This is a genomic window from Curtobacterium sp. MR_MD2014, from assembly GCF_000772085.1.
GTDB lineage: Bacteria > Actinomycetota > Actinomycetes > Actinomycetales > Microbacteriaceae > Curtobacterium.
In genome coordinates this window covers 968,576-1,429,948 of the sequence record NZ_CP009755.1, presented here as the reverse complement: position 1 = coordinate 1,429,948, position 461,373 = coordinate 968,576, and the positions used below count along the sequence as shown (strand labels likewise).

Annotated in this window: 406 protein-coding genes, 6 tRNA genes, 3 rRNA genes, 1 pseudogene and 2 riboswitches (2 of these 418 only partly in view); of the genes and pseudogenes, 142 read left to right on the top strand and 274 right to left on the bottom strand. The window is 71.6% G+C overall.

Annotation, left to right across the window (positions count from 1 at the left end):
- From NI26_RS06555 to NI26_RS06530, 6 genes are all read right to left on the bottom strand, one after another.
- Nucleotides 1-1,097: the 5' portion of a family 16 glycoside hydrolase gene (locus tag NI26_RS06555; RefSeq protein ID WP_158407742.1), read on the bottom strand. 211 nt of this gene lie to the left of the window's left edge; 1,097 of the gene's 1,308 nt are visible here — the first part of the coding sequence; the start codon lies at nt 1,095-1,097; the stop codon falls past the left edge of the window.
- The gene (locus tag NI26_RS16825) at nt 1,094-2,032 is read right to left on the bottom strand and encodes a hypothetical protein (RefSeq protein ID WP_066653846.1); all 939 of its coding nucleotides are present in this window, start codon (nt 2,030-2,032) and stop codon (nt 1,094-1,096) included. The genes NI26_RS06555 and NI26_RS16825 overlap by 4 nt, the downstream gene beginning before the upstream one ends.
- On the bottom strand, nt 2,029-2,652 hold the full coding sequence (locus NI26_RS06545; protein ID WP_144411282.1) for a hypothetical protein: 624 nt from the start codon (nt 2,650-2,652) through the stop codon (nt 2,029-2,031). Before NI26_RS06545 ends, NI26_RS16825 begins: the two co-directional genes overlap by 4 nt.
- A 10-nt stretch (nt 2,653-2,662) precedes the next feature.
- Nucleotides 2,663-3,286: a hypothetical protein gene (locus NI26_RS06540; RefSeq protein ID WP_144411281.1), complete on the bottom strand. Its 624-nt coding sequence runs from the start codon at nt 3,284-3,286 to the stop codon at nt 2,663-2,665.
- 338 nt (nt 3,287-3,624) lie between these two features.
- On the bottom strand, nt 3,625-5,472 hold the full coding sequence (gene lepA, locus NI26_RS06535; RefSeq protein ID WP_066653837.1) for a translation elongation factor 4: 1,848 nt from the start codon (nt 5,470-5,472) through the stop codon (nt 3,625-3,627).
- A gap of 157 nt (nt 5,473-5,629) precedes the next feature.
- Nucleotides 5,630-6,796, bottom strand: coding sequence for a pyridoxal phosphate-dependent aminotransferase (locus NI26_RS06530; RefSeq protein WP_066653834.1), 1,167 nt, complete (start codon nt 6,794-6,796; stop codon nt 5,630-5,632).
- 216 nt (nt 6,797-7,012) lie between these two features.
- Between NI26_RS06530 and rpsT the strand changes: the two genes are divergently transcribed.
- Complete coding sequence (rpsT, locus tag NI26_RS06525) at nt 7,013-7,273, top strand: 30S ribosomal protein S20 (protein WP_066653830.1); 261 nt, start codon at nt 7,013-7,015, stop codon at nt 7,271-7,273.
- Between the two features lie 516 nt (nt 7,274-7,789).
- Here the strand turns inward: rpsT and holA are convergent.
- From holA to NI26_RS06465, 13 genes are all read right to left on the bottom strand, one after another.
- Nucleotides 7,790-8,764 carry a DNA polymerase III subunit delta gene (gene holA, locus NI26_RS17165; protein ID WP_235426614.1) on the bottom strand — a complete coding sequence of 325 codons (975 nt, stop codon included), beginning with the start codon at nt 8,762-8,764 and terminating at the stop codon, nt 7,790-7,792.
- Entirely contained in the window at nt 8,673-11,237 is a 2,565-nt protein-coding gene (locus NI26_RS16175) for a ComEC/Rec2 family competence protein (RefSeq protein WP_081984800.1), read from the bottom strand. Before NI26_RS16175 ends, holA begins: the two co-directional genes overlap by 92 nt.
- A 3-nt stretch (nt 11,238-11,240) precedes the next feature.
- The gene (locus NI26_RS06515) at nt 11,241-11,993 is read right to left on the bottom strand and encodes a ComEA family DNA-binding protein (RefSeq protein WP_144411280.1); all 753 of its coding nucleotides are present in this window, start codon (nt 11,991-11,993) and stop codon (nt 11,241-11,243) included.
- A gap of 102 nt (nt 11,994-12,095) precedes the next feature.
- Nucleotides 12,096-14,687: a leucine--tRNA ligase gene (gene leuS, locus NI26_RS06510; RefSeq protein WP_442854641.1), complete on the bottom strand. Its 2,592-nt coding sequence runs from the start codon at nt 14,685-14,687 to the stop codon at nt 12,096-12,098.
- A gap of 63 nt (nt 14,688-14,750) precedes the next feature.
- Entirely contained in the window at nt 14,751-16,439 is a 1,689-nt protein-coding gene (gene cydC / locus NI26_RS06505; RefSeq protein ID WP_066653824.1) for a thiol reductant ABC exporter subunit CydC, read from the bottom strand.
- Nucleotides 16,436-18,100, bottom strand: a complete 1,665-nt coding sequence (gene cydD, locus NI26_RS06500) for a thiol reductant ABC exporter subunit CydD (RefSeq protein WP_066653821.1) — start codon at nt 18,098-18,100, stop codon at nt 16,436-16,438. The genes cydC and cydD overlap by 4 nt, the downstream gene beginning before the upstream one ends.
- Nucleotides 18,101-18,109: 9 nt before the next feature.
- Complete coding sequence (gene cydB, locus NI26_RS06495; RefSeq protein ID WP_066653819.1) at nt 18,110-19,114, bottom strand: cytochrome d ubiquinol oxidase subunit II; 1,005 nt, start codon at nt 19,112-19,114, stop codon at nt 18,110-18,112.
- A gap of 1 nt (nt 19,115) precedes the next feature.
- A complete protein-coding gene (locus tag NI26_RS06490) occupies nt 19,116-20,528 on the bottom strand; it encodes a cytochrome ubiquinol oxidase subunit I (RefSeq protein WP_066653817.1) in 1,413 nt (470 codons plus the stop codon).
- A gap of 287 nt (nt 20,529-20,815) precedes the next feature.
- Nucleotides 20,816-21,736, bottom strand: a complete 921-nt coding sequence (locus tag NI26_RS06485) for an ABC transporter substrate-binding protein (protein ID WP_081984798.1) — start codon at nt 21,734-21,736, stop codon at nt 20,816-20,818.
- Nucleotides 21,733-22,461, bottom strand: coding sequence for an ABC transporter permease (locus NI26_RS06480; RefSeq protein ID WP_066658076.1), 729 nt, complete (start codon nt 22,459-22,461; stop codon nt 21,733-21,735). The genes NI26_RS06485 and NI26_RS06480 overlap by 4 nt, the downstream gene beginning before the upstream one ends.
- A complete protein-coding gene (locus NI26_RS06475) occupies nt 22,458-23,174 on the bottom strand; it encodes an ABC transporter permease (RefSeq protein WP_066653814.1) in 717 nt (238 codons plus the stop codon). The genes NI26_RS06480 and NI26_RS06475 overlap by 4 nt, the downstream gene beginning before the upstream one ends.
- Nucleotides 23,171-24,085, bottom strand: a complete 915-nt coding sequence (locus NI26_RS06470; RefSeq protein WP_066653812.1) for an ABC transporter ATP-binding protein — start codon at nt 24,083-24,085, stop codon at nt 23,171-23,173. Before NI26_RS06470 ends, NI26_RS06475 begins: the two co-directional genes overlap by 4 nt.
- Before the next feature lie 191 nt (nt 24,086-24,276).
- Entirely contained in the window at nt 24,277-24,924 is a 648-nt protein-coding gene (locus NI26_RS06465; RefSeq protein WP_066653809.1) for a TetR/AcrR family transcriptional regulator, read from the bottom strand.
- 152 nt (nt 24,925-25,076) lie between these two features.
- Here NI26_RS06465 and NI26_RS06460 point away from each other — a divergent pair, with 152 nt between their 5' ends.
- Nucleotides 25,077-26,141 (top strand): App1 family protein, encoded by a 1,065-nt coding sequence (locus NI26_RS06460; RefSeq protein WP_066653808.1) that lies wholly within the window; start codon nt 25,077-25,079, stop codon nt 26,139-26,141.
- Between the two features lie 88 nt (nt 26,142-26,229).
- On the top strand, nt 26,230-28,116 hold the full coding sequence (locus NI26_RS06455) for a glycoside hydrolase family 15 protein (RefSeq protein WP_066653806.1): 1,887 nt from the start codon (nt 26,230-26,232) through the stop codon (nt 28,114-28,116).
- A 248-nt stretch (nt 28,117-28,364) separates the two neighbouring features.
- On the opposite strand, the gene NI26_RS06450 is transcribed toward NI26_RS06455, so the two are convergent.
- The 6 genes from NI26_RS06450 to NI26_RS06425 all read right to left on the bottom strand — a co-directional run bounded on the left by NI26_RS06450 (nt 28,365) and on the right by NI26_RS06425 (nt 35,293).
- Nucleotides 28,365-29,738 carry a glucose-6-phosphate dehydrogenase gene (locus NI26_RS06450; RefSeq protein ID WP_066653802.1) on the bottom strand — a complete coding sequence of 458 codons (1,374 nt, stop codon included), beginning with the start codon at nt 29,736-29,738 and terminating at the stop codon, nt 28,365-28,367.
- Between the two features lie 188 nt (nt 29,739-29,926).
- Entirely contained in the window at nt 29,927-30,343 is a 417-nt protein-coding gene (locus NI26_RS06445; protein ID WP_066653799.1) for a cytochrome c oxidase subunit 4, read from the bottom strand.
- Between the two features lie 4 nt (nt 30,344-30,347).
- A complete protein-coding gene (ctaD, locus tag NI26_RS06440; RefSeq protein ID WP_066653797.1) occupies nt 30,348-32,084 on the bottom strand; it encodes an aa3-type cytochrome oxidase subunit I in 1,737 nt (578 codons plus the stop codon).
- 11 nt (nt 32,085-32,095) lie between these two features.
- A complete protein-coding gene (gene ctaC, locus NI26_RS06435; protein ID WP_066653795.1) occupies nt 32,096-32,998 on the bottom strand; it encodes an aa3-type cytochrome oxidase subunit II in 903 nt (300 codons plus the stop codon).
- Between the two features lie 291 nt (nt 32,999-33,289).
- On the bottom strand, nt 33,290-33,664 hold the full coding sequence (locus NI26_RS06430; protein ID WP_066653793.1) for a HesB/IscA family protein: 375 nt from the start codon (nt 33,662-33,664) through the stop codon (nt 33,290-33,292).
- A 183-nt stretch (nt 33,665-33,847) separates the two neighbouring features.
- A complete protein-coding gene (locus NI26_RS06425) occupies nt 33,848-35,293 on the bottom strand; it encodes a dipeptidase (protein ID WP_066653791.1) in 1,446 nt (481 codons plus the stop codon).
- Nucleotides 35,294-35,344: 51 nt separating this feature from the next.
- On the opposite strand from NI26_RS06425, the gene NI26_RS06420 reads away from it, so the two are divergent.
- Complete coding sequence (locus NI26_RS06420) at nt 35,345-35,920, top strand: DUF3043 domain-containing protein (RefSeq protein ID WP_066653782.1); 576 nt, start codon at nt 35,345-35,347, stop codon at nt 35,918-35,920.
- 522 nt (nt 35,921-36,442) lie between these two features.
- Here the strand turns inward: NI26_RS06420 and NI26_RS06410 are convergent.
- The 25 genes from NI26_RS06410 to NI26_RS06290 all read right to left on the bottom strand — a co-directional run bounded on the left by NI26_RS06410 (nt 36,443) and on the right by NI26_RS06290 (nt 65,868).
- On the bottom strand, nt 36,443-37,450 hold the full coding sequence (locus tag NI26_RS06410; protein WP_066658063.1) for a quinone-dependent dihydroorotate dehydrogenase: 1,008 nt from the start codon (nt 37,448-37,450) through the stop codon (nt 36,443-36,445).
- 65 nt (nt 37,451-37,515) lie between these two features.
- Entirely contained in the window at nt 37,516-38,013 is a 498-nt protein-coding gene (gene nrdR / locus NI26_RS06405) for a transcriptional regulator NrdR (RefSeq protein WP_066653777.1), read from the bottom strand.
- 72 nt (nt 38,014-38,085) lie between these two features.
- Nucleotides 38,086-39,396, bottom strand: coding sequence for a histidinol dehydrogenase (hisD, locus tag NI26_RS06400; protein ID WP_066653775.1), 1,311 nt, complete (start codon nt 39,394-39,396; stop codon nt 38,086-38,088).
- The gene (locus NI26_RS06395; protein ID WP_235426564.1) at nt 39,396-40,220 is read right to left on the bottom strand and encodes a hypothetical protein; all 825 of its coding nucleotides are present in this window, start codon (nt 40,218-40,220) and stop codon (nt 39,396-39,398) included. Before NI26_RS06395 ends, hisD begins: the two co-directional genes overlap by 1 nt.
- 10 nt (nt 40,221-40,230) lie before the next feature.
- Entirely contained in the window at nt 40,231-43,713 is a 3,483-nt protein-coding gene (gene dnaE, locus NI26_RS06390) for a DNA polymerase III subunit alpha (RefSeq protein ID WP_066658059.1), read from the bottom strand.
- 465 nt (nt 43,714-44,178) lie between these two features.
- Nucleotides 44,179-45,108: an RluA family pseudouridine synthase gene (locus tag NI26_RS06385; protein ID WP_066653773.1), complete on the bottom strand. Its 930-nt coding sequence runs from the start codon at nt 45,106-45,108 to the stop codon at nt 44,179-44,181.
- The gene (gene lspA / locus NI26_RS06380) at nt 45,105-45,773 is read right to left on the bottom strand and encodes a signal peptidase II (RefSeq protein WP_235426561.1); all 669 of its coding nucleotides are present in this window, start codon (nt 45,771-45,773) and stop codon (nt 45,105-45,107) included. The genes NI26_RS06385 and lspA overlap by 4 nt, the downstream gene beginning before the upstream one ends.
- 2 nt (nt 45,774-45,775) lie before the next feature.
- On the bottom strand, nt 45,776-46,471 hold the full coding sequence (locus tag NI26_RS06375) for a DivIVA domain-containing protein (protein ID WP_066653770.1): 696 nt from the start codon (nt 46,469-46,471) through the stop codon (nt 45,776-45,778).
- A gap of 184 nt (nt 46,472-46,655) precedes the next feature.
- Nucleotides 46,656-46,952 (bottom strand): YggT family protein, encoded by a 297-nt coding sequence (locus NI26_RS06370; RefSeq protein ID WP_235426555.1) that lies wholly within the window; start codon nt 46,950-46,952, stop codon nt 46,656-46,658.
- 73 nt (nt 46,953-47,025) lie between these two features.
- Complete coding sequence (locus NI26_RS06365) at nt 47,026-47,613, bottom strand: cell division protein SepF (protein WP_066653765.1); 588 nt, start codon at nt 47,611-47,613, stop codon at nt 47,026-47,028.
- Nucleotides 47,614-47,656: 43 nt separating this feature from the next.
- Entirely contained in the window at nt 47,657-48,376 is a 720-nt protein-coding gene (locus NI26_RS06360; protein WP_066653762.1) for a YggS family pyridoxal phosphate-dependent enzyme, read from the bottom strand.
- 8 nt (nt 48,377-48,384) lie between these two features.
- Complete coding sequence (ftsZ, locus tag NI26_RS06355; protein ID WP_066653758.1) at nt 48,385-49,548, bottom strand: cell division protein FtsZ; 1,164 nt, start codon at nt 49,546-49,548, stop codon at nt 48,385-48,387.
- Between the two features lie 191 nt (nt 49,549-49,739).
- On the bottom strand, nt 49,740-51,122 hold the full coding sequence (locus NI26_RS06350; RefSeq protein WP_066653756.1) for an FtsQ-type POTRA domain-containing protein: 1,383 nt from the start codon (nt 51,120-51,122) through the stop codon (nt 49,740-49,742).
- Nucleotides 51,119-52,546, bottom strand: a complete 1,428-nt coding sequence (gene murC, locus NI26_RS06345) for a UDP-N-acetylmuramate--L-alanine ligase (RefSeq protein ID WP_066653754.1) — start codon at nt 52,544-52,546, stop codon at nt 51,119-51,121. The genes NI26_RS06350 and murC overlap by 4 nt, the downstream gene beginning before the upstream one ends.
- The gene (locus tag NI26_RS06340; RefSeq protein ID WP_066653751.1) at nt 52,543-53,643 is read right to left on the bottom strand and encodes a UDP-N-acetylglucosamine--N-acetylmuramyl-(pentapeptide) pyrophosphoryl-undecaprenol N-acetylglucosamine transferase; all 1,101 of its coding nucleotides are present in this window, start codon (nt 53,641-53,643) and stop codon (nt 52,543-52,545) included. The genes murC and NI26_RS06340 overlap by 4 nt, the downstream gene beginning before the upstream one ends.
- On the bottom strand, nt 53,640-54,944 hold the full coding sequence (gene ftsW / locus NI26_RS06335; RefSeq protein WP_066653749.1) for a putative lipid II flippase FtsW: 1,305 nt from the start codon (nt 54,942-54,944) through the stop codon (nt 53,640-53,642). Before ftsW ends, NI26_RS06340 begins: the two co-directional genes overlap by 4 nt.
- Complete coding sequence (murD, locus tag NI26_RS06330; protein ID WP_066653747.1) at nt 54,913-56,442, bottom strand: UDP-N-acetylmuramoyl-L-alanine--D-glutamate ligase; 1,530 nt, start codon at nt 56,440-56,442, stop codon at nt 54,913-54,915. The genes ftsW and murD overlap by 32 nt, the downstream gene beginning before the upstream one ends.
- The gene (mraY, locus tag NI26_RS06325; RefSeq protein WP_066653744.1) at nt 56,432-57,535 is read right to left on the bottom strand and encodes a phospho-N-acetylmuramoyl-pentapeptide-transferase; all 1,104 of its coding nucleotides are present in this window, start codon (nt 57,533-57,535) and stop codon (nt 56,432-56,434) included. Before mraY ends, murD begins: the two co-directional genes overlap by 11 nt.
- Nucleotides 57,532-59,028 (bottom strand): UDP-N-acetylmuramoyl-tripeptide--D-alanyl-D-alanine ligase, encoded by a 1,497-nt coding sequence (locus NI26_RS06320; protein WP_066653743.1) that lies wholly within the window; start codon nt 59,026-59,028, stop codon nt 57,532-57,534. The genes mraY and NI26_RS06320 overlap by 4 nt, the downstream gene beginning before the upstream one ends.
- Nucleotides 59,025-60,650, bottom strand: coding sequence for a Mur ligase family protein (locus NI26_RS06315; RefSeq protein ID WP_066658047.1), 1,626 nt, complete (start codon nt 60,648-60,650; stop codon nt 59,025-59,027). Before NI26_RS06315 ends, NI26_RS06320 begins: the two co-directional genes overlap by 4 nt.
- Before the next feature lie 14 nt (nt 60,651-60,664).
- Nucleotides 60,665-62,434: a peptidoglycan D,D-transpeptidase FtsI family protein gene (locus NI26_RS06310; RefSeq protein ID WP_066653741.1), complete on the bottom strand. Its 1,770-nt coding sequence runs from the start codon at nt 62,432-62,434 to the stop codon at nt 60,665-60,667.
- A gap of 49 nt (nt 62,435-62,483) precedes the next feature.
- Complete coding sequence (locus NI26_RS06305; RefSeq protein ID WP_066653739.1) at nt 62,484-63,230, bottom strand: hypothetical protein; 747 nt, start codon at nt 63,228-63,230, stop codon at nt 62,484-62,486.
- Between the two features lies 1 nt (nt 63,231).
- A complete protein-coding gene (gene rsmH, locus NI26_RS06300; RefSeq protein ID WP_066653737.1) occupies nt 63,232-64,188 on the bottom strand; it encodes a 16S rRNA (cytosine(1402)-N(4))-methyltransferase RsmH in 957 nt (318 codons plus the stop codon).
- 108 nt (nt 64,189-64,296) lie between these two features.
- Nucleotides 64,297-64,728, bottom strand: coding sequence for a division/cell wall cluster transcriptional repressor MraZ (gene mraZ / locus NI26_RS06295; RefSeq protein ID WP_058729729.1), 432 nt, complete (start codon nt 64,726-64,728; stop codon nt 64,297-64,299).
- Nucleotides 64,729-65,466: 738 nt separating this feature from the next.
- Nucleotides 65,467-65,868 (bottom strand): DUF3040 domain-containing protein, encoded by a 402-nt coding sequence (locus NI26_RS06290; protein ID WP_066653735.1) that lies wholly within the window; start codon nt 65,866-65,868, stop codon nt 65,467-65,469.
- Nucleotides 65,869-65,993: 125 nt separating this feature from the next.
- Here NI26_RS06290 and NI26_RS06285 point away from each other — a divergent pair, with 125 nt between their 5' ends.
- Nucleotides 65,994-67,112 (top strand): polyprenyl synthetase family protein, encoded by a 1,119-nt coding sequence (locus NI26_RS06285; RefSeq protein WP_066653733.1) that lies wholly within the window; start codon nt 65,994-65,996, stop codon nt 67,110-67,112.
- A 153-nt stretch (nt 67,113-67,265) separates the two neighbouring features.
- Here the strand turns inward: NI26_RS06285 and NI26_RS06280 are convergent, their stop codons facing one another.
- Nucleotides 67,266-67,631 (bottom strand): Rv2175c family DNA-binding protein, encoded by a 366-nt coding sequence (locus NI26_RS06280; RefSeq protein ID WP_066653732.1) that lies wholly within the window; start codon nt 67,629-67,631, stop codon nt 67,266-67,268.
- A 162-nt stretch (nt 67,632-67,793) separates the two neighbouring features.
- Between NI26_RS06280 and NI26_RS06275 the strand changes: the two genes are divergently transcribed.
- Nucleotides 67,794-69,059: a LysM peptidoglycan-binding domain-containing protein gene (locus tag NI26_RS06275; RefSeq protein WP_235426552.1), complete on the top strand. Its 1,266-nt coding sequence runs from the start codon at nt 67,794-67,796 to the stop codon at nt 69,057-69,059.
- A gap of 112 nt (nt 69,060-69,171) precedes the next feature.
- Entirely contained in the window at nt 69,172-71,214 is a 2,043-nt protein-coding gene (gene pknB, locus NI26_RS06270; protein WP_066658035.1) for a Stk1 family PASTA domain-containing Ser/Thr kinase, read from the top strand.
- A 250-nt stretch (nt 71,215-71,464) separates the two neighbouring features.
- On the opposite strand, the gene NI26_RS06260 is transcribed toward pknB, so the two are convergent.
- The 3 genes from NI26_RS06260 to NI26_RS06250 all read right to left on the bottom strand — a co-directional run bounded on the left by NI26_RS06260 (nt 71,465) and on the right by NI26_RS06250 (nt 74,713).
- Nucleotides 71,465-72,808: a class II 3-deoxy-7-phosphoheptulonate synthase gene (locus tag NI26_RS06260; RefSeq protein WP_144411431.1), complete on the bottom strand. Its 1,344-nt coding sequence runs from the start codon at nt 72,806-72,808 to the stop codon at nt 71,465-71,467.
- A 187-nt stretch (nt 72,809-72,995) separates the two neighbouring features.
- Nucleotides 72,996-73,718, bottom strand: a complete 723-nt coding sequence (locus NI26_RS06255) for a lysophospholipid acyltransferase family protein (RefSeq protein ID WP_066653708.1) — start codon at nt 73,716-73,718, stop codon at nt 72,996-72,998.
- 41 nt (nt 73,719-73,759) lie between these two features.
- Nucleotides 73,760-74,713: an ROK family glucokinase gene (locus NI26_RS06250; protein WP_066653706.1), complete on the bottom strand. Its 954-nt coding sequence runs from the start codon at nt 74,711-74,713 to the stop codon at nt 73,760-73,762.
- 233 nt (nt 74,714-74,946) lie between these two features.
- Here NI26_RS06250 and NI26_RS06245 point away from each other — a divergent pair, with 233 nt between their 5' ends.
- Nucleotides 74,947-76,794, top strand: a complete 1,848-nt coding sequence (locus NI26_RS06245; protein ID WP_066653704.1) for an AMP-dependent synthetase/ligase — start codon at nt 74,947-74,949, stop codon at nt 76,792-76,794.
- A 111-nt stretch (nt 76,795-76,905) separates the two neighbouring features.
- Here NI26_RS06245 and NI26_RS17270 read toward each other — a convergent pair whose 3' ends face one another.
- The 3 genes from NI26_RS17270 to NI26_RS06235 form a co-directional block, all read right to left on the bottom strand.
- A complete protein-coding gene (locus tag NI26_RS17270; protein ID WP_268746771.1) occupies nt 76,906-77,031 on the bottom strand; it encodes a hypothetical protein in 126 nt (41 codons plus the stop codon).
- A 189-nt stretch (nt 77,032-77,220) separates the two neighbouring features.
- Nucleotides 77,221-77,724: a peptide deformylase gene (locus NI26_RS06240; RefSeq protein ID WP_066653701.1), complete on the bottom strand. Its 504-nt coding sequence runs from the start codon at nt 77,722-77,724 to the stop codon at nt 77,221-77,223.
- Nucleotide 77,725: 1 nt separating this feature from the next.
- Nucleotides 77,726-81,136 (bottom strand): pyruvate carboxylase, encoded by a 3,411-nt coding sequence (locus NI26_RS06235; protein WP_066653700.1) that lies wholly within the window; start codon nt 81,134-81,136, stop codon nt 77,726-77,728.
- A 60-nt stretch (nt 81,137-81,196) separates the two neighbouring features.
- Between NI26_RS06235 and NI26_RS06230 the strand changes: the two genes are divergently transcribed.
- Nucleotides 81,197-82,009, top strand: a complete 813-nt coding sequence (locus NI26_RS06230; RefSeq protein WP_058729211.1) for a ParA family protein — start codon at nt 81,197-81,199, stop codon at nt 82,007-82,009.
- Nucleotides 82,010-82,735: 726 nt separating this feature from the next.
- On the opposite strand, the gene NI26_RS06225 is transcribed toward NI26_RS06230, so the two are convergent.
- The 7 genes from NI26_RS06225 to NI26_RS06195 all read right to left on the bottom strand — a co-directional run bounded on the left by NI26_RS06225 (nt 82,736) and on the right by NI26_RS06195 (nt 91,567).
- Nucleotides 82,736-83,296, bottom strand: coding sequence for a MerR family transcriptional regulator (locus NI26_RS06225; protein WP_066658032.1), 561 nt, complete (start codon nt 83,294-83,296; stop codon nt 82,736-82,738).
- A gap of 199 nt (nt 83,297-83,495) precedes the next feature.
- Complete coding sequence (gene ftsR / locus NI26_RS06220) at nt 83,496-84,200, bottom strand: transcriptional regulator FtsR (RefSeq protein WP_066653699.1); 705 nt, start codon at nt 84,198-84,200, stop codon at nt 83,496-83,498.
- The gene (locus NI26_RS06215; protein ID WP_066653698.1) at nt 84,200-84,679 is read right to left on the bottom strand and encodes an FHA domain-containing protein; all 480 of its coding nucleotides are present in this window, start codon (nt 84,677-84,679) and stop codon (nt 84,200-84,202) included. Before NI26_RS06215 ends, ftsR begins: the two co-directional genes overlap by 1 nt.
- 190 nt (nt 84,680-84,869) lie before the next feature.
- Nucleotides 84,870-86,468, bottom strand: a complete 1,599-nt coding sequence (locus NI26_RS06210; protein ID WP_066653695.1) for a chitinase — start codon at nt 86,466-86,468, stop codon at nt 84,870-84,872.
- On the bottom strand, nt 86,468-88,903 hold the full coding sequence (locus tag NI26_RS06205; RefSeq protein WP_066653693.1) for a glycosyltransferase family 2 protein: 2,436 nt from the start codon (nt 88,901-88,903) through the stop codon (nt 86,468-86,470). Before NI26_RS06205 ends, NI26_RS06210 begins: the two co-directional genes overlap by 1 nt.
- A 634-nt stretch (nt 88,904-89,537) precedes the next feature.
- Nucleotides 89,538-90,518: a FecCD family ABC transporter permease gene (locus tag NI26_RS06200; protein ID WP_066653691.1), complete on the bottom strand. Its 981-nt coding sequence runs from the start codon at nt 90,516-90,518 to the stop codon at nt 89,538-89,540.
- Nucleotides 90,515-91,567, bottom strand: coding sequence for a FecCD family ABC transporter permease (locus NI26_RS06195; RefSeq protein ID WP_066653690.1), 1,053 nt, complete (start codon nt 91,565-91,567; stop codon nt 90,515-90,517). The genes NI26_RS06200 and NI26_RS06195 overlap by 4 nt, the downstream gene beginning before the upstream one ends.
- Before the next feature lie 189 nt (nt 91,568-91,756).
- On the opposite strand from NI26_RS06195, the gene NI26_RS06190 reads away from it, so the two are divergent.
- Complete coding sequence (locus NI26_RS06190; protein WP_081984785.1) at nt 91,757-93,283, top strand: S1C family serine protease; 1,527 nt, start codon at nt 91,757-91,759, stop codon at nt 93,281-93,283.
- 94 nt (nt 93,284-93,377) lie between these two features.
- On the opposite strand, the gene NI26_RS06185 is transcribed toward NI26_RS06190, so the two are convergent.
- Both NI26_RS06185 and NI26_RS06180 read right to left on the bottom strand, forming a co-directional pair.
- Complete coding sequence (locus NI26_RS06185; RefSeq protein WP_066653688.1) at nt 93,378-94,535, bottom strand: hypothetical protein; 1,158 nt, start codon at nt 94,533-94,535, stop codon at nt 93,378-93,380.
- Nucleotides 94,536-94,710: 175 nt separating this feature from the next.
- Nucleotides 94,711-95,001 (bottom strand): hypothetical protein, encoded by a 291-nt coding sequence (locus NI26_RS06180; RefSeq protein WP_235426549.1) that lies wholly within the window; start codon nt 94,999-95,001, stop codon nt 94,711-94,713.
- A gap of 97 nt (nt 95,002-95,098) precedes the next feature.
- Here NI26_RS06180 and NI26_RS06175 point away from each other — a divergent pair, with 97 nt between their 5' ends.
- Entirely contained in the window at nt 95,099-95,461 is a 363-nt protein-coding gene (locus NI26_RS06175; protein ID WP_066653687.1) for an RNA-binding S4 domain-containing protein, read from the top strand.
- Nucleotides 95,462-95,484: 23 nt separating this feature from the next.
- Here NI26_RS06175 and NI26_RS06170 read toward each other — a convergent pair whose 3' ends face one another.
- Both NI26_RS06170 and NI26_RS06165 read right to left on the bottom strand, forming a co-directional pair.
- Nucleotides 95,485-96,426 carry a J domain-containing protein gene (locus NI26_RS06170; protein ID WP_066653686.1) on the bottom strand — a complete coding sequence of 314 codons (942 nt, stop codon included), beginning with the start codon at nt 96,424-96,426 and terminating at the stop codon, nt 95,485-95,487.
- Nucleotides 96,427-96,819: 393 nt separating this feature from the next.
- Nucleotides 96,820-97,572, bottom strand: a complete 753-nt coding sequence (locus NI26_RS06165; protein WP_081984784.1) for a phosphotransferase enzyme family protein — start codon at nt 97,570-97,572, stop codon at nt 96,820-96,822.
- Between the two features lie 150 nt (nt 97,573-97,722).
- Here NI26_RS06165 and NI26_RS06160 point away from each other — a divergent pair, with 150 nt between their 5' ends.
- Together NI26_RS06160 and NI26_RS06155 are read left to right on the top strand one after the other, a co-directional pair.
- Nucleotides 97,723-98,364, top strand: a complete 642-nt coding sequence (locus NI26_RS06160) for a GntR family transcriptional regulator (RefSeq protein WP_066653683.1) — start codon at nt 97,723-97,725, stop codon at nt 98,362-98,364.
- On the top strand, nt 98,361-99,614 hold the full coding sequence (locus NI26_RS06155; RefSeq protein ID WP_200884138.1) for an MFS transporter: 1,254 nt from the start codon (nt 98,361-98,363) through the stop codon (nt 99,612-99,614). Before NI26_RS06160 ends, NI26_RS06155 begins: the two co-directional genes overlap by 4 nt.
- 95 nt (nt 99,615-99,709) lie before the next feature.
- Here NI26_RS06155 and NI26_RS06150 read toward each other — a convergent pair whose 3' ends face one another.
- A complete protein-coding gene (locus NI26_RS06150; protein WP_066653681.1) occupies nt 99,710-100,654 on the bottom strand; it encodes an NUDIX domain-containing protein in 945 nt (314 codons plus the stop codon).
- 68 nt (nt 100,655-100,722) lie between these two features.
- A riboswitch (TPP riboswitch) is annotated at nt 100,723-100,818 on the top strand.
- Here NI26_RS06150 and thiM point away from each other — a divergent pair.
- The 3 genes from thiM to NI26_RS06135 all read left to right on the top strand — a co-directional run bounded on the left by thiM (nt 100,807) and on the right by NI26_RS06135 (nt 103,909).
- A complete protein-coding gene (thiM, locus tag NI26_RS06145; RefSeq protein WP_081985263.1) occupies nt 100,807-101,715 on the top strand; it encodes a hydroxyethylthiazole kinase in 909 nt (302 codons plus the stop codon). Its footprint overlaps the riboswitch before it by 12 nt.
- Nucleotides 101,712-102,380, top strand: a complete 669-nt coding sequence (gene thiE / locus NI26_RS06140) for a thiamine phosphate synthase (protein WP_066653678.1) — start codon at nt 101,712-101,714, stop codon at nt 102,378-102,380. The genes thiM and thiE overlap by 4 nt, the downstream gene beginning before the upstream one ends.
- Nucleotides 102,377-103,909 (top strand): bifunctional hydroxymethylpyrimidine kinase/phosphomethylpyrimidine kinase, encoded by a 1,533-nt coding sequence (locus NI26_RS06135; protein ID WP_235426547.1) that lies wholly within the window; start codon nt 102,377-102,379, stop codon nt 103,907-103,909. Before thiE ends, NI26_RS06135 begins: the two co-directional genes overlap by 4 nt.
- 124 nt (nt 103,910-104,033) lie before the next feature.
- Here NI26_RS06135 and NI26_RS06130 read toward each other — a convergent pair whose 3' ends face one another.
- The 4 genes from NI26_RS06130 to NI26_RS06115 form a co-directional block, all read right to left on the bottom strand.
- The gene (locus tag NI26_RS06130; protein ID WP_066653676.1) at nt 104,034-104,543 is read right to left on the bottom strand and encodes a metallophosphoesterase family protein; all 510 of its coding nucleotides are present in this window, start codon (nt 104,541-104,543) and stop codon (nt 104,034-104,036) included.
- Nucleotides 104,540-105,076: a MarR family winged helix-turn-helix transcriptional regulator gene (locus tag NI26_RS06125; protein WP_066653673.1), complete on the bottom strand. Its 537-nt coding sequence runs from the start codon at nt 105,074-105,076 to the stop codon at nt 104,540-104,542. Before NI26_RS06125 ends, NI26_RS06130 begins: the two co-directional genes overlap by 4 nt.
- 87 nt (nt 105,077-105,163) lie before the next feature.
- Nucleotides 105,164-105,625 carry a VOC family protein gene (locus tag NI26_RS06120; protein ID WP_066653671.1) on the bottom strand — a complete coding sequence of 154 codons (462 nt, stop codon included), beginning with the start codon at nt 105,623-105,625 and terminating at the stop codon, nt 105,164-105,166.
- A gap of 56 nt (nt 105,626-105,681) precedes the next feature.
- Entirely contained in the window at nt 105,682-105,978 is a 297-nt protein-coding gene (locus NI26_RS06115; RefSeq protein ID WP_066653669.1) for a GNAT family N-acetyltransferase, read from the bottom strand.
- Here NI26_RS06115 and NI26_RS06110 point away from each other — a divergent pair.
- Together NI26_RS06110 and NI26_RS16475 are read left to right on the top strand one after the other, a co-directional pair.
- Nucleotides 105,977-106,726, top strand: a complete 750-nt coding sequence (locus NI26_RS06110) for an NADPH-dependent F420 reductase (protein ID WP_081984781.1) — start codon at nt 105,977-105,979, stop codon at nt 106,724-106,726. The two genes, NI26_RS06115 and NI26_RS06110, sit on opposite strands and share 2 nt — an antisense overlap.
- 174 nt (nt 106,727-106,900) lie before the next feature.
- Nucleotides 106,901-108,163, top strand: a complete 1,263-nt coding sequence (locus tag NI26_RS16475; protein WP_144411279.1) for a hypothetical protein — start codon at nt 106,901-106,903, stop codon at nt 108,161-108,163.
- A 3-nt stretch (nt 108,164-108,166) separates the two neighbouring features.
- Here NI26_RS16475 and NI26_RS06100 read toward each other — a convergent pair whose 3' ends face one another.
- A complete protein-coding gene (locus tag NI26_RS06100; protein WP_066653658.1) occupies nt 108,167-109,024 on the bottom strand; it encodes a LysR substrate-binding domain-containing protein in 858 nt (285 codons plus the stop codon).
- 141 nt (nt 109,025-109,165) lie between these two features.
- On the opposite strand from NI26_RS06100, the gene NI26_RS06095 reads away from it, so the two are divergent.
- Entirely contained in the window at nt 109,166-110,488 is a 1,323-nt protein-coding gene (locus tag NI26_RS06095) for an MFS transporter (RefSeq protein WP_066653656.1), read from the top strand.
- 357 nt (nt 110,489-110,845) lie between these two features.
- Here the strand turns inward: NI26_RS06095 and NI26_RS06090 are convergent, their stop codons facing one another.
- Nucleotides 110,846-111,499 carry an NAD(P)-dependent oxidoreductase gene (locus tag NI26_RS06090; RefSeq protein ID WP_066653653.1) on the bottom strand — a complete coding sequence of 218 codons (654 nt, stop codon included), beginning with the start codon at nt 111,497-111,499 and terminating at the stop codon, nt 110,846-110,848.
- A gap of 90 nt (nt 111,500-111,589) precedes the next feature.
- On the opposite strand from NI26_RS06090, the gene NI26_RS06085 reads away from it, so the two are divergent.
- The 7 genes from NI26_RS06085 (at nt 111,590) to NI26_RS06055 (ending at nt 118,868) form a co-directional block, all read left to right on the top strand.
- Nucleotides 111,590-111,952, top strand: a complete 363-nt coding sequence (locus tag NI26_RS06085) for a winged helix-turn-helix transcriptional regulator (RefSeq protein WP_066653651.1) — start codon at nt 111,590-111,592, stop codon at nt 111,950-111,952.
- A 146-nt stretch (nt 111,953-112,098) separates the two neighbouring features.
- Entirely contained in the window at nt 112,099-113,127 is a 1,029-nt protein-coding gene (locus NI26_RS06080; protein WP_066653649.1) for an NADPH:quinone reductase, read from the top strand.
- Nucleotides 113,128-113,333: 206 nt separating this feature from the next.
- Nucleotides 113,334-114,431 carry an ROK family transcriptional regulator gene (locus tag NI26_RS06075; RefSeq protein ID WP_235426544.1) on the top strand — a complete coding sequence of 366 codons (1,098 nt, stop codon included), beginning with the start codon at nt 113,334-113,336 and terminating at the stop codon, nt 114,429-114,431.
- A 155-nt stretch (nt 114,432-114,586) separates the two neighbouring features.
- Nucleotides 114,587-115,702: a sugar ABC transporter substrate-binding protein gene (locus NI26_RS06070; protein WP_066653647.1), complete on the top strand. Its 1,116-nt coding sequence runs from the start codon at nt 114,587-114,589 to the stop codon at nt 115,700-115,702.
- A gap of 160 nt (nt 115,703-115,862) precedes the next feature.
- Nucleotides 115,863-116,627: an ATP-binding cassette domain-containing protein gene (locus NI26_RS06065; protein WP_066658013.1), complete on the top strand. Its 765-nt coding sequence runs from the start codon at nt 115,863-115,865 to the stop codon at nt 116,625-116,627.
- Entirely contained in the window at nt 116,624-117,892 is a 1,269-nt protein-coding gene (locus tag NI26_RS06060; protein WP_066653646.1) for a sugar ABC transporter permease, read from the top strand. The genes NI26_RS06065 and NI26_RS06060 overlap by 4 nt, the downstream gene beginning before the upstream one ends.
- 103 nt (nt 117,893-117,995) lie before the next feature.
- A complete protein-coding gene (locus tag NI26_RS06055; RefSeq protein ID WP_066653645.1) occupies nt 117,996-118,868 on the top strand; it encodes a patatin-like phospholipase family protein in 873 nt (290 codons plus the stop codon).
- A gap of 178 nt (nt 118,869-119,046) precedes the next feature.
- Here NI26_RS06055 and NI26_RS06050 read toward each other — a convergent pair whose 3' ends face one another.
- Entirely contained in the window at nt 119,047-120,240 is a 1,194-nt protein-coding gene (locus NI26_RS06050) for an acyl-CoA dehydrogenase family protein (RefSeq protein ID WP_066653643.1), read from the bottom strand.
- Nucleotides 120,241-120,303: 63 nt separating this feature from the next.
- Between NI26_RS06050 and NI26_RS06045 the strand changes: the two genes are divergently transcribed.
- Complete coding sequence (locus NI26_RS06045) at nt 120,304-120,924, top strand: QsdR family transcriptional regulator (protein WP_066653639.1); 621 nt, start codon at nt 120,304-120,306, stop codon at nt 120,922-120,924.
- Nucleotides 120,925-120,948: 24 nt separating this feature from the next.
- On the opposite strand, the gene NI26_RS06040 is transcribed toward NI26_RS06045, so the two are convergent.
- From NI26_RS06040 to NI26_RS06030, 3 genes are all read right to left on the bottom strand, one after another.
- Nucleotides 120,949-121,386, bottom strand: coding sequence for a VOC family protein (locus NI26_RS06040; RefSeq protein ID WP_066653636.1), 438 nt, complete (start codon nt 121,384-121,386; stop codon nt 120,949-120,951).
- A gap of 77 nt (nt 121,387-121,463) precedes the next feature.
- On the bottom strand, nt 121,464-121,922 hold the full coding sequence (locus tag NI26_RS06035) for a VOC family protein (RefSeq protein ID WP_235426541.1): 459 nt from the start codon (nt 121,920-121,922) through the stop codon (nt 121,464-121,466).
- A gap of 360 nt (nt 121,923-122,282) precedes the next feature.
- Nucleotides 122,283-125,753, bottom strand: coding sequence for a proline dehydrogenase family protein (locus NI26_RS06030; RefSeq protein WP_066653632.1), 3,471 nt, complete (start codon nt 125,751-125,753; stop codon nt 122,283-122,285).
- A gap of 81 nt (nt 125,754-125,834) precedes the next feature.
- Between NI26_RS06030 and NI26_RS06025 the strand changes: the two genes are divergently transcribed.
- The 3 genes from NI26_RS06025 to NI26_RS06015 all read left to right on the top strand — a co-directional run bounded on the left by NI26_RS06025 (nt 125,835) and on the right by NI26_RS06015 (nt 129,489).
- Nucleotides 125,835-126,737, top strand: a complete 903-nt coding sequence (locus NI26_RS06025; RefSeq protein WP_066653630.1) for a LysR family transcriptional regulator — start codon at nt 125,835-125,837, stop codon at nt 126,735-126,737.
- Nucleotides 126,738-126,899: 162 nt separating this feature from the next.
- Entirely contained in the window at nt 126,900-128,693 is a 1,794-nt protein-coding gene (locus NI26_RS06020; RefSeq protein ID WP_066653628.1) for a hypothetical protein, read from the top strand.
- 163 nt (nt 128,694-128,856) lie between these two features.
- Nucleotides 128,857-129,489: an FMN-dependent NADH-azoreductase gene (locus NI26_RS06015; RefSeq protein WP_066653625.1), complete on the top strand. Its 633-nt coding sequence runs from the start codon at nt 128,857-128,859 to the stop codon at nt 129,487-129,489.
- 57 nt (nt 129,490-129,546) lie between these two features.
- On the opposite strand, the gene NI26_RS06010 is transcribed toward NI26_RS06015, so the two are convergent.
- Nucleotides 129,547-130,590: an MBL fold metallo-hydrolase gene (locus NI26_RS06010; RefSeq protein ID WP_066653618.1), complete on the bottom strand. Its 1,044-nt coding sequence runs from the start codon at nt 130,588-130,590 to the stop codon at nt 129,547-129,549.
- Nucleotides 130,591-130,726: 136 nt separating this feature from the next.
- On the opposite strand from NI26_RS06010, the gene NI26_RS06005 reads away from it, so the two are divergent.
- Together NI26_RS06005 and NI26_RS16820 are read left to right on the top strand one after the other, a co-directional pair.
- Nucleotides 130,727-131,770 (top strand): ATP-dependent DNA ligase, encoded by a 1,044-nt coding sequence (locus tag NI26_RS06005; protein ID WP_066653615.1) that lies wholly within the window; start codon nt 130,727-130,729, stop codon nt 131,768-131,770.
- Nucleotides 131,771-131,871: 101 nt separating this feature from the next.
- A complete protein-coding gene (locus tag NI26_RS16820) occupies nt 131,872-132,015 on the top strand; it encodes a hypothetical protein (protein ID WP_153257421.1) in 144 nt (47 codons plus the stop codon).
- A 47-nt stretch (nt 132,016-132,062) separates the two neighbouring features.
- Here the strand turns inward: NI26_RS16820 and ligD are convergent, their stop codons facing one another.
- Entirely contained in the window at nt 132,063-133,082 is a 1,020-nt protein-coding gene (gene ligD / locus NI26_RS06000) for a non-homologous end-joining DNA ligase (protein WP_200884137.1), read from the bottom strand.
- Between the two features lie 297 nt (nt 133,083-133,379).
- On the opposite strand from ligD, the gene NI26_RS05995 reads away from it, so the two are divergent.
- From NI26_RS05995 to NI26_RS05985, 3 genes are read left to right on the top strand one after another with little or no spacing between them, the layout of a single operon-like run.
- Nucleotides 133,380-134,216, top strand: coding sequence for a DUF429 domain-containing protein (locus NI26_RS05995; RefSeq protein WP_081984775.1), 837 nt, complete (start codon nt 133,380-133,382; stop codon nt 134,214-134,216).
- A 10-nt stretch (nt 134,217-134,226) separates the two neighbouring features.
- A complete protein-coding gene (locus NI26_RS05990; protein ID WP_066658004.1) occupies nt 134,227-135,429 on the top strand; it encodes a glycosyltransferase in 1,203 nt (400 codons plus the stop codon).
- Entirely contained in the window at nt 135,426-136,160 is a 735-nt protein-coding gene (locus NI26_RS05985) for a hypothetical protein (RefSeq protein ID WP_235426539.1), read from the top strand. Before NI26_RS05990 ends, NI26_RS05985 begins: the two co-directional genes overlap by 4 nt.
- Nucleotides 136,161-136,637: 477 nt before the next feature.
- Here the strand turns inward: NI26_RS05985 and NI26_RS05980 are convergent, their stop codons facing one another.
- Nucleotides 136,638-137,066: a DUF6892 domain-containing protein gene (locus NI26_RS05980; RefSeq protein ID WP_066653613.1), complete on the bottom strand. Its 429-nt coding sequence runs from the start codon at nt 137,064-137,066 to the stop codon at nt 136,638-136,640.
- Between the two features lie 123 nt (nt 137,067-137,189).
- On the opposite strand from NI26_RS05980, the gene NI26_RS05975 reads away from it, so the two are divergent.
- Nucleotides 137,190-138,695, top strand: a complete 1,506-nt coding sequence (locus NI26_RS05975; protein ID WP_235426538.1) for an APC family permease — start codon at nt 137,190-137,192, stop codon at nt 138,693-138,695.
- Between the two features lie 255 nt (nt 138,696-138,950).
- A complete protein-coding gene (locus NI26_RS05970) occupies nt 138,951-139,565 on the top strand; it encodes a hypothetical protein (RefSeq protein ID WP_066653611.1) in 615 nt (204 codons plus the stop codon).
- A gap of 2 nt (nt 139,566-139,567) precedes the next feature.
- Here the strand turns inward: NI26_RS05970 and NI26_RS05965 are convergent, their stop codons facing one another.
- From NI26_RS05965 to NI26_RS05955, 3 genes are all read right to left on the bottom strand, one after another.
- The gene (locus NI26_RS05965; RefSeq protein ID WP_144411277.1) at nt 139,568-140,008 is read right to left on the bottom strand and encodes a hypothetical protein; all 441 of its coding nucleotides are present in this window, start codon (nt 140,006-140,008) and stop codon (nt 139,568-139,570) included.
- A gap of 139 nt (nt 140,009-140,147) precedes the next feature.
- Nucleotides 140,148-140,636, bottom strand: coding sequence for a hypothetical protein (locus NI26_RS05960; protein ID WP_066653607.1), 489 nt, complete (start codon nt 140,634-140,636; stop codon nt 140,148-140,150).
- Nucleotides 140,636-141,022, bottom strand: a complete 387-nt coding sequence (locus NI26_RS05955; RefSeq protein ID WP_066653598.1) for a DoxX family protein — start codon at nt 141,020-141,022, stop codon at nt 140,636-140,638. Before NI26_RS05955 ends, NI26_RS05960 begins: the two co-directional genes overlap by 1 nt.
- Before the next feature lie 113 nt (nt 141,023-141,135).
- On the opposite strand from NI26_RS05955, the gene NI26_RS05950 reads away from it, so the two are divergent.
- Entirely contained in the window at nt 141,136-141,468 is a 333-nt protein-coding gene (locus tag NI26_RS05950; RefSeq protein WP_066653595.1) for a hypothetical protein, read from the top strand.
- A gap of 76 nt (nt 141,469-141,544) precedes the next feature.
- Here the strand turns inward: NI26_RS05950 and NI26_RS05945 are convergent, their stop codons facing one another.
- Nucleotides 141,545-142,036 carry a DUF427 domain-containing protein gene (locus NI26_RS05945; RefSeq protein WP_066653592.1) on the bottom strand — a complete coding sequence of 164 codons (492 nt, stop codon included), beginning with the start codon at nt 142,034-142,036 and terminating at the stop codon, nt 141,545-141,547.
- A gap of 46 nt (nt 142,037-142,082) precedes the next feature.
- On the opposite strand from NI26_RS05945, the gene NI26_RS05940 reads away from it, so the two are divergent.
- Nucleotides 142,083-143,492, top strand: coding sequence for an amino acid permease (locus NI26_RS05940; protein WP_066653590.1), 1,410 nt, complete (start codon nt 142,083-142,085; stop codon nt 143,490-143,492).
- A 232-nt stretch (nt 143,493-143,724) separates the two neighbouring features.
- On the opposite strand, the gene NI26_RS05935 is transcribed toward NI26_RS05940, so the two are convergent.
- Nucleotides 143,725-143,913, bottom strand: a complete 189-nt coding sequence (locus tag NI26_RS05935) for a hypothetical protein (RefSeq protein WP_144411276.1) — start codon at nt 143,911-143,913, stop codon at nt 143,725-143,727.
- A gap of 117 nt (nt 143,914-144,030) precedes the next feature.
- Between NI26_RS05935 and NI26_RS05930 the strand changes: the two genes are divergently transcribed.
- Nucleotides 144,031-144,954 (top strand): hypothetical protein, encoded by a 924-nt coding sequence (locus NI26_RS05930; RefSeq protein WP_144411275.1) that lies wholly within the window; start codon nt 144,031-144,033, stop codon nt 144,952-144,954.
- Nucleotides 144,955-145,026: 72 nt separating this feature from the next.
- Here the strand turns inward: NI26_RS05930 and NI26_RS05925 are convergent, their stop codons facing one another.
- From NI26_RS05925 to NI26_RS05915, 3 genes are all read right to left on the bottom strand, one after another.
- Nucleotides 145,027-145,314 carry a hypothetical protein gene (locus NI26_RS05925; RefSeq protein WP_066653582.1) on the bottom strand — a complete coding sequence of 96 codons (288 nt, stop codon included), beginning with the start codon at nt 145,312-145,314 and terminating at the stop codon, nt 145,027-145,029.
- Between the two features lie 72 nt (nt 145,315-145,386).
- Nucleotides 145,387-145,836 (bottom strand): BLUF domain-containing protein, encoded by a 450-nt coding sequence (locus tag NI26_RS05920; RefSeq protein ID WP_235426535.1) that lies wholly within the window; start codon nt 145,834-145,836, stop codon nt 145,387-145,389.
- Nucleotides 145,837-145,900: 64 nt separating this feature from the next.
- Nucleotides 145,901-146,464, bottom strand: coding sequence for a hypothetical protein (locus NI26_RS05915; RefSeq protein WP_066653580.1), 564 nt, complete (start codon nt 146,462-146,464; stop codon nt 145,901-145,903).
- A 95-nt stretch (nt 146,465-146,559) separates the two neighbouring features.
- Here NI26_RS05915 and NI26_RS05910 point away from each other — a divergent pair, with 95 nt between their 5' ends.
- Together NI26_RS05910 and NI26_RS05905 are read left to right on the top strand one after the other, a co-directional pair.
- The gene (locus tag NI26_RS05910) at nt 146,560-149,892 is read left to right on the top strand and encodes a DEAD/DEAH box helicase (protein ID WP_066653578.1); all 3,333 of its coding nucleotides are present in this window, start codon (nt 146,560-146,562) and stop codon (nt 149,890-149,892) included.
- A 357-nt stretch (nt 149,893-150,249) separates the two neighbouring features.
- The gene (locus NI26_RS05905) at nt 150,250-150,633 is read left to right on the top strand and encodes a type II toxin-antitoxin system VapC family toxin (RefSeq protein WP_066653576.1); all 384 of its coding nucleotides are present in this window, start codon (nt 150,250-150,252) and stop codon (nt 150,631-150,633) included.
- A 51-nt stretch (nt 150,634-150,684) separates the two neighbouring features.
- Here NI26_RS05905 and NI26_RS05900 read toward each other — a convergent pair whose 3' ends face one another.
- Nucleotides 150,685-151,464 (bottom strand): aldo/keto reductase, encoded by a 780-nt coding sequence (locus NI26_RS05900; RefSeq protein ID WP_066653574.1) that lies wholly within the window; start codon nt 151,462-151,464, stop codon nt 150,685-150,687.
- Nucleotides 151,465-151,558: 94 nt separating this feature from the next.
- On the opposite strand from NI26_RS05900, the gene NI26_RS05895 reads away from it, so the two are divergent.
- From NI26_RS05895 to NI26_RS05880, 4 genes are all read left to right on the top strand, one after another.
- A complete protein-coding gene (locus tag NI26_RS05895) occupies nt 151,559-152,455 on the top strand; it encodes an HNH endonuclease family protein (protein ID WP_066653572.1) in 897 nt (298 codons plus the stop codon).
- 125 nt (nt 152,456-152,580) lie between these two features.
- Complete coding sequence (locus tag NI26_RS05890) at nt 152,581-153,372, top strand: SDR family oxidoreductase (RefSeq protein WP_066653568.1); 792 nt, start codon at nt 152,581-152,583, stop codon at nt 153,370-153,372.
- Nucleotides 153,373-153,553: 181 nt separating this feature from the next.
- A complete protein-coding gene (locus NI26_RS05885; protein WP_066653563.1) occupies nt 153,554-153,997 on the top strand; it encodes an SseB family protein in 444 nt (147 codons plus the stop codon).
- A gap of 460 nt (nt 153,998-154,457) precedes the next feature.
- The gene (locus tag NI26_RS05880; protein ID WP_066653560.1) at nt 154,458-155,228 is read left to right on the top strand and encodes a hypothetical protein; all 771 of its coding nucleotides are present in this window, start codon (nt 154,458-154,460) and stop codon (nt 155,226-155,228) included.
- A 20-nt stretch (nt 155,229-155,248) separates the two neighbouring features.
- On the opposite strand, the gene NI26_RS05875 is transcribed toward NI26_RS05880, so the two are convergent.
- Entirely contained in the window at nt 155,249-158,740 is a 3,492-nt protein-coding gene (locus NI26_RS05875) for a TM0106 family RecB-like putative nuclease (RefSeq protein ID WP_066653558.1), read from the bottom strand.
- Between the two features lie 221 nt (nt 158,741-158,961).
- On the opposite strand from NI26_RS05875, the gene NI26_RS05870 reads away from it, so the two are divergent.
- The 5 genes from NI26_RS05870 to NI26_RS05850 all read left to right on the top strand — a co-directional run bounded on the left by NI26_RS05870 (nt 158,962) and on the right by NI26_RS05850 (nt 165,070).
- A complete protein-coding gene (locus NI26_RS05870; RefSeq protein WP_066653556.1) occupies nt 158,962-159,519 on the top strand; it encodes a hypothetical protein in 558 nt (185 codons plus the stop codon).
- A 120-nt stretch (nt 159,520-159,639) separates the two neighbouring features.
- Entirely contained in the window at nt 159,640-159,861 is a 222-nt protein-coding gene (locus NI26_RS05865) for a hypothetical protein (RefSeq protein ID WP_066653549.1), read from the top strand.
- 447 nt (nt 159,862-160,308) lie between these two features.
- A complete protein-coding gene (locus NI26_RS05860) occupies nt 160,309-160,974 on the top strand; it encodes a hypothetical protein (protein WP_066653547.1) in 666 nt (221 codons plus the stop codon).
- Nucleotides 160,971-162,503, top strand: coding sequence for an Eco57I restriction-modification methylase domain-containing protein (locus tag NI26_RS05855; RefSeq protein ID WP_066653545.1), 1,533 nt, complete (start codon nt 160,971-160,973; stop codon nt 162,501-162,503). Before NI26_RS05860 ends, NI26_RS05855 begins: the two co-directional genes overlap by 4 nt.
- A complete protein-coding gene (locus tag NI26_RS05850) occupies nt 162,500-165,070 on the top strand; it encodes a GIY-YIG nuclease family protein (RefSeq protein WP_066653543.1) in 2,571 nt (856 codons plus the stop codon). The genes NI26_RS05855 and NI26_RS05850 overlap by 4 nt, the downstream gene beginning before the upstream one ends.
- 450 nt (nt 165,071-165,520) lie before the next feature.
- Here NI26_RS05850 and NI26_RS17335 read toward each other — a convergent pair.
- The 3 genes and pseudogenes from NI26_RS17335 to NI26_RS05840 form a co-directional block, all read right to left on the bottom strand.
- A pseudogene (locus NI26_RS17335) lies at nt 165,521-165,721 on the bottom strand (DDE-type integrase/transposase/recombinase); the annotation flags it as partial.
- Between the two features lie 344 nt (nt 165,722-166,065).
- Nucleotides 166,066-167,352 (bottom strand): hypothetical protein, encoded by a 1,287-nt coding sequence (locus NI26_RS05845; protein WP_066653539.1) that lies wholly within the window; start codon nt 167,350-167,352, stop codon nt 166,066-166,068.
- Complete coding sequence (locus NI26_RS05840; protein ID WP_066653536.1) at nt 167,349-169,862, bottom strand: GmrSD restriction endonuclease domain-containing protein; 2,514 nt, start codon at nt 169,860-169,862, stop codon at nt 167,349-167,351. Before NI26_RS05840 ends, NI26_RS05845 begins: the two co-directional genes overlap by 4 nt.
- 273 nt (nt 169,863-170,135) lie before the next feature.
- On the opposite strand from NI26_RS05840, the gene NI26_RS05835 reads away from it, so the two are divergent.
- Nucleotides 170,136-172,238 (top strand): nuclease-related domain-containing DEAD/DEAH box helicase, encoded by a 2,103-nt coding sequence (locus tag NI26_RS05835; protein ID WP_200884136.1) that lies wholly within the window; start codon nt 170,136-170,138, stop codon nt 172,236-172,238.
- 18 nt (nt 172,239-172,256) lie between these two features.
- Here the strand turns inward: NI26_RS05835 and NI26_RS16815 are convergent, their stop codons facing one another.
- Nucleotides 172,257-172,757: a hypothetical protein gene (locus tag NI26_RS16815; RefSeq protein ID WP_158407741.1), complete on the bottom strand. Its 501-nt coding sequence runs from the start codon at nt 172,755-172,757 to the stop codon at nt 172,257-172,259.
- A gap of 105 nt (nt 172,758-172,862) precedes the next feature.
- Here NI26_RS16815 and NI26_RS05830 point away from each other — a divergent pair, with 105 nt between their 5' ends.
- The 3 genes from NI26_RS05830 to NI26_RS05820 all read left to right on the top strand — a co-directional run bounded on the left by NI26_RS05830 (nt 172,863) and on the right by NI26_RS05820 (nt 176,906).
- A complete protein-coding gene (locus tag NI26_RS05830; RefSeq protein ID WP_158407740.1) occupies nt 172,863-174,992 on the top strand; it encodes a DEAD/DEAH box helicase in 2,130 nt (709 codons plus the stop codon).
- 91 nt (nt 174,993-175,083) lie between these two features.
- On the top strand, nt 175,084-176,292 hold the full coding sequence (locus NI26_RS05825; protein WP_066653528.1) for a hypothetical protein: 1,209 nt from the start codon (nt 175,084-175,086) through the stop codon (nt 176,290-176,292).
- On the top strand, nt 176,289-176,906 hold the full coding sequence (locus NI26_RS05820; protein WP_066653526.1) for a GIY-YIG nuclease family protein: 618 nt from the start codon (nt 176,289-176,291) through the stop codon (nt 176,904-176,906). The genes NI26_RS05825 and NI26_RS05820 overlap by 4 nt, the downstream gene beginning before the upstream one ends.
- 80 nt (nt 176,907-176,986) lie before the next feature.
- Here the strand turns inward: NI26_RS05820 and NI26_RS05815 are convergent, their stop codons facing one another.
- The 5 genes from NI26_RS05815 to NI26_RS05795 form a co-directional block, all read right to left on the bottom strand.
- Nucleotides 176,987-177,514 (bottom strand): DUF6998 domain-containing protein, encoded by a 528-nt coding sequence (locus tag NI26_RS05815; protein ID WP_144411271.1) that lies wholly within the window; start codon nt 177,512-177,514, stop codon nt 176,987-176,989.
- Nucleotides 177,515-177,592: 78 nt separating this feature from the next.
- Nucleotides 177,593-178,102: a hypothetical protein gene (locus NI26_RS05810; RefSeq protein WP_144411270.1), complete on the bottom strand. Its 510-nt coding sequence runs from the start codon at nt 178,100-178,102 to the stop codon at nt 177,593-177,595.
- A 56-nt stretch (nt 178,103-178,158) separates the two neighbouring features.
- On the bottom strand, nt 178,159-178,902 hold the full coding sequence (locus NI26_RS05805; RefSeq protein ID WP_144411269.1) for a hypothetical protein: 744 nt from the start codon (nt 178,900-178,902) through the stop codon (nt 178,159-178,161).
- Between the two features lie 26 nt (nt 178,903-178,928).
- Entirely contained in the window at nt 178,929-179,420 is a 492-nt protein-coding gene (locus NI26_RS05800) for a hypothetical protein (RefSeq protein ID WP_066653513.1), read from the bottom strand.
- Between the two features lie 133 nt (nt 179,421-179,553).
- Complete coding sequence (locus NI26_RS05795) at nt 179,554-180,531, bottom strand: AraC family transcriptional regulator (protein ID WP_066653511.1); 978 nt, start codon at nt 180,529-180,531, stop codon at nt 179,554-179,556.
- A 122-nt stretch (nt 180,532-180,653) separates the two neighbouring features.
- On the opposite strand from NI26_RS05795, the gene NI26_RS05790 reads away from it, so the two are divergent.
- The 4 genes from NI26_RS05790 to NI26_RS05775 all read left to right on the top strand — a co-directional run bounded on the left by NI26_RS05790 (nt 180,654) and on the right by NI26_RS05775 (nt 184,087).
- Nucleotides 180,654-181,427, top strand: a complete 774-nt coding sequence (locus NI26_RS05790; RefSeq protein ID WP_066653508.1) for an SDR family NAD(P)-dependent oxidoreductase — start codon at nt 180,654-180,656, stop codon at nt 181,425-181,427.
- Between the two features lie 130 nt (nt 181,428-181,557).
- Complete coding sequence (locus tag NI26_RS05785; RefSeq protein ID WP_066653505.1) at nt 181,558-181,836, top strand: hypothetical protein; 279 nt, start codon at nt 181,558-181,560, stop codon at nt 181,834-181,836.
- 95 nt (nt 181,837-181,931) lie between these two features.
- Nucleotides 181,932-183,578 carry an alpha/beta hydrolase gene (locus NI26_RS05780; RefSeq protein ID WP_066653502.1) on the top strand — a complete coding sequence of 549 codons (1,647 nt, stop codon included), beginning with the start codon at nt 181,932-181,934 and terminating at the stop codon, nt 183,576-183,578.
- A gap of 122 nt (nt 183,579-183,700) precedes the next feature.
- Nucleotides 183,701-184,087, top strand: coding sequence for a hypothetical protein (locus NI26_RS05775; RefSeq protein WP_144411268.1), 387 nt, complete (start codon nt 183,701-183,703; stop codon nt 184,085-184,087).
- A gap of 40 nt (nt 184,088-184,127) precedes the next feature.
- Here the strand turns inward: NI26_RS05775 and NI26_RS05770 are convergent, their stop codons facing one another.
- Complete coding sequence (locus tag NI26_RS05770) at nt 184,128-184,343, bottom strand: DUF1653 domain-containing protein (RefSeq protein ID WP_235426534.1); 216 nt, start codon at nt 184,341-184,343, stop codon at nt 184,128-184,130.
- A 220-nt stretch (nt 184,344-184,563) separates the two neighbouring features.
- Between NI26_RS05770 and NI26_RS05765 the strand changes: the two genes are divergently transcribed.
- The 3 genes from NI26_RS05765 to vsr all read left to right on the top strand — a co-directional run bounded on the left by NI26_RS05765 (nt 184,564) and on the right by vsr (nt 186,432).
- A complete protein-coding gene (locus NI26_RS05765; protein WP_066653497.1) occupies nt 184,564-185,316 on the top strand; it encodes a hypothetical protein in 753 nt (250 codons plus the stop codon).
- Between the two features lie 50 nt (nt 185,317-185,366).
- Nucleotides 185,367-185,888, top strand: a complete 522-nt coding sequence (locus NI26_RS05760) for a hypothetical protein (RefSeq protein WP_066653495.1) — start codon at nt 185,367-185,369, stop codon at nt 185,886-185,888.
- A gap of 103 nt (nt 185,889-185,991) precedes the next feature.
- A complete protein-coding gene (gene vsr, locus NI26_RS05755) occupies nt 185,992-186,432 on the top strand; it encodes a DNA mismatch endonuclease Vsr (protein ID WP_235426531.1) in 441 nt (146 codons plus the stop codon).
- A 37-nt stretch (nt 186,433-186,469) separates the two neighbouring features.
- On the opposite strand, the gene NI26_RS05750 is transcribed toward vsr, so the two are convergent.
- From NI26_RS05750 to NI26_RS05730, 5 genes are all read right to left on the bottom strand, one after another.
- Nucleotides 186,470-187,114 carry an ABC transporter ATP-binding protein gene (locus NI26_RS05750; RefSeq protein WP_066653493.1) on the bottom strand — a complete coding sequence of 215 codons (645 nt, stop codon included), beginning with the start codon at nt 187,112-187,114 and terminating at the stop codon, nt 186,470-186,472.
- Nucleotides 187,108-188,994: a hypothetical protein gene (locus tag NI26_RS05745; RefSeq protein WP_144411267.1), complete on the bottom strand. Its 1,887-nt coding sequence runs from the start codon at nt 188,992-188,994 to the stop codon at nt 187,108-187,110. Before NI26_RS05745 ends, NI26_RS05750 begins: the two co-directional genes overlap by 7 nt.
- 29 nt (nt 188,995-189,023) lie before the next feature.
- Complete coding sequence (locus tag NI26_RS05740) at nt 189,024-189,404, bottom strand: lactococcin 972 family bacteriocin (RefSeq protein WP_066653484.1); 381 nt, start codon at nt 189,402-189,404, stop codon at nt 189,024-189,026.
- Nucleotides 189,405-189,578: 174 nt separating this feature from the next.
- Nucleotides 189,579-190,511, bottom strand: a complete 933-nt coding sequence (locus NI26_RS05735) for an NADP-dependent oxidoreductase (protein ID WP_066653481.1) — start codon at nt 190,509-190,511, stop codon at nt 189,579-189,581.
- Between the two features lie 74 nt (nt 190,512-190,585).
- A complete protein-coding gene (locus NI26_RS05730; RefSeq protein ID WP_066653474.1) occupies nt 190,586-191,404 on the bottom strand; it encodes a hypothetical protein in 819 nt (272 codons plus the stop codon).
- 105 nt (nt 191,405-191,509) lie between these two features.
- Between NI26_RS05730 and NI26_RS05725 the strand changes: the two genes are divergently transcribed.
- Nucleotides 191,510-191,974 (top strand): hypothetical protein, encoded by a 465-nt coding sequence (locus NI26_RS05725; RefSeq protein WP_066653472.1) that lies wholly within the window; start codon nt 191,510-191,512, stop codon nt 191,972-191,974.
- 23 nt (nt 191,975-191,997) lie between these two features.
- Here the strand turns inward: NI26_RS05725 and NI26_RS05720 are convergent, their stop codons facing one another.
- Both NI26_RS05720 and NI26_RS05715 read right to left on the bottom strand, forming a co-directional pair.
- On the bottom strand, nt 191,998-192,303 hold the full coding sequence (locus NI26_RS05720) for a hypothetical protein (protein WP_144411266.1): 306 nt from the start codon (nt 192,301-192,303) through the stop codon (nt 191,998-192,000).
- Nucleotides 192,296-193,138, bottom strand: coding sequence for a hypothetical protein (locus tag NI26_RS05715; RefSeq protein WP_144411265.1), 843 nt, complete (start codon nt 193,136-193,138; stop codon nt 192,296-192,298). The genes NI26_RS05720 and NI26_RS05715 overlap by 8 nt, the downstream gene beginning before the upstream one ends.
- 215 nt (nt 193,139-193,353) lie before the next feature.
- Between NI26_RS05715 and NI26_RS05710 the strand changes: the two genes are divergently transcribed.
- The 5 genes from NI26_RS05710 (at nt 193,354) to NI26_RS05690 (ending at nt 199,486) form a co-directional block, all read left to right on the top strand.
- Nucleotides 193,354-195,789 (top strand): ATP-binding cassette domain-containing protein, encoded by a 2,436-nt coding sequence (locus NI26_RS05710; RefSeq protein WP_066653458.1) that lies wholly within the window; start codon nt 193,354-193,356, stop codon nt 195,787-195,789.
- 157 nt (nt 195,790-195,946) lie between these two features.
- Nucleotides 195,947-196,792 (top strand): ABC transporter ATP-binding protein, encoded by an 846-nt coding sequence (locus tag NI26_RS05705; protein ID WP_066653455.1) that lies wholly within the window; start codon nt 195,947-195,949, stop codon nt 196,790-196,792.
- Entirely contained in the window at nt 196,789-197,604 is an 816-nt protein-coding gene (locus NI26_RS05700; protein ID WP_066653450.1) for an ABC transporter permease, read from the top strand. The genes NI26_RS05705 and NI26_RS05700 overlap by 4 nt, the downstream gene beginning before the upstream one ends.
- A gap of 53 nt (nt 197,605-197,657) precedes the next feature.
- The gene (locus NI26_RS05695) at nt 197,658-198,863 is read left to right on the top strand and encodes a sensor histidine kinase (RefSeq protein WP_066653447.1); all 1,206 of its coding nucleotides are present in this window, start codon (nt 197,658-197,660) and stop codon (nt 198,861-198,863) included.
- Nucleotides 198,860-199,486, top strand: a complete 627-nt coding sequence (locus NI26_RS05690; protein WP_066653444.1) for a response regulator transcription factor — start codon at nt 198,860-198,862, stop codon at nt 199,484-199,486. Before NI26_RS05695 ends, NI26_RS05690 begins: the two co-directional genes overlap by 4 nt.
- Before the next feature lie 20 nt (nt 199,487-199,506).
- Here NI26_RS05690 and NI26_RS05685 read toward each other — a convergent pair whose 3' ends face one another.
- From NI26_RS05685 to NI26_RS16810, 9 genes are all read right to left on the bottom strand, one after another.
- Nucleotides 199,507-200,694, bottom strand: coding sequence for a hypothetical protein (locus NI26_RS05685; RefSeq protein WP_066653442.1), 1,188 nt, complete (start codon nt 200,692-200,694; stop codon nt 199,507-199,509).
- 146 nt (nt 200,695-200,840) lie between these two features.
- Nucleotides 200,841-200,957 (bottom strand): 5S ribosomal RNA (gene rrf, locus NI26_RS05680).
- Nucleotides 200,958-201,098: 141 nt separating this feature from the next.
- Nucleotides 201,099-204,226 (bottom strand): 23S ribosomal RNA (locus tag NI26_RS05675).
- Nucleotides 204,227-204,638: 412 nt separating this feature from the next.
- Nucleotides 204,639-206,160, bottom strand: a 16S ribosomal RNA gene (locus tag NI26_RS05670).
- The 16S, 23S and 5S rRNA genes sit together here, the layout of an rRNA operon.
- A gap of 541 nt (nt 206,161-206,701) precedes the next feature.
- Nucleotides 206,702-207,946, bottom strand: coding sequence for a 23S rRNA (adenine(2503)-C(2))-methyltransferase RlmN (rlmN, locus tag NI26_RS05665; RefSeq protein ID WP_066653440.1), 1,245 nt, complete (start codon nt 207,944-207,946; stop codon nt 206,702-206,704).
- 41 nt (nt 207,947-207,987) lie between these two features.
- Complete coding sequence (locus NI26_RS05660) at nt 207,988-208,938, bottom strand: C40 family peptidase (protein WP_066653438.1); 951 nt, start codon at nt 208,936-208,938, stop codon at nt 207,988-207,990.
- A gap of 182 nt (nt 208,939-209,120) precedes the next feature.
- Nucleotides 209,121-209,993, bottom strand: coding sequence for an alpha/beta fold hydrolase (locus NI26_RS05655; RefSeq protein WP_066653436.1), 873 nt, complete (start codon nt 209,991-209,993; stop codon nt 209,121-209,123).
- A gap of 110 nt (nt 209,994-210,103) precedes the next feature.
- Complete coding sequence (locus NI26_RS05650; RefSeq protein WP_066653433.1) at nt 210,104-211,153, bottom strand: AraC family transcriptional regulator; 1,050 nt, start codon at nt 211,151-211,153, stop codon at nt 210,104-210,106.
- Nucleotides 211,150-211,317, bottom strand: coding sequence for a hypothetical protein (locus NI26_RS16810; RefSeq protein WP_158407739.1), 168 nt, complete (start codon nt 211,315-211,317; stop codon nt 211,150-211,152). Before NI26_RS16810 ends, NI26_RS05650 begins: the two co-directional genes overlap by 4 nt.
- 385 nt (nt 211,318-211,702) lie before the next feature.
- Here NI26_RS16810 and NI26_RS05645 point away from each other — a divergent pair, with 385 nt between their 5' ends.
- The 3 genes from NI26_RS05645 to NI26_RS05635 are packed head-to-tail and all read left to right on the top strand — an operon-like array spanning nt 211,703 to nt 213,549.
- Nucleotides 211,703-212,428 carry a class I SAM-dependent methyltransferase gene (locus tag NI26_RS05645; RefSeq protein ID WP_081984771.1) on the top strand — a complete coding sequence of 242 codons (726 nt, stop codon included), beginning with the start codon at nt 211,703-211,705 and terminating at the stop codon, nt 212,426-212,428.
- A 10-nt stretch (nt 212,429-212,438) separates the two neighbouring features.
- Nucleotides 212,439-213,260: a PmoA family protein gene (locus NI26_RS05640; protein ID WP_066653431.1), complete on the top strand. Its 822-nt coding sequence runs from the start codon at nt 212,439-212,441 to the stop codon at nt 213,258-213,260.
- A gap of 34 nt (nt 213,261-213,294) precedes the next feature.
- A complete protein-coding gene (locus NI26_RS05635; RefSeq protein WP_066653429.1) occupies nt 213,295-213,549 on the top strand; it encodes a hypothetical protein in 255 nt (84 codons plus the stop codon).
- A gap of 6 nt (nt 213,550-213,555) precedes the next feature.
- On the opposite strand, the gene NI26_RS16160 is transcribed toward NI26_RS05635, so the two are convergent.
- Nucleotides 213,556-214,983, bottom strand: a complete 1,428-nt coding sequence (locus tag NI26_RS16160; protein WP_081984769.1) for a protein kinase domain-containing protein — start codon at nt 214,981-214,983, stop codon at nt 213,556-213,558.
- A gap of 121 nt (nt 214,984-215,104) precedes the next feature.
- Between NI26_RS16160 and NI26_RS05625 the strand changes: the two genes are divergently transcribed.
- Genes NI26_RS05625 through NI26_RS05615 form a run of 3 tightly spaced genes read left to right on the top strand, consistent with a single transcriptional unit; the run spans nt 215,105 to nt 216,595 of the window.
- Nucleotides 215,105-215,623, top strand: a complete 519-nt coding sequence (locus NI26_RS05625; RefSeq protein WP_066653427.1) for a tetratricopeptide repeat protein — start codon at nt 215,105-215,107, stop codon at nt 215,621-215,623.
- A gap of 59 nt (nt 215,624-215,682) precedes the next feature.
- Nucleotides 215,683-216,369, top strand: a complete 687-nt coding sequence (locus NI26_RS05620) for a hypothetical protein (protein ID WP_144411264.1) — start codon at nt 215,683-215,685, stop codon at nt 216,367-216,369.
- Between the two features lie 19 nt (nt 216,370-216,388).
- Nucleotides 216,389-216,595 (top strand): hypothetical protein, encoded by a 207-nt coding sequence (locus NI26_RS05615; protein WP_066653422.1) that lies wholly within the window; start codon nt 216,389-216,391, stop codon nt 216,593-216,595.
- Between the two features lie 60 nt (nt 216,596-216,655).
- On the opposite strand, the gene NI26_RS05610 is transcribed toward NI26_RS05615, so the two are convergent.
- The 9 genes from NI26_RS05610 to NI26_RS05570 form a co-directional block, all read right to left on the bottom strand.
- On the bottom strand, nt 216,656-216,844 hold the full coding sequence (locus NI26_RS05610) for a hypothetical protein (RefSeq protein ID WP_066653419.1): 189 nt from the start codon (nt 216,842-216,844) through the stop codon (nt 216,656-216,658).
- Between the two features lie 36 nt (nt 216,845-216,880).
- On the bottom strand, nt 216,881-217,675 hold the full coding sequence (gene aqpZ / locus NI26_RS05605) for an aquaporin Z (protein ID WP_081984767.1): 795 nt from the start codon (nt 217,673-217,675) through the stop codon (nt 216,881-216,883).
- Between the two features lie 155 nt (nt 217,676-217,830).
- The gene (locus NI26_RS05600; protein ID WP_066653414.1) at nt 217,831-218,394 is read right to left on the bottom strand and encodes a hypothetical protein; all 564 of its coding nucleotides are present in this window, start codon (nt 218,392-218,394) and stop codon (nt 217,831-217,833) included.
- On the bottom strand, nt 218,391-218,966 hold the full coding sequence (locus NI26_RS05595; RefSeq protein WP_066653411.1) for a DUF6286 domain-containing protein: 576 nt from the start codon (nt 218,964-218,966) through the stop codon (nt 218,391-218,393). Before NI26_RS05595 ends, NI26_RS05600 begins: the two co-directional genes overlap by 4 nt.
- Before the next feature lie 12 nt (nt 218,967-218,978).
- Nucleotides 218,979-219,311 carry a hypothetical protein gene (locus NI26_RS05590; protein ID WP_066653408.1) on the bottom strand — a complete coding sequence of 111 codons (333 nt, stop codon included), beginning with the start codon at nt 219,309-219,311 and terminating at the stop codon, nt 218,979-218,981.
- On the bottom strand, nt 219,308-219,499 hold the full coding sequence (locus tag NI26_RS05585; protein WP_058728059.1) for a DUF2273 domain-containing protein: 192 nt from the start codon (nt 219,497-219,499) through the stop codon (nt 219,308-219,310). The genes NI26_RS05590 and NI26_RS05585 overlap by 4 nt, the downstream gene beginning before the upstream one ends.
- Nucleotides 219,492-219,947, bottom strand: a complete 456-nt coding sequence (locus NI26_RS05580; RefSeq protein WP_066653406.1) for an Asp23/Gls24 family envelope stress response protein — start codon at nt 219,945-219,947, stop codon at nt 219,492-219,494. Before NI26_RS05580 ends, NI26_RS05585 begins: the two co-directional genes overlap by 8 nt.
- A 288-nt stretch (nt 219,948-220,235) precedes the next feature.
- Nucleotides 220,236-223,022, bottom strand: a complete 2,787-nt coding sequence (locus tag NI26_RS05575) for an alpha/beta fold hydrolase (RefSeq protein ID WP_066653403.1) — start codon at nt 223,020-223,022, stop codon at nt 220,236-220,238.
- Between the two features lie 132 nt (nt 223,023-223,154).
- A complete protein-coding gene (locus tag NI26_RS05570; RefSeq protein WP_066653401.1) occupies nt 223,155-224,264 on the bottom strand; it encodes a fatty acid desaturase family protein in 1,110 nt (369 codons plus the stop codon).
- A gap of 306 nt (nt 224,265-224,570) precedes the next feature.
- On the opposite strand from NI26_RS05570, the gene NI26_RS05565 reads away from it, so the two are divergent.
- Complete coding sequence (locus NI26_RS05565; protein WP_066653399.1) at nt 224,571-224,819, top strand: hypothetical protein; 249 nt, start codon at nt 224,571-224,573, stop codon at nt 224,817-224,819.
- Nucleotides 224,820-224,831: 12 nt separating this feature from the next.
- Here NI26_RS05565 and NI26_RS05560 read toward each other — a convergent pair whose 3' ends face one another.
- Together NI26_RS05560 and NI26_RS05555 are read right to left on the bottom strand one after the other, a co-directional pair.
- The gene (locus NI26_RS05560; RefSeq protein ID WP_066653396.1) at nt 224,832-225,503 is read right to left on the bottom strand and encodes a DUF4166 domain-containing protein; all 672 of its coding nucleotides are present in this window, start codon (nt 225,501-225,503) and stop codon (nt 224,832-224,834) included.
- Nucleotides 225,500-226,129, bottom strand: a complete 630-nt coding sequence (locus NI26_RS05555) for an SRPBCC family protein (protein ID WP_081984765.1) — start codon at nt 226,127-226,129, stop codon at nt 225,500-225,502. Before NI26_RS05555 ends, NI26_RS05560 begins: the two co-directional genes overlap by 4 nt.
- Nucleotides 226,130-226,159: 30 nt before the next feature.
- On the opposite strand from NI26_RS05555, the gene NI26_RS05550 reads away from it, so the two are divergent.
- Nucleotides 226,160-226,417 (top strand): hypothetical protein, encoded by a 258-nt coding sequence (locus NI26_RS05550; RefSeq protein ID WP_066653393.1) that lies wholly within the window; start codon nt 226,160-226,162, stop codon nt 226,415-226,417.
- A gap of 52 nt (nt 226,418-226,469) precedes the next feature.
- On the opposite strand, the gene NI26_RS05545 is transcribed toward NI26_RS05550, so the two are convergent.
- From NI26_RS05545 to NI26_RS05525, 5 genes are all read right to left on the bottom strand, one after another.
- Nucleotides 226,470-227,936: a hypothetical protein gene (locus NI26_RS05545; protein WP_066653391.1), complete on the bottom strand. Its 1,467-nt coding sequence runs from the start codon at nt 227,934-227,936 to the stop codon at nt 226,470-226,472.
- Nucleotides 227,937-228,129: 193 nt separating this feature from the next.
- Nucleotides 228,130-229,188, bottom strand: a complete 1,059-nt coding sequence (locus tag NI26_RS05540) for an AAA family ATPase (protein WP_158407738.1) — start codon at nt 229,186-229,188, stop codon at nt 228,130-228,132.
- A gap of 438 nt (nt 229,189-229,626) precedes the next feature.
- Nucleotides 229,627-229,700: transfer RNA gene (locus NI26_RS05535), tRNA-Pro, on the bottom strand.
- 153 nt (nt 229,701-229,853) lie between these two features.
- Nucleotides 229,854-230,462, bottom strand: coding sequence for a hypothetical protein (locus NI26_RS05530; protein ID WP_066653386.1), 609 nt, complete (start codon nt 230,460-230,462; stop codon nt 229,854-229,856).
- Nucleotides 230,450-231,280: an endonuclease/exonuclease/phosphatase family protein gene (locus tag NI26_RS05525; RefSeq protein ID WP_066653384.1), complete on the bottom strand. Its 831-nt coding sequence runs from the start codon at nt 231,278-231,280 to the stop codon at nt 230,450-230,452. The genes NI26_RS05530 and NI26_RS05525 overlap by 13 nt, the downstream gene beginning before the upstream one ends.
- Before the next feature lie 71 nt (nt 231,281-231,351).
- Between NI26_RS05525 and NI26_RS05520 the strand changes: the two genes are divergently transcribed.
- Together NI26_RS05520 and NI26_RS05515 are read left to right on the top strand one after the other, a co-directional pair.
- Complete coding sequence (locus NI26_RS05520; protein WP_066653382.1) at nt 231,352-232,866, top strand: hypothetical protein; 1,515 nt, start codon at nt 231,352-231,354, stop codon at nt 232,864-232,866.
- An 89-nt stretch (nt 232,867-232,955) separates the two neighbouring features.
- The gene (locus tag NI26_RS05515; protein ID WP_235426528.1) at nt 232,956-235,124 is read left to right on the top strand and encodes a RecQ family ATP-dependent DNA helicase; all 2,169 of its coding nucleotides are present in this window, start codon (nt 232,956-232,958) and stop codon (nt 235,122-235,124) included.
- A gap of 201 nt (nt 235,125-235,325) precedes the next feature.
- Here NI26_RS05515 and NI26_RS05510 read toward each other — a convergent pair whose 3' ends face one another.
- The 25 genes from NI26_RS05510 to NI26_RS05390 form a co-directional block, all read right to left on the bottom strand.
- Complete coding sequence (locus NI26_RS05510) at nt 235,326-236,195, bottom strand: oxidoreductase (RefSeq protein ID WP_066653379.1); 870 nt, start codon at nt 236,193-236,195, stop codon at nt 235,326-235,328.
- 19 nt (nt 236,196-236,214) lie between these two features.
- Complete coding sequence (locus NI26_RS05505) at nt 236,215-236,811, bottom strand: hypothetical protein (RefSeq protein ID WP_144411263.1); 597 nt, start codon at nt 236,809-236,811, stop codon at nt 236,215-236,217.
- Entirely contained in the window at nt 236,754-237,230 is a 477-nt protein-coding gene (locus tag NI26_RS05500; RefSeq protein ID WP_066653374.1) for a hypothetical protein, read from the bottom strand. The genes NI26_RS05505 and NI26_RS05500 overlap by 58 nt, the downstream gene beginning before the upstream one ends.
- 151 nt (nt 237,231-237,381) lie before the next feature.
- Complete coding sequence (locus NI26_RS16805) at nt 237,382-237,552, bottom strand: hypothetical protein (protein WP_158407737.1); 171 nt, start codon at nt 237,550-237,552, stop codon at nt 237,382-237,384.
- A 205-nt stretch (nt 237,553-237,757) separates the two neighbouring features.
- Entirely contained in the window at nt 237,758-238,258 is a 501-nt protein-coding gene (locus NI26_RS05490; RefSeq protein ID WP_066653364.1) for a hypothetical protein, read from the bottom strand.
- A gap of 11 nt (nt 238,259-238,269) precedes the next feature.
- Nucleotides 238,270-239,796 carry a hypothetical protein gene (locus NI26_RS05485; RefSeq protein ID WP_066653361.1) on the bottom strand — a complete coding sequence of 509 codons (1,527 nt, stop codon included), beginning with the start codon at nt 239,794-239,796 and terminating at the stop codon, nt 238,270-238,272.
- On the bottom strand, nt 239,789-240,643 hold the full coding sequence (locus NI26_RS05480) for a hypothetical protein (RefSeq protein ID WP_066653352.1): 855 nt from the start codon (nt 240,641-240,643) through the stop codon (nt 239,789-239,791). Before NI26_RS05480 ends, NI26_RS05485 begins: the two co-directional genes overlap by 8 nt.
- Complete coding sequence (locus NI26_RS05475; protein ID WP_144411262.1) at nt 240,640-241,191, bottom strand: hypothetical protein; 552 nt, start codon at nt 241,189-241,191, stop codon at nt 240,640-240,642. Before NI26_RS05475 ends, NI26_RS05480 begins: the two co-directional genes overlap by 4 nt.
- 80 nt (nt 241,192-241,271) lie before the next feature.
- Nucleotides 241,272-241,568, bottom strand: a complete 297-nt coding sequence (locus NI26_RS05470; protein WP_058728075.1) for a WXG100 family type VII secretion target — start codon at nt 241,566-241,568, stop codon at nt 241,272-241,274.
- Between the two features lie 129 nt (nt 241,569-241,697).
- Nucleotides 241,698-246,161 (bottom strand): FtsK/SpoIIIE domain-containing protein, encoded by a 4,464-nt coding sequence (locus NI26_RS05465; protein WP_066653334.1) that lies wholly within the window; start codon nt 246,159-246,161, stop codon nt 241,698-241,700.
- A gap of 58 nt (nt 246,162-246,219) precedes the next feature.
- On the bottom strand, nt 246,220-246,750 hold the full coding sequence (locus NI26_RS05460; protein WP_066653332.1) for a hypothetical protein: 531 nt from the start codon (nt 246,748-246,750) through the stop codon (nt 246,220-246,222).
- Nucleotides 246,751-246,820: 70 nt separating this feature from the next.
- Nucleotides 246,821-247,420 carry a hypothetical protein gene (locus tag NI26_RS05455; RefSeq protein WP_066653329.1) on the bottom strand — a complete coding sequence of 200 codons (600 nt, stop codon included), beginning with the start codon at nt 247,418-247,420 and terminating at the stop codon, nt 246,821-246,823.
- Nucleotides 247,421-247,435: 15 nt separating this feature from the next.
- Complete coding sequence (gene der, locus NI26_RS05450; RefSeq protein ID WP_066653326.1) at nt 247,436-248,959, bottom strand: ribosome biogenesis GTPase Der; 1,524 nt, start codon at nt 248,957-248,959, stop codon at nt 247,436-247,438.
- Nucleotides 248,960-249,081: 122 nt separating this feature from the next.
- A complete protein-coding gene (gene cmk / locus NI26_RS05445) occupies nt 249,082-249,765 on the bottom strand; it encodes a (d)CMP kinase (protein ID WP_285841182.1) in 684 nt (227 codons plus the stop codon).
- Nucleotides 249,766-249,965: 200 nt separating this feature from the next.
- Nucleotides 249,966-251,090, bottom strand: a complete 1,125-nt coding sequence (locus tag NI26_RS05440; protein ID WP_144411261.1) for a prephenate dehydrogenase — start codon at nt 251,088-251,090, stop codon at nt 249,966-249,968.
- A gap of 20 nt (nt 251,091-251,110) precedes the next feature.
- A complete protein-coding gene (locus NI26_RS17155; RefSeq protein ID WP_066657976.1) occupies nt 251,111-251,866 on the bottom strand; it encodes a pseudouridine synthase in 756 nt (251 codons plus the stop codon).
- Nucleotides 251,867-253,130: 1,264 nt separating this feature from the next.
- Nucleotides 253,131-253,817, bottom strand: a complete 687-nt coding sequence (gene scpB / locus NI26_RS05430; protein WP_081984758.1) for an SMC-Scp complex subunit ScpB — start codon at nt 253,815-253,817, stop codon at nt 253,131-253,133.
- Nucleotides 253,807-254,706, bottom strand: coding sequence for a segregation and condensation protein A (locus NI26_RS05425; protein WP_081984756.1), 900 nt, complete (start codon nt 254,704-254,706; stop codon nt 253,807-253,809). Before NI26_RS05425 ends, scpB begins: the two co-directional genes overlap by 11 nt.
- The gene (locus tag NI26_RS05420) at nt 254,690-255,568 is read right to left on the bottom strand and encodes a ParA family protein (protein WP_066653324.1); all 879 of its coding nucleotides are present in this window, start codon (nt 255,566-255,568) and stop codon (nt 254,690-254,692) included. The genes NI26_RS05425 and NI26_RS05420 overlap by 17 nt, the downstream gene beginning before the upstream one ends.
- A gap of 110 nt (nt 255,569-255,678) precedes the next feature.
- Nucleotides 255,679-256,512, bottom strand: a complete 834-nt coding sequence (locus NI26_RS05415; protein ID WP_081984754.1) for an SseB family protein — start codon at nt 256,510-256,512, stop codon at nt 255,679-255,681.
- 5 nt (nt 256,513-256,517) lie between these two features.
- Nucleotides 256,518-257,264: a bifunctional 1-(5-phosphoribosyl)-5-((5-phosphoribosylamino)methylideneamino)imidazole-4-carboxamide isomerase/phosphoribosylanthranilate isomerase PriA gene (gene priA, locus NI26_RS05410; protein ID WP_066653322.1), complete on the bottom strand. Its 747-nt coding sequence runs from the start codon at nt 257,262-257,264 to the stop codon at nt 256,518-256,520.
- 109 nt (nt 257,265-257,373) lie between these two features.
- A complete protein-coding gene (hisH, locus tag NI26_RS05405) occupies nt 257,374-258,009 on the bottom strand; it encodes an imidazole glycerol phosphate synthase subunit HisH (RefSeq protein ID WP_066653320.1) in 636 nt (211 codons plus the stop codon).
- Complete coding sequence (hisB, locus tag NI26_RS05400; protein ID WP_066653318.1) at nt 258,006-258,608, bottom strand: imidazoleglycerol-phosphate dehydratase HisB; 603 nt, start codon at nt 258,606-258,608, stop codon at nt 258,006-258,008. The genes hisH and hisB overlap by 4 nt, the downstream gene beginning before the upstream one ends.
- Nucleotides 258,605-259,729: a histidinol-phosphate transaminase gene (locus NI26_RS05395; protein ID WP_066653311.1), complete on the bottom strand. Its 1,125-nt coding sequence runs from the start codon at nt 259,727-259,729 to the stop codon at nt 258,605-258,607. The genes hisB and NI26_RS05395 overlap by 4 nt, the downstream gene beginning before the upstream one ends.
- Before the next feature lie 73 nt (nt 259,730-259,802).
- Nucleotides 259,803-260,177 carry a LysM peptidoglycan-binding domain-containing protein gene (locus tag NI26_RS05390; RefSeq protein WP_066653310.1) on the bottom strand — a complete coding sequence of 125 codons (375 nt, stop codon included), beginning with the start codon at nt 260,175-260,177 and terminating at the stop codon, nt 259,803-259,805.
- A 235-nt stretch (nt 260,178-260,412) separates the two neighbouring features.
- Between NI26_RS05390 and lexA the strand changes: the two genes are divergently transcribed.
- Nucleotides 260,413-261,057: a transcriptional repressor LexA gene (gene lexA, locus NI26_RS05385; RefSeq protein WP_066653301.1), complete on the top strand. Its 645-nt coding sequence runs from the start codon at nt 260,413-260,415 to the stop codon at nt 261,055-261,057.
- 195 nt (nt 261,058-261,252) lie between these two features.
- Here lexA and hflX read toward each other — a convergent pair whose 3' ends face one another.
- Nucleotides 261,253-262,791 (bottom strand): GTPase HflX, encoded by a 1,539-nt coding sequence (gene hflX / locus NI26_RS05380; RefSeq protein WP_066657961.1) that lies wholly within the window; start codon nt 262,789-262,791, stop codon nt 261,253-261,255.
- A gap of 61 nt (nt 262,792-262,852) precedes the next feature.
- Between hflX and NI26_RS05375 the strand changes: the two genes are divergently transcribed.
- A complete protein-coding gene (locus tag NI26_RS05375; protein WP_066653299.1) occupies nt 262,853-263,467 on the top strand; it encodes a class I SAM-dependent methyltransferase in 615 nt (204 codons plus the stop codon).
- A gap of 283 nt (nt 263,468-263,750) precedes the next feature.
- On the opposite strand, the gene dapF is transcribed toward NI26_RS05375, so the two are convergent.
- The 17 genes from dapF to NI26_RS05290 all read right to left on the bottom strand — a co-directional run bounded on the left by dapF (nt 263,751) and on the right by NI26_RS05290 (nt 282,325).
- Complete coding sequence (gene dapF / locus NI26_RS05370; RefSeq protein WP_066653297.1) at nt 263,751-264,641, bottom strand: diaminopimelate epimerase; 891 nt, start codon at nt 264,639-264,641, stop codon at nt 263,751-263,753.
- Nucleotides 264,638-265,606: a tRNA (adenosine(37)-N6)-dimethylallyltransferase MiaA gene (gene miaA, locus NI26_RS05365; RefSeq protein WP_066653295.1), complete on the bottom strand. Its 969-nt coding sequence runs from the start codon at nt 265,604-265,606 to the stop codon at nt 264,638-264,640. The genes dapF and miaA overlap by 4 nt, the downstream gene beginning before the upstream one ends.
- Nucleotides 265,593-267,086, bottom strand: a complete 1,494-nt coding sequence (miaB, locus tag NI26_RS05360) for a tRNA (N6-isopentenyl adenosine(37)-C2)-methylthiotransferase MiaB (RefSeq protein WP_066653289.1) — start codon at nt 267,084-267,086, stop codon at nt 265,593-265,595. The genes miaA and miaB overlap by 14 nt, the downstream gene beginning before the upstream one ends.
- A 61-nt stretch (nt 267,087-267,147) precedes the next feature.
- Entirely contained in the window at nt 267,148-268,269 is a 1,122-nt protein-coding gene (locus NI26_RS05355) for a regulatory protein RecX (RefSeq protein WP_066653288.1), read from the bottom strand.
- Nucleotides 268,266-269,324 carry a recombinase RecA gene (gene recA / locus NI26_RS05350; RefSeq protein WP_066653287.1) on the bottom strand — a complete coding sequence of 353 codons (1,059 nt, stop codon included), beginning with the start codon at nt 269,322-269,324 and terminating at the stop codon, nt 268,266-268,268. Before recA ends, NI26_RS05355 begins: the two co-directional genes overlap by 4 nt.
- Nucleotides 269,325-269,581: 257 nt before the next feature.
- Nucleotides 269,582-269,806 (bottom strand): DUF3046 domain-containing protein, encoded by a 225-nt coding sequence (locus tag NI26_RS05345; protein ID WP_066653286.1) that lies wholly within the window; start codon nt 269,804-269,806, stop codon nt 269,582-269,584.
- Nucleotides 269,807-269,871: 65 nt separating this feature from the next.
- On the bottom strand, nt 269,872-270,180 hold the full coding sequence (locus NI26_RS05340; protein ID WP_058742950.1) for a helix-turn-helix domain-containing protein: 309 nt from the start codon (nt 270,178-270,180) through the stop codon (nt 269,872-269,874).
- 155 nt (nt 270,181-270,335) lie between these two features.
- Nucleotides 270,336-270,869 (bottom strand): CinA family protein, encoded by a 534-nt coding sequence (locus NI26_RS05335; protein WP_081985245.1) that lies wholly within the window; start codon nt 270,867-270,869, stop codon nt 270,336-270,338.
- 44 nt (nt 270,870-270,913) lie between these two features.
- Nucleotides 270,914-271,549 carry a CDP-diacylglycerol--glycerol-3-phosphate 3-phosphatidyltransferase gene (gene pgsA / locus NI26_RS05330; protein WP_066653285.1) on the bottom strand — a complete coding sequence of 212 codons (636 nt, stop codon included), beginning with the start codon at nt 271,547-271,549 and terminating at the stop codon, nt 270,914-270,916.
- A gap of 4 nt (nt 271,550-271,553) precedes the next feature.
- The gene (locus tag NI26_RS05325) at nt 271,554-274,616 is read right to left on the bottom strand and encodes an FtsK/SpoIIIE family DNA translocase (RefSeq protein ID WP_066653282.1); all 3,063 of its coding nucleotides are present in this window, start codon (nt 274,614-274,616) and stop codon (nt 271,554-271,556) included.
- Nucleotides 274,617-274,684: 68 nt separating this feature from the next.
- Entirely contained in the window at nt 274,685-275,932 is a 1,248-nt protein-coding gene (locus NI26_RS05320; RefSeq protein WP_066653280.1) for an ABC transporter permease, read from the bottom strand.
- Nucleotides 275,929-276,702, bottom strand: a complete 774-nt coding sequence (locus tag NI26_RS05315) for an ABC transporter ATP-binding protein (protein ID WP_066653278.1) — start codon at nt 276,700-276,702, stop codon at nt 275,929-275,931. The genes NI26_RS05320 and NI26_RS05315 overlap by 4 nt, the downstream gene beginning before the upstream one ends.
- Nucleotides 276,699-277,718, bottom strand: a complete 1,020-nt coding sequence (locus NI26_RS05310) for an HlyD family efflux transporter periplasmic adaptor subunit (RefSeq protein ID WP_066653276.1) — start codon at nt 277,716-277,718, stop codon at nt 276,699-276,701. The genes NI26_RS05315 and NI26_RS05310 overlap by 4 nt, the downstream gene beginning before the upstream one ends.
- 183 nt (nt 277,719-277,901) lie before the next feature.
- Nucleotides 277,902-279,578 carry a ribonuclease J gene (locus NI26_RS05305; protein WP_066653274.1) on the bottom strand — a complete coding sequence of 559 codons (1,677 nt, stop codon included), beginning with the start codon at nt 279,576-279,578 and terminating at the stop codon, nt 277,902-277,904.
- Between the two features lie 48 nt (nt 279,579-279,626).
- Nucleotides 279,627-280,604 carry a 4-hydroxy-tetrahydrodipicolinate synthase gene (gene dapA / locus NI26_RS05300; protein ID WP_058730183.1) on the bottom strand — a complete coding sequence of 326 codons (978 nt, stop codon included), beginning with the start codon at nt 280,602-280,604 and terminating at the stop codon, nt 279,627-279,629.
- Nucleotides 280,605-280,994: 390 nt separating this feature from the next.
- Nucleotides 280,995-281,501: a dihydrofolate reductase gene (locus NI26_RS05295; protein ID WP_066653272.1), complete on the bottom strand. Its 507-nt coding sequence runs from the start codon at nt 281,499-281,501 to the stop codon at nt 280,995-280,997.
- On the bottom strand, nt 281,501-282,325 hold the full coding sequence (locus NI26_RS05290; protein ID WP_235426526.1) for a thymidylate synthase: 825 nt from the start codon (nt 282,323-282,325) through the stop codon (nt 281,501-281,503). Before NI26_RS05290 ends, NI26_RS05295 begins: the two co-directional genes overlap by 1 nt.
- Before the next feature lie 78 nt (nt 282,326-282,403).
- Here NI26_RS05290 and NI26_RS05285 point away from each other — a divergent pair, with 78 nt between their 5' ends.
- Complete coding sequence (locus NI26_RS05285) at nt 282,404-283,315, top strand: TIGR01777 family oxidoreductase (RefSeq protein WP_066653271.1); 912 nt, start codon at nt 282,404-282,406, stop codon at nt 283,313-283,315.
- A gap of 75 nt (nt 283,316-283,390) precedes the next feature.
- Here NI26_RS05285 and NI26_RS05280 read toward each other — a convergent pair whose 3' ends face one another.
- The gene (locus tag NI26_RS05280) at nt 283,391-283,858 is read right to left on the bottom strand and encodes a hypothetical protein (RefSeq protein ID WP_442781439.1); all 468 of its coding nucleotides are present in this window, start codon (nt 283,856-283,858) and stop codon (nt 283,391-283,393) included.
- Nucleotides 283,855-284,607: a 4-hydroxy-tetrahydrodipicolinate reductase gene (locus NI26_RS05275; RefSeq protein WP_066653270.1), complete on the bottom strand. Its 753-nt coding sequence runs from the start codon at nt 284,605-284,607 to the stop codon at nt 283,855-283,857. The genes NI26_RS05280 and NI26_RS05275 overlap by 4 nt, the downstream gene beginning before the upstream one ends.
- A 22-nt stretch (nt 284,608-284,629) precedes the next feature.
- Between NI26_RS05275 and NI26_RS05270 the strand changes: the two genes are divergently transcribed.
- A complete protein-coding gene (locus NI26_RS05270) occupies nt 284,630-285,139 on the top strand; it encodes a GNAT family N-acetyltransferase (RefSeq protein ID WP_066653264.1) in 510 nt (169 codons plus the stop codon).
- A gap of 50 nt (nt 285,140-285,189) precedes the next feature.
- Here the strand turns inward: NI26_RS05270 and NI26_RS05265 are convergent, their stop codons facing one another.
- A complete protein-coding gene (locus NI26_RS05265) occupies nt 285,190-285,792 on the bottom strand; it encodes a histidine phosphatase family protein (protein ID WP_066657952.1) in 603 nt (200 codons plus the stop codon).
- 5 nt (nt 285,793-285,797) lie between these two features.
- Nucleotides 285,798-287,132: a M16 family metallopeptidase gene (locus NI26_RS05260; protein WP_066653262.1), complete on the bottom strand. Its 1,335-nt coding sequence runs from the start codon at nt 287,130-287,132 to the stop codon at nt 285,798-285,800.
- 245 nt (nt 287,133-287,377) lie between these two features.
- Here NI26_RS05260 and NI26_RS05255 point away from each other — a divergent pair, with 245 nt between their 5' ends.
- Together NI26_RS05255 and NI26_RS05250 are read left to right on the top strand one after the other, a co-directional pair.
- Nucleotides 287,378-288,025 carry a TetR/AcrR family transcriptional regulator gene (locus NI26_RS05255; protein ID WP_066653259.1) on the top strand — a complete coding sequence of 216 codons (648 nt, stop codon included), beginning with the start codon at nt 287,378-287,380 and terminating at the stop codon, nt 288,023-288,025.
- A gap of 124 nt (nt 288,026-288,149) precedes the next feature.
- Entirely contained in the window at nt 288,150-288,677 is a 528-nt protein-coding gene (locus NI26_RS05250; RefSeq protein ID WP_066653256.1) for a YbhB/YbcL family Raf kinase inhibitor-like protein, read from the top strand.
- Between the two features lie 81 nt (nt 288,678-288,758).
- Here the strand turns inward: NI26_RS05250 and NI26_RS05245 are convergent, their stop codons facing one another.
- Entirely contained in the window at nt 288,759-291,032 is a 2,274-nt protein-coding gene (locus NI26_RS05245) for a polyribonucleotide nucleotidyltransferase (protein WP_066653253.1), read from the bottom strand.
- A gap of 306 nt (nt 291,033-291,338) precedes the next feature.
- Between NI26_RS05245 and NI26_RS05240 the strand changes: the two genes are divergently transcribed.
- Entirely contained in the window at nt 291,339-292,550 is a 1,212-nt protein-coding gene (locus NI26_RS05240; RefSeq protein WP_144411258.1) for a coiled-coil domain-containing protein, read from the top strand.
- A 27-nt stretch (nt 292,551-292,577) separates the two neighbouring features.
- On the opposite strand, the gene NI26_RS05235 is transcribed toward NI26_RS05240, so the two are convergent.
- The 3 genes from NI26_RS05235 to NI26_RS16800 all read right to left on the bottom strand — a co-directional run bounded on the left by NI26_RS05235 (nt 292,578) and on the right by NI26_RS16800 (nt 294,169).
- Nucleotides 292,578-293,198 (bottom strand): CE1759 family FMN reductase, encoded by a 621-nt coding sequence (locus NI26_RS05235; RefSeq protein WP_066653250.1) that lies wholly within the window; start codon nt 293,196-293,198, stop codon nt 292,578-292,580.
- Between the two features lie 154 nt (nt 293,199-293,352).
- On the bottom strand, nt 293,353-293,622 hold the full coding sequence (rpsO, locus tag NI26_RS05230; protein WP_058742593.1) for a 30S ribosomal protein S15: 270 nt from the start codon (nt 293,620-293,622) through the stop codon (nt 293,353-293,355).
- A gap of 100 nt (nt 293,623-293,722) precedes the next feature.
- The gene (locus NI26_RS16800; protein WP_066653249.1) at nt 293,723-294,169 is read right to left on the bottom strand and encodes a VanZ family protein; all 447 of its coding nucleotides are present in this window, start codon (nt 294,167-294,169) and stop codon (nt 293,723-293,725) included.
- A 103-nt stretch (nt 294,170-294,272) separates the two neighbouring features.
- On the opposite strand from NI26_RS16800, the gene NI26_RS05220 reads away from it, so the two are divergent.
- From NI26_RS05220 to NI26_RS05210, 3 genes are all read left to right on the top strand, one after another.
- The gene (locus tag NI26_RS05220) at nt 294,273-295,373 is read left to right on the top strand and encodes a glycoside hydrolase family 6 protein (RefSeq protein WP_081984748.1); all 1,101 of its coding nucleotides are present in this window, start codon (nt 294,273-294,275) and stop codon (nt 295,371-295,373) included.
- 84 nt (nt 295,374-295,457) lie between these two features.
- Nucleotides 295,458-296,510 carry a M4 family metallopeptidase gene (locus tag NI26_RS05215; protein WP_066653246.1) on the top strand — a complete coding sequence of 351 codons (1,053 nt, stop codon included), beginning with the start codon at nt 295,458-295,460 and terminating at the stop codon, nt 296,508-296,510.
- 17 nt (nt 296,511-296,527) lie between these two features.
- The gene (locus NI26_RS05210) at nt 296,528-296,806 is read left to right on the top strand and encodes a protealysin inhibitor emfourin (protein ID WP_066653244.1); all 279 of its coding nucleotides are present in this window, start codon (nt 296,528-296,530) and stop codon (nt 296,804-296,806) included.
- On the opposite strand, the gene NI26_RS05205 is transcribed toward NI26_RS05210, so the two are convergent.
- From NI26_RS05205 to NI26_RS05195, 3 genes are all read right to left on the bottom strand, one after another.
- Entirely contained in the window at nt 296,796-299,042 is a 2,247-nt protein-coding gene (locus tag NI26_RS05205; protein WP_066653241.1) for a HelD family protein, read from the bottom strand. The genes NI26_RS05210 and NI26_RS05205 overlap by 11 nt on opposite strands.
- A gap of 164 nt (nt 299,043-299,206) precedes the next feature.
- Nucleotides 299,207-300,043 (bottom strand): aldo/keto reductase, encoded by an 837-nt coding sequence (locus NI26_RS05200; RefSeq protein WP_066653239.1) that lies wholly within the window; start codon nt 300,041-300,043, stop codon nt 299,207-299,209.
- Nucleotides 300,043-300,414, bottom strand: a complete 372-nt coding sequence (locus NI26_RS05195; RefSeq protein WP_058728797.1) for an FKBP-type peptidyl-prolyl cis-trans isomerase — start codon at nt 300,412-300,414, stop codon at nt 300,043-300,045. Before NI26_RS05195 ends, NI26_RS05200 begins: the two co-directional genes overlap by 1 nt.
- Before the next feature lie 213 nt (nt 300,415-300,627).
- Here NI26_RS05195 and NI26_RS05190 point away from each other — a divergent pair, with 213 nt between their 5' ends.
- Both NI26_RS05190 and NI26_RS05185 read left to right on the top strand, forming a co-directional pair.
- Nucleotides 300,628-301,944 (top strand): MFS transporter, encoded by a 1,317-nt coding sequence (locus NI26_RS05190; RefSeq protein WP_081984746.1) that lies wholly within the window; start codon nt 300,628-300,630, stop codon nt 301,942-301,944.
- 176 nt (nt 301,945-302,120) lie between these two features.
- Complete coding sequence (locus tag NI26_RS05185; RefSeq protein WP_066653237.1) at nt 302,121-303,209, top strand: YihY/virulence factor BrkB family protein; 1,089 nt, start codon at nt 302,121-302,123, stop codon at nt 303,207-303,209.
- A gap of 103 nt (nt 303,210-303,312) precedes the next feature.
- On the opposite strand, the gene NI26_RS05180 is transcribed toward NI26_RS05185, so the two are convergent.
- The 3 genes from NI26_RS05180 to NI26_RS05170 form a co-directional block, all read right to left on the bottom strand.
- Nucleotides 303,313-304,797, bottom strand: coding sequence for an aspartate ammonia-lyase (locus NI26_RS05180; RefSeq protein WP_066653235.1), 1,485 nt, complete (start codon nt 304,795-304,797; stop codon nt 303,313-303,315).
- A gap of 126 nt (nt 304,798-304,923) precedes the next feature.
- A complete protein-coding gene (locus NI26_RS05175) occupies nt 304,924-305,220 on the bottom strand; it encodes a hypothetical protein (RefSeq protein ID WP_066653232.1) in 297 nt (98 codons plus the stop codon).
- Between the two features lie 55 nt (nt 305,221-305,275).
- Complete coding sequence (locus NI26_RS05170; RefSeq protein WP_081984745.1) at nt 305,276-306,532, bottom strand: inorganic phosphate transporter; 1,257 nt, start codon at nt 306,530-306,532, stop codon at nt 305,276-305,278.
- Between the two features lie 116 nt (nt 306,533-306,648).
- Here NI26_RS05170 and NI26_RS05165 point away from each other — a divergent pair, with 116 nt between their 5' ends.
- The 3 genes from NI26_RS05165 (at nt 306,649) to NI26_RS05155 (ending at nt 310,443) form a co-directional block, all read left to right on the top strand.
- Entirely contained in the window at nt 306,649-308,337 is a 1,689-nt protein-coding gene (locus NI26_RS05165) for a cation:proton antiporter (protein WP_066657947.1), read from the top strand.
- Nucleotides 308,338-308,671: 334 nt separating this feature from the next.
- Entirely contained in the window at nt 308,672-310,096 is a 1,425-nt protein-coding gene (locus NI26_RS05160; protein ID WP_066653225.1) for an ABC transporter permease, read from the top strand.
- Nucleotides 310,097-310,143: 47 nt separating this feature from the next.
- Complete coding sequence (locus NI26_RS05155; protein WP_066653223.1) at nt 310,144-310,443, top strand: hypothetical protein; 300 nt, start codon at nt 310,144-310,146, stop codon at nt 310,441-310,443.
- Here NI26_RS05155 and NI26_RS05150 read toward each other — a convergent pair.
- Nucleotides 310,440-310,946, bottom strand: a complete 507-nt coding sequence (locus NI26_RS05150) for an 8-oxo-dGTP diphosphatase (protein WP_066653220.1) — start codon at nt 310,944-310,946, stop codon at nt 310,440-310,442. The two genes, NI26_RS05155 and NI26_RS05150, sit on opposite strands and share 4 nt — an antisense overlap.
- Nucleotides 310,947-311,030: 84 nt before the next feature.
- Here NI26_RS05150 and NI26_RS05145 point away from each other — a divergent pair, with 84 nt between their 5' ends.
- Both NI26_RS05145 and NI26_RS05140 read left to right on the top strand, forming a co-directional pair.
- Nucleotides 311,031-311,381 carry a tryptophan synthase subunit alpha gene (locus tag NI26_RS05145; RefSeq protein WP_066653218.1) on the top strand — a complete coding sequence of 117 codons (351 nt, stop codon included), beginning with the start codon at nt 311,031-311,033 and terminating at the stop codon, nt 311,379-311,381.
- Between the two features lie 35 nt (nt 311,382-311,416).
- Nucleotides 311,417-312,307, top strand: coding sequence for an aminodeoxychorismate lyase (locus tag NI26_RS05140; RefSeq protein WP_066653216.1), 891 nt, complete (start codon nt 311,417-311,419; stop codon nt 312,305-312,307).
- A 138-nt stretch (nt 312,308-312,445) separates the two neighbouring features.
- Here NI26_RS05140 and NI26_RS05135 read toward each other — a convergent pair whose 3' ends face one another.
- Nucleotides 312,446-313,645, bottom strand: a complete 1,200-nt coding sequence (locus tag NI26_RS05135; RefSeq protein WP_066653214.1) for an amidohydrolase — start codon at nt 313,643-313,645, stop codon at nt 312,446-312,448.
- A gap of 110 nt (nt 313,646-313,755) precedes the next feature.
- Here NI26_RS05135 and NI26_RS05130 point away from each other — a divergent pair, with 110 nt between their 5' ends.
- Together NI26_RS05130 and NI26_RS05125 are read left to right on the top strand one after the other, a co-directional pair.
- Nucleotides 313,756-314,988, top strand: a complete 1,233-nt coding sequence (locus NI26_RS05130; protein WP_066653211.1) for a Fic family protein — start codon at nt 313,756-313,758, stop codon at nt 314,986-314,988.
- The gene (locus tag NI26_RS05125; RefSeq protein WP_066657945.1) at nt 314,985-317,156 is read left to right on the top strand and encodes a S9 family peptidase; all 2,172 of its coding nucleotides are present in this window, start codon (nt 314,985-314,987) and stop codon (nt 317,154-317,156) included. The genes NI26_RS05130 and NI26_RS05125 overlap by 4 nt, the downstream gene beginning before the upstream one ends.
- Nucleotides 317,157-317,263: 107 nt before the next feature.
- Here NI26_RS05125 and NI26_RS05120 read toward each other — a convergent pair whose 3' ends face one another.
- Nucleotides 317,264-318,796 (bottom strand): CYTH domain-containing protein, encoded by a 1,533-nt coding sequence (locus tag NI26_RS05120; protein WP_066653209.1) that lies wholly within the window; start codon nt 318,794-318,796, stop codon nt 317,264-317,266.
- 60 nt (nt 318,797-318,856) lie between these two features.
- Between NI26_RS05120 and NI26_RS05115 the strand changes: the two genes are divergently transcribed.
- Entirely contained in the window at nt 318,857-319,129 is a 273-nt protein-coding gene (locus NI26_RS05115; RefSeq protein ID WP_066653207.1) for a mycoredoxin, read from the top strand.
- 210 nt (nt 319,130-319,339) lie between these two features.
- Here the strand turns inward: NI26_RS05115 and NI26_RS05110 are convergent, their stop codons facing one another.
- A complete protein-coding gene (locus tag NI26_RS05110) occupies nt 319,340-321,466 on the bottom strand; it encodes a DEAD/DEAH box helicase (protein WP_066653205.1) in 2,127 nt (708 codons plus the stop codon).
- Nucleotides 321,467-321,942: 476 nt separating this feature from the next.
- Nucleotides 321,943-323,187, bottom strand: coding sequence for a phosphotransferase enzyme family protein (locus tag NI26_RS05105; RefSeq protein WP_066653203.1), 1,245 nt, complete (start codon nt 323,185-323,187; stop codon nt 321,943-321,945).
- Nucleotides 323,188-323,267: 80 nt separating this feature from the next.
- Here NI26_RS05105 and NI26_RS05100 point away from each other — a divergent pair, with 80 nt between their 5' ends.
- Nucleotides 323,268-324,344: an FUSC family protein gene (locus NI26_RS05100; protein WP_081985243.1), complete on the top strand. Its 1,077-nt coding sequence runs from the start codon at nt 323,268-323,270 to the stop codon at nt 324,342-324,344.
- Between the two features lie 20 nt (nt 324,345-324,364).
- On the opposite strand, the gene NI26_RS05095 is transcribed toward NI26_RS05100, so the two are convergent.
- Entirely contained in the window at nt 324,365-324,850 is a 486-nt protein-coding gene (locus NI26_RS05095) for a hypothetical protein (RefSeq protein WP_066653198.1), read from the bottom strand.
- A gap of 217 nt (nt 324,851-325,067) precedes the next feature.
- On the opposite strand from NI26_RS05095, the gene NI26_RS05090 reads away from it, so the two are divergent.
- On the top strand, nt 325,068-325,745 hold the full coding sequence (locus NI26_RS05090) for a response regulator transcription factor (protein WP_066653196.1): 678 nt from the start codon (nt 325,068-325,070) through the stop codon (nt 325,743-325,745).
- The gene (locus NI26_RS05085; protein WP_066653193.1) at nt 325,742-327,241 is read left to right on the top strand and encodes a sensor histidine kinase; all 1,500 of its coding nucleotides are present in this window, start codon (nt 325,742-325,744) and stop codon (nt 327,239-327,241) included. Before NI26_RS05090 ends, NI26_RS05085 begins: the two co-directional genes overlap by 4 nt.
- 3 nt (nt 327,242-327,244) lie before the next feature.
- Here the strand turns inward: NI26_RS05085 and NI26_RS05080 are convergent, their stop codons facing one another.
- The 15 genes from NI26_RS05080 to rplU all read right to left on the bottom strand — a co-directional run bounded on the left by NI26_RS05080 (nt 327,245) and on the right by rplU (nt 343,669).
- Nucleotides 327,245-330,658 carry an error-prone DNA polymerase gene (locus NI26_RS05080; RefSeq protein ID WP_066653192.1) on the bottom strand — a complete coding sequence of 1,138 codons (3,414 nt, stop codon included), beginning with the start codon at nt 330,656-330,658 and terminating at the stop codon, nt 327,245-327,247.
- 10 nt (nt 330,659-330,668) lie between these two features.
- Nucleotides 330,669-332,279: a DNA polymerase Y family protein gene (locus NI26_RS05075; protein ID WP_235426605.1), complete on the bottom strand. Its 1,611-nt coding sequence runs from the start codon at nt 332,277-332,279 to the stop codon at nt 330,669-330,671.
- A gap of 83 nt (nt 332,280-332,362) precedes the next feature.
- The gene (locus NI26_RS05070; RefSeq protein ID WP_144411256.1) at nt 332,363-333,259 is read right to left on the bottom strand and encodes a hypothetical protein; all 897 of its coding nucleotides are present in this window, start codon (nt 333,257-333,259) and stop codon (nt 332,363-332,365) included.
- Between the two features lie 114 nt (nt 333,260-333,373).
- Nucleotides 333,374-334,876 carry an anthranilate synthase component I family protein gene (locus NI26_RS05065; RefSeq protein WP_066653186.1) on the bottom strand — a complete coding sequence of 501 codons (1,503 nt, stop codon included), beginning with the start codon at nt 334,874-334,876 and terminating at the stop codon, nt 333,374-333,376.
- Nucleotides 334,855-335,823: an aldose 1-epimerase family protein gene (locus NI26_RS05060; RefSeq protein ID WP_066653183.1), complete on the bottom strand. Its 969-nt coding sequence runs from the start codon at nt 335,821-335,823 to the stop codon at nt 334,855-334,857. Before NI26_RS05060 ends, NI26_RS05065 begins: the two co-directional genes overlap by 22 nt.
- A gap of 82 nt (nt 335,824-335,905) precedes the next feature.
- Nucleotides 335,906-335,978 (bottom strand) — tRNA-Ala (locus NI26_RS05055).
- A gap of 103 nt (nt 335,979-336,081) precedes the next feature.
- Nucleotides 336,082-336,456: a ribosome silencing factor gene (gene rsfS / locus NI26_RS05050; RefSeq protein WP_066653181.1), complete on the bottom strand. Its 375-nt coding sequence runs from the start codon at nt 336,454-336,456 to the stop codon at nt 336,082-336,084.
- Between the two features lie 139 nt (nt 336,457-336,595).
- Nucleotides 336,596-338,194, bottom strand: coding sequence for a hypothetical protein (locus tag NI26_RS05045; protein WP_066653180.1), 1,599 nt, complete (start codon nt 338,192-338,194; stop codon nt 336,596-336,598).
- Complete coding sequence (gene nadD, locus NI26_RS05040; RefSeq protein WP_081984738.1) at nt 338,191-338,790, bottom strand: nicotinate-nucleotide adenylyltransferase; 600 nt, start codon at nt 338,788-338,790, stop codon at nt 338,191-338,193. Before nadD ends, NI26_RS05045 begins: the two co-directional genes overlap by 4 nt.
- Before the next feature lie 11 nt (nt 338,791-338,801).
- A complete protein-coding gene (locus NI26_RS05035) occupies nt 338,802-339,002 on the bottom strand; it encodes a hypothetical protein (protein ID WP_058728434.1) in 201 nt (66 codons plus the stop codon).
- A 44-nt stretch (nt 339,003-339,046) separates the two neighbouring features.
- Nucleotides 339,047-340,312, bottom strand: a complete 1,266-nt coding sequence (locus tag NI26_RS05030; protein ID WP_066653179.1) for a glutamate-5-semialdehyde dehydrogenase — start codon at nt 340,310-340,312, stop codon at nt 339,047-339,049.
- 315 nt (nt 340,313-340,627) lie between these two features.
- Nucleotides 340,628-341,446 (bottom strand): glutamate 5-kinase, encoded by an 819-nt coding sequence (proB, locus tag NI26_RS05025; RefSeq protein ID WP_066653176.1) that lies wholly within the window; start codon nt 341,444-341,446, stop codon nt 340,628-340,630.
- A gap of 7 nt (nt 341,447-341,453) precedes the next feature.
- On the bottom strand, nt 341,454-342,971 hold the full coding sequence (gene obgE, locus NI26_RS05020) for a GTPase ObgE (RefSeq protein ID WP_066653172.1): 1,518 nt from the start codon (nt 342,969-342,971) through the stop codon (nt 341,454-341,456).
- Nucleotides 342,972-343,094: 123 nt separating this feature from the next.
- A complete protein-coding gene (rpmA, locus tag NI26_RS05015) occupies nt 343,095-343,346 on the bottom strand; it encodes a 50S ribosomal protein L27 (protein WP_022905368.1) in 252 nt (83 codons plus the stop codon).
- 14 nt (nt 343,347-343,360) lie between these two features.
- Entirely contained in the window at nt 343,361-343,669 is a 309-nt protein-coding gene (gene rplU, locus NI26_RS05010; protein ID WP_066653169.1) for a 50S ribosomal protein L21, read from the bottom strand.
- Between the two features lie 178 nt (nt 343,670-343,847).
- Here rplU and NI26_RS05005 point away from each other — a divergent pair, with 178 nt between their 5' ends.
- Nucleotides 343,848-344,135: a DUF4031 domain-containing protein gene (locus NI26_RS05005; RefSeq protein WP_066653166.1), complete on the top strand. Its 288-nt coding sequence runs from the start codon at nt 343,848-343,850 to the stop codon at nt 344,133-344,135.
- Between the two features lie 585 nt (nt 344,136-344,720).
- Here NI26_RS05005 and NI26_RS05000 read toward each other — a convergent pair.
- Both NI26_RS05000 and NI26_RS04995 read right to left on the bottom strand, forming a co-directional pair.
- Nucleotides 344,721-345,719 (bottom strand): hypothetical protein, encoded by a 999-nt coding sequence (locus NI26_RS05000; RefSeq protein ID WP_066653163.1) that lies wholly within the window; start codon nt 345,717-345,719, stop codon nt 344,721-344,723.
- Between the two features lies 1 nt (nt 345,720).
- On the bottom strand, nt 345,721-348,873 hold the full coding sequence (locus tag NI26_RS04995; protein WP_066653160.1) for an Rne/Rng family ribonuclease: 3,153 nt from the start codon (nt 348,871-348,873) through the stop codon (nt 345,721-345,723).
- Nucleotides 348,874-349,206: 333 nt separating this feature from the next.
- Here NI26_RS04995 and NI26_RS04990 point away from each other — a divergent pair, with 333 nt between their 5' ends.
- The gene (locus NI26_RS04990) at nt 349,207-349,815 is read left to right on the top strand and encodes a vitamin K epoxide reductase family protein (RefSeq protein ID WP_235426523.1); all 609 of its coding nucleotides are present in this window, start codon (nt 349,207-349,209) and stop codon (nt 349,813-349,815) included.
- A 624-nt stretch (nt 349,816-350,439) separates the two neighbouring features.
- Here the strand turns inward: NI26_RS04990 and NI26_RS04985 are convergent.
- The 5 genes from NI26_RS04985 to ileS are packed head-to-tail and all read right to left on the bottom strand — an operon-like array spanning nt 350,440 to nt 356,908.
- Nucleotides 350,440-351,288 carry a DsbA family protein gene (locus NI26_RS04985; protein ID WP_058728427.1) on the bottom strand — a complete coding sequence of 283 codons (849 nt, stop codon included), beginning with the start codon at nt 351,286-351,288 and terminating at the stop codon, nt 350,440-350,442.
- A 25-nt stretch (nt 351,289-351,313) separates the two neighbouring features.
- A complete protein-coding gene (gene ndk, locus NI26_RS04980; RefSeq protein ID WP_058728426.1) occupies nt 351,314-351,733 on the bottom strand; it encodes a nucleoside-diphosphate kinase in 420 nt (139 codons plus the stop codon).
- 26 nt (nt 351,734-351,759) lie between these two features.
- Nucleotides 351,760-352,131, bottom strand: a complete 372-nt coding sequence (locus tag NI26_RS04975) for a DUF4233 domain-containing protein (RefSeq protein ID WP_066653151.1) — start codon at nt 352,129-352,131, stop codon at nt 351,760-351,762.
- A gap of 41 nt (nt 352,132-352,172) precedes the next feature.
- The gene (locus NI26_RS04970) at nt 352,173-353,657 is read right to left on the bottom strand and encodes a bifunctional folylpolyglutamate synthase/dihydrofolate synthase (protein WP_081984736.1); all 1,485 of its coding nucleotides are present in this window, start codon (nt 353,655-353,657) and stop codon (nt 352,173-352,175) included.
- Nucleotides 353,654-356,908, bottom strand: a complete 3,255-nt coding sequence (gene ileS, locus NI26_RS04965) for an isoleucine--tRNA ligase (RefSeq protein ID WP_066653149.1) — start codon at nt 356,906-356,908, stop codon at nt 353,654-353,656. Before ileS ends, NI26_RS04970 begins: the two co-directional genes overlap by 4 nt.
- A 241-nt stretch (nt 356,909-357,149) precedes the next feature.
- On the opposite strand from ileS, the gene NI26_RS04960 reads away from it, so the two are divergent.
- The gene (locus tag NI26_RS04960) at nt 357,150-358,184 is read left to right on the top strand and encodes a cation diffusion facilitator family transporter (protein ID WP_066653147.1); all 1,035 of its coding nucleotides are present in this window, start codon (nt 357,150-357,152) and stop codon (nt 358,182-358,184) included.
- An 11-nt stretch (nt 358,185-358,195) separates the two neighbouring features.
- Here the strand turns inward: NI26_RS04960 and NI26_RS16455 are convergent, their stop codons facing one another.
- Nucleotides 358,196-358,795 (bottom strand): TetR/AcrR family transcriptional regulator, encoded by a 600-nt coding sequence (locus tag NI26_RS16455; RefSeq protein WP_066653145.1) that lies wholly within the window; start codon nt 358,793-358,795, stop codon nt 358,196-358,198.
- A gap of 31 nt (nt 358,796-358,826) precedes the next feature.
- Here NI26_RS16455 and NI26_RS04950 point away from each other — a divergent pair, with 31 nt between their 5' ends.
- From NI26_RS04950 to NI26_RS04935, 4 genes are all read left to right on the top strand, one after another.
- Nucleotides 358,827-360,470 carry an ABC transporter substrate-binding protein gene (locus NI26_RS04950; protein WP_081984734.1) on the top strand — a complete coding sequence of 548 codons (1,644 nt, stop codon included), beginning with the start codon at nt 358,827-358,829 and terminating at the stop codon, nt 360,468-360,470.
- Entirely contained in the window at nt 360,455-361,525 is a 1,071-nt protein-coding gene (locus tag NI26_RS04945) for an ABC transporter permease (protein ID WP_326998616.1), read from the top strand. Before NI26_RS04950 ends, NI26_RS04945 begins: the two co-directional genes overlap by 16 nt.
- Before the next feature lie 5 nt (nt 361,526-361,530).
- Complete coding sequence (locus NI26_RS04940) at nt 361,531-362,400, top strand: ABC transporter permease (RefSeq protein WP_235426522.1); 870 nt, start codon at nt 361,531-361,533, stop codon at nt 362,398-362,400.
- A gap of 68 nt (nt 362,401-362,468) precedes the next feature.
- Nucleotides 362,469-364,037: an ATP-binding cassette domain-containing protein gene (locus NI26_RS04935; protein ID WP_066657929.1), complete on the top strand. Its 1,569-nt coding sequence runs from the start codon at nt 362,469-362,471 to the stop codon at nt 364,035-364,037.
- A 183-nt stretch (nt 364,038-364,220) separates the two neighbouring features.
- On the opposite strand, the gene proP is transcribed toward NI26_RS04935, so the two are convergent.
- The gene (gene proP, locus NI26_RS04930; RefSeq protein ID WP_235426521.1) at nt 364,221-365,795 is read right to left on the bottom strand and encodes a glycine betaine/L-proline transporter ProP; all 1,575 of its coding nucleotides are present in this window, start codon (nt 365,793-365,795) and stop codon (nt 364,221-364,223) included.
- A gap of 225 nt (nt 365,796-366,020) precedes the next feature.
- Here proP and valS point away from each other — a divergent pair, with 225 nt between their 5' ends.
- From valS to NI26_RS04910, 4 genes are all read left to right on the top strand, one after another.
- Complete coding sequence (valS, locus tag NI26_RS04925) at nt 366,021-368,612, top strand: valine--tRNA ligase (RefSeq protein ID WP_066653142.1); 2,592 nt, start codon at nt 366,021-366,023, stop codon at nt 368,610-368,612.
- 87 nt (nt 368,613-368,699) lie between these two features.
- Entirely contained in the window at nt 368,700-368,951 is a 252-nt protein-coding gene (locus NI26_RS04920) for a hypothetical protein (RefSeq protein ID WP_066653141.1), read from the top strand.
- 116 nt (nt 368,952-369,067) lie between these two features.
- Nucleotides 369,068-369,676 carry a TetR/AcrR family transcriptional regulator gene (locus tag NI26_RS04915; RefSeq protein ID WP_235426520.1) on the top strand — a complete coding sequence of 203 codons (609 nt, stop codon included), beginning with the start codon at nt 369,068-369,070 and terminating at the stop codon, nt 369,674-369,676.
- Between the two features lie 139 nt (nt 369,677-369,815).
- Nucleotides 369,816-371,843 carry a M3 family metallopeptidase gene (locus tag NI26_RS04910; protein ID WP_066653134.1) on the top strand — a complete coding sequence of 676 codons (2,028 nt, stop codon included), beginning with the start codon at nt 369,816-369,818 and terminating at the stop codon, nt 371,841-371,843.
- A 262-nt stretch (nt 371,844-372,105) separates the two neighbouring features.
- Here the strand turns inward: NI26_RS04910 and clpX are convergent, their stop codons facing one another.
- A complete protein-coding gene (gene clpX / locus NI26_RS04905; RefSeq protein WP_066653131.1) occupies nt 372,106-373,386 on the bottom strand; it encodes an ATP-dependent Clp protease ATP-binding subunit ClpX in 1,281 nt (426 codons plus the stop codon).
- Between the two features lie 196 nt (nt 373,387-373,582).
- On the opposite strand from clpX, the gene NI26_RS04900 reads away from it, so the two are divergent.
- Nucleotides 373,583-374,305, top strand: coding sequence for a YcnI family copper-binding membrane protein (locus NI26_RS04900; RefSeq protein ID WP_066653129.1), 723 nt, complete (start codon nt 373,583-373,585; stop codon nt 374,303-374,305).
- A 65-nt stretch (nt 374,306-374,370) separates the two neighbouring features.
- Entirely contained in the window at nt 374,371-374,994 is a 624-nt protein-coding gene (locus tag NI26_RS04895) for a copper resistance CopC family protein (RefSeq protein ID WP_066653127.1), read from the top strand.
- Between the two features lie 114 nt (nt 374,995-375,108).
- Here the strand turns inward: NI26_RS04895 and NI26_RS04890 are convergent, their stop codons facing one another.
- From NI26_RS04890 to NI26_RS04870, 5 genes are all read right to left on the bottom strand, one after another.
- On the bottom strand, nt 375,109-375,768 hold the full coding sequence (locus NI26_RS04890; RefSeq protein ID WP_066653125.1) for an ATP-dependent Clp protease proteolytic subunit: 660 nt from the start codon (nt 375,766-375,768) through the stop codon (nt 375,109-375,111).
- Between the two features lie 26 nt (nt 375,769-375,794).
- The gene (locus tag NI26_RS04885; RefSeq protein WP_066653123.1) at nt 375,795-376,421 is read right to left on the bottom strand and encodes an ATP-dependent Clp protease proteolytic subunit; all 627 of its coding nucleotides are present in this window, start codon (nt 376,419-376,421) and stop codon (nt 375,795-375,797) included.
- A 158-nt stretch (nt 376,422-376,579) separates the two neighbouring features.
- Nucleotides 376,580-377,923 (bottom strand): trigger factor, encoded by a 1,344-nt coding sequence (tig, locus tag NI26_RS04880; RefSeq protein ID WP_066653120.1) that lies wholly within the window; start codon nt 377,921-377,923, stop codon nt 376,580-376,582.
- A 36-nt stretch (nt 377,924-377,959) separates the two neighbouring features.
- A tRNA-Pro gene (locus NI26_RS04875) sits at nt 377,960-378,036 on the bottom strand.
- 53 nt (nt 378,037-378,089) lie between these two features.
- Nucleotides 378,090-378,413, bottom strand: coding sequence for a hypothetical protein (locus tag NI26_RS04870; protein WP_066653118.1), 324 nt, complete (start codon nt 378,411-378,413; stop codon nt 378,090-378,092).
- A gap of 55 nt (nt 378,414-378,468) precedes the next feature.
- Here NI26_RS04870 and NI26_RS04865 point away from each other — a divergent pair.
- A tRNA-Gly gene (locus NI26_RS04865) sits at nt 378,469-378,542 on the top strand.
- A gap of 75 nt (nt 378,543-378,617) precedes the next feature.
- On the opposite strand, the gene NI26_RS17150 is transcribed toward NI26_RS04865, so the two are convergent.
- The 9 genes from NI26_RS17150 to NI26_RS04820 all read right to left on the bottom strand — a co-directional run bounded on the left by NI26_RS17150 (nt 378,618) and on the right by NI26_RS04820 (nt 393,489).
- A complete protein-coding gene (locus tag NI26_RS17150; RefSeq protein WP_081985241.1) occupies nt 378,618-380,330 on the bottom strand; it encodes a glycosyltransferase in 1,713 nt (570 codons plus the stop codon).
- Complete coding sequence (locus NI26_RS17145; protein WP_066653116.1) at nt 380,327-381,493, bottom strand: hypothetical protein; 1,167 nt, start codon at nt 381,491-381,493, stop codon at nt 380,327-380,329. The genes NI26_RS17150 and NI26_RS17145 overlap by 4 nt, the downstream gene beginning before the upstream one ends.
- A 137-nt stretch (nt 381,494-381,630) precedes the next feature.
- The gene (locus NI26_RS04850; protein ID WP_066653114.1) at nt 381,631-384,822 is read right to left on the bottom strand and encodes a GH92 family glycosyl hydrolase; all 3,192 of its coding nucleotides are present in this window, start codon (nt 384,820-384,822) and stop codon (nt 381,631-381,633) included.
- Between the two features lie 13 nt (nt 384,823-384,835).
- Nucleotides 384,836-385,798: an endo-beta-N-acetylglucosaminidase H gene (locus tag NI26_RS04845; protein ID WP_066653112.1), complete on the bottom strand. Its 963-nt coding sequence runs from the start codon at nt 385,796-385,798 to the stop codon at nt 384,836-384,838.
- An 86-nt stretch (nt 385,799-385,884) separates the two neighbouring features.
- Nucleotides 385,885-388,914, bottom strand: coding sequence for an alpha-mannosidase (locus tag NI26_RS04840; protein ID WP_066653110.1), 3,030 nt, complete (start codon nt 388,912-388,914; stop codon nt 385,885-385,887).
- Nucleotides 388,915-388,980: 66 nt separating this feature from the next.
- Entirely contained in the window at nt 388,981-390,360 is a 1,380-nt protein-coding gene (locus NI26_RS04835; RefSeq protein ID WP_066653108.1) for a glycoside hydrolase 5 family protein, read from the bottom strand.
- Nucleotides 390,360-391,325, bottom strand: a complete 966-nt coding sequence (locus NI26_RS04830) for a carbohydrate ABC transporter permease (protein WP_200884135.1) — start codon at nt 391,323-391,325, stop codon at nt 390,360-390,362. The genes NI26_RS04835 and NI26_RS04830 overlap by 1 nt, the downstream gene beginning before the upstream one ends.
- On the bottom strand, nt 391,322-392,194 hold the full coding sequence (locus NI26_RS04825; protein ID WP_058727596.1) for a carbohydrate ABC transporter permease: 873 nt from the start codon (nt 392,192-392,194) through the stop codon (nt 391,322-391,324). The genes NI26_RS04830 and NI26_RS04825 overlap by 4 nt, the downstream gene beginning before the upstream one ends.
- Nucleotides 392,194-393,489: an ABC transporter substrate-binding protein gene (locus NI26_RS04820; protein WP_066653105.1), complete on the bottom strand. Its 1,296-nt coding sequence runs from the start codon at nt 393,487-393,489 to the stop codon at nt 392,194-392,196. The genes NI26_RS04825 and NI26_RS04820 overlap by 1 nt, the downstream gene beginning before the upstream one ends.
- A gap of 103 nt (nt 393,490-393,592) precedes the next feature.
- Between NI26_RS04820 and NI26_RS04815 the strand changes: the two genes are divergently transcribed.
- The 3 genes from NI26_RS04815 (at nt 393,593) to NI26_RS16795 (ending at nt 395,270) form a co-directional block, all read left to right on the top strand.
- A complete protein-coding gene (locus NI26_RS04815) occupies nt 393,593-394,651 on the top strand; it encodes a LacI family DNA-binding transcriptional regulator (protein WP_066653103.1) in 1,059 nt (352 codons plus the stop codon).
- A 48-nt stretch (nt 394,652-394,699) separates the two neighbouring features.
- Nucleotides 394,700-395,017 carry a hypothetical protein gene (locus NI26_RS04810; protein WP_066653100.1) on the top strand — a complete coding sequence of 106 codons (318 nt, stop codon included), beginning with the start codon at nt 394,700-394,702 and terminating at the stop codon, nt 395,015-395,017.
- 100 nt (nt 395,018-395,117) lie between these two features.
- Entirely contained in the window at nt 395,118-395,270 is a 153-nt protein-coding gene (locus tag NI26_RS16795) for a hypothetical protein (protein WP_158407736.1), read from the top strand.
- A 36-nt stretch (nt 395,271-395,306) separates the two neighbouring features.
- Here the strand turns inward: NI26_RS16795 and NI26_RS04805 are convergent, their stop codons facing one another.
- The 4 genes from NI26_RS04805 to NI26_RS04790 all read right to left on the bottom strand — a co-directional run bounded on the left by NI26_RS04805 (nt 395,307) and on the right by NI26_RS04790 (nt 400,057).
- Nucleotides 395,307-396,194: an EamA family transporter gene (locus NI26_RS04805; RefSeq protein ID WP_081984730.1), complete on the bottom strand. Its 888-nt coding sequence runs from the start codon at nt 396,192-396,194 to the stop codon at nt 395,307-395,309.
- Nucleotides 396,195-396,216: 22 nt separating this feature from the next.
- Nucleotides 396,217-396,879: a response regulator transcription factor gene (locus NI26_RS04800; protein ID WP_066653098.1), complete on the bottom strand. Its 663-nt coding sequence runs from the start codon at nt 396,877-396,879 to the stop codon at nt 396,217-396,219.
- A 60-nt stretch (nt 396,880-396,939) separates the two neighbouring features.
- Entirely contained in the window at nt 396,940-398,556 is a 1,617-nt protein-coding gene (locus NI26_RS04795; RefSeq protein ID WP_066653096.1) for a sensor histidine kinase, read from the bottom strand.
- Between the two features lie 94 nt (nt 398,557-398,650).
- A complete protein-coding gene (locus tag NI26_RS04790; RefSeq protein ID WP_066653093.1) occupies nt 398,651-400,057 on the bottom strand; it encodes a serine hydrolase domain-containing protein in 1,407 nt (468 codons plus the stop codon).
- Between the two features lie 33 nt (nt 400,058-400,090).
- On the opposite strand from NI26_RS04790, the gene NI26_RS04785 reads away from it, so the two are divergent.
- Nucleotides 400,091-400,744: an FMN-binding negative transcriptional regulator gene (locus NI26_RS04785; RefSeq protein ID WP_066653091.1), complete on the top strand. Its 654-nt coding sequence runs from the start codon at nt 400,091-400,093 to the stop codon at nt 400,742-400,744.
- A complete protein-coding gene (locus tag NI26_RS04780; protein WP_081984729.1) occupies nt 400,741-402,219 on the top strand; it encodes an amidohydrolase in 1,479 nt (492 codons plus the stop codon). Before NI26_RS04785 ends, NI26_RS04780 begins: the two co-directional genes overlap by 4 nt.
- Before the next feature lie 46 nt (nt 402,220-402,265).
- Here NI26_RS04780 and NI26_RS04775 read toward each other — a convergent pair whose 3' ends face one another.
- The 3 genes from NI26_RS04775 to NI26_RS04765 are packed head-to-tail and all read right to left on the bottom strand — an operon-like array spanning nt 402,266 to nt 404,366.
- Nucleotides 402,266-403,195: an Fpg/Nei family DNA glycosylase gene (locus tag NI26_RS04775; RefSeq protein WP_066653089.1), complete on the bottom strand. Its 930-nt coding sequence runs from the start codon at nt 403,193-403,195 to the stop codon at nt 402,266-402,268.
- Nucleotides 403,196-403,213: 18 nt separating this feature from the next.
- Nucleotides 403,214-403,702: a ribose-5-phosphate isomerase gene (locus tag NI26_RS04770; protein WP_066653088.1), complete on the bottom strand. Its 489-nt coding sequence runs from the start codon at nt 403,700-403,702 to the stop codon at nt 403,214-403,216.
- A 10-nt stretch (nt 403,703-403,712) separates the two neighbouring features.
- Nucleotides 403,713-404,366, bottom strand: a complete 654-nt coding sequence (locus tag NI26_RS04765; RefSeq protein ID WP_081984727.1) for a helix-turn-helix domain-containing protein — start codon at nt 404,364-404,366, stop codon at nt 403,713-403,715.
- Between NI26_RS04765 and NI26_RS04760 the strand changes: the two genes are divergently transcribed.
- Nucleotides 404,365-404,892, top strand: a complete 528-nt coding sequence (locus NI26_RS04760; protein WP_066653087.1) for a GNAT family N-acetyltransferase — start codon at nt 404,365-404,367, stop codon at nt 404,890-404,892. The genes NI26_RS04765 and NI26_RS04760 overlap by 2 nt on opposite strands.
- A gap of 91 nt (nt 404,893-404,983) precedes the next feature.
- On the opposite strand, the gene NI26_RS04755 is transcribed toward NI26_RS04760, so the two are convergent.
- On the bottom strand, nt 404,984-405,628 hold the full coding sequence (locus NI26_RS04755; protein WP_066653084.1) for a mycothiol-dependent nitroreductase Rv2466c family protein: 645 nt from the start codon (nt 405,626-405,628) through the stop codon (nt 404,984-404,986).
- A gap of 120 nt (nt 405,629-405,748) precedes the next feature.
- Here NI26_RS04755 and pepN point away from each other — a divergent pair, with 120 nt between their 5' ends.
- The 3 genes from pepN to NI26_RS04740 all read left to right on the top strand — a co-directional run bounded on the left by pepN (nt 405,749) and on the right by NI26_RS04740 (nt 409,950).
- Nucleotides 405,749-408,328: an aminopeptidase N gene (gene pepN / locus NI26_RS04750; RefSeq protein WP_066653082.1), complete on the top strand. Its 2,580-nt coding sequence runs from the start codon at nt 405,749-405,751 to the stop codon at nt 408,326-408,328.
- An 84-nt stretch (nt 408,329-408,412) separates the two neighbouring features.
- The gene (locus tag NI26_RS04745) at nt 408,413-409,495 is read left to right on the top strand and encodes a mechanosensitive ion channel family protein (protein ID WP_066653080.1); all 1,083 of its coding nucleotides are present in this window, start codon (nt 408,413-408,415) and stop codon (nt 409,493-409,495) included.
- Between the two features lie 44 nt (nt 409,496-409,539).
- Nucleotides 409,540-409,950 carry a globin gene (locus NI26_RS04740; RefSeq protein ID WP_066657907.1) on the top strand — a complete coding sequence of 137 codons (411 nt, stop codon included), beginning with the start codon at nt 409,540-409,542 and terminating at the stop codon, nt 409,948-409,950.
- Between the two features lie 226 nt (nt 409,951-410,176).
- Here the strand turns inward: NI26_RS04740 and NI26_RS04735 are convergent, their stop codons facing one another.
- Entirely contained in the window at nt 410,177-411,019 is an 843-nt protein-coding gene (locus NI26_RS04735; protein WP_066653078.1) for an NAD(P)H-binding protein, read from the bottom strand.
- Nucleotides 411,020-411,128: 109 nt separating this feature from the next.
- Nucleotides 411,129-411,830, bottom strand: a complete 702-nt coding sequence (locus NI26_RS04730) for a hypothetical protein (RefSeq protein WP_066653076.1) — start codon at nt 411,828-411,830, stop codon at nt 411,129-411,131.
- Nucleotides 411,831-411,873: 43 nt separating this feature from the next.
- Here NI26_RS04730 and NI26_RS04725 point away from each other — a divergent pair, with 43 nt between their 5' ends.
- The gene (locus NI26_RS04725; RefSeq protein ID WP_066653071.1) at nt 411,874-412,731 is read left to right on the top strand and encodes an acyl-CoA thioesterase; all 858 of its coding nucleotides are present in this window, start codon (nt 411,874-411,876) and stop codon (nt 412,729-412,731) included.
- 122 nt (nt 412,732-412,853) lie between these two features.
- Here NI26_RS04725 and NI26_RS04720 read toward each other — a convergent pair whose 3' ends face one another.
- The 5 genes from NI26_RS04720 to msrA form a co-directional block, all read right to left on the bottom strand.
- Nucleotides 412,854-413,336 carry an acyl-CoA thioesterase gene (locus tag NI26_RS04720; RefSeq protein WP_066653068.1) on the bottom strand — a complete coding sequence of 161 codons (483 nt, stop codon included), beginning with the start codon at nt 413,334-413,336 and terminating at the stop codon, nt 412,854-412,856.
- 3 nt (nt 413,337-413,339) lie between these two features.
- Nucleotides 413,340-415,025, bottom strand: coding sequence for an energy-dependent translational throttle protein EttA (gene ettA / locus NI26_RS04715; RefSeq protein WP_066653058.1), 1,686 nt, complete (start codon nt 415,023-415,025; stop codon nt 413,340-413,342).
- Between the two features lie 216 nt (nt 415,026-415,241).
- Nucleotides 415,242-415,952, bottom strand: coding sequence for a single-stranded DNA-binding protein (locus NI26_RS04710; RefSeq protein WP_066653057.1), 711 nt, complete (start codon nt 415,950-415,952; stop codon nt 415,242-415,244).
- A gap of 117 nt (nt 415,953-416,069) precedes the next feature.
- Complete coding sequence (locus NI26_RS04705; RefSeq protein ID WP_081984725.1) at nt 416,070-416,273, bottom strand: hypothetical protein; 204 nt, start codon at nt 416,271-416,273, stop codon at nt 416,070-416,072.
- 37 nt (nt 416,274-416,310) lie between these two features.
- The gene (msrA, locus tag NI26_RS04700) at nt 416,311-416,838 is read right to left on the bottom strand and encodes a peptide-methionine (S)-S-oxide reductase MsrA (protein ID WP_066653055.1); all 528 of its coding nucleotides are present in this window, start codon (nt 416,836-416,838) and stop codon (nt 416,311-416,313) included.
- 116 nt (nt 416,839-416,954) lie between these two features.
- Between msrA and NI26_RS04695 the strand changes: the two genes are divergently transcribed.
- Together NI26_RS04695 and NI26_RS04690 are read left to right on the top strand one after the other, a co-directional pair.
- Entirely contained in the window at nt 416,955-417,278 is a 324-nt protein-coding gene (locus tag NI26_RS04695; protein WP_066653053.1) for a hypothetical protein, read from the top strand.
- Between the two features lie 169 nt (nt 417,279-417,447).
- Nucleotides 417,448-418,617, top strand: a complete 1,170-nt coding sequence (locus tag NI26_RS04690; protein WP_066653050.1) for a hypothetical protein — start codon at nt 417,448-417,450, stop codon at nt 418,615-418,617.
- Between the two features lie 59 nt (nt 418,618-418,676).
- Here NI26_RS04690 and NI26_RS04685 read toward each other — a convergent pair.
- The 3 genes from NI26_RS04685 to NI26_RS04675 form a co-directional block, all read right to left on the bottom strand.
- Nucleotides 418,677-418,749, bottom strand: a tRNA-Arg gene (locus NI26_RS04685).
- A 460-nt stretch (nt 418,750-419,209) separates the two neighbouring features.
- A complete protein-coding gene (locus NI26_RS04680) occupies nt 419,210-419,470 on the bottom strand; it encodes a thioredoxin family protein (RefSeq protein WP_066653047.1) in 261 nt (86 codons plus the stop codon).
- Nucleotides 419,471-419,499: 29 nt separating this feature from the next.
- Complete coding sequence (locus NI26_RS04675; protein ID WP_066653044.1) at nt 419,500-419,790, bottom strand: hypothetical protein; 291 nt, start codon at nt 419,788-419,790, stop codon at nt 419,500-419,502.
- A gap of 61 nt (nt 419,791-419,851) precedes the next feature.
- Here NI26_RS04675 and NI26_RS04670 point away from each other — a divergent pair, with 61 nt between their 5' ends.
- From NI26_RS04670 to NI26_RS04645, 6 genes are all read left to right on the top strand, one after another.
- On the top strand, nt 419,852-420,301 hold the full coding sequence (locus NI26_RS04670) for a MarR family winged helix-turn-helix transcriptional regulator (protein WP_066653041.1): 450 nt from the start codon (nt 419,852-419,854) through the stop codon (nt 420,299-420,301).
- The gene (locus tag NI26_RS04665; protein WP_066653039.1) at nt 420,298-421,536 is read left to right on the top strand and encodes an MFS transporter; all 1,239 of its coding nucleotides are present in this window, start codon (nt 420,298-420,300) and stop codon (nt 421,534-421,536) included. The genes NI26_RS04670 and NI26_RS04665 overlap by 4 nt, the downstream gene beginning before the upstream one ends.
- 888 nt (nt 421,537-422,424) lie before the next feature.
- Nucleotides 422,425-423,063 carry an oligoribonuclease gene (gene orn / locus NI26_RS04660; protein WP_066653036.1) on the top strand — a complete coding sequence of 213 codons (639 nt, stop codon included), beginning with the start codon at nt 422,425-422,427 and terminating at the stop codon, nt 423,061-423,063.
- Between the two features lie 75 nt (nt 423,064-423,138).
- Nucleotides 423,139-423,214, top strand: a tRNA-His gene (locus tag NI26_RS04655).
- 105 nt (nt 423,215-423,319) lie between these two features.
- Nucleotides 423,320-425,419: an acyltransferase family protein gene (locus NI26_RS04650; RefSeq protein ID WP_066653033.1), complete on the top strand. Its 2,100-nt coding sequence runs from the start codon at nt 423,320-423,322 to the stop codon at nt 425,417-425,419.
- A 44-nt stretch (nt 425,420-425,463) separates the two neighbouring features.
- On the top strand, nt 425,464-425,808 hold the full coding sequence (locus tag NI26_RS04645) for a metallopeptidase family protein (protein WP_066653030.1): 345 nt from the start codon (nt 425,464-425,466) through the stop codon (nt 425,806-425,808).
- Nucleotides 425,809-425,959: 151 nt separating this feature from the next.
- On the opposite strand, the gene NI26_RS04640 is transcribed toward NI26_RS04645, so the two are convergent.
- Both NI26_RS04640 and NI26_RS04635 read right to left on the bottom strand, forming a co-directional pair.
- Nucleotides 425,960-427,282, bottom strand: a complete 1,323-nt coding sequence (locus NI26_RS04640) for an acyl-CoA dehydrogenase family protein (protein WP_081984720.1) — start codon at nt 427,280-427,282, stop codon at nt 425,960-425,962.
- Complete coding sequence (locus NI26_RS04635; RefSeq protein WP_066653028.1) at nt 427,279-428,706, bottom strand: LLM class flavin-dependent oxidoreductase; 1,428 nt, start codon at nt 428,704-428,706, stop codon at nt 427,279-427,281. Before NI26_RS04635 ends, NI26_RS04640 begins: the two co-directional genes overlap by 4 nt.
- Before the next feature lie 101 nt (nt 428,707-428,807).
- Here NI26_RS04635 and NI26_RS04630 point away from each other — a divergent pair, with 101 nt between their 5' ends.
- Complete coding sequence (locus NI26_RS04630; protein WP_066653026.1) at nt 428,808-430,223, top strand: MFS transporter; 1,416 nt, start codon at nt 428,808-428,810, stop codon at nt 430,221-430,223.
- Nucleotides 430,224-430,292: 69 nt separating this feature from the next.
- Here the strand turns inward: NI26_RS04630 and NI26_RS04625 are convergent, their stop codons facing one another.
- The 5 genes from NI26_RS04625 to NI26_RS04605 form a co-directional block, all read right to left on the bottom strand.
- Nucleotides 430,293-430,934: an ATP-binding protein gene (locus NI26_RS04625; protein WP_235426519.1), complete on the bottom strand. Its 642-nt coding sequence runs from the start codon at nt 430,932-430,934 to the stop codon at nt 430,293-430,295.
- Nucleotides 430,927-431,733, bottom strand: coding sequence for an energy-coupling factor transporter transmembrane component T family protein (locus NI26_RS04620; RefSeq protein WP_066653024.1), 807 nt, complete (start codon nt 431,731-431,733; stop codon nt 430,927-430,929). Before NI26_RS04620 ends, NI26_RS04625 begins: the two co-directional genes overlap by 8 nt.
- On the bottom strand, nt 431,730-433,475 hold the full coding sequence (locus NI26_RS04615) for an ABC transporter ATP-binding protein (RefSeq protein WP_235426516.1): 1,746 nt from the start codon (nt 433,473-433,475) through the stop codon (nt 431,730-431,732). The genes NI26_RS04620 and NI26_RS04615 overlap by 4 nt, the downstream gene beginning before the upstream one ends.
- 5 nt (nt 433,476-433,480) lie before the next feature.
- The gene (locus NI26_RS04610; protein WP_081984718.1) at nt 433,481-434,230 is read right to left on the bottom strand and encodes an ECF transporter S component; all 750 of its coding nucleotides are present in this window, start codon (nt 434,228-434,230) and stop codon (nt 433,481-433,483) included.
- Nucleotides 434,226-434,337: riboswitch (TPP riboswitch) on the bottom strand. It overlaps the preceding gene by 5 nt.
- Nucleotides 434,338-434,415: 78 nt before the next feature.
- On the bottom strand, nt 434,416-434,736 hold the full coding sequence (locus NI26_RS04605; RefSeq protein WP_058727630.1) for a hypothetical protein: 321 nt from the start codon (nt 434,734-434,736) through the stop codon (nt 434,416-434,418).
- 129 nt (nt 434,737-434,865) lie between these two features.
- Between NI26_RS04605 and glgX the strand changes: the two genes are divergently transcribed.
- From glgX to treZ, 3 genes are read left to right on the top strand one after another with little or no spacing between them, the layout of a single operon-like run.
- Nucleotides 434,866-437,280, top strand: coding sequence for a glycogen debranching protein GlgX (gene glgX, locus NI26_RS04600; protein WP_066653022.1), 2,415 nt, complete (start codon nt 434,866-434,868; stop codon nt 437,278-437,280).
- On the top strand, nt 437,277-439,724 hold the full coding sequence (treY, locus tag NI26_RS04595) for a malto-oligosyltrehalose synthase (RefSeq protein WP_066653011.1): 2,448 nt from the start codon (nt 437,277-437,279) through the stop codon (nt 439,722-439,724). The genes glgX and treY overlap by 4 nt, the downstream gene beginning before the upstream one ends.
- Nucleotides 439,721-441,475 carry a malto-oligosyltrehalose trehalohydrolase gene (gene treZ / locus NI26_RS04590; RefSeq protein WP_066653008.1) on the top strand — a complete coding sequence of 585 codons (1,755 nt, stop codon included), beginning with the start codon at nt 439,721-439,723 and terminating at the stop codon, nt 441,473-441,475. Before treY ends, treZ begins: the two co-directional genes overlap by 4 nt.
- A gap of 166 nt (nt 441,476-441,641) precedes the next feature.
- Here treZ and NI26_RS04585 read toward each other — a convergent pair whose 3' ends face one another.
- The 8 genes from NI26_RS04585 to NI26_RS04550 form a co-directional block, all read right to left on the bottom strand.
- A complete protein-coding gene (locus tag NI26_RS04585; RefSeq protein ID WP_200884134.1) occupies nt 441,642-442,436 on the bottom strand; it encodes a polyprenol monophosphomannose synthase in 795 nt (264 codons plus the stop codon).
- 45 nt (nt 442,437-442,481) lie between these two features.
- A complete protein-coding gene (locus NI26_RS04580) occupies nt 442,482-443,195 on the bottom strand; it encodes a class F sortase (protein WP_066653002.1) in 714 nt (237 codons plus the stop codon).
- Complete coding sequence (locus NI26_RS04575) at nt 443,192-444,343, bottom strand: glycosyl hydrolase family 8 (protein WP_066652999.1); 1,152 nt, start codon at nt 444,341-444,343, stop codon at nt 443,192-443,194. The genes NI26_RS04580 and NI26_RS04575 overlap by 4 nt, the downstream gene beginning before the upstream one ends.
- A gap of 131 nt (nt 444,344-444,474) precedes the next feature.
- Entirely contained in the window at nt 444,475-445,323 is an 849-nt protein-coding gene (locus NI26_RS16790) for a DUF4397 domain-containing protein (protein ID WP_066652998.1), read from the bottom strand.
- A 338-nt stretch (nt 445,324-445,661) separates the two neighbouring features.
- Complete coding sequence (locus NI26_RS04565; RefSeq protein WP_066652997.1) at nt 445,662-447,650, bottom strand: ArnT family glycosyltransferase; 1,989 nt, start codon at nt 447,648-447,650, stop codon at nt 445,662-445,664.
- Nucleotides 447,647-449,176 carry a glycosyltransferase gene (locus tag NI26_RS04560; RefSeq protein ID WP_144411252.1) on the bottom strand — a complete coding sequence of 510 codons (1,530 nt, stop codon included), beginning with the start codon at nt 449,174-449,176 and terminating at the stop codon, nt 447,647-447,649. The genes NI26_RS04565 and NI26_RS04560 overlap by 4 nt, the downstream gene beginning before the upstream one ends.
- Nucleotides 449,173-449,703 carry a GtrA family protein gene (locus tag NI26_RS04555; protein ID WP_235426514.1) on the bottom strand — a complete coding sequence of 177 codons (531 nt, stop codon included), beginning with the start codon at nt 449,701-449,703 and terminating at the stop codon, nt 449,173-449,175. The genes NI26_RS04560 and NI26_RS04555 overlap by 4 nt, the downstream gene beginning before the upstream one ends.
- Before the next feature lie 286 nt (nt 449,704-449,989).
- On the bottom strand, nt 449,990-450,994 hold the full coding sequence (locus NI26_RS04550) for an aldo/keto reductase family protein (protein ID WP_066652995.1): 1,005 nt from the start codon (nt 450,992-450,994) through the stop codon (nt 449,990-449,992).
- 654 nt (nt 450,995-451,648) lie between these two features.
- Between NI26_RS04550 and NI26_RS04545 the strand changes: the two genes are divergently transcribed.
- The 4 genes from NI26_RS04545 (at nt 451,649) to NI26_RS04530 (ending at nt 455,460) form a co-directional block, all read left to right on the top strand.
- Nucleotides 451,649-452,314, top strand: coding sequence for a hypothetical protein (locus tag NI26_RS04545; protein ID WP_066652992.1), 666 nt, complete (start codon nt 451,649-451,651; stop codon nt 452,312-452,314).
- Nucleotides 452,315-452,434: 120 nt separating this feature from the next.
- Nucleotides 452,435-452,995 carry a YceI family protein gene (locus NI26_RS04540; protein ID WP_066652989.1) on the top strand — a complete coding sequence of 187 codons (561 nt, stop codon included), beginning with the start codon at nt 452,435-452,437 and terminating at the stop codon, nt 452,993-452,995.
- 528 nt (nt 452,996-453,523) lie between these two features.
- A complete protein-coding gene (locus NI26_RS04535; protein ID WP_066652986.1) occupies nt 453,524-454,090 on the top strand; it encodes a TIGR03086 family metal-binding protein in 567 nt (188 codons plus the stop codon).
- A gap of 386 nt (nt 454,091-454,476) precedes the next feature.
- Nucleotides 454,477-455,460 carry an aldo/keto reductase gene (locus NI26_RS04530; RefSeq protein ID WP_066657884.1) on the top strand — a complete coding sequence of 328 codons (984 nt, stop codon included), beginning with the start codon at nt 454,477-454,479 and terminating at the stop codon, nt 455,458-455,460.
- A gap of 100 nt (nt 455,461-455,560) precedes the next feature.
- Here NI26_RS04530 and NI26_RS04525 read toward each other — a convergent pair whose 3' ends face one another.
- Nucleotides 455,561-456,490, bottom strand: a complete 930-nt coding sequence (locus NI26_RS04525; RefSeq protein WP_066652984.1) for an oxygenase MpaB family protein — start codon at nt 456,488-456,490, stop codon at nt 455,561-455,563.
- 59 nt (nt 456,491-456,549) lie between these two features.
- On the opposite strand from NI26_RS04525, the gene NI26_RS04520 reads away from it, so the two are divergent.
- The gene (locus NI26_RS04520; RefSeq protein ID WP_066652982.1) at nt 456,550-458,232 is read left to right on the top strand and encodes a long-chain-fatty-acid--CoA ligase; all 1,683 of its coding nucleotides are present in this window, start codon (nt 456,550-456,552) and stop codon (nt 458,230-458,232) included.
- Here NI26_RS04520 and NI26_RS04515 read toward each other — a convergent pair.
- The 3 genes from NI26_RS04515 to NI26_RS04505 form a co-directional block, all read right to left on the bottom strand.
- Nucleotides 458,219-459,235, bottom strand: a complete 1,017-nt coding sequence (locus NI26_RS04515; RefSeq protein ID WP_066652979.1) for a DMT family transporter — start codon at nt 459,233-459,235, stop codon at nt 458,219-458,221. The genes NI26_RS04520 and NI26_RS04515 overlap by 14 nt on opposite strands.
- Nucleotides 459,232-461,133, bottom strand: a complete 1,902-nt coding sequence (locus tag NI26_RS04510; protein ID WP_235426593.1) for an amino acid transporter — start codon at nt 461,131-461,133, stop codon at nt 459,232-459,234. Before NI26_RS04510 ends, NI26_RS04515 begins: the two co-directional genes overlap by 4 nt.
- 150 nt (nt 461,134-461,283) lie before the next feature.
- Nucleotides 461,284-461,373, bottom strand: partial view of an ABC transporter permease gene (locus tag NI26_RS04505; protein WP_066652975.1) — the end only. The gene runs 756 nt beyond the window's last position; only the last 90 of its 846 coding nucleotides appear in the window; the start codon falls outside the window, past its right edge; it ends in the stop codon at nt 461,284-461,286.

Sequence of the window (461,373 nt, the reverse complement as noted above, 5' to 3'; positions counted from 1 at the left end):
AAGGACACGAACGACCCGACGAACCCGGGCGACCGGTGCTCGCCGATGGTCATCCCGGTCGCGGTGATGCCGACGGAGTAGGCGCGCATCGAGTCGATCCCCGTGGACGGGTCGTTCACCCGGACGACGAGACCCGCGTCGCTGCCCGACCTCGGGGTGCGCATCAGGCGCACGTCGCCCGTCAGGGTCATGTCGCCCCAGACCCGGTTCAGGACCTGCTTGTCCCCGGTGTTCGCGTAGGCCGTGCTGCGGATCCGTTCCTCCTGCTGGTCGATCGCCCACGTGCCCCCGAACACCCGCGCGGGCGCTCCGTCCTCGAACCGGCCCGTGGCGAGGGTCGAGTTGTACGGGTCCGCCGCGAGCGAGGGTGCGAGGGCACCCGCTGTGGCCGTCACGAAGCGGTAGCCGGCTGCGCTGCCGTTGCCGCGCAGCCCGATCGCGCCCGACGTCAGGCAGTCGGCCGACGACTCCGAGACGCTCGCCCGCGTCCAGTCGTTCGCGCCGACGGTGGTCGACCAGGCGGTGATGCCGCACCCGGCGGCCTGCACGACCACGTGGTAGAACTGTCCGTTCGCGAGCCTGCCGGGGATCGTCGCGGACGCCAGTCGGGTCGTCGCACCGTGCTTCGTCCGGCTGATCGACAGCGTGTTGTCCGTCCGGTCCAGACCGATCGAGTACCCCGTGAACGCATCGGCACCCGGAGCGGGATCCGTGACGCGGACCAGGAGCCCTGCGTTCGTCCCGCTGTTCACCTGGACGTCCGCCTGCATCGTGTAGTCCGTCCACGACGGGTCACCCGTGACGGCCTTGGGCCCGTCGGAGGAGCCTGCCGTCTCGGTGAACGTGCCGTAGCCGAACTGCGTCCGGGTCGTCCAGGAGCCGCCGTAGGTCCTCCACGCCCCCTGCCCTCCGGCGAAGGAGTCACGGAACGGCAGGCCCGTCAGGGCGTAGTCACCGACCGTGCTCGCGGTGCTCCGGTTCGACGACGCCGCCGTGTACGCGGCGAGGGTGGGATCGGCCGTCGTGGTGACACCGGTCGCCACGGTGAGCGCCACGACGAGCGCCCCGGTGAGCACGCCCGCCGTCCTGGCACTCACGACGACACCGCCGGGAGATCCGTCGCAGGGTCCTCCGTGTGCCCGGGATCGGGGACACGGAGGCTCTGCGACCGGGCCAGGAGGGCCCCGACGACGAGGGGTGCGGCGCAGAGCAGGGCGAGCACCGCCCAACCGAGCGGGGAGAGGTCGAGTCGAGCGGCGAGCGCGACCGCGCCGTCCGACCCCGGAGGCAGGGGCACCTGACCGACGGCACCGCTGACGAGCCGGTCGGACGCACCGGACGGTCCGACCACCCGGATCGGCAGCAGACCGGTCGAGACCACGTGTGCCACCGGCCGCGTCCCCGGGTCGACGCCGGTCACGACGAGGGCGGCGAACGGTCGGAAGACCGTCACCACGCCGGCCAGCACCGCGGCCGAGCCGAGCAGGCGAGCGGCGGTCCGCGGAGCGCCCGCGCCGAGGAGCCCGGTCAGGAGCCAGACGAGACCGACCCCGCCGACGGACCACGGCAGCATGCGGAGCGCCCACCCCGCACCGGGCAGGACTGCGACGACCCTGCCGACCACGTCAGCGGGGCTGACGGTCCAGCCGTCGGCAGCACCGTTCGCGTCGCCCTTGGTGGTGAACGCGCCGTCCTCCACCGCGCTGATGCGGTGCGTGTAGGGCAGTCGAGGCGCCGTCCCCCCGCCCTCGGCGACCGGTGGGACGAAGGTGATGACGTCGCCGACGGCCAGCCGGTCCGGTCCGGGCGGCAGGGTGACGACGAGCGAGCCGACGGGTGCCGTGCGGCCCATCGACGGCGTCCGGACGTCGAACGTCCGGACGCCCGCGGCCGTCGAGGCCCCGACACCGAGCAGCACGAGCAGGACGACGGCGGCGGTGGCGACGAGCCGCACCCGCACCGCGCGGCCGGGAGCACGCCGGCGACCAGTCGCGGGGACGCCGATCGCGTCCCCGGTCTCCGCCACCGTCATGCGGTGAACGTCCACACGAGCGACTGGCTCATGCTCTGCGCCTGCGAGTCGTTCGGAGCCGCCGGGTCGAGGGCGACCGACACGACGGCGGTACCGCCCTGACCGGCCGCAGGCGCCGGGCTGACGGGGAAGATCCGCCCGCCGACCGCCGCGGCGCTCTCCCCCGAGACCACGGTCGTGGTCCCCGTCGGCGTCGTCCACGTCACGGTGACGCGCAACCAGGAGCAGATGCTGTTCGACGTCGAGACGGTGCCGATGCAGGTGCCGGGGGTGAGCGAGAAGGCGGACGCGGCGACCCCTCCGGTGTTCCTGATCACCGTGGAGGTGCCGCGCGTCGTGTCCCCCGGCCGGAGGTCCTTGCCCGCGTAGAGGTCGGTCGAGCAGGTCGTGGTGGCCGTGGCGGTGCTCCTGCACGCCACGGTCGAGGCGTCAGGGCCCTGCGTCATCTCGATCGAGACGGTGTTGGCGGTGTTCGTGGTGTTCGAGATCGACGCCGTGTACGCCGACGTCGTGCCGGTCGCCGTCAGTGCGAGGGCGACCGAGGCGACGAGTCCCGCCGCCGTGAGGAGCCAGCCCGTGCGCACCGAAGCCCGCGGGACGATCGTCGAGTGCCTTCCCACGACGGCACCGTCAGGCCGAGAACGTGAACGTGAGGGCCTGTGAGAGGGTCACACCCGACGTCGGCGCGGTCGCCCCGTCCGGGAGCGAGACTTGCACGGCCAGCGGGTAGCGCTCGCCTGCGGCGGGTGGGTAGGGCAGCGTGATCGCGTTCGCCGCGAGGTACGCGGGCGTCGTGGACGCGGGCAGCACGTCGGCGCCGCGCCAGGTCATCTTCACGACGAGCTGGCGGCACAGGTCCGACCCGCTCTCGGGCGTGGTCGCGCACGGTCCGCCGGTCAGCCGGAAGCCGGTGGGCGTCGCCGTCCCGGTGTTCTCGAAGAAGATCGTCTGGGGTTCCGACCGGCCCCCTGGTCGCAGGGACTGGCCGCCGTAGAGGTCCGGGTCGGTGCAGCTCGCCGTGCCGTCGGCCGCGGTCGTGCACGCACCCGGCGAACCGTCCGCCGTCGTCTCCACGATCTGGATGGTCGAGGTCGCGACCGTGTTGGTGCCGTGCAGGAAGGCCTGCGTGAAGACCGACAGCGTGCCGCTGAAGCTCATGGCGAGCACCACCGCAGCAGCGACGCCGGCGGCGACCAGGACGAGTTCGGACCGTCGGCGCCGTGCGCGGGGGACGGTCGTTGCGTGACGGGACATCGTGGTTCGCACCTCCGTGTGCACCCCGGGTCCTCGAGCGCCGTGGCGCAGGAGCACGCACGGTCCGGGCGGCCGGGTCCACCCTGAACTGAGGGGTCTTCAGTCGCCCTCGGTACAGATGCGACCGTACAGATCGGGTGACCTGCCCGGTCCCCCAGAGTGCGGGCAGACTGCCCGGTCCACCCACCGCATCCGCGGAGGACCAGGCCGGCCGCCCCCGAACCCCCGGCGGACTGCGCCCCGATCTCGTCCGCTTACCGCACCGGGACGAGCGGGTCCGGGAACGACGGAGCCCCGCTCGTGGCGGGGCTCCGTCGTGCTGCTCGTGCTCGCAGCGGCTACTTCTTCTTCTCTTCGACATCGCCCGAGAGCGCTGCGATGAAGGCTTCCTGCGGGACCTCGACGCGACCCACCATCTTCATGCGCTTCTTGCCCTCCTTCTGCTTCTCGAGGAGCTTGCGCTTGCGGGTGATGTCACCGCCGTAGCACTTCGCCAGGACGTCCTTGCGCATCGCACGGATGCTCTCGCGGGCGATGATCCGCGCACCGATCGCGGCCTGGATCGGCACTTCGAACTGCTGCCGCGGGATGAGCTTGCGGAGACGCTCGGTCATCAGCGTGCCGTACGCGTACGCCTTGTCGCGGTGCACGATCGCACTGAACGCGTCGACCTGCTCGCCCTGCAGCAGGATGTCGACCTTGACGAGGTCGGCGGCCTGGTCGCCGGTCGGCTCGTAGTCGAGCGAGGCGTAGCCCTGCGTCTTGCTCTTCAGCTGGTCGAAGAAGTCGAACACGATCTCGCCGAGGGGCATCTCGTACCGGATCTCGACGCGGTCCTCGCCCAGGTACTCCATGCCGAGCAGGGACCCGCGCCGCGACTGGCAGAGCTCCATGATCGCGCCGACGTAGTCCTTCGGCGCGAGGATCGCCGCGCGGACCATCGGCTCGCGGACCTCGACGATGCGACCGCCCGGGAACTCGGAGGGGTTCGTGACCTCGGTCACGGTCGTGTCCTCGTTCGTGACCTCGTAGATCACGCTCGGGGCCGTCGTGATGAGGTCGAGGCCGAACTCCCGCGACAGGCGCTCGGTGATGATCTCGAGGTGCAGCAGGCCGAGGAAGCCGCAGCGGAAGCCGAAGCCGAGCGCCACCGAGGTCTCGGGCTCGTACACGAGGGCCGCGTCCGACAGCTTGAGCTTGTCGAGCGCCTCGCGCAGGTCCGGGTAGTCGGAACCGTCGATCGGGTACAGCCCCGAGAACACCATCGGCTTCGGGTCCGTGTACCCGGGCAGTGCCTCGGTCGCCGGCTTCTGCGCCGTCGTGACCGTGTCACCGACCTTCGACTGCCGGACGTCCTTCACACCGGTGATCAGGTAGCCGACCTCGCCGACCGACAGTCCCTTCGTCGGCTTCGGCTCGGGCGACGACACACCGATCTCGAGGATCTCGTGCGTCGACCGGGTCGACATCATCTGGACCTTCTCGCGCGGGTGGATCGTGCCGTCGATCATCCGGACGTACGTCACCACGCCGCGGTAGCTGTCGTAGACCGAGTCGAAGATCATCGCGCGGGGGGCCGCCTCGACGTCGCCGACCGGCGCCGGCACGGTCCGGACCACGCGGTCGAGGAGCTCGGCGACACCGACACCGGTCTTGCCCGAGACGCGGAGGACGTCCTCCGGCTTGCCACCGATGAGCTGCGCGAGCTCGGCGGCGTACTTGTCGGGGTCGGCCGCCGGCAGGTCGATCTTGTTGAGGACCGGGATGATCTCGAGGTCGTTCTCGAGCGCCAGGTACAGGTTGGCGAGCGTCTGGGCCTCGATGCCCTGCGCCGCGTCGACGAGCAGGATCGCGCCCTCGCACGCCGCGAGCGAGCGCGAGACCTCGTACGAGAAGTCGACGTGCCCGGGGGTGTCGATCATGTTCAGGGCGAAGGTCTGTCCGTCGAGCTCCCACGGCATGCGGACGGCCTGCGACTTGATCGTGATGCCGCGCTCGCGCTCGATGTCCATGCGGTCGAGGTACTGCGCACGCATCGCCCGCTCCTCGACGATGCCGGTGATCTGCAGCATGCGGTCGGCCAGCGTGGACTTGCCGTGGTCGATGTGCGCGATGATGCAGAAGTTGCGGATCGCCTCGGCCGGGGTCGCGGCGGGCTCGAGCGGCGCGGATGCTTGTGGGCTCACGGTTCCTCAGGGGGTCGGTGCGGTCGAACGATTGTCCCACGGTTGCACACGGGCAGCGCGCACCGCAGGCCGACCTGTGGAGGCGCGCCGGGGCCCTGGACGGTGTGCAGGACGGACCGGAGGCGCGTGGTCGTGCCCGTCACGGGCCTCCCGTCCGTCAGACGGTCACGCTGGCGGGCGCCGGCAGCGCTCCCAGGCCGCGACGGAGGTCGTCGACGGTCGCCGCCAGGCAGACCCGGATCCACCCCTCACCGGACCGACCGAAGGCGCTGCCCGGGGCGACCGCGACGTGCTCGCGGTGCAGGAACGCCAGCGCCCACTCGGCGACGTCGCCCTGCGACGCGTGCGAGACGTCGATCCACAGGTAGAAGGCGCCGCGCGGGTCGAGGTAGCGGATGCCCGCTGCGTCGAGGACCTCCTTCGCGACGGCGAGGTTCGCACGGTAGTGCTCGCGTGCGTCCTGCACCGCCTGGTGGTCGCCCACGATCGCCGCCAGCGCGGCCCACTGGTCCGGTTCCGCGACGCAGCTGATCATCGCCTCCTGCGTCGTGCGCATCGTGGGCCCCATGCCCTTCGGCGTCACCAGGTAGCCGACCCGGACACCGGTCATCGCGTACGTCTTGCTCAACGAGAAGGCGGTGAAGACCCGGTCGTCGTCGTCGAGGGCCGCGATGCTCACGTGACGCGTGCCGTGGGTGAAGTACTCGTAGACCTCGTCGCTGATCACCCACAGGTCGTGCCGCTTCGCCAGGGCCAGCAGCGCGCGCAGGGTGTCCTCGCCGAACACCGAGCCGAGCGGGTTCGACGGCGAGTTCACCACGATCGCACGGGTGTGCTCGGTGACGCTCGCCTCGAGTGCCGCGAGGTCGGGTTCGAAGTCGTGCTGCGGCTCGAGCCGGTACGGCACGGGGGTGGCACCGATGATGTGCGCGTTCATCGTGAAGGTCGTGTAGCCGGGGTCGGGCACCAGGACCTCGTCCCCGGGGCTCAGCACGAGGGTCATCGCCTGGAACAGTGCCTGGGTCGCGCCGATCGTCGTCCAGACCTGCTCGACGTCGACCTCGATGCGGTTCTCGCGACGGAGCTTGTCGCGGATCGCCGCGCGGAGCGGTGCGATGCCGCCGTTCGGCGTGTAGTCCGTGCGGTCCTCGGTCCACGCGCGGCGCGCGGCCTCGCCGATGTGCGGCGCGACCGGGACGTCGGGCTCACCGATCACGAGCATCGCGACGTCGGTGTCGTCGGCTCGCAGCAGGGCCGCCTGCTCGTAGACGCGACGGATGCCGGAGGCGGGGACGGAGTCGATGCGTGGAGCGAGGGATGGCACCTCGTCACGGTAGCCCGTCCGTGTTGCGGGGGCGTTTCCACCGTGCGGCCCTGCGACGGAGCGCGGCGCGTCGGGGCTTTGGCGGTCCGTGGGTCTGCTGGTAGGGTTGGTGGCTGGCTTCCGCGTTCCCCGCCCACGGGTGGAACGCGATGCGACAGAGGGCCCCTCTACCCGACGTCGCGACCACCCGTAGCAGACGAACAAGGAGCAACACGCATGGCGAACATCAAGTCGCAGATGAAGCGCATCAAGACCAACCTCAAGGCCCAGGAGCGCAACAAGGCCTACCGCTCGGAGCTCAAGACGGTCATCCGCCACACGAACGAGGCCGTCGTCGCCGGCGACAAGGACAAGGCCGTCGCGGCCCTGGCCCTCGCGGCGAAGAAGCTCGACAAGGCCGTGAGCAAGGGCGTCATCCACAAGAACCAGGCGGCGAACCGCAAGTCGGCCATCGCCAAGAAGGTCTCCGCGCTCTGAGCGTCTGACACCTGCACGAGAGCCCCGCACCGATGGTGCGGGGCTCTCGTCGTTGCGGGGCGTGTCCGGGCGGGGCGTGGCGGCGCGGCGCGGCGCGGCGCGCTCGTGGCGCCGCGGCGGCAGCGGCGCCGCGCTCGTGGCGGCAGCGCGGCGGCAGCGCCTGGTCGGCCGCGGCGACGGCGCGCTCGTGGCGGCGGCGGCACCGCTGCGGCAGCGCCTGGTCGGCCGCGGCGCGACTCGCTCGAGAACAACCGGAAGCACCTCGCGCCACGGAGATCCGTGGCGCGAGGTGCTTCTCGTTGTGCCGCAGCCTCGTCGCCGCGCGCGGTACCCCGTGCGGATCGAACCACGGATCCGACATCGAACCAGCCGATGGTGCTGGTTCGATGTCGGATCCGTGGTTCGTCCCGTGCGAGAACGAGCGGGCGCGTGCACGGGCGCCGCACCGGCACGAGCGGGCACGGGCACGGCGGCCGCGGCTCGGCGTCCACGTGCGGCCTGGAGGCGCGTCCCGCCTCAGCGCTCCTCGCCGCGACGGGCGATGGTGCGGACCATGACCTCGAGCGCGTAGTGCGCGTCGCGAGAGCCGCCCTTCACCGCCGTGTCCGCCGCCGCGATGCTCGTGATCGCGTTCGCCAACCCGGCTTCGCTCCACCCGGCGACGTCGCGCTGCGCGCGCTGCACCTGCCACGGCGCCATGCCGAGTGCGGACGCCGCCTGGCCGCTCGGCCCGCGGAAGGCGCTGACCTTGGCCATCGTGCGGATCTTGCTCGCGAACGCCGCGACGATCGGCACCGGCGCCTCCCCCGTCGCGAGGGCGTGCCGCAGCTCGACGATCGCCGGAGCCGAGCGTCCTGCGAGCGCGATGTCCGCGACCTTGAACGCGTTGGTCTCGACGCGACCGCCGTAGTACTTGTCGACGGTGCGGTCGGTGATCTCCTCGGCCTCGTCGGCCAGCAGCTGCCGGCACGCCGCCGCGAGCTCCGCGAGGTCGTCGGAGAACGCCGCGACGAGCGTGCGGACTGCCGAGGGCGCGATCTTCCGCCGGGCGGCCCGGAACTCGGCGTTGACGAAGTCGATCTTGTCGGTGTCGCGCTTGAGCTCGTCGCACTGGACCTCGACGCCGCCGCCGACCCCGCTGCGGATGGTGTCGAGCAGCTTCTTGCCGCGCATGCCCCCACCGTGTCGCAGGACCAGCGTGACGTCGTCAGCGGGCGCCTGCAGGTAGGAGATCGTCTCGGTGATGAAGGCATCGGTGCACTTCTCGACGTTCGTCACCCGCACGAGCCGCGGTTCGCCGAAGAGCGACGGGCTCGCGAGCGTCGCCAGGAGGCCGGGGGCGTACTGGTCTGCCTCGAGGTCGTGCACCTCGAGCGCCGGGTCCTCGCCGACGAGCAGGTCACGGAGGACGCTGCTCGCCCGCTCCGCCAGGAACTGCTCGGGACCGGTGACCAGCACGACGGGCGCCGGCCGGACACCGGACCACGGCACCTGGTCGATCTTCGCGGCGGCGCGCGTGGGCTTCTTGGCGGGCATGCGTTCCTTCCGTCGGCTCCGGAGCGAGCTGGTCGGGGCCTGTTCCGATCCTACGGGCCGCCACAGACGGACCTCCCGCCGGACGGACCCCCGTCGTCGTGGCCGGCGCCGTCCGCTCGGTCCAGACCTGCAACGATTCGTCGGCCGATCGCGAGACCACGACGGTGCCCTGCTCGTCGGTGCGGAACGCGGTCGTCCCCGCGGCGCGGAGGGCGTCGAGCGCCGACGCCGTCGGGTGCCCGTAGGTGTTGTCGGCGCCGACGCCGATGAGTCCGATCGGCGCCGCGAGCTGTCGGTACAACGCCGGGTCCTGGTCGGCCGATCCGTGGTGGGCGACCTTGACGACGTCCGGGTGCGCCTCGACCAACGGTCGGAGCCGGCGCTGGGCCTGTTCCCCGAGGTCGCCGAGGAACACCCCGGACACACAGGTCGGGCAGGGTCCGTCGGCGGTGGTCTCGAGGACGACACTCGCGTCGTTGCCCGATGCTGACGATCCGGCGCGCGGCCACACCACCCGCCAGCGCAACGCGCCGAGGGTGCCCGACGTGCCGTCGTCCGCGGTCCGGACCTCGACCCCGGCCCGCTCGAGCGTCCCGACGACCCGCTCGTCCTCGGGCCGTCCGACGGGACCGACGAGCGCCCTCGCCACCCGGTCCGCCACCGCCCCGACCGCGCCGACGTGGTCACGGTCGAAGTGGGTCAGCACGAGCAGGTCGACCCGGTCGACCCCGACCAGGTCGAGGCACCGCAGCAGCAGTTCCTCGTCGTCCCCGGTGTCGACGAGGGCGACCGGACCGGCGCCGTCGCGCACCAGGACGGCGTCACCCTGCCCGACGTCGCACGCCACCTCCGACCAGTCCCCCGGCACGGTCGAGCGCACCACGAGCCGCGGGACGGCCACGAGTCCGAGCCCGATCGCGACGACGGTACCCGCCGCGACCAGCGCCCACGTCCGTCGCGGAGGATCCACGAGGACGGCACCGGCGACCGCCAGGCTGACCAGCCCCGCCGTCGCGGCTCCGACCGGTCCGGCGGGCCAGTCGAGCGTCGCCGCCGGCAGTGCGGCCGCCCCGTGCGCGAGCGCACCGATGACCGCCGCGGGAGCCCAGGCCACGTGCGCGACGACCGCGGCGCCCCAGGGCCAGACGGGAGCGAGCACGCACGCGGCGAGCCCGCCGACGGTGACGACGGGCGCGAGGGGCTCCGTCAGCAGGTTCGCCGGGACCGCGTAGGTCGGGAGGGTCGGGGCGAGCACGACCGTCACGGGCCAGCAGGCGAGCTGTGCGGCGACGGGGATCGCGACCGCCGCGGCGACGGGCTGCCACCACCGCCGCGCGAGCAGGGCGGTCAGGCGCGGTGCCAGCACGATGATGCCACCGGTGGCCAGGACCGACAGCGCGAACGCTGGCGCCCGGGCGTACCAGGGGTCCACCACGAGCATGCCGAGCACGGTGAGCGCCAGGAGCGGCACCCCGCGGAGCGGGCGGCCCGACAGCCGGACCGCCAGGACCACCACCGCCATCACCGCGGCACGCACGATCGACGGGTCCGGTCGCACGAGCACCACGAAGGCCACCAGGAACCCGACGGCCGCGGCCGCCCGGAGGACCCGAGGGAGCCCGAGCGCCCGGCACCCGGCCACGACGAGCGCGACGACGACGGCGCAGTTCGAGCCGGAGACCGCCGTGAGGTGGGTCAGCGCGGTCGTCTCCATGGCGGACTCGGTCGCCGGGTCGAGTCCGCTGCGGTCCCCGATCGCCAGCCCGCGCAGCAGCGCGCCACCGGGTTCGGGCAGGTCGCGCGTCACCGCCGTGAAGGCCTGCCGTACGCGCTCCGACGCTGCCAGCAGTCCGGTCGGCGGCAGGCTCGTCGGACGTCCGCGCAGGAACACCACCGCCGTGGTCGGTGCGCCGCCGTCGTCGGTCTGCACCGTCGCCCGGGCGTGCAGCACCGCTCCGGCCGACGCACGGAGACGCCCGGTCGGGACCACGCGCACGGGGACCTCGAGCCCGCCCACGTCACCGATCGCCCGCAGCGTGCCCGTGGTCGACCGGTCGGAGGGGGCGAGGTCCCGGGTCAGCACGACCTCGACGGCCACGGTCCGTCCGGCACGGTCGGCGAGCGCCTGCGGCGACCGCGCCGCCGCGCCCACCCCGACCGCCACCGCGACGAGCAGGCAGCACACTGCCGCGACGAGCACGCCGCCCAGCACGCCGCCCAGCAGACCACCGCGACCGCCGGACAGCGCTGCACGCCCACGCCGACCCCGCATCACGATCGCCAGGACGACCACGGTGCCGGCGGTCGCCGCGGTCGTCGCGCACCACCACGCGAGCCCCGGCGCCCCGACGAGCAGTGCCGCCTCGACCCACGCGACGGCCACCGGTCCCGCCAGGCGCAGGTCGACGAGGCTCGGCTGCACCTCCACGACTCAGACCCGGACCCGGTCCCGCAGCTCGGCGAGGCGGGTGTCGCCGATGCCGCTGACCTCGAGCAGGTCGTCCACCGACGTGAACCCGCCGTGCTCCTCGCGCCACGCCAGGATGCGGGCAGCCAGTGCCGGGCCGATGCCGGGCAGGGTCTCGAGCGTCGGCTGGTCGGCGGTGTTGAGGTCGACGACGGCCGCGCCCGTGTCGTCCGCGCCGCCGGCACCACCCCCGACGGCGGCACTCCCGCCCCCGGCACCCGGCGCGTCCGGCCGGAGCGCCTCGGGCACCTCGGTCTCCCCGACCCGCGGCACGTACAGGCGTTCTCCGTCCACCACCGGACGAGCGAGGTTGAGCCGGGCGAGGTCGGCGTCGGCCGTGGCTCCCCCCGCTCGCTGCAGCGCGCCGTCCACACGGGTCCCGGCGGGGACCTCGACGACCCCGGCCCGGACCACCGCGCCGAGCACGTACACGGTGACCGCCGCGGCACTCGCCGATCCCGAGCGCGATCCGGACCCGGGAGCGCCGCCCGTGGCGTCCGTGCTCGGACCCGGATCCGGTCGGCCGGACGCCGTCGAGGGCGCGCTCGTCACCGTCACCCCGGCCGTCGATCGCGTCCCGAGGGTCCCGATCGCGACGACCACGAGCGCGAGCCCGACCACCACGGCGGCCAGCACCACGGCCGCCCGGGGCGAGAGCGCGAACCGGGACGCCCACGACCCGTCGGCACCGGGTCCTCCAGGAGACGAAGCAGTCATGCCCGGCACGGTAGGTCCCGCCACGGGGACGACGACGGCCCGGCGGCCCCTCCTGTGGAGGGACCGGCCGGGCCGGTCAGGTGGGGAGGACTCCGGGAGCCGTCAGCCCTTGATCGCGATGTTCACGAGCTTCGGCGCCCGCACGATGACCTTGACGATCTCGCGGTCACCGATGTACCGCTGCACGTTCGCCGAGGCCCGCGCGAGCTGCTCGAGCTCGTCCGCCTCGATCGACTTCGACACCTCGAACGAGTCGCGCACCTTGCCGTTGACCTGCACGACCGCGGTGAGCGTCTCCTGCACGAGCAGCGTCGGGTCCGCCTTCCGCCAGCCGTACGTGGCGACCGTGGCCTCGTAGCCCAGCTTCTCCCACATCTCCTCGCCGGTGTACGGGGCGAAGACGGCGAGGGCGAGGGCGATCGTCTCGACGGCCTCGCGCACGGCGGGGTCACCGGCGCCGGGGCCGCTGTCGATCGCCTTGCGGGTGACGTTCACCAGGTCCATCAGTCGCGCGATCACGACGTTGAACTTGAAGGCCTCCATCATCCCCGGCGCGTCGGCCAGGAAGCGGTGCGTCACCTGGCGCAGGGCACGGTCGCCGTCGGCCCAGACGGCGTCCGGTGCCGAGGTCACGTCGAGCGCCAGGCGGTAGGCACGGGCGAGGAAGCGTGCCGACGCCGACGGCGACACGTCCTCCCAGTTGATGTCGTCCTCCGGCGGCCCGGCGAAGCCCATCACGAGTCGGATCGCGTCGACGCCGTTCGCGTCGAGCTCGTCGCCGAGCGAGACGCCGCCCTTCGACTTCGACATCTTCGAGCCGCCGGAGAGCACCATGCCCTGGTTGAGCAGCGCCGAGAACGGCTCGGTGAAGTCGAGGTAGCCGAGGTCGAACAGGACCTTCGTGACGAAGCGCGCGTAGAGCAGGTGCAGGATCGCGTGCTCGATGCCACCGATGTACTGGTCGACCGGCGCCCACCTCCGAGCGGCCTCGGGGTCGAACGCCTGCGTGTCGTCCTGGGCCGACAGGAAGCGCAGGAAGTACCACGACGAGTCGACGAAGGTGTCCATCGTGTCCGTGTCGCGGAGCGCCGGGGTGCCGTCCACCGGGTTCGGCACGTTCACCCAGTCGGTCGCTCCACCGAGCGGCGAGGTGCCCTTCGGCTTGAGGTCGAGGCCCTCGGTCGACGGCAGGCGCACCGGCAGCTGGTCCATCGGGACCGGGTGCTCGGTGCCGTCGGCGCCGTGGATGATCGGGATCGGGGTGCCCCAGAAGCGCTGACGGGAGATGAGCCAGTCGCGCAGGCGGTAGGTCTTCGCGGCCCGGCCGGTCCCGCGCTCCTCGAGCAGGGAGATCGCCGCGGTGATGGCGTGCTGCTTCGACATGCCGTCGAGCGGCCCGGAGTTGATCATCCGGCCCTGGCCGGTGAGCGCCTCGCCGGTCGAGACGGGGTCGAGCGCGGGCAGGTCCTCGAGCGTCGCCCCCTCGGGGATGACCGGGATGGCACCGGTGACCGGCTGGTTCGTGTCGACGACGACCTTGACGGGCAGGTCGAAGGCCCGGGCGAAGTCGAGGTCGCGCTGGTCGTGCGCCGGGACCGCCATCACGGCGCCGTGGCCGTAGTCGGCGAGCACGTAGTCGGCGGCCCAGATCGGCAGGCGCTCCCCCGTGAGCGGGTGGATCGCGGAGCGGCCGAGCGGCACGCCGGTCTTCGGCCGGTCGGCGTTCTGCCGGTCGATCTCCGAGGTCTTCTGCGTCGCGGTCAGGTACGCGTCGAAGTCGGCACGCACGTCGTCAGGGGCGACGGAGACCAGCGACGCCGCCAGGTCCGAGTCCGGCGCCACGACGAGGAACGTCACCCCGTGGATGGTGTCCGGACGTGTGGTGAACACGGTGACGGGCTCGTCGTGCCCCTCGATGACGAAGTCGACGTCGGCGCCGACCGAACGGCCGATCCAGTTGCGCTGCTGCGCGATCACCTTCGCCGGCCAGCGACCCTCGAGCTGGTTGAGGTCGTCGAGCAGCCGGTCCGCGTACTTCGTGATCGCGAAGTACCACTGCGTCAGCTTCTTCTTGACGACGACGGCGCCGGAACGGTCCGAGGTGCCGTCGGGCAGCACCTGCTCGTTCGCGAGCACGGTCTGGTCCACCGGGTCCCAGTTGACCCAGCTGTCCTTCCGGTAAGCCAGGCCCTTCTCGTACATCTTGAGGAACAGCCACTGGTTCCACTTGTAGTACTCGGGGTCCGACGTGTGGATCTCCGTCGTCCAGTCGAACGACGGCGCGTAGCGCTTGAACGAGGCCTTCTGCTGCTCGATGTTCGCGTAGGTCCACTGCGCCGGGTCGACCCCGCGCTTGATCGCCGCGTTCTCGGCGGGCAGGCCGAAGGAGTCCCAGCCGATGGGGTGCAGGACGTTGAAGCCCTGCTGCCGCCAGTAGCGGGCCACGAAGTCGCCGAGTGCCCAGTTCTCGGCGTGCCCCATGTGCAGGTCGCCGGACGGGTACGGGAACATCTCGAGGATGTACTTGCGCGGGCGCGAGTCGTCGAGGTCGGTCGTGAAGAGGCCGAGCTCCTCCCAGCGGGGCTGCCACTTCTCCTGGATGCGGCGGAAGTCGTAGGCGTCGGGATCGACGGCTGCGGGTCCGGCGGGGTGCTCGGTTGCGTTCGCAGTGGAGTGCTCGGTGGTCACGATCACCAAGGGTACAAGGCCTGGAGGCCCGCCCCGGTCCCGCCGACGCATCCTCCGTCCGGCAGGTGGTCACCCCTCGACGAGGCGCCCGTCACGCATCCGCAGGGTCCGGTCCACCAGGTCGGCCGGGACCGGCACGTGGGACACGACCAGCACGGTGCGTCCGGCCCGCCGCGCCGCACCGACGAGGTCGCGGAGCACCGCGTCGCCGAGGTCGGGGTCGACGTCCGCGGTCGGCTCGTCGAGCACCAGCACCGGGAACGCGTGCAGCAGCGCCCGGGCGAGCGCGAGGCGGTGCGCCTGCCCGCCGGAGAGCAGTCCGCCGCGCTCCCCCACCGGGGCGTCGAGCCCACCGCGCCCCGCGACCCACGGGCCGAGCCCGACCCGGTCGAGCACGTCGCTGAGCTCGGCGTCCGTCGCGGTGTCCCGCGCGAAGAGCAGGTTCTGCCGCACCGACTGGTCGAACACGAACGGGTCCTGCTCCACGAGCCCGACCCGTGCGCGCACCGCGTCCGGGTGCATCGACCGCGTCCCGACCCCGTCGAGCGTGTACGACCCCTCGTGGTCGACGAACCGCACCAGGGCGTCCACGAGGGTGGACTTCCCGGCACCGCTCGGCCCCTCGAGCACGACGACCTCACCCGGGTGGAGGTCGAACGACACCCGGTCCACCGCGGGCGCTGACGCGCCGGGCCACCGCACGGTCAGGTCCCGCACCGCCACCCGCACCGGCCCGTCGACGACGAGGTCCGACGGGTCGGCCGGCACGTCGGGCTCCGGAACGATGCCGGCCGGGATCTCCGCGGGGACGACCTCCTCGACCCGTTCCGCGGCGGCGCGGACCCGGCGCAGCGTCAGGACGGCGAGCGGGACCCCGCCGACGACCTCGAAGAGTGCGAGCGGCACGAAGACGGCGAGCGCCCAGAGCGGTCCGTCCAGCGCGCCCGAGACGACCGCGGGAGCACCGACCGCGAGCACCCCGACGACGGCGCCGCCACCGACCAGGCCGACGAGGGCCCCGACGAGCGACTCGACGGTCGCACGACGCCGGACGGCGCGGGTCACGCGGGCGTCGAGCGCGGCGATGCCGGCCAGGCGGTCGGGCAGCGTGCCGTACGCGGCGAACACGTCGAGGGTCCGGACGGTGTCGAGCACCAGGTCCGCGACCCGTCCGCGCTCGGCCGCCGTCTCGCGGTCCGATCGCCGCGCGACGGACAGGGTCGTGACCGTCCCGAGCAGCGCGGCGACGGCGAGGGCGACGACGAGCACCACCGCCGCGGGCCACCAGACCACCGCGACCGCGACGACGGAGAGCACGGCGACGACCCCGGCCGACACGAGCGGGCCGACGACGCGGATCGGCAGGTCCTGCAGCCGGTCGGTGTCCGTGACGAGCCGGGTGAGCAGGTCGCCGCGCCCGGTCGCCCCGAGCCCGGCCGGCGCGACCGAGGCGAGCCGTCGGTACATCTCGGTCCGGACGACGGCGAGCTGCCGGAACGACGCGTCGTGCCCGGCGAGCCGGTCGACGTAGCGCAGTGCGGCCCGGCCGAGGGCGAACGCACGCACCCCGACCATGACGAGCGTCAGGTAGAGGATCGGCGGCTGCTCGGCCGCGCGGGTGATGAGGTAGCCGCTCGCCGCCAGGAGCGCCACCGCACAGACCGCACTGAGCGTGCCGGCGGCGACCGCCTTCGCCCAGCCGGCCCCGTGCGGGAGCGCCAGCCGCAGGACGGGGGTGGGACGGGCCTCCCGGCTCACGAGCGTGCCTCCTGTCGGTGCGTCACGGTCACCGCTCCGCCGGGGCGGAGGTCGACGCGGACGTCGGCGGCGGCCAGCACGGCGGGGCGGTGGCTCGCCACGACGACGACCGCGCCGTCGGCGGCGAGCGACCGGACGGCGTCGACGACGATCTGCTCCGCGTCGGCGTCGAGGGCCGACGTCGGCTCGTCGAGCAGGACGAGCGGGGTGCGGGCGCGACGCGCCCGGTACAGGGCCCGGGCGACCGCGACGCGCTGCGCCTGACCGCCCGAGAGACCGGCTCCCCCGGGTCCGACCGGGAGGCTCGGCTCGACACCCAGCCCCGCCTCGCCCAGGGCGCGGCGCACGTCGTGGTCGTCGGGTCGCGTGTGCAGGGCGACGTTCTCGGCGACCGTGCCGCGCACCAGGCGCGGACGCTGGTCACCCCAGGTCGTGCGGTCGGCGCGGGTGGCGTCGGCCGGACCGGGCACCGTCACCGTGCCGTCGTGGGCGAGGACACCCCGGATCGCCGCGATGAGACTGGACTTACCGGACCCGCTGGGCCCGGCGAGGGCGACGACGGTGCCGGGCGCGACGCGCAGGTCGAGCGGTCCGACGACGACGTCGGGGCGACGGACCACCAGGCCCTCGAGCACCAGGTCGGTGGCCGCGGCGGCCGGGGCGCCGGGCGCGGGTGCGCTGGTCGACGTGTCGCGTCCCCGGTCGTCGAGGACGTCGAGCACGGCGCCGGACGCCTCGACGCCGTCCTGGGCGGCGTGGAAGTCGGCGCCGACCTGGCGGAGGGGTGCGAACGCCTCCGGGGCGAGCACCAGGACGAACATCGCGGCGCCGAGGCCGAGCGAGCCGTCGACGAGTCGGACGCCGATCGACACCGCGACGAGGGCGACGGACAGGCTCGCGGCGAGTTCGAGGGCGAAGCCGCTGACGAAGGACAGACGCAGGACGCCGATGGTGCCGCGCCGGTACTCGTCGGTGACGGTGCCGATGCGGTCGACCTGGCGGCGGGCACGTCCGAAGACCTTGAGGGTGGCGAGGCCCTCCACCGCCTCGGTGAAGGCGCCGCCGAGGCGGGTGAGCGCGTCGGCCTGCCGCCGCTGCAGCGCCTGGGTCGCCAGACCGATGAGCACCATGAACACGGGGATCACCGGCATCGCGAGCACGATGACGACCGCGCTCGTCAGGTCACCGAGCCCGATCGCGACGAGGAGCACCGGGGTCGCGACGGCGGTGAGCGCGAGCTGTGGGACGTACCGCCCGAAGTACGCGTCGAGGGCGTCGAGCCCGGGGCCGAGCGCCGTGGCGAAGCCGGCGCTCGACCGGGCGGCGAGCCAGGACGGTCCGCGCTCGGCCGCCCGGGAGAGGACGGTCGCACGGAGCTCGCTCTTCACCGTCGCCCCGGCCCGCGCCGCCAGGTCGTCCGTCGCCCACGCGGCGACGGCACGGACGACGAACGCACCGGCCAGCAGCGCCAGCGTCGGGACGAACGTCTCCGGGAGCCGGCCGTCGCGCACCGCGTCGACGCCGAGCGTGACGGCCGCCGCGATCCCCCACGCGACACCGATCGTCGCGAGTGTGCGGACCAGGCCCGTCCCCGCGGACGCGACGACGGACCAGCGCGCGGCACGCGACAGGCGCAGCAGACGAGGATCGAGCGGCTTCACCGGGAGCCCCTAGTGCGCGGCCTGGTCGATGTGGGCCCGCGAGACGCGCTTGCGGAACACCCAGTAGGTCCAGGCCTGGTAGGCCAGCACGAGCGGGACGAAGATCAGCGCGACCCAGCTCATCACCGTCAGCGTGTACTGCCCGCTCGACGCGTTGACCACGGTCAGGCTGTTGGCCGGGTCGTTCGACGCCGGCATGACGTCGGGGAAGATCGCGGTGAACATCGCCAGGACCACGGCGGCGATCGTGACCGCCATCAGCGTGAACGCCCGCCCCTCCTTGCCCCACGCGGTGCAGAGCACGGCGAGGACGAGCGCGAGTGCCGCGACGACCGAGAGCACCAGGCTCGCCGGCGTCGCCCGCACGAACGCCATCGCCACCAGGAACGCGGCACCGACGACGATCGTCAGCACGCCCGCCCGGGTCGCCAGGCGCTTCGCCCGCACGCGGATCTCACCCTCGGTCTTCAGTGCGACGAACACGACGCCGTGCGTGAAGAACACCATCAGGGTCGCGAGGCCGGTCAGCAGCGCGAACGGGTTGAGCAGGTCGAGGAACGTGCCCGTGAAGTTGTGCCCGGCGTCCATCGGGATCCCGCGGACGACGTTGCCGAACGCGACGCCCCACAGGAACGACGGCACGGCGCTGCCGACGATGATCATCAGGTCGAACCGGCGCTTCCACTCCGGGTGCTTCCGCTGGTGGCGGTACTCGAACGAGACCCCACGGGCGATGAGCGCCACGAGGATGAGCAGCAGGGCGAGGTAGAAGCCGGAGAACATCGTCGCGTACCACTCCGGGAACGCCGCGAACAAGCAGGCCCCGGCGACGATGACCCAGGTCTCGTTGAGGTCCCACACCGGGCCGATCGTGTTGATGAGCACACGGCGGTCGGTGTCGTCCTTGCCGAGGAACGGCAGGGACATCCCGACACCGAAGTCGAACCCGTCGAGGACGAAGTACCCGACGAAGAACAGTCCGACGATCGCGAACCACAGGACTGGCAGATCCATCTCAGTACACCGTCACTTCGTGCTCGACCTCGCCGGTGACCTCGTCGACCTTCGCAGGGGCGGCGGGGCCCTCCTGCGCGACCTTCTTGATGAGCCGGAACTCGACGACCGCGAGCGCGCCGTAGATCAGCGTGAACACGACCAGGGAGATGAGGACCTCGACCCCGGTGACGTTCGGCGAGACGCCGTCCGCCGTGCGGAGCAGCCCGAACACGAGCCACGGCTGGCGGCCCATCTCGGTGAAGACCCAGCCCATGATCATCGCGGCCATCGGCAGCGGGACCGACCAGGTGGCGATGCGCCACACCCAGCGCTGCGTCGGGAACCGGCCCTTGCGGGTCAGCCACAGGCCGACGACCGACACGAGCACCGCCCCGACACCGAGGGCGATCATCCACCGGAACGACCAGTAGGTCACCCAGATGATCGGCTTGTAGTCGCCGGGGCCGTACACCTGCGTGTACTGCGCCTGCAGGTCGTTGACGCCCTCGACCGTGCCGGTGAAGGTGTGCGTCGACAGGAACGAGAGCAGGTACGGGATGCGGATCGAGAACAGTTCGTGCACACCGTCCGGGGTGCCGAGCGTGAAGATCGAGAACGAGGCGTCCTTGCCCGTCGAGGTGTTGTAGAGCGCCTCGGCCGCGGCCATCTTCATGGGCTGGGTGTCGACCATCGTGAGCCCGAGCTGATCGCCGGACAGCACGGTCAGCGCGCCGGACGCCAGCATCGTCCACATGCCGAACTTGAGCGCCGGCATCATCGTCTCGAGGTTCTGGTTGCGTGCGAGGTGCCACGCCGCGACCGCGATGATCACCGAGGCGGCGACCATGAAGGCCCCGAAGAGCGTGTGCGGGAAGGCGGCCAGCGCGACCTTGTTGGTCAGGACGGCCCAGATGTCGGTGAGCTCGGCGCGGCCCTTCGCCTCGTTGATCGCGAAGCCGACGGGGTGCTGCATGAAGGCGTTCGCCGCCAGGATGAAGTACGCCGACATCATCGTGCCGACGCTGACGCACCAGATGCTCGCCAGGTGCAGCGCCCGCGGCAGGCGGTCCCACCCGAAGATCCAGATGCCGATGAACGCCGCCTCGAAGAAGAACGCGAGGATGCCCTCGAGCGCGAGCGGGGCACCGAAGACGTCGCCCACGAACCGCGAGTAGTTCGACCAGTTCATGCCGAACTGGAACTCCTGGACGATTCCGGTGACGACGCCCATCGCGAAGTTGATGAGGAAGATGCGCCCGAAGAAACGGGTCAGCTGGAGGTAGTGAGCGCGCCCGGTCCGCACCCACGCCGACTGGAAGACGGCAACGACGAGCGCCATGCCGATCGTCAGCGGGACGAAGAGGAAGTGGTAGATCGTCGTCAGACCGAACTGCCACCGCGACAGGATCAGGGGATCGAGGATGTCGTTCATGCGGCGTGTCCGAGCCGGTCCGCCGCGCGCTGTTCGTGCACGAGAGATGCCTCTTCCGGGAGGAGGAACTGGTACTTGTCACCCCGTCGGGACACCTCCACGCTACCGCCGGGACACCTGCTTCGACAAGTTGTAGAGGGGCACTCTGCACGAACGTGCACAAGCAGTGGTCGGCACAACCGTGCGGAACGACGGTGCTCGATCATCCTCCGCGTGAACGACGACAGGTGCCGGGCCGAAGCCCGACACCTGTCGTTCAGTGCTGATCGGCGCAGAGCGCCGAGCGACTAGAGCAGACCCTCGTCCTGGAGGAACTGCTTCGCGATCTGCGAGGCCTTCTCCTTGTCCGTGACGCTCTTCTCGTTGAGCTCGATGAGCTTGTCGGTGGTGAGCTTCTCGTTCACCTCGTCGATGGCGTCCGCAGCCTTCTCGTCGACCTTGTCGGAGACCACCGGGATGACGTTCTGCGGCAGGATCAGGTTCTCCGGGTCCTTGAGCGAGACGAAGTCGTTCGCCTTGATGCTCGGGTCCGCGCTGTAGATGTCGGCGAGCTGAACGGTGCCGTCCTTGAGCGCCTTCACCGTCAGGGCGCCGCCGGAGTCCTCGACCGCCTTGAAGTCGACGTCCACGCCGTAGACCGACTTCAGGCCCTCGGGGCCGTACGGGCGGGTCTGGAACTCGGAGTTCGCGCCGACGGTCAGCTTCTCCTTGACGTCCTTCAGGTCGGCCAGGCTCGTGACGTCGTTCTCCTCGGAGAACTGCTTCGTCACGGTGTAGCTGTCCTGGTCGGTGGCGTCGGCCTCGTCGAGGACCCGCAGACCCTTCGGCAGGGCCTTCGCGAGCGCCTCGTCGATCTGGTCCGCACTCTTGGCCGTCGACTCCTTGTCGAAGTACTGCAGCAGGTTGCCGCTGTACTCGGGCATGACGTCGATCGCGCCCTTCTCGAGCTGCGGGATGTAGACCTCGCGCTGCCCGATGTTGAAGTTGCGCTCGACGGTGAAGCCGTCCTTCTCGAGCACCTGCGCGTAGAGCTCGGCGATGATCTCGTTCGAGTAGTACTGCTGCGAGCCGATGACGATCGTCTTCGAGTCGGACGACGCGCTGGAGCCGCTGCTGAGCGGGTCACCAGAGGAGCAGCCGGTCAGGGCTGCGGCGACGCCGAGTGCCGTTGCGGCGGCGAGGGCGACGCGGATCCGTGCTGTGATCACGATGGGTTTCCTTCCGGGATGGGATTGCGGGCTCGCTCGCGCGATCCCTGGCGCTGCCGCGCGGACGGGTCGAGGGTGCCCTTCGGCACCGACGCCCGCTGCAGCGCGGCGAACACGATCTCGAACGCGATCGCGAGCGCGATCACGAGGACGGACGCGCCGAGCATCTCGGCGTAGTCCTGGGTCTTGAGGCCGAGGAAGAAGTAGCCGCCCAGTCCCCCGGCGCCGACGTAGGCGGCCAGGGTGGCGGTGGCGACGACCTGGAGCACGGCCGACCGGACGCCACCGATGAGCAGCGGCAGCCCGAGCGGGATCTCGACCTTCCAGAGCACCTGCCACCCGGTCATGCCCTGGGCCTTCGCCGCGTCGATCGTGACCGGGTCGACGGACTCGATCCCCGCGTACGCCCCGGCGAGCACCGACGGGACGGCCAGGACCACGAGCGCCAGCAGCGGTGCCTCGAGCCCGATGCCGAGCAGCAGGCCGAAGAGCGACAGCACGCCGAGCGTCGGGAGGGCCCTGATGCCGCCGGACAGCGCGATCGATACCCCGCGTGCCCGGCCCGTGTGCCCGATCGCGTACCCGATCGGGACCGCGATCACGGCCGCGATCACCACGGCGAGCAGGGTGATCCAGACGTGCTCCCACAGCCGCTCGGGGATCGCGTTGACGCCGGTGTAGTTGGCCGGGTCGAACACCCAGCCGAACGCCTGTCCGATGATCACGAGGCGACCTCCGCTCGCTGCAGGACCCGACGCGCGGCGCGACGGCTCCGGGGCGCCCGCCGTGTCCACGGCATGACGAGCCGTCCGAGCAGCACGAGCAGGCCGTCGAGGGCGAAGGCGAGCACGAGCACCATGACGATGCCCGAGAGGATCTCCTCGTAGATGCCGCGCGCGAGTCCGTCGGTGAACAGCGAACCGAGGCTCTGGATGCCGAGCACCGCACCGACGGTCGTCAGCGAGATCGTCGACACCGCGATCACCCGCAGGCCGGCGAGCAGCACGGGACCGGCGAGCGGGAGCTCGACGCGGAAGAAGCGCTGTACGCCCGAGTACCCCATGGCGGTCGAGGCTGCCTTCGTGCCGGCGTCGACCGAGGAGAGGCCGTCCACCGTCGACCGGACCATGAGCGCGAGACCGTAGATCGTCAGGCTGATGATCACGTTGACCGGGCTCTGCAGGCTCGTCCCGATGATGCCGGGCAGGGCGACGAACAGCGCCAGCGACGGGATCGCGTAGAGGAGACCCGCGAAGGTCACGATGCCGCTGCCCAGACCGGCGGCGAAGCGGGATCCGCCCGTGCGCTGCAGTCGGACCACCACCCAGCCGATCGGGATGGAGAGCAGGAAGCTGATGATGATCGGTGGGATCGCGATCGCGAGGTGCGCGATCGTGGCGTCACTGATCGTGTCGAGGTTCGACAGGATCCAGTTCACCGCGGTCCCCCACCCTGCGCCGGAGCACCCGGGGCGGTGTCACGCGCCCCGGCCTCTGCTGCCTGTGGCACCGCGGCTGCGGCGTCGACCACCTGGACCGGACCGGTGAGCACACCGGCTGCCCGGCCGTCGCCGTCGACGACGATCGGGCCGGTCGGCGTCTGCTCGACGCGCAGGGCACGCCGACCGCGGCCGGCACCGATGAAGTTCGCGACGAAGTCGTCCGCCGGTTCGGCGAGGATCTCGGCGGGGGTCCCGAGCTGCGCGATCTCGCCGCCCTTCTTGAGGATGACGACCTGGTCGCCGAGCTTGAACGCCTCGTCGATGTCGTGGGTCACGAAGACGACGGTCTTGCCGAGCTCGCGCTGCAACCGGATGAGCTCGTCCTGCAGGTCGTTGCGGACGAGCGGGTCGACGGCGCCGAACGGCTCGTCCATGAGCAGGACGTTCGGGTCGACGGCGAGGCCGCGGGCCACGCCGACGCGCTGCTGCTGTCCGCCGGAGAGCTGCGAGGGGTACCGGTCCGCGAACGCCCGGTCGAGACCGACGGTGTCCATCAGTTCGAGCGCCCGGGCACGGGCCTCGCCCTTCGGGACACCCGTCAGGAGCGGCACGGTCGCGATGTTGTCGGCGACCTTGCGGTGCGGCAGCAGGCCGGCGTTCTGCATGACGTAGCCGATGCGGCGACGGAGCTGCACGGGGTCGACCCCGGCGACGTCCTCACCGTCGATCTCGACGGTCCCCGACGACGGGTCGACCATCCGGTTGATCATGCGGAGCAGGGTGGTCTTGCCGCAGCCGCTGGAGCCGACGAAGACCGTGGTGGTCCGCGACGGGATGACGAGGCTGAAGTCGTCGACCGCGTTGGTGCCGTCCGGGTACGTCTTGCGCACCGAGCGGAACTCGATCATGTGGGTGCCCTTCTGTTCGGAGGTAGCCCGACTCCGCACGAGCGTACCCGCGCATCGAGGACAGCGTTCCACCGTGACCGGTCATGACGGCTCGCGGACAACGACGCCCGCACTCCCTGTTCGGGAGCACGGGCGTCGGTGGATGGTCCGGTGCGCCGGTCGGGCGCGTCGCGCGTCCGGCCGATCGCGGTTCAGGCGGCTGCGGCGACCGCTTCGAGGTGCGCCCGGCTCATCGTGCGGTACTCCTCGATGAGCGCGGTGTCGGGAGCGGTCCGGTCGCGGAGCGCCCGGGCGATCACGGCGTGCGCGGACTCGGCCAGGACGACCCAGGCGCGCTCCGCACGCTCGCCCAGCGGGTAGCCGAAGCGGTCGTGCAGGACCTGCGCGACGGCTGCCCCCAGCGCAGCCATGCGGTCCTCGGCGTCACCGGTGCCGGTGTCCGCGGGGTCACCGAAGCGGATCGCGCGGAAGCCCGGCTCCGCGCGGTACATCTCGACGGTCGCGTCGATGAGCGCGTCGTGCGCGTCCTGCCAGGTCGTGGCGTCGCTCTCGTCGAGGGCGGTGAGGAAGCGCTCGGCGAGCCGCTGGGTGCTCCGGATCGCCAGCGCCTCGACCACGGCGATGCGGTCCGGGAAGTACCGGTAGACCGTGCCGATCGACGCCCCCGCGCGCTCGGCCACCATCGCGGTGGTCAGTCGCTCGAACCCGATCTCGTCGATCACGGCAGCCGCGGCGTCGAGGAGTCCCGCGAGGCGCGCCGAACTGCGGGCTTGGACCGGCTCGTTCCTGAGCAGTGATGATCCCCCCGGCAGTGCGTTCGATACCTCGGTGACGAGCACGTGTTCTCCTCTTGCGCTCCCGGCGGAGCGCGGTCATGTGGGATGTGACGGGAAGGACTCTCGCACAGACCGGCTGGATCATCGCTGCGACTCACCCCGTCGTGGTCGTCCACCGCCCGCCGTCGGGGTCCCGCGCGTGGGAGGATGGGGCCATGCCCGACCCGACGCCCCACGAGCCGTCGTTGGCCGAACCGATCCTCCACCGGGCCGCTCGGATCGAGGACGCCGTCCAGGAGTTCCGCGAGCACCGGGCCCGGCGTCGCGGGCTCGTGCCGACCGTGATCCCCTACACGGGCTACGGCGCACCGGGCTGGATCCGCGTGCTCTGCCGTGTCCTGCTGACGCGACGCGGCCTGGCGTCCGACGCCTCCTACTACGGCGTGCGCGGCTGGCGGAGCTTCACGAGTGTCGCCGTCGACGACGCCGAGGTCACCGTGACGGCCGGTGGCACGACCCACGTGGTGCAGTCCGACCGTGGCGGCGTGGTCGACGTGAAGGTCCCGATCGACCTCGAACCCGGATGGCAGACGGTGCGCCTTTCGGCCGGTGGGATGCGCGACGTCGAGGCCGACGTCTTCATCGTGGACCCGGACACGCGCTTCGGTCTGCTGTCCGACATCGACGACACGGTGATGGTGACGTCGCTCCCCCGCCCGATGCTCGCGGCGTGGAACTCCTTCGTCCTGACCGAGCACGCCCGTCGCCCGGTCCCGGGCATGTCCGTGCTGTACGAACGCGTGCTCGCGCAGCACCCCGGCGCTCCGACCGTGTACCTCTCGACCGGGGCGTGGAACGTGGCGCCGACGCTGCAACGCTTCCTGACCCGGAACATGTACCCGACCGGCACGCTCCTGCTGACGGACTGGGGGCCGACCCACGACCGCTTCTTCCGGAGCGGCCAGTTGCACAAGCAGCAGAACCTGCGGCGACTCGCGAGCGACTTCCCGGACGTGCAGTGGCTCCTGGTCGGCGACGACGGGCAGCACGACGAGACGCTCTACGGCGAGTTCGCCCGGGAGCACCCCGAGAACGTCGCCGGTGTCGCCGTCCGGCAGCTGTCCACGAGCGAGGCGGTCCTGGCCGGTGGTCGGTCGCGCGCGCAGGAACGGACGCGCGCCGGGTCCGCACCGTGGGTGTACGCCCCGGACGGTGCCGGCATGTGGTCGGAGCTCGCTCGCGTGGGCCTCGTCGACGCCGACCCGTCAGCCCCGCTCTGATCCCTGCACCGGCAGCTCCGACGGCTCCGCTGTGCACACCTTCAGCGCTGCCGGGCCGCACGGCGGCGGCCGGTGCCAGGATCGAGCCATGAGCACCGTCACCCCGCCGAACCGCATCGAGGACCACGCCCTCATCGGGGACACCCACACGGCCGCACTCGTCGGCCGCGACGGGACGATCGACTGGGCGTGCCTGCCGCGCTTCGACAGCCCGTCGACCTTCGCCTCACTGCTCGGGACCGAGGACCACGGGCACTGGTCGCTCCGCCCGGCGGACCCGGACGCCACGAGCACCCGGCACCACCACCCGGACACGCTCGTGCTCTCCACCGTGTGGACGACGTCGACCGGCGTCGTCGAGGTCACCGACCTCATGCCGATCGGCGCCCACCGCGCGGCGATCATCCGACGGGTCCGCGGCCTGCAGGGCTCGGTCGAGGTCGAGCAGACGCTCCGCATCCGGTTCGACTACGCCCGAGCGCTCCCCTGGGTCCGGCAGATCGGCGGTGACGAGGACCCGGCGCTCCTCGCGACCGCCGGCCCGGGCTCGGTGGTGGTCCGTGGCGTGCGCTTCCGGGCCGACGACCACCGGCACACGCACACCGTCACGGTGCACGACGGCGACGTCGTCGACACCGTGCTCACCTGGTACCCGTCGCACCGCGAGCCACCGGAGCCGCTCGACGTCGACGCCGCACTGCAGGCGACGGAGCGCTGGTGGCGCGACTGGATGGCGACCGCGCACACCGAGGGCCCCTACGCCGAGGCGAGCCGACGGTCCCTGCTGCTGCTCCGTGCGATGACCCACGGCCAGACCGGCGGCGTCGTGGCGGCCGCGACCACGAGCCTCCCGGAGGACCCGGGTGGCGAACGCAACTGGGACTACCGGTACGTCTGGCTCCGCGACGCGTCCCTGGCGCTCGCGTCGCTCATCGCCCACGGTTACCGGGACGAGGCGATGCACTGGCGCGGGTGGCTGCTCCGTGCGATCGCAGGTGACCCTGCCGACGTGCAGATCATGTACGGCATCGCCGGCGAACGCGAACTGCCCGAGCGCACGCTCGACGAGCTCCCCGGCTACCTCGACTCGACGCCGGTCCGGCTCGGCAACGGCGCGTCGACCCAGTACCAGGGGGACGTCTTCGGCGAGGTGCTGGCCGCCCTGCACGACGCGCGCGAGCTCGGTGTCGAGGAGAACGCGGACTCGTGGGCCCTGCAGCGTGCCCTGCTCGGCTACGTCGAGGAGCACTGGCAGCACCCGGACAACGGCATCTGGGAGATGCGCGGACCGCGGCGGCACTTCACGCACTCCCGGGCGATGATCTGGGCCGCCTTCGACCGCGGGGTGGCGGCCGTCGAGGAGTTCGGCCTCGAGGGCCCCGTCGACCGGTGGCGCAGCCTGCGCGACGAGGTCCGCGCGGAGATCGAGGAGCACGGCTGGAACGCCGAACGCGGCAGCTACCGGCAGCACTACGACACCGACGAGGTCGACGCGAGTCTGCTCGTCCTGCCGCAGATCGGGTACCTGCACGCCGACGACCCGCGCATGACGGGGACGGTCGCGGCGATCGAGCAGGACCTCCGCGTCGGCGAGCACGGCCTGGTCCTGCGGTACCGGACCACCGCGGGCTTCGACGGGCTGTCCGGCTCCGAGCACCCGTTCCTGGCGTGCTCGTTCTGGCTCGTCGAGCAGTACGCCGCCTCCGGGCGCATCGCCGACGCCGAGCGGCTGATGGACGTCCTGGTCGGTTACGCGAACGACGTCGGCATGCTCTCCGAGGAGATCGACGTGGCGACCGGTCACCACATCGGCAACACGCCGCAGGTGCTGTCGCACCTGACGCTCGTGTCCGCGGCCGACGCGATCGCCCGTGCACGCGGAACCACGTCGGGCCACCGGACGCGGCTCGCCGTGCACGACGGCGGGACGCGGTCGTCGACCGGCGGTGGGCGGCGGGCCGGCGCCCCGTCCTGACCGGCCGGCGGCGCGTCGCGCCGCGTCGTGCTGGGCGCACCTGGTCGTTCCGGGCGCACCTGGTCCATCCGGGCGTACCTGGTCCATCCAGGCGTACCTGGTCCTCCTGATCCGGCAGGTACGCCCGGTTCCGCACGGCACGTCACGCGTTCCGGGAAGGAACGGGCAGACGAACGGACGGGAGGCACGGTGCCAGCCGGCACCGCGCCTCCCGTCCGTCAGGTGGCTCCGTCAGGAGACGGCGTCGGTCAGGACGACGACTCCCAGTCCGCGGGACCGCGCGAGCCCGCACGGTACTCCTCGAGCGGCACGTCGCCCGACTTCCAGGCGTCCACGACCGGCTCGACGATCTCCCAGCACCGCTCCGCGACGTCGCCGCGGATCGAGAGCAGCGGGTCGTCGTGGAAGATGCCGTTGAGCACCTCGCCGTAGGGGGTGAGCTCGCCGTCGTCGAACGACGAGGACAGGGTGACCTGCCCCATCTCGAACGGGTTGCCGCCGCCGTTCGCCGACACGCTCAGCTCGATCTCGTCCGGGTTGAGGACGATGCGCAGCGTGTCCGCCTTCGGTCGACCGGACAGGCCGGAGGGCAGGCGCGTCACGGGCTTGAAGGTGATGAGGACCTCCTTGCGGCTGGCGCCGAGCGCCTTGCCGGAGCGGAGCGTGAAGGGGACGCCCTTCCAGCGCGCGGTGTCGACCTCGACCTGGATCTCGGCGAGGGTCTCGGTACCGCGCGACTTGTCCACGCCGTCCTCGTCCTGGTACGACGGCAGCTCCTTGCCGTCGATGGTGCCGGCCGTGTACACGGCGCGGCGCGAGGCGATCTTCGCGTCGTCGCCCTTGAGGCGGGTCGACCGGAGGACACGCGCGAGCGACGACCGGAACTCGACCGCGTCGATCGCGGACGGGGCGTCCATCGTGACCAGGCCGAGGATCTGCAGCAGGTGCGACTGGATCATGTCGACCAGGGCGCCGGCCTCGTCGTAGTACTGCGCCCGGTTCTCGAGCCCGAGGGTCTCGTCGTAGAAGACGTCGACCTTCTCGATGTTGTCCGCGTTCCAGATCGGCTCGAACAGGCGGTTCGCGAAGCGCAGTCCGATGATGTTGAGGACCGTGGTGCGACCGAGGAAGTGGTCCGTGCGGTGCACGCGCTCCTCGGGGACGAGCTCGAGCACGGTCTTGTTGAGGGCCTCGGCGCTGGCGACGTCGGTGCCGAAGGGCTTCTCGAACGCGAGGGTCGTGCCCTCGGGGAGTTCGACGCCCTGCAGCGCCTCGCAGATGTCCGAGGCGATCTGCGGCGGGAGCGCGAAGTAGAGGATGGGCTCGGCCTCGGCCGCGTCGAGCAGCGCCTTGAGGTGCTCGGGGTCGGTCGGGTCGCCCTGGATGAAGGTCGTGGACTCGAGGGTCGCGTCGACCTCGGGACCCTTGACGTCCTGCGACGCGAAGGACTTCGTGACGACGTCCTTCCACTGCTCCGCGCTGCGGGCGCTGCGGCCCGTGCCGATCAGCTGGACGGGGACCGCTCGACCGCTCTGCAGGAACGTGCCGAGTCCCGGGAGCAGCAGGCGGGAGGCGAGGTCGCCCGTCGCGCCGAAGATGATGAGGGTGCGCTTGTCGGTCACCGGAGGTGAGTCCTTTCGCTGTGGTTGCGGGGTCCGCACGGGTCAAGCCGCGCGCGGGCCGGTTGATTCCCTGTGACTTCCGGGATACCCGATCCGGGCCGAGAGCTCGGGCCGGGTGGGGTACGGGCCCCGGACGCACCACGGGCGGCACCGGATGTGGTGCCGCCCGAGGTGTCAGGTGGTTCGGATCAGTGTCCGAAGTTGCCGCGGTAGTACTCGTAGACCCAGCCCACGAGGGTGACCGTCACGAGCGCGAGCCCGATCGGCACGATCCAGAGGCCGGCCGCGAGACCGAGGAAGCAGATCGCGGTCGAACCGGCGAGCAGGATCGGCCACCACGACCACGGGCTGAAGTGCCCGAGTTCGGCGTCGCCGTCCTCGATGTTCGCGTCGGGGCGGTCCTCGGGGAGGACACCGCCCTGCGAGGACATGACCTTCCCGAGGTAGAACGCGATGAACGCGGACATGATCCCGGTGAGGCCGATCGCCACGGTGCCGACCCACTCGGGCCGCCCGTAGTAGATGAGCGCCCAGATGGTGTACGCCGCGTCCGCGAGGACGAAGAAGACGAACAGGATCCAGAACAGGTTGGTGTTGGCGCGCATGGCGTTACTTCACCTCGCCCTTCGCGGCGTCGTAGGTCGGGGCGTCCGGAGCGTCCTTCGCCGGACCCACACCGATCGGCACACCGGCCTCCGGGTGGTTCAGGTCGAACGCCGGGGACTCGGAACGGATCCGCGGGATCGACGTGAAGTTGTGGCGCGGCGGCGGGCAGCTGGTCGCCCACTCGAGCGAGCGGCCGTAGCCCCACGGGTCGTTCACGGCCACCTTCGGGGCGTTCCGTGCGGTCACGTAGACGTTGAAGATGAACGGCAGGAACGAGATCGCGAGGATCATCGAGCCGATCGTCGACAGCTGGTTCATCCAGGTGAACCCGTCGTTCGGCAGGTAGGTCGCGTAACGACGCGGCATGCCGATGACGCCCAGCCAGTGCTGGATGAGGAACGTCGTGTGGAAGCCGATGAACAGCAGCCAGAAGTGGATCTTGCCGAGGCGCTCGTTGAGCATGCGACCCGTCCACTTCGGCCACCAGAAGTAGAAGCCGGAGAACATCGCGAACACGACGGTGCCGAAGACCACGTAGTGGAAGTGCGCGACGACGAAGTACGAGTCGGACACGTGGAAGTCGAGCGGCGGCGACGCCAGGATCACACCGGTGAGACCACCGAACGTGAAGGTGATGAGGAAGCCGACGGCCCACAGCAGGGGGGTCTCGAACGTGACCGAACCGCGCCACATCGTGCCGACCCAGTTGAAGATCTTCACGCCGGTCGGAACCGCGATGAGCATCGTCATGAGCGAGAACCACGGGAGCAGGACGCCACCGGTGACGTACATGTGGTGCGCCCACACCGTGACCGAGAGGGCCGCGATGGAGATGGTCGCGTAGACGAGGGTCTTGTAGCCGAAGATCGGCTTGCGGCTGAAGACCGGGAAGACCTCGGAGACGATGCCGAAGAACGGCAGCGCGATGATGTACACCTCGGGGTGGCCGAAGAACCAGAAGAGGTGCTGCCAGAGCAGGGCACCGCCGTTGGCCGGGTTGTAGATCTGCGCGTCGAACACGCGGTCGAGACCGAGGCCGAACAGCGCGGCGGCGAGCACCGGGAAGGCCATCAGCACGAGCAGCGAGGTCACGAGGGTGTTCCACGTGAAGATCGACATGCGGAACATCGTCATGCCCGGGGCGCGCATCGTGATGATCGTCGTGATGAAGTTCACCGCGCCGAGGATCGTCGAGAAGCCGGTCATGCCGAGGCCGAAGACCCAGAGCGTCCCACCGAGACCCGGTGTGAACGTCGTGTCACTCAGTGGCGCGTAGGCGAACCAGCCGAAGGACGCGGCGCCCTGCGGGGTGAGGAAGCCGCCGACCGCGATGAGCGAGCCGAAGAGGTAGAGCCAGAAGGCGAACCCGTTCAGACGCGGGAACGCGACGTCCGGCGCACCGATCTGCAGCGGCATGATCGCGTTCGCGAAGCCCGAGAAGAGCGGCGTCGCGAACATCAGCAGCATGATCGTGCCGTGCATCGTGAAGAGCTGGTTGTACTGCTCCTTCGTCTCGACCACGTGCAGGCCGGGCTCGAAGAGCTGCGCACGGATCACGAGCGCCATGACGCCCGCGAGCAGGAAGAAGACGAACGAGGCGATCAGGTACATGTACCCGATGGTCTTGTGGTCGGTGGAGGTGATCCACCGGACGATGATGTTGCCCTTCCGACCGACCTTGGACGCCTGGAAGTCCGGCGTCGTCGGCGCTGTCGGCTGGCCGACGAGTGACGTTGTCATCTGACGGACCCCTACTTGTTCTCGCTCGACGCCTCGACCGGCGCCTGGTTGTTCGGTTCGTTCGTGTTGGTGTCGTACTCGTTGCCGAGCAGACCGACCTTGCCCTGCTCGCGCAGCGTGTCGAGGTACTGCTGGTACTCGGAGTCGGAGACGACCTTCACCTGGAAGAGCATCAGGGAGTGGTACTCACCGCAGAGCTCGGCGCACTTGCCCTGGTACGTGCCTTCCTTCTGCGGGATGAAGTACTCGTAGTTGGTCTTGCCCGGGAGCATGTCCTTCTTGTACAGGAAGTCGATGACCCAGAAGGAGTGGTCGACGTCGCGCGAGGAGAGCTCGATCTCGACCTTCTTGCCGACCGGCAGGTACAGCGTCGGGAGCTGCGACTCGTCGATCGCGCCGTCGCCGTTCTCCTCTTCCTGGGCCTGGATGCCCTGGTAGTAGACGCTGTCCTTCGGGTTGTCCTTGTCGATGTAGTTGAAGTCCCAGGCCCAGCGCTTGCCGTACACGTGGATCGTGGCGTCCGGGTCGTCGAAGGGCTTCTCGATCGCGGACTGGTCCTTCGCGGTGAACGCGAAGAAGCCGAGCACGAGGATGAGCGGCACGATCGTGTAGAAGATCTCGAGCGGCATGTTGTACCGCATCTGCACCGGCAGGCCGGTCTGGCCCTTGCGACGGCGGTAGACGATCGCCGCCCAGATGATCAGGCCCCACACGATGAGACCCACCGCGAGCAGGACGATCCAGCTGGTGGTCCACAGGCCGACGATGCGGCTCGTGTGGTTCGTGACGTCCTTCGTCTCCTCCGTGCCGGGGAGCCATCCGTTCATCTGCTGCTGCGTGCAGCCAGCCAGTGCGATGACCAGACCGACGGCCACCGGGACGGCCGCCCAACGTATACGGCGATTCGAACGCACTGTTACCTCTCGGAAGACGTTGCTGAGGCACCGGCGGTGCGACCGTGCCGAGCACGGAGGCCGCTCATTGCTGGTTCCCAGCTTGATTGGAACACTCCTAGCTTACTCGCAGCCGGTGACGTCTCGCGCACACCGGGCGCGGTCCGGCGCGGCATCGTCGACCCCGGCGCACCGCTTTCCCCCGGTCGGGCGGGCTCGGGCAGCGCGGGGGACGACGAACGGGGAGCGACCAGATCGGTCACTCCCCGCTCGCGTGTCGGTTCGGTCGGCGGACAACCGCCCGCCGTGGCGTCAGTGGAAGCTGTCGCCGCACGCGCAGCTGCCCTGCGCGTTGGGGTTGTCGATGGTGAAGCCCTGCTTCTGGATGGTGTCCTCGAAGTCGATGGTGGCGCCGTCGAGGTACGGGACGCTCATCTTGTCGACGACGACCTCGACACCGCTGCCGAACTCGGTCGTGGCGTCCCCGTCGAGCAGGCGCTCGTCGAAGTACAGCTGGTAGATCAGGCCCGAGCAGCCACCGGGCTGGACCGCGAGGCGCAGGCGGAGATCGTCGCGCCCCTCCTGCTCCAGCAGGCTCGCCACCTTCGCCGCCGCAGCGTCGCTGAGCGCGACCCCGTGGGCACGTGCGTCCGTCGCCGGTGCGTTGTCGGTGATGGTGTCGCTCATCCGCGCGTCTCCCTCCGGGCGGTGTCGGTCACCGCGCCTGAGGTCGATTGTAAGCACGCGAGCCGACAGGACGGGCCGTCCGTCCACAGGGCGGGGCCGGACGACGGACGGGAGGCCCGTGGCGGCGTCGCCACGGGCCTCCCGTCCGGCACTCCCCCGGTCCCCACCAGCGGTGGGGACGCGTCAGGCGCGCGTCGCCAGGCGCGCCAGCAGGATCGTCTCCGATGCGATCGCGCGGTGCAGGACCCCGAGGTGCTGCGACTCGTTCGGGCTGTGCGCCCGGGTGTCGGGGTCCTCGACACCCGTCACCAGGATCTGCGCCTCCGGGAACTCGGCGGCCAGGTCGGAGACGAACGGGATGGATCCGCCGATGCCCTGCTCGACGGCGGGCGCGCCCCAGCCCTCGTGCATGGCCGTGCGGGCCTCCTGCACCGCCCAGCCGGCGGTGTCCACGAGGAAGCCGTCGCCGGTGTCCACCTCGGTGACGTCGAGCTTCGCGCCGAACGGCACGTGGGCGCGGAGGTGGCGTTCGACGGCCGCGTACGCGTCGGTCGCCGACTGTCCGGGGGCCACGCGGACCGAGACGCGGGCGGCGACGGTCGGCAGCAGGGTGTTCGACGCGTTCGCCACGCTCGGCACGTCCATGCCCGTCACGGTGATCGACGGCTGGAACCACATCCGGGACAGCACCGGGCCCGTCCCCACCGGCCGGACGCCCGCGAGCAGTGCCGCGTCGGTGGCGAGCTCGGCCTCGGAGCGCTCGGGCACGTCGGCGTCGTACGCGGTGAGCCCCTCGACGGCGACCGAGCCGTCATCGTCGTGCAGCGAGGCGAGCAGCCGGACCATGGGGATCATCGCGTCCGGCGCCGCACCGCCGAACATGCCGCTGTGGCTCGCGTGCTCGAGGGTCGTCAGCGTCGCGCGGAACGTCACGTTGCCGCGGAGCGAGACGGTGATCGACGGGACGTCGACCGACCAGTTGTCGCTGTCGGCCACGACGATGACGTCGGCCGCCAGGTGCTCCTTCTGCTCGCTGAGGAAGGTGCGGAACGAGCGGGAGCCGAACTCCTCCTCGCCCTCGACGAAGAGCACGACACCGAGGTCGAGGTCGTCGCCGAACTGCGCGTGCAGCGCGCGGAGCGAGGCGACGTGGGTCATCACGCCGGCCTTGTCGTCCGAGGCGCCGCGACCGTACAGGCGGTCGCCGCGGAGGGTCGGCTCGAAGGGCGGGGTCTCCCACAGGGCGTCGTCGCCCTGTGGCTGCACGTCGTGGTGCGCGTAGAGCATGACGGTCGGCTTCCCGTTCCGCGCAGGACGCACCGCCAGGACGGCGGGCTGCCCGAGCTCGCGGCCGGCCTCCTCCGCGCCAGCGGTCTCCCCCTCGACCGCGGAACGGACGATGCGGACGGCGTCGTCGGCGAAGACCCCCGTCGACCGGGCCAGGTCCGCGACCGCCTCGGCACTCGCCTGCACGTGCGCCGGGTCGAACGCCGACCAGGACACCGACGGCAGCCGGACCAGCGCGGACAGGTCGGCGATCGTCGTCGGCAGGCCTCCCTGCACGTGTTCGCGGAGGGCGTCGAGGAGCGCGGGGTCGGTCGCGGGGCTGTGCTGGTCGGTGTCGGTCATGTCCCGTAATCTAGAGGAGATCCAGCACGCAACCGCAGTCAGGAACGCACCGTGGCGAAGGCAGCCCCCAAGACCAACACGACCGTCAACCCGTCGGAGGAAGAACTCCTCGAGTCCGGCAAGGGTCGTCCGACGCCGTCGCGTCGTGAGCGCGAGGCAGCCAACCGTCGCCCGCTCGTCGGCAACAGCCCGCAGGACAAGAAGGCCGCTCGCGCGCGGCTCAACACGGAGCGCGAGAAGGCCCGTGTCGGCATGGCGAACGGCGAGGAACGCTACCTCCCGGTGAAGGACAAGGGCGAGCAGCGCAAGTTCGTCCGCGACTGGATCGACGCGCGCTGGAACGTGGGCGAGGTCATGATGCCCGTGCTCGTGCTGTTCCTCATCGTCGGGTTCGCCGCAGCGCAGACCGTCCTGGCGTCGTACTCGCTCCTGCTGGTGTGGGCGTTCGTCGCACTGTTCGTCCTCGACTGCATCGTGCTGTGGCTGTCGCTGCGCAAGAAGATCACCGCGAAGTTCGGCGACATGCAGCGCGGGACGTTCTTCTACATCCTGACGCGGGCGTGGCAGCTCCGCTTCCTGCGCCTGCCGAAGCCGCAGGTGCGCCGCGGGGAGTACCCCTCGCTGTAGGCGCACTGCCACGAGCGCCGTCCGGCCGAGCCGGGCGGCGCTTCGTCGTTCCGGGTTGCTCCGGGGTGTTCCGGGGTCGCGCGGTGCCTGACGGTGTTCGTCGACCGGGCCAGATCCGTCTCGGTCGGCGTCGCGCGCCGACGGATCACGCCCGAACGCCGAACGCGAGCGGCGTGTCCTGCTCGGTCGGCTCGGTGCCCTCCGGACGGCTGGCCTTCCGGTGCTCCGGGGTCCCGGTCCCGGGGTCCCGATCCCGCGGTGCTCCGGTCGCTCCGACGCTCGGCGGTCCCGGTCCTGGTCCCGGTCCTGCGGTCTTCCAGTCGCAGGACATGCCGCACCGAACGAACACGAGCGGCAGGTCGTGCGACGAGAGCGGCAGCGGGCGGCGGGTCCTGCGACGAGAGTGGGCGAACCGGCGAACCGGCGGACCGGCGAACCGGCGGACCGGCGAACAGCCCGACGGCAGTGGGCCGTGTGCGGAGCACGACACCACGGTCGGCGCAGAGCGAGTGCCGCCTGCCGCTACCGCGCTGCGCGCCGCAGCCGCCGACGCCGCAGCCGGTTGATGCGCATCGCCCAGGTCGGCCCCTCGTAGAGGAACGCCGTGTACCCCTGCACGAGCGTGGCGCCCGCGTCGATGCGGTCCTGCACGTCCTGCTCGCTCGTGACTCCCCCGACGGCGACGACGCAGAAGTCCTGCGGCACCGCGGCACGGACCCGACGCAGCACCTCGAGCGACCGAACGGCGATCGGGGCACCCGACAGGCCGCCGGCACCCATGGCCTCGACCTCGGCGTCCGGCGTGGTCAGCCCGGTGCGGGCGATCGTCGTGTTGTTGGCGATGATGCCGGCGAGTCCGAGGTCCACCGCGAGCCCGGCGATCGCGTCGATCTGCTCGTCGGTCAGGTCCGGGGCGATCTTCACGAGCACCGGGGTCCGCCCCGCAGCGTCGCGGACGGCCGTCAGCAGGGGTCGGAGCTGGTCGGCCTCCTGCAGCCCGCGGAGACCGGGCGTGTTCGGCGAGCTGACGTTGACCGCGAGGTAGTCCGCGAACGGAGCGAGCAGCCGCGTCGACTCGAGGTAGTCGTCGACCGCGTCCTCGACCGCGACGACCCGACTCTTGCCGATGTTGACACCGATGACCGGGCGACCCGGGTGCCGTCGTGCCCGTTCGAGCCGCCGTGCAGCCCTGGCGGCACCGTGGTTGTTGAACCCCATCCGGTTGACGAGCGCCCTGTCGCGGATGAGCCGGAAGAGCCGGGGCTTGTCGTTGCCGGGCTGCGCCTTCGCGGTGATCGTGCCGACCTCGACGTGCCCGAACCCGAGCAGCCCGAGTCCGGCGATGCCCTTGGCGTCCTTGTCGAACCCGGCCGCGAGACCGAAGCGCGAGGGGAAGTGGATCCCCATCGTCGTGATCCCGTCGGCAGCTGCTGGCCTGGCGTAGCGCTCCACCGTGCCGTTCAGGAACGGCACCCGCGGCAGTGCGCGGATCACGGCGAACGCGACGTGGTGTGCGCGCTCCGGGTCCATGTTGGCGAACACCGTCCGGAAGACGACCGCGTACCCGTTCCGGACGAGGCGCTCCGCGACCCCGCTCACGCGCTGCTGCCCGAGCCGGCACCGCCGGACGCTGCGGCCCCGGCTGCGTGGTGGTCACGGCGCAGCTGCGCGATCGCGTCCTCGAAGTCCTCGAGCGTGTCGAAGGCCTGGTAGACGCTCGCGAACCGCAGGAACGCCACCTCGTCGAGCTCGCGCAGCGGCGGCAGGATGGCGAGACCGATGTCGTTCGCGTCGATCTGGCTGGACCCCGACGAGCGCACGGTCTCCTCGACGCGCTGGGCGAGCACGGCCAGGTCCCCGTCGGTCACCGGGCGTCCCTGGCACGCCTTGCGCACGCCGGAGACGATCTTGTCGCGACTGAACGGCTCGGTCACGCCGTTGCGCTTCACGACGTTCAACGACGCGGTCTCCGTCGTCGAGAACCGGCGCCCGCAGTTCGGGCACTGGCGTCGGCGGCGGATCGAGGTGCCGTCGTCGCTCGTGCGGGAGTCGACGACGCGGGAGTCCGGGTGGCGGCAGAAGGGGCAGAACATGTCGTGTCCCAGGCTATCGGCTCGACGACGCCCACAGGGCGCGGTGACGACCCTGTGGACGATCGGTGGCGCTCAGGACCGCTCGGTGCGTTCCGTCACCGCGGCACCGTGACCGGGCAGCTGTTCCTCGGTCGCGAGCGCCACGATGTGCGGCGCGACCTCGGCCAGCGCGGCGGGCGTGTAGCGGATGACCTGCTGCGGTCGGAGGAACGTCGAGGCCGACAGTCCGGACCCGAACCGTGCCTGTCCACCGGTCGGCAGCACGTGGTTCGACCCGGCGAGGTAGTCGCCGAGGCTCACCGGGGTGCTCGGCCCCACGAAGACGGCTCCCGCCGCGTCGATGTCCGCCAGCACGGCGTCGTCGTCCGCCGTCTGGATCTCCAGGTGCTCGGGCCCGTACGCGTTGCTGACGGTCGCCGCGTCGGCCAGGGAGTCGACGAGCACGATCGCGGACTGCGGGCCGTCGAGTGCGGTCTGGAGGCGCGCAGCCGTCCCCAGCGCCGCCACCCGTTCCGGGATCGCGGCCTCGACCGCGTCGGCGAACGCGGCCGAGGTGGTCACCAGGACGCTGCCGGCCTGCTCGTCGTGCTCGGCCTGGCTCACCAGGTCGGCGGCGACGTAGCCGGGGTCCGCGGTGTCGTCGGCGATGACGAGGATCTCGGTCGCGCCGGCCTCGGAGTCGATGCCCACGACCCCGCGCACCAGGCGCTTGGCCGCTGCGACGAAGTTGTTGCCCGGACCGGTGACCAGGTCGACCGGCTCGAGGCCGATCTCGGCGACGCCGTACGCCAGCGCACCGACCGCACCGGCCCCGCCCATCGCGTAGACCTCGTCGATGCCGAGCAGTCCGGCCGCGGCGAGGATCGTCGGGTGCACGCGCCCGCCGTGGTCGCGCTGCGGCGGCGAGACGAGGGCGATCGACCCGACGCCCGCGACCTGCGCGGGGACCACGTTCATCACGACGCTCGAGGGGTAGACGGCCTTGCCGCCCGGCACGTAGAGCCCGACGCGACGCATCGGCCGCCAGCGCTGGTGGACCTCGGCGCCGTCGGCCAGGCACGTGACCGACGCAGCCGGGACCTGTGCAGCACTCGCAGCACGGACGCGACGGATGGCCTCGTCCAGGGCCTCGCGCAGCTCCGGCGTCAGACCGGCGACAGCCGCGGCGATCTCGGCGGCGGGGACCCGGACGTGCTCGGGGGCTCCTCCGTCGAACCGCTCCGCCTGCTCGCGGAGCGCGGCTGCCCCGTCTTGCCGGACCGCGTCCACGAGGTCGCGGGCGGCGTCGACGGCGTGCGAGACGTCACCGACGGCGCGGGGCATCAGGCGGAGGAGGTCGGCACGGGCGGGCAGTCCGGCGCGGAGGTCGATTCGCTGCATCATCAGGCGTCAAGCGTACCGGCGGCACCCGACAGGATCGCCGTCGCGAGGGGGCGGTGCCGCTCGGCGTGGTCGTCGTCCCACACCCCGAGCACGTGCAGGACGAGGACGCGGAACGCCAGCGCCCGGACGAGCAGCTGTGGCCAGTCGGACACCGCGGCGAGCTGCCCGAGCGCCGGCAGCCGCTCGACGGGGACCCCGTGCCAGCAGACCGCGTCGACGACGGCGATCGCAGAGGCGTACCCGACCGGGCGCCACGAGGGTGCCCAGTCGAAGACGGTCGGTGGCTCCCCCGCGGCGAAGAGCACGTTGCCGAGCAGGTCACGGTGCACGACCTGCGACGGCGCTCGCACCGGCCGGAACGCCGCAGCGAGCCGGTCGAGCAGCGGCCCCGACGGCCGCAGCGTCCCGGCCCAGACCATCCGGTCCGCCCGACTCCACGGGTCGTCGACGAGGTCGAGGAACGCCGGGCGGGGCAGGTGGGCGACCGCTCGGTGGAAGGCATCGCCGGCGGCGAGGACCTCGTCGACGCGGCTCGGGTCGGTCGCGCCCGGCAGCCACTCCCATGCCTCCCACCCGTCGACGAGCCAGGACCCGTCGGCCGACGCCACGGGACGCGGCGCGCGGAAGCGGTCGGCGTGCGCGAGGCGGGCCAGCGTGGCGGACCGCCACCGAGCCTCCCGGGCGTCCCCGTGCGGCCGCAGGACGATCCCGCCCGCGCGCCACGTCGTGCCCTGCCCGCCGGGCAGCAGCAGCGGGCGCCGCTCCCCCGCTCCGAACGCCCGGAGCACCACGGCCGACGGCCGCGGTCCTCCGGGAACGATCACGTCGACCGCCTCAGACCAGGCAGCGCGGTCCGAGCAGGCTCTTCAGCTCGCCGAACAGGTCGGGCGTCAGGCTGACCGGGAACGGCAGCTCGAAGGTCCGCGCGACGTCGTCCTTGAGCAGCTTGAGGCGGACCTCGGTCTCCCCCTGGTGCCGGCCGAGCACCGCGGCCAGCTCGGTCACCGTCGAGGTCGTCGCCCGGCGTTCCGGCAGGGACAGGGTCAACGGGCCGGACCCCATCGCGTCGCCGACGTTCGGCTGGAACATGCTCACGGCGTGCAGCGCCTTGCCGTCGTCACGCACGTTGACCCGGCCGCGCAGGACGACGATCGAGTCCGCCACCAGGGACGGACCGAACTCCTGGTACGTCTTGCCGAGGAACATGACGCCGATCTCGCCGCCGAAGTCCTCGATCTGGACGATGCCGTACGGGTTGCCGCTCGACTTCGCGACCCGGTGCTGCACGCTCGTCAGGAGCCCGGCGACCGTGACCGTCTCGCCCTCGATGCCGTCGTCTGCGGCGATGAGGTCGGCGATGGTGATCGACTGGTGCTTCGCGAGCTCGATCTCGAGACCGGCGAGCGGGTGGTCCGACACGTACAGCCCGAGCATGTCCCGCTCGAAGGCGAGCTTGTCGCGCTTCGCCCACTCCGGGCGGTCCGGCACCTGGGACACCGGCGCTGCAGCGGGGGTCTCCTCGGCCACCTCGGCGAAGAGCGAGTCGAAGTCGAAACCGATGTTGCCGTTGGCCTCGTCGCGCTTGACCTTCACCGCGCCCTCGACCGCGCCCTCGTGGATCTCGACGAGCGCACGCCGGGTGTCACCGAACTCGTCGAAGGCACCCGCCTTGATGAGCGACTCGACCGTCCGCTTGTTGGCCGACGAGATCGGGATCTTCCGGAGGAAGTCGTGGAACGACTCGAACGCGCCCTTCTCGGTGCGCGCCTTCACGATGTCGTCGACCACGTTGAAGCCGACGTTGCGGATGGCGCCCATGCCGAAGCGGATGTCGTCACCGACGGCGGCGAAGAAGCCGATCGACTCGTTGACGTCCGGCGGCATCACCCGGATGCCCATGCGGCGGCACTCGTTCAGGTACAGCGCGAGCTTGTCGCGGGCGTCGCCGACGCTGGTCAGCAGCGCCGCCATGTACTCCGCCGGGTAGTGGGCCTTGAGGTAGGCGGTCCAGAACGACACCACGCCGTACGCCGCCGAGTGCGCCTTGTTGAAGGCGTAGTCGGAGAACGGCAGCAGGATGTCCCACAGCGTCTTGATCGCCGCGGCCGAGTAGCCGTTGTCCTGCATGCCCTTCTCGAAGCCGGCGTACTGCTTGTCCAGCTCGGACTTCTTCTTCTTGCCCATCGCGCGGCGGAGGATGTCCGCCTGTCCGAGCGAGAAGCCCGCGACCTTCTGCGCGATGGCCATGACCTGCTCCTGGTAGATGATCAGGCCGTAGGTCGTGCCGATGATGTCCTGCAGGGGCTCCTCGAGCTCCGGGTGGATCGGCGTGATCGGTTGCTCGCCGTTCTTGCGGAGCGCGTAGTTCGTGTGCGAGTTCGCACCCATGGGGCCGGGGCGGTACAGGGCGATGAGCGCGGAGATGTCCTCGAAGTTGTCCGGCTTCATGAGCCGGAGCAGGCCGCGCATCGGGCCGCCGTCGAGCTGGAAGACGCCGAGGGTGTCGCCGCGCTGCAGGAGCTGGTAGGCGGCGTCGTCCTCGAGGCCCATGGTCTCGAGGTCGAGCTCGATCCCTCGGTTCGTCTTGATGTTGTCGAGGGCGTCGCTGATGATCGTCAGGTTCCGGAGGCCCAGGAAGTCCATCTTGATCAGGCCGAGCGACTCCGCTGCCGGGTAGTCGAACTGCGTGACGATCTGGCCGTCCTGCTCGCGCTTCATCACCGGGATGATGTCGATGAGCGGTTCGCTCGACATGATCACACCGGCTGCGTGCACGCCCCACTGCCGCTTCAGGCCCTCGAGCCCGAGCGCCGTGTCGAAGACGGTCTTCGCCTCGGGGTCGGTCTCGACGACCGTCCGGACGTCGACCGCTTCCTTGTACCGCGGGTGGTCCTTGTCGAAGATCCCGGTGAGCGGGATGTCCTTGCCCATCACGGGCGGCGGCATCGCCTTGGTGAGCTTCTCGCCCATGCCGAACGGGAAGCCGAGGACCCGCGAGGAGTCCTTGAGCGCCTGCTTCGCCTTGATCGTGCCGTAGGTGACGATCTGCGCGACGCGCTCGGACCCGTACTTCTCGGTGACGTACTTGATCGCCTCACCGCGGCGCCGGTCGTCGAAGTCGACGTCGAAGTCGGGCATGGAGACGCGGTCCGGGTTGAGGAAGCGCTCGAAGATCAGGCCGTGCCGGATCGGGTCGAGGTCGGTGATGCGCATCGCGTACGCCACCATCGAGCCGGCACCGGACCCTCGGCCCGGACCGACGCGGATGCCGTTGTTCTTCGACCAGTTGATGAAGTCCGCGACCACCAGGAAGTAGCCCGGGAAGCCCATCTGGTTGATGATCCCGACCTCGTAGTCGGCACGGTCCTGGACCTCCTTCGAGATGCCGCCCGGGTACCGGTACTGCAGCCCCTTCGCGACCTCCTTCTCGAACCAGGAGTGCTCGGTCTCACCCTCGGGCACCGGGAACTTCGGCATGTAGTTCGCGGCGGTGTCGAACTCGACGTTGCACCGCTCGGCGATGAGGAGGGTGTTGTCGCAGGCCTCGGGGTGGTCGCGGAAGACGTGGCGCATCTGCTGCGGCGTCTTGAGGTAGAACTCGTCGGCGTCGAACTTGAAGCGGTTCGGGTCGTTGAGCGTCGACCCGGACTGCACGCAGAGCAACGCCGCGTGCGACTTCGCGTCGTGGGAGTGGGTGTAGTGCAGGTCGTTCGTGCCGACCAGCGGGATGCCGAGGTCCTTCGAGATGCGGACGACGTCCTCGATGACCCGGCGTTCGATCTCGAGGCCGTGGTCCATGATCTCGGCGAAGTAGTTGTCCTTGCCGAAGATGTCGCGGTAGTCCGCCGCCGCCTTGAGCGCCTCGTCGTACTGCCCGAGGCGCAGGCGCGTCTGGATCTCGCCCGAGGGGCAGCCCGTCGTCGCGATGATCCCCTCGTGGTACTGGTCGAGGAGCTCGATGTCCATGCGGGGCTTGAAGTAGTACCCCTCGATCGACGCCCGGCTCGACAGGCGGAACAGGTTGTGCATGCCCGTCGTGTTCTCGGCGAACATCGTCATGTGGGTGTACGCACCCGAACCGGACACGTCGTCGCCGCCGCCGTCACCCCAGCGGATGCGGGTCTTGTCCGACCGGTGGGTCCGCGGCGTGATGTACGCCTCGGTGCCGATGATCGGCTTGACGCCACCGGCCTTCGCGGCCTTCCAGAACTCGAACGCGCCGAACATGTTGCCGTGGTCGGTGACCGCGACGGCCGGCATGCCCTGCGCGGCGGTCTCGGCGACCAGGTCGCTCAGCCGGGCGGCACCGTCGAGCATCGAGTACTCGCTGTGCACGTGCAGGTGGACGAAGGAGTCGGAATCCGACACGGGACCTCCGGTTACGACGGGGACTGCTGCGGGGCGGGACAACTCTAACCGCCGGCACCGACGTCCCCCGCGTGTCCGGCGTGCCCGCCGACCGGCGTCCGGCGGTGCCGCACCGCGAGCGGGCAGGACACGCCGCGCGTGTTCCGCCGAGCGGGCCGAACACGTCGGGCGAGGGCACCGAGCGCGACAGATCTGGCCCGCTCGGGACCCGACGCGGGATGCCACCCGACGGCGGACGGGAGGCTTGCGGCGGGCCCGCCACGCGCCTCCCGTCCCGACGCGCGCCGCGCTGGCCCCGCCCGAGCGGGCAGGACACGCCGCGCGTGTTCCGCCGAGCGGGCCGAACACGTCGGGCGAGGGCACCGAGCGCGACAGATCTGGCCCGCTCGGCGCGCCGCCCGCGCCGCGGCCGGCCTACGCCGAGGCGGCGCGGATGCGGTCGAGCGCCTGCTGCAGGTCGTCCGGGTACTCGGCCCGGAACTCCACCCACGCGCCCGTCCGCGGGTGCTCGAACCCGAGTCGCACCGCGTCGAGCCACTGCCGCGTCAGTCCGAGCTCGGACGCCAGCACCGGGTCGGCGCCGTACATCGTGTCGCCGACGAGCGGGTGCTTCGTCGCCGCCATGTGCACGCGGATCTGGTGCGTCCGCCCGGTCTCCAGGTGCACCTCGAGCAGGCTCGCCGACCGGAACGCCTCGAGCGTCTCGTAGTGCGTCACGCTCGGCTTGCCGTCGGCCGTGACCGCGAACTTCCAGTCACTCGACGGGTGCCGTCCGATGGGTGCGTCGATGGTGCCCGAGGTCGGATCAGGATGCCCCTGCGCCAGCGCGTGGTAGACCTTCTCGACGGTGCGCTCCTTGAACGCCCGCTTGAGGTGCGTGTACGCGAGCTCCGTCTTCGCGACGACCATCAGGCCCGAGGTCCCGACGTCGAGCCGGTGCACGATCCCCGCCCGCTCGGCGGCGCCGGAGGTCGCGATGGTGAAGCCGGCCGCGGCGAGCCCACCGGGCACCGTCGGCCCGTCCCACCCGGGCGACGGGTGCGCGGCGACGCCGATCGGCTTGTCGACGACGACGATGTCTTCGTCGTCGTGCACGACCCGCATGCCCGGGACCTCGACCGGCACGATGCGCGGGGGCTCCTTCGGGGACCACTCGACCTCGAGCCAGGAGTCGGCGTGCAGCCGGTCGGACTTGCCGACCTCGACGCCGTCCACGCGGACGCCGCCGGCCGCGACGACCTCGGCCGCGAAGGATCGCGAGAACCCGAGGAGCTTCGCGATGGCCGCGTCGACCCGCTCGCCGGCGAGGCCGTCGGGCACGGGCAGGGAACGCTGCTCGCTCACGTCGCGTCGTGCCCGAGGACGTCACGACCGTCGCGCGGCGCGCGCGGGTCGGGCTCCGCCACCACCGGATGGGAGGCGCGGGACGGCTCCGCCCCGTCGGCGACCGAGGAGCGGGCCGCCGCCTCCGCAGCGCGCTGCTGCTTCGCCGAGAGGGCACGGGTGCCGTCGAGGTTCACGCCGACGATGACGAGCAGGACGAAGACGACCATGCTCACGCAGATGAACGAGTCGGCGATGTTGTAGATCGCCGGCATCATCCACGGCGTCGAGATGAAGTCCACCACGTGACCGCGGCCGAAGCCCGGTTCGCGGAAGAGCCGGTCGAGCAGGTTGCCGAGCGCCCCGCCGAGGAGCATGCCGAGCACGATCGCCCACCACATGGACCGGATGCGACGGGCGAACACGATGATGCCGACGACGACCGCGGTCGACACGATCGAGAACACCCAGGTCATGTTCACCGCGAAGGAGAACGCGGCACCGGGGTTCCGGACGTAGAGCAGCTGGAGCGCGTCACCGAGGACGGGGACCACCTGTCCGTACGGCAGGTGCGCGACGACGAGCGCCTTCACGCCCTGGTCGAGCGCCACCACGACCACAGCGGCGAAGGCCAGTGCCGCGATCGCGCGGACACTGACCTTCGCCGTTGGTGCTGGTCGGACCAACGTCAGTTGCCGAAGCCCTGCGCTGACGCCGGCGCGGGGGTGAGGCCGGACTCCTGCGAGCCGGACCCGTCGAGCTCGGCGAGCTGACCCTGGATGTAGCTCTTGAGCTGCGCACGGTAGTCGCGCTCGAACGTGCGGAGCTCGTCGATCTTGCCCTCGAGCTGACGCTGCTCGCCCTCGAGCACGGCGACGCGCTGGCGGTTGGTGTTCTCGGTGTCGGCGATGATCTGGCGCTGCTTGGCCTCGGCCTCGGAGACCAGGCGAGCTGCCTGCGCGGTGCCCTCGGCGATGAGCGCGTCGCGCTTCTCGATGCCCTCGCGGACGTGCTCCTCGTGCAGACGACGAGCGAGCGTGAGGAGGTTCGTGGTGCCCTCGGTGTCCTCGTCGGCCGGGACGGTCGACGGCGCCGGAGCAGCGGCGGCGACCGGCGCGGGCTCCGGAGCAGCGGCGACGGGGGCCGGCTCGGGCTCGGGGGTCGACTCGGGCTGCTGCTCGACGGACTGCTCGGCGGCGGCCGGCTTCGGCGCCGACTCGGCGGCCTGCAGGCGCTGGCGGAGCTCGTCGTTCTCGGCCGTCAGGCGGCGGAGCTCGACGACGACCTCGTCCAGGAAGTCGTCGACCTCGTCCTGGTCGTAGCCCTCGCGGAACTTCGTCGGCTGGAACCGCTTGTTGACTACGTCTTCCGGCGTCAAAGCCATTGCCGTCACCTCAATAGAACTGCTGAACGTGTGGAACCACTTGCGTCGCGACCGAATCTACCAGCCACCACGAGCGGTGCGGATGCCCGCCGGAGCGGACATCGATCCCGACCACCGTACACCGCGGCCGGAGGGGAACCGCGACGTTCGTCGCGGCGTGGCGCGTGTCGCGGTGGGCGCGGGCTCAGAACCCGCGTGCGAGACCGCCGACGATCACCCGGAGGATGATCACGACGAGCATGACGATCGTCCACCCGAAGTCGAGCGCCACCGGCCCCAGTCGGAGCGGCGGGAGCAGGCGTCGGACGAACCTGATGGGCGGATCGGTCAGCGTGTACACCACGTCGGCGACCACGAGCAGGGCGCCACGAGGACGCCAGGACCGGTTGTACGCCTGGACGATGTCGAACGCGAACCGACCCCACATCACGAAGAAGTAGAGCAGGAGGGCGAAGGAGAGGATCCCGAAGACCACGGACACGATGGGGCTCGCTCGGCTCGGGTGCGTCCGCCGTCATGGCGACCGCACGGGGCGGGGTGAACCGGGGTACGGCTCAGGACTGGGCGAAGAAGGACGCCTCGATGTCGGACTCTACCTCAGCGGGCTCACCGCTCACCGCGACGTGGGCCGGCGACAGCAGGAAGACCTTGTTGGTCACGCGCTCGATCTTGCCGTACAGGCCGAGCGACAGGCCCGACGCGAAGTCGATCATGCGGCGGGCGTCCGACTCGGTCATCTGCGAGAGGTTGATGATGACGGGGATGCCGTCGCGGAAGCTCTCGGCGATGGACTGGGCGTCCTTGTACTCGCGCGGGTGGACGGTGAGGATCTCGTTCATTTCCTGGACCGGGGTCGCCTTCTGTGCGGTCGTGTGCGAGCGGCGGAGCGGGGTGACCTGGGCGCCGCGCTGGTGGGTGTGCGTCTTGGGCTCGGCGGGGACCGCTGCGGGAGCTGCTGCCGCCGGGGCAGCGGCTGCGGGCGCAGCGGCGGCCGGAGCCTGCGCGGCCGGAGCTGCAGCGGGAGCCGTGGCAGGGGCGGCGGCCTGGCGCGTCGGCGCGGCCTGCTGCTGCTGCTCGTCCTCGTACAGTTCCTCGTCGGCGAGGCCGAGGTAGACCATCGTCTTCTTGAGCGGGTTCGCCATGGTTCCTCCGGAGGTCGGTGCTCGTGGGTGCCCTGCAACGAGGCTAGGGCGCGGCCGGCCGGTTTCCCGTGATTGCGGTCCCGATCCGCAGGTGTGTCGCGCCCTCCGCGATCGCCTCGGCGTGGTCCCCGCTCATGCCGGCCGAGATGTCGGTCGCGTCGGGGGCGATCGCCGCGACCCGGTCGGAGACGTCGCGGAGCCGCGCGAAGGCCCGTCGGGGCTCCTCGTCGAGGGGCGCGACCGCCATCACGCCGCGGAGTCGGATCGTGCCGGTGCGCAGGACCCGTTCGACCATCGCCTCGACCGCGTCCGGCTGGACGCCACCACGATCGGGGTCGTCGGTCAGGTTGACCTGCACGAAACCGTCGACCACCCGGGGCTCCGGCTCGGTCTCGGTCGGCGCGAAGGCATCGACGACGGAGTCGCGGTCGAGCGACTGCACGACGTCGGCGTAGCGGCGCACCTGCCGCGCCTTCTTCGACTGCAGCTGACCGACGAAGTGCCACGTCAGGTCGAGGTCGGCCAGCTCGGCGGCCTTGGCCTGCGCCTCCTGGTGCCGGTTCTCCCCCACGTCGGTGACCCCGAGTGCGGCGAGCTCGCGGACCAGCGACGCCGGGTGGTACTTCGTCACGACGACGAGCGTGAGGTCGTCGGCCGAGCGCCCGGCGGACCGGGCGGCGTCGGCGACGGACGCGCGGACGGACGCGAGACGCGCCTCCAGTCCGTCACGGTCGACGGTCTGGAGGCGCGCATCACCTGCCATGGGTCGGCTTACTTCAGGAAGTCGGGGACGTCGAGCTCGTCGTCGTCGTCGAACGCCGGGTCGGCGGCACGACGCACGGGCGCCTCGTGCTCCTGCGTCGACCAGGACGGCGCGCTGGTCGCGGTGTCCTCGATCGCGCCGGTGCCGGCCGACGACGCCGCAGACGACGTGCCGGAGTCCGCCTCGACCCAGCTGGAGCGACGCTCCTTCTGCTGCGCGCCCGGCTCGCCGCCGTCGAAGCCCGCGGCGATGACGGTCACGCGGACCTCGTCGCCGAGGGTGTCGTCGATGACGGCACCGAAGATGATGTTGGCCTCGGGGTGGACGGCCTCCTGCACCAGGCGGGCGGCGTCGTTGATCTCGAAGATGCCGAGGTTCGACCCACCCTGGATCGACAGGAGCACACCGTGCGCGCCGTCGATCGAGGCCTCGAGCAGCGGCGACGCGACGGCGAGCTCGGCCGCCTTGATCGCACGGTCCGCCCCGCGGGACGAGCCGATGCCCATGAGGGCCGAACCGGCACCCTGCATGACGCTCTTGACGTCCGCGAAGTCGAGGTTGATGAGACCAGGGGTGGTGATGAGGTCGGTGATGCCCTGGACACCCGCGAGCAGCACCTGGTCGGCGGTCGCGAAGGCCTCGACCATCGAGATGCCACGGTCGCTGATCTCGAGCAGGCGGTCGTTCGGCACGACGATGAGCGTGTCGACCTCGTCCTTGAGTCCGGCGACGCCGTTCTCGGCCTGGGACTGCCGACGCTTGCCCTCGAAGCTGAACGGCTTCGTGACGACGCCGATGGTGAGCGCACCGATCGACTTCGCGATCCGTGCGACGACGGGCGCACCGCCGGTGCCGGTACCGCCGCCCTCACCCGCGGTGACGAAGACCATGTCGGCGCCCGCGAGGGCCTCCTCGATCTCCTCGGCGTGGTCCTCGGCGGCACGACGGCCGACCTCGGGGTCCGCGCCGGCGCCGAGGCCCCGGGTGATCTCACGACCGACGTCGAGCTTGACGTCGGCGTCGCTGAGCAGCAGCGCCTGCGCGTCGGTGTTGATCGCGATGAACTCGACCCCACGGAGGCCCAGCTCGATCATGCGGTTCACGGCGTTCACGCCGCCGCCGCCGACACCGACGACCTTGATGACGGCGAGGTAGTTGTGGTTCGTGGTCACGTCAGTCGGGCCTCCGGTCGAACCCTCAACCTCTACTTGAAGTTCAGGGGCAATGCTGGTAGTTGCGGTGCTTCCACGACGCTACGGGTGCGCTCCGCGGGCTGTCGCCCCGCCACGCCGCGTGTCGCGGATCGCGTCGCCGAGATTCCCGCCGCGAGCGGCTCGGCGGTGGTCGTCGGACCCTCCGCTCGTCACTGCGCCGGTCGGACGATGCCGTTGTCCGGTGCCGAGACGTCGAACTCGACCTCGGTGTCGGGATCGCGCGACGCGTGGTCCGCGACGAGGGCCGCGAGCAGCGACGCCTTCGCGTCGGAGGCGTCCGGGCTGCCCCAGACCACGGTCGACCCGTCGTCGAGCGTGAGCGTGACGTCGTCGGCGGTGGTCGCCCGGACGTCCGTGACCTGCCGACGGACCGTCGACGGCAGCGACAGCACGACCTCGGTCATCGTCCGGAACACCGGCGAGCCGAGCTCGGCGCGCTGCACGTCGGCGACCGGCACGCCCTCCGGACGGTCCGGCGACGACTGCACCACGATGCCCGCCGGGTCGACCAGGTCGAACGAGTCCCCCGAACGGACGGCGACGACGGGCGTCCGCTCCGTGACGGTCACGACGAGGGTGTGCGGCGGGACCTCCTCGGTGACGTAGCTCTCGATCAGCGGGAAGCCGGCGATGTCGCGCTTGACCTCGCCGAAGTCGATGCGGGCCAGCGGGGTGCCCACCTGGTCGGAGAGCGCCCGGCGGAGCGCGGTCGCGTCGACGCGCTCGGTGCCGCGGACCTCGATCGTGCGCAGGGCCATCAGCGGTGAGTAGACGGCGACCAGGATCGACGCGCCGAAGACCACCACGACGGTGCCCGCGGTGATCCAGGCAGCACGGCGGTGTCGTGCACGCCGGGTGAAGCGCCGCACCTCGGCCCGCTCGAGCAGCCGCCGGCGACGCCTCGCCACCCGTGCCTCGCGCGCGGTCTCGGCAGCGCGGACGCCGGCACCGATCGGGGACCCGTGCTCGTCGTCGGCCGCCGGGCGGGCAGCACCGGGCGCGTCGATCACGTCGGTGACGGTGGCCGCACCGGTCGCGTCGTCCGGGGTGGGCTCCTCCATCGTCGGGTCGGCCGTGGTCGCGCCCGCACCGCGGGGCGCGGTGTCCGCACCGGGGCGCGACGCGGCGCCGCCGTCACGGGCAGCGGCGGACGTCCTGCCCGCGTGGTCCTCGTCCGGGGTGTACTCGCGCAGGCGCTCGGCCACGGTCGACCAGCCGGCACCGAGGCGGCGGCCGGCGGCGCCGGCGAGGGCGCCAGCGCGCTCGCGCTGACCCTGCGCAGACGGCGGCTTCGACGAGGATCTCGGCGTCGCGCGGTGCTCGTCGGGACCTGGCGCGGCGGTGGGGGCGACCGGCTCGTCGACGGGGGCCGGCGGGGCGGTGGTGGGTCGCGCCTCCCGGCCGTCCGCCGCCGCGCCGCGTGCCGGTCGACGCGACGTCAGGGGACCACGGCGCTGCCGCGGGGCGCGGGCACCGTCGGCCGGGGCCTCCGGTTCCTCCGGACGCCCGTCGAAGCCCTCGGGACGCTTCACTGCGCGCGGTCCCCGTCGCCGTCGTGCCGCAGCGCGCCGAGCACCTGCGGGATGATCCGGTAGACGTCGCCGCAGCTGAGCGTCATGACGATGTCACCGTCGCGGGCGACCTCGGCCGCGCGGGCAGCGGCGTCGTCCCAGTCCGGCAGGAACTCGACCCTGGACTGGTCGACGAAGCGCTCCTGCACGAGGGCGCCCGTGACGCCGGGCTCCGGGTCCTCACGGGCGCCGTACACGTCGAGCACGACCGTGTGGTCGGCCAGCTCCTCGTAGACGCGGGCGAAGTCGCCGGCCATGAGCCGCGTGCGCGAGTACAGGTGCGGCTGGTGGATCGCGATGATCCGACCGTCGCCGACGACGTTGCGTGCTGCGCGGAGCGCGGCCGCGACCTCCGTCGGGTGGTGCGCGTAGTCGTCGTACACCGAGACCCCGCGCTCGACACCGTGCAGCTCGAAGCGACGCTCGGTGCCGCCGAACGCCTCGATCCCCCGGATCGCGTCGGCGGGTGCGACACCCAGCCCGGTGAGCACCGCGAAGGCGCCCACCGCGTTGACGGCGTTGTGGCGGCCGGGCACCCGGAGCGTCATGTGGTGCTGTTCCCCGCCCGCGCGGAGGTCGACCTCGACGCTCGCCGCCTCGACGATGCGCTCGATGCGGACGTCGGCGTCGGCGGCCTCGCCGAACGTGACGACCTCGGGCGCGTGCTCGCGTGCCCGCACGCCCTCGGTGACGCGCTTCGCGCCCGCGTCGTCGCTCGACACGACGATGCGCTCGCTCGCCTTCGCGGCGAACTCGACGAAGGCGTCGATGAAGGCCTGCTCGCTGCCGTAGTGGTCGAGGTGGTCGGCGTCCACGTTCGTGATGAGCGCGACCGCGACGTCGTAGAGCAGGAAGGACCCGTCGGACTCGTCCGCCTCGACGACGAACAGGTCGCTGCCACCGGGGGCCGAACTCGTGCCGAGCGACTGGATGACGCCGCCGTTGACGAAGCTCGGGTCGAGACCGAGCTCGACCATGGCGGTCACGATCATGCCCGTCGAGGTGGTCTTGCCGTGCGCGCCCGCGACCGCGACGAGGCGGTGCTCGGCGATCAGCGCGGCGAGGGCCTGGGACCGGTGCAGCACCGGGAGCCCGCGACGCTGCGCCTCGAGGAGCTCGGGGTTGTCCGGCCACAGCGCGCTCGTGACCACCACGGTGTCGGCGTCGGCGAGGTTCGCGGCGTCGTGGCCGATGTGCACCTCGGCACCGAGGTCGCGCATCGTGCCGGTCGTCGCGGTCTCGCGGGAGTCGCTGCCCGTGACCCGGTGCCCGGCGGCCAGGAACATCCGCGCGATGCCGCTCATCCCGGAGCCGCCGATGCCGACGAAGTGGACCGTGCCGAGGTCGTCCGGGATCGGCTGGGTCAGGTCCGGCTTGATGGTCATCGTTCCTCCGTGGTGCTGGTGCTGGTGCGCTGCGCGGCCTCGCGTACGAGGGCCGTCATCCGGTCCGCCCCGTCGCGATGTCCGACGCTGCCGGCTCGGACGGCCATGTCGGCGATCCGCGCACGGTCACGCAGGATCGGCAGCAGCTGGAACGTCACCCACTCGTCCGTGAACGCCGCGTCGTCGACGAGCACCGCTCCCCCGGCGCCGACGACGTCCGCCGCGTTGTGCCGCTGCTCGCCGTTGCCGACCGGGTACGGCACGAGCACGCTCGGCAACCCGACGGCCGTCAGCTCGCACACCATGCCGGCACCCGAGCGGGACACGACGAAGTCGGACGCGGCGTAGGCCAGGTCCATGCGGTCGCAGTACGGCAGGACGTGGTAGCCGTCGAGGTCGCTCGGTCCGATGTCCGACTTGCCGCCGACGACGTGCAGGACCTGCCACCCGGCGTCGACGATCGCCGTCGCCGAGCGGTTCACCGTCGTGTTGATGCTCCGCGCACCGGACGAGCCGCCCGTGACGAGCAGCACCGGGCGGTCCGCGTCGAGGCCGAACTCGGCCAGGCCCTCGGCCCGCGCGGCACGGCGGTCGAGCGTCTCGACCTCCCTGCGGAGCGGCATCCCGACCACGCGTCCGTGGCGCAGGTGGGTGTTCGAGAACGTCAGGCCCACGTGCCGGGTCAGCAGGGCGGCGAGCCGGTTCGCGAGCCCGGGCTTGGCGTTCTGCTCGTGCACGACGATCGGCGTCCCGGTCCGCTTCGCAGCGATGTACGCCGGCGCCGCCGCGTAGCCGCCGACGCCCAGGACGACCTCGACGTCGTGCTCGCGGATGAAGCGCTCGGTGCGTCGGACCGCACCGAGGAAGCCGCCGGGGAACCGGAGCGCCCGGGCGTCGAGCCGGCGCGGGAAGGGCAGGCGCGGGATCGTCAACAGCTCGTAACCGCGCATCGGCACGAGTCGCGACTCGAGCCCCTCGGCGGTGCCGAGGACGAGCACGCGGGCGTCCGGGTCCTGTTCGGTCAGCCGGTCGGCGACCGCGAGCAGCGGGTTGACGTGTCCGGCGGTGCCACCGCCGGCGAAGAGGTAGGTGCTCACCGGAGCACTCCGTTCTGTGGTGCGGAGCCGGCGCGCGGTGCCGCGGTCCGGCCCTTGCCGGGCAGTTCGCGGGCGAAGGACAGCACGACGCCGATCGCCACGAGGGTCATGATGAGGGCCGATCCACCGGCCGAGATGAGCGGCAGCGGCACGCCGAGGACCGGCAGCAGGCCGAGCACCACCGCGATGTTCACGAGCGCCTGCCCGATGATCCACGCGAGGATCCCGCCGGTGACCGTCCGGACGAACGGGTCGTCCGACTGCCGGATGACCTTGATCATGCTGACCGCCAGGACGATGAACAGCGCCAGCACGACCACGGCGCCGATGAGCCCGAGTTCCTCGCCGATGATCGCGAAGATGTAGTCGTTGTCCGCCTCGGGCAGCCACGACCACTTCGCCTTCGAGTTGCCCAGGCCGACGCCGAACACGCCACCGGACGCCAGGGCCCACATGCCGTGCACGGGCTGCCAGCAGAGGTCCTGGTACTGGTTCGAGTCGGTGCAGCCGGAGAGCCACGCGTTGATGCGGTACTGCCGCGAGGCCGACGCCATCGTGACGAACGGCAGCACGACGGCGACCGCCCCGAGGATGACGAGCAGGTGCTTCGCCCGCGCGCCCCCGATGAAGAGCGCACCGAGCAGCAGGACCAGCATGATCATCGCGGTTCCCTGGTCACCGCCGAGCAGCACCATCCCGAGCGGCAGCACCGTCGCGATGCCGACCGGCACGAACAGTTCCTTCCACTCCCGCAGCCGGTCACGCTTCACGTAGATGATCGCGCCGACGGCCAGGGCGATGCCGAGCTTGACGGCCTCGGACGGCTGGGCGCTGAACGAGCCGAGCTTGATCCAGTTCCGGTTGCCCTGGATCTCGATGCCGAGCGGCGTGTAGACGAGCAGCTGCAGGACCAGCGCCGCGGCGAGGATCCGCATCGCCCACTTCCGCCAGAGACGCGCGGGGACGCGGCTCGCGACGAGCATGAGCGGGACGCCGAGCACCGCGTACAGCCCCTGCTTGGACGCTGCGCCGAAGAAGTCGTGGGTGGCGGCGTACTGCTCGACGCTCGACGACGACAGCACCATCACGACGCCGAACACGACGAGGAAGAGCGTGACGCCCAGGATCGTGTAGAAGGTGCTCGACTCGGCGACGAAGACGTTCTTGACCGCGACGACGGCGCCCCGCGCACGGCGCTGCGAACCGGCGTGCTCGCCGCCCGCGGACGCGGTTCCCGTGTGTCCGGTGCTGCCCGTCGTGCGGCCGCCGCTACGGCCGCTCGGGAGATCCGTGGTCGCCATCGGCTGTGCCTCCCAGGTGTTCGTGGACCGCCGCCGCGAACCGGCGCCCCCGGTCCGCGTACGAACCGAACTGGTCGAACGACGCCGCCGCGGGGGCGAGGAGGACCGTGTCGCCCGGTCGTGCGACCGATGCGGCATGCCGGACCGCCTCGGGCATGACGTGATCAGTGTCCGTCGCCTCGACCTGCAGGACCGGGACCGTCGGCGCGTGTCGCGCGAATGCCTCGAGCACCGGTGTGCGGTCCGTCCCGATGACGACGACCGCTCGGGCCGTGGGGCCGAAGCGCTCGACGAGGCCGTCGATGTCGACGCCCTTGAACTGCCCGCCGACGATCCAGACGACGGTCTCGAACGATGCCAGCGATGCCGTGGCGGCGTGCGGGTTGGTCGCCTTCGAGTCGTCGACCCAGGCGACGCCGTCCGCCGTCGCGACGTGCTCGGTCCGGTGGTGGTCGGCGCGGAAGTCCTGCACGGCAGCGCGGATGTGCGCGGGCTCGACGGCGGCAGCACGCGCGAGGGCGGCCGCGGCGAGGACGTTCATGGTCATGTGCGGACTGGCGAGCCCGGCCTGCTCGAGGTCCGCCACGGTGGCGAACTCGAGCGCGCTGTTGCGCCGGTCCTCGGTGAAGGCGCGGTCGCAGAGCACGTCGTCCACGATCCCGACGTCGCCCGGCGCGGGGACCCCGGGCGTGAAGCCCACGGCACGGCACCCCTCGACCACGTCGGCTCCCTCGACCATGCGACGGGTCGACTCGTCCGAGGTGTTGTAGACGCAGGCCGTCACGGTGCGCTCGTAGACCTTGGCCTTCGCCGCGCGGTACGCCTCGGCGGACCCGTGCCACTCGAGGTGGTCGTCCGCGATGTTGAGGCAGGTGCTCGCGAGCGGCACGACGGCACCGTCGCCCGAGGTGGGCATGTAGTGCAGCTGGTGGCTCGAGAGCTCGACGACCAGCACGTCGAAGCCCTCCGGGTCACGGACGACGTCGAGCACCGGTACGCCGATGTTCCCGCAGGCGACCGCGCGGAGCCCGGCGGCCGCGAACATCGCGGTCGTCAGCTGCGTCGTCGTGGTCTTGCCGTTCGTTCCCGTGATGGTCACCCACGGTGCGGCGATCGGGCCACGGACGACCTTGTCGCGCACGCGCCAGGCGAGCTCGATGTCCCCCCACACGGTGCTGTGCTCGACCGCCCAGCGGACCGTGGCGTTGTGCGGCGGCAGACCGGGCGACACGACGACGACGTCCGGGGCCTGGGCCACGAGGGCGGCCGGCACGGTGTCGAGCGACGTGCGCTCGAACCGGGCGCCGATCACGTCGAGCAGCTCCACGGTGTCGGCGGGTCCGTCCGGCGCGAGGACGACCACGTCGCTGCCGAGCTCCACGAGCGTGTCGGCGACGGAGAAGCCGGTCGAGCCGAGGCCGAGCACGGCGACCCGCAGCCCCTTCCAGCCCTCGGCGTACCAGCTGTCGAGTCCTTCGAGGCGGGCGTCAGCCGACACGGGCGATCCACTCCAGGTAGAAGAGCCCGACACCGGCCGCGACGCAGAGCCCCGCGATGATCCAGAACCGGACGACGACGGTCACCTCGGCCCACCCCTTCAGCTCGAAGTGGTGGTGCAGCGGGCTCATCCGGAAGATGCGCTTGCCGTGGGTGATCTTGAAGTAGGCGCGCTGCAGGATGACCGAGCCGGTCACGATGAAGAACAGGCCACCGATGAGGATCAGCAGCAGCTCGGTGCGGCTGAGGATCGCCAGGCCGGCCAGCGCTCCGCCGAGGCCGAGCGAACCGGTGTCGCCGAGGAAGATCTGCGCCGGCGAGGTGTTGTACCAGAGGAACCCGATCAGGCCACCGCAGACCGCGGCCGCGACGACCGCGAGGTCGAGCGGGTCGGACGTGCTGTAGCAGGCGTGCGCGGTGCTCTCGTCGAGTCGGACGCCGCCGCAGATCTGGTTCGACTGCCAGAAGCCGATGATGACGTACGACCCGATCGCCAGGATGCTCGAGCCGGTGGCGAGGCCGTCCAGCCCGTCGGCGACGTTCACGCCGTTCGACGTGGACACCGTCAGCAGCACGATCCACGCGAGGTACAGGATCGTCCCGATGACGGTTCCGAGCACCATGAAGTCCAACCACGGGACGTCGCGGATCGCGGAGATCATCGTCGATGCCGGGGGCTTGCCGTTGCCGGTCGGCACGACGAGGGCGATCGTCGCGAACACGACGCCGACGATGACCTGCCCCAGGACCTTCGCCCAGCCGCCGAGCCCGAGGCTCCGCTGCCGACGGACCTTGAGGAAGTCGTCGATGAACCCGACGAACCCGAGCCCGACCATGAGGAAGAGCACGAGCAGTCCGGACAGCGTGACCGAGTCGCGGCCCACCAGGTGTCCGACGAAGTAGCCGAGCACCGCGCCGATGATCAGGACGATGCCGCCCATGGTGGCGGTACCGCGCTTCGTGTGGTGTGACTGCGGGCCGTCGTCACGGATGAACTGTCCCCAGCCGAGGCGGTGGAACAGCTTGATGAAGAGCGGTGTGAGCAGCAGTGTGAACACCAGCGCCACGGCGCCGGCGACGAGGAGCGCGATCATTCGGTGACACCTCCGAGGCGGTCGCCGAGGAATCGCAGTTCGGCGGACTTCGAGGACTTGACGAGGACGACGTCGCCGGGGCGGACCATCTCCTGCAGGGCGTGGACGGCTGCGTCGACGTCCTCGATGTACACGGACTCGCCGTCCCACGATCCCTCGAGGGTGGCGGCCTGGTGGATCGGCGCGGCGCCGGGTCCGACGACCACGAGCTGTCCGATGCCGAGACGGACGACGAGCCGACCGATGCGGTCGTGCTCCTCCGTCGAGAACTCCCCGAGCTCCGCCATCTCGCCGAGCACGGCGACGGAGCGCTCCCCCGGACGCACGACCTGCGCCAGGGTGCGGAGCGCCGCGGCCGTCGAGTCCGGCGACGCGTTGTAGGCGTCGTTGATGACGGTCACGCCCTCCGGTCCGCCCTGGAGCAGCTCCATGCGCCAGCGCTCGGCCCGCGTCATCGACGCGAGCGCCTCGGCGCCGGCGGCGAGCGGGACGCCCCACAGGTGGGCGACGGTGAGGGCGGCCGACGCGTTCATCGCGTGGTGCTCGCCGAGGATGGCGAGGCGGACGTCGACGGTCTGCGGGACCGGGGACGTGCCTCCAGGACGGTCCGCGGCGGCCTCGGCCGGGACGGGAGGCGCGGTGAGCGTGAAGCGCGTACCGCTGCGGTCCGTCTCGATGCCGGAGACGCGGTAGTCCGCGCCGGCGGACGTGCCGAAGCCGACGACGGTCGCGTCGGTGAGGGCACGCATGGACGCGACGCGGTCGTCGTCCACGTTGAGCAGTGCGGTCGCGGTGGCGGGCAGGTCGGTGACCATCTCCGACTTCGCGCGCTGGGTCGCCTCGATCCCGCCGAACTCGCCGGCGTGTGCGAGCCCGACCTTCAGGACGACGCCGACGTCCGGCTCGGCGATCGCGACGAGCTTGGCGATGTGCCCCTGGCCGCTGGCACCCATCTCCACGACGAGGAACCGCGTGTCGTGGGTGATGCGGAGCATCGAGACGGGGGCGCCGACGTGGTTGTTGAACGATCCCTGCGGCGCCACGGTCGCACCGTGCTGCTCGAGGATCGTGCGGAGCATGTTCTTGGTGCTCGTCTTGCCGTTCGAGCCGGTGATCCCGACGACGCGCAGCGGCGCCGGCAGTCCCTGCTCGTCGACGCGGTGGGCGCTCGAGGCGCGGACCCGCGCCACGACCTCGTGCGCGAGGGCGGCGAGGGCGGCGTAGCCGTCGGACACGACGACCTGCGCGGTGCCGGCGCCGTCGGGCAGGTCGACGGCGCGCTCGGTCACGACCAGGGCCGCACCGGCCTCGACCGCGTTCGGCACGAAGCGGTGGCCGTCGGTCTCCTCCCCGAGCAGCGCGAAGAACACGCTGCCGGTGTCGACGAGGCGCGAGTCGGTCTCGACGCTGCCGTCGACGACCTGCTCCGGGGCACCGCTGACGAGCTCGCCGCCGATCGCGGCGGCGATCTCGGCGAGGGTCAGGGCGATCATCGGGTCTCCTCCGCCGGGCCGGAGTTCGGCTCCCAGCCGGCCTCGCGCAGTGCCTGCCGGGCCTCGTCACGCGCCGAGTAGGGCGTCCGGACGCCCGCGATGTCGCGGTAGTCCTGGTGGCCGGGGCCGGCCCAGAGGATCGAGTCCCCGTCGCCGACCAGGCTCACGGCCGTGCGGATCGCCGCCTCCGGCGGGCTGACCTCGTACGTCTCGTGGTCCGGGTAGGCCTCGCGCGCGGCGTCGACCAGGGTCTTCCGGATGGACGCGGCGTCCTCGAAGCGCGGGTGGTGGTCCGTGACGACGAGGATGTCGCTCCCCGCGGCGGCGACGCGCGCCATGTCGCCGCGCTTCGTCGTGTCGCGGTCGCCGTCGGCGCCGAAGAGCATGAGGACCCTGCCCGGCGTGAACTGCCGGACGGCCGCCAGCGTGTTCTCGAAGGCGTCGGCGCTGTGACCGAAGTCGACGTAGACGCTCGGGCCGGCGTCCCCCGACACCCGCTCGGTCCGACCGGGCAGGTAGCACTCGATGGCGCTGACCGGCTGCTCGTCGGTCTCGTCCGCGTAGTGCCGGTGGTTCGAGCCGAGGGCGTGCGCGATGGCGCCGAGCTCGAACCCGCCCTCGACGAGCATCACGATCGCGAGCGCCGCGTTGGCCGCCATGTGCCAGCCGATGAGCGGCACACGGGTCGTGAGCTCACGCCCCTCGGGCCCGGTGAGGCGGAACTCGGTGTAGGCGGCGTGCGCCTCGACGATGTCGACGTGCCACTCGGCCTCGACCTCGGGGTGCACCGTGATCGTCGTGACGGGGATGCGGGAGTCCTGCACCACGCGGTGGCCCCAGTCGGTGTCCAGCGAGACGACGCCGCGACGGGCGTGCTCGGGCTGGAACAGCGGGAGCTTCGCCTGGTAGTACTCCTCCATGTCGGCGTAGTCGTCGAGGTGGTCGTGGGACAGGTTCGTGAACCCGGCGACGTCGAACACGATGCCGTCGACGCGATGGCGGCTCAGGGCCTGGGCGCTGACCTCGACGGCGACGGCGCGGACCTCGGACTCGCGCATGCGGGCCAGGAGCGCGTGCATCTCGCTCGCCTCGGGGGTGGTCAGGCGGCTCGTCACGCTGAGCGAGCCGATGTGGCGCTCCGCGGTCGAGCTGAGGCCGGTGACCAGGCCGAGCTGCTTGAGGATGCCCTCGAGGATGTACGACGTGCTGGTCTTGCCGTTCGTGCCCGTCGTCGCGAAGAGCTGCGGCAGGTCGGTGGCCTCGTCCGGGTGGGTGCGGTAGACCCACGCCGAGACGTCGCCGAGCGCGGCGCGCGGGTCCTCGACCACCAGCACCGGCAGGCCGGAGGGCTCGGCGAGTGCGACGCCGTCGGCGTCGGTCAGCACCGCGACGGCACCGCGCTCGGCGGCCTCGGTCGCGAACTGGGCGCCGTGTCGGTTCGCGCCGTGCACGCCGACGAACAGGTCACCCGGCTGCACCTCGGCAGCGCTCAGCGTGACGCCCGTCGTCTCGACGGCGTCGACGGAGCCGACCACGCGCATGCCGAACGCGTTCGCGAGTTCGGCGACGCTCCTCGGGGTCGGGTGTTCGGGTCGGAGGACCGGGGGGATCCGTGCGGACAAGTGCTCCTTCTTCCTCACCACGTGGACGGGTACAGCTGCGCCTCGGCCGTGGAGGGGGCTACTCGGTACTTCTCGAGCACCTGGGACATGAGAGTGCGGAACGCCGGAGCCGCTCCGCTGGACCACTTGTTGGTCTGCGGCTTCGTGAACGTCACCGTGACAACATACTGGGGGTCCTCGGCGGGTGCCATTCCGGCCACCGAGGTGATGCGCTGGCCGCCGTAGCCCTTCCCGCCCTCGGCGACCTCGGCGGTACCGGTCTTCGCCGCGATGTTGTAGCCGGAGATCGGCTTCATCCCGACGAGCGTGCCGCCCGTGACCACGCTCTGCAGCATCTTGACGGTCTGGTCGGCTGCCGCAGCGGACACGACGCGCGTGCCCTCCACGTCGGGCGCGTCGATCATCTTGCCGTCCGAGGTCTTGCAGCCCTTCACCATGTGGAGCGGGATCCGGACACCCTGGTTGGCGAGGGTCTGGAACACGCTCGCGACCTGGACGGCGGTCGTCGAGATGCCCTGCCCGAACATCGAGTTGATGTTCGTCTGCTGGTCCCAGTCCGGGCTCGCGCCGTACTGCATGCCCGGCTGGCCGGGGTACTGGATCGCCGACTCGGGCTCGAACAGGCCGAACTTCTTCATGTAGTCGTACCGCTGCTGGGTCGACAGCCGCTCGCCGAGCTCGGTGATGCCGACGTTCGAGGAGTTCTGCAGGATGCCGGTCAGCGTCAGGTTCTCGGTCGGGTGGAGCTCGGAGTCCTGGATCTTGCCGCCCCACGGGAAGGACCGCGAGTACGGCACCACCGCTCGGTCGGTCGGGCTCGACTTGCCCTGGTCGATGAGCGCGGCCGCGATCGCCGCCTTGATGGTCGAACCGGGCTCGTAGGTCGAGGTCAGCGCACGCGAGCCGTACGCACCCTTGTCCGTGGTCGCGTCGACGTCGTTCGGGTCCACGGTGGGCCAGTCGGCGACGGCGAGGAGCTCACCGGTCTTGACGTCCACGACGGTCGCGGTCGCGGACTCCGCCTGCAGCGACTGCGCCGCCGACGCGATCGTCTGCTGCGCCATGTACTGCAGGTCGCTGTCGATGGTGGTCTCGAGCGTGCCGCCGTCCTTGGCCTGCTCCGTCGTCCGGGTGCTCCCGGGGAGCTGCACGCCGTCCTCGCCGCGCTCGTACGTCTCCGAGCCGTTCTTGCCCGCGAGGCACTGGTCGTACGAGTACTCGAGGCCGGCCTGGGCGCCGTCGGTGCCCATGAACCCGGTCAGCGCACCGCCGGTGGCACCCATCGGGTAGACGCGGGCGGACTGCTGCTCCTTGTAGACCCACGGGATGCCGAGGGCGACGACCGCCTCGTAGTGCTTCACGTCGAGCCCCTTGACCAGGTAGGCGAAGTCCGACTTCGGGTCGGCGGCGATCGCCTTCTGCATCGCCTGCACGTCACCGCCGGACGCCTTCGCCAACGCCTGCAGGGCGTCGTCCACCGAGACCTTCTTCGTGCGCTCGCCACCGAGCTTGCCGTCGAAGCCCGCGACGAGTCGTGGCGAGGTGACGATGTTGTAGCGGTTGACGCTCTCCGCGAGTTCGGTGCCGTTGCGGTCGACGATGGCACCGCGGTTGCCGTAGATGGTGACCGGGATGCTCCGCTTCGCCTTCGACGCCTCGTTCAGCGCCGCTGCCTGCACCACCTGGATGTCGACCAGTCGGATCACGAAGACCGCCACGAGGGCGATCACGGCGATGATCACCACGCTGTAGCGCAGTCGAGGGTTGCGGATCGTCTTCGTCACGCGGTGCGGTCCTTCCCGGGTGGTGCGGCAGTCTGATCCCGCCCGCAGGTCACCGGGTGGTGGGTGCCTGGAGCGGGTTCGCGTCGGACTCTACGTCGGTGGTCGAGCCGGTCCGTCCCGACTCGCTGGTGCCTGCGCTCTTCTCAGTGTCGGCCGTCGCAGCACCCTGTTGGGCACCGGTCGCCGACGTCCCGCCCGCGCTGGTGTCCGTGCTGCCGCCGGTCGTGCTCGTGGTGCCGTCGGCCGGGGTCGCACCGGTGCCGGCGGCATCGTCGGTCGTGCTCGCCCCGCCGGCGGACGCGTCCGGGCCGGCGGCGAGCGGGACCGGGTCGAGGAGCGCGTTCGGCACCTGGTTGTCGCCGCTCGCGGTCGCCTCGTCGGGGGCCGCCGGGGTCGGCGTGCCGTACACGTGGCCGGTCTTCGGGTCGAGGTACACCGGGGTGGAGTTCGCGATCATCCCCAGCGCCTTCGCGTTGCGCGCCAGGTTCTGCGGCGAGTCGAGCACCCGCAGCTCCTCGGACAGCGACTGCTGCGTCCGGGAGAGCCCCGTCTGCTCGGCGCCGAGCGAGTCCAGCGTGTACGCCCCCTGGCTCAGCACCATGCTGATGCCGAGCTGCGCGAGGAGCAGCACACCGAGCGACACGACGCCGACCACCGCGTAGGCGATCTTCGGCCGTGCCCGGCGCTGCGCCCTCGACGGCGCGACCTCGACGAGCTCGGGTCGCTCCCGGCGCGGTGGGTGCGGGGCACGGGTCGGTGCGCCGACGGGGTCGACGAGTGCGAGGTTCGTGCTCATGTCACTTCCGGATCCGCTCGGCCGCGCGCAGGCGCACGGGGATGGCTCGGGGGTTGGCGGCGCGTTCGGCCTCGTCGGCCAGTTCCGCGCCCTTGACGACGAGGGAGTAGGTGGGAGCGTGCTCCGGCAGCTCGACGGGTAGTCCTGCCGGGGCGCTCGAGGTCGTGCGCTCGACCAGTGCCCGCTTCACGAGGCGGTCCTCGAGCGACTGGTACGACTCGACGACGATCCGGCCGCCGACCGCGATCACGTCGAGCGCGGCGGGGATCGCCCGCTCGAGCACGGCGAGCTCGGCGTTGACCTCGATGCGGAGCGCCTGGAACACGCGCTTGGCCGGGTGCCCCTGCCGCTGCACGGCCACGGGTGTCGCGTCGTGCAGCACCTGGACGAGGTCACCCGACATCTCGAACGGGCGCTCGGTGCGACGCTCGACGATCGCACGGGCGTACCGGCCGGCGAGCTTCTCCTCGCCGTACCGCTGGAAGATCCGGCGCAGCTCGCCCTCGTCGTAGGTCGCGAGGACGTCGGCGGCGGTCTGCCCCTCGGTCCGGTCCATCCGCATGTCGAGCGGGGCGTCCTGGCTGTAGGCGAACCCGCGCTCGGCACGGTCGAGCTGCAGCGAGCTGACGCCGAGGTCGAACAGCACGCCGTCGACCTGACGGAAGCCCTCGCCCTCGACCGCGTCGACGATCCCGTCGTACACGGTGTGGACGAGGCGCACGCGGTCGCCGAAGCGAGCGAGCCGCTCCCCCGCGATGCCGAGGGCGTCGGTGTCCCGGTCGAGCCCGATGAGCGTGAGCTCCGGGAACCGTTCGAGCAGCGCCTCGGAGTGGCCGCCCATGCCGAGGGTCGCGTCGACGACGACCTTGCCCGGGCCGTCGAGGGCCGGGACGAACAGGTCGACGATGCGCTGGAGCATCACCGGCGTGTGCGGGAACTTCGGCTGGTCTTCGGCCATGTGCAGCCCCTGTGACCGTCTGGGCCACGCACCCGGATCCCCATCCATGCGACCTGACACCGGGGAAGGTGTGTCAGGGCACCACGGCTGGGAGTCCCGATCCGCGGATCAGAAGATCCCCGGGATCACCTCCTCGTCGTTGTCGGCGAAGCCCTCTTCGACCTCGGCGTAGTAGGCCTCCCACGCGGGGGTCGACCAGATCTCGGCACGGTCACCGCTGCCGATGACCGTGAGGTCCCGTTCGAGCCCCGCGTACTCACGGAGGTTCTGCGGGATCGTCACGCGGTTCTGCTTGTCCGGGGTCTCCGCGCTCGCTCCGGAGAGGAACAGGCGCATGTAGTCCCGGGTGCGCTTCGACGTCATCGGAGCCGTCCGGATCCGTTCGTGCAGTTGCTCGAACGTGTCCGCACTGAAGACGACGACGCAGCGCTCCTGCCCACGGGTCATCACGAGTCCGCCGGACAGCTCGTCCCGGAACTTGGCGGGGAGGATCACGCGACCCTTCTCGTCGAGCTTCGGGGCATGGGTACCGAGCAGCACGTCGGGGCCTCCCCTCCGCTCCACCGGACCGTCGTGATCCCCACTTTACTCCACTTCGCTCCCCGCGGAACGGTCGGCGCTCCCGAATCTGCCCCGATCCCCCGATCTGGGGTGGTCACCGGAGCTCGTAGCTCGCCTCTCTGCTCGTCACTTCCCCGGAAGCACGCGGGCGTGGAGCGGAGTGGAGGGGGTGGAGGGAAGTGGAGGACATTCGCAGGCTCGGGAGCAGCCGAGGGCGCGCCGGACGGGAGGCTCGGCGCACGACCGCCCCGCGCCTCCCGTCCGATGCGTGCTCACGCCCATCGCGCCCGTGGCGCACGTCGCGCCCCTCGCGAGATCGCGCCCCTCGCGCCGACGCGCCGTCGCGCCCGTCGCGCCGTCGCGCCCGTTCCTTCCCATCACACCCGCGATGGCAGGCGGAATCGGGCATACCTGATGGTTCCGTTCGACCCGGTACGCCCGGCTCCACCAGCTATGCCCGGTTCCACCAGGCACACTCGAGCGCGCCGGCACCCGCGAGCCCGGGACGCCCGGTTCGACCAGGCACGCCCGGATTCGCCAGGGACAGCGGCAGGAGCACGGGGTGCGAGGGCGGGCACGGGTGCCACGGGCGGGTGTCACTGGCGGGCGGACGGCGCGGAGCAGCGGCCACGAGCACGACCCCGACACCGGACACGACGACGGGGCCGGTCCCGAAGGACCGGCCCCGTGGAGGCGTGTGGAGGGCGTGCGGTGCGGCTACTGCTGCCCCGGGTCGTTGCGCTTGTCCCAGCGCTCGTTCATGCGGTCCATGAAGGAGCCACCGGAGGAGGACGGCCGCGACGGCCGACCCGCGGACTGCCCCTTCGCCCGCGGCGCCTTCGCCCCGGACTTCGACATCCGCATCCCTGGGCGCAGCGCGTAGAGCACACCGGCGAGCATCACCACGAAGCCCGGCAGCCCGAGCCACGGCTGCTTCACGACGAGCGCCACGATGACGATGGCGATCCCCACGAGGGCACCGAGCACACCGATCGTGATGGACGTGTAACTCGCGCGTCCCTGGCGGCGCGTGACACGCGCCACGAAGTCGGAGTCGTTCTGGTAGAGGCTCCGCTCCATCTCTTCGAGGAGTCGCTGCTCTTGCTCCGAGAGTGGCATCTCGTTTCCCTCTTGTTCCTGGGGATGCTGTCTGACGACCGCTGGTGTGCCGCGCTGCCGCCGGGTTGTGGCATCGCTGAAGTGGACCGATTCTATGACTCGACCGCTCCACTAGGGTAGGAGTCGTGGCTGAGAGTACGCGATTAGTGGACCTCGTTTCGGCACGGGTCGGACGGGCACTCGACGAGCAGCGTGATCGGCTCCTCGCGATCAGCCCGGACCTCGCGCCGTTCGACCGGTACGCCCGTGACCTGCTGTCCGGCGGCAAGCGCTTCCGAGCGCTGTTCTGCTACTGGGGATGGCAGTCCGTGGCGGGCCGCTCGGGGTCCTTCGACCCCCTCGCCGAGGGCTCCCGCCAGACCACGGCCGAGGCCGTCGTCACGGTGGCCGCCGCGCTCGAGATCTTCCACGCCGCCGCCCTGGTGCACGACGACATCATGGACCGCTCGGACACCCGTCGTGGTCGTCCCGCCGCGCACCGGCGCTTCGAGTCCCTGCACGAGGAGTCCGGCTGGGTCGGCGACCGCTCGCTGTACGGCACGAACTCGGCGCTGCTGCTCGGGGACGTCCTGCTCTCGTTGAGCGACTCCGTCTTCGACGAGGGGCTCGCGCTCCTCGACCCGGCGCGCGCACGCATCGTCCGCCAGGAGTTCCACACGATGCGGCTCGACGTGACCGCGGGGCAGTACCTCGACGTGCACGAGGAGACGGCCTGGCCGACGATCGACGAGACCGAGCACCTGGTGCGGGCACAGCGGGTCATCGTCTTCAAGTCGGCGAAGTACTCGATCGAGGCGCCGCTCGTCATCGGAGCCCTGGTCGCCGGCGCCTCGGAGGCGCAGCTCGAGGGCCTGCGGTCCTTCGGCCTGCCGCTCGGCGTCGCGTACCAGCTCCGCGACGACGTGCTCGGTGTGTTCGGCGACCCCGAGGTCACCGGCAAGCCCGCCGGCGACGACCTCCGCGAGGGCAAGCGCACCGTCCTCATCGCCTCGGCCCGCAAGGCGCTCCCGCCCGGCCCGAGGCAACTGCTCGACGAGCTGCTCGGCGACCCCGACCTCGACGAGGAGCAGGTGCAGATGCTGCGCGCCACGCTCACCGAGTCCGGGGCGGTCGCCGCCGTCGAGCGCTCGATCGACCGGCACGTGCAGCGCGCGAAGGCAGCGCTCGAGGCCGCGCCGTTGACGCCGTCGGCGCGCGACCAGCTGCTGTCGCTGGCCGACACGGTCAGCAGCCGCGTCGCCTAGACGCCGACCACGACGACGGACGGGAGGCCCGTGGCGACACCGCCACGGGCCTCCCGTCCGTCACCAGATCGTCCTCACCGGGGCGGCTCCTGCTGCGCGAGCCAGCCCGCCGGGACGGGTCTCCGGTCCAGGGCGCCGGGTCGGCTCCCGGGCTCAGAGCAGGGACTGTGCGACGCGGCGCACCTCGGCCTTGCGGCCGGCGCGCAGCGCGGCGATCGGCGAGGTGCGGAGTGCGGGCTCCTCGGAGAGCATCCAGCGGACCGCCTCGTCGTCGGAGAACCCGTTGTCACCGAGGACGATCAGCGTGCCGCGCAGCTCCGGCATCGGCTCGGAGCCGTCGAAGAACTCGCTCGGCACCCGCAGCACGCCGCCCACGCGGGCAGCCAGCAGCGTCTTCTGCTCGAACAGGCGGTGGATGCGCCCGGGGCTCACCCCGAGCAGGTCCACGAGGTCGGGCACCGTCAGCCAGCGCTCGGAGAGGGTCGTGTCGTCGGTGGGTCCATCACTCACCCGCCCCATGTTGCCAGAGCACCGGCCTGCGTCGTGCCGTCACGCTGATCACACGAGTCACACGCGCAACACGCGGCTCTCTGGTTGACTTGGGAATCACGCCATGTCAGCGTGGAGCCACCTGTGAGTACCCGCTCCCGCGCACGGCTCACCCAGGACAGGAGACAACCCGTGGACAACGCTGCAGACGACGCCGCCCGGCGCGCTCGATCCGCCCGGTTCGCCACCATGCCCATCGTCCTCGCGGGCACGATCGCCGTGACCGCCGGCCTCACCGGCCCGGTGGCGCACGCCGAGCCCCGGCACGACGACGCCGCGAAGAAGCGGCACGTGGACGAGGACCGGAACGTGGGCCAGCGCCCGGTGTTCGGCACCGCCGTCGCCCGCCCGTCGACCACCACCGTCACCACGGTCGCCGCGGTGTCGAAGGCCCCCACCACCTACACGGTGCGTCAGGGCGACACCGTCTCGGGCATCGCCGCGCGCTTCGGGCTCTCGGCGCAGGAGGTCCTGGTCCGCAACGGCCTCGGCTGGAACACGATCATCCACCCCGGGCAGACGCTGCACCTGTCCTCGACACCCGCCGCCCCCGCAGCAGCACCCGCGACGTCGAGCACGAGCGGCAGCTACCACGTGAAGTCGGGCGACACCGTGTCCGGCATCGCCGCCCGCGTCGGCGTGTCGACCTCGGCGATCCTCGCCGCGAACAACCTCTCGCAGCGCTCGCTGATCTACCCGGGCCAGACCCTGACCATCCCCCGCGCCGGGACGGCACCCGCCGCGAAGCCGGCGCCTGCCGTGAGCACCGCGCCGGCCGCACCTGCCCGGGCGTCGAGCGTGAAGATCGTCGCCGGCGACACCATCGGGGCGATCGCTGCGAAGCACGGGGTGTCGGTGAAGGCCCTCCTCGCGGCGAACGGCCTCAGCTACACGAGCACGATCTACGCAGGGAAGACCCTCGTGCTGCCCGCTGCGACCTCGAAGCCGACGACCACCCCGACCGGTGGTGCCGTGACCACGGCCGTCGGCAGCGTCAACGGCGTCGAGCTGACCGGTGAGCAGCGGCGCAACGCGGCCACCATCGTCAGCGTCGGCCGGACCCTCGGCGTCCCCGACCGCGGCATCGTGATCGCCCTCGCAGCGGCTCTGCAGGAGTCGAGCCTGCGCAACCTGTCGCACGGCGACCGCGACTCCGTCGGCCTGTTCCAGCAGCGTCCGAGCCAGGGCTGGGGCACGGCGGCAGCACTGCAGGACCCGGCCACCGCCGCCGAACTGTTCTTCGTGGGCAACCCCGGCAAGACCCGCGGCCTGCTCGGCGTGCGTGGGTGGTCGTCGATGGCCCTGACCGACGCCGCCCAGGCGGTCCAGGTCTCCGCGTACCCGAACGAGTACGCGAAGTGGGAGCAGACCGCGCGCGCCCTGCTGGCCTCGCTCTGAGGTCCCGCCCGTCTGGTCGGCCGGACAGCCGACTCATCCTCGAGATCGAGATTGGGTCACGGTCGGTGCGTCAGGTCGGACCGTACCGGCAGCCCTTCGTAGAATGCCGCCGATGACCACGAACGCCGCAACGGACCCGATGATCGGTCGCATGATCGACCAGCGGTACCGCGTGCGCTCGCGCATCGCGCGCGGGGGCATGGCGACGGTGTACCTCGCCACCGACGTCCGGCTCGAGCGTCGCGTCGCGATCAAGATCATGCACGGGCACCTGGCCGACGACCAGGCCTTCCGTGAGCGCTTCATCCAGGAGGCCCGCTCGGCGGCCCGGCTCTCCCACCCGAACCTCGTCGGGGTGTACGACCAGGGTGCCGAGGACGACACGGCGTACATCGTCATGGAGTACATCCCGGGCATCACCCTGCGCGACCTGCTGCAGGAGCACCGGGCGCTCACCCCGGAGCAGGCCACCGACATCCTGCGCGCCGTGCTCGCCGGCCTCGCGTCGGCGCACCGGGCCGGCATCGTGCACCGCGACCTCAAGCCCGAGAACGTCCTGCTCGCCGACGACGGGCGCATCAAGCTCGGCGACTTCGGCCTGGCGCGGGCGACCACGGCGAACACGGCCACCGGAGCAGCCCTGCTCGGCACGATCGCGTACCTGTCCCCCGAGCTCGTGACGCGCGGCGCCGCCGACTCGCGCAGCGACATCTACGCACTCGGCATCATGCTCTACGAGATGCTCACCGGCGAGCAGCCCTACAAGGGCGACCAGCCGATGCAGATCGCCTACCAGCACGCCAACGACACGGTCCCGGTGCCGAGCGCCGCGGAGCCGGGCGTCCCGCCGGAGCTCGACGACCTGGTCGCCTGGGCCACCGCCCGCGACCCCGCAGACCGTCCGCGCGACGCCCGCGAGATGCTCGACCACATGTCGGGCAACCAGCAGCGCGCGACCGGCCAGTACCGCACCGCGGTGCTGCGTCCGGAGAACGCCACCGCGATCCTGCCGGCCGGCAGCGCGTCGCCCTCCTCGGCCGATGCGTCCGGACGGTGGGACGGCCCCGAGCAGGACGACGCCACCCGGGTGATCGCCGACACGACGGGCGGTGCGCCCGCTGCTCCGGCCCGCCGCGGTGCGCCCGGCCCCCGACGCACGGGAACCCAGCCCGGGACGCTCTCCCCGGCGGCGCAACGCCTCGCCGACAAGTCCGTCAAGCGTCGGAAGCGCGGGTGGATCCTGCTCGCGGTCGTCGTGGTCCTCGCGATCATCGCCGGCGTCGTCGGCTGGGCCCTCGGTCCGGGACCCTGGGGCAACGTCCGCATCCCCGAGGTCGCCGGGAAGTCCGTGGCACAGGCCCGGCAGCTGCTCCAGGCACAGGGGCTCCAGCCCACCGCCGAGACCGACAGCCGGTACGACGCCGTCGTGGCGAAGGGGCAGGTGTCGACGACCAAGCCGGCGGCCGAACGCGAGGTCCGCAAGGGCACCCCGGTGCGGATCGTCGTGTCGGACGGCCCGCGGATGATCGCCCTGCCCGCGATCGTCGGGCAACCGCTGTCGACCGTGACGGCCGCACTGGACGACGACTTCCAGCTGCAGGACGACCAGTACGAGTTCTCGGCCGACGCTCCGGAGGACACCGTGATCGCGGCGAAGGGCCTGGGCACCGACGGGCAGACGGTCGACCTGTCCTCCGTCGGCGAGTACGCCGAACGCGGGCCGGTCACGCTCACGGTCTCGCTCGGCGCCGTCCCGGACGTCACGGGCAAGACCCTCGACGGCGCGACCGCCGCGCTCGACGCCGTCGGTCTGGTCGTCGGGGCGCAGCAGGAGCGCTACAGCGACGACGTGCCGAAGGGGCAGGTCATCTCGTCCAGCGTCGAGGACTCCCCCGCCGTGCAGGGCTCTGCCGTCGACCTCGTTCTCTCGAAGGGCCCGACGCCGATCACGCTGCCCGACGTCGCCGGCAAGACCATCGACGAGGCGACCTCCACGCTCGAGAACCTCGGCCTCGACGTGAAGGTGCCCGACTGCACGAACGTGCTCTGCCGCTTCTACGACTGGAAGTCGGCGCTCCCGGTCACCGCGACGGACCCGGTCCAGGGTTCCACGGTGTACCGCGGCGACACGATCACGCTCTCCTACGAGCAGTAGCCGCCAGGCGGCCGCTCGGCTGCTCGACCGCTCGCCGGTTCCGGTCGCACGACGTGCCGTCGGCGGTCGCTGCGGTCGCACGACGTGCCGTCCGCGCGGAACGTGAGCGGCAGGTCGTGCGACCGGAACCGGGCAGGACGGGCGAGCGGAGCCGGGCAGGACGGGTGGGCAACGAGCGGACGCACGAGCGGACCGACGGGAGGCGCGGTGCCGGCTGGCACCGCGCCTCCCGTCCGGCGTGCGGTCGCGACTACGGCCGCTGGTAGGGGTGGGCGCTCAGCTCCTCCGCCACCAGGAAGGCGAGCTCGAGCGACTGCATGTGGTTGAGCCGCGGGTCGCACAGCGACTCGTAGCGCGTCGCCAGGGTCGCCTCGTCGATCTGCTCGGAGCCGCCCAGGCACTCGGTGACGTCGTCACCGGTGAGCTCGACGTGCATGCCGCCCGGGTAGGTGCCGACCTGGCGGTGCGCCTCGAAGAAGCCGAGGACCTCGTCCACGACGTCGTCGAAGCGACGGGTCTTGTAGCCCGTCGGGGTCGTCAGGCCGTTGCCGTGCATCGGGTCGGTCACCCAGAGCGGGTTCGCGTCCATGCCCTTGATCGCCTCGAGCAGCTTCGGCAGCTCGTCGCGGATCCTGCCCGCACCCATCCGGGTGATGAACGTCAGACGACCGGGCTCGCGCTCCGGGTCGAGCGTGTCGACCAGGGCCTTCATGTCGTCCACGGTCGTCGTCGGGCCGAGCTTCACACCGATCGGGTTCCGCACGCGGGACAGGAAGTCGACGTGGGCGCCGTCGAGGTCGCGGGTCCGCTCGCCGATCCAGATGAAGTGGCCGGAGGTGTCGTAGGCGAGACCGGAGCGCGAGTCGATGCGGGTCATCGGCCGCTCGTAGTCCATGAGGAGCCCCTCGTGCGAGGCGTAGAACTCGGTGTGCTTCAGCGCTTCGAAGTCGGCTCCGCAGGCGTCCATGAAGCGGATCGCGCGGTCGATCTCCTTCGCGAGGTGCTCGTAGCGGGCGTTCGCCGGGTTCGACGCGAAGCCCTTGTTCCACGAGTGCACCTGCCGCAGGTCGGCGAACCCGCCCTGCGTGAAGGCACGGACCAGGTTCAGCGTCGACGCGGCCGTGTGGTAGCCCTGCACCAGGCGGCGGGGGTCGGCCTGGCGGCTCTCCGGGGTGAAGTCGTAGCCGTTCACGATGTCGCCGCGGTACGCCGGCAGCGTCACGTCGCCGCGCGTCTCGAAGTCGCTCGACCGCGGCTTGGCGAACTGCCCCGCCATGCGTCCCATCTTGATCACCGGTGTCGAGGCACCGTAGGTGAGCACGACGGCCATCTGGAGGATGGTCTTCACGCGGTCACGGATCGAGTCCGCCGTGGCTCCGGCGAAGGTCTCGGCGCAGTCGCCGCCCTGCAGCAGGAACGCCCTGCCCTGCGCCGCTGCGGCGAGCCGGTCACGGAGCTTGTCGACCTCGCCCGCGAAGACGAGCGGCGGCAGCGTCGCGATCTCGGCCGACGCCGCCTCGGCCGCGGCGCGGTCGGGCCAGGTCGGCTGCTGCTTGATCGGCAGGGTGCGCCAGTGGTCGAGACCCTCGATCACGTCCGGATCCTGCAGGGCGACGACGTCGGTCGACTCGATCAAGGCGGTACCTCGGTGTTCTGGGTCGGGCGGGAGCGGGAGGCCTGCGCGCAGGCCGGTCCGGCCGGGGCCGGAGTCCTCAGATCCTACCGTCCGCGCCCGACCCGCCGCTCCCGCGTGACGCGGGGGCGACGACGGCGGTCGCCCGTCAGGCGGTCGGCGTGCGGCGGTCCTTCATGACCTGCTCACGAGCGCTGCTGGCACGCTCCTTGACGCTCGTCGCGTAGACGTCGACGTACTCCTGGCGGCTCAGTCCGGCGAGTTCGTGCATGACCTCGTCGGTGACGCTGCGCAGGATGAACCGGTCGGTCTCGAAGCCCTCGAAGCGCGAGAAGTCGAGCGGCCTGCCGAAGACGACGCCGACGCGCTTGAACTTGGGGAACTTCTGGCCGATCTGCTGCACCTCGCGCGTGCCGACCATCGCGACCGGAACGACGGTCACCCGGCCCTCGAGGATCATCCGGGCGATGCCGGTGCGGCCGCGGTAGAGCTTGCCGTCCGGGCTGCGGGTGCCCTCGGGGTAGATGCCGAGCTGCTCGCCGCGTGCCAGGACCTGGAGCCCGGTGTGGAGCGACGCCTCGGACGCCTTGCCGCCGGAGCGGTCGATGGGCAGCTGCCCGATGGCGTTGAAGAAGGTCTTCGTCGCCCAGCCCTTGAGGCCCCGACCGGTGAAGTAGTCGCTCTTCGCCAGGAAGGAGATCCGCCGGTCGAGCACCGCCGGCAGGATCACCGAGTCGATGAACGAGATGTGGTTCGACGCGAAGATCACCGGGCCCTTCGCGGGCACGTGCTCACGGCCGACGACCCAGGGTCGGAAGAGCGTCAGGATGAGCGGGCCGAGCAGGAAGTTCTTGAGCAGCCAGTAGGTCATCGTCGACTCCAGTTCGGGACGCGCGTACCGTCGGGGTGACCCTACGCCGTGCGGGCGTGGATGCGGGCGAGGTCGGCGGCGCCGACGACGCCGGCGTCGTTCACGAGCTCGGCGATCACGAAGTCGGGCTCCGGGTGGTACCCGCGCGCCGGCAGGTTGTTGAGGTAGGCCTGCTTGATCGGCTCGAGCAGACGGTCGCCGGCGCTCGCGACACCGCCGCCGAAGACGAACAGCTGCGGGTCGAGCACCGCGGACAGCGACGCGCAGGCCTCGCCGAGGTGGCGACCGAGGCGACGGAGCGCGGCGAGGGCGCCCGGGTCGTCGGCCAGGATCAGGTCGCCGACGATCGCGCCGTCGAGCTGCCCGCCGTTCTGCTCGCGCGCGTCGGCGAGTGCCGAACCGATGCCGCCGGCGTCGGCGACGTCGTTCGCCATGCGCTGCAGGGCACGGCCGGAGCCGTACTGCTCGATGCAGCCGCGGGCGCCGCAGCCGCAGGGCAGGCCGTTCGGGACGATCCGCAGGTGACCGATCTCGCCGCCGGTGCCGAAGCCGCCGCGGAAGAGCCGGTCCTCGGTCACGATCGCGCCACCGACACCGGTCCCGATCGTGAGCATCGTCATGTCGGACACGAGGCGACCGGCACCGAAGCGGAACTCCGCCCAGCCGGCGGCGTTCGCGTCGTTGTCGACGGTGATGTGCAGGTCGCCGAGGCGCTCCTGGAGCTTCTGCCGGAGGGGCTCGTTCCGCCAGCGGATGTTCGGCGTGTAGTAGACGATCGACTGCGACGCGTCGATGAAGCCCGGTGCCGCGACACCGACCGCTCCCACGTCGTGGGCGGCTCGCAGACGGGTGACCATCGTCACGACGTCGTCGAGCATGGCGTCCGGGTCCGCCGCGTTGGTGGCGACGCGGTCCTCGGCGAGGATCTCGCCGAGCTCCGAGACGACCGCTCCCGCGATCTTGGTGCCCCCGATGTCGATTCCGATGGCATGCACGAGGGTCGAGCCTACCGTTTCCGCGTGGCGACGCCGAACGCCGGCAACGCGACCGAGGTGGGCGCCGGGCACCGCTTGCCCGCACGGAGCCGGCCGACGACGCCCGACGGCTGACGAGGTGCTGCGAACCGCACCGCGGCCCGTCCGTCCGGTGCCGCTCCGCCCGTATGCTGGCGGTGACGTCTCATCGTCGAGGCGTCCTCGTATCGCACCGGCCGACAAGGGAGTCAACCGTGAACGATCAGCGGCAGCCCGCACCCAACTCCGCACCCGACCACGGCTCCGCCGCCCGACTGCTCTCCGACCGGGCGCGTCGGACGCCCGACCGGCCGATCCTCGCCCAGCGGCACGGCGACACCTGGACGACCGTCAGCGCCGCGGACACCCTCGCGCGCGTCCGCGGGATCGCGAAGGGCTTCGTCGCCGCCGGGCTCGCCCCGGGCGCGCACGTCGCCGTCCTCTCCCGCACCCGCATGGAGTGGACGCTCGTCGACTTCGCCGTCTGGACCGCGGGGCTCGTGTCCGTGCCGGTCTACGAGACGAGCTCCCCCGACCAGGTGCGCTGGATCCTCTCCGACTCGGAGACCGTGGCGATCGTGGTCGAGCAGGAGGAGCACGCCCGCCGGGTGGCGTCGATCGCCCCGGACCTGCCGCACCTCGGACAGCACTGGACGATCGACGGCGGCGGTCTCGACGACCTGGTCCGCCTCGGCGAGACGGTCACCGACGCCGAGCTCGACGCCCGCACGGCGGACGTGCACGGGCACGACGACGCGACGATCATCTACACGTCGGGCACCACCGGACGCCCGAAGGGGTGCGTCCTGCGGCACGACAACTTCACCGGGACGGTCGAGGGCGCCACCGAGGCGATGCCCGAGGTCGTCGCCGACGGGTCCTCCACGCTGCTGTTCATCCCGATGGCCCACGTCTTCGCCCGCTTCATCGCGGTCATGTCGATCTCGACCGGGGTGCTCGTCGGCCACGAGCCGGACACCCGCGACCTCATGCGCGCCGTGTCGACGTTCAAGCCGACCTTCCTGCTGGCGGTGCCCCGCGTCTTCGAGAAGATCTACAACTCGGCCGAGCAGAAGGCCGACCTCGGCGGCAAGGGTCGGATCTTCCGTGCCGCGGCCGACGTCGCGGTCGCCCACTCCGAGGCGGTGGCCGCGGGACGGGTGCCCCTCGGCCTGAAGCTGCGGTTCGCGCTGTTCGACAAGCTGGTCTACGCCAAGCTGCGCGACGCGATCGGTGGACGCGTGCAGTACGCGATCAGCGGCTCCGCTCCGCTCTCCCCCCGCCTGTCGCACTTCTTCCGCTCGATCGGCGTGCACATCCTCGAGGGCTACGGCCTGACCGAGACCACCGCGCCGGCGACCGTGAACCGGGCGCGCGAGCTCCGCATCGGCACGGTCGGTCGAGCACTCCCGGGCGTCGAGGTACGGATCGCCGAGGACGGCGAGATCCTGATCCGCGGCGTCGACGTGTTCGACCGCTACTGGCACAACGACGAGGCGACCGCGAAGGCCTTCAGCGACGGCTGGTTCCGCACGGGCGACCTCGGGCGGCTCGACGCCGACGGGGTGCTCACGGTGACCGGTCGGGCGAAGGAGCTCATCGTCACCGCGAGCGGCAAGAACGTCGCGCCGGCGCCGCTCGAGGACGGCATCCGCGAGCACCCGCTGGTCGGGCAGGTGGTGGTCGTCGGCGAGGGCAAGCCCTTCGTCGCCGCGCTCGTCACGCTCGACCGGGAGATGCTCCCCGGGTGGTGCGAGGCCCGCGGCATCACCCCCGCGCTCACGCCGCGCGAGGCCGCCTACGACGAGCGCGTGCACGTCGCCGTGCAGGAGGCCGTGGACACCGCGAACCAGCGGGTGTCCCGGGCCGAGTCCGTGCGGTCCTTCACCATCGTCGACACCGAGCTGACGGAGGCCTCCGGCCACCTCACCCCGAAGCTGACGATCAAGCGCGCCGTCGTGCTGCGGGACTTCGCCGCGGACGTCGAGCACATCTACTCGGGGTCGAAGGTCCAGACCACGGCCACTCCCGTGGTCGCGTCCCGACGACGGGGCCGCGCGTAGGGACGACGGACGGGAGGCCCGGTGCCGGTCCGACGGACCGACACCGGGCCTCCCGTGTGTCGTCTGCTCGCGGGGCGCGACCCGCCGAGGGGTCGCGGACGCGCTCTCGGATCAGGCCTCCGGGGCCTGCACCTCCGGCGCGTCGAGGACGGCGACCGACGACGTCGTCGGCGCGGGGTCGGGGCGGCGGTTGGTGCGGGTGCGGTGCGAGCTGAGCTCGTCGTTCTGAACGGTCATGCTGGGTGTCCTGAGGGTGTGGGAGCCGTGTCGGTGGGAAGCCGACGCGGACACGGTACCTCGCGACCGGGACGTTCGGACAATCCCGCGAAGGGGTGTCACGCCCTGGTCGCCGGAAGCGGCCCGTCCGCGTGCGCCGCCGGTCGCGGGAACGGCCGGGGCGCCGTCGCCCGCGTGCTCGGGACGCGGTCAGTGGAACCAGGACTGGGCGCGGACGTCACGCAGCGCGGCGCGACGGACCTCCGGGGCGAGGGTCATCACGTAGACGGTGCCGTCGAGGTGGTCGACCTCGTGCTGCAGCGCCTCCGCCATCAGCCCGGTGCCCTCGAGGACGACCTCGGCGCCGTCGACGTCGACGCCGCGGACCCTGGCCCACGGGTGGCGTGGGGTCGGGTAGGAGAGCCCGGGGACGGACAGGCAGCCCTCGTCCATGAGCTCGACCTCGCCGCGCACCTCGACGACCTCGGGGTTGAGCACGTACCCGACCTCGCCGTCGACGTTGTACGAGAACGCGCGCAGGCCGACACCGATCTGCGGAGCGGCCACGCCGGCACGACCGGGCTCGCGCACGGTGTCCAGGAGGTCCTGCACGAGGTCGCGCACGCCCGGCGAACCGAGGGCGTCCGGTGCGATCGGGTCCGCGGGGGAACGGAGGACGGGGTCGCCGAACAGGCGGATGGGACGGACGGTCACGTTACTGCAGCACCACCAGGAGGTCGCCGGCGTCCACCTGCTGGGTCACCGGGATCGCGAGACGGCCGACGGTGCCCGACACGGGCGCCGTGATGGCCGCTTCCATCTTCATCGCCTCGATGCTCGCCACGGGCTGACCAGCCCGGACGACGTCACCGACGGCGACCTTGAGCGTCACCACACCGGAGAACGGCGCGGCGACGTGCTTCGGGTCGGACGGGTCCGCCTGCTCGGCGACCTTCGTCGCGACCTCGACCGAGCGGTCACGGACGGCGACCGGGCGGAGCTGCCCGTTCAGCGTCGTCATGACCGTACGCACGCCCCGCTCGTCGACCTCGCCGATCGCCTCGAGCCCGACGAGCAGCTCCACGCCGCGCCCGAGCGGCACGACGTGCTCCTGCCCGGGACGCAGACCGTAGAGGTAGTCGAGGGTCGGCAGCACCGAGAGGTCGCCGTACTGCTCCCGCACCGCGGCGAACTGCCGGGTCGGCTGCGGGAAGAGCAGTCGGTTGAGGGCCTGCTGCCGCTCGGGTCCGGCGGTCGCGAGCGCGGCGCGTTCCGCCTCCGGCACGGGGGTCGTCCCGACGTGCACCTCGCGGCCCTCGAGCACCTTCGACCGGAACGGCTCCGGCCACCCGCCGGGCAGGTCGCCGAGCTCGCCGGCCATGAAGCCGATCACCGAGTCCGGGATGTCGTACTGCTGCGGGTTCTGCTCGAAGTCGTCGGGGTCGGCGCCGACCGCGGCCAGCTGCAGCGCCAGGTCGCCGACGACCTTCGAGGACGGCGTGACCTTGGTCGGGCGGCCGAGGATGCGGTTCGCCGCGGCGTACCAGTCCTCGACCTGCTCGAAGCGGTCGCCGAGTCCCAGGGCGATGGCCTGCTGCCGGAGGTTCGACAACTGCCCGCCGGGGATCTCGTGCTGGTACACGCGGCCGGTCGGACCGGGCAGGCCGGACTCGAACGGGGCGTACGCGCGACGGACCGCCTCCCAGTAGGGCTCGAGCGCGCCGACCGCGGTCAGGTCGAGGCCGGTGTCGCGCTCGGTGTGCGCCAGCGCCGCCACGAGCGCGGACATGCTCGGCTGGCTCGTCGTCCCGGCCATCGGCGCCGCCGCGACGTCGACCGCGTCGGCGCCGGCCCGGCTGGCCGCCAGGAGCGTCGCGAGCTGCCCGCCGGCGGTGTCGTGCGTGTGCACGTGCACGGGCTGGTCGAACCGCTCACGCAGCGCGCCCACGAGCCGCTCGGCCGCTCCCGCACGGAGCAGACCGGCCATGTCCTTGATGCCGATGACGTGCGCGCCGGCCTCCACCATCTGCTCGGCGAGCCGCAGGTAGTAGTCGAGCGTGTAGAGGTCCTCTGCCGGGTCGAGGAGGTCGCCGGAGTAGCAGAGCGCCGCCTCGGCGACGGCCGTGCCGGTCGCGAGCACGGCCTCCAGGGCGGGACGCAGCTGGCTGACGTCGTTCAGCGCGTCGAACACACGGAAGACGTCGACGCCGCTCGCGGCGGCCTCGGCGACGAAGGCGTCGGTGACCTCGGTCGGGTACGGGGTGTAGCCGACCGTGTTGCGCCCGCGCAGCAGCATCTGCACCGGGATGTTCGGGATCGCCCCGCGGAGTGCCGCCAGGCGCTCCCACGGGTCCTCGCCGAGGAAGCGCAGGGCGACGTCGTAGGTCGCTCCGCCCCAGGCCTCGACGCTCAGCAGCTGCGGGGTGAGCCGGGCCACGTGCGGCGCCACGGCGACCAGGTCCTTCGTCCGGACGCGCGTGGCGAGCAGCGACTGGTGGGCGTCACGCATCGTCGTCTCGGTGACCGCGAGCGCGGTCTGGGCGCGGAGCCGTCGCGCCCACTCGGCGGGGCCGACCTGCAGCAGCAGGTCGCGCTGCCCGGACGGCGGCGCGGCGGACAGGTCGACGGCCGGGAGCTTCTCGACCGGTTCGACGGTCTGCGGGCGACGCTCGCCGTTCGGCTTGTTCACCGTCACGTCGGCGAGCCACCCGAGCACCTTCGTGCCGCGGTCCTTCGACACGTGGCCGCCGAAGAGCTGCGGGCGCTCCTCGATGAACTGCGTCGAGACGTCACCACGGGCGAAGTCCGGGTCGTCGAGCACGGCCTGCAGGAACGGGATGTTCGTGCTCACGCCGCGGATGCGGAACTCGGCCAGGGCACGCTTCGCCCGGGCGACGGCCGCCGGGAAGTCCCGCCCACGACAGGTCATCTTCGCGAGCATCGAGTCGAAGTGCGGGCTGATCTGCGCACCCGTCGCGACCGTGCCGCCGTCGAGCCGGACCCCCGCGCCACCCGGGCTGCGGTAGGTCGTGATGCGTCCGGTGTCCGGACGGAAGCCCTGCGTCGGGTCCTCGGTCGTGATGCGGGTCTGCAGCGCCGCACCGTGCACGGCGACGGTGTCCTGCGCGAGCCCGAGGTCGGCGAGGGTCTCCCCCGCGGCGATGCGCATCTGCGACTGCACGAGGTCGACGTCCGTCACCTCCTCCGTCACGGTGTGCTCGACCTGGATGCGCGGGTTCATCTCGATGAAGACGTGCTGACCGGCACGCTCGCCCTCGGTGTCGAGGAGGAACTCGACGGTGCCGGCGTTGACGTAGCCGATCGACCGCGCGAAGGCGACCGCGTCACGGTGGAGCGCGGCGGCGATCGCCGGATCGAGGTCGGGCGCCGGTGCGATCTCCACCACCTTCTGGTGGCGGCGCTGCACCGAGCAGTCGCGCTCGAAGAGGTGGATCGTGCCGTCGTCCGTGCCCGTGGCGTCCGCGAGGATCTGCACCTCGATGTGCCGCGGACGCAGGACGGCCTGCTCGAGGAACATCGTCGGGTCGCCGAACGCGCTGTCGGCCTCGCGCATCGCGGCCTCGAGCGCCTCGCGGAGCTCGGCCTTCGTCTCCACGCGGCGCATCCCGCGCCCACCGCCGCCGGCGACCGCCTTCGCGAAGACCGGGAACCCGACGGCGTCGGCACCCGCGAGCAACTCGTCGACGTCGCGGCTCGGCGGGGTGCTCGCGAGGACCGGGACACCGGCGGCGATCGCGTGCTCCTTCGCGGTGACCTTGTTGCCGGCCATCTCGAGGACGTGCTCGCCCGGCCCGATGAACGTGATCCCCGCAGCGGCGGCAGCGGCGGCCAGCTCCGGGTTCTCGGAGAGGAAACCGTACCCCGGGTAGATCGCGTCGGCACCCGACTCGCGGGCGACACGGATGATCTCGGAGACGTCCAGGTAGGCACGGACCGGGTGACCCGGCTCGCCGATGACGTAGGCCTCGTCGGCCTTCAGCCGGTGCAGGGATCCGCGGTCCTCGTACGGGTAGACGGCCACCGTCCGGGCCCCCAGCTCGTACGCGGCACGGAACGCGCGGATGGCGATCTCGCCACGGTTCGCCACGAGGATCTTGCTGAACACGACGTCCCTTTCAGCCCGGGTTGAGGTGTCACAACCTTACTGGCGGTAACGTGGCTCACCGTGCATGTACTCAGCGTGAGCTCCCTCAAGGGTGGTGTCGGCAAGACGACGGTGACGCTCGGCCTGACATCGGCCGCGTTCGCCAAGGGACTGCGCACGCTGGTGGTGGACCTCGACCCGCAGTCCGACGTCTCGACCGGCCTCGACATCGACATCTCCGGCCACCTCAACGTCGCCGACGTCCTCGAGAACCCGAAGGAGAAGATCGTCCGCCAGGCGATCGCCCCGTCCGGGTGGACGAAGGGCTCGCAGGGCAAGGTCGACGTGCTCGTCGGGTCGCCGTCCGCCATCAACTTCGACGGCCCCCACCCCTCCATCCGGGACATCTGGAAGCTGGAGGAGGCGCTGGCGAACGTCGAGCAGGACTACGAGCTGGTCCTCATCGACTGCGCCCCGTCGCTCAACGCCCTGACCCGCACCGCCTGGGCTGCCTCGGACCGCGTGACCGTGGTCACCGAGCCGGGCCTGTTCTCCGTCGCCGCCGCGGACCGCGCGCTCCGTGCGATCGAGGAGATCCGCCGTGGGCTCTCCCCCCGCCTGCAGCCGCTCGGCATCATCGTGAACCGGGCGCGCGTGCAGTCGCTCGAGCACCAGTTCCGCATCAAGGAACTCCGGGACATGTTCGGCCCGCTCGTGCTCTCGCCGCAGCTGCCGGAGCGCACGTCGCTGCAGCAGGCGCAGGGCGCGGCGAAGCCCCTGCACGTGTGGCCCGGCGAGTCGGCGCAGGAGATGGCGAAGAACTTCGACCAGCTGCTCGAGCGCATCATGCGCACGGGCAAGATCGGTCCGTACGCCGAGGGCGGCGCCGCCTAGGCGCTGCCGCCTCTCCGGGCCGGCTTCCTCCCCCGGACCGGCTGCTCCCCGGCCGGCTCCTCGCTGGGCCGGCCGTCGAGCGTGCAACATCTGTCACGGTCGAGGTCCCGGACCGGCTTCGCGCTGGGCCGGCCGTCGAGCGCGCACCATTTGTCACGGTCGAGGTCCCCGGACGACGGATCCCGCCCGCGCCGTGACGACCCGGCGGCATGTCGTGCTCGCTCGGATCGGCGCGCACTGAAGCCGCTGCGTACGAGGCGAGCCCTCGACCGTTCGGGCCCGTCATCCGCTGAACGGCCGAGATGTCGCACGCTCGACTCGATGCAGTCGTCGACGGTCCTGGTCGCACGACATGCCGTCCGCACGGGAGCTGAGCGGCAAGTCGTGCGACCGAGACGGACACTCGCGGCAGTTCGCGCGACCGGAACCATCCGCGCGGGAAGTCGGGGCCCGGGGTCGGGGCTCGCGTCCCGGGGGCCGGGGCTCGGGTCTCAGCAGCCGAAGGTCAATGATCGAACGCCGAGTGGGCAGGACACGCGGGCTGTGGGCCGCCGGGCGGGGTCTGCCGAGTGCCGAGTGGGCACGACACGCAGCTGGTGCGACGCCGAGTGGGTCAGGGACGTCGTCGAACGGCGCGAGCGTGACAGATCTGGCCCGGTCGAGGGCACCGGACGACGCACCGACGACTCTCCGGCGGAGCCGGACGAGCGGGAGGGCGAGGAACGGCTAGGACGCGCGGTTCGCCCGGCGGGCGGCGAGCTCGTCGGCGGGGTCCGCAGCAGGGGTGGCGTCGAGCTCGACCAGGGAGCTCTCGACCTCGCGCAGGACCTTGCCGACCGCGATGCCGAACACGCCCTGGCCGCGGGACACCAGGTCGATGACCTCGTCGTCCGAGGTGCACAGGTAGACCGACGCCCCGTCGGACATCAGCGTCGTCTGGGCGAGGTCGGACACGCCGGACTCGCGGAGCTGGTTCACGGCGGTGCGGATCTGCTGCAGCGAGATCCCGGTGTCGAGGAGTCGCTTGACGAGCTTGAGCACCAGGATGTCCCGGAAGCCGTAGAGCCGCTGCGACCCCGACCCGGCAGCGCCGCGGATGGTCGGCTGCACGAGCTCGGTGCGGGCCCAGTAGTCGAGCTGTCGGTACGAGATGCCGGCTGCGCGTGCGGCGACGGTGCCGCGGTAGCCGTTCTGCTCGTCGTGCTCGGGGAGGCCGTCGGTGAAGAGCAGGCCGAGGTCGTACCGAGTCATCTCGGACTCGGTACCGGGGGTGTCAGTCCCACTCATGTGCATGCCTTCCACGACGTTCGAGCTCCCACCAGAAGGTTCAACGACGGGTTGAGAGTTGTTCCGAGGTCCACGGTAGCGACTCGGACACGGTCTGCCCGGCACATCCGCACCGGCGCGTCCGGCGTGTCGAGGATACGCCCCGACCACCGACGGTCGACAGGGCGCAGCCCCGGTCCGGACGCCGACCGGTCGCCGGTCATGCGTCGAGTCGGCCGATCGCCGTGCGGATCAGGTTCGACCGGACGACCTCGAGCTGCCCGGCGATCTCGCGCGCGAGCTCCGTCGCCTTGGCCCGCGAGGTGGCGTCACCTCGACGGGACACCGGCATGAGGGCCGACTCGATCAAGCCGACCTCGCGCTCGACGACACCGCGCATGGTGCGCAGGTGCCGCGGCTCGATGCCGGTGCGCTGCAGTTCGACGAGGGCCTTGAGCACCGCCACGGCGTCGTCGCCGTAGGTGTCGGCCGCGGGCAGCAGCGACGCCGAGACCGCGTCGGTCAGCAGCATCGGCGAGGCACCTGCAGCGCGGACGGTCTCGTCCCGCGTGTACCGACGCTCGCGGCCGAGGATCGACGGTCTCGGGGCGTCACCGCCGCCGGGCAGGACGGGCTCGCGCCCCGCGTCGAGATCGGCGAGGTAGTCCTTGATGACCTTGAGCGGCAGGTAGTGGTCACGCTGCAGACCGAGCACGATCCGGAGCCGCTCGACGTCGGCCGCCGAGAACTTCCGGTACCCGCTGGCGGTGCGGATCGGCGTGACGAGCTCGCGTTCCTCGAGGAAGCGGAGCTTCGAGCTCGACAGGTCGGGGAAGTCGGGCTTCAACCGGGCGATGACCTGCCCGATGGTGAGCAGGTCCGGTACCGCAGCACCGGCCCGGGCTGCGGCGGACCGCGCAGCCACTACGCGGTCGCCAGGCGCGCCAGGTCGACCCGGGATGCGTAGAACGTGAGGCGGAACTTGCCGACCTGCACCTCGGCGCCGTCGGTCAGGAGTGCCTCGTCGATGCGTACGCCGTCGAAGTAGGTGCCGTTCAGCGACCCGTTGTCCTTGACGCTGAAGGCCGTGCCGTGGCGCAGGAACTGCGCGTGCTTCCGCGACACCGTCACGTCGTCGAGGAAGATGTCGGCAGCGGGGTGCCGACCGGCCGTCGTGACGTCGGAGTCGAGGAGGAACCGCGCGCCGACGTTCGGACCACGCCGGACCACCAGCAACGCCGAACCCGAGGGCAGGGCGTTGATCGCCTCGCGCTCCTCGGTCGAGACACCGGACTCGGCCGTCAGGGCCGCTCCCATGTCCATGCTGAAGGTCAGGGTCGTGTCGACCAGCCGCTGTTCCGGAGTCTTCTGACCACCCGGCTGCGGGACCACTGGCTCTGGCATCGTGGACCTCCTCCTCTTGGCGCACCAGCGTATCGGAAACGGGTGACCTCGCGGGAGCCCCGAACGGGGCTGGGGAGAACTCAGGAGCACGCGCACAGCGAACACACCGCCGTGACCCAGCCGACGGACGGGAGGCACGGGGCGGACCCGCACCGTGCCTCCAGGCCGGACCGGATCACGAGGTGCGTCGTCACGGAGCCGGCGTCGCCGTCGCGGTGGCGGTCGGCGCCGGCTCGCCCGAGGCGAGCCCGTCGAGGATCCGACGCACCTCGGCATCCTTCAGACGGACCCAGGGCGACCCGTCCGGGTCGCTCGTGGACGCCTCGGGGCTGTCGCCGGTGTTCCACCACTTCGACTGGTACGGGATGCCGTGGAACAGGACGCGGGCGCCCGTGTCGTACTGCTTCGTCCCCGACCACGCGGCGTAGGTCCCGTCGGGCAGCGTCAGCGGTTCCACGGGCTTCTCCCCCGGCAGGACCGGGCCGATGATCTGCCACGGCGTCTCGTACGCGCTGAGCACCGGATCGTCCGGCAGGTCGCCCGACGTCCACCACTTCGCCTCGTAGACGTTGCGGTGCCACACCACCTTCGTGCCCTCGAGGTAGGACGCGTCCTGGTCCCAGACCGGGTAGGGACTGGTCTTCGGGTCGTCGGTGGGCTGCTCGGTGGCGGAGGGCTCGGCCTCCGTGACGTCGGAGGCCGCCGCGACGATCCCGCCGCCGAACCCCTTGCCGAGCACGTCGGCGAAGAGCAGTCCGTCCTGGTCGACGCCGGAGCACGAGTTCGAGACGGTCGACAGGTTCACGTAGTTCGACCCACACGTGGTGTCACGGTTGAGCGACCACATCGACATGCGCCCCAGCCCGCGGTCGCGCGCCCAGGCGTTGAGCTTCCGGGCATCGCTGAGCGAGAACACCTCGTCACGGACGTCGTTCTGCCCGATCATGGGCGTCGCCCCGACCTTGTGCCAGAGGGTGCCGTCACCGAGGGGCGTGCCCGCGCGCTGGTACAGGACACCGAGCTGTCGCTGGACCTCCTGCAGCGCCTGCACCGACGCCGAGTACATGCTCTGGCTCGACCCCTTGGCCTCGCCGTAGTCCATCGTCATCGCGTTCACCCCGGCGAGGTCCACGCCGGCGGCGAGGAACTGCGCGACCGCGGTGGTCCCGTCGGACGTCAGCCCCGAGGGCGCGGCCGGCAGGGTGAGCCACACCGCGAGCGGGTGACCGGCGGCCCGGCGCTCGTCCTGGAGCGCCGCCACCGCCTTCGCACGCCGCTCCCCCGCAGCGCGGTTCGTGAGGTCGTCGCCCTCGACGTCGAAGTCGACGGTCGACAGGTCGTAGCGCTGCACGACCTGCCGGTAGGCACCCAGCAGGTCGGACGCCTTCGTGCAGGTGGTGGCGAGCTCGTCGTTCGCCAGGCCGCCGAACGACACCCCGACCTCGCCGTGCTGCTGCTGCAGACGGGCGACACGGCGGTCGAGGTCGAGCTGGTCCGCCGCACCCTGCAGCGAGTAGTACGAGCCCCAGGTCGGCGAGCAGGCGTCGTCGTGGTCGGCGACGACGAAGGACAGCATGACGTTGCGTCCCTTGGCCGACTTGACGTCCTCGAACGCGAAGACCGGGGTCGCGGTGACGTCGGTGTAGGCGGCGAACCACGCTGGTTGCCGTTCGGTCGCCTGCGCCGAGTGCCAGCGGTCGAAGCCGGCGTACCCGGCGACGGCGACGGCGGCGGCGACCACGACCGCGATGGTGACCCGGACCGGGGAGAGTCGTCTCGTCGTCGACATCAGGCTGCGCTCCGTTCCTGGCGCGGGCCGGTCGCGTCGGCCTGGGCGGACGCGGTGGCACGTGCGCCCGCCGCCCCGACGACGTCGGCGTCGTGCCGGACGGGCAGGTTGCCGCCGCCGTGTCCGAAGTACAGGACCGCGTGCCAGTCCTCGAGGACGGGCTCCGGGACCGGGCGGACGCCGCCGCGACGACGTCCGCGCCGACGGTCGGCACGGGCGGCCGCACGAGCGGTACGACGAGCGGCACGACGGGCTGCGCGCGCCGACGGGTCGTAGTACATCCAGCGCGTGGCCCACAGCCAGACGTCGACCACGGAGTTCCACACGCCGATGTAGGCGACGATCGCGTAGGTGGCGAGGAGCGCGTTGAAGGCGGCGAAGACCGCGTTCCCCCAGTTCTGCGCGCCGTAGTCGCGGACGAAGGTGAAGACCGAGAAGGCGACGATCGCGTAGGGCGCGAGGACGTAGAGCGCCGGCGAGGCCGTGCGGTCCCGCACCTTGGGCGTCCGCGCGAACGGGATCTTCTTCGCCGTGAGGGCCTGCTGGATGCTCTTGAGCACGCCCGCGACGTTCACCGGCGTGAGGATGAGGTTGAAGCCGTAGATGCGGAAGACGTCCGTGCGCTTGTAGCCGCAGTACCGCAGGTCGCTCGACAGCAGCCAGAAGTAGGGCAGCGCCGCGAGCAGCACCATCGGGCTGAGCAGCCGCGAGTCGTACGGGTACGCGAGCAGGAAGACGAGCCCGAACGACGCCCAGGTGATCGACGCCATGTAGTTGACGCGCAGCGCCATCTCGACGAGACCGACCCGCTCGCCTCGTGCCCGGCGCTCACGGACCTGGCGGACGTACTTCGGCAGGATGAGGAGGCCGCCGTTCGCCCAGCGGCGGCGCTGGACGACGAGCGACCCGAAGTCCGGCGGCGTGGCACTGTACGAGAGCCGCTCCGGGTAGTTGACGAGCGTCCAGCCGTGCATGCCGAGGTCGACGCTCGACTCGGTGTCCTCGATCACGGTGCGGTCCTGGACGTAGCGCTTCACCTCGAAGCCGCCGACGGTCTCGACCTCCTCGATGTCACGGAGCGCCTGGGTGCGGATGACGGCGTTCGCCCCGACCCAGAACGTCGCGTCGTACCGGGACATCCCCTGGTGGAGGATGTGCTGGATGTCGGTGGTGGCCCCCGCGAGCCGCTCGATGCGCGTGGCAGCGCCGCGGAAGGACGAGTACGGGGTCTGCGTCACGGCGACCCGGGCGTTCTCCGGCTGCTCGAGGAAGTAGACCAGGCGCAGGCAGTAGTCGCGGAGCAGGACGGAGTCGGCGTCGAGCGTCAGGAGGTAGTCCGACGCCGGGACCACGAGGTCGGCCGCGTCGGCGTCGTCCACGGTGCGCAGGACGGTCCCGGACGCGGTCTCGTCGAACGCGTACGCCCCGCCCATCAGGCCGATGTAGGCATTGAGGTTCATCGCCTTGTTGGCCTCGTCGGAGAGGTTCACGTACCGCTTCCGCTCGAACGTGGTCAGTTCCGCCGTGAAGGTCCAGGCGAGACGGCGCTGCAGCTCGAGCGCCCGCGCCGAGGTCACCTCGCTGAAGTCCTGACCGAGGGCGACGGCGTCGGCGATGGCCGCTTCGAGGGCCTCGGCGGTCAGCCGGAACTCGTCGGCGAGCCCGACGAGCACCTGGTCGTGGAAGAACCGGTCGACGTGGTCGGCGACCTCGTGCTCCCGGGCGTTCCGGCGGAGCCACGCGTCGGCCCAGCGGTGGTGCTCGACGAGGGTCCGGAGCGCGTGCGTGCTGGCGAACGGTGCAGCGTCCGCCTCGACCTCGGCCGAGAAGAGCGCTTCCTGGAACCGGCGCGAGGGGACCTCGAGCTGCGCCTGGATGCGGTCCGCGACCGCGCGCGTGCGCTCCAGCTTGTCGAGCGTCGCCGGGTCGGTCGGGAACGGCGCGTCGTCGACGAGCAGGACGACGCGCAGGGACGGGTACTCCTGGAGCGCTGCCGACCAGAGCGTGGTCGCGACGACGTCCGGCTCCTCGGCGTAGCTCGGGACGAGGACGGTCATCGGCGCCTCGTGGCCGGAGGCGAAGTGTCGGTCGAGCTCGGCGCGCGGGACCCGCACGTGGCTCGCGAACCGCTCCATCGCACCCTGGCGGGCCACCAGGTGCATGAGCGCGGAGAAGGTCAGGAAGGTGACGACGACGAGGTACGAGATCGCCTCGGTGGTGAAGCGGAAGCTCTCGGTGCCGTAGTCGAGGAACTGGCGGATCACGGTGTAGACGACGTACGCCAGCCAGAAGGCGACGGTCAGGATGATCGCCACGCGACCGGAGACGAGCTTCCGGTCGGAGGGGCGTGCGTGCAGGGTGTCGAGCGGACGGGTCCGGCGCTCGGCACCCCACTGGCGACGGCGCGTCGGTGCGCCGGCAGACGGATCGGGCATGGCAGTCCTTCGTTCCTTCCGGACCAGCGCTCCGTCGGGTCGGGCGCTGTCGGGGGTCCGGTCGGTCGGGACGACGGTACGAGAGATCCCGCAGGCCGCCGACACCCGAACGGGGGGTCCTGGCGGTTGTGTGCGGCATCACGCAGCGCGGTGCGGCATCGCGGGACCGCGCGCGGTTTCCCGCACGGGGGGCACGCCCGCCGCTTCGGCCGGCACCGCCCCGCGTCACCAGCGCAACCAGCGCCGCCGGCACCACCAGGGCCGCCAGGGCCGCCAGGGCCGCCAGCGCGACCATGCGACGGACGGGAGGCGCGGTGCCGGCCCGGACCGCGCCTCCCGTCCGTCCGTGCATGCGTGCGTCGATCGCCGACACCCGTTCCGTGCGCCCGTTCCTTCCCAGAACGGGTGGGATGCCTTGCGGGAACGGGCGTACCTGGTGGACCAGGACGACCAGGTACGCCCGGAACGACCAAGTACGCCCGAACCGACCAGGCATGCCCGGAACGACCAGGTACGCCTCGCAGGGCCGGGTACGCCCGGAACGACCAGGTACGCCTCGCAGGGCCGGGTACGCCCGGAACGACCAGGCACGCCCGGCAGGGCCAGGTACGCCCGGCAGGGCCGGGTACCGCGCCTACCGCCCGCGTGCGAGGAGCCAGAGCAGGTACGGCGCCCCGACCACGCCCGTGACCACACCGACCGGCAGGGCGTTGCCGGGGATCGCGAACTGCGCCAGCAGGTCGCTCGCGAGCGTGACGACCGCGCCGACGGCCGCGACGACGCCGAGCGCGACCCGCCCGTTGCCGACGAGACGGCGTCCGATCGGTGCCGCCATCAGCGCGACGAAGGCGACCGGGCCCGCCGTCGCGACCGCTCCCGCGGTGAGGCCGACGGCGGTGAGGAGCAGGAGCGACTTCGCGCGGTCGGGCCGGAGTCCGAGGGCTGCGGCCACCTCGTCCCCGAGCGCGAGGACCGTCAGCCGGCGGGACTGCGCGAGCGCAGCGGCCAGGAGCAGGACGACGGCGACCGCGAGGATGCCGACGAGGGTGCGGTCCACCGCGTTCAGGCTGCCCGAGAGCCAGAGGAGCGCGGTGCCCGCCTGCTGGACGCTGCCCGCGGTCAGCATCCAGCCGGTGATGCTGAGGCAGATCGCCGCCACCCCGATGCCGACCAGGACGACGCGGTTGCCGGTGATCCCCCGACGCCAGGAGAGCGCGGCGATGACGACCGACACGAGCAGGGCGCCGACGACGACGGACCCGAAGAGCACACCGCCGCTCGCCCCGAAGAGCACGATCGCCGTCAGCCCCGAGGCACTCGCGCCCGACGTGATGCCGATGACGTCGGGGCTCGCGATGGGGTTGCGGACGACGCTCTGCACGATGCCGCCGGCGGCGCCCAGCGCGGCACCGACCAGCACGGCACCGGCGACCCGGGGGCCGCGGAGCTGCCCGACCACGAAGTCCGACACGGTGTCGCCGTGTCCGACCAGGGCGCCGGCGACCTGCAGCGGCGAGAGCGGGATCTCCCCCACCCCGAGCCCGACGAGCACGAGGGCGACCAGGAGCACGACCACCGCGCCGAGGACGGCGAGCTCGCGACGGACCGCGGTCACAGGCCGGTCACCACCCGCGACCGGACGAGCCAGATGAACACCGGGGCACCGATGAGCGCGGTCACGATGCCGACCTGCAGCTCCCCCGGGTACGCGACGACCCGCCCGATCACGTCGGCGACGAGCAGGAGGGCGGGTGCGACGAGGGCGGACAGGAGGATCGTCCAGCGCTGGTCGGGCCCGCTCAGTCGGCGGACGGCGTGCGGGACGGCGAGGCCGACGAACGCGATCGGTCCGGCGGCTGCCACCGCGGACCCCGCGAGCAGGACCGTCACGACACCGCCGACGATGCGGACGAGCACGACCCGCTGCCCGAGCGACGCGGCGAGCTCGTCCCCGAGCGCGAGGGTGTTCAGGGAGCGCCCCAGGCCGGCGGCCACGACGAGTCCGACGAGGACGGGGACGGCCACGACGCCGGCGGTGCCGAGGTCCTTGCCGGCGAGCGCTCCGACCTGCCAGAAGCGCAGCTGGTCGAGCAGGCTCTGGCTCGACACGAGGACCGCCGTGGTGACCGACGACAGGGCGGCGGCGACGACCGCTCCGGCGAGCGCGAGGCCCACCGGCGACAGGCCCCGCCGGGCGACGGCCGCGATGCCGTAGACGAGCAGCGCCGCGAGCCCGGCCCCGACGAAGGCGAAGGGCAGGTACGCGGCGGTCCCGCTGATGCCGAACACCGCGATCCCGACGACCACGGCGAGGGCTGCTCCGGCGTTGATGCCGAGGATGCTCGGGTCGGCCAGCGGGTTCCGGGTCACGCCCTGCATCACGGCACCGGCCACCCCGAGCGCGGCGCCGGCGAGCAGCCCCACGACGGTACGCGGGACGCGGTTGCCGAGCACGATGAGTCCCACCTCGTCGTCCCGGTGCGGGTGCAGGACGACGTCGAGGACGGTGCCGAGCGGGATCGGGCGCGAGCCGAACGCCACGGAGAGCGCGACGGCCACCACCAGGGCGGCGACGGCGAGCAGCGCTGCCCCGACGAGACGGGACCGCGAGGCGGGTGCCGGGCGGGGCCGGACTGCAGGGGTGACGGGTGAGGACGCGCGCATGGGAAGTGCGGCAAGCCTAATCCCGCCCCTCGTTCGGCGGCCCCCGAGGAAGCCCGGAGCCGGCACAGGGTCCGTTCATAGGGTCGTCATGGGTTCGGCTCCTGTACTGGTCTCCGTCGACGCCCGACCGGGTCGTCGAGGAACGAACCGCCACCCCTCGGGTGGTCGAGGGACGACCGGAGAGCACCCATGAACGAGAACCCCGCCGACGACCAGCGCGCGACCGACCGTCCCGGCTGGGAGGCCCCGCACGCCGACCGCGACACCCTCCGCCCGGCGTACGCCTTCGACGGCAGCGGCCCGTGGCTGTACGGCACCGACGGCTCGGGGCCGTACGCCTACACCCCGGACGGTCGCGGCCCGTACCTGCTCGGCAGCGCGGCCCTCGGCGGTCCCACGGACCCGCGTCCCGGTACCGCGAGCACGAGCACGGCGGCAGCAGGCGCGACGGCCGGCAGCACCCCCTGGGGCTGGACCTCGGGCGCGGCGGCAGCGAACCACCCCGGCGCGAAGCGCCCCCGGCGGCTCGGACTCGTCATCGGCTCGGGCGTCGCGGCGCTGGCGATCATCGGCGCGGCCGGCGGGACGGCGCTCGGCCTGTCCTCGCAGGGCACCACGACCACGTCGAGCCAGTCGCAGGGCACCACGACGCTGCCGGGCGGTGGCTCCGGCACGAGCGGTGGGACGAACGGTTTCACCGTGCCCGGGTACGGGAACGGCTCGGGCAGCGACGGCAGCAGCGGCAGCGGCAGCGGTACCGGCACGGGCACGGGCACGGGCACGCAGACCGCCGCGACCCCGGCGACCGCGGCCCAGACGAAGGGCGTCGTGACGATCGACACCGTGATGAACTACGACACCTCGTCGCAGGCCGCGGGCACCGGCATGGTCCTCACCTCGGACGGCTTCGTCCTGACGAACAACCACGTGGTGCAGGGCGCCACGAGCATCGCGGTCACCGACGAGACGACCGGCAAGCAGTACCGGGCCGAGGTCGTCGGCACCGATGCCACGCACGACGTGGCCGTGCTCAAGCTTCAGGACGCGTCCGGCCTGTCCACGGTGACGCTCGACGACGACGGCGAACCGTCGACGGGTGACGCGGTGACGGACGTCGGCAACGCGGAGGGCACGGGCAACCTCGTCGCCGCCGCGGGCACGGTCACCGCCCTCGACCAGGACATCCAGGTGCAGAGCGAGTCCGGCACGGGCACGGAGTCGTTGCAGGGCCTGATCGAGGTCGCCGCGCAGATCGTCCCGGGCGACTCCGGCGGTCCGGTCCTGGACAGCGAGGGCGAGGTGGTCGGCATGGCCACCGCGGCGTCGTCGGGCTCCGCCGAGGTCACCGGGTACGCGATCCCGATCACGACCGCGAAGGCCATCGCGGACAAGATCCTCGCCGGGGAGTCCTCGGACACCGTCACGATCGGCCTGCCGGCGTTCCTCGGCGTCGAGGTCGGCTCGACCGCGACGACGCAGACCACCGCGGGTGTGCCGGTCGCCGGGACCGTCGACGGTTCGGGCGCCGCAGCAGCGGGACTGGTCGCCGGCGACACCATCACGAGCCTCGACGGCACGGCGGTCACGAGCAACGACGCACTGACGTCCGCGATCCGCTCGCACGCCGTCGGTGACCGGGTGCAGGTCGGCTACACCGATGCATCGGGCACGGCGCACACCGTGACGGTGACCCTGACCGCAGGCCCCGCCGCCTAGCGAGGGCGCCGCGCGAGCGCCAGCGGCAGCAGCAGCGGCAGCGGCAGCAGCGGCAGCGGCAGCAGCAGCAGCGGCAGCAGCGGCAGCAGCGGCCTCAGCCGAGCAGCGCGCGCACCACGGACCGGTACACGTTCGCCGGGGAGTCGGACCGGAAGGCCGTCTCCCCGGCCTCCGTGCGTCCGACCCGGGCGAACCCGATGCCCTCGGCGTGCACGACGACGACAGGGGCCGGTCGACCCGGTCGACGGATCGACGAGACCGTCCACGGCGCGGCCCAGAAGCGCGCGAGCCGCGGGTCGGCCTCGGCGACGGCCACCGGCAGGTCCGGCGCGGTGTCGGCCGCACCCGTCCTGCGGGCCAGCAGGTTCGCGTGGAGCGACCCCGTGCGGAAGGGGAAGGTCCACGACGGGCGGATGCCGAGCCTCCCGGCCGCCAGCCCGACCACGCGCTCGACCGGCAGCCGGGCCACGGTGCCGCCCGTCTCGTCAGTCCCGTCCACGACGGTCTCCGACCAGGCCTGGAGGCGCGTGGTCCGCCCGTCGGGCAGGCGCTGTTCGAGGGTGACCGGCCGGGTGTCGTCGGCCCACGGCGCGAGGAGCTCCTGGGTGGTCTCGGGGAGCGTCCCGAGGCGGCCGACGAGCCCCGTCTGCACGAGCTCGCGACCGGCGGGCGAGCGCAGGAGCATCGGGTCCCACCGGCGTCCTGCCAGGCTGCGCAGGGTCGTGAGCGCGTCGGGACCGAGGTGCGTCCCGTCGAGCTGCGGGACCGGCGCCGCGACCGGCAGGGCCTCGAGCTCGCGCTGCGGGCGGGAGGGTGCCGGCTCGGTGGCACGGACCGACTCGAGCACGGTCGAGACCAGGTCGTCGGTCGCGAGCATCCGGGTGAGCGGTCGCTCGACGGTCAGGTCGACCCGGTGCCGACCGGTCACGAAGAGCAGGTGGGCGCCCGCGACGTCGCCGTCCTCGTCGGGGCGCACGTACTCGACCAGGCGTGCCGGGGCGCCCGCGGTCGTCCACGGGTCGCAGCCGATGAGCCGCAGGCCCTCGACCGACCCGGGCAGGCGTTCGAGCAGGCTGGTGTGCTCCTCGGCGACGGTGCGCTCCGAGGGGCGGGACCGGACGGTCAGGACGACGTCGTCACCGGTCAGCCGGAGGTCGGCCTGCGGGGAGTCCTCGCGGTGCCAGCGGTCGGGGCGGCGGAGCGTCAGGCGGGAGGTTCGGTCCTCGGTACCGAGCGGGACGGGGACGGCCATGGGTCGAGGCTACGTGGCGACGGCTGCGGGGACGGCGACGGCTCGCCGGTGCGCCGCGCGGGCGGAGCCTGCTCGCCGTCGGGCGAGGTGGGTGGAGCTGCGTCGCGGGCTGCGTCGCGTGCTGCGCTGCTGGCCGCGTCGCGGGCTGCGTTGCCGGGCTGCGTCGCGCGGCTGCTCAGGGGCGGCGCGTCCGCGGTGTCGGCGGCGGGGGCACGTGCTTCGCCGCGACCACGTCGGCGAGCGGGACGTCGACGTGCCCCCGTCGCGTCTCGATCGTGACCGTGTCGACGGTCCGTGCGGACAGGGTGCCGAGGGCGTCGCGAGCGCCGTCCCCGACCCGTGCCCGCACGACGAGCCGGTCGCCGGGGGACGCCGCACGCAGGACGCCGAGCGCCAGCGCCCGGGCGAGGGCATCCTGCTCGCTCGGAGCCCGGCCGTCCGGGTCCTGCTGCCGCGGTTCCTGCACCCGTCGAGCGTACGGCCCGATCGCACGGCTCGGGTGTCGGCCCGCTCGGGTCCCCGGCGCGGGCTGCTCGCAGGGCTGCGCCGCCTAGGGTGGTGGGATGGAGAAGGCGCGCGTCGACAGCTGGATCTGGGCGGTGCGGATCACGAAGACCCGGTCCGCCGCGACCAGTGCGTGCAAGGCCGGCCACGTCCGGGTGAACGGGGAACGTGCGAAGCCGGCGCAGCCGATCGCCCCCGGGGACGAGGTGCGGGTCCGTCAGCACGGGTTCGACCGCATCGTCGTCGTGACGGGCATCATCCTCAAGCGGACGAGCGCGACCGAGGCGGCGAAGCACTTCGAGGACCGGACCCCGCCCCGGCTCCCCCGCGAGGAGGCCGGGTTCGTCCCGACCCGGGACCGAGGCGCCGGTCGTCCGAGCAAGCGGGAGCGCCGCGACCTCGAGAAGCTCCGCGGCCACTGACGCGACCGGGCGTCGCGCCGCCGTCAGACGAAGCGGACGGTCTGCTGCAGGCGGTCGCGGACGTCGAACACGTCGACCGAGCCCTCCGGGGAGAACACCCCGTTCAGGACCTGACCGAGCGCACTGCGACGGACCACGAGCGCGGTGGGCTTGCGCGCCGACCCGACGACCTGGACGTCCTCGTCGACGGCGGAGTCCGGCACGACCATCAGCCGTCCGGTGAACTTCACGCGGGTCTGCTTCTGCACCGCTCGGGCTGCCCGCACGAGCTCCTTGACCGGACGCTCGCCCGGCGCCAGGGTCTCGCCGGCGATGTCACCGTGCTCGATGCGCACGGGAGCGCCCCAGTCGATCGACTCGACGGCCCAGAGTCCGCTCGGGGTCAGCACGGCGTGGTCGAGCTTGCCCTCGGCACCGGCGTCGAGGTCGTGCCACACGGTCACGCCGATGCCCATCCCCGCGATGATCGACGCCGTCGCCTCCTCCGCGAGGGCCTCGGCGAGCAGTCGGCGGATGTGCCGCGGCGCGGAGCGGACCAGCGCCGGCTCGTACGGGTCCTCGACGGGGTCGCCGAGGCCGACCCACTCGCGTTCGGCCTGCAGGAAGACCTCGCGGGAACGACCACCCGGGTGCCCGTACGAGCGCGCCCGCGGCCGGGAGTCGCGCCGAGCCGTCGGGGGCGCGAACCCCTGGCCGTCGTGCGACCAGACCGAGGACCCGGACGGACCGGACGCTGCGCTGGGGGTCGACGTGCGGGAGCCCGCGTCGTACGCCCGGCGGGCAGCCGGGGTCCCGATGCGCTCCCACGCGATCTGCACCTGGCGGAAGCGCCGGGCGTCTCCACCGAGGTCGGGGTGGGTCTCGCGAGCGGCACGACGGTACGCACGGCGGAGCGCGTCGTCGTCGGCGGTCGCGGGGACGCCGAGGACCTCGTACGGGGTGGCGTCGGCCGGGCTGTCGGTCATGGCCCTGCGACACTACCCGCTGGAGCATCGGAGTCCGCCGCGTGCGGGCTGGGAGCTGCCGGGAGGCCCGGTGCACGTCCGACGCGCGCGTCGCGCCCCGAGACGCCGGCGTCTGCGCGGGACGCCGCGGTCCGACGCGCGTCCCACACCGGCGAGACGACGGCGTCGGTGCGAGACGCCGTCCGCCGGTCGAGACGCCGCGGGATCCGGCGGCGTCTCGACGGCTCCGCGGCGTCCGGCACCGACGCCGGCGTCTCGCGTGCACAGCGGCGTCTCGCACCGAGGCCGGCGTCTCGCGTGCACAGCGGCGTCTCGCACCGAGGCCGGCGTCTCACGCGCACGGCGGCGTCCCGCACCGACGCGGGTGCCCCGCGCAGCCCGTCCGCGCGGACGTCAGTCGGCGGTGACGGCCGCGCGGATCAGGTCCGCGTGGGACTCGATCCACGCCACGTCGGCCCGGTACAGGTCGGCGTGCCCGTGCTCGAGGTCGCTGAGGAACTTCGGGTTCCCCGCGGCGGCTTCGGTCTCCATCGTCGTGACGAGGGCGACGAGCGAGGCCGTGATCGTCTCGACGAGCACCCCGCGGGAGCGGTCGTCGAGCCCGTAGGCGCGGCAGAACTCCGCCGCGCGGTCGAGGCGCTCGTCGAGTCCCGGCGCCGAACTGCCCTCGACGAGACCGGTGGTGAACGGCGCGAAGCGGTAGACCGCGCTCGCGACGTCCCAGACGCGCGGCCCGGGGTGCGCGGTGTCGAAGTCGATGAGCCCGACCGCGGCGATGCCGTCGTACACGCAGTTGTACGGCGCGAAGTCACCGTGCACGATCGTCTCGACCGGCAGCCGTTCGGCCTGCGACCAGACGTCGACCGCGTCGTCCCGCGGGTAGGTCGCCGCGACGTCGTGGTACTGGCGCAGCAGTCGCGCGGACGTGACGAGGGCCGCCTCGCTCGCGATCTCGGTGCTCCAGGGGTAGTTGCCCGCCGTGCCCGGCACGAAGCTCACCGTCTCGAGGGCGTCCCCGACGGCGATCGGTTCGGGTGCCGCGACGAAGCCCTGCTCGTGCAGGTGCGCGAGCAGCCGGTGCACCGTCGGTGTCCAGGGCCCCGCAGGGCGGTGCACACGGTCGTCGGCTCTGGTGACACGCTCCATCGTGACCTCCTGATCGGTACGTCTCCGTTGACGTGAGGGTCAGCGTAGCGACGCCGGGTGGGCGATGTCTCGATCCGGTCACGACGGCCGCGTGACGATCTCGCTCCACAACGTGTGCAAGCTTGCATGCAAGGCGTAGGATCGGCTGCCGTGAGCGACACCAGCACCGAGGTCTCCGCCGCAGGACGGGCGTACGAGCACGTCAAGCGGGCGATCATCCGCGGCGACCTGCCGGGCGGCACGGCGATCAGCGAGAACGTGCTCTGCCGGGAGATCGGCGTCTCGCGGACACCCGTGCACGAGGCGTTCCTGCGCCTGGCGGCCGAGGACCTCATCCTGCTCGGCGCCCGCCGGGGCGCCGTCGTGCGCCCGATGTCCCCGAACGAGGCGGCGGACGTGCTCGAGGTGCGTGAGGCGATCGAGTCGACCGCGGCGACCCGCGTCGTCACCGACGGCCGCGTGCCGGAACTGGCACCGCTCCTCCAGGCCGAGCTGGCGGAGCAGGAGGCGGCGGTGGCCGCCGGGGACGTCGACCGCTTCGTCGAGCGGGACGCGGCGTTCCACGGCGCCGTCGTCGCGGCGTCGCGGAACGCGATCGCCGTCCGCTTCGCGCGGACGCTCGGCGACCGGCAGCAGCGGCTGCGGCACCAGCTGATGCGCGTTCGACCGGAGCAGTTGCAGGCGTCGCTCGACGAGCACCGGGCGCTCGCCGCGGCCCTCGACGACGGGGACGCCGAGCGGTACGCGGCGGTCCTCCGAGCGCACGTCGCGTCCCACCGGGGCGCGCTGTGAGCGGCGCGACCGGGAGCATCCCGACCACCGGCTCCGTGCCGGTGCCGGTCAGCCGGGTCGCCCCGTGGGCGATGGTCTGGGGCGCGGTCTTCGTGTGCTCGTGGGGCGGCAACCAGTTCTCGCCGCTGCTGCTCATGTACGAGGAGCGGGCGCACTACTCGTCCGTGCTCGTCAACGTCTTCCTCGGGGTCTACGTCCTCGGGCTCGCACCCGCGCTGCTCGTCGCCGGGTCGCTCTCGGACCGGCACGGGCGGAAGCCGCTCATGCTCGTCGGCATCGCCGCGGCCGTCGTCGGCAGCGGACTCCTGGCACTCGGGCCGTTCGGACCCGGCTTCCTCGCGGCCGGCCGGCTGTTCTCCGGCATCACGGTCGGCGTCGCGATGGCGGTCGGCAACAGCTGGGTGAAGGAGCTCTCGCAGGGCCGCCACGACCCCTCGGCCGATGCCGGCTCCGGGGCACGGCGCGCGTCGCTGGCCTTCACGCTGGGATCCGGGATCGGTGCCCTCGTCGCCGGTGGGATCGCGCAGTGGGGGCCGGTGCCCGAGGTCCTGCCGTTCCTCGTGCACATCTGCGTCGCGGCACCGTTCGCCCTCGTCGTGTGGCGAGCGCCGGAGACCGCGGTGAACGGTGGCCTCGCCGGTCCGTGGTGGCGGCAGCTCGCGATCCCGAGTGCCGGGCACCGACGCTTCACGCGGGTGGTCGTCGTCGCGGCACCGTGGATCTTCGGGTCCGCTGCGATCGGCTACGGGTACCTGCCGACCCGGCTCGCGGGAGCGACCGGTCCGTGGGGCCTGGTGTTCGCGACCGCCGCGACCGTCGTCGCCCTCGGGGTCTCGAGCGCGGTGCAGCCGCTCGCCAAGCGCGTGCACTCGGTGTCCTCGGCGCGCGGGCTCGTCACCGCCGTCGCCGTGATGACCGTCGGGATCGGGGTCGTGCTCCTGGCGGTGGAGCTGCAGTCGGTGTGGGTCGGGCTCGCGGCGAACGTGGTGATCGGCGTCGGGATGGGGACCGCGCTCGTGTCCTCGTTGCTCGAGGTCCAGCGGATCGCCGGGTCGCGCGACCTCGCCGGCCTGACGGGAGCGTTCTACGCGGTGGCGTACAGCGGGTTCCTGGCGCCGGCGGTCATCGCGGCGATCGCGGGCGGTGCCGGGGTCCCGGTGTCGGTGATCCTGGCCGTCGTGGTCGGGCTCGGGGTGGTGTCGTGGGTGGCGCTGCTGGTGTCGTCGAAGCGGTACGTGCCGGAGGGCTGACGCCGCACCGGACCGACGCTGCAGTGGACCGCCGCAGCAGCGGACCGGCGCTGCGGTGGGCCGACGCAGCAGCGGACCGATGCAGCGGTGGCGGACTACTGCTCGCGGAACCAGCCGGGGCCGCGGACCTCGGCGCCCAGGGCCTCGACCCGGGTACGGAGCTCCCGGTCCGCCGTGACGACGACGACCGGTGCGTGTCCGTCGCCGAGCGCCGACCGGGCGGCCTCGACGATCGCGTCGTCGCCGGGACCCTCGGCGCGGACGACCCCGACCGAGTCGGCCGCACCGCCGAGGTCGCCGGCACCGACGGCACCCGCCGCCGTGCCCGCAGCACCGGCACCCGCGCCGGCCGCCCGTGCCTCGCCCTCGAGCACCACCGTCCACCGCGGCCACCAGCGGGCGAAGGGCAACCCGAGCTCCCCCGCGCCCACGCCCCGTCCGGCGAGCGCCGCCACGGACGACAGCAGCCGCTCCGCCGCGCCCGCACGGTCCTTCCACCAGCCGTCCGGCACGCTGCCGACGACGTTCGCCGCGTCCACCACCACGTGCGGGACCGTCTCGATCGCGCCGCGCAGGGCCGGCCACGAGGCACCGAAGCCCGGGTGCAGGGGCAGCGCGTCGACCTCGGCGACGGGGACCCACGACAGCGCGAGGCTCTCGCGGTCCGCGATCACCGGCTCGAACGGGCGGCGGGCGCGACCGACGACGGTCGTGTAGGTCCAGAAGCCCAGGTCGAGCACGGCGGCGTGCCGCAGGTCGATGCCGTCCTCGGGCACCCCGGCCTCCTCCGCGGACTCCCGGAGCGCGGCGGTGACGGCGTCCTCGTCCTGGTGGCGTGCACCACCGGGGATCCCCCACGTGCCGCCGTGGTGGCTCCACTCGACGCGGTGCTGCAGGAGCACCCGGCCGGCACCGTCGTCGACGAGCAGGCCGGCCGCGCCGAAGCGTCCCCAGGCCTTGGTGCCGTCCGGTCCGACGGCCCACGCGTCGCCGGGGTCGCGGGGTCCGGGCGGCGGTCCGGGAGGGGTCACGTCAGGCACCCGTCAACACTGGCACACCGCACCCCCGGAGTGCCCGGAGGAGGTCGTCGGACGTCGTGTACGGTGTCGTCCGAGACACGGGGTGCCGCACCGAGCGGCTGAGATCACACCCGTCGAACCTGCTCGAGCTCGTACTCGCGAAGGGATCGTCCATGCACACTGCTGCGCCCGTACCCGGACCCGCCGGCTCCCCGTCCCCGGACTGGGCCGACCGCACCGCCACGCTGCTCGAGGAGGTGCGCGCCCGCAGCCCCCTGGTGCAGTGCATCACGAACACCGTGGTGCAGAACGTCACGGCGAACGTCCTGCTCGCCCTCGGCGCCTCCGCGGCGATGGTCGACGTCACCACCGAGGCCGGCCCGTTCGCCCGCGTCGCCGACGCCCTGCTCGTCAACACCGGCACCCCGCACCCGGAGCCGCGTGCGGCGTCGGTCGAGGCGGCATCCGCGGCCGTCGACGTCGGCACACCGTGGGTCCTGGACCCCGTCGCGGTCGGCGCGCTGCCGGTCCGCACCGCCCTCGCCCGCGAGCTCCTCGCGCTCCGGCCGACCGTGCTGCGCGGGAACGCCTCGGAGGTCCTCGCCCTGCTCGGCGACGCCGACGGCGGCCGCGGGGTCGACAGCACCGCCGGCACGGACGAGGCGCGGGCGGCAGCGCTCCGGGCGTCGGACGGGAGGCTCGTGGGCGCCGTGGCCGTGTCCGGTCCCGTCGACCTGCTGGTCGCGCCGGGCACCGGCGTGGTGCGGGTCGCGAACGGGTCGCCGCTGCTGACCCGCATCACCGGGGGCGGGTGCGCGCTCGGCGCGGTGGTCGCCGCCTTCGCGGCGGTGGTCCCGGACGACCCGGGCGCAGCAGCCGTCGCCGGGACGGTGGTGCACACGGTCGCCGCCGAGCTCGCCGCGCGTGACGCCGGCGGCCCGGGGACCTTCCAGCCGCTGTTCCTCGACCGGCTGGCGACGCTGACCCCCGAGGACGTCCTCCGGGTGGCGCGCATCACCACGGAGTCCGCACCACCGACGATCCCGGGATCCGCTGCAGCGCCGACGGTGGTCCGACCGTGAGCGCCCCGACGGACCTGGGCGTCTACCTGGTCACCGACCCGGTGCTCGTCGACCGGCACGGCAGGGGCGTGCTCGGCGTCGTCCGTGCCGCGGTCGACGCCGGGGTGCGGCTCGTGCAGGTGCGCGACAAGCAGGCACCGGTCCGCGACATCCTCGCCCTGACCGCCGCGGTGGCCGACGCCGTCGGGGACCGTGCGACCGTCGTGGTGGACGACCGGACGGACGTCGCGCTCGCCGCCCGACGTGCCGGACACCGGGTCGCGGGCGTGCACCTCGGCCAGTCGGACCTGCCCGTCGCGGCCGCCCGGGCGCTCCTCGGCCCGGACGCCCACGTGGGCCTCACCGCGAACACCCCGGCCCACCTGGCGGCCCTCGCGGAGCTGCCCCGCGGCACCGTCGACCTGCTCGGCGTCGGTGTCGTCCACCCGACCTCGACGAAGCCGGACCACCCGCCGGCGCTCGGCGTGGACGGCGTCGCCCGGATCACCGGTGCGGCGCGCCCGCTCGGGGTCCCGTGCGTCGCGATCGGCGGCGTGACCCTGGACGACGTCGCGCCGCTGCGTGCGGCCGGTGTCGCCGGTGTCGCGGTGGTGTCCGGGATCTGCGCCGCCGCCGACCCGCACGCGGCAGCGGCGGCGTACCTCCGCGCCTGGAGCGGGTCGTGACCGCCGCCGAGCCCGCCGTGGGCTCGACGTCGCCGCCGGTGCCGGTGCGGGTGCCGGGGCGGCCGCACGTGCCGCGGGTCCTCAGCATCGCGGGCACCGACCCGACGGGCGGCGCCGGACTCCACGCGGACCTCAAGGCGATCACGGCGCACGACGGCTACGGCATGGGCGTCGTGACGGCCCTGGTCGCGCAGAACACCCACGGCGTGCGGTCGGTGCACGTCCCCGACGTCGGGTTCCTCCGCGACCAGCTCGACGCCGTGTCGGACGACGTGGTGGTCGACGCCGTCAAGATCGGGATGCTCGGCACCGTCGACGTCGTCCGCACGGTCACGGACTGGCTCCGCGAACACCGCCCGCCCGTGGTCGTCGTGGACCCGGTGATGGTGGCCACGAGCGGCGACCGGCTGCTCGACCGGCAGGCGACCGCCGCGATGGGCGACCTGCTCGCGCTCGCCGACCTCGTGACCCCGAACCGCGCGGAGCTGACCGACCTCGTCGCGCTCGCCGGGGGCACCGCACCGACGCCCCTCGAGGCCGCACGGCTCGTGGCCCGTCGGTGGGACGTCCTGGTGCTCGCGAAGGGCGGGCACGACACGGGGCCGACCGCCGACGACGTGCTCGTCCGGCCCGACGGCTCCGCCCGCACCTTCCGCGGTCCGCGCATCGCGACGACCAACACGCACGGAACGGGGTGCTCCCTGTCGAGCGCGATCGCGACGCTCGCTGCACGGGACGGCGACTGGGAGCTCGCTGTCGGCGGGGCGAAGACGTGGCTCACCGCCGCACTCCGTGGCGCCGACGCGCTCCGGGTGGGGACGGGCAACGGACCGGTCGACCACGGTGCGCTCACCCGTGCCGCGCTCCCCGCGACGACCTGGACGGACCGGTGGTGGGCGGACGTCGCCGAGACCCTCGACCGGACGCTCTCGTGCTCCTTCCTCGAGGGCCTGCGTGACGGCACGCTCGACGGGGACGTGTTCGCCCGGTACCTCGCGCAGGACGTCCACTACCTGCGGGCCTACGAGCAGCACCTGCGACGGCTGGCCGCCACCACGGACGGCGAGCCCGCGGCGTTCTGGGCCTCGGCCGCCGCGGGCTGTGCCGACGAGGCACGCGACCTGCACCACCGCCGCCTGGCGGGCACGCACGCCGACGACCCGGTCCACCCGACGTGCGCCGGGTACCTCGCCCACCTGCAGGCCGCGGCCGACAGCGGGTCGGTCGCGGTGCTCGCCGCCGCCGTGCTGCCGTGCTTCCGGGTCTACGCCTGGGTCGGCACGCAGCTCGGCCGCGCCCCGGAGGGACACCCCTTCGCGGACTGGCTCGGCGCGTACGGCGACCCGGCGTTCGCTGCGGCGAGCGCCGAGGCGACCGCGCGCGTCGAGGCGCTCGCGGCCGCCGCGGACCCGTCCGAGCGGGGGCGGATGGCGCGGGTGCACCGACGGTCGACCGAGTGGGAGCTCGCGTTCTTCCGGATGCCGACGGAACAGGTGGACCCGTCGGCCCCGCCGATGCAGCGCGACTGACCGGACCACGGCTGTCGCACGCGGCACGGGACGGTCGGGAGGCACGGGGCGGACCCGAGCCGTGCCTCCCGTCCGGTGGGTCCCCCGTCTGCCGACTCGCCCGTCCGGTGGTCGTGCGGTCGCGTCAGCGCGCCGCCGGCGGCAGCCGGACCGTCTCGACCGTCAGCGCACGCCCGTCCACCGTGCCCCGCATCCACGTGAAGTCGGGCTGCCTGCGGCGGTCCGTCGGCGACCCGGGGTTGAGCAGGCGCATCCCCGACGGCGCGACCGAGTCCCACGGTATGTGCGAGTGCCCGAACACGAGCACGTCGGTGTCCGGGTACGCGGCGTCCGCCCGGCGCTCGCGACCCGTCGCCGCACCGGTCTCGTGCACCAGGGCGAAGCGGAGGTCCTCCACCGTGAAGCGGGCCACCAGCGGCAGCCGGTCGTCGAACTCGGGGCCGTCGTTGTTGCCGCGGACGCCCTCGAACCGACGGGACCGACCCTGCACGGCGTCGAGGGTGGCGAGGTCGACCCAGTCCCCCGCGTGCACGACGAGGTCCGCCGCGTCGACGTCCGCCCAGAGCCCAGCCGGCAGGTCCTTCGCGCGCTTCGGCAGGTGGGTGTCGGAGAGCAGGACGAACGAGGTGGTCACGGGGCGTCGGGACCGTCCGTACCGGCGTGGCCGTCCGGGGTCGCGCGTGCGGGCATCGGCAGACCGGCCTCGTCGGCGGCGCCGAGTCGTTCGAGCAGCCCGGCGAGGAGCGCGATGTCGTCGTCCGACCAGTCGGCGAGCCGTTCCTCGAGCGCGTCGCGGTGCAGGCGCACCGAGCGGTCGAGGGCGGCACGGCCGGCGTCGGTCGCCTCGAGGGGCTTCGCGTTGCCGGAGCCGCCGTCGGTGGTCCGCACGAGCCCCGCCGCGAGCAGGCCGGACAGCTGCCGCGAGATCGTCGAGCGGTTGAGCCGCAGGTACCGGGCGATGTCGATCGCCATGCACCCGGGGTGCTGCACGACGAAGTCGACGAGGGACTGGTCGACGACGCTGAGCACGAGGTCGTCGCCGCGCGCCCGGATGCTCGCACGTCGCGTGATGCGGGCGAGTTCGGTGTAGGCGCGTCCGATGTCGCCGTTGCGGACCTCGTCGTCGGGGCGTCCGCCGTCACGGACCGCCGAGCTCGGGCTGCTCATCGCGTTCTCCAGCCTGTCACTGCGTGCGCCGGGTGCTCGGCGCTGGTGGGTGCCGCCACCCTACCGGCGGTCACGGGCTGCTCCCCCTCAGTGACCGGCGGCTGCGGCCTGCAGCGCGGGGATGTCGAGCTTGACCATGTCCTGCATCGCCTTGAACACCCGGGCGTTGGCCTCGGGGTCACCGCCGCCGGTCATCAGGTCGCCCATCATCGACGGGGTCACCTGCCACGTCAGACCCCAGCGGTCGTGCAGCCACCCGCACGCGAGCGGTCGGCCGCCGTCGGCGAGGAGCGCGTCCCACACCCGGTCGAGCTCGTCCTGCGTGTCGACGTCGACCTGGAAGGACACGGCGTCGGTGTGCGGGTGCCCCGGGCCGCCGTTCATCGCCCGGTACGGCTGACCGAGGAGCGTGAACTCGACGACGAGGGCGGTGCCGTCCGGCGTCCGGGCGACGCTGTCGACCCGACTGTCCGGGAAGAGCGACGTGTAGGTCGTGGCGGCCTGTTCGGCCTGGTCGTCGAACCAGAGGAACGGGGTGATCGTGGGCACGGTGCCTCCGGGTGCTCGGGTGCGGCCGCGACGCTGCGGCCGGAGCGTGGGGTGGGTCAGTCCGCGGTGCCGCGGCTGAGCAGGTCGGCCTTCTCGGGGTGTTCGTCGAACCACTTGCCGACGAACCAGCACATCGGCACGATGCGCTTCGTGGTCCTCGCCTCGACGTCGGCGACGGCGTGCGCGACGAGCTCCGCCGCGTAGCCGTGCCCGCGGTGGCTCGGGACCGTGTACGTGTGCGGGAACGACACGGCGTCCTCCGCGGCCCGGTAGTCGAGCACGCTCACGAGCTCGCCGTCGACGTACATCGCGTAGCGGTCGCGGTCGGCTTCGTCGCGGAACTCGTGGGCCATGGCGCCATCATGCACCCGACGGGCAGCGGCCGCACGGCGACGACGGCCCGGGGCGACCGCCGGTGGGAATGCACTGCTCGGCGCCGCGTTGCACGACCGCATGACAACGATCGGCATCATCGGAGCAGGCAACATCGGATCCCAGCTCGCGCGCCTCGCCGTGCAGCACGGCCACGACGTCGTGATCGCCAACTCGCGCGGCCCCGAGACCCTGCAGGACCTGGTCTCGGAGCTCGGCGAGCACGCCCGCGCGGCCACCCGCGACGAGGCGGCAGCAGCGGGCGACATCGTCGTCGTGACCACCCCGCTCGCGGCGATCGAGACGATCCCGGTCGAACCCCTGGTCGGCAAGGTCGTCATCGACACCAACAACTACTACCCGCAGCGTGACGGCCACATCACGTCCCTCGACGAGGAGACGACGACCACCGCCGAGCTCCTGCAGGACCACCTGCGCGGTGCCCGGGTCGTCAAGGCGTTCAACCACATCGCCGCCACGGCGCTGACCGACGAGGCCACCCCCGCCGGCACCCCCGACCGCCGCGCCCTGGTGGTCGCGGGCGACGACGCCGACGCCAAGCGGGTCGTCTCCGACCTGATCGACGAGTTCGGGTTCGACGTGGTCGACGCGGGCCCCCTCGCCGAGGGCTGGCGCATCCAGCGCGACACCCCCGGGTACGTCACGCGGTACACCGCCGACGAGCTCCGGGCGAAGCTCGCCGAGGCGGAGCGCTACCGCGACATGTAGCCCCCACCTCCGCAACACGCCACGAAGGCGGTTCCCCGCAGCGGTACAGCTCGGCGCGGAGCCGCCTTCGTTGCGTCTCGCGAGCCCCGGCCGCGAGGCATCCTGCGCGAAGTGGACTGCGCGACCCCGGAACTGGGGCTGCGCAGCGGTCCATGCACGCGGATAGAAATGACGATGGATCAGAAGAGCGAGGGAGCACGAGTGGCGTCGCACCGCATGCCGGACCGAGACCGGCCGCGTCGAGCGGTCCCTGCGTGGGTCGTCGCACCCCCCGAGGACACCGCCGTCGGCCGGGAGGCACCACTCGCCCCCGCCCCGCAGGCACCCGTCCTCGACGCGGTCGCGGCCGTCCCCGTGGTCACCCCCGGGATGCCGGGTGCGGCAGGTCCGACGCTGCCGCAGGACCCGACCGACGCGCTGCCCGCCGTCGACGTCGTCGTGCCCGACTACCCGCCGCAGGAGCACCTGCTCCCGCCGGCCCCGACCTCGCCCACGGTGCAGGTGCCGCCGTTCGACACCGCACCCCTGCCGGTGTCCCCCGTCGACGCCGCCGAGTCGGGCGGCCCCCTCACTCCGCCGGTCGACCCGACGCACAGCGCCCACGCCCCGGCACCGGTGCAGCCCCCCGCTCCCGCCGCCCCCGTCGTCGGACAGCCCCGCTTCTCGGTCCCCGGACTCGAGCACGTCCTGGTCGAGGGCGCGGAACCCGAGCCCTCCGGACCGATCGGGTACCGCACGCCGGCGCGCTTCGCCCGGCAGCAGGCACCGCGGCCGACCGTCGTCGACCCCGTGCCGTCCGGCTTCGACGCCGTCATCGCAGCGCCCGCCGCGCCCACCGTCCAGGCACCGTCGGTCTTCCCGGGCGGACCCGCCGCCGCGTCGACGCCGGCGGCCGCCGTGCCCACGGCAGCGGCTGCCGCACCCACGGCGGCGGCCGGGCCGTCGGCAGCCGGTGCCCCGGTCACCGGCGGTGTGTCCGCGCCCTACCGGCGGGGTCGCCGGTCGGGACCGGCCGCGGCTCGCACCGGCACCGAGGCCGAGGTGGGCGGGCACGACGCCGGTGAGCAGGGCCTCCAGGCCGACCGTCGGACGTCCCGCGACCGCAGCCGCACCGCGATCGGGGCGACCCCGGCAGCCGTGCTCGGCGCCGTGACCGGTGTCGCCGCCCTCGCCCTCGCCGCCTCGTGGTTCACGGCGCCGGCGACGGTGCACGCGACCGGACTGGTCCTCGGGGTGCTCGCCCTCGCACTGTCGGTGACGGCCCTCCGGACCCCCGCGGCGACGTGGCAGCGACCGGTGGCGCTCCTCGGGGCGGTGCTCGGCGGTGTCGGCACGCTCGTGCTCCTCTGGGCGGTCGCCGCGGCGCTGCTGGCACCCGCCGGCGTGACGCTGCCCGACCTCACCGGCACGGGGACGACGCCGACCCTCGCGCCGTAGCGCTCAGACGGCGCGGACGACCCCGCGGGACAGGATCGCGCTCGTCAGGGCGTCGATCGGCTCGCGCTGCACGGTCGGGTTCGCGATGAGCACGTAGTCGACGGCGGGCAGGTCGGGCAGCGAGAGCCGCTGCGACACCTTCACGAGGTCGGCCGGGATCAGCGAGTGCGGGAACACCGCGACCCCGATGCCCGCCCGGACCGCCGCGAGCACGCCGTTCACGTCACGGGTGTTGCAGGTGATCCGCCAGGTGCGCCCGGCGGACTCGAGGGCGTCGATCGCCATCTGCCGGCTGATGCTCGGCGCCTGGTACGCGATCAGCGGGACGGGCTCGTCGGCTTCGAGCGCGATGCCGTCCTGCGCCATCCACACCATCTGGTCGGTCGCGACGCGGGTGCCCTCGGCGGACTCCCCCGCGGTCTGCTTGATGAACACGAGGTCGAGCTGACCCGCGTGCACCCGGCGGAGGAGCGGCGCGGACTGGTTCACCGTCAGCTCGAGGTTCACCTGCGGGTGCAGCCGGCGGAAGTCCCGCAGGATGCGCGGCAGCTGGGTGATCGCGAGGTCGTCCGCCGCACCGAAGCGGAGCCGGCCGCGGGTCGCGGCCCCGGAGAAGTAGGCGTCGGCGGTCGCGTGCGCGGCGAGGATCGAGCGGGCGAACCCGGCCATCGCGTCGCCGTTGTCGGTGAGCGCCACCCCGCGGGTGTCCCGGGCCACGAGGGTCCGCGCCACCGCGGTCTCGAGCCGACGCACGTGCTGCGAGACGGTCGGCTGGCTGATGCCGAGGCGCTGCCCGGCGAGCGTGAAGCTGCCGGTCTCTGCGACGGCGAGGAACGTGCGGAGCAGCACCGGGTCGAGCACGTGACCTCCTCCGACGGACGGGCCGCCGCCATTCGACATCGCAATGGAGTGATAGCCACCATAGAGGTGTCGAATGGGCCCGCGCCACGTAGTTTCGAACGGGTACCGACTCCACCCCCGACGATCCGGAGCCCCACCACCGTGAGTGCGTCATCGACGACCCTCCCTCCACCCACCGAACCACTCCCGATCCAGGCCGAGCGTCCACCGTGGCGGCACACCCTCATCGCCCTGTCGGTCCCCAACTTCCGGCTGTTCACCGCGACCAACCTCGTGGCGATGACCGCGGGCTGGATGCAGCGGATCGCGCAGGACTGGCTCGTCCTGCAGCTCACCGGCTCCGTCGCGCAGGTCGGCATCACCGTCGCGTGCCAGTTCGCGCCGATGCTGTTCTTCGGGCTCTGGGGCGGGGTGCTCGTCGACCGGTTCTCGAAGCGCGCGCTCATGATGCTCACCCAGGGCGCCTTCGCGGTGCTCTCCGCACTGCTCGCCGTCCTGACCCTCACCGGCGTGGTCGAGGCGTGGCACATCTGGGTCATCGCGTTCCTGGTCGGGATGGTCACCGTCATCGACAACCCCGCGCGGCAGGTCTTCGTCACCGAGATCGTCGGGCACCAGCACCTGCGGAACGCGATCAGCGTCAACTCGAGCGTGTTCCAGCTCGGCGGGATGATCGGGCCCGCGCTGTCCGGAGCGCTGCTCGTCGCCGTCGGGGCGGGGTGGTCGTTCGGGGTGAACGCGATCGCCTGCGTCGCCGTGGTCGTGACGCTCGGGTTCCTCCGGACCTCGGAGCTCCACCGGACCCCGCCGATGCCGCGCGCCAAGGGACAGCTCGTCGAGGGCCTGCGCTACGCCGTCCGGAAGCCGACGATCCTGGTGCCGGTCGTGCTCATGGCGTTCTTCTCGGTGTTCGCCCTGACGATGCCGGTGCTGCTCTCGGCCTTCGCGTCCGAGGTCTACGACGTGGGCGCGGGCGGCTACGGGGTGTTCAACTCCGCGGTCGCGGTCGGAGCCCTGGCCGGGGCGCTGCTCTCGACCAGGCGCGCGACCGTGCGGCTGCGGACGATCGTCGGCGGGGTGTTCTGGACGGGCGTGCTGCTCGTCGTGAGCGGCTCGATCCCGGTGATCGCGCCGTTCACCGTGGCGCTCGTCGCGGTCGGGATGTCACAACTGCTGTTCATGACGGCGTCGAACTCGCTCGTGCAGCTGTCGTCGAACGTCGCGATCCGAGGCCGGGTGATGTCGCTCTACGTGCTCGTGCTGCTCGGCGGCCAGGCCGTGGGCGGGCCGGTCATGGGGCAGGTCGTCGACCACTTCGGCGCGCACGTCGGCATGGTGGTCGCCGGGGGCGTCCCCGCGGTGGCGGCGGTCGTCGCCGGCGTCGTGCTCGCACGGCGGGGCGGGCTGCACCTGGCGGTGCGGATGCGGCACCACGTGCCGCTGCCCGCGATCGAGGCGCGGTAGCGCACGCGGCGCGGGGCGCGCGGCGCGGCTGCGGGGTCGCGGCGCGCGGCGCTGGAGCACAACCGAAGGCACGTCGCGCCACGGGAACACACGGCGCGACGTGCGTTCCGTTGTGCAGGAGCACGCCGCACCACGCGACGGACGGGAGGCACGGTGCCACCCTGCCCCGCGCCTCCCGTCCGGCGACGGATCACGCGGGGGCGCGGCACAACCGAAAGCACGTCGCGCCACGGAAACACTTGGCGCGACGTGTGTTCCGTTGTGCGGGAGCGCACCGCACCACGCGACGGACGGGAGGCACGGTGCGAGCCCGCACCGTGCCTCCCGTCCGTCAGCGGGTCGAGCCAGGTCCTCGCGTCAGTACGCGACGCCGAACCGCGCGCGGTGGTGCGCCGGGTGCTCGATCTCGTCGACGATCGCGATCGCGTAGTCCGCACCGGAGATGTCCGAGTTGCCCTCGGCGTCGGTGAGGAGCAGGTCGTCCGTGGTGCGGTAGGTGCCCCGACGCTCGCCGGGGTTGTACCCGCCGAAGGCCGCGGCCGGGCTCACGTAGAACCAGTCGACGTCGCCGGTGTACCCACCAGAGCGCAGGCGGTCGAGGATCTCACCGTGGCTCTTCGCCTCGCCCTTGAAGGCGTCGGGGAACTCGGCGGTCTCGTAGAGCGCCGGACCGCCCTCGGCGACGAGCAGCGAACCCGCACCACCGACGATGCCGAGCCGGGCGCCGGCAGCAGCCGCCGCGTCGACGAAGTGCTGGAACTTGTCCTTCAACTCACTGCCGTCCGCCTGGACCGCGTGCAGCGAGACCACGACGACGTCGGCGTCCTTCGTGACGTCCGCCACGAACGACGGGTCGAAGGCGTCGCCCTGCGCGAGGGTGAGCCCCTCGGCGGCGTCGAGCTTGGAGGTGTCGCGGGCGACGGCGGTGACGGCGAGACCGCGGGACAGGGCCTCGCGGACGATGGCGGAGCCGGCGTACCCGGTGCCGCCGAAGACGACGATGTTGGTCATGAGAGTCCTTCCGTGACTGGTGCGACCGACGGTACTCGCGTTACTCTCTTCTGGGAAGTAGGCACCTCACAGTGCGTAACGGAGGTCGGGATGTCAGCACTCGAGTACAGCCCCTACGCGGCGGACTGCCCCTCGCGGCAGCTGCTCGACCGCATCGGCGACCGGTGGAGCGTGCTGGTGATCGGGTCGCTCGTCGACGGACCGCAGCGCTACTCCGCCGTCGCGAACCGGGTGCAGGGGGTGTCGCAGAAGATGCTCACGCAGACGCTGCGCGCGCTCGAGCGGGACGGACTGGTGACACGCACGGTCTTCCCCGAGATCCCGCCGCGGGTGGAGTACGAGCTCACCGAGCGGGGTCGCTCGCTGCGCGCGGTGCTGGCGCCGCTCGAGGACTGGGCGACGTCGCACATGGCGGACGTGCAGGACTCGCGCGACGTGTACGACGGGCGCTGAGCGCGTCGCCGTGTGGCGCTGTACCGCGCAGCACCGGGACCCGCACGGCACCGGTGCGGCGTCACGCGGCGCCGCGGACACGCGCGGCCGACCGCCGCTGACCGTCCGCAGGAAGACTCGGGAACCGGCGGTGGTTGCCTGGACACATGCGATCGATCGTCTACACGAAGCCCGGTGACAGCAGCGTCCTCGACCTGGTCGAGCGGGAGGTCCCCCAGCCCGGCCCCGGCGAGGTCCGCGTCCGCGTGGTCGTCTCCGGTGTGAACCCCACCGACTGGAAGGCCCGCGCCGGCGGTACCTACGGCGACGGCCTGCCCTTCCCCGAGATCACCCCGAACCAGGACGGCGCCGGCGTGGTCGACGCCGTCGGCGAGGGCGTCGAGACCCTGCACGAGGGCGACCGCGTGTGGCTGTACATGGCAGCCGCCAGCCGTCCCACCGGCACCGCACAGGAGTACACGGTCGTCCCGGCAGCGCGCGCGGTCGTGCTGCCCGAGGGCACGAGCTTCGACGTCGGTGCCTCGCTCGGTGTCCCGGCGATGACCGCCCACCGCGCACTCACCACCCACGAGGACGGTCCGGGCCGCCTGAGCCCCGGTGCGCTCGAGGGCCGCACGGTCCTGGTCGCCGGTGGCGCCGGGGCGGTGGGGCACGCCGCGATCCAGCTCGCCCGGTGGGCCGGCGCGACCGTGATCAGCACGATCAGCTCCGACGAGAAGGCTGCCCTGGCGACCGCCGCCGGCGCGCACCACACCGTGAACTACCGCGACGAGGACGCCGCCGCGCGCATCCGCGAGATCGCCCCGGACGGCGTCGACATCGTCGTGGAGGTCTCGATCCCGCAGAACGCTCAGCTCGTCGCCGACGTCCTGGCGAACCACGGCGTCGTGTCGATCTACGCGAACAACGGTGGCGACGACGCGACGCTGCCGATCCGTCCGAACATGTCGGTCAACGCGCGCTACCAGTTCCTGCTGCTGTACACGATCGGCGACCGAGCCCTGGCTGCCGCCGCCGAGGACGTCACCGCCGCGCTGCGCGCCGACGTCCTGCCCGTCGGCGAGGACGCCGGCCTCCCCCTGACGCGCTTCGCGCTCGAGGACACCGCGGCCGCGCACGACGCCGTCGAGGGCGACGCGGTCGGCAAGGTCCTGATCGACGTCGCGTCCGAGTAGGACCGTCGCACGGTCGGCGCTGACCGACCGACGGACGGGAGGCGCGTGGCGGTGTCGCCACGCGCCTCCCGTCCGTCTCGGTGCAGGGCACCCCGCCGGGTCGCTTACCGGCAGCCCGTTACGCTGTCCCCGTGCCAGAGCAACGCCGCAGTCCCGGGAACCAGACTTCACTGCGTGAAGCCAATCGGGGCCGGGTCATCGCTGCAGTGAAGCGCCACGGCGGCCTGACCCAGGTCGAGCTGGCCGGGGTGACCGGTCTCTCGCCCGCGACCGTCTCGAACATCGTCAAGGAACTCGTCGCCACCGGGGCCCTGCACGCCACGCCGAGCACGTCGAGCGGCCGTCGGGCGCTCCGGGTGACGCTCCCGCACGGCCTCGGCCTGGTCGCCGGCGTGCACGTGTCACCGCGGCACCTCCGGGTCGCCCTGTCGGACCTGAACGCGACGGTGCTGGCCGAGCGGCACATGCCCCTCGCCCGCGACCACCGAGCCGACGCGGAGCTCGACAAGACCGCCCTCCTCGTGATGGACATGGTCGAGTCGATCGAGTCGTCGATGGACGAGGTGCTCGCGGTCGGACTCGCCGTCGCCGCACCGATCGACCGCCGGACCGGGATGACCGCGCGGGGCGGGATCCTGCGCGGGTGGGACGGCGTTCCGCTCGGGACGTCGCTCGCGCGGCGACTCGACAAGCCCGTCCAGGTCGACAACTCAGCGAACCTCGCAGCCCTCGCCGAGCACCGCAGCGGAGCCGCCCGCGGGCGCAGCACCGTCGTGACACTCGACGTGGGGAACGGCATCGGGGCCGGACTGCTGCTCGACGGGCGGCTCTTCCGCGGACACCACGGCGTCGCGGGCGAGTTCGGACACACGCCCGTCGCGCCGCACGGGCCCGTGTGCCGGTGCGGGAACCGTGGCTGCCTCGAAGCGGTCGCGGGCGGCCCCGCGGTCCTGGCGGGCATCCGCGACGAGGTCGGCACGCTGAAGCTCGCGGACCTCGTCCTGCGCGCGATGGCGGGTGACGACACCTGCATCCGGGCGATCGCCGACGCCGGGCGGACGATCGGCACCGCCGCGGTCGGCCTGTGCAACCTGCTCGACCCGGAGCGCGTCGTCGTCACCGGGGAGTTCGCCCGCGCCGGCGAGCTGCTGCTCGGGCCGATGCGGCACGCCCTCGAGTCGTCGCTCATCGTCGACGTCGACGGCACCCCGGACGTCGTGCAGGGGCAGCTCGGCGAACGCGCGGCCGTCACCGGGGCGCTCGCGTTGGCGATCGAGTCGGTGGACGTCACGCAGGCACGCTGACCCGGGCACCGGTCCGTGACCGGACCACCCGGCTCAGATAACGATCTCGGTATCACCCGTGCATCCCTTGTGTTCAAGTCTTGCAGCCAAGGACGTCCGCTGCCACACTCAGCACACCGCCACCGTGGGCGGTCCACCTGTTGGAGGACGTTTCAATGAAGAAAGCCACCACACGCGCCGTGCTGGGCGTCGGCGCCCTGCTGCTCGCGATCACCACACTCGCCGGTTGCTCGAACGGAGCGGACGCGAACAACGGCTCCGGAGGAGGCGGTGGGGACGCGTCGAACGCGAAGATCGGCCTGCTCCTGCCCGACTCCGTCACCGCCCGCTACGCCAGCGCCGACCGCCCGCTCTTCACCGCCGAGGTGAAGCAGCAGTGCCCCGACTGCTCTGTCGTCTACGCGAACGCCGACGGCGACGCGTCGAAGCAGCTCCAGCAGGCGCAGTCGATGCTCACCCAGGGCGTCAAGGTCCTCGTCCTCGACCCCTTCGACGGCGAGGCCGCCGCCTCGATCGTGCAGCAGGCCAAGGCCAAGAAGGTGCCGGTCATCTCGTACGACCGACTGATCAACAGCCCCGACCTGAGCTACTACATCTCGTTCGACAACGAGAAGGTCGGCGAGCTGCAGGGTCAGGCGCTCGTCGACGCGCTCAAGGCGAAGGACGTGCCGGCCGGATCGGGGATCATCATGGTCAACGGCTCCCCGACCGACAACAACGCCTCGCAGTTCAAGAAGGGCGCGCACTCGGTCATCGACAAGAGCGGGTACAAGGTCCTCGCCGAGTACGACACCCCCGGATGGGACCCGGCCAAGGCACAGGACTGGGCCGCCGGACAGATCAGCAAGCTGGGCACCGACGAGATCGCCGGGGTCTACGCGGCGAACGACGACACCGGCGGCGGTGTCATCGCAGCCCTCAAGGCGGCCGGCGCGAAGACGCTCCCGCCGGTGACCGGACAGGACGCCAGCCTCGCGGGCATCCAGCGCATCCTCGCTGGTGAGCAGTACATGACGGTCTACAAGGCGTTCAAGCCCGAGGCCTCGAAGGCCGCCGACCTGGCGATCCAGTTCGCCAAGGGCGAGGACCCGAAGGGCGAGACGACGGTGCAGACCGCCGGCGGCGCGAGCGTGCAGTCGACCCTGCTCGAGCCCGTCGCGGTGACGACGGAGAACGTGCAGGACACCGTCGTGAAGGACGGCCTGTACAAGGTCGACCAGATCTGCACCGCGCAGTACGCCTCGGCCTGCTCCAGCGCCGGCATCCAGTAGTCCCGACGCGGGTCCGGGACGTCCCCGAAGCCGGGGCAGCCCGGACCCGCACCGACCCACCCGCCCGCCCGGTCCCGCAGGACCGGGCGGGCCCCACCTCGGAGAGGACGCTCCCGTGAGCAACGAGGCACCCGCACCACACCCCTCCGCCGAGCCGGTGATGTCCCTCCGCGGCATCACGAAGCGGTTCGGCGCCGTCCAGGCCCTGAGCGACATCGACTTCGACGTGTACCCGGGCGAGGTGGTCGCGATCGTCGGCGACAACGGCGCCGGCAAGTCCACGTTCGTGAAGATCCTCGCCGGGGTGTACACACCCGACGGCGGCACCATCACGTTCGGCGGTGACGAGGTCACCGTGCCGAACCCGGCCGCCGCACAGGACCTCGGCATCGCGACCGTCTTCCAGGACCTCGCCCTCGCCGACAACCTCGACGTCGTGTCGAACCTGTACCTCGGGCGCGAGATCGTGCACCCGTTCCTCGACGAGGAGGAGATGGAGCGTCGCTCGTGGGAGCTCCTGCAGCAGCTCGCCGCTCGGATCCCCTCGGTCCGGATCCCGATCGCGTCGCTCTCCGGTGGTCAGCGCCAGACCGTCGCGATCGCCCGCTCCCTGATCGGTGACCCACAGGTCGTGATCCTCGACGAGCCCACCGCCGCTCTCGGCGTCGCACAGACTGCCGAGGTCCTCAACCTCGTCGAGCGGCTGCGCGAGCGGGGCCTCGGGGTGGTCCTCATCAGCCACAACCTCGCGGACGTGCAGGCCGTGGCCGACCGTGTCGCGGTCCTGCGCCTCGGTCGGAACAACGGGACCTTCCGCATCGACGACGTCTCCTACGAGGAGATCATCGCCGCCATCACCGGGGCCACCGACAACGCCGTCACGCGTCGCGCGGCTGCCCGGACCGAGCAGGAGACGACAGCATGAGCAAGACCGACGAGACCCTCACCGCGGCGACGCCGACGGCGTCAGCGGCGGACCTGCAGGACGAACGACTCCTCCGCGACCAGGGGCTCGGCGGCGCCGCCAGGGCGTTCGCGCGCCGGGTCCGTGGCGGCGACATCGGCTCGCTGCCGGTGGTCGTCGGACTCGTGGTCATCTGGGCGGTGTTCCAGGCGCTCTCCCCCGACTTCCTGTCCCCGGGCAACCTCGTCAACCTCGCGCTGCAGTGCGCCGCGGTCGGCACCATCGCCATCGGCATCGTCCTCGTGCTGCTCCTCGGTGAGATCGACCTCTCGGTCGGCAGTGTCAGTGGTCTGGCCGCCGCGATCCTCGGGCAGGGACTCACGTCACTCGGGTGGCCGCTCTGGCTCGTGCTCCTGGTCGCGCTCGCGGTCGGCGCGGCGGCGGGCCTGCTGTACGGGCTGCTCTTCACCCGGTTCGGCGTCCCGAGCTTCGTGATCACCCTCGCCGGCCTGCTCGGCTTCCTCGGCCTGCAGCTGCTCATCCTCGGGCCGAACGGGTCGATCAACCTGCCCTACACCGACCCGATCGTGCAGTTCGCCTCGGCGTCCTACCTGCCGCCGTGGCTCGCGTACCTGCTCGCGGCCGTGGCTGGAGGCGGGCTCTTCGTCACCGAGGTCCGCCGAGCCGCCCGCCGCCGGAAGGCCGGGCTCTCGACGGGTGCGATCTCGCTGACGATCACGAAGTCGGTGCTGCTGTTCGTCGGCCTCTCGGTCATGGTCTGGTACCTGTCGCGCGACTTCGGCACCGGCACCTCGTTCGTGTTCTTCGTCGTCCTCGTCGTGCTCATGAACTTCCTCCTCAAGCGCACACGGTGGGGTCGGTCGGTCTACGCGGTCGGTGGCAACGTCGAGGCAGCCCGACGCTCCGGCATCCGGGTGAACCGCATCTACATCTCGGTGTTCGTCCTCACCTCGCTCTTCGCCACGATCGGCGGCATCCTGGCCGCGGCGCGGCTCAACTCCGCGAGCCTGTCCTCGGGCGCCGGCGACACGAACCTCAACGCGATCGCGGCCGCGGTCATCGGCGGGACGAGCCTGTTCGGAGGTCGAGGGAGTGCGTGGTCGGCGCTCCTCGGCATCGTCGTCATCCAGTCGATCTCGAACGGCCTGACCCTGCTCAGCCTCGACTCGTCGATCCGCTACATGATCACCGGCGCCGTGCTGCTGCTCGCCGTCATCATCGACTCGCTGTCGCGGCGCAGCCGCGCCAGCCACGGGGCAGCCTGACGGAACGCGTGCAACACCGGACGGGAGGCGCGTGGCTGGATCGCCACGCGCCTCCCGTCTGTCACGTCCCCGGTTCGTCGACGTGACCTGGTAAGCAGGACCCATGACCGACGTCTCGACGCCCGCGCCCGGAACCAGAGCACTCGTCCTCGGGGGTGGCGGCGTCGCCGGCATCGCGTGGGAGGTCGGGGTCCTCTCCGCCCTGCAGGACGCCGGGGTCGACCTCGATGCAGCGGACCTCGTCGTCGGGACGAGCGCCGGCAGCGTCGTCGGGTCGTTCGTCCGCGCCGGCGCCGTGGCCCAGGCGTACGAGCAGCAGCACGCGCCGCTGCCGAGCACCTACGTCGAGCCGGAGCGGATCGCCGGCGAGGACTTCCAGGACCGCCTGCTGCAGGTGCTCGCGGGCGCGACCTCGGAGCAGGACGCCCGTGCGCGGCTCGGTGCCGTGGCGCAGCAGGTCGTCACCGGGCAGTCCGACGACGAGCGCACCGCGACCTTCGCCGAGACGCTGCCGTCGACCGACTGGCCGGCGAAGCGGCTCGCGCTGACGACGATCGACGCCCTCGACGGGGCGTTCCGGGTGCTGACCGCGGAGTCGGGCGTGCCGCTCCCCCGCGCCGTGGCCGCGAGCTGCTCTGTGCCGTTCGTGTGGTCCCCCGTGCACATCGACGGCGTCCCGCACTACGACGGTGGCCTCCGCTCGGCCACCAACGCGGACGTCGCCGCCGGGTACGAGCGCGTGCTCGTCGTCGCGTGCGGGCCGGAGGGACCGTCGCCGCTCGGGCCGTGGCTCGACCTGGCGGTGGAGTCCCTGCGGGCCGGCGGCAGCTCGGTCGAGACGATCGTGGCGGACAGCGCGGCGCAGCACGCGTTCGGCGAGAACTCGTTGTCACTGTCGACGCAGGCGCCCTCGGCGACCGAGGGTCGTCGGCAGGGCGAGGCGGCGGCGGAGGCGATCGCGGCGTTCTGGGTTTAGCCGTCGACGGTCGCCGGCGCGGTCGCCCGTCAGGTCTCGAGCGCGCCGGACACGACATCACACCCGTCGATCGACGGGTGCGGTGTCGCACGATGCATGCGCACCGGGTGCGGTCGCATGCTCCGACGTTGCACGCGTCGATCGACGCGTGCAACGTCGCGAGGACGGGCGGCAGCCGTCAGACGAAGGCGGCCTCGCCCGTGATCGCCCGGCCCACGATGAGCGTGTTCACCTCGCGCGTCCCCTCGTACGAGTAGATCGCCTCGGCGTCGGAGAAGAACCGCGCGACGCCCTTGTCGAGCACGATGCCGTTGCCGCCCTGGACCTCGCGGCACCAGCCGACGGTCTCGCGCATCTTCGCCGTCGCGAACGCCTTCGCCATCGCGGAGTGCTCGTCGCCGCCGATCCCCTGGTCCTGCATCGCCGAGGCCTGCGTGCACAGCGCGATCGACGCGGTGATGTTCATCAGGGACCGCACGAGCAGGTCCTGCACCATCTGGTGCGCGGCGATCGGCTTGCCGAACTGCACGCGCTCGCGGGCGTAGGCGAGCGCTGCCTCGTAGGCACCGATCGCGATGCCGACGGCCTGCCAGGCGACCTCCGTACGGGTGAGACGGAGCACCGCCGCCGTGGTGCGGAACGAGTCCGCGCGCTGGAGTCGGCGCGACTCGGGCACCCGGACGCCGTCGAGCACGATGTCGGCGTTCTGCACGGTGCGCAGCGCGATCTTGTCCTCGATCTTGGTGGCGGTGAAGCCCGGCGTGTCCGTGGTGACGAGGAAGCCCTTGACCTGCTGGTCGGCGACGTCCTTCGCCCAGATCACGACGACGTCCGCGAAGGTCGCGTTGCCGATCCACCGCTTCTCGCCGTCCAGCACCCAGGTGTCGCCCTCGCGCCGCGCCGTGGTGCGGAGCCCGCGCGCCGAGTCACTGCCCGACAGCGGCTCGGTGAGCCCGAACGCGCCGACGACCTCGCCGCGAGCCATCCGCGGCAGCCACTCCTGCTGCTGCTCGTCGCTGCCGCCGACGGCGATCGAGTTCATCGCGAGGCCGGACTGCACCCCGATGAACGTGGAGACGCCGGCGTCGATCCGACCGAGTTCGAGCGCCGCCCAACCGCGGTACACGGCCGAGTTCTCGAAGTGCCGCACCAGCGGGATGCCCGGGCCGTACATGCCGAGCTCGGCGAGCGGCGCGATGGTCTGCACCGGGAACTCCGCACGGGCCCAGTACTGGTCAGCGATCGGACGGACCTCGGCCTCGAGGTACGCACGCAGCTGCCCGAGCGACTCCCGCTCACGGGCCGTGAGCCCCTCCTGGAACCGGTAGAAGTCGGACTCGAGCAGAGGCGTGTCGGTGATCGACGTTGACATGACACCAACGATGCATCATTCTCGAAAACGTTGCAAGACCGGCATCGGCACTCAGGGGGAACGGTGAGGAACGAACCACTCGGCACGCTCGGGTCGACGCTCGTCCCGAGCGCGCTCGCGGCCAGACTGGAGGCCCACGGCGACTCCCAGCGCGCGTTCCGGTCGGCGCGACGTGCGTTCATCGACGGAGCGCGCATCGACATGGGCTCGCTCGCGTCGTCGCTCGGTGTCGACCGCACCTCGCTGTTCCGGTGGGTCGGCAACCGCGACCAGTTGCTCTCGGAGATCCTGTGGTCGCTCGCCGTACCGACGTTGGACGCCGCGGGGCGGGCGGCGGCCCCGTCCGGCGCGGCGCGGATCGTCGACGTGCTCGACCACTTCACGGCAGACCTCATCCGCGCGCCGTACTTCCGCGCCTTCCTGACCCGCGAACCGAGCCGCGCCCTGCGCCTGCTCACGACGACCGACAGCGACGTGCAGCGCCGGTTCGTCGCCGTCGTGACCTCCGTCATCGCGACGGAACAGGAGGCCGGGGCGTTCGACCCGGCACCGCTGTCCGCTGAGGAGCTCGCACGGCTGCTGGTCCGCGTGTCGGAGTCGTTCACCTACGCGGACCTGATCTCCGGCGACGACCCCGATCCCGTCCGGGCGAGGACGACGTTCGCGTACATCCTCCGCCCGTGACGGCCGGGGCCCGTCGCCGTCCGGTCACTTCTGGGCGGCGAGCTCCAGGTTGATGTCGTCCGGGTCCTGCACCGAGAGGATGACCATGCCGGCGTCCCCGAGGTCGGTGACCTCGCCGTGCTCGATGCCGGCGGCGTCGAGGCGTTCGGCAGCAGCGTGCAGTTCGTCGACGGAACCCACGACGAAGCTCACGTGGTCGAGGCCGACGGTGTCCGGGTCGAAGCGCTGTCCGCTCGGCGCGACCGGACGCAGCCCGAAGAGCTGGTCGCCGACCGGGAAGATCGCGCCGCCGTAGAGCCGCTCACGGTCCTCGGTGATGCCGGGCTTGTCGGCGTGCTCGCTGAAGTCCATCGCCGGTGCCGTACCGAGCAGCTGCTCGTAGAAGGCCTTGCTGCGGTGGATGTCGGTTACGGTGACCCGCACGTGGGCGAGGCCGAGGGGCTTGACGATCTGTTCGCTCATGCACCCGAGCCAACGCCGGAGGGCTGAGCGACACCGGGCAGCGTGCGGCTACCGGCCAGCCCGGCGCACCCGGTCGGTCAGGCGTCCGACGGTCGCGGCGCCGCGAGCTCGAGGTTGATGTCGTCCGGGTCCTGCAGCGACAGGACGACGAGCCCGAACGGTTCGAGGTCCGTGACCGCACCGTGCACGATGCCCGCCGCGTCGAGCCGTTCGACGGCGCGGTGGAGGTCGTCCACGGACCGGACCCGGAGGCTGAGGTGGTCGAGGCCCACCCGATCGGGGTCGAAGCGGTCCCCCGCGGGAGCGACCGGTCGGAGCCCGAGCGTCTGCCCGTGGAACGTGAAGGAGCACCCGCCGTACGTCCGCCAGGGGTCGTCGTGGATCGTGGGGTCGTCGATCTCGTCGCTGAAGTCGCTCCCGGGGGCCGTGCCGAACAGCTGTGCGTAGAACGCCTTGCTTCGTCGGATGTCCGTCACGGTCAACCGGACGTGCGCGAACCCCTGCGGATCGACGATGCCGCCGTCGGCCGTCCTCACCGGAAGCCCGCGGCGTCGAGGACGTGCCGAGGGAGCCCGTGGCCCGTGCAGCGATCTCGACGTCGGACGCCTCGGAAGACGTCGCGCACGTGGTCGCCGCAGCCGGTCCACGAGGTCTTGCCGCACACCTGGCACTGGACGGACTCGCACATGCGATCGACGGTACGCAGCGCGACTGCCGGACGGTACGGCGCACCGTCCCCCGCACGTCTGACGGTCCGGAAGGCGCACGGACCGCCTCACGGATCGAACCACGAACGCGACATCGAACCAGCGCCCGGTGCTGGTTCGATGTCGCTTCCGTGGTCCGACTCCGGCCGCCCGCGCGTCGGGCGGCCCGGTCGAGCCGCCCGACGCCGGTCAGATCAGCGCGTCGGTGAGGTGGTTCGGCGTGCCGAAGCGGTGCGCCGTGATCGACACCGCCTGCTCGCGGAGGAACGGGAGCAGCTCGATCCGCCCGGCCTCGGTCACGGGCTCCTCGTACACGGCGACGTCCGGACGGCCACCGATCGCGGTCGTCAGCGCCGCGGTGTCGCCGCCGACGAGCCGCACGCGGGTGGACTCGCCACGCTCGATGCGCTTCGCGAAGGCCTCGTCGGACTGCCCCTCGGCGACGGACCGGACGTTCGGGAGGGCGCGGACGGCCGATGCGACGACCGACGGCAGCGCGGCCACCGACGAGACGTCGATCGTCGTCCCGGCGCGGACCGCCGCGGCCACGACACGGACGAGGTCGGCGACCGCGGGCTCCTCCGCCGACGCCAGGCGGACATGGACTCCGGGGTACGGCAGGTACCGCGCGATGTTCCGCTCGGCCGAGAGCGCCGAGACGTCGACCGCTGCACCGAAGAGCGACGACCAGGCCTGCTCGTCGGACGCGGCGGCCCGCTCGAGCGACTCCGACGTGACCCCGGCTGCGCGGAGGAACGAGCGCACGGGGGCGGACGTCGCCCCACCGGCCGACGCCGGTGCCGGCGACCACGAACCGAGCCCGAGCAGGTAGTTCAGCCCGCCCGCCTTGGTGCCGGCTCCGACGGCGGACTTCTTCCACCCGCCGAAGGGCTGCCGCCGCACGATGGCACCGGTGATCCCGCGGTTGACGTAGAGGTTGCCCGCCTCGATCCGGTCGAGCCACGTGCCGATCTCGGACGCGTCGAGCGAGTGCAGTCCCGAGGTCAGGCCGTAGTCGACCTCGTTCACGATGTCGATCGCCTCGTCGAGGGTCTTCGCGGTCATGATGCCGAGGATCGGGCCGAAGTACTCGGTGCGGTGGAACGCCGAACCACGCCGGACGCCGTCGCGGACACCGGGGCTCCACAGCTTGCCGGTGTCGTCGAGGCGCTTCGGTGCGACCGCCCACGACTCCCCCGAGCCGAGCGTCGTCAGGCCCTCGAGCAGCTTGCCGGCGGCGGGCTCGATGATCGGCCCAATCTGCGTCGTCGGGTCGGTCGGGTACCCGACGGTGAGCGAGGACACGGCGTCGAGGAGCTGCGAGCGGAAGCGGCGCGACGACGCGACGGACCCGACGAGCACGACGAGCGAGGCGGCGGAGCACTTCTGCCCGGCGTGCCCGAAGGCGGAGGCGACGACGTCCTTGACCGCGAGGTCGAGGTCGGCGGACGGGGTGACGATGATCGCGTTCTTGCCCGACGTCTCCGCGAGCAGCGGCAGGTCGGGACGGAACGACCGGAACAGCTCGGCCGTCTCGTACGCGCCGGTGAGGATCACCCGGTCGACCTGGGGAGCGGCGACGAGCTGCTTGCCGAGGTCGTCCTCGGCCACCTGGACGAAGGCGAGCACGTCGGCCGGGACGCCGTGGGCGTCGAGCGCGGTCTCGATGACCGTCGCCAGCACGGCACCGCAGCGCTCGGCCGGGGGCGCGGGCTTCAGCACGACGGCCGACCCGGCAGCGAGGGCCGCCAGGGTCGAGCCGGCCGGGATCGCGACGGGAAAGTTCCACGGCGGCGTGACCAGCGTCAGCGCGGCCGGCGAGAAGGACGCGCCGTCGACGTCGTCGAGCTGCGCGGCGAGCTCGCCGTAGAAGTGCGCGAAGTCGATCGCCTCGGACACCTCGACGTCGGCCTGGTCGATCGTCTTGCCGGCCTCGGCCGCCATGACCTCGACGAGGGCGGCGCGGTTCGCCTCCAGCGCGTCGCCGACGGCGTGGAGCACCGCGCCGCGCGCAGCACCGGACCACGAGCCCCACTCGGTCCCGGCGGCGCGGACGCGACCCAGGACGGTCTCGAGCTGCTCGGCGGAGGTGAGCCGGGCCTCCTGGACGGCGCGTTCCCCGAGCGTCGACGTGGCGACGCGCGACGTGATCGCCGCACCCCACTCGCGGACCGTCGCGACCGACGGGTCGCTGTCCGGCGTGTTCTCGAAGTGACCGGGGCGGGGCCGCTCGACCGCCGCGTACCGGTCGCCGACGCGGTGCGGCGCCGGGGCGTCCAGGCCGCCGGGCTGCGAGAGCGGGGCCAGGGAGTCGCGGAACCGTGCTTCCTCGCGGGCGAAGAGCGCGGGCGACGACGCCAGCGAGAAGACTGCCGACATGAAGTTCTCCTGCGACGCGCCTTCCTCGAGCCGTCGGATCAGGTAGGCGATCGCCACGTCGAACTCGCCCGGGTGGACGACCGGCGTGTAGAGCAGCAGCGAGCCGACCGTGCGACGGACCGCCTCGGCCTGCCCCTGCGCCATGCCGAGCAGCATCTCGAACTCGATGCCGTCACGGACGCCGCGCTCCCCGGCGAGCAGCCAGGCGTGCGCGACGTCGAACAGGTTGTGCCCGGCGACGCCGACGCGCACGTTCGCGATGCGCTCGGGCGTGAGGGCCCAGTCGAGCACGCGCTTGTAGTTGCTGTCCGAGTCCTGCTTCGTGTGCCAGGTGGCGAGCGGCCACCCGTGCACCGAGGCCTCGACCTGCTCCATCGGCAGGTTCGCGCCCTTGACGAGGCGGACCTTGATGTCGGCACCGCCGCGGGCACGACGAGCGGCCGACCACTCCTGCAGGTGCTGCATCGCGGCGAGCGCGTCCGGCAGGTACGCCTGGAGCACGATGCCGGCTTCGAGGTCGGTGAACTCCGGCTCGTCGAGGAGCTTCGTGAAGACCGCGATCGTCAGGTCGAGGTCCTTGTACTCCTCCATGTCGAGGTTGATGAACTTGCGCGGCGAGCTCTGCACGGCGCGACGGAAGAGCGGGCGGAGCTTCGCGATGATGTCCTCGACGGCGTGGTCGAACGCCCACGGCGAGTGCGGGTGCACGGTCGACGAGACCTTGATCGAGACGTAGTCGACGTCGTCACGGGCGAGGAGCCGCTGCGTGCCCTGGAGCCGGCGCGAGGCCTCCTTCTCACCGAGCACCGCCTCGCCGAGCAGGTTCACGTTCAGTCGGACGCCGTCGCGCTTGATCTTCGCGATCGCCGGCCCCAGCTTGGCGTCGGTCGCGTCGACGATGAGGTGTCCGACCATCTCGCGGAGCACCCGCCGCGCGATCGGGACGACGACACCGGGCAGCACCGGGGCCATGCCACCGCCGAGCCGGACGAGCCCGCGGAGCGCGGCGGGCAGGAACCCCGGCGCACCGGGCGCGATCTGCCGGAGCTTCCGGGCGGCCACCCCGAGGTCCTCGGGCCGGACGACGCCGTCGACGAACCCGACCGCGAAGTCGAGCCCGGCCGGGTCGGCGAGGACGCCTGCGAGCTGCTTCGCCGAGCCGTCGACCGGGTAGGTCTCGGCCTCGGCCAACCACTGGCGGACGAGGGCGACGGACTGGTCCGCCAGGTCGTCGTGCGGGGTCGGTGCGGCTTCGGCGTCGCGTGCCTGGAGGTCGGTCATGGGTTCAGTGTGGAGTTCGAGAAGCGTAAGCGGAAGCAACTCCTGCTGATGCGTACCGTGCAGGACAGCTACTGTTTCTGCATGCTCGATGTCCGTCGTCTCGTCCTCCTCCGGGAGCTCTCGATCCGGGGCACCGTGGCAGCCGTCGCGGAGGCCCTCAACTTCACGCCGTCCGCGGTGTCGCAACAGCTCGCCGTGCTCGAGCGTGAGGCCGGCGTGCCCCTGCTCCGCAAGGTCGGCCGTCGCCTGCAGCTCACCCCGCAGGCCGAGGTGCTCGTGCAGGCCGCCGGGCGCGTGCTCGACGTGCTCGACCAGGCGCAGGCGCAGGTGGAGTCGTCGCTCCCCACGGTGCAGGGACGGGTCCGCGTGGCGGTGTTCCAGTCGGCCGCCCTCGCCCTCATGCCGAACGCGCTGCACGAGATGGCCGTCGCGCACCCGGACGTGCGCATCGAGATGGTCCAGCGCGAGCCCGAGACGGCACTGCACGAGACGTGGGCCCGCGAGTTCGACATGGTGATCGCCGAGCAGTACCCGGCACACACCGCGCCGCACCTGTCCGGGCTGCACCGGTCGGACCTGACGACGGACGAGGTGCGCCTCGCGCTGCCGCCGGTCGACACGGCCCTGGCGCCGGTGTCGTCCATCGAGGACGCCGAGGCGATGCCGTGGGTGATGGAGCCCCGCGGAACGGCGTCGCGGCACTTCGCCGAGCAGGTCTGCCGCCGGTGGGGCTTCGAGCCCGACGTGCGGTACGAGACCGCCGACCTGCAGACCCAGATCCGCCTGGTCGAGTCCGGGAACGCCGTCAGCCTCATGCCCGACCTGATGTGGACGGGTCGGACCACCACGTGCCGGCTCGTCGACCTGCCCGATCGTCCGCGACGGACGATCTTCACCGTGGTCCGCGCCGCAGGGTCGTCCTCCCCGGCTGTCCGTGCGCTCCGCGACGCCCTCGAACGCGCGGCGGCGTCCGTGCACCGCTGACCTGCGGAGCCTGGCGGGAACCCGCAACTCCCCCAACTCAGGTCACAACTGCACATCGACGGCGCGTTCGGAGACCTGCGCACCCTACGATCCGAGCAGGTCGAGGATGCTCGGCCGATCCTCAGGTCCGGCACCCGACCGGACACGAACCAGGGGGAAGACGTGCGCCGCAGCACCTCCACCGTCCGACGCGCCTGTGCCGTCGGCACGACCATCGCCCTCGTCGGTCTCACGACCGGCCTCGGCATCATGACCGCGACCGCCGCCTCCGCCGCCCCGGCGGACCAGGTGTCGAGCTCGCAGGTAGCGACGAGCGGGGACCAGGCCGCCTCGAGCAGCCAGGGCACCGGCACGCAGGACCCGGACGGCGGCCAGGCCACCGCCGGGACCGACGCGACGACCGGCTCGGGCGACGACACCGCTGCGGGCACCGCGCCCGACGGCAGCACCGAGACCGGCACCGACACCTCGGGCGCGATGCCCGACACCGACGGCACCGGCACCGGCACCGGCACCGGCACCGGCGCCACGCCGGGCAGCACCGGCAGCACGGCCCCGGCGTCCGGCTCCCCGACGGTCGGCACGACACCCACCGACGCCCCGACCGAGGCGCAGCAGGACGCCCCCGCCGTCACCATCGTCGGCGACGCCCGGACCGGCAACACCCTCGAGGCGAAGCCGACCGGGTTCGACGAGGACGGCAGCTTCCGGTTCGTCTGGACGATCGACGGCGAGCCCGGTGCCGCGACGCTCGCGAAGGTCGACTCGCTCACCCTGGACGAGGCGCTCGCGGGCAAGCGGGTCACCGTGACCGTGACGGGCACGCCGACCGACGGTTCGGCCGCCCGCACGACGAGCGCGACCTCCGAGACGATCACGCAGGCCCCGGTGTTCGTCGACGAGTCCGGCGAGCCGATCGTCGAGGGCGCGGACGTCGACGACCCCCAGTACCTTGACGCCACTGCCGGCGAGCGGTTCTCGTACACCTTCCACGCCGACGGCTTCCCGGCGCCGAGCTACCGGCTCGACTGGTACTGGGACGACGAGGACGGCGACGACACCGTCGTCTCGACGGAGGGACAGCAGCGAGCGCAGGAACACGCGACAGCGAACGCGCAGCGGAACGCCTTCGGAGCGGTCGGTTCCGGCTGGCAGGCGGACGAGGGCGACGACGAAGAGTCCGGGCCCGAGGTCCAGCTGCCGGAGGGCTTCACCTTCGACCCGGCGACCGGTGTCCTGAGCGGCTCCACCGACCTCGCGTTCTCCTACGACTTCGCCGTCACCGCGACGAGCGGCACGGTCTCCACGACGCAGTACGTCGAACTGACGGTGGCCCCGGGCAAGCCCGCCGGTTTCCTGGTCACCACGGGCGACGCAGCGACCCTCGAGACCCAGCGGCCCGTCCTGTGGGTCATCAGCCCCCGGGGCGACGTCACGACGATCACGATCGACCTCGACGAGGACGATCTCTGGTCGGCGATCGACATCCAGGACGGCGGCCGTCCGACGGTGCAGCAGAACGGCACGCTCTTCGTCTCCGGACAGCCGGTCGACCGGTTCGGCAACTACGTCGAGAACTTCGACGAGGACGGCGACCCGATCGTCGTCGAGACGGTCACGTCCGACGTCGCGACCGACGTCATCGAGCGCCTGGACGACGAGGACGGTGGCGGTGCCTCCGTCACCTTCCCGCATGCCTCGGTGCACACCCTGACGGTGTCGGCACCGTCGATGCAGGGCACGTCGTTCGCCGTCGAGGTCGTCCCGACCGCCGCGCCGGCCCTCACCCCGACCACGCCCGCCGCCGCAGCACCGATCACGCGTCCGACGCCCGGTCGCCTCGCGTACACCGGCACCGACGTGTCAGCACCCGTCGCGTGGACGCTCGGCCTGCTCGTCGCGGGTGCCGGACTGCTGGGCGCGGGGATGTTGCGTCGCCGCCGAGCGCAGCACTGACACGACGCCTCCGGCCGGTCGGTCACACCGTGGCCCGGCCGGGAGGCTCCTCCCGCGGCCCCGCCGTGTCCCTCGCGGACACGACGGGGCCGCTCCACGTCCACGGGGACACGGGCCGTCGGCTGCCCGTCCCACCGGGGCACGCGTCGGTAGCGTGGGCCGCATGCCCACGCTGCTGCACATCGACTCCTCCGCCGACCTCGCCCACTCGCGTTCGCGCGCCCTGACCGCCGCGTTCGCGGACGCCTGGCGCGCCCGCGGCCCGGAGTACACGGTGGTGCGCCGGGACCTGCACGTCGACCAGCTCCCGCACCTCGAGACCTCGGCACTGCACTGGGCAGCGTCCGACCGCACCGCCGAGGAGTCCGTCGCGCCCGAGGCCGAGGCACTCCGCCAGGAGGTCATCGACGAGCTCCTCGCCGCGGACGCCGTCGTCGTCGGGGCGCCGCTGTACAACTACACGGTGCCGTCGACCCTCAAGGCCTGGATCGACCGGGTCCACGTGCCCGGGGTCCTCGCCGGGGACGTCCAGCCGCTCGCCGGTCGGCCGGTCGTGACGGTCGTCAGCCGCGGCGCCACCTACGACGCCGGCTCCCCGACCGAGACCTGGGACCACGGCTCGCCCGTGCTGCACCTGATCCTCGGGACGGCGCTCGGCATGAAGCTGTACCCGGTGACCGTCAGCGCCACCCTCGCGGACCGGATCCCGGACCTCGCACCGCTCGCCGAGCACGCGTCGGCCGAGTTCGCCGACGCCCGGACCACGCTCGAACGACTCGCCGCGACGGTCGTCTGAGCCGGACCGGAGGCAGCCGGACCGGAGGCAGCCGGACCGGCGTCAGCCGGACCGATCTCAGTCTCGCCGGATCTCGTCCGCCCGGCCGAGCAGGTCCGCGTGGAAGGCCGTCTGCGTCAGCGCGCTCGCGAGCAGGAACCCCGTCATCGAGTCGATCCCCCCGCTGAACGGCACGCGCGAGGCGACCTCGAACAGGGTCGGGGACGTCAGGGTGTCGAGCGCCGCGGCGACGTGGTGCGAACGCTCCGCTCGGTGCCGGGCGAGCGTCCGGGCACGCGTGACGACGTCGCGGAAGCGGTACTCGTGCCCCGGACAGACCTCGAGGTCGCCGTACCCGTCGAGCCGTGCGAGGGAGGACAGGAGGTCGCCGAGCGGGTTCGTGGTCGTCCGGCCGCCGAGTCCGATCCCGGAGTTGATGCGCGGCAGCACGTGGTCGCCGGTGAAGAGCAGCCCGTCGCCCTCGTCGACGAGGCACAGGTGCCCGGCGGTGTGCCCCGGTGTCCACAGCGCCCGGACCTCGCGACCGGGGATCGGCAGCACGTCGCCGTCCGCCACGAGCAGGTCCGCGAAGGGCTCGACGGCGCGACCGAGGCCGATCCGTCGTCCGCTCCCCCACGCGGCGACCACGCCGGCGACCAGCTCCGCGGGCAGCCCCCACCCGGCGATGTCGGCGTCGTTCGCGGCGGCGTCCTCGCGCTCCCGCCGCAGGGCCTCGACCTCGAGCCGGTGCATCGCGATCCGGGCCCCGCTCGCACGCCGGAGCGCGGCGGCAGCACCGAGGTGGTCGGCGTGCAGGTGCGTCACGACGACGAGTCCGACCTGGTCGACCGAGCGCCCGATCGCTGCGAGACCGGCGCGGAGCACTGCGAGCTCGTCGTCCTCCGCCCAGCCGGGGTCGATCACGGCGAGGGTCCCGTCGGTCCCCTCCACCACGTAGGACAGGGTCGCGTCCGGCACGCCCCCGCGGAACGGCACCGCGAGGGTCCAGACGCCGGGGCGCACCTGCTCGACGGGCGGCAGGACGCCGTCGCGGAGCGCGGCGGCCTGCACGGGGCTGATCGGTTCCGGTGCCGGCGCTGCCGGCGGGGGCACGGTCGTCACGCGACCACCCTAGTGACGACGCCAGCGCGCCGGGGTGGGCCGCGCCTCCCGGTCGGGACCCGTGCGCGTCGCGACGGACGGACCAAGCCGAGCCGAGCCTCCCGTCCGCCGGAGCGACCGCGAGTAGACAGGCCACATGGAGATCGCACCGATGCTCGCCAAGGCCGTCGCCACCGTGCCCGACCCCGACAGCGTCCGCGGCGGGCTGCGGTACGAGCCGAAGTGGGACGGCTTCCGGGGGATCGTGACGGTCGACGGCGACGACGTCACCATCGGCAGCCGCGGGGCGAAGCCGCTCACCCGGTACTTCCCGGAGCTGGTGGAGGCCTTCCGCGCGCAGTTCGGCGGACGCGACCACCCCGTCGTGCTCGACGGCGAGGTGGTCCTGCGGAGCGGCGAGCCGGGGAGTGAGCACCTGGACTGGGAGGCCCTCTCCCAGCGGATCCACCCGGCGGAGTCGCGCATCCGCACGCTGAGCGTCGAGACCCCCGCGCAGTTCGTCGCGTTCGACCTGCTCGCCGTCGACGGGACGGAGCTGCTGGACCTGCCGTTCGACGAGCGGCGCGAGCGGCTGGAGGCACTCGCCGACGGCATGACCGACCCGCTGTTCGTCACCCGCACCACGCTCGACGTCGACCTCGCCCGCGAGTGGCTGACCACGTTCGAGGGCGCCGGCCTGGACGGCGTCGTGGCCAAGCCCCGGGCGAAGGCGTACGAGCCGAACAAGCGCACCATGCTCAAGGTGAAGCACCACCGGACCGCCGACGTCGTCGCGATCGGGTACCGCGTGCACAAGAGCGGCAGCGGCGTCGGCTCGCTGCTCGTCGGGCTGTACGACGCGGACGGTGACCTCCGCCAGGTCGGCGGCGTCTCCGCCTTCACCGACCGCCGGCGGCAGCAGCTGGTGGAGGAGCTCGAGCCCGTCGTGCTTCGCGATGCGGACGGGAGGCCCGTCACCGGTGACGGGGAACGGTCGCGGTTCTCGTCGGGTCGCGACACCTCGTTCGTCCGGCTCGCGCCGGAACGCGTGCTCGAGGTGCGGTACGACCAGATGGAGGGCGACCGGTTCCGGCACACGGTGCAGTTCGAGCGGTGGCGGCCCGACCGCGACGCCCGGTCGTGCGGGTTCGAGCAGCTCGATGTCCCATCTGCGTACGACCTGCGCGACGTGTTGTCCTAGCGCTTGCACCGGCCGCCGCGCGTCAATATGCTCGCAGTAGTTAGGCTAACTAGTGACTTCCGGACGGGGATCCGGGGGCGCGGTGGAGACGGGAGCGGGACATGATCATCGACGGCATCAGCGACGCCAACCGAGGCACCTGGTCCCGCCTGACGCGACTGCACACGGCGAGCGTCACGCTGCCGATGCACACCAGCCGGGTCGCGAAGCCCGAGCACCGCGCCGAGGACGTCGCCGCGGCCTGAGCCGGCCCGGTCAGGGCCGGTCCGTCTCGCACGGTCCGTTCCGCGCTTCAGGCCTTCTTGGCCCGGGACGGCTGCACGCGCGGCGGCTCCCCCGGCATCTTCGGGAAGTCGGGCGGGAACGGCAGCTCGCCGAGCCCGGACGCCAGGTCCCGTTCCCACCACCCGAGCAACGGAGCGATGTCGCCCGGCTCCGCGTGCATCGACTCCCACGGATCGCCGAGGGTCCGCAGCCGTTCCGGGACGGTGATCACCGTCAGGGTCGTCGGGTCCACACTGTCGACCTCGTCCCAGGTGATCGGCGTCGAGACGCTCGCGTGTGCCAGGGCTCGCGGGCTGTAGGCGCCGGCCATCGTGCGGTCGCGGTTCGCCTGGTTGAAGTCGACGAAGACGCGCTGCCCGCGTTCCTCCTTCCACCACGCCGTCGTCACACGGTCGGGCATCCGCCGCTCGAGCTCCCGCGCCGCCGCGATCACCGCGTGACGGACGTCGAGGAAGTCGTGCTCGGGCCGGATCGGTGCGAACACGTGCAGGCCGCGGTTGCCGCTGGTCTTGATCCACGCCGTGAGCCCGACCTCGTCGAGCACCTTCCGGAGCTCGTGCGCGACCGGCACGGTGTCGTGGAAGTCGGTGCCCGGCTGCGGGTCGAGGTCGATGCGCAGCTGGTCGGGGTGGTCGGAGTCCTCGGCGCGGCTCGCCCACGGGTGGAACACGACGGTGTTCATCTGCGCTGCCCACACCGCGACCGCCGGCTCGTCGACCACGAGCTGCGGGTGTGACCGGCCGCTCGGGTAGGTGACGACGACGTCGCGCACGTACTCGGGAGCACCCTTCGGCGGGTTCTTCGAGAAGAACGAGTCCCCGTCGATGCCCGACCCGAACCGCTGCAGCGAGATCGGCCGGTCCCCGTTGGCCCGGACGAAGGGCTCCCCGACGGCGACCAGGTACTCGGCGAGGTCGAGCTTCGTGATCCCGACCTCGGGGAAGAGCACGCGGGACGGGCTGCTGATCCGCACCTCCCGGTCGCCGTCCGGACCCGGGACCGTCAGCGTCGTCGCCTCGCTCGCCATGCAGCGGACCGTACACGGCCGGCGCTCCGGACGCCCCCGGCCCCGCCCCGGCCCCGCCCCGCCCTCCCCGCCGAGCTCTCCCCGCTGAGCTCTCTCCGCCGAGCGGGCCAGATCTGTCACGCGCACCGCCGTCGGCCGACGAGTTCCGCCCGCTCGGCGCGCCACGCGCGGCATGTCCTGCCCGTTCGGGGACGGCCGTGGAGGGACCGGCTGCGGAGGGGCGGCTGCGGAGGGCCGGCGAGCGGCACGGGGACGGGCGTGGAGCGTCGACCGAGCGACGCCGGGCACGATGGACCGGTGACGGCGTACCTCGGGGTGGACCTGGCGTGGGGCCTCGGCAGCGACCGGAAGCCCGCGAACGAGACCGGTCTCGTCGCGATGGCCGACGACGGCACGATCACGGACGCCGGGTGGGCCCGCGGGGTCGACGCCGTGACGGACTGGATCGCGGCGCACCTCGGGCGACGGACCCTGGTCGCTGTCGACGCCTCGCTCGTGGTGACGAACCCGAGCGGCATCCGCGAGGCCGAGCGGCAGGTCGGGCAACGCTACGGCCGGTGGAAGGTCGCGGCGAACCCGACGAACCTCGCCTCGGCGGCGAGCGCCGGGGCACGGCTGCTCGACCGGCTGACGGACCTCGGGATCGGCTACGTCAGCGACACCGCGGCGATGCGGGAGCGCACCGAGCCGGCGGCGTTCGAGTGCTACCCGTACACGACCCTCGTGGGGGTCGAGGAGCTCGGCTACGACGACGAGCGTCCGCGCTACAAGCGCCTCGACCTGAAGCTCCCGGCCGCCGTCGCCCGACAGCGGCGCGCGGAGGCGTTCGACGACCTGGTGCACCGGCTGCGCACGACCCCGCTCGACCCGCCGCTGCTGCTGGACTCCCATCCCCTGACGGCCGGGCTCGCCGACCCGTCGGTGCTGCACGGGCCGACGCACAAGCACCGGGAGGACCTGCTCGACGGAGCCCTGTGCGCCTGGACCGCCGCGTTCTGGGAGCGGCACGGCGACGAACGGGTGCAGGTGCTGGGAGGTGACCCGGGCCTCCCGTCCGACCCACCGGACGAGGCGGGCCGCAAGCCCGTCGTGGTGGCACCCGCGCGTGGGTCGCAGCGGCGGCCGCGCGGCTAGGCTCGACGCCGTGAGCACCACGAGCGAACCCCTGCGCATCGGGCTGGTGTCGCTGCACACCTCCCCCGGCGACGAGCCCGGCTCCGGCGAGGTCGGCGGCATGAACGTCGTGGTCCGACACCAGGCCGAGGCCCTGGCCGACCGCGGCCACCAGGTGGAGATCATCACGCGGCGGTCGGCGCCCACGCAGCCGGACAGCGTCTCGCTCGTGCCGGGCGTGTGCCTGCGGTTCCTGTCCGCCGGGCCAGCGGAGCCGGTGCCGAAGGGCGAGCACGACGCGTTCATCGAGCCGTTCCGGGCGGGCCTCGAGGAACTCGGCCCCTACGACGTGCTGCACTCGCACCACTGGTTCTCCGGCGTCGCCGCCCTGCCCGTCGCCCGCGAGCGGGGCATCCCGCACGTGCAGTCCTTCCACTCCATCGCGGCCGAGTCGGACACTCCCCTGTCCGAGGGCGAGCGTCCCGAGTCCGCTGGCCGTCCCGCGGGTGAGCGGATGCTGGCGCGCGACTCCGACGCCGTCGTCGTCGTGTCCTCCGCCGAGGCGTCGACCGTCCGCACGCGTCTCGGCGGCGACGAGTCGCGCACGTGGATCGTCCCGCCGGGCGTCGACGGGTCCGTCTTCCGCCCCGCCGGCGCCGGCGCGCGCCGCGCGGAGACACCGTACGTCGTCGCGGCGGCACGCGTGCAGCCGCTGAAGGGGCTCGACCTGGCGATCGAGGCGGTCGCGGGCATCGGCCAGGAGGTCCGCCCCACCCTCGTCATCGCGGGCGACGCCTCGAGCGAGGCAGGCGACTACGTGGACGAACTGCGTCGGCTCGCCGCCGCGCACGGCATCGCCGACCGCGTGACCTTCGTCGGTCCGCAGTCGCGTGCCGACCTGGCGTTCCTGTTCCGTGGCGCAGCGGCCGTGCTCGTACCGTCGCACTCGGAGACCTACGGACTCGTGGCGCTCGAGGGCTCCGCCTCCGGGGTACCCGTCGTCGCGGCGGCTGCCGGTGGGCTGCGGGAGGCCGTGGTCGACGGGGAGACCGGGGTCGTGCTCGAGTCCCGGGACCCGGGCGACTGGGCTGCGGAGATCGAACGGATCCTGACCGATCGGACGTACGCGGCCGGGCTCGCCGCGGCGGGTCGGGAGCACGCCGAACGCCTGAGCTGGGAGCGCTCGGCGGCCGGACTCGAGGACGTGTACCGGCGGGTGCTCGGACGCTCGTGACGGCCGGAGGCGCGGGGATCGACCGGCCGGCGTCGGCTGGCGGGCTCGACCCGTCGGGGTCGGCCGGCGGGCTCGACCTGTCGGGATCGGCTGGCGGGCTCGACCTGTCGGGGTTCTGGGCCGCGCTCGACGCCGTGCCGGTGGCCGAGGACGCCGAAGCGCTCTACTCGACCGACTCGGCCGAGGGGCGACTACGACGTACGAACCTGTCGGCCTACCTGTCCCACGTCGGGGCAGCGGCCGACACCGTGCTCGTCGCCGAGGCCCCCGGCTGGCGCGGCATGACCAACACGGGCATCCCCTTCACGAGCATGCGGGAGCTCGGCACGCTCGGCTTCGACGTCCTCGTGCCGCCGGAGCCGACCGCGCCGTGGGAGGCGTCGTCCCGGGTCGTGCACGCGGCGTTGCAGGACTGGTCGGGTCCGCTCCCCCTCGCCTGGGCGATCTTCCCGCACCACCCCTTCGTCGCGAGCGACCGGCAGACGAACCGGACCCCGCGTCCGGCCGAGGTCCGCGACGGTGCTCCGGTCGCACTCGCGCTGCTCGAGGCGCTGCGGGACGCTCGTGCCGCCGAGCCTGCTGGTCGCCGCCGGGACGTGCGGGTCGTCGCGGTCGGGCGGAAGGCGCAGGGGGCGCTCGCGCTGGCGGGCATCGACGCCGTGGCGGTGCGGCACCCGGCGCAGGGCGGCGCGGCGCAGTTCACGGAGCAGGTGCGGGCGCTGCAGGGGTAGCGCGGCCCCGGGCGGGCGGAACGACGAATCCGCTGTCGGACGACACCCGCGATGTCGCACCAGCCCACACAGCCGAGCACCGTGGGAGCGAAACGACGGACCCGCTGTCGTACGACAACCGCGATGTCGCACGAGCCCGCGAACGCTCAGTGTGCGGGCGGGCTCGCGGGCGGAACGACGATGACGCTGTCGCACGACAACCGCGATGTCGCACGAGCCCGCGAACGCTCAGTGTGCGGGCGGAACGACGATGACGCTGTCGCACGACAACCGCGATGTCGCACGAGCCCGCGAACGCTCAGTGTGCGGGCGGAACGACGATGACGCTGTCGCACGACAACCGCGATGTCGCACGAGCCCGCGAACGCTCAGTGTGCGGGCGGAACGACGATGCCGCTGTCGGACGACAACCCCGGTGTCGCGCGGGCCCGCGCGCACTGTGCGGCTGCGATGCCTCGGCGCCCGAGCGTCGCGGGCTCAGGCGGAGCGGACCTCGACGCCCTTGGCTGCCAGGCGCTCGGTCACGTGCGCGGGCAGCGGCGCGGCGGCGTACACGGTCGTCAGCGCGGGGAGGTCGAGCACGTCGTCCCAGTTCTGCGGGTCGTAGCGGTCGTCGGACCCGTCCCACCCGGGGTGGACGTCCTGGAGGACCTCGAGGTCGGAGTCGACGGTGAGCTCGGTCACCAGCGCCAGGTGCGACGGCAGCAGGTCGAGGTCGTCGTAGTACTCGCGAGCGCGGTCGTCCTGTCCCTCGACGTCGAGGTCCTCACCGGCGTCCTCGTCCTCGGCGCCGTCGTAGGGCTCCAGCACGTCGAGGTCGTAGCAGAGGACGTCGAGCACGAGCAGCTTGGCGTTGAAGTCGGCGAACTCGACGGGCTCTTCGGTGGTGTCGGAATCGTCGTGCATGCCCCGGAGCGTAGCCACCGGAGCCCGTGAGCGACCGCGCGATCGGATCACGGGCGTGTTGCAGCCGGCGTCGATCTTCCTGTGAGAGTAGACAGAGTGCCATCCCTCGGGAAAGGCTGACGTATGACCACCACCAAGTCGGACGCGACGCAGCAGGAGCAGCCCACGCTCAAGCGCGTCATCGGTCCCAAGCTGCTGCTGCTCTTCATCGTCGGCGACATCCTGGGGACGGGCGTCTACGCGCTCACCGGCCAGGTCGCCGCCGAGGTCGGCGGTGCCGCATGGCTCCCCTTCCTCATCGCCTTCGCGGTCGCCCTGCTCACGGCGTTCTCGTACCTCGAGCTCGTGACGAAGTACCCCCAGACGGCGGGCGCTGCGCTCTACGTGCACAAGGCGTTCGGCATCCACTTCGTCACCTTCATCGTCACGTTCATCGTGATGTGCTCGGGCATCACGTCGGCGAGCACGGCTTCGCGGGCGTTCGCGGCGAACCTCGGCGCCGGCTTCGGCCTCGAGCTGCCGAACGGCGTCGTGATGCTCATCGCGATGGGGTTCATGCTCGCGGTGATGGCGGTCAACTTCCGCGGGGTCAGTGAGAGCGTCAAGACGAACGTGGTGCTCACCCTGGTCGAGCTGTCCGGTCTGGTGATGGTGATCCTCATCGGCTTCTGGGCGATCGCCGGTGGCAACGCGGACTTCTCGCGCGTGGTGATGTTCGACACCCCCGAGGACAAGACGCTGCTGCTGTCGGTGTCGACCGCGACCTCGCTGGCCTTCTTCGCGATGGTCGGTTTCGAGGACTCGGTGAACATGGCCGAGGAGACCAAGGACCCGTCGCGGATCTTCCCGAAGGTGATGCTCACCGGCCTCGGCATCACGGCGGTCATCTACGTGCTCGTGTCGATCTGCGCCGTCGCGGTCGTGCCGATCGGCGAGCTCGCCGGCAACGAGACGCCGCTCGTGACGGTCGTGCAGACCGCGGCGCCGGACTTCCCCATCGCCGACCTGCTGCCGTTCATCTCGATGTTCGCGGTCGCCAACACCGCGCTGATCAACATGATGATGGCGTCCCGGCTGCTGTACGGCATGAGCAAGCAGGGCGTGCTGCCAGGCTTCCTCTCGCGAGTGTCGCCGGCGCGTCGCACGCCGTCGACCGCGATCGTCTTCACCACCGTCATCTCGCTGCTGCTCATCGGCTGGGTCTCGCTCGACCCGGACTCCCCCATCGTCGTGGTCCTCGGCGGCACGACCTCGTTGCTCCTGCTCTCGGTCTTCACGGTCGTGAACCTCTCGGTGCTGGTGCTCCGTCGCGACCGCGTCGGGCACAAGCACTTCCGGGCCGGTGTCGTGATCCCCGTCATCGGCGTGGTCACCTGCCTGTGGCTCGTGCTCCCGTTCTCGTCCGGTCGCGACCCGCAGCAGTACCAGATCGCCGGCGCACTGCTGGGGCTCGGCGTCCTGCTCTGGCTCCTCACGTGGTTCACGCACGGCCGGAAGCAGACCGAGAAGGCGCCCACCGGACTCGTCACCGAGCCGACCGCGGTGGTCCGACCGGGCACCGGCCACCGGCACCACGAGGACGGCGACGGCGGACACGGCGACGCGGACGGCCACCGCCGGGACGGCTGATGGAGGCGTCCGAGGTCATCTTCGCGATCTCGATCGGGACGATCGTCCTGCTCTCGCTGTCGGCTGCGTTCCGATCCGGCCGCCGACGCGACTGACCGGAGACGGGCGCCGCCGACAAGACCGACCGGGAGCACGGGGCCGCCGACACCCCCGATCGGGCGGCTGCGGTTCCCAGCCGACGCCCGTACGCTCGTCGTGCCCTGCACCCGACCGTCCGGTACTCGCGACGGACCGCCCGCCCGGAAGGACCCCGACATGCGCCGCGCCGGCATCACCATCGCCTCGGTGTTCGGGGCAGGCGTGGTCGCGGCCGTCATCGGCGTGGTGGTCGTCGTCGTCATCGCGGTGCACTCGCTGACCGGCGCAGCGAAGACCGTGACCGCGGCGCCCGCCTGTCCCGACGTCGCCTCGCGCACGATCGGCGGCATCGTGGTGCCCGCAGGCCCGGTCGCCGGCTTCTGCCAGGACCGCCTGGTGAACGCCGCGTACGTGATCGAGGCCGCTCAGGCGCTCGGCATCGGCCCGCACACCCAGGCCGTCGGTGTGATGACCGCGATCGGCGAGTCGAGCCTGGTGAACCTCGACCACGGGGACGCCGCAGGACCGGACAGCCGCGGGCTCTTCCAGCAGCGCGACAACGGCGCGTGGGGCACGTACGAGCAGCGGATGGACCCGTACACGGCGGCGACGATGTTCTACGCGAAGCTCGTGAAGACGCCGGGGTGGAAGACGATGACCCCGACCCAGATGGCGCACGCGGTGCAGATCAACGCGGACCCGGACCACTACGCGAAGTTCTGGCCGGAGGCGAAGGCCGTCGTCGAGGGTCTCACGGGGCAGTCGGTGCCGGACACCGCTCCCCAGGGCTGAGGTCACCGCAGCACCGGCCCGAGCTCCTCGGCGTCGTGGAGCTCGACCATCGACGCCCCCGTGGCGTTCACGACGACCTGCCCCCGCAGCCGCACCGCCCGCTCGGCGAAGGCGCACGCGCAGGCGTCGATCCACTCCCAGTCGACCGGGAACAGCTGCGTCTCACCCGGCCGTTCCCACGCGAGCACGACCTCGGACGCAGCGTTGTCGACGCAGACCTCCGCGACCAGCGTGGCGAAGTCCTCGACGTGCTCGTCCGGCTGCAGCGGCAGGTCCGACACGGGCAGCAGGAACGGGATCGGTAGCGCCCGTTCGTCGAGGAAGAGCACCCAGCACTGCCGCCGGATCGGGGGCCCGACGACCCCGGAGACGAGGGCGACGACGTCGGCGTCGGTCCGTGCGGACGTGGTGAACAGCTGGTCGAGCACTTCGGTTCCTGACATGCTCCGAGCCTGCGGCCCGAGCCCGGCGGGCAGCAGCGTCGACCGACGATCTGTGGACGACGATGCCGAGACCAAACCCTGTGCAGGAAGACCGGCAGCAGCCCGGCAGATCCCCGGCAGGAGCCCGGCAGGACGAGCGTCAGAACCCGTGCTGCACGGCGGAGTCGACGAGCAGCAGGGCAGCGAAGAACACGACGACCTGCGCGGCGATGCCGACCAGCACCAGGGGCCACGCGAGCCGTCGCCGGACGAGCCGCAGGACGCAGCCGACGACCGTCCCGACGAGCACCAGCACGACGAGCACCGGACCGACGGTCACCACCCCGCCGCCGAGCCCGGCGTCGCAGGTGTTCCCCGGCGCCGCACACGAGTGGAAGGCCATCGACAGGAAGACGATGCCGCCACCGACGGCCATCGACTCGACGGCCAGCAGGACGAGCAGCAGCACCGTGGCGACCACGTCCGCGACGCGACGGTGCGTGCGCGCAGCGAGCCGTGCCTCCCGGCCGACCGCGACCACCGCGCCCGACCCGACCCCGACACGCGACGCGACCGCCCCGTCCGACCCGGCCACGCCGACGGACCCGGACGACACGTCCGGGTCCTGCGACGCCGCCGGGGCAGCCATCAGCGCCCCGTACCGGACCCGCGGGTCGACCAGAGCGCAGCCCAGATGAGCAGCGGCTGCCCGAACAGACGGGCGACGCGCTTCTCGTCGGAGTCGAGGCCGAACGCGTCGCGGCGGTTCACCCACTGCGACAGGTTGCCCGGGAAGATCACCGTGAAGAACAGGGCCGCGACCGTGCCGACGGTCTTCCGGCGGCTGCGCGGCGTGAAGAGCAGCGCGCTGCCGAGTCCGATCTCCGCCACACCGGAGGCCAGCACGGTCGTGTCCGTGTCGAGCGGCACGAAGTCCGGCACCTGGGCGCGGAAGTCACGACGGGCGAAGGTGAGGTGGCTGGTGCCCGCGAAGACGAGCGCAGCACCGAGGAGGACACGGACGAAGGAACGCATGCCCTCATCGTGCTCGCTCGCGCAGTGTCCGTCCGGCGCGTCGCGCGGTGATGCGCGGACCGGCCGTCCCCGGAGGCGAGCGCACCGGGCCACGGGTCGGTACGTTCGGACCCATGGCAGCCGTCGCTCGCGACCACGAACCGCCCGCCGTCCTCGCGACCGTCGCCGTGCTGCTCGCTCCCCTCTCGCTCTGGATGGGCATCATCGTGCCCGCCGCCGACATGGCGCGGCACGTGCTCCTCGAGGCCGTGTTCGGCATCGTCTGCGTGCTCTGCGGCGTCCGCGCGGTCCGGATCGCCGGTCGACGTCGCGCCGTGCGCGTCTGGGCGTGGATCGGGATGGTGCTCGGTGGCCTCGGCCTGGTGATGACGGCCTGGCAGCTGCTCACCTTCGCGACCGACGGAGGCTTCCCGCCGCCGTTCTGGTCGCCCTACGCGCGCCGCTGACCGCGGTCATCCACCACCGGTCGACGGCCTGGAGGCGCGGCGGACCTCCGCCCCGTCGCCGCCACCGGGCGGGCGGTCACCAGCCGAGCGTGCCCGGCCCGCCCTTGAAGGGTCCGACCACCCGCGAGGTGATCCACCCGCCGTAGAAGTCGCCCTCCTGCGCCTGCACGACCTCGCCGCCGACCTCGCAGGAGTCCATCGCCGACGGGTAGATCGCCACCCGGTCGCGGAGGTCCTCGTACCCGGGCTCCGGCGTCGGGTAGTTCCACGCCGCCCGGGGCGCGACGACGCCGTCCCCGCCGACCACGTCGAAGTAGCGCGCACGCCCCTTGAACTCGCACATGCTCGACCCCTGCGCCGGACGCAGCTCGAGCCCCGCCATCGGGACGTAGTACACCGGCGGGTGCGAGGTCTCGAGCACCCGGACGGCGTCGGTCGTGTCGACCACGATCGTTCCGCCGAGCCGCACGACGACGCGGTCGGGGACCGCCTCGACGGCGGGAGGACGCGGGTAGTCCCAGACGGACTCCTTGCCGGGACCGGGTTCGGCACGAGCAGCACGATGCATGCAGCCGGGTCTACCACCGCCGCCGCAGAAGGAGCAGAGTGGGCGCGTGACGACGACGACACAGGGGATCTTCCGGCGGAAGCCCATCGACACGATCGACGACGACCCCGAGGGCGAGGGCGGCCTGAAACGGCACCTCGGGCTCTGGCAGCTCACGGCCATCGGCATCGGCGGCATCATCGGCGCGGGCATCTTCACCCTCGCCGGCACCGTCGCGAACGGCGTCGCCGGCCCCGCCGTCCTCATCAGCTTCCTGATCGCCGGTGTCGCCAGTGCCGCCGCCGCGCTGTCGTACGCCGAGTTCGCCGGGATGATCCCGAAGGCCGGCAGCGCCTACACGTACGGGTACGCCGTGCTCGGCGAGGTCGTCGGGTGGTTCATCGGCTGGGACCTGCTGCTCGAGTACACCGCGATCGTCGCCGTCGTCGCGATCGGCATCTCGGGCTACGTCGGGTTCCTGGTCGGCCAGTTCGGCATCGAGCTGCCCGCGTGGATGCTCGGCGCGCCCGGGACCGGTGACGGCCACGTCGTGGACGTGTTCGCGATCGTCCTCTGCCTGCTCACCGCCTTCGTGCTGACCCGGGGTATCCGGAGCGCGGCGCGCTTCGAGCTCGTGGCCGTCGCGATCAAGGTCGCCCTCGTCGTGCTCATCGTCGTGCTCGGGGTCTTCCACATCAACAGCGCGAACTACTCGCCGTACTTCCCGTTCGGCTTCGGCGGCGTGATGACCGGCGCCGCCACGGTGTTCTTCGCCGTGTTCGGCTACGACGCGATGTCCACCGCCGCCGAGGAGTCCACCGACGCGCGGAAGCACATGCCGAAGGCGATCCTGCTGTCGCTCGGCATCGCGATGGTGCTCTACGTCCTGGCGACGCTCGTGCTCACCGGCATGCAGAAGTACACCGACATCGACCCCGCCTCGGGGTTCTCGTCGGCGTTCGCATCGGTCGGGCTCGGCGGGGTCGCCAACGTCATCGCGATCGGGGCCATCGTCGGCATCGTGACCGTGCTGGTCACCTTCATGCTCGGTGCCTCGCGCGTCTGGTTCTCGATGAGCCGCGACGGGCTCATGCCGAAGTGGTTCGCGAAGACCGACCCGAAGCGGCACGTGCCCACGCGGGTGACGTGGATCCTCGGCATCGCGTCGGCGGTGCTCGCGGGGCTGCTGCCGATCGGCGTCGTCGCGGAGCTGACGAACATCGGGATCCTGCTCGCGTTCGTCGTCGTCTGCTCGGCAGTGATCGTGCTGCGCTACCGGCAGCCCGACCTCGACCGGCAGTTCCGGCTCCCGTTCATGCCCGTCGTGCCGATCATCGGGGTCGTCGCCTCACTGTGGCTCGTGACGTTCCTGCAGTGGGAGACCTGGGTGCGGTTCGCGATCTGGTTCGCGATCGGGCTCGGGGTGTACTTCGGGTACTCGCGGAAGCACAGCAAGCTGGCCACAGAGCAGCGCTGAGGCTCCTCGCCCCGAGGGCGACGGTGCGCGTCCTCCCGTCAGGAGGGCACGCGCACCGCCGGTCCTGGTCGAGCCAGCGGACCTCGGCCTGATCGGGAACGAGTCCATCCGCCCAGTCGACGTCCTTCCGCTCGCCGTCCCCCGACGGGGCCGTGGTGTCGGACACCCACGCCTCCGTCGCCAGCCACTGTGCCGTCGCACCGCCGAAGAGCGCCGAGTAGTCCCGCAGGAGCTAGCGCCGACCGAGTGAAGGTCCGCCGGGCCGGTCCCGGTAGAGGATGACCGCCGCGTCCGGCGGCTGCACGCCACCGGCGGCCCACTCCATGCCGTCACGCAGGAGTCCGCTGTCGTGGAAGCGGGCACGGACAGCCGCCACGAACTCGTTCGCGAACGGCTGGTCGATCGTCTCGGATGTGCTCACGACGGTCATCTTGGGCGCTCCTCGGCCGTGTTGTCACGTCGGCAGGACGTCGCCGCTGCGGCGCACCCGTCCTGAGCAGCCGCGTCGTGCTTGCTCCTGAACGAATAGGGTCGACCCGTGGTGGGGGAAACGGCACAGGCCGTCGCCGGGGCGCGCCCGGTCACGGTCCGCGGCGGCGTCATCGCACCGATCGCGTGGACGGCACTGTGCGCGGGCGTCCTCGCGCTCGGGGTCTGGCTGGCCTCGACCCGCCTGGTGTTCGGGGGTGCCTGGTTCACCCAGCTGTGGACGAGCGGCCTGGTGCTCGTCGCCGGCGTCCTCGGCCTGTACCTGAGCATCGGGAGCATCCGGAACCGCATCCGCGTGTTCCCCGATCGGCTCGAGGTGGTACCGCACATGCGGCGGACCGTGACGATCTCGCCCGGCGAACTCGTCGGGTTCAGCGCCTCGGGACCGGGCAACACCACGATCCGCGGCAGGACCGCGCGTGGTCGAGGCTTCTCCACGGACCGGTTCCGCCGCCACCACGACGTCCTCGTCCGATGGCTCGAACAGAACGCCACCGAACCGTGGACGGCGTTCACGACCTTCTTCGGCAAGCTCACCGTCGACCGGGAGCCCAGACGGGTGCGCAACGCGCTCTTCACGCTGTTCTCCGTGGCCTTCTTCCTCACGACGCTGTCGATGTTCCCGGGGCTGCCCGTCATGATCGCCTACGACGACGCGCACCAGGAGCAGGTGACCTGCACGATCACGTCGGCGCGAGCCGTCACGGTGTCCAACCGCTCGTTGAAGGGTGTGGGGTCTTCGCACCCGGCCGTGTCGCTCGAGACGACGGACTGCGGGCACCTCACCCTCTCCCGGGGCATCTTCGCCGACAACCGCGACGCCGTTGCACGGCGGTACGACCGGGCCCCCGGCCCCTACCGGCTCACCGTGGGCGGTGGCGGCTTCTGGCTCTGGCAGCACGCGTCCGTGCCCGTCCCGGAGCCGACGGTCTACAGCGTCGACGAACCCGCGACGGGCGCGCCCACCGGCTGACGAACGAGCAAGAACGAGCAGGAGGAGCAGGACGAGCAGGACGAGCAGGACCGAACAACGACGCCGGACGTGCTACTCCGCCACCACCCACACGTGCTGTGCCTGCCACCCCTCCGGCACGGTGTTCCGGTACGCCGCCAGCGCCGCCACGTAGTTCGGTCCGGAGGCCTCGTGCTCCCGCGTCGCGGTCGACCGCGCGGTCGCCTTGATCGTGGTCTCCCCCGTCGCCTTGCTCTCGACCGCGTTCGTCTGCAGCAGCGCGAACCCGTCCAGGTCGAGTGCGGCGACGGCTGCCTCCTTGGCCGCCACGACGGAGTCCGCGTAGCCCTCGGCCTCGCGCGTCTCGGTCGAGCGGATCATGCCTCGCAGTGTCGTCACCGAACCAGTATGACCCGATCGATCCGGGTCTCCGAGCGCGACGGCGGCAGGGCGTCAGGCGTCGCGCCGGTGCTTGCCCTTCGCCGCCGTCGGGTCCGCCATCGGGTGGTTGCGGAACCACCGCAGCAGCTCGCGGGGGCGGCTCTGGTCGGCGCTGTCGTCTCCACGATCGAGGAAGGTGCTGAAGCCCTCGGGCACCTCGACACCGTCGGTCTCGCGGTCGTACGCCATCGACCACTCCGGGAACCGTCGCGTGTGGATGGACTCCTCGACGAGCAGCCGGACGTCGTCGTGCCGCTCGTCCGCGACGATGCGCGCGTACGTCGCCATCACCGCGTCGTACGGCCCCTCGAGCAGCTGCATGAAGCGTCCGCCGCGGTGCACGAGCATGCCGGTCAGCCCGTCGGCGGTGTTCCGTGTCCGGGCGTGGTCGAGCACCGCCTCGAGGTCGCCCTCGTCGAAGGGCTCGGTGGCGGAACTCATGTACACCAGTGACTGCAGCACGCATCGATCCTGCACCTGAGCCGCTGTCAGCGACGCCCCCAGAACGGGACGCGGACAAGACACGTCAGTCGAGCGGCGTCCAGTCGAGGACCTGGCCGTCCTGGGTGCAGTACGTCGTGTCCGAGTCCTCGGTGGTGGTCTTCGACCACGACGGCGACCAGTACGAAGCGTCGATGTCCCGCTGCTTCGGGAAGACACCGACCACGGTGCCGGCCGACGTGTCCGGGTCACCGGGCACCGGATCGACGTCGAGGGTGTCCGGGTCGAACCATCCGTAGGTGGTCGCCCCGGTGATGCTGTCGAACTCGATGTACATCGTGATGTGGTCGTCCTGCGACGCGGTGCCGAGCTGCACCTGGTACTCCTGCCGCGCCCCGTCGTCGTCCGTCGGCACGCCGGACCACTCGACGCGGTAGGCGTCCGCGGTCTCCTCGATCGACACCGAACCGGTCCCGGAGGCCAGGTCACACGACGCCGTGCCGGGCGTCGCCGCCGTCGTCGCGCTCGCGCTCGGAGCCGGCGCCTCGGCCGTCCGTGTCCCCGCCCCGAGCACACTGCACCCCGACAGAGCGACCACCGTCGCCACCGCCCCTGCCACCACGACTGCGCCGCGCGCTGCGTTCCCCATGCGATCCCCCTCGTGTCGCGCGCCCTCCGGCGCCCGCCCACGCTAGCAGCGGAGGGCCAGCAGCGGAGGTCGGTGGCGCCTGGCACGATGGACCCGTGCCCGCCGCCCCGATGATCGACGCCGTCGACGTCATCCGGTTCGTCGGGCCGCAGACCTTCGGCCGCGCGCGCGACGTGGTCCGGGCGGGCTTGGTCGAGGACGCCACCTGGCACGACGACGACGGCACGGTCACCGCGACCGTCTCCGGCTCCGCCGACGACCCCTACGAGCTCCGCGTCGAGACCACCGTCGCCCGCGGCGAGTTCGTCCGCCCCGTCCGCAGCACCTGTTCCTGCCCCCTCGGCGGCGACTGCAAGCACGTCGCCGCCGCGCTCCTCACCATCAACGCGCGGGCCCTCGCCGCCGAACCCCGAGCAGCGGCTCCCCTCGCCCCACCGCCTGCCCCGGACTGGAGGCTCGACCTCGCCCGCCTCGCCGGTGACGACGACCGGGCGGTCGCCCCGCAGGGCACCCCCACGGGTCTGCAGTTCGAGTTGCGCGACGCGGTCCCCGCCGCACTCGCCTCCCGTGCGCGCGCCGCCGGCCGGGCGCTGCCGTCCCGTGCCCGCAGCGTGCGGCTCGGCGTCCGCCCGGTGACCCGCAGCGCCGCCGGCAACTGGGTCCGAGGGCAGCTCACCTGGGGCACGCTCCCCTACTCGATGAACCGGCTCGGCATCGCGCCCGAACAGCACGCCTGGTTCCTGCAGTTCTCCGCGCTGCACCGCGCCGGGCAGCTCGCGGGGCTCCCCGGCGAGAGCGACTGGGTGCACCTCGACGACTTCGGCAGCCCCCTGCTCTGGCCGCTGCTCCGGCAGGCAGCCGGGCTCGGGATCGCCTTCGTGACGGGCAAGCGCGAGGGCGGCGCGGTCCTCGGCGGCGACGCGCGCGTGCTCCTCGACGCAGCCCGGCACGACGGCGCGCTCGTCATCGGTGCGAGTGCGGTCGTCGACGGGCGCCCGGTACCCGACGGCTCGGCGCGCACGATCGGCGACCACGGTGTCTACGCCTTCCGCGAGAGCCCCGAGTTCCACGTCACCCTCGCCCCGACCCCGGTTCCGGTCCCCGAGGACCAGCGCCGCATGCTCGTCGAGGGCGCGCGCATCACCGTGCCGTCCGATGCCGTCGACGAGTTCCTGGCCGACTGGTCGCCGCGGCTCCGCGGCGCGCTCGGTCTCGTCAGCTCCGACGGCTCGGTCGAACTCCCCGAGCGGACACCGCCCGAGCTCGTCCTGACGGCGACGTTCGAACCCGCCCGGGCACCCCGGACCGACGACCGCCTGCACCTGCAGTGGCGGTGGCACGTCGACGGACGGAAGGACCCGGTCACGCTGCACGGGCCGCTCCCCGACCTCAGCGGGCTGCACGCCGCCGACGAGTCCGTGACGACCGGCCCCGGCGGCGGTCTCGCCTGGTTCGAGGACGGCACGGTCGACGGTGCGGACGTCGCCGTCTTCGCGACCGAACTCCTGCCGGCCCTGCCCGCACTCGGTGTCCGGACGTTCGTGCAGGGCGAGCCCGGCGACCACGAGCGGCTGACCGGGCGACCGCACATCCGCGTCACGACGATGCCGTCCGAGAAGCACGACTGGTTCGACCTCGGCATCTTCGTCACCGTGAACGGGCGGCAGATCCCGTTCACCCCGCTGCTCCGGGCGCTGGCGAAGCGTGACCGCCGCATGAAGCTCATCGACGGGTCGTACCTGTCGCTGGCCGACCCGACGTTCGACCGGCTCAAGGAACTCATCGAGGAAGCGCGCGAGCTCGACGAGTGGGAACCCGACCAGGCCCTGACGGTGACCCCGCTGCAGGCCGGACTGTGGTCGGAGTTCGACCAGCTGGCCGACGAGACGGAGCACGACGAGCGCTGGCAGCGGATCGCAGCGGGTCTGCTCGACGCCGCACCGCAGGACGAGGTCCCCGTGCCGGACACCGTGCACGCCGAGCTCCGCCCCTACCAGCACGCCGGCTACGCCTGGCTCCGGTTCCTGCGGGAGCACGGCATCGGCGGGGTGCTCGCCGACGACATGGGCCTCGGCAAGACCCTGCAGGTGCTGTCCATGATCGCCGCCGCCCGCCGGTCCGAGCCCGACGCTCCGCCGTTCCTCGTCGTCGCGCCGACCTCGGTCGTCGGCAACTGGGCGGACGAGGCAGCCCGCTTCACCCCCTCCCTGCGGGTGACCGCCGTCACCGCAACCTCGCTCAAGGACCACGCCCGGGTCGCCCGAGCGGCGGCGGAGTCCGACGTCGTCGTGACCTCGTACGCACTGCTCCGGCTCGACGCCGCCGAGTACACCGGGGTGTCCTGGTCGGCGCTCGTGCTCGACGAGGCGCAGTTCGTGAAGAACCCGCAGTCGCAGACGCACCGGGTCGCCGCCGAGCTGCCCGCGCCGGTGAAGTTCGCCGTCACGGGGACCCCGCTCGAGAACGGGCTGACCGACCTCTGGGCGCTGTTCCACGTCGTCGCGCCCGGGCTGCTGTCGTCGTGGTCCCGGTTCGGCGACGACTACGTCAAGCCGCTCGGCTCCCCCGACCTGCGCGGGGACGCCCGCAAGGAGCTCACCGACCGGCTCCGGCGTCGGATCCGACCGCTCATGCTCCGCCGGACGAAGGAGAGCGTCGCCGCCGACCTGCCGCCGAAGCAGGAGCAGGTCGTCCGGGTGACGCTCGACCCCGCGCACCGCGCGCTGTACGAGCGGACCCTCAACCGGGAGCGCCTGAAGGTCCTCGACCTCATCGACGACCTGGCGCGCAACCGGATGATCGTCTTCCGGTCGCTGACCCTCCTCCGGATGCTCGCCCTGTCGCCGGCACTCGTGCAGCAGACGGACCAGGACGCCGACGACGACGTCGCTGCCGCTGCCGCTGCCGCTGCGGAGCCCATCCCCTCGGCGAAGCTCGACCTGCTGCTCGACGAGCTCGAGCAGCTCGCCGCCGAGGGCCGCCGCGCCCTGGTCTTCAGCCAGTTCACCACGTTCCTGCGCATGGTCGCCGAGGCGCTCGACGCACGCGGCATCGGGTACGAGTACCTCGACGGCTCGACCCGGAAGCGCCCGCAGGTCATCGACCGCTTCCGGACCGGCGCGGCACCGGCGTTCCTCATCTCCCTCAAGGCCGGCGGCTTCGGGCTGACGCTGACCGAGGCGGACACCGTCTTCGTGCTCGATCCCTGGTGGAACCCGGCCGCCGAGTCCCAGGCGGTCGACCGGACGCACCGCATCGGGCAGACCCGCTCCGTGAACGTGCAGCGCTTCATCGCCGAGGACACCATCGAGGAGAAGGTCCTCGCCCTCGCCGCCAAGAAGGCCGAACTCTTCGCGACCATGATCGACGACGACGCCCTGTTCGCCGACGACCTGACCGCCGAGGACATCCGCTCGCTCCTCACCTGAGCCGCGACATACGAACTCCTTCGCGTCCGGACGCCCGTGTCGGTACCGTCGCCGCATGTTCGTCGAGACCAGCCGCTCCGCCCAGCCCCGTCCCGCTCCGCAGGTCCCGGTCGCGAGCCTGCTGACACCGACTCCAGCTGGAGCTGGACCGGACGTCGAGCCGCACGCCGATCTCGAGTCCCACGCCGATCCCGCGCCGCCGCGAACAGGAGTGGTCCGGCGCGACGGCACCACGGCGACGTCCACCTTCCGCCTGCGCAACGGCACCGAGGTCACGCTCGGCGGCTCCTTCGGCGGCAGCCGAGGCGTCTGGTCGAGCGCGTCCGAGGGGCATCGGCGGAGGCGGCCGGCACGGTGATGGTCCTCGACGCGAACGTCGTGATCGCGCTGCTCGACGAGGGCGACGGCCTGCACGAGCGAGCGTACGACCTGGTCGAGGACCACGCGTGGGACGAGTTCTGCACCTCGGCCCTGACCCTCGCCGAGATGCTCGTGCGACCGGCATCGCGTGGGCACGCCGATCGTGAGCGCGGCACCATCGAACGACTCGGCGTGTCGGTCGTCCCGGTCACGGGCCGTACCGCACGCTGGGCGGCGGACATGCGCGCCAGCCGCCGGCTCGGCATGCCGGACGCGGTCGTCCTCGTCACGGCGCAGGCCGTGCACGGCCAGCTCGCCACCTTCGACCGAAAGCTCCGCCGCATCGCCCAGGCCGAGGGACTCGACCTCGCCGAGCCGTAGGACGACGGCGGGCCCTGGCCGCTCCCGCCTGAGCCCGCCGTCGCGACCGGGTCAGCCGGCGAGACCGTCGATCCGCGACACCTCGTCGGTGGTCAACTCGAGGTGCGCCCCGAGCGCGTTCGACCGGATGCGCTCCGGGTTGGACGACTTCGGGATCACGACGAACCCGTGCGCCACGTGCCACGCGACGATGACCTGCGCGCTGTCGGCGTCGTGCGCCTCCGCGATCTCGACGAGCGTCGGGTCCTGCAGGTTGCTCGCCTTGAACGGGCTGTAGCCCTCGAGCACCACGCCACGTTCGTGCAGCCCCGCGGCGACCTCGGCGTCGTACTCGGCGGGGCTCCACCGGATCTGGTTCACGGCCGGGGTCGTCCCGGTCGCGTCGGTCAGCTCGTCGATCTGCGCGAGCGAGTAGTTGCTCACGCCCACCGCCCGGGTCAACCCGTCGGCCTGCGCCTGGACGACCTGCTCCCACACGTCGGGTCGGGCCTCGCCGTTCGGCGGCCAGTGCACGAGCCACAGGTCGAGGTGGTCGAGCCCGAGCTGCTCGAGGCTCTCCTCGATGGTCTGGCGCACCCGGTCGGCGTTGTCCGGCGGGAGCTTCGTCGTGACGAAGACGTCATCGCGGGCGAGGCCGGCGTCGGCGAGCGCCTTCCCCACGCCGCGCTGGTTCGAGTAGCCCGTGGCGGTGTCGATGTGGCGGTAGCCGGCCTCGAGCGCAGCGCCCACGGCGACGGGAGCGTCGGCGTCGGGGATCTGCCAGGTGCCGAAGCCGAGGAGCGGCATCGATCCACCGGTGACGGGCACGGAGGGGTTCGCGTGATCGGTCATGCCCCGTGTCTACGCCCTGGTTCGTCGGTGCCGCACGGGATGATCGAGGACGGTCCACCCGGGCCCGCTCCACCGCACCACCGAAGGCCTCCCCATGACGTCCCGTCGACGCCGTCCGCGTTCCACCCGTTCCACCTCCTCGCGCCGCAGGGCTCGGGCATCGCTGACGTCGCTCGGCCTCGTCGCGGTCGTCGTCCTCGCCGGCTGGCTGCTGCACACCACCGGCGTGACCGACGCGGACGCCGACGCCGCCGCGGACGGGACGTCCTCGTCGACGGCCGCACCGACGATCACCACCGCACCGACGGCCGACGCGGGTGGTGGGGTCGAGGCGGGCGGCGCCTCCCGGCCGACCGTCGACGCGACCGAGCCGACCAGCCCGACCGAGGCGACCGAGGCGCCCAGCCCGACCGACGCGACCAGCCCGACCGACGCGACCGCAGCCGCGACCGCCCGCAGCGAGCTCGCTACCCTGCCGGTGAAGGGCAAGGCCGCCGCGACCGGCTACGACCGCGAGGCCCGCTTCGGCACCGCCTGGCTCGACGTCGACCACAACGGCTGCGACACCCGGAACGACGTGCTCGCCCGCGACCTGACGGACATCGAGCGGCAGGGGCCCTGCAAGGTCCTGCGCGGCACGCTGGTCTCCCCGTACACCGGCGAGCGGGTGGACTTCGTCCGCGGGAACCGGACCTCGACCCTCGTGCAGATCGACCACGTCGTCGCGCTCGAGAACGCGTGGCGCACCGGCGCACAGCAGCTGACGCAGGAGCAGCGCGAAGCCCTGGCGAACGACCCCGCGAACCTGTTCGCCGTCGACGGCCACTCGAACGCGCAGAAGCGTTCGGGCGACGCGGCGACGTGGTTGCCCGCGGACACGGCGTTCCGCTGCACCTACGTCGAGCACCAGATCACGGTGAAGACGACGTACCGGCTCTGGGTGGCGCCCGCGGAGCGCGACGCGATGGAGCGGGTGCTCGCGCGCTGCTGAGCGGATGACCGCAGAGCAAAACGACAGGTGTAGCCTAGAGCTATCGATGCAGATGCATCGAACGGACTCGTCGACCCACCGCTGGACCCGAGCCCTTCATCGTCGAAGACCGCAGGAGGCCATCCATGACATCCACCACCCGCTTCACCGACCGCGTCGTCCTCATCACCGGCGGCGGCTCCGGCCTCGGCCGCGCGACCGCCGTCCGCCTGGCCGCCGAAGGTGCTCAGCTGTCGCTCGTCGACGTCTCCAGCGAGGGACTCGAGGCCACGAAGGCCGCCGTCCTCGAGGCGACCCCCGACGCCCAGGTGCTCACCACCGTCGCCGACGTCTCCGACGAGGCCCAGGTCGACGCCTACGTCACCGCCACCACCGAGCGCTTCGGCCGCATCGACGGCTTCTTCAACAACGCCGGCATCGAGGGCAAGCAGAACCCCACCGAGTCCTTCACCGCCGCCGAGTTCGACAAGGTCGTGTCGATCAACCTCCGTGGCGTGTTCCTCGGGCTCGAGAAGGTGCTGCGGGTCATGCGCGAGCAGGGCTCGGGCATGGTCGTGAACACCGCGAGCGTCGGTGGCATCCGCGGCATCGGCAACCAGTCCGGCTACGCGGCCGCCAAGCACGGTGTCGTCGGCCTCACCCGCAACTCCGCCGTGGAGTACGGCCAGTACGGCATCCGCATCAACGCCATCGCTCCCGGTGCGATCTGGACGCCGATGGTCGAGAACTCGATGAAGCAGATCGACGCGGAGAACCCGCGGAAGGCCGCCGAGGAGTTCATCCAGGTCAACCCCACGAAGCGCTACGGTGAGGCCCCCGAGATCGCCGCCGTCGTCGCCTTCCTGCTGTCCGACGACGCCTCGTACGTCAACGCGACGGTCGTCCCGATCGACGGCGGGCAGTCGGCCAAGTACTGAGCGTGGTCCGTCCGGCGCCCGGCCCACCTCGTGGGTCGGGCGCCGTCGTCGGTCTGGAGGCACGCCCCACCGCCGCAACGCCGATCGCGTCCGGTGGGGAGATGGCTGTGACGGTGCCGCATTCGGTTCCGCCCGCACCACGTGGGAGCATGGCCGGGCACACCACGGCGGAGGGAACCCCATGAGCAGCAACGACACGAGCGGGTCGGCGTTCGGCCCCGGTGCCGGCAGGACCGAGTCGCCCGCCGGAGCCCTGCGGCGCCGCATGGCGTCGTCGGCGCAAGGGTTCCTCGGCAGTGCCGCGTGGGTGCCGTGGAAGCCCGCGGGCGACCCCGAGGGCGGGAGCATCGCGCACGTGATGATCCGCGACCTGCCCTTCGTCCCGGTGTTCACCGACCCCGCCGAACTCACCGAGGGCGTCCCCGGCACCGAGGCCCGCCCGGTCCGCATGGCCGAACTCGTGACCGCGGTGCCCGAGGAGTTCGGCATCGTCGTCGACCCGACCAGCGCCGAGGACGCCAACTTCCTGCACGCCGACGTGCTCGCGGGGATCCGGGCGCAGATGCGCGGCGAGATCCCCGGCGACGACGCCGACGCCGAGGCCGACGACTCCACCCAGGGCTAGGCCACCACCGACCAGATCGGCCCGCCGGGGACTGGCCTGGCGGACCTGCTGGTTGCGATCTGCGGCTGACGATCCTGGTTCACGATCCCCGGCGATCGCGAACCGAGATCGTCACGCCACGTTCGCTGCCGGCGACGCGGTCCGGCGGTCCGCTTCCGGACGGGACCGTCGTGGACTCCGGAGCCCTCGACACGCCCCGTGTCGAACCCGGCACCCACCCAGTTCTGGGGATCGCTCAACTCGAGACCGACAGCCAGACTCGGACCGTCGTTGAACGAAGAACGAGGGGACGACGATGCCACTGGGCGGTCCAGGACCACGTGACTGGTCTCCTCCGGGGTACTTCGCCGACGCACCGTCCGGGCCGCCGCCGCGACGGCCGAGATCCGCGTTCCTGACCGCCGAGCCGCCCCGAGGCGCCCGGCGAGCCACCCGACCGTGGGCATGGGCGACCCTGGCGATGTTCCTCGGACTCGGCAGCCTCGTCATGGCACTCGCCGAGCCGCAGGAGGCCGGGGTCCAGAGCGGGTTCATCGCATCGACCATCGGAGTCACAGCCATCGTCATCGGACGCCGTCTCGTGACCGACCGGAGCCGCTTCGGCAGCGTCGCGCGCGCGTTCGGCCGCGGCGCGATCATGCTCGGCACCGTCGGTACGGCCCTCATGGCCTACGCGGTGCTCGCGTTCGGGCTCTCCACCGTCGGGGTGCAGTGGCCCGTGCTCTCGCTGCCGGCATCGCACGAGGGGCAGGTGTTCGACCCCGGCTTCCCGATGGCGGTGTCCTCGCCCGATGCGGTGCCGGCCGCTCCTGCGACCGAGGACCAGGTGCCGGCAGAAGCAGCGCCGGAGCCGGCAGCTGCAGGCGACAGCACGGAGCAGGGAGCGGCTCCGGTCCCGGCCGAGGCGGCTGCACCGCAGGCGCCCGCGGTTCCCGAGCCGACGAGTTTCGACACCGAGCGGTCCGCGGTCGCCATGGGCGCTGGGACCCTGGCGTACGCCATGGAGGGACGGTTCGGAGCCGGGAACTACCCGACCGAGCTCACGACGGCGAGCGACCCGTCGCGGATAGCCCTGATGGACGGAACGGGGCTGGCGCCGATCCCGGCGGGCGCGCGGGTCCTGTACTCGGTCGCGCCGGATCGGAGCGCATGGTCGGTCACGATCATCGGGGCGCGGTTCGGCGCGGCCGCCAGCTACAGCTCGGCGGTCGGCACCGTCCAGGCCGGCTGATCGTTGTCGCCCTGCCGGCGTCAGTGGGGCGGCTCGACCAGCTCGATGAACCGGGAGAGCAGAGACAACCCGCTGATCGACGAGGGTAGGCCCGTGGTGAGCGCCGGCGAGTAGACGAGGTACGCCGCCCACTGCGCCCGCGACAGCGCCACGTTGAGCCGGTTCGGCATGAGCAGGAAGTCGAGCCCGCGCGGGATGTCTGCCGCGCTCGAGGCCGCGAGCGACGTGATGGACACCACGGCCTCGCGCCCCTGGAACATGTCGACCGTGCCGACCTGGGTCCCGCGGAGTCCGGCGCGGTCGAGGGCCTCGCGGATCAGCGCTCCCTGCGCGTTGTACGGCGCGACGACGATGACGTCCTCGTCCGTCAACGGCCTGGAGACCTCGCCGTCGACCCACCGGCGACCGATCAGGCTCTGGGCGAGCTCGACGACCCGTGCGGCCTCTTCCTCCGACGACGTCGTGTTCCCGCTGTGGACGACCGGCACGGGGTGGACGCCGGGGTCGAGGTCGTCGAGGTGCCGACCACTCACGATCGAAGTCAGCTGCCCGTCGTACGACAGGCCCGAGACCGATGCCGTCAGCGCGGGCTCCATGCGCCGGGTGTGTGCGAGGAAGTAGCCGAACTCCGGCGGGAGCACGTGCTCCCCGTCCGCCAGCCACCCGAGCGCTGACTGGTCGACCGGCTCGGGGTGCGAGCCCTGCGAGACCTGGGGCAGCTGCTGCGGGTCGCCGAGCAGGAGCAGGCGCTGCGCGGCGATCGAGGACGCGATGGTCGGGGCGAGCGAGAACTGCCCGGCCTCGTCGACCACGAGCAGGTCGAGCAAGCGCCGCGGGATCGTGCCCTCGTTCGCGAAGGTCCACGCGGTCCCGCCGACGACTCCCCCGGTGCCGGTCTCGGCGCACGACGACAGGAACGCCGAGACGGCGGCGTTGTTCTTCACCGGGGTCCACGCCACGGCCTCGAGCTCGTCCTCGGTCGCGCCGGACTTCGGCACCTTCACCACACGGTCGGCGGAGACCCCCGCGCGGACCACCGACGACAGGAAGTTCTCCGACGTCGCATGGGACTGGCCGACGACCCCGACGCGCCAGCCGTGCTCGCGGACGAGCCGAGCGACGACGTTCGACCCGACGTAGGTCTTGCCTGTCCCGGGAGGGCCCTGGATCGCCAGGTACGACCGGTCGAGCCCGAGCAGCGTCGTGACGACCGCGGAGACGGTGTCATCTCCGGCGACCGGGGCCAGCGCGCCGCGCGGCGGGACTCGGCGGAGCAGGTCGAGCGCGGGGTCGGGCAGCATCTCCGGCAGGGCGTCGAGGACCTCCTGGCCCCACTCGGCGATCGCCTCGGGCTGCGGCTTCGCCCGTGGTGGCGCGGCCGGCGCGAGGGCGACCGGGAAGTCGTGGTGCGGTTCCCCGCCACCGACCGCCAGGCTCTCCTTCACCAGGACCTCGAACGCGTCGCCGTTGTCGGCCGCGTCCAGCACGACCGCGCGAGCCGACGCACCCTTCGAACCCGGCGCCGGAGCGGTGACCGACGGCGGGAGTGGGTCGTCGTAAACGAGGTGGGGCGTGCCTCCCGGCCGGATGCGCGAACCGGGCGCGAGCGTCCCGGACAGGCGGATCTCTCGCGACTGCGAGCGGGCACGCGGCAGCGTGTCCCAGTCCCGCTCGACGGACGCGCGCTCGACGACGAGGACGTCGCGGGTGTCCGCCCAGTCGTCGACGGGGTTGCGGAGGCGGTCGAAGTGGTCCTGCCAGAAGGTCTTGGCCTCGCGGCGGTGGTAGTCGATCGCGGCGGCCGCGAGCGCCAGGGCGGTCTGGTCGGCGTCACGGTCGAGGGGGTCGACGTCTGCGATCTGCGCGGCGAGTGCCGTGTACACGGGGTTCGGCTCGCGCTCGACGGGGATCGGCGGCAGGAGTTCCGTTTCCTCGGTCGCGGGCTCCGTGCGCGGGAGCCGGAGCGACAGCAGCCAGTCGCGGAGCCGCAGCGTGGAGCGGCAGTCGTAGGCGTTGTAGTCGGCGACCTGGTCGAGCATGCGCTGGCCGGTGGCGGGGTCGCCGCTGCGGAGTTCCTCGATCGCCTCGACGTACGCGGTGATGCTGTCGGCGGCGTTCGTGACGTCACTGAGGCGGAAGTCCTCGCCCATGTACAGCGGCTCGAGCTTCTTGATCGAGTAGCTGTGGCTGCCGACCACAAGGGCCTTGCGGACGATCGGGTACAGGTCGACGAGCACGCCGGCGCGGAGCAGGTCGTCGACGTCGTCCTCCCCCACACCGTGCCGGGCGGCGAGGGACAGCAGGTGCGTCCGCTCGTACGCGGCGTAATGGTAGACGTGCATGCCCGGATGTTGGGCACGGCGTTCCTTGACGAAGGCGAGGAAGTCGATCAGCGCCTGGCGCTCGTCGCGGATCGTGTGCGCCCAGAAGGCGGTGAAGTCGGCGCGGTCGTCGACCAGGCCGAACAGGTAGTCGAGGCCCCAGTGCACGCCGTCCTCGGTGTGCAGGGGGTCCCCCTCGAAGTCGAAGAAGACATCGCCCGGGTCGGGCTCCGGGATGGCGTCGAGGGCGCGAGGGTCGTGGAGTTCGAAGCGGGGCTTGGTCGGGCCTGTCTTGGCTCCGCTATCGCGCTGCTCGGCTTCGGTCTCGGTCTGGAGGCGCGCCTGACGCACCAGCCTCTCTTGCGTCGACCGCGACATGCCGGGCACGGCCGCGGTGCGATCCGCCAGGTCGTCGATCGTCCGCACTCCCTGCCGGATCAGCTTCGTGCGCTGGTCGAGGCGCATGCCGGCGACGAGGACCAGATCGCGGTGCTGCTGCACCTGGGTCTGGCAGATCGTGCAGCGGCCGCAGCTGGAGTAGCGGGCGTCGCCCCACTGCAGTTCCTCGTGCTCCTGCATCCGCTCGGCGATGACCCGCTTGAGCTCGGCGCGCTGCGTGCGGTACACCGGGGCGATGTCGGCGAGGTCGTGAGTAGTGGTCGTGCGGTCGCCGAGGACGAGGTGGACCTGCTCGCCGGTGGGGATGCCGTGCGCCTGCATCTGCTCGGCGTAGGCCGCGAGCTGGAGCAGGGCGCTGATCTTGGCGTGGCGGGCGAGCTTGGTGTCGTAGACCTCGTAGGCGCCTTCGGCGTTGCGGAGGATGAAGTCGGCGAAGCCGATGAAGCCCGGGCGGGCAGGGGTGGGCGGCTCGTGGAAGGTCGGTTGGTAGAGGACGTCGGCGCCGGTCTGGAACGCGTTGATCGCTCGTTGCGCTGCCGCTGCGTAATCGGGGGGTGCCGGTCGGTCGAACTCGACGACGTCGCGGGTCTGCTTCAGGATGTCGAGGTAGTCGAGCTCGTGCTGGTCCCCCAGGCGCGCCGTGCGCTCGAGCATGTCGTCGTGCTCGTCGGGCAGGGGGCCGCCACGACCGAGCTTGGCGTCGAGGCGGCGGAGGAACGCCCACTCGCAGGTCGCCCACGTGCTGAGGTCGCTCGGGCTCAGGAGGACCCGGCTGTCGCTGGTGATCTGCATGGGGTCCCCTCGTCAGCTGCCGCACCGGAAGCCTAAGGGCGCGATGCGACAACGCCGCTCGTCTCCTTCCGCAGAACGAGTCACTCCGTCCGGAGTGGCGGGCCGACCTCGGCGAGGGACGGCAGGACATCTAGTCGGCGCACCTGCACACCCTCCGCAGTCTGACGCTGACCGGGTACAACTTCGAGTACTTAGACCGGCCGTTCAGTGAGAAGCGAGACATGGAAGGTAGCTTCCGCGAGAGCCCGCGTCACCTCAATCAAGGTGTCGGGCAGCCCGACATCTGCGACAAGTTCGCCATTCGGAACCGCGCCGCGCCGCTGGCCCAGCGGCGCTGGGAATCTGTCCTCGGCCGGCGCTTCCGGCCAAGGCACTCGCGACGTACCAGGAGAGCCGCGCAGAAGTCGCGGTACACGATCGCTGACCACCCGAATCTGTTCCGGTCCGAGCGCCGTAGGGGCTTCGAGCGGATTCGCGACGAAGCCGTGTCGTTCGCTCCCTTCGTCTCCCTTGATTTCCTGAAGGAACGCTTGGCCTTCCGGACGGAGGCGACGTTCCTCGACGTCGTCCCGCAGGCGTCGCGGCTGCTTCTCGTGCTGAACATCCCGATCACGGCGCTCCACAACGAGCGCCGGATCGTTCGCGACGTCAGCGGACTCGGGCACTCGGGCATTCGGGAATCGGTAACAAACAGGTCGTTTGCGACGACCCGACGGACTTCAGCTGCGTACGCTGCCTCGTCCCGGCAGGCTTACGAATACCAGCTGAGCGACGACTAGCAGCGCGTCGTCCAGAGCTTCGCGCACACTCTGACGTCGGTCTCGGGGCATCGGACGGACAGGCCATCGGGGGCACCTACGTCGACTGACGGACCCGTCGTCACCTTCGGAAGCGGAATCGTGGTCCAAACCGCGTTCCGCAGTCGAAAGGTCGAGTCCGATACCGTCGCCCGCTGGCAGGATGTCTCGCTCGACTCCCGTATGGCGAAGACTGTGAGCGCAGTCGGGCAGGCAGTCGTCGAAGGCGTACTTGCCCGCTTCCTCAGCGAAGGAGCGTCCGCAGCGACCCAGCGCTTCCATCCGCTCGACAAGCAGGCCTCCTCGAGCGTGCGCATCGAGTGACCGGACGGCAAACAGCCGTCGCTGCTCAAGATCCCCGGAGACCTCGTCCGGCGCTTCGAACTCCTTCTCGGCATACTCCGGGTGACTCCCTCGACGCACGCGCGTCTGAAAGCGGTCCCCGTCGCGGTGAGCGCCACGGAAGATGAAGATGCTCCTCCTGTAGCTGCCCCCAGCGTGACCGAGCAAGCGTTCTCGCCCGTGTGGGCGCTGATCAAGGAACGGGTACGGCCAGCCGCGGAGGCGCCTTCAGCAGTCGCGAGATCGGACATCGCGGAGCCGCTCCTTCAGCTCGTTGTCGGTCGCCGGCGTTCTGACAGATGCAGAGTCCGCGGCAAAGAAGGGATGGCGGGCAGGACTGCCCACGAACGTCGGCGGTGCACAATATTGTGAGTAACCGGCGGTGAGGCGCGCCCTCGGCGCCTCTAGAGCCACCAGTCAGGAGCCTCGATGGCGACGCCCATCCCGCAGAATCAGCCTCTCCAGCACTTGCAAATCAAGTCCCGTCAGCGCGTGCGAGATCTTGCCGAGGTCTATACCCACAAGCGCGAGGTGGACGCGATGCTCCGTCTGGTCGACGACATGTTCCCCAGCGAGGAGCACCCCGAGAACACCGACCGGAAGTTCCTTGAGCCTGCTTGCGGCTCGGGCAACTTCCTCGAGGAGATTCTCGTCCGCAAGTTGACGCATGTCACCGTTGCTCGGTACGGGACCAGTGCGCGGTTCGAACACCGGACGTTGCGCGCGCTCGCCTCCATTTACGCCATCGACATCGACCCGCAGAACGTTGACGAGTCGAAGGACCGCCTCCGCGCCGTCATCAACTCCCACCTTGACATGGAGCTCAACACGAAGGCAGCAACTGCGGGCTTCGCCGATGCGGTCGAGGCCATCCTCGAGACCAACATCATCCGCGCCGACAGCCTCGCCGAAGCCAATTCCATCCGGTTCGTGGACTACCAGCCCTCACGCGGACACGCATTCGTCCGACAGTGGTCACCGATGGTGGAGCAACCCGGGATGCTCGGAATCTTCGACATCGAGCAGGACGCCGTTCCCGTGCACTACACGGAACTCGCGCTCCACCCCACACCCACGGACGGAGGAACCCGGTGAGCACCATTCAACGCGCGAGGCGGTACGTACCCGACGTACTGGACTCTCTCGCACAACTGTCGAGCGACGAAGTGCCCACGCCACCGAAGGTGGCCAACGCGATGCTCGACATGCTGCCCACCGAGGTATGGTCCAAGCCAAACTACCGCTGGCTCGACCCCGGGGTGAAATCGGGCATCTTCCTGCGGGAAGCTGCCCGACGGCTGCTGGACGGGCTCGCGGAGTGGGAGCCTGACTTCGAACGGCGCCGAAACCACATCTTCAAGAACATGCTGTTCGGCTCCGCCATTACCGAACTCACAGGCGCCATCGGACGCCGCAGCCTGTACTACTCGCGCGACGCCTCGAGCGAGAATTCCGTCGTCGCATTTCACGACGCCGCGGGGAACATCCCCTTCGTCTACGCCGAGCACGCTTTCGACCGCCGCGGGCGCTGCACGCAATGCGGTTCGCCCGACGACATCGAGCGCGGAAATGCTCTCGAAAACCACGCCTACGCGTTCATCCACGGCGCCTACCCCACCGAGGAGCACAAAGACATGAAGTTCGACGTCATCGTCGGCAATCCTCCCTTCCAGCTGGAGGACGGAGGTCACGGCGCGAGCGCGGCACCCATTTACCAGCACTTCGTGGAGAAGGCCATCGACCTGGATCCCCGCTACGTCGTCATGATTACGCCGTCCCGGTGGTTCGCTGGCGGCAAGGGACTTGACAAGTACCGGGCGCGGATGCTCGCTGACCGTCGTATGAAGAAGCTCGTGGACTACCCGAAGCTTTACGACGCATTTCCGGGTGTCAAGGTGCGCGGCGGCGTCTCGTACTTCCTTTGGCAGCGTGATTACTCGGGCCCGTGCACGCTTCAAACAATGTGGGACGGCAAGCCTATGGGCGAACCAGCCGCGCGGTACCTCGACGAATTCGACGTGCTCGTCCGGCGGAACGAGGCGGTCAGCATTCTCGAGAAGGTCCGCGCCAAGAACGAGCCAACTCTCGATGCACGGGTTTCCAGCCGTAAGCCCTTCGGATTCCCAACGAACCACCACGGCGTCGCCAAGAAGGACAAGCTCCAGAATCCGGTCAAGTTCCACGGCTCCCAGAAGGTCTCGTGGATTGAGCGGTCCACTATCCTCCAGAACGACGCCTGGGTAGACGACTGGAAGGTCCTCATGACCGCGGTCCAAGGAACTAGCGCCGCAGTCGAGACGATGTTCCTCGGCAAGCCCATCGTGGCTGGCCCCGGCACGGCATGCAGCGAGACCTATCTCGTCGCCGGCACGTTTGACGCGAGCTCCGACGCTGAGTGGTACGCCACCTACCTCCGAACGCGATTCGTTCGCTTCCTCGTCTCCCTCCGCAAGTCGACGCAGCACGCGACAAAGGAGGTCTACTCCTTCGTTCCGCAAGTGCCGCTCGAGCGTATGTGGACGGATGAAGCCCTCTATGAGCGATACGGCCTGACGGACGACGAAATCGCGTTCATCGAGTCGCAGGTCCGGGAGATGCCCGCCAACGCTGAGGTGTCCGAATGAGCCTCGTCGTCGCCGACGTCCAGGAGACGGTGGGCGGCGGCGCCCAGGCACGACGTCTCTACGCTTACACCATCCCGGGACGCAAAGACCAGGAATGGCAGCGCGAGACAGACGCTGGTCTGGTACACGGGGTGGGCGTCATCAAGGTCGGCGAGACCACGAAGCCGACCGCGCGGCAGCGCATCCACCAGCAGCTCAACACCGCATACCCCGGCCTGATCGGCGTGGACATCCTTCTCGATGATTCTGCAGTGCGTACAGACGGATCAACGTTCCGCGACTACGACGTTCACCGCGCGCTCGCCGCGGCTGGCATACGTCGAGTTGGGGGCGAGTGGTTCGAGGCGACACTCGACGAAGTCAAGGCCGCCGTCAGCGTGGTCCGCGGGGGCCGGCGTTTCGACCCGACCCGCACGCTCGATTTCGGCATGCGGCCTGAGCAGGAGGAGGCGGTCGCCGAGACTGCGTCGTATTTCCTCGAGCACCGTGACGACGCGCGTCCCTCGCACTACCTCTGGAACGCGAAGATGCGCTTCGGCAAGACCTTCACTACCTACCAGCTCGCCCGCGAGATGGAGTGGTCGAAGGTCCTGGTGCTGACGTACAAGCCCGCGGTCCACGGCGCTTGGAAAGACGACCTGCTCGGACACGTGGACTTCGAAGGCTGGGAGTTCGTTGACGCGACGGTCCCCGTCAGTGAGGCTGTGGCCATCGCGGACGGGACGAACCCGTTCGTGTGGTTCGCATCCTTCCAAGACCTCAGCGGCCGCGTCGAAGGCGCCGTGAAGCAACGCAACGAGCCCATCCATCTCCTGGATTGGGACGTCATCATAATCGACGAATATCACTTCGGCGCGTGGCGCGAGAGCGCACGCGAGCTCTATGACCCGGCCGACAAGAAGCTGGCTGAGGCGGAGGAGCCTGAGGAGCAGGTCACTGAGGCCGACCTCGCCCTGAGCTCGCGGAACTACCTTTACCTGTCCGGCACGCCATTCCGGGCCATCACGAACGGCGAGTTCAGCGAGACCCAGGTCTACAACTGGACCTACATCGACGAGCAGCGCAACAAGGAACAATGGCCCGCCGGCCGCGGCGACAACCCGTATATCGACCTGCCTCGCATGGAGATGTACACGTACCGGATGTCGCAGACAGCCGAGGAGTTCGCCGATGACGGGGAGTTCAACGGCTTCTCCCTGAACGAGTACTTCCGCGCTCGCAAGGTCGAGGGTGGGGGTCGTAACGACTACGAGTTCGCCGAGCCCACGCAGGTAGCACAGTTTCTCGACATGCTGCGCGGCAAGCTCGCCGCCCAGATGAAGACCGAACTGCTCGGTGCGAAGCCTCCGTTCCCGTACGAGGACCAGCGGTTCAGTGATGCGGTCAGGCACAGCGTCTGGTACATGAACGACGTAGCCTCGTGCTTCGCCATGAAGGCACTGCTCGAGAAGCATCCGTTTTACTCCGGCTTCGTCATCCACGTCGCCGCCGGCGGACATGCCGGACAAGGCGCCGCCGCGAAACTCCCCGTCGACGAGGCCATCCACAAAGCCGAGAGCGAGGGCAAGTCGGGCTCCATCACGCTCTCGTGCGGCAAGCTAATGACCGGCGTGACAATCAAGAAGTGGGCGAGTATCTTCATGCTCCGCTCGCTTAAGTCTCCGGAGTCCTATTTCCAGGCTGCCTTCCGTGTTCAGTCGCCCTGGTCGGATGTCCAGGTGGACCAGCCACGCGTCGTCCACAAGGACACCTGCTACGTGTTCGAGTTCGACCCGAACCGGGCTCTGTCGCTATTGGCCGAGTACGGCACGCGACTCGCGACAGGGGAGGACCAGACCACGTCCGAGGTGCTGGGCGAGCTCATCAACTACCTCCCTATTTTTGCCTTCGATGGTGGGCGCATGCAACAACTCGATGCGACCGATGTGCTCAACTGGGCAACCGCCGGGATCGGAGCCTCGGCGCTAGCAAGTCGTTGGAACTCTCCGTTGCTGGTCAACATCAACGAGTCCACGCTCACGCGGCTCCTCGACAACGCTGACCTGCTCGCGTCGCTGGAGCAGATTGAGGACTTTCGCAATCTCTCTGCGGATGTCCAGAAGGTCATCACCTCCACGCAGAAGCTGAAGGCTGCTAAGCGCGAGAAGCCCAAGGGGCTCGGCGAGGGTGAAAAGAAGGAGAAGAAGGAGACGACTAAGCTGCGGACAGAGCTCCGCAAGAAGCTGCAGAAGTTCGTCGCACGCGTGCCCGTCTTCATGTATCTCACCGACTTCCGCGAGGAGGCGCTGACGCACGTGATCCGCTCGCTGGACCCCGCCCTATTCGAGCGGGTCACGGGCCTGACCATCGCGGACTTCGAGATGCTCGCGAAGATTGGCGTCTTCAACGCGAACTACATGGACGCTGCCATCTGGCAGTTCCGGCAATTCGAGAACGCCAGCCTCCGCTATGCCGACGAGATCGGCGTGGACGTGCTCACAGCACAGAAGGTGGGCCTGTGGGAAAAGAGCGTGGACGCACAGGAAGTCGGCATTCCGGCAGCGCATAATGAGGCGGCCGCGAAATGAACACCGACGCATATACGGCGCACAACGCATAGACGGTTAACGACAGTGCCAAAACAGCTCTGAAGTGAATAGACGAGCTCAGTGATGCGTTGGTCTCGGCGCAATTTGACGAGATAGACGAGGTTTTCGCTCTCGTGACCTCGTTCGGCCGTCAGGGGGAGACCGCTTTGTCCAGCTAAAGCATGCTCGATCGCGCAGTAGATTGCTGTCGATTCGGTTAACTTCTTGACGTGCCCACGCCCCGGTTACCCGTTCGGCTGAGGAGATTAGGCGGGATGGGCGTGTAATGAAGCATAGTTCTAGCTCGACGAGTGTGGCCGATCCAGGTTTCGAGTACAAAATCCTGATCTACTCGAATATAGCCTTCACAAGTCCGTGCGCATGCGCCATTTCTCCCCATTCGGCAGTCCGCATTGTCGATCAGAAGGACTCCATCCTTGAGTACTCGCATCAATGGCCTGTGGCATGGAACGCGGACATCAGGCCCGCGTCGCGGATCTCGCTCGCGAACGCCCGGGACGTGAACTGGGCGCCAGGGTCGGCGTGGAGGATTTCGCCCACTCCTGGTTGCCCCGCCTGGATCGCGATGTCGAGCACGTTGACGACCAGATCTGTGTCCTGGCTGGACTCGATGAACCAGCCGACGATCTCCCGCGAGAAGGTCCATCACCGCGCAGCAGTAGACCTTCCCTTCTCGGGTTGGATGCTCGGTAATGTCCGACACCCATAGCTCTTTCGACGCGAGTCGATGAAGCTTCCGGTGAACGAGGTCGTCTGCGGTCGCAACGCTGGAGAGCCGTCTCAAAGTTACAGGTCTGAGCAGACCGGCGATCGGGCATGGCTGCAGACGGGCGACCCGCCGATGAAGATCAATACAGATTTCAACCCGGACCTCACGGTATCGCTCTCCAGGTTCTGGCGCGTGCCCGCGACTAGTAGGTCCGCGGCGGAACGAGCGTACGCCGACGCCGACGCCGACGCCGACGCCGAGAACGCTACTCCCCGTCTTCGCCCTTCTCGGTCAACGCTCGCTCTCTCCCGTCCCGCTCCCTGAGCGCCCGCTCCGCGATGTCCGCCGCGATCTTCCCCGTCGCAAAACGAGCGCGATCGATCGCTGACGCCCCGAAGGCCTTCGCGGCGTCCAGCCCTTCGGAGCTCTCCTCAACGGCACGGTCACGGAACTCCCCGACCGCCTGCAGCCAGCGCTTCGCATCAGCACCCTCGTGTCCCCGGCCGGCCCCGATCCGCTCGTGGAACGTGCCGACCGCAATTCCGACCTCGTTGCTCGCGCGCACCACGGCTCGAGCCGGGATCGGCTGCAGGAGCACCTTCGAGTTGGCGCGCGTCACCGCGGTGTCCATCCGCTCGATCAGCTGGCCGGTGCTTCCAGTGATCCGTTCGACGCGGTTCTCTCGAATTGCCTTGAGTGCCAGACGCTTCTGCGTCGCGTCCTCGGGTGCTGCGTCGAGCACGCGGTCGAGCTCAAGTACGTCGAGAGCGTCTTGCAGCTGCAGGCAGTGTGCGATGACTGCGAGCCATTCCCGAACCTTCGGCTCGACGGACTCCGTCGCATCGGCCAGATCGCCCAGCTTCATCTTCTTGTCGAGCTTCTGCGCCAAACCGTCGAGCTGCCGGAGGGCATAAGCCTGCGTCCGAGCCAGCGTCGCGGAGGTCCCCTGCACCTTCGACCAAGTGACCTCGTCCACGCGGCCGGCGGAGGTTCGGCCGGTGATGGCGTCCTCAATGACGAAGTCGACGCCGATCATGTCGGCGAGGACTGCGTCCTGCTGATTGCGCAGGACGTCCTCGACTTTTTCGTCGATCACCTCTAGGTACTCGCCGAGCCGGTCAATCGACTTCTGGAGTGCCATCTGATTCATCATCGTGCCGATGCTGGCGATGGTCGTGGGGTTGAGCAGCGACCCGACCGAGGCGAACTGCAGATTTGCGACGAATTTGCCGTCGGCCGCCTTCGCAATGCCCGTGCTCAGGCCCGTCTGGCTGTTCTTCACCAGAGCGAACTTGCGGGCGATGGCAGCGGACTCGTCTGCGAGTTGCACCCACTTCCCGGAGCTGGCCATCCCGGCAGCGGTGATCTGCCCGAGGCTTCCGAGTGTGGTGAGCGGCAGCTCCGACACCGCTGGCGAGCCAGTGTCGCCGAGTCCTTCGGTGCGCAGGAACTGTTCGACGGCGGAGGGTGCACCGATCACAGCGATGCCGTCGCCGTCGCTGACGAGCTCGATCTGGTCGGACATCGTGAGCTCCTCGTTGTTCTCGGTCACGCTGCGTGCTCCTCGTCGGTCGAGCGGTCGAGCACCTGAGCGAACCAGCGCAGCGCTTCGACGACTCCGTCCCTCGCCGCTTCGTCGGTCAGCACCTCGAGCGGGAAGGATGGCCGCTTGTCGATCCTGTTGTCCGGCAGATCGATCCCGGGAACGGCGTTCAAGCGGTTCCGGAACTCGTGACGGAGCGCGACGTCGTCGAACGGCGGGCGCACCCGGAGATGCTGGAAGACGACCTCGACGCTGCCCGCAATCGGGTAGATCGCGAGGGGCCAGTGCGACGGTCCGGTGACGGTTCGTCGGGGAGCGACCACGAAGGCGCTGCTCTCTCGACCCCCGCCGAAGTCGATCGTGCCGCCGAGCTCGCGCCACGCGGCGAAGAGCGCGCCGACAGCGCTCACGACGGCGGGCGGGTTCGCGCTCGCGAGTTGACCGTGGAACGTCCCGTCAGCGACCGGGTCGGTCGTTGCCTCGTCCACGACAAGGCCGATGCGTTCGGCGAGCTCGGCGGTCGAGAGCCGAGCAGATTCGTCAGCGGCGCCGTTCGCCCCGAAATGAACTCCCTCTTCTTCCAGCACTACACGTGGGTCGCGCTCGTCGTCCGGATCAAACCAGCGGAAGCCCGACGAGATCGTGCCGCCGCCCTGCAGGACACGGTGCGCTCCCGGGATCGGCGTGCTGGCGAGGTGGACACCGAGTGGGACCGGGTGTGTGCCGACCAGCGACGCAACGTCGCCGTAGGAGGACCACCGTCCGGCGGGGATGGCCATGATCGCCTGGTGCACGAGGGACCAGTCGCGTCCGGTGGCGACCGGCTGTGCGTGCTCGTTCGGACCAACCCACTGTTCGATGATGCGGTCTGCGAACCACTCACCGCGGCCAGTGATCTCCGGTCGTCCCCATCGCCCGGCCTCGAGGACCAGCTCGTTGAGGGCGGTGAAGCTGCTTCGTCGGTAGTCGGTCTGCTTCGCGGGGAACGGTCGGTTGCTCAGCTGCGAGTTGTACCCGGTGAGCGTGAGGTTGCCCAGGGAGTGCACGAGCTGTTCGTGGAGCGCCTCGACCGTCTCGCCGTCCTCGAGGTCTGCCTCGAGTTCGGAGCGCCACTCGGGCGTGATCGTCTGCGGGAGGATGTGCTCGATCGTCGACTGTTCGACGTCGACCTCTTCGCGCGGGTTGATGGACTGGCTGATCCACTTGAGGATGAGCTTCTGCTGCGTGCGGAGCCCGCGGAGGTAGAACGGCTGGGAGCGGACGGCATCGCGGACCTGCTCGTCGGTCGCGAAGTACTTCCGCCCCGTCGAGAAGTAGTCGAGCAGCACGCGGTCGACCGGACGGTCGTCCAGCTCGCCGCACGCCTGCAGGATCGTCCGGTTCAGACCCTGTCCCGGACGCCCGCCGATGGTCCGACGCACGATGTAGGACTCGATGGCGTCGAGCGCGCCGGCCACCTCCTCCGAGGAGCTGGTGCCGGCCGCACGGCGCGCGAGGAGACGCAACGTCAGGGGAACGGTGGTGGCGGAGCCCCACTCGGCGAGGTGCTGCAGGTGGCGACGGACGGCCGGGTCCGGCTCGCGAGACGGATCGCGAACGAGGTCGAGGTACTCGGACAGTCGACTGAACCGCTCGATCTCACGCAGGACGGACTCGTCATCCATCTTGGCGAGGCGCGCCTGCTGGTAGCTGTAGATGTCCCCCTGCTTGAGCAGCGGCTCGTCGGCGACGGCATCGAGCCAGAAGATCAGCTCCAGGTCGTTGACGCTCAGGCGTTCCTGCATCGGCAGCCACCACGACGAGTACACCGACTCGCCCCGAGACCCGAGCCGCATGAACAGGTAGTTCCGGACGAGGTCGCCCTGGGTGAGACGGAGCCCGGTGTTGTTCAGCGACTCGAAGATCCGGTAGACGTTGTCCTCGTCTCGAGCCGTGATCGAGACGAAGGACAGTCCACCGAGAACAGCTTCACGGATGCGCTCGATGTCATGCGCGTCGTCCGGGTCGTCGGCGAGCTCGAGCTCGCGTCGGAAGAACGAGTACGCCTGTCCGACCCCGGAAGCGGAGTCCGCTCCGACCGCACCGTCGACGATCGCGCGGAATGCGTTCCGATCCGCCTGCGTCGGCAGGAGTTTGAGGCGCGCATCGCCCGGCTTGAATCGGTCCGCGATGTACTGCTCGTGGAGGCTCTCGGCCAGCATCGGCTGATCGGGCTGGTGGGCCCGCAGGTAGTCGCGGAGCGCACACAGCAGGATCGTCAGCGTCGTCAGGCGTTGCTGGCCGTCCACGACGAGGAACTCCATGCCAGTCGGAACGATCGCTCCGGTCGAGAGTACGAGCGATCCCATGAAGTGGGTGGCGCTCGGGTTGGTGCGACGTGTCTCCGCCAGCTCGACGATGTCGTTCCAGAGCCGCTTCCGCTGGCGGACCTCCCACGCGTAGGGCCGCTGGTACAGCGGCACCAGGTACTGCTTCGGACCGCCGAGCAGTTCCTGCAGCGTCATCTCACGCACGTCCATGTGTGTCCCCTCAGTCAGGGCGATCCTAGGGGCGAGGTCGCGGCTGCTCCATCACGCCCTGGCGAAACCCGACGAAACCGCAGACCTCATGCGGAACACCGCTGACCACACGCCGCGCTAGGGGCAGCACCGGTTTGAGAACGGCCCGACCGTGCTCGGTACTCACGGCATCTGCGCCCCGAACGGGTACTGCCGCTCCTGCTCACAGCCCACGAGGATGATTCAGCACCGCGCGCCCAGGGGAAGACGCCCGGTGCCACGAGCAAGATCCCCGTGGGAACCACCATGACCCTCGCCGGAGAATCGGCAGGCACCGAAGCCCGCCGCCAACGAGGCCTCGCAGCCGAACACCGCCGCCGCGCCGACGACGCCGAGCAGACCGCCGCCCGTTTCGAGATCGCCGAACGCACCGAGAGCGAGACCGCCCGCGTCCTCGCCCCACTCGCCGGCATCGGCTACCACCTCCTCGCCGACCGCCGCTGGCCCGGCAGCCGCACCGCCCAGGTCGACATGGTCGTCGTCGGCCGCTCCGGCGTCTTCATCGTCGACACCAAGGCATGGCGCGACGTCGCCGTCCACAACGACCGCATCACCCGCGGCCAGGAGGACGTCACCGACGACATCGCCCGCCTCGCCGACCTCGCGTACAGCACCGAGGCCGCCCTCGTGGACATCGGTCTCGCGCCTGGCGAGGTCCACCCGGTCGCCGCCCTCGCTGGCCAGAAGAAGTCGCACGCCAGGGTCGCCTCCGTCGACATCGTCGGCGTACACGACCTGATCGGACACATCACGAAGCGCGGCGCACGGCTCTCCGCGAAGCGCGTCGACGAGGTCCTCGCCGCGCTCCTCGAGCACTTCCCCGTCATCGGCGAGGCACCGGCGGCGCCGCAGCAACTCGTCGTCCCCGCCCCGGTCCTCCCCCGTGAGCCGGCACCGACGCTCGACGACGAGACGGTCGACCACCTCCTCGACGGCGTCCTCGAAGCACCGATCGAGGACTGGATGGCCTTCCTCGACCCCGCTCAGGCCAAACTCGTTCGTCGCAACTTCAACGGCCCCGCTCGCATCCGCGGTGCCGCAGGCACCGGCAAAACCGTGGTCGGCCTGCACCGCGCCGCCTACCTCGCGCGCGCCACCGGTGGTCGCGTCCTCTTCACCACGTACATCCGCACCCTCCCCGCGGTCCTCGAGTCGCTGCTCGAACGGCTCGCACCCGACATGGTCGGCCGCGTCGACTTCGTCAACGTCCACGCCTTCGCCAACCGTCTCCTGAAGGAGCGCGGGGTCACCTTCGCGATCGACACCCTGGAGGCACAGCGCGCGTTCTCCGATGCGTGGAACGTGATCAGCGCGTCCAGTCCGCTGAAGGCGGCGCGCTTCACGCGCCGCTACTGGGAGGACGAGGTCGCCTACGTCATCAAGGGTCGCGGTCTGACGCGCTTCGACGAGTACGCCGACCTCGCCCGCGTGGGCCGGAAGCACGCGCTGCCCGTCGAGGTCCGCCAGGCGGTCTGGGACCTGTACGAGGCGTACTCGTCGAACCTCCGCCGTCGGGGCGTCTGCGACTTCGAGGACACCGTGCTCCTCGCGCGCGATGCGCTCCGTGAACTGCCCCTCGACCGCTACGACGCGGTCATCGTCGACGAGGCCCAGGACCTGTCGTGCGCGATGGTCTCGCTCCTGCACGCCCTCGTCGGCGACCGCCCCGACGGCCTGACCCTGATCGGTGACGGCCAGCAGACGATCTACCCCGGCGGCTACACCCTCGGCGAGGTCGGCATCAGCCTCACGGGCCGCGGGGTCGTGCTCGACGTCAACCACCGCAACACCGCCGAGATCCTCGACTTCGCGAAGCAGATGGTGACGGACGACCAGTTCATGGACATCGAGGGCATCGACGGGACCGGTGACGCGGTGTCTGCGGTGTCGCGCTCCGGCGAGCAGCCCGGAGTCCACCACTTCGTCGATCGTGACGCGCACGACGCAGCGTTGCTCGCGCGGGTCGAGCAGGTCCTCCGGCTCGTCGGGACGGGCCACGGCGACGTCGGGATCCTGACGGCGACGAACCCGCAGGCCGACAAGGTCCGGGCGGTGCTCGACGCGGCTGGTGTGCCTTCGGTTTCGCTCAAGTACTACGCCGGCAAGAGCTCGAAGCAGATCCGGGTCGGCACGATCAAGCGCGCGAAGGGCCTCGAGTTCAAGCAGGTGCTCCTGCCCCACGTCCCGGCGAAGCTCCTCGCGGATGCGCCGGAAACCGAGTCGGTCGCAGATCGCGAACGGCGCGAGCTCGATCGGCGGGAGCTGTACGTGGGGATGACCCGGGCCCGTGACGGGCTGTGGGTCGGATCGCTCGGGAAGACCCGCGCGAGCCGCTGACCGACGGCCGGGCTCCCGCTACCGTCGGAGCACGCCGCATCCCCTCGTTCCACCAACGACACCTCGGAGCACGCCATGGCCGACAAGGCAGCACGCAACCGCATCGACGCCCTGAGCCAGGCAGCCATCGGCGTCACGGAACACCGGACCGCCGTGCAGGCAACCGCCGATGCTGCCGTCGTCGCGCTCCGCCAACGGCGAGCGTCCGTCCACGTCGACGACGTTCGAGCCGATCTCGTCCCGCTCGTTCCGTCGGATGCCGACCTCGCAGCTGACCTGGTTCGCCGGCAGATGTTGCCGCGGGTCGACGACGCGGCGAGCTCGGTCGTGCGTGTGCTGTCTGATGACGTCCCGCAGGCTCTCGAAGACGCGCGCCGCGGAAGCGGCTTCACCGCCCTGTTCTCGGGCCGTGAGCGCCGCGAAGCGGCCGCTCGGGGCGATGCGTTCCTCGACCAGACGCTCGAGTGGTTGGACCGTACCGAAGCCGTACAGCGCCTCCAGTCCGTCGACGACCGGCACGTCCCCAAGCCGGCCGTCCCACTGGAGGCGCTGACCGACCCACGCGGTCCGCTGGCGACGGTCGCACCCGACCTGAGCGGTGGCGCCCCACTCGCACTCGACGGCATGAGAGACCTTCCCGCGATCGTGACGCGACTCGCTGACGCGATCACGCGCGAACGCATCACCCACGCCGACGTCGTCGAAGCGGGCCGAGCGGACCGCGAAGCGGCAGCACGGTACGAGCTCGACCGCATGGACATCGATCGGCTCCGCGATGCGACCGGCGACCGCCTGCGTCTCGGAGCACTGCGCGACGCCGGGGTGAGCACCGTCGGTGCTGTGCTGCGGAACCCGGTGTTCCCCGGACAGTTCGCCGGGGTCGGCGAGGCGACGGCATCGCGAATCAACGGTGCCGCCCGCGCGCTGGAAGCGGCAGCGAGAGAGGACGCGGTCGTCCGCATCGACCCCGCACGGCATGACGACCAGTCGCTCGCGCTCGTCCGTGCCCTGCTCGAGTGGGAGGTCGCGAAGGCCGTCGTCGGCCCGCGCGAACAGAACCTCGTCGACGGACTGCGACCTCTGGCCACGATGATCGAGCGCGGCGCATCGATCGCTCTCGTCATCCCGGACCAGCGCGCGGCGGACCCGACCGCAGTCCGTCAGACGATCCTCGCGGCGGCCGAGGATGCCTGGCACCGTACGCAGCAGGTGGATGAGCGTGCTCGGGCGACACCGGGCGACCCGTGGCAGGACTTCCTGCAGCGGCCCGCCGCGTTCTTCGCCCTGCTCGACGAAGCCGGACTGACGAAGCCAGCGGGCGCTGCTGCCCGCGGCGACCTGGGCGACGAGTTGATCGCGCAGGTGGAGGGCTTCTCGCTCGACACCTCGCGGCTGTCCGCGTCACTCCGCGGGTACCAGCGATTCGCTGCGGCCTTCGCGCTCGTGCAGCAGCGTGTCGTCATCGGCGACGAGATGGGCCTCGGCAAGACCGTCGAGGCACTTGCGACGATCGCACACGTCGCCGGCACGGCCCCCGGTCGGACTCCGCACTTCCTCGTGGTCTGCCCGGCGGCCGTCGTCGCGAACTGGGTCCGTGAGGCCGAGCGGCACACTGACGTCCGCGCCTTCCGGCTGCACGGTCCGGCTCGTCTGCTCGGTCTGCGGCTCTGGACCGACGAGGGCGGCATCGGCGTCACGACGTACGAGACGCTCGAGTGGCTCCGCACCCGTTTGCCCGAGGAGCTGCGGTTCGCCTCCGTGATCGTCGACGAGGCGCACTACGTCAAGAACCCCGAGGCGAAGCGCACGATGAACACGCGCGCGCTGCTCCGGCGAGCGGATCGAGCAATCCTGATGTCGGGCACGCCGCTCGAGAACCGCGTCGACGAGTTCCGGGTGTTGATCGACCACATCCGCCCGGACCTCGTGGTCGACCAGTCCGACGACAGCCCGATGCTGTTCCGGAAGCAGATCGCGCCGGTGTACCTGCGCCGTCGTCAGGAGGACGTGCTCACCGAGCTCCCTGAGCTGGTCGAGGTCGAAGAGTGGACCGACCTGACGGACACCGAGGCAGCGCAGTACGCCGACGCAGTTGCCGCAGACGACTTCCACGCGATGCGTCAGATCGCGATGCTCGGCGGCACACAGTCGAGCAAGGTCGAGTCGCTCGTGGAGATCGTCGACGAGGCGCGGGCCAACGGCCGGAAGGTGCTCGTCTTCTCGTACTACCGCTCCGTCCTCGCCGCGGCTGTCCAGGCCGTTGCTGACGGCGGCGCGGTGTTCGGTCCCCTCACCGGGAGCACGCCCGCCGCGGCACGCCAGGACCTCGTCGACGAGTTCGCCGCCGCCGAACCAGGAGCGGTGCTCGTCGCGCAGATCGAGGCTGGCGGCGTCGGTCTCAACATCCAGGCCGCATCGGTCGTCGTGATCTGCGAGCCCCAGCTCAAGCCGACCACTGAATGGCAGGCAATCGCCCGGTCGCGGCGGATGGGGCAGCTGCAGTCGGTGCAGGTCCATCGGTTGCTGTCCGAGGACGGCGTCGACGCAGCGCTCGTCCGGATGCTGGCTCGCAAGGCGCAGACCTTCGAGGACTTCGCGGCGGTCAGCGAAACGGCCTCGGCGTCGGCGCAGGCGGTGGACGTGTCGGACTCGAAGCTGATCGCGCAGGTGTTGCGAGAGGAGCGGGAGCGACTCAACGTCTCGGAGCCGGTTCCCGAGCGAGCAGACGAGGGCGCCGGCGCCGGCGCCGTATGACTCAAGGCTGGCTCCGTGACGTCTCTCGTTCGTGCAACCATGTGCTTCATCACCGCGTACCCGAGCGCGGCTCAAGACGAAGGACCCCGCGATGACCGACATCGACGCCCCTGACGAGACCCTCGAAGCAGAGGTCCCAGCCGAGGAGGCGACCCGGGAGATCGCCAAGGCCGTCACCGGCCGACGCGCGCTCGCCCGTCAGTACGTGAAGTGGCTCCGGCGACGGAACCCGTCGGCGACGCCGACTGAGATCGTGCAGATGCTCGAGCGTCACTACGTCACCTCGATCACCACCGCTGGTGCGGCGATCACGGTCGGCTCGATCGCCGCTGACATCGCGATCGCGTCGATCCCGATCGCCGGCCCTGCGGTCGCTGGAGCGAAAAGCGCCGGCGCACAGGCGGCGAAGTCCGGCACCAAGGTCGCGATGAAGGCCGCGGCGAAGAACATGGCGAAGAACGCTGCCCGCGCGGGTGCCAAGGGTGCCGCGGCGCGTCTGTTGCCCGCCGGCGACCAGCAGCTGCAGTTCGAGATCACCGCCGTCTTCGGACTCGCTGTCGCTGACCTGCACGGCATGGACCTCGACAAGGACCAGGCTCAGGCGCTCGTCCTCGGCCTGACCAACGAGCGGGTCAGCCAGCAGCAGATCGCAGCCATGGCGACCGATGTCGCCGAGGTGACATCCGAAGGCACCGTCTCGACCGGCCAGAAGATCGCCGCTGGTCGCGACGACTGGTCGCACTGGGCGACCACGTTGTCGGATGCGCTCCCGGGCGGCGCCGCGCAGAGCCTGATGCGCACGATCCAGACCGGTGAACTCGATCCGGTCCGAGAGGGGCTCACGGGCAAGCAGCGTGCCTCGATCGAGTACGGCGTCGGCGCAGTCACTGGTGGGGTCGCGCGCTTCGTCTTCGGACGCGACGTGGTCAAGTCTGCGAAGACTGCGTTCCCCGAGCCGCCGGCGGAGTTCCCGGATCACCTCGCCCTGACCGTGAAGACCGACGGTGACGACGAAGAGTCCGACAACCGCGCCCTCGCCGCTCTCGAGGACGCCGCTCGATCGACCGGCACGTGGGTCAGCGGGGCTGCGGGCGCCGTCGGCTCCGGCGTGTCGAGCGCGGCGAGTGGTGCGACGCGGGTGTTCCGCCGAGTGGACCTGGACGGCGACGGCGAGCCGGATGAAGCGCAGGCGCTCACTGCGGTGAAGAACGTCGGCGGCAAGGTCGCGGGGGCCGCGGACGCCGTCGGAGGCCGAGTCGCGGGGCTGTTCAAGTCCAAGAAGAAGAGCGACGGAGAATGAGCGCGCTCCCCTCGGCCGCTCGGCCCGAGGACGTGCTCGCTCGAGCCGTCGGGGACGCGGTCCAGGTGCTGAATGGGCAACTTCGCCGGGCAGGCGCAGCGGATGTACCGAACGCGCCGGGGCTCTACGCGATCTGGGCGGACGGGGCCGTGACCGAGCAGCTCGGCATCGGCTCGCAAGGCCGCGCAGCGCCGATCTACATCGGCAAGGCAGAACGGAGCCTGCGCGACCGTGACCTCCGCGCCCACTTCGGCGTCGACGGCGCGAAGGTGCGGTCCGGCTCGTCGACGCTCCGCCGCTCGTTGTCGGCGCTCCTCGCCGATGAACTCGAGCTGCGGCCCGTCCCGAGGGGCAAGACTGCGAGTGACGCGTCGAAGGGCTTCTCGCTGCATCCGGAGGACGAGGGACGCCTGTCCACGTGGATGCAGGACCGGCTCGAACTCGCGACCTGGGCGCTCCCTGTGGGGCTGGGCATACGCCTCGGGGACGTCGAATCGCGGGTCATCCGACACTGGGATCCTCCGCTCAACATCGTGCACGCACCGACTTCTCGGACGGCGCTGCGTGCGGCGCGGGCGGCGTTGCGCTTCAGAGCACACGACACGATCCCCTGAAGGCGGTCGGGGTGTTCGGCGCCAGTCGAGGCTGATCTCCGCGGCTGGTCGGGACCGAACGATCCGGACTATCGCCGCGTTCAACCCAATGGTCGATCGTCGGCGGGACCGTCGATGCGCTCGTAGGCGGCCGCGACCTGGGCGGTCACGTCGACCCCAGCCCCCTGCACCTGCCGTACGAGGATCGCGTACGAGTTCGTGTGCTCCACACGCCGTCCGAGTGCTTCCGTCTCCGCCCGGCCGACCTGGCGTGCCCACGCGAGGTCGTAGGTCGACGCGTCGAACACCAGGAACAGCGCCGCGTCGAAGTCCCACGACCGGAACGCGGAGAACGTCTGCGACCGCTTGTCGTCCGGCCGCACAAGTCGTGCCTTCACCTGTAGCCGCAACCCGTCGGCGGTCTTGAGGTCGAAGCTCTTCTCCGAGTTCGGAGCGAGCTCGCCGCCGTAGGCGCGAAGAGCCAGACTCTCCGCGAGGTCACCGAGCGGTGAGTTCCGTGTCCGGATCAACCCGCGCCGCAACAGTTCGTCGATGACCGCCACCGAGGAGGCGAGGAGCTGCCGCACCGTCAGTGCGGCCGGGTCGAATGGTGGTCGGTGCGCAGACATGCTGCGAGCCTACGAACTGACCAGGCTCGGACGGGAGGCACGCTGCGCCCTGGTACCGCGCCTCCCGTCCGTCGCTGATCACCGCACCGCGGCCGTAGCCCACAGATGCCGCGCTCTTCCCGCAACCCGGGCTCCGACCGGCCGGCACAGCACGACGGCGATCAGAGCGATGCAGACGAACTCGATGACGACGTGCAGCAGGAGCGGGATGGGGTACCAGTTCCCCGTGAGCCAGAGCACGCCGCCGACGACGAGCCCGATGCCGAGCACTCGCCACGATGCACGTCTGATCGTTCGCGCTGCGATGACACCGACCACGATCACCAGGAGCGGTACGGCAAGCGCCAGCGCCGTGACCGCCCAGGCGACGATTCCCTCGGAGGCGCCCACGAGGCCCCGGCCGGCCACACGGACGACGAGGTGCAGGAGCAGCACAACCGTGCTCAGTTGCACCTCACGACTGCCGCGACGCAGCGTGAGCAGGCCGATGCTCAACAGCACGGCACTCACGAGTGCGACGACGAGTGGGACCGATCCGACGAAGAGGCCACCGACCGTCAGCCTGCACAGGTCCTCGGCGGCGAGCACCGCGACCCCGATGCTGCCCGCGGCAAGCGCGAGCCGTGACCCGGTTTCCCTGGTCATCAGCGCTCCTCAACACTCGTCGGGGAGTGCGAGAGCCTCCGAGCCGCGTCGGCGCAGAGGTGTTTCACCTGCGGTCCGAACCGGGAGAGCATCGAGGGCCATCGGTCCTCGTCGCGCTCTGCTCGTACCTTGGCGATCTCGTCCTCGGGAACGACCGACCGGATCTCGCCAGCAACCGAGGGAAACAGCTGCTCGTAGTACTGCGCATCAGCCTTTTCGGTCTTCTCGCGTCGGATCCGCCGCGACATCTCGTCGACGGCGAAGCGCGCGCAGGTGGTGAGGTACTCCTCACGCTGCGTGGGTTCAGCGCCGTGACGATCAAGGAATGCGATCTCGGGGTCGTCCGCAGGGGCCGAGATCTTGGAGACCACTTCCTCGGGCCCGACGATGATCCAGTGATCTCCTCGTCTGCCGGCCCGCCCGGAGCCGAGAGTGTCGGACCACTCGTCGACCAGTTGGTCAACGGCCTCGCTGTGCGAGTAGACGCGGATCGAGGTCGTCGATGTGCCTGCGACGCAGTCGTAGCCACGCATCGTGTCCCAGGAGACCAGGTCGTCCCGGTACACGTCCCGGTCGTTGCACGGCACCTGGTCGACCAGGGCCCGAACAACGTCGTCGAGCCATGAGACCGGTTCGACTCTCCCCACCGGCGTCGCACTCGCAGTGGGAGTCGGCGATCCCGTCGCTGGCGACGCACAGGCCGCTGTGGACAGGACCGCGAGCGCGGGAAGGATCAGAACCACGCTGATCCGACCGGTTCCACTCCTCCTCATCCCCACTGCACACCGGCGACACCCGACGCAGTCATCCCCTTGATCTGCTTCGTCGCGGAGACGTTGCCCCAGTGGACGCTGACGCCGCGACGGCCGGTCCCACACCCGGCTTGGGTCCAGGTGGTCTGAGCCCGCGAGTTGAAGCCCTTCGCCCACACGCACACTCCGACCTGCCCTCGGTCGCGGTACCAGCTGTAGGTCAGCGTGGTGTTCTTGCTGGCGCCGATGATGCCGCATCCCGGCACGGACAGCTGCATCGTCGGGATCGCGGCGAAGGCACGATCGTGGCACGGGTTTCCGCGGCTGATCGGGTTGCCGTCCTCGTCCACCCGCACCGCGTCAGCGGGGTTGAACGCCGGGTCGACGATCGTGCTCTGGCCGGTGGCCTCGGTCGGCGTCGCTGCCGAGGCGGGCTGCGACACCACCAGTGGTGCGGCCAGCAGGACCGGGAGGGACAGCGCGGTGACGGAGCGACGGAGGATGTGCATCGTGTTCTTTCCTTCTCTCGAGGTCAGGATGACCGGACCCGAGAAAAGTAGCAGTGGTACACAGAATGCGAACGAGTAATATACTAACTGTCTGCGATCGCAACGCAGCCCCGATCGGATCGAGTGAAAGCGGTCAGACCGCCCCCGCCACCGCCAACTGCCCCCGCACCATCACCGCATCCGCCGCCGGTGGCCTCCCGTACGCCTCCCGGTAGTCCCGCGAGAAGTGCGATGCACTCCGGAACCCCACCGCAGCCGCAGCCCGCGCCGCAGTGTCCCCGTGCACCACCATGCGCCGCCGCGCCTCCCCCAGCCGCGTCCGCTTGAGGTACTGCGCCGGCGTCATCCCCGTCGCCTCCTTGAACCGCGCGAACAACGTCGACTCGCTCACCCGCAGCTCCCGCGCGAGCCGCACCATCGACCACCTCTCGGCCATCCGGTCGCTGAGCAGCGCCGTCGCCCCGGCGACCACCGACGGCCCGGTCCCGTCGAGCGCCGCCGTGATCCGCGGTGCCTGTTCGGTCTGCAGCAACCGCAGCACGATCTCCCGAGACACGAGCGGGAACAGCACGGGGATGTCCTCCGGCTCGTCGAGCAGCCCGACCAGCCGGGCGAACGCGTCGGCGAGCGGCTCCGTCCAGCTCCCCAACCGAGGCAACGACGACACCGCACCGGACGGCGACGAACCAGGAGCAACCGCAGCAGCAGCAGCCGGCACGGACATCGAGGCGACGACCTCCCCGACCACCACCGGGTCCAGTCGCCAGACGACCGCGACGAACCCGTCCTCCCCCGCTGCGTCCACGACCCCGGCGACGACCGGCAGGTCCACCGGCGTGATGATGAGCCGCTCGCGGCCCCACACCTGGTCGTCGTCCCCCACGATCGAGCGCTTCCGCCCGCGCAGCACGACCGACAACGACGGCTCGTAGCGCCGGTCGAACAACCCGGTCGGCTCGTGCACCTTCGACACCGTCAGCCCGAGGGTCTCCGCGTGGTGCGCCGACCCGACCCGAGCAAGCGAACCCTGCCGATCCCGCCCCGGCACTGCTGCGTGCGCCGATGCCGTCGCCGCCGCACGGTCGAGGTGCTGCGCGATCCGCTCGTCCACACCGCCACGCTACCTACGCGTCGAAAACCGCGACAGCCCGCGGAGGCGCCGCTGCGGGATCCGGCAAGGTCCTCGCGGATCCGGGCAAGCCGCGGCGACCGAGCGGGCCGGACCATCGACCCATGACCACCGCACCCACCGCCCAGACCGAACCCCGCACCGCCCTCGTCACCGGCGCCTCGAGCGGCATCGGCGAGGCCATCGCCCGCGAACTCACCGCCGCCGGGCTCACCGTCGCCGTCCACGGCCGCGATGAGCAGCGCACCCGCGCCGTCGCCGAGGACATCGAGCGCCAGGGCGGTCGCGCCGTCGCCCTCACCGCCGACCTGTCGCAGAGTCCCGATGTCGTGCGCGCACTCGCCGCCGAGGCCCGGGACCAGCTCGGCGGCCACGTCGACGTCCTCGTCAACAACGCGGGCGTCTACCCCGGAGGCCCGACCGAGTCCCTCGACGACGACACCGTCGATGCCCTCCTCGCCACGAACATCCGCGCGCCCCACGTCCTCGTCGCGGCCGTCGCCCCCGGCATGGCAGAGCGCGGCAGCGGCCACATCGTCAACATCGGCTCGTGGATGGCCCGCGTCGGCGTCCTCTTCATGGCCCTCTACCCCGCCACGAAGGCCGCTGTCGAACAGCTCACCCGCGCCTGGGCCGCCGAGTACGGCCACCGCGGCATCCGGGTCGTCACCATCGCCCCGGGAGCGACGGCGACCCCGGGCAACGCCGACTCGGCCGACGTCCTCGCCGCGATGACGCAGGGCACCCCTGCAGGCGTCCCGGTGCAGCCGGTCGACATCGCCCGCGCCGTGCGCTGGGTGGTCTCAGACCAGGCCGCGTTCGTCACCGGCGGCACCATCGACGTCGACGGCGGGATCGCGTCGACGAGACTGGACTGACCGGACCGACGCACGCGGACAAGCGGAGTCTCTGACGGACAGGAGGCGCGGTGCCGGCCGACACCGCGCCTCCCGTCCGCGCAGCGCGCTGATATGCTGCCGGACGTACCACTTCGGGGGAAGGAACACCGTGACGGATGTCGTCATCGACGCGAGGGTGATCCGCGGCATCGCTGGCAGGATCGAACAGAGTCAGACGCAGCTGAGCAGCATCGCAGTCACCGTGCTCGGTAGTGCGGACTTCGGCGCAGCCGAGGTGCGCTCCGCGTTCGAGACCGCACTCCGCGTCCAGGCCGATACGATCGCCGTCCTCGAGAACAACACCTGCGCAGTCGCGAAGCAGGCGCACGGGGTCGTCTCTGCGTTCGAGGACTGGGACGCTTCCCGAGCTCGCGCGGCCGGCCGGTGATCGCAGATCCGACCGCTGGCGATCCACGGTCCATTCGTTCCGTCGCACTGCGTCTTCAACAGCGATCGTCGGGGATCCGCTCAGCCTCGAATGAGGTGCGCCAGCAGGCGGCGGTCATCACTGACGGCGAGTGGAAAGCGAAGAACAAGACGTCGTTCATCGCCGCAGCAGTCGAAGTCGGCGCCGGCGGCGAGCGCATCGCCAGCCATGTCGATCGAGCTGCCACAGTCCTGATCGCCTACGCGACGAGGATCGAGCAGATCCAGTCTGAAGCCCAATCGATCAAGGCGGCTCAGGACCGGAACCACGACGACCTGAGTGCGAATGCCCGGGCGGTCGAGAAGTTGCGGGAGTCGGACGCCGATGACGCCTCGGTCCGCATGCTCGGTCTTTCCGCGGTGGCAGCCGGACTGCAGGTGTCGAAAGTTGCGCTCGAACAGTCGTGGCAGGACCTCGTCGTTCGCCGCCGGGCGGCTGATGCGGAGGCCGCGTCGAAGCTCGGTGAGTCCGAGGTGATCGGCGCGTTCGCGACGAGTGCTGCCGCGATCACGGGGATGACCGACGAGCAGCTGCTCGCCTTTCTCAGCGGCTTGGGACCCGAGGAGATCGCCGCGTTCGCCGGCAACACTGCACTCGCTGACCGGCTTCGCAAGGTCCTCGATCCGAAGGCAGTAGCAGATTGGTGGTCCGGGCTCGGCGGCGACGACGGGAAAGGCTCGCGGGATGCGCACTCGGCCGTCCAGGAGGCGTTCATCGCGGCCTTCCCTGTTGTGGTCGGCAACCTCAACGGCGTCGCCTACTGGGCGCGTGACTCCGCGAACAGGATCACGCTGAAGTCTGCGCTCGCCGACGCGAAGCAGCGAGTGCAGGCACTGGAAGCGCAGCGCAACGGACCCGGATGGTCTCCTGCCCTGGAGGCGCAGCTGGCTGACGCCACGAAGTACCGCGACCAGTTGCAGAACTTCGACGCGGGTCGCAGGAAGCACTACGACCTCAACCGGGAGGGCGTCCGTCAGCTCACGTCCCTCACGCTGGGTCCTCCCCCACTCGGCGCGATAAGCATCGGCGATCTCGATACCGCAGCGAACGCCACGTACGTCGTGCCCGGGATGGGGACGACCCTGCAGGACTCCACGCGGCTCCTCCTCGCTGCGGCGAACCTCCGGAATGCGCAGTCCCTCTTCACGACGGACGACACCGCGGTCGTCGCATGGATCGGATACGAGACGCCCGGACCGATCGCGGGCGGCGACCCCTCGGTCCTGTACGACGGCAAGGCGCACAAGGGCGCTCCGCTGCTCAGCGCCGAACTGGAGGGCTACCGCGCCTCGGTTGGTCCGGACACGAAACTCAACGTCGTCGCGCACTCTTACGGAACGACGATGAGCAGCATAGCCGTCAGCCAATCGCCAGACCTCGGCGTGAACAGCTACGTTGCTCTCGGCTCTGCGGGCATCCCCATCGACGTCCCGAATGCTGCTTCGCTGCACGCTGACCACGTGTACGCGGGCACCGGCGACGAATGGGTCGCTCCGGGTGGGCGCATCGGAAGTGGTCGGAACGACCCTGACTCGTTCGGCTTCGGCGCCGAGCACCTCGATGTGGGTCCTGGCAGCGGGAACAAGGGCGTCAACGCTCATGATCCGCTGCGGCACGATGACGACGAGAACCGAGACAAATGGGGATACTTCGATGAAGGCACGAAGTCACTCCTGAGCACGGCGGAGGCCACAACTCGATGAACGCTCTCCAGAGACACGGAGCGACGGCACTCGTCGTCGCCGCTGCGCTTCTCACGGGCGGCTGCGCGGGCCAGCCAGGAACTCCACAGACCACACCGACAATCACTCGATCGGAATCGCGCATGACCCCGGACGAAGTTCGTAGCGAGAGCCTGACGATCGTCGAGAAGCTCCGCGCACTGGATGAAGCGGCCCTACCGGAGCTGCGGCAGCCGACCGCGACCGAGTGCGGACCACGCTCCGACGAAGGAGTGCAGTTCAGCTGGTCGGTCGAAGGCAAGTCACCCTCCGACCCGCAGGCCTACATCGACCGCGCCGAGGCCGTGCTCAAGGAGAACGGCTACTCCACGCACCGGACCACGACCTCGCTGAACGACGGCCGACCCCTGCACTACCTCGGCGCCGACGGCGACGGACGCCCGAAGATCGGGTTGGGCTCCAGCGCCCTGAACACCGTCCTCCAGCTCTCGTCGGACTGCGCCGACGGCAATGCCAGCGACTTCGGGTGAGCCCTGCACCGGCGCACTCGTCCTGACGGGCGACCCACGCTCAGCCGTGGCGGACGAACCTCGGCCCCTCGTACCCGTCCCGCGACACGTGCGCCGTGAATTCGGCAAGCGACCGCACCCAGTGCCCCTGCTCCCCGTACAGCGCCTGGTACACGACGACCGGCTCCTCGGTCTCGACGTCCCTCGCCACGAGGACCACCTCGTACTCCCCGCCCTTGAAGTGCCGGTACCGCCCAGGCATCACGTCGCTGCTCACCCGCACGATCGTAGGGCTCCTCGCGGGCGCCGCCAGCCGTCGAGGGGTGACCACCCGTCGGACGGGAGGCACACAGCAGTCCGCCACCGCGCCTCCCGTCCGCCACCCGGTCACGTCCGATCCGACAGACCAGCACCGCCGGTCCTGCTTGACTGGACACACCAGGGGGAACAACGGCGGGCGCTGCGCGCCGCAGCTCAACCGCACGAGGGGGAACGACATGACCACGCTCAGCACCCGCGAGCGAGACCGGCGCGGCGGACGCATCGTGCTCGCCGTCCTCGCGCTCATCGCCGCGGCCGTCTCGGTCTGGTTGCACTTCCACACCGGCACGATCCGGCCGTCTGCGTTCTGGGTGCCGACGCTCGTCGGGCTGGCGTACGGAAGTGTCGTGTGGCCGATCGGTCAGCGTCGCGGCTCCGGGTGGTGGCCCAACCTGGTGTGGGTCGGATTCCTCGGCGTCTTCTTCGTCCTGCTCGCGAGCAAGACGTTCTCCGCGCCGGCATGGTTCCTCGCCGTCCTCGTCGGGGCGCTGCTCATCGAGGCCGTCCACCCAGCGAAGCGTGCCGCACCGTCCGCGGTCGCGAAGCTCCCCCTCGACCAGGTCCGCCCCTGGTCCGGCTCCGGCGTCACCGCGGCGGTGACTGAGCGCCCCTTCGGGCAGCCGCACGCGAAGCCAGCCGTCCTCGTGACCACACAGGACGGCAGCACCGTCTTCCTCGTGATGGACCTCGCAGCGTTCTTCGACGGCGAGACCGGCATCGCGGAGTCCGCGAACGGGGAACAGCTGACGTTCCTCTCGCGCAAGGGTGTGGCGCCGAGGTCGTCCGTGCTCGACGATGCGACGCCGGGGCTGGCAGACGGGACGCTGTTCCTCTTCACCGGCCGACAGGACGCCCGGCCGTCCGCCGTGTTCAGCAACGAGGACGCGCTCGCCTTCGAGCAGTGGGTCCGGACTATCCCGGAGGACTGAGGGGGCGAGCGGAGGACCCGTTCGGTACGGTGGCCCTCGGAGGGGGAACGATGAGCGACAGCATCAACACGTGGGGTGGCACGGAGGCGAAGGCGGACGGCGAGCCGCTGTTCGTCGTCCAGCGGCCGAGGTTCCCCCAGCAGATCCTCATCGTGCTCGGCGGAGCCGCAGTCGTCTTCGGGCTGCTCGGAACCGTGATCGAGCAGTTGGTCGTCTCGGGCGCGGACAGCACCGCGTTCGTGCTGATCGGCCTGGTGGGCGCCTTGTTCCTCCTGATCGGTCTCGCACTGGCAGCCGGACGCGTGACCGTGTTCGACCGGCACTACCTCGAGAAGTTCGGGTTCTGGAAGGCTCGTCGTCGCGAGGTCGACGACATCCACGTGCTCCGGTACGGGACGCAGTCGGCCGGCGGTGGGCCGACCTTCGTCAGCCTGACCGCGTGGAACGACCGCAAGAAGAAGCAGTTCACGGTCTTCACGAACTTCCGCGGGTACGACGAGTTCACGGCGTGGTTGGCGGAGCGGCGGCCCGAGCAGTGGGCGGAGTGCGAGCGGCTCGGGCTACCCGAGTGAGCAGCGGCCTCGGCCGTTCCTGCACAGCCGGCAAGCGGCACACCTCCCCCACATCGTCGTCGTCCGCGACCACGATCATGCCTCGGCACGACAGGCTCGAGTGGTGGAACAGTGGGAAGCCGACGACGCACGCCGTCGCCACATGGCCCGCTTCGGCAGGCGTGACACGGCACCCGAGCTCGCACTGCGTCGGGAGCTGCACCGCCGGGGCCGTCGGTTCTTCGTCGACCGGCAGGTGAGCCGCCGGTGCCGTGTCCGCCCGGACCTCGTGTTCCCACGCGCCCGGATCGCGGTCTTCGTCGACGGCTGCTTCTGGCACCACTGCGAGGAGCACACGCACCTGCCGAAGGCGAACGCCGAGCTGTGGCGCCGGAAGCTGCTGGCGAACCGGGAGCGCGACGCCCGGAACCAGGCGATCCTGACGACCGAGGGCTGGCGGGTCCTCCGCTCGTGGGAGCACGACGATCCCGCAGCGGTCGCAGATCGCGTCGAGGACGAGCTCGACCGCTGGGCCGCCATCGTCGGCCGACCGGAAGGGCGGTGACGAGAGTGACGGGTGGCTGTGCTCCGACCAACGGGCGTCAGAGGGCGATCTGACCGCCTGCCCACTCCTGCAGCGTGGCATCGTGCGTCGCCACCACGATCGCGCTCCCCGCGCTCCGGAGCTGCTCGAGTCCGTCCCGCACCAGCGCCGCGCTCATCTCGTCGAGCGAGGCCGTCGGCTCGTCCGCGAGCACCAGCACCGGCCGTTGTACGAGCACACGAGCGACGGCGACCCGCTGCTGCTCCCCGCCGCTGAGGAACCCAGCCCGAATCCGGAGGCGACCCCCGAGCCCCACCGCGTTCGCCGCCTCCTGGATCCGCTCGTCGCGCTCACGCCGAGGGACACCGGTCGGCCGCACGACGCCGAGGTTCTGCTCGATCGTCCACTGCGGCACGACCGCGTGGTCCTGCACGACGAACCCGACGCGGTCCCGCCGCATCAGCCGCCGGGCGCGACGAACACTCCGGTGCACGTCCTCGCCCCGCAACCGGACAGCCCCTCGCGTCGGGGTCTGCAGCCCGCCGAGACAGCGGAGCAGCGTCGTCTTCCCCTGCCCCGACGGCCCGAGGACTGCGACGGCGTCCCCCGGTCGGACGGACAGGGACAGCTCGTCCCACAACCTCCGGGGCCCGATGTCGAACCCCAGTCCGTCGACTTCGAGCACCGGCGCTCCGATCACCATGTCTTCCTCCACTCGTCCGCTCCACGCGTCGGGATCACGGCGGACACGACGCCGAGCAACACGAGGGCGCCCGCGCCGCTGGCGACGCCTGCGGTGAGGATCACGTCCCCACGAGCTCCGGACAACGCACTCGTCACCGCGGCGGTGGTCAGGGCTGTGCCGCTCGCGCCGACGAGGAACCACCGGTGCCGGACCAGCGGGTGCCGTCCGACCAGGTACTGCACGCGCCCGAGTCGAGCAGTGCGGACGCGGTGTTCACCCACGAGCGAGATCGCTGCGAGCACGAGGGCCGACAACGCAGCACCGACGGCCAGCAGCAGCGTGAGGCGCTCGGTCCGGAGTTCTCCGAGTTGCCGTTCCACGCGGGCCCCCACGCGGTCGACCTGCAGGACGATGTCCGCGAGCCCGGCAGCCCGCAGCTGGCGTTCGAGAGCCGCACGGTCGGCGAAGCGCACCTCGCCGTTCGCGACGCCGGTCCCGACCTGGTTCGGTGCGAGGTCCTTCGGGTCGGGAACGACCAACACGGGGATGTCCGGCCACGTCGGCAGCAGCGGTTCGATCCCGTTCGTCCAGAGGATCGCGGACTCGGAGACGGCTGCGGTCGAGCGCACCCGTCGGGTATGGATGTCGAGTGATCGCGGAGGCTGACGTCCTTCCACCTGCCAACCGGTCGCGATGTCCGCCGCTGCCGCATCGCGGAGCGCGTCGCTCTCGCCGGCGAGGGCATCGGGTACGAGCAGGAGTGGTTGCCCGTGCGGAGGGAGGCCGCCCGGCACGAGTGCACGCAGGGACGCGCTGGCGTCGCCGACCAGTGTGAACCGATCCGTGAAGGAGGAGTAGGCCATGCTGGCGTCCCCTCGCGCGAGTGCTCCGGTCGCGATGGCACCCAACGCCTGGTCCTGCTCGAGGGTCGTCGACGCTGTCCCGAGCACGACGTCGTCCCCGTGTGCAGCTTCGGCGACCAGGATCCGTTCGGCCTCGGCGGTGGTCCGCTGACGGTCCTGCAGGCACTGCACGTCGGCGACGGCCACGATGACGAGTGAGATGCCGGCGGCGGCGACGAGGACCATCGGCCATCGAGCCTCCGCAGCGCGGTGGGTCGCGGCAGCGCTCAGCAGGGCGCAGCCGACGTGCAGCACGAGGGCGGCCAGCAACGCCGCGAGGACGCACACCACGACGACGACCGTCGTGAACCGGAGCGCCGGAGCGCCGGCCCCGTGCACCGCGAGCGCCACCGGCGGACCGACGCATGCTGCGGTCGCCACCGGGCCCGCCAGGCGACCGAGGTCCAGGGCTTCCGCGCAGGCCACGCTCCCTCCGGACCAGCCCGCTCGCAAGCGAAGGTCCTGCCGTCCGGCACGGCGTCTCGACTCGGCGACGAGCGCGATCCCCAGTCCGAGCAGGACGGCGACCGCGACGAGCGCGATGGTCGGCCGTGCCAGGACCACGACGAGCGCCTCGACCGGAGCGGGCGTCGTGTCGACCGTCGTGTACCCGGCCTGCCGCAGCTCCTCGGTGAACCGTCGGACCGACCGTCCGTCGCCCTCGACCGCCATCGGACCGAGCAGGTCGAGCGTGCCACCGTCACCGATCGGCCGTGTGCTGATCGCCGCGCCGATCCCGGGTTGCGTTGCCGGCCCCCGGAACGTGTAGGCGGTCCACACCCCGGGCCGTCCGTCACGATCCGGAACCAGGAGCGAGACTCGCACCCCGGAACGCTCAGCCGCAGCGGTGATGTCCCGGATGTGTTCGACCTTCGTCTCGCCGACCGGCAGCTCAGCGAGCTCGAGCGTCGCCCGCCCGGCGAGGAGCCCGAGTGCCTCGACCTCGCCGACGACGGACACCGCGAGCACTGCCGACAGCGCGAGGACGGCTGCCACCGCCAGGACGGTGGCAGCCGCGAAGTTCCTCATCCGCGGCGGGCCCAGAACGCCTGGTTTCCGGAAACCGCCTTCGGCCGGTGGGCGTACGCGACCTTCGTCGGTGGCTGCCACGCCGATCGGGTCACGACGCCGTGCGACTTCACCGATGCACGGTGCGTAGAGCCGTTGTGCTGGTAGACCGAGTGCACCTCGCCGCTCCACACGCCGTAGGTCCACGTGCCGCCCTCCGGGTAGGCCGTCCCGTTCCGGGTCTCGCCGACCCGGTCAGCGGACGCGCCTCCCTCGACCACCCGTCCGGACGACGCCGGAGAGTCCGACGCCACCGCCACCGCCGCGGTCGCTCCGACCGGCCCGATGGCGGCCACGACGACCGCGGCGGCTGCGATCGAGATCAACTTCTTCCCCACGCTTGCTCCTCCTCCACTCCTGACGGGTTCCCGTCAGGAGCGCCACCGTAGCAACCGGAACACCGCGGGTCACGCATGGTATATCAAGCTGGTGCGAGGAGAACGGACGGGAGGCGCGGTGCCAGCCGGCACCGCGCCTCCCGTCCGTCATCCGGTCGCGACCGCGACCCGCACTCACCAGGTGAGCACGAACCGCCCCCGCGTCCCGCCGGCTTCCAGCCGCTCGTGCGCCTCCGCAGCACGCGACGCGGGCAGTACCTCGGCGACCCGCGGCACGAGGACCCCGTCCTCCACCGCCAGACGCAGCTCCTCGAGCAGGTCGAACGACGTGTACTCGGAGAAGACCATGATCCGCTCGAACCGGATCCCACGAGCACCGTTGCCCTCCCAGCCCCGCACGTCCGCGAAGAACCCGCCGTCGCGCACCGCGTCGACGACCTCGTCCCGCTGCACCGCGGCGTCGGCGAGCGCGTCGACGCCGTCCGGCACGATGCCGCGCACGGCTGCGGCGAAGCCGTCCCCGCGGCGCACCATGTGGTCCGGCCCGAGGGACCGCACGAGGTCCTCGTCCTTCGGCGCTGCGTCGGCGATGACCGTGATGCCCCGCTGCTCCGCGAGCTGCACGACGTAGTTGCCGAGCAGCCCCGCGGATCCGGTCACGGCGAGTGTGTCGCCCTGCGAGAGCTCCGCGCGGGCGAGGATCTGCAACGCGGTCAGGCCGTTCATCGGGACGGTCGCGGCTTCCTCGATCGACAGCCCCGCCGGGATCCGCGTGAAGGACCCGACCGGCGCGACGAGGTACTCCACGTAGGCGCCGCCGTGCTCGGAGAGCGGCAGGGCCATCGCCATCACCTGGTCCCCGACCTGCCAGCCCTCGACGTCGTCGCCGACCTCGTCGATGACGCCGGCGGCGTCCATGCCCGGCACGTACGGCGGCGAGGCCTCGGACGAGTCACGCTGCCCTGCGCGCACGCCGGTGTCCGTGGGGTTCACGGCGAACGCCTGCACCCTGATGCGGACGGTCCCGGAGCCGGCGTGGGGCTCCGGGACCTCGTGGACGGCGAGGGCTTCGGGCCCTCCGAACGTTTCGACTCCGACGACCTTCATGTCCCCCGGTCTACCCGCCCCCGGGTCCGTGGACTCAGCGGACGTTGCAGGAGCGAACAACCGCTCGGGTACCGTCAGCCGCCCGTGTCGACCAGGCAGGGCGATCCGAGTTCGACGCGGTCAGCGCTGTACAGGTCGACGGAGACCCCCTGGTCACGGTCGAGCATCACGACGCCCCCGCCCACGAACCGGGTGCCGACCGCGAAGCCCTCGGCCTGCGGGAACCGGACCGCCGGTGCGACGGCAGCCTTCGTCTGCTCGGGCGTCCCGGCCGGGTCGTCGGCGTCGGGACCACGCCAGGAGTAGTGGACCAGGACGCCGTCGTCGGAGTTGTCGAGCCGACACGGTCGGACGTCGACGCTGACCTGGTCGTCGGTCGGTGCCTCGTGTCCGAGCGCGTCGACGACCCGTCCTCCCAGCTCGACGAGTCCGGCCCCCGCCTGCTCGGGCGTCCGGCTGGTCTCGAGTGCGGTCGGCGGTGCCGCCCGTCGTGCTGCGTCGGCCCGCGCGTCACCCACGGACAGCAGTGCGAAGGGCACCATCGTCAGCATCGCGACCGCGCCGAGCGCCCCGCACACGGCGATGCCGGCAGCAGCCCCGGTCCGACCTCGCTTCGCGGCGATCACCAGGGAGACGATCGCGGTCGCCGGGACGAGCACCGCGATGAGTCCACCGGTGACGAACGCCGCGGCGAGGCCCTGCACGGTGGCCCGCTGCTCGACCGTCGGCGCCGCCGTCGTCGCGATCGCGTACACGATGACGAGGCTCCCGACCACGAACGCCAGGATGCTCCCCGCGATCCACGCACCGCTCGGCGCCCGTCGCGACGGGTGGTCCGCGCGCCCGGTCCCGGCTGGCTCCTCGGTGCCGGCCGGCTGTCCCGCGTCGTTCATGCGTCCCCCTCGCTCGTCGAGCGCCCCGCCTCCACGCTACCGAGGGATCGGCGCTCCGGCCGCGCTCCCAGACTCCACCGCCAAGCTCGACCACAGGGGGTCCACATGCACGAACACCGCCGCCACTGGCCGTGGCCCGTCGTCCTGCTCGCCGGCGCGCTGATCGGCGCCGCCGAACCGTTCGGCATCATCGGTGAGGCCTGGATCGCCGACCCGACCGTCGACGAGCCGATCGTGACCCCGACCGACTGGTGGCCGCCGGACTCGTCGTTCCTCGGCCTGCTCGCCGTGCTCGGTGTCCCCCTCGGAGCAGTCCTCGGCGTCCTGGTCGCGGCGACGCTGTTCGCGCTCGCCCGGGTCGTCGACGACGCGCTGGGTGTCCTGCCCGCTGCCCTCGTCTGCGGTGTGCTCGCGGCGGGTGTGGCCGGGTTCCTCGGCCTGCCCCTCGCCGCCGTGGTGCAGCCACCGCCGGTGACGATGCCCCTCGTCCTCACCGCCGCAGGCCTCGCAGGCTTCCTCCTGACCGCGGGAGTGCTGGGAACCCTCCGCCGACCCGTCGCGAACGACTGACACCCCGAGCCGATCGCCACCGCTCAGTGCCACGTCCGCATCGCCACGACCACCGCGACCGGCAACGACACCGCGAGCACGATCCCCACGACGATCGCCAGTGCCCGCGCCACCCGGATCCCCTGCTGCCCCACCCAGATCAGCAGCAGGATCGCCGCCAGGTAGAGCGGCGGCACGAACAGCAGCGGCACGAAGCCGAGCCCGGTCCACTCGACGAGAGCGCCCGCGAGCAGCTCGTACACGGTGAAGCCGGCCGCCACCACGAGTGCGACCCACACGCTGACGAGTGCTCGACGTCCCGGCGCCGCGGCCGTCACGCGCTCACTCATCGTCCTCGTACTCGTCGCCGGGCCCTCCAGCCAGGCAGGTCGTCTCGATCATCACGTCACCCGAGGTCCGGGTCACGCCCGCGTTCCCCTCCGCGAGCCAGTCGTCACCGACCACCCTGATGTCCCACCCGAGCGGATCGGCGTCACGGAGCCCGGCGTCGAGGAAGACCTCGCGGACCGGAGCCAGACGCGCTTCGGCCTGGTCCTGGGGCAGGAGGTCGGCCTTGCGATCCGCCTCGGTCTGCGGCTCGTCATCCGCGTCCGCATCGGCGGGGAAGGACCACCGCCACGTGTACTCCGTGCCCCGCTCGAGGTTCGACAGCGAGCAGCCGCGTGGGAACTGCACGACGTCACCGGTCTCCGGGTCACCGCCCATCGCCCGCACCGCGCGCTCCCCCACGGCCGCGAGGTCCCGCTCGGCCTGCGCCGGCGTCCGACTCGTCTCGGTCGCGGTCGGCGGCTGCGCCCGCTGCTCCTCCTCCGCCGCCCAGCTCTGCGCGACCCGCGTCGTCGGGTACCCGAGCGTCACGGCCGCGAGGACCACGAACACCGCGCACCCGATCGGCCCGACCAGCGTCACCGACCGGTCGCGCCGACGCTGTACCAGCAGCAGGACCAGTCCGGTCAGCGGCACACCGGCGCACACGACCGTGACGACGATGCTCCCCCCGGTCTGCCCCGAGAGCGTGTGGGTGGAGTTCCCCGCGCCGTTGTACCCGGCGAGCGCGACGAGCAGCCACGCGATCCACCCCGCGGGCAGCAGCAGCCCGCTCGCCACGATCCACCAGATGCCGTTCCGCCGCCTCGGCGGCGACCACGCGACGTCGTCGACCATCGATCCCCCGTTCCCCACGACCACCGTACCGACCGGCCGGGAGGCACGTGACCAGCCCGCCCCGCGTCTCCCGTCCGCACGCACCGGCCGGGTGGCCCGCTGCCAGCCCGCCCCGTGCCTCCCGTCCGTCTCCCGGTCGCCTGCCGAACAGCACCCGCCGGGTGCGGACGAGCGGTCCGGAACGGCGCCCGGCCGATCCGCCTACGCTCGAACGAATGCCCGCCCCGCACCACCCTGCCGACCAGCCGTCGTCGTCCGACGGGTTCATCCGCGTCCGTGGCGCCCGTGAACACAACCTGCAGGACGTCGACGTCGACATCCCCCGCGACCGGATCGTCGCCTTCACCGGTGTCTCCGGCTCGGGCAAGTCGAGCCTGGCCTTCGGCACCGTCTTCGCCGAGGCACAGCGTCGCTTCCTCGAGTCCGTCGCGCCGTACGCCCGACGGCTCATCGCGCAGGGTTCGACACCGCACGTCGACGAGATCACGGGTCTGCCCCCGGCGGTCGCCCTGCAGCAGCGCCGCGGCGCCCCGAGCACCCGCTCGACCGTCGGCACCCTGACGACGTTGAGCAACTCGGTCCGCATGCTCTACTCGCGCGCCGGCACCTACCCCGAGGGCGCCGAGCAGCTGTACTCCGACTCGTTCTCGCCGAACACCGTCGCCGGGGCGTGCCCGCGCTGTCACGGCCTCGGCACCGCGCACGAGGTGACGGAGGCCTCGGCGGTGCACGACCCGTCGCTGTCCATCCGTGAGGGCGCGATCACCGCCTGGCCCGGTGCGTGGCAGGGCAAGAACCTCCGCGACGTGACGGCGGTGCTCGGCTACGACATCGAGCGTCCGTGGCGGGAGCTCCCGCAGGAGGACCGCGACTGGCTGCTCTTCACCGAGGAGCAGCCCGTCGTCGAGGTCCACCCGAAGCGCGACCGGGTGGCGAAGCCGTACAAGGGCCGGTTCTGGAGCGCCCGGCAGTACACGCTGCACACCCTCGCCGACTCCCAGAGCGAGACCCAGCGGAACAAGGCCCTGCGCTTCGTCGAGTCCGGCCCGTGCCAGCTCTGCCACGGCTCCGGGCTGACTAGGGCAGCCCTCGCGGTGACGTTCGGCGGCCTGTCGATCGCCGCGTTCAACGCACTGCCGCTCGCACAGGTGGCCGAGGTCCTGCGCCCCGCAGCCGAGCTGAAGGACCCGTCGCCCGCGCAGAGCCGTGTGACGTCCGGGGAGCGGTCCGAGGTCGCGAAGTCGATCGCCACGGACCTGCTCGGTCGGGTCGAGGTGCTCGTCGGACTCGGCCTCGGGTACCTCGGGCTCGACCGGGCGACGCCGACGCTCTCCCCCGGTGAGACGCAGCGCCTGCGGATCGCGACGCAGCTCCGGTCGGGGCTGTTCGGCGTGGTCTACGTGCTCGACGAACCGAGCGCAGGGCTGCACCCGGCGGACGCGGAGTCCCTCGTGCAGGTCCTCGACGACCTCCGCGCCAGCGGCAACAGCGTCTTCGTGGTGGAGCACGACATGGACATCGTCCGGCGTGCGGACTGGATCGTGGACGTCGGCCCCGGTGCCGGTCCGGGCGGCGGGCGGGTGCTGTACAGCGGCCCGCCCGAGGGCCTGGCCGGCGTCCCCGAGAGCGTCACTCGGCGCTACCTGCAGCCCCGGACCTCGCCCGTCGAGCACGAGCAGCGCGAACCCGTGGGCACGCTCGAACTCCGTGGCCTCACCCTGCACAACCTGCGCGGCCAGGACGGGAACGGGCTCGACGTCGACCTGCCCCTCGGGGTGTTGACCGCGGTGACCGGGGTCTCCGGCTCGGGCAAGTCGTCGCTCGTCGGTGGCGTGCTGCCGTCGGTCGCGACGCAGCACCCGCTCGTGTCCCGCGTCGTCGAGGTCGACCAGAAGCCGATCGGCCGCACACCCCGCTCGAACCTCGCGACCTACACGGGCATGTTCGATGCCGTCCGGCAGGCCTTCGCCGCGACCGAGGACGCCCGGGAACGTGGCTGGACCGCCGGGAGGTTCTCGTTCAACGTCGAGGGCAGCCGCTGCGAGGTCTGCCAGGGCGAGGGCTCGGTCTCCGTCGAGCTCCTGTTCCTGCCGGGCAGCTGGGCGCCGTGCCCGGAGTGCCACGGTGCCCGGTACAACGCCGAGACGCTCGAGGTCCGCCGGGCCGGCTCGACCGTCGCGGACGTCCTCGGCATGACCGTCGACGAGGCATCGGACGCCCTCGCCGACCTGCCCGCCGCCGCCCGCGCGCTGGATGCCCTGCGCAGCGTCGGTCTCGGCTACCTCCGACTCGGGCAGCCCGCGCCGGAACTGTCCGGCGGCGAGGCCCAGCGCATCAAGCTCGCCACCGAACTCCAACGCGCACGGACCGGCCACACGCTCTACCTGCTCGACGAGCCGACCACGGGCCTGCACCCGGCGGACGTCGAACTCCTCACCGCGCAGCTCCAGCGGCTCACCGACGCGGGGAACACCGTCGTCGTGGTCGAGCACGTGATGACGGTCGTGGCGCAGGCGGACCACGTCGTCGACATGGGTCCGGCCGGTGGTGACGAGGGCGGCCAGGTCGTGGCATCCGGGACACCGCGCGAGGTCGCGGCGTCCGCCACGAGCCGCACGGCGCCGTACTTGCGGGCAGCGCTCGGGAGCTGACGAACGGGGGCGCCCCGCCGGGAGACGATCCACGGAACGGCAGATGACGATCCTGGTTCACAGAACCCGGCGCTGAACGCGGCATCCTCCGATCGGAGGATGCACCTCCGCCCGCCCCTCCGATCCGCCGGAGCCTTCCGCCCGTCAGGCTGGACGCATGTCCACCACACCGGCCGTCACGGTCGAGCACCTCACGAAGCAGTACCCCGGCGGCAAGACCGCCGTCGACGACGTCTCCTTCACGATCGCCCCCGGCGAGACCTTCGCGCTGCTCGGCCCGAACGGTGCCGGCAAGTCCACCACGGTCGAGATCCTCGAGGGCTTCCGATCCCGCACCGGCGGCGAGGTCCGGGTCCTCGGGCACGACCCCGCGCACGCCAGTCGCAGCCACAACGCCCGCGTCGGCATCGTCCTGCAGACCAGCGGCGAGTCCCCGAACGTCACCGTCGCCGAGGAGCTGCAGCACTTCCGGCACCTGTACCCGCGCAGCCGCCCTGTGGACGAACTCCTCGCCGCCACCGGCCTCGAGGCCCAGCGCAACACCCGCATCAGCCGCCTCTCCGGAGGGCAGCGCCGCCGCGTCGACGTCGCCCTCGGGATCATCGGCCGACCCGAGGTCCTGTTCCTCGACGAGCCGACCACCGGCTTCGACCCCGAGGCCCGCCGGCAGTTCTGGCAGCTGATCCGCAGTGTCAGCGCCGAGGGCACCACCGTCCTGCTCACCACGCACTACCTCGACGAGGCCGCGCACCTCGCGGACCGCGCGGCCGTGCTCGCCGGCGGACGACTGCTCGACGTCGCCCCCATCGACGCGATCGGTGGACAGGACGCACGCACACCGATCGTCCGGTGGCAGGACGATACCGGCGCGCGGCACGAGCGCCGGACGACCGACCCCACCGCACTGGTCCGGAGCGCCACGACCCCGATGCACGCGCTCGAGGTCGTCCGCCCCTCGCTCGAGGACGTCTACCTCACCATGATCTCGGAGCACGCAGCATGAACCCCGCAGTCAGCATCCGCCTCGGCGCCCACCGCATCGCGTACGAGCTCCGGTCGTACTTCCGCGCACCGGACTCGGTCTTCTTCACCTTCCTCTTCCCGATCGTCATGCTCGCGCTGTTCTCGGTGGCCTTCAGCAGCGCCGACGACATCCAGGCGGGGCCGGGCGTCAGCGTCGACTACGCCACCTACTACCTGCCCGGACTCGTCGCCACCGGCTTCCTGCTCTCCGGCACGCAGGCACTCGGCGTGGACATCGCCGGCGAGCGCAGCGACGGGACGCTCAAGCGCCTGGGCGGCACCCCGCTGCCGGTCGTGAGCTACTTCGTCGGCAAGATCGGCATGGTCCTCGTGACCTCGATCGTGCAGACCGCGCTGCTCCTCGTCGTCGCGGGCGTCGTCTTCGGCGTCGACTTGCCGACCGACGGCGGTGCGTGGGCGCGGTTCGCCGGCATCATGCTCCTGGGTGTCGCGACGGCGAGCGTCCTCGGCATCGCGATCTCGGCGCTCCCCCGCGAGGGCCGCCGCGCCACCGCCACCGTCGTCCCGATCGTCCTGGTCCTGCAGTTCATCTCCGGTGTGTACCTCCCCTTCACCCAGCTGCCCGACTGGCTGCAGACCGTCGCGAGCGTGTTCCCGCTGCGCTGGATGGCATCGGGGATGCGCTCGGTCTTCCTGCCGGACGCGTTCGCGTCCGCCGAGCCGGGAGGCGCGTGGCACCTCGGACTCGGAGTCCTCGTCCTGGCAGCATGGCTGGTCGTCGGCACCATCGCGTGCCTGCTGACGTTCCGGTGGAACCGGCGGGACTCCTGATCGTGGCTGTGGAGAACGCCCGCACCGGCCGCACTCGATGGGATGCTGTCGGCATGGACCGGATCACCAGGCACCGCAACTGGGGACTGCACGTCGCGGTGGCAGTCGCCGTCGCGCTCGTGTCGGTGATCGCAGCGACCGACTGGTCGCCCTGGCCGTCACGCTGGCCTGCCTTCGTCGCCCTCGGGTTGCTCACCCTGGCGTACGTGACGTACGGCTGGCGTGGGTACGACGAGCCCCGCGCCGCAGCAGCCTTCGTGCCGTTGCTCGTGGTCGTCGCCCTCGCGCTGCCCGCGGTCGTACCGAGCACCGCGTTCATCCAGTCCGTCCTGTTCCCCGTGGCATGGTGCCAGGTCGAGCGCGTCCGTACCGCCGTCTGGGTCTCGGTCGCCATCGGCATCGCGTCGGGCGTCGGCCTGCAGATAGCATCCGGCCTGGACGCCCTCGCCGGCACGATCATCATCGAAGCGATCAGCGTCCTCGGCGCTTGCGCGCTCGGGCTCTGGATCTCCCGGATCGCCAGGCTGTCCGACGAGCGCCGCAGGCTCATCGAGCAGCTCGAGGCGACGCAGCAGTCCCTCGCCGAGGCGAACCGCGCTGCCGGGGTCACGAGCGAACGGGAACGCCTGGCCCGCGAGATCCACGACACCGTGGCGCAGGACCTCGCCGGCATCGTCATGCTCACCGAGCGGGCACGCGCCGACCTCGCTGCCGACCGGTCCGACCGGCTCGACGAGCGCCTCGCCGTGCTCGAGGAGTCCGCCCGGACCGCGCTCGAGGAATCGCGGACCCTGGTCGCGGCCGGCGCCGCGGGGGTCGCCAGCGACGGCCTGGGTGCTGCGCTGCACCGGCTCGGCGAACGCTTCACCCGCGAGACAGGCATCCCGGTCGCGGTCGACGCGCCGGACTGCCCGCTCGACCGCGACGCGCAGGTGGTCCTGCTCCGCGTCGGTCAGGAGGCACTGGCGAACGTCCGCGCACACGCTCGGGCCACCTCGGCGCGCGTCGCACTGCACGTGGACGGCCGGTGCGTCGTCCTGCGTGTCGAGGACGACGGCGTCGGCTTCGACGCCGCTGCACCGACCGTCGGGCACGGCCTGCGTGGGCTGCGCGACCGACTCGCCCTGGCGGGCGGGACCTGCGTCGTGACGTCGACACCGGGGACCGGCACCGCGATCGAAGCGTCGGTCCCGGCCGGAGCCGAACCGAGCCTCCCGGCCGCACCGGAGCAGTCCTCCGTCTCCGGAGCGACGCGGTGATCCGGGTCGTGGTGGCGGACGACCACCCGATCGTCCGCGCGGGCATCGTCGCCCTGCTGCAGGACGCCGACGACGTCGAGGTCGTCGGGCAGGCCAGCGATGGTGACGGAGCCGTCGCGACCGTCCTGGCGGAGCGTCCCGACGTCGTGCTGATGGACCTCCGGATGCCCGGATGCACCGGAGACGCGGCAACGGCACGCATCCTCGCGCGTGAGCCGGGCATCCGTGTGCTCATCCTGACCACGTACGAGTCCGACGATCAGATCCTGGCGGCGATCGAGGCCGGCGCCTCGGGCTACCTGCTCAAGGCGGCGCCCGAGTCCGAGATCCTCGCGGGCCTCCGTGCGACAGCCCGGGGCGAGACCGCACTCGCGCCCTCCGCAGCTGCAGCGCTCGTGCGCCGGACCACCGCGAGGGCCTCGGTCGGGCCGGCGCTGAGCCCGCGCGAACTCGAGGTGCTCCAGCTCGTGGCGCAGGGGAACTCGAACCCCGCCATCGGGCGCACGCTGTTCGTCAGCGAGACCACGGTGAAGACGCACCTCGGGCACGTGTTCGAGAAGCTCGGCGTGAACGACCGTACCCGGGCGGTCACCCGCGCGATGGAGCTCGGACTGCTGCCCTGAGGAGCGGCAGACGCCTGCGCTCAGGCCAGGTCGCGCCGTTCGACCGTCAGGAACCGGACGACGTCCCGCGCGAACGCCGCCGGCGAGGACGGCCGCATGGTGACCGTGTCGCCGTCGATCTCCCGGTCGAAGACACCGATGCCCGGCACCACGATCGACAGCACTGCGAACTGCCGGCGCTCGCCCCACCCGCGGACGGTGTGCCAGTCGCGGACGGGCCAGGCAGCCTGCATCCAGCTGACCTCGCTCGGGCACGGACCGTCACGATCGTCCAGGGCGGCGAGCGGGACCGTCGCCGGCTCCTGGTCCTCGATCACCCAGCTCGGATCGACGCCGAACCACGCGAGGAGCTCCCGGCTGAGCAGCCCGTGCGGGATCACGTCCATCGCGCTGTGCCCGTCGCCGTCCTCGACGACGAGTGCCGAACCCTTGCTGAGCCATGCGCGCCATCGCCTCGTCACGACGTCGCGCGTCCGGGACTCGACGACGAGCAGGTCCTCCGGGCCGTGCGCCGGACGCAGGAGCGCGGCACCGGCGGACGTCAGCGCGCCGAAGCGTCCTGTGAGACCGGCAGCGCGAGCAGCCGTACCCACCTCCGACCGTCGGACCCGTCCGGGGACGACCCCGCGGTCCTCCACCTGCACGAGGTGCTCGAACAATCCGTCCGGCCCACGGACCGTGAGCAGCGCCGCCGCACGATCACGCCCCTCCGACGCAGCGCTGCCGCTCGTGGAGCCCGCGCCGCCGACGCGGTCTGCCGGCGGGATCGCTGCTGATCGCTCAACCGAGGCGGTCGACCATCGCGACCGCAGCACGTCGTCGATGACCTGCACCGCCAGCGGCCACTCGTCGATCGGCCCGCGTGACGCGATGCGCACTGCTGTCGACCCGACACTGCCGTACCGGACGTCGAAGATCGTTCCCGTGCTCCGCAGAACGGCCAACCGCTCCGGAGCGCCTTCGATGAGCAGCGCCTCGTGGTCATCCGCTGCCACGGCTGCGAACCCCACAGCAGGGTCGGCACCACGCGCATGAACGTGGCGCAGGGTCATGGTGGACCCGGCACGTGCGAGCTCGACCGCACCCGGCCCTGCGATCGCCGTCCAGTCGTCCGGAACCTCGAACACGAGGTTGCCGACGATCGCCAGACGGTCCCACCGCACGTCCGGCCACGGCAGTGTCGGCTCCCCGCGGATCATCATGATCACCAGTCCCCCACACGATCATCCTGGCCGACACGACTCGAGAAGCCGGCAAACACGCGACAGCATCAGCCTCGATGCGGGTCGGCCCGGTAACGCAGGAAACCCCTGACCGGTCACGGTCAGGGGTTTCCTGGTGTTGCTGAAGTTGAGTCCGGCGGCGTCCTACTCTCCCACAAGGTCCCCCTTGCAGTACCATCGGCGCTGAGAGGCTTAGCTTCCGGGTTCGGAATGTGACCGGGCGTTTCCCTCTCGCTATGACCACCGGAACACTGTCGACCCAGATCCTGGATCAAACCATTGTTCCTTCAGAGCATTGCTGAAGTATTCAGTTTGATTCCCGATCGTCTGTCGGGAACCACAAAGTGGACGCGAGCCCGCCACCCACAAGGGGCGACGGTAAAAGTTGTGTTGTCAAGTCTTCGGCTTATTAGTACCGGTCAGCTCCACGGGTCGTTAGTCCCCGCTTCCACATCCGGCCTATCAACCCAGTAGTCTGCTGGGAGCCTCTCACACTCAAGGTGCATGGAAATCTCATCTCGAAGACGGCTTCCCGCTTAGATGCTTTCAGCGGTTATCCGGTCCGAACGTAGCTAATCAGCGGTGCCCTTGGCAGAACAACTGACACACCAGAGGTTCGTCCATCCCGGTCCTCTCGTACTAGGGATAGATCTTCTCAAATTTCCAACGCGCGCAGCGGATAGGGACCGAACTGTCTCACGACGTTCTAAACCCAGCTCGCGTACCGCTTTAATGGGCGAACAGCCCAACCCTTGGGACCTACTCCAGCCCCAGGATGCGACGAGCCGACATCGAGGTGCCAAACCATGCCGTCGATATGGACTCTTGGGCAAGATCAGCCTGTTATCCCCGAGGTACCTTTTATCCGTTGAGCGACAGCGCTTCCACAAGCCACTGCCGGATCACTAGTCCCGACTTTCGTCCCTGCTCGACCTGTCAGTCTCACAGTCAAGCTCCCTTGTGCACTTACACTCGCCACCTGATTGCCAACCAGGTTGAGGGAACCTTTGGGCGCCTCCGTTACTCTTTGGGAGGCAACCGCCCCAGTTAAACTACCCATCAGGCACTGTCCATGAACCCGATCAGGGTCCTACGTTAGACATCCAAAGTGACCAGAGTGGTATTTCAACAATGACTCCACGAACACTAGCGTGCCCGCTTCACAGTCTCCCACCTATCCTACACAAGCCACTCCGAACACCAATACCAAACTGTAGTAAAGGTCACGGGGTCTTTCCGTCCTGCTGCGCGTAACGAGCATCTTTACTCGTAGTGCAATTTCGCCGAGTTCGCGGTTGAGACAGCTGGGAAGTCGTTACGCCATTCGTGCAGGTCGGAACTTACCCGACAAGGAATTTCGCTACCTTAGGATGGTTATAGTTACCACCGCCGTTTACTGGGGCTTAAATTCAGAGCTTCGCCCTGAGGCTAACCCTTCCTCTTAACCTTCCAGCACCGGGCAGGCGTCAGTCCGTATACATCGTCTTGCGACTTCGCACGGACCTGTGTTTTTAGTAAACAGTCGCTTCCCACTGGTCTCTGCGGCCTTCAACGCTCAACGACGAGAAGTCGTATCACGTGTCCGGCCCCCCTTCTCCCGAAGTTACGGGGGCATTTTGCCGAGTTCCTTAACCACGATTCTCTCGATCTCCTTGGTATTCTCTACCTGACCACCTGAGTCGGTTTCGGGTACGGGCGGCTGCAACCTCGCGTCGATGCTTTTCTCGGCAGCATAGGATCACTGATTTCCCCTGACGGGTACGCGTCGGATCTCAGGCACACAGACGACGGATTTGCCTATCGTCAGCCCTACATCCTTACACCAGGTTCACCTTACGGATACCATCGCCTGGCTCAGCTACCTTCCTGCGTCACACCTGTTCATACGCTAGCCGCACCAGCATGGGGTCGAGCGTTAGACCGGACACCATCACCCCGAAGGGATCCGGTAACCCGGGTTAGGACTCTTAGCACCACTGGATTAGCTTGGGCGGTTGTTCGCCGGTACGGGAATATCAACCCGTTGTCCATCGACTACGCCTGTCGGCCTCGCCTTAGGTCCCGACTTACCCAGGGCGGATTAACCTGGCCCTGGAACCCTTGGTCTTTCGGAGGACGGGTTTCTCACCCGTCTTTCGCTACTCATGCCTGCATTCTCACTCGTGTGGCGTCCACGGCTGGATTACTCCGCCGCTTCACTCGCCACACGACGCTCTCCTACCACTCCGCACGACTGAACCACGAAGGCTTGTCTGTGTGCGAAATCTACAACTTCGGCGGTGTGCTTGAGCCCCGTTACATTGTCGGCGCGGAATCACTTGACCAGTGAGCTATTACGCACTCTTTCAAGGGTGGCTGCTTCTAAGCCAACCTCCTGGTTGTCTGTGCAACTCCACATCCTTTCCCACTTAGCACACGCTTAGGGGCCTTAGTTGGTAGTCTGGGTTGTTTCCCTCTCGACGATGAAGCTTATCCCCCACCGTCTCACTGCTGCGCTCTCACTCACCGGCATTCGGAGTTTGGCTGACGTCAGTAACCTGTTGAGGCCCATCGGCCATCCAGTAGCTCTACCTCCGGCGAGAAACACGCAACGCTGCACCTAAATGCATTTCGGAGAGAACCAGCTATCACGAAGTTTGATTGGCCTTTCACCCCTATCCACAGCTCATCCCCTCCATTTTCAACTGAAGTGGGTTCGGTCCTCCACGACGTCTTACCGTCGCTTCAACCTGGCCATGGATAGATCACTTCGCTTCGGGTCTAGGACATGCGACTGAATCGCCCTATTCAGACTCGCTTTCGCTACGGCTGCCCCACACGGGTTAACCTCGCCACATATCACTAACTCGCAGGCTCATTCTTCAAAAGGCACGCCGTCACCCCTACAAGGAGGCTCCGACGGTTTGTAAGCAAACGGTTTCAGGTACTATTTCACTCCCCTCCCGGGGTACTTTTCACCTTTCCCTCACGGTACTTGTCCGCTATCGGTCATCTGGGAGTATTTAGGCTTATCAGGTGGTCCTGACAGATTCACACGGGATTTCTCGGGCCCCGTGCTACTTGGGATACACATCCGGCCATAACACCATTTCGTCTACGGGGCTGGCACCCACTACGGCCCGGCTTTCAAACCGGTTCGACTATGATGCGCTGTAACCGTCCCAGTCCGGCAGAACTGAGCGACGTGTCCCACAACCCCGACCATGCAACGCCCGCCGGCTATCACACATGATCGGTTTAGCCTCATCCGCTTTCGCTCGCCACTACTCACGGAATCACATGTTGTTTTCTCTTCCTGTGGGTACTGAGATGTTTCACTTCCCCACGTTCCCTCTACCCGCCCTATATATTCAGGCGGGAGTCACCAGGTCGACAAGTCGCCTGGCGGGGTTTCCCCATTCGGAAATCCTCGGCTCACAGCTCGATTATCAGCTCCCCGAGGCTTATCGCAGATTTCTACGTCCTTCTTCGGCTCCAGATGCCAAGGCATCCACCGTTTGCTCTTAGAAACTTGACCACAAAGATTAAAATTGCGATCGACTCGAACAACAACCAACCCGAAGGCCGGTCATCATCACGAGCGATCTAAGATGCTCGCGTCCACTGTGTAGTTCTCAACATACGATCGGCACCAGCACTCCCCCACCAACCGGTAGGTTCACCCTGGCCCAACGAAGGACCCGTAGGCCCAACCCCCGCCAACACTCACGTGTCAACAGGAAGCCTGGTCCCTCAGGACCCAACAACGTGCACCAGCCGACCCGCTCACCCCGACCCGTCCCAACCAGCAAGCTGGCGTACTAGGGCCGGAAGCTACGCTCCCGACTGCACTGTCAATGTTCCACCCATGAGCTACCGGCAACCACGTTCGGGTTACTCGGCGCCTGAACCAGACACCTGCAGAGCAGGGCCGGTCAGATGCTCCTTAGAAAGGAGGTGATCCAGCCGCACCTTCCGGTACGGCTACCTTGTTACGACTTAGTCCTAATCACCGATCCCACCTTCGACGGCTCCTTCCACAAGGGTTAGGCCACCGGCTTCGGGTGTTACCGACTTTCATGACTTGACGGGCGGTGTGTACAAGGCCCGGGAACGTATTCACCGCAGCGTTGCTGATCTGCGATTACTAGCGACTCCGACTTCATGAGGTCGAGTTGCAGACCTCAATCCGAACTGAGACCGGCTTTTTGGGATTCGCTCCACCTTACGGTATCGCAGCCCTTTGTACCGGCCATTGTAGCATGCGTGAAGCCCAAGACATAAGGGGCATGATGATTTGACGTCATCCCCACCTTCCTCCGAGTTGACCCCGGCAGTCTCCTATGAGTCCCCGCCATAACGCGCTGGCAACATAGAACGAGGGTTGCGCTCGTTGCGGGACTTAACCCAACATCTCACGACACGAGCTGACGACAACCATGCACCACCTGTACACCGACCACAAGGGGGCGACCATCTCTGGCCGTTTCCGGTGTATGTCAAGCCTTGGTAAGGTTCTTCGCGTTGCATCGAATTAATCCGCATGCTCCGCCGCTTGTGCGGGCCCCCGTCAATTCCTTTGAGTTTTAGCCTTGCGGCCGTACTCCCCAGGCGGGGCGCTTAATGCGTTAGCTACGACACAGAAACCGTGGAAAGGTCCCTACATCTAGCGCCCAACGTTTACGGCGTGGACTACCAGGGTATCTAATCCTGTTCGCTCCCCACGCTTTCGCTCCTCAGCGTCAGTTACGGCCCAGAGATCTGCCTTCGCCATCGGTGTTCCTCCTGATATCTGCGCATTCCACCGCTACACCAGGAATTCCAATCTCCCCTACCGCACTCTAGTCTGCCCGTACCCACTGCAAGCCCGAGGTTGAGCCTCGGGATTTCACAGCAGACGCGACAAACCGCCTACGAGCTCTTTACGCCCAATAATTCCGGACAACGCTTGCACCCTACGTATTACCGCGGCTGCTGGCACGTAGTTAGCCGGTGCTTTTTCTGCAGGTACCGTCACTTTCGCTTCTTCCCTACTAAAAGAGGTTTACAACCCGAAGGCCGTCATCCCTCACGCGGCGTTGCTGCATCAGGCTTTCGCCCATTGTGCAATATTCCCCACTGCTGCCTCCCGTAGGAGTCTGGGCCGTGTCTCAGTCCCAGTGTGGCCGGTCACCCTCTCAGGCCGGCTACCCGTCGTCGCCTTGGTGAGCCATTACCTCACCAACAAGCTGATAGGCCGCGAGTCCATCCCCAACCAAAAAATCTTTCCACCACCAGACCATGCGGCCAGTGATCATATCCAGTATTAGACGTCGTTTCCAACGCTTATCCCAGAGTCAGGGGCAGGTTACTCACGTGTTACTCACCCGTTCGCCACTAATCACAGGAGCAAGCTCCTGATCATCGTTCGACTTGCATGTGTTAAGCACGCCGCCAGCGTTCGTCCTGAGCCAGGATCAAACTCTCCGTAAAAAATTACAGATCCGACACCCGAAAGCGCCGAACCGAGTTGATTCTGACTGTTGACTGTCTACTGACAATCTTCAATCCAAAAGGAATTGTCTCCGACGACCACAACCGAAGCTGCGATCGCACGGGGTCAAAATAATTGGCATTGACAATGTGCACGCTGTTGAGTTCTCAAGGACCAGACGCACCCCCCACTCAGCACCACCACAGTGGCACCTCATCAGAGGGGCTGGAAGTTCGTTGCCGGGGAAGAACCGCGGCGGACAAGATCCCCAGGTGAACCCGGTGACCGTCTCGGCCGTTCCGTTCTCCGCCTCAGCGGCAACGAGTGATTACTCTACGCACGGCTCGACCACACCACCAACACCACCCACATCCCGGGCGTGTCGTCCCCCGACTTCCCCGAGGACTCGCGGGAGGAGGGGTACCGAGCCGCGGACCGACGGGTGCCGGACGGCGGTGGCACGCGTGCCGACGCGACCCGGGAACGACGGAAGGCACGGTGCGGACCCGCGCCGTGCCTCCCGTCCGACCGATCGTCGACTCAGACGTCCGTCTCGTCCGCCGCGGCCAACTGGCCGCACGCGCCGTCGATCTCCTTGCCGCGGGTGTCGCGCAGGGTCGTCGGGACGCCCGCGGCGTTCAGCCGGCGGACGAACTCGTCCTGCACGTGGGGCTCCGACGAGGTCCAGACCGAACCGGGCGTCGGGTTGAGCGGGATCGGGTTGACGTGCACCCAGCCCTTGCCACGCGCGTTGAGCTTCTCGGCGAGCAGGTCGGCGCGCCAAGCGTGGTCGTTCATGTCCTTGATGAGGGCGTACTCGATCGAGACCCGTCGACCGGTCTTCGCGTAGTACTCGTACGCGGCGTCGATCGCCTCGTCGGCCTTCCACCGCGAGTTCACCGGGATGAGCTCGTCGCGGAGCTCGTCGTCCGGCGCGTGCAGCGACAGGGCGAAGGTGAGCGGGATGTCCTCGTCCGCGAGCTTCTTGATCGCCGGCACCAGGCCGACGGTGGAGACGGTGATGCCGCGCGCGCTCATCCCGAGACCGTGCGGCTGCGGGGCGATCATCGTGCGCACCGCCTCGATGACCCGCTTGTAGTTGGCGAGCGGCTCGCCCATCCCCATGAAGACGATGTTCGTGACGCGCTCGGCGTCGACGCGGTCCTGCCCGCCCTTCCGTGGGTCGCCCCCGAGTTCACCGGCGGCGATCGCGGCGTTCGCCCGGACGATCTGCTCGATGATCTCGGCGGTCGACATGTTGCGCGTCAGCCCTGCCTGGCCGGTCGCGCAGAACGGGCAGTTCATGCCGCAGCCCGCCTGCGACGAGACGCAGAGCGTGATGCGACCGGGGTAGCGCATCAGCACCGACTCGACCAGGGCGCCGTCGTGCAGCTTCCAGAGGAACTTGATCGTGTCGCCCTTGTCCGTCGCCAGACGCCGGGTCTCCGTGAGGAGCGGCGGCAGCATCCCGGCCACGAGTTCCTCGCGCTGGGCTGCCGGCAGGTCGGTCATCGTCGCCGGGTCGGACGACCAGTGCGTGAAGTAGTGCGTCGACAGCTGCTTGGCGCGGAAGCCGGGCAGGCCGAGCTCCTTGACCTTCGCGACGCGCTCCTCGATGGTCATGTCGGCGAGGTGCACCGGCGGCTTGCCGCGCTTCGGCGACGCGAACTGCAGGAGGGGTCGCCCCTCGGAGTCCTGCGCCTGGGTCCACCCCTCGGTGCGCGGGCGCACCTGCGGACGCGTGGAGCGCTGCTCCTCGAACGGGGTGCGGGTCTCGGTGGCCATCACTCCAGTTTACGGGAGGTGCGCAACTCCCCGTCGACGCGTCACTCCCCCGCGGGCAGCAGACGCGCGAAGTGGTGGGCGTTCGGGTACAGCGGCACGATGTCGACCGGGTCGCCGGGGTGCGGCGCCTGCAGCACGATGCCGTCGCCGAGGTAGATGCCGACGTGGTCCTCGTTGTCGAACACCACGAGGTCGCCCGGCAGGGCCTCGGACTGCGGGATCGTCGTGGCGACCGCGTCCTGCGACGGCACGTAGTGGACGAGCGGGATGCCGACGGCCGCGTACGCCACCATCGTCAGTCCCGAGCAGTCGATGCCGGAGTGGCTCGCGCCGCCCTCGACGTACGGGTCCCCCATGTACTGCAGCGCCGTCGAGACGATCGTGGCGCGCTTGCCGCCCGCCGACAGCACCTTCGAGATGGCCGCCTCGGCCTGCTGCGTGGTGACGCCGTACTTCGTGACGATCGTCGGGTAGGACACGATCGTCGTGGTGGTCGTCATGCCGTCCGTCTGCACGACGGGGACCTCGACGTCGCGGGCGACGGTGAAGGACTGCGCGTCGTCCGCAGCCGTGACGGTGGACGACGAGCTGCTCGTCGTGGTCGCCGGGGCCGCGTCCGCAGGGACCGCGAGCGTCAGCGTCGACGTCACGGCGAGCGCCGGTGCGAGCAGGATCGCCGCACGCTTGGCGTTCGCGGCGCGGCGGACGTGCCGCGGGTCGGCAGCCCGCTCGGCGCGGAGTGCTGCGGAGCGTGAGAGCACCGCGGCGCCGGCGACGGCGGTCGACGCGACCGGGCGCGGTGCGGCGAGCGCGACCGTGCGCGCGGGCTTCGCGGGCTGCACGAAGGAGGAACGGGCGACCGCGGGGCCGAGGGCGGCGCGACGGCCGCGGGGACGCCGCAGCTCCGCGGGTCCCGACGATCCGGGTGCGGTCGGCTCGGGTGCTGCCGACCGTGCGCCGTCGTGGGCTGCGGGCAGTGCGTGTCGTCCCATGGTTCCTTCCGCGATCGGGCGACGGGTGGTCGACCGGCTCAGGGAGATAACGTATTGGTCACGAAGCTGTGACCGCCAGGGCTGGAGCGTCCGGTTCCTGCGGTTCGTCTCAGCCTGCCGGGTCGGGCGCAGCCCTCCCCGAGCGAGCGGAGCCGGTACGCAGCGGTCAGGCGCGGCAGCGGTCAGGCGCGCTCGAGGTGGCTCCGGACGCGCTCCTGCACGCGGGCCGCGTCGTGGTGGTCCCAGAGCCCGAAGTGGGTGCCGCCGGGCAGTGTGAGGAGCTCGGCTCCGGGCACGGTCGCAGCGGCCCGGGCACTGTGCTCCATCGGGACCTCGGTGTCCGCGTCGCCGTGCACCAGGAGCGTCGGTGCCCGGACGGCCCCGAGCTCGAGGTCGTCCACCGCTCCGAGCACCCGCACGTCGTTGTCCCACCCCGGACGGTTGCGCCCGCCCGCGTTGCCGCTCGAGGACAGGTCGAGCAGGACCCGGCGCCGGGGCCGGTCGTGCAGGACGTCCGCGACGTGTGCGGTGAGTGCCCGCCCGCGCAGGGAGCTGACGCCGGCCTCGGCGGTGCGGACGACGACGGACGGCAGCAGTCGCGCGGCGGACGCGGCGAGCGCCGCACCGACCCGGGTGTACGCGACGACCCACTCGGCGAAGGACGGCTTCGGCGGGACCCACCGCGCGGACAGCCCGGCGACGACGACGAGCGTCCGGATCCGGTCCGGGTGGCGGACCGCGAACCGGTAGGCAGCCGGGCCGCCGCCGGACCACGCCAGCACGGCGACACGGTCGATGCCGAGCCCGTCGAGGAGCGCCGCGTACCGGTCGGCCTCGTCGTCGAGCGAGGGGTGGTCCGGCTCGAGGGTCGTCCCCGCGTAGCCCGGTCGTGCGAGGGTCACGACGCGGAAGCGGTCGGAGGGCAGGAAGCGGGCCATCGCCTCGGCGGAGGAGATCCCGCCGGGGGTGCCGTGCAGGACGAGGACCGGGGCGCCGGTGCCGCGCACGGCGACCGCGATCCCGCCGGTCCCGGTGCTCGGTGACGTCCGCTGCATCCCTGCACGCTACCCAGCGCAGCATGGGGCGGACCGGGGCTGCGCGGTGGACGCGCCGGGTGCCTCCCGACCGACCTGCGGATCCGGACAGGCGAGGGAGACGGGCGGGCTCAGCCCGGCTGGGACCCCCGCGTGCGACCGGGGGTCCCGGCGACCGCGATCATCCGTCGCTGCCCTCGCAGCGTCTCCCCCGGGTGCTCCCCGTAGCGCGCGGAGTACGCGCCGGAGAAACGCCCCATGTGCCGGAAGCCGCAGGAGGACGCCACGGCTCCCACCGAGGTCTCCCGTGCGTCGGCGAGCTGCAGCGCGATCCGGGCCTTGTCGAGCCGGAGGTCCCGGAGGAACGCGGTCGGCGTCGATGCCTCGTGCCGTTGGAAGGTCTCCTGCAGCGTTCGGACGCTGGACTCGGCGCCGGCGGCGATCTCCGCGGTGCTGAGCGGGCGGGCGAAGTGCGCGTACATGTACGCCTTCGCCCGCTCGAGCGTGGCGACGGAGCCGTCGGGGACACCGCCGTCGGGGTCGGGGCGGAACGCCTCGAGGACGGCCTCGGCGAGTCGCAGGTCCAGCACCGCCCGCTCTCCGTCGACCACGTCGACGTCGAGCATCGCACCGGCGAGCTCGCGGAGCGTGCGCTGCAACGGCGCGAGGCGGGCGGACGGCACGGCGGCCGGGAACGCCAGCGGCACGGGGACGGCCGCACCGCCGACGACCGCGACGGCCTCGAGGAAGTCCGCGTCGAAGTGCACCAGGTGCACGGTGCCGGGCGGCGCCGCCACCGAGAAGGGACGACCCGCCGGGCACATCACCGGGACGCCCGGGCGGAGCGTGACGCCGTCCTCGCGGTCCGGGTCGAGCACGACACCGCCCTCGACCGACCACGCGAGCAGGTACTGCCGACCGGGGTCGAGCACACCGCCGTGGTGCGCCGAGACCGACGAGGTCCGCAGGCTCACCCGCCCGTCCCCGGTGGCACGGTACCGGTAGCTGAAGGGGGCGTCCCCGTCGGGACGGCACCACAGGTCGTGGGCGTCGTACACGTCCTCGTGGAGTATGCGGGCCCCGCCGGGTTCCGTGCCGCTGTGCACGACCTGTCGGACCGAGGTCCGGCGCTGCTCGGTCGACCGGTCCTCCGCGGGCGGGTCGACGGTCGCGGTGATCACGTGCGGTCGCCGCGGCTGGGTCCGCGGACCCGCCCCAGGTCCGCGAGCGACGGCGCCGGGGTGCCCTCGGGCACCGCCCAACCCCGTCGCGCGGCGCGGCGGAGGTGCCGGTAGGTGATGACGCGGACCGGTTCGACCCGCTCGTCCGTCTGGTACGTCGACATGTCGTGCTCCCTGCATCACGACCGCCTGGCGTCCTGCGCCGTCCGGAGTCCGGCCGGCAGGGTCGCGGGGTGGCGTGGTGTCCACCCTGGCGGCCCCCGCATGGCGTGGCCGCCGGACGATCTCGTCGTGCCGGCGACGGTACGCGCCGCCGGACGGCACCGCGGACACCGGACACCCAGGCCGCGCACTCCGGACGGAACGTCGTCGGCCGTCCGTCCGGTGTGCGACGGACGGGAGGCGCGTGGCGGGCGGCCGTGTGCCTCCCGTCCGGCGGCCACTCGCGACAGGCTGCCGTCGCCGGTCCGGGCCTGATCGCGGCGGGCCGCCGTTGCCGGTCCGGCAAGGATCCTTGCGGTGCGCTCCGGTGCGCGGTCGACTGGGTGGATGCGCACGCACGACGATCCCTCCGCCCCCGCCGACGCACACACCCCGGCCCGCCCCGACGGCACTCCGGGTGGGGGCGGCACGGCGCGCGACTGGTGGGAGGCCCGGTACGCCGAACGGGACGGGATCTGGTCGGGCCGGGTGAACGCGGTGCTCGCCGACGTGGTCGCCGGACTACCGTCGGGTGGCGGCCGGGCACTCGACCTCGGGTGCGGTGAGGGCGGCGACGTCGTCTGGCTCGCGGAGCAGGGCTGGACGGTGACCGGTGTCGACCTGTCGCAGACCGCCGTCGACCGCGCCGACCGTGCGGCGCGGTCGGCCGGGGTGGCCGGACGGACCCGGTTCGTCGCCGCCGACCTGGCGACCTGGAGCCCGGCTCCCGACGAGCGGTTCGACCTGGTCACGGCATCCTTCCTGCAGTCGTGGCCGGTCGGCATCCCCCGCGACGCGATCCTGCACCGGGCGACCACGGCGGTCGCTCCCGGCGGGCACCTGCTCGTCACCGCCCACGCCGCTCCGCCGCACCGCGACGTGCCCGAAGAGATGCGGTCCTACCGCTTCCCGACGCCCGAGCAGGACCTGGCGGCGCTGCGGCTCGACGACGGGTGGGACGTCCTGGTCGCCGAGGGCCGACCGCGATCGGCGACCGGACCGGACGGGGAGCGACACGAGACGGTGGACAGCGTCGTGCTCGTGCGGCGGCGGCCGGCGGAGGTCGACGCGTAGCGTCGGCGAGGTGGGGACGAACGACACGGAGGGCACGGGCACGGCGCACGGCGTCGTCGTGCCGCTCGACGTCGCCGGGGTCCGGGTGGGCGAGCTCCACGACGGCGCGGACGTCCCGCCGGCCTGGGTGCCGCGGCCCTTCCTGCACCCGGTGCGGACCCTCGGCGGCGTGGTGCTCACGGACCGTCACCCCGAGGACCACCCCTGGCACTGCGGCCTCGGCGTCGCGTTCCCGGACCTCGACGGCGTCAACTGCTGGGGTGGACCGACGTACGTGGACGGTCCCGGCTACCGGTGGCAGGACGACCACGGCACCGCGACCGTCGGCCCCTCCGAGACGGACGGCGCCCGGGTGCGGCTCGGCACCGACTGGCGCGACCCGGCCGGCGCGCTGCTGCTCCGCGAGGACCGCGCGCTCGGGTGGTGTGCGACGCCGGACGGCTGGCAGCTCGAGTGGACGTCGACGCTCCGCGTGCCCGGCGCCCGACCGGTCGAACTGGGCAGTCCGGCCAGCCACGGTCGCGCCGGTGCCGGCTACGGCGGCTGGTTCCTGCGGTTCGCGCCCTGCACGGACGTCGTGGTCCGCACCCCCGACGGCGCGGGCGAGGACCGCGTGCACGGTTCGGTCGCGCCGTGGGTGGCGTGGACCGGGTCCTTCGCCGGCGGACGGGCGCACGTGCTCGTCGAGGCGCTGGACCACCGCGATCCGTGGTTCGTCCGGGTCGCGGAGTACCCCGCGGTCGGCTCGGCGCTCGCCTGGCGCTCCCCCGTCGTGGTCCGACCGGACGAGCCGCTCGTGCGGTCGTTCCGCGTGACGGTCTGCGACTGCTGACGGTCCGTCTGCGCCGTCCGCGTAGCCTCGCGGTGTGTTCCTGATCTTCGGCACCCGCGGCTCCGACACCCTGCTCACCGTGGTCCGCTTCGTCTGCGGGGTGTGCGGCGTCCTCGCGGCGCAGCGGGTGGTGCGCCGCACGACGAAGCTCAGCCTGTTCTTCGTCCCGCTCGTCCCGCTGTCGCGCTCGCACCGCAACGAGTGCACCAACTGCGGTGCGGTGACCCGGATCACGGCCGAGCAGGCGGACCGGGCGATGACCTGGTCGGACGGACGGCCCGGCGCCTGACGCGGGTCAGCGCCCGCCGTCGAGCGGCAGTGCGTCGCTCGTCGTGCGCAGGGACTCCTGGCGGAGTTCCAGCTGCGTGGTGGCCAGCGCGGCGAGGTCGCGCAGGTTCGCCAGGTCACCCTCGGACGCCTCACGCGGACGGACGTCGAGCACGGCGAGGGTCCCCACCGCGGTGCCGTCGTGCCGCAGCAGGGGCACGCTCACGTAGAACCGGATGCCGAGCGGCCCGGTGACGAGCGGACTCTGCCGCATCTCCGGGTGCACGGACCCGTCCGGGATCACCACGGGGACGGGTACCGGCGCGAAGCCGCTGCGGAAGCTGATGCTGCGCGCTGCCTCGTCGACCCCCTCGGCGATCCACGACTGCGACCACTCACGGTCCTCGTCGAGCACGTCGACCAGGGCGATCGGAGCGTCGAAGAGCCGTGCGGCCATCGCCACGGTCCGCTGCAGCGACTCCTCGGGCAGCGAGTCGAGCGTGGCAGGGCGGGCGTCCGCCGGGGCGGCTGGGGTCGGCTCGGCGGGGCCTGCGTCGGCGGTCGCGGTCGCAGCGGGGGCGGCATCGGACCGGGCGCCGGTGGCCGCGGGGTCGGCTGCAGCGCTCTCGGTGATGACGACGTCGCGCAGCATCGCGACGAGTTGCGCGCCGAGGGGCCGTTCCGTCGGGTCCTGCGCCGTCATCGCGCGGAGCAGGTGCTTCCAGTGCTCCGGCAGCGGCTCCGGCACGACCGGGTCGCGCGACAGCCGGGCGATGGCGGACTCGACGAGCGACCCCGGGAACTCGCGGCGTCGCGTGAAGCACTGGAGCAGCACGAGACCGAGCGAGTACACGTCGCTCGCGGGACCGACGTCCGCACCCCGGGCCTGCTCGGGGCTGAGGTAGGCAGCCGTGCCCGTCGTGACACCGTCAGCGGTGAGCCGTTCGACCCCCGCGGCCAGGGCGATCCCGAAGTCGGTCAGCCGTGCGCGGGCCCGGTCGGAGCCGGTGCCGTAGTCCACGAGCAGGATGTTGGACGGCTTGATGTCGCGGTGCACGACGCCGTGCGGGTGGATGTACTCGAGCGCCTCGGCCATGTCGTAGCCGATCTCGGCGATGTGCTTCGCGGAGAGCGGTCCGACCTCGAGCCGCGCCTCCAGGTCCTGTCCGACGACGAGCGACATGACGAGGAAGCGTCGCGGACCACTGCCGACGACGTCGACCACCCCCGCGTCGAGCAACCCGACCAGCCCGTGGTGCTCGAGCGCAGCGAGGACGCCGAGCTCTGCCTCCTGCCGTGCCAGGTCGACGGAGCCCGGGTGGAAGAGCTTCACGGCGACGGGACGGTGCAGCACCTCGTCGGTGGCGCGGTACACGACGGACATGCCGCCACGTCCGATCTCCTGCTCGAGTCGATAGCGCCCGTCGAGGAGCGGCGCGGCGTCGTCGTGTCCCATGGGTTCCTCGTCGTCCTGTCGGTGGGCAACGATGCATCTTCGCATCCCGGTGCCCCGGATGCGCGCAGGGCTACGTCCACCGGATGGTCGCGCGTCGGAGCGGTGCCGCTAGCGTGACCGTGTGAGCGACACCACGACCCCGCAGCCACGACCCTCCGACCCCCACTGGGAAGCACGCGTCGCGTCGCTGTGGGCGGACGACACCGTGGACGACGCTGCCCGGATCGACCGGATGCGCGAGCTCGCAGCGGTCGCACCCCACCCCGCGCTCGGCTCGTTCGAGCTCGGTGGCGCACACGACTCCGGCGGGCAGGAGGCCGCCGCGCACGAGCAGTACGCCGCGGCGACCGAGGCGGGGCTCGGCACCGTCGACCCCGATCGTGCCGCACGGCTGGTCGTGCAGCACGCGTCGACCCTCCGGAACCTCGGCCGGATCGACGATGCGATCGCGATGCTCCGCGATACCCCACCGCACCCAGCGACCGGAGCGGCCCCTCGCGTCTTCCTCGCGCTCGCGCTGCACAGCGCGGGGCAGGTGGACGAGGCACTCCGGGTGGCGATCGAGGCCGTCGAGCCGACGCTCCCCCGCTACAACCGATCGGTACGGGCCTACGCGGCCGCGCTCACGGGCGCGGACTGATCCGCCCTCGCCCAGCAAGCTGACTAGTTGCACGCTGGTCAATTGATATTCACAATGTGATGTTTGACCTCGACCGGCTCAGGATGGACAGTGGTCGGACCGCAGACGGCGGTACGAACGGGGAAGTCATGGCCAGATCGATCATCACCACTTGTGCACGATGGAAGCACCTCGGCGTCGCGACGCTCATGGTCGCGCTCGTCGCCTCGGTCGCGTCGGTGTCACCGGCCCACGCTGCACCATCCGACCCTTCGGCTGCTTCCCTCGGGGCCGCCTTGTCGAGTGCGATCGGCAGCGACGGCGTCTTCGATGGAGATCGTGCGCGCGCAATCGGCGTGTCCACCGAGGCAGTCGATGCGTTCGCGACCGGACGGTCGCTGGTCGGTCTCGCCAGTCGGCACGCTGCGGTCGACCGCCAGCTCGTTGACGAGGTGGAACGGTCGACCGCCGTCGTGCGCGCCTGCGCCGGGAAGAATCGGTGGGACCACACCGGGATCCAGCTGAACGTCTACCTCAACTCTTGCAACACCACGAGACTGCTCGGCGTGCTCGGAGCTTCTGCGGGAGTCGCGACCGCCATCGGGATCATCACCGCCGCGACCGGTCTCGGAGGAGCTGCGGCAGGCATCATCGCTGCCGGTCTCGCAGTCGCCGGCGGCGTGCTGACCGCATGCTCGTCTCGCGGGCGAGGCACCGTCATCCACAACATCCCGCCGGGATCCGTGGTCTGGTGCAACAACCAATGACCAACGGCAGGAGAAGACCGTGTCCGGAGATCGCCTGAGGACCAGCTTGCTGTGCATCGCTGCACTCCTCTCGGGTGCAGGAACGACGCTGGCGCTCGTCGGCGCGTTCGTGAGCCCTGCGGATCAACCGACCGCGACGTGGCTCACCGTCACGGCCCTGCCGTTGGTGCTGCTCGGAGTGGCCGCGCTGCTCGCCGCAGTGTTGCTCGGCCGTCGGCCCAGGTGAAGCAACGGACGGGAGGCGCGGTGCCAGCTGGCACCGCGCCTCCCGTCCGTGGTCGCCCCGTCAGTGCGAGGCGGCCTTCTCGATCTTCTTGCGGAGCTTCGCGCGCTGCTTCCGCGCGTGCGGGTCGTTCCAGGCCTTGCGGATGGTCTCGGCCGTGCTCGTCTTCTTCACGACGGGCCGGTTCGACCGGGACCCGATCCAGATGCCGACCAGGGCGATGAGCCCGATGACGATGATGCGGTTGCGCATGCTGTTCTCCTTCTCTCGGTGTGTGACCGCGTGGGGTCAGCCGGTGATGCGGCGGCGACCGCCGACGCGGACGATCAGGCCGGCGACGACCGCACCGAGGACCGGTGCGACGATGAAGACCCAGAGCTGGGCGAGCGGCGTGGCCCCACCGTAGACCGCGGCAGCGACGGAGCGTGCGGGGTTCACGGAGGTGTTGCTCACCGGGATGCTCACCAGGTGGATGAGGGTCAGGGTGAGGCCGATGCCGATCGGGGCGAGGGCCTGGTACTCCTGCTTGGCGGTGATCGAGAGGATCACCGCGAGGAAGACCCCGGTGAGGACCGCCTCGGTCAGGAAGACGGCGCCGAGGCCGTACCCGCCCGGGCTGGCACTGCCGAAGCCGTTCGAGGCGAAGCCCGCGTCGTGCGCGGCCCGGAAGGCGCCGGCCTTCCCGGAGAGCACGATCGCGATGATGCTGGTCGCGGCGAGGCCGCCGAGGACCTGCGACACGATGTAGCCGGCCACGTGCCGCAGGTCCGTGCGCCCGGCGGCGAGGAGGCCGAGGGTGACGGCCGGGTTGAAGTGGCCGCCGGAGATGTGCCCGACGGCGGCGATGCCGGCGACGAGCGTCAGACCGAAGGCCAGTGCGACGCCGAGGAAGCCGACGCCGGACTGGTTGTCGGTGTCGCTCGGGAAGTTCGCGGCGAAGAGTGCCGTACCGACGCCGCCGAGCACGAGCAGGAAGGTGCCGAAGAACTCGGACAGGTAGCGGGCCAGCGGGCTCCACTCGGCAGCGTCCTCGCGACGCTGTTCCGAGGTCGATGCGCTGACGGCTCCGTGGTTGCGTGCCATGTGGGGTCTCCTCCTGGGTCTGCGGACGGGAGGCTCGGGTCGCCTCCCGGGTTCGGCTGCGGCTGTGTGGACGGCCGGTTCCGGGCACGGAACGGCCGGGGGACGTCGGGCGTCCCCCGGCCGGTGGGTGGTGCTGCGTGGTGCTGGTGGTGCTGTTACTGGACGCGGGTGGTGCGTGCCAGTGCGGTGCGGGTGCCGCCGGTGAGGTGGACCAGGACCGGGATCTGTCGGCCGAGGGTCTGGTCGAGGGTGGTCAGGGCGTGGTCGACGGCGTCGAGGACGGTGACCGCGTCGCCGCCGCGGCGGACGTGGACCCGGATGCGTGCGGCGCGGGTCTTCTTGACCAGGTACGTGTCGACCTTCGCGGCGACGATGTCGTGGACGCCGGTGAGTTCGTGGTCGATGACGTCTCGCACGAGGGCGACGTTCACGGTGACCTGGTCCTCGCCGGAGCGTTCCCGGACCGCGACGCTGGTGCCGCCGCCACCGCGAGTGAACACCACGATCACGGCGAGGACGATGACCACCGCGCAGACCGCGGCGATGATCCACAGTGCCTGGTCGGGCACGGTGACCTGCTGCGGCAGCGTCAGGTACGGCTGGAGGGCGTCGCGGACGGGTTGCAGGACCCCGGCGCCGATGGTGACACCGACGATGATGGCGACCAGGCCGATCAGGAGCAGCAGGACCCGGTTGACGCCGCGGTTGGTGGTGGTCATGCCAGGGTTCCCTTCTGTTCCACGGTGACCTGCACCGACGAGCCGTGCTTGCCGCCGAGGCGACCGAGCCGGTCCCCGACGGCGTGCTCGACGGCGCTGGCATCGACGGGGATGCCGGACAGGGGCACCACGTGCACCTGGGTGCGGTGCCCACGAGCGGACGCGGTCGTGTTGGCTTCCGGGACGCCTGCTGCGTGGGCGGCAGCGTTCGCGGCGGTGGAGGCCAGGATGCGGGTGTCGATCACGACCGCACCACGGTCACGGTCGATCCCGGACCGGGGCTGCCGGCCGGGCTTGAGGGCCAGCACGACCAGGACGATGCCGAGGATCACCAGGGCGGCGGCGATGACCTCGATGATGGTGGTGAACGCGGCGTCGGGCGTGAGGGCGGTGTCGACCACGGTCTGCGGGTCCGCCAGCAGCGGCTGCTGCCCGATGGCCTTCAGGACCGCTTCGGTGCCGATCCACGCCGCGACCAGTGCGACGACGACCAGGGTGATCGCGACCGCGGTGGACCGGGACCGGTGGATGCTGCGACGACGCAGCCGCTTCTCGAGCTGTTCGGTGCTCATGTGCTCTGTCTCCTACCGGACCCGGCCCTCGTGCGCACGCACGATCCCGGTCAGTTCGATGTGGGTCCGACCCACGTGACGTCCCGCCAACTCGCCCACCCTGCGACCCACCGCGTCAGCGGCGGCAGCGGCCGCGGCGACGATGTCGGCTTGTTCGCGCACGGGACCCGTGACGTCGAGGACGATGGACCCCCGGTCGTCGTCGAGTCCCACGCGCAGACGCTTCGCGGGCACGCCGAGCTGTTCGGCTGCGGCTGCCCGCGCCAGCGCCGTGAGCGCTCGTGCGGTGATCTCGACGCGGCCCGGGACGGCAGTCGCGTCGACTCCTACCGGGCCGGCGCTCACCGGGAGCTCCGGCGTCCGGTCAGCACGTCGGTCAGGGCACCGCGGTCGATCTTCCCGGTCGTGATCGCGGCCACGAGGGCACCGATCAGACCGAACACGATCACCAGGACGAAGCCCCAGAACCCGAACTGCAGTGCCACGACGGCGAGGATGGCGCCGATCAGCGCGCCGACGAGTGTGTTACTCAACGCGGGACTCCTTCTTGTCGTCGTTGTCGTCGTCATCACCCGGGATGAAGACGTCCTGGACGGTCACGTTCACCTCGGCGACCTCCATGCCCACGATCTGCTCCAGCGCACGGGCGACCGACGAACGGACACCGTCAGCGACCTGCTGCAGCGACACCGGGTACTCCGCGACGATCACGACGTCCGCGGCGACCTGCTTCTCGCCGACCTCGACCTTGACGCCCTGACCGTGGTCACGCTGCCCGATCGCGTCACGGATCGCGCCGATCGCACGGGCAGCGCCGCCGCCCAGCGAGTGCACCCCGTTGACCTCACGAGCGGCGATGCCGGCGACCTTCGACACGACGGTGTCGTCGATCGTGGTCTTGCCCGAGGTGCCTGCAGCCGAGGCGTGAGTGCCCGCCGAGCGGGTCGTGGCAGCGGTCAGGTTGGTGGTGGTGTCAGCCATTGGTGTCTCCCTTCGAGGACCCGCCGGGACTCGTTCCCAGCGGTTGCTGTTCACGGATGAGACGGGCTGACACCGAGATTCGTCACGTCCCCCGTTCCGTGTCGGGCATTTCCCCAGGAAACGGACTTCGAGGGCCGTTCCTGTACCCCGATCTGCCACCGGAGTGCTCGTTGTGGTGCGCAACCGGACAGTGTCGGTGCGCTCCGGTCGGAAGACGCACGTCGACGACGGACGGGAGGCGCGACACCGGTCCGGTGCCGCGCCTCCCGTCCGTCCGTCCGCGCTCGCTCAGGGCGTCCCGCTCTGCCGGGCAACGAGCGCCGCCACCTCGGCGACGTGTGGTTCCCGCAGCACCGAGCTGTGCTCGGCGTGCACGCGCACCGCGTCCACCGGTCCCCGGAGGTACCGCGCCCACCGGGCCGGACCGGAGTCGTTGCCGTCGGCGACGACGAGCGTGACGGGGCCCGCGTACGGGCGCGGCTCCCACCGGCGGGACACGAGGAGCGCCTGGTCGAAGAAGGCCCGGAAGTGGCGCTGGCCCTGCCAGCGGACCACCCCGGCGCCGACGCCCCGAGCCCGGCGGCCGATGCGCGCGAACGGGGTGGCGGAGCGACTGCGGAGCGCACTCGTGCGCACGGCGAGCCGCCGGAGCACGCCGGGCACCGGACGCGCTGCCGGCCGGCCGAGGTCGAGCTGCCCGAACTCGACGGTGTCGGCCCGCTCGGAGGCCTGCTCGGGCAGGTGGGTGTCGAGCAGGACGACCCGGGCGACCTCGTGACCGGCACCGGCGAGCACCGAGGCCATCTCCAGGGCGACGAGGCCACCGAACGAGTGCCCGACGAGGGTGTACGGGCCGGAGGGCTGTACGACCCGCAGGAGCTCGATGTAGCGGCGGGCCATGGCCGGGATGCTCCAGTCCGGCACCGAGCGCCGCTCCAGACCGTGCTGCTGGAAGGCGAACACCGGACGGTCACCCAGGTGACGGGCGAGCGGGACGAACGTCAGTGCCAGGGCTCCGGCACCCGCGACGCAGAACAGGGGGTCGGCGTCGCCCGGTGCACGCGCCGTCAGCGTCACGACGTCCGGGTGACCGGGGACCGCGGCGGCGCCGAGGCGGATCCGCGCGGTGAAGCTGCGCAGCGTCGGGTGCCGGAGGAGTTCCGACGAGGGGACGTCCACGCCGAGCCGGTCGGAGACGGCGGCGAGCATCTCCTCCGCCGAGAGCGAGTCGCCACCGAGTGCGGAGAAGTCGTTGTCGAGCCCGACCGCCGGCAGCTCGAGCGGCCCGACGGCGGGCAGCCCGAGCACCTCGGCCCAGATCTGCCCGACCGCGAGCTGCCACTGGTCGTAGGTGTCCTCGCCGAACGCCGCGCCGTCTCCGCCCACCGTGGTGCTGAGCGCGGGTGCCTCGGGCAGGCGGGTCCGGTCGACCTTGCCGCGCTCGTTCCGGGGCAGCGTCGTCACCGGGACGATCGCGGTCGGCACCATGTGGTCGGGCAGCAGGTCGCGGAGGGCCCTGCGGATCGCGGCCGGTGACGGCGAGCGGCGACCCGGGCGGCTCACGACGTAGGCGACGAGCCGGGTCGGCGCGGGTGGGGCCTGCACCGCGACGACCGCCGCTTCCTGCACCGCGTCGACGGTGCGGAGCGCCGCCTCGACCTCGCTCGGCTCGACCAGGTGCCCGCGCACCTTCGCCGCGTCGTCGGCGCGGCCGAGCAGGGTGAGCCGGCCCTGGTCGTCGAAGCGTCCGAGGTCACCGACCGTCCACGTCGGCGTGCCGTCCGCGGCGGTGCCCGCCCGGTCTGCGGTCGCGTCCGGCGCGCCCCAGTACCCGCTCGTCATGGCGTCGGAGACGCAGACGACCGCACCGCTCTCGCCGACGTCGGCCACGGAGCCGTCGGGTCGGCGGACCTCGATGCGCTTGCCCGTGACGATCCTGCCGGCGGGCACGCTGCGCTCGGGCACCGGGTCCTCCGCGCGGATCTCGTGCACGGCGTACACGGCGGTCTCGCTCGACCCGGTCTGGTTGCAGAACGACGCGCCGGGGCCGAGCAGCGGCCGCAGCGCCGTGACGTCCGTGCCCGTCACCGCCTCGCCGAGGGTGGCGATGACGCGGAGCGCACGCAACCGGTCGTCGGAGGGGTCGAGGGCGCCGGTGATCGACCGCAGCAGGTGCGGGGTGGTGTGCAGTGTCGTCAGGCGTGCGTCGCGGACCCAGGTGACGAGGCGGTCGACGCCGGTGCGACGCGGATCGGCGACGTGCACGGAGGCACCGGCGTGCAGGGCCGACAGCACGAGCGTCAGCCCGGCGGCGAACCCGTGCGGGAGCACCGAGGCCACGCGGTCCGTCGGGACGAGCCGGAAGGCCTCCCGTTGGGCGACGCTGTCGACGACGAGCTGCCGGTGGGTCATCGTGACGCCCTTCGGCACCCCGGTCGACCCCGACGTGAAGACGACGACCGCCGGGTCGCGACCACCGCGTTCCCGGGCTCCCGGGACGACGGCGAGGTCGCCCTCGGTCGCGGCGGCGGTCCGAGCGTCTCCGAGCAGGTCGTCGAGGGACAGCACCCGGCCCTGCTCGGGGACGAGGGCCGCGGCGCGGTCGGCGTGCTCCGCGTCCGCGACGACGTCCACGATGCCGGCGAGCGCCACCACGTGCTGCAGCCGGGCCCCGGGGAGGGACGGGTCGAGCGCGACGACGACACGGCCCGCGTGCAGGAGTCCGAGGAGGGCGACGACCGACCCGGCACCGTGCGCGACCATCGCGCCGACGGGGACGGGTGCACGGCCCTGCTCGACGTCGACCCCGCGGCCGGTGTGGTCGTCGGGGGTGAGCTGTGCGTCCAGGAGCAGGCCGAGGGCGCGGGCGGTGCGGTCGAGGGCACCGTGGGTGGTCTCGCCGTGCTCGTCGACCAGGGCGAGGGCATGCGGGTCGCGGTCGGCGACGACGGCCAGACCGTCGAGGACGGACGGCTCCGTCCCCGCGTGCGGCGGCGCCGCCGCTCCGAGGTCCACCGTCGGCTGCCGCGTCGTCGTCCTGTCGGTCGTCGCCGTCGTGTCGGTCGCCGTGGTCACGAGACCCCCTTCACCGTGCGCGCGGACTGTGGTCGCCCGACGGTACCCCGGGGGTGCGCTCCGCAGTGGGGGCTGTGCGGCAACCCGCGCAGACCTGCGAGGTCCCGCAGCCCGCCGGCGCGGAGGACCGCGTCAGTGGATGCGGAGCTCGGCGACCATCGGGCAGGCGAATGGGTCGCGTGCGGCGAGACCGACCCGGTTCAGGTAGCGGACGACGATGCCGTACGACCGCAGCAGCGTCGTCTCGGTGTACGGCACGTCGAGCGTCTCGCAGTGGTCGCGGACCAGCAGGCGGGCCTGCTTCAGCGCCGGTCGCGGCATCGACGGGAACAGGTGGTGCTCGACCTGGTAGTTCAGGCCACCCATCAGGAACGACACCCACCAGCCACCGCGGATGTTCCGCGAGGTCCGGACCTGTCGGGAGAAGAAGTCGACCTTGGCGCCGTGCGCGATGGTCGGCATGCCCTTGTGGTTCGGGGCGAACGAGGCGCCCATCATCACGCCGAACACGGCGAGCTGCACACCGAGGAACGCGCACGCCATGCCGAACGGCAGGAACCAGAACACGACCGTCAGGTAGATGCCGAACCGGGCGACGAGCATGCTGCCCTCGAGCCAACGGTGCCGTGCGTCGGCCTTCGACCCGGTGCCCGTCACGATCGACGTCACGGCGTAGCGGTGCAGGTTCAGCCCCTCGAGCGTGAGCAGCGGGAAGAACAGCCAGCCCTGGAAGCGCAGGAAGGTCCGCATCAGCGGGCCCTTCGCCTCGGCGGCGTCCTCGGGCAGGAAGCGGATGCCGTCGGGCGCGATGTCGGGGTCCTTCCCGACGGTGTTCGGGTTGCCGTGGTGGCGGGTGTGCTTGTTCATCCACCACGAGTAGCTCAGGCCGACCATGAACGTGCCGAGCCACCGGCCCGCGTGGTCGTTCCACTTCTGCGACGCGAACACCTGACGGTGCGCGGCCTCGTGCGACAGGAACGCGAACTGCGTGAAGATGACCCCGAGCGCTCCCGCGACGATCAGCTGGAACCACGAGTCACCGAGGAACGCGAACGCCACCCAGGCCAGCGCGAGACCTGCGACCAGGCTGCCGAACAGGGACCAGTAGAAACCGGTGCGCCGACGGAGCAGGCCGTTCTCCTTCACCTGCGCCAGGAGCGCGGAGTAGGTGGACGTACCGTTGCGGCTGCCCGGACCGGGTCGGGTCCGGGTGTAACCGGGGGCGAGCGGGGTGGTCGTCATCGAGGACCGACCTTCTGTGGTGAGCGATCCTTCGACCGATCCGGAGAGTTCACGCATCCGCGCTTCCGGCGACAGTAGGTCACGGAACCGGGAGAACGCCTGGACGGCGCGCGCACGTCCGGGAAACGCAACCCGTGGCGGACGGGAGGCGCGGGACGACGCCGCCACGCGCCTCCCGTCCGGCGGCCGGTGGCGGTCCGCCGGGCGCCCACGCTCGGCGACCATCGTTGCGGGATCGAGACGGCCCGTCACCCCGGTGCGTGCGAGCCTGGTCGCACCTGACCACGGGAGCGGACGGAGCACGCTGTGGACCGAGCGATCGCGTGGGTCGTGCTGGCACTCGTCACGGCCGTGCCGGCACTGCTCCTCGCCGTCACGCGGGTGAGCTCGTGCGCCGATGCGGCGCCGGGTGCGGGCACGAGCCGGTGCACGAGCGGACCCGTGCTCGGGGTCGCCGGGTCGTGGGCCGCCGGTGCGGTCGCCGTCGTGGTCGTCGCGATCGCGGTCGTCCAGGTCGTGCGGGCCGTCCGTTCCGGGCGAGCGGCGACGGACTGACGCCCGGCGGTCTCAGGTCCGCGCTTCGGTGCGGACCGGCTTCAACCGGTCCGGTGCGTGGGTGGCGGGGGTCCACTCGCACGTGAACGTCCCGCGGTACCCGAACAGGAAGCCGAACACGCGGTTGTGCACCTCGAGGTCGACGTGGAACGCCTGGTCGTCCTCCGACCACCACTCGTGCAGGGTGGCGCGACCGCTCAGGAGCATCGGGAACCGGAACGAGACCGGCCCCTCGTGGAACCGCTGCGCGTCGGACGTCAGCACGAGCCCGCCCCGCTCGTCCACCGCCAGGTCGAGGTCGACCGCCAGGTGCTGGTGCGTGCCGAGGTAGTCGAGCACCCTGCCGTCGACGAGCACCATCGTCGCGTCGAAGCGCGCCGTGCGACCGGGCTTGGTCTCGTACGTCCGCACGAACGTCACCGTCTCGCGGCCGAGCTCGTCGCGGTACGGGTGGTTCTCGATCGTGAACGGCACGTCCTCCCCGACGTCGGGAACCAGGATGTTCCGGAGCCGTCCGATCTGCAGGAAGGGGACGGTCCACCACGGGCCGCGTCGGATCGACGACATGACGCCACGTCCGGTGCAGGCCTCGCCGGCGTCGAGGCCGACTCCGAAGCGTCGTCGCATCATCGGGTGGAGTCGCTGGAAGTCGGCGCCGAGCGCCTCCTCGAACACGGACGTCATCGGTCGTTCCTCGGGTCGGGCAGCGTCGCCAGCGTCGCCGGCGCATCGTGCAGGTGGTCCGTGCGTCGGGCGCTGCCTGCGGGTGCCCGCAGCGTCCTGGAGGCTCGTGGCCGGTCCCGGCGCCAGGGCTGCAGGACCGAGGTGAGCGGCCACGCCTCCGGTGCGGGTCCGCCCTCGAGCCAGATCCGGAGGCGGTCGAAGCTCCACGCGGTCGCCCAGCCGAGGAGCGGCCGGACGACCACGTCCAGCGGCCCCCATCCGCCGTCGTAGTCGTAGCCGGTGACGAACCGCGTGCGCCCGTCGTCGGTCGGGACGTAGCGCCAGTAGCCCCGGCCCGCGCGGATCGGCGAGAGGCGGTCGGCGGTCCCGAAGCGCAGCGCCGACGTGCGCGAACCGTCCGGGCGGCGGCGTTCCCCGATGCTCACACCGGTGCCGTGCACGTCGTGCAGCGGCGAGCGTCGGACGTAGCGGAAGTGCGTCGGTGCCCCGTCCTCCGCGCCCTCGGGCACGATCTCCGAGAACCGGACGTCCCAGCGCACGTGCTGCTCGGGGTCCTGCGTCGCGGCCCACACGCGGTCGAGGTCCGCATCGATGACGGTCTCGACGTAGATGCCCCTGGTCCCCACGTGCTGACAGTAGCGCCTGCGCGGCGGAGAGTGGACCGAGCGATCGCGTGGGTCGTGCTGGCACTCGTCACGGCCGTGCCGGCACTGTTCCTCGCCGTCACGCGGGTGAGCTCGTGTGCGGATGCGGCGCCGGGTGCGGGTACGAGCCGGTGCACGAGCGGACCCGTGCTCGGCGTGACGGGATCGTGGATCGCCGGCGTCGTCGCCACGGTGATCGTCGTGATCGCGGTCGTGCACGTCGTGCACGTCGTGCGGGCCGTGCGGGACGGGCGGGTAGCGGAGGACTGACTCACGACGGCATGCCTCCGTCCAGGGAGCGGCCCCCGAACAGCTGTCCGGTTCAGCCGTTCCAGGCGTCCTGTAAGGCGCGCTCCAGGTCGGTACGGTCGCCGCCCCGCACCTCGCCCTCGCGGAGCGGCACGGCCGTCAGCTCCCCGTCGTGCAGGGTCAGGTCCGTGATGCTGCCGGTACCGCGGTCGGCGAGACGGACGTGCAGTCCGGTGCCGTCCGGCAGCACCGGTCGAAGGGCCTCGACGAACGCCGGCACCTGATCCGAGCCAGGCAGGGTCGCCGACACGGACCGGTCACTGCCGAACTGGTCCGAGGACGCGGGGAGGAAGCCCCGGAGCGTCGTGCCGACCTGGATCGATGTGCCCAGCAGCGCCGGGGACCCGTTCACCGACAGGCGATCCGCATCGCCTGCATCGTCCCGGTCAGCAGCATCGTCGGCACCATCAGTGACTTCCTGCGGGCCGATTCGGATCGACTCCACCGGAGCGGCCGGAGCAGCAGCGGCGAGCGCCGTCGCGGTCGCCAGGACCTGGTCCGGGTCGTCGACCGTCACGTCGACCACGGTCGGCGTGAGCGACACCGCGGTGACGTCCGGCCGGGTGGCGACCGCCGCGAGGCGGTCCGCCTCGGCGTAGTCGGCGGCGTCGGGCAGGTCGTCGTCGCCCCTTGGCTCGTCCTTCGTCACGATGCCGCCGTCCACGATGACCTGCGCGGCCGGCGCTGCTTGCTGAGCGATCGCGGTCGCGTCCCCCACATCGGCGAGGTCCTTCGTGTGCAGGAGGAGCCGACCCGGTGTGACGGAGGCCCGCGTCACCTCGTGCGCGGCGAGCACACGCTCGTACGCGGTGATCTCCGGCGTCGGGTCGCCGACGGTGTCGTCGGTCCCGGTGCTGTCGTCAGACCCGGCGATCCGGTCGGAGATCTGGAGGTCTGCTTCGTCGGACGGCAAGCGGTCCGTCGGCGGCGTCGACCAGTGGGATGCGGTGAGCGTCGGGGACCGCCACCCTGAGGCGTCGGCAGCCTCGCGCACCGCTCCCCATCCGCGCACCAGGTCGGCGCTCTCCCGGACGTCCACTCCGACCGAGCCCGGCCGGGTGCCGGAGCCGGCCGGAGCCGTGACCTTCCCGCCGAGCCAACGGTCGTCGCCCCGGAGCCGGTCGACGACGGCGAGCAGCTGGTCGTTCTCGGCCGCGCGCCCCTCGACCGAGAAGTGGAACCCGTCGGCCTCCACCGAGGCGCTGTAGGTCGTCCCCGCGGTGGTGGCGTCGTGCATCCACCGTCCGACCTCGTGGGTCACCCGTCGCAGGTCGGCGTCGGACAGGTCGTCGTCGGTGGTCACGGTGACCTGGACCGTCCCCGCGAACGGCAGGTTGTTCGTGCCCGAACCGCTGACCGACCGCACACCGCGGAGCTCGGACAGCTCGTGCTCAGCTCGGGCAGCGCCCGCGGTTCCGGCGTCGACGTTCGCCGAGCAGCCGCTGACCAGCAGGACCGCCGTCAGCGTGGTGGCCGTCAAGGCGGCGGTCAGCGTTCGTCGTCTCCCCCAGAGCATGGCGGGAGCGTAACGCAGCGAGATGCGCTGCCGGTTCCTACTCAGGCGCCAGCAGTGCTGCCGTCGCGCCGCCGCCGTGATGCCGGACATCCGTGACGAGGAGCCTGCGAGCAGGAGCGGCCGAGAACCCACAGAGTCTCGGCGGTCACGAGGCACCTCACGTCGTCGGGAGGGACGTGATCATCTCGACCAGATCCACGAGCGCTGGGTCTTCCCGCAAGCGCTCGAGCCAGATCGAGATGGCTGCGTCGAGGAGTCGTTCCTCGGACACCCCCACAGCAGAAGCGATGTTGCCGAACGCCCTGTGATGATCCCCGAGGGCGGCTGCTGCGCACGCCATCGCAACGCCGGAGGTACGGACATCCAACATGGTCGCCAACTGGTCGGGTTGCTCTTGGAGCATCCTGAGGAGTTCGACTTCTGGAGCTGCGGCGCCTGGCAGGTAGTACTCCGCTGCATCGGGAGACGCTCTCCGCATGTCGGCATCGAGGACGACGGTCGCGCGCAGCCTCCTTGAATTCCCCAACGTCCTGGCTGCCGCCTTCGCAGCCGCTTCCCCGCCGGCCTCCACGACGTCGACGCTCGAGCGCACATGCGCCGCAAAACGATCGATGATCGCTCGTACCAGACGAGCGGCGAGTTCGTCTTCCACGAAGACGACAGCTGTCACGCCGCTGGACGGTCTCTTCAACGTACGGAGGATGGTCGGCGCATCGACGTCTTCAGTCACGATCGCCCCGCCGCCCGTTGCGAGGACAAGTCGGAGCGCCTCGGCCGGAACGTGCTCGATGATCTGCGTCGAGTGTGTCGCGACGATCACTTGACAAGCATTACTGGCGGCAAGACGCCCGATCTCCTCGATCAGCGGGACGTGCGCCGGACCGGCCAGGAAGGTCTCCGGCTCATCGATCAGCACGACCTCGTTCGCCTCCGCTTGTCGGAGCAACCAGAGCGTGTACGCCGCGGAGTACTCGCCTCGGCTCATCGTGAAGGTTGTGAAGTCCCTGCCGTCCCTTCTGCCGTGGAACAACGGGAGACGCTCGCCTTGGGCGTCAGCGATGGCGATCGCCAACTCCTCGTAACGATGGCCCGTGATGCGCCCGAGGGCTTCGAGGTCGCGTTTCCCGAGGGCTTGCGAGCCGTGAGCCCGCATGACGTCTCGAGCCTCTGACGCCTCGAAGTAGTAATCCTGAGCCGCCGTGATGAGCGATCCCATCACGACGTCCGAGCTGACTTCGGTGACAGTGAGATTACGCAAAGCGCGAGAATACTGCCGAACGTGTTTCACGCGGTCAAGAGGAAATTTGACAGGTGCAACTGAAGTGCGTGCGCCGTCAGCAGGCCGGACTGTCAAGGAATACGACCCGACGAAGTCTGTGGCGTCCCAGCGGCTGACGGGCGGAAGAGCCCAGCCACTCTGCCACCGCGGCAACGCCTCACGAATGACGGCAAGCAGGTACGACTTGCCGGCTCCGTGCAAACCGGTGACCACGGTGAATCGTTTCAGATCGACACGTCCAGGCGCGAGGACTGGCGACTCCCGCACCGTGATCCCGTGCAATGGTCGCGACTTCAAGACGAGCGCATCGAGCAGGCCCGCGCGACGAATACTCGCCATGTCTTCGCGACGACCCCTCCGCCATGCTTCCTTCGGTCGGGCTGACAGGATTTGAACCTGCGACCCCTTGACCCCCAGTCAAGTGCGCTACCAAGCTGCGCCACAGCCCGTGAGCCTCGAGAGGCTCGGAACCCCGTCTCCGGCGTTCCACCACCCGCGTCCGACCGGAGCGCGAGCAGCCCGTCAAGCATAGCGGACGCGGGGCCCTGCTCGCGCCACGGCGCGTCGCCACCCCTACCGGCGCGATCGGCCGGGCCGGGCCGTCAGCCCCGCGGCGAGCGCGCTGGCTGCCGCACCACGTCCCGCTCGGCCGCCAGCCACGGCAGCGCGAGCCCCACGAGCAGCCCGCCGAGCCCGTCCGCGGCCAGGTCGCCGATCGTGTCGTCGTACCCGACGTAGATCGCCGAGTCGACGTAGTTGTGCCCGAGCCACTCGCACATCTCCCACACGGACCCGATCGCGAGTCCGAGGGTGAACACCAGGAGCGACACGGTCACGCGCCCGGCGTCCGGGGCGTGCGGCACGAGCCGGAGGTCCGCGGCGATCACCGCGAGCAGCGCCGCGAGCAGTCCGGTCAGGACGACGTGGATCAGCTTGTCCCAGAGGAACACCGACGTGTACCACTCGAGCGCGCTCGACCAGCCGGCGACGAGCACCAGCACGCAGACCGCCAGGTCGAACGCCGGTCGGAGTCCGAGCATCCGCGGCAGGACCACCCCGAACAACGCGAGCGACATCACCGCGAACGACGTGCTCCCCCAGCCGATCGTGGCCACGGGGATGCTGAGGAGCGTCAGGACCCGCACCACGTCGGCCGGCAGGAACCGCCGGCGCAGGAAGGTCAGCCCGAGCGACCGCATCACGAGGTCCACCGCACGACGGCGTGCACGGCCGCGTGGTCGGACGGCCAGACACCGCCCGGTCGGCGCACGTTCACCGCGACCCGGTCGACGACGGCGTCCTCGGTCACGAGCACCCCGTCGATCCGGCGGCCGCCGACACGCGGCTCCCGGTAGTGCGGGTACGTCCCGTAGGCCTCCCCCACCTGCCGGGAGGCTCGCCCCCAGCTGTCGACGACCCCCGCTTCGGCCAGTGCTCGCCAGGGCGCCGATCCGGCCGGGCAGTTCCAGTCGGCCATCACGACGGCCGGCAGTCCGCGCTCGCGGACGATGCGCCCGAGCAGCTGCGCGCCGCGCAGCCGTGCCCAGGACGAGGCGACGTCGAGGTGCGTCGCGATCGCGGTGAACTCCTGCCCGGTGGTGCGGTCCGCGACGACGGCACCGACGGCGTGCCGCGGGAAGGCCGTCGCCCAGGACCGTGAGCCCGGGCGCGACGGCGTCCGGGACAGCGCCCACGTGCGCCGCTCGACGACGTCGAGGCGCTCCCGGTCGAGGAACAGGCCGACCGCCTCGCCACCGCCGCGCGCACCGCGACCGACGACCACGGGCTCCCATCGCGAGCCGAGACGGGCCGTGAGGTCCGCGGTCTGGGCGGGCAGTGCCTCCTGGACGGCCAGCACCGTCGGCTGCTCGCTGGCGACGAGCGCGACGACGGCGTCGCGGCGACGTTCCCACGCGTCGGCGTGACCGGGCGCGTGCGGCACCCGACGTCTGACGTTGAGGGTGGCGCAGTGCACCTCGGGGGCCACCACCGCCCCGATCGTCGGGTGGTCGTCCGGCGCGGATGGCATGCACCCTGTCTACGAGACGACACCTGTTGCGCTCACAGGGTGTCGTGACGGTCCCTCGTAGGGTGGCTCGGATGCGTTGCGCTCGTCCCACCCGTACCCTGCTCGCGCTGTCGGTCGCCGGGCTCCTGCTCGGCGCTGCCGGTTGCACCTCCCACGACGACGCGCCGACGGTCGCGCAGCTGGCACGGACGTCCGCCGACTCGGTGGACGTCGTGGCCCAGCAGGACCCGTCGGCGCGCTCCGTCGCCGCGAGCCGAGCGCTGTTCGCGTCGGCTCCCGGTGCGGTCGTGGCGTCGGCCTCCGACGCGGGCGCGGTGCGCGACGCAGCGAGCGCCGCGCGTGCGGCGCACGTCCCACTGCTGCTGACGGACGACGGCGGCGCGCCCTCGTCGACACCGTCCGCCGACGCGGGTGGCGACGGTGACCGGGTGGCAGCCGAGCTCCGCCGGCTCGGGGCCGACTGGTACCAGGCCGAGGGCAGCGTGGTGGTCGACACCGACGTCCCGGAGCAGGACGCGCCGGAGCGGGGCGACGTGCCCGAGGCGAGCGATGCCTCCCGTCCGGCGACCGTGGTCGTGTCCGACCGTCGGTCGGAGGCCGCAGCCGTGGCCACGGCGGAGGCTGCCGGCGCCCGTGTGGTCGCGATGCCGGACGGCGTGACCGACCCGGCTGCCGCCCCGGACGTCGTGTCGGCCCTCCACGACCGCGCGGAGCACCCGACCGTGCTGGTCGGCTCGGCGTTCGGCGACCTGCCGGACCCGCAGTGGACGGTCCGGGCGGCGGAGAGCGGTTGGCAGCTGCCGCACGGCGGGCAGCGACCCTTCGACGGACACCGCTACGTGGCGTTGTACGGCGCTCCCGGCGCGCCGGTGCTCGGGGTGCTGGGCGAGCAGGACCCGGCGGCGACCGTGCGCCGCGCCGAGGGGACGGCGAAGGAGTACGACGGGCTCGGCGACGAGCCGGTGACGCCCGCGATGGAGGTCATCGCGACCGTCGCCGCCGGGGACGCCGGGGCCGACGGCGACTACTCGACCGAGCTGCCGGCGTCGACGCTGGAGCCCTACGTCGACGCGGCGAGCGACGCCGGGATGCCGGTCATCCTCGACCTGCAGCCGGGGCGGTCCGACTTCCTGTCGCAGGCGAAGCGGTACGAGTCGCTGCTCGCGAAGCCGAACGTCTGGCTCGCACTCGACCCGGAGTGGCGACTGACCGCCGACCAGGTGCCCCTGCAGCAGATCGGCAGCGTCTCGGCGTCCGAGGTGAACGAGGTCTCGTCGTGGCTCGCCGACCTGGTGCGGTCGAAGGGCCTGCCGCCGAAGGCGTTCGTGCTGCACCAGTTCCGGCTGTCGATGATCCAGGACCGGTCGTCGCTCGCGTCGCACCCGGAGCTCGACGTCCTCATCCACGTGGACGGGCAGGGCTCGCAGCCCGACAAGCAGGCGACCTGGAAGGCGCTGCACCAGGGCGCCCCGGAGGGCGTGCACTGGGGCTGGAAGAACTTCTACGACGAGGACACGCCGATGCTGTCGCCGCAGCAGACGATGGCCGACGTGCAGCCGACGCCGTCGCTCATCACGTACCAGTAGCGGGTCGCGTCTCGTCGCGTCCCGTCGTGGTGTCCACAGCCTGGAGGGCCGGGGCACGGTGCGTCGGCGGGTGCTGACAGCATGGGGTCATGTCTGGTCTCGGTGTCGGTTCGTCCGTCGGCTCACCTGCTCCTGCGGCGGCTCCGCCGTCCGCCGAGATCGCTGCGGAGGCACAGGAGGCCCTGGCCGCCCTGACCGGGCGACCGGACGCGGTCTTCCACCCCGGGCAGCTCGAGGCCATCTCGGCGCTCGTCGAACACCGGCAGCGTGCCCTCGTGGTGCAGCGCACCGGGTGGGGCAAGTCGGCCGTGTACTTCCTCGCGACCCTGCTGCTGCGGCGACGTGGCGGCGGCCCGACCGTGCTCGTCTCGCCGCTGCTCGCCCTCATGCGCGACCAGGTCGCAGCGGCCGCGCGGGCCGGCGTCCGCGCGGTGTCGATCAACTCGGCGAACGCGCACGAGTGGGCGGACACGCAGGCGGCCCTCGCGCGTGACGAGGTCGACGTGCTCCTCGTCTCCCCCGAGCGCCTCAACAACCCGCGATTCCGCGACGAGCAGCTGCCGACGCTGATCGCCCGGATGGGCATGCTCGTCGTCGACGAAGCGCACTGCATCTCCGACTGGGGACACGACTTCCGCCCCGACTACCGCCGGCTCGCCGAGCTCATCCGCTCACTCCCCCAGGGTGTCCCCGTGCTCGCGACCACGGCGACCGCGAACGAGCGCGTGGTCGAGGACGTCGCGGAGCAGCTCACCGCGGGCCCGGACGCTCCCGTCTTCACGATCCGCGGTTCCCTGGCGCGGGCGTCGCTCCGGCTCGGCGTCCTGACGCTGCCGGACGCCCGACAGCGCCTCGGGTGGCTGCTCGCGCACCTCGGCGACCTGCCCGGCAGCGGCATCATCTACACGCTGACCGTGTCCGGGGCCGAGGACATCGCCCGACTCCTGCGCGAGAACGGGTACGCCGTCCGCGCCTACACCGGGCGGACCGACACCGAGGAACGCGAGCAGCTCGAGCAGCAGCTCAAGGGCAACGAGCTCAAGGCGCTCGTCGCGACGAGTGCGCTCGGGATGGGCTTCGACAAGCCGGACCTCGGGTTCGTCGTGCACGTCGGCGCTCCCTCGTCGCCCGTCGCCTACTACCAGCAGATCGGCCGCGCCGGGCGTGCGACCGACAACGCCGACGTGCTGCTCCTGCCCGGACGCGAGGATCGCGAGATCTGGCAGTACTTCGCGAGTGCGTCGATGCCGACCGAGGCCCGCGCCTCCGCCGTCCTCGGCGCGCTCTCCACCGACACGGCGATGTCGACCGTCGCGCTCGAGGGCCTCGTCGACATCAAGCGATCGACACTCGAGCTCCTGCTCAAGGTGCTCGACGTCGACGGCGCCGTGCACCGTGTCGCCGGCGGCTGGGTCTCGACCGGGCAGCCGTGGCAGTACGACGCCGCCCGCTACGAGCGGGTCGCCGCCGCCCGCGAGGCCGAGGCCGCGTCGATGCTCGCGTACGAGTCCACCTCGGCGTGCCGCATGCAGCTGTTGCAGCAGGACCTGGACGACCCGTCCGCTGAGCCCTGCGGGCGCTGCGACAACTGTGCCGGTGTCTGGTACCCGACGTCGATCTCGGAGTCGGACACCTCCGGTGCGGCTGCCGCGCTCGACCGGGTCGGCGTCGAGATCGCGCCGCGCGCGCAGTGGCCGTCCGGCATGGCCTCGCTCGGCGTGCCCGTGAAGGGCAGGATCCCGGCCGGCGAGCTCGTCGAACCGGGCCGCGCCGTCGCCCGGCTCACCGATCTCGGCTGGGGCGGGCCGCTCCGCGCGCTGTTCTCGGCCACCACTCCGGACGGACCCGTGTCCCGCGAGCTGGTCGACGGGTGCATTCGAGCCCTCAAGGACTGGCCCTGGGCCGAACGGCCGACCGGCGTCGTGGCGATGTCGTCGCGGTCGCGGCCGGAGCTCGTCGGGTCGTTGGCGCAGGCGCTGTCGTCCATCGGGCGGCTGCAGTTCCTCGGGACCCTCGGACGGAGCGGCGGGGAGCCCCGCGGAGACGGTGCGACGAACAGCGCCTACCGGCTGGCCGGGGTGTGGGACACCTTCGTGGTGGACCCGGAGCTGGCTGCGGCGTTGGCGTCGCACCAGGGGCCGGTGCTGCTCGTCGACGACCTGGTGGACAGCCGGTGGACGGTCACCGTCGCCGGGCGGGAGCTCCGGCGTGCGGGGGCGTCGGCCGTGCTGCCGTTCGCGCTCGCGACCGTGGCCTGACGCCGGCGGGGTCCGGCAGACCGTGTCCGTGGTCCGTCCGGTGGCGCGGGGTGCGGGGTGCGGGGTGCGGGGTGCGGGGTGCTCCCGCACAACCGGAAGCACGTCGTGCCAGGGATTCCCGTGGTGCGACGTGCTATCGGTTGTGCAGGCGACGGTGCGTGCCGACTCCAGCGTCGGCTCCGCCCGCATGCGCCGCTCGGGTCAGGCCGCGCCGATCGCGTCCAGCTCGCGGATCGCGTCCGCCGGCAGCGTGATGCCCGCGCCCTCGACGTTCTGCCGCAGGTGCTCCACGGATGACGTACCCGGGATGAGCAGGATGTTGTCCGAGCGCTGGAGCAGCCATGCGAGGGCGACCGACAGGCGCGACTCCCCCAACCGCTGCGCGACGGTGTCGAGCGCCTCGGACTGGATGGGCGAGAATCCGCCGAGCGGGAAGTACGGCACGTAGGCGATGCCCTCGGCCGCCGTGAGGTCGACGAGGTCGTCGTCGCCCCGCTGCGCCACGTTGTACATGTTCTGCACGCAGACCACGGGCGCGATCCGGAGGGCCTCGACGAGCTGCGCGCCCGTCACGGTCGACAGTCCGAGGTGGCGGATCTTGCCCTGCTGCTGCAGTTCGGCGAGTGCCTCGAACTGCGGTGCGATGCTGCCCGACTCCGGGGCGTCGAACCCGCCGACACGGAGGTTCACGACGTCGAGCTGCTCGAGACCGAGCCGCTCGAGGTTCGCGTGCACGTCCTCGACGAGCTGCTCGGGCTTCCGCGCCGGCGGCCACTGCCCCTTGTCGTTCCGGCGCGAACCGACCTTGGTGACGATGTGGACCTGCTCCGGGTACGGGTGCAGGGCTTCGCGGATGATCTCGTTCGTGACGTGCGGGCCGTAGAAGTCCGCGGTGTCGATGTGGGTGATGCCGAGCTCGACCGCCGTGCGCAGCACGCGGACGGCCTCGTCACGATCGGCCGGCGGGCCGAAGACGTGCGGGCCGGCGAGCTGCATCGCGCCGTAGCCGAAGCGGGTGACCTCGAGGTCGCCGAGGTCGTAGGTGCCACCGGGGAGGCTGTTCGTCGTCATGGTTCGACGATGCTCCCGATCACTGCGGTGTGCCTGGCCCTGGTTGTCCCCTGGTCTGCGAGCCCTCGCCCGGTGTGGTTTCTGCGTCGACGGGCCAGGTGCCGATCTGCTGGTCGAGCGTTCGGCGTCCGAAGCTCGCCTGGTACCCGATCTTCTCGACGAGCGCAGGGGTCGACGGGAACCCGACGTCCCGCCAGCCGGAGTCCTGCGCGATCCGTCCGATCTCGAGTTGCGGCTCCGTTCTGATCCGCAGGACGACGCCTGCGTCGGGTTCGTGCCCGCGCGTGGACCAGGCCAAGGGAAGGACCGCGTCGATCAGCTCGGCGACGTCCTCCTCCGAGCGCCCCGCGTCGGGTGCCGAGATGTCGACGGCGATACGGTGGTGCGCGGAGAGCCCGTCCGTGGTCTTCTCCTCGTCGACCGTTGCAGTCGACACGTTGGGCAGGGCGTTGATCTCGGCAGCAACCGCTTCGCGCGATGCAGCCACTTCAGCGTCCGGGCCAGACGCCGAGCACCCGCTGAGCGCAGGGATGAGCGACAGCAGGACGCCCGCCGCGATCAGCCTCCACACGAGCTCATCCTGCACTGCATCGCCGTCGGTGCAGCAGCGGGCCACTCGCCCAGGCGCTCCCGCAGGAGACTCGCCGGGACGATCGCCGACGTCCTGCCGGGGACGGCGGCTCCTTCCTCGACCCAACCGGACCGCTGCAGGAGCTTCCCCACGCTCAAGTCGGGCGCGCCGCGCACGCCGATACCGACACCGTTCGCGAGTTCTCTGCTCGCGTGCACCGACCACCCCGTCTGGACGATCGCATCGATCTCCGAATCGGTGATCGTCTCGTTCGTGGATTCTGGTTCCAGGGTCAGGATGATCAATGCCCTGTTCGAGTTCGACGCGTCGAGCCCCGAGGTGCTCTGTTCGACCGAGACCTCAGCAGCGGCGATGCCCGGGAGCGTCCGGAGGTACTCCTTCGCGTCTTCAGGAGTCTGTCCCCGAGCAGCAGAAGCAGGCGTACAGCCCGGCAGGACGAGCACACCACACAGCAATACCGCAACGATCGACCAGGCTCGGACACCTCGTCCGCCATGCGGTGTACTCCTCGAGGAACGTCCGCTGGCCGTCCGGGTCGCGGGTCGACCACGGTGCTCGTCAGCGAGATCGCCCGATTGCTCCGCTCTCGTCAACTCAGTACTCACGAGGCACATCGAAGTCGTCCGGCAGCGCGAAACACGGCGATCCTGAATCGATGTCGATGACAGATCCGCCCTCTGCGAGCGGGCTGAGACCGCTCGACGAAGAGCAGCCGCTCAGCGAGATCGAGAAACCGCCGGCAACGACGATTGCAGTAACGATCATCGCCCTCGTACTCCTTGACCGCGCGCGCATCGAGTACCTGTCCCTCCCGCTCGACTGTTCACCGATGCTCCGTTGAGCCAGCATCGGACGAGGTGAGCGCTGCACGGGCGAACAGTCCCGCATTGTTGCACTTCACCGACCCACGCCGGCGTTCGCTCTCCTGCGCTCGCTCGTCAAGATTGCTGCGCTGTCCAGCGAAGCGCTGTCAGGGCGCTTCACCTGGCCAAGGACCGAAGCGTTCCTTGAGTTCGTTCGGGGAGAGCAGGACGAGCTGCTTCAACTCGGCGGTCGAAGTCGTGTAGGCGGCTTCTGACCAGCCCCGTTCCTTTGCCACATCTCCGATGGCGAGCTGCGGACTCGTCCTCAGACGGATGAACACTCCCGTGTCGGGTTCTGCTTCGTTGACGGACCATCCGAGCTGTGCGAGTTGGTCGACGAAGGCGGGCGCCGCCGATGCATCCTCGACCGTCGCAGCGATCGAGACTTCATGGTGTTCGTTGAGCCCGGACACGGTCTTCTCTTCTTCGATGGAGACGTCGGACAGCCCCTCGATCGAGGAGAGCTGATTCCGCGCCTCTTCGAGCGACTGCCCACCCGTGGGATCCTGCAGCGAAACCGATGGTGCGCTGGATGGAGCCGTGCGGAGTGCACTGCAACCAGACAGCGCCACGACCGCCATCATCGTGACGACGATGCCCGTACGCACCCTTCCGCCTGTCACTCTGATCTCCTCTGCACTTGGTAATCCGTCACGGTTGTCGTCTTCCCGTTCCCTCCGAGAAACTGCGTGATTGCAGGGTCGTCATTCACTGAGGGGTCACCGCTGGCCATGACCGCGTATCGATTCGCATCGTGTGCGGTGGCGACAGTCGGCGCGTCGTGTTCGTTGGCCTTCAGCGGCGGATCCCCACGAAGCGTCGTCCAATCTCTGGGATTCGGCGTTCCGTCCAAGGCCGCGATCGGATCAGCCGTGGACTCAAGGGCTGTCACGTGCACGTCGGACGGGATGTCCATCGCACCGATCGGGGAACCAGCGGTCACCACCTGCTGGATGTTGTATCCGCTGTCACCCGCGGCGACCGCACCAGCCGTGATCCCGCCGAGGCTGAAGCCTGTCAGCATCACGGGTTCGTCCTTGACCCCTGCCTTCCGTAGAGCCTCGATGACGGCCTGCGAAAGAGCGGTCTGGTCACCGTGACGCATCGCAATCACGTCCGAGGTCAGATCATTTGGGGTGTCGCCGGCCTCGGGATTCCAGCTCTGTGTGCTCGGGATCTGGACTGTGAAGCGAGTGACGCCGTTCTCGTCAACCGTCTTGAACACCCGGACGTTCGCGAAGTCTTCTTGGCCCATCCGGTCAATCTGACCCGAACTCGCGAGCAACGAGCTGACGTCGGTCGGGATGATGTTCCCGGCCCCATCGGTGGTGAACTGCTGACCTGTCTCACGGATGCCATCGACGAGAGCGCGCTGCCGCCGATCATCGACTTGGCTGTCGGACAGGACACCGTCGATGAAGCGCGGCACACCGTCCTCGAACAAGCCGAACTGGCGACCATCCCCGATCAACGTACTGAGGAGGCCGTCGTAGGTGTTCGTCGTGCGGAGATCGCCCAACCAGGCTTGCTCCATCGCGACGATGTCGGGACTCATCCACGGCAGAGCTGCGGAGAAGTTCCTGTTGAAGGACCGAGCCGCCGCCAGGGTGAACACCGCGGTGCGCTGGGTCAGGTCGCCATCGGTCCTCAGCGCGGTGAGCGCTGCTTCGCTGAAGGACACCGTGACGATGCCCAGGACGTCGAGTGCAACGCCGCTCCTGACAGCCTCGGTGGCGAGCGCTCCGAGGGCGATCGTGCCGTAGACGACGGTCCCGGTGACGAGCGCCACCGTCTCAGCGACATCCGTCGTGGTCGCCCAGGTCGCAGCTGCTGCGACCTGCAAGCCGGCGACGGTGAGAGCAAGCCCTGCCTCGGCCGCCTCGTACACCTTCGAGAACGACGCCGTGATGATCACCAGCGCCTCGGTGGAGACGATCGTCACGCTGAGCTGCGCCGAAGCGCTCATCACTGCACCCTCGGCGGCGAGTGCGGTGCCGGGCGAGAGGATGGCCGAGGCCAGCAGGTCCCCGTCCACCGACAGCGCCCCGACCTTCGGCACGAGCGGGCCGGCGAAGGCGTTGAGCGCAGTGATCCCCGTGGTCAGGCGATCGATCTCCGCGTAGTCGACCTTGATCCCGTCAGACATCTCGATCCCTGATGAGTCCAGCGACGAGCCCGAGCAGATCCGTGCGGATCTCCTGGTCCGTCTGCGCCGTCACGGTGACCGTGCCGGCATCGGTGAGGAGTTCGGGCGTGACCTCCGAGCCACGCGCTTCCGCGTCGAGTCCGACGCTCATCCGCAGCCATCCGCGGCGGGTGCCGAACCAGTCCGCGACGAAGACCGGGCCACGGTCAGCGGTGAAGGCCTTCACACGGAAGCCGTGCTGCACGGGCTCGGCCAGGCCACGGAACGGGCCGACCGCATCGGTCGGGACGTGCAGTTCTTCGACGACGGCATCGAGCACCCGGGCGTCGCCGCGCTGGATGGCGTCGACCAACGCTTGCGAGGCAACCGTGCTGACCGTCGTCGTCCCACGGGCCGGGTCGGTGACCTCGAGCGACGGGATGAGTTCGACGAGTGACGACCACGCCTGGTCGAGCACCGTCCCGCGTAGGTGCGCACGGCTGCCGTCGCCGGACCGCGCGCCCTGCACGGTGAGGTGCGAAGCAGCGTCGCCCCCGATGACGGTCGAGTGCGCCCACGTCGTGTCGGGGGCCCAGGCGCTCACCTGGATGACGATCGAGCCGGCGTTCTGCAGTGCGAGCGTGAGCAGGAACGGCGCGTCGAGGTCATCCGACCACGACTCAGCGTCAGCGTCGGGCTGTCGCGTGAGCACCCCGCGCTCGACCAGCGCTCCCGTGCCCTGCTGGTCCTGCGCCCCCGAGGGTACGAAGGACGGCAGGACGAGACCGGGCAGGTGCTCACGGACGGTGCGTAGCTCGTCGACGGTCAGGTCCCAGTCGATGACGTCGGTCGCCGGTGCCCCGCTCATCCGACGCCGTTCCGGATGGCGGCGCCGCGCACGTCGATCCAGTCCTTCGACCCGGACGGCGGCGGTGACGGCACCTGCGCGATGAACGACCTTGCGCTCGCGACCTGGCCGTCGGAGACCTGCTGGCCACCGAGCTCGTGGACGGAGACACGGACGTGGTCGGGCTCCCCCGAGCCCGCGGCACCGATCACCTGCATGAAGCCGTTGACTGCGTTCGACGCGACGTCCTTGACGGCGTTCACGACGTTCGCCGCCAGGTGCGCGGCCTGGTTCCAGAGGTCACGTGCGATGCGTTCGGCTTCCGCGATCTGTGCCTTCACGGCGTCGACTGCCTTGGCGTGCGCATCGAGTGCGTCTGCTGCCTCGTCGAGCAGCTGCGCCTTCTTGCCGAGCTCCGTGCCCGACTCCTGGACGCGACGACGCACGGCGTCGGCGGCCTTCCCCGCCGACGACAGCCCGTCGGCCTGCGCCACGAGCGCGCTCGCTCGTGACCGCAGCCCGTCGGCGTCGTCGCGCAGCGCACGGGCCTTCGCCCGGAGCTGTGCCATCTCCCCGTACATGCTCTACCCCCAACGGAGGAGACGGCCGGCACCTGCAGCGCCGGCCGTCCCTGGTCCGGTCGTCCCGATCAGCGCCCGAGTCGCGACGCGAGCTGCTGGTCGACGTCGCCCAGCGTCTGCGCGGTCGTGCGGAGGAACTGCGCGAGGTCGTTGAGCCCGCCGATGGTGTTCTGCGCGCCGCTCGTGAAGCGGTTGTACGCCTCGTTGTAGGCACCGGAGGAACGGTCCGTCTGGAACCCGGCCTGGGTCAGCGACGCGATCTGTGCCTGCAGCTTCGACAGGGTCGCGTTGATCTCGTCACGCCCTGCGAGCAGACGGTCGGCGTTGCTGTTGAGCTCCTGGTAGGAGACGTTGATGTTGGCCACGTTGCACCCCTTCACGGTGGTCTGGATCGCCAGCCCCTCCGGCGACCGCGACAACGGTAACACCGGTCCGGAACAAATCACCCATGCGATGTCCACACCCCCGTTCGAGGGGGACGAACGGGTCCCCGATCAGGAGGACTCGGGGTCCCGAGCGACCTGCACGCGGGTGATCCGCCCGGAGTCGACCATGATGCCGCGCCCGACGGGGAAGTCGGTCCGGGTCACCCGCGGGAACGCCGTCCGGAAGAGCGTGAGCCCGTCGGTCTCCTCCGGTTGCAGGGCGATCCCGGCACGCGCGGTCTTCAGCTCGGCGAAGAGTTGCCACGCGTTCGGGGCCGTGACCGTGTCGGCCTCGGCGAGCACGAACACGCCAGCACGGCGGGCGGCCTTGATGAGCCGCGCGACCTGGCTCTCCGCGGGCAGCCCCTCGAAGTCACCGACGTTCTCGATCACGATCACCGGGTCCGGCCCGCTCGACGCACCGCTCTCGAGCGCGGTCGCGAGCTGCGAGGCGATGGCCTCGGCGTCCGTCGCGTCCTGCGCCGCCGACGCCCAGTCGGTGGCGTCGCGCAGCGTGGACCGCCTGCCGACGACCAGGTGCGCGGGTCGGTCCGGCCACGTCGCGCGCACGGACCGCAGGACGGTCCGCATGGTGGTCGAGCGTCCGGAGCCGAAGGGTCCCGTGACCACGAAGAGGCCGTCGGTCGGGATGCCCACCGGGCCGAGGGTGTCGTCCGCGAGGCCGATCGTCGGTCGCCCGGCCACGGCGACCGGCAGCGCGGCTCGATCGACGTCCTCGGGCAGTCGGCGGATCGGCGGGGCCTCCGCGACACCACGGCGCAGCAGGTCGGCGGCGAGCTCGTCGACCGCCGCCGCCTGCGCGACGAGGTCGGCGCTGCCACCGGGCACCGCCACCTGGACCTCGTGCTCGTCGACGAGTCCCCTGCCGGGCACGGCGTCCTCGAGCACGTCCGCCGGCACGTCGGCCGCGTGGTACTCCATCTCGGTCGCCAGGCGGAGCACGATGCGCTCGCCGATCGCGGCCTGCAGGTTCGACGGGAAGGCCGCGATGCGGTCCGCACTCATCACCAGGTGCACGCCCAGCCCGCGCCCGGTCGCCGCGATCGCGACGAGCTGGTCGAAGACCGGCTGGGTGCCGAGGCGGAACTCGTACTCGTTGCGGAACGCCCCCATGCCGTCGACCAGGACGAGGATGCGCGGTTCGGCGATGCCGGTCACGTCGCGGTACTCGCTGAGGTTCGCGGCCCGGGCGGCCGCGAACCGCCCGGAGCGGTCGGCGACGGTCGACTCGAGGTCGGCCAGGAGGCGCGTGATCCGTTCGTCGTCCGGCCCGCTGATCACGGTGCCCACCGTCGGCAGCGCCTCGAGCATGCGCAGGCCACCACCGCCGAAGTCCAGTCCGGTGATCCGGACCGGGAACCGGTCCGCTGCGGCGGAGGCCGCCACCGCCACGGCGCGGAGCGCCGCGGACTTCCCGGCCCCGCCCGCGCCGAGCACGGCCACGTTGCCGGCCGCGTCGAGGTCGAGACGGAACGGGGTCTGCCGCTGGGACTCGGGCAGGTCGACCGTCCCGATCACGAGTGCCGACCCGTCGGAGGCGGGCAGTGCCTCCAGGCCGACGGCATCGGGCAGCTGGTCCAGCCACGGCTTCCGGGGGACCTCGAGGCCCTGCCGGTCCGCCGCGCGGACGATCGTGGCGGCGAGCCGCTCGATGTCGCGCGCCCGCGTCGAGTCGCGCGGTGCCCGCGGTGGACTCGGCCAGGTGCTGCCGGGGCCGAAGGGGAAGTCCTGCACGTCGACGTCCGGCTCGTGCACGACGTCGTCGGAGCGACCACCGAGGTAGGCGGTCTGGAAGTCCAGCACGCGTCCCGGGCCGATCTTGGCGGCCGCGCGACCGGGGGTGCCCGGGTCGAAGAAGGCGGCGTCGGCCACGCCGAGGACGTCCTCGCTGTCGACCGGGTCGGCGACGCGGAGGGCGATGCGGAGGTTCGTGTTCGCCCGGAGGGAGTCCTTGATGACCCCGCTCGGGCGCTGGGTCGCCATCACGAGGTGCAGTCCGAGGGACCGACCGCGCTGCGCGACGTCGATGACGCCGTCGATGAACTCCGGGATCTCGGTGGCGAGTGCGGCGAACTCGTCGATCACGATGACGAGCACGGGCGGTGCCGCCGGGTCACCGCGCTGCTCGAGCGTGACGAGGTCCTTCGCGCCACGGTCGTTGAGCAGGTGCTCGCGGTACCGGAGCTCGGCCCGCAGCGAGGTGAGGGCGCGGCGGACGAGGTGCGGATTGAGGTCGGTGACGAGCCCGACGGTGTGCGGCAGGCCGACGCACTCGGCGAACGCCGCGCCACCCTTGTAGTCGACGAGCAGGAACGTGAGTCGATCCGGCGCGTACTCGGTCGCCATGCCCATGATCCACGTCTGCAGGAACTCGCTCTTGCCGGCGCCCGTGGTCCCGCCGACGAGCGCGTGCGGGCCGTGGGCGCGGAGGTCGAGGGCGAGCGGCTCGCTCGGTCCCTGACCGACGACGGCACGGACGCCGCCGCTCTCGCGCCCGGATCCCGGTGACCACGCGGCAGTCAGGCTGTCGTTCTTCGACCACCGTTGGACGATCGCGGACGGGTCACCGGCGACGTCGCCCTCGTACAGGTCGACGAACGCCACGCTGTGCGGCAGGTCGGTCTCGTCGAGGACCCGCGCGCCGGAGTCCTGGATCGGGGCGATCGCACGGGCGACGGTCGCTGCTTCGATGCTGTCCACCCGGTCGAGCTCGTCGAGCACCACGGACTGCCCGGACCGGACGAAGCCGACCGTGGCAGACCCGCTCGTCCGGTCGAGCACGATGTGCGTCCGGCAGACGACGGGCAGTGCCTGCAGCGTGGGCGCGAGCCAGAGGACGTGGACGCCGAGGTCCGGGCCCTCCTCGGCCAGGGCGACGAGACGGGCACGGTCGGCGGGAGCCTCGGCGGTGACGAGCACGACGACGGCCGGCGTCGCGGGCAGGCGGTCGACGGACTCGCCGTGGTCCTCGTCGAGGGCGCGGGACTCGTCGATGCGCGACCGGACCTGCTCACCACGGCCCGAGCCGGCTGCACGGCGGGTCGCCACGAGTCCCTCGAGCTCGGCCAGCAGCGTCGAGGCGCCGGCGAAGTCGTGCACGAGCCCCGTGGACCGCAGTGGGCTGTAGGGCGAGTCGACGTGCGGGAGCCACTTCAGCCAGGACCACTGGTCGGTGGTGGTGCCACCGGCGAAGGCGGTGAGCACGAGGTCCGCCGGGCTGTGCAGCCCCGCGAGCTGCACCACGAGCGACCGTGCGACGTCGTCCGCCGCCAGCCCGGTGCCGGCGACACCGATCGCGCCGGCACGTTCGAACGTCTCCACCACGGGCACCGGCCCGACCGTGGCGTACTCGTCGGCGAGTGCTTCGGCGCGGTTCCAGTCGTCGACGCTGCCGGAGTTCCTGGAGGGCAGCGTGACGGTCGACCGCGACGGCTGCGTGCCGGCACCGAAGCGGACCTCGAGGAAGGTGGTGTGCTCGGGCTTCCGGGTCCACAGCAGCGCCGAGCGGTCGCGCATCGCGGCCGTCACGACGGCCGGGGCGGGCGACTCGGCCGTCCGCGCCGCGATCTCCGTCGTGCGGGCCGCCGCCAGCCGCTCGCGCGAATCGGCGAGCGACTCCTCGAACCGCTGGCGTTCGTCGCGCCGGCGCCGCCGGGCCTGGACACGCTGGTCGATCCACGTCCCGATCATGATGACCGGCGAGAGCGCGATGAAGATCAGCGTGTACGGCTGCTTCGTGACGAGGAACAGGACCGCGCCGAGGATGATCGGCGCGATGATCGCGATCATCGGCAACCGGGGCTTCTCCCCCGGGACCGGGATCTCGGGCAGCGTGAACTGCCGGCCGCGGTGCGCTGGCTCGACGCGGGGCGAGCGGCTGAAGTCCACCTCGGGGACCGCGGACGCCGGCGTACCCGTGCCCGGCACGGACGGTGCGGCGGGCAGCGGTCGGATGCGCAGCGTGGTGTCACCGACCGAGACCGTCGTCTCCGGGTCGACGAACGCCCGCGCGACGAGCCGACCGTCGACCTCGACCCCGTTCGCGGAGTTCAGGTCGACGACCTCGACCGTGTCGCCGATCGTGACCGTGGCGTGACGACGGGAGACCAGGTCGTCCCCGGCGAGCCAGACCTGGGCCATCGCGTCGCGGCCGATCAGGTTCACCCCTTCGGACAGGGTGTACTCGTTGCCGGCATCCGGCCCGGAGACGACGTGCGCCACGGCGGCGGGGGCGTCCTCGACGTCGTCGCCGCGGCGGCGGTCGGTCGCGGCGACGACCTCGACCCGGCAGCCGGAACGGAGCGACGACTCGTGCACCGTCGCGGACGGGTTGAGCAGCCGGGGCTGCGGTCGGTCGGGGAACCACACGCGCAGCGTCAGCGGGACGCCGTCGGCCGCCGTCCGCCCACGGGACAGCCGGTCGGCGAGCGAACCGACGGTCGCCGTCACGTCCGCCGTCACCACGACGTCGCGGTCTGCTCGTGGCCCCGCGATGGTCACCTTGAGTTTCACACACCACCCCCGTGCCGACCATCGTACGGGTGCACGCCGACCTGGGGACCGCCGTCGGTCAGTCCGTGGAGTGGTCCTCCCGCGGCGTGCGGACCGGCTTCGGGAACGTCGCGCGCATGTGGTCGCTCGTCAGCACGTCGCCGATGCCGATCATCAGGAGCGAGAAGAGGATCTGCTCGATGACCATCCAGAACGGGTAGAGCCCGGGGATCGCAGCGACGACCAGGGTCACGACCGGGAAGATCCTGCTGAAGAGCCGGAGGCGCTGGTACGCCCAGTAGTAGCCGAGCTGCGCCCGCCACGCGAACACGTAGAGCGTCAGGGTGATGAGGAGCACCACGGTCGCCCGGAACCAGACGGCCCAGGCCACGGTCTCCCCCGCACGGGTGAGCAGCACGGCGACGACGATCGCCGCGAGTCCGACCGCGGTCTCGGCGACGAGCAACCAGCGGATCCACCGGAACGAACGGACCGTGTCCGGGTGGGCGAGCATGTCCTCGCGGATCACGTAGTCGGCCTGTCGCCCACCGGCGAGACGGTCCAGGTGCAGCCGGCACCAGAGACGGTCGGCGAGGACGGGGAGACGCACACGTCAATGGTGCCGCATCCGGGACGTGTCCGAGGTGCGGGCCGGTCCTCGTCGGTCGACGCGGGTCCCCTCAGTCGGCGGGGACGAGCAGTGCGACGCCGAGCACCTCGTCGGTCTCGTCGTCCACCAGGGCCGCGGAACGGGTGTCCGCCTGGAGCGACGAGCCGTCGGTGATGAGCGAGAAGCCCCCGGACGTGTGTTCGTCGACGGAGGCCGTCACGACGCCGGGGGCGTGCGCGAGGGTGCTGCGGTCGGGCATCGCGTCCGGCGACAGGACGAGTCGGACCGCGCGCGTGCCCGGCGGCGAGGACAGGTCGTCGATCCGGACCGCCACGGACGACTCGTCGATGCGCTCGATCCGGACGGTCGCGGCGATCCCGTCGACCAGGGGCACCACGGTGCCGGACACGGGCAGGACCCGGCCGACCCAGTCCTCGACGCTGCGCGGGACGTCCGGTCGTCGGTCGGCACCGGGGATCGGAGCGCCGAGGGCGTTCGACACCCCGAGCGGTCCGGCTCCCTCCGGTGCCGTCGACGCTCGGTCGGTGGCACGTGCGGTCCGCACGACGTCGTCGTCACCGGTGACGAGCCAGGCGGCACCGACCCCGGACACGACGACGGCGAGCGCCAGCAGGCCCGCCAGGGGGCCTCGCCGTGCTCGCCGTGCCACGTCGTCGTCCGACCGCTACGTGCGCTTGCGGCGCTCGCGCACCCGCATGTTGACGTTGATCGGCGTCCCCTCGAAGCCCCACACCTCGCGCAGACGACGCGTGATGAAGCGGCGGTACTGCGGGTCGAGGAACGCCGAGGTGAAGAGCACGAACGTCGGCGGCTGGCTCGACGCCTGCGTCCCGAACAGGATGCGGGGCTGCTTGCCGCCGCGGACCGGGTGCGGGTGCTCCTGCACGAGCTCGGCGATGAAGGCGTTGACCTTGCCTGTCGGGATGCGGGTGTCCCACGACTCGAGTGCGGTCTCGAGCGCCGGGACGAGCTTCTCGAGGTGGCGACCCGTCCGGGCGGAGATGTTCACGCGCGGCGCCCAGGCCACGTGCGCCAGGTCCTGCTCGATCTCGCGCTCGAGGTAGCGACGCCGGTCGTCGTCGAGCAGGTCCCACTTGTTGTAGGCCAGGACCAGTGCCCGACCGGACTCGAGGACCAGGTCGATGATGCGGAGGTCCTGCGTCGAGATCGGCTCGGTCACGTCGAGCACGACGACGGCGACCTCGGCCTTCTCGAGCGCCGCGGTCGTGCGGAGCGACGCGTAGAAGTCCGCGCCCTGCTGCAGGTGCACGCGCTTCCGGATGCCGGCGGTGTCGACGAAGCGCCAGACGCGCCCGCCGAGCTCGATCTGCTCGTCCACCGGGTCGCGCGTGGTGCCCGCGAGGTCGTTGACGACGACGCGCTCCTCGCCCGCCGCCTTGTTCAGCAGCGAGCTCTTGCCGACGTTCGGGCGCCCGAGGATCGCGACGCGACGGGGGCCGCCGACCTCCTGCTTGGCGACGGCCGACGTGTCGGGGAGCGTCGTGATGATGAGGTCCATCAGGTCCGCGACACCGCGGCCGTGCAGCGCCGAGACGGGGTGCGGCTCGCCGAGCCCGAGGTTCCAGAGCTCGAAGGCGTCGAGGTCACGGCGGTCGTCGTCGGCCTTGTTCGCCACGACGATGACCGGACGGTCGGTCCCACGGAGCATCTTCACGACGTGCTCGTCGGTGGCGGTGATGCCGACCGTGACGTCGACGACGAAGAGCACGGCGTCGGCCAGGTCGACGGCGACCTCGGCCTGGGCGGCGACCGAGGCGTTGATGCCGCGGGCGTCGGGCTCCCACCCGCCGGTGTCGACGAGCGTGAAGCGCTTGTCGTTCCACTCGGCCTTGTAGCTCACGCGGTCGCGGGTGACGCCGGGGACGTCCTGCACGACGGCCTCGCGTCGACCGATGATGCGGTTGACGAGCGCCGACTTGCCGACGTTCGGCCGCCCGACGATCGCGAGCACCGGGTACGCGGGCAGGTAGTGGACGCCGTCCTCGCCGAGTTCGCCGGCGTCGAGGAGCGCGACGTCCTCGTCGTCGAGCTCGTACTCGTCGAGCCCGACGCGGAGCGCGTTCGCACGCTGGTCCGCCTCGGCGTCGTCGAGTCCGGCGAGCCGTTCGCCGAGCGCGTCGTCGTACTCCGGGAAGTCGTCGTTGTCGTGGCTGTCCTGCTGGGCCATGGTGGGTTTCCTCGTGTGCGACCGGAGCCGCGGTGTCGGTGGCCGGTGCCGGCCGGGCCGGTTCCCCGGCCGTGGTGACCGGGCAGCCCGGTCGTGGTGACCGGGCGGCGCCCGGTCGTGCGTCAGTGCGTGGCCGCTCGGGCCAGGTCGACGACCGCCTGGACGGTCTGGTCGAAGTCGAGGTCGGTGGAGTCGAGCGTCGTGACGCCGTCGGCGGCGTTCATGAAGTCGACGACCTTCGCGTCCGCCGCGTCTCGACGGGCGAGTGCGGCGGAGGTCTCGGCGGCTGACTGCGTGGTGACCTCTGCCGAGCGCCGAGCCATCCTAACCGACTCGTCGGCGGTCAGCAGGATGCGGACCTCGGCATCGGGTGCGACGACCGTGGTGATGTCGCGCCCCTCGGTGATGATGCCCTGCGCGTCGGCCTTCCGCATGACCTGCCGGAAGAGCTGCACGAGCTTCTCGCGGACCTCGGGCAGCTTCGCGATGTGCGCGACCGCTGCGGTGACCTCCGGCGTGCGGATCGCGTCGGTCACGTCGGTGTCGCCGACGCGCACGAAGTACTCGTCGGGGTCGGTGCCGATCGCGTAGTCGAAGGTGTCCCAGCTCGCCACGACGGCCGCGGGGTCGTCGAGGTCGATGCCCTGCTGCAGTGCGTGCCACGCCAGGGCGCGGTAGGCGGCACCGGTGTCCTGGTACCCGAAGCCCAGCGCACGGGCCGCGGCGCGCGAGACGCTCGACTTGCCGCTGCCCGCGGGTCCGTCGACCGCGATGACGGTCTTCGCCACGAAGGCGCCCTGCGGCAGACCGGACGGGACCGGAGCGCTGGTCGAACCCGGCTCGCCACCGGGGGTGCCCAGGCCGCCGGCCGGCCCGCCGAGCGCGCCGCCGTCGGCTCCGCCGGCCGCTCCGTCGCCCGGCGGCGTCGGGGTGGGCAGGCCGGAGTCGGGGCCCTCGGGTCCCCCGGTGACGCCGGACTCGTCCAGGGTGACGTGCGTGTCGTCGTTCATGCCCATGCTGCTGCGATCCTCCATCCGCGCCCCTCGAGTTCCTCGACGAGTCGCTGTTCCTGCTCGGGCACGACCGACACCTCGACGATGCCGATCGGTGCGCCCGGTGAGTGCTCGAGGCGCATGTCCTCGAGGTTGATGCCGATCTCCCCGATGAACTGCAGGAGTGCGGCGATCTGCCCCGGGGTGTCGTCGACGAGGACGACCACCTGGGCGAAGCGCTTGGTCGTACCGTGCTTGCCGGGGAGCCGCTCGACCCCGCGGTTGCCGGCGGCGATGGTCTCGGCGATCGTCCGGGGTGACCCCTGGCCGTCCGGGTCGTCGAGCGCGCGGAGGACCCGGTCGAGGTCGTCACGCAGGTCCGTCAGCACCGGCCGGATGTTCGCGGCGTTCGCCCCGATGATCTGCACCCACAGGCCGGGGTCGCTGGCGGCGATCCGCGTGACGTCGCGGACACCGCCGCCCGCCAGGTCGAGCGACCCGTCGGGGGCTTCCTGCAGCCGTGCGGCCATCAGGGTCGAGACGAGCTGCGGCGCGTGCGAGACGTACGCGACGGCGAGGTCGTGGGAGTCCGGCTCCATCGGGACGACCGTCGCTCCCACGTCGAGGGCGAGGTCCTCGACCACCGCGGCACGCTGGTAGGAGATGGCGTCGTGGCCGGCGATCACCCACGGGCGTCCGACGAACAGGTCGGCCCGCGCCGCCGTCGGTCCGCTGCGCTCCCGGCCCGCCATCGGGTGCGACCCGATGTACCGGCTGACGTCGGCGCCCGATGCCCGCAGGCGTGCGAGCGGCCCGGTCTTCACGCTCGCGACGTCGGTCACGACCGCGCGCGGGAACGCGACGAGCTCACGCTCGACCACCGCTGCCACCACGTCCGGCGGGACCGCGACCACGATGAGCTCCGGCTCGTCGCCGTCGGCCGGTCGACGACCCGCGCCGTAGTCGACGGCGAGCGCCAGCGCGGCCGGTGAGACGTCGTCGAGCACGACGTCGACGCCCTTCTCGCGCAGGGCGAGCCCGATCGAGGCGCCGAGCAGCCCGGCGCCGACGACCCGCACGGGTCCGCGCAGCCGCCGGTCGATGTCCGGTTCGGCGAGCGGGGCGGGGGCGTCGGTCACGGGCCTCAGCCTACCGAGCGTCAGTCGGCAGCCTCCTCGTCGGCGTCGCCCGGTGCAGCACCCTTCGCGTCGCGGGCGATGCGGAGGAGCGCCCCGAGCTCGACCGTGGACAGCTCGCGCACCCTGCCGATCGGCAGCGATCCGAGCTGCAGCGGGCCGAACGACCGGCGCACGAGCTCGAGCACCGGGTGGTCGACCGCGTCGAGCATGCGTCGCACGATCCGGTTGCGCCCCGAGTGCAGGCTGATCTCGACCAGGGACTCACCGCGAGCGGACTCCAGCAGCCGGACCTTGTCCGCGGCGATCGGTCCGTCCTCGAGTTCCACCCCGTCGAGCAGCCGCTGCACCGTCGCCGGGTTCACGTTGCCCGCGACCTTGGCGATGTAGGTCTTCGTCACGCCGAACGACGGGTGGGCCAGCACGTGTGCCAGGTCGCCGTCGTTCGTCAGCAGGAGCAGCCCGGACGTCTCGGTGTCGAGCCGACCGACGTTGAACAGGCGCTCCTCGTACCGGTCGACGAACTCCGACAGGTCGCGTCGACCGCGCTCGTCCTGCAGGCTCGACACGATCCCGACCGGCTTGTTGAGCAGCACGTACCGCCGGGAGCTGTCGACCTGCACCGGCACGCCGTCCACCGCGATCGCGTCCGTCTCGGGGTCGACGCGGCGTCCGAGGGCGTCGACGACCTCACCGTTGACGGTGACGCGACCCTCGACGATCAGGTTCTCCGCGACCCGCCGGGACGCGATGCCCGCAGCGGCGATCACCTTCTGCAGACGCTCGCCGTCGGCCTGGAGGCTCGGGACACCCCCGGCGGACGCCCCTGCCTCGGTCGCGTCCCAGTCGGGGATGATCGGACGTTCGGGCGTGCCCTCCACCGGGACGCCGTGCTCGTCACGAGCGCCCTCCGGGCGCGGCGTCGTCCCGCGCTCCGCGCTGCTCGGCACGCGTCCCCGCGCGCCCGCGCCCGGCCGGTCACCGTTGCGTGCGGTGGTCGTGCCGCCGACGTAGCGACGGCCGTTGTGCCAGACGGTGCTCGGTCGGCCGTCGGGGGTTCGGCGGTCCTCGCGCGCTGGGTCACGGCGGTCGTCACGGCGGTCGTCCCGGCGGTCGGCGCTGCGGTCCGGTCGGTGACCGGCGTCGCGACGGTCTGCGCCGCGGCGGTCGTCCTCGCGGCCGCGGTACCCACCGCGCTCGCCACCGGACCGGTCGTCACGGCCGCGGTACCCACCACGCTCGCCACCGGACCGGTCGTCACGGCCGCGGTACCCACCGCGCTCACCACCGGACCGGTCGTCACGGCCGCGGTACCCACCACGCTCGCCACCGGACCGGTCGTCACGGCCGCGGTACCCGCCGGAGAGGTCGTCTTCGCGACGGACGAACCCGCCGCGGTCGTTGCTGCGCTGGTCGGTGTCGCGGCTCACGAACCGTCCGCGGTCACCACCGGATCGCTCGTCCCTGCCGCGGTACCCACCACGCTCACCACCCGAACGGTCATCGCGCCCGCGGTAGCCGCCCTGGTCCGAGCCGCCGCGGTACCCACCACGCTCGCCACCCTGCCGGTCGTCACGCCCGCGGTACCCGCCCTGGTCCGAGCCGCCGCGGTACCCACCACGCTCGCCACCCGAACGGTCGTCACGCCCGCGGTAGCCGCCCTGGTCCGAGCCGCCGCGGTACCCACCACGCTCGCCACCCTGCCGGTCGTCACGCCCGCGGTACCCACCCTGGTCCGAGCCGCCGCGGTACCCACCACGCTCGCCACCCGAACGGTCGTCACGACCGCGGTACCCGCCACGGTCACCACCGGCCCGGTCGTCACGCCCGCGGTCGCCGCCGCGGTCGCCACCCGTCGGACGCTCCTCGCGTCCGCGGTACCCGCCACGGTCCTCACCGGACCGGCCGTCCGCACGGCCGGGACCAGCGGCACGGTCGCGCCCCGCGCCTCCAGACCGGTCCGAGCCGGAGCGGCCGGAACCGCGACCGTACCCGCCGGAGCGTCCGTCGGATCCCCCTCGGGACCCACCTCGTCGTTCGTCCTCAAACGCGGCCATCGGGGATCCCTTCGTTGTGCCCGAAACCGTCCGCGCCGTCCTCCAGCAGAGGCGAGATCAGCGGCAGTTCGTCGAGCGAGTTGATGCCGAGCTGCTGGAGCAGCAGGTCGGACGTGACGTAGTTGACGGCCCCGGTCTCGGCGTCGGTGAACGACTCCTCGATGAGCCCCCGGGCGACGAGCGTGCGGACGACACCGTCGACGTTCACCGCTCGGATCGAGGCGATCTGCGACCGCGTGATCGGCTGCTTGTAGGCGACGACCGCGAGGGTCTCGAGCGCGGCCTGCGACAGTCGTGCCGGCCGCTCGGCCTCGACGAACTGCTCGACGACGTCGTCGAGCTCGCGCCGCACGTAGAAGCGCCAGCCGCCGCCGACCTCGCGGAGCTCGAAGCCGCGACGGACGGTGCCGTCGACACCGTCGAAGTCGGCGACGAGCCGCTCGATCGCCTGTCGGACGGCGGGCACCGGCGCGCCCACCGCGGCACCGAGCGACACGAGCGACTGGGGCTCGTCGGCGATCATCAGGATGGCCTCGAGCTGCCGGTCGACCGGCAGGTCCGGGTGCGGGGTGTGCTGGGCGTGCAGTTCCTGCTCGACCGCGCGGGCCTCGGCGACCTCGTCCGTTCCCCCGGGCTCGGCACTCGACGCGGCGGCACGTGTGTCATCCGTCATAGTCGGCTCCCAGGTTCGCGAGGCTCTCGTCGGACCAGTCCTCGGCGGTCCAGCGGAGTGTCAGCTCCCCCAGCGGTTCGAACTGCTCGAACGAGATCGACGCGTTCCGGTACAGCTCCAGGATCGCCAGGAAGCGAGCCACAACGATACCCGTCTCCGAGACGCCGGCCACCAGCTCACGGAACGACACGTCCTCGTCGCCGCGGGTCCGGAGGATCGACACGACGATCGCGGCCTGCTCCCGGATGCTCACGAGCGGGGCGTGCAGGTGGTCCAACCCCACGGTCGGGATCTCCCGCGGTGCGAAGGCCAGCGTCGCGATCGCGGCGAAGTCCTGCACCGACAGCGTCCAGACGAGCTCCGGCGTGCGGGCGCGGAACCGTTCCTCGAGGCGGACCTTGCGGACGTGCCGGCGGGACTCCTGCTGCCACCGTGCCCCGAACCACTCCGCGGCCTGCTTGAACGCCCGGTACTGCAGGAGACGTGCGAAGAGCAGGTCGCGGGCCTCCAGCAACGCCACGTCCTCGGCGTCGACGAGCTCACCCTGCGGGAGCAGCCCGGCGATCTTCAGGTCGAGCAGGGTGGCCGCGACCACGAGGAACTCACTGGCCTCGTCGAGCTCGTCGGCGGACTCGGCCTGGCGGACGTACTGGATGAACTCGCCGGTGACGGCGCCGAGGGAGACCTCGGTGATGTCGAGCTCGTGCTTCGTGATCAGCGAGAGCAGCAGGTCGAAGGGGCCGTCGAAGTTGCGCAGTCGGACCCGGAACCCCGGGGCGGTCGTGGTGCCCGCGGGCGCGCCGTCGACGGCGCCGTCGACGGCGCTGCGGTCGGCCGGCGTCGTCGTCGGGTCGGCCGACGACCTCGGTGGGTCAGGCGACGGCGCCACGCTCGACGAGCTCCCTGGCGAGCGCCCGGTACGCGTGCGCCGCGGCGTGCTCCGGCGCCGTCTGCGTGATCGGTCGCGCCGAGACCGTCGCGTCCGGGAACTTCACCGTCCGGCTGATGACCGTGTCGAGCACGTGGTCGTCGAAGGTCTCCACCACGCGCTCCATGACCTCGCGCGAGTGCAGCGTCCGCGAGTCGTACATGGTCGCGAGGATGCCGTCGAGCCGCAGCGCCGGGTTGAGCCGGTCACGCACCTTGTCGATCGTCTCGATGAGCAGCGCCACGCCACGCAGCGCGAAGAACTCGCACTCGAGCGGGATGAGCACACCGTGTGCTGCCGTCAGGGCGTTGACCGTCAGCAGGCCGAGGGACGGCTGGCAGTCGACCAGGATCAGGTCGTAGTCGTTCGACACCTTGCGGAGGACGCTCGCCAGGATCTGCTCGCGGGCGACCTCGTTGACGAGGTGGACCTCGGCGGCGGACAGGTCGATGTTCGCGGGGATGACGTCGAGCATCGGCACGTTCGTCTGGCGGATGACCTCGCGCGGGTCCTTCACGGAACCCATCAGCAGGTCGTAGACCGTGGGGACGTCGTGGGTGCGGACCCCGAGGCCGGCGGACAGGGCGCCCTGCGGGTCGAAGTCGACGGCGAGGACCCTGCGGCCGTACTCGGCGAGCGCGGCGCCGAGGTTGATCGACGTCGTGGTCTTGCCGACGCCGCCCTTCTGGTTGCAGAGCGCGATGATGCGAGCCGGGCCGTGGCCGTCGAGCGGCGCGGGCACCGGGAACTGCCGGACGGGCCGACCGGTGGGGCCGACCGGGGTCTGCTCGGAGCCGGGGGTGGTCGTCGGGTTCGTGCTCACCCGGTCATCGTACCGGCGTGGCGCCAGCGGCCCCGGTCGCACCGCCGCACGGGCCGCAGCGGGCGGGACGGCGCCGGGCCGTGCCTCCCGGCCGCACGGTCGGTCCTGCGTCAGGCGGGTCGCAGCGCCACGCGCATGCTGTCCACCCGGTCCGCGATCACGGCGTCCGCCGTCCACCGCTGCTGCAGCCGGCCGACGAGCGCCTGGACGGCAGCCTGGTCGAGCCCCGGGTGCAGCGCCAGCCCGACCGTCAGCTCGGCACCGGCGAAGCGTCCGAGGGGGTCGCCCGGCGACAGCTCGACGCGTGCGACGGCGGACTCGTCGACGACGGAGGCGGCGAAGGCCTGCCCGACCTCGGCGTCCTCGAAGCACGGCGTCCACGGCAGGTCCTGCCCGATCGCCCACACGGCGGGTCGACGGAGCACGAACTCGGTCGGCGCGGTCGGGTCCAGCACGACGAGCTGCGTCTCCTCGCTCGCCGCAGCCATCGCCACCCGGCGTGCGTCCGCGGGGACCGGTCGGGCGGTGGCGTCCCAGGACCGCATCGCCTCGGCGGACGTGAACGCCGGCATGACGCTGCGCCCGTCGGGGCCGGCGACGGTGACGATCGACAGCTCCTGGGTCTTGTCGACGAGCTTCCCGTCGGGAGTGTGCCCGACGTCACCGGCCTCGGCCACGAGCGGGATGAGCAGTCGTGCGCCACGCAGGGCCTCGACGACCTCTCGCTGCGACCCGCCCTGCTGCAGGGCGGTGATCGCGGCGACGAGCGCCGGGTCCGCCAGGCCGTCGTCGTCGGCGTAGACGTCGTCGTGGGCGTCGAAGGTCCGTCCCGCCCACGGGTTCCCCGCCGAGTCCGCGGCACCGCCCGGGGTGTGGGCGTCGTCGTGCGCCCCCGACGCTGGTGCCTCGGGCCCGGTGCCGCGACCGTTCGAGATGCCCGCCACGGTGCCTACTCCGAGGCGATGTCGAGGGCGGCCGGCAGCGTGAAGGCGCCGGAGTACAGCGCCTTGCCGATGATGGCGCCCTCGAGACCGTGCGGCACCAGCTCGCGCAGCGCTCGGAGGTCCTCGAGCGTCGAGATGCCGCCCGAGGCCACCACGGGCTGGTCGGTGCGGTCGCAGACCTCGCGCAGGAGCTCGACGTTCGGCCCCTGCAGCGTGCCGTCCTTCGTGACGTCGGTCACCACGTAGCGGGCGCACCCGGCGGCCTCGAGCCGGTCGAGCACCTCCCACAGGTCCCCGGCGTCCTCGGTCCAGCCGCGGCTCGCCAGCGTGGTGCCACGGACGTCGAGGCCGACGGCGATCTGCTCGCCGTACTCGCCGATGACGCGTGCAGCCCACTCGGGCTTCTCGAGCGCCGCGGTGCCGAGGTTGACGCGCGCAGCACCGGTCGCGAGCGCCGCCTCGAGCGAGGCGTCGTCGCGGATCCCGCCGGAGAGCTCGACCGAGACGCCCTCGACCTCGCGGATCGCCTTCGCGATGACCGCCCGGTTGTCACCGCGCCCGAACGCCGCGTCGAGGTCGACGAGGTGGATCCACTCCGCACCCTGGTCGCGCCAGGTGCGGGCCGCGGCGACGGGGTCGCCGTACGAGGTCTCGCTGCCGGCCTCGCCCTGCGTGAGGCGGACGGCCTGGCCGTCGACGACGTCGACGGCGGGCAGCAGGACGAGGGGCGGGGTCGAGGTGAGGTCGGTCATGGTCCTGTCGGTTCTCGGTGGGGTGTGGTGCGGCCGCCCCGGTGGATGCCACGGCCGGGAGGCGCGGCTCGCGTCCGTCAGGCGGTCGTGCGCCCGGTGGACGGCCGGGTCAGAGCGAGTCGACCCAGTTGCGGAGCAGCCGGATGCCCGGCTCCCCCGACTTCTCCGGGTGGAACTGCGTGGCCGTCAGTGGGCCGTTCTCCACGGCGGCGACGAACCGCTGCCCGTGCTCGGCCCAGGTCAGGCGCGGCGCACGGAACGGGCCGTAGGCGTCGAGCGGGAAGTCCGTCACGCCGTACGAGTGGACGAAGTAGAACCGTTCGTCGTGCAGGCCGTCGAAGAGCACGGAGTCCTCGGGGGCCTCGACCGTGTTCCAGCCCATGTGCGGCAGGACCTCGGCACGGATCTCCTCGACCGTGCCCGGCCACTGGCCGAGCCCCTCGACGTCCGCACCGCGCTCGACCCCGCGGGCGAACATGACCTGCATGCCGACGCAGATGCCGAGCACCGGTCGCCCGCCGGCCAGACGGTGGTCGACGATCTCGCCGCCGCGGACGCCCTCGAGCTGGTCGACGACGGCGGCGAACGCGCCGACACCCGGCACGAGCAGACCGTCGGCGCGGAGCGCGGCCTGCTTGTCGGCGGTCAGGGTGACGTCGGCGCCGGCGCGCTCGAGCGCCTTGGCCGCCGAGTGGACGTTGCCCGATCCGTAGTCGAGGACGACGACGTTCGGCTTCGCGGTCACAGCTTCCCCTTCGTGGACGGGATGCCGTCGACCCGCGGATCGAGCTCGACGGCGCGGCGCAGCGCGCGCGCGAAGGCCTTGAACTCGGCCTCGGCGATGTGGTGCGGGTCGCGGCCACCGAGCACACGGACGTGCACCGTGATGCCGGCGTTGAACGTGATCGCCTCGAACACGTGGCGCACCATCGAACCGGTGAAGTGCCCACCGATCCGGTGGAACTCGAACCCCTCGGGCTCACCGGAGTGCACGAGGAAGGGACGACCGGAGACGTCCACCACGGCCTGGGCCAGGGCTTCGTCGAGCGGGACGAGCGCGTCGCCGTAGCGGCCGATGCCGGCACGGTCGCCGAGGGCCTGCTTCAGGGCCTGCCCGAGCACGATGCCCGTGTCCTCGACCGTGTGGTGCACGTCGATGTCGGTGTCGCCCGTCGAGCGCACGCGGAGGTCGATGAGCGAGTGCTTGCTGAACGCCGTCAGCATGTGGTCGAAGAAGGGCACGCTCGTCGAGACGTCGGACGAACCGGTGCCGTCCAGGTCGAGCGAGAGCTCGATGCTCGACTCGCTCGTGCTCCGGCTGATCGAGGCGGTGCGGGCGGTCATGCGTCAACCCTAACCGGCGGCTGGACGGCGGCCACGCGGCGCATGGCCTCGAGGAACGCGGTGGTCTCCTCCTCCGTCCCCGCACTCACGCGCAGGTGGTTCGGGATGCCGAGGTCGCGCACGATGACGTCCTGGTCGAGCAGGGCCTCGAACGCCGCGTTCGGGTCGGCGACCCCGCCGAACAGGACGAAGTTCGACCAGGTCTCGTACGTGCGGTACCCCATCGCCCGGAGCTCCGTGACCATCCGGTCACGCTGCTGCTTGATGTCGTCGACCATCGCCAGCATCGCCGGGGCGTGCCGGAGCGCCGCCACCGCCGCCGCCTGCGTCAGCGCGGACAGGTGGTACGGCAGCCGCACCAGGCGGAGCGCGTCGACCACGGCGGGGTCGGCCGCCAGGTACCCCACACGGGCTCCGGCGAAGGCGAAGGCCTTGCTCATCGTGCGAGAGACCACGAGCCGCGGACGGCCGGGCAGCAGCGTGACGGCGCTCGGGGCGTCCGAGGGCATGAACTCGGCGTAGGCCTCGTCCACCATCACGATGCCGTCCGTTGCGTCGTAGGCCGCGCGGATCGTCTCGATGTCGAGCGGGGTGCCCGTCGGGTTGTTCGGGCCGCACAGGAACACGATGTCGGGTCGGTGCTCCCGGATGGCCGCGACGACCGTCTCCGGCGCGATGCGGAACTCGTCGTCGCGCTGCGCGGGGATCCAGCGCGTGCCGGTGCCGGACGCGAGGATCGAGTGCATCGAGTACGTGGGCGGGAACCCGAGCACCGACCGGCCCGGGCCACCGAACGCCTGCAGGAGCTGCTGCAGGACCTCGTTCGACCCGTTCGCCGCCCACAGGTGCGCAGGGGTGAGCTGCTGCCCGGCGGAGAGTCCACCGTTCAGGTAGCCCGCGAGGGACTCCCGGAGCTCGGTGAACTCGCGGTCGGGGTAGCGGTTCACGGTCGTCAGGGCCTGCCGGATCGAGGCGACGATGTCCTCAGCGACGGCCTCCGGTACGGGATGCGTGTTCTCGTTGACGTTGAGCTGGACGCGCACGTGCTTCTGCGGAGCCCCGTACGGGCTCTGCCCACGGAGGTCGTCACGGATCGGGAGGTCTTCGAGCGTGGTGTCCACCGACCCATCGTAGGCCGGGACCCCCGGACGGCGACCGGCCGTCCGGACGGTGGTCAGGCGAGCGCCGACCGGATCAGTTGCCCGCGGTGTACTTGACCGGGATCGCGATCTGCTCGCCGGCCTGCAGCGTCGAACCGTCGAGGGCGTTGAGGCTCACGACGTCCTGCACGAAGTCGCGGGGGTCGGCCTGCGGCGCGGTTTCCTCTGCCAGCTGCCACAGGGTCTCACCCGGCTGCACGGTGACCGTCTCGAAGTGCACGGGAGCACCGGCACGCGAGGAGTCGCCGGCAGAGGCCTGTCCACCGTTCAGCACGGAGAGGGCGACGACGAGGAAGACCGGGAGGGCCGCGACGGTCGTCAGGACGATGCGACCGCGGCGCGTGATGCGCAGGCGGGTACGGACGGCGGGCGTCGCGGTGCGCTGGTCAGCGATGGCGATGGTGCTCATGTCGTTCTTGCCTTCCCGTTCGGAGGAACCGAAGTCGTGTACCGAACATAGTTTCGAATGCGACCTCGCACAAGTCCCAGGAAGAGGTTTGTGCGGGATGTTCTGCCGACACGCTCGAACAGGTGTTTGTCCGGCCCGGAGCGGTCGGATACTGTTTCGATCGACTGGGACGAGTCAAGCGGGGACCACTGACATTCCTGCCCGACCGCCCGGCACCGACGAAGGGCGAGACGACGTGGCGGACGAACTGCGGGTCCAGAAGCCGTTGACGGCGAAGCAGCAGGCGATCCTCGACGCGATCCGCGCGTCGATCGCCAGCCGGGGCTACCCGCCGAGCATGCGGGAGATCGGCGACGCCGCAGGCCTCTCCTCGCTCTCGAGCGTCTCCCACCAGCTCGGCCAGCTCGAGCTCGGCGGCTGGATCCGTCGTGACCCGAACCGTCCGCGCGCGCTCGAGGTCCTGGTCGACGAACCGACCCCCGACGTCGAGACGCCCGACGTCGACGCCACGACCCTGGTCCCGCTCGTCGGCCGGATCGCCGCCGGTGTGCCGATCACGGCCGAGCAGCACGTCGACGAGATCGTCCCGCTCCCCCGGCAGCTGGTCGGCACGGGTGACCTCTTCATGCTCAAGGTCGTCGGCGAGTCGATGATCGACGCAGCGATCTGCGACGGCGACTGGGTGGTCGTCCGGTCGCAGCAGACCGCGGACAACGGGGACATCGTCGCCGCGATGCTCGACGAGGAAGCGACCGTCAAGGTCTTCCGCCAGCGCGACGGCCACACGTGGCTGCTCCCGCGCAACTCCGCGTTCGAACCGATCCTCGGCGACGCGGCCACCGTCCTCGGCAAGGTCGTGGCGGTCTTGCGCTCGATCTGACGCCGGAACAACGCGGAGCAGCCCGCGCCACGGAATCCCGTGGCGCGGGCTGCTCCGCGTTGTGCGAAGTCACGCCGCACCGTCCGACGGCGCGACGTGAGCAGGCGACCGCACCGTACCGCCCAGGGGCCGGACCGGCGCGCCGGACCCGACCCGTGCCTCCCGGCCGGGGGTGTGGCGCGACCGTCTGCGGGACTACGCCGTCGCGACCGGCGTGACCACGTACGGGTCGAGCTCCGCGACCTGGCGCTGGAAGACGCGCACCCGCAGGCGGGTGCCGTCCTCGACGTAGTCGGTCGTCTCGACTGCTCCCGCGTCGTGCAGTGACGACACCAGGTCGCCACGGTCGTACGGGATCACCACCGTCAACTCGACGTCCGGTTCTGGCAGCCGTGCCTCGATCGCGGCGAGGAGCTCGGGCACGCCCTCGCCCGTGCGGGCGGAGACGAACACCGCGTCCGGCACGAGTCCGACCAGCACGAGTCGCTGCGCCTCGTCGATGAGGTCCGCCTTGTTGAACGCGACGACCTCGGGGATGTCCCGCGCTCCGACGTCACCCATGACGTCTCGGACCGTCGCGAGCTGCGCGGCGGGGTCGGGGTGCGACCCGTCGACCACGTGCACGATGACGTCGGCCTCGCCGACCTCCTCGAGCGTGGAGCGGAAGGCCTCGACCAGCTGGTGCGGCAGGTTCCGCACGAAGCCCACCGTGTCGACGAACGTGAACTCGCGGCCGGCGCTGCTCTCGGTCCGGCGCACCGTGGCGTCGAGGGTTGCGAACAGCTGGTTCTGCACCAGGACGCCCGCGCTCGTCAGGCGGTTCAGGAGCGAGGACTTCCCGGCGTTGGTGTACCCGGCGATCGCGACGCTCGGCACCTCGTTGCGGTGCCGGTCGGCGCGCTTGGCCTCCCGAGCCGGTCGGAAGCCCGCGATCTGACGGCGGAGCTTCGACATGCGCGTGTTGATGCGCCGGCGGTCGAGCTCGATCTTCGTCTCACCCGGACCACGGGACCCCATGCCGGCACCGCCGGAGACCTGACCACCGGCCTGGCGGGACATCGACTCACCCCAGCCGCGCAGACGCGGCAGCAGGTACTGCAGCTGGGCCAGCTCGACCTGGGCCTTGCCCTCGCGCGTGGTGGCGTGCTGGCTGAAGATGTCGAGGATCACGGCGGTCCGGTCGATCACCTTCACCTTCACGACGTCCTCGAGCGCTCGGCGCTGGGAGGGGGCGAGCTCCGTGTCCGCGACGACCGTGTCGGCGCCGGTCGCCTTGACGACCATGGCGAGCTCCTCGGCCTTGCCCTTGCCGAGGTAGGTCGCCGGGTCGGGGTTGGGCCGGCGCTGCAGGAGCCCGTCGAGGACCACGGCACCGGCGGTCTCGGCCAGGGCGGCGAGCTCGCGGAGGGAGTTCTCGGCGTCCTGGGCGTCGCCCTGGGGGTACACGCCGATCAGCACGACCCGCTCGAGCCGGAGCTGCCGGTACTCGACCTCGGTGACGTCCTCGAGCTCGGTGGAGAGCCCGGTGACGCGCCGCAGGGCGGCGCGGTCCTCGCGCTCGTACTGGTCGCCGTCGCCGGACCAGCCGTGCTCGTCGACCGATCGTGTCTGGATGGCCTGGGCCGGAGCGAAGATCGCCGACGTGGCCCGGGTCTCGGCATTGCGGAGGACGCGTTCCACGACACCCTCGGCGCTGTCGTCGGATCGTCCGTCGTTCATGGTGGTTTCCGTCATCTTCTCCACAGGGTACCGCCGCCACGCCCGGGACACACGGGCTCGCCGGTACGGTTCTTCCATGGCGAACGAGCACTACTTCTCCGCGAACCCCTCGTCGGAGGCCCGTGAGCGACAGGTGCACGTCACGCTCGCCGGACGGTCGCTCACGCTGTCCACCGCCGCGGGCGTGTTCAGCCCGGACGGTGTCGACCGCGGCACCAGGGTGCTGCTCGGGTCCGTGCCGCCGCCCGCGCCCGAGGGCGACCTGCTCGACATCGGCTGCGGGTGGGGGCCGATCGCGATCACGATGGCGCTCGAGTCGCCGGACGCCCGGGTCTGGGGCGTGGACGTCAACGAGCGGGTCCTCGGTCTCGCGCAGCGCAACGCCGTCGCAGCCGGGGCGTCGAACGTCACCGTCGGGCTGCCGGACGAGCTCCCGGCGGACCTGCGCTTCCGCACGATCTGGTCCAACCCGCCGATCCGGGTGGGGAAGGACGAACTGCACGCCATCCTGCTGACGTGGCTGCCCCGGCTCGAGGTCGGCGGGGACGCTTGGCTGGTGGTGTCGAAGGACCTCGGCGGGGACTCCCTGCAGCGGTGGCTCGGGGACGCGCTCGGGGACGGGTTCGCGGTGTCGCGGGCCACGACCGACAAGGGCTTCCGCGTGATCCGGGTCCGCCGGACCGCCGAGTAGCCCGGGGCAGGGCGCAGGCGGCGGGTCGGGCTGCGCTGGGCTGCGCCCGTACCCGCGCGAGACGCCGGCGTCGACGCGAGACGCATCCGGACAGCCGAGACGCCGCCGAGATCGACGGCGTCTCGCACGCATGACGGCGTCTCGAGGACACGCCGGCGTCTCACGAGCACACCTGCGCGTCGTCTCCGCCTCGCCGTCCCACTGGCACGACGGCGTCCCGCTCGCGCCGGCACGGCGGCAGCGCGGTACCGCGGCACCGCGGCACCGCGCCACCGCGGCAGCGTCAGACGGTCAGGTCCCCGGAGAACACGAGCTCTGCCGGACCGGCCAGCGCGACGTGCTCGCCGTCCTCCGCCGCGAACATCCGCACGGTGACGACCCCGCCCGGCACCCGCACCCGCCAGGTGTCCGGCGCCGAGGGCCCCGCCCAGTACCGCGTCGCGAGGGCGGCCGCGACCGCACCGGTGCCGCAGGACAGCGTCTCGCCGCTCCCCCGTTCGTGCACGCGCATGGTGATCTCCCCCACGCCGTCCTTGACGAGGGGGTCACCGGGCAGCACGAACTCGACGTTCGCGCCCGCTGCGGGCGCCGGGTCGAGGACGGGGACGTACGTCAGGTCGACCTCGGCGAGCTCGTCCTCGGTCGCCACGGCCACGACGACGTGCGGGTTGCCGACGTCGATGCCGAGTCCGGGTCGTGCACCGTCGAGCTCCTTCGCCCGCACGGTGACGTCGTTCGCCCCGCCGCCCTCGATGCCGAGGCCCCAGCGCCCGAGGTCGGCCGAGAAGCCGTTCGTGGTGCGCTGGACGTCGACGAGCCCCTTGCGGCTGCCGACCGTGAGCGTCTCCCCCGGCGCGAGGTCGACGAGCCCGGACTCGGTCAGGTACCGCGCGAAGACGCGGATGCCGTTCCCGCACATCTCGGCGACCGAGCCGTCGGCGTTGTGGTAGTCCATGAACCAGGTGGCGGCGGGTTCGACGGCGACGAGCGTGCGCCCCTCGGGGATCGCCTCCGACCGGACCGCCCGGATGACACCGTCGGCGCCCACGCCGAAGCGGCGGTCGGCGATGGCCCGGATGCGCTCGGGGGTCAGGTCGACCGTTGCGTCGGGGTCGGCGAACAGGACGAAGTCGTTGCCCGTCCCCTGGCCCTTCGTGAAGTGCAGCTCGGTCACGGCACGATCCTACGGGCCGCCGCATGCAGCCCCGCGACGTCGGCGCCGCTGACGTCGATCACCTCGGCGTCGTACCGCTTGAACCAGGACACCTGTCGCCTGGCGTACTTGCGGGTCGCGACCGCCGTCGCCTCCACCGCCTCGGCCGTCGTCGCTCGGCCGTGCAGGACGTCGAGCGCTTGCGAGTACCCAATCGCCGCGCGCGCCGTGCGTCCCTGCTCCAACCCCTCCGCGCGGAGCGCCTCCACCTCGTCGACGAGGCCGTCGGCGAACATCCGCTCGGCCCTCGCGTGCAGGGACGCGACGAGCCCGCTGCGCTCGCGGTGCAGGTGCAGCACCCGAGCCGGTCGCCATGCGCGGGGCGCGGCCGGGAGGCGCGGGGTCACGACCTCGGACCGGCTCGCGATCTCCACGGCCCGGATGAGCCGCCGAGGGTTGCGGGAGTCGACGTCGGCTGCCGCGGCCGGGTCCAGGGCGCGCAGGCGCGCGAGGAGGGCGTTCGGCCCGTGCTCGGCGTGCTCACGCTCGAGCTCGGCGCGGAGCTCCGGGTCGGTGCCGGGGAAGGCGAGGTCGAACAGCACCGCCGACACGTAGAGCCCGCTGCCGCCGACGAGCACCGCGGTGCCGCCGTGCGCGGTGATCCGTTCGACGTCCGCACGGGCGTCGCGCTGGTAGGCCGCGACGCTCGCCTCGTCGGTCACCGCGAGCACGTCGAGCTGGTGGTGCGGGATGCCCCGCCGCTCCGCGACCGACAGCTTGGCGGTGCCGACGTCCATGCCGCGGTAGAGCTGCATGGCGTCGGCGTTCACGACCTCCGCGGGACGGCCGCTCGCCCGCAGCCGTTCCGCGACGGCGAGGGCGACCTCGGACTTGCCGGTGCCGGTCGCACCGACGACCGCGATCAGGTCGGGGGTACCGTCGTGGCGCGGCCCGACCGCCGCGAGCGGCCGGTCAGCGTCCGACACGGAGGCTCGGCAGCCCGAGCGAGACCGGACGGGGCCCGGCGCCCGGGGCGGACGGGGTCGGCACACCGCAGCTCTCGGCCTGCGCACGGTCCCAGGCGTCACCGGCACGGGTCCGACGGATCCGCAGGGGGCCCTCGTTGTCGGCGATCAGGAAGTGCGGGGCTGCGCGCGTGATCTCGACGGTGACGACGTCGCCGGGACGCGGGACGGCGGAGCCCTGCGGCACGGCGAAGTGCACGAGGCGGGAGTCCTCGGCGCGGCCGGACAGGCGGTGGGTGGTCTCGTCCTTCTTGCCCTCGCCGGTGGCGACGAGCACCTCGACGCTCCGACCGACCTGCTTCGCGTGCTCCTCGGCGGTGATGCGGTCCTGCAGCGCGATGAGCCGGTCGTAGCGTTCCTGCACGACCTCCTTCGGCAGCTGGTCCGGCATCATCGCCGCCGGCGTGCCCGGACGGATCGAGTACTGGAACGTGAAGGCCGAGGCGAACCGCGACTGCTCCACGACGCGCAGGGTGTCCTCGAAGTCCTCGTCGGTCTCACCGGGGAACCCCACGATGATGTCGGTGGAGATCGCGGCGTCCGGGATCTTCGCCCGCACGCGGTCGAGGATGCCGAGGAACCGTTCACTCCGGTAGCTCCGACGCATGGCCTTGAGCACCCGGTCCGATCCGGACTGCAGCGGCATGTGCAGCTGGGGCATGACGTTCGGGGTCTCGGCCATGGCGTCGATCACGTCGTCGGTGAACGCGGCCGGGTGCGGGCTCGTGAACCGCACGCGCTCGAGGCCGTCGATCTGACCGGCGGCCCGGAGCAGCTTGCCGAACGCTTGACGGTCGCCGAACTCCACGCCGTAGGAGTTGACGTTCTGCCCGAGCAGCGTCACCTCGATGGCTCCGTCGTCGACGAGCGCCTGGATCTCGGCGAGCACGTCGCCCGGACGACGGTCCTTCTCCTTGCCACGGAGCGACGGGACGATGCAGAAGGTGCAGGTGTTGTTGCAGCCGACGGAGATCGACACCCAGCCGCTGTGCGTGGAGTCGCGCTTGGTCGGCAGCGTCGACGGGAACACGTCGAGCGCTTCGAGGATCTCGATCTGCGCCTCGTCGTTGTGCCGAGCCCGCTCGAGCAGGGTCGGCAGCGACCCCATGTTGTGCGTGCCGAAGACGACGTCGACCCAGGGCGCCTTCTCGAGGATGACGTTCTTGTCCTTCTGCGCCAGGCACCCGCCGACGGCGATCTGCATGCCGGGGTGCGTGCGCTTGATGCCCGCGAGCTGCCCGAGGTTGCCGTAGAGACGGTTGTCCGCGTTCTCGCGCACGGCGCAGGTGTTGATGACGACCACGTCAGCCTGCTCGCCGTCCGACGCCACGTACCCGGCCGCCTGCAGCGACCCGCTCAGGCGCTCCGAGTCGTGGACGTTCATCTGGCACCCGTGGGTGCGGACCTCGTAGGTTCTGGGGCGGGCTTCGACGGTGGCCATGATCGTCCCAGTGTAGGTCGACCGCGGCGTCCGCAGGACGGCCGTCGAGCCCGCCGCCGCGCTACTCGAAGCGGACGGTGCCCCCACCCGAGGGCGAGCGTCGCGGCGGACCGTCGAGCGCCCGCTCCACCGCGATGCGGACGACTCCCGAGCCGTACCCCTTGCGCATCAGGAAGCCGCTCAGGCGCCGCTCGGCAGTCGCACGGTCGAGCCCACGGAGTTGGCGTGCACGCTTCTCAGCGAGCTCGATCGCGCGGACGAACTCGTCGTCGGCGTCGTCCTCCGCGGCCTCGAGCGCCGCGTCGATCGCCGCCTGGTCGATGCCACGGCGTCGCAGCTCGGCGACCACGCCCTGGCGACCGAGGCCCTTGCGCTCGTGCAGCCGGTCCACCAGGTCGGTGGCGAAGGCCACGTCGTCGAGCAGGCCCACGCGCACCAGTCGGGCGACCTCGTGCTCGACGACGTCGTCGTCGAGGTCCTGCTTCGTCAGCAGCTGCCGCATCTCCGACTCGCTGACCCCCTTGCGCCCGAGCGCGCGCATGCTCACGCGCTCGGCATCGGCGCGCTGCTCGTCGAGCGGTCGTGGGGCGTCGGCCGGGTCGATCTCGTCACCGCTGGCGATGGCGAACACCGATGCGCTCGCGGCGTCCGCGGTGTCGTCGTCGTCGTACCCGTGCTGCTCGGCGCGTGCACTCCGACCGGAGCCGTCGCCGACGACCGGCGACACCCACTCCGCCTCGGACTGCTGTCCGCGGAAGGGGATCGCGGCCGGCACCGGCGGGTCGTCCTCGACGGGCGTCCCCGTCGCCGACCCCGAGCCGGCGGACTCGTCGTTCACCGCGGTGGTCGGTGCCCGGCCGAACCGCCGTTCGTCGTCACCGAGCACCATCGACTCGGGCGCCCAGCCGTCGTCGGACGACCCGGTGCCGCCGGGAACGCCACGCTCCGCGCGCGGAGCCAGATCGACCGGGCTCAGGCTCGGCTCGATGGGGTTCGGCTCGACCGTGCCCGGCCCGACCGTGCCCGGCCTGACCGTGCCCGGCTCGGCCGCGCCCGGCTCGACCGGGCTCGACCGGACAGGTTCCGGCTCCGCCGGCGGGGTGCGTCGACCACGACGGGCCCGCGCACCGAACAGGTCGGTGACCGGTGCGAGGCCCTCGTCGTGGTCGTCTGCGCCGGTCACGCGCCCTTGCGCTCCGCCAGCTTCGGCGCGATCGACTCGACCGGAGCATCGGCCTTGGCGCCACCGACGCCGAGCTTCGCGAGGATCTTGCCCTCGATCTCCGCCGCGATGTCCGCGTTCTGGATCAGGAACGAGCGCGAGTTCTCCTTGCCCTGCCCGAGCTGGTCGCCGTCGTAGGTGTACCAGGCACCCGACTTCTTCACGATGCCGTGGTCGACACCGAAGTCGAGCAGGGAGCCCTCGCGCGAGATGCCCGTGCCGTACAGGATGTCGAACTCGGCCTGCTTGAAGGGCGGAGCCATCTTGTTCTTCACGACCTTGACGCGGGTGCGGTTGCCGACGGCGTCGGTCCCGCTCTTCAGCGTCTCGATGCGACGGATGTCGAGGCGGACCGACGCGTAGAACTTGAGCGCCTTGCCGCCGGCGGTCGTTTCGGGGCTGCCGAAGAACACGCCGATCTTCTCGCGCAGCTGGTTGATGAAGATCATCGTGGTCTGCGTCTGGTTCAGGCCACCGGCGAGCTTGCGCAGGGCCTGGGACATGAGGCGCGCCTGGAGACCCACGTGCGAGTCGCCCATCTCGCCCTCGATCTCGGCACGCGGCACCAGGGCGGCGACCGAGTCGACGACGATCAGGTCGATCGACCCCGAGCGGACGAGCATGTCGGCGATCTCGAGCGCCTGCTCACCGGTGTCGGGCTGCGACACGAGGAGGGCGTCGATGTCGACACCGAGCTTCTTCGCGTACTCGGGGTCGAGCGCGTGCTCCGCGTCGATGAAGGCTGCGATGCCACCCGCGCGCTGCGCGTTCGCGATGGCGTGCAGCGTCAGGGTCGTCTTACCCGACGACTCCGGGCCGTAGATCTCGATGATGCGGCCGCGCGGGAGGCCGCCGATGCCGAGTGCGACGTCGAGCGCGACGGAGCCGGTCGGGATGGTGGCGACCGGCGCGCGCTCGTCCGAGCCGAGACGCATGACCGTCCCCTTGCCGAACTGCCGGTCGATCTGGGCGAGTGCGGTCTCGAGGGCCTTCTCGCGGTCTGCGGGTGATGGCATGGGGTGCTCCTTCGTGCTCGGTGTCGGCCGCCTGTAGGCTGTCGCGTCCACCCCAGCCGGTGGTGCAGGGCTGGTGTTCGGCGACAAGGCTTCGGGCTGTTCCCGATGACCTCGAACCTAGGGCGGGCCACCGACATCACTGCCTGCGACCGCGCGACCTGTGGACGATGGTCCGGGACAGCGCCGATGTGCAGGAACCTAGCACCGATCGAACACGCGTTCGAGCAACACGCCGAACACAGTTTCGGACGACGGCGTCAGTCGCGCGGCTCCGCCAGGCCCTTGCCGTGCCGCTTGTCCAGCGGGACGTCCTGGGAGTCACAGAGTGCTTCCCACACCCGCCTGGCGTCGATGCCCGCGTCGAGCGCGTCCGCCGCCGAACATCCACCGAGCTCCTCGAGCACGACGTCGCGGGACACCACGGCGCCGTAGGCCTCCCCGAACACCTGGTCGACGGCTCGCCAGAACTCACTCACGCGCATCGGTCCAGCGTAACGACGAACGCCCCCGCCGGCGGACCGGCGAGGGCGTTCGAGGGGGTGGTGCGTCAGCGCACCGCGAGGTCGTTGTCGAACTCGGCGACGAGGTCGTCGGGCAGCGTGTCGGGGACCGGGGTGAGCCCCTCGACGACTGCGAGACGGTCGCCCACCTCGCGCATGATGGTCGAGATCGGGGTGTCGAGGGCATCCGCGACCGAGGCGAGGATCTCGGAGCTGGCCTCCTTCTGCCCACGCTCGACCTCACTGAGGTACCCGAGCGCGACACTGGCCTTGGATGCGACCTGACGGAGGGTCCGGCCCTTCTGCAAGCGGAAGTCCCGAAGCACGTCGCCGATCTCCTGACGAACGAGAACCATGTGGACTCCTCCTTCCTGTCGTCTCCGCGCCCGCCCGGTCCGGGTGACCTGGGGTCGGGTTCAGCAACAGTAGCGTTGCCGTTCGCAGCATGCTAACCACGCCGGCTGCCGTCCTGCTGGAGATTGCGTGGGATGTAACCCAGTGGCAACAGGACCTATTCCCCGCTGTCGACCTCGGTCGTCATCCGTGCCAGGAGTTCGGAGACGGTGGCCGAGCGGATTGCTGCCCGGTCCCCCTCGAGGTGCAACTCCGTCGCGACACTGCGTTCCGCGGATGCGATGCCGACGAAGACGGTGCCCACCGGCTTGCCGTCCTGCGGGTCCGGTCCGGCGACGCCGGTCGTGCTGATCCCCCACGTGGCGGGGACGCCGTCCACCGCCAGGGCCGTCCGGACGCCCGAGGCCATCTGCCGTGCAACCTCCGGGTCGACCGCGCCGTTCGACGCGAGTAGGTCGGCGTCGACCCCGAGCACCGTCGCCTTCACCGGCGTGGCGTAGGCGACCACCCCGCCGCGGACGACGGCGCTGGCCCCGGGGACGCCCACGAGCGTCGCGACGACGAGTCCGCCCGTGAGGGACTCGGCGACCGCGACGGTCTCGCCCCGGGCGGTCAGGACACCGACGAGCGCGCGCGCGAGTTCCTCGTCCGACACCGACCCCGACTGCGACCCCGACTGCGACCCCGGCATCGACGACCGACCCGTCGGACCGGCGGCCCCGGTACCGGCCGACGTCATGCTGCTCGGCGGTTGTGCTTCCAGGCCTGCCACAGGTAGTCCGCCCCGCTGAGCACCGTCGCGAGGAGCGCCGCCGTCATGAGGATGCCGTTCACCCAGTGCGCCAGGTCACCGACGACGTTCCACCACGGGAACAGTGCGAGCGTGATCGCGACGGCCTGCAGCACGGTCTTGATCTTGCCGCCGCGGCTCGCCGGGATGACCCGGTCGGACAGCACGGCGAAGCGGAACACGGTGATGCCGATCTCCCGGAGCATGATCAGCACCGTGACGATCCACGGCAGCTCACCCAGGATCGACAGCGCGACGAGGGCACCGCCGATCAGGACCTTGTCGGCGATCGGGTCGACGAGCTTGCCGAAGTCCGTGACCAGGTTCTGGCGTCGGGCGATGATGCCGTCCGCACTGTCCGTGACGATCGCGACGACGAACACGACGGCCGCCCAGACGCGCAACGACGTGTCCTGGCCGCCGTCGGAGAGCAGCATCACGAAGAAGAGCGGCGCCATGAGGATGCGCACCACGGTGATGATGTTGGCGACGTTCGCGGTCGATGCCGGGCCGTCCCCCTTGCGGAGCAACCGTCCGCGCCAGGGGAACCGAGCCCCGTGTGTGGTCTCCGAGCTGGTCACGTGCTCACTCCCTGCCCGTCAGTCCCCATGCGTCCTCGTCCGGTCCGTCGTCCTCGACCTCAGGGTACCCGCGGGTCATGTCCGCCACCGGGTCCGAGCCGTACCTGTCGTCGTCCTGACCACCGGCACCCGCCCCGGCGGGTCCGGCAGGAGCCCCGGAGCCGGCCGCAGCCGGAGCCGGGTCGGCCCCGGCGACGGAGGCCGTGCCTCCCGGCCGGACCGACGGCGGTCCGTCGGCAGCCGGAGCAGCCGGCGGCTCCTCGCCCCGGAGCTTCGCGAGCACGCCCGGGAGCTGGTCGGGCGTGACGAGCACGTCGCGGGCCTTCGACCCCTCGGACGGCCCCACGATGTCACGCGACTCCATGAGGTCCATCAGTCGGCCGGCCTTCGCGAAGCCGACGCGGAGCTTGCGCTGCAGCATCGAGGTCGAGCCGAACTGGGTCGAGACGACCTGTTCGACCGCGGCGAGCAGGAGCTCGAGGTCGTCGCCGATGTCGGCGTCGATCTCCTTGCGCTCCACCACGGCCTGGACGTCCTGCCGGTACTCGGGGCGCGCCTGGCGCGTGACGTGCGCGACGACCTCGGCGACCTCGCTCTCCTGCACCCAGGCACCCTGCACACGGACGGCCTTCGACGAGCCCATCGGCAGGAAGAGCCCGTCACCCTGCCCGATGAGCTTGTCGGCGCCCGGCTGGTCGAGGATGACCCGCGAGTCGGTGACGCTCGTGACCGCGAAGGCCACGCGCGACGGGACGTTCGCCTTGATGAGACCGGTGATGACGTCGACCGAGGGCCGCTGCGTCGCGAGCACCAGGTGGATGCCGGCGGCACGGGCGAGCTGGGTGATCCGGACGATCGACTCCTCGACGTCCCGAGGGGCGACGAGCATGAGGTCCGCGAGCTCGTCGACCACGACGAGCAGGTACGGGTACGGCTTGAGCTTCCGCTCGCTGCCGGCGGGCAGGACGATCTCGTCGTTCTGCACGGCCTTGTTGAAGTCGTCGACGTGCCGGAACCCGAACGACGCCAGGTCGTCGTACCGCATGTCCATCTCCTTCACGACCCACTGCAGCGCCTCGGCGGCCTTCTTGGGGTTCGTGATGATGGGCGTGATGAGGTGCGGGACCCCGGCGTAGATCGACAGCTCGACGCGCTTCGGGTCGACGAGGACCATGCGGACCTCGGACGGCTTCGCGCGCATCAGCAGCGAGGTGATCATCGAGTTGATGAACACCGACTTGCCGGAGCCCGTGGAGCCGGCGACGAGCAGGTGCGGCATCTTCGCCAGGTTCGCGACGACGAAGCCGCCCTCGACGTCCTTGCCGACGCCGATGGTCATCGGGTGCTTCGACTTCGTGGCCGCGCCGGAGCGCAGGACGTCGCCGAGGGAGACGATCTCGCGGTCTGTGTTCGGGATCTCCACGCCGATCGCGCTCTTGCCCGGGATCGGCGACAGGATGCGGACCTCGTTCGACGCGACGGCGTACGACAGGTTCTTCGACAGCGCCGTGACGCGCTCGACCTTCACACCGGGACCGAGCTCGATCTCGTAGCGCGTGACCGTCGGTCCGCGCGAGAACCCCGTGACCTTCGCGTCCACCTTGAACTCGGTGAGCACGCCGGTGATCGCCGCCACGATGTCGTCGTTCGCCTGGCTGCGGGCGACCGAGGGGGTGCCGGCGCTGAGGGTGGTGGCTGCGGGCAGGCGGTACGGGGCTGCCGGGTCCTCGTCGGCGGCGGTCGCGGCGGGCAGGCCGTCGTCAGCGGCCTCGGGCTCGGGCGCCGTCGGCGAGACCACCGGGGAGACTCCGGCGTCGGGCCGGGCGACCGCCGCGGGCTGCTCGGGCACCGGGGTGCCGAAGTCGCGGAGGGCCTGTTCGGCGACGGCGAGGTCCTGCTCGACCTCCTGTGCGCCGTGCACGTCGTCGTGCTCGACCGAGTCGTTGAGGTTCACCGAGGCGGGCACCGCGGGCGTGTGGTCCACGAGTCCGGCGGCCGCGCCCGCGTTCGCGCCGACGGCCGGAGCAGCGGCACCGGCAGCGGCAGCCGTCCCGGCACCACCGGCACCGGTTCCGCGGTCGGGCACGGCCTGCGTCGCCGACGCGGGCAGCACGGGGCTGTCGTACGCCGGGTCCTCCTCGCGCCCGGACTTGTTGCGACGCCACCACGGGACGGTGCTCTCGGCGTCCTCACCGCCGGCAGGCTGCTCGTCCTCGAACCCGAGGTCCTCGAACAGCGGGAAGTCGGTCTGGTCCTTCGTGCGGCGCTTCGACGTCCGTGCTCGGGGCGCGGCCGGAGCGGCGTCCGCCTCGGTGGCGGGTTCGTCCTCGGCCACGGGGGCCGGCGCACCGAACAGGTACGCGTACAGCTCGTGGAGCCGGCGTCCGGTCTTGTTCGGCGGGGTCTTCGTGATGATGAAGAGCGACAGCACGAGCAGCACCACCGCGACCGGCACCGCGACCCACACGGTGGCGACCGCGACGAGCCAGCTGATCACCACCCAGCCGAGGACACCACCGGCGGCGGCCAGGGCGACCATGCCGTCGGACGCGCTCGGCTGCCCGCCGAACACGTGGCAGAGCGACGCGATGGAGACGAGCATCAGCCCGAGACCGATGCCGATCCGGGTGTTGTCGTGCACCGACGCCGGGTGGCGGAAGAGCCATCCGGCGAAGACGATCATGATGACGGGCAGTGCGACCGCCAGTCGCCCGAAGAGCCCGCCGAACGTGTAGGCGTCGAGCGTGACGGACACCGGGTTCGTGGGGTTGAGCCACTCGACGACACCGCCCGCGAGCGCGAGCACGAACAGGAGGAACGGGAAACCGTCGCGTCGTTCGTCCTTGGCGAGGGTCTCCTTGCCGAGCAGCCGGAACAGTGCTCCGACGCCGTGCGCCATCGCGAGCCATGCGGTCACGACGGGGTTCTGCTCGCGGAACACCGGGGTGGGTGCCGCCTGCGGCAGCTTCTTCGTCGTGGCCTGCGTGCGCGACGTACCGCGCGACCCGCTCCCGCGGGACGACGTGGACGCGCGCGAGCGCGTGGTCGACTTGGTGCCTCCGGCCATGCGACGGAGCCTAATCCCCGCTCGGGACATTCCGTGGATGCCCCGCCGCGACCGGACGCCCTCCGCGCTCAGTACCGGATCGCGTCGATGACCTTGACCCGGACCGCCACGATCGCGGGCAGGAACCCGGCGAGCGCCCCGACGAGCAGCGCCGAGCCGACACCGATCAGCGCCGCCTCGACCGGGAACGGCGCTCCCCCGACGTCGACCCCGCTCGTGATCAGCCCCCGGACGGTCTCGTTCCCGAGCACCGCCGCGCCGACCATGACGCCGATCCCGCCGGCGACCAGCGTCCCCAGCACGTTCTCGAGCAGCACGGCGACGAAGATGCGTCCGGCGGTCGCACCGACCCCGCGTCGGATGCCGATCTCGCGGATCCGCTGCCGGACGCTCACCAGCGACACGTTGAGCAGCCCGAGCCCGCCGAGCACCAGGACGAGGACGGCGACCCCGGCGATCACCCAGCGCAGCGCACCGAGCGGGTCGCCGTCGACCGAGCCGGCCGCGTCGGAACGATTCGCGTCGACGGTCCACCCGGGGCCGAGCGCCCGCTCGGCGTCCGATGCGATCCGTCCGGCGACCGCCTTCCCGTCGCTCTCCGGTACCCACACCTCGAACAGCCGCTGCGAACCGTCGTCGGGTGCGGCCTCCGCGCTCGACGTCGCGACCGACCGCGCCAGCTGGTAGAACATCGGCTCGGTGTCGTACTCCGAGGACACGTACCGGCCGATCACGACCGCGGTGACGTCGGGCGTCCCCGGCAGGCGCACGACCGGGTGCGTGACGACGTCCGGGCTGCCGAGACGGTCGAGGAACGCCTGGTTGACGACGAGCGCCGGCGCGAGCCGGTCCCGGTCGTCCTCGGTGAACCACGCGCCGTCGTCGACGCGGACGCGGTGCATCTCGGCGTACGCGGGGTCGACGGTGACGCCCTGGGCCAGGGTGACCCCGTCGGGGAACTGCACGGGGCGCTGCGTCCACGACGCCTCGGTCGAGAACCGGACGTGGTAGCGCTCGGCACCGGCGCGGAGTTCCCGGTCGAGCGCCGCGGCGTCGGCCGCGGCAGCGGCACCCGTGCCGTCCCCCGTGGCCGAGGACGAGCCGGTGACCTGGTAGGTCGCCGGCCGTCCGCCGTACTGCTCGTTGAAGGCGGCGGTCACCCGCTCGGCGAGCGACCCGAAGCCGACGACGACCGCGAGCGACGCCACCGCGATCGTGACCCCGATCAGGCTGAGCACGACCCGGCCGCGGTGCACGCGGAGCTCCTGCCAGGACTCGACGAACGTCCCGACGACGGTGGTGAGGAGCCGGTTCACGCCGCCACCCCCGGCCCGTCGACGGAAGCGGACGCGGAGGCGGACTCGGACGCGGAGGCAGACGCGGACGCGGACGCGGTATCGGACGCTGCCGTGTCGACGACGAGCCCGTGGTCGATCCGGTGGACGACGTCCGCCCGTGCTGCGACCGCGGTGTCGTGGGTGATGGTGACGAGCGCCGCGCCGGTCTCGGCCGCGACGGTCTCGAGCAGCTCCATGACCACGCGGCCGGTGTCGACGTCGAGTGCACCGGTCGGCTCGTCGGCCAGGATGAGCCGCGGCGACCGGACGAGTGCCCGGGCGATGGCGACGCGCTGCTGCTCCCCGCCGGAGAGCCGGTGCGGCTGCGTGTCGGCACGGTCGGCGAGGCCCACCCGGTCGAGCATCTCCACTGCCAGGCGACGACGCGACCAGAACGCCCGGCCGGTCGCGTAGAGCAACGGGACCTCGACGTTCTCGACCGCGGTGCGACCCTGCAGCAGGTTGAACTGCTGGAAGACGAAGCCGACGTCCGCGCCGCGCACCCGGTCGCGTCGGACCGAGCCGGCACGGCCGACGTCCCGCCCGTCGAACTCGTGCAGCCCCTCGGTCGGGGTGTCGAGCAGGCCGAGGACGTTGAGCAGCGTCGACTTGCCCGAGCCCGAGCGGCCGACGATGGCGACGCGGCTGTCCGCCTCGACGTCGAGGTCGACACCGCGCAGGATCTCCAGCGTGGAGCCGTCGGGGAGCGGGACGGACTTCCGGAGGTCGCGGACGTGCACGAGGCTCATCCGGTCACCACCGTGCCGTCCTCGGCGAACTCGTCCTCGGGCTGCGCCTCCTTGCCGGGGACGAACTGCAGGACGGTCTCGCCCTCGGACAGCCCGTCACGCACCTCGACGGTCTCGCCGTCGTTGAGGCCGAGGGCGACCTCGCGCTCGGAACGCTTCCCGTCGTCGTCGACGACGGTGACGACGCCGCGCTGCGCGGTCCCCTGCACGGCGGTCGTCGGGAGCGTCAGCACGCCCTCGGCCGAGCCCGCGGACACGGCGACCGTGACCTCGAGCCCCGGGAACACGGTGACGTCCCCGGGGACGTCGCACCGCAGCTGCGTCGCACCCTCGGCACCCGAGGAGCCCCCGCCACCGTCCGCACCGTCGGCACCCGCGTCCGACGGCTCGCCCGCCGCCGAGGCGGACGCGGAGCTGAGCGCGAGGTTCGTGCAGGTGAAGGGCGCCGGCCCGTCCGTGATCGTCACGGTCGCCTCGGAGGGACGCGAGGTGAGTCGGTAGAGCTGGGCGGCCTCGAGCGTCGCGGTCACACGGTACGACTCCGGGGCGACCCGGGCGACGGTGTCACCGATCGCGACGGGCTGTTTCGCCACCAGGTCGAGTCCGGACACCGTGCCGGACGACGAGGCGACGACGGTCGCGAAGGTCACGGACGCCGGCGACGGCTCGCCGTCCTCGGTGGTGCCCTCCGCCGGGGTCTCGACCCGGAGGTCGATGATCGGCGCGCCCTGCTCGACGTGCGTGCCGTTCGTCACGAAGACCCGGTTGACCGTGCCCTCGGCGGTGGAGCGCACCGGCGTCGCGGCGACGGACTCGACGTGACCGGTCGCCTCGACGTCGTTGACGACTTCCCCCGTCTCGACGGTGACGGTCGGGTCCTCCAGCTGCGCGGTCGGGGTCGTCTCCTCGCCCTCGGGCTGCGCCGCGAAGAAGGCGAGGCGGACGAGGGACACCGCGATGGCGGCGAACACGAGGAACTTCAGGCCGGGCCACACCCAGCGACGCAGGACGGTCACCCTGGGACGGTATTGGCTGACATACCGAGGGAGCATCAGCCTGTGGGATGACGCAGGTCGGCCACCCGGCCGGTCGCGCAGTGGACTCCCGTCCGCACCACGGGGTGCAACGCGGCCGGGAGGCACGGCGAGCGTTCCCGGGGAACGCTCGCCGTGCCTCCCGGCCGGCTGCGGCGCGTCTGCCTACGCCTCGATGACCACCGGGACGATCATCGGGCGGCGGCGGTGCTTCGTGTTCACCCAGCGGCCGACGGTGCGGCGGACGACCTGCTGGAAGGCGTGCGCGTCCCGCGTGCCGTTGCCCGCCGCGTCGGCGAGCGCCTTCGCGATCTGCGGACGGACGTCGTCGAAGACGGAGTCGTCCTCGGCGAAGCCGCGCGACTGGATCTCCGGGCCGACCACGCACTGCCCCGTCGTGAAGTCCACGGCGCAGAAGATCGAGATGAAGCCCTCCTCCGCCAGGACCCGACGGTCCTTGAGGTCGGCGTCGGTGATCTCGCCCACGGTCGATCCGTCGACGTAGACGTAGGCGATGTCGAGTTGTCCGGCGACGCTCGCGACGCCGTCCTTCAGGTCGACGACGATGCCGTCCTGGCCGAGGATGACGTTGCGCGGCGGCACACCCGTCTGGATCGCCAGGTCGGCGTTCGCGTACAGGTGGCGGTGCTCGCCGTGCACGGGCAGCACGTTGCGCGGGCGCAGGATGTTGTAGCAGTAGAGGAGCTCGCCGGCCGACGCGTGACCGGAGACGTGCACCTTCGCGTTGCCCTTGTGGACCACCTTCGCGCCGAGCTTCGTCAGCCCGTCGATGACCCGGTAGACGGCGTTCTCGTTGCCCGGGATGAGGCTCGACGCGAGGATGACGGTGTCGCCCTCGCCGATCTCGATCTGGTGCTCGAGGTTCGCCATGCGCGCGAGGACGGCCATCGGCTCACCCTGCGACCCCGTCGACATGTAGACGACCTGGTCGTCCGGGACGTTCTTCGCCTTCTTCGTGTCGATGAGCACGTCGTCCGGCACCCGGAGGTAGCCGAGCTCGGCGGCGATGGTCATGTTCCGGATCATCGACCGCCCCATGAACGCGACCTTGCGGTTGGTCGCGGCGGCGGCGTCGAGGACCTGCTGCACGCGGTGGACGTGCGACGAGAAGCTCGCGACGACGACCTTCTTGCGGGCGCGGGAGATGACGTTCTCGAGCACCGGTCCGATGTCACGCTCGGGCGCGGTGAACCCGGGGACGTCGGCGTTGGTCGAGTCCGGCAGGAACAGGTCGACGCCCTGCTCGCCCAGGCGGGCGAAGGCACGGAGGTCGGTGATCCGGTCGTCCAGCGGGAGCTGGTCCATCTTGAAGTCACCGGTGTGCAGCACGCGCCCGGCGGGGGTCGTGATCGCGACGGCGAGGGCGTCCGGGATGGAGTGGTTCACGGCGACGAACTCGAGGTGGAACGGACCGAGCTGTTCGGTCTGGTCCTCCTGCACGACGAGCGTGTAGGGCTTGATCCGGTGTTCCTTGAGCTTCGCCTCGACGAGCGCGAGGGTCAGCGTCGAACCGATCAGGGGGATGTCGCCCTTGAGCTTGAGCAGGTAGGGGACGGCGCCGATGTGGTCCTCGTGCCCGTGGGTGAGCACGACACCGAGGACGTCGTCGAGACGGTCCCGGATCGGCCCGAAGTCGGGGAGGATGAGGTCGACGCCCGGCTGGTGCTCCTCGGGGAAGAGCACGCCGGCGTCGACGACGAGCAGCTTGCCGTCGAACTCGTACACGGTCATGTTGCGACCGATCTCGCCGAGACCCCCGACGGGGATCACGCGGAGGGTGCCGGGTTCGAGCGGCTGCGGTGTGGAGATCTGGGTGGGCATTCGGTCCTGACTGTCGTGCGACGCGCTACCGCTGCGCCGCGTGCTTTCCTAACGTGTGGTGCCTGGCACCTTCGGCAGTGCGCCGCCGGCCGCCGCGTTGCGGTCCGGGCGGAAGTTCGAGAAGTCGGCACCGGGGATGTCCCGGACCGCTTCGAGGGAGGTCTCGATGGCGTAGGCCTCGGTGTCCTCGGGGCCGACGAGCGGCAGCCGGACGCGCGGGCTGCCGATCCGGCCGAGGCCGTGGAGCACGTACTTCGCCGCGACGGTCCCGGGGACGTGGGTCATGATCGCACGGACGAGCGGTTCGACGCGCTTGTGCTCCGCGGTCGCGGTCGCCAGGTCGCCGCGGTTCACGGCGTCGACGATCGTGCGGTACGGCGTGCTCGTGATGTTCGCCGTGACGCCGATCAGCCCGGTGGCGCCGATCGACAGGTGCGGGAGCACGTTCGTGTCGTCGCCCGAGAAGTACATGAGGTCGGTGTTGTTGAGCACCCGGGAGACCTCGGCGAAGTCGCCCTTGGCGTCCTTCACGGCGAGGATGTTCGGGTGGTGCGAGGCCCGCACGATGGTCTCGTACGTGATCGGGATGCCCGTGCGGCCCGGGATGTCGTACAGGATCACCGGCAGGTCGGTGGCGTCGGCGATCATCCGGAAGTGGGTGAGGACGCCCGCCTGGGTCGGCTTGTTGTAGTACGGCGTGACGATCATCACGCCGTCGGCGCCGGCCTTCTCGCTCTGCTTGTAGAGGTGGATCGCGTGCGCGGTCTCGTTGGAGCCGCCGCCCGTGATGATCTTCGCGCGGCCCGCGGCGACGGACTTGCCGACCTCGACCAGGCGGAGCTTCTCCGGGTCGGTCAGCGTGCTCGTCTCACCGGTGGTGCCGGTGACGACGATGCCGTCGGCGCCGGCCGTGATGCAGTCGTCGATGTGCTGCTCGACGCCGGGCCAGTCGACCTCTCCGTCGGCCGTGAACGGCGTCACGAGGGCGACGAGGACCTGACCGAAGGGATTCTCACGCGGGGACACGCCCTCCAGCGTACCGGGGATGCGCGACGGCACCGCCGTCCGGTCGGACGGTGCGCGGCTCGCGGACGGTGCGACGCCGCGGCCCGTTCCGGCGCGGCTCGGCTGCGGCCGGGAGGCGCGGCCCGGCTCCGTGCGGGAGGCGCGGCTCGCGCACGGCGCGCGGCTGCGGCCGGGAGGCGCGGCTCGGCTCCGTACGGCGACTCGCGGTCCGGCAGGTGGACGCCGCGCGCTGGCGCGGTGCACAACCGGAAGCACGTCGCGCCACGGGATTGCGTGGCGCGACGTGCTTCGTGTTGTGCGCGAGCACGTCGCGCCGGCCCGCGTCGGCCGCGGGCACCGCGGGCACCGCGGGCACCGCGGGCACCGCGGGCACCGCGGGCACCGCGGGCGCTACGCGCGGCGGCGCCACTCCAGGAAGCGGTAGCGGGTGGCGTCGACGCGCGACTCCTGCCACGGGCCCTCGTCGACGAGCTCCCACGCGTCGTCGAGCGCCGGCGCGCGGGTGTCTCCCGGTACGTCGCGGTCGACGATCGTCTCGGACACCCGGTCGGCGAAGGGCAGGGCATCGGCGTAGACGGCTCCCCCGCCGATCACCCACACGGTCTCGTCGGTGTCGAGTGCGGTCGCCAGGTCGTGCACGACCTCGGCGCCCTCGGCCGACCACGAGGTGTCCCGCGTCAGCACGACGTTCCGACGCCCCGGCAGTGGTCGGAACCGCGGCGGCAGTGAGTCCCAGGTGCGCCGCCCCATCACGACCACGGCGTCGCCGGTGACCTGCCGGAAGTGCGCGAGGTCCTCCGGGACGTGCCACGGGATGCCGCCGTCGGCGCCGATCACACCGGACGCGGTGCGCGCCCAGACCATGCCGACACCGCGGACGGGCTCGGTCCACCCCATCAGACGGCGACCGCGGCCTTGATCGCCGGGTGGTGCTCGTAGTCGACGACCGTGAAGTCCTCGTACACGTAGTCGTCGATCGAGTCGCGCGGAGCGATCTCGAGCGTCGGGTACGGGTACGCCGTGCGGGAGAGCTGCTCGCGGACCTGCTCGACGTGGTTGTCGTACACGTGGCAGTCGCCGCCGGTCCACACGAAGTCGCCGACCTCGAGCCCGGTCTGCGCGGCGATCATGTGCGTGAGCAGCGCGTAGGACGCGATGTTGAACGGCACGCCGAGGAACATGTCCGCGCTCCGCTGGTACAGCTGGCACGAGAGCTTGCCGTCGACCACGTAGAACTGGAAGAACGCGTGGCAGGGGGCGAGCGCCATCTCCGGCACGTCGGCGACGTTCCAGGCCGAGACGATGAGACGACGGGAGTCCGGGTTCGTCCGGATCTGCTCGATCACCTGGGCGATCTGGTCGACGTGCTCCCCCGACGGGGTCGGCCACGAGCGCCACTGCACGCCGTAGACCGGGCCGAGGTCGCCGTCCTCGTCCGCCCACTCGTTCCAGATGCGCACGCCGTGCTCCTGCAGCCACCGGGCGTTGCCGTCGCCGCGCAGGAACCAGAGCAGCTCGTAGGCGACGGACTTGAAGTGCACGCGCTTGGTCGTGACCAGCGGGAAGCCCTGCGACAGGTCGTACCGGAGCTGCGCGCCGAAGATGCTGCGCGTGCCGGTGCCGGTGCGGTCGCCCTTCGGCGCACCCTCCTCGAGCACCCGGCGCAGCAGGTCTTCGTAGGGAGTGGGGACGGTGGGATCGGGCTGCACGGTCTCGCTCACACGGAGAGCCTACGTCCACGACACGGCGAGCCTCCGTCCACGAGGAGAACCCGGGGCTCGCTGAGTACCGTGGGCCGCATGTCGACCCAGCCGCTCTCGATCCTCGTCGCCGGTGCGTCCGGCTTCATCGGGACCCCCCTCGTCCGCGCCCTGCGCGAGGCCGGACACCACGTCACGACCCTGACCCGCAGCGAACCCCGCACCGCGAGCGCGTTCCGCTGGTCCCCCGGCACGCGACCGCTCGACCCGGCGGTGCTCGACGGCGCGGACGTGGTGATCAACCTCGCCGGCGCGAACATCGGCAGGCTGCCCTGGACCGAGTCGTACAAGCGGGAGATCCTCGACTCGCGCGTGCAGGCCACCGAGACCCTCGTCGAGGCGATGCGCCACGCGACGAACCCTCCGGCGCTCTTCCTGTCCGGGTCGGCCTCGGGCGTGTACGGCGACCGTCCCGTGGACGTCCTCGACGACGACGCCGAGGCCGGCCGGGGCTTCCTCGCCGACGTCTGCACGCAGTGGGAGGCCGCCGCGACCGCAGCCCCCGAGGGCGTCCGCGTCGTCCTGCTCCGCACCGGCATCGTGGTCGGGCAGGGCGGCGGCGCACTCGCACCCCTCGTGCCGCTCACCAAGGCGGGGCTGGGCGGCAAGCTCGGCACCGGTGGCCAGTTCTGGCCGTGGATCGCGCTCGAGGACGAGGTCGGCGCGATCGTGCACCTCGCCACCAGCCCGGAGGCCGCCGACGTGCGCGGCCCCGTCAACCTCGCCGGACCGGAGGCCGCGGTGTCGAACCGCATCACCCGCCGCGTCGCCGAGGACCTGCACCGCCCCTACCTGTTCAGCGTGCCGGCCTTCGCCCTGCGCACGCTGCTCCGCGAGGCCGCCGACGAGATGCTGCTCTCGAGCCAGCGCATGGTGCCGCGCAAGCTCACCGGGTCCGGCTACCGGTTCCGGTACGAGCACGCCGAGGACGCGGTCGACGCGGCCTTCTGACCCGACGACCGGAACGACCCGACGAGCCGGCGGACGGGAGGCCCGTGGCGGACACCGCCACGGGCCTCCCGTCCGTCAGCGGGTCGCCGCCGCCTTCACCAGTGCGGTCCGCATCGCCGCTCGCGCGCGCTTGCGGTCACCGGCGGCGTCGTAGACGATGCCCAGTCGGTACCAGCCGCGCCAGTCCTCGGGGTCGGCCTCGACGGCGTCCCGGTACCGCGGGAACAGCTCGTCGGCTGCCTCGCGCGTGGGGCGCCCCGACGGGCGGACGGGGACGACGTCGTCCGGGGTCGCGCCCTCGCGCTCGAGCCGCGCGCCGAGCCGTGTGATGCGCAGCCCGAAGCGGACCTCGAGCACGAGCAGCAGCGCGCCGATCGCCGCGACGACGAACAGCGCGACGCCGATGCCGATGCCGATCGGCTGCCCGGTCGCCACGAACGCGACCGCACGCTGACCGACGAGCCCGATGTAGAGCGCGAGCAGCAGGGTCATCAGCGCCGCACCCCAGAACGGGGAGCGGAGGGACCGCCAGGTCGACGTCACGGCTGGCCGATGCCGAGGACGCTGCCGAGCCCGACGGTCAGGCCGCGGGCACCGACCACGGCGGGCAGCGCCGCCCGGACGCCTGCGACGTACGCCACGTCGTCGTTCGTGTCGTGGCGGATCGTGACGGTCTCACCGGGGCCGCTCAGCAGCACGTCCTGCACCGCCTTCACCCCAGGCAGGCGCAGGGAGTGGATCGGGACGCTCGCCACCTGTTGCCCGCGGGCACGCTGGTCGACGTGCGGGGCGTCGACGGGACCGACCTCGCGACGGGCGTCCGCGATGAGCTCGGCGGTCCGGACGGCGGTGCCCGACGGGCTGTCGATCTTGCCCGCGTGGTGCGTCTCGACGATCTCGACGGACGGGAACCACGGCGCGGCGATCGTGGCGAGGTGCGTGGCGAGCACCGACCCGATCGAGAAGTTCGGGACGACGAGCACACCCTGGTCGGGCCGCGCCTCGAGCCCGGAGCGGAGCGTCGCGAGGCGGTCGAGCGACCAGCCGGAGGTCCCGACGAGGACGTTCGCGCCGCTCGCCAGGGCGTGGTCGACGATCGCGGGGCTCAGCGCCGGGACGGTGACGTCCACCACGACGGCTGCTCCACCGAACACCGACGGCGGTGCCTCGTGCACGGCGTCCTTCGAGGACAGCGACGCGACGAGCTCGAAGCCGTCGAGCGACTCCACGACGGAGGCCACCAGGCCCCCGAGACGACCGGTGGCGCCGACGACGGCGACGGGAGTGACCATGGCTCCATCCTAGGATCGACGCATGCCGCTCCAGGTCAGGTCCGTGCCCACCGACGCACCCGAGGTCGACGCGCTGCTCGACGCCTACCTCGACGAGCGCGAGGCGACCTTCCCGAGTGCGCAGGGCTCGTACTCGCGGAAGCGCACCCCGGCCGTCGAGTTCACGGCGCCGAACGGCGTGTTCGTGGTCGCGTACGAGGTCGACGAGGACGGGGCGCTCCCGATCGGGTGCGGCGGCCTGCGACGGATCGCCGCCCGTGCGGACGGCGATGCCACCCCGGACGACGACGCACGGTTCGAGGTGAAGCACGTCTACGTCTCCCCCGCCGGACGGGGTCGGGGCGTCGCGACCGCGGTGATGGACGCACTGGAGGGCGCCGCGCGGGACCTCGGCGCGACGAGCGTCGTCCTCGACACGAACGACTCGCTCGTCGCCGCGGGTGCGATGTACCGGAGCCGCGGGTACGAGCGCACCGCGGCGTTCAACGAGAACCCCAACGCGACCGCCTGGTACTGCAAGCCGGTGCGCTGACCGGTGTCGTGCCTCCCGGCCGGCCCCGTGGCGCGCTGGGCGGTGCGCCGCTAGACGGGTTGTTCGACCGGCAGACCCGTGCGGAGCTCCACCGGCAGGTGGGCCAGGTCGTTGAGGGTGACCACCTCGGCCGGCTTCGCGGAGCGGATCCGGATGATGGTGAGCGCCGTGTGCGCCACGTTGGTGCCCATCCAGCGCCACTCCGGTGCCTGGAAGGCCTCGCGGACGAACCAGCCGATCACGGCGTTGTGCGTGATGAGCAGGTCGTGGCGGTCCTCGCGCGCCGGGGTGAACCACTCGGCGACGGCGTCGCCCATCTGGGCCTGCCCGGCGACGATCTCCTCTTCCGTCACGCCGCCGTACCATCCCTGGTACGCGTGCGGCATGTCCGGCGTCGGTCCCGACGGGATGCAGTCGAAGAGCAGCGTCGAGGGCTCCGGCTGGATCGAGGGCAGCCGCTGTGCGAGGTACGCAGCCGTCTCGCTCGGGGCGTCGAGCGGCGAGTGGTACACGCCGTCGAAGGGCACCCCGCCGAGGCGGTCGGCGACGAGCACTGCCTGGCGCTTGCCGCGTTCGGAGAGCTTGCCGTCGCGGAGTCCGTGCTCGGCGTCCTGGTGTTCACCGTGCCGGACGAGGTACAGGTAGTGCGACACGTCCGTCACCCCTCGACGCCGATGGCCGCGGCGAGTTCGTCCCGCTGCACGGCTCCCACCACCGAGGTGATCGTGGGTCGGGTGAGCAGGTCGCGCGCCAGGTCGAGCACGTCGCCGGCGGTGACCCGGTCGACCCGCTGCAGCGCGGTGCCGAGGTCGGTGAACTCCCCCGTGCCCAGTTCGGACCGGCCGAGGCGGGTCATCCGGGCGTCGGAGTCCTCGAGCGAGAGCGTCAGGGCTCCCTCGATCTGGCCCTTGGCGCGGCGGAGCTCGTCCTCGGTGATGCCGTCGTCGACCATCCGCGCGAACTCGGCGTCGATGATCTCGACCACGCCGGCGACGTTGTCCGGGGCACAGCCGGCGTAGACGCCGAAGGCGCCGTTGTCGAGGTAGGCCGGGGCGAAGGAGGACACGGCGTAGGCGAGTCCGCGGCGCTCGCGGACCTCCTGGAAGAGGCGCGAGCTCATGCCCCCGCCGAGCACGGCGTTCAGCACGCTGAGCACCGGGCGGCGTTCGTCGCGGAGGTCCAGCCCCTGCGAACCACGGAGCATGCTGACCTGCTCGGTCGGCCGGTGCGCGACGGCGAGGCGCGGCACCGCCGGGTCGGCGACGGGCTGCGGAGAGCGCCGGGCGAGCGGCGAGGCCCGCGGGGCGTCGCGGAAGACGCGCTCGACGAGTTCGCGGAAGCGGTCGTGGTCGACGGCACCAGCGGCGGTGACGACGATGCCGTTCGGTGCGTAGTGCTCCCGGTAGTGGTCGAGGACCTCGTCGCGCCCGACGGCACGGATGCTCTCGGGTGTCCCGCCGATCGGACGGCCGAGGGGGTGCCCGTCGAAGGCAGCGGCGAAGAAGGCCTCGCCCGCGACGTCCGCCGGGTCGTCGGCGGCCATCGCCAGCTCCTCGAGGATGACGCCGCGCTCGACGGCGAAGGCGTCCGCGTCGAGCACCGAGCCGGTGACCATGTCGCCGATCACCCCGACCGCCATCGGGACGTCGGTGTCCCGGACCCGCGCGTAGTAGCAGGTGTACTCCTTGGCGGTCGCGGCGTTGTGCTCACCGCCCACGGAGTCGAACGCGATGGCGATGTCGAGTGCGCTGCGTCGACCGGTGCCCTTGAAGAGCAGGTGCTCGAGGAAGTGCGTGGACCCGAACTGCCCTTCGCGCTCGTCACGGGACCCGACACCGACCCAGAAGCCGAGGCTCGTGGAGCTCGCCCCCGGCACCGACTCGGTGAGGACCCGGACACCGGACGGCAGCACGGATCGACGGACGAAGGCACCACCGGACGTCAGGAAGGACGTGTCCTGGGCCTCGAGCGGCAACGGCACTGGCTGGTTCATCGCAGGAGAGCCTACTGACCCGGCGGGGCCGATCATCCAGATTCCACAGGCTCGCGGCGCGTGCCTCGAACTGGGGTACATCCGAGGAGGATAGAAAGACTCGTCTGTCTGTCCTCACTGTGGTACAGTCGTCACATCGGGTCGGAAGCCCCCCTAGATTCCGACCCGGTGGCTCGGGACATCAGTCCTGCGCGGCGGAGTCCCCCCACTCCCCCGCGGAGCCGATGAGTCCGAGGAGCAGCGCTGTGACGGTCGATTCCCCCCAACCGGCCGTCCAGCGTCTCCCCGGCCCGAGCACGAACCTCGCGTCGCCGGACGGGTCGAGCGTCCCCCCGGCTCCCCGCTCCGGCGGCGCGAAGGTCCGCATCCTCGAGACCGCGTCGAGACTCTTCTACGAAGAGGGCATCCGCGGCGTCGGCGTCGACCGCCTGATCTCCGAGGCGAGCGTCACGAAGGCGACGTTCTACAAGCACTACGGGTCGAAGGACAACCTGATCCTGGCCTACATCCGGGCGCAGGACGAGCGGGTGCAGCAGGCCTTCGCGCGCCTGGTCGAGGAGGCAGCCTCCCCGGTCGAGGCCGTCCGCGCCTGGGTCTCCGCCGTCTCGGACGACGTCGGCCGACCGGACTTCCGCGGCTGCGCCTTCCTCAACGCCGCTGCCGAGTACCACGATCCCCGCGACCCGGTCCGCCAGGTCGTCGCCGCGCACCGCGACTGGTACACGGAACAGCTCTTCGCGCTGCTGCAGCGCGCCGGACACCCGATGCCGGGCGACGGCGCCGACGAGCTCATGCTCGCGCGCGACGGCGTCATGGCCGGTGCGTACGCCGGCGACGCCATCGCGGCCACCGCCGCGCTCGGGCGGGTCGTCGAGCGCGTCATCACGCGCTGACCACGACGGGCGCGTCCGACGCCTCCCGGGTGGGCAGCGGACGGACGGGAGGCACGTGGCGGCGCCGTCCCGCGCCTCCCGTCCGTCCCATCCACGGGACAGGACGCGGGTGTTGGCTGGACGCATGGCCAACGACCCCAACTGGAACCTCCCCGAGGTCCCCTCGTTCACCCTGACCAGCCCCGACTTCAGCGACGGTGGCGCACTGCCCGACTGGGCACGCGGCTCCGACGCCGGTGGTGAGGACCGCTCCCCCGCGCTCGAGTGGTCCGGCGCCCCCGACGGCACGCAGAGCTACGTGCTCACCGTGTACGACCCCGACGCGCCGACCGGCTCGGGCTTCTGGCACTGGAGCCTGACGGACGTCCCGGCCTCGACCACGTCGCTCCCGCAGGGCGCCGGCACCGACGACGCGCTGCTGCCCGCCGAGGCGCTGCGGCGTCGCAACGAGTACGGCACGGACACCTTCCTCGGTGCCGCCCCGCCCGCCGGCCACGGTCCGCACCGCTACGTCTTCACCGTCAGCGCCCTCGACGTGCCGGTGCTCGAGGCCCCCGCCGACGCCACGCCGGCGGTCGTCGGCTTCCTGCTCCGCGAGCACCTGCTCGGCCGCGCGCAGCTCACCGGCACGCAGGAGACCCCCGCTTCCTGACGCCGCCCGGGACACGGCGACGGCCGCCGCTCCAGCAGGAGCGGCGGCCGTCGTCGTGTCAGCAGCGCGAGGCGCGAGGGATCAACCCTCGGCGTTGTCCTCGGTGTGCTTCTCGTGGCCCTCGCGGCCCTCGGTGTCCACCTCGTCGGCGACGACCGGCGCGAGCGAGAGCTTGCCGCGGTCGTCCACCTTGGTGACCTCGACCAAGACCTTCTGGCCGACGCCGAGCACGTCCTCGACGTTCTCCACGCGCTTGCCACCGGCGAGCTTGCGGACCTCGGAGACGTGGAGCAGACCGTCGCGGCCCGGGAGCAGCGACACGAAGGCACCGAACGTCGCGATCTTGACGACCGTGCCGAGGAACTGGTCCCCGATCTCCGGGTTCGTCGGGTTCGCGATGGCGTTGACCTGCGCACGGGCGGCCTCGGCCGACGGGCCGTCGACGGCGCCGATGTAGACCGTGCCGTCGTCCTCGATCGAGATGTCGGCGCCGGTCTCGTCCTGGATCCCGTTGATCGTCTTGCCCTTCGGGCCGATCAGCTCGCCGATCTTGTCGACGGGGATCTGCACCGAGATGACGCGCGGAGCGGTGTCCGCCATCTCGTCGGGGGCGTCGATCGCCTCGGTGAGCACACCGAGGATGGCCGAGCGGGCCTCCTTGGCCTGCTTCAGCGCGGCGTCGAGGACCGACGACGGGATGCCGTCGAGCTTCGTGTCGAGCTGGATGGCGGTGACGAACTCGGAGGTACCGGCGACCTTGAAGTCCATGTCGCCGAGGGCGTCCTCGGCACCGAGGATGTCGGTCAGCGCCGCGTAGCGGGTCTGGCCGTCGACGGTGTCGGAGACGAGGCCCATCGCGATGCCCGCGACCGGCGCGCGCAGCGGCACACCGGCGTTGAGGAGCGACAGGGTCGAGGCGCAGACGGAGCCCATCGACGTCGAACCGTTGGAGCCGAGGGCCTCGGACACCTGACGGATGGCGTAGGGGAACTCCTCGCGCGACGGCAGCACCGGCACGAGGGCGCGCTCGGCGAGGAAGCCGTGCCCGATCTCGCGACGCTTCGGCGAACCGACGCGACCGGTCTCACCCGTCGAGTACGGCGGGAAGTTGTAGTGGTGCAGGTAGCGCTTCTTCGTGACGGGCGACAGCGAGTCGATCTGCTGCTCCATCTTGAGCATGTTCAGCGTGGTGACGCCGAGGATCTGCGTCTCGCCGCGCTGGAAGATCGCCGAGCCGTGGACGCGCGGGATCACGGCGACCTCGGCGTCGAGCGGACGGATGTCGGCGAGGCCGCGACCGTCCATGCGGACCTGCTCGGTCAGGATGCGGCCGCGGACGACCTTCTTCGTGACCGACTTGTACGCTCCGCTGACCTGGCCGTTGGCGGACTCGGGGAGCTCCCCGGCCTCGACCTTGGCGGCGACGGCCTCCTTGACGCGGGCCTTCAGGGCGTCGTCCTTGTCCTGACGCTCGAGCTTGCCGGCGATCTGGTAGACGTCCTTGAGCTCGTCGAGGGCGAGGGCCTCGACGGCGGAGTAGACCTCGGGGGCGTACGGCGGGAAGACCGGGTAGTCCTGGATCTCCTTGGCCGACTGTGCGGCCATCTTCGCCTGCGCCTCGACGAGGACCTTGAGGAACGGCTTGGCCGCCTCGAGGCCCTGCGCGACGATCGCCTCGTCGGGCTTGGTGGCGCCGCCCTGGATGAGGCCCCAGGCGTGCTCGGTCGCCTCCGCCTCGACCATCATGATCGCGACGTCCTCGTTGCCCTGGTCGTCGGTGACGACACGGCCGGCGACGGTGAGGTCGAAGACCGCTTCCTCGAGCTGCGAGGCCTTCGGGAACGCGACCCACTGGTCACCGATGAGCGCGAGGCGCACACCGGCGATCGGGCCGGAGAACGGCAGACCGGAGATCTGCGTCGACGCGGACGCCGCGTTGATCGCGAGCGCGTCGTAGAACTCGTCCGGCGCGATGCTCAGGACGGTGATGACGATCTGGACCTCGTTGCGCAGGCCGTCGACGAACGACGGGCGCAGCGGCCGGTCGATGAGACGGCAGACGAGGATCGCCTCGGTGCTCGGACGGCCTTCGCGACGGAAGAACGAACCGGGGATCTTGCCGGCGGCGTACGAGCGCTCCTCGACGTCGACCGTCAGCGGGAAGAAGTCGAAGCCCTCACGCGGGTGCTTGCCGGCGCTGGTGGCCGAGAGGAGCATGGTCTCCTCGTCGAGGTACGCGGCGACCGCGCCCTGGGCCTGCTGTGCGAGGCGGCCGGTCTCGAACCGGACGACGCGCTTGCCGAACTTGCCGTTGTCGATGACGGCTTCGGCGAACTTGATCTCGGGACCCTCCAAAAGGGTGCCTCCTTGACGTGTTCGGCAGACCTGGGCGACGGCACTCGTGGTGCGTGCGCGCCGAGGGGTCGGGGCGCATGTCTGGCCAGCAGTAGAAGCACTCGGGACTCCGAACGGCCCGCGAGCCACCACCGATGACCAGCTCCGTGCCCGGTCTGCGCAGTGTTGTGTGCCAGCTCCGCGAGTGTGACGTCCGGAGCGTGACGTCCGGAGAACGGTCCCCGGACGATGAGGACTTTACCAGTCCTCAGGCACCCGGCGGGTGTTGCTCCTGGCGAACGGGCGTGTCCCCGGTAGCCTGCCGACATGCGCATCAGCCCTCCCCGGCGCGTGCTCGTCGCGGCCGCCGTGGTCGTGGGCGCGCTCGTCGCACCGGTCGTCACCGCCCTGCCCGCGAGCGCGTCGACGACGGAGTACCCCACGTGGCAGGACGTGCAGCGCGCGAAGGGGGACGAGCAGGCCGCGGCCGCAGAGGCGACGAAGGTGCAGGCGGCACTGCGGTCCGTGCAGGCCGACGCCGCGGCGAAGTCGCAGACCGCCCTCGACGCCTCCGAGGCCGCCGACCGTGCCGAGGCGGACCTCGCGTCGGCGACGCAGACCGCCACGGCGCTCCGGTCCCAGGCCGACACCGCCGAGCGCACCGCCACCCAGGCGCAGGACCGTGCGGGGCAGCTCGCCGCGACCCTGTACCGGGACGGCAGCCAGAACGCGATGACCACGCGCATCGCCACCACGGACGACCCGGACCAGCTGCTCTACCAGCTCGGCGCCGTCGACCAGCTCTCGAGCACGTGGGAGGGCGTCCTCGAGGACGCCTCGGTCGCCGGCCGCACGGCGGAGTCGCTGCACGACCAGGCCGAGCGTGCCGAGTCCGAGCGGAGCACCCTCGCCGCCGCCGCCGAGGAACGGTCCGCCACGGCCCGGACGGCCTCCGACGCCGCCGAGCGGGCCGTCGCCGACACCCAGCAGCACAGCGACGAGCTCTACGCGCAGCTGGCCACCCTGAAGGACACCACCGCCACGACCGAGCAGCGGTACGAGCTCGGCGTGCAGGTCGCCGCACAGAAGGCCGCGCAGCAGCGGGCGCGCGAGCGAGCCGCCGCAGCCCAGCGCGCGGCGGCGACAGCCGCCCCCTCGGCCCCGGCGCCGGTCGCGACCAGCGGCGGGACCGACACGTCCTACCCGAGCACGGGCGGCGTCACGGTCGACCCGGCCGGTGCGCAGGCGTACGCCCGCAGTGCGATCGGCGCCTACGGCTGGGGCGGAGACCAGTTCTCGTGCCTGGTCTCCCTCTGGAACCAGGAGTCGGGCTGGCGGGCCAACGCCCTCAACGCCTCGAGCGGTGCGTACGGCATCCCCCAGTCACTGCCCGCGAGCAAGATGGCGGTCGCCGGGGCGGACTGGCGGACGAACGCCGCCACCCAGGTCAACTGGGGGCTGGCGTACATCCACGACGCCTACGGCTCGCCCTGCGCGGCGTGGAACCACGAGATGAGCGTCAACCCGCACTGGTACTGACCGGCCGACACCGTCCGGTACCGCGGGTCAGTGGCCGAGGCCACCGAGCAGGGACGCGAAGTCGGTCGGCGCGGCGAGCGTCTCCTGCTGCGGCGTCCGCCGGGAGGCGCGGATCGCCCAGGCCAGGTCGACCCCGGCCCGGCGGATGCGTGCGTCCAGCGCGGCGGAGTCCGCCTCGCTCCCCCAGTCGTCGGTCGCGGCGAAGACACCGGTCGGTACGACGGCGGCGCGCAGGTACGCGAACACCGGGCGGAGGGCGTGGTCGATCGCGAGCGAGTGCCGTGCGGTGCCCCCGGTCGCCGCGAGCAGCACCGGCAGGTCGGTCACGCCGTCCTTGTCGAGCACGTCGAGGAACGACTTCGCCAGACCGCTCATCCCCGCGGTGAAGACCGGGGTGACGAAGACGAGCGCGTCTGCCTCGAGCACGGTGCGCTGAGCGGCGGCCAGGCCCGGTGCGGCGAACCCGGTGAGCATCGCGTCGACGATCTCGTGGGCGATCGGACGCAGCTCGACGTGACGGACGTCCACCGTGCCTCCCGGCTGGTCGGCCGAGACGGCGGTGACCGCGGACGCGGCGAGCCGATCCGCGAGCAGGCGGGTGGAGCTGGGCTCGGAGAGCCCGGCGGAGACGACGGCGATGGTGGTCATGACAGTTCCCGACTTTCGATGCGTTTGCATGAACATCGTACCGAACCGTGACCGGGGCGCAACCATTCCCGGTCGTGGCCGGCCGGGGACGAGGAACGCCCCGGTCCTCACGAGGAGGACCGGGGCGTTCGGTCACGCAGTGTCTGCGAGTCGACTAGCGACGCAGGCCGAGGCGCTCGATGAGCGCACGGTAGCGGCTGATGTCGACGTCGGAGAGGTACCCGAGGAGACGGCGACGCTGACCGACCATGAGCAGCAGACCACGACGCGAGTGGTGGTCGTGCTTGTGCTCCTTGAGGTGCTCGTTCAGGTCGTTGATGCGACGCGTCAGAACGGCGACCTGGACCTCGGGGGATCCGGTGTCGCCCGGGTGGGTCGCGTACTCTTCGATGATCTCCTGCTTGACCTTCGCGTCAAGTGCCATGGATGATCCCCTTCCTGTCCGTTGCGCGGTGCTCATGCCTGATGCATGGGCGCTCTTTGTCCGCGGCCGTTCGACGGCAACCGGACGAGACTACCAGAGATCAGGCAGGGCGGGCGCGCAGCCGCTGCCGTCGCGGCACCGGCAGCAGGCTCCGGACGAGCCCGACGAGGGTGGCACCGAGCAGCCCGCCGAGACCGTTCGACAGCACGTCCCGCGGATCCGCGACCCGGTACGGCAGGAAGCGGGCCTGCGCGAGCTCGATCCCGACCGACAGGACGACCGCGACCACGGCGCCCAGCAGCCACCAGCGACGCGGCAGCCACAGCGCCGCGATCATCCCGACGGGGACGAACATCCCGATGTTCGCGAGGAACTCGACCCGGTCGTAGGTGAACCAGGCACCGTGCGGCAGCTGCTGCAGCCAACCGATCACGTGCAGCACGAGCTCGTCCTGCGCATGCGTGAAGACCCGCGGCGTGAGGGTCATCCGCCAGATCACCCAGGCGTAGCCGGCGGTGAGGGCGAGCAGCAGGAGCTTCCGGAACATCCGGTCAGTATCGCTGCCGGCTCCTGGCAGCCGGCCGCGCCCCACCTGGGCGGACGCCGGGCCACCCTGGCACGACGCTGTGGCCTGCTGCCAGCATGGACGCATGCCGGAGCAGGGGACGCGCGGCCGCACCAGGGGCAGCGGACGACGACAGTGGGCGGTGCTCGCCGTCGGAGCGGTCGTCGCCGTGGCCGTGGGCGGGCTCGTCCTCTCCACGGTGTCGGGGTCCGATGACGGTCCGGACGGCACCGGCACCCCCGGCGCGACGACGACGAGGAGCAACGGTGTCGAGCCGGGCCGGGCGATCGCGGAGCGCGAGTCGGCCGCGGCCGCGTTCCCGGGCGGCCTGGCCCACCAGCCGGACCAGGACGGACAGGCTGCGCGCCGAGCCGCCGAGGCCCGGGCGGACGGCGAGCGCGCGACCGCCGAGCAGATCGACGTCATCGCGGACCAGCCCGTCGCGACCTGGCTGACGAACCCCTCCGAGTCCGTCACCCGACAGGTCGTCCGGCGGGTGGTCCGGGGCGCCGAGCAGCAGCACCGCACGCCCGTCTTCGTCCTCTACGCGATCCCGGACCGCGACTGCGGCAGCTACTCCGCCGGCGGCACCGCCGAGGACGCCTACCTGCCGTGGGTGCGGTCGGCCGTCCGGGCGATGGCCGGCTCGCACGCGGTCGTGCTCGTCGAACCGGACTCGATCGCGCAGATCCACGTCTGCGAGCGCCTCGGTCGGGAGCGCCTGCGACTGCTGGACCGCGCCGTGGACGAGCTCGCCGGACACGGGTTGACGGTGTACCTCGACGGCGGCAACGAGGACCGGGTCCCCGTCACCGAGATGGCACGGTGGCTGCGGGCGGCCGGGGTCGACCGGACGCAGGGCTTCGCGACGAACGTCTCGAACTTCTACCGGGTGGACACGGAACGCGCGTACGCCGACCGGTTGGCGGACGCGATCGGTGGCGACCCGCACTTCGTGATCGACGTCTCGCGGAACGGGCAGGGCTGGCGCGGCACCTGGTGCAACCCCGAGGGTGCGGGACTCGGACAGGCACCGCACGTCACCGCGGGGTCGACCCGGCTCGACGCCCTGCTCTGGGTGAAGACGCCCGGGCTCAGCGACGGCACCTGCAACGGCGGACCGGCGGCCGGGCAGTGGTGGGAGTCGTACGCCCTGGCGCTGGTGGAGCACCGCCAGCGCGACTGACCCGCCGGGCCCCCGCAGCCCCAGCCTGCCAGCCGCTCCGGACCGGGCAGCACCGTCGTCGGTCGTCGGTGGTTCCATGGCGCCATGACCGCCACCCGCCGCCACTCCGTCGTCCCGCCGTACCTGCTGCGCGCCGTCGCCGCCGCGTCGGAGCACCCCCGCGCGGCCTCGGCGGCACGGACCGCGCTCGCCGAGATGGACGTCGTCACCGCTCCGAAGCACGAGCACCGCGTCCGACCGCAGGGCATCAGCGGCTCGGTCGACCGCTCGCCGCAGCGCACCGTCACCGACGCGCGCGGCACGACCACCCTGCCCGGCACGGTCGTCCGGCGCGAGGGCGACCCCGACTCCGGTGACGCCGCGGTCGACGAGGCGTACGCCGGACTCGGCGCGACGCACGCGTTCTGGCTCGACGTGTTCGGCCGGGTGTCGATCGACGGCGCCGGGCTCCCCCTCGACGCCACGGTGCACTACGGGCAGGACTACGACAACGCCTACTGGGACGGGCGGCGCATGGTGTTCGGCGACGGGGACGACGAGGTGTTCCGGCGCTTCACGGTCGCGCTCGACGTCATCGGCCACGAGCTGGCCCACGGCGTGACCCAGTACACCGCCGACCTGACGTACCAGGGGCAGTCGGGCGCGCTGAACGAGTCGGTGAGCGACGTGTTCGGTTCGCTGGTCGCGCAGTACGCCGCCGGGCAGACCGCCGACCAGGCCACGTGGCTGATCGGCGAGGGGCTCTTCACCGACGCCGTGCACGGCGTGGCACTCCGGTCGATGCGGGCCCCGGGGACCGCGTACGACGACCCGGTGCTCGGGAAGGACCCGCAGCCGGCGACCATGGCCGACTACGTCGAGACCACCGAGGACTCCGGCGGCGTGCACCTGAACTCGGGCATCCCGAACCACGCGTTCTTCCTCGCCGCGACCACCATCGGCGGGTACGCGTGGGAGGGCGCGGGAGCCGTCTGGTGGGACGCCCTGACGTCGCCCGAGACCACCGAGGACATCGACTTCGCCGGCTTCGCACGGGTCACGGTCGACGCCGCCGCGGCACGCTTCGGGCAGGGCTCGACGGAGCACGCCGCGGTCGAGGACGCCTGGCGGAGCGTCGGCGTGCTCACCGGTCCGTGACGGCGTAGAACCGGAGCATGCAGATCGTCGTCCGCCGCAGTGGTGGGTTCGCCGGCCTCTCGCGGGGATGGCGGATCGACACCGACTCGTGCGACGACCCGGACGCCTGGGACGACCTGGTCGGCGCCCTCCCGCGCGAGGCCCCGGCGCGGCGGCGGCAGGCGGTGCCCGACGACTTCACGTGGACGGTGAGCGTCGCCCGCACCACCGTCACGATCCCCGGCAGCCAGCTCGACGGCGCGTGGGCGGCCCTCGTCGCGCGGGTGCGCGACGAGGGCGAGCCGATCAGTCGATGACGTCGACGACGACCAGCCGTCGCGTCGGTCGCGTCATCGCCACGTAGACCGCGGCCGCGGCGCGTGCCGCGTCGGCGCCGACCCGGTCGGGGTCGACCAACAGCACGCCGTCGAACTCGAGGCCCTTCGCGTCCGCCCCCGTCAAGACCGTCACCGACCCCGGTCGCGGCGAGCCGAGCCCCCGGACGTCGGCGTCGGTGCGGGCGAGCCGCTCGCGGACGGCGGTGAGCTCGGCCTCGGGCACGATGACGCCGATCGTGCCGGAGCCGATGCGCTCCCGCTCGGCGTCCACGTGCTCGGCGACCGTGTCGAGCAGCGCCGCCCGGGGCACGGACACGCGGTCGACCGGGTCGCCGTCGCGCACGGCCTCGGTGCGCGTGACCGCCAGTCCGGCGGCGTCGGCGAACGCACCCGCCGCCTGCACGATGGAGCGCGGCGTGCGGTAGTTGACCGTGAGCTCGGCGATCCGGTGGTCGAGCGGGACCACGGGCGCACGTCCGCGACGGCGGCGTGCGAGCGCACCGACGACGTCGTCCCACGTGCGTGCGGCGGCCGGCGAGGAACCCTGCGCCATGTCACCGACGATCGTGAACGACCGCAGCGGGTTCCGGCGGGCGAGGACCCGCCACTGCATCGGTGAGAGCTCCTGGGCCTCGTCGACGACGATGTGCCCGTAGGTCCACTCGCGGTCCTCGGCGGCGCGCTCGGCCGTCGTGCGGGGATCGCCGCCCTCGGCGAAGGACCCCGCGACCTGCTCGGCGGAGACGATGCCCTCGACGCCCATGTTCTCGATCGCCTGGCGGGCGTTCTCGATGTCGCGGTTGCGGCTGGCCTTGGCCGCGCGCTTCGCGGCACCGCCGGTCGGGTCGAACGGCCCGAGGAGCTCGGCGGCCTCGTCGAGGAGCGGGACGTCCTCGATCGTGAAGCCCGCGCCACGCGGTCGCCGGAGCAGTGCGCGGCGTGCGGGTGTCCAGTCCGGCGTGAGCGAGGCGAGCCAGTTCGGGCGCGCGTAGAGGTCCTCGAGGAACTTCTCCGGCGGCAGCGGCAGCCACGCGGTGTTGAGCAGGACACGGGCGTCGTACGAGCTGCGGATGTCCTCGCGCAGGACCTTCTCGTCGGCCTCGTCCACCGTCGTGCCGCGGGCGCGGAGCTGGTCGGCGAGCAGGCGGGTCATCGCGTCGAGGGCGATCTTGTTGAAGGTCACCCGGGCGACGTTGTGCGGCTTCCCGCGGTCCTGCGCCCGCTTGAGGGCGTCGGCGACGAGCTGCGGTGGCACCGTGAGCCGCTCCCCCTCGACGTCGAGCACGACCGACTCGGTCGGGACGACCTGGCGGGAGCGGACGGCACGGCGGAGCAGCGACGCCATCTGCGCCGAGCCCTTCACCGCGGCGACGTCCCCGTGGTCGTGCATCGTCGCGTGCACGCCCGGGTACAGCGACCCGAGCGAGGCCATCACCACGCCGGTCTCGCCGAGCGACGGCAGCACCTGCTCGATGTACGTCAGGAACGCCGGGGACGGCCCGACCATGAGCACGCCGGAGCCCCGGAGCCGGTCGCGGTGCGTGTAGAGCAGGTACGCGGCGCGGTGCAGCGCCACGGCGGTCTTGCCCGTACCGGGGCCGCCCTGCACGATGAGGACACCCTCGAGCGCGGAGCGGATGATGCGGTCCTGCTCGCCCTGGATCGTCGCGACGATGTCGGTCATCCGACCGGTGCGCTCGGCGGTGACCGCCGCGAGCAGCGCTCCCTCGCCCTGCAGGTGCGTGCGCTCGTCATCGTACAGCGTCGCGTCGAAGACCTCGTCCTCGACGTTCACGACCGTGCGACCCTCGAGCGTCAGGTGGCGGCGGGCGCGCATGCCCATCGGGTGCGCTGCGGTCGCCTGGTAGAAGGCGCTCGCACCGGGGACGCGCCAGTCGAGCAGGAGCGGTCGGTGCTCGACGTCGCGGAGGCCGACGCGGCCGATGTACCGGAACGTGTCGTCGGGCGACTCCGGCTCGGACACCTCGAGCCGACCGAAGACCAGGCGGTCGCCGACGCGGTCGAGCGTGGCGATCGTGTCCTCGTACAGGCGTGCGTAGGCGTCACGCTCGCTGCGGCTCTGGTGGTTGCCGCCGACCGCCTGGCGGCGGGTCTCGGCGAGACGCTGCTCGGCCTCGGCCGTCAGCTCGTCGAGACGGGTGAAGAGACCGTCGACGTAGCTACGTTCGCGGTCGGTCTCGGTCGGTTCGGACACACGCCACCCTTCGGGAAACAGGGGTGTCCAGTGTAGTCCCGCCGGGCGACCTCCGGGAGCGACGAGACGCACGGGCGACCGGGGGACGGACGGGCGCGCCCCGCGCGACGCTTCGCGTCGCCGCTCAGCGGGGCGCGCCCGTCCGTCCGTGGGGGCGGCAGCCCCTACATCTCCTCGTGCGTGTCCGGGTCGCCGTCCCAGAGACGCCCGCGCTCGAGCCCGGAGATCGCGCGGACCTCGTCGTCGGTCAGCGCGAAGCCGAAGACGTCGAGGTTCTCCCGCTGCCGGTCCGCGTCGCCGGACTTCGGCACCGGGACCGCGCCGAGCTGGACGTGCCAGCGCAGCACGACCTGGCCGGGCGTCACGCCGTGCGCGGCCGCCGCGTCGAGGACCGGCTGCTCGGTGAGCAGCTCGGACTGCTTCGCGAGCGGGCTCCAGCTCTCGGTGACGATGCCGTACTCGGCGTGCACCTTGCGGAGCTCGGCCTGCGGGAAGTACGGGTGCAGTTCCACCTGGTTCACCGCCGGGGCGACACCGGTGGCGTCGATGATCGCCTTCAGGTGCTCGGGCGTGAAGTTCGAGACGCCGATCGAGCGGACCTTGCCGCTGTCCCGGAGGTCGACGAAGGCCTTCCACGTGTCGACGAACTTCCCGACCGACGGGTTCGGCCAGTGGATGAGGTACAGGTCGACGCGGTCCAGCCCGAGGTTGCCGAGCGTCTCGTCGATCGAGCGGTGTGCCTCGTCGTAGCCGTGGTGCCGCCCGGGCAGCTTCGACGTGACGACGAGGTCCTCACGGTCGACCTCCGACTCGCGCACGGCGCGGCCGACGGCGTCCTCGTTGCCGTAGTTCAGCGCGGTGTCGAGCAGCCGGTAGCCGCTCGTGATCGCCGCGCCGACCGCTGCGGTGCCCTCGTCGCCGTTCAGCCCGTAGGTGCCGAGGCCGAGCTCCGGGAAGCGGTGGCCGTCGTTCAGCTCGATGGTGGGCGCGCCGACCTGCATCAGCGGACCCCGAGCAGGTCGATGATGAAGATGAGGGTCTTGCCGGAGAGGAAGTGCCCGCCGCCGGCCGGGCCGTAGGCGAGCTCCGGCGGGACGGTGAGCTTGCGGCGCCCGCCGACCTTCATGCCGGGGATGCCCTCCTGCCAGCCACGGACGAGTGCTGCGAGCGGGAAGTCGATCGGCTCGCCGCGGTTCCACGAGCTGTCGAACTCCTCGCCGGACTCGTACTCGACGCCGGCGTAGTGCACCTTGACGGTCGAGCCGGGCTGCGCGACGTCGCCGTCACCCTCGACGATGTCGGTGATCACGAGCTCGGTGGGAGCCGGGCCCTCGGGGGCGTCGAACTCGGGCTTGCTGTTGAGGTCAGTCATGGCGTCAGTCAACCAGCTGGGGTGTGGTGGCTTCCCCGGCGGCGCGGGCGTCTCGCTCCCCGCGAACGGGCGCGATCCGTCACGCTCAGCGGACGAACGCGACACACTCCGCCCGCTCGCGTCGCCGGAGTGCGCAGATTCCGCCCGCTCGCGTCGCCGGAGCCCGCCGATTCCGCCCGCTCGGGGCGGCGCAGGCCGCAGAATGGTTCCACCGTGACACGACCTGACACCGAACCCCGCCGCCGCCTGCTCGCCGACCTCACCCCGCTCCGCCGCTCCCCCGCGTTCGCGCGGCTCTGGGCCGGCACGGCGATCGCCGGCATCGGCACGCAGATGACCACCGTGGCGGTCGGCCTCGAGGTCTACGAGATCACCCGCTCGACCTTCGCGGTCGCGCTCGTCGGCGTGATCGCCCTCGTCCCGATGATCGTCGCCGGGCTCTACGGCGGGATGCTCGCGGACGCCTTCGACCGGCGGCTCGTGGCCCTCGTGTCCGCGATCATCGCCTGGGCCGCGGTCGCGCTCATCGCCACGCACGCCTGGCTCGGGCTGCACAGCGTGGCGCTCCTCTACGTGCTCGCGACCGTCAACGCCGTCGCCGCGACGGTGAGCAACGCTTCGCGTTCGGCGATCGTCCCCCGGCTCGTCGGGACGGACCTGCTCCCGGCTGCGAGCGCCCTCGGTGGCATCGCGTCCGGGTTCCAGGTGACGGTGGGCCCGGCGATCGCCGGTGTCCTCATCGCGAGCGTCGGCTTCGCACCGACCTACACGATCGACGTCGTGCTCTTCACGTTCGCCTTCCTCGGCGTCTTCACCCTCCCCCGGATGGCGGCGGAGCACGACGCCCTCCGCCCCGGGCTGCGCTCCCTGGTCGAGGGTGCGCGGTTCCTCAGGCGGTCCCGCAACATCACGATGACGTTCGTGCTCGACATCGTCGCGATGACGTTCGGCCAGCCGCGCGTGCTCTTCCCGGCGATCGGGGCACTGGTCATCGGCGGCGGGTCGATCACGGTCGGCACCCTGACCGCCGCCTACGCCGTCGGCGCGCTGCTGTCGAGCGTGTTCTCCGGCCCGCTCGGGCACGTGCGACGCCAGGGCGAGGCCGTCGGCTGGGCGATCACGGCGTACGGCGCGGCGATCGCGGCGTTCGGCGTCGTCATCGCGGTGGCGCACCTGCTCGGCGGTCGGTCCGGCGAGGCCTTCGGCGTCGAGATCCTGCCCGCACTCGGACTCGCGGCGCTGTTCCTCGCGGCGGCGGGCGGCGCGGACAACGTCAGCTCGGTGTTCCGGAACACGATCCTGCAGGCGGCCTCGCCCGACGGGATGCGCGGACGGCTGCAGGGCATCTTCATCGTGGTCGTGACCGGCGGCCCGCGCCTCGGCGACCTGTACGCCGGCCTCGTCGTCGCGGCCGGCATCGCGTACCCGCCGATCATCGGCGGCGTGCTCATCATCGGCCTCGTGGCACTGCTGCTCCGGCTGGTGCCCTCCTTCCGCCGGTACGACGCACTCGACCCGCACGCGAACTGACCGGCGGGTGCCGGCCCCGTCAGGTCCGAGACTCGGCCTGGCGGACGAGACTCGCGCGCGGGAACGGCGAATTTGTCCGCGGGGCCGAGTCTCGTGCAGCTGCCCGAGGACGGGAGGCGCGTGGCGGTGCCGCACCGCGCCTCCCGGCCGTCGTGGGGTCGGGTACGGTACATCGCATGCCCGACAGCGCCTCGCGCGACCTGCAGCGGACCGGCGTCCGCGCGGTCGTCCGGCGCACCTACCACTCGGTGATCCGCCACCGCGTCGTGGACGCCGCGGCCTCCCTGACGTTCTTCGCCCTGCTGACCGTGTTCCCCGCGGCGCTCGCCGTCGTGTCGGCCCTGTCCGTCGTGGACCGGCAGGGCGACAGCCTGACCGACATCATCCAGGTGCTGGGCTTCATCGTCCGCCCCGAGACCGCGCAGCACCTCGAGGGCCCGCTGCGCCAGCTGCTGACGCTCGACAACCCGTGGGTGGGCTTCTCGATCGGGCTCGTCCTGACGCTGTGGTCGCTCTCCGGGTACGCCACGGCGTTCGGACGCGCGATGAACACCGCCTACGAGGTCGAGGAGGGCCGGCGGATCTGGAAGTTCCGCAGCATGATGCTCCTCGTCACGTTGCTCGTGATGGTCGGCGGGGCGATCGCGATCGTCATCCTGCTCGGAACCCCGACGATCTCGGCGGCGATCGTCCGGCAGCTGGGGTGGGCACCGTGGATCGACGACCTGTGGAACGTGGCGAAGTGGCCCGTGCTCGCCGTCGTCCTCGTGGTGATGGTGGCGGTCCTCTACTACGCGACGCCGAACGTGAAGACCCCGCAGCTGCGGTGGGTGTCGGCCGGAGCGGCGTTCGCGATCGTGACCTGGGCGGTGGCGACCCTCGGCTTCTCGATCTACGTCGAGACGGTCGGCGGCAGCGGGAACCGGGCCTACGGGTGGCTCGGTGGCGCGATCCTGCTGCTCGTGTACCTGTACATCTCGAACTTCGTGCTCGTCGTCGGCGGGGAGCTCGACTCCGAGGTCATCCGGATGCGCCAGCTCCTCGCGGGCATCGAGGCTGACGAGTCGATCCGACTGCCACTCCGCGACGTCACGCGGAACTTCACGCTCGCACGCTGGCGCGACCAGGACATCGCTGCGGCGCACCGGGTCCGGCTCGCCGCGCAGCAGCGTGCCGAGGACGAGCACGAGGAGCCCTCGCCGACCGAGGAGCACCTGCGCGCGATGTCGCACCAGGTGCGGGTCGGCGAGCCCCCGCTGCCCTAGGCTCCAGCGCTCGCGCGGCGCTCCGCACGACGCAACGTCGGCGACGCCTCGCAGCGCTGTACCGCTGCGCAGTGCCGCCGAGGTTGCGTCTCGCGGGACGGGGTCAGCGCTCGCGCGCGACCCGCTCCGCCTCGGCGTCCAACATCTCCTCGGTGACGATCGGGATCGCCCCCGTCGCGAGCTCGATGCCCGACAAGCGCGCCGGCGACAGGACCCGCTGCACCTGGTCCTCGTCCATCAGCCCCGCCGCCGTGACGAGCGTCGCGATCGGCGTCGAGGTCGTCAACGCGGTGTGCGCGATCGACGCCGCGGCCGCGTAGCCGATGTAGGGCGTCAGCGCGGTGACGACGCCGACGTTGGTGTCCACCTGCGCGGCGAGCTTGGCCTCGTTCGCCTCGATGCCCGTGACGCAGTTCACCCGGAGCGTGGCGCACCCGCTCGCCATCCACTGCAGCGACTGCAGGATCGAGTGGGTGATGATCGGCTCGAAGGCGTTGAGCTGCAGCTGCCCGCCCTCGGCGGCCATCGTCACCGTGGTGTCGGCACCGGCGACGGCGAACGCGATCTGGTTCACGACCTCCGGGATCACCGGGTTGACCTTGCCCGGCATGATCGACGACCCCGCCTGGCGTGCGGGCAGCGTGATCTCGCCGAGCCCCGCCTGCGGCCCCGACGCGAGCAACCGCAGGTCGTTGCAGATCTTCGACAGCTTGGCCGCGCTGCGCTTCACCGTGCCGGACAGCGTCATGAAGGCACCGGCGTCACTCGTCGCCTCGATTAGGTCGGGTGCGGTCACGATGTCGAGCCCGCTGGCGACCTGCAGCTGCCGACGGACCTCGTCGCGGTACTGCGGGTCCGCGGTGATGCCCGTGCCGATGGCCGTCGCCCCGAGGTTCGTCTCCGCGAGCAGCGGCGAGACCGTGCGGAGGAGCAGGACGTCCTCCTGGATGGTGTGCGCGAACCCGGTGAACTCCTGCCCGAGGGTCATCGGCACGGCGTCCTGCAGCTGCGTGCGCCCGACCTTCAGGACGTCCTGGAACGCCCGGCCGCGCTCGGCGAACGCGTCGGAGAGCAGTTCGAGCTGCTCGGTGAGCCGCCGCACCCCCAGGATCATCGCCAGCTTGATGCTCGTCGGGTAGGTGTCGTTCGTCGACTGGCTGCGGTTCACGTGGTCGATCGGGTGCAGGTACGCGTAGTCGCCCTTCTCACGCCCGAGGATCTCGAGGGCGCGGTTGGCGAGCACCTCGTTCGTGTTCATGTTCGTCGACGTCCCCGCGCCGCCCTGCACGACGTCGACGACGAACTGGTCGCGGAGGCTCCCGTCGCGGACCTCCTGCGCCGCCTGGTCGATGGCGTCGGCACGCTCGGCGTCGAGCACCCCGATGGCCTTGTTCGCCCGTGCGGCGGCCTGCTTCACGGTCGCGAGCGCCTCGACGAGGTCCGGGTACACCGCGATCGGCACCGACGTGATCGGGAAGTTCTCGAGCGCCCGGAGGGTGTTGATGCCCCAGTACGCGTCGGCGGGGACCTCGAGGGATCCCAGCGAGTCGGTCTCGGTCCTGGTGCGCGCTGCTTCGTTGCCGGTCACCCTGTCGAGGCTAGCCCGTCCGGCCGGTCGGGTCCGGTAAGTGGGCGCGCGTGGTGACCGACGACGGACGGGAGGCCCGTGGCGGCGTCGCCACGGGCCTCCCGTCCGTCAGGTGGACGTGACCCGTCAGTGGAACTGCGGGACGATCAGGTAGATGCCGTAGAGCACGGCCAGGCCGGAGACGGCGAAGCACGCGACGGCGAGCGCGCGGAACGCGCGGACGCCGGGCTGGACGGTGCCGGGCTGGGGGAAGCCGGCCGTGGCGGGGCCGACGGTGCCGTCGTCCTTCACGGTGTACTTGCCGGCGCGCGTGTCGGCGGCGCTCCAGAGGCGCAGGCCGATCGAGTAGACGAGGACCACGAAGCACGCGGAGACGACCGCGACGATCGCCACGGTGAGGAATGCAAACCAGTCGATGCCCATCAGCGGCGCCCTCCGCCCAGGGATGCGAAGCTGCGCGAGTCAGTGGCGATGCCCATCAGCGGCGCCCTCCGTTCCGTCCGGCCATGCGGCGCAGGGTGCGCTCACGGCTGAGCTCGGCGCGCCGCTCGGCGACCTGGGCGGCACGCTTCTTGCGCTGCATGTCGCGGAGCTCCTTGCGGGTGAAGACCGCGTTGGCGGCCACGTCCACCTCGATCGCGGCGGCCTGGTCGTGCGGCTTCCGCAGCGACCAGAGGTAGAGCCCGAGGATGACGGCGGCGCCGACGACCGCGTCGATGACGAGTCCCCCGACACCGAGCCGGGCGATGCCGGACGCGATCGCGCCGACGGCTGCGGCGGCCGGCAGCGTGATGAACCAGGCGACGACGATCTTGCCCGCCGTCGACCACTGGATCTTCGAGCCACGACGGCCGAGCCCGGCGCCGATGATCGAGCCCGACGACACCTGCGTGGTCGAGAGCGCGAAGCCGAGGTGGCTCGACGCGAGGATGGTGGCTGCGGTGGACGCCTCGGCGGCGAAGCCCTGGGTGGCGCGGATCTCGGTCAGACCCGACCCGAGGGTGCGGATGATGCGCCAACCACCGGTGTACGTGCCGAGTGCGATCGCGAGCGCACACGCGACGACGACCCAGAACTGCACGCCCTGGTTCGCCGACTGCGCGCCCGAGGCGATCAGCGTCAGCGTGATCACGCCCATCGTCTTCTGCGCGTCGTTCGTGCCGTGCGCGAGGGAGACCATCGAGCTCGTGAACACCTGGCCGATGCGGAAGCCGCCGCGCTCGTTCGGGAAGACCGGACGACGGGTCACGCGGTAGGCGATGCGCGTGGCGAGGAGCGAGACCAGCGCGGCGATCACCGGCGACAGGAACGCGGGGATGATCACGACGGTCAGCAGCGCGGCGTAGTTCACGGAGTCGAAGCCGGCTCCGACGATCGCGGCACCGATGAGCCCGCCGAACAGCGCGTGCGAGGACGACGACGGCAGACCGCGCAGCCACGTGATCATGTTCCAGACGACCGCGCCGATCAGGCCCGCGAAGATCATCTCCGGGGTGATCGCGACGCCACCGGGGCCCTCGTTGATCAGGCCGTGCGAGATCGACGTCGCGACGGCGGTGCTGAGGAACGCACCGACGAGGTTGAGCACCGCGGCGACCGTGACGGCCACCTTGGGCTTCATGGCACCGGTGGCGATCGGTGTCGCCATCGCGTTGGCGGTGTCGTGAAAACCGTTTGTGAAGTCGAAGAAGAGGGCCAACGCGATGACCAGGACGACTATGAGTGTGATGTCCACCGCGGGCAAGTGTCGCAGCCGATCGGCTCCGGGGCAAACCCTGTCGTCCGCCGCCGCGCCACCCGACCTGCGGGATCGTTCAGCCTGCGAATCATGTCGATGGGAGAATGGACACCATGGACACCGCGGAACTCCTCATCCTGTTGATCGGTTCACTCGCGGTGACCGGCTTCGCGCGGGCCAAGGGGCTGCCCGCGCCGCTGCTCGTCACGGCCGTGGCGCTCGCGGTGTCGTTCCTGCCGGGCCTGCCGGAGATCGAGATCGACTCCGAGGTGATCCTCACCGTCGTCCTGCCGCCGCTGCTCTACTCCGCCGCCCTCGACGTGTCGTGGCAGAGCTTCCGGCAGTCCATCAAGCAGATCCGCCGTCTCGGTATCTTCCTCGTGATCGTCACCGCGCTCGCGGTCGCCCTCGCCGCGTACATCATCATCCCGGACATGGACTGGCCCGCGGCGATCCTGCTCGGCGCCGTCGTCGCCCCGCCGGACGCGGTGTCCGCTGCGGCGATCGGCCGGAAGCTCGGACTCCCCCGCCGGGTGATGACGGTCCTGTCCGGCGAGAGCCTCATCAACGACGCCGCGTCCCTCACCCTCGTGCGGGTCTTCACGCTCATCGCGGCGGGGACGTCGCTGACGATCTGGCAGGACCTCGGCATCTTCGGGCTCGCAATCGGTGTCGGCCTGGCGGTGGGCATCGTCCTCGGCGTCGCCGTCCACTGGATCCGGATGCGCATCAACGACCCGGTCGTCGAGACGATCATGAGCATCCTGCTGCCCTTCGTCGCGTACGTCCTCGCCGAGCACCTCTCCGGCTCCGGGGTCATCGCCGTGGTCACCGCGGGGCTGTACATCGGCTACAACTCGCCGAAGGAGGGCTACGCGACCCGGCTGCAGGAGCGCCCGCTGTGGACGAGTGCGGACGTGATCCTCGAGGGGTTCGTCTTCGCCCTCATCGGCCTGCAGCTCAAGACCGTCGTCCAGGACCTCGTCGAGAGCGACCGCAGCCTGACGCAGACCCTCACCGCGGCGGCCGTCGTCCTGGTCGTCGTGATCCTCGTGCGACCGCTCTTCGTGTTCGAGTCGTACGCGCGCAACCGCTTCAACGGCCGGTGGCTGCGGCCGTTGCGCGTCCGACTGTCCCGCGGTCACCCGTCCCTGCGCTGGCTGCGCGGTTCCGCCGAACCGAAGCTGAACTGGCGGGAGCTCACCGTCATCTCGTGGACCGGCATGCGCGGTGTGGTGACCCTCGCGGCGGCGGTCTCCGTCGTCGGCAACTCGGTCGACGTCAAGGCGCAGGACACCATCTTCGTGATCGCCTTCGTGGTCACCGTCGGCACGCTCCTACTGCAGGGGCTGACCCTGCCGTTCGTGATCCGGGCGCTGAAGGTGCAGGACCCGGCCGAGGGAGAGGCGGACGTCCGCAGCGAGATGCGACTCAACCAACGCACCACCGAGGCCGCGATCGCCCTGCTCGAGCGGCGTCGGTCGGCGTGGTCGGAGCAGTACGGCGACCAGGCCGTCGACAGCGTCGTGAGCCGACTGAAGGCGCGTCTGGAACGGCAGGCCGAGACGTTCCGCCGCGACGCCGAGGAAGAAGAGGACGAGGAACGGAACGCTCCGCTGCGACTCCGCGGCGCCCAGATCCAGGACATCCGCCGCGAACTGCTCGACCGTCGCCGCGAGATCGTGCTCGAGGAACGCGAGAAGGGCAACCTCGACGAGGAGGTCATGCGCCGCGTGCTCGTGACGCTCGACGCCGAGGAACTCGCGATGGACTCGGCCCAGGCCTCCCGCAGCCGGTCCTGACCCGGCGCTGCCGGTCCCGGGCCGCCGCAGCCGGTCCTGACCCGGCGCCGCCGGTCCTGGGCCGCCGCAGCCGGTCCTGCCCCGACAGCTCACGGGGCGCGGTGAGCACGCCCGGCGTACCGTGATGCTCCGACCAGCAGAAGGAGCAGAGCGCCGAGTGAGCGAGCCGCGGAACGACGTCCCCAGGAAGAGCGACCTCCCCGATCGTGACGGAGCGCCGCGGTCGTCCGCGCCGAAGCCCCGGCAGACCCGGCCCTCGACGCGGGGCGGTTCGCGGCCACGTCGCGGTGCTCCCGTCGCCGGCAGCCGGAGCGCCGGCAGCCGTGCGGGGCGCGTGCGCCAGGCACCGGTGCCCGAGCCGCAGCGGATCAGCCGGTACCGCCGCTGGTACGGCACGCTCCACCCCTCGCTGCAGCTCATCGGGCTGCAGCTCTGGATGCCGCTGTTCTTCATCGTCGGCTTCTGCCTCTGCTACGTCTTCGCCTTCCACGCTCCCCACCCGCACGGCGTCCCCGTCGCCCTGGTCGGCAGCGACCCGACCCTCGTCGCCGCCGTCGGCAAGGCCCTGCCCGGTGAGTACGTGTTCCACACGTACGAGTCGCTGGCCCGCGCGAAGCAGGACGTCCTGGCCGGCACGATGGCCGTCGCGTACGACCCTTCGGCGAACGAGGTCTTCAAGGCGAGCGCCCACCAGTTCCAGGTCGCCTCGCTCGTCCCCGCGACGCTGACCAGCGTGCTCACCGGGATCGGAGTCGCCGCCCCGACCGTCACCGAGCTCGCACCGCTGCCCGCGTACGACGAGTACGGCACCGTCGCGATGTACGTCATGCTCGCCTGGTGCATCGGCGGCTACATGGTCGCGATGTTCATCGGCATCATGGGCGGTCCGCTGCGGCACCGCACCCGCATGACCGTGATCGTCGTCGGCGGCCTCGTGATCTCCCTGATCACGAACACGCTCGCCGGCCCGGTCGTCGGCGCGATCCACGGGCACTGGATCGGACTCGTGCTCATCGCCTGGGGCTGGATCGTCGCGATCGGTCTCGCCGTCAACGGCCTGAGCTACTTCGTCGGCCGGTTCATCGCCGCGCCCGCGATGATCTGCTTCGTCTTCCTGTCGATGCCGTCCTCCGGCGGCGCGTACCCGAAGTGGTTCATGCCGGAGCCCTTTGCGTGGCTCAACCACGTCGTGGTCGGCTCGAGCATGGTCGACATGATCAAGCACGAGATCTACGGCGTCGGCCCCGGCTTCGGTCGCGGGCTGGTCACGATGGGCTGTTACGCCGCCGCCGGGCTCGTGCTGATGTTCTTCGGCAAGCAGTGGTGGGAGCGCCGTCGCATCGCGGCGATCGTGAACAACCGCACGACGATGTTCCAGGACGCGCAGACCGCGAACCGCGAGTTCCTCGGGAAGCAGCGGGACGCCGAGCTCGAGCGCCACGGACTGACCTCGACCGAGACCGGCACGCTGAGCGTCCTGCGCGACGACGACTGGGAGGACGAGCGTGTCGCCGGCGACGTCTTCACCGGCGGTCGCGACGGGCTCGAGCAGGAGACCACCCCGACCGGACGCATCCCCGTGGTGCGGCAGGCGGACCGGTCCGGCCCGGCGCGACCGGGAGGCGCTGCCACCGGCCCCCGCACCCGTCCCGTCCCCCGCGTGGACGCGTCCGGTCGCCGCCCGGCGCCGGCAGGATCGCGCACGACGCGGACCGGCGCGCCCGACGAGCGCCAGCACGGGCGGCACGCCGAGCGCTGACGCGCGCACGCTCGGCCGCTCCCCGGAGCGCGCGTATCCTGTTCCGCATGCACCCGCGCACCGCCTGGCACCGCGTCCTCGTCACCGCCGTCGTGGCGTTCCTCGTGCTCGCGGCAGCGCTCTACGCCGCGAGCGTGTTCCTCGCCCCCGCCGACGGCCGGAACACCGCCGGGCTGTTCGTCGGCTGGGCGATGTTCGCGGTCCTCGGGGCGATCGCGGCGGGCATCGTCGACTTCTTCGTCCGCCCGCTCGGTGGTCGCAGCGGGGACGCCGACGTCCTCGCCGCCGCGGAGGAGGCGCGCACCGGCAGCACCCGCGTCCAGCAGGGTCGTGCGGGCGCCCGCTAGACGCCTTCGCCGCTGAAGCCCGAGACGGTCGCGTTGTCCTCCGCGAAGGTGAAGCGCGCCGTGACGGTCCCGCCGGCCAGCACGCCCGGCAACCAGTAGCGCGCGTCGTCCCACATCGCGTCGTAGGGCACCGCGTCGACGGGGACCCACCGCGGCTCCAGCTCGTCGCTGCCCGACGGGGTCCCCTGCCAGCGGCGGCAGACGAAGACGTCCGAGCGCTGCGACCAGGACGGTCGGAACGGGAACCGGTAGTCCAACGTGCCACGCGCCTCCAGGTCGTCCGACTCGAGCCGCAGACCGACCTCCTCCGCCACCTCGCGCACCGCTGCCGCCACCGGCGGCTCCCCCGGCTCGCGCTTGCCGCCCGGACCGACGAGGCGCCCGGCCCCGAGCCCCCGACGCTTCTCGCCGAGCAGCACCTCGGGGCCGTCGGGACCGTCACGGAGCAGGTAGACGACCACGACCGGGGCGTGCTGGGACTTCGTCTCGTCGCGTTCGGTCACGGTCCCCAGTCTGGCGGACGTGTCCGGTGGACGCTCCGCGCTGGCGTACGATCGCTGGCATGGCAGGCGTGCTGCGGGGGCACCATGGCTGAGCCCCGCAGGACCGGGCGCAGCCTCGAAGTGCTGCGCGCCGAGGCCGCCGAGGAGATCTCGATGATCGTCGAGCACCGCAGCCGTGCGGGCGAGGACCCGTGGGAGTTCATGCCGACGCTCCCGACCGTCGACGAGCAGGTCGTGCTCATCCTCCGCGCCGATGCCGTCGAGCTCGACGCCGCGATCGGGCAGCGCAGCGTGCACTGGGCGGGCCACCCGGCCTCCGGGCAGGGCACCGAGCTCGGCGAGGAGTACCACCGGCTCCGCCGGATCGCCCTGCAGCACCCCGAGCTGACGCCGGCGGTGTGGAAGCTCATGGGCGCGCTCCCCGGGCGCGACTGACGACCACCGACCCGGTGCTGCGGTTGGATGGTGGCATGACCGACACCGTCCTCGCCGTCCTCAACCAGCCCTCGCGCGACGCCGCCCCGCACGACCCCGAGGCCGACGCGTACACGTGGGCGAAGCCGCTCGAGGAGCACCTGCAGGTGCAGGACCTCGGGGCGATCCGCGGCGACGGGGTGTTCGAGACCATCACGGTGGTCGACGGGCGGCCGCAGGCGCTCGAACCGCACCTCGCCCGCTTCGTGCGGTCCGCGGCGATGCTCGACCTGCCCACGCCGGACGTCGACGCGTGGCGCCAGGCGATCGAGGCGGTGTGCGCCCGGCTCGACCCGGTGCACGAGGCCTTCGCGAAGACCGTCATGACCCGCGGCGTCGAGGGCTCGGGTCGACCGACCGGCTGGGTCTACGCGGCACCGTCCGGCGACCAGACGCCCGCGCGGACGGCGGGCATCGCCGTCGTGACGCTCGACCGCGGCTACCGGCACGACGTCGAGCGGACCTCGCCGTGGTTGCTGCAGGGCGCGAAGACGCTGTCGTACGCGGTGAACATGGCGGCGCTCCGCGAGGCCGAGCGCCGCGGAGCGGACGACGCGCTCTTCGTCTCGACGGACGGGTACGTGCTCGAGGGCACCCGCGCGAACCTGGTGATGTCCGTCGACGGCAGGTTCGTGACGCCGCGGACCGACATCGGCATCCTGGCCGGGACGACGCAGGCCGACGTCTTCCGGTTCGCCGAGGGCGAGGGCATCGCGACCTCGTACGAGCTCGTCACGCTGGCCGACCTGGAGGCCTCCGACGCCCTGTGGCTGCTGTCGAGCGTCCGCCAGGCGGCACCGATCCGGTCCGTGAACGGCGTCGCGCGGGAGATGGACCTGCCGATGACCGAGCGCATCAACGACTTCCTGCTGTCCCGCGACGCCTGACGCTCGGCGCCCCCTCCGCGGAACGCAACGTCGGCGGTTGCGCGCAGCGGTACGGCGTTGCGAGCAACCGCCGAGGTTGCGTCTTGCGGACGGGAGGACCGTGGCGGGGCCGCCACGAGCCTCCAGACCGTCATCCGGTCACCAGCGCGGCGTGGTGACGCCCGTCCCGTCGGCCCACTCGTACACGGACGTGCCCTCGATCCAGACGCGCGTCGCGCGGCTGGTCGCGGCCAGCGGGTCGCCGTCCCACAGGACGAGGTCGGCGTCGAAGCCCGGTGCGATGCGGCCGACACGGTCCCCGAAGCCGAGGAAGGCTGCGGGGTTGGTGGTGAGGGCCTCGAGCGCGGTCTGCCAGGGCAGGCCCTCCTTGACGGCCGCCGTGGCCTGGTCGACCAGCATCGCGATCGGCACGACCGGGGCGTCGGTGGTGATGGCCACGCGGACACCGGCGGCGGCGAGCGCCACGACGTTCGGGATGCCGCGGTCGCGGAGTTCGACCTTCGAGCGGCTCGTGAACAGCGGGCCGTAGATCACCGGGACGTCGCGCTCGGCGAGCAGGTCGGCGATCTTGTGCGCCTCGGTGCCGTGGTTGACGACGAGCCGGTACCCGAACTCGTCGGCCAGGCGGAGCGCGGTCGCGAGGTCGTCGTGCCGGTGGACGTGCTGGTCCCACGCGAGCTCGCCGTCGAGCACCCGGACGAGCGTCTCGTTCGTCAGGTCGCGGGTGAACGGCTCCCCCTTCGCGGCGGCGGCCGCACGGGCGGCGCGGTAGTCCTGCGCGGCGACGAACGCCTCACGGACGACCTTCGCCACGCCGAGGCGCGTCGACGGCGTCCTCCCCTTGTCGCCGTACACGCGCTTCGGGTTCTCGCCGAGGGCGCTCTTGACGCTGACGGCGTCGGAGATGAGCTGCTCGTCGATCGTGCGACCACCCCAGGTCTTGATCGCGACGGTCTGCCCGCCGATCGGGTTGCCGGAGCCGGGCTTCACGACGATGCTCGTGATGCCGCCGGACAGTGCGTCGCGGAACCCCTCGTCGTCGATGTCCACGGCGTCGATCGCCCGCACCGCAGCCTGGTTCGGGTCGGTCATCTCGTTGGTGTCGTTGCCGGCCCAGCCGTTCGCCTCCTCGTGGATGCCGACGTGGCCGTGCGACTCGACGAACCCGGGGACGAGCCAGGCGCCGGCGGCGTCGACGACGGGGAGGCCGGGCGGCGGAGCCACGTCGGGGCCGACGGCGGTGATGCGGCCGTCCTCGACGACGACGGCACCCCCGTCGAAGGGCGGAGCGGTGACGGGGACGACGTGGGCCCCGGTGACGACGAACGAGTTGCGCATGCCACCACGGTACGGCGGAGCACCGTCGTCCCCGCGACATACCGATCCCTGGCGTCCGCGGTCGCGTCCGTCCTACCGTCTCGACACCGACGATCGACGCAGGAGGCTCCGTGTCCCGACCCCGACCACCCTGGCCCGCCCACGACACCGTCGTCCGGCCGTGGCGCAGCGCCACCCGCGGCGACCGGACCGTCCGGCAGACGGCGACCGTCACCGCTTCGGTCCCACCGTGCATCGCCGACGCGCACTGGGAGCCCGACGGAGCGACCGCTGCACTGCTCGACCGGAGCCTGACGGCGCTCCGGGCGCTCGACGAGGACGGCGGAGCCGGTCCCCTGCACCGGCTGCTCACCCGGACCGAGGCGGTCGCGACCTCGCGCATCGAGCACGAGGACGCCACGGCCGAGGACGTCGCCCGGGCGCTGGTGGGCGTGCGCGCGAACACGAGCGCCTCGGTGATGGTGCAGGCCGGGGACGCCCTCGAGCGCCTGGTGCGGGCAGCCGGAGCCGGACACCTCGACGAGACCGCGCTCCTCGACGCCCACCGTGGTCTGCTGCGCGGCGACCCCGTGGACGGCCCGCACGCGGGTCGCTACCGCACCGTGCAGAACTGGATCGGGGGCGGGCGCACACCACGGGACGCCGACCACGTCCCACCGCCGCCCGAGTTCGTCCCGTCGCTCATGGCCGACCTGTTCGCGTTCCTCGCGCGCGACGACCTGCACCCCGTGGCCCAGGCGGCGATCGCACACGCGCAGTTCGAGTCGATCCACCCGTTCACCGACGGCAACGGACGGACCGGTCGCGCGCTCGTCGCGGCGGTCCTGCGGCACCGGGGTGCGACGCGGACCGCGAGTCCACCCGTCTCGTCCGTCCTGGTCGCCGAGCGCACCCGGTACTTCCAGCACCTGACGCAGTACCGCGAGGGACACGTCGACGCGTGGGTGCGCGACGTCGCGATCGCCGTGGGCGCGGGGTCGGACGAGGCGCTCGTGACGGGGCTGCTGCTCGACGAGGTCGCCGCGGACCGTGCGGCGACGACCTGCGCCGCCGGCCCGCACGCGGTGCTCGGGCGGGCGCTCGACCAGGACGCCGTCCTGACGGAGGACCACGCGGAGGAGCTCCTCCGCCGCGCGATCGCGCGGGGCGACGTCTCGGGGACGGCCGAGACGCTGCTCGAGACGACGGTCACCGACCTGTGCCGCGCCGGGGTCCTCCGACCGGTGACCGCCCGTCGCCGTCGCCGTGCGTGGATCGCGCCCGCGGTGGCGGCCGAACTCGACGCCTTCGCCGAGCGCGTTCGAGCAGGTGTCGAGGCCCGGGCGCATAGGGTGGCGTGGTGAGCAGTGAGCACGCCCAGGCCACCCCGCCGACCGCCGCGAAGCGGCCCGTCACGCGGACCCACCACGGCATCGAGTTCGTCGACGACTACGAGTGGATGCGGGACAAGGAGTCACCGGAGACCCTCGCCCACCTCGAGGCCGAGAACGCCTGGACCGAGGCACAGACCGAGCACCTGACCGGCCTCCGCGACCGCATCTTCGCCGAGGTCAAGAACCGCGTGCAGGAGACGGACCTCTCCGTCCCGGTGCGCATGGGCGACTGGTGGTACTTCACGCGGACGGCCGAGGGCAGCCAGTACGGCGTGCACTGCCGCGCACCGATCACCGGCCCGGACGACTGGACGCCGCCCGCGGTCGACGAGGGTGCGACGGCCCTGCCCGGGGAGCAGGTCGTCCTCGACGGCAACGCCCTGGCCGAGGGGCACGACTTCTTCTCGCTCGGCAGCTACGACATCAGCGACGACGGGACCCGTCTCCTCTACGGCGTCGACGTCGAGGGCGACGAGCGCTACACGCTGCACGTGCGCGACCTCACGACGGGCACCGACCTCGGCGACGAGATCCCGGACACCGGCTCCGGCGCGACCTTCGACCCGTCCGGGCGCTACGTGTTCTACCCGACCGTCGACGAGTCCTGGCGTCCGGACCGCATCTGGCGGCACACCGTCGGCAGCGCCACCGGCGACGACGTCGTCGTGTTCGAGGAGTCCGACGACCGCTACTGGGTCGGCGTCGGCGTGACCCGCTCGTCGCAGTACATCGTCATCGAGCTCGGCTCCAAGATCACGTCCGAGGCACTGGTGCTCGACGCCGCCGACCCGACCGGCGAGTTCCGGGTCGTGTGGCCGCGGCGCGAGGGGGTCGAGTACGAGATCGAGCACGCCATCGTCGGCGGGAGCGACCGCTTCCTGGTGCTGCACAACGACGGCGCCGAGAACTTCGAACTCGTCGACGTCCCCGCCGACGACCCCACCTCGGAGCACGACCGCCGCGTCGTCGTCGCGCACCACACCGAGCGCCGCATCGAGTCCGTCGACGCCTTCGCCGGGCACCTGGCGCTCGAGTACCGGGCCGAGGCGCTCCCCCGCGTCGCCGTCATCCCGATCGAGGGCGACGGCTACGGCGACGCGCACGAGGTCCCCTTCGACGAGGCGCTCTTCTCGGCAGGGCTCGGCGGCAACCCCGAGTGGGAGCAGCCGACCCTGCGCATCGGGTACACGTCGTTCGTCACCCCGTCCGAGGTCAGCGACCTCGACCTGGCGACCGGCGAGGTCACGGTGCTCAAGCGACAGCCGGTCCTCGGCGGCTACGACCCGGCCGACTACGTGCAGGAGCGTGACTGGGCGACGGCCCCGGACGGCACGCAGGTGCCGATCTCGCTCGTCTGGCGCCGCGACGCGGTGGACGCCGACGGCCCGGCACCGCTGCACCTCTACGGGTACGGCTCCTACGAGCACTCCATCGACCCGGGCTTCAGCGTCATGCGCCTGTCCCTGCTCGACCGCGGCGTCGTCTTCGCGGTCGCCCACGTGCGGGGCGGCGGCGAGATGGGGCGGCACTGGTACGAGGACGGCAAGACGCTGACGAAGAAGAACACGTTCACCGACTTCGTCGCGGTCGCCGAGCACCTGATCGAGAGCGGTCGGACGAGCGCCGACCGTCTCGTCGCCGAGGGCGGCAGCGCCGGTGGCCTGCTCATGGGCGCCGTCGCGAACCTGGCGCCGGAGCGCTTCGCCGGCATCCTGGCCGCCGTCCCGTTCGTCGACGCGCTCACGAGCATCCTCGACCCGGACCTGCCGCTCACGGTGATCGAGTGGGACGAGTGGGGCGACCCGCTGCACGATGCCGAGGTCTACCGGTACATGAGCGAGTACTCGCCCTACGAGAACGTGCGCGACGACGTGCAGTACCCACGGATCCTCGCCGTGACGTCGATCAACGACACCCGTGTGCTCTACGTCGAACCGGCGAAGTGGACCGCGAAGCTGCGCGAGGTCGGGGCGCCGGTCCTGCTGAAGACCGAGATGGCCGCGGGGCACGGCGGCGTGAGCGGCCGGTACGACTCGTGGCGCGAGCGCGCGTTCGAGCTCGCCTGGTTGCTCGAGGTGCTCGGCCTGGCCGACGTGAACCCCGCGGCGGCCTCAGCGGAGCCGATCGCCGCCGGCTGAGCGCCGCCGCTGCCGATCGTCCCGCGGGAGCAACAGGACTCCACCGGAGTTCGGTGGAGTCCTGTCGCTCCCACGGAATGCTGCGCGACGCAGCGCGCCGAGCCGCGTCAGACGCGGTTGAGTGCCTGCACGGCCTGGTCGTACGAGTCCTCGGCGAGCCGCACGCGGTCCCCCGCGAGCACGCCGTACCCGAACGTCCCCTCACCACCACGCTCGGCGATGCCGGAGTGCACCCGGAGCACGTCGAGGGCGTGCAGGGAGCGCACCCGCTCGGTCAGCACGTCCGCGGCGTCCCCGATGCGCTTCCACAGCGCGTGCGGGAAGGCGTCGTCCCCGAGCACGTCCATCGCCGCCCGGGCGCGGGTCGCAGCGCGCCAGGCGGTCTCGGTCGCCGCACGGTCGGCGGCTTCACGGTCGACAGGGCCGACGCTCTCGTCGTCGTCCCCGACCGCGTTCCGGACCAGGTCACGGACGCGTGGCTTCTCGACCGCCGAGACGTCCTGAGCGACGTGCTTCGGCGACCGGAGCGCCCACGCCGTCGGCGCCGGACGCTCGACGGCGTCGTCGAGGGCGTCGAGGAGTTCGAGGTAGCGCTCGGAGTGCAGGAAGGCCGTGACCTCGCCGACCGCGACAGCACGGCGCTCGCGGGTGGCGGCGAGCACCCGCTCCCGGGTCATCGCGTCGACGAGCAGGTCCTGTGCCGGCGTCGATGCGTGGGGCAGACGCTCCACGAGGTAGTCGGCCAGCGCAGCGCGCGCCGTCACGGCGGCGAGGGCGTCCGCGGCCTCGGCTGCTCGGTCGGTCGCCGGGGTCGCCGGGAACGCAGGACGGTACGAGCCGAGCACGGCGGCGATGTCGAGGGAGGTCCTCGCCGTCTCACGGAGGTCCGTCTCCGCCCCGGCGCGCAGCTGTCCTTCGAGGGCGAGCAGGGTCGATCGCAGCTTGCGCAGGCGCTTCGTCAGTGCCCGCGCCGCGGTGTGCTTCTCCGGCTTCTCCGCCGTGCGGAGCCGGGCGGCGGGCGCGCCCTCCAGGCCGCGGGCGAGCTTCGAGGTGACCGCCGCGGGGTGCGCGTCGATGTCGGCGAAGCGACCGTCGAGTGCCGCGAAGAGCTCGTGCGCCACCTGTTCGTCGACGCCCTCGGCGACCTCGACCTCGACCTCACGCCAGGTGCGCGGGGTCGCGGGCGCGTGGTCGTCGAGGCGCTGGGCGACCACGCGGTCGTCGGCGAGTTCGGCGACCTGGTCGTCGTCCTCGTCGAGCAACCGCACGACCGCCCGCGTGGTGGTGATGCGGACGACGGGGCGCAGGCCGCGGCCCCGGCGCTCGGCGAACAGCGCGGCCAGGACCTCGTCGGGCACGGTGTCGGGATCGTCCGTCAGGGCGAAGTGCTGCTCGTGCCGGACGGTGTCCGACGCGGCGCGCTTGATGTGCCATCCCGCGTCCGGGCCACCCGTCCGTCGGCGGACGGTCACCCGCGAGGCGACGAGGTCGTACCGCTCGGTGTCCCAGTAGGTGGCGTCGAGGCCGAACGGCTCCTGGCGCTCCGTCCGGGCGATGCTGCCGACGCCGATGAGGTCCGGCAGGTCGTCGCCCTCGGGCATGTCGTACGTACGCTCGATCTCGAGGTGGGTGTCCGTCACGCGGTCCTGTCTACCAGGGGTCACCGGGGTTCCCCGAACCGGCGGGGTTAGCCTGGGCACATGAGCGAGACAGTCACCCGCGACGCGTTCGTGCCCGAGGCCGGCGGCGTCACGATGTTCACGACGAGCTGGTGCGGCTACTGCGCCCGGCTGAAGAACCAGATGTCGAAGGCAGGCGTGCCGTTCCGCGAGGTCGACATCGAGCAGACCCCCGGCACCGCGGAGCTCGTCGCCGAGGTCAACGGCGGCAACCAGACCGTGCCGACGCTGGTCTTCCCGGACGGCAGCACCGCGACGAACCCGTCCCTGGCCGAGGTGCAGTCGCGCGTCTGACGCGAGGCGCCGCCGGCGCGCTGCACAACGAGAAGCGGCTCGAACCACGCGTTTGCGTGGTTCGAGCCGCTTCTCGTTGTGCGGAAGCACGTCGTGCCGCAACGCGACCGGATCCGGCGCCGGGCGCCGGAGCCGGCGGCCGGCGCCGGAGCCGGCACCGGGCGGCGGCCGCCGTCGCCGACTCCGCGAGCGACCGAGCGCACCCGGCGCTCAGCCCCCGAGCGCCTCCGTCAGCAGCGCCACCATCGCGTCGAGCTGGATGTCGCCCGAGTCGGCGATCTCCTCGTCCGACCCGTCGAGCGCGCGGGCGGCCAGGGACGCCTTCGAGTCGATGAGCTCGGCGATCTTGGTGTCGATCGTCTGCGCCGCGATGATCCGCCACGCGGTGACGGGCTCTTCCTGTCCGATGCGGTGCACGCGGTCGATCGCCTGCGTCTGCTCCGCCGAGGTCCACGACAGTTCGGCGAGCACGACGTTCGACGACACCTGCAGGTTCAGGCCGACGCCGGCGGCGGTGAGCGAGCACACGATGACGGCGACGTCGGGGTCGTTCACGAACGCATCGATCTCGGCCGTGCGCTGTGCGGGCGTCTGGTCGCCGCGGACGGTGGCGGTCTTGAGGTGCCGACGGGCGAAGACCTCCTCGGCCTGGTCCATCACGTCGAGGTGCTTGGCGAAGAAGACGACCTTGCCGACGTTCGAGGCGAGCTGCGCCGCGTAGTCCGCCGCGAGCTGCGCCTTGGCACGACCGATCCGCCGCACCATCGAGAACACGTTCTCGCCGGTCGAGGAGGCGTCCTGGTCCTCGAGCTCCCACCGCGCGACCTGGCGGACGAGCTTGTGGTCGATGCCGACGACCGGGTCCTGCCCGGTGCGGGCATCGAGCGCCTGGTGGTACCGACGGACCAGCTTCGCGGTGAGCTCGCGCTCGGCGTCGCGGATGGAGCGGCCCTCGTCGCCGTCGAGCTCGACCGGGATGTCGGCGATCCGTCGCGCGGGGATGTCGGCGGCGACGTCGACCTTGCGGCGGCGGACGATGCCCTGGTCGATGACGGCCTTGCGGGCCTCGACGAAGAAGCCGGGGTCCGCCGGGGTGAGCCCGATGTCCTCGAGCTCGTTCATGAGCGTCGCGCGGGGCTTCTTGTCGTCGATCCAGCCGAGGAACTCCCAGATGGTGCGGAAGTCCTCGACCGAGTTGATCAGCGGGGTACCGGTCAGCGCCAGGAACAGCGGCGACGACACCCGCGCACGGATCTGCTCGGCGAGCTGCAGCACGAACCGGGAGCGCTGCGACTCCTTGTTCTTGATGAAGTGGGCCTCGTCGACGACCATGCCCTTGAAGCCGAAGGCCCCGAGCCAGCCGGCGTGCCGGTCGAGGATCTCGTAGTTCACGATGACGATGTCGGCGAAGCCGTCCAGGTCGTCCCCGTCGCCGTGGATGACGGTGGCGGTGCGGTTCGGCACCCAGCGCTCGGCCTCGCGTGCCCAGTTGGTCTTCACGACGTTGGGCACGACCACGAGCAGCGGGAAGGCGTTCGCGGCGTCGGCGGCGAGCAGCGACTGCGCGGTCTTGCCGAGGCCGGGCTCGTCCGCGAGCAGGAACGTGCGGTGTCCCTGCGCCGCGGCGGCGACGAGCTCGGCCTGGTGCTTCATCAGCGTGGTGCCGGACCGCGAGTGCAGCGAGGTCGGCTCCGGCAACGGCATCGACGCCGCGCCACCGCCGGCGCCGTACTCGAACGACTTGAACAGCGGACCGAACAGCTCCCAGTTCGCCAGGCGACGCGGGTGGGCGACGGGCTGGTCGGCGAGGGCGAAGTCGGGCGCCAAGAAGGGGTTGGCCAGCTGGCGCTGCACGACCGCCTGCGGCACGACCGAGCGCACCGGGGCGTCGACCACCGGGGACGGCTCGGCCGCGATGACGAGGTCCTCGGGCTGCAGCTCCATGCCGCCGGCGATCATCATGTCGCGCTTGACCGTGCGGGTCGCCTCGCTCACCGAGGCCTCCTCGGTCAGCAGCTGGATCACGCTGGTGTCCCGCGCGGCGGTCTTCGCCAGGATCGTGGCGACACCGTCGAGACGCTTGAGCTGCTCGGCGCGCTGCGCGTCGGTGAGCTCCGGGTCGGCCTTGACCCGTGCGCGCTCCTCGCGCATCAGCAGCGCGACCGCCTGGAACTTCGACCGGTTGGACGCCTTCAGCGGTCCGCGCTGCGCCGCCGCCTCCACCTCGCGCACCGCGCGGGCGAGCACCGGGATGACGCCGTCGTTGTCCAGCGGGCGGGTACGGCGCGACGCGGTCCGCGTCCCGCCGGCTGCTCGCCGGGTGCCTGATCGAGCCAACGCTCCTCCTGTTCCGCCCGTTCTCCACGGGCGAGCCGCCGTCGTGGCGGGAAGTCCTCGACCGGCGTCTGGCACGACCCCGGTCCGCGGGCCACCCTGGCCCGCTCGTGCGCCGGTCCCGCCGTGGGACGTCCGGTGGACTCCCGCGGTCCGTGCGGCCGGCACCCCTCGGGTGCTCGACACGACGATCCGCGCCGGGACCCGGCGCCGTCGCACGCACGTGGTGCCCGTCGGACGCCCACGGATCCGGTCCCCACGTCGGTCAAGTGACCGACTGCCACGTCCGGAAACGACGCGGCACGCGACGACACGGTGCGTGCTGGGCTCAGTTTACTCCCGCACCCCCGACGGAGGCGACTCGACGGGACCCGCGCGCGTCGCGCCTCCCGTCCGGCCGCGCGGTGGACGGGACGCCACGACGGCCGGGAGGCGCTGCCCACCACCACCGCGCGGCCGGCGACCGTCCGACGGCCGGGTCAGACCTGCGGTGCCGACCGCGGACGGAGGGTGCCGGCCGACGGCACCGTCGGCGCCGCCTCGGCGAGCGCCGCACGCGTCGCCGCCAGCAGCTGCTGCGCCGTCCGGATGCCGTTCTCGGACCCGGTCGTCGCCTGCCCACCGGCGTGCGCGAGGAGCTGCGCGCCGATCGCCGGACCGATGCGGTCGGCCTCGGCCGGGTTCCGGGCGACCCAGTCGCGGGCGACCGCGTCGGCGAGCCGCTCCGCCGCTGCCCCGCGCTCGGCGTCCCCACGGGACCGGTGCCACAGGCCGGTGACGACCAGGTGCGCGACGACCGCACCCACGTCGCGGACCGGGAACCCCCAGCCCGCCGTGTCGATGTCGAGCAGGCCGGAGATGCGCCACGGCTCGTCCTCGTCGACGAAGACCTGCTCGAGGTGCAGGTCGCCGTGCACCACCTGCTTGGGGGCGGCCCCCCAACCGATGGACCGCCGTCCGATGCCGTCGTAGAGCTCGTCGATCTCGGCCGCGTCCTGCGGCAGGGCGGCGACGAGCGTGCGCCGGTGCCAGTCGGCGTGGTCCATCGCGTCCGCGCGGGCCTGCTGCGTCATCGGCACCGTCGCGATCCGGCCGGTCAGGGCGGCGAGGGAGGCGACGAACCGCGGGTCGTCGGCGATCTCGGTGATGCGGCTGCCCGCGGGCACCCCGCGGATGCGCTCGAGCACGAGCAGGCCGTCGCCCCGGCTCGACAGCACCCGCGGGACCGGCAGCCCGGCGGCGACGAACTGCTCGTGGGTCTCGACGATCGGCGCGACGCGGTGCGGGCGGACGATCTTCAGGAACAGCACGCGCTCCGGGGCGTCCACGCGCACGACCGCGCGCTTGCCCGGGCGGTAGGCGGCGACCGACAGCGTCGGGGCGGTGACCGGCAGGCCGAGGCCGGCGAGGAGCTCGGCGACGGCGTCGCGGTACGTCACCTGCGGCAGCACCGGGAGGCCCGGGTCGTTCGGGTAGGCCCAGACCGAGACCGGCTCGCCCGTGGCGGGGTCGGTGACGACGGCGCTGTTCTGGTCGTGGGCGCCACCCGTGTCGACGTAGGTCAGGACGGTGGCGCGCTGACCGGCCCGGTCGACGGTGTCGACCTCGTAGCCGTACAGGTAGCCGTTGCCCGACGGCTCGACCGAGTGGGCGCGCGCGGCGACCACGGAGGTCCCGGAGCCGGCGAAGGCCTGCGGGATGATGCGCTCGTGGTTGGGCCACACGTGACCAGTCAACCGTGCCGCGGCGGTTTCGTCGCCATCGTGCACGGCTCGGCGTGCGGCTGGTGGCTACCGTGGTCGTCGTGAACCCGGTCGCGCGCCTCCGCAGTTCCAGCCGCACACCGTTCCTGCAGGTCGTGAAGACCGCGGTCGCGGTGGTCGCGGCGGTCCTGCTCTGCCGTGCGCTCATCGACGGGCCGTTCCCGACCTTCGCCGCGATCGCCGCGCTGCTCGTCGTGCAGCCGAGCATCAACCAGTCGTTCGTGAAGGGCCTCGAGCGCAGCGCCGGCGTGGTGCTCGGCGTCGTGCTGGCGACCGCCTTCCACCTGGTCTTCGGTGACGGCGTCTGGGTCGTGCTCGTCGTCATCGTGCTGGCGATCCTGCTGAGCTGGGCACTCCGTCTGACCCCGACGTCGGCAACCCAGGTGGGCATCAGCGGCATGCTCGTGCTCACCGCGGGGGTCGTCACGCCGAACTACTCGGCCGACCGGGTCCTCGAGACCGTCGTCGGCGCCGTCGTCGCACTCGCGGTGAACGCCGTGATCGTGCCGCCCGTGCTCCTCGAACCGGCGCACCTCGCGGTCGCCCGACTGGCCCGGGACACCGCCGCCGCGTTCGAACGGATCGCGATCGGCCTCACCGAGGGCTGGGACGCCGAGCGGTGGGACGAGGCCCTGCGCCAGGCGCGGGCCCTCCGGCAGCAGCACGCCCGCGCCGAGGCCTCGCTCACCGCGGCGGGCGAGTCGCTGACGATGAACCCCCGTGGTGGCCGACACCGAACGATCCTGCAGCGGGACACGACGGTCGCGGAGCACCTGCGCGTCCTGGTCACACGGGTCACCGGGATGACCCGGGCGATCCGCGACAACACGGCGCCGGACCTCCGGTCGGACCCGGTGGTGGGGAGCATCGCGACCGAGGTCGCCCGCATCGGGGCGGACGTCCGAGCACTGAGCGCACGGGTCGAGGCGACGCGGCTGCACCACGCGGAGCGCGACGGCTTCACGGGCACCGCCGCCGACGACACGACGGCCGCGGAGCCCGCGCTGACGGCGCCGCTCGAGGTCGTCCGGCCGAACTCGCGGCACTGGGTGCTCATCGGCGCCCTGCTCGAGGACATCCGACGGGTGCGGGAGGAGCTGCTCGGCGAGGACGACTGAGGTCCGCGCGGCGCGCGGCGTCAGGCCGTGGCGCGGTGTGCGGCGTGACCGGACGCCGCCGGGTGTGCGGCGTCCGCGGCGGGAGCGAGCGTGGGCGATCCCCCGCCCACTGCTGCCGGCTCGGACGCGGCGGCCGGTTCGACGGCAGTCGACTCGACGGCAGTCCGTTCGACCTCGGTCGGCTCCACCGCGGCCGCTGCCTCGACGGCCGTGAGGACGAGTCGGTCCCACAGCGCCGTCCCCGACTCGTGCTCGTCGGAGCGGACCCCCTCGAAGCCCTGGATGGTCGCGACCGCGCGATCGGCGCCGGCCTCGTACGCCGCACGGCTCGCGACGTCCGGCACCGCGCTCAGCAGCTCCGCGACGACCCGCTCGCGGCGGGCGTCCTCCAGCTCGCCGAGCACGTCGATGCCGTGCCGTGCCGCCTCGAGCTCCGCGTGCAACCGGACGATGGCCGGGTGGACGCTGTCGTCCGGACGGTACGGACGGTTCTCCTGATCCTGCATGGTGCCCCCTCGGGACACTGCGTCGGGTACGCCGTGTCCGCTGCGGAGCCTAGCAACGCGCTGCTCGCGAGGCCGATACCCCCCTCTGCGGGACGGACCGTTCTGCCCTCGTCCGGGTGGCGTGGCGGGGTCACTGTGACGAGATTCAGCCTCTTCCCACCCGGAACCGCCCACGGACCGCCGTTCCCTGCCACGATGGGGGCCGAGGAGGTCGATCATGCGCCTGTTGGTGGTCGAGGACGACGACGAGATGCGCGCGCTCATGGAGCGTGGGCTCGCGGCAGAGGGGTACCGCGTCACGGCGGTCGAGAACGGTGTCGAGGCGCTCATCGCCCTCGGCGAGCAGGCCTTCGACCTCGCGGTCGTCGACGTCATGATGCCGGGCATGTCCGGCTTCGAGCTCGCCCGCCGGATCCGCGAGCGGGAGGACCCCGTGCGCATCCTGCTCGTCACCGCACGTGACGCCGTCGACGACCGGGTCTTCGGACTCGACGCGGGTGCGGACGACTACCTCACGAAGCCCTTCGCGTTCGCCGAGCTGACCGCCCGCCTCCGCGCGCTCGGTCGCCGCGAGTCGGCTGCCGGGCAGCGGGTCATCGAGGTCGGCGACGTCGCCATCGACTCCGAGGCCCGACGGGTGTCGATCAAGGGGCAGCGCGTCGCCGTCAGCCCGACCGAGTTCGCCCTGCTCCGGCTGCTCGCCCGGTCGGTCGGGACCGTCGTCGACCGCCCGAAGATCCTCGAGGAGGTCTGGGACGGCTCGCAGCACGTGGACCCGAACGTCGTCGAGCAGTACATCTCGTACCTCCGCAAGAAGCTGACCTCGCACGAGGCGACGGTCGCCATCGCGACGGTCCGGGGCCGCGGCTACCGGCTCGACCTGCTCGGGGCGTGACCGGGTCGGCACCCACGACCGGGACGGTCCGCGGCGGACGCGGCCTGCCCCGGCCGCTCCGGGTGCTCTCGCTCCGCGCCCGCATCACGATCGGCTCGACGGCGATCGCGGCGGTCGTGATCCTGCTGCTCGTGCTCGTCATGCGCTTCCAGGTCGTCAGCGTCGTCGCGAGCGCCACCCGCACCCTGCTCGACGCCGACGTCGACCCGTACGTGGCGACGCTGGAGGTCGACAGCGACCCGGACCTGTCCGCACCGGGCAACGCCCAGCTCGTCGCCGTCGTGGCCCCGTCGGGCCAGATCCGGCTGTCGACCATGCCGCCCCGGGTCGAGCGGGCGCTCGGCAGCCTGACGTCGACCGAGTCGGGCACGTCGCTCATCACCGTCTCCGGGTCCGAGTACCGCGTCGTCATCGAGCACCCGGTCAACGCCGCCGGACGCTGGACCGTCGTCGCCGCACGCAACTCGCAGGCCGAGGCGATCGTGGTCGACGACCTCACCACCACGCTGTCGCTCACCGGCCTCGCGATCCTCATCGCCTTCGGCATCGCGTCGTGGGCGCTCGCCACCGCGGCGCTCCGCCCGGTGAACCGGATGCGCCGCGAGGCCGAACGGCTCTCCGTCGCCCCCGAGCGCGCCGAGCTGCCGGTCGGTCCGGCGCAGGACGAACTGGCCTCGCTCGCCACCACGCTGAACGCCTTCCTCGCACGCACCCGCCAGGTGACCGAACGCGAGCGTCAGATGGTCTCCGACGCCAGCCACGAGCTGCGCACGCCCCTCGCGATCCTCACCACCCAGCTCGACCTGGCGTCGCTCGACGGCGACGACGCTGCGGCGCTCGCGGCGCACATCGACCGCGCCAAGCGGAGCGTCGCCCGGCTCTCGCGGCTCGCGAACGACCTGCTCACGCTGTCGCGCATCGAGGACGCGGAGGAACGCGAGCAGGACGGCGCGCAGCCGACCACCGCCTGGAGCGACCTGGGCGACGAGGTCATGGCCGCCGTCGACCGGGTGCGCCTCATCGCCTCGGCGAAGGACATCACGGTGGACTTCGACCTCGAACGGACCCCGGACCCGGTCGGAGCGGCGGAACCACGCTTCCGCCTCGACACCGGTGGCATGGCGCAGCTCGTCACCAACACGGCGAGCAACGCGGTCGCCGCACTCCCCCGTGGTGGTGGCGTCTTCGTGTCGTGGCGGGTCGAGGGCGACGAGGGTGTCCTGCAGGTGACCGACGACGGACCCGGTGTCCCGGAGTCGTTCATCCCCGTCGCGTTCGACCGATTCACCCGGCCGGACGAGGCCCGGACGTCGCGCCGCGACCCGGACCCGGCGACGGGCGGGGTGCCGGTGCCGGGCGGCTCGGGCCTCGGGCTCGCGATCGTGCGCGCGATCGCGGAACGGTCGGGAGGAACGGCTGCCCTCCGCAACGTCCGGTCCGGTGGCCTCGAGGTCACCGTGCGCATCCCCGTGGTGCGCGAGCAGACCGCGTCCTGACGGTCATTGGAAGTCCCGCGACCGGGTCCGCACCGCCAGCGGCAGGTGCTCGATCCGGTCCGCCACCAGGTTCACCACGCCGTCCGGCGACCGCTCGAGGATCCCCCGCACCACCACGGCCGGCGACTCCCGTGCCACCCGCCGGTACCGTCCCCACACGCCGACGCTGCAGATGACGTTCACCAGCCCGGTCTCGTCCTCGACGTTCAGGAACGTGATGCCCGACGCCGTCGCCGGGCGTTGCCGGTGCGTCACGATGCCGCCCACCTCGACCCGTCGTCCGGTCTCCGCCGTCGCGGTGTCCTGCACGCTGAGCACCCCGCGGGCGCGCAGTCGCGGGCGGACGTGGTGGACCGGGTGGTCGTCGGTCGACATGCCCGTCGACCACATGTCCGCGATCAGGACGTCCCCGCTCGTCATCTGCCCGAACAGCGGCGGCTGCACGGTGACCTGGGTGTCGGGCAGCTGGTCGGGTCGTTCCGCAGCCGCCTGCGCCGCCGACCACATGCCGCTGCGCCGGTCGATCCCGAGCCCGGCGAAGGCGTCCGCTGCGGCCAGGGCCTCGAGCTGCGCGGTCGTCAGCCGGACACGACGGGCCAGGTCGGACATGTCCGTGAAGGGCCCGTGCGCCGCCCGCTCCGCGACGATCGCCTCGGCGCTCCGCCGGCCGAGCGAGGCGACCTCGGCCAGGCCCAGGCGGACGGCGAAGGCCCCGTCGCGTCGGTGCTCCGCGGTGTCGTCGGGCAGCGAGCCGTCGAACGGCAGCACGGGCGGCTGCTCCCCGGCCAGGCAGGCGTCGGCCCCGGTCGCACCGCTCTCGGCGTCGGGCAGGGGCTCCAGCGTCGCGTCGACCGCCGAGCGCAGGATGTCCGGCCGCAGCACCCGCACCCCGTGCCGCCGGGCGTCGGCGACCAGGGTCTGCGGTGAGTAGAACCCCATCGGCTGTGCCCGGAGCAACGCCGCCAGGAACGCCCCCGGGTAGTGCAGCCGCATCCAGGCGCTGGCGTAGACGATGAGCGCGAAGCTGATCGAGTGGCTCTCCGCGAACCCGAAGTTCGCGAACGCCTGGATCTTGGCGTAGATCGTGTCGGCGTCCTCGCCGTGGATGTCGTTCGCCGCCATCCCCGCGTAGAGCTTCTCGCGCAGCCGCTCGATCTTCTCGAGGCCACGCTTCGAGCCCATCGCCCGGCGGAGCAGGTCGGCGTCGTCCCCGGAGCACCCGCCGACGGCGATGGCCATCTGCATGAGCTGCTCCTGGAAGAGCGGGACCCCGAGCGTCCGCTCGAGCACGGGTTCGAGCGACGGGTGGATGTACGTGATCGGTTCCTCGCCCGTCCGACGACGGATGTACGGGTGCACGGCACCGCCCTGGATCGGACCGGGACGCACGAGCGCGACCTCGATCACCAGGTCGTAGAACCGCCGGGGCAGCAGCCGCGGGAGGGTGCCCATCTGTGCGCGGGACTCCACCTGGAACACCCCGATCGTGTCCGCGCGGCAGAGCTGGTCGTAGACGCCCTGCTCCTCCTTCGGGATCGAGTGCATGTCCCAGCGCTCCCCGCAGTGTTCGTCGGCCAGGTCGAACGAGTACTGCAGCGCCGCGAGCATCCCGAGCCCGAGCATGTCGAACTTCACGAGCCCCATGAAGGCGCAGTCGTCCTTGTCCCACTGCAGCACGGTCCGGCCGTCCATGCGGGCGTGCTCGATGGGCACGACCTCACCGACGGGCCGGTCGGTGAGCACCATGCCCCCGGAGTGGATGCCGAGGTGCCGTGGGAACCCGAGCACCTGCTGGGCCATGTCGACCACGGTGTCCGGGATGTCGTGGTCCTGGCTCTCGGTGACCGACCCCCACCGCTCGACCTGCTTCGACCAGGCGTCCTGCTGCCCGGGGCTGTGCCCGAGCGCCTTCGCCATGTCCCGCACGGCGCCCTTCGGCCGGTAGGTGATGACGTTCGCGACCTGCGCCGCGTTGAACCGTCCGTACTTCTCGTAGACGTACTGGATCACCTCCTCGCGCCGGTCCGAGTCGAAGTCGACGTCGATGTCGGGCTCCTCGTCGCGCATCGCCGACAGGAACCGCTCGAACGGCAGTCCGTACCGGATGGAGTCGACCGCGGTGATCTCGAGCAGGTAGCAGACGGCCGAGTTCGCCGCCGAGCCGCGCCCCTGGCACAGGATGCCCCGCTGCCGGGCGTACTGCACCATGTCCCGCACGATCAGGAAGTACCCCGGGAAGTCCTTGTCCGCGATGACGGACAGCTCCCGCTCGATGCGCTCGCGCTTCTGCGGGTCGACACCGTCGGCGCTGCCCGGGTAGAACCGACGGGCGCCCTGCCAGGTGAGCTCGCGCAGCCACGACATCGTCGTGTGCCCCTCGGGGACCTCGACGTCGGGCAGCCCGGGCTTGGCGGTCCGGAGCCGGAACCCGAGCTCGTCGGCCAGGTCGACGCTCGTCTCGACGGCGCCCGGCCAGCGCGCGAAGCGCGCGGCCATCTCGGCACCGGACCGCAGGTGGGCGGTCGGGGCCGCCGGCAACCAGCCGTCGATCTCGTCGAGGCTCCGCCGTGCCCGCACGGCCGCCAGCGCGGTCGCCACGGGGAAGCGGTCGGGGGTCGCGTAGTGCACGTTCCCGGTCGCCACGACGGGGAGTCCGTGCCGTGCCGCGAGCGTCGCGAGGACGTCGTTCCTGGCGGTGTCGAGCGGTTCCCCGTGGTCGGTCAGCTCGACGACCACCCCGGCCGTGCCGAACCGGTCGAGCAGCGCACGCAGGGCCTCGTCCGCCGCCGACTCGCCCCCGCGCTCGAGGGCCTGGCGGACGGTGCCCTTCCGGCAGCCCGTGAGGACCCGCCAGTGCCCGTCGGCCTGCGCCGCGAGCTCGTCGAGGTCGTACTGCGGCCGCCCCTTCTCGGCCCCGGCTGCCAGGTTCGCCCGCGTGACGGCCGCGGCGAGCCGGTGGTAGCCGTCCTGCCCGTCGGCGAGCAGCAGCAGGTGTGTGCCCTCCGGGTCGGGGACGCCGTTCTGCGGTTCGGTCAGCCCGAGGGACAGCTCGGTGCCGTACACGGTCGTCACGGTCGGGTACGCCTCGGCCACCTCCGCCATCCGGGCAGCCCCGTAGAACCCGTCGTGGTCCGTCAGCGCCAGGCCGTGCAGGTGCAGGCGTGCAGCTTCCTCGACCAGGTGCTCCGGACCGCTGGCGCCGTCGAGGAAGCTGAAGGTCGAGTGCGCGTGCAGCTCGGCGTACGGCACGACCGGGGCGTCGTCGTCGGCGGCGGGGGTCGGCGGGACGTACCGGGACCGCTTCCGCGACCAGGCCGGGCTGTCCCCGCCGTCGCCGGCGTGCGCACTGTCCGGCCGCTTGTCCGACAGGGCGCGTTCGAACTGCGACCACGGGATCGGTGGGTTGCTGTAGCCCATCAGGTCTCCTTCACGTCGCGACCGCCTCGGCCCACCACCGGTGGTCGGCGAGCACCAGGTACCAGGCCCGGCCGTCGTCGTCGACGACCTGCAGCCGGTGCAGTCGCCGCCCGCCGGCCTCCCACCAGCGCACGACGAGCGGCCACGGCCCCGCCCACGCGGTCACGGACGCGAACCGGCCGCCCCGCTCGCCCTCGGCCCGGAACCGCTCCGGCACCGCGGTCAGTGCGCCGCGGCCGTCGACGTCGACGGTGTCACCCCCCGCAGCGACGACGTCCACCGGACGGGGTCGCTCGAGCACGGTCGCGGGTGGCGGCCCCGGGAGCCTGCCGGGCCACGGCCGGTCGCGGACGGTCGCCAACGCCCGCTCGCCGCCGACCGGGGCGTCGCCCCACGGCACGAGCACGACGCGCTCGGCCAGCGTGCGGCCCCCGCCGATCCGCGGGGTGACCACGCCCTCGTGCCCGACGAGCCCCTGCACCCGGGCGAGGGCGTGGTGCACCCGTTCGTCGGGTCCGGTCCCCCAGAGCCCACGCTCGTGGTTCGACGCGTCGTCGACCGCGACCGGCTCGAGCACCACCTGGACCACGGGCGCCTCGAGCCCGGAGGGGTCCACGCCGCCGGCGAGCTGCCAGCGCACGCGGTCGACGACGTCGGCGGCGTCGAACCAGCGCGGGTGCACCCAGGTCCGTTCGAGCAGGAGGTCGCGCTCGTCGACGATGCCCACCCGGATCGTGGTCGCGACGAGTCCGGCCGCGCGCAGCCGTGCGGCGAAGTCGTCGGCCGAACGGCGGAAGGCGAACGCCACCTGGTCGGCGCGGTCGAGCGGTGGTTCGAAGGACGCCTCGACCCGGAGCTCCGGCGGGACCGCCCGCGCTGCGACCTCGCGCGGGTCGCGACCGCCCGCCAGCCGGTGCAGGAACGCCCCGGCGACACCGAACCGGTCGCGCACCTGCTCGTCGCCGAGCGCGGCGAAGTCGCCGAGCGTGGCGATGCCGAGCCTCCCGAGCACCATCGCCAGGTCCGGGTCGCCGAGCACGCCGAGCGGCAGGTCCGCCAGGAACAGGGCCGAACCGCCGACCGGCACGATGCGCACCCGCTCCCCCGGGCGCACGGGACGCGACCGCGCTGCCTGTTCCGCCGCGAACGGGGTGTCCGCCACCCCGGCACGCACACCGGGCGCACCGTGGTCGGCGGCGATCCCGGCCAGCGTCGCCGCGGCCGCCCGCTCGCCGCCGTAGTAGCGCGCAGGCCCCCGGGAGCGCAGGGCGATCGTCCCCGGTCGCAGGACCTCGACCCCGGGGACCGCTTCCTCGATCGCACGGATGACGGGTTCGAACGCGCGGTGGTCGAGTGCGTCGTCGTAGGGCTCGACCACGAGTTCCGGGCAGCGCGCCTGGGCCTCGCGCACGCGGAGGCCCCGCACCACCCCCTGCTGCCGGGCACTGGCCGAGCTGGCGAACACCACCCCCTTCGCCACCAGGGCGAACGGGTGCTCGGGCGGCGACCCCGCGGCCCGGGCGGCGGCGATCACCGGCCAGTCCGGGCACCAGAGCACGATCGTGCGCGCAGGCGGTGGTTCCGGCAGGGCGCCGCCACGGGCCAGGGCATCGGCACGCACGGCCCCCGGCCCCGGCACCCCGGCGCCGGCGGTCCCCCTGGTCGTGCCGCGCGGCGAGGCGGCACGGGCCCGTCCCCGCGGGCTCACGACGCCACCGCGACCGGGCGGAGCACCCGGGAGTCCCCGGCACCGTCGGCGGCCGCGATGCCGACGCCGCCCGGAGCGCCCGTGTCCGTCCCACCGGCCCGGGCGACCAGGGGCGCGGCGGGTCGCACCGCACCGTCCGCCGCCGGGAGCAGCAGGTCGGCGCTGACGGGTCGACCTGCTCCCGCACGGCCGGACGCCGTCACCGTGGCACGCCGCTCCGCCAGGTACCCGTGGCCGTCGCCGATGCCGGTCCACACCGAGCCGCTCACCCGCAGCGTGACGTCGGCGCCCGGCCAGGTGCCGAGGGCGACGAGCGCTCCACCGCGCTGCCGCAGCCGCGCGGACAGCCGCGAGACGTCGCCGGGCACGACCCGGCCGAGCGGTCGCGTCAGGACGATCTGCGCCACGTCGGCGAGGGCTGCGGTCACCGTGAGCCACTGGTCGCCCGGATCGGGCACGAGCACGAGTCGTTCGAGGTCGATGCCCATCGCCGCCGCCGCCTCGACCCCGAAGGACGGCACACCGACCACGGCGCACCATGCTCCCTCGGCCGAGGCCGCCTGCAGCATGGTCATCGCGAGCAGCACGGACTCCTGCACGGCGTAGGAGCCACCGACCCGGATCGCGCCACCGGGCAGCAGCGACCGCAGGGCGTCGGCGGTGGGGAGCCCCTGGACGTCGACGCGGGGTGCTTCCATCTCGGACACTCGGGAGCGCAGCGACGTGATGCGTTCGAGCGCCGCCCGGGCGTCCCCCAGGTGGTCGACGCGCCGGGTCGGTCGGGACGCCCCGGAGCGGCCCCCGGGGCGAGCGGGACCGTCGGGCCCGGTCGCCCCCTCGGGCCCGGGCGACAGGAGTGCCGCCGCCGTCTGCATGCCCTCATATTCGAACATGTGTTCGATGATGTCAACCGGGTCCGACATCCGGTGGACAACGACTTCGAACACCCGTTCGACACGCCCGACCGGTGCCGGGACGCGGTCCCGACCCGCGCCCGGGCACCCCGCTCACCAGCGGGCCGAGACCCCCAGTGCTCCGAACACCGACCGGGTCTTCGTCTCGACCTCGTCCGCCTCGTCCGACGCGACCGACGACCACGTCACCGCGCCTCCGGCCCCGAACGTCCGGACGCGTTCCGCTCCCCGGTCGTCCAGCACCGTCACCAGTGTGCGGATGGCCACCGACAGGTCGACCGCACCGTCCGCGGAGAAGTAGCCCACGACCCCCGAGTACACGCCCCGCGGTGCCCCCTCGAGCCGGTCCGCGATCGCCATCGCGCTGATCTTCGGCGCCCCGGTCATCGATCCCGGCGGGAACGCAGCGCGCACGAGCGCTGCACGGGACGCCCCGGCCGGCAGCACGGCGGACACCGTCGACACGAGCTGGTGCACGGTCGCGTAGGTCTCGACGTCGCAGAGCCGCTCGACGTGCACCGACCCGGGCACCGCCGAGCGGAGCAGGTCGTTCCGCAGCAGGTCGACGATCATGACGTTCTCGGCGCGGTCCTTCGGGCTCGCCGCGAGCGCCGCGCGCGCCGTGGCGTCACGTCGCGGGTCCGGGTCACGCGGCCGCGTGCCCTTGATCGGCTCGGCGACGACCGTGCCGTCGGCACCGACCCGCAGGAACCGCTCCGGCGAGCGGCTCGCGACCCGCAGCGTGCCGAGTCGCAGGTAGGCACCGAACGGGACGGGGTCCGCCCGCCGCAGTCGCAGGTACTCGACCAGGTGCGGGTCCGTGGCGGGCGCGGGCAGGGCCTCCCGTCCGGATGCACCGACCGCGAAGGCGGTCGTGAGGCACACCTGGAACGCGTTCCCCTCACGGATCTCGGCGCGGCACGCCTCGACCGCTGCCTCGTACGCGTCGCGGGACACGCGCCCGTCCGCACCGGCCTGGAGGCCCGTGGTGCCGTCCGTCGCGTCGACGGACGGCCGCCCCGTGTGCGGCCCCGCGAGCCACGCCCGGTTCGCCGCACTGGCCGTCGGTTCGTCGTCGGTCACCAGGGCGAGCGCCCAGGCACGACCGTCGGCGTGCACGACGAGCGCGCGGTCCACGAAGCGCAGGTCGGCGTCCGCGTGCGCCGCGGCGCGGTCGGGGCCGCCGGACTCGCGACCGAGCTCGTACCCGAGGAACCCGACCCAGCCGAGCGCGAACCCGCAGCCCGGCACGGGGGCCTCGAGCGCCGGGGTCCGGGTCAGCAGGTCGTCGAGCACGGTGAAGGCGGCACGCGCCTCGGTGCGGGACGGCCCGAACCACCGCTGCGCAGCGGACGGGACCTCGAGCACCGCGTGTCGGTCCTCGTGCCGGAACCGCGTCGCGAACGGCCCGTCCGTGTGGGCGAGGACCGACCACCGGGCGCGTCCACGAGCGGCCTCCGGCGCACCCTCGGGCAGCCCGGAGTCGAGCCAGACGACGTCGGAGCCGGTGGCAGCCGCCAGCGCACCGAGGTCCGGCGCGACGTCGAGGCGACGCGCGAGGACCCGCGCTCGGGTCAGACCGCGGCGATCGTCCACGAAGCGGCGTGCGCGGCACCGGGTGCGAGCACGACGAGCCCGGACTCCTCGCCAGCGTTGAAGGCGTCCGGCGCGCAGGTCATCGGTTCGACCGCGAGGCCGACGCGGTGGTACTCCGGCACGACGTGGTCGGCGGTGTGCACCTGCGCCCAGCCGCACTCCGGCCCGAAGGACACCCGGACCCCGTGGCCGTCCGCCGCGGTGAGCACGATCGTCGCCAGCCCGTCGCCGTTCCGGTCGAACCCGGTGAACGCGTGGTCGATGAAACGGTCGCCGATCACGGTCGCGGTGCGCAGGTCGAACTCGTCGTGCACGGGGGCGGTGCCGGTCGGCACGAGACGGTCCTCGGTGACCTCGAGCACCTCGGCGGCGGGCAGGGTGAGGGTCCAGTCGTCGACGCGACCGGCGCCGGCGACGAGGTACGGGTGCGGCCCGGTCCCCCACGGTGCCGCGTCCCCACCGGTGTTCGTCCCGGTGACGGTCGTGTGCAGTCCGTCGGCGTCGACGCGGTACTCGACGAGCACCTCGACGCGGTACGGGTACCCCTCCTGCGCGGGGACGGTCGTGGCGAGCACGGCACGGTCGGGCTCGTGGGCCACGATGCGGAAGTCGGTCCAGGCGACGAGGCCGTGCAGCGCGTGGTGCCGCTTGGGTTCGGTCAGGGCGAGCTCGTGGTCGTGTCCACCGAAGGTGTACCGGCCGTCGACGACCCGGTTCGGCCACGGGGCCAGGACGGCGCCGCGGAAGGCCGGACGGACCTCGTCGGCGGCGAACGGGACGACCAGGTCGCGTCCGTCGGCGCGGAGTGTCCGGAGCGACGCCCCGACCGAGGCGATCTCGGCGGTGTACCCGCCGGCGGTGATCGTCAGGGCGGACCCGGACAGCGGGGATCCGGCCAGGTGGGGACCGGTCGGCTGGGAACCGGTCACGGGGGCGTCGTTGCTCATGCGCAACAGCGTACTGGGGTGCGGCGGCCCGGAACGACGAAGCCCCGCCGGGGGTCCGGCGGGGCTTCATCGTGTTCTTCGGTGGATCTGAGGGGACTCGAACCCCTGACCCCCTGCATGCCATGCAGGTGCGCTACCAGCTGCGCCACAGACCCAGATCGTGTTGCTCCGTGCCCCCGTTCCCGGCGGCACCATGAAAGCGTACACCACGCGAACGCCGGGTGACGAAATCGTCTCCGCCACCCGGGCGCGTCGCGTCTACGCCGTGTGGTCGACGGGCAGCTCGAGCGGGATCGTCGGGCAGTCCGACCAGAGGCGCTCGAGCGAGTAGTACTGACGGTCTTCCTCGTGGAAGACGTGCACGACGATGTCGCCGAAGTCGATGAGGACCCAGCGACCCTCGGTCCGGCCCTCGCGTCGGAGCGGCTTGGCGCCGGCAGCGATCAGACGGTCCTCGACCTCGTCCGCGATGGCGAGCACGTTGCGCTCGTTCCGGCCGGTCGCGAGCAGGAACACGTCGGTGAGCTGCAGCGGCCCGGTCACGTCGAGGGCGACGAGGTCTTCGGCCTGCTTCGCGTCGGCCGCCTGGGCGGCGATCTGCACGAGTTCCAGTGCGCGTGAGGAGGCGGTCACGGAGTCCTTCCGGTCGTCGGCACCGCGCTCTGCGGGTCCGTGTGGTGGGTCCTGATCATAGGCCACCCCGCCGACAGCGGCCAGGCCGGTGGGCCGGGTCGGGCGACGGGGCGACGTTCGACGAGGGGTCGGCGGGCGGTCAGCCGCCGAGGTGGGTGGTGAGCAGGGCGACGATGATGACCCCGGCGGCCGCCAGACCGACGGCGCCGACGGTGACGCCGAGGATGACCGGGGTCCGGGACTCCTTCGGCTTCGCGGCGGCGAGCACGACCTGACGGGTGGACGTGTGGCTCGACACCGCACGGCTCGCCCGGACGGGGCTCGCGTCCGTCTCCGGCTGCTCGTCGTGCTGCTCGAGCAGACGGTCGACCTCGGACCCGTCGATCGGTCGGTGTGACCCGGTGGAGGACAGCGACGCGGGCAGGTCGATCGAACCGGTCAGGATGACCTCACCCGTGGCGTTCAGGGCCCCGGTCGGGTCGGCCAGCGCCGAGTTCGGCAGCACGATCGAGTTGGTGTCCTGCACCGCGACGCGGCGCGTGCCCGTCACGTCGTGCACCTCGGCGTCACCGGCGTCCCGCGCCTGCTGGGTCCAGTGACCGGCCGGCGGTTCGAAGGCCGTCGTGACCGGCTTCGGCTCGGGGCTCCGACGGAACGCGGCGGGGACGCGGGGGGCGTCACCGACGTCGTCGGCACCGTCGTCGGGACGGGAGTCCGTCGCCGGTGTCGGGCGCTGGATCGGGACCTCGTTCGTGTCGTCGTCGAGCGACAGCGGGAAGACGACGGGCGTCGAGGACGAGGCCATCGGCGCCGACGACGGCGACACTCGGGCAGCGTCGTCGTCCGCGGCACCGTCCGAGCGCCGCGCGTCGTCGTCGGTCTGGCGGTCGTCGGTGGCCTGGCCGTCGTCGGTGGCCCGGGCGTCGTCGGTGGTCGGGGCGTCGTCGGTCTCCGGCGGCGCCCAGGTGGTGCGGTGGCGTCGGGGTTCCTCGGCGTGCGCCGCGGCCTCGCTCAGGGGCTCGATCGCGTCCGGGGAGCCGTCGGCCTCGGTCGCCTGGGCCACCGCAGCGGCGTCGAGCATCTCGGTCTCGGCAGCAGGCTCCTGACCGGGTGCGTCCGTGGCGTCGCCGGTCCGGTCCGTCGCCTCGGAGGCGTCGACGACCGGGGTCGGGGCGAGCGGGACCTGGGCGGACCGGACCGGGTCCTGCGCCGAGGTCGGACGATCCGCGGACGCCGGGACCGGACGCGGCGGGGTCGACGACCCGCGGTCTGCCGAGGCCGGACGCGGTCGCTCGGTGTCCTGGTCGAGGTGACCGACCGACCCGATGACGTCCTGGACGGTGCGGTCGGAGGACTGCGGGGTCGGCGCGCGCAGCGGCACGGGCTGCACCGCCTGCCCCTCGGCCTCGCGCATCAGGCGGAGCTGACGACGGGTGAGGCCGCCGGTCCCCGGCACGATCTCCGTCGCCGAGGCCGGAGCCGGGGTGAGCGGGAACACCGCGCCGGCGGGCTGCGGGGCAGGAGCGGAGTCGCCGGAGGTGGGACGGGCTGCCGACTGCGCGGGGCCGCTCGGGGACGGCGCGACGTGCGAGCCCGGTCGACGACGGGCCTCGGGCTGGTCGGACGGTGCTGCGACGGTCGGCGGCGGGGTGACCGGCTGCCCGCCGGCTGCGGCGGCACGCTCCCGCTCGCGCGCCTCACGCCGCGAGAGAGGCGGCTGCGCGTCGGACGAACTCATGCAACGCTCCGATACAGGTGGTGCTTGGAGATGTACTGGACGACCCCGTCCGGGACCAAGTACCACACGGGGTGGCCGCGCCTGACCCGGTCGCGGCAATCCGTCGAGGATATCGCCAGTGCAGGGACTTCGAGCAAGCTCACGTCTCGTTCGGGGAGTCCGGTGATGCTCAGATCGTGGCCCGGACGGGTGACCGCGACGAAGTGTGCGAGGTCCCAGAGGCCATCATGATCCTTCCAGTCGAGGATCTGCTGAACGGCGTCCGCGCCCGAGATGAAGACGAGCTGCGCATCCGGTCGCTGGTCACGCAGGTCGCGGAGCGTGTCGATCGTGTAGGTGGGCCCCGGACGGTCGATGTCGACCCGGCTGACCGTGAACATCGGGTTCGACGCCGTCGCGATGACCGTCATGAGGTACCGGTGTTCGGCGTCGGTGACGTCCGACTTCATGTACGGCTGACCGGTGGGGACGAAGACGACCTCGTCCAGGTCGAAGGCGCGCGCGACCTCGGACGCCGCCACGAGGTGCCCGTGGTGGATCGGGTCGAACGTGCCGCCCATCACGCCGATGCGTGGGCGCCCCGTGCTCTCGAGCATCGAGCGGCGTGTCAGAGCTTGGTGTGACCGAACTCGTCGACACCCGTCTCGTGGTGGCGGGTGGCCTCGAACTTGTGCGAGTGACGGTACGCGACGTCGCGGAAGCTCCAGGTGACGAACCCGAGGAACGTGAAGAACAGCGCGCCGCACATCGGGAAGACGAACGCGGGCACCCCGGAGGCGTGCTCAGCAGCTTCTGCGAGGAAGGTCATCGGTCCGGTGCTCCGTTCGATCGGGTGGGAAGTCGCGGCCCAGTCTAGCCGCGGATCTGTCCGTGCCCGCGCACGATCCACTTGGTGCTGGTGAGCTCGGGCAGTCCCATCGGGCCGCGCGCGTGCAGCTTCTGCGTCGAGATGCCCACCTCGGCGCCGAAACCGAACTCGCCGCCGTCGGTGAAGCGCGTCGACGCGTTCGCCATCACCACCGCGGAGTCGACCTCGGCCAGGAAGCGCTCGGCCGTGTCGACGTCGTCGGTCACGATCGACTCCGTGTGGTGCGTCGACCACCGCGCGATGTGCGCCATCGCCGCGTCGACGTCGGGTACGACCCGGATCGACAGGTCCAGGTCCATCGACTCCGTCGCCCAGTCCGCATCGGTCGCGCGGAGCACGCCGGGGACGATGGTCCGGGTGGCGTCGTCGCCGCGCAGGGTCACGCCGGCGGCTCGGAGGCGGTCGGCCAGCACCGGCAGCAACCGCTCGGCAGCCGCCTCGTGCACGAGCAGCGTCTCGAGGGCGTTGCAGACACTCGGCCGCTGGACCTTGCTGTTCAGCACGATGTCGACCGAGCGCTCCAGCGGTGCCGACGCATCGAGGTACACGTGCACCACGCCCGCACCGGTCTCGATCACGGGCACCTGCGACTCGGTCACGACGGTCTGGATGAGCGAGGCACTCCCCCGCGGCACCAGGACGTCCACGAGCCCGCGAGCACGCATCAGGTCGGTCGCCCCCTGGCGCCCGAACTCGTCGATCGTCTGCACGAGGTCCGCCGGCAGCCCCACCGAGGCCACCGCCCCGCGGATGCGCTCGACCAGTTCGGCGTTGGTGCGCTGCGCTGCAGATCCGCCACGGAGGACGACGGCGTTGCCGCTCTTCAGCGCGAGCGCGGCGATGTCGACGGTCACGTTCGGGCGCGCCTCGTAGATGGCCCCGACGACCCCGAACGGCACGCGGACCTGGGTGAGCTGGAGTCCGTTCGGCAACCGAGACCCGCGGACGAGGTCGCCGACCGGGTCCGGCAGTCCCACCACGTGCTCGACCGCCCCGGCGAGGGCGTCGATCCGTGCGGTGTCGAGGCGCAGGCGGTCGAGCAGACCGGAGGAGAGCCCGCCGTCCTCGCCCGCCACGAGGTCTCCGTGGTTCGCCGCGACGATGGCGTCCGTCCCGGCACGCAGGGCGACCGCGACGGCGCGCAGTGCCTGGTCCTTGACCGCCGTGGTCGCCGTCGCGAGCGCCGTCGAGGCGGCACGCGCCGCGACCAGCTTGTCGGTGAGGGTGGGGGCGGTGACGGTCGGCGACATGGTCCGATACTAGGTCGGCCGCCGGGCTCGTGACGCTGGTGGGGTCATGCCTGTGGAGACGGCCGGGAGGCGCGACTCCGGTGCAGGACTCGGCTCACGTCCGCGAGTGTCCGGCACCGCTCGCGATCCTGCCGCCGGGGCGGAGCGTGCCGCGGTGGGACGCCGCCGTCGGCGCGGGACGGTCCGGTGCCGCCGAGACGGACCCGCTTCCGGCGGCGTCTCACCCGCTCCGCGGCGTCTCGACCGAACGCCGGCGTCTCGACCGCAGGCCGACGTCGCGGGCCGGCACCGTGCCTCCAGGCCGACCGAGTCCCGTCAGCGCCGCGGCGCCGCGTGGAACCAGGTGCCGACGTGCTCCCCGGCCAGTGCCCGGTCGACGAGCGCGGTCCCGGTGACGAGCACCGACGTCCCCGCCTCGGCCGCGAGCCGGGCCGCGGCGACCTTCGTGCCCGCTCCGCCGGTCCCGACGCCGGCCGCCCCGACCGACCCGAAGGTCACGCCGGCGAGCTCGTCGCCGAACGGGACCTCGTCGATGGGCTCGGCCCCCGGGTGCTCCGGCGGACGGGTGTAGAGCGACGCGACGTCGGACAGCAGCACGAGCGCGTCGGCCCCGAGGAGCCGCGCGACGAGGGCCGCGAGCCGGTCGTTGTCCCCGAAGCGGATCTCGTGGGTGGCGACCGTGTCGTTCTCGTTGACGATGGGGAGCACCCGCAGCGCGAGCAACCGGTCGACCGCCCGCTGCGCGTTCACCCGGTGGGTCGGGTTCTGCATGTCCCCCGCGGTGAGGAGCACCTGTGCCGCGACGATGCCGTGCCGGTCGAGCTCCTTCTGGTACCGGAACATGAGCACGTTCTGCCCGGTCGCGGCCGCTGCCTGCTGGGTCGCCAGGTCCTCGGGGCGTCCCTCGAGCCCGAGGAACGGGAACCCGGTGGCGATGGCACCGGAGGACACGAGCACGACCTCGGTGCCGCGCGCATGTGCCGCGGCCAGGGCGTCCACGAGCGCGGCGATCTGCCCGGTGTTGTCACCGCTGACCGACGACGACCCCACCTTGACGACGAGCCGACGCGCACGCGGCACGTCCTGCCGCCGGCTGACGGGCCCGAGGTCGGTGCGTGCGCGCGCGTCGGTCATGCGTCGGTCAGTCCTGGTCGTCCCGGTCGTCGTCGGCCCACAGGCCGGACACGCGCTCCTGCTCGAGCTCGGCGCGCGCAGCCGCCTTGGCGTCCATGCGCTCGAAGTACTCCTCGCGGCGCTCGTTGCGCGTCGGGCGCGACGATCCGCCGACGCGGGCGTCCGTGCCGCGGGCGCTCGTGATGAGCTCGGCGGTCGACGTCAGCGTGGGCTCCCAGTCGAACACCATGCCGCCGTCCCCGCCGATGACGACGGTGGACCCGGCGACCGCTCCGGCCTTGAACAGGCCGTCCTCGACGCCGAGCTTCGCGAGCCGGTCGGCCAGGTAGCCGATCGCCTCCTCGTTCGTGAAGTCGGTCTGGGTGACCCAGCGCTCCGGCTTGTCGCCCCGGACGCGGTAGAAGCGGTGCTCCTCGCCGCCCTCGGCGCGCACGGTGAAGGGCTTCTCGTTGACGGCCTTCGGGCGGAGGACGATGCGCTCCTGCTCGGGCGCGGCGGGACGATCGGCACGCGCCTGCTCGACGACCTCGGCCAGGGCGAACGTCAGCTCGCGCAGACCCTTGCGGGACGCGGTCGAGATCGGGAACACGCGGTAGCCGCGCTCCTCGAGCTCGGCGGTGACGAAGTCGGCGAGCTCGGCTGCCTCGGGCACGTCGACCTTGTTGAGCGCGACGAGCTGCGGACGCTCGAGGAGCGGGGTCTGGCCCTCCGGCACCGGGTAGCGCTCCAGCTCGCCGAGGATGACGTCGAGGTCGGAGAGCGGGTCGCGGCCCGGGTCGAGCGTGGCGCAGTCGATGACGTGCAGGAGCGCCTCGCAGCGCTCGACGTGCCGGAGGAACTCGAGGCCGAGGCCCTTGCCCTCCGACGCGCCCTCGATCAGGCCCGGGACGTCGGCGACGGTGAAGCGGACCTCGCCCGACTCGACGACGCCGAGGTTCGGCGTCAGGGTCGTGAACGGGTAGTCGGCGATCTTCGGCTTCGCGGCGGAGATCGCGGCGATGAGCGAGGACTTGCCGGCGCTCGGGAACCCGACCAGGGCGACGTCGGCGATCGTCTTCAGCTCGAGGCTGACGTCGCCGGTCCACCCCGGGGTGCCGAGCAGCGCGAAGCCGGGGGCCTTGCGCTTCGTGGTCGCGAGCGCGGCGTTGCCGAGACCGCCCTGACCGCCGGGGGCCACGACGACGCGCATGCCGGGCTCGGTCATGTCGGCGAGGACCTCGCCGTCCTCGTCGTGCACCACGGTGCCGATCGGGACGGGGAGCTCGAGGGTCTCGCCGCTGACACCGCTGCGCATGTCGCCCATGCCCGGCTGGCCGTTCTTCGACGAGCGGTGCGGCGAGCGGTGGTAGCCGAGCAGGGTCGTCACCTGCGGATCGGCGACGAGGACGATGTCCCCGCCGTCACCGCCGTTGCCGCCGTCCGGGCCGGCGAGGGGCTTGAACTTCTCACGGCGGACCGACACGCAGCCGTTGCCGCCGTTCCCCGCGGTGAGGTGCAGGGTCACGCGGTCGACGAAGGTCGCCATGGGTCCACTCCTGGTTCTGACTCGAGCGCGCGGACGGTACCGCGGCGCTCGAGGTCGTGCACGAAAGAACGGGAGGGGCGGGCACGTGGCCCGCCCCTCCCGCAGAGTCTGTCGTCGCTGGTGTTACGCGTTGACGATGTTGACGACCTTGCGGCCGCCCTTGGTGCCGAACTCGACCGAACCGGCCGAGAGGGCGAACAGCGTGTCGTCGCCACCGCGGCCGACGTTGGCGCCCGGGTGGAAGTGGGTGCCGCGCTGGCGGAGGATGATCTCGCCGGCGTTGACGACCTCGCCACCGAAGCGCTTCACGCCGAGGCGCTGTGCGTTCGAGTCACGACCGTTGCGAGTGGAGCTCGCACCCTTCTTGTGTGCCATCTTCTACTCCCGCCTTACGCGATCGAGGTGATCTTGACACGGGTGAGCTCAGCGCGGAAGCCCTGGCGCTTCTTGTACCCGGTCTTGTTCTTGAACTTCTGGATGACGACCTTCGGGCCGCGGAGGTCCTCGAGCACCTGGGCGGTGACGGTCACGTTCGCGAGCTCGGAAGCCGCCGACGTGATCTTGTCACCGTCCACGAGGAGCACCGGGGCGAGGTCGATGTTGCCCTTGTCGTCGGCCTTGGCACGGTCGATCGTGAGGATCGTGCCGACCTCGACCTTCTCCTGACGGCCGCCGGCGCGCACTACTGCGTAAACCACGTGGAATTCCTTACGTACTCTGCTTGAGGGAAGTCTCGGGTGCCCACTTCTGCACGAGCGGCTCCCGGAGGCCGGGCCCGATCGGCGACGCAGGCAGAACGGCCCGCTGACACCAGGGATCGAGAATACTCGATCCCCCCGGGTCCGGTCAAACGGCGACACACGTACGATGACTCGCGTGACCGTGCTGATCGACCCGCCGACGTGGCCCGCCCACGACACCGTCTGGTCGCACCTCGTCAGTGATGCATCCTACGACGAACTCCACGCCTTCGCCGAACGGGCCGGGATCCCCCGCCGCGCGTTCGACCACGACCACTACGACGTACCGCGTTCCCGCTACGACGAACTCGTGGCTGCGGGCGCGACGGCGGTGACCGGGCGCGAGCTGGTGCTCCGGCTCATCGCGAGCGGCCTGCGGGTGGCGCAGCGCGACAAGCGCGGTCGGCACCGGCACGCGCACTGACCGTCCGCGGAGGCCGCGCGGTCGGACGGCGACACGCCCCTCCCGTGGCGCGTCGCACGGGTCCGCGGCGCGACGGCCGGGAGGCGCGCCCCGCCGCAGCGACGCCGCGTCGCGCCCGGTGGACCACCCGGAGCACGCGGGGTCGCCGCGGTCCCGTCGACCCTGGCACGACGATCGATGCGACCCGCCGCAGCGTGCGGTCGGCAGCCGCCTGCCACAGCGGACGGCAGCAGCGGGAGGCCGGGCGCCGGACGCCGGACGCCGGCAGCCGCCGGTCGCCGGCAGCCCCCGGCCGGCGGGCGGCAGGGTGGCGGCCACCGGCCGGCGAGCGGCAGTGTGGCGGCGCTGTCGGCGTCCGCACGACGTCGAGCACGTCGAACCACGTGACGGCGTGGCGCGAGGTGCTTCCCGGTGGTCAGCAGCAGCTCGCGCCGTGCGGTCGGCACGGTTCGGCGTCCGGCGGTCCGGCGGTGCACGGGGTGGCCCGGCGGGGTCGAGCGAGCCGACGACGGACGCCCGGAGCCGGGCTCCCGCCGGTGGCTGTGTCAGCGCACCGGCGGTGCCCGGCGACCGAGCGTGTCGGTGTCAGCGCGTCGGCGGCGTCCACCGGTCGTCGGGCCGCTGCACGGGCGGCTGGCCGGCGGCCTGCTGGGACCCGGACGGCTGACCGTACTGCTGCTGCTGCTGCTGCTGCTGCTGCGCACCGTAGGGCTGCACGGTCGGCGCGGGCACGGCGTCCGCAGGACGGACCGTCCCCGGTCGTCCGCCCGTCGGCCCCTGCCCCGGGCGTCCTCCCCGTGGACGCCCCAGCCAGAGCCACGCCACGGTCGACGTCGCGAGGAGCATGAGGGTGAAGGGGATGCCGTTCTGCAGGGGCCCGGTGAGGACGTCGATGACGAGCCGGGCACCCGACCCCGTCCGGACCGCGGCGTAGGACCCGGTGAAGACCCCGACGAGCGCCAGGGCGACCGTCCCCGCGGCACCGGCGAGCACGGCACGGAGGAGCACCGTCGGCAGCGGACTCCGCCGCGCGATCGGCGTGAGGAACGCGAGGGCCGTGAACGCTCCCACGTAGAACGGGAACGGCGAGGCGAACACGCCCGACACGAAGCTGCCGAGCAGGCTCGCCCCGGTGCCGTACTTCGAGAAGGGGTGCACGACGAGGGACGCCCCGAGCAGCCCGAGGACGCCGGACACCACCTCGACGAGCACGACGGACACGACGGCGATGAGGGCCCCCGTGACGTTGGCGACCGACGCTCCGGGTGCGAACGCCCGGCGCGGATCCGCGGTCCGGGGCGGCCGTGACCGCACCCGGCCCTGCTGGCCGTACGGCTGCTGGCCGTCCTGCGGCTGGCCGTACGGCTGCTGACCGTACGGCTGCTGACCGTCCTGCGGGCGGCCGTACGGCGGCTGCTGCTGGCCGCCGGGCTGCTGGCCGCCGGGCTGCTGGCCGACGTACTGCTGGCCGGGCCACGCCGGGCCACCGGGCTGGCCGCCCGCGGGCGGTGCGGGCTGCGACCAGCCCGCACCGTAGTACCCGCGGTCCTGCTGCCGACCGTTCGGGTCGCCCGCGTGGGTCACGTCAGTTCCCCACGATCACGGCGCCGTCGTCCTGCCCGTCGTCGTCCGAGGACGCCGGTGCGCTGATGCTCGGCGACGACACACGGCGCGACCGCGATCGGCCCTGCCCCGGCTGCTTCGGCTCCGGGAGGGCCTGCAGCACGGAGTCGAGGAGCGACTCCGCGTCGTCCCGGACCGGACGCGGCTCACGCTTGGTCACGGCCACCGGGATGTCGAGGATCGCGACGGTGTTCTCGGTCGGGGTGACGGGAGCGCTCGAGCTCACGCGGCGACGTGTCGGCGCGGTCTTCGCCGGAGCAGCCTCCTGCGCGGACGGCTCGGGAGCGGACCCCTGCGAAGGGGTCTCCTGTGCGCCAGCGGAGCCCGCGCGGCCGGAACGGTGCTGGACGGCCTCGTCGGTGTCGCGCACGGCGGACCCGCGCTGCTCGCCGCCGTGCTGTTCGGCATCCTGCTCGTCGGTACCGCGCTGCTCGGGTGCAGCACTGCCGGCACCACGACCGCCACGACGGCGGCGGCGCTTCGACCCGGACGACTGCTCGCCGTCACGGTTGCCCGCACCCCCGGCGTCCTCCGCGCCACGCTCCGGCGCGGACACCGGCGACGGACCGGACGCTGGTGCATCGGCCGAGGCGGAGACCGCGACCTCGGGGTCCGGGGTCGCCGCACCGCCGCGCGGCGAAGCCACGCCGGTCACCGGTTCGCCGGACGACGCCTCGTCGTGGGGCAGGGTCGAGGCCGCGATGCGGGACAGCGCGTTCTTGACGTCCTCGGTGATCTGGTGCGCCTGCGACGACTGGCCGGTCGACCCGTTGCCGGAGCCCCCGTTGCCCGAGCCGCCGTTGCCACCGTGCCCGTTGCCTCCCTGGCCGTTGCCGTTGCCGTTGCCACCGGTCGAGCCGCCGTTGCCGCGGCCCTTGCGGCGCCCCTTCGAGGGCCCGGGGTCCGCGTTGTTGTCGTTGACCTTGGCGTTGACCTCGTCGAGCGACTCACGCAGCCCGACACCGATCTTCTTGCGGGTCATCTGCACGAGGCCGAGCGAGGTGACCTCGGCCACCTGGTGCTTCGTGCGGTCGCGGCTCAGGCACTCGACGAGACGACGCAGCACCAGGTCGCGGTTCGACTCGAGCACCATGTCGATGAAGTCGATGACGATGATGCCGCCGATGTCGCGCAGGCGGAGCTGTCGGACGATCTCCTCGGCCGCCTCGAGGTTGTTCTTGGTGACGGTCTCCTCGAGGTTGCCGCCGGAGCCGACGAACTTGCCGGTGTTGACGTCGACGACCGTCATGGCCTCGGTGCGGTCGATCACGAGCGAGCCGCCCGAGGGCAGCCAGACCTTGCGGTCCAGGGCCTTCTCGATCTGCTCGTTGAGGCGGTACTCCTCGAACGAGTCCGGGCCGTCGTAGATCTCGACGCGGTCCTTGAGGTCGGGCGCCACGGCGTCGAGGTACTCCTCGATCGTGCCGCGCGCGGCCTCGCCGTCGATGATCAGCTTCGTGAAGTCCTCGTTGAAGACGTCACGCACGATCTTGACGAGCAGGTCCGGCTCCGAGTGCAGCATGACCGGGGCGTGCCCGTTCTGCACCTTCTTCTGGATCGCGTCCCACTGGCTGGTCAGACGCTGCACGTCGCGCGTGAGCTGTTCCTCGGTCGCGCCCTCGGCAGCGGTGCGGACGATGACGCCCGCGTGCTCCGGAAGGACCTCCTTGAGGATCTTCTTCAGGCGCGCGCGCTCGGTGTCCGGCAGCTTGCGCGAGATGCCGTTCATGGAGCCGTTCGGCACGTAGACCAGGTATCGACCCGGCAGCGAGACCTGCGAGGTCAGACGGGCACCCTTGTGCCCGACCGGGTCCTTGGTGACCTGCACGAGGACCTTGTCCCCGGGCTTGAGCGCGGCCTCGATGCGTCGGCCGTGGTTGCCGGTGTCGACCGAGTTCCAGTCCACCTCGCCCGCGTAGAGCACGGCGTTCCGACCGCGGCCGATGTCGACGAAGGCCGCCTCCATCGAGGGCAGCACGTTCTGCACCTTGCCGAGGTAGACGTTCCCGATGAGCGAGACGTTGTGCGACTTGGTGACGTAGTGCTCCGCGAGGACGTTGTCCTCGAGCACGCCGATCTCGATCTTCGACGAGCTCGACCGGACGATCATCTGGCGGTCGACGCTCTCGCGGCGCGCGAGGAACTCGTCCTCGGTGATGACCGTGCGACGACGACCGGCGTCACGGCCGTCGCGGCGACGCTGCTTCTTCGCCTCGAGGCGGGTGGATCCCTTGATGCGCTGCGGCTCGGTGATGAGCTCCGGCTCGCGGCGGCGCGGCTCCTGGTGGTCGCGCGGCTCACGGACACCGCGCTCCTGGCGGTCGGCACTGCTCCCCCGACGACGCGAGCGACGGCGGCTGCCGCCCTGCTCGTCGTCCTCGTCGTCGTCCTCGTCACGCGCAGCGCGCGCCGGCAGGGCCGGCAGGTCCGGCAGGACCGGCGCGTGGAAGATCAGGCTGAGGGTGCTGGTCGCCTTCGGCACGAAGGGCTCGTCCGCCTCGGGGGCAGATGCCGGCTCCGGCCGGGAGGCACCGCCCACCTCGACCGCGTCGGTCGCCACCGCGGTGGACGCGTCGTCCGCCGTGGTCGCCCCGTCCGGGTCGGCCGCTGTGGTCGCAGCGGGTGCGTCCGCGACCGTGCTGCTCTCGGTGCCGGCTGCACCGCCGTCCGACGACGCCTCGACGACGGGCTGGCTGCCCGTGACCGTCGAGACGTCCTGGGGCTCCGCCGCGGCGGCCGTGACGTGCTCGACCGCGACCTCGACGGCGTCGTCCGCCGTCGCCGTGTCCGTCGACGCAGGGGTCGTCGGCTCGGGGGTCGTCGGCGCGCTGCCCGTCGCTTCGGTGTCCGTCGCTTCGGTGTCCGTCGCTTCGGCATCCGTCGCGGCGCTGTCCGTCGACGTGTCGTCCGGGGCGACCGGTCCGTCGACCGCAGCGGTCTCGTCGGTCGGCGCGTCGTCGGTCACGGCGACCGTCTCGATGTCGCTGGTGTCGGTGTCGACGTCACCACGGGCCTCCTGGCCGGTGGACCGGGCGCGACGGCTGCCGAACAGGCGGCCACGGCGCTTCGGTGCGACTTCTTCGTTGTTCGGGTTGTCGGTGTTCTGCTCCACCATGGATCTGGTGCACTCCTCGGCCCCACTCGCGTCCTGACGGACGGCGGGAATTCTGTGGTTGTCACGGGTGGCGTCCACGCCCCCGCGTTCGTTCTCGTGACCGGTGTTCGTCGTCCCGGCGTGCGGTCCGGTGTCGTTCCGTGTCGGACACCCGGCCCGACCGGCTCGGCATCGGATGTGACGCGAGTCCCGGTCACGGCGCGCTCTCACCGCGCCTGATCGTCCGGGCTGCGCCCGGAAAGCTCTCTCGCCGCACGGATCGGCCGCGCGACTGCTGTCATTGTCGCACGAGGTGCCAGGAAAGGTCCGGAACGGGCATGCGATGATGACGCCGTGAGCACGAGCGCAACCACGCCCCGCCGCCCGGTCGCGATGGCGGTCTTCCTCATCGTCACCGGAGCAGTCGGCCTCTTCGCCGCGTTCAACCTGGTGCTGGACGAGTTCGCGAAGTACGAGAACCCGTCGAAGGCACTCAGCTGCGACGTCAGCCCGTTCGTGAACTGCTCGCAGGTGATGACGAGCTGGCAGGGCTCCCTGTTCGGGTTCCCGAACCCGCTCCTCGGCGTGATGGGCTTCGTCGCCCCGATCGCCGTCGGGGTGATGCTGCTCGCCGGGATGCGGAACGGTCACCGCTGGTTCTGGGTGCTGTTCAACGCCGGGGTGTTCCTGGCGTGGGTGTTCGTCACCTGGCTCTTCACGCAGACCGTCTGGGTCATCGGCTACCTGTGCCCCTGGTGCCTGCTGGTGTGGACCGTGACGATCCCGATGTTCTGGATCTTCACGACCTGGAACGCGGCGCAGGGACGCTTCGGCGCCGGGCTCCAGCGGGTCGGGCGCTCGCTGCTGCCCTACTCGTGGGCGCTCGTGCTGGCGAACTACGCCGTGATCGTGGTCAGCATCCTCATCGTGTTCCCCCGCGTGCTCACGACGCTCCCGTTCTGACGCCGCGCTCGTGACGGCGTCCCGGTCCGCCTGACGCTGCCGGGCCGCTGCTCGGTGCACGTCCCGGTCGTCCTGACGCCACCGGACCGTTGCGATGCCCCCGTCCCGGTCCCTCGAGCGGGCCAGATCCGTCACGCTCGACGTTCTCCGGCGACGGATCGTGCCCTCGCCCGGATCGCCAGCGGCGTGTCCTGCCCGCTCGGGAGGGCCGTCGGATCGGTCCTGATCGCTCGCGCAGCGTCCGGACGACACGTGCTCCTCGCTCCTCCGGTGTGCGAGCGGATCGTCCCGCACCGGCGAGCGTGCTGCCTCGGCCCGTGATCCGCCGACCCGGCCAGGCCCGGACGCCCGATCCTTCCCATGACACCTGCGATGCAAGGCGCTTTCGGGCATTCCTGGTGCAACCGAAGCGCCAGGTACTCCCGGTTCCGCTCGGTACGCCCGGATCGACCAGGTGCGCACGCCGCCGCGCGCCCCCGGCGCCGCACCGCACCTCCCCGCACCCCAGGCGCCTCCCCGCGCCTCAGGCTCTGCGTCGCGCGCCCGCGCCCCAGGCACCCCGGGGACAGCGATCGGCCCCGCGCTCCCGGATCGGGAGCGCGGGGCCGAGTGCGGCGGGGCCGACTACTTCGCGGCGGCCTCGATGGTCGGGACGACGTCGGTGAGGGTGCTCACACGCTGCCCGTTCACCAGGATCGTCGGCGTGCCGAAGCCCTGGGGACCGGCGACCGCCGGGTCCGAGGTGACCTGGTTCGTGATCTTCGTGACCCAGCCCTTGTACGTCTCGTTCGACAGGCACTCGGACACGTCGGAGCCGGTGGCCCCGCCGGCCTTCACCAGGTCGGCGATCTCGGCGTTGGTCAGGCCCTTCGTGCCCTCCTCCGGCTGCTTCTCGAAGAACTGCGTCTGCACGTCGAGGAACTTGTCCGGCGCGTAGTTCGCGACGCACATCGCGGCGTTCGCGGCACGGCTGGCGTAGCGCGAGCCGAGGTAGCTGCGGTCGAGGATCGACACCGGGTGGATCTCGAGCGTCGCCTGACCGTTCTTCACGAAGTCGGTGATCTGGTCGGCGTAGGCGCCCTCGAACTGCTTGCAGACCGGGCAGGCCCAGTCGACGTACTCGACGACCTTGACCTTGCCGTCGCTGTCGGCCGTGGCGACCGGGGACGGGGTGCCGTCCGCCGAGACCGCTCCGGTCGTGACGGGGGTGATCTTGCCGTCGCCGCCGGTGAACTGGATGCCACCGGTGACCATGTTCTTCGGGCCGGCGGCGGAGGTGGTGCCCCCGCTGTTCACGTTCACCACGACGATCGCGATGATCGCCGCGACGGCCACGATGCCCAGGCCGATGCCGCCCTGCAGGAACCACTTGTTGCGGCGCTTGCGGCGCTTCTCGGCGTCGGCCCGCTGGCGGGCGACCTCACGGGCGTGCTGGCGACGCTCGTTCTTCGTGGGACGGTCGTTGTTCGTCATCGCGTCTGTGCTCCGCTTCGGTCGATCAGGCGAACCAGAGGGCAAGCTCGCGGGCGGCCGACTCCGGGGAGTCCGAGCCGTGCACGAGGTTCTGCTGCACCTTGAGGCCCCAGTCGCGACCGAGGTCGCCACGGATGGTCCCCGGGGCGGCCGAGGTCGGGTCCGTGGTGCCGGCGAGCGAGCGGAAGCCCGCGATCACACCGTTGCCGGCGACGCGCACGGCGACGACCGGGCCGGACTGCATGAACTCGACGAGCGGCTCGAAGAACGGCTTGCCCTGGTGCTCCTCGTAGTGCTGGTCGAGGAGCTCACGCGACGCCGTGACCATCTTGAGGTCGACGATCTCGTAGCCCTTGGTCTCGATGCGACGGAGGACCTCTCCGGTGAGCTGGCGGGCGACGCCGTCGGGCTTGACGAGGACGAGGGTCTCTTCGAGATCGGACACGCAGTTCTCCTGTGGTTCGGTGGTGGTCAGTCCTCGGCCTGAGCGGCCCGGAACGCGGCGTTCTGCCGGTCGAGCTGACCGCCCTTGACGAAGCAGAACACCCACAGCGCCAGGAACACCGCGCCGACCGCGAACATGAACGGCTCGATGAAGCCGGTGGCGAGGATGGCCGCCTGCAGCAGCCACCCGAACCATACACCGGCGCGCTTGCCCGTCAGGCGTGAGGCAGCTGCGAGGACGATGATCGCCAGGATGCCGCCACCGAACGCCGCGAGCGGCGGCAGCGTGCCCTTCCCGTAGACGACGAGCATCGGGAAGAAGAACATCACGGCCTCGAGTCCGAGGGTGATCGCGAGGAGGCTCTCGCGGGCACCGCGCTGCGGGCGCGGCTTCCGCACGCGCGGCTGTCGACCCGGCCGGGAGGCCCGTGGTGCGTCCGTCACTTCGTCCCGCTCTCCGCGTGGACCAGGTCCATGACCTTCCCCACCATGACGATGGAGCCGGCGACGAGCACGAGGGCGTCCTCGGCGTCCGCCTCCTCCGCCAGGTCGCGCGCTTCCTGCAGTGCCTGCTCGAGCGCGGGTTCGACGACCACGCGGTCCTCGCCCACCTCGGCCACGACGATGCGGGCGAACGCGTCCGCGTCGAGTGCACGGTCCCCCGGCGGCTGCGTGACGACGAAGGTCTGGACCGTGTCCTTGAGCGCCCGGACGAAGCCGCGGGCGTCCTTGTCGCCGAGGATCCCGACGACGCCGACGACGTGCTCGGACGGGAACGCGACCGGCAGCGCCTCGGCCAGGGCGCGCGCCCCGTGCGGGTTGTGCGCGGCGTCGACCACGACGGTGGGCTCCTGCGCGATCGGCTGCAGCCGGCCGGGGCTGGTCGCGTTCGCGAGGCCCTCGGACAGGACGTCCTCGTCGAGGGCCTGCGAGCCCCGCCCGAGGAACGACTCGACCGCGGCGATGGCGACGGCGGCGTTGTGCGCCTGGTGCTGGCCGAAGAGCGGGACGAACAGGTCGTCGTAGCGCCCGGCGATGCCCTGCACGGTGACGAGCTGCCCGCCGACGGCCGGGGTGTCGGACACGACGGAGAACCCGGTGCCCTCGACGGCGAGCGTCGACTCGGTGAGCTCGGCCGCGCGCTGCAGTTCGGCGAGTGCCTCCGGCGTCTGCGCGCTCGACACGACCGACGACGACGGCTTGATGATGCCGGACTTGGTGCGCGCGATCTCGGCGACGGTCGACCCGAGCTGCTTGGCGTGGTCGATCGCCACCGGGGTGATCACCTGCACCTGGCTCTGCACCACGTTGGTGGAGTCCCACTCGCCGCCCATGCCGACCTCGATGACGGCGACGTCGACCGGTGCCTCGGCGAAGCACGCCAGGGCCAGGACGGTCAACGCCTCGAAGAAGGTCAGCGGCTGCTCGCCCTTGTCGGTGAGCTCCTGGTCCGTCATCGCCAGGATCGGGGTGATGTCGTCCCAGTTCTCCACGAACCGGTCGGCCGCGATCGGCTCGCCGTCGATGACGATGCGCTCCCGGATCGACACGAGGTGCGGACTCGTCATGAGGCCGGTGCGCAGCCCGTGGGCGCGGACGATGCTCTCCGCCATGCGCGCGGTCGACGTCTTGCCGTTCGTGCCGGTGACGTGGATGACCGGGTACGCCAGGTGCGGGTCGCCGAGGAGCTCGACGGCCCGTCGGGTGGCGGTCAACCGACGTTCGGGTGCCTGCTCGCCGATCCGGGCGTACAGGGCGGCTTCGACGCGCTGCACCTCGTCGTCGTCGCCGCCGTACGGCAGCGCGTCCGTCGGGGCCTGCTCGCCGGACGGTCCGACCGGGATGCGGACCCCGGCCGTGTCGTCGAGCGGACCGAGGTCCTCGATGCCGTCGTGGTCGTCGTCGTACTGCTCGCTGTCGCTCATGCGCGTGCCACCTCCACGGACACCTTCGCACCGTCGCCGACGTCCGAGCCCTCGCCGGGAGCGAACGTCGTCGTGGTCACCTCGACGCTCGTCGCGAGGGTCTCCCCCGCGATGAGCTGCTCGTGCGTGCGGATCGCGTCCTCGGCGTCCTCGGAGACCCGGAGCGTCAGGACGATGCGGTCGCTGACGTCGAGGTCGGCGTCGCGGCGGGCCTGCTGCACGGCGCGGACGACGTCACGGGCGAGCCCCTCGGCCTCGAGCTCGGGGGTCGTCACGGTGTCGAGCACCGCGAAGCCGCCGCCGTCGAGGAACGCCACCGCGACGGAGTCGTCCGCGACGGTGAGGTCGAGCGTGTACTCGCCCTCGACGAGGTCGACGCCGCCGACCGTCACGCCGGACTCGGTCGCGACCCAGTCACCCTTCTTGGCGGCCGGGATCACCTGCTGCACCTGCTTGCCGATCCGGGGGCCAGCGGCGCGGGCGTTGACGGTGAGCTTCCGCTCGATGCCGTAGCGGCCGAGCGAGGACTCCTCCTGCTGCTCGAGCACGACGCGCTTCACGTTGAGCTCGTCACGCAGGATGTCCGCGAACGGTTCGATCGCTGCCGGGTCCGGCACGACCAGCGTCAGGGTCGCGAGGGGCAGACGGACACGGCGGCCGGTCGCCTTGCGGAGCGCGAGCCCCTTCGACGCGACGTCGCGCACGCGGTCCATCGCGGCGACCAGGGCGTCGTCGGCCGGGAACTCGTCGGCGGACGGGAAGTCCTCGAGGTGCACGCTGCGCCCGCCGGTCAGGCCCTTCCAGACCTCCTCCGTGACGAGCGGCGCGAGCGGGGCGGCGACGCGGGTGAGCGTCTCGAGCACGGTGTACAGCGTGTCGAACGCCGCGCGGGCCTCGGGTGAGGACTCCGCACCGAGCCAGAACTTGTCGCGCGACCGACGGACGTACCAGTTGGTCAGCACGTCGGCGAAGTCCCGGACGGCCTGGGCCGCGAGCGGGGTGTCGAGCGCGTCGAGGTGCGTGGTCACGTCCGCGACGAGCACCCGGGTCTTCGCGAGCAGGTACCGGTCGAGCACGTCGGTGCTCGCCGTGCTGCGCGAGGCCTGGTAGCCGGTGTCGCCGGAGGCGTTCGCGTAGAGGGTGAAGAAGTAGTACGTCGACCAGAGCGGCAGCAGGAACTCGCGGACACCCTGGCGGATGCCCTCCTCGGTCACGACGAGGTTGCCGCCGCGGATGACCGACGACGACATGAGGAACCAGCGCATCGCGTCGGCGCCGTCGCGGTCGAACACCTCGGAGACGTCCGGGTAGTTGCGGAGCGACTTCGACATCTTCTGGCCGTCCGAGCCGAGCACGATGCCGTGGCTGATCACGTTCCGGAAGGCCGGGCGGTCGAACAGCGCGGTCGACAGCGCGTGCATGACGTAGAACCAGCCGCGGGTCTGCCCGATGTACTCGACGATGAAGTCCGCGGGGCTGTGCTCCTCGAACCACTCGCGGTTCTCGAACGGGTAGTGCACCTGCGCGTACGGCATCGAGCCGGAGTCGAACCAGACGTCGAACACGTCGGAGATGCGGCGCATGGTCGACTGCCCGGTCGGGTCGTCGGGGTTCGGCCGGGTCAGCTCGTCGATGAACGGACGGTGCAGGTCGACCTCGCCGTCCGCGTTCAGCGGCAGGCGACCGAAGTCGCGCTCGAGCTCCTCGAGCGAGCCGTAGACGTCCTGGCGCGGGTACGCCGGGTCGTCCGACACCCAGACCGGGATCGGCGTGCCGAAGTACCGGTTGCGGGACACCGACCAGTCGATCGCGTTGCCGACCCACTTGCCGAACTGACCGTCCTTGACGTTGTCCGGCACCCAGTTGATGTCCTGGTTGAGCTCGCCCATGCGGTCGCGGAACTCGGTGACGCGGACGAACCACGACGAGACCGCCTTGTAGATGAGCGGCTTGCGGCAGCGCCAGCAGTGCGGGTAGCTGTGCTCGTACGAGGCCTGGCGGAGCAGTCGCCCCGCCTCGCGCACGGCCTTCGTCAGCGGCTTGTTGGCGTCCGACCAGAGCATGCCGGCGACGTCGCCGAACTGCGCCGTGAAGAGTCCGCCCTCGTCGAGGGACAGCACCACGGGGATGCCGGCGGCCGCGCAGACCTCCTGGTCGTCGGCGCCGTACGCCGGGGCCTGGTGCACGATGCCGGTGCCTTCACCCGTCTCGACGTACTCGGCGACGAGGATGCGCCACGCGTGCTCGTAGCCCTCGGCCTCCGCGAGGAAGTCGAACAGGCGCTCGTACTCGACGCCGTCGAGCTCGGCGCCGACGACCGTGCGGAGCACGGCGGCGAGCGCGTCGTCCGCGCTCTCGTAGCCGAGCTCCTTCGCGTGGGCGGCCACGGTGTCCGAAGCCAGGAGGTACCGAGCCGAGCCGGCGTCGCCACCGTCAGCCGCGCCTCCCGGCCCGGCCGGCACGACCGCGTAGGCGATGTCCGGACCGACCGCGAGCGCCGCGTTCGTCGGCAGGGTCCAGGGGGTCGTCGTCCAGGCGAGTGCGCGGACCCCGGTCAGGTCGAGTGCAGCGGCGCGGGCGCCCTGCAGCGGGAACGACACCGTGACCGACTGGTCCTGGCGCATCTTGTAGACGTCGTCGTCCATGCGCAGCTCGTGGTTCGAGAGCGGCGTCTGGTCGTTCCAGCAGTACGGCAGGACGCGGAAGCCCTCGTACGCCAGGCCCTTGTCCCAGAGCTGCTTCCACGCCCACAGGACGCTCTCCATGAAGGTGACGTCGAGGGTCTTGTAGTCGTCCTCGAAGTCGACCCAGCGCGCCTGACGGGTGACGTACGCCTGCCACTCGTCGGTGTACTGCAGCACGGACTGCTTGGCCGCGGCGTTGAAGACGTCGACGCCCATGTCGTCGATCTCGTGCTTCTCGGTGATCCCGAGCTGCCGCATGGCCTCGAGCTCGGCGGGCAGCCCGTGGGTGTCCCACCCGAAGCGGCGGTGCACCTGCTTGCCGCGCATGGTCTGGTACCGCGGGAAGACGTCCTTCGCGTAGCCGGTCAGCAGGTGACCGTAGTGCGGCAGGCCGTTCGCGAAGGGCGGGCCGTCGTAGAACGTCCACTCCGTGCAGCCCTCGCGCTGGTCGATCGACGCCCGGAACGTGTCGTCGCCCTTCCAGAAGGCGAGGATGCCCTGCTCGACGGCGGGGAAGGACGGGGACGGGACGACACCGTCGGTGGGGACGTTGAGGGGGTAGGCCACGAGCTGCTCCTGTGGGTTCGGTTCGTCTCCACGAGGACGGAGCGTGCTCCGCGGTACCACCTCGCTTGCCGGACGCTGCTCGCGCTGCGACCGACCGCTCGTTCGCCGGATGGGGTGCGGTCCGGTCCGCCCGGGTCTACTGACGGCGGTGGTGCTGCCGCGTTCTTCCGGAGGCTCACCGGTGATGGCCGGTTCGACGCCTGGTGGGACGAGTCTACAAGAGTCGGAGCATGCTGGAGCGATGCCCTCGTCCGAGAAGCAGGACCGTCCGGAGTCCCTGCTCACCGTCGTCATCGCCTTCGCCGCCAACCTGCTCGTCGCCATCGCCAAGACCGTCGCCTCCCTGATCTCGGGTTCAGCGTCGATGACCGCGGAGGCCGCGCACTCGTGGGCCGACACGGGCAACGAGATCTTCCTGCTCGTCGCCGAACGACGCGGCGCGAAGAAGCGAGACCGGAAGCACCCGCTGGGGTACGGCCGCGAGACCTACATCTGGTCGATGTTCGCCGCGTTCGGCCTCTTCACCGCGGGTGCCGTCGTGTCGATCTGGCACGGCATCACCGAGCTCGGCGAGACCGGTCCGGCCGAGGACGTCGTGCTCAACTACGTCGTGCTCGGCATCGCGTTCGTCCTCGAGGGCACGAGCTTCCTGCAGGCCTACCGCCAGGCACACGGAGCCGCCACGAAGCGCCGCGTCCCGGTGCTCCGCCACGTGCTGCAGTCGTCGAACCCCACGCTCCGGGCGGTCTTCGCCGAGGACGCCGCGGCGCTGGTCGGCCTCGTGATCGCGTTCCTCGGCGTGCTGCTGCACCAGCTCACCGGCCTCGCGGTGTTCGACGCGATCGGCTCCATCGCGGTCGGACTCCTGCTCGGGGTCGTCGCGATCGTCCTCATCGAGCGCAACCGCCGGTTCCTGGTCGGCGAGGCGACGTCCCCCGAGCTCGAGGACGCCGTGCTCACCGAGCTGCTCCGTCGCGACGAGGTGGAGCGCGTCACCTACCTGCACCTGGAGTTCGTCGGACCGTCCCGGGTGTTCCTGGTGGCGGCGGTCGACCTGACCGGCAACGAGCTCGAGGACCACGTCGCGGTCCGGCTCCGTCGGGTCGAGGCGTCGCTCGAGGAGAGCCAGTACATCGAGGAGGCCGTCCTCACCCTGAGCATCCCGGGCGACGCGTCGCTCGCAGCCCGAGGGGACGGCGACGTCCCGGGGATCGTGCGCGACGGCACGGTGGAGGACGTCGCGGCCGGCGGTGCCGGGACGCTAAGAACCGAGTAGCGCCCGTCGCCTCAGCGCGCGTCGAGGCCTGCCGCGACCGGGGTCAGCGCCGCGCCGACGTACTCGACGAGGGACCTGCGGGCGACACCGTCGGCGACCCACACCCCGAACGCCGCCGCCGCGGCCCCGAGCATCGCCCCGGACACGGTCTGCGGCCACAGGGACGTCGGGTGCTCCCCCGTCCGCGAGCCGACGAACGCCGAGACCGCCCCGTGCTGTGCCATCACCCGCGCCGCCACACTGGCGACGAGCTCGGTGCCGATGTCCATCACCTCGGCCTGGGCGATCGCCCACGGCACCCGGTCCGGGTCGTGCGCCCGCGCCGCGGCGAGCACGGCCTGCTCCACGGCGCGCACGGGCGAGGACTCCGTCGAGGCGGTGAGGAACGCGGGCAGGTCGGCCACCGCGGCGTCGAGCTCCAGCCAGAGCACGTCCGACTTCGCCCCGAAGTAGTTGAAGAACGTCGCTCGGCTCACCCCGGCCCGGGCCGCGATCTGGTCGACGGTCGTCCGCGCGTACCCCTGCTCGAGGAACAGCTCGGCAGCCGCGTCGGCGAGGACCTCGGCACTCGAGCGTCGGGGGCGGCCACCGCGGCGCATCGTCTCGTCCATGCCGCCAGTAAACCGCTAGACTCGTGCAGCCATGATCTTGGACCGAGTACAGAAAACACGCGCCCGCGCTCTCCTCACCGCCGCGGGAGCCACCGCGGTCCTGCTGGCCCTGACCGCCTGCACCGGCGGCGGCACCGCCACCGACGCCGGCACGCCGGTCAGCGGCGGGACGCTCACGTACGCCTCCGGCGACGCCGAGCCGACCTGCCTCGACCCGCACGTCGGCGGCAACTACCCGCAGGCCCTGCTGTCGACGCAGTACATCGAGATGCTCACCGGGCTCGACCGGGCGGGGAAGCCGACGCCGGCCCTCGCGACCGGGTGGACGACGAGCGACGACGGGAAGACCCTGACGCTCGACCTGCGCACGGACGTGTCGTTCTCCGACGGCACCCCGTTCGACGCGGCCGCCGTCGTCGCGAACATCGAGCACGTGCAGGACCCGACGACGGCGTCGAGCACGGGCTACCTCGCCCTGCAGTCGATCACGAAGGCCACGGCGACCGACGACCACACCGTCACGCTGACCCTGAGCCGCCCGGACAGCGCACTGCTCGAGTCGTTCTCGCAGCCCTGGGTCGGCATGGAGTCGCCGAAGGCCCTGCAGCGGCCGCAGGCGACGAACTGCGCATCCCCCGTCGGCACCGGCCCGTTCAGCGTCACGGAGTGGCAGCGGGGCGATCGCATCACGCTGACGAAGAACGACGGGTACACGCCGCTCACCGGTTCGACGGCGCCCCGCCTCGACGGCATCACGTGGCGCTTCCTGCCCGACTCGACCTCGCGCTACGCCGCACTGCAGGCCGGTCAGGTCGACGTCATCGACAACGCCCAGCCCGACCAGCTCAAGAGTGCCTCGACGAAGGGCGCGATCCGCGACCTCGACGCCCCGCGCCCCGGCGCCTCGAACCGCCTCGAACTGAACTCCGGGCACGGGGTGTTCCGCGACGAGGCGGTCCGGAAGGCCTTCATCGCCGGCGCCGAGATCGACCCGGGCCTGCAGAGCCTGTTCCTCGGCACCGCGAAGCGCTCGTACTCGGTGCTGTCGAGCGTCGAGCCCGACGGGTACTCCGATCCGGCGCTGTTCGAGTACTCCCCGAAGACGGCCGGACGCCTGCTCGACGAGGCCGGTTGGAAGGTCGGCAGCGACGGCGTCCGCGAGAAGGACGGGCAGCGGCTCACCGTCACCTTCCCGGTGTCGACGAACCAGTCGGTGCCCGCGGAGCGCAGCCTGTTCCAGCAGGTCCAGGCCTCCGAGAAGGCGGTCGGGTTCGACGTGCGGCTCGAGGAGCTCGACCTCTCCAGCTGGTACGCCGCCCTCGCCGCGAACGAGTACGACGTCGTCAGCGCTCCGTACACCAAGGTCGGCCCGGACGTCCTCCGCATCCTGTACGACAGCGCGAGCATCGAGCCCGCACCGTCGGGCTACTTCGCGAACCTCGCGCAGCTCGACGACCCGACGGTCGACGACCTGCTGGAGCGTGCGGCACGCACGTCGGACGCCGACGAGCGCGGCGACCTGTACCGCCAGGCGCAGCAGCGGATCCTGGCGAGCGGCACCGTCCTGCCGCTCTACGACCAGCAGAACCACTTCCTGTACCGCTCCGCCGTCCACGGCATCGAGACCACGTCGGTCTCCACCCCGTGGTTCGGCACCGCGTGGATCGCGCGCTGACGGGCGAGCCGGCCGGGAGGCCCGCCCCGCGTCCGCCACGCACCGGCACCCGTCGCGGGTGGTCGGCGTGGGTCCTGTGGGGTCTCCGCCGTGCGGCCGGCGGCACCGGGGTGCTCTGGGCGGTCGCCACGATCGTCTTCGTCGCGATCCGGTTGATCCCTGGTGACCCGGCGCTGGCGATCCTCGGTGGCCCCGGGTCCCAGGCCTCGGCGGAGGCGGTCGAGGCGGTCCGCCGCGAGTACGGCCTCGACCGGCCGGTGCTCGTGCAGTACGCGGTGTTCCTCGGGCGCCTGGCGACCGGGCACCTCGGCGACTCGTACGCGTTCCGCACGCCCGTGTCCGAGCTCCTCGCGCAGCAGGTCCCCGTGACGCTGACGCTCGCGGTCACCGGACTCGTCGTCGCCTGGGTCCTGGCGATCGGCGCCGCGTGGTGGTCGACGCAGCGCGGGCGGATCGCCGCGGCCCTGACCGGCGCGATCACCGTGACGGCGAGCGTCCTGCCGCACTTCTGGCTCGGCAGCGTGCTCATCGTGGTCTTCGCGAGCGCACTCGGGTGGGTGCCGGCGGTGTCGGACGGCAGCCTGCGCGGTTGGGTCCTGCCCGTGCTCACCGTCGCCGTGCCGGTCGCGGGGTACCTCGCCGAGACGGTCCGCGACGGCGTGGTCGACGCCCAGCGCTCCGCGTTCGCCCTCGCAGCCCGCGGCCGCGGGGAGACCCGCGTCGGACTGTTCGGTCGTCACCTGCTCCGGCACGCGGCGCTCCCCGGGATCGCCCTGTCCGCGTGGGCCTTCGGCTCGCTGGTCTCCGGTGCCGTGGTCGTCGAGTCGGTCTTCGCGCTGCCCGGGATCGGTCGTGCCCTGGTCACCGCGGTCACCCAGCGGGACATGCCCCTGGTGGCCGGGATCGCCCTCGTGTCCGCCGCGGCGTACGTCGTCGTGCTGGCGGTCGCGGACCTGGTCGAGCGGGCGGTGGACCCGCGGACCCGCGACCGACGCCCGGCCGGTCGCGTGGGGCGAGTGCGCGTGCGCACGCAGGGCGGGGTGGACGCACGGTGAGCGGGGTGCTCGACCCGGGCCTCCCGGCCGGTGCGTCCGAGGGGCGGGCCCGACGGTCCGAGCGGTTCCGTGGGGGGACGCTCGGCCCGGCGGGCTCGGTCGCGGCGGTCGTCGTCGCGATCGCGGTGCTGGCGGCGGTCTGGCCGGCGCTGCTCGGCGGCGGCGACCCGCTCGCGGTGCACCCCGCCGACGCCCTGACGCCACCCGGACCGGCGCACCCCTTCGGCACCGACGAGTCCGGACGCGACGTGCTCGCGCGCGTGGTCGCGGGGACACGGGCGTCACTCGTGGTCGGGGTCGCCGCGACGCTCGTCGGCGGTCTCACCGGGATCCTGCTCGGCACGCTCGCCGGACTCGGTGGTCGGATCGTGGACGCGGTCGTCGGCCGGGTCACCGAGGTGGCGTTCGCGCTGCCGCTGCTGCTCGTCGCGCTCGTCGTCATCGCGGTCACCGGCCCCGGACCGGTGCCCGCGACCCTGGCGGTGGGGTTCGCCACGGCGCCCGGGTACGCCCGGATCGTCCGCGGCCTGGTCCGGAGTGCGCGGTCGTCGCAGGTGGTCGAGACCGCCGTGCTGCAGGGCCGCTCCCCCGGCCGGATCGTGTTCCGGCACGTCCTGCCCGCGGCACTCTGGCCCGTCGTCGCCGTCGCCACGCTCGGGGTCGGCCAGGCGGTCGTGTGGGCGTCGGCGCTCAGCTACCTCGGGGTCGGGACCCCGCCGCCCGCGCCGGAGTGGGGTGCGATGCTCGCGGACGGCCGCACCTACCTGCTGACCGCGCCGTGGATGAGCACCTTCCCGGGCCTCGCCATCGTGGTGCTGGCGACCGCGGTGACGGTGCTCGGCCGTGCGGTGCGGCGGACGGGGGCCGTGCGGTGAGGGGCTCCGAGCGGGGGCCCGACGACGTCGCGGGACGGACCGGTGCAGCACGGCCGGTGGGGGCCCGCGTGCTCGACGTCCGCGGGCTCGCGGTGTCGATCGACGGCGCGACGGTGGTGCACGGCGTCGACCTGCACGTCGACGCCGGTGAGTGCGTCGCCCTGGTCGGGGCGTCCGGCTCCGGCAAGACCGTGACCGCCCGGGCGGTGCTCGGGCTCTCCGCAGCGGGTGCCGCGGTCACCGCCGACCGCCTCGACCTCGTCGGCTCCGACGTGCGCGGGCTCGCCGAGCGGCGCTGGCGTCGGCTCCGCGGGAGCACCGTCGGCTACGTCGGCCAGGAGGCCCTCGGCGCACTCGACCCCCTCCGCCCCGTCGGCCGCGAGGTCGCCGACGCCCTGCGCCTGCACACCGACCTGCGCGCAGCAGAACGGGTCGATGCCGTGCGCGCCGCACTGGCGGGCGTGGGGCTCGACCCCGCGATGGCGACCGACGGCCGGCGCTCCGGCACGCTCTCCGGAGGCATGCGACAGCGCGCGCTGATCGCGGCGGCGACCGTGGCCTCCCCCGCGCTCGTGGTGGCGGACGAACCGACGACCGCCCTCGACGCCGCCGTGGCCGTCACCGTGATGGAGCAGCTCCGGGCCGTGCAGGACCGCGGCGCCGGGCTGCTGGTCATCACGCACGACCTCGGGCTCGTCGCCGGGTGGGCGGACCGGGTGCTCGTCGTCGACGAGGGGACGGTGGTCGAGCACGGACCGGTCGCCGAGGTCTTCGCAGCACCGCAGCACCCGGCGACCGCAGCCCTGGTGCGGGCGGCACGGGCGGACACACGCCGGGCCGTGGGACCGGTGCCCGGCCCCGGTGCGCCGTCGGCCCCGCTCGTCGAGGGCTCCGGACTGACCCGTTCCTTCGACGGGGTGCCCGCCGTGCAGGACGTGTCGATCACCGTGCGACCGGGTCGCGTGACGGGTGTGATCGGCGCCTCCGGGTCGGGCAAGACGACGGTGGCGCGGATGCTGCTCGGACTCGAGACGCCGGACGCCGGCACCGTCACGCTCGACGGCGACCCGTGGGTGCCCCTGCCCGAGCGCGAGCGCCGGGCTCGTCGGCACCGGGTGGCGGCCGTCGTGCAGGACCCCGGGGCGACCTTCGACGAGCGGTGGAGCGTCGGACGGGTGCTCGCGGACGCCCTGTCCCGCGGGCAGGAGCGGCGGGCGCGGGGTGGTCTGGCCGACCCGGTCGACGCTGCACTCCGTCAGGTGGGACTCGACCCCGAGCTGCGGTCACGCGCCCCGCGCACGCTCTCCGGCGGACAGCGGCAACGACTGGCGATCGCCCGGGCGCTGGCGACGTCGCCCGAGGTGGTGGTGCTCGACGAACCGGTGACGGCACTCGACGCGACCGTGCAGGACGCGGTGCTCACGCTGCTCGAACGACTGCGCGACGAGACCGGCGTGGCGATGGTGTTCGTGTCGCACGACCTGCGCGCCGTCCGGCGGATGGCGGACGAGGTGCTCGTGGTGCACGACGGCCGCGTCGTCGAGCAGGGCCCCGCGGAACGCGTGCTCGGCGCGCCGGAACACCCGGCGACCGCGCGCCTGGTCGACGCTGCCGCCCGGCTCGCCCGCGGCGCCTGACCGCTGCGCGCCGGCGCCGCGCCAGCGGGCGAGTCTCGCTCAGGCGGACACGTTCGCGGCACCGAAGCCGCGAACGTGTCCGCCGGGCCGAGACTCGGGAAGCGCCCACGGAGCGGACATGCCGGGAGGCACGGTGCGCGTCCGTGGCGGACGTGCACCGTGCCTCCCGGCCGACAGCGGCGGCTACGAGCCCGCGGGCTCCTTGTCGGACCCCGGCTTCGGGGTGTCCCCCGAGATGATCGGGATCTCGCTCGTCGAGAAGTCCTTCGCCCAGTCGGACTGCGCGAGCTCCGAGGTCGGGTCGTTGTAGTCCTTGATGACGTCGGCGACCTCGTCCTCGTGGGCGACCGTGGGGCCCGAGCCCATGAGCGGCGTCGCAGCCGTCTCCTTGGTGAAGAACACCGCGACGAGGCCGATCACGGCCGCGAGCATGAGGTAGAAGGCCGGGATGTCCTCGGCCCACGAGAGCCCGGCGTCCTTCGCCCCGGCGATGAGCGCCTGCGTCGCGAGCGGCGTCGTGCCACCGAAGAGCGAGACGGACACGTTGAACGCGATCGCCAGCGCGCCGTAGCGGATGATCGTCGGGAACAGCGCGGGGAGCGTCGACGGCATGGTCGACGTGAACGTGACGAGCACGAGACCGAGGATCAGCAGGCCGAAGAAGACCCCGGCACCGGTCCCGGTCTGGACGAGCTTGAGCGCCGGCCACGACAGCACGATGAAGCCGATGCAGCCGGCGGCGAGGACCGGCCGGCGGCCGAACTTGTCGGACAGGCGACCACCGAAGGTGATGACGACCATCATCAGGATCATCACGATGACGATGAGGATCAGGCCGAACGTGGCGTTCTGCCCGAGGTTCGTCTCGAGGTAGGTCGGCATGTACGACAGCAGCATGTAGTCGGTCACGTTGAACACGAGGACCAGGCCGATGCAGATGATGAGCGAGCGCCAGTTCTCGGCGAACAGCTTGAGGAACGGCGTCTTCTGCGACTCGCGCTCGGCGGCCTGCTCCTGCTGCTTCTGGAAGGCCGGGGTCTCCTCGAGCTTCAGGCGGAGGTAGAGCCCGATGAGGCCGAGCGGACCGGCGATCATGAACGGGATGCGCCAGCCCCAGCTGAGCAGGGTGTCCTCGGGCATCGCGTACTGCAGGACCGTGACGATCGACGCGCCGAGCACGTAGCCGGCCAGCGTGCCGAACTCGAGCCACGAGCCCATGAACCCGCGGCGCTTGTCGGGCGAGTACTCGGCGATGAAGGTCGCGGCACCGCCGTACTCACCACCGGTCGAGAAGCCCTGCACGAAGCGGGCGACGAGGAGCAGCACGGGGGCCCAGAAGCCGATCGTCGCGTACGACGGGATGAGGCCGATCATGAGCGTGCCGGCGGCCATCAGGATCATCGTCAGCGCGAGGACCTTCTGCCGGCCGATCTTGTCGCCGATGGGGCCGAAGACGGCGCCGCCGATCGGGCGGACGATGAAGGCGGCCGCGAAGAACCCGAAGGTCGCGACGAGGTTCGACGTCGGGTCGCCCGCCGGCAGGAACACCTTCGAGATCGTGACCGTCAGGTACGCGAAGATGCCGAAGTCGAACCACTCCATCGCGTTGCCGAGGGCCGCGGCGGCGACGGCACGCTTGAGCAGCGACTCCTCGACGACGGTGACGTCGTCCTCGGTCAGCTTGCGGCGTGCACGCTTCGCTGCGCCCTTCGTGCGCAACGGCCGGTCGCCGTGCTGGTGTGCGTCGTTCGGTGCCAAGTTCGTTCCTCCGGTAGTGCTGTGTCTTGCCTTCGGGCATCCGGCGGAGAGCGACTGTGCAGTCCTCGCGAACACCGCGCTCGCCGGACAAACTCCGACAGCCTACCAGATGGAGCGCTCCGACGCGGCGGACCGCTACGATGAGGCCACCGCGTACTGTACGCGCGACACTCAGGCACCTCACCACGGACTCGGTGCCGCACACATCGATCGAAAGGCCCTGCCATGACGAAGCCCATGCCCGACAAGCCCACGGTGGACGGCCTCGAGGACGTCTGGGGTCCGGTCTGGGAGCAGGACGGCACCTACCGCTTCGACCGCGACAGCGCGACGAAGGACGCGGTGTACTCGATCGACACCCCGCCGCCGACCGCGTCGGGTTCGCTGCACATCGGGCACGTGTTCTCCTACACGCACACCGACCTCAAGGCCCGGTACGAGCGCATGCGCGGGAAGCACGTCTTCTACCCGATGGGCTGGGACGACAACGGCCTGCCGACCGAGCGCCGCGTGCAGAACTACTACGGCGTCCGGTGCGACCCGCAGCTCCCCTACGACCCCGCCTTCGTGCCGCCGTTCGAGGGCGGCGACGGCAAGTCGAGCAAGGCGGGCGACCAGCTGCCGATCTCGCGCCGCAACTTCATCGAGCTGTGCGAGCGCCTGACCGTGCAGGACGAGCAGCAGTTCGAGCACCTCTTCCGCACGCTCGGGCTGTCGGTGGACTGGACGCAGTCGTACCGCACGATCGACGACACCTCGCGGGCGAGCGCACAGCGTGCGTTCCTCCGCAACCTCGAGCGCGGCGAGGCCTACCAGGCCGACGCCCCGACGCTCTGGGACGTCACCTTCCGCACTGCCGTCGCGCAGGCCGAGCTCGAGGACAAGGAGATGCCCGGCGCGTACCACGGCCTGGCGTTCCACCGCACCGACGGCGGCGAGGACGTCGTCATCCAGACCACCCGTCCGGAGCTGCTCCCCGCCTGCGTCGCCCTCGTCGCGCACCCGGACGACGAGCGCTTCCAGGACCTGTTCGGCACGACCGTCCGCTCCCCCCTGTTCGACGTCGAGGTCCCGGTCCTCGCGCACCACCTGGCGCAGCAGGACAAGGGCGCGGGCATCGCGATGGTCTGCACCTTCGGTGACACCACCGACGTGGTGTGGTGGCGCGAACTGCAGCTGCCGAACCGCGCGATCATCGGCTTCGACGGCCGCGTCCGCTCGGACGAGCCCGCGTGGATCGAGTCGACCCGCGGCAGGGAGCTCTACGCCGAGATGGCCGGCAAGACCGTCTTCTCGGCGAAGAAGGTCCTCGTGGACGCGCTCACCGAGTCGGGCGAGCTCGTCGGCGACGTGAAGACGATCAACCACCCGGTGAAGTTCTTCGAGAAGGGCGACAAGCCGCTCGAGATCGTCTCGACCCGCCAGTGGTACATCGTCAACGGCGCGCGCGACGAGCAGCTCAAGGAGACCCTGCGGAAGCGCGGCGAGGAGATCGCCTTCCACCCGGACTTCATGCGCGTCCGCTACGACAACTGGGTCGGTGGCCTCTCCGGCGACTGGCTCATCTCGCGCCAGCGCTTCTTCGGCGTGCCGATCCCGGTCTGGTACCCGCTCGACGCCGACGGCAACCCGGTCTTCGACCAGCCGATCGTCCCGACCGAGGCACAGCTGCCCGTCGACCCGGCGTCCGAGCCGGCCCCCGGGTACGCCGAGGACCAGCGCGGCGTCGCCGGTGGCTTCCAGGGGGAGCTCGACGTGATGGACACCTGGGCGACCTCGTCCCTCACCCCGCAGCTCGCGGGCAAGTGGGAGACGGACCCGGCGCTCTACGACCTCGTGTTCCCGTACGACGTCCGCCCGCAGGCGCAGGACATCATCCGCACGTGGCTCTTCACGACGGCACTCCGCAGCCAGCTCGAGGCCGACGTCGCGCCGTGGAAGCACGCGAGCATCTCCGGCTTCATCGTGGACCCCGACCGCAAGAAGATGTCGAAGTCGAAGGGCAACGTCGTCACGCCGCTCTCGATCCTCGAGCAGCACGGTGCCGACGCGGTCCGCTACTGGGCGGCCTCGTCGAAGCTCGGCACCGACGCGGCCTTCGACCCGCAGAACCCGAAGCAGATCAAGGTCGGTCGTCGCCTGGCGATCAAGGTGCTCAACGCGGCGAAGTTCGTGTACGGCTTCGAACTGCCGAGCGGTGCGACGACCGTCACCGAGCCCCTCGACGTCGACGTGCTGGCGGAGCTCGGCTCCGTGATCGAGCAGGCCACCGCCGCGTTCGACGGCTTCGACCACGCCCGTGCGCTGGAGGTCACCGAGCGGTTCTTCTGGACCTTCTGCGACGACTACCTCGAGCTCGTCAAGGAGCGTGCCTACGGCACCGCGCCCGACGCGACGCACGAGACCCAGGCGAGTGCGGTCCTGGCGCTGCGCGCCGCGATCGACGCGCTGCTCCGTCTGCTGGCACCGTTCCTCCCGTTCGCGACGGAGGAGGTGTGGGCCTGGACCCACGACACCAGCGTGCACACGGCCGCGTGGCCCACGGTCGCGGAGCTCCCGACGCAGGCGGAGCCGTCCGGGCTGCTGGCCGCCGTCGGCCAGGCACTGATCGGGATCCGCGGTGCGAAGACCGCCGCCAAGGCGTCCCAGAAGACGCCGGTCACCCGTGCCGTCGTGGCGGCTCCGGCCGACCAGCGCGCGCTCATCGAGCGCGCGGCGGTCGACCTGGCCGCCGTGGGCCGCATCGAGAACCTGTCGTTCACGGACGGCGAGGAGCTCGCGGTGACCGAGATCGAGCTCGCGGAGCAGCAGGCGTAGCGTCGTCCGTCGACGGGCCGGGTCGCGTGCGGCCCGGCCCGTCGTCACGAACACGAGCACGAGCACGAGTCGGCACTGGAGGCACGGATGCAGTTGGGTACACGCTGGAACGTGGGTGGGCAGCCACCCGAGCGACTCCCCGAGGCGATGGTCGTCGCCGCGCGCGGTGTCGAGGAGGAGCTGGCGGCGGCGTCGGTCGACGCATCGACCTGGCGCTGGACGCTGACGTACCTCGAGGGCAAGCCGATCGTCGAGCTCGACGACGGCACGTCGATCCACCTCGACCCCGCCGGGCGTGCGCAGGTGACGAACCCGGACGACGCGCCGGAGGAGGACTAGGCAGTCCCCCCGGTCCCGGGCTCGACCGGGACCGGGGGACGCGGCCTACACTGGAGAACGTCCGTTCCCGAGGCGACGGGGACGAGTGGGACCGCAGCGGAGGGAAGGGGATGCCCGTGTCCGGCACCGCCAGCACGACCGACCCGCAGGTGCGCGAGCGCATCGTCGACGCCGCGGACGCGCTCTTCTACGCCCGCGGGTTCCAGGCGGTCGGCATGGACGAGATCCGGACGACCGCCGGCGTCTCGTTGAAGAAGCTCTACTCGGTGTTCCCCGGCAAGGAGCAGCTCGTCGCCGCGGTGCTCGGCGGGCGGCACGACCTCTGGGAGCAGGGCATCGAGCAGGCGGTGGCTGCAGCGGGGACCCCGCGGGACCGGCTGCTCGCGATGTACGACTTCCTGGAGCAGTGGTTCGGCGACGACACCTTCCGCGGCTGCGGCTTCATCAACGCCTTCGGTGAGCTGGGTGCGACGTCACCCGCGGTCGCCGAGATCGCCCGCGAGCACAAGGACTCGTTCCAGCGGTACGTCGCCGGGCTCGCCGCGGCCGCCGTGCCGGACCTCGACGCGGCCGAGGAGCTCGCCGCCCAGCTCGCACTCCTCGCCGAGGGTGCGCAGACGACGGCCGCGATCGCGGGCGACACGACGCCGGCACGGCACGCGCGGCGCGCGGCAGCCACGCTGATCGACGTGGCCATGCGTGCGGGGACCGACCGGACGCGCTGACCCGACGCGCTGACCTGACGCTCCGACCGGACGCTCGACGACACGACGCCCGACACGACCCGACGTCGGCCGGGAGGCGCGGGGCGGGCCCGCCACGTGCCTCCAGACCGGCGTCCGGTCCGGTCCGTAGGGTGGGGCCATGGACACCCCGTTCGACCAGCCGAGCACCCTCCCCTACGCCCTGCCGCCGTTCGACGACGTCCGGCTCGAGCACTTCCGTCCCGCGTTCGACGCCGGCATCGCCGAGCAGCGTGCCGAGGTCGAGGCCATCGCCGCCGATCCCGGTGCAGCGACGTTCGAGAACACGCTGGTGGCGCTCGAACGCTCCGGGCAGCTGCTGACCCGGGTCTCGCACGTCTTCTTCACGCTGTCCTCCGCCGACTCGACGCCCGAGCTGCACGACCTCGAGGCCGAGGTGTCGCCGCTCCTCGCCGCCCACCGCGACGCGATCACCCTCGACGCGCGCCTGTACGCACGGGTCGATGCGGTGCGGTCCTCGCTCGACGAGCGTGCGGACCTGTCCGACGAGGACCGTCGACTCGTCGAGCGGGTGCACACCGAGATGACGCTCGCGGGAGCCGGCCTCGACGACGGTGGGAAGGAGCGTCTCACCGCGATCAACCAGGAACTCTCGACGCTCACCACGACCTTCGAGCGCAACCTGCTCGAGGACACGAACGACCTCGCCTTGCACGTCACCGACGAACAGGAGCTCGCCGGACTCGACGACGGCGCGAAGTCGGCCGCCGCCGCAGCCGCGGCGGACCGCGGCCTCGACGGCTGGCTCGTGACGCTGCCGCTGTACACGGGTCACCCGTGGCTCGCCTCGCTGACCGACCGCGGCCTGCGCGAACGGATCATGCGCGCCTCGCTGTCGCGGGGGCGTCGTGGGAACGCGCACGACAACCGCGAGGTCCTGCTGCGCATCGTCCGGCTCCGGGCCGAGCGGGCCGAACTCCTCGGCTTCCCGAACCACGCTGCCGTGGTGACGGCCGACGAGACCGCGGGGACGCCCGAGGCGGTCGACGGCCTGCTCTCCTCGCTCGTCCCGGCCGCGGCCGCGAACGCCGAGGACGAGCGCGCCGTCCGCTCCCGCACGGTCGGCTTCGACGTCGAGGCCTGGGACTGGGCACACGCGACGGAGGTCCTGCGCGGCGAGCAGTTCGCCGCGGACAGTTCGGCGCTGCGGCCCTACTTCGAGGCCGACCGCGTCCTGCACGACGGGGTGTTCCACGCCGCCGGCGCCCTGTACGGACTGACGTTCACCGAACGCTCGGACCTGCACGGCTACAACGACGAGGTCCGGGTCTTCGAGGTGCACGGCGACTCCGGGGAGGAGGTCGGGCTCTACCTGCTCGACCTCTACACACGGGACGGCAAGCGTGGCGGTGCCTGGATGAACCCCGTCGTCGAGCAGTCACACCTGCTCGGCACGCTGCCCGTCGTCGTGAACAACCTCAACGTGGCGAAGCCCGCCGCCGGCTCCCCCACGCTGCTGATCCAGGACGAGGTCGAGACGCTCTTCCACGAGTTCGGGCACGCGCTGCACGGGCTCATCGCCAGGACGACCTACCCACGGTTCTCGGGCACGAACGTCGAACGGGACTTCGTGGAGTTCCCCTCGCAGGTCAACGAGATGTGGGTGACCTGGCCCTCGGTCCTCGCGAACTACGCGAAGCACCACGAGACCGGCGAGCCGCTGCCGCCCGAGCTCGTGCTCGGACTGAGCGACTCCGCCGGCTTCAACGAGGGCTTCTCGACCACCGAGTACCTCGCCGCGGCGCTGCTCGACCAGGCGTGGCACCGCCTGTCGGCCGCCGAGGCCGCCGAGGTGACCGACGTCGAGGCGTTCGAGCGCCAGGCCCTCGCTTCCGCGGGCATCGACGTGACCGCGGTGCCGCCGCGGTACTCGTCGACGTACTTCGCGCACACGTTCTCGGGCGGGTACGACGCCGGGTACTACGGGTACATCTGGTCCGAGGTGCTCGACGCGGACACCGTCGAGTGGTTCCGCGAGCACGGCGGACTCTCGCGCGAGGCCGGGCGGCGGTTCGCGTCGCTCGTGCTCGGGGTCGGCGGCGCGCAGGACCCCCTCGAGGCCTACCGTGCGTTCCGCGGCCGCGACGCCGAGGTCGGGCCGCTGCTGCGCCGTCGCGGGCTCGAGTAGCGCGGCGCCGCGCCGCGGCGCGCCGCCGCGGCGCCGGGCCAGTGCGTCGGCACAACCGGAAGCACGTCGCGCCGCGGAAGTCCGCGGCGCGACGTGCTTCCGGTTGTGCAGCGGCACTTCACACCGCGGATCCCCCCGGTCCGCCTGCGCACCGCTCCCACGACTGCTCCCACGAACGCACCCGCACCCGCTCCCGCACACGCACACGGCGACGGCCCGGCCCCACGCGGGGACCGGGCCGTCGGCCTGCGGGCGTCGGACGCTACGCGGACTTCTCCACGCGCTTCGCCCGGGGACGCGGCACGATCGTCGGCGCCGCGTTCTCGAGCACGGACTCGCGGGTGATCACGACGCGCGCGACGTCGTCGTCCGACGGCACGTCGAACATGACCGGACCGAGGACCTCTTCGAGGATGGCCCGGAGGCCGCGGGCACCGGTCTGCCGCAGCACCGCGAGGTCCGCGATGGCCTCGAGTGCCCCGCGGTCGAAGTCGAGCTCGACACCGTCGATCGCGAACATCCGCTGGTACTGCTTCACGAGCGCGTTCTTCGGCTCGGTCAGGATCTGCATGAGCGCCGCCTGGTCGAGCTGCGACACCGTCGTGACGACGGGCAGACGACCGATGAACTCGGGGATGAGCCCGAACTTGTGCAGATCCTCGGGCAGGACGTCGGCGAACAGGTCCTGCTGGTCGAGCGGGCTGTGCAGCGGAGCGCCGAACCCGATCCCGCGCTTGCCGACGCGCGACGACACGATGTCCTCGAGTCCCGCGAACGCCCCCGCCACGATGAACAGCACGTTCGTCGTGTCGATCTGGATGAACTCCTGGTGCGGGTGCTTCCGACCGCCCTGCGGCGGGACCGACGCGGTCGTGCCCTCGAGGATCTTGAGCAGCGCCTGCTGCACGCCCTCGCCGGAGACGTCGCGCGTGATCGACGGGTTCTCCGCCTTGCGCGCGATCTTGTCGACCTCGTCGATGTAGATGATGCCCGTCTCGGCCCGCTTGACGTCGTAGTCCGCGGCCTGGATGAGCTTGAGCAGGATGTTCTCGACGTCCTCGCCCACGTACCCGGCCTCGGTCAGGGCGGTGGCGTCGGCGACGGCGAACGGCACGTTGAGCCGCTTCGCCAGGGTCTGCGCGAGGTAGGTCTTGCCGCAGCCGGTGGGCCCGATGAGCAGGATGTTCGACTTCGCGATCTCGACGTCGTCGCGGTCCTCGGCAGCGGTGATCTGCCCCTGTGCACGGATGCGCTTGTAGTGGTTGTAGACGGCCACGGCCAGCGCACGCTTCGCCGGGTCCTGGCCGATCACGTACTCCTGCAGGAAGTCGAAGATCTCGCGGGGCTTCGGCAGCTCGAAGTCGCCGCTCGTGGTGTCCTCACCCGCTTCGGCGAGGCGCTCCTCGATGATCTCGTTGCACAGCTCGACGCACTCGTCGCAGATGTACACCCCCGGCCCGGCGATGAGCTGCTGGACCTGCTTCTGGCTCTTGCCGCAGAAGGAGCACTTGAGCAGGTCAGCGCTCTCCCCGATGCGTGCCATGTCGGTGCCCTCCTTGGATGACCGGTGCAGTTCAGCGATGCAGGCTGGTGACCCGCCCGATGTGATCGACTCTAACCGCATCCGGTGACACCCACGGCGACGCCGTCCGGCCTGTCCCCACGCGTTCGCCCAGGGCGTGCACACCTGGTACCGTTGGCACGTTCCTCTACAAGTTGTAGAAAACCGGAAGGACCCCATGACGAAGCGCCTCGCTCTCCTCGGCACCGGAACCCTCGGCGTCTCCGCCGCGATCGTCCTCGGCACCGCGGCCGCCGCGAGCGCACACGTCGAGGCGGATGCGACCTCGACGGCGGCGAACTCGTACACGACCGCGACGTTCTCGGTGCCGCACGGTTGCGACGGCTCCCCCACCACCAAGCTCGTCTTCCAGGTGCCCGAGTCCGTCATCGAGGTCACGCCGACCGTCAACCCGAACTGGACGATCACGAAGGCGACCGAGCCCTACACCGCCCCGTCGAGCAGCGCTGCGAGCGACGAGGAGTCCGAGGCCGGCGCCGAGCGCGTCACGAGCGTCACCTACACCGCGAAGACCCCGCTGCCCGCCGACGAGCGCGACACCTTCTCGCTGTCCTTCGCGCTGCCCGACGGCAAGCCGGGCGACCGCGTGGCCTTCCCGGTCGTGCAGACCTGCGAGCAGGGGTCGACCGACTGGGACCAGGTGCAGAAGAGCGGCGAGTCCGAGCCGGAGCACCCCGCGCCGTCGATCGTCCTGACCGCCGCCAGCGCGGCGAGCGGTGACGACGACGACGCGACGACGGCCACCGCGAGCGACACCACGACCACCGCGGCGCAGCCCGACCTGGTCGGTCGCTTCCTCGGCCTCGGTGGCCTGGTGGTCGGGGCCGTCGGCCTGGTCGTCGCCGTCGCCGCCACGCGCCGCCGGGACGCCTCGAAGTGACGCGGACCGCACGGCCGACGCGCGCCCGTCGGTCCCCGAGTGACCGGCGTCCGGTCTGGAGGCCCGTGGCCGCGACCGCCGCGACCCTCGCCGTCGCGGGCGGCGCGGTCCTCGGGCTCGCCGCCCCCGCCAGCGCGCACAACTACCTGGTGTCGTCGACGCCGAAGGTGGGCGGGACGCTCACCGAGCTCCCCGACCGCTTCGACATCACGACGAACGACCGGCTCCTGGCGATCGGCGGGTCGGACTCGGGCTTCGCCTTCCGGGTCATCGGCCCGGACGGTCGCTACCACGAGGACGGCTGCGTCTCCGTGGACGGCCCCTCGATGACCACGAAGGCCGCCCTCGGCGACTCCGGGAAGTACGAGGTCGAGTGGCAGATCGTCTCGGCCGACGGCCACACGGTCTCCGACCGGTACGACTTCACCTGGAAGGCCCCGGCCGGCTTCTCCCCCGACCGCGGCACCGCGACGCCGGCGACCTGCGCCGACGGCAGCGGGGGCGGCTCGGGGGCCGCAGCGTCCAGCGCACCCGACGCCGCATCCGGTGACACCGGCGACTCGAGCGCGACCGACGCCCTGTTCATCGGCGCCGGTGGCATCGTCCTCGCCGGCGTCGTCGTCGCGGTCCTGCTGCTGCTCCGTCGCCGTCCCGCCGCCCCGGCGGCCGACGACCACGACGAGGACTGACACCCTCCCACCGGACCGGCACCGCGCCTCCAGGCCGGATCCGCATCCTCGACGCCGCACCGGACACGACGAAGGCCCCGCACCGATCGGTGCGGGGCCTTCGTGCGTGCAGCGCTACTTGACGAGCGCCGGCAGGTTCTTGCGGCTCGTGAGGACCTGGTCGATCAGGCCGTACTCGAGTGCCTCTTCCGCGGACATGATCTTGTCGCGCTCGATGTCGTTGTTGACCTGCTCCGGGGTCCGGTTCGAGTGCTTCGACAGCGTCTCCTCGAGCCAGGTGCGCATGCGGAGGATCTCCGCCGCCTGGATCTCGATGTCGGACGCCTGACCGCCACCCTGCTGGACGGCGGGCTGGTGGATGAGCACGCGGGCGTTCGGCAGCGCGAGACGCTTGCCGGGGGTCCCCGCGGCGAGGAGTACGGACGCGGCCGAAGCGGCCTGGCCGAGGCAGACCGTCTGGATCTGCGGACGGATGTACTGCATCGTGTCGTAGATCGCCGTCATCGCGGTGAACGAGCCACCGGGCGAGTTGATGTACATCACGATGTCGCGGTCCGGGTCCATCGACTCGAGCACGAGCAGCTGGGCCATGACGTCGTCGGCGGACGCGTCGTCCACCTGGACGCCGAGGAACACGATGCGGTCCTCGAAGAGCTTCGCGTACGGGTCCTGCCGCTTGAAGCCGTAGGCCGTGCGCTCCTCGAAGCTGGGGAGGATGTAGCGATCGGACGGAGCCGGGACGTTCTGCGCGCCACCGAGCATGGGGAGGTGCATTCTCGTTTCCTTCTCTTCGGTGGTGGTCAGTTGGACTCGGGCTCGGCTGCCGCGGTCGGCGTCTCGCCGTCGCTCACGGTGCCGCCGCCGCCGACGACCTCGACCGACGAGGCACGGAGGTGGTCGACGAAGCCGTACTCCAGGGCCTCCTGCGCCGTGAACCAGTTGTCACGGTCGTTGTCCTTGAGGACCTGCTCGATCGTCTTGCCGGTCTGCTCCGCCGTGAGCTCCGCCATCCGCTGCTTCATGTCGAGGATGACCTTCGCCTGCGTCTGGATGTCGGCAGCGGTGCCGCCGAAGCCACCGGACGGCTGGTGCAGGAGCACGCGGGCGTTCGGGGTGATGTAGCGCTTGCCCGGGGTGCCCGACGAGAGCAGGAACTGCCCCATCGAGGCGGCGAGGCCGATGCCCACGGTGACGATGTCGTTCGGCACGAACTGCATCGTGTCGTAGATCGCCATGCCCGCGGTGATCGAGCCACCGGGCGAGTTGATGTAGAGGTAGATGTCCTTCTCGGGGTCCTCGGCGGCGAGCATCAGCAGCTTCGCTGCGATCTCGTTCGAGTTGTCGTCGCGGACCTCAGAGCCGAGCCACACGATCCGGTCTCTCAGAAGGCGGTCAAAAACACTGGGGTTCAGTGTCGCTTCGGCCATGGAAAAGCTCCCGTTCAGTTGTCGCTTGATGTCGAACTTATCGGGTGCAACGCACCACTTCGCGTCTGTTCGCTCTGGGCGGTCGGATGGTGCCGGGACGACGGACGGGAGGCACGGTGCCAGCTGGCACCGTGCCTCCCGTCCGTCAGCGCGTCGCGTTACTTCGCGTCGGCCTCGGTGACCTCGTCGGCGTCGGCCGACTCGTCGTCAGCCGACTCCTGCGCCACACCGGCGGTGAAGGCGGACAGGTCGACGGCGTCGCCGTTCGTGTCCTTGACGGTGACCTTCGACAGGACGGTCGCGACCGCCTTCGAGCGGGCGACCTCGCCGACCATGCCGGGGATCTGCCCGTTCTGGTCGATCACCTTGATGAACTCGGCCGGCTCCATGCCGTACTGCGACGCCGCCTGGATGAGGTACTGGGTGAGTTCCTCCTGGGAGACCTGGATCTCCTCCTTCTCGGCGATGGCGTCGAGGAGCAGCTGCGAGCGGAAGGCCTTCTCGCTGGACTCGGAGACCTCCTTGCGGTGCTCCTCGTCCTCGAGACGGTTCTCCTGCTCGAGGTGACGGTGCACCTCGTCCTCGATGAGCTGCTCCGAGATCGGGATGTCCACGTCCTCGATGAGCTTCTCGACGAGCTTGTCGCGAGCCGCGGCGCCCTGACCGAAGGTCTTGGACTTCGCGATCTGCTCCTTCAGGTCCGCCTTGAGCTCGTCGATGGTGTCGAACTGGCTGGCGATCTGGGCGAACTCGTCGTCGGCCTCGGGGAGCTCGCGCTCCTTGACGGCGGTGACGGTGACGGCGATCTGCGCGGTCTCGCCCTCGCGGTCGCCACCGACCAGCGTGGACTCGAAGGTGGTCGACTCACCGGCGGTGAGCGACTCGAGCGCCTCGTCGATGCCCTCGAGCAGGTCGCCCGAGCCGATCTCGTAGGAGACGCCGGTGGCCGAGTCGACCTCGTCGTCACCGATGGTGGCGGTCAGGTCGATCTGGGCGAAGTCGCCGGTCTCGGCCGGGCGGTCGACCGTCACGAGCGTGCCGAAGCGGGTGCGCAGGTTCTGCAGCTCCTCCTCGATCTCGTCGTCGGAGACCTCGACGGCGTCGACCGTGAGCTCGTACTGGTCGTACGCGGGGAGGTCGAACTCGGGACGGACGTCGACCTCGAAGGTGAGGACGAGGTCGCCCGAGAAGTCCGCGACGTTCGGGAGCTCGGCGACGTCGGCCTCGGCACGGCCGAGGATGCGCAGCTCCTGCTCCTCCACCGCCTGGCGGTAGAAGGTGTCGATGGCGTCACCGACGGCGTGGTTCAGGACCTCGCCGCGGCCGACGCGCTGGTCGACGATCGCCGGCGGGACCTTGCCCTTGCGGAAGCCGGGGATGTTGATCTGCTCGGCGATGTGCTTGTAGGCGTGGTCGATGCTCGGCTTGAGATCGTCCGGCGTCACGTTCACGGTGAGCTTGACGCGGGTGTCGCTCACCTTGTCGACGGTGCTGGTGGCCAAGGGATGTACTCCTGTTGGTTGACGTTCGAGTGGACCTGGTCGGGGCGACAGGATTCGAACCTGCGACCTCCCGCTCCCAAAGCGGGCGCTCTACCAAGCTGAGCTACGCCCCGTGACTGGGCCAGGTGACCGCGCACGCCCGAGGGCACGCACGACCGCGACGAGTCTAGCGGTCCCCCGCTGCCTGGTTCCCGGGCGGCGTGCCGCGTGTGGACGGTTCCTGCTCGGCGCTGCGCCGCAGGCCCCGTCGCCACCGCACCCCGACGGTGACCTGCACCCCGAGCGCGGCGACCATGAGCGCGACGCCGAGGACGATGCGCCAGACGTGCAGCAGGGCGTGCCAGGGCTGGGCCTGCGGGTCGCCGAAGGCCTCGGGACGGAGCGAGAACACCACGGCGGCGACGGCGAGCAGCACGAACGAGAGCACCCGCGAGCGCTTGATCCGGCGCGTGTCGGAGCCGTCCGGCTGCGGCAGCACGTTCGATGGCATGTCGGGGGCCGTTCGTCCGCTACGATGGTGGCGCTGCGGACTGGTGCCGCAGTGCGGGGATGTAGCTCAATGGTAGAGCCCCAGTCTTCCAAACTGGCCACGCGGGTTCGATTCCCGTCATCCCCTCCACGTCCTCTTCACGGCTTCCGACCGGCGCTGCGCCGAAACTCGGTTCCCGTCATCCCCTCCACACCGTCGTCGCGATCAGGCGGTCGTCTTCGTCAGGCCGTGCTCGGTCTTCTCCCAGTAGTGCGGCCGGGTGATCAGCTGCCACAGGCCCTTGTACGCGGCGACCGAGTGCAGGATCCAGTACAGCGGGTTGAGGAGCGCCCAGCCCATCAGGTCGAACCGACCGCGCTTGTACGGCCCCATCATCGTCAGGTAGATCATCGTGGCGTTGCCGAGCAGGAAGTCGAGCACGCAGAGCCACAGCACCGGCGCCGGGAACAGCGGCGCGGTCCAGTCGGCCGGCAGCACGAGCGTCGCGATCGTCACGAGGACGCCGGGCAGCATCCCGAGGAACGTCAGCGGGGTCCCCGCGATGAGCAGGGCGAACGCGGCCGCGCGACGCGGGCCGATCTCGCGGACGAGCGCCCGGGGCCTGCGCGCGTGCACGAGGGCGGTCTGCATGTAGCCCTTGATCCACCGGGAGCGCTGCCGGACGAAGTTCGGGATCGAGGTGTTCGCCTCCTCCATCGTCGTGGAGTTGACGACGGCGACGCGGTACCCGACGGCGGACGCACGGATGCCGAGGTCGGCGTCCTCGGTCACGTTGTAGGGGTCCCACCCGCCGAGCTCACGGAGCAGCTCGGCGCGGAAGTGGTTCGACGTCCCGCCCAGCGGGATCGGCAGCTGTCGCGCGTCGAGGCCGGCGAGCATGTAGTCGAACCAGTACGAGTACTCGAGCGTGAACATGCACGTGAGCGCGTTCTCGTCGGCGTTGAAGTAGCTCAGCGCCGCCTGCACGCACACGGTGTCATCCCCGGCGCGGTCGAAGGTCAGGAACACCTTCTTGAGCTGGTCGGGGTCGGGACGGTCCTCGGCGTCGTAGATGACGACGTACTCCCCCTGCGCGATGGCGAGGCCGACGTTGCAGGCGCGCGGCTTCGTCTGGGGTGACCCCGGCGGGACGATGACGATGCGCATCCAGTCCGGCGGGGCTGCGTCGATGACGGCCTCGCGGGTCTCGTGGTCCTCGGCCTCGACGAGCACCAGGACCTCGAGCCGGTCCTTCGGCCAGTCGAGCACCTCGAGGTTCCGGACGAGGTCGTGCACGATGTTCGCCTCGCGGAACACGGGCACGAGCACGGTGTAGGTCGGCAGGGCGTCGTCGTCCAGGGCGGCGACGTCCTCGGCCGAGACCTGCTCGACCAGGTCGAAGCGGGCCCCGACCATCGACACCCAGAACTTGAAGAGGATCCCGGCCAGGAACCCCAGGGAGAGCACCGCCGTCGCGACCGCGACCGTGCTGCCCGGTGCGAGGACGAGGCACACCGCGAACAGGAGCAGGGCGACCGCACCGCCGACCCGTTGTCCTCGTGAGAGGACGGTCCGTGCGGACAGCGCCGGGTTCGTCCGGGCGAGACCGTGGGCGGCGAGGTCGGCGACCTCCTCCTCGAGCTCGTACGCGATGCGCTGCCGGACGTCCGCCTCGGATGCGCTGCGGAGGACGACGGGTTCGCCGAACTCCTCGGTGAGCGCCGCCCGGAGGACGTCCGGGTCCGACCGACCGCTGGTCAGGACGAGGACGCCCTCGCGGATGCGGGCGGACGCGACCCAGCCCTCCTCGACGTGCCGCTGCACGGAGCACCGGTGCCGCGGTCGCCAGTCGACGTCCTCGCCGCGGTGCCGACCGGTCCCACCGACCACGACGGTCGGCTCGGCGTCCACCGGCGACCGCGCTCCGACGGCGGTCACCGGAGCACCACCGCCACGACGGCGTGCATCCACTCGACGACGACCTGGCGTTCGGAGGCCGCGGCCCACGCGAGCGGGACCTGCAGGACGGCGAGGACGACGACCAGGGTGCTGGTGACCCGGCCGGCGACCGGCGGCAGGATCGCGATCGCGACGCTGAGCATCGTGACGAAGACGTTGCCGGCCGTCGCGACCGGCACGAGCCCGATCGCGTACCCGCCCACGGTCCCGACGAAGAGCGCCGCGACGAGGGCGATCGCGCCGGGCCGGCGCACGAGCAGTGCCAGGGTGGCGCCGGCGACGAGCATCGTCACCAGGAGCAGGCCGTCCGCCGAGGCGAAGAGGTGGCGCAGGCCGTCGAGTCGCTCCTCGGACACGCTGATCGTCCCGCGCAGCGCCGCGAACGGGTCGTGGAGCACCATGAGGTCGAGGACGGCCGTCGAGAGCGCGACGGCGAGGCTCGGGAACACCAGGACGAGCACGTTCGCCCGCCGGATGCCGCGCTGGTCGTGCCGTGCCAGGTCGAGCAACGGGGCGGCGAGCGCCGCGATGCCGACGTAGACGAAGCCCATCGGGTCGACCAGCGTGGACAGCATCAGCGCGAGGCCCGCGCGGAACCCCGCCTGCGTGTCCCCCCACGCGAAGAACCGCACCATGTCGACGACGGCCAGGGCGAAGAGGGCGATGCCGAGGAACGCCTGCAGGTCGTCGAGCGCGAGGAAGGCGTACAGCGGGTTGGCGCCGAGCGCGATCGTGAACGCGACGACCTCGCGCATGCGCAGGCCGCGGCGCAGCATGTCCTGCGCGAGGAGCTGGAGCAGCACGCCGGCGACGATCCCGCCGAGCACCGCGGCACCCTGCACACCGAAGGGCATGAAGCGCAGGAGCACCCCGGAGAGCAGCGGCCAGAGCTGCCCGATGGCCGGCACCACGCCACCGTCGAGCGCGGCCGTCGCCCGGTCGAGCGTCACCTGGTTGCCGGTCAGCCCGATGAGCGGCGTCGTCGTGATGCGCGACGCCACGAGCGCGAGGGCCACGTAGGGCAGCGCGAAGGCGGCGCGGAGCAGCCACCGGACGGCGACGGACGGCAGGGGCCGCAGCGGTGCGGGTGCCGGCACCGCACCGGTCGGCGCCGGGTGCGGGCGGGAGAGCGTGACGGTCATGCGGCTCCTCCGGGTGAAGCACGCAGGGGTGTCCTGCACCGTCCATTCCACCCCGTGTCCCCGGAGCGCGACAGCCCACGAACGGGGTACAAGCCGGTCCCCCTCGTGGCGGACCGACCAGCACCGGGTGCGCCGGGTCAGTGCACGTCGGTCCCGTCCGTGACCGTGCCGTCGGCCGCGATCAGCTGCAGCTGCGTCAGCACCACGGGTGTGGCAGCCTCGAACGCCAACGTCCCGCCGGTCACCCCGCCCGCGAACCGGAAGACCCGGGTCTGCCCGGCCCAGGTGAACGCCGCGTCCCGCTCCTCGACGGCGTGCACCACCGTGCCGTCCGCACTCCGGAGCACCGCACGCCACGAGGCCGTCACCGGCGCTGCCGCGGTCACGGTGTACAGGGACGTCCCGGCCGCGGTGACCGGCACCGACACCGACTCCCCCGCGGTGAGCGCCACCGGGGTCAGTCCGGTGTCGTCGGTCAGGGGCGACGCCCCCACGGGCAGGACGTCGTCGGGGGTGTCCCGGAAGCCGTGCAGCTCGGACGCCGAGACCGGTCGGGTGTCCGCAGCCCACCCCGTCGGGGCCTCCGCCAGGGTGACGACGATCCGCTCCGCGGCGGCGACCACCGTGTGCGGGATGCTGATCGAGCCCCACGGCTCACCGTCGACCGTGACGGACGCGATGAACCGTCCGTCCCCGGCGGTCTCGATGACGGTGGACGCGCCTCCCGGCCGTCGCAGGACCGTCCGCCGGACCGACGGCGGGACGAGCACGTAGGTGCCGGTCGCCGGTGCCAGCGGGTACAGGCCGATCGTGGCGAGGACGTACCAGGCGCTCATCTCGCCGTTGTCCTCGTCGCCCGGGTACCCCTGACCGAGGTCGGAGCCGACGAAGAGCCGGTCGAGGCACTCGCGGACGATGCGGTGCGCGTCGTCGTGCCGTCCGGTGAACATCGGGAAGAACGGGATGTGGTGCGCGGGCTGGTTCGACAGGCCGAGCATCCCCGTGCGGACGTCGCGCGCCTCGGTCATCTCGTGGATGGCGAACCCGTAGGACCCGGACCGGTCGGTGGCGCCGGTCTCGGGCCGCTGCAGGAACCGCTGGAAGGCGTCGTCGAAGCCGGCCGGTCCACCGTGCAGGTCGACGATCCCGGCGCCGTCGTGCGGAGCGGTGAACATCGTGCCCCAGGCGTTGGTCTCGGTGTAGTCGCTCCCCCACACGTCCGGGTCGAAGTCGTCCCCGGACCGCCAGGCGCCGTCCGGCGTGCGGCCGATGAAGAACCCGCGCTCCCGGTCGAAGACGTTCCGGTAGCGGAGCGAGCGGCGTGCGAACCACTCGTGCTCGGCCCGGTACCGTCGCTCGCCGCCCGCGTCACCGGTGGCCGCGGCTCGCGTGGCCATCGTGTCGGCCAGGACGGCGACGCCCCAGTCGTTGATCGCGGCGTCGAGGGTCCACGACATCCCCTCGTCGGTCGCCGTGTCGACGTACCCGCGGAGGTCACCCGGGAGGCTCCCCTTCCGCCCGACGCGTCGGTCCGGTGACGGGACGGTCGCGTTCCGCACCGCGGACCGGTACGCCTGCTCGACGTCGAAGCCGTCGACACCCTTCGCCACGAGGTCGGCGAGGACGGTGTCGCTCGTCGTGCCGGTCATCACGTCCTCGGCCCCTGGCGCACTCCACCGCGGAGTCCACCCGCCGTCGGTGAAGTGGCCGACGACCCCCTCGGCGAGGTCGGCGGCGGTGTCGGGCGTGAGCAGCGCGAGCAGCGGCCAGGCGGTCCGGTAGGTGTCCCAGAACCCGTTCGTGGTGGTGAGCGGGCCGTCGACGACCTCGGGCCCGGGCTCGTCGCGGATCGGCACGGTCAGCACGCCGCCGTACGGGGAACGGTGTCGCGGGCTCCCGGTCAGCGCGGTCTCCCCCGCCCGGGTCGGGTGGAGGAACGCCCGGTACAGGCCGGAGTACAGCGAGACGAGCTGGTCCGGGGTGGCGCCCTCGACCTGCAGTGTGTCGAGTTCGGCGGTCCAGCGTTCCTCGGCGTGCTGGTACATCGCGTCGAAGTCACCGGCGGCGTCGAGGTTCGCGACCGCGTCCTCGGCGGACACGGTGGAGATGCCGAGGAGCACGTCGGTGTCACCGGCGACCTCGACCCGTCCGCGGAGCTCGCCGTCGACGAACGTCGTCCGGTCGGCGAGGGCGTTCCCGATCCGCACGTGCACGTGGTGCGGCGGCGTCTCGGCCCGGTCGTCGAGCAGGGCGTCGACGACCGCGGTGCCGTCCTCGATGCGGACCGTGCACGAGCGGAGGACGCCGTGGTGGTCGAGGACGATGCTGCGGACGCCTGCGAACCGCCACGCGAGGGCGAACTCCCCGGCGGTCATCTCGGCGGTGACGCCTGCGTCGAGGGTGACCCGGTAGCGGTGCGGGCCGTCGGCCTCGTCGACGTGGTCGAAGCCGAGCGCGCGGGCGGTCCGGTCGAGGTCGGGGTCGGCGAGCGGGGAGGGCATGACCTGGAACACCCCGCGGTCGGCCATCCACGGCGAGGGCAGGTGACTCGTCGCGAACGCCTGGATCGTGGGCCGGTTGTCGCTCCGCCGGTTGTGCTCCTGGTAGGCGTACGGCCACCGGCTGTCGGCAGCGTCGGTCATCGGCAGGCCGAAGACACCTCCGTGCGGGAGCCCGACGAGGGGCGCGGTGTTGCCGCGCGAGAACGTGCCGGACGAGTGGGTGCCACGCGTGGTGCGGACGTGGTCGAGCGGTCGGGCACCCTCCGGCAGGTAACCGGTCGCGCGCCCGGCGGGTCCGATCCGGACGTCGTCGAGCCAACCGCGGACGGCGGTGCCGGGGTCACCGTCGGGCGCGGGCCGGTCCGCTCGGCCGAGCCGGGCCTCCAGACGGTCCACCGTCCGGCCGACGTGCGCCGACAGGTCGACGGTCCGCCGGTTCCACTGGTCGACCCACTGCTTGCGGGCGTCGTCCTGCGCCTCGGGGGTGACGAGGTCGCCGTACTGGTCGCGGGCGCCGCCCGCGCTGAGTCGGGTGCCGTCGGTGAAGACGACGTCGAGTGCGAACGCCGTGGCGGCCCAGAACCGGTCGAGGTCCGTGGTCGTCGGCTCGGTCCGCCCGTCGGGCAGCGACCGCTCCGGGAACCAGACCCAGGTCAGGACGTCGGTCGGCCCGACGTCGTGACCTCGGTGCCCGTCGAGGACCTGCACGGTCCCCGTCGGGTCGGTCTGCTCGATCGGGGTCGCCTGCTGCGAGACGAACCCGACCCCGTTCCGGGCCGCGACCGCGGTCACGGGGCCGGTCTGGCCGCCACGGCGTTCAGCACTCATCGGTCGGTCGTCCTCACTCGTGGGTCGTGCTCTGCCCGTACAGCACGTTCGTCAGCCCGGACACGTACCCGCTGACGTCGCCGTCCGGCAGGTTGTACGTCATGAAGACGCCGTACCCGTCGGCCTTCGAGCGCTGCGCGAGCGACACCGCCGTCGACTGCGGGGTGTTCTGGATGTCGACCGCCGCCGCCGAGAGCCGGTCCTTGCCGAGCCCCGGGATCGACGGCGCCGAGTACGTGCCGTAGTAGGGGTTCCAGGCGTAGTCGAGCTGGGAACCGATCGCGCTGCTCGACGACGACAGGGCGTCGGACGCCGGGCCGATGTCGTAGAACGAGACGAGCTTGTCGGGCATGTCGGCGCGCAGGGCGCTGACGAGCCAGCCGATCGACTGCTGGTTCGGCTGCGGGGTGCCGTCCGTGCCGTAGTCGGAGTACTCGTCGTCGAGGTCGACCCCGTCGAGGCCGTACTCCGCGACGGTCGCGGAGACCTGGGCCGCGAAGTCCTCGGCGGCGGCCTGCGTCGGGAAGTTCGCGATGCCGGTGCCCTGGTGGTTGCCGAGGATCGACAGCGACACCTTGATGCCCTTCGCCTGCAGCGGCCGGATCTGCGTGGCGGCGTCGTCGAGGGTGCGCTGCACGTTCTCGTTGGCGTACAGCACCGCGTTGCCGTCCGCGTCGCGGTTGATGTTCGCGGCGAAGATGATCGCCACGTCGAAGGCGTTCGCGCCGTTCGCGAGCCGGTAGCGGCCGACGTTCGCGAGCTGGTCGTTGTTGACCTCGACGTAGGCGATGCTCGTCGGGCCGTCCTTCGTGGGGACGTCGTGCGGCTGCTTCCCGTGGCCGACGCCGTGGTACGCGCCGACCCCGTGGGAGAGGCCGGTCGGGGACGGTGCCGCCGACGCTGCGGCCGGCACCATCGGTGCTGCGAGCATCGCGGCGAGCGCCGCCACGATGCCGATCTTCACGGACTGCTTCATGTCACTCCTCATCGAGTGGTGGACCGGTCGACCGGTGCCGACCGGGGACCGCCGCTGGGGATCCCGAACCCCCGGCGGCGGGGGTCTCAGGCGCGCGGGTAGCGGAAGGTCCGGACCTCGTACGCGTCGACCGGGAAGGCCGCGACACCGTCGGTGAGCGCGGCGACGCCCGGCAGGGCGTCGTCGACCTCCTCGAGCAGCGTCACCTCGACCGGGTCGCCGAAGACGCCGGGCTCGGCCACGGCGATGCCGCCGGTCCCCCGCCGCCCGCTCGGCTCGTACACGCGGACGACCAGGTCGCCCGAGCGGTCGTCGGCGAGCTTGACGCTCGACAGCACGACGTCGCCCGACACCTGCACGAGCGGCTCGAACCCGTGGGCGCCCGTGAGGCGCCGTGCCGGGGCGTTCATCACGATGCCGGCCGCGGTCGCGCCGAGCTGGTCCGTCCCGACGACGATGCCGTACCGGTGGGTCTGCACGCCCTGGTCGGTCTCCGGGTCGGGGAAGCGCGGTGCGCGGAGCAGCGAGAGCCGGACGGTGGTGGTGACGTGGCCGTCGACGGCGTCACGGGTGGTGTCGAAGCCGTGGATGGACGAGTTCACGAGGGCGACCCCGAACCCGGGCTCCTCCACCAGCACGTAGCGGTGCATCGACGTCTCGAACTTCGCGGCCTCCCACGAGGTGTTCGTGTGCGTGACGCGCTTCTGCGCGCCGAACTGCGTCTCGGCGACCGTGTGCTCGGCGCGGACGTCGAGCGGGAACGCCACCTTGAGGAACTTCTCGGTCTCGTGCCAGTCGGTCGTCTGGTCGAACTCGAGCGTGCGGGAACCGGGCGCGAGCACGATCTCCTGCGTGACGGTGGAGTCTCCGAACGAGCGCGACACGACGATGCGCGCGATACCGGCGGCGTCGACCGATGCGTCGAGCGAGTCGACGGAGACCAGGTCCTCGACCCGGTTCCGGTAGTACCGGTCGACGTCCCACGCGTCCCACATGTTCGGGAAGTCCTGGTGCAGCTGCAGCAGGTTCGCGGCCTGCCCCGGGGCGATCGCGTCGCGTCCGGTGGCCAGGTCGACGGCGCTCGTGACGAGCCCCTGTGCGGTCACGACGATCCGCACCAGGTCGTTGGTGAGCACGTACCCGCCGTCCTGCTGGGCCAGCGAGACCGGCTCCGCGGTGGGCACGTCGGTCGCCGGGAGCGCACCCTGCACGGGAGCACCGGCCTGGAGGACCGGGGCCGGGTTGACGACGACGGTCTCCGTCCCGGGGCCGGCGAGTGCCGACAGCGCGTCCTCGATGATCGCGGTCAGGGCTGCGGCCGTCTCCGCGTACTTCGCGACCGCCTCGCGGTGCACCCAGGCGATCGAGGTGCCGGGGAGGATGTCGTGGAACTGCTGCAGGAGGACCTGCTGCCAGAGCGCGTCGAGCTCGTCGTACGGGTACACGAACCCGGTGCGTGCCGCGGCGGTCGTGGCCCAGAGCTCGGCCTCGATGAGCAGCTGCTCGCACCGGCGGTTGCCCTGCTTCGTCTGGTGCTGGCTGGTGAGCGTGGCGCGGTGCAGCTCGAGGTACAGCTCCCCCACCCACACCGGCGGGTCCGGCAGCTCCGACTTCGCCCGGTCGAAGAACGCGTCCGGGTGCTCCCACCGGACCTTCGCGCTGCCCTCGAGGTCGGCGAGGCGTTCGGCCGTGCCGGTCATCTCGCGCGTCGTGCCCCCGCCACCGTCACCCCACCCGACCGGGGCGATCGACCCCGTGGCGAGGCGGTTCTCACGGAACTGGCGGGAGGCCTTCGCGACCTCCTCCCCGGAGAGCCGGGAGTTGTAGGTGTCCATGGACGGGAAGTGCGAGAAGACCCGCGACCCGTCGATGCCCTCCCAGAGGAAGGTGTGGTGCGGGAACTTGTTCACCTGGTTCCACGAGATCTTCTGGGTGAAGAACCACTCGAAGCCCGCGCGGCGCATGAGCTGCGGCAGCGCCGGCGAGTACCCGAAGCTGTCCGGCAGCCAGACGCCCTTCGGCCGGATGCCGAACTCCCGCTCGAAGAACCGCTGTCCCTGCGAGAACTGCCGCACGATGCTCTCGCCCGTCGGCATCACGGTGTCGGACTCGACCCACATGCCGCCGAGGGGCAGGAAGCGACCCGCCTCGACCGCGGCCTGCACCCTCGCGTAGACCTCGGGCCGGTGCTCCTTGATCCAGGCGTACTGCTGCGCGCTCGACATGCCGTAGAGGAAGTCGTCGGTCTGGTCGATGAGCTCGGTCATCGTCGAGGTCGTCCTGGCGACCTTCCGGATCGTCTCGCGGACGGGCCACAGCCACGCGGAGTCGATGTGTGCGTGCCCGATCGCCGAGATCGTGTGCGCCGAGGCCGCTGCGGGCGCGGCGAGCACGTCGGCGAGTGCGGCGCGGGCGTCCGCTGCCGTCCCGACGATGTGCTGGAGGTCGAGCCGGTCGAGGGCGTCGTCGAGTGCCTGCAGGATCCGCATCCGCCGCGGGCCGTCGGGCAGCTGGGCCTGGAGTTCGAGGAGGACCTCGAGGTCGAGCGACAGGTCGTGCACCTCGGACGCGAACACCGCGAGGTCCATCCGGCGGCTCGTGTACAGCCGCTTCGACGACGAGGTCTGCACGTCGCCCTCCTGCGTCGGCAGGAAGGGGTGGTAGTCGAGCAGCACCGGGTTCGACGCGGCCTCGACGAAGAGCTCGACGGTCTCGCCGCCCTCGGCCCGCTCGGTGACGAGCACCCACTGGTTCCGCGGGTTGATCGACTTCACCGGCGTGCCGTCGGCCAGGTACACGAGCCCCTCGCACTGGAACCCGGGCATGTTCTCGTCGAAGCCGAGGTCGATCACCGCCTCCACGCGCTGCCCGGCGTACTCCTGCGGGATCGTGCCGGACAGCCGGAACCACGTCGTGCCCCAGGCCGCGCCCCACGGCGTCCCCACCTCGTACGGCGTGAAGTCGAGCTGCAGACCGGCGGCGGGCGGGACCGGCTCACCGGGCAGCTCGTGCCAGGCGGCTCCGAGCGGCACCGCGGTCGCGTGCACCGCGGGCAGGATCCGCTCGTCGAGGACCCGTCGGGCGCGTCCGGTGGTGAGGGGGATGTCGTCGTGCATGGGGTCCTTCCGGGTGGACGGATCGGGGCGTGGTCGGGCGGGGCGGTGTGTCGTGGTGGGCCGGGGTCAGGGCATCGTCGCGGGGTGGGCGATCGACAGCGCGGTGCCGGCGAGGTCGTCCGGCACCTCCACGGTGCTCCTGATGCCCCTGGCCGCGGTGTGCGCGGTGTCGGGCAGCCGGGAGCGCAGCACGACCTGGGGTCCGCGGCCGTCCGTGGCGGACTCGGCGCACGCGAGCCACGCGGCCGCGAACCGGCCACCGGGGGCGCAGTCCGCACGCACCCCGTACCGGGGCGAGCCGTCCGGGAGCACGTCGTCCAGCACGACCGCGGTGGTCGGCGGCGCCGCGGGGGCGGGCAGACCGGTCCGGGCCAGGGCGGCGAACGCCTCGCCCGCGGGCTTCAGCCGGCCGTCGTTCGTGAACAGCCCGAGGTCGTACTCGAGCTCCGGGAAGTCGGCGAGCGACCGTGCGACGTCGTGCGAGCACCACCAGGTCACCCCGAGCAGGTCCTGGGCGCCGGCGACGTGCCGGATGGTCCGGTCGGTGAACGCGGCGGCGTCGGCCGGGTCGACGACGTTCGTCGGGGCGCCGACCTCCTGCAGCCAGTTCGGTCGACCGGGCTCACGGTTCCAGGCCGCGGCGAGCTGGAGCAGGTACTCCCCGTGCCGCACCGACCCGGCGCCGAGTGCGCCGTGCAGGGCCGCGGACCCGTTGAACACCCACGAGTGCGTGACCGTCGCGTCGCCGTGATCCGCCGCGTGGGCCGGACCGAAGGGCTGCGTGTCGTCGTACCAGGCCGCGTCGTACTGCGCGACGGTGACCAGCGGCGCAGGACGCGACCCGGGGGCGGCAGGAGCCGACGAGGCGGACGCGGGTGGTGCCTCCCGGCCGGCGGACGACCCGACCGTGGACCCACCGGACAGCCCGCGCCGCGCCGCCGCGACCATCGCCGCGGCCCACGCGTGTCCCTGTTCCGCGGTGATGTCGTGCGGTGCGGGGTGCGGTGCGTGCGCGAACTGGTTGACCTCGTTGCCGATCGAGATGCCGAGCAGGTTCGGCTTGTCGGCGACCGCCGCGGCGAGTGCCTCGACGTACGCGGCCGTCGACGCGACCACGTCCGGATCGGTGAACATGTTCCGGCGGTGCCAGCTGTCGAGCCACGACGGCACGAAGTCGAAGCTCGACAGGTGCCCCTGCAGCGCGTCGACGTTCACGTCGAGCCCGAAGGAGCCGGCGATGTCGACGACGGTGGCGACGTCGCGCAGCGCCGCCTCCCGGATGAGCGTCCGGTTCGGCTGGACGACCGGCCACAGCGGGAAGATCCGCACGTGGTCGGCACCGAGCGAGGCGATCTGCTCCATGTCCCGCGCGGTGTCCGCCGGCGAGAAGTCGAGCCACGAGTGGAACCAGCCGACCGACGGGGTGTGGTTGACACCGAAGCGCATCAGCCCTTCACCCCGCCCTCTTCGACGCCCTTGAAGAAGAAGCGCTGCAGGACGGCGAAGATCACGGCGATCGGGATGAAGGCGATCATGGTGCCGGCGGCGATCATGCGCTGGTCGGTCGCGAACGTGCCCTGCAGGTACTGGAGTCCCACCGTCAGCGTGAGGTTCTCGGGCGACTGCAGCACGATGAGCGGCCAGAGGAAGTCGTCCCACGCACCGATGAACGAGAAGATCGCGATCACCGCGATGGTCCCCTGCACGGCGGGCAGGGAGATGTACCGGAGGCGCTGCATCGCGTTCGCGCCGTCCACCACCGCGGCCTGGTCGATCTCCTCGGGGATCTGCCGGAACGCGTTGAACATGAGCAGCACGTTGAGTGCGGCGATCATGCCCGGCAGCGCGACGCCGACCAGGTTGTCGGCGAGCCCGAGGTCCTTGACCGTGACGAACTGGCTGATGATCGTCGCCTCGCCCGGCAGCACCAGGGTGGCCAGGAAGAGGCCGAGCACGAGCTTCCGGAAGCGCCACTGCAGGCGGGCGAGGGCGAACCCGGCGAGGGTGGCGAACACGATGTTGCCGAACACGTCGATCGCGGCGACGAGCAGCGAGTTGCCGATGTACCGGAAGACCGGGATCGCCGCCGCCACCTTGAGGTAGTTGTCGAACGTCGGCTCGCTCGGGATGAACGACGGGTTCGCGGTGTAGATGTCCTCGCCCGCACCCTTGAGCGAGGTGGAGAACTGCCAGAGGAACGGGCCGATCGTGATGAAGAGGACGACCACGAGCAGGACGTAGCGGACGACCTTCTCACGGGTGGACATGACGCCCCAGACCCGGCGGCGCTTCCGCGGTGTCGGTCCGGAGGCGCGTCCGCGTGCCGTCGCGCCGGTCACGTCCGGTGCGGGTGCGGCGACGCCGGCGGCGCCCCCGATCACGGGTTCCGTGGTGCTGGTCGTGTTCGTCACTTGTCCGCCTTGCTGTTCATGCGCGCCAGGGCGAGCATCGGCACCAGCGTCACCACGAAGAGCAGCAGGCTGAGCGCGGACGCGTAGCCGAGGTTGCCGGTGAAGCCGCGGGCGTACTGCTGGATGAGCATGACGAGCGAGTTGTCCTGCCCGCCGGGTCCGCCGGTGCCGTTGGTGAGGATGTAGAGCTCGCTGAACACGCGGAGCGCGCTGACGCACACCAGGATGCCGACGAGCGTCATGGTGCCGCGGACACCGGGCATGGTCACGGACCAGAAGCGGCGGACCGACCCGGCACCGTCGAGGGCGGCGGCCTCGTGCAGGTCCTTGCCGACGTTCCCGAGCGCCGCGAGGAAGATGATCATGTAGTAGCCGAGGCCCTTCCAGACCGTCAGGCTGATCGCGCTGATGAGCAGCAGCCACCGGTCGGTGAGGAACGGGATGCCCGCGCCACCGAGCGCCTTCACGATCTCGTTCACCACGCCGCGGTCGTCGAGGATCCACGTCCAGATGAGCCCGACCACGACGGCCGAGGCGATCACGGGCGTGTAGTACGCCGTACGGAAGAACGCGATCCCGGGGAGCTTCTGCTGCACGAGCACCGCGATGAGCAGCGGCAGGACGGTGAGCAGCGGCAGGCAGATCGCCATGTAGATGACGCTGTTGAGCAACGCCTCCCACACCTGCGGGTCGGCGAGCAGGGTCTGGAAGTTGCGGACGCCCACCCACTGGCTCACGCCCCCGAGCGGGCTGGCGTTCGTGAACGACAACCGGACGGTGTTGATCGACGGCCAGAGGCTGAACGCGAGGAGCCAGACGAGTGCCGGCAGGACGAGCAGCCAGGGCGTGAACCAGCGGTTGGCGCGCATCAGCCGTTGGCCAGGAGCGAGTTCATCTTGTCCTGCGCGGTCTGCAGGGCCTTCTCCGGCGAGACCTGCCCCTTCATGGCGAGGGCGATCTGCTGGTCGAGGAAGTCCGTCATCGCGGAGTTCGCCTCGACCGGGTTGAGGACCTTCGCCTCCTTGAGCGCCTCGTTCGCGAGCACGCGGGCCTTGCCGTTCACGGTTCCGTCGTCCTTCGAGAAGTACGGGTCGGACTGCGACGAGACGGTCGACGGGAAGATGTTCACCTGGTGGGCGAACGCCTCCTGGTTCTTCGCGTTCGTCATGTACTGCGCGAACGCCTCGGCGGTGGCGAGGTGCTTCGACTTGCTGGACACCGACAGGCCCTGCACGTACAGCGGCGGGGTGTCGAGCGCCGGGCTGACGGTGACGTTGCCCGTGAGCGACGGGTTGCTCTTCTCCATGTCGGCGAGCGCGGTCGCACCACCGGTGGTCCAGGCGACCTTGCCCTGCGTGAAGAGCGTCGAGTTGCCGAGGTAGTCGCTGTTGAGGACGTTCGACGGCATGTAGCCGTCCTGGTACGCCGTCCTGTACCGGTCGATCAGGTCGGCGGCCTTCGACGAGTCGGCGAACGTGAACTTCGTCCCGTCCCCGTTGACCACCTTGACGCCGGCGAGCGTGAAGTCGCCGAGCCCGGGCTTCCGGCTCATCAGGTAGTCGTCCGGGCACTTCTCGTGCATCGTCTTCGCCTGCGTGAACAGCTCGTCGGTGGTCTTCGGCGGGTCGTTCGCGTCGAGCCCGCACTTCGCGAACATCGTCGAGTTCCAGTAGTCGACGTCGGTGTTGAGGTACCAGGGGTAGCCGTAGGTGCCGTCGAGTCCCTTGTACTCGTACGAGTCCAACGCGCCGGCGACGTACGTGCTGCTCAGCGTGCTGTCGTCCTTCGAGATGTCCTGCAGGAACCCGCGCTTCGCGAGCGGCAGCGCGATGTCCGGCGGCAGGTTGATGACGTCCGGCAGCGAGTTCGACGACGCCTGGCTGAGCACCTTGTCCGCGTAGCCGTCGCCCGGCTGGTCCTGCAGCTTCACCTTCGCGTCGGGGTGTTCCTGCTCGAAGCCGTCGATGACGCCCTGCAGGTAGTCCGTGTAGGTCGGCGTGAGCGCCCAGGTCTGCAGGGTGATGGTGCCCTCGACCTTGCCGTTCCCTCCGCCGGTCGCGCCGCTGCTGCCGCTCGAGCAGCCGGTCAGGACGAGGGCGGTGGCCGCCGCGGTCGCGAGCAGCGCTGCCGCGCGGCCCCTCGTCGGTCGTGGTGTGGTCCTCATGGCGTTGTGACTCCTTCGTCATCCTGCTCAAGCGGTTCAGCCGTCGTGTGCTGCAACCGGGTTGCGTGCCACTGTGCGGGACTAAAGCGTTATAGTCAACCCCGTGCAACCGAAGCGTCGGACGACGATCGCCGACATCGCCGCCCGAGCCGGCGTGTCCATCAGCGCGGTGTCGTTCGCGCTCAACGACCGACCGGGCGTCTCCCCGGAGACCCGTCGACGGGTGCAGGAGATCGCGCGCGAGCTCGACTGGCAGCCGCACACCGCGGCGCGCGCGCTCGGTGGAGCCCGGGCGGGCTCGATCGGGTTCGTGCTGAACCGGCCCGCACGCACCCTCGGGACGGAGTCGTTCTTCGGCGACCTGATCTCCGGGATCCAGCTCGGTCTCGCGGGCACCCACGTCGGCATGACCCTGCTCGTGGCGCGGGATGCGGACGAGGAGCTCCAGACGTACCGGGACTGGTGGCGGGGCCACCGGGTCGACGGCGTCGTCGTGATCGACCCGAGACAGGACGACGACCGCCTGGCCCTGCTCGCCGAGCTCGGGATGCCGGCCGTCGTCGTCGGGTCCCACCCGTCACCGGCGGGTGCGGCGCCGAGCGTCTGGATCGACGACTCCGACGCCACCGAGACCGTCCTGCGCTACCTGCACGCCCTCGGTCACCGCCGCATCGCCCACGTCGCCGGTCCTCCGGAGTTCGAGCACACGGCGATGCGCACGGCGCGCCTCGAGACGTTCGCCGCGACCGAGGGGCTCGAGCGGACGGTGTCGATCCCGACGGACTACTCCGCGGAGGCCGGCGCCCGTGCGACGCGGACGCTGCTGTCCGGCACCGACCGGCCGACCGCGATCGTGTACGACAACGACGTGCTCGCCGTCGCCGGCCTCGGCGTCACGAGCGAGATGGGGATCGCGGTCCCCCACGCGGTGTCGATCGTCTCGTTCGACGACTCCGCGATGATCCGCCTCGTGCGACCCGCGATCACGTCCCTGACCCGCGACACGGTCGAGCTCGGGCAGCGGGCCGCCGTGCTCCTGCGCGAGCAGATCGACTCGGGCGCGGTCCTGCCCTCACGCCCCGGCCCCTCGCTGACCCTGAGCGTGCGCGACTCCACCGGTCGCGCACCGACACGCCCGCACGGCGGCCGTTCCACACGCTGACCGCGCGGCTGACTTGACGCCGGTTCGAACACACGTTCGAATACCCCTGTGGGACGGCGTCGCGAGAACCGGTGGCAGCCCCCGGAACACCCGGAGGTCGAACGCCCGCGCGCCTACTCCCTGTCGGAGGATGCCCGCGGGCCCGACGTCTGCCACGCGGTCACCCCCGCACCAGTGTGGGCGTGGATCCAGTTCCCCACGTTCCACATCCGCGTGAAGGGCTTCGCGAAGAGCTGGACCCGTGATGCCGTGCTCGTCGAGTGGGCGCAGTTCGGGCAGCAGGCCGACGCCTGGGTCTGGCGGTCGGCCGTGAAGCACCGCACGCTCCGCGCCGACCCACGGCATCCAGGGAACGCACCGCATTGACTTCCACCCGCATCACGAGGATCGTTCTGCCCGTACCGCTTCGTCGAACTACACGATCATCGAGAAGTTCGACGGCAACGACCCGACGAGAGGAGGCACTGTGAAGAGGAACGAGGTGCCGTCCTGGGTCGCCCACGTGCTCACCCCGCCGGAGGTCATCGCGGCCTACGTCGAGCGCCGGATCAACGATCCGGCCCTGCTGTCGGGTGTGCAGTCGGAACCCACGTACGCGGACTTCCTGCGCGCCGAGTAGGCGGTCGGCCGGGAGGCACGACGGACGTCCCCGACGTCAGGGAACCTGCCCCGCGCCTCCCGTCCGACCCGCGTCAGGTCGCGCGCGACCGCGTCGCGCCGACAGGGTGACCCCGACGCTGGCGACGCTCACGCAGGCCAGGGCGACGACCTCCTGCACCGCGAGCTCCTCGTGCAGCACCACGAGGCCCGCCAGGGCCGCGATCGCCGGACCGAGGCTCTGCAGCACACCGAACACCCGGGTGGGCATCCGGCGGAGCGCGAGCATCTCGAGGGCGTACGGCAGCACGGTCGAGAGCAGCGCGACGCCCGCGAACACGAGCAGCAGCGACGGGTCGCCGACCACGCCGTCGACGGCCGGACGGAGTCCGGTCGGCAGCGACACGAGCATCGCGACGACCATCGACACCGCCAGCCCGTCGACCCCGGGGATGGCGGCACCGACCCGACGGTTCATCACGATGTAGCCCGCCCAGCACGCGGCAGCGGCGATCGCGGCGACGACGCCCCCGACCGCGGTGACCGCGGCCGGACCGACACCGAGCAGCACGACCCCGGCGAGCGCGAGGGCCGCCCACGTGACGTCCCGCCACCGTCGGGTGTGCGCGAGCGACAGGGTGAGCGGTCCGAGGAACTCGATCGTCACGGCGACGCCGATCGGGATGCTCGCGAAGGCCACGTAGATGAAGACGTTCATCCCGCCGAGCGCGAGGCCGAGCAGCACCGCCGCCGTCCACTGCCCGCGGGTCCAGTGCCGGACGCGCGGGCGCACGACGAGCAGGAGCACGAGCGCACCGATGACGAGCCGGAGCGCAGCGGCACCGACCGACCCGACCTCGTCGAAGCGGGTCTTCGCCAGCGCGGCACCGATCTGCACCGAGAGCATCGCGGCGAGGGCGAGCACCGGTGCGGGGACGCGGGTCACGGTGCGGTCGCCATGCGTCGGGTCAGCCGAGGTACGCGAGCACGGCGAGGACGCGGCGGTGGTCCTCACCGGTGTCCTCCAGGGCGAGCTTGCCGAAGATGCTCGACACGTGCTTCTCGACGGCTCCGGTGCCGATCACGAGCGCACGGGCGATGGCGGCGTTCGTGCGCCCCTCGGCCATCAGCCCGAGGACCTCGCGCTCGCGGGGCGTCAGGGCGGCGAGCGGGTCCCGCCGACGACCCATGAGCTGCGTGACGACCTCGGGGTCGAGCACGGTGCCGCCCGCGGCGATGCGCCGGACGGCGTCGTCGATCTCCTCGAGCCGGGTCACGCGGTCCTTGAGCAGGTACCCGATGCCGGTCGCCCCGGCGGCCAGGACGTCCTCGGCGTAGGTGGCCTCGACGTACTGCGACAGCAGCAGGACCCCGGTGCGGGGTGCGACGCGGCGGGTGGCGACGGCGGCGCGCACACCCTCGTCGGTGAAGGTCGGCGGCATCCGCACGTCCATGACGACCACGTCGGGGGCACCGTCGGGCAGCGTGGCGAGGAAGGCGTCCGCGTCGGCGTACTGGCCGACGACGTCGATGCCGGCCTCGTCGAGCACGCGGGCGAGCCCCTCGCGCAGGAGCACCGCGTCGTCGACGACGACGGCCCGGATGCGTGCTGCACCCGGGCCGTCGCTCATGCCGACCAGCCTAGTGGGAGCGGGTGCGCCGACCGTGGCGCCGGGCCGCTCCCGACGTCGTCACCCGCGGACGACGGGGACGCCGTTCAGGGCTCCGAGCGGGATCCGGGCGGTGGCCTCGGTCGGACCACCCTCGGGGCTGTTCACGACGAGTTCGCCGTCGAGGGCGCGCATCCGCCCCATCAGGCCCTCGATGCCGTGGCCCTCCTGCGGTCGTGCGCCACCACGGCCGTCGTCGGTGACGCTGACCGTCAGGTACCAGAGGCCCGAGGCGTCGACGATGAGCCCGAGGTACACGCCGGCCGTCGAGGCACCGGCGTGCTTCGTCGTGTTCGTCAGGAGCTCGCTCACCGTGAAGTACACGTTGCGCTGGATCTCCGTCGCGAGCTCGAGCCCCTCGGGCAGGCGGACGTCGAGCCCGACGGGGATCGGCGTCCGGGCGACCAGTGCCTCGAGCGCTGCCACGAGTCCGCGGTCGAGCAGGATCGGCGGTGCGAAGCCGCGGGACAGGGCGCGGAGCTCGTCGAGGGCGTCCTGCGCGTGCTCGGTCGCCTCGCCGATGAGCCGCTTCGCCTTCTCCGGGTCGCGGTCGAAGGCGCGCTCGGCAGCGGCGAGGTCCATGCGGAGCCGGACGAGCCGCTGCTGCGGACCGTCGTGCAGGTCTCGCTCGATCTGGCGCAGTGCCTGGCCCTCGGCCGTCACGGCACCCGCGCGGGAGGCCTGCAGCCCGGCGACGCGCTGCTCGAGCTGCTCGGCACGGAAGCCACCGAGCAGACCGAGGTCGATCCAGTAGTGGGCGAGCACGGAGCCACGTGCCCAGAGGGGCAGGAGCGCCACCGACGCGGCCATCGACAGCAGACTGAGGAGTCCGATCGCGAGCAGCGCGGCACTGTCCGAGCTGGGCAGGTACATGCCGCCCACGCCGAGGAAGCCCCAGGCGACGGCGACCACGAACGGCCAGGCGAACCCGGCGAGGAGCACGACACCGGCTCCCACGGTCACGAGTGCCGCGAGCGGGTAGACCACGGCCGCGTGCAGCAGGTACAGCCAGTAGTGCGGGTTCGCCACCGCGGACCCGGTGCGCGTCCACCAGTTCTGCTGCCACCGCGGCGTCCAGTCCACCGGACGGATCGGCCGGGGGTCTGCCCACCCGATGCGGGTCTTCTCGAACTGGCCGAGCCACCGCGCCACGAACAGCGCGATGAAGAACATCAGGAGCACGAACGGGTTGAACAGGTCGCGCAGGCCCCGCCCGAACAGCGCCGCGGGGAACGCCGCGTACAGCGTGCAGAGCAGCACGGCCGTCAGCGCCATGTAGCCGAAGTCGCGCGGCAGGCGACGCCAGGCCTCGCGGTAGAAGCGACCGGCGGTCATGCCGGAGCCGGCACCACCCCCGTTGCCCGGCGCACCCGCGGCGGCGAAGGGCGGCTGCCCCGCTGCACCCGCGGGGGCGAAGGGCTGCTCCCCCGGAGCGGACGCCCGCCCCGTGGTCGGTGTCGCACCCCATCCCGAGGGCGCCGAGGACGGGCCGCCGTCGGGCGTGCGGGGCTGTTCGGGCATCGGCTTCGTGGCTCCCTGGGGCACGGCTCCGTCGAGCGGGACGGTCTGTGCACGATCGGCGGCATGGTCTTCCAGCGGGACGGTCTCGGCCTGGTCGAGGCGGTCGGTGTCGGTCATGGGTCCAGCCTCACGGAGCCCGTCCCCGCGTCCCATCCTGCCGTCTCCCGGATCGGGGGTGGGGTTGTCCCCACCCCCTGCGCCCGTCGCGCCGTCAGACGAGGGCGGCGGCGACCTCCGGGGACTCCTCGGGGACCGACCACGGGCGGTGCGTCATGCCGCTGTCCCCGCGGAACGACACGACGGCGCCGGTCTCGTCGCGCGCGTAGGTGATCCGCTCGTCCACCGAGCCGAAGCGGTTCCCCGCCGCCATCACGAGCGTGTCCTCGTCGACGACGCCCAGGCGCACCGGGGACTCGGTCGGCACCGGCTGCGTCGGGTCGATCGCGAGCAGCCGGTCCCCCACCCGTGCGACGTCGGTGATGCCCTCGAACGTCGTGAACCGTCCCGTGTACCGGTCGGTGTCGACGCCCTCGGGCAGCTCCGGGCCGGGGGCGTGCTCGTCGGCCGCGGCGTCGAGCAGGTGCACGATGCCCGTCGCGAGCATCCCCGCCGGGCCGGTCGCGCTGCTCGTCAGGACGGAGACGACGAGCGACGACGCCGGGTCGAACACCGTCTGGGTGATCTGGCCGGGGAAGCCGCCGGAGTGCCCACGGACCTCGCGCCCGCCGATCCGGTCGACGATGAAGCCCGCGCCGTAGCCCCGCGCGGCCGGATCGGTGTCGAGCGCGCTCCAGGCCTTCCGCTGCGCCAGGCGCTTCGCGTGGTCGGACAGCAGCGAACCCCGGCCGGGCACGTGCGCCGAGAAGTACCGGACGAGGTCGGACGCGGTGCCGTGGAAGCCCGTCGCCGCGGCGAGCGCCCCGGTCGTGACGTGCGGGACACGCTGGCGGGTGCGGGCGGTGTGCAGGCCCGTGTAGCCGACGACGAACTCGTCCTCGCGCGCCGGGTCGTACTCCGGCCCGGTGCCGGTGAGTCCGAGCGGCTCGACGATCGCACGCCGGACGTGCTCGGCGTAGGTCGTGCCGGTGACGGCCTCGATGACGAGTCCGAGCAGGCCGTAGCCGAGGTTCGAGTAGTTGAAGGCCGAGCCGACGGGGACCTTCGCGCCGCCCTCGACCACGAGCGCGACGAGCTGGTCGGCGTCCGGGAACGGGTGGTCGAGCGCCCAGTGGTCGCCGTCGGCACCGTCACGCACGACACCGCCGCCCATCTCCATGAGCTCGCGCACCGTCGCGTCGGCGATCGGCGACCCGGCGTCGACGAGGGCGGGCACGAACGACCCGACGGTGTCGTCGAGCCGCAGCGCGCCGGCGTCGGCGAGCTGCAGCAGCGCGGTCGCGGTGAAGGTCTTCGAGTGCGACGCGATCCGGAACAGGTCCGTGGTCGTCAGGCGCCGTCCGGCCTCGACGTCCGCGTGACCCCAGGCCTCGGAGAACAGCACCTCGTCCTCGAATCCGATCGCGACCTGCACGCCCGGGAGCCGGAGCTGCCACACCTTGTAGTCGATCCACTCACGGACGTAGGGCAGGACGGACTCGTACGCGGCGCGCTTCTCCATGCCGACCAGCCTCGCATGTGCCACGCTCGTCGCATGCGGCACACACCCCACTTCCTCATGACCGACGTCGACGAGGTGCGACGTCTGATCGACGGGCACCCGTGGGCGACGATCGTGTCGCACACCGCCCAGGGGCTCGTCGCCTCGCACTACCCGTTCCTGCTCGAGGCGCCGGGACCGGACGACGATCCCGACGCCTTCGTCCTCGTGTCGCACGTCGGCCGACCGGACGAGGTCGCGCACGAGCTCGGCCAGCACGAGGTCCTCGTCGTGTTCCAGGGCCCGCACGGCTACGTCTCCCCCGCCTGGTACCCACCGGAGCAGTTCGTCCCGACCTGGGACCACGTGACGGCGCACTGCTGGGGCACGCCGGAGATCCTGTCCGACGAGGAGAACTTCCGGGTGCTCGGCGAGCTGGTCGACCACTTCGAGCGCGTGATGCCCGAGCCGGTGTCCCTCGACGTCGACCCCGCGACCGCCCGCCGCGCGGCGAAGGGCACCGTCGGCATCCGCATCCGGGTCACCCGGTTCGACGCCCGCGCGAAGCTCTCGCAGAACAAGGCTCCCGAGGTCGTCGAGCGGATCGTCGCCGGGCTCCGCGGCGACGGCCCGTACGCCTCGCCAGCGCTCGCCGACGCCGTCGAGCGCGCCCAGGTGGCGCGCCGGGACGACCGGGAGGCATCGTGACCGACGTCCTGCTCCGCACCGTCCGCCGGGTGGGCACCTCCGGCGCGCCGTGCGACGTCCGCATCGTCGGCGGCCGCGTCGACGCGGTCGCCCCCGCCGGCACGCTCGACCCGCCCACGGGCGCCGACACCGACGTCGTCGAGACCGACGGCGCGTGGCTCGGTCCGGGGCTCGTCGACCACCACGTGCACTTCGACCAGTGGGCCCTGGTCCGCCGGCGCGTCGACGTGTCCGCCTGCACGTCGGCGGAGGCGACGGCCGAGGCGCTCGCCGCGGTCGCGCGCACCGGGGTGTCGGACCTGGTGCTCGTCGGCCACGGCTACCGCGACGGGACCTGGCCGCGCCCCGCACGACGCGAGCTGCTCGACGGTGCCGCACCGGGCCTCCCGGTCGTCGTCATCAGCGCCGACCTGCACGCCGTGTGGTGCAACGCGCTCGCGCTCGCCCACTGCTCGGCGCTCGTCGGACGGCCGCTCGTCGCCGGGGACGACGGGGTCCTGCGCGAGCAGGACGCCTTCGACGTGACCGCGGTGCTGTCCCGGGTGCCGGACGACGTGCTCGACGACTGGGCGGCGGAGGCGGTCGACGCAGCGGCCGCCCGCGGCGTGACGCGTGTCGTCGACCTCGAGATGGTGTCCGGACTCGCCCGCTGGACGCGACGGGTCCGCGCCGGCACCGACGGCCTGCGGGTGGACTGCGGGGTGTACCCGGGCGGCCTCGACGCGGCGATCGCCCGTGGCCTCCGGACCGGCGACGTCGTGGACGGTACCCGTGGCCTGGTCCGGACGGGTCCGTTCAAGGTGATCACCGACGGCTCGCTCGGCACCCGGACCGCCGCGTTGACGTCGGGCGAGGGGGTGCTCGCGTACCCGTTCGAGGACCTCGTCGCGATGGTCCGGCGCGCGGTCGACGCCGGACTCGTCCCCGCCGTGCACGCGATCGGCGACCGGGCGAACACCCTGGCGCTCGACGTGTTCGAGGCCGTGGGCGCGCGGGGCAGCATCGAGCACGCCCAGCTGCTCGTCGACACCGACGTCGACCGGTTCGCCCGGCTCGGGGTCGCTGCGTCCGTCCAGCCCGAGCACGCGATGGACGATCGGGACATCGCGGACCGGTACTGGGCGGGCATGACCGACCGGGCCTTCCCGTTCGCGTCGCTGCACCGGGCCGGTGCGGAGCTCCGGCTCGGGTCGGATGCTCCCGTGGCGCCGCTCGACCCGTGGGTGTCGATGGCGGCCGCGGTCGGGCGGGACCGCGACGGACGCACACCGTGGCACCCGTCCGAGCGGCTGGCGGCGCTGACCGCGTGGCGCGGCTCGACCGAGGGCGGTCGGGTCGGCGTGTCCGTCGGCGACGTCGCCGACCTGGTGCTGCTCGCCGCGGACCCGCTGGCGGTCGCCGACTCGGCGTCGCTGCGGCACGCCGAGGTGCTCGGGACCGCGATCGCGGGACGGTTCACGCACCGCGACCTGTAGCGGCGCCGGCGCCTCCTCGTCCCCTGGCTCCTCCTGGTTCCCGGCGTTACTCCTGGTCCTTCGGGCACCAGTAGAGCTTGCGTCCGGCCATGTCCGCCATCCGGATCTCGGTGCCGCACACCCGGCAGGGCTCCCCCTCGCGGTGGTACACCCAGTGACGGTCCTTCCGCGAGCGCACGGCCTTCGCCTGGTCGGCCTCGGACAGGTCGTCCATCGTCAGCATGAGGCCGTCACGGACCCCCGCGTGCAGCAGCTTCGACCAGTCCTGCCAGAGCGCCTTCGCCTGCTCGACGGTGATCTTCCTGCCGGGCTTGTACGGGTCGATGCGCTGCCGGAAGAGCAGCTCGGCCCGGTAGATGTTGCCGATGCCCGCGACGACGGCCTGGTCCATGAGCAGCTGCCCGATCGCGACGTTCCGCTTCCGGACGTTGTCGACGAAGGTCTGCTCGGCCTCCGGGCCGTCGTCGTTGATCGGGTCCGGCCCGAGCTTGTCGAGCGCGCGCTGCACCCCGGCCGGGTCCTCGACGACGCAGGCCGTCGGTCCGCGGAGGTCGGCGACGGTGTCCTCGGTCAGGATGCGGACGCGCACCTGGCCGACCGGGTCCGGTGGGAAGGACTCGATCGGGTCCTCCGACTTCTCCTGCTCGGCCATCCGGTACCGGGCGAGCCGCGGGGCGCCGATCGACGACAGCGACTCCTCGCCGTCGCCGTCCTCGGACAGCGCCTCGGCCGACGAGATCACGCCCGCGAAGTCCCACGCCCCGTAGAGCCCGAGGTGGACGCGGAGGAACAGGTCGTCCTCGAACTCGAGGAACATCTGCTTCGCCACGGCCCGGGCGGCGACCATGCGCTTGCCGTCGAGCTGGGCGGCACCGGCGGCGAACCGCCCCTGTGGGCTGGAGACCTCGCAGCGCTTGCCGACGAAGTGCCGGGAGAACTGGTTCGCGATGCGGTGGACGGAGTGACCCTCTGGCATCGGTCCTGTCTACCCGGACTACTCGTCGATCTGCCGACCGGCGATGTGCCCCGTCGTCTCGTACTCGGCCAGCTGCGCGATGCGGCGAGCGTGACGCTCCTCGCCCGAGAAGGGCTCGGCGACGAAGATGTCGACGAAGCGCATCGCTTCCTCCTCGGTGTGCTGGCGCGCGCCGATCGAGACGACGTTCGCGTCGTTGTGCTGGCGGGCGAGGAGCGCGGTCGACTCGTTCCAGACCAGCGCAGCGCGGATGCCCTCCACCTTGTTCGCGGCGATCTGCTCGCCGTTGCCCGACCCGCCGAAGACGACCCCGAGCGCCTCGACGCCCGCGCGCTGGTCCTGCACGACCGCGTGCGCGGCGTTGATGCAGAACGAGGGGTAGTCGTCCAGCGCGTCGTACTCGGTCGGCCCGTGGTCGACGACCTCGTGCCCCGCCTCGGTGAGGTGCTGGGCGAGGGTCTTGGTGAACTCGAGGCCGGCGTGGTCCGTTCCGAGGTGGATGCGCATGGCTCCGATCCTATTCCCGGCCCCGAGGGGCCCGGACCACCACGACGACGTACCGCACGGGCTCCGCGCCGGGGTTCCGGTAGACCACGTCGGCGGGCTCACCGAGCTCGATGCGGTCGCCGGCACCGAGCCGGGTGGGCTCGTCGCCGACGACGACCTCGAGCACACCGTCGACCACCCAGATGCAGTGCCGCAGGAACGCGTAGGCGGACGCCGGGTACGCCACCTGCGCACCGGCCGGGAGGCGCACCTCGGTGACGTCCGCGGGGAAGTCGGCGCTCGAGACCGGACGACGGCGGTACCCGGTCTCGGGATCGGTCCAGGAGTCGGCGGTCACCCCGCGCTGGACGCCACGCGCCTCGTCCGGGTCGGTCGCCCTGGGCACCTCGTGGTCGAGTGCCTCGTCGAGGAGCTGCGAGATCGTGAGTCCGAACGCCCCGGACAGCCGCCCGAGGATCGTCGCCGTCGGACTGGACACCCCGCGCTCGACGCGGTTGATCATCGCGCGGGAGACGCCGGACTCCTCGGCGAGCTCGGTCAGGCTCCACTTCCGCTCGGTGCGGAGGCGCTGCAGTCGCTCCCCCAGGCGACGCTGGTCGGCGTCGTCCGGGTGCTCGGTGACCGGTTCCACCGTCGCCGAGAAGTCGTCTACGATCTGAGACATGGCGACAGCATATGCGACGGGGTCGGCGTCCTCGGTCACGGTCCGCGACTGCGAGCCGCGTGACCTCGACGTCGTCCACGCCCTGCACGTCGACGCCGTGCTGCACTCGACCGCGATCTGGCAGGAGGAGCCGCACCCGCGGGAGTACTTCGACGGCTGGCTCGCGGAGCGCCGGGCTGCCGGGCTGCCCGTCCTGGTCGCCGAGGTCGACGGCGCCGTCGCCGGGTACGTCACCTACAGCGCCTTCCGGCCGCACCAGGGGTACCGGCACACCGTGGAGCACAGCGTCTACGTCGTCCCGGCGTTCCGCGGTCGGCGCATCGCCACCGTGCTCATGGACGCGCTCGTCGCGCACGCCCGCTCGGCCGGCGTGCACGTCCTGATGGCGGGCATCTGCTCGACGAACACCGGCTCGATCGCCCTCCACGAGCGACTCGGCTTCACCACCGTCGGCGTGCTGCCTGAGGTCGGGCGGAAGTTCGACCGGTGGCTCGACCTGACCTTGATGCGGTTGCCCCTGTCCTGACGGGGCGTCGGACGGACGGCAGGCGCGGGGCGGAGCCGCACCGCGCCTCCCGTCCGTCCGTCCACCGGTCGCGTCGTGGACGCCGGCCGGGCTACTCGACGGTGTCGAAGATCGGACCGACCGTCCGCGAACGCTTGAGCTCGAAGAAGCCGGGGACCTTCGCGACGGCGACGACGCCGTCCCACAGGTCGAGCGCCTCCTGGCCCTTCGGCGCCGGGGAGATGACGGGGCCGAAGAACGCGGTGCCCTCGACGGCGATGACCGGGGTGCCGACGTCCTGACCGACCCGGTCGATGCCGTCCTGGTGGCTCGCACGGACGGCCTGGTCGACCTCGTCGGTCCACGCGTACTCGAGCAGGTCCTCGTCGAGGTCGAGCTCGCGGAGCACGGCGGGCACGACCTGGTCGGGGTCGGACTCCTGGCGGTGGTGGACGTGCTCGCCGAGCGCGTCGTACAGCGGCTTGACGACGTCCTGGCCGTGACGGAGCAGCGCGGCGGTGACGATGCGCGGGTAGAGCTGTCCCGTGTGGATGCGCTCCCGGTAATCGTCCGGGATGTCCTGGTCCTCGTTGAGGACGAAGAGGCTCATCACCTTCCAGGTCACGTCGATCGGGCGCTGGCGCTCGACCTCGCCGACCCAGCGGCTCGTCATCCAGGCCCACGGGCAGTTCGGGTCGAACCAGAACTCCACGGCGGTGCGGGCGGTCTCGGTGTTGTCCACAGTCGTCTCGGTCACGCTGCGAGCGTACGCGCGCTCGCTAGGCTGATCCCATCGTCCCGACGGCGCACGACGCCTGCCGGGATCCCCTCACCGCGGACATCGATCGTCCGCGCCGCAAGCGAAGTTGGAGCGTCCGTGCCCGGAGAGAACCTCACCAGAACCGAAGCCCAGGAACGCGCCGCGATCGTCGACGTGCAGACGTACGACGTCGAGCTGGACCTGACCCGCGGGGCCGAGACCTTCGGCAGCACCACGCGCGTCCGGTTCACCGCGACGCCCGGCGCCTCGACCTTCATCGACGCGATCACGAAGACCGTGCACTCGATCACCCTGAACGGCTCGGCGCTCGACGTCGCCGCGGTGAACGACGGCGTGCGCATCCAGCTCGACGACCTGCAGGAGCAGAACGAGCTCGTGGTCGTCGCCGACGCGATGTACACGAACACGGGCGAGGGCCTGCACCGCTTCGTCGACCCGGTCGACGACGAGGTCTACCTGTACTCCCAGTTCGAGGTCCCGGACTCGCGCCGGATGTTCGCGGTGTTCGAGCAGCCCGACCTCAAGGCCGAGTTCTCCTTCACCGTCACGGCACCGTCGCGCTGGCAGGTCGTCTCGAACTCCCCGACGCCCGAGCCCCACGTCGACGGCGAGATCGCCACATGGGCGTTCAGCCCGACCGCGACGATCTCGAGCTACATCACCGCGCTCGTCGCCGGCCCGTACGAGGTCGTCCGCGACGAGCTCACGAGCCGCGACGGTCGGACCATCCCGCTCGGCGTCTTCGCGCGGCGCTCGCTCGCCGAGTACCTCGACCCCGAGTACGTGTTCGAGACGACCAAGAAGGGCTTCGCCTACTACGAGGAGAAGTTCGACGTCCCGTACCCGTTCGAGAAGTACGACCAGCTCTTCGTGCCGGAGTTCAACGCCGGCGCGATGGAGAACGCGGGCTGCGTGACCTTCACCGAGACCTACGTCTTCCGCTCGAAGGTCACCGACGCCATCAAGGAGCGCCGGGTCGTCACGATCCTGCACGAGCTCGCGCACATGTGGTTCGGCGACCTCGTCACCATGAAGTGGTGGAACGACCTGTGGCTGAACGAGTCGTTCGCCGAGTGGGCGTCGACCATCGCCACCGCCGAGGCCACCGAGTGGACCGAGGCGTGGACCACCTTCCAGGCGATGGAGAAGTCCTGGGCCTACCGCCAGGACCAGCTCCCCTCGACGCACCCGATCGTCGCGACGATCAACGACCTCGAGGACGTCCAGGTCAACTTCGACGGCATCACCTACGCCAAGGGCGGTTCCGTCCTCAAGCAGCTCGTGGCGTGGGTCGGCATCGACGCGTTCTTCGCGGGCGTCTCGGCCTACTTCACGAAGCACCACCACGGCAACACCGAGCTCCGCGACCTGCTCGTCGAGCTCGAGGCGACCAGCGGCCGCGACCTGTCCGAGTGGTCGCAGCTGTGGCTCGAGACCGCCGGCGTGAACACGCTGCGCCCCGAGATCGAGGTCGACGAATCCGGCGTGATCACGTCCTTCGCCGTGCTGCAGGAGGCTCCGGCCGACCACCCGACGCTCCGCCCGCACCGCCTGGCGATCGGCGTCTACGGCTTCACGACGGACGAGTCGGCGCCCTTCGGTGCCGACACCGCGTCGGGCGGCGGCAAGCTCGAGCGCACGCACCGCGTCGAGATCGACGTCGACGGTGCCCGCACCGAGGTCCCCGAGCTCGTCGGCGTGCACCGCGGCGACCTCGTGCTCCTCAACGACGACGACCTGGCCTACGCCAAGATCCGTCTCGACGAGCAGTCCCGCCGCACCGCGATCGAGCACCTCGCCGCGATCGCGAACCCGCTCGCCCGCTCCATCGTCTGGGGCGCGATGTGGGACGCCACGCGCGACGCCGAGTCGCCCGCGAGCGACTACGTCCGCCTGGTGCTCGGCAACATCGCGACCGAGACCGAGTCGACCACGATCCGCACCACGCTCTCGCAGCTGCTGCTGACCGCCCGGAGCTACGTGGCACCGGCGAAGGTCGACGCCACCGTCCGCACCGTGGGCGACACCCTCTGGCAGCTGGCCTCCTCGGCCGAGGCCGGGTCCGACGCCCAGTTCCAGTTCGTGAAGTTCTTCGCGCAGATCGCCTCGACGCCGGAGCACGTCACGACCCTGCAGGGCCTGCGCGACGGGTCCGTCACACTGCAGGGCCTGGAGATCGACACCGACCTGCGCTGGGAGCTGCTCGAGGGCCTCGTCCTCGCCGGTGCTGCCGGTGACGCCGAGGTCGACGCCGAGCTCGCCGCCGACAAGACGGCCTCGGGCGAGCAGGCCGCCGCCCGGGCGCGTGCGACGATCCCGACCGCCGAGGGCAAGCTCGCGGCGTTCTCGTCGCTCGTCGACTCGTCCGAGGCGCCGAACGCCATCGTCCGCCAGACGACCGTCGGCTTCCAGCACACCAACAGCCCGGTCGTCCTCGAGGGGCTCGTGTCGCGGTACTTCGACGTGCTGACCAGCATCTGGGCCGAGCGGAGCTACCACATCGCCGACACGATCGTCAGCGGCCTCTACCCGGCGCCGCTCGCGTCGGTCGAGCTCCGCGACGCCGCGAACGCGTGGCTCGAGGCACACCCGGAGACCCCGGCGCTCCGCCGCATCGTGTCCGAGAACCTCGCGGGCACCGAGCGCGCGCTGCGGGTCCAGGGGGCCGACGCCTGATCGTCGTCCGACGGCAGTGCAGGGGCGGGGCCTCGGTGATCCTCAAGGGTCGCCGAGGCCCCGCCCTCTAGCATCGTTCGGATCATGGACCTGGCTGCGAACACGACCGACGACGTCCCCGCCTGGATGTCGAACACCTTCACCCAGTTCGTCGAGACCTGGCACGTCCCGATCGTCATCGTCGTGACGATCATCGCCGCGATCATCGTCCGACTCGTCCTCCGTCGCGTGATCAAGGGCATCGTCGACCGGGTGGTGAACGGTGCCAAGCGGCGCCAGAACGTCGACGACACCCAGGCGCTCATCGCCTCACCGGTGCAGACCGCCCGTGTCGTGCAACGGACCCGGACCCTCGGCAGTGTGCTCGAGAACCTGGCGACCGTGGCGGTGGTCATCATCGCCCTCGCCGTGATCATCCCGCAGGTCTTGCCGAACGCCGCAGTGGGGATCGTCGGTGGCGCCTCGCTGATCGCCGCGGGCCTCGCGGTCGGTGCGCAGAGCATCGTGAAGGACCTGCTGTCCGGCGTCTTCATGATCCTCGAGGACCAGGCCGGCGTCGGGGACGTCGTCGACACCGGGCAGGCCACCGGCGTGGTCGAGAACGTGGGACTCCGCGTCATGCAGATCCGCGACGTGAACGGCATCCTGTGGTTCGTCCCGAACGGGCAGATCCTGCGCGTCGGCAACCTGTCCCAGGGCTGGTCGCGCGTGCTGGTCGACATCACCGTCCCGTACGACACCGACATCGACGCCGTGCAGGACGCCCTGCTGCGTGCCGCGGTGACGATGTCCCAGGAGCCGCGCTGGCGTCAGCGGATCGTCGAGAAGCCGGAGATCTGGGGTCTCCAGTCGATCTCCGACGCCGGGATGGTGTTCCGTCTCGTCGTCAAGACCCGTGCGTCCGAGCTCGATGTCGTCGGGCGCGAGATGCGCGTGCGGCTGAAGCGCGCCGTCGACGAGCTCGGCGTCACGCTGCCCGCCATGGCGATGATCATGCCCGAGGGGTGGGAGAACGCCACCTCGATCAACGGCCTCCGGTCGGTCCGGACGCAGCCGACGCCCGCACCGACGAAGTCGCGCGGTGGGAAGCGTGGGAACCTGTTCGGACGGGCGATCCGCACCGACGACACCGACCGCGGCCAGGACCCCGGGAAGGACCACCAGTGAGCGACCTCACCCCTCCGGACCGGGGCGGCGTACCGGCGCAGCCGATCACGCTCCGCGTCGGCGAGCACGGCGCCAGCGCGACCGGCTCCCTGTACGAACGCATCGGCGGTGCTCCGACCTTCGACCGGCTGGTCCGTCGCTTCTACGAGGGTGTGCAGCAGGACGAGGTCATCTGGCCGATGTACCCGGCTGACGATCTCGACGGTGCGATCTGGCGGCTGTCGGCGTTCCTGCAGCAGTACTGGGGTGGCCCCGGCACGTACAGCGAGGAGCGCGGGCACCCCCGGCTCCGGATGCGCCACAACCCGTTCCGCATCACCTCCGAAGCCCGGGAACGCTGGCTCCACCACATGCACGAGGCCGTCGAGTCGCTGGGGTTGGCGCCCCTCGACGAGGCCGAACTGTGGGCGTACCTCGACCGGGCGGCACATGCGATGACGAACACGTTCGACTGAGCGTCCTCTCGCTCGACGCCGCTCCGGTCAGCTCGAACCCGGGCCGGTCCGCTCGGTAGCAGGCCGGTCCGCTCGGTACCCGGCTGGTCCGCTCGGTACCCGGCTGGTCCGCTCGATGCCGAGCCGGACGGCGGATCCGTCCTGTGTCGGTCGCTGCGGGGCGGGACGCGGACGGGAGGCCCGTGACGGGGCCGCCACGGGCCTCCCGTCCGCCCCGCAGCGGGGTTCAGCGGGCGGAGGACCCGCTGGCGAGGTCCTCGACCAGTGTCGGTCGGGTCGGGTTCCAGCCGAAGGCGGCGCGCGCGTGCGCGCCCGACGCCTCCTGGTGCAGCAGCAGGGCGTCCGCGTACGCGCGACCGAGCCGCTCCCGACTGTCGTCGGCACTCTCGGCGACGACCGGCGACCCGTGCGCGCCCGCTTCGGCGATCTCGCGCACGGTCGGGTTGTCACCGGTCGCGGCGACGACGTAGCCGTCCTGCTCCCCGCGCTGCACGGCGAGGACGTACAGTTCGCCGAGGTCGTCGACGTGCACCGTCGTCCACCGCTGTGACCCGTCGCCCACCAGCCGGACCTCGTGCTCCCCGTCGCCGACGAACATCGCCGGGATGCCCGCGCCACGGCCGTACACGATGCCCGGTGCGACGATCGTCGTCCGTGCGTCGCTCGCGCGGACCCGCGCCTCGATCGGGGCGCGCCACGCCGTGAGCTCCGGCGGGTCGACGGGCGACTGCTCCGAGATGTCGGTCGAGTCGCCGAACGTGAAGATGCCGCCCGTGTGCACGAACGGCTTCGACGTCCCCGAGAACGCCTCGGTCACCGTCGCCGTGAAGTCCGGGTCCACCGACTCGGCCGACGCGGTGTGGACGACGGCATCGCTCTCGTGCGCGAGTCGGCGCACGAGCTCGGTGTCGGACAGGTCGCCGACGACCGCCTGGCCGCCGGCGTCACGGACCGCCTGCGCCTTCTGGTCGGAACGGACGACCGCGGTGACCTGGTGCCCGTGGGCGAGGAGTGCGCGGAGGACTGATGACCCGATGTACCCGGATGCGCCGGTGAGGAAGACGTGCATGACGCAACCCAACCATGCCGCTCACGGCGTTGACCGGGTGCCCGTCGGAGGTGTGGACGGACGAGGGCTCGTGCGCGACCGTGCAGGGATCGGCAGTGCCGCGGCGGCACTAGTGGTCGAGGCTCCAGGCGCGTCGCTTCACCAGGATGTGCCCGCGCGACGTCGTCAGGCGGCTCCAGGGGCCGGTCTCGAACAGCCGGACCGGATCGTGCCCGAGGAAGCCGAGGCTCTCCCCCGCGAACCCGGCTGCTGCGGGGACGTGCTCGATCCCGGGGACGGGACGGCCCCAGACCTCGGCGCGGATGCGGCGGACGATGGCGTCACCGGCGTTCGACGGGACGGCGTCCGCGACCTCGGCGATCCCGTCGCGGGCAGCGCGGCGGAGCAGCTCCGGCGAGACGTCGGGCAGCGGCACCCATCCCCCGCGGGGCGGCGAGATCGCGGCCCACGTCACGGTGTGCACCTCGTGCGGCAGCCCGACCTCGATCGGGGTCGGTCGCGTCGGGTCGGCACCGTCGGCACCGGCGGCGTCGTGTTCCTCGGCCAGCACACGGAGCCGCTCCCGCAGGGAGGCGAGCGGGACGACCGCGTCGATCGTCGCTGGCTCGGTCAGCGAGAAGGTGCGGAGACCGAGCACGGTCGGCAGCTCGTCGAGGAGCCCGACCGGGTAGAGGATCGCGGCGTAGACGGCGAGGACGCCGGAGTCGGCGATGAGCCGCACGGAGCCGTCCTCGATCCGGGCAGCGCGTCCGAGGTAGGTGCGGAGATCGCCGAGCGAAGCGGCGTCGGGAAGCGTGAACGAGGTGCCCATGTCGACACCGATCCTACCGGCGACGGGTTCGTAGACTGCGGGGGTGAACGGCGAACCCGACTTCCTCAGCACCCTCCGCCTGCAGGACACCGGCGCGAGCACGGGCGAGACGATCCTCACCGGTGCCAGCCACTGGTCGCCCGGCGGCCGGGTCTTCGGCGGACAGGTGCTCGCGCAGTGCATCGTCGCCGCGCAGCACACGATCGAGGACCGCGGCATCCACTCGATGCACGGGTACTTCCTGCGTCCCGGTGACATCGACGTGCCCATCACCTTCGCCGTCGAGCGCATCCACGACGGCCGCTCGTTCGCCACGCGCCGTGTCCAGGCCTACCAACGCGGTGTGCCGATCTTCTCGATGATCGCCTCCTTCCAGCGACCGGACGACGGACTCGAGCACCAGGACCCGTTCCCCGTCGGTACCCCCGATCCCGAGTCGTTGCCCTCGGCCGCGTCGATCCTGTCCGCGATCGACCACCCCGTGGCGCAGGCCTGGGCGGAACGCTCGATCGACCTGCGGCACGTCGAGGGCCCGGTGTTCGTCGACGTACAGGGCGAGCGCGTCCCGCACCAGGCGGTGTGGTTCCGCGTCGACGGTGACCTGCCGGAGGACCCGTCGCTGCACCGGGCCGTGCTCGGCTACGCGAGCGACATGTCGATCCTGGAGCCGATCATGCGGCGGCACGGCGTCGCCTGGGGCACGCCGGGAGTGAAGAGCGCGAGCCTCGACCACGCGATGTGGTGGCACCGCGACGGCCGTGCCGACGACTGGGTCCTGTACGCACAGGAGTCCCCGAGCGCCCAGGGCGGCCGGGGACTGGCGTTCGGGCGGATGTTCGCGCGCGACGGTCGGCTGCTGGCCTCGGTGGCGCAGGAGGGGATGCTGCGCGTGCCGCGCTGACGGCTGCCCTGCCCGCTCCTGGCGGACACACGGTGCCGCCCGTCCTGGCCGCTACGGGCTCGAGAACTGCGCCGGCGGTCCAGCCGGCTACGGGCTCGAGAACTGCGCCGGGGGTCCCGCCGCTACGGGCGGGAGAACTGCACGGGCGCTTCGACGAACGGCGCACAGGCGGCGCGCTCGGCCTCGGACAGGCGCCGGGGCCGGTTCGAGGCCGCGTCGACCATCACCAGGGCGGTCGTGGCGCGCGTGTAGAGCACCTGCGGCTCGACTCCGACGGGTGACCAGATCTCGTACGACACGTCGATGCTCGCGCCACCGATGCGTCCGATCCACATCTGCACGTCGAGGGACCGGCGCAGGTACGGGATCGATGCGAGGTACTCGAGACGTTGTGCAGCGATGACCGTCATCGTCCCGGAGCCGGGCCGGCCGTCGATGATCGGGTCCGGCAGGTCGTCCTCCGGCGCGACGTCGGCGGGGTCGTGGCCCCAGAACCCCGCGATGCGCGCCTCTTCGAGGAGGCGCAGCATCGCGGAGTTGTTGACGTGGCCGTACGCGTCGATGTCGCTCCACCGGATGCGGACGGGAGCGTGCAGCCTCGCCACGGGTCAGTCGCGGGTGAGCTTGCGGTACGTCGAGCGACCGGGCTTGTTCGCGTCCGGGCCGAGGCGCACGAGCTTGTTCTCCTCGTAGGCCTCGAAGTTGCCCTCGAACCAGTACCAGTTCGGGGTGCCGTCCTCGTTCACGCCCTCCCACGCGAGGATGTGCGTCGCGATGCGGTCGAGGAACCACCGGTCGTGGGTGATGACCACGGCACAGCCGGGGAACTCGAGCAGGGCGTTCTCGAGGCTGCCGAGGGTCTCGACGTCGAGGTCGTTGGTCGGCTCGTCGAGGAGCAGCAGGTTGCCGCCCTGCTTGAGCGTGAGCGCCAGGTTCAGGCGGTTCCGCTCACCACCGGAGAGCACACCGGCCTTCTTCTGCTGGTCCGGGCCCTTGAACCCGAACTGCGAGACGTAGGCGCGGGACGGGATCTCGGTCTTGCCGACTTGGATGAAGTCCAGGCCGTCGGAGACGACCTCCCACAGGTTCTTGTTCGGGTCGATGCCGCCGCGGCTCTGGTCGACGTACGAGATGTCCACCGTGTCGCCGATCCGCAGCTGGCCGCCGTCGAGCGGCTCGAGGCCGACGATGGTCTTGAACAGCGTGGTCTTGCCGACGCCGTTCGGGCCGATGACCCCGACGATGCCGTTGCGGGGCAGCGTGAAGGACAGGCCGTCGATGATGACGCGCTCACCGAACTGCTTCTGGAGCTTCTCGGCGTCGATCACCTGCGAGCCCAGACGCGGGCCCACGGGGATGACGATCTCCTCGAAGTCGAGCTTCCGCGTGCGCTCGGCCTCGGCAGCCATCTCCTCGTACCGGGCGAGACGGGCCTTCGACTTCGCCTGGCGGCCCTTCGAGTTGCTCCGGACCCACTCGAGTTCGCTGCCCAGACGCTTGGCGAGCTTGGCGTCCTTCTTGCCCTGGACCTCGAGACGCTCGCGCTTCTTCTCGAGGTAGGTCGAGTAGTTGCCCTCGTACGGGTACAGGCGACCACGGTCGACCTCGGCGATCCACTGTGCGACGTGGTCGAGGAAGTACCGGTCGTGCGTGACGGCGAGCACTGCGCCGGGGTACTTCGACAGGTGCTGCTCGAGCCACAGCACGGACTCGGCGTCGAGGTGGTTGGTGGGCTCGTCGAGGAGGAGCAGGTCGGGCTTCTCGAGGAGCAGCTTGCAGAGCGCCACGCGGCGCTTCTCGCCACCCGAGAGGTTGGCGATCTGCGCGTCAGCCGGCGGGCACTGCAGCGCGTCCATGGCCTGCTCGAGCTGGGAGTCGAGGTCCCACGCGTCGGCCGCGTCGATCTCCTCCTGCAGGGTGCCCATCTCGGCCAGGAGGGCGTCGAAGTCGGCGTCCGGCTCCGCCATCAGCGCGGAGATCTCGTTGAAGCGGTCGAGCTTGCCCTTGATCGCACCGACGCCCATCTGGACGTTCTCGAGCACGGTCTTGGACTCGTCGAGCTCGGGCTCCTGCATGAGGATGCCGACGGAGAAGCCCGGCGTGAGCTTCGCCTCGCCGTTGGACGGCTGGTCGAGACCCGCCATGATCTTCAGGATCGTCGACTTGCCCGCGCCGTTCGGCCCCACGACGCCGATCTTGGCGCCGGGGATGAACGACATCGTGACGTCGTCGAGGATCAGCTTGTCGCCGACCGTCTTGCGGGCGCGGACCATCTGGTAGATGTACTCAGCCATATCGGCGCAAGTCTACTGACCCGGGCACGTCACCGCTCCCCCCTGCGCCGCGGCGCAGGGCTCGCGGGTCGGCGGCGCCGACAGGACCACGGTGGGGCGCGCGCCGAGGCGGCCGGCACCGGCAGGACGCGTGTGCCTCGCGCCGAGACGGCCGGCATGGGCAGGGCGCGATTGTCGTGCGCCGCCGACGGTCCCGGTGATGACCCGTGCGACGACTCATGCGACGGCACGGGCGTCGGCGTCGCCGTCTGCTCCCGGCTCGGGCTCTCGGGATCCGGGCACGACCGGGGCGACCCCTCCGGCTGCCCGCGCCCCGCTGTCACCCGTATCGCCGCCGTCCGCGACGCCGTCGCCCGGGATGCCGTCGCTCAGGACGCCGCCGTCCCGGACGCCGTGGCGCGCCAGCACGGTCCCGTCTGCTGCCCCGGGCAGCGCATCGTCGCCGTCCCCGCCGAGCACGGGCGTCGCGTGGTCGTCCTCGGGCACCGTGCCCGTCACCTCGCCGGTGTCCGGGTCCACCGTCGGCACCCCCGGCGGCACCCCGGGACCCGCGTTGGAGTCGCCGACGTGCCGCGGGACGCGGATCCAGTTGCTGATGCCCCAGGCGAGGTCGTGCCCGATGCCGTCGGCGTCGATCTCGACCGCGGTCCCGTTCCGTCCGTCACGCTCCCAGGTGCGGATCCGGACGCGTCCGGTCACGAGGATGCGATCGCCCTTCTTCAGCGACTTGTGGACGTTCGCCGCGAGGGACCGGAAGGCGGTGACCGTGTACCAGTTCGTCGGACCGTTCGTCCATGACGACGTGCTGCGGTCCCAACGACGGGAGGGGGACGCCAGGCGCATGCTCGAGATGGCGATGCCGGTGTCGGTGACGAGGTGCCGGGGTTCGGTCGCGACGATGCCGCAGACGGTGATCGTGTCGTTCATGACTCGATCGTCTGCGAGCCCCGGGCCGCACTTGCGACCCGGGGCTCGATCTGTGAGCAGCCGACTCGTCGAGGTGGGCTGTGGAGGAAGACTCCCCCGAACCTCCGGGCCGGCGGGTCAGTGCGCGCGGAACTCGGGTCGGTCGGCGAGAGGCCCGAGCGCCGCGTGGACCGCACCCTTCGCGGTCTCCAGCGACGGGTAGGTCCCGCCTCGGCCCCGTCGACCGTAGAGCTCGACGTGGAAGCCGTCCGACGCGCGGCGGATGCTCCCGACCGCGCCCGCCGGACCGACGGCCACCCAGGTCCCGGTGTTGTCCATCATCGTTCGACCACCTCCTCGTGGCCCCGACGTCCGTGCCTCAGGACGCCAGGATGTACTGACTGTAGGCCTTGCGGACCTTGTTCACCTTGGGCAGCGCGACCGCGAGGCAGTAGCCCTGACCGGGGTTCTTCGCGAAGAAGTCCTGGTGGTGCTCCTCCGCACGGAAGAACGTACCGAGCGGCTCGATCGTCGTCACGATCCCGCCGTCCCAGATGTCCGCAGCGCGCTGCACCGCGTGCTCGAACAGCGCTCGCTGCTCGTCGTCCGCCGGGAACATCGCCGAGCGGTACTGGGTGCCGACGTCCGCGCCCTGGCGGTTCAGCTGCCGCGGGTCGTGGAGCGTGAAGAAGACGTCGAGGACGACGTCGGCGGGGATGACCGACTCGTCGAAGGTCACCGCGACCGCCTCGGCGTGACCGGTCGCACCGGTGCAGACCGCTTCGTACGTCGGGTCCTCGACCACGCCGCCGGTGTAGCCCGACACCACGTCCTGCACACCCTGCAACGTGCGGTACACCGCGTCGAGGCACCAGAAGCATCCACCTGCGAGCACGAACGTCGTCATGCGCGCCACCGTACCCTCCTGCGCTCACGGAACACGGGGCCGGGGTACGTCTCCTGCACAGCATCGCCCTCGCCGTGAGCGCTCCCCTGACGCCACTGCACGGCCGTGGAGTGTCAGTGGTCAGCCGTACCGTCGAGGCAACGAAGACCACGACGAACCAGCAGGAGGCACCCGTGCAGACCAGCACCGAACCAGCGTTCCGGATCCGTTCCACGCCGGTCGCACGCAGCCGTGGCGACCTGCGCGTGCTCGACGTGCGGGACGACCTCAGCCGGGTCACCCGCACCAACGGCGAGATCGTCGGGTACGTCGACCGCGTGGACGTCGCGGGCGGCACGGCCTACCGCGCCCGTCGCTACGTGGCGGTCGAGCGACGGTTCGTCGAGCTGCCGAACGTGTGGTCGGCGGACGACGCCGTCGACTGCCTGCGCTGGGGCTGACCAGCCGCCCGCGCACTTCGACCGCGCCGCTCGAAGGAACACCGCTGCGCGTGAGCGAACGCCGCCCCGATCGACGGAGCGCAGCCCGGCTCGACGGAGCGCAGCCCGGCTCGACGGAACGCCGTCCGACCTCCGCGGTTCTGCGTCGCACGCTGCGTAGGGTTCGCCCATGGACTGGTGGAACGACCTGACCGACTGGACGGCATCCGACGAGGGATGGCGCGTGCTGTCCGGCGCGATCATCCCCTTCGTCGCGATCGTCGTCGCCGGAGTGATCGCCGCGCTGATCGGACGCGCGGCAACGAAGCGCGTCGTCGCGCTCCACGACCGCGAGAGCCGGAACGCAGCGGTGGCGGGCGTGGTCACCGCGGCGCGCAAGGCCTCACGCTGGGGAGCACTCGGACACGAGGAACGTGCCTACGCCGACCACCTCGCCGAGGACGCCGACGTGCGGCTGCGCCTCCTGCCGGTGAGCGGTGCTCCGCTGGCCGCCGACTGGGTGCAGCACGAGATCGCCGACATCAAGCGGAACTCCTCGACCTTCACCTCGCAGGCAGACCAGTCGCTCGGCGAACTCCGCGACCGTCTGCTCGAGTGGAACGGCAAGCCAGGTCGCGCGAAGAAGCTGTTCAAGGCCGATCTCGAACGCTGGAAGTTCGATTCTCCGGACCCCGACGCCGACCTCATCGCCCGCCAGCAGGACTGGAACGCCGGTCAGCAGCAGCAGCGGTCGGCCGAGGCAGACGCCAGCACGGCCCCGTCGCGCCCGACGCCGACCACCACCTCGTTCCGTCCTGCGCCGCAGCAGTCTCCCGTCGGTTCCCCTGCGGCGGGGACGTCGGCGAGCCGCACCTCGGGCCCGACCGCCGCGGCGACGGTCGACCAGGACGCCACCACCCCGATCGACGACGTCCGAGGTGCTGCCGACAACCGGACGCGCCCCTACGGCGACCGCGAGACGGTCCAGCTCGACGGCACGCCGGTCCGCCCTCCGCTCGGGTCGCCGATCGCGTCGGCGCGTCCGGGGAACGGCACGACTCCGAGCGCTCGGAACGACCTCGGCTCGCGCAGCGACGACTCCTCGGATTCCGGCGAGGTCGACGTGACCGATCGTGGCGGTGATGCCCGCTCCGACGACCGGCCGACCTCCGCGCCCCGGGTCGCGAGCCCGACGTCGGCTGACGCCCACGTGAACCGTGCCGCAACGTCAGCGACCGGGCTCGACCGGCCCGGGGCGGCGAACGCGACGCCGGGTGCTCGAGAGGACGACGACGCCTCGCCGTACACCCAGCCCATCAGCGCGAGCGAGCTGCGACGCCGAGCAGCCGAGGACGACTGAGACCTCCCCCGTTCGACGAGAGGCCGCCATCCCGACGGATGGCGGCCTCTCGTCGCGTGTGCCCCCGGCAGGAATCGAACCCGCGACACGGAGGGTAGAAACCACCTGCTCTATCCACTGAGCTACGGAGGCGAGCGGCGACGATTCTACCGCCGTCGGTCGTCGGGGCGCTGCACTGCCACGCACGAGGCCGGTGCTCGGCGATCGCGCCCGACTGCTCCGTCCGTCCCGAGCGGGCGGAGGGGGTGCGGCGCGTGCCGCCGGTGAGCACGAAGGGCCCGCCCGCCGGGGTCGCACCGGTCAGCCCGGACGACCGGCGCACCCAGCGGGCGGAACCGGTCCGCGCGGCACCGCCGGACAGCAGGGAACGCCCGCTCGCGCAGAGAAGCCCGGCAGCCCGGACGACCGGCGCACCGAGCGGGCGGAACCGGTCCGCGCGGCACCGCCGGACAGCAGGGAACACCCGCTCGCGTGAGGGTACGCGCTGCCGGCGCGACCGACGTGGCGGACATGCACCGTGCCTCCTGGCCGAGCACGCCTGCACGGTGACCGGACGAGGCGGACGTGACCCGTGCCTCCCGACCGGATCCGCTCAGAGCGCCTTCGCGACCGCCACCAGCAGCTGGTCCCGCGAGGGGACGCCCGGCGAACGGAAGACCTCGGCACCGTCGTCCCGACGCACGATGATCGTGGGGGTCGATCGGATGCCGAGGTCCTCTGCAGTGTCAGGGTGTGCCGCGACGTCGCGTTCGGTGACCCGGAGCCCGGGGACGAGCGCCGCTGCCTCACCGCTCACACGGCGGGCGGCTGCGCACGGGGCGCAGAAGGCGGAGGTCCAGAGGTCGAGCTGCACGGGACGGTGCAACGTGCGCGGCGCGCGATCTACTCCCGGTCGAACTCGCCGCTGCGGTCCCCGCGGTCCTGCAGGTCGTCGACCGGGTCGGAGTCCGCGGCGTCGTACTCGTACTCGACCGAGGTCTGGTCGAGCACCTGACGGGTCTTGGTGGCCTTGTAGGCGAAGGCCGTCTGCAGGCCCTCGACGTCCGCGTACACCGTGACCTCGTCGTCGACCGCGTCGCTCGTGGCGGTGCGGGTGTCGGTCGTGCCGTCGAAGGGACCGCCGTGGAAGATCGCGGTGTACTCGTCGCCCTCGTGGATGGTGATGTCGCTCATGCGTCCCTTCTACCAGGGGCGCCCTGTTGACGGATGCATAGCACTGCTATATAGTTCAGACATGGAATCATCACGGGCGCAGGCACTGGAGACGCTGATCATCTCGGTCAACCGCTTGGTCCGTGCTGCGGCGCAGGCCTCCGGCGACGCCACCTCGGCCGCGGTCTGGCGCACGCTCGGCATCCTCGAGACCGAGCAGCCGCTGCGCCTCGGTGAGCTCGCCGCCGCGTCCCGTGTGGCACAGCCCACGATGACCCGGATCGTCGCCGGCATGCTCACCGACGGTCTGCTCTCGCGCACCGTCGACCCCGACGACTCACGCGGACAGCTCATCGAGCTCACCGATGCGGGGCGCGAGCGGCTCGCCACCTGGCGCGCGACGATCGCCGACTCCGTCGGACCGGTCTTCGCCGACCTCGACGACGACGACTGGGACGTCCTGCGCGACGCCGCCGCCATCATCGCCTCGCGCACCACCACGAACCCCACCAGAACGGAGATCCACGCGTGAACGCCCACGCACCCGCTGCGTCCGGCAGCATCCTCAAGCAGTCGTCCGCCGTCTGGGCGATCGCGTTCGCCTGCGTCGTCGCCTTCATGGGCATCGGCCTGGTCGACCCGATCCTCCCCGCGATCGCGACGTCGCTGCACGCCACCGCCGCGCAGACCGAACTGCTCTTCACGAGCTACCTCGCCGTCACCGGCGTCGCCATGTTCTTCACCAGCTGGGTGTCGAGCCGCATCGGTGCGAAGAACACCCTGCTCATCGGGCTCGCGCTCATCGTGGTCTTCTCGGTGCTCGCCGCGACCTCGGGCAGCGTCTGGAACATCATCGGCTTCCGCGCCGGTTGGGGTCTGGGCAACGCGCTCTTCATCTCCACCGCACTCGCGACCATCGTCGGTGCAGCGTCCGGTGGTACGGCGTCGGCGATCATCCTCTACGAGGCAGCGCTCGGCCTCGGCATCGCCGTCGGGCCCCTGGTCGGCGGACTGCTCGGGTCGGTGAGCTGGCGCGGTCCCTTCTTCGGCGTCACCACCCTGATGGCGATCGCGTTCATCGCCGTCGTCGCGCTGCTCAAGACCTCCGGACTCGAGAAGCCCACGCCGACGAAGCTCTCGGCACCGTTCCGCGCCCTCGGACAGCCGGCGCTCGCGGCCCTCGCGGTGACCGCGCTCTTCTACAACATCGGCTTCTTCGTGCTGCTCGCGTACACGCCGTTCCCGCTCGGCTTCGGCGCACTCGGCATCGGTTTCACCTTCTTCGGGTGGGGTGTCGGGCTCGCGATCACCTCCGTGTGGGTCGCCCCGATGCTGACCGCGCGCATGCGCCGCACGACCGTGCTGAAGATCGCGCTGCCGCTCCTCGCCCTCGACCTGTTCGCCGCGGCGGTCGTCGTGACCTCGCAGGCCGGGCTCATCATCTGCGTGGTCATCGGCGGCCTCGTGCTCGGTGTCCTCAACACGGTGCTCACCGAGTGCGTGATGGAGGCGACGGACCTCCCCCGCTCGGTGGCATCGAGCGCGTACTCCGCGGTGCGCTTCATCGGCGGTGCGATCGCCCCGCCCGTGGCGACGCTGCTCGCCGACTCGTTCTCGCCGTCGGCGGCCTACGTGTTCGCCGGGGTCTCGGTGGCGGTCGCGTTCGTGGTCGTGGTGCTGACCACCAAGGTGCTGCGGCGGGTCGACGACGGGGCCGAGCCGGAGCGTGTCGAGGCAGAGGCGATCTCGGCGGGCGAGATGGTCTGAGTCGACACGAGCGCGGGTGGGCGGTGAGCCCGCTCGCGCTCGGTGCGAGCGCGAGTGGGCGATGAGCCTGCTCGCGCTCGGTGCGCTTCGCTGCGGGCGAGGGCTGCGGTCGGGACTCCGGTCCGGTCGCGGGTCTCGCCCGTTCGTCATGTGCGGGCGCGCGTGGGCGAGTGGATGGAGATCCAGGGGTGGACCCCTCGGGCGTACTGGGGCCCTCGGGGCCGAGTGCGCTGGGCAGGCCGCGCGAGCGGGCAGGACGCGCCGGGCCGGCGCCGTCCGCCCGACCGCTTCCGCCCACTGGGCAACCGGAGGACGGGCCGAGCGGACCCGCGGACGCGGGTCGAGCCTCCAGACCGGTGGTGAGGGCAGCCGCGTGAACGCGAGCGGGCGGAAGGCGAGCCCTGATGATCGCCCGGTCGACGATTCCGCCCGCGCGCCTGGACCGGCCGACCGGGAGGCACGACGCGACACTGCAGGGACAGCCCGGTCGCCAGCGGGCGGATCCTGCCGTCGTTCCGGATCGCGAGTGCGGGTTCCGCCCGCTCACGGACCGACCGGGAGGCACGGTCCACGTCGATCCGGACCGCTCGCGCCGCGAGCGGGCGGATCCTGCCGCCGTTCCGGATCGCGAGTGCGGGTTCCGCCCGCTCACGGACCGACCGGGAGGCACGGCCCACCTGGATCCGGACCGCGCGCGGCGCGAGCGGGCGGATCCTGCCGCCGTTCCGGATCGCGGCTGCCGGTTCCGCCCGCTCGGCCAGGGGCAGCCGTGTGTCCACGGCGTCCCGGTGTCGCCTCGAGCGGAGCCGGCACGGTGCCGACCTGGATCGCTCCACAGCCTCGGGTCCGGGCGCGGGAGCGTCACCCGTGCGGAATAGGATCGAGGACATGGCAACTGCGAACGACCGCCTCGTCTGGATCGACTGCGAGATGACCGGCCTCGACGTCGAGGTCGACCAACTCGTCGAGGTGGCCGTCGTCGTCACGGACTTCGACCTCGTCCCCGTGCACCCCGGGTTCGACATCGTGATCAAGCCCGACCAGTCGGCGCTCGACAACATGAACGAGTTCGTCACGAACATGCACGCGACTTCGGGCCTCGCCGAGGCGATCCCGGACGGTGTCTCGCTGGCGGACGCCGAGTACCAGGTGCTCGAGTACATCCTCCAGCACGTCCCGGCCGAGGGCAGCGCGCCGCTGGCCGGCAACACGATCGGCACGGACCGCGCCTTCCTGTCGAAGTACATGCCCCGCGTCGACGGGCACCTGCACTACCGCAGCGTCGACGTGTCGAGCATCAAGGAGCTCTGCCGCCGCTGGTTCCCGCGCGTGTACTTCAACGCGCCGGAGAAGCACGGCGGCCACCGTGCCCTCGCGGACATCCTCGAGTCGATCCGCGAGCTCGAGTACTACCGTCGCGCCGGCTTCATCCCGGAGCCCGGCCCGACGACCGAGGACGTCCGCGCCGTCGCGGCCGAGGTGGTCGAGAAGTGGGAACCGCGGCTCGGGCAGCCCACGGCGGAGTAGCGACACGCGTGGTCGTCGCGGCCTCCGGCATGTACTACTATTGAGTGGTCGCGCCGGTCAGCCGGTTCGGACATGGTGGATATAGCTCAGTTGGTAGAGCGCCTGGTTGTGGTCTAGGAGGTCGCGGGTTCGAGACCCGTTATTCACCCCAGTAGGACCGTCCCCGTTAGCGCGGGGACGGTCCTTTTTTGCGATCTCTCCACAGTGGAATATCACCTTCTGGAACTGATGTACCAGCCCGGCCTAGTCTCGCTACATGACCTCAGCGAACAAGCGCCGGCCGGACATCGAGGGGCTTCGGGGAATCGCGGTCCTCATGGTGCTACTGGAACACACCTTCGCAACGCCGGTCGGGGGTTTCCTCGGGGTTGATGTGTTCTTCGTCATCTCCGGTTTCGTCGTCGGACGGGGGCTCCTGAACGAGGGCGCGACCCACGGCCAGATCCGGATCATCGACTTCTTCCGGCGTCGGGCGCGACGTCTCGCGCCGACCGCCCTCCTCGTGGTCGGCCTCACCATGGCCGTCTCCGCGCTGTTCCTCCGCGGCTCGCGGCGGGAACAGACGCTGTTCGACGGACTCGCCGGGCTCCTCGGCACAGCCAACTGGCGGTTCATCACCAGTGACGCTAGCTACTTTGACGGCGCATCGGCTCCGTCGCCCTTCCGTCACCTGTGGTCCCTCGGTGTCGAAGAGCAGTGCTACTTCCTCCTCCCGCTGGCGCTCCTACTCGTCATCAGACGACGACGGCTTGGTCTGTTCGTCATCACCGCCGTGGTGGTCGCGTCCTTTGCCGCAGCCGTCGCGACCACGGCACCGCAGCCTGTCTTCGCGTTCTACTCGACAGTGACACGCTTGTGGCAGCTCGGAACCGGCGTCGGACTGGCGCTGGTGGCGCACCGTCTCGAGGGGCTGGGGCCGGCACCGGCACGAGCGCCGCGAAGGACCGCAGTCATGGCAGTGTCCGGTCTCCTCCTGCTGGTGGCTTCCGCACTCCTGATTCGACCCGACGTCGGTGTTCCGTTCCCCGCTGGTCTCGCTCCGGCAGCGGGAACCGCGATGATCATCGCTGCAGGTTGCGGTGCGCCCACGATGGTGACGAAGCTGCTCGGCGCACGGCCGCTCGTCCTCGTCGGAGAGCGGAGCTACGCGCTCTACATGTGGCACTGGCCGGTCCTCGTCCTCGCTCCGGCCGTACTCGGGACGGAGCCGGTGGTCGCGCTCGCGATCGCGGTCGCCGCAGCTGTGCTGTCCCATGCCTTCGTCGAACGACCGATCCGACGGAGGGGCTCAGCGAAGTCGCAGCCGACACTCGCCCATGGGCACAGGTCGGCCAGGCTCGAGCAGTCGGCCGGAGCCGTTGTCGCCCTCGCGATCATCGCCACGGTCACGACTGCCTCGGCCGTCACCCGGTACGAGGCGACCGCTCCACCCGCCCCGGAGCCGAGCGCGGTCGACCCTTCAGAGCCGGGACCAGCAACCGTGGAGACCGAGCGCCGACGAGCTGTCGAGCAAGGTCTGTCGCTCCGGTCGTGGCCCGATTCCCTGCAGCCTCAACTCGACGAATTGCGTGGTCACGACTACCTTCCCGCGCTCGAGCAGGACACTCGCTTCGAGCAGGTCGCTCGGTGCGCCGAGCCAGGGCAGAACCACACGGTGGAGCAGTGCACGCTCGGCGACGGCTCGAGGTCACTGATGATCGTGGGCGACTCGACCGCGGAGTTCCTCACACCAGCATTCCGCTGGATGACTGAACACCGATCTGGATGGAAGCTGATCGCAGGCGCGCGGTACGGCTGTCCGTTCAGCACGCTGGAACTCGCGCACGGCGACACCGACTGTTCGAAGGCCCGTGAGGAGGTAGTGGCGCACATCGCTCAGGCGTCACCGGATGTCCTCGTCGTGATGAACGTCCTGGGCCCCCTGCAGTTGCACGGCACGGATGTTCCGGAGAGCGATCGGGCCGCAGGCGTGATCGCCAGGATCGACGAAGTGCGCGCCGCGGTCGGATCAGTCGCAATCGTGGGCCCCAACGTCCCCGGTCCGAAGTGGGACGACTGCGGAAGTGCCCTGATCGGCCCGGAAGCCTGCACGGGCACGACGCAGCGGTGGCGCCCGTCGATCTCGGCGGATCAGGACGCAGCCAGGCGCAGTCACATCCCCTACATCGATCCGACGGCCCTCTGGTGTGCTGGTGGCCGGTGTCCGGCGGTCATCGATGATCGCGCCGTCTCGTTCGACGGGACGCACGCGACGTTCGAAGCAGCCGAGGACGTCGCCCCGGCCCTGGAAGACGCGCTCGTGAGCGCAGGGGTCCTGCCCCCACAGGACGGGAGCACCGGCGGCGCAGCGGGGTGATCGCTCGCTGCCGTCCAGGCGGATGTGTCACGATCGGCCTCGTGATGGAGATGTCCGCCGACGAGTTCGAGCAGCTCGTGACCGACGAGCTCGACCGGCTGCCCGACGAGATGGTCGACGGGCTGGACAACGTGGTGTTCGTCGTCGAGGACGAGCCGGAGGACGGCTCCGACCTGTTCGGGTACTACGACGGGGTCGCTGCGACCGAGCGCGGGCAGTACGGGTTCGGTGAGCTCCCCGACCGGATCGTGGTGTTCCGGAAGCAGCACCTCGAGGAGTGCGACACCGTCGAGGAACTCCGGGACGAGGTGCACACCACGCTCGTCCACGAGATCGGGCACTTCTACGGCATCGACGACGCTCGGTTGCACGAGCTCGGCTGGGCGTAGAGGCGCCCGGCTCCCGGCTGCCGGCCCCGGCTCCCGCTGAGCCGAGACTCGCGCTGGCGGACGGTTTCGCGGCTCCGAAGACGCGAACGTGTCCGCGGGGCCGAGACTCGCGCTGGCGGCACGCGCCGCGCGCGGCGCGCGCGCGGCGCCCTCAGAACCGCGTCGGCCCCACCTCGTGGTACCGCTCCCACGCGTCCACCGGCCCCCGCCCGTGCAGCACGTACTCCCCCACGAGTCGCTCCTTGTAGACGGCAGGGTTGTGCGACGCCACCACCCGGGCGTTCCGCCAGTGCCGGTCGAGCGCCCGCGTCCGGTCGGCCGCCGAGGCCCCACCGACCTCGAACAACTCCGTGGCCGCCTGCAGCACCCGCGGCCCGACCTCGACCTGCGCCTGGTAGACGGCGTTCTCGGCGGCATCGAGCAGTGCGTGGTCGACGCCCACCCCGGGCTCGTTCGTCGCCACGACCCCGTCGAGCAGCCCTGCCGCCGCGACGACGAGCGACCGCGCGGTGAACGCCCCCGCCGACAGCCGTCCGAGCACGGCCAGCACCTGCGGGTCCTCCCCCGGTACGGCGGCGTTCGCGTGGATGTACGTGCGGGTCCGCGGCCGGACGAACGCCACGGCGTCGTCGACGACGGCCTGTCCGATGCCGGCGAGGACCGCCAGCAGGTACAGCTGGTAGAAGGCCTGGATGTGCGAGAGCGGCGCGTCCCGGTAGGCCGAGACCACCGCCGGGTCGACCGCGACGCCGTCGAAGACGGTCGTCCCCGAAGCGGTGAGGCGCTGCCCGAAGCCGTCCCAGTCGTCGACGCCGGTCACACCCGGTGCACCGGTCGGCACGGCGAAGGTCACCCGCTCGCCGTCGCGGTCGGCCGCCAGGTAGATCCAGTCGGCGTAGAGCGTGCCGGTCGAGTAGAACTTCCGCCCGTCGAGCCGCCACGTGCCGGAGTCGTCGGGAGCGACGGTCGTCGAGATGTCCGCCAGCGTCGTGCCGGTCCGCTCCGAGGTCGCGTTCCCCACGATCGCCCCGCCGACGATGCGCTGGAGCCACTCGTCCCGAGCGGGCGAGTCCGGACGCAGGAGCACGAGCTCCGTGTACCCGAAGTGTCCCCGCCACAGGTGCGCGATGTTCGAGTCCGCCGCCGCGAGGTCCGCCACCAGGTGCGCGAGCTCGACGAGCGTCACGCCGAAGCCACCGCGTTCCTCGGGCACGCGCAGCCGCCCGAAGCCCGCGTCCGCCAGCGCGCGCACCTCGGCGTGCGGGAGGTCGCGGTCGCCAGGGGTGCCGGACGCCAGCTCGCGCGCGACCGCGCCCTCGCGGATCGCCTCGACGACCGGCGCGAAGCGCGCACGCAGGACTGCGAGACGGTCGGCCGGGAGGCACGGCGCACCCCCGGCGCTCGCTGGCACGTCGTCCGGACGGTCGCTCGGGAGGCCCGGCGCACCCCCGGTGCTCGTCGTCGCGTCCGTCATGCGGTCACCTCCACGGCGTCGCGCGCCTCGTCCGCACCGGTCCCGGCCGCGCCGCCGGAGAACGCGCCGCGCCACCGCCTCGCCGGGTGTGAGTCGGGCAGCTGCGCGTGGCCGAAGAGCTTCTCGCGGAGGGTGCCCTCCCGGTACTCCGACTGCATGAGTCCGCGCTCCTGCAGGGTCGGCGCGATGTGGTCGACGAACTCCTCGTACGAGCCGGGCAACGTCCAGTTGATGACGTTCACGCCGTCGACCCCGACCCGCTGCCAGGCGGCGAGCTCGTCCGCGATCTGCTCGGGCGTCCCGACGACCCGTGCGCGGAGCTTGGCGGAGAGCCGGGCGAGGTCGGCGATGGTCGGCTCGCGGTCGCCGGCGGCCTCGCGGAGCCACTGCAGGTGCGACTGCCCGGCCTGGGTCCGGACCTCGGACAGCGGCGTCGCCGGGTCGAGCGGCTCGCCGGTGTCCGGGTCGAAGCCGAGGTTCGAGTGCACGAGGAAGCCGTCGGCGGCCAGGTACTCGTCGATCTCCGCTTCCTTCGCCTTCGCCTCGGCCTCGGTGGATCCCGTGACGAAGGTCAGGCCGAGGAAGAACGCGATGTCCTCGCGGCGTCGGCCCACGGCGGCAGCGAGGTCGCGGGTCTCGCGGATGAGCTGCTCGGTGGCGTCCCGGTTCGAGGTGAGGATGAACTGCGCCTCGGCGTTCCGCGCGGCGAAGGCCCGGCCGGCCGGCGAGGACCCGGCCTGGAACAACACGGGCGTCCGCTGGGGCGAGGGCGCGCTGAGGTGCGGCCCCTGCACGTCGTACCGCTTGCCGTGGTGGTCGATGCGGTGCACCAGCTCCGGGTCCGCGTAGCCGCGCACCGGGTCCTTGAGCACGGCACCGTCCTCCCACGACCCCTCCCACAGCTTGGCGCAGACCTCGAGGTACTCCTCGGCCCAGGCGTAGCGCTCGTCGTGCTCCTCGAGCCGGTCGGCGCCGAAGTTCCGGGCGGCGCTGTCGAGGGCGCTCGTCACGACGTTCCACCCGATGCGGCCGCGGGTGATGTGGTCGAGCGTCGACACCTTGCGGGCGAAGTCGAACGGGTGCGCCTGGATGACGCTCGAGGTGAACGCCAGGCCGAGGTGCTCGGTCGACACGGCGAGCGCGGAGAGCAGCACCGACGGGTCGTTCGAGGGGATCTGCAGCCCCTCGCGGAGGTTCGTCGCGTAGTCGCCGCGGGCGGGGCCGTACGTGCCGACGACGTCCGCGAAGAACATCGCGTCGAACTTCCCGCGCTCGAGCGTCCGGGCGAGGTCGGTCCACAGCGTGACGTCGTCGAAGTCCGCCTGCCGGGCGTCCGGGTGCCGCCAGAGGCCGTGCTGGATGTGCGACGTCGTGTTCATGACGAAGGCCGCGAAGCGCAGCGGACGGGTCGGTGCATCGCTCATGCCCCCATGGTGTCCGGGGAGCCAGCGCCGACGGTCATGACGTGACCTCGCGTTACGGGCGCGGTTCCGCGGCGGCCGGGCGGCGACCATGCTCCTGAGGCATGCCGACCCAGACGACCGCAGCCGCGCCTCCCGTCCGTCCCCCGTCTCCGTCCACGAACGCGACCCGACGTCGCGTCGCGCTCGCGTCGTTCGTCGGGACGACCGTCGAGTACTACGACTTCTACCTGTACGCGACGGCCTCGGCGCTCGTGTTCGCCCCGACGTTCTTCCCGTCCGTCACGCCGGCCGTCGGTGTGATCGCGTCCTTCGCGACCTACGGTGTCGGCTTCGTCGCACGGCCGCTCGGCGGCATCGTGGCGGGGCACCTGGGCGACCGGATCGGGCGGAAGAAGCTGCTCGTGGCGTCCCTCGTGCTGATGGGCATCGCGTCGACGCTCATCGGGGTGATCCCCTCGGCGGCGACGATCGGGGTCGGCGCGGTGGTCGCACTCGTGGTGCTGCGACTGCTCCAGGGCGTCGCAGCCGGAGCGGAGTGGGGCGGGTCGGCGCTGCTGTCGGTCGAGCACGCGCCGACGCGGCACCGGGGACTGTTCGGGGCGTTCACGCAGATGGGGTCCGCGGGCGGCATGCTGCTGGCGACCGGGGTATTCACGCTCGTACGGACCCTGCTCGGCAACGAGGCGTTCCTGGCCTGGGGGTGGCGCCTGCCGTTCCTGTTCTCCGCGGTCATCGTCGCGGTCGGACTCGTCATCCGGCTCGGCGTGCAGGACGCCCCGGTGTTCCAGGCGCTGCGCGCGTCCGGCGGTGTCGAGCGGTTCCCGGTGTGGCAGGCGGTCCGTCGGCACCCGCGGTCGATCCTCGTCACCGCAGGGCTGCGGCTCGTCCAGCCGGCGCTCTACTCGATCCTGACGACGTACTCGCTGACCTACCTCGGGGCGAAGCGCGGCGAGGAGGGCTCGGCCGCCGGGCTCCAGGCGGTGCTCGTGATCTCGGCGGTGTCGCTCGTGTCGACGCCGTTCTGGGGGTGGCTGTCCGACCGGGTCGGGCGCCGGCCGCTCGCGATCGGGTCGGCGATCGGGATCGGCGTGCTGATCTGGCCGTTCTTCGCGTTCCTCGACGCCGGGCCCCTGGTGCTGCTGCCGTTCGTGGCGTTGATCGGCATGAGCGTGTTCCACGACAGCATCTACGGTCCGCAGGCGGCGTGGTTCGCGGAGCAGTTCCCGACCGGGCGGCGCTACTCGGGCATGAGCCTCGGGTACCAGATCGGGTCGATCTTCTCGGTGGGACTGACGCCGTTGCTCGCGGCGGTGTTCGTCGAGGTGGGCGGGGGCTCGCCGTGGATCCTGTGCGCGTACCTCGGCGTGTACGCGGTGCTGTCGGTCGTGGCCGCGGTGTTCGCGGTCGACCCGGTGCGCGACGGGCGGCGGGCGGACGCCCGGGCGGCCGGTGCCGGTGCCGGTGCCGGTGCCGGTGACGGTGCCGGTGCCGGTGCCGGTGGGCCAGTCTCGGGCTGAGCGACGGGGCTCGGGCTCCGGGCCGCGAGGGACGCCGGTCAGCCCGGGTCTCGCCGGCGACCACACCGACTACGTCCTGAGCACCAGGTCCGCGAGCTCCGCGGGCGCCTCGGCGGCGATGAAGGCACGCTCCTGGGCAGCCCAGCGCTCCCACTCGCGGGCGAACACCTCGCCGTCGCGGCCGATCGCCCGGTCGCGTCGGACGTCGTCGTCCGCCTCGAGCCACACCCGGAGGGTCGCATGTGGAGCGGACCCCCGGGAGAGCGCCCCGCACCCCTCGACCACCAGCGGCACGTGCGACTCGATCGACACCCACTCCGCCGGCTCGGACCGCTCCCAGTCCCAGCGCCGGTACCCCGACGGTGTCCCGAGCACGTCGGACACGACCGCGTCGGCGGCCGCGCGCAGGCCGTCCCACCCGGGGTAGACGTCGTCGAGGTGCACGACCCGTGCGCCGAGCCGTGCCGCCACGGCGTCGCCCAGCGTGGTCTTCCCGGTGCCCGAGCGCCCGTCGACCAGCACGACGAGCCGTCGTCCGGTGGCGGCAGCAGCGCCGGCCGCGGCCGCGGCGATCCCCTCGACGAGCGCCGCGTCCGGTGCCGCTCCCCCGGCGGTCGCGTCCGGCCGCGCACCCCGGGCCGTCACATCCGGCACCGCTCCCCCGGCGACCGCACCCGAGGCGGTCGCGGCCGGCCGCGCGCGCTCAGGCACGCCACGTCCCCGCAGCCACGGCCACCCCGATCGACGCGACACCGATCCCCACCAGCACGGCGACCATCGCCCACTCCGGTCCCGCGAACCGCGCCTGCCGCGCCCACGTCCGGGGACCGGGAGCGCCGAAGCCGCGCGACTCCATCGCCACCGCCAGCGTGGTCGCCCGGCGGAGTGCGAGCACGAGCAGCGCGAAGGCCATCGACGCTCCGCGCCGCAGTCGCCCGTGGTCGGCGAGCCCCCGTGCGCGGCGTGCCCTGGCGAGCTGGCGCCAGTCCTCGCCGAGCAGGGTCGTCATCCGCACCGCGGCCAGGGCCCCGAGCACGAAGCGGGCCGGCAGCCGCAGCAGCTGTGCGAGCCCGTCGGCCAGGTCGGTCGGGTCGACCCCGACGAAGAGCACGACGGCCGGCAGCCCGACCGCGAGGACCCGCAGCGCGGTCGCCAGCGCGAGCGTCAGCGACCCGTCGGTGACGTGGACGAAGCCGAGGTCGAACCACTCCCGCCCGGAGGGCCGCCCGTACAGCGCGATGCTCAGCGCCGTCAGGGGCACGGCGACGAGCACCGGTGACGCCCGCAGCAACAGGGTCCGCGGCGGGATCCGGAGCACCGGGAGGAGCAGCAGCTCCAGCGCGAGCGCGACGGCCGCGGAGACGACGTCGAGACTCGTCACGAGGCACAGGCCGAGTGCGAGCACGCCGAGCATCGCGGCGACGGGCTGGACGCCGGCGACACCGCGGCGCGTCCGGCCGGGAGGCTCGGCTCGCCCGCCCGCACCGGCGCGGGTCGTCGGGGTGGTCACCGGTGCACCTCCGTGGTCGGTCGGGGTCCGCCGGGTCCGGTCGACGGGGCGTCCGGTCCGGCCGACGGGGCGCCGGGTCCGGCCGAGGGGCCACTGCGTCCGTCCGGCGGGACGGCGGTTCCGGCCGGCGGCACGGCCCTCGCACCGTCGGCGGCGAGCACGACCTCGTCGGCGTCGAGCGCACGGACGAGGTCACGGTCGTGCGTCACCACGACGAGCGCCGTCCCCGCCTCCGCCAGCGCCCCGAGCAGGTCGACCACGGCCTGCCAGGTAGCACGGTCCTGGCCCGAGGTGGGTTCGTCCAGCACGACCACGGGCGGCCGCGAGGCGACGACGGCACCGATCGCGAGCCGCCGCTGCTCACCGCCGGACAGGGTGAAGGGGTTGGCGTCGGCGAGGTGCCGGAGCCCGAACGCGTCGAGGAGTTCCTCCACCCGCGCGTCGGCGTCCGACAGCCCGAGCGCGCGCGGTCCGGCACCGAGCTCCTCGCGGACACTGCGCGCCACGAACTGGTGTCCGGGGTCCTGGAACACCGACCCGATCCGGACGGCGAGCTGCCGGCTCGTCCACCGGATCGGCGCTTCACCGGCGTCCCCGGCCAGGTCGGGCGTCGCGAGGAGTGTCCCTCCGGACGGCCGCAGGAGCCCGGCGAGGGTGAGGCCGAGCGTCGACTTGCCGACGCCGTTCGGACCGGTGACCGCGAGGACCCGACCGCGACGGACCCCGAGGTCGATCCCGCTGCCGACACGGGTCCCGCCGGCACGTCCGAGGATGCCCCCGCGCGCGGTCGCGAGTCCCCGCGCCTCGAGCAGCGCCGTCTCCTCGTCGCGCGGGCGGAAGGCGCCCCCGGCCACCGGCGCTCCCGGTGCTGATCCGCCCGCTCGCTCGGTCGACGGCGCGACCGGACGGCCGGCACCGGTCGACGGCGCGACCGGACGTCCGCCGCCGGCCCGGGACGATCCCCGCGCCGGCTCGGCACCGGGCACCCACACGCCGGCCGCCGTCAGCGCCGGACCGTGCTCGGCGAGCACCGACGCGGGGGTCCCGTCCGCGACGACCCCGCCCCCGGGTTCGAGGAGCACGAGTCGATCGACCAGGTCGAGCCAGGTGCCGATCCGGTGCTCGACCACGAGCATCGTCGCACCGCTGGTGTCGAGCAGCGCCCGCACGGCGTCGTGGACCTGCGCCACGCCCTCGGGGTCGAGGTTCGCGCACGGTTCGTCGAGCACGAGCACGCCGGGGCGCATCGCGAGCACGCCCGCGAGCGCCAGACGCTGCCGCTGCCCGCCGGAGAGCCGGCTCGTCGACCGGTCGAGCGGCAGGTCGAGGCCGACGACCCCGAGCGCGTGCCGGACGCGTTCCCACGTCTCGGCCCGCGGGACGCCGGTGTTCTCGCATCCGAAGGCCACGTCGTCGCCGATGCGCGACATCACCGTGTGGGCCTCGGGATCCTGCATGACGAGGCCGACGCGCCCGCGGACCGCGCGGGGGTCGGCGCCGTCGACCAGGACCGAGCCCTGCACGGCTGCGGCGGTGTCGTCGTCGGGGTCCGGCTCGTCCGCCAGCACCGCTGCGACCGCGCGGAGCACCGTCGACTTGCCGGCGCCCGAGGGGCCGACGACCGCGACGCGATCACCCGGCTCGACGACGAGGTCGAGACCGCGCACCGCCCACGCGTCGCGCCCGGCGTACCGCCAGCCCCAGTCACGGAAGGCGATCCGCGCCGCCCCCGAGGACGACACGGCCGTCACCGGGCGGCGCGGGACCCGCGCTCGGCCTGCTCGGCAGCAGGCGTCGCGGTGCCGGACTGCGCTCCGTCGAGCGGAACGGTCGCGCCGGTCGGGGCGGACGACTCCTGCGGGGTCGTCGCGTGCGTCCGTCGGGCGTGCTCACGCCCCGCGGCGAACGAGGACAGCACGCCGGTCGCGGCGAGCGCCCGCACGAGCAGCCACGAACCGAGCCCGGCGATCACGGCCCCGGACACCACGGCGGACACGACGTAGACGGTCTTGAACGCCGCGTCGAGCCCCGGGTACCAGAGCACGGTGTCGTTGATGCCGAGGGCGAGCCCCGCGGCGGCACCGGCGAGCACGACGACCGGCAGCCGGTAGGCCCGGTAGAGGAACAGTGCGAGCACGACCTCGGCCCCGAGGCCCTGCACGAGACCGGCCTCGAGCGTCAGCCACCCCCACTGGGTGCCGAGCAGTGCCTCGACGCTGGCGGCGACCATCTCGGCGTAGAGCGCGGCCCCGGGCTTCCGGACGACGATGGCGACGAGCGGCCCGGCGAGCAGCCAGACCCCGCCGAAGAGTGCCTGGGTGCCGGGGAGGACCAGGGCGGCGACGGCGCTGATCGGCTCGTAGCCGAACTCCCAGAGCTTGAAGACGACACCGATCGCGACGGCGAGGACGCTCGCGACGACGATGTCGACGACCCGCCAGCGCAACGAGCGCCTGACGGTGGTGGACGGTGCTGCGGACTGCGTGGATGCAGGCATGGTTGCTGACTCCTCCCTGCGCCGGCATGACCCGGATCAGGTTCGACGGTCGGAGCGCCGTTCGCTCCCTCTCAGCCCGGCGGTCCCGGACTCCCGTGTGTGTGGCAGCAGTCTAGACGCGGTCGCGACCGCGTGACGGACGGGAGGCCCGTGGCGGCGTCGCCACGGGCCTCCCGTCCGGTGGGTCACTTCTTGAGGGCGCGGATCACCTTGCTCAGGGCCTTGCCGGTCACCCAGATGGTGGGGATGCTCACCGCGAGCAGCGAGATCAGGTTCGGCTCGAACTGCAGGTCCTGCCCCGGGCGACGCACGTACGCACCGACGGGGATCGACGCCCCGCCGCCACCGCCGCCGCCGTTCTCGTCGTCCCCGCCGGCGCCGAAGCCGAACCAGCCGATGGACACCGGGATGAGGGTCTGGTCCCCGACCTCGACCGGTTCGCCGTAGTTGGTCGAGACGCCCACGGGGCGCACCTTGTCTGCGATCTGACTCACGATGTTGGCCATGCGCGCGAGGCTACTCGGCGGTTCCTCCACAGGCCGGCGAGCACCTGCGGCCGTCCACCCCTGGGGCTTGTCTGCGGACGCGGACGGCCCGCGCCGATACCGTGGCGGAACCCACACCTGGAGGACTGTTTGCACACCTGGCCCGGCAACCCGTACCCCCTCGGGGCGACCTACGACGGCAGCGGCACGAACTTCGCCCTGTTCAGCGAGGTCGCCGACCGCGTGGAACTGTGCCTCTTCGACGACGCGGGGAACGAGGAGTGCGTCGACCTGGTCGAGGTGGACGCACACGTCTGGCACGCCTACCTGCCGAACGTCGCCCCGGGGCAGGAGTACGGCTTCCGCGTGCACGCCCCGTACGACCCGGCGAACGGACTGCGCGGCAACCCGCACAAGCTGCTCCTCGACCCGTACGCCAAGGCGACCAGCGGGGACATCGACTGGGACCAGGCGCTGTTCTCGTACACGTTCGGCGACCCGGACTCGACCGACGACCAGGACTCGGCGTCCCACATGATGAAGGGCGTCGTCATCAACCCGTTCTTCGACTGGCAGGGTGACCGGGCTCCCCGGGTCCCTTACGGCGAGACGGTGATCTACGAGGCGCACGTCAAGGGCCTCACCGAGACGCACCCCGACGTGCCCGAGGAGCAACGGGGCACCTACGCCGGTGTCGCGCACCCGGCGGTCATCGAGCACCTCAAGCGCCTGGGGATCACGACGCTCGAGCTCATGCCGGTGCACCAGTTCGTCAACGACTCCACGCTGCAGGAGAAGGGGCTGTCGAACTACTGGGGCTACAACACGATCGGCTTCTTCGCGCCGCACTCGCACTACTCGTCGTCCGGCGACCGCGGGCAGCAGGTGCAGGAGTTCAAGGCGATGGTGCGCGAGCTCCACCGTGCCGGCATCGAGGTCGTCCTCGACGTCGTCTACAACCACACGGCAGAGGGCAACCACCTCGGGCCGACGCTGTCCTTCCGCGGCATCGACAACGCGGCGTACTACCGCCTGGTCGAGGACGACAAGCGGTACTACATGGACACCACGGGCACCGGGAACTCGCTCAACGTCGGGCACCCGCACTCGCTGCAGCTCATCATGGACTCGCTGCGGTACTGGGTCACCGAGATGCACGTCGACGGGTTCCGCTTCGACCTCGCCGCGGCCCTGGCCCGCGAGTTCTACGAGGTCGACCGGCTCGCGGCCTTCTTCGAACTGGTCCAGCAGGACCCGATCGTGTCCCAGGTCAAGCTCATCGCCGAGCCGTGGGACGTCGGGCCCGGCGGGTACCAGGTCGGCAACTTCCCGCCGCAGTGGTCCGAGTGGAACGGCAAGTACCGCGACACCGTGCGTGACTTCTGGCGGGGCGAGCCCTCGACGCTCGGCGAGTTCGCCTCGCGCATCTCCGGGTCGGCCGACCTGTACGAGCACGACGGCCGGACGCCCAAGGCGAGCATCAACTTCATCACCGCCCACGACGGCTTCACGCTGTACGACCTGGTCGCGTACAACGAGAAGCACAACGACGCCAACGGCGAGGACAACAACGACGGCGAGAGCCACAACCGGTCGTGGAACTCGGGCGTCGAGGGGCCGACGGACGACCCGGAGGTCGCCGCGCTCCGACTGCAGCGCCGGCGGAACTTCCTCGCCACCCTGCTGCTCAGCCAGGGCGTGCCGATGATCGCCCACGGCGACGAGCTCGGCCGCACCCAGCACGGCAACAACAACGTGTACGCGCAGGACTCCGCGATCAGCTGGATCGACTGGGAGCACGCCGACGACGAACTCGTGCAGTTCACCGCCGACGTCGTGAAGCTCCGGCACGACCACCCGACCTTCCGCCGCACCCGGTACTTCAACGGTCGTCCGGTGCGCCGGGGCGAGGGCGAGCCACTGCCCGACGTCGTGTGGCTGACCCCGTCCGGCGACGCGATGGACCCCGAGGACTGGGACTCCGGCTTCGGCAAGAGCGTCGGCATGTACCTGAACGGCGAGGGCATCCGCGGCCGCGACCGCTGGGGCGAGCGTGTGACCGACGTGGCGTTCCTGACGTACTACAACGCACACGACGACGTCGTGACCTTCACCCTGCCGCCCGAGGAGTACTCGCCCGGGTGGACCGTCCGGATCGACACGGCCGAACCCGGCGCCCGCGAGACGGTCCTCGACGCCGGGACCCCGCTCGACGTGCCGGCGCGCTCGATGATCGTGCTCCGTGCCGAGCCCGACCACGAGGTCACCACCACGCAGGTGGAGTCGGTCGAGGGCGGGCGGCAGTCCACCCCGACCAACCCCGCGGCGTCCACGGCGGCGTCCGCCACCGACCCGGAACCGTCCGGGGCGGAACCGTCCGACGCTGCACCGTCCGACGCTGCACCGTCCGGCGCGGAACCGTCCGACGCTGCTCCGTCCGGGGCGGAACAGCTGACGGCGTCGGCCGAGGGCACGTCCGCAACGGACCCGGTCAACGAGACCGACGCCGACCCCGACTCCCCTGACACCGAACCCGAACCCGATCCCACAGGAGCCACCGCGTGAGCGCTCGCCGCGTCCCCACGTCCACCTACCGGCTGCAGGTCACCGCAGACTTCGACCTCGACGCCGCCCGGGGCGTGGTCGACCACATCCGCACCCTCGGTGCCGACTGGGTCTACCTCTCCCCCGTGCTGCAGGCCGAGCCCGGGTCGCAGCACGGCTACGACGTCGTCGACCACTCGCACGTCGACACCGAGCGCGGCGGCGACGCCGCGCTCCGAGCCCTCGCCGAGGCCGCGCACGCCGCCGGGCTGGGCGTCCTCGTCGACATCGTGCCGAACCACGTCGGCGTCGCCACTCCCGAGGCGAACCCGTGGTGGTGGTCCCTGCTCGAGTCCGGACAGGGCTCCCCCGTCGCGTGGGCCTTCGACGTGGACTGGCAGGCCGGGGACGGGCGCATCCGGATCCCGGTGCTCGACGACCGGCTGCTCGACGCGGTCGAGCTGCGGGACGGCCGGCTGTACGTCGGCGAGACCGCCTACCCGGCGGCCGAGGGGACCGTGCAGGACGGTGACGACGTCGCAGCCGTGCACGCCCGTCAGCACTACGAGTTCGTGCACTGGAAGCGCGCGGACCACGACCTCAACTACCGTCGCTTCTTCGCGGTCAACACCCTCGCGGCGATCCGCGTCGAGGAGCCCGAAGTGTTCGCCTCGTCCCACGCGACGATCGGCGGCTGGTTCCGCGACGGGCTCGTGGACGGCCTGCGCATCGACCACCCGGACGGCCTGTACGACCCCGCCGGGTACCTGCAGGACCTGCACGACCTCACCGGCGGCGCGTACACGCTCGTCGAGAAGATCCTCGAGCCCGGCGAGCAGCTCCCGTCGTCGTGGCCGGTCGACGGCACCACCGGCTACGACGCCCTCGCCGTGGTCGACCGTGTCTTCGTCGACCCCGCGGGTGAACCGGCGCTCACCGCCGCGTCCGGTGCCGAGCCCGCCGACTGGCAGCAGCTCACGCACGACACCCGGCGCGGGATCGCCGACGGCATCCTCGGCAGCGAGGTCCGCCGGCTCGCACGGCTCCTCGCCCCCGTGGCACCCGACGTGCCCGAGGACCGCGTCGTCGACGCCGTCGCCGAGATCGTCGCGTCCTTCGAGGTCTACCGGACGTACCTGCCCGAGGGCGTCCACCACCTCATCGACGCCCTCGAACGCGCCGCCGAGGCCCGCCCGGACCTCGACGACGTGATCGACCGCATCGCACCGGCGCTCGTCGACCCCGGTCACGCCGCGGCCGTCCGGCTGCAGCAGACGTCGGGCATGGTGATGGCGAAGGGCGTCGAGGACACCGCGTTCTACCGCACGTCGCGCCTGACCACCCTGAGCGAGGTCGGCGCAGACCCGAGCCTGTTCGCCGTCTCGGTGGAGGACTTCCACCAGGCCCAGCGCGACCGCCAGGGCAGCTGGCCGCACACCATGACGACGCTCACCACGCACGACACGAAGCGCAGCGAGGACACCCGTGCGCGCATCAGCGTGCTCGCCGAGCTCGGCTCCGAGTGGGCCGACGCGCTCGCGCGGCTGCGATCCCTGGCCCCGCTCGACGACGCCGTGATGGCGGACCTGTTGTGGCAGGCCATCGTCGGTGCACGTCCTGCGAGCCGCGATCGCCTGCACGCCTACGCCGAGAAGGCGTCGCGCGAGGCCGGCGACAGCACGACGTGGACCGAGCCGGACGAGGCGTTCGAGGAGCAGATGCACGCGCTCGTCGACGCGTCGTTCGACGATCCGCAGGTCGTGGCCGTGCTCGACGAGCTCGACCAGGTCATCAACGCTGCCGGGTGGTCGAACGGGCTGGCCCAGAAGCTCGTGCAGCTGACGATGCCCGGCGTGCCGGACGTCTACCAGGGCACCGAGGGCTGGGACCGGTCGCTCGTCGACCCCGACAACCGCCGACCGGTCGACTACGCCGAGCTCCGGCACGTGCTCGCCGGGCTCGACGGCCCCGAGGACGACGGCCCCGAGCGGCTGCCGGCCGTCGGACTCGACGGTGCCGTGAAGACCCTCGTCGTCAGCCGGGCCCTGCGCCTGCGCCGCGACCACCCCGAGCTGTTCACCCGCTACCTGGGGCTCGAGGCCACGGGCAGCGCCGCCGACCACGTCCTGGCGTTCGACCGTGGCGGTGCCGTGACCGTCGCGACACGCCTGCCCGTCGGACTCGAGCGGGTCGGGGGCTGGGGCGACACCCTGGTGCACCCGGTGCCGCTCGACCGGGTCGACCTGCTCACCGGTCGACGGTTCCCCGCGTCCCGCGGCATCGCGCTCGCCGAGCTGCTCACGGACCTGCCGGTTGCGCTCCTCGTGCCCGCCGACCTCGCCGACGCCGGGGCGGCCGCTGCCTCCTCGTCCACGTCGACGACCACCCCCGCGGCCTCCGGGTCGGACGGCACCGCCGTCTCCGACCAGCAGGCCGAGATCGAGATCCTGGAGGGTCACGCATGACCGTTCCCGCCCGCTACGCCGTCTGGGCGCCGAACCCCGAGCGCGTGCGCCTGGTCGTCGACGACGTCGAGTACGCCCTGACCCGCGGTGACGACGACTGGTGGAGCACCGACGAGGTCGCTCCCGTGGTCGGTGCCCGCTACGGCTTCCGCATCGACGACGACGAGGACGTCCGTCCGGACCCCCGCAGCCGGTACCAGCCGGACGGGGTGCACGGCACGTCCGAGGTCGTCGACCCGGAGCGCTTCGCGTGGACCGACGAGGCCTGGACGGGCCGTCCCGCCCGCGGCGGTGTGATCTACGAGATGCACATCGGCACCTACACGCCCGAGGGCACCCTCGACGCTGCGGCCGCGAAGCTCGACCACCTCGTCGAGCTCGGCGTGGAGTTCGTCGAGCTGCTCCCCGTCAACGCCGTCAACGGCGAGTGGAACTGGGGCTACGACGGGGTCGGCTGGTTCGCCGTGCACCACCCCTACGGCGGTCCCGACGCCTACGACCGCTTCGTCGACACCGCCCACGCGCTGGGCCTCGGGGTCATCCAGGACGTCGTCTACAACCACCTCGGCCCGAGCGGGAACTACCTGCCGCTGTACGGTCCGTACCTGCTGCAGGGGCTCGGGAACACCTGGGGCGACTCGGTCAACGTCGAGCACCCCGAGGTCCGGCGGTACGTGCTGGACAACGTGCGGATGTGGTTCCGCGACCACCACGTCGACGGACTCCGGCTCGACGCGGTGCACGCGATCCGGGACACCACGCGCCCGCACGTGCTGCAGGTCATGGCCTCCGAGACCGAGTCGTACTCGGAGTTCGTCGGGCGCCCGCTCTCGCTCATCGCCGAGTCGGACCTCAACGACCCGGTCATGTTCCGTCCGCAGGAGGCCTCCGGGTACGGCCTGACCGGACAGTGGTCGGACGACTTCCACCACGCCGTCCACGTGGCGCTCACCGGCGAGACGAACGGCTACTACGCCGACTTCGCACCGCTCTCGGCGCTGGCGAAGGTCCTGGAGCACGGGTTCTTCCACGACGGCACCTGGTCGTCGTTCCGCGGGAAGCGGCACGGTCGACCGATCGACCGCGGGACGTCGCCCGCGACGGCGCTGGTCGTCGCGAACCAGAACCACGACCAGATCGGCAACCGCGCCGCGGGCGACCGGCTCGCGGCGTCACTCGACGACGAGTCGCTCGTCATCGCCGCGGCGCTGACGCTGCTCGGCCCGTTCACGCCGATGCTGTTCATGGGCGAGGAGTTCGCCGCGACCACGCCGTGGCAGTTCTTCACCTCCCACCCGGAGAAGGCGCTGGGCGAGATCACGGCGAAGGGTCGGATCGCCGAGTTCGCGGAGCACGGTTGGGACGAATCGGTCGTCCCGGACCCGCAGGACCCGACGACGTTCTCGAACTCGAAGCTCGACTGGGCCGACGTCACCTCGGAGCGGGGTGCACGGATCCTCCGGGCCTACCGCGTGCTCGTCGCGCTGCGCCGCACCGAGCAGGCCTTCGTCGACCACCGCTACGAGGCGAACGCCGTCCGCTTCGACGGCGACGACCGCTGGCTCGTGCTGACCCGCGGTCTGCTCGGGCCCGACGCGGCGCCGGTGCACGTCGTGGTGAACTTCGCCGACGACGCTGCCGAGGTGTCCGTCCCGGACGCGACCGGTGAGGAGCTCTACCGCTTCGGTGAGGCGAGCGTCGACGCCGGTGTGGTCCGGTTCGCGTCGCGCGGCGTGGTGGTCCTGCGCTGACGGACGTCCCCTGACCGATCTGCGTGAGCGACAGTCCCCCGTGGAACCCCCACGGGGGACTGTCGCTTGCGCGGAGCAGAGTGGCCACGACACCGGCCGGGCACGGCGCGGCAGAACCGCTACCGGTACCGGGCCATCACCGGCACCGGTCCCGGGCCGTTGCGGGTCAGGCGGACTGGTCTCCGACCGCGTGCGCGTTCTTGCGCACCGAGGGCAGTCGGCGGTGGTCCTTCACGACCGAGCGCACCTCGCGCACCCGCCGGTCGATGCCCCACTTCGTCACGAGCGTCAGGCTCTCACGGACGATGTTGCCGCTCATCTTCGAGACGCCGAACTCGCGCTCGGTGAAGGTGATCGGCGTCTCGACGACCCGCAACCCGGCCTCGAGCGCACGCCAGCACAGGTCGACCTGGAAGCAGTACCCCTTCGACGCGACCCCGGCCAGGTCGATCCGCTCGAACGCCTTCGACGTGAACACCCGGAAGCCGCCGGTCGCGTCACGCACCGCGATGCCGAGCGCCATCCGCGTGTAGAGGTTCCCGCCGCGGGACAGCAGTTCGCGGTACCACGGCCAGTTCTCGACCTCGCCACCCTTGATCCAGCGGGAGCCGAGCACGAGGTCGTTCGAGTCGGCGAGCTCGAGCATCCACGGGAGGTACTCCGGGTGGTGCGAGCCGTCCGCGTCCATCTCGACGAGCTTGTCGTAGCCGTGCTCGAGGCCCCAGGCGAACCCCGCGAGGTACGCGCCGCCGAGGCCGTCCTTCACCGTCCGGTGCATCACGTGGACCCGGTCGGTCTCACGCGCGATCTCGTCCGCGATGTCGCCGGTACCGTCCGGGGAGTTGTCGTCGACGACGAGCACGTGGACGCTGTCGTCGGTCGCGGCCAGGGTGCGGGCGACGATCGGGCGGACGTTCTCCGCCTCGTCGTAGGTCGGGATGATGACCAGGGACGTGCTCATGGTGCTCCTCGCGGTTCGCATCGAAGGGTATCGGGTCGCCCTGCGTCAGCCCGACGTCAGGTCTGCGAACACGATCAGATTGTCCGTGTAGTGCCCGGTCGCGGTGTCGAACGTACCGTCGCACGTGATCAGCCGGAGCTGCGGGGTCGGTGCGCTGCCGTACACGTCACTCGTCGGGAAGGCCGACTTCGCGGCGCGCTCCGAACGGTCGACCGTGAAGGTGCGGGTCGTGCCGTCGGACATCGCCACGTGGATCTCGTCCCCGGCCACGAGTTCGTCGAGCCGGAAGAAGACGGCTGCGCTCGTCGGGCTGTCGACGTGCCCGGCGATCACGGCCGGCCCGACCTGCCCCGGCACGATGCCGTCGGCGAACCAGCCCGCGCTGTCCCAGTCCTCCGGCGGGTCGAGCTCCCCAGCGGCACCGCGGCCGAGGTCCTCGAGGCCCGAGGACACACCGATCGCCGGGATCTCCACCCGCACCGGCGTGGCGGTCGAGCGTGCCGCCGGGGCAGCGGGGTCCTGGAAGCCCGACGTGTCGCCGGCCCCGGAGCCGTTCGCCGCCGCACCCGGGTCCGTCCTCGCGGACGGGCTGCTGGTCGCCGCCGTCCGGGTCCCCGCGGCGTCGGTCCCCGTGGTGGCGACGGCCACCCCGGCGATGCCGCCGCCGACGAGGACCGCCGCCACCGCTCCACCGACGATCACGCCGGGGCGGCCGGACCACCACCGGCTCGGTCCGGTCGCGGTCCGACGCCCGGTCACGAGGCGCCTCCCGCGTCGGACGCGCAGCCACCGAGGACGTCGGACGTGAGCATGGTCGCGCCGAGCGCTGCCCACGCGTCGCCGTAGTAGGTCGGGGTGGTCGCCGAGGTCCGGTCCATCCGCCGCAGGTCGGCCGACGCCGCCGCCGACGAACCGGCCGCGTGCTCGGCCGCTGCCCGTGCGGCGTAGGCGAGCGCGCTGGTGTCCCCGGTCACGGCCGTGCCGCCCAGGTCGAGCTGGGCTGCGAGCTCGGTGCTCCGGCGCAGGGTCGGCGCGATCGACCCGGCGAGCGTGCGGTCCTCGGCCGAGCACGCCTCGGCGTAGCGCAGCGGCAGCCGCATCGCGTCCCACCCGTAGACGACGCTGCCCTGGTCGCCGTTCGCGGGCATCGGTTCGACCGTGCCGTCGGCGTGCACCTGGGACCAGTCGCTCGGCAGGTCGCTGACGTCGAGCACGGCGGCGGTCACCGCACGAGAGCCCTCGGTGAGCTCCGCCCAGCGGCGGTCGCCGGTCGCCCGCTCCAGGACCCGGAACGCGGCGGGTGACGCGTAGGACGCGTCGTACCGGTACGGCTCGGTGTCCGCCCACGGCCCCGGCAGCAGGATCGTCCCGAGGTCGGTCTCCGCCGTCTCGTGCTCGAGGATCGCCGACGCCATCGCCCTGCCCGCGGCGGTGTACCGCTCGTCGCCCCACCGGTCGCCGGCGAGCACGAGTGCCCGGGCGGCGTCGAGGTCGGCATCGCTCGCGGACTGGCCGTCGACGACCCCGTCCTCCGGGGTCCACCGCCACGCGAGCAGGTCGTCGTCGGTCACCAGGTGCCGCTTCGTCCACGACCAGATGTCGCCGAAGGTCGCACGGTCGTCGTCCGCGTAGGCGATGAGCAGACCGTAGGCCTGCCCCTCGCTGACGGTGTCGCCGCCCTGGTCGGTGCGGACGACCCGGCCGTCCTGCACGTAGTCGTCGAGGAAGTCCTGCCGCAGCTCGGCGGCGCTGCGGTCGACGTCCGGGGCGGGCGACGAGGTCACGCTCGAGGTCGCTCCTGCCTGCGGCACGGCGTCGCTCCACGGACGGACGGCGACGAGGGCGACGCCGACGGCGACGACGACCGCCGCTGCGGCGGTGATGGGGATCCAGGTCCTGCGGGTCATGCCGGCACCTCTTCCGGGGTGGTCGGGGACGGTCGGACGGGAGGCGCGCACCAGGTGGGCGCTCGGGCTGCGGTGATCCGCGCCTCCAGGCCGGGCCCGACGGGTCACGCGACCCGTCGGCTGCCCGTCGGTCAGTGGAACAGCGAGCGGAACGCCGCGACGATCGCGTGCGTGAACTCGGTGACGGGGCGGTCGGCGGCTGCGCCGCCACCACCGGTCTGGACCCCACCGGACGGGGTCGTTGCCGTGGCGGCCGCGTCGGTGACGGGCACGACGGTCAGGTCGCCCTTGCTGTCGTCGAGGACGAAGAGCGTCGAGACGGTGTTGCCGGCGAGGTCGACCTCGGCGGTCCCGCGCTGGCCGCTGCCGGAGACGTCGAGCGACCACTTGCCGGCGCCGACCGTCGCGTACCGGGTGGCCGTGCCGAAGGAGGCGTCCTCGGCGATGGCGGTGCCGTCGGTCGTGCTGACGTCGACCTCCTTCGCCGTGGTCGCGGCCTGGACGAGACGGAGCTTGGCCTTGCCGTCACCGGGCTGCTGCAGGTCGTCGGTGAACGCCTTGGTCTGCAGGTCGTCGTTCTTGCCGTAGGCGACGACGGTGTTCGCGTCGCCCTGCTGGACCTGGACGTCGGTCGAGATCACCGGGGTGGAGTCGGGGGCGTCGGCAGCGCGCATCGAGAGGACGTAGGTGCCGACGGGGAGCTCCTGGTAGGGGCTGACCTGGCCGTACGTGACGTCGTCGAGCTCGAACACCGTCTTGCCGCCGGACAGGCTGGTCAGCTCGACGTCGACGCCCTTGGTGTCCGGGGAGAGGTGGCCGACGCGGAGCCAGCCCTCGTCGGAGCCGGTCGCGGCCGAGGCGGTCTGCGGTGCGGCGAGGCCGACGGTGGCGGCGACGACGGCGGCGGCGATCCCGGCGACGACGACCGGGCGGCGGGTGGCGCGGCGGGTGGTGGTGGACGCGGAGGTGCGTGCGTGCATCGTGGTGCTCCTTCGGTTCGGGTGGTGCAGGTGCTGGTGCTGGGGCTGGTGCTGGGGCTGGGGCTGGGGCTGGGGCTGGGGAGCAGGTGCGGGTGTGGGTGTGGGCGGACCGTGGGGCTGGGCAGCGTGTGGGGGGTGGAGGTGGGGAGCGGGGCTGGTGGCCGGTGGCGGTGCGCGAGCGGGCGGATCCTGCTCGGGGCTGCCGGTTCGGCTACCGGTTCCGCCCGCTCACGACGGGGCCGGGGTCGGGAGGCGCTCGCCGTTCCGCGAGCGGGCGGATCCTGCTCGGGGGCTGCCGGTTCGGCTACCGGTTCCGCCCGCTCACGACGGGGCCGGGGTCAGGAGGCGCTCGTCGGCGTCGTCGTGGGGTCGGCCGGGGTGTAGGTCACGACGACCCGCTCCCCGTCGCGCTCGACGTCGGCCGGGCGGATCCCGTCGCTCATGGCATCGAAGGTGGCGACGGCACGAGCAGCATCCGCCCGGTCGGCGGTCTGCACGACGAGCCGGCGGAAGGGCTGCCCGTCCTCCCCCGTGAGCGGGCGGAATCGTTCGACCGCCACCGACTGGTCAGCGAGCACCTGACCGAGGGCGAGCATCGCGCGCGAGTCGACCTGACCCGCTCGGAACTGCGACTTCGTGCCGGCGTCGGCACGGAGCGCCGGGTTCTGCGCGAGCTCGGTCCCCATCGTCTTCCGCCCGTTCGTCGCGGCGGTGATCGCGTCGTTCGCGGCCGCCTCGCCCTCGGAGTGGATGCGACGGACGTCGACCTGCTGGTCGCCGGTGCCGAACGTGGCCACGCTCGTCGAGTTCCGGATGGCGAGCGACACGTCCTGCGAGGAGTTCCCGCCGGTGCGCATCGAGTCCGTCGTGACCACGTAGTCGGAGTCCTTCCACCCGTTCGGCGACTGGCGCTGGACGGCGGCGTCGGTGTCGAGCTTGTAGTACCAGATGACGTTGTTGCGGGCGTACCCGTCGCGGACCAGGTCGACCCACATGGCGTCGTCCACGAGCAGCCGCGAGGACTTCGGGACGTTGTCGCCGACCCACTGCTCGGCCTGCTGCATCGGCAGATCGAGGTTCGCCGACGTGAACCCGCGCAGCTGCGTGCCCCAGAGCGGCACCGCCACGACGACGGCCGCTGCGGTGACCACGGCCCAGGCGGCACCGAAGCCACGTCGAGCGATTCCGTGCACCCGGGTCCGGGCGTTGGACCGGATCCGTCCGGCGAGCGCGAGGACCGCTCGCTCGGCGGTGTACGCGACGAGCAGCGCTGCGAAGGGCACGAGCACGATGACGTACGGCACCGGCAGGTACCCGTTCGGGCGGAACATCATCGCGAGCAGGAAGACGAGCATCGCGGCGATCGGGCGGACCCGGCGCAGGAAGAGCCCGACGACCGCGGCGGCCGAACCGAGCACGATGAAGACGGGGTCGAGCGCCCACCACTGTGCGGCGGCCTGGTTCGCCAGGCTGCCTCCGTCGAAGATCGATCCCGACGCGGTGCGCGAACCGAGCTGGTAGGTGATGCCCTCGAAGAGGCTCACCCGGCCGGCGCCGGGCAGGAGCTCACCCTTGACCGCGGCGAGCAGCAGGTAGCCGCCACCGATGACGACCAGGACGGCCCCGGCGACGCTCAGCGTGTACCGACGGGTGCTCCTGTCGGCCCGGCGGACCGCGATCCAGATCAGGAACGGCAGCGCGAGCAGGTACGTCTCCTTGGAGAGCACCGCGACGCCGAGGCACGCGGCGGCTCCGGCGAACCCGGCGAGCTGCTGGCGTCGGCTGAGCGCCAGCACGAACGCGGCGAGGAGCCACGGCGTCGCGACGTTGTCGATGTAGACCGTGCGGTGGTACTGCAGGGCCAGCGGCGAGAGGGCGAAGACGAGCCCCGCGACCGCGGCCGTGACGCGACCTGCGCCCAGTCGACGCGCGAGGACGAAGAGCAGGACGCTGGAGACGGCGGCGAAGAAGACCATCGCCTCGCGGGCGGCCTCGACGGCGAACGGGTAGCGCGCGAACGCCCCGGTCAGCGACGTGTACGCCGCGATCTGGATCCACCCCAGCGGCGGGTGGTCGTACCAGTAGGTGTAGTGGGTGATCTCCCCGAGGTTGGCGATCGCCCACGCCTGGGCGGTGTAGGTCCCCTCGTCGTCGATGCGCTGCGGGGTACCGGTCATGTTCCACGCCTGCACCACGACGGTCACGATGAGGACGGGCACCAGCCAACCGATGCTCGCCGCGTGGACACGGAACCAACCGCGCACGCCGGACAGGGAGGCGGCACCCCGGACGGGGATCCCGGTGGTGTGGGTGATGGTGGCGGTCATCGGGCACCTCCTGCAGACGAACCGGCGAGCGCACGCTCAGACGAGGACGAGGACGAGGACGCAGCCGATGATGCGGACGCAGCCGAGCCGGTCAGCTCGGACGCGAACCCGACGACCTCGGGCTGAGCGCCACCGGTGCGGTGCTGGCCCGTGTGCTCGGTCTTCTCCCACCCGTTCTGCCCCTTGACGTGGCGGACGACGGCACGGACCGCCGCTGCGGCGAGGAACACCTGGTACGGCACCAGGCCGAGGACGAGCTTCACGTAGTCGCGGATGCGGACCTTCTCCTTGTAGATGCGGCCGAACTCGTTGAGTCCGACGACCTCGACGGCGAGCAGCATGAGCGTGGGCGCCACCGGGATGAACGAGACGAGGGCGATCGCCGTCGGCACCTTGACGAAGAGGATCATCAGGACGCTGAGCGGGATGAGCAGACCGGTCGCCGCCTGGATGAACGGCATGGTCAGCATGTAGCGGGCGAAGAAGCGCTGGCGGAAGGACGGCAGCTTCTTCCACTCCCCCTTGCCGAGCACCTGCAGGAAGCCCTGGTTCCAGCGGGTCCGCTGCTTGAGCAGGGACGCGAACGTGGGCGGCGTCTCCTCGCGCGTGACGGCCTCGGGGCTGTAGGCGACGACGACCTTCGCGCCGTCGGCGGAGAGCCGGACGCCGAGCTCGCAGTCCTCGGCGAGGCAGTGCGCATCCCAGCCGTCCGACCACTCGAGGCGCTCCTTCGTCACGAAGACGGTGTTGCCGCCGAGCGGGATGAACTTCGAGCCCGCGTGGAAGTGCAGGCGCGAGCGGAACCAGAAGTAGTACTCGAGCACGTTGCGGAGCGACCACCAACTCGACTTGAAGTTCATCAGCTGGACGCCGCCCTGCACGACGTCAGCGCCGGTCTCCTGGAAGCGCGAGTCGACGAGCGACAGCAGCTTCGGGTAGACCTCGTCCTCGGCGTCGAACACCCCGACGATGTCGCCCGTCGCGTACTGCAGCGCGAGGTTCATCGCCTTCGGCTTGTTCTTCGGTGCGGTGTCGTCGACGACCACGCGGATCAGTCCCGGATGACGCTCCGCAGCCGCGCGCACGACGGCGTCCGTCTCCGGGTCGTCCTCGCCGACGATCGCGATGATCTCGAAGTCCGGGTGGTCCTGCGTCGCGAGCATGTCGAGCGTCTCGCCCATCACGTCCTGCTCGTGCCGACCGGGCACCAGCAGGGTGAAGCGGTGGGCGGCCGGCAGCGGGGTCTGGCTGAAGCTCGTCGACTTCAGCGCGTCACGTGAGCGCCAGGCGTGCAGCATCCACCACAGCGTGGTGAGCGCGATCACCGTGAGCAGCACGGAGACCGCGATGAGCGCCGAGTAGCCGACCCACTCGCCCAGCGACCAGGCGACCTGCGGAGCCTGTCCCGAGCCTCCCGTCGGGACGTCCGTGGTCCCGCGGTTCGGGAGGTCCCCGGCGGGACCGGTCCCCTCGTTCGGCTGCAGCAGCGGGCCGGCGGCCGTCAGCAGCGTGGTGGTGATGGTCATGCGGCGTGCTCCTTCGCGTGAGCGTCGGTGGAACGGAAGACGAGGGCCTTGTACGCGGCGAACCGGAAGACGGTGCCGAGGACGAGACCCACCCCGTTGCCGGCGACGTTGTCGGCGAGGGTCGAGGTGAAGCCGAGGACGTAGTGCGAGACGAACAGGCAGGCCGCGGCGATGCCGAGACCGATGACGTTCGTGACGGCGAAGAGGAGTCCCTCGCGGAGGGTCTCCTTCCGGCCGACCTGCCGCTGCGAACGGAACGTGATCGAGCGGTTCGCGAGCCACGCGACCACCGTGGCGATGACGGCGGAGACGATCTTCGCGGCGATCGGACCGTCGGGCAGGACGGTCGCGCGCAGGAGGTTGTAGACGCCGAGGTCGATGAGGAAGCAGATCGCTCCGATGGCGCCGAACGACGCGAGCTGCGTCATGGTGGCGCGGAGCCGCGGGCCGAGGGCCGGTCGTGCGACGCTCGCCGCAGGGACGCCGGTCGCCGCTGGGTGGGCGGTCGAGGCGGTGGAGGTCGGCACCGAGCCTGTGCCTGGTGGCACCAGAACGGGGGTGACGGTTCGGGTCATGCCCCCTCTTCGGGGGCACGTTGCGGAGTGGTTTGGTCGGGGTACAGCTCCTGCCAGGACTCTGCCAGTTCCGCGACACCTGCCGTTCATCAGTGAACATCCTTCAGCGTTTTTGCTGATCAGGTGCCAGAAGGGCAGTCCGTCCGGACGGTCGCGCTCGTCGTGAGCTTGCTGTACGACGGACGGGAGGCACGGTGCCAGCTGGCACCGTGCCTCCCGTCCGTCGGTCGGTCGCGCGCTACGCGGGGCGCTGCTCCGGGCTGACCGTCTTGCTGGCATCGCGCTCCGGGATGTCGCCGAGCGCCTCGTCGATGGCGGCGAGCGCATCAGCGTCGAGCGTCACGCCCGCGGCCTTCACGTTGTCGGTGACCTGCTCGGGGCGGGACGCGCCGACGATCGCCGAGGCGACGTTCGGGTTCTGCAGCGTCCACGCGATCGCGAGCTGGGCCAGCGTGAGGCCGGCCTGGTCGGCGACGGGCTGCAGGCGCTGCACGGCTTCGAGGACCTCGTCGCGCATGAACCGCTTGATCATGTCCGCGCCGCCCTTCTCGTCCGTGGCGCGGGACCCCTCGGGGGCCGGCTGACCCGGCTTGTACTTGCCGGTGAGGACACCCTGTGCGATCGGGGACCAGACGATCTGGCTGAGACCGAGCTGCTTCGAGGCGGGGACGACCTCGCCCTCGATGACGCGCCACAGCATCGAGTACTGCGGCTGGTTCGAGATGAGCTGGAAGCCGAGCTCCTTCGCCAGCGCGGCACCGGCGCGGATCTGCTCCGCGTTCCACTCGCTGACGCCGATGTAGAGCGCCTTGCCCTGACGGACGACGTCCGCGAAGGCCTGCATGGTCTCCTCGAGCGGCGTCTCGTGGTCGTAGCGGTGCGCCTGGTAGAGGTCGACGTAGTCGGTCTGCAGGCGCTCGAGCGAGCCGTCGATCGACTCCATGATGTGCTTGCGGGAGAGGCCGACGTCGTTGTGCCCCTTCGGCCCGGTCGGCCAGTAGACCTTCGTGAAGATCTCGAGCGACTGGCGACGCTCGGCCTTGAGCGCCTCGCCGAGGACCGTCTCCGCCGCGGTGTTGGCGTACGTGTCGGCGGTGTCGAACGTGGTGATGCCGGCGTCGAGCGCTGCCCGCACGCACTGGGTGGCGACGTCGTTCTCGACCTGCGAGCCGTGCGTCAGCCAGTTGCCGTAGGTGATCTCGGAGATCTTGAGTCCGGAGTTGCCCAGGTACCTGAATTCCATGCTCCTGACGCTAGTGGAGTGAGCGCTCTCGTGAGGGGGTGTGCGAGTACCTGTGGAGAGGCACGGGCGCCGCCGGCACGGGCGCCGCCGGCGCGGGCGCCGCCGGCGCGGGCGGGCGGAACACGCGGTGTGGTGCGGCGGGGTCGGATCGGGTGCTGGCGCGAGCGGGCGGAACACGCGACGCGCGCCTCCCGACCTCATCCGGATCCGCCCGCTCGGGGTGCGAGCAGCAACAGACCGGATCCGCCCGCTCCGGGCCGCACGCACCGGTCCTCGGCAAGGCACGAGTCCTGCACACCTCGCTCCGTCCGGCGCCCGTCCACAGCTCGACAGCACCCGCCACGGCCGACCTGGACGATCAGGCACGCTGCCCGCATGTCCCTCGCCGACCACTTCCCGCCGCCGCTCCGCGGACGCCCCTTCCGCGTCCGCGAGGCACTGCACCGCGGTGTCCCGGCAAGCCGACTCCGCTCACGACGGCTCTGCCGCCCCTTCCACGGCACACGGTGCTGGACCCCACCCACCTCCCACGCGGACCGTGCACGCGCGGTCGCTCCACGGCTCCGGTACGACCAGGCGTTCAGTCACACGACCGCAGCGCACCTCCTCGGCATACCGCTCCCACGCAGACTCGAGGCAGACCGACGCATCCACGTGACCACCATCGGCAAGGACCAGGCCATCCGCGTGCGCGGGACCGTCGGACACCGAACCAGGGCACACCTCGCGAACGTCGTCCGTTCCGGGACCACCCCGATCGTGGACCCGGCCACCACCTTCGTCGTGCTGGCAGCGTTCCTCACGGTCGACGAGCTCGTCATCGCCGGCGACGCGTTGGTCGGATGGCTGAACTGGTGCACGGTCGACGAACTCAGGGCCGTCGTCCGCCGCCACCGCGGCGGGCGGCACGTCCGCAAGGCACGCGCCGCGCTCGCCGAGGTGCGCCCGGGCTCGCGGAGCCCGGGCGAGACACGTCTCCGACTGGTCCTGGTCCGGCGCGGACTCCCCCTTCCGTCGCTCAACCACGACGTCGTCGTCGGAGGCAGATGGGTCGCCTGCGTGGACCTGGCCTACCCGGACGCGAGGGTCGCGATCGAGTACGAGAGCGACCTCCACCGATCCGACCCGCGGGTGTTCCGCAAGGACCTGACACGCGGCGAGCGACTGAAGGACGTCGACTGGTGGCTGGTCCGGGCCACAGCGGATGACGTCGGTCCGCTCGCCGACGACTTCGTGGAGCGCATCCGGCGGCTGCTCACGACGGGCACGGCCGGGAGGCACGACACGCGGTCCCGACATCCCGTTGCGACGTTCACGTGAACATTGGTTGACGCTTCAACCAAACAGGTGCACAATGGGCTACAGTTCGAATCGATGCAGGCGCATGAAGATGCTCGCCTGGTCGGGAACCGCAGACCAACGCTCTCGTAAGGAGTCACCATGACGCTCAACGCCTCCGCCATCCCGGGCTACCAGACCGGTACCTGGAAGATCGACCCGACCCACTCCGAGGTCACCTTCTCCGTTCGCCACCTCGCGATCAGCAAGGTCAAGGGCTCCTTCGAGCGCTTCGACGCGACGCTCGTCACCGCCGAGAACCCGCTCGACACGACCCTCGAGGCCTCGATCGATGTCGCGAGCATCAACACGAACCAGGCGCAGCGCGATCAGCACCTCGCCACCGGTGACTTCTTCCTCACCGAGGAGCACCCGCAGATGACCTTCAAGTCGACCGGCATCCGCGAGGACGGCGACGACATGCTCATCGACGGTGAGCTCTCGCTCCGCGGCGTGACCAAGAACGTCACGCTGAAGACCGAGTTCGGTGGCGTGACGACCGACGGCTACGGCCAGGTCAAGCTCGGCGCCGAGGCGACCACGAAGATCGACCGCACCGAGTTCGGCGTGAACTGGAACGCGGCGCTCGAGGCCGGCGGCTTCACGCTCGGCAACGACGTCACCATCAACCTCGACGTGCAGTTCGTCCTCCAGGCGGCCTGACCTCCGGGTCACTGAACCACGGCTGTCGCCCCGCCCGAGCGCGGGGACGACGGCCGCGGACACCGAACGAAGTACCTGCAGTACCCGGAGAACGGCCCGGCTCCTCCCCCACGGAGCCGGGCCGTTCCGCGTTCCCGATGGCCCGGTCCGTGATCGGTGAGCCGGCCGGACGCCCGCCCGTGAACTCGAGCGGGCCTTTCCCGTGGCAGCCGTTGCCCTGCATCCGCCGATCCCGTCCGCTCGGGCACGAGCGGGCCGTTCCCGCAGCCGTCCCCGCCGCCGCGTACCGATTCCGCCCGCCCGAGCACGAGCGGGTGTTTCCGTCGCTGCCGGCTCGACCTCGACGCCGGATCCGCCCGACCGTCGCGATGACCGACCGCCCTCGGCCCGCAGACGACACCGAGCACTGCCGCGCACGCGCACAGAACTAGCGAGCGGGCGTAGCGTGTCGCCTGTTCAGCGCGGGAATCGCCCGTCCGTCGGTCCCGTTGCACCTCGCACCCGCCCCGACCGAAGAGGAGCACCACCATGGCCACCGACTGGATCGCGCTGCAGTCCCTCGCCGCAGCCGAGTTCGGACGCCGCGTCGCTGCAGTGACCGACTGGGAAGCGTCCACTCCCGACTCGGAGTGGACCACGCGCGACCTGGTGACGCACGTCATCGACGAACAGCGATGGATCCCCAAGCTCCTGACGGGGTGCGACTACGCGCAGGCCGAGGCGGACCTCGAACCCATCGGGCAGGACCTCGTCGACGAGTGGGCGAAGTTCGCGGCGGCAGCTTCGAGCGCATGGCAGAACGCGCCCGCTGACACTCCCGTGCACCTCAGCACCGACGTGGTCCGTGCAGACGAGTACCTGACCGAGCAGACCAGCGACATCACCATCCACACGTGGGACCTCGCGCGCGCGACGGGGACCGACGAAGCGTTGCCCGACGAACTCGTCCGCGCTGTGTGGGAGTACTTCGAGCCGCAGATCCAGGACCTCGCGGCGACCGGGCTGTACGCCGCGCCGGTCGAGGTCGACGACGATGCGCCGCTGCAGGTCCGCCTGCTCGCGGTCACAGGTCGCGATGCCAGGGTGAACGCCTGACGCGTCTTTCCGCCCGTTCGACACCGAGGGACGGAATCGGCGGCAGCACGCCAGTGGGCGGAACCAGCGGCAGCGTGAGCGCACGCGAGGAATATCCGCCCGTTCGTCGTTCGGCAGGCCGGACGCCTGACTGCTGACGGCCCGACACGACGACGATGACGATGACAGCACTCATCCAACAGGAACCGCCCGCCGGACACCCGGCGGGCGGAATCGACGAAGGAGCCATCACGAACGCAGCAGACAACGCCCGCTCGACCGCCTCGACCGACGCCCACGGACGCCACGGAGCCGCCGAAGAGACCGCAACCCCCGGAACGACCGGAACCCCCGGAACGACCGGAACCACCGCCTCGACCGACGCCCCCGACGCCGCCGGGTCCTCGGTGCGCACGACCCGCCTCGGGCGCACGGGCCTCGAGATCAGCCGCATCGTCCTCGGCATGATGTCCTACGGCAAGCCGGACCAGGGTGCCCACCCGTGGAGCGTCGACATCGACGACGCCCGCCCGTTCGTCCGCCGTGCCTACGAGGCCGGCATCACCTCGTTCGACACCGCCAACGTCTACTCGGCCGGCTCGAGCGAGGAGATCACCGGGCAGCTCCTCAAGGAGATCGCCCCGCGGGAGGAGGTCCAGGTCTTCACCAAGGTCTTCAACCGCATGCGCCCCGGTCCGAACGGCGCCGGGCTCTCCCGAGCCGCGATCATGCACGAGATCGACGCCTCGCTGACCCGGCTCGGCACGGACTACGTGGACCTGTACCAGATCCACCGGTTCGACCCGCACACGCCGATCGAGGAGACCATGGAGGCGCTCCACGACGTCGTCAAGGCCGGCAAGGCGCGCTACATCGGCGCGAGCAGCATGTGGGCGTGGCAGTTCGCGCAGATGCAGCACACCGCCGAGCTGCACGGGTGGACGAAGTTCGTCAGCATGCAGGACCAGTACAACCTCCTCGAGCGTGAGGAGGAGCGCGAGATGCACCCGTTCGCGCAGGCGACCGGCGTCGGCGTCATCCCGTGGAGCCCACTGGCCCGCGGCAAGGTGACCCGCCCGTGGGACGCCCAGGGTTCGGGCAGCCGCTCGGACACGGACGAGTTCGGCAAGACGCTGTACCGCCAGGACGAGGACGCGAACCGTGCCGTCGTCGACGCGGTCCAGCAGGTCGCCGAGGCCCGCGGCGCGAGCATGGCGCAGGTCGCCCTGGCGTGGGTGGCCGGCAAGCCCGCCATCACCGCGCCGATCATCGGCGCGACGAAGGAGCACCACATCGACGACGCGGTGGCGGCGGTCGCGATGGAGCTGACGCCCGATGAGGTGTCGCGACTCGAGTCCGCCTACACCCCGCGGGTGCCGTCCGGTTTCTGACGCGACCCGACGACGGACGGGAGGCGCGGTGCCAGCTGGCACCGCGCCTCCCGTCCGTCAGGTCAGTCAGTCCGGCAACGCCGCACGGACGGCGCACCGCTCAGGCGGTCGCGTCCTGACGCGACTCCTGCTCCAACCGGGCGATCCGGACGAGCGCCGCGCGCTCGGTGCCCGGGGTCGTCCCCAGCACCGCGCCGATGCCGTCGAGCACCACGCCGGCGACCTGCCGCACCGGCAGCTGCACGGGCCCGACCCCGGGCGTCCGCAGCGCGAGCATCGACCGGTGTCGCGGGTCGAGCGACGCGACCGCTCCGTCGAACAACGCCCGGTAGCCCGGTCGGAGGAGCCTGGCGAGCGGGGGGTCCTTGATGAACCGGACCACGTCGTGCGTCCGGGCGTCGGCCTTGAGCTCGCCGCGGTCGAGGTACCCGTTCATCTGTGCTCGGAGTTCGGCGTCCGACTCCGGAGCGTCCTCCACCCCCATCAGTCGCCCGGCGACCGCCCACTCGCGCACGTAGGCGTCGGCACCACCCGGGATGGGCTTGCCCCACACCTGGGCGCTCCGCAGGAAGGCATCGGTGAAGGCGAGGTGCACCCACCGCGCCAGGTCGGGGTCGTTCGCGGCGTACGGCTTCGTCACGCCGTGGCCGTCGACGTACTCGCCGACCACCCGCTCGTGGAGCTTCCGCACCCACTGGCTGGCGTGCGTGGCCTGCTGCGTGTCGCCGTGCGAGACCGTGTAGATCCACCGGATGGTGCCGGCGAGGCGGCCGAACGGGTCCTCGCGGTAGCGCGAGTGGTCGGCCACCCCGGCGAGGGCCCCCGGGTGCAGCGCCTGCACGAGCAGCGCCCGGACCCCCGCGAGCACGGTGTGGTTGCCGCCGTGCACGGCCCAGGTCGCGGAGCCCGGGCCGAAGAAGCCCGCGTCGGAGCCCTGTTCGAGCTCGTCGATCCAGGCGGGACGCTCGGTCGCGCCGTTGGTGAAGGTGTCGTTGAGGCGGGAGCGGAACGCGTCGGACACGGAAGCCATGCACCCATCGTCCGTCGTGCCCCTGACAACGAGCACGGCTCCGCCGGTAGGTTGGCCGAGTGAGCATCGACACGCCTCGTCCCTGGCTTGCCTCGTACGCCCCGGGGGTCCCGCACGACATCGACGAGCCCACGGGCTCGCTCTCCGACATCGTGGAGCAGTCCGCGGACCGCTTCCCGGGGAAGGTGGCGCTCGAGTTCTTCGGCAGGACGACGTCGTACGCCGACCTGCAGGAGCAGATCCTGCGGGCCGCGAACGGCCTGCGGAAGCTCGGCGTCGGTGCCGGCGACCGGGTGGCGATCGTGCTGCCGAACTGCCCGCAGCACGTGGTGGCGTTCTACGCGGTGCTCCGACTCGGCGCGATCGTCGTCGAGCACAACCCGCTCTACACGGCGCGCGAGCTCCGGCACCAGTTCGAGGACCACGGCGCGAAGGTCGCGATCGCGTGGGACAAGTCCGTCTCCACGCTCCAGGACTTCCCCGCAGACCTGCGCCTCGACGCGATCGTCTCCGTCGACCTGACGCGCGCGATGCCCCGTGCGACCCGTATCGCCCTGTCGCTGCCGGTGGCCAAGGCCCGCGAGTCGCGCGCGAAGCTCACCACGAGCGTGCGTGGCACGACGAAGTGGGACGACCTCGTCTCGACGCGCAAGCTGTCGAAGCGTCACCCGCGCCCGGCCACCACCGACGTCGCGCTCATCCAGTACACGTCCGGTACCACCGGGGTGCCGAAGGGTGCGGTGCTGAGCCACCGGAACCTGCTCGCCAACGCCGCGCAGGCACGGGCGTGGGTCCCGACGATCCGCCGGGGCGACAACACGGTGTACGCGGTGCTGCCGATGTTCCACGCCTACGGCCTGACGCTGTGCCTGACCTTCGCGATGAGCATGGCCTCGCGGCTGGTGCTCTTCCCGGCGTTCGACCCGGCACTCGTCCTCAAGGCGATGAAGAAGCACCCGCCGACGTTCCTGCCGGCCGTGCCGCCGATCTACACCCGACTGCAGCACGCGGCGGACTCGGCGAAGGTGTCGCTGCAGGGCATCGAGATCGGCATCTCGGGCGCCATGCCGCTGTCGCAGAGCGTCGTCGAGCCGTGGGAGGCCCGGACCGGCGGCTACCTCGTCGAGGGCTACGGCCTGTCCGAGTGCTCCCCCGTCCTCATGGCGAACCCGGTCTCCCCGGAGCGTCGCCTCGGCGCGATCGGACTGCCGCTGTCGTCCACCGAGGCCCGCGTGGTCGACCCGGACGACCAGACGAAGGTGCTCGGCACGGGCGAGGCCGGCGAGCTGCAGGTCAGGGGCCCGCAGGTGTTCCGCGGCTACTGGGGCAAGGCCGAGGCCACCGACGAGGTCTTCACGCCCGACGGCTGGTTCCGCACCGGTGACGTCGTGTCGATCGACGCGGACGGCTTCGTCAGCATCGTCGACCGGCTCAAGGAGCTCATCATCACCGGCGGCTTCAACGTCTCGCCGTCCGAGGTCGAGGACGCCCTGCTCAAGCACTCCAGCGTGCGCGAGGTCGCCGTCGTCGGCATCACGCAGGGCGGCAACGAGCAGGTCGTCGCGGCGGTCGTGCCGAAGGACCGGGCGTCGTTCGACGCCGAGGCGCTCCGTGCGTGGTCGCGCGAGCAGCTCGCGGCCTACAAGGTGCCGCGGCGCATCGTCGTGGTGGATGACCTGCCGCGCTCGATGATCGGCAAGGTGCTCCGCCGCAAGGTGCGGGACCAGATCACCGCGAAGTAGGCGGGCCGCTCCGTCGCGGGACCGCGAGCAGCGCGAGGCCGACGACGACGAGCGCGACCCCGAGCCACCCGGCACCGCCGAGGTGTTCGCCGACCACGAGCACGGCGAGCACCGCGGCGACCACGGGCTCGAACAGCGACAGCAGTGTCGCGACCGAGGCGCTGACCCGCCGCAGCCCGACCGCGTACAGCGAGTGTCCGAGCACCGTCGGCACGAGCGCGAGGTACACGAACACGGGCCAGTTCGCCCCGACGACGAGCGCGTCACGTCCCGCGACCGCCGCGAGCACCACGAGCGGGACGGCAGCCAGCCCGAACACGGCGCCGACCACCCCGCGCCCGCCGGCACCGGCCGCACTGCCCGACACGGCGGTCGGCAGTGCCGGCGGCACCGGGGCAGGCCGGGTCGCCGCGTGCATCCCCCGCGCGACCGCCCACGAGTAGGTGGCGTACGTCAGTCCGGCGAGCAGTGCGCTGCCGAGCCCGAGCAGCAGGGACCCGTCGCCCGGCGCCGCCGTCCTCGCGAGCGTCACGACGACCATGCCGACCACGCCCACCAGGGTGGCGACGACCCAGCGACCGGTGACGCGCCTCCCGTCCGCCGCCCACTCCACGATGCCCGCGAAGAGCGGCGACGACCCGATGGCCACCGTCGTGCCGAGCGCGACCCCCGCGTCCGCGAGCGCTGCGTAGAACGCGACCGCGTACACGACGAGCGAGACCGCGCCGAGCAGCACCCAGCTCCGTGCACCGGGTCGGACGACCGCGCGCAGCGCGGAGCGACCCGTCGTCGCGGCGAGGACGAGCCCGCCGAGACCGAACGTGACCGCACCGAAGACGAACGCGGGAACGCCGGGTGCGAAGTGGGTCGCGGTCCCCGTCGTCCCCCACACGGCGGCGGCGACGAGGACCGCCACGGGGCCGCCCACCGGACGGGAGGCACGACCCACCGCCGCCGGGTCGGGCACGACACGTGGACCGTCGGCCGCCGCCGGGTCGGTCACGACACGTGGACGGTCGGCCGCCGGTGCACGTCCGGCTCCGCCTCGCGCAGGACCTCGCGCGTCACCGGGGCGACGTCGCCGACCCCGGTGAACACGAAGCGCAGGGCGTTCTGGATCGGGCTGCCCTCGTTCCACTCGAAGTAGATGCTCGGCACGACGCCGGCGATGTCCCGCACGGCGAGCAGCGTCGACGCGATGGTGTTCGGCACGTTGCCGGACCGGACGCGCAGGACGCGGTGGCCCTGCACGACGTGTCCCTCGACGACCAGGTCCTCCTCGAAGTCGGACGAGTCGGCTGGCAGCACCTCGAGGAACATCGTCGGCACGCGCGCGGGGATGCCCGAGTCGCGGCGTTCCTCGCGCCCCTTCGACCGGTAGGCCTCGGCGGTCCCGGCGCCCGGCTCGTTGGCGATGATGCAGACGGAGCTGAACTGGTCGGCGTCGGCCTCGATGAACTGCCGGGCGGTCGCGTCCAGCTCGATCGACGACGCCCGGAGCTCGAACGACCGCCGCACACGGGACACCAGCGACACGACGACGATGGCGATGATGAAGACCGCGGCGATGCGGACACCGTCCGGACGTTCGATGACGTTCGCGACCGTGGTGTAGACGAACACCACCGCGATGACCCCGAAGCCGATCGTCCGCTTCTTCTGCTGCCGCCGCCGAGCCGACAGCGTCACCGCGACGGCCGCGCTGGTGATGAGCACGAGGACACCCGTGGCGTAGGCGCCGCCCTGCGCGTCGACGTTCGCCTCGAAGATGATCGTGATCGCGAAGGCGATGAGCGTGAAGATGATCACGAGCGGCCGGGTCGCACGCGCCCACTGCGGCGCCATGCCGTAGCGGGGCAGGAAGCGCGGCACGAGGTTGAGCAGGCCGGCCATCGCGCTCGCGCCCGCGAACCACAGGATCGCCACCGTCGACACGTCGTAGACCGACCCGAAGACGTTGCCGAGGTACTCGTGCGCCAGGAACGCCAGGGCGCGACCGTTCGCGCCGCCGCCCGGCTGGAACTCCTGCTGCGGGATGAGGAAGGTCGTGGCGATCGAGGACGTGATGAGGAACGTGCTCATGATGATCGCGGCGGTCGTCAGCAGGCGCTTCGTGCCGCGGATCCGTCCCTCGGGGCGGCCGTCCGGGTCGTCACCGGCCCCGCCGCGCACCTGCGGCATCACCGCCACGCCCGTCTCGAAGCCGGAGAGGCCGAGCGCCAGCTTCGGGAACACGACCAGCGCGATCCCGATCATCACGAGCGGGTTGCTGTGCTGCGCGGTGAGGTTCGACCACCAGTCGCTCGCGACGACGGGACGCTCGAACACGTGCCACAGCGCCACGACGACGACGACCGCGTTGAGCAGGAGGAACACCGCGACGAGCCCGACGGCGATGCCGATGGCCTCCTTGAACCCGCGGAGGAACACGACGCCGAGCAGGAGCAGCAGCACGAGCGTGATCGGCACCGGGATCTCGGTGAACCAGTGCGGCGTGAAGGGGTTCTCGGCGATGTGCGCGGTGGCGTCGGCGGCCGAGAGCGTCATCGTGATCATGAAGTCGGTCACGGCGAACCCGAGCAGCACGAGCACGAAGAGCTTCCCGGCCCACCACGGCAGCAGCTTCTCGAGCATCATGATCGAGCCGGCACCCTTGAAGCTGTCCGACGCGACCCGTCGGTACACGGGCAGGGCGCCGAACAGGGTCACGAGCACGAGCACGATCGTCGCGATGGGCGACAGCAGCCCGGCGGCGAGCGCCGCGATGGCGGGCTGGTATCCGAGCGTCGAGAAGTAGTCGACGCCGGTCAGGCACATGACCCGCCACCACGAGTGGGTCTTCTCGACCTCGACCTGGTGGGGGCCCTGGTGCGAGGCACCCTGGTCGGCTCCGTGCAGCATCCAGCGGCGCAGCCGCTCGCTGCGGTCGGAGGGTCGCCCGGTGGCGCCGCCCTGGGCGGCACGCTCGGCTTCGGTCGCGGTCACGAGAGTCGATGGTAAGCGGTCCCGACGACCCTCGGGCACCCCACGACCGGGTCTGTGGACGGCGCCTCAGCCCGCGCTGATCCTGGTGTACTTCCGCACCGACAGCGGCACGAACACCACGAGCAGCACCACGATCCCGATCAGCACCGTCACGAC

Coding starts and splice junctions, on each gene's coding strand:
- NI26_RS06005 (WP_066653615.1), top strand. CDS start 130,727: ATGGAGATCGCACCGATGCTCGCCAAGGCCGTCGCCACCGTGCCCGAC.
- ligD (WP_200884137.1), bottom strand. CDS start 133,082: ATGGCGAGCGAGGCGACGACGCTGACGGTCCCGGGTCCGGACGGCGAC.
- NI26_RS05305 (WP_066653274.1), bottom strand. CDS start 279,578: ATGCCCACCCAGATCTCCACACCGCAGCCGCTCGAACCCGGCACCCTC.
- NI26_RS05475 (WP_144411262.1), bottom strand. CDS start 241,191: ATGGCACAGCTCCGGGCGAAGGCCCGTGCGCTGCGCGACGACGCCGAC.
- NI26_RS05885 (WP_066653563.1), top strand. CDS start 153,554: ATGAGCAGCAACGACACGAGCGGGTCGGCGTTCGGCCCCGGTGCCGGC.
- NI26_RS05080 (WP_066653192.1), bottom strand. CDS start 330,658: ATGGGCTACAGCAACCCACCGATCCCGTGGTCGCAGTTCGAACGCGCC.
- NI26_RS04645 (WP_066653030.1), top strand. CDS start 425,464: ATGGAGATGTCCGCCGACGAGTTCGAGCAGCTCGTGACCGACGAGCTC.
- NI26_RS05090 (WP_066653196.1), top strand. CDS start 325,068: ATGCGCCTGTTGGTGGTCGAGGACGACGACGAGATGCGCGCGCTCATG.
- ftsW (WP_066653749.1), bottom strand. CDS start 54,944: ATGGCGACCACGGATCTCCCGAGCGGCCGTAGCGGCGGCCGCACGACG.
- NI26_RS05525 (WP_066653384.1), bottom strand. CDS start 231,280: ATGCCATCCGCGCCGGACGACCACCCGACGATCGGGGCGGTGGTGGCC.
- NI26_RS04630 (WP_066653026.1), top strand. CDS start 428,808: ATGCCGACCCAGACGACCGCAGCCGCGCCTCCCGTCCGTCCCCCGTCT.
- NI26_RS05800 (WP_066653513.1), bottom strand. CDS start 179,420: ATGCACATCCTCCGTCGCTCCGTCACCGCGCTGTCCCTCCCGGTCCTG.
- NI26_RS06185 (WP_066653688.1), bottom strand. CDS start 94,535: ATGGCCGTCCCCGTCCCGCTCGGTACCGAGGACCGAACCTCCCGCCTG.
- NI26_RS05655 (WP_066653436.1), bottom strand. CDS start 209,993: ATGCAGCGGACGTCACCGAGCACCGGGACCGGCGGGATCGCGGTCGCC.
- NI26_RS05200 (WP_066653239.1), bottom strand. CDS start 300,043: ATGCAGGTCGGCGCGCCCACCATCGAGCTGAACGACGGCCACCGCTTC.
- NI26_RS05970 (WP_066653611.1), top strand. CDS start 138,951: ATGCGCCGCGCCGGCATCACCATCGCCTCGGTGTTCGGGGCAGGCGTG.
- NI26_RS04735 (WP_066653078.1), bottom strand. CDS start 411,019: ATGCACGTCTTCCTCACCGGCGCATCCGGGTACATCGGGTCATCAGTC.
- NI26_RS06290 (WP_066653735.1), bottom strand. CDS start 65,868: ATGCCACTCTCGGAGCAAGAGCAGCGACTCCTCGAAGAGATGGAGCGG.
- NI26_RS05285 (WP_066653271.1), top strand. CDS start 282,404: ATGTCGACCCAGCCGCTCTCGATCCTCGTCGCCGGTGCGTCCGGCTTC.
- NI26_RS05860 (WP_066653547.1), top strand. CDS start 160,309: ATGGCGACGCCCATCCCGCAGAATCAGCCTCTCCAGCACTTGCAAATC.
- NI26_RS05260 (WP_066653262.1), bottom strand. CDS start 287,132: ATGAACCAGCCAGTGCCGTTGCCGCTCGAGGCCCAGGACACGTCCTTC.
- murC (WP_066653754.1), bottom strand. CDS start 52,546: ATGACCATCAAGCCGGACCTGACCCAGCCGATCCCGGACGACCTCGGC.
- NI26_RS04575 (WP_066652999.1), bottom strand. CDS start 444,343: ATGACCCGCAGGACCTGGATCCCCATCACCGCCGCAGCGGCGGTCGTC.
- NI26_RS06175 (WP_066653687.1), top strand. CDS start 95,099: ATGGAGAAGGCGCGCGTCGACAGCTGGATCTGGGCGGTGCGGATCACG.
- NI26_RS04760 (WP_066653087.1), top strand. CDS start 404,365: ATGGCGACAGCATATGCGACGGGGTCGGCGTCCTCGGTCACGGTCCGC.
- NI26_RS06305 (WP_066653739.1), bottom strand. CDS start 63,230: ATGAGCACGAACCTCGCACTCGTCGACCCCGTCGGCGCACCGACCCGT.
- NI26_RS04610 (WP_081984718.1), bottom strand. CDS start 434,230: ATGCCTGCATCCACGCAGTCCGCAGCACCGTCCACCACCGTCAGGCGC.
- NI26_RS05945 (WP_066653592.1), bottom strand. CDS start 142,036: ATGCATCGTGCTGCTCGTGCCGAACCCGGTCCCGGCAAGGAGTCCGTC.
- mraY (WP_066653744.1), bottom strand. CDS start 57,535: ATGATCGCGCTCCTCGTCGCCGGCGCCGTGGCGCTGGTGTTCACACTG.
- NI26_RS05820 (WP_066653526.1), top strand. CDS start 176,289: ATGAGCGCGCTCCCCTCGGCCGCTCGGCCCGAGGACGTGCTCGCTCGA.
- NI26_RS05235 (WP_066653250.1), bottom strand. CDS start 293,198: ATGACCACCATCGCCGTCGTCTCCGCCGGGCTCTCCGAGCCCAGCTCC.
- NI26_RS06470 (WP_066653812.1), bottom strand. CDS start 24,085: ATGATCGAGTTCCGCTCGGTGCGCAAGACGTACCCGGACGGCACCAAC.
- NI26_RS05895 (WP_066653572.1), top strand. CDS start 151,559: ATGACGTCCCGTCGACGCCGTCCGCGTTCCACCCGTTCCACCTCCTCG.
- NI26_RS05390 (WP_066653310.1), bottom strand. CDS start 260,177: ATGAGCACCATCGCCATCGCTGACCAGCGCACCGCGACGCCCGCCGTC.
- NI26_RS05270 (WP_066653264.1), top strand. CDS start 284,630: ATGCCGCTCCAGGTCAGGTCCGTGCCCACCGACGCACCCGAGGTCGAC.
- NI26_RS06065 (WP_066658013.1), top strand. CDS start 115,863: ATGTCCCTCCGCGGCATCACGAAGCGGTTCGGCGCCGTCCAGGCCCTG.
- NI26_RS06320 (WP_066653743.1), bottom strand. CDS start 59,028: ATGATCGCCCTGACCCTCGCCGAGATCGCCGCCGCGATCGGCGGCGAG.
- NI26_RS04890 (WP_066653125.1), bottom strand. CDS start 375,768: ATGCACCTCCCCATGCTCGGTGGCGCGCAGAACGTCCCGGCTCCGTCC.
- NI26_RS04950 (WP_081984734.1), top strand. CDS start 358,827: ATGATCTTGGACCGAGTACAGAAAACACGCGCCCGCGCTCTCCTCACC.
- NI26_RS05580 (WP_066653406.1), bottom strand. CDS start 219,947: ATGGCTGACACCACCACCAACCTGACCGCTGCCACGACCCGCTCGGCG.
- NI26_RS05135 (WP_066653214.1), bottom strand. CDS start 313,645: ATGCGCAACTCGTTCGTCGTCACCGGGGCCCACGTCGTCCCCGTCACC.
- NI26_RS05210 (WP_066653244.1), top strand. CDS start 296,528: ATGCAGATCGTCGTCCGCCGCAGTGGTGGGTTCGCCGGCCTCTCGCGG.
- NI26_RS05335 (WP_081985245.1), bottom strand. CDS start 270,869: ATGCCGGGGTCGCAGTCGGGGTCGCAGTCGGGGTCGGTGTCGGACGAG.
- NI26_RS04675 (WP_066653044.1), bottom strand. CDS start 419,790: ATGAGCGACATCACCATCCACGAGGGCGACGAGTACACCGCGATCTTC.
- NI26_RS05520 (WP_066653382.1), top strand. CDS start 231,352: ATGCGTTGCGCTCGTCCCACCCGTACCCTGCTCGCGCTGTCGGTCGCC.
- NI26_RS05725 (WP_066653472.1), top strand. CDS start 191,510: ATGCACGAACACCGCCGCCACTGGCCGTGGCCCGTCGTCCTGCTCGCC.
- hflX (WP_066657961.1), bottom strand. CDS start 262,791: ATGACGGAAACCACCATGAACGACGGACGATCCGACGACAGCGCCGAG.
- NI26_RS06170 (WP_066653686.1), bottom strand. CDS start 96,426: ATGACCGACAGCCCGGCCGACGCCACCCCGTACGAGGTCCTCGGCGTC.
- NI26_RS05815 (WP_144411271.1), bottom strand. CDS start 177,514: ATGTCTGCGCACCGACCACCATTCGACCCGGCCGCACTGACGGTGCGG.
- NI26_RS05850 (WP_066653543.1), top strand. CDS start 162,500: ATGAGCCTCGTCGTCGCCGACGTCCAGGAGACGGTGGGCGGCGGCGCC.
- NI26_RS05735 (WP_066653481.1), bottom strand. CDS start 190,511: ATGAAGGTCGTCGGAGTCGAAACGTTCGGAGGGCCCGAAGCCCTCGCC.
- NI26_RS16800 (WP_066653249.1), bottom strand. CDS start 294,169: ATGTTCCGGAAGCTCCTGCTGCTCGCCCTCACCGCCGGCTACGCCTGG.
- NI26_RS04550 (WP_066652995.1), bottom strand. CDS start 450,994: ATGGAATTCAGGTACCTGGGCAACTCCGGACTCAAGATCTCCGAGATC.
- NI26_RS05645 (WP_081984771.1), top strand. CDS start 211,703: ATGCGCACGCACGACGATCCCTCCGCCCCCGCCGACGCACACACCCCG.
- NI26_RS05275 (WP_066653270.1), bottom strand. CDS start 284,607: ATGGTCACTCCCGTCGCCGTCGTCGGCGCCACCGGTCGTCTCGGGGGC.
- obgE (WP_066653172.1), bottom strand. CDS start 342,971: ATGGCGACCTTCGTCGACCGCGTGACCCTGCACCTCACCGCGGGGAAC.
- NI26_RS05840 (WP_066653536.1), bottom strand. CDS start 169,862: ATGGACGTGCGTGAGATGACGCTGCAGGAACTGCTCGGCGGTCCGAAG.
- NI26_RS04985 (WP_058728427.1), bottom strand. CDS start 351,288: ATGACGAACAACGACCGTCCCACGAAGAACGAGCGTCGCCAGCACGCC.
- NI26_RS04820 (WP_066653105.1), bottom strand. CDS start 393,489: ATGAGGACCACACCACGACCGACGAGGGGCCGCGCGGCAGCGCTGCTC.
- NI26_RS06015 (WP_066653625.1), top strand. CDS start 128,857: ATGCCCACGCTGCTGCACATCGACTCCTCCGCCGACCTCGCCCACTCG.
- NI26_RS05560 (WP_066653396.1), bottom strand. CDS start 225,503: ATGACGTCCGTGTTCGAGGAGGCGCTCGGCGCCGACTTCCAGCGACTC.
- NI26_RS04885 (WP_066653123.1), bottom strand. CDS start 376,421: ATGGCCGAAGCGACACTGAACCCCAGTGTTTTTGACCGCCTTCTGAGA.
- NI26_RS06360 (WP_066653762.1), bottom strand. CDS start 48,376: ATGGCAGGTGATGCGCGCCTCCAGACCGTCGACCGTGACGGACTGGAG.
- NI26_RS05140 (WP_066653216.1), top strand. CDS start 311,417: ATGACCGACACCGTCCTCGCCGTCCTCAACCAGCCCTCGCGCGACGCC.
- NI26_RS05705 (WP_066653455.1), top strand. CDS start 195,947: ATGTCCACCACACCGGCCGTCACGGTCGAGCACCTCACGAAGCAGTAC.
- NI26_RS05880 (WP_066653560.1), top strand. CDS start 154,458: ATGTTCCTCGGACTCGGCAGCCTCGTCATGGCACTCGCCGAGCCGCAG.
- NI26_RS05155 (WP_066653223.1), top strand. CDS start 310,144: ATGCACCCGCGCACCGCCTGGCACCGCGTCCTCGTCACCGCCGTCGTG.
- NI26_RS06410 (WP_066658063.1), bottom strand. CDS start 37,450: ATGGACCCGGAGCGCGCACACCACGTCGCGTTCGCCGTGATCCGCGCA.
- NI26_RS06070 (WP_066653647.1), top strand. CDS start 114,587: ATGAAGAAAGCCACCACACGCGCCGTGCTGGGCGTCGGCGCCCTGCTG.
- NI26_RS16455 (WP_066653145.1), bottom strand. CDS start 358,795: ATGGACGAGACGATGCGCCGCGGTGGCCGCCCCCGACGCTCGAGTGCC.
- NI26_RS06540 (WP_144411281.1), bottom strand. CDS start 3,286: ATGTCCCGTCACGCAACGACCGTCCCCCGCGCACGGCGCCGACGGTCC.
- NI26_RS05775 (WP_144411268.1), top strand. CDS start 183,701: ATGACCCCGGACGAAGTTCGTAGCGAGAGCCTGACGATCGTCGAGAAG.
- hisB (WP_066653318.1), bottom strand. CDS start 258,608: ATGACCGCCCGCACCGCCTCGATCAGCCGGAGCACGAGCGAGTCGAGC.
- NI26_RS05195 (WP_058728797.1), bottom strand. CDS start 300,414: ATGACTGACCTCAACAGCAAGCCCGAGTTCGACGCCCCCGAGGGCCCG.
- NI26_RS04775 (WP_066653089.1), bottom strand. CDS start 403,195: ATGCCAGAGGGTCACTCCGTCCACCGCATCGCGAACCAGTTCTCCCGG.
- NI26_RS05480 (WP_066653352.1), bottom strand. CDS start 240,643: ATGAGCGGGGCACCGGCGACCGACGTCATCGACTGGGACCTGACCGTC.
- NI26_RS04690 (WP_066653050.1), top strand. CDS start 417,448: ATGGACTGGTGGAACGACCTGACCGACTGGACGGCATCCGACGAGGGA.
- NI26_RS04910 (WP_066653134.1), top strand. CDS start 369,816: ATGGACACCCCGTTCGACCAGCCGAGCACCCTCCCCTACGCCCTGCCG.
- ettA (WP_066653058.1), bottom strand. CDS start 415,025: ATGGCTGAGTACATCTACCAGATGGTCCGCGCCCGCAAGACGGTCGGC.
- NI26_RS06115 (WP_066653669.1), bottom strand. CDS start 105,978: ATGGCCCACGAGTTCCGCGACGAAGCCGACCGCGACCGCTACGCGATG.
- NI26_RS05730 (WP_066653474.1), bottom strand. CDS start 191,404: ATGAACGACGCGGGACAGCCGGCCGGCACCGAGGAGCCAGCCGGGACC.
- NI26_RS04765 (WP_081984727.1), bottom strand. CDS start 404,366: ATGTCTCAGATCGTAGACGACTTCTCGGCGACGGTGGAACCGGTCACC.
- NI26_RS05965 (WP_144411277.1), bottom strand. CDS start 140,008: ATGTCAGGAACCGAAGTGCTCGACCAGCTGTTCACCACGTCCGCACGG.
- NI26_RS06225 (WP_066658032.1), bottom strand. CDS start 83,296: ATGAGTGGGACTGACACCCCCGGTACCGAGTCCGAGATGACTCGGTAC.
- NI26_RS05115 (WP_066653207.1), top strand. CDS start 318,857: ATGAGCGAGACAGTCACCCGCGACGCGTTCGTGCCCGAGGCCGGCGGC.
- NI26_RS05145 (WP_066653218.1), top strand. CDS start 311,031: ATGGCTGAGCCCCGCAGGACCGGGCGCAGCCTCGAAGTGCTGCGCGCC.
- NI26_RS05375 (WP_066653299.1), top strand. CDS start 262,853: ATGGCGAACGAGCACTACTTCTCCGCGAACCCCTCGTCGGAGGCCCGT.
- NI26_RS05095 (WP_066653198.1), bottom strand. CDS start 324,850: ATGCAGGATCAGGAGAACCGTCCGTACCGTCCGGACGACAGCGTCCAC.
- NI26_RS05595 (WP_066653411.1), bottom strand. CDS start 218,966: ATGAGCACCGAACAGCTCGAGAAGCGGCTGCGTCGTCGCAGCATCCAC.
- cydB (WP_066653819.1), bottom strand. CDS start 19,114: ATGGATCTGCCAGTCCTGTGGTTCGCGATCGTCGGACTGTTCTTCGTC.
- valS (WP_066653142.1), top strand. CDS start 366,021: ATGACGAAGCCCATGCCCGACAAGCCCACGGTGGACGGCCTCGAGGAC.
- NI26_RS05950 (WP_066653595.1), top strand. CDS start 141,136: ATGGCAGCCGTCGCTCGCGACCACGAACCGCCCGCCGTCCTCGCGACC.
- NI26_RS05875 (WP_066653558.1), bottom strand. CDS start 158,740: ATGCAGATCACCAGCGACAGCCGGGTCCTCCTGAGCCCGAGCGACCTC.
- der (WP_066653326.1), bottom strand. CDS start 248,959: ATGGCCCAGCAGGACAGCCACGACAACGACGACTTCCCGGAGTACGAC.
- NI26_RS06515 (WP_144411280.1), bottom strand. CDS start 11,993: ATGACTGCTTCGTCTCCTGGAGGACCCGGTGCCGACGGGTCGTGGGCG.
- NI26_RS06030 (WP_066653632.1), bottom strand. CDS start 125,753: ATGACCGACCTCCAGGCACGCGACGCCGAAGCCGCACCGACCCCGCAC.
- miaB (WP_066653289.1), bottom strand. CDS start 267,086: ATGGCCACCGTCGAAGCCCGCCCCAGAACCTACGAGGTCCGCACCCAC.
- NI26_RS05825 (WP_066653528.1), top strand. CDS start 175,084: ATGACCGACATCGACGCCCCTGACGAGACCCTCGAAGCAGAGGTCCCA.
- NI26_RS06490 (WP_066653817.1), bottom strand. CDS start 20,528: ATGAACGACATCCTCGATCCCCTGATCCTGTCGCGGTGGCAGTTCGGT.
- priA (WP_066653322.1), bottom strand. CDS start 257,264: ATGACCGACCTCACCTCGACCCCGCCCCTCGTCCTGCTGCCCGCCGTC.
- rlmN (WP_066653440.1), bottom strand. CDS start 207,946: ATGGCCACCGAGACCCGCACCCCGTTCGAGGAGCAGCGCTCCACGCGT.
- NI26_RS05900 (WP_066653574.1), bottom strand. CDS start 151,464: ATGACCGATCACGCGAACCCCTCCGTGCCCGTCACCGGTGGATCGATG.
- NI26_RS05570 (WP_066653401.1), bottom strand. CDS start 224,264: ATGACGACCACCCCGCTCGCCCCCGGTTACACCCGGACCCGACCCGGT.
- NI26_RS05340 (WP_058742950.1), bottom strand. CDS start 270,180: ATGGTTCTCGTTCGTCAGGAGATCGGCGACGTGCTTCGGGACTTCCGC.
- NI26_RS04825 (WP_058727596.1), bottom strand. CDS start 392,194: ATGCGCGCCAACCGCTGGTTCACGCCCTGGCTGCTCGTCCTGCCGGCA.
- NI26_RS05975 (WP_235426538.1), top strand. CDS start 137,190: ATGACCACCACCAAGTCGGACGCGACGCAGCAGGAGCAGCCCACGCTC.
- NI26_RS06205 (WP_066653693.1), bottom strand. CDS start 88,903: ATGCCCGATCCGTCTGCCGGCGCACCGACGCGCCGTCGCCAGTGGGGT.
- NI26_RS04525 (WP_066652984.1), bottom strand. CDS start 456,490: ATGGCTTCCGTGTCCGACGCGTTCCGCTCCCGCCTCAACGACACCTTC.
- NI26_RS06040 (WP_066653636.1), bottom strand. CDS start 121,386: ATGAGCGAACAGATCGTCAAGCCCCTCGGCCTCGCCCACGTGCGGGTC.
- NI26_RS06280 (WP_066653732.1), bottom strand. CDS start 67,631: ATGGGGCGGGTGAGTGATGGACCCACCGACGACACGACCCTCTCCGAG.
- NI26_RS05045 (WP_066653180.1), bottom strand. CDS start 338,194: ATGAGTTCGTCCGACGCGCAGCCGCCTCTCTCGCGGCGTGAGGCGCGC.
- NI26_RS04635 (WP_066653028.1), bottom strand. CDS start 428,706: ATGAGCGATGCACCGACCCGTCCGCTGCGCTTCGCGGCCTTCGTCATG.
- NI26_RS06210 (WP_066653695.1), bottom strand. CDS start 86,468: ATGTCGACGACGAGACGACTCTCCCCGGTCCGGGTCACCATCGCGGTC.
- NI26_RS04585 (WP_200884134.1), bottom strand. CDS start 442,436: ATGAGCACGTCCCTGGTCATCATCCCGACCTACGACGAGGCGGAGAAC.
- NI26_RS05610 (WP_066653419.1), bottom strand. CDS start 216,844: ATGCGCAACCGCATCATCGTCATCGGGCTCATCGCCCTGGTCGGCATC.
- NI26_RS06425 (WP_066653791.1), bottom strand. CDS start 35,293: ATGACCGACACCGACCAGCACAGCCCCGCGACCGACCCCGCGCTCCTC.
- NI26_RS06430 (WP_066653793.1), bottom strand. CDS start 33,664: ATGAGCGACACCATCACCGACAACGCACCGGCGACGGACGCACGTGCC.
- NI26_RS17270 (WP_268746771.1), bottom strand. CDS start 77,031: ATGACCGTTCAGAACGACGAGCTCAGCTCGCACCGCACCCGCACCAAC.
- NI26_RS05510 (WP_066653379.1), bottom strand. CDS start 236,195: ATGACGACGAACAGCCTCCCCGGTGGCACCTACGACCTCGGCGACCTC.
- NI26_RS05620 (WP_144411264.1), top strand. CDS start 215,683: ATGTTTGACCTCGACCGGCTCAGGATGGACAGTGGTCGGACCGCAGAC.
- NI26_RS05715 (WP_144411265.1), bottom strand. CDS start 193,138: ATGGTCGACGACGTCGCGTGGTCGCCGCCGAGGCGGCGGAACGGCATC.
- NI26_RS05660 (WP_066653438.1), bottom strand. CDS start 208,938: ATGGGACGACACGCACTGCCCGCAGCCCACGACGGCGCACGGTCGGCA.
- NI26_RS05035 (WP_058728434.1), bottom strand. CDS start 339,002: ATGACCTTCCTCGCAGAAGCTGCTGAGCACGCCTCCGGGGTGCCCGCG.
- NI26_RS04510 (WP_235426593.1), bottom strand. CDS start 461,133: ATGCTGCACGGAGCCGACCAGGGTGCCTCGCACCAGGGCCCCCACCAG.
- NI26_RS04710 (WP_066653057.1), bottom strand. CDS start 415,952: ATGAACGACACGATCACCGTCTGCGGCATCGTCGCGACCGAACCCCGG.
- scpB (WP_081984758.1), bottom strand. CDS start 253,817: ATGACGGATGACACACGTGCCGCCGCGTCGAGTGCCGAGCCCGGGGGA.
- clpX (WP_066653131.1), bottom strand. CDS start 373,386: ATGGCACGCATCGGGGAGAGCGCTGACCTGCTCAAGTGCTCCTTCTGC.
- NI26_RS05790 (WP_066653508.1), top strand. CDS start 180,654: ATGACCACCGCACCCACCGCCCAGACCGAACCCCGCACCGCCCTCGTC.
- NI26_RS05515 (WP_235426528.1), top strand. CDS start 232,956: ATGTCTGGTCTCGGTGTCGGTTCGTCCGTCGGCTCACCTGCTCCTGCG.
- NI26_RS04670 (WP_066653041.1), top strand. CDS start 419,852: ATGGAATCATCACGGGCGCAGGCACTGGAGACGCTGATCATCTCGGTC.
- NI26_RS05700 (WP_066653450.1), top strand. CDS start 196,789: ATGAACCCCGCAGTCAGCATCCGCCTCGGCGCCCACCGCATCGCGTAC.
- NI26_RS05315 (WP_066653278.1), bottom strand. CDS start 276,702: ATGAGCCTCGTGCACGTCCGCGACCTCCGGAAGTCCGTCCCGCTCCCC.
- aqpZ (WP_081984767.1), bottom strand. CDS start 217,675: ATGGCACGCAACCACGGAGCCGTCAGCGCATCGACCTCGGAACAGCGT.
- NI26_RS04995 (WP_066653160.1), bottom strand. CDS start 348,873: ATGGTGGAGCAGAACACCGACAACCCGAACAACGAAGAAGTCGCACCG.
- NI26_RS16475 (WP_144411279.1), top strand. CDS start 106,901: ATGGATCAGAAGAGCGAGGGAGCACGAGTGGCGTCGCACCGCATGCCG.
- NI26_RS04650 (WP_066653033.1), top strand. CDS start 423,320: ATGACCTCAGCGAACAAGCGCCGGCCGGACATCGAGGGGCTTCGGGGA.
- NI26_RS05325 (WP_066653282.1), bottom strand. CDS start 274,616: ATGGCCGGAGGCACCAAGTCGACCACGCGCTCGCGCGCGTCCACGTCG.
- NI26_RS06060 (WP_066653646.1), top strand. CDS start 116,624: ATGAGCAAGACCGACGAGACCCTCACCGCGGCGACGCCGACGGCGTCA.
- NI26_RS05175 (WP_066653232.1), bottom strand. CDS start 305,220: ATGGGCATCGACTGGTTTGCATTCCTCACCGTGGCGATCGTCGCGGTC.
- NI26_RS04845 (WP_066653112.1), bottom strand. CDS start 385,798: ATGAAGCAGTCCGTGAAGATCGGCATCGTGGCGGCGCTCGCCGCGATG.
- NI26_RS05765 (WP_066653497.1), top strand. CDS start 184,564: ATGACCACGCTCAGCACCCGCGAGCGAGACCGGCGCGGCGGACGCATC.
- NI26_RS04900 (WP_066653129.1), top strand. CDS start 373,583: ATGACGAAGCGCCTCGCTCTCCTCGGCACCGGAACCCTCGGCGTCTCC.
- NI26_RS06110 (WP_081984781.1), top strand. CDS start 105,977: ATGGCGCCATCATGCACCCGACGGGCAGCGGCCGCACGGCGACGACGG.
- NI26_RS06055 (WP_066653645.1), top strand. CDS start 117,996: ATGACCGACGTCTCGACGCCCGCGCCCGGAACCAGAGCACTCGTCCTC.
- NI26_RS06365 (WP_066653765.1), bottom strand. CDS start 47,613: ATGGCGAACCCGCTCAAGAAGACGATGGTCTACCTCGGCCTCGCCGAC.
- NI26_RS05915 (WP_066653580.1), bottom strand. CDS start 146,464: ATGGGGAACGCAGCGCGCGGCGCAGTCGTGGTGGCAGGGGCGGTGGCG.
- pknB (WP_066658035.1), top strand. CDS start 69,172: ATGACCACGAACGCCGCAACGGACCCGATGATCGGTCGCATGATCGAC.
- NI26_RS05830 (WP_158407740.1), top strand. CDS start 172,863: ATGAGAGACCTTCCCGCGATCGTGACGCGACTCGCTGACGCGATCACG.
- NI26_RS05060 (WP_066653183.1), bottom strand. CDS start 335,823: ATGAGCAACGACGCCCCCGTGACCGGTTCCCAGCCGACCGGTCCCCAC.
- NI26_RS05905 (WP_066653576.1), top strand. CDS start 150,250: ATGGTCCTCGACGCGAACGTCGTGATCGCGCTGCTCGACGAGGGCGAC.
- NI26_RS04745 (WP_066653080.1), top strand. CDS start 408,413: ATGGACCTGGCTGCGAACACGACCGACGACGTCCCCGCCTGGATGTCG.
- NI26_RS05720 (WP_144411266.1), bottom strand. CDS start 192,303: ATGAGTGAGCGCGTGACGGCCGCGGCGCCGGGACGTCGAGCACTCGTC.
- NI26_RS17145 (WP_066653116.1), bottom strand. CDS start 381,493: ATGACCGTCACGCTCTCCCGCCCGCACCCGGCGCCGACCGGTGCGGTG.
- rsmH (WP_066653737.1), bottom strand. CDS start 64,188: ATGGCCGAAGACCAGCCGAAGTTCCCGCACACGCCGGTGATGCTCCAG.
- NI26_RS04565 (WP_066652997.1), bottom strand. CDS start 447,650: ATGACCGCCACCATCACCCACACCACCGGGATCCCCGTCCGGGGTGCC.
- NI26_RS04785 (WP_066653091.1), top strand. CDS start 400,091: ATGCGGCACACACCCCACTTCCTCATGACCGACGTCGACGAGGTGCGA.
- NI26_RS05710 (WP_066653458.1), top strand. CDS start 193,354: ATGCCCGCCCCGCACCACCCTGCCGACCAGCCGTCGTCGTCCGACGGG.
- NI26_RS05165 (WP_066657947.1), top strand. CDS start 306,649: ATGGACACCGCGGAACTCCTCATCCTGTTGATCGGTTCACTCGCGGTG.
- NI26_RS05215 (WP_066653246.1), top strand. CDS start 295,458: ATGACCGCCACCCGCCGCCACTCCGTCGTCCCGCCGTACCTGCTGCGC.
- NI26_RS05295 (WP_066653272.1), bottom strand. CDS start 281,501: ATGGGGTGGACCGAGCCCGTCCGCGGTGTCGGCATGGTCTGGGCGCGC.
- NI26_RS06455 (WP_066653806.1), top strand. CDS start 26,230: ATGAGCACCGTCACCCCGCCGAACCGCATCGAGGACCACGCCCTCATC.
- NI26_RS05250 (WP_066653256.1), top strand. CDS start 288,150: ATGGCCAACGACCCCAACTGGAACCTCCCCGAGGTCCCCTCGTTCACC.
- NI26_RS04605 (WP_058727630.1), bottom strand. CDS start 434,736: ATGGCCAACATCGTGAGTCAGATCGCAGACAAGGTGCGCCCCGTGGGC.
- NI26_RS06025 (WP_066653630.1), top strand. CDS start 125,835: ATGCTCGATGTCCGTCGTCTCGTCCTCCTCCGGGAGCTCTCGATCCGG.
- NI26_RS06460 (WP_066653808.1), top strand. CDS start 25,077: ATGCCCGACCCGACGCCCCACGAGCCGTCGTTGGCCGAACCGATCCTC.
- NI26_RS04840 (WP_066653110.1), bottom strand. CDS start 388,914: ATGCACGACGACATCCCCCTCACCACCGGACGCGCCCGACGGGTCCTC.
- NI26_RS06215 (WP_066653698.1), bottom strand. CDS start 84,679: ATGCCAGAGCCAGTGGTCCCGCAGCCGGGTGGTCAGAAGACTCCGGAA.
- NI26_RS05600 (WP_066653414.1), bottom strand. CDS start 218,394: ATGACCACCACCAACCGCGGCGTCAACCGGGTCCTGCTGCTCCTGATC.
- ctaD (WP_066653797.1), bottom strand. CDS start 32,084: ATGACAACGTCACTCGTCGGCCAGCCGACAGCGCCGACGACGCCGGAC.
- NI26_RS05925 (WP_066653582.1), bottom strand. CDS start 145,314: ATGATCCGCTCGACCGAGACGCGCGAGGCCGAGGGCTACGCGGACTCC.
- NI26_RS16825 (WP_066653846.1), bottom strand. CDS start 2,032: ATGACGGTGGCGGAGACCGGGGACGCGATCGGCGTCCCCGCGACTGGT.
- NI26_RS05890 (WP_066653568.1), top strand. CDS start 152,581: ATGACATCCACCACCCGCTTCACCGACCGCGTCGTCCTCATCACCGGC.
- NI26_RS04795 (WP_066653096.1), bottom strand. CDS start 398,556: ATGACCGACACCGACCGCCTCGACCAGGCCGAGACCGTCCCGCTGGAA.
- msrA (WP_066653055.1), bottom strand. CDS start 416,838: ATGACGACGTTCGTGCTCGCAGGTGGATGCTTCTGGTGCCTCGACGCG.
- NI26_RS04640 (WP_081984720.1), bottom strand. CDS start 427,282: ATGACGGACGCGACGACGAGCACCGGGGGTGCGCCGGGCCTCCCGAGC.
- NI26_RS16160 (WP_081984769.1), bottom strand. CDS start 214,983: ATGGGACACGACGACGCCGCGCCGCTCCTCGACGGGCGCTATCGACTC.
- NI26_RS06255 (WP_066653708.1), bottom strand. CDS start 73,718: ATGACCTACTGGCTGCTCAAGAACTTCCTGCTCGGCCCGCTCATCCTG.
- rpsT (WP_066653830.1), top strand. CDS start 7,013: ATGGCGAACATCAAGTCGCAGATGAAGCGCATCAAGACCAACCTCAAG.
- NI26_RS05345 (WP_066653286.1), bottom strand. CDS start 269,806: ATGCGCGTGAGTGAGTTCTGGCGAGCCGTCGACCAGGTGTTCGGGGAG.
- NI26_RS16820 (WP_153257421.1), top strand. CDS start 131,872: ATGATCATCGACGGCATCAGCGACGCCAACCGAGGCACCTGGTCCCGC.
- NI26_RS05980 (WP_066653613.1), bottom strand. CDS start 137,066: ATGCACGACGATTCCGACACCACCGAAGAGCCCGTCGAGTTCGCCGAC.
- NI26_RS04540 (WP_066652989.1), top strand. CDS start 452,435: ATGACGCTCAACGCCTCCGCCATCCCGGGCTACCAGACCGGTACCTGG.
- NI26_RS06375 (WP_066653770.1), bottom strand. CDS start 46,471: ATGGCTTTGACGCCGGAAGACGTAGTCAACAAGCGGTTCCAGCCGACG.
- orn (WP_066653036.1), top strand. CDS start 422,425: ATGGCAACTGCGAACGACCGCCTCGTCTGGATCGACTGCGAGATGACC.
- NI26_RS06165 (WP_081984784.1), bottom strand. CDS start 97,572: ATGGAGCGTGTCACCAGAGCCGACGACCGTGTGCACCGCCCTGCGGGG.
- NI26_RS04960 (WP_066653147.1), top strand. CDS start 357,150: ATGCCCTCGTCCGAGAAGCAGGACCGTCCGGAGTCCCTGCTCACCGTC.
- nrdR (WP_066653777.1), bottom strand. CDS start 38,013: ATGTTCTGCCCCTTCTGCCGCCACCCGGACTCCCGCGTCGTCGACTCC.
- NI26_RS04705 (WP_081984725.1), bottom strand. CDS start 416,273: ATGATGGACAACACCGGGACCTGGGTGGCCGTCGGTCCGGCGGGCGCG.
- NI26_RS16810 (WP_158407739.1), bottom strand. CDS start 211,317: ATGTCGACGTACCAGACGGACGAGCGGGTCGAACCGGTCCGCGTCATC.
- recA (WP_066653287.1), bottom strand. CDS start 269,324: ATGCCATCACCCGCAGACCGCGAGAAGGCCCTCGAGACCGCACTCGCC.
- NI26_RS06080 (WP_066653649.1), top strand. CDS start 112,099: ATGCGATCGATCGTCTACACGAAGCCCGGTGACAGCAGCGTCCTCGAC.
- NI26_RS05185 (WP_066653237.1), top strand. CDS start 302,121: ATGCCCGACAGCGCCTCGCGCGACCTGCAGCGGACCGGCGTCCGCGCG.
- NI26_RS05540 (WP_158407738.1), bottom strand. CDS start 229,188: ATGGGATCGCTCATCACGGCGGCTCAGGATTACTACTTCGAGGCGTCA.
- NI26_RS04790 (WP_066653093.1), bottom strand. CDS start 400,057: ATGGAGAAGCGCGCCGCGTACGAGTCCGTCCTGCCCTACGTCCGTGAG.
- NI26_RS04535 (WP_066652986.1), top strand. CDS start 453,524: ATGGCCACCGACTGGATCGCGCTGCAGTCCCTCGCCGCAGCCGAGTTC.
- rpmA (WP_022905368.1), bottom strand. CDS start 343,346: ATGGCACACAAGAAGGGTGCGAGCTCCACTCGCAACGGTCGTGACTCG.
- NI26_RS06445 (WP_066653799.1), bottom strand. CDS start 30,343: ATGCGCGCCAACACCAACCTGTTCTGGATCCTGTTCGTCTTCTTCGTC.
- NI26_RS06125 (WP_066653673.1), bottom strand. CDS start 105,076: ATGAGCAGCCCGAGCTCGGCGGTCCGTGACGGCGGACGCCCCGACGAC.
- NI26_RS05070 (WP_144411256.1), bottom strand. CDS start 333,259: ATGTTCGAATATGAGGGCATGCAGACGGCGGCGGCACTCCTGTCGCCC.
- NI26_RS05485 (WP_066653361.1), bottom strand. CDS start 239,796: ATGTCTGACGGGATCAAGGTCGACTACGCGGAGATCGATCGCCTGACC.
- NI26_RS04730 (WP_066653076.1), bottom strand. CDS start 411,830: ATGGGCACCTCGTTCACGCTTCCCGACGCCGCTTCGCTCGGCGATCTC.
- NI26_RS05750 (WP_066653493.1), bottom strand. CDS start 187,114: ATGGTGATCGGAGCGCCGGTGCTCGAAGTCGACGGACTGGGGTTCGAC.
- NI26_RS06085 (WP_066653651.1), top strand. CDS start 111,590: ATGTCAGCACTCGAGTACAGCCCCTACGCGGCGGACTGCCCCTCGCGG.
- NI26_RS05870 (WP_066653556.1), top strand. CDS start 158,962: ATGGAAGGTAGCTTCCGCGAGAGCCCGCGTCACCTCAATCAAGGTGTC.
- NI26_RS06050 (WP_066653643.1), bottom strand. CDS start 120,240: ATGTCAACGTCGATCACCGACACGCCTCTGCTCGAGTCCGACTTCTAC.
- dnaE (WP_066658059.1), bottom strand. CDS start 43,713: ATGCTCGACGGTGCCGCCCGGCTGAGCGACCTGGTCGCCGAGACCGCC.
- NI26_RS16790 (WP_066652998.1), bottom strand. CDS start 445,323: ATGCACGCACGCACCTCCGCGTCCACCACCACCCGCCGCGCCACCCGC.
- NI26_RS06195 (WP_066653690.1), bottom strand. CDS start 91,567: ATGCGCGCGTCCTCACCCGTCACCCCTGCAGTCCGGCCCCGCCCGGCA.
- nadD (WP_081984738.1), bottom strand. CDS start 338,790: ATGCTCGAGAGCACGGGGCGCCCACGCATCGGCGTGATGGGCGGCACG.
- NI26_RS05030 (WP_066653179.1), bottom strand. CDS start 340,312: ATGTCGCCGACCGTCACCGCCCCCACCCTCACCGACAAGCTGGTCGCG.
- proB (WP_066653176.1), bottom strand. CDS start 341,446: ATGACCGACGCGCGCGCACGCACCGACCTCGGGCCCGTCAGCCGGCGG.
- NI26_RS05960 (WP_066653607.1), bottom strand. CDS start 140,636: ATGGCTGCCCCGGCGGCGTCGCAGGACCCGGACGTGTCGTCCGGGTCC.
- NI26_RS04970 (WP_081984736.1), bottom strand. CDS start 353,657: ATGAGCGACAGCGAGCAGTACGACGACGACCACGACGGCATCGAGGAC.
- NI26_RS04920 (WP_066653141.1), top strand. CDS start 368,700: ATGCAGTTGGGTACACGCTGGAACGTGGGTGGGCAGCCACCCGAGCGA.
- treZ (WP_066653008.1), top strand. CDS start 439,721: ATGACCGTTCCCGCCCGCTACGCCGTCTGGGCGCCGAACCCCGAGCGC.
- NI26_RS05695 (WP_066653447.1), top strand. CDS start 197,658: ATGGACCGGATCACCAGGCACCGCAACTGGGGACTGCACGTCGCGGTG.
- rpsO (WP_058742593.1), bottom strand. CDS start 293,622: ATGGCACTTGACGCGAAGGTCAAGCAGGAGATCATCGAAGAGTACGCG.
- NI26_RS05955 (WP_066653598.1), bottom strand. CDS start 141,022: ATGCGTTCCTTCGTCCGTGTCCTCCTCGGTGCTGCGCTCGTCTTCGCG.
- NI26_RS05760 (WP_066653495.1), top strand. CDS start 185,367: ATGAGCGACAGCATCAACACGTGGGGTGGCACGGAGGCGAAGGCGGAC.
- NI26_RS16805 (WP_158407737.1), bottom strand. CDS start 237,552: ATGATCGTTACTGCAATCGTCGTTGCCGGCGGTTTCTCGATCTCGCTG.
- NI26_RS04870 (WP_066653118.1), bottom strand. CDS start 378,413: ATGCCATCGAACGTGCTGCCGCAGCCGGACGGCTCCGACACGCGCCGG.
- NI26_RS04770 (WP_066653088.1), bottom strand. CDS start 403,702: ATGCGCATCCACCTCGGAACGGACCACGCCGGCCTCGAGTTCACCAAG.
- NI26_RS04560 (WP_144411252.1), bottom strand. CDS start 449,176: ATGACCATCACCACCACGCTGCTGACGGCCGCCGGCCCGCTGCTGCAG.
- NI26_RS04850 (WP_066653114.1), bottom strand. CDS start 384,822: ATGAGTGCTGAACGCCGTGGCGGCCAGACCGGCCCCGTGACCGCGGTC.
- NI26_RS04835 (WP_066653108.1), bottom strand. CDS start 390,360: ATGCGCTTCGGTGTCAACCACACCCCGTCGGTCGGCTGGTTCCACTCG.
- NI26_RS06190 (WP_081984785.1), top strand. CDS start 91,757: ATGAACGAGAACCCCGCCGACGACCAGCGCGCGACCGACCGTCCCGGC.
- NI26_RS04800 (WP_066653098.1), bottom strand. CDS start 396,879: ATGAGCGACGGCCCGGGTGCAGCACGCATCCGGGCCGTCGTCGTCGAC.
- NI26_RS05240 (WP_144411258.1), top strand. CDS start 291,339: ATGCGCATCAGCCCTCCCCGGCGCGTGCTCGTCGCGGCCGCCGTGGTC.
- NI26_RS05220 (WP_081984748.1), top strand. CDS start 294,273: ATGCCGGAGCAGGGGACGCGCGGCCGCACCAGGGGCAGCGGACGACGA.
- thiM (WP_081985263.1), top strand. CDS start 100,807: ATGCACACTGCTGCGCCCGTACCCGGACCCGCCGGCTCCCCGTCCCCG.
- hisD (WP_066653775.1), bottom strand. CDS start 39,396: ATGATGCAGCGAATCGACCTCCGCGCCGGACTGCCCGCCCGTGCCGAC.
- NI26_RS06090 (WP_066653653.1), bottom strand. CDS start 111,499: ATGACCAACATCGTCGTCTTCGGCGGCACCGGGTACGCCGGCTCCGCC.